Source organism: Bacillus bingmayongensis (assembly GCF_000299035.1).
Taxonomy (GTDB): Bacteria; Bacillota; Bacilli; order Bacillales; family Bacillaceae_G; genus Bacillus_A; species Bacillus_A bingmayongensis.
In genome coordinates, this window is record NZ_JH921517.1 from 337,345 (window position 1) to 798,717 (window position 461,373).

Genomic DNA, 461,373 nt, shown 5'->3' on the forward strand with positions numbered 1-461,373 from the left:
ACGCCTTCGAAAACTTCAACCCTAGCGTCCGTTATCTACGTTCATAAAAGTATACCTTTACGAACCATTAATAATAGGCCGATTATTAAGTAAAATCACGTTCGTTTAATATAATAAATTTATTTATGAACGTTCGTTTTATTCATTGACTTTTGCGAACGGTTATTTTACAATCGAATCAAACTTAACGGAAAGGGAGTAAGGGGAATGGCGGAGAGTAGAAAGATTGGATACGTAAGGGTAAGCGCTAAGGATCAGAACGAGGGTAGACAGTTAGCAGCGTTAAAGGAGTTAGGTATTTCGGAGCGTGATATATACGTAGATAAGCAAAGCGGTAAGGACTTCGCTAGACCTGAATACCAGACGCTTAAACGTGTGTTACGTAAAGGGGATGTATTGCACATTCATTCACTGGATAGGCTAGGGCGTAATAAGGATGCTATATTAAAAGAATGGAACGAGATAACGCAAGAGATACAGGCGGATATTGTCGTAATAGATATGCCGTTATTAGATACAACCAAGTATAAGGACAGCGTCGGTACGTTTGTCGCTGATCTAGTGCTACAAATACTATCGTGGATAGCCGAAGAAGAACGTAAGAAAATACGCACTCGACAAGCCGAAGGAATCGCCAATGCACGTAAGCAAGGGAAAGAGTTAGGTAGACCGAAAGCAACGATTACAGATAAATTTATCGAAGAATATAAGCGATGGAAAGCAGGAGAAATAACGGCCGTAGCAGCGATGAAAGAGGCGGAATTAGGGAAAACAACGTTTTACAAGTTAGTAAAAGAATACGAAGCAAAATTATAGTCGGTAAAAATACCGGCTTCTTTTTTTACCCCCGGGCTATCAAAAATAAAAAAGTTTTGCCAGGTGCCTGCAAAATCCGCGAATCAAAAAAAACTTCGGGTCTAAATCACTAGATAACAGTCTACGTTTTACGATATATAAGTCGTTTTGAATGTATTTGTATTACTTCGAATATACATACTTGATTTCGCTGATAATTGTCTAGGAAAAACAACTATAAAATGCAAGATAATGGGGGAACCTAGTAATTTTCAAAAGAAATATGTGTTAGATTTCAGCTAGTGATGTGTATGTTTACACGAAATAATAAAGAAAAGCCGACTCCTTGTCAGGAATCTGCTTTAATAAATATCCTACTCTAGTTAGAATCACGGTTTCGCAAGTAATTTTCATACTCTGCTAACCATACTAACATCAAGTTTTTTAATTCAATAGTTTCAATTTCACAAGTATTCTCTTCATCATCAACATAACGATTTGTAATTTTTGTATAATCTGCTCGTATTTCTAAGTTACAACTATTTCCGTTTATCTCAAGAAAATCTAATTCCCCATTTAATACTTTATCTAAATATTGTATACCATGATTGCTATGAATATCATCTTCTAATAAATCTGCAACTAAAGAGATTTTTTCTGGTAATTCAATCATTAGGGTATTTAAGGGACCCTCATAAATTCTATATGTATATTTCATAAGCAAATATTGTCTCCTTTATAGACTAATAGAGTGGAAATGCTGAAATGATTCTTCCGTTTGAATCAATAAATAATCTAATCTTCATACCATTTGGAGCGGTACCGATATACCTATTCCCTCTTCCGGAGTAAACTTTATTATTATATGCTACTTCAATGGCTTTGAGGACCTCTGTTCTACCCCAATGATCTGGGAAAAATGTTGAAGGTAACGTTTTAGGTACACCATTTACTGAAACTTCAGCTTCGTATACGCCATAACGGTTTGGTGGTCTTGTAACTCTTAGAATTTCTCCTTCGCCCATCATACTAACATGATGATAACCACCAGCGTCCCCTTCTCTATTTAAATTCCCATGGAAGATATGTTCAACGGTGCGATTGTTTTTATAAATAGAATTAGGGTGAGATTTATACGGATTAAAGAATAATAAAGTATCTTTAGCTTGTCTAAAATCAGGCGTATCAAGTCCAGATCGTATACCACCTGCACCAGCAATAGCAAACTCTTTGTGATTACGATTAAATAAAGATGCTGCGTATTCAAAGCCCTGTTTTGTAGATTGCGAAATCTCAACCAATTTAGTGCCAGGTTTCAACATTGCAATCTTATCTACGCCTTTTGTTCCTAAGAATAGTTGTCCAACAGCAAGCGTAGTATGAACACCTGCACTTCCGAACCATTCAGCTCGACTATTCCAGTCCCCGTTTACAACATTGGTATTCCAAGAATCAGAAATTGTTTTTGTTATCGCATTGAATGTCTCGACTGGGTGAGAAGCGGCTTCAATCGTGTTATTAATTGTGTCTATTGGATGGATAACTGCATCCGCAAGTCCTACTAATTCATCAGAAAGAGCCTCTTTGCCTCCTTTGATAAAATGAGAGGTGGCACCTAATCCGACCTTTTCATATGAAGACTCGACTTCATCATCAAGGGCACCTTTTATTTTATTGTAGCCTTCATAAGCTGCTTCTGCACCATGTTTAAGCTTATTATATAAAGACTCATCAGCGTTCTTTATTTTACTAACATCTTCATAAGTTTCCTCGAGACCGTGCTTTAATTTATCCGAGAAAGATTCATCTTTCTTACTATCTTTTTTCTCACTATTTAATGGACCACACATGGCTCCTTCTTCAATATTATCATCGGAAGTCTTTCCGTCAACTAGATTTCCATCATATGAACCATCTGCATTACGAAATTTCTCAGCGATTTGTTTTAAATCTTCTTCCACCTTTGCGATTGCATATGTAGCCGTAAATGCCATTGGCTTAGCTTCGTTGAAATCTTGATAGAATTTCTGCATAGACACGCCTGCCCATTGATAAGCTAAATGTTCAATTTGATTGTATAGATCTTTATGTATCGATTCTAGCACATATTTCGTATCATTTGCCCGTTTTGCGACTTCTTCTAGCATTTCAGGCGTTACTTTAATCTGAACCATATATTTCCTCCTTTCCCCGATTAAAATTATGAACCGAGAGGATAAATATGTAAATACCTAAATGAGGAAAAATCAATATATTCGCTATGTTTTCTACGTAATAGCTCTTTCCTATGTATTTACACCACTCCGCATACATACCGCTAAATTCCTAGACTATTCTCTCGTTATTTGACCGTAGAATTTACGTTAGCGCTTCGGAAAGGTATCCTTTAGACCATATGTTTCTTCATATGACCAAATCGATACCTATTCGAATATATGTTGTCAAAATGAGACCTATAAGATAACGAGAAAAAGCCGGCCCGTAAGGACCAGCTTAATCTGTTTACATACTTAAATATCGGATAATTTCAAGTAAGGAGCCACCTGCGATAACAGAGATGATCTTATTGAAATCACAATGAAAATCAAACTCTAAGTTATTCGTACTCTTTGAAAATCTAAATTTAAGCATGTTACCACCTGCCTTTCGACAGGCGGCATGGTGTGTAGATACAGGCATGTCGCCCTCTCTTCCCACTATTTCCTAATTAATATTTTAACAGTGAAGTAAATAAAGTGCAAATTCCATATTAGGAAAATATACTTAATTCATCACAAATATAAAGAACGCTATTATTTATGAGCGCTTTGATCATCCTCTACAATCAACAGTAATTCATTCATATCGGTAATATTTAATTTATCTGCGATCTTCTCTAGCGCTTCTTTCGGATATCTTTTCATTTTTCCGCTCGCTAGTTCACTTATTGTTCGTGTAGATAATCCATTATCGTCATCGATTAAATCTTTCTGATCCATACCACGAGATTTTAATATGTCACGCAGCTTAACTTCTATTCTTTTTGCCACTATGTATCACCCCTTGTCTATATTATATAGTCTAAAAAGAATTACGTAAAATGTAATTTTAGGGTTGACAGTTACGGTAAACGTAATTTATGATATAGACATCGGTTACGGTAAACGTAATCAAGAGAGGGGAAATGAGAAAATGAATCTAAAAAACATTGAGGAAGTAAATGTAAACATCGTAATAGAAAATGGTGACGGATCGCAAGTGAAATTCGCTGAGAAGGCTTTTAAAATCACGGATAAACATGTACTAACGGTATATGAAGACGGAATTTCAATCGAAGAATTCACTTACGGCAACAATGACGAAATTATTCTTGGCGATACGGTACTAGACTTAAACGGGAGTTTAGATGAAACGTTAGTGGATATTACTCAAATTGGAAATATAAGCGCGTTGGATTTCTTATTAACACTTGCATCGATTAAAAAGGATACCCACTGAGGAGGAGTGAAACTATGTTCGCAAAACTAAATGATTACTTTGGGTTAGAAACTTTATCTGATCGTATTTGGTATTGGGGATTTTTTGGCGTAGGTGGCACGTTGTTTTTAATTGATATGGCGATTGCGTACGTATTATAAACTTCGAAAGGTGCGCTATGAGGTTTGTGTGCGATAGGTAGGCATGCAAACAAATAGCCTAAGCGATGATACAAGGTAGTATGGAGGCGTTTGGCCACGGTTGTGTATTACCTTGGGACAGTTCATCGACCTATTAAATTAACAAAGGGGGAAACGAAGTATGGAATTAAAAGCGGGAGATGTATTCCGAATGGAACGGAGATATCCAATTGACGATACCTATCAATCTTACATGTTAGAAGGCTTAATGCTGAACGACGAGTTGTTTCTAACAGCAAATGATGAACATTTAGGGGTCTATGATTTGCAAACGTTCTTGGAAACGAAGGATTTAAGTAGGAATTTTCTACCGATGCATATTTATAGTAAGCGACCGTTATCTATTACGGATATCAGTCAGTTTAAAAACAAAAGTATAATCGATTTAATTTTATATTACGTAAAAGCAGAATAACTTAACGGTAAAAGCATCGTACGGCAAACGGTGCTTTTCGTTTTACTTTTAGTAAAAGTTAAAAAAAGAAAGAATTTGTACATATATCTTGTGGCTTGTTTTGAAACGTAATACAATATGTAGTAGAAATACCTATATATTGTGTATCTGTTTTGTATTCCTTCTATATGTTGGGTTTAGGGTCGTTTTGTGCGGTCCTTTTCTTTTTTTGTGAAGGTGTAAAAAGTTCTAAAAAAGATGCGCAGGGTTCCAAGGAGACGCGTCATACATTATGTAGCCCTATGCCCTTTTGGTAATAATTTGAGGTTAAAATTTGCAGCATCTACTTTTGAGTAAGTTGATTAAATCTGCACGGAGTATAACAAAAGTGTATAAATTTACTTTTAAATACTATAACGATTACACACTTTTCGAAACTAACGTAGATAACGCATAGAAAAAGATAACCCCTTGCGACTTCAGTTCCGGCTATCGCCTTCACTCGTCGCCACTATTCTTATTAATTATATTATCGATAATAGATACTTTATCGGTGAAGTAATAAAAGGATAGTAGCAGACGCCGTTAGGCGGATGCAGGGGTTTGTATTTATACTCCGTTCTAATTCGAAAATTAATGAGAAGGAGCGATTAAATAATGAATGAATTTAACGAAATGAAAACCGTATTTCAATTTCCGCAGGTAATCGAGGCGGATATCGACACCGAAAAATTAATACAGGCGTGGGAGCGTGAATTACAAGAGAACGGAGCGAAAACGCCTCAACCACAAGATTTTATGTTCGCATATAACGTTTTCGAAGCATGGAAACGGTCGGAAGTACTGGATCGTCCCGCAATCGTTGCAGCGCCTCCTGGCTTCGGTAAATCTACAATGTTATCGGTCTATTTGCGTCATATGGTTCGAAAACATCCCGACACATTCGGTGCGATTATTGTGAAGGAGCGAATCGAGGATATGGAACGATTGGCTAACTACATAAATAGCGAATCAATGGCTTATCCGCATTTGTTACGTCGAAAGAATTACGCTTATTTTATCAGAGGTTTTGACGAATCTATTATGACGCGCGAACACTACGAAGAACAATTCACCGCACAATCGAATTACAACATCGTTATTATGACTACGAAACAGTTTGAACTCCAAGTATTAAAAGATAATTTAAACACATTCGCTTCATTCCGAGATGAAACGGACAGTAAACGACCACGCCGTACACTAATTATCGATGAAAAGCCAAGTCTTACAGTACCATATCAAATCACTTCGACAGAACTAAACGGGTTAGTTGACGATATCCGGGCGTCTAGTTTCAGAACAAGCGGTAAGATCAAACGTTACTATGAAAGAGCGCGTAGGTTGATAAATAGACTGCGAGATCAAATAGAAGCGACTGATATTACTGAACGGGAAAGAATTGAGCCGGTTAAACGTGATTACTCATTACCGCGCGAACTATTAAGTCATTTTGCAGGCGTGCATGATATCGGAAAGCTAACTCGATTACGGGCGTTGGAATACGTAGCTAGACGAGGTGGACTAGTGTCGGTGCGAGGTGGAATTGTTCATATTCAAGCCACACGTAAAATGCACTATGAGTGGACTCAGTTTAATAGTTTTGTCTTAGATGGGACAGGACGTATTGATCCTGAATATGTGGGCGATGATTTCTATTTGATGGAACCGGCAACAAAACCGGACTATTCAAACGTAACATTCCATGTATGCCGAGATTTTAATCTATCGAAAGCAAGTATTGAAAGTGGACTTGATGCGTTAACTAATATCGCTGATGAATGTAAGAAAATTGCGGAAAAGCACGATGGGCAAATCTTGATTGTTACGTACAAACAACACAAAAGTGAGTTAGAGCAACAGTTAAAAGATGAAATCGAAAAAGGGAAAATACGTATAAAGCATTTCGATGGCGGACGTGGTTCTAATGAGTATACGGAAGCAAATACCGCTATTTATGTAGGGAATTTACATAAAGGCGAGTTGTATTATCCATCTACGGCGCAAGTAACTGTAGGCGACCGTCTTGGTGTAGAGTTATCGCCAGGGTTTACAGTCAATAAGAAAGGGCTGTTTTTCCAAGACCCGATCGTCGAAGCGTATAAAAAGCTAGATATGGCGGTAAATATGGTCCAAGAAACTAATAGACTTCGTGCCAATCAGAAAGACGTAGACGTCAATTTTTACGTGTTTAATAAGGACGATGACATGGTAAAACATATAACGGATTCATATGAAGGATGTAGCGTTGTTCAATACAGAACAACAAAGAAACTTACCGGAAAGAGAACGACCGCTGATTCTATTATCGAGTTTTTTGAGAATATGGAAACAGGCGATATAGTAAAGCAATCGTTTATTTATAAGACTTTGGAAATAGAAAGGGGAACCTTCAATAAAGCGGTCCAAAGTGATCGGGTTCAAAAAGTTATGAAAGAATGTAGAATTACAAAAACAAAACCAGGCGCTAAGTACGTAAAGGAGGCGATTTAATCTTTTAGTTTTTGTGGTTGAACTATAAAAATGTTTAAGGAAAGAGGAGGAGTTTCATGTTAGCGATGAAAAAAACTGAATCTACATTAGATAAAACTCACAGTAAGACAATAGAGAAATTTGAATTTGATGATTTACGTGATAGTATCCATACATTATTTCCCGACTTCAAAAAGGACGACTATAGGTTACATAGTTCGTTCGGTACAGAAGTGAGACTACAAGTCGCCAGTCCGTTCGCTAGTTTGGTCGCACTGTATGACGGTGTAGGTAGCAAACAACAATCGGTTTTGCTCGATAAGTTAGCGAACTTTATACTTGCCGAAGACTTTAATCAAGGAGTTATGTATACGGATCGGCCACGTGAAAAAGGGACGGAAAAACCTGAATATGTTCCTTTAGGTGAAGGAGCGCGTAAGTTTCGACGACTAGAGGACGGATTGAAACCTTTAACGGACGCACAACTGAGTCGTATAAAGAAATGTGAGGTATGCGAGGGGGAATTTATTGACGAGTCCAGGGCCGGTAATGCAAAGATATGCGGTGAATCTTGTCGCAGAATTAAAGACAGTATTCGTAAGCGGAAAGAGTATAACAGAGACGAGCATAATCTCGAGGATGAAGGACGTTATTTACGAGAGTGGCAACGTCAGCAATTAGATTATACGTTTTACTCTCCGTTTGAGCTGAATCATATCGGGAATTATAACGAATTAAAATCAGATGAGATAGAAAATATTGTTTCGGAAGTGAACTCTGAATTTGCAATGAATGGTCTGAGAAAACCGAGGTTTAATTCGATGTCAGAGTTAGAAGGGTCCGAGGATTATAAAGAGTCTAGTGATTACGTACCTCGTTTCGGGAAAAAGAAATATGACATACGTTGGGGGACGGTTACCACGTATTCTATTGATGAATTAGAAAACAGTGACAGTAGGACATTCTCGGATGCTAGTAAATGTGGTTGTAAGTTACAAGAGATTTGGTCACGTATTTAATAGAATTTTATTTGAATACCTTGGAGGTTTATACAGATTAATGTAGGGGTTATTTAGAAATTTTTTTTAAAACTTCTAGTAATAATTAGAGATAAAAGGAGGAATTTCGATGACGAATGAAATGTTTCGGGCAATCCGTTTATATAAAAAGATGAGTCAAAACGAGTTTGCTAGGTTTATTGGTGTCTCACTTGCAACGGTAGGTCGTATTGAAACAGGTAGTTTAGACTTAACGCCAAATGTGAAAGCAAAACTTGCAGATAGATTTGAATTTAATGATGAATTTTTTAGTTTCTTTGAAAATTACTCAAAGATTACCTAATTATATCATACGATAAAACTTCTATAATAGCAAGCACAATAAAGGGGAGCTGATTCAACAATGGAACATATTGGGCAAGGCAATTACTACAAAAAATTAAAACTCCCGTGGAAAACGACTAAGAGCGAATGAGAATAAAACCTTTCAAGAAAGTGGTGTTTGTATGATTGATAAAATTTCGGATACCTTCATTGTAGATTTAGCAGTTTTGCGAATTTCAAGCGGAGCATATATAGCAGGTGCAGCGATAGATTTTCTACATTTCGATGATGAAGAGAATCGCCTCTACACTCCGTACAAGGTAGCTAGTTTTTATATCGATGATACCGAGATTAATTCCATGACGAAGTGTATCAAGTGGTTATTAAAACGATTGCTAGAAGAGGTTCCGGAAGGTGTTACGCAGATTATATTTCGTTCTAATCTACCTCACCTTATCCGCAACCGATACTATCGAAAAGAAATCGAAAGTTTAACAAACGCTGAAGTGTTTATTAAACATATTCCTATGTTGGGCAACAAACGAAATCAAATCCAACTTTTAGCTAACGATGCGTTAAATCGCAAATCAAGCGTAATAGGAGAGATTGAATGAGCCAAACAAAAGAAGCAGTAGCGGTTATCTTTTTGCGAAGCCATCCTGTAGCCGGATTAGCGGTAAATTGGCACGTAATTAACAAAAGTACAGGCGAGATTATTCATAATGATGCGTTTTCTCGGTTTAATTTCGAAATCATCAGTACGATGCATGACGTAATGCAGGATATTATCAGCGTTTGCAATAAATATGATTTACGTTTGGTTGATATTAGGTTGGAACGAGGTTAGGCAATATGAAAACGGAGATTCATAGAGAAAAGTGCAATGTTTACGTAGGGAATCAACTCCAAGATGAACACGAAACCATTGTTTATTACAGCGATGGTTCTTTTTCTATTATAAATTCAAATGAACATACAGAAAATGAGGAGGAAATTATTAATGACTAGTTACAAAGATTGTTACATGTTAGAGGGATTACAAGTTGAAGGTGGATATAGGTACGCAGGAAAAATCTATGCTCTTAGTGAGGAAAAGGCAGACGAGCTAATTAAAGCAGGACAAGTCAAGTACCCTTATAGTTCTTCAGAGAATCAATGGAGAGAGAAGGCGGAGAAGTTAGGTGAGGATTTTGATAAAGAGTTAGCGTCAATACGATCAAACGAACGCATTACAGATGAGGCACGACAAGAAGACATCAAGTCGCTTACCGAGAAATACGATAAGGAGTTCAACCTAACGCAGTATCTATATACGAAATGTATCGATGATGGACTCGCAACGGCGAAGAGAATCGAAGGGGTAGCACCGTTAAAAGCAACGACTCAATTCGATATGGAGAAAGTTCGCCAGGAAGTCGGGGTAGTGATGTCCGAATTAATTATGGCGAACGACTTTACGGAGGCTGTTTCTTATCTTGAAAGAAAGGTAGAAGTAGCAGACCGAGAGATTGCACGTGAGTTGCTTTCGAGATTCGTTACGATTAAATCTCAACTAGATGAATTAAATCAAGGTGATTCAGTTGCAAGAGCGATATCAAATTCAAAAGTTAGAAGTTTGTACGAGGATTTAAAACGTACGGCAGCCGATGAAAAACAAGTGGAAGCAAGTTCTAAAATTGCTCTATATTCCGCGTTAAAAGACCACCGCAGTGATATCAAATGGAAATGGGAGCAAAAGAAACTTGCAATGGAGTCAGCTAGAAAGAAATCAATATAGGAATTAAATAAATCGAGTTTACTAGGACGCTTTCGAATAAGAGAGTGTTCTTTTTATTAAAAATAGGAGGAATTAAATTATGGGAATCGCACATTTAGAACAATTTCAACCGTCATCATTAAAAGTAACCGTAGAGGAGGTACTTTATAATACGCCGCCTACATTTGCAGACAAGGTACTTCCCGATGTTGATTCGTTTGATATGAATTTTGCCTTTGACGTAGTTAAACATACGAAACATATTGCAGGGCTAATCGGTTATGGATCGGAGCCGCCAGTAATGGATAAAGATCAAGTGGCTTCAAAAATCGGAGAAGTTGTAAAGATAGGGATTAAGAATATTTATTCTGAAGAGGAACTACTAGCGCTCAGTACACCACGGAATCCGTCTGAAAGGGAGAACGCTGTAGGAAAGATGTTAGCTAAAAACGTTGATATTATTGGCGCGTTGCAACTACGGATTGCTCTGATGAAGCTAGAAGCTGTGATGAAAGGTGAGATTAAATACGAAGGTAACGGAGTTAAACTAAATCTCGACTTCGGTATCCCGGAAGAAAATCGTATCACATTACCAAATGGTAGCGATTGGACTGACCCGTCACACGATATCATCGGGGACATTGAAGAATGGGCTTATAGATATCAGGACATAAACGGTGAATTTCCGGATTTAATCGTAATTCCACCGGAGGTTACAAAATTTATCCGTGCAAATAACGGCATTAGAGCAGAAGTCGCACGCATGAAAGGCGGAACTTCTGGAATCCCGTTATATGCAAGTAACGAATACATCGAGAAGGTTTTCGGTGAGTTTAATTTACCGAAGCCGGAGTTTTTAAAGCGTCGAAGTATTATAGCACGTAACGTTTATACAGGCGAAGACGAACAGCTTGAGTACGCATTACCGAATCGAATTGTTTTTGTGAAAGAACGTTCCGGGGAGACTATCTTTGGCCCAACAGTAGAAAATGGATTTGATCCAGGCTATCACTTGGAAATCTACGATAAACAAGAGCCTATCGAAAGTGTTCAAAGAGGAGTCGTAGCAGCCCTGCCGGTAATTACGAAACCGTCTTTAATCATGTATGCGGATGTAGCACCTACGCAATAAAAGCGTGGGTGTTTTATTTTACAAAAAAAACGAGGAGAGATTATATGATCACAACAGAACAAAGTTTAAAAGAAATGCAGAAATTGGTGGATAAATTAACCAAAACGGCAGAAGTACCTGAAACAAAATATTATATAGGCATGTTATTACAACTGTTCGGCCGCGAAGCAGAGAAATTCGGAAAATTAAACCTGGCACTAAGCGAAGAACTTGCTGAATTAGAAGCATTGCGCAGGTTTGTAAAATCACAAGGGCTACAATCTAATTTCCAATCGTATAAGAAACTAGGGAGTAGATAGGTATGGGTGTTAATCGCGTCGAGGTACAACTTTTAGCAGATATATCTAACCTACAGCGTGGCATGCAACAAGCGACGCAAGCAGTACGCAATTTTCATCAGGCGGTGAGTCAACCGATAAATATACCGACGCCTAACATGAGTGGTTGGAATTCCGCAGTCCAAAACGCTGGTCGACAGGTGCAACAATTGAATAGTCAAATACGAAATGTAACACCGCCACCCCCTCCTAATATGTCCGCTTGGCAATCTACGTTTCAGAACGTAGGAAATCGCGTGCAAGAGATGGGAAACCGTGTACAGCAAGCAGGCCATACCGCACAAACTGCTTTCGCACCAGCCGCAGTAGCCTCAGGATTCTTTCTAGGAAGAATGATTCAAGATGCGAGGGAGTTTGAAAGCCAAACACGTAGGGCGGCAGTACTCACAGGCGGATCTTATGACCAAGTGAAATCCGACATTCTAGAAATGGCGAAGACTTCCGTATATTCGACAAGCGAAGTAGCCGCAGCCTTTTCCGAACTTGGAGCAAAAGGTTTTAATGCAGCACAAGCTACGAACGCATTGCCAGGCATACTGAGTGCCGCAGCCGCTTCTGGCGAAGACCTTGGAATGGTAGCCGATACGATCACTTCCGCATTGAATGCTTTCGGCATGGAGGCGCAGCAGAGTGGACATGTAGCGGATGTACTTGCCCAAGCGGCGAATTCAACAGCAGCGGGCGTATATGATATGCAATATGCGTTCAAGTATGCAGCGGGTCCGGCAGCACAGTTAGGGATTTCAATGGAAGAACTCGCAGCTTCAGTTGGTATCATGTCTGATAGCGGTATTAAAGGCGAGACTGCGGGGACGGCCCTAAGAGCGTCCTTGCTTCGTTTAGTTAAACCACCGAAAGCTGCAGCTAATGAATTAAACCGTCTTGGAGTCACTATTACGGATCAGCAAGGGAATATGCGCCCTTTAAGTCAGATCATAGGCGATTTGCAAAAAGGTATGACCGGTATGACGAAAGCGCAAAAAGGTGCAGCATTAGCGACCATATTTGGTACGGAAGCAGTTTCTGGTATGATGGCGCTTGTGGCAGCGGGTCCTGAAAAAATTGATAAATTAACGGATTCACTTGTTAAATCTGACGGAGCATCGAAAAAGGCAGCGGACTCAATGCTAGAAGGTTGGGCTGGCGCGTTAAAAATGATGGACTCAGCAATCGATTCTAACTCTAAGACTTTTGTAGATGCACTTGGACCTGCTATAGAAGCGGTTGCCAATTCCGTCACTAGATTGGTTAACTGGTTCGCTAATTTATCAGGGACTATGCAAAGTGTAGTTGCTATTTCAGTGGCATCTGTAACCGCGTTTTTAGTCATCGGAACAGTAGTCGGTATAATGGCGAGTGCAATCGGCGCCGCGCTCATCCCTTTAGGCAAGCTTATCGGCTGGCTAGGAAGAAGTACCGCAGTAGCAAAATTAGCTAGCGCCTCGATGGTCGCTTTACGTGCCGCTTTCGCATTCTTAACCGGACCTATCGGCATTGTTATCATGGCATTGACCGCAATGGGTGTAGCGTTAACTCAACTTTACCAACGTAACGAAGCATTCCGTAACGGAGTCAACAGCGCATGGGACTCTATCAAATCGAAAGTGACCGAACTATCAGCCGCATTCATGAACTTCGCAGGTCCGGCTATTGACGCAGTGGTCGTAGGTTTCAATCGATTAAAATCGGCTATTATGGCAGCATTTTCCGGGGATTTCAGTCAACTAGGCGAGATTTTTAAAACAATTGGTCCAACTATTGCAGCAGCTATTATTGGAGGAATCCCCGGTGTAATCATCTCGGTATCTCGTTATCTACCGGCGATAGCCGAACACCTTAACGCTAATAAAGGAATTATCGTAGAGGCGATTACAAATATTTTTAATTCCATAGCGGAATTTATAACTACGACTTTACCGCAACTAATCGAAGTTGGTTCGCAGATTATTATGTCTCTCGTTAACGGATTAGTCCAAGCAGCACCTTCGATACTTGAAGCAATGGTCGGCGTGATTAATACGATCATGCAATCAATCGCTGAAAACCTACCGCTAATTATCGAATCAGGTATGCAAATTATCCAGGCGTTAATTACTGGAATTACGCAAGTGTTACCTACGATTATAGAGACGGGGTTACAGTTAATTATTTCGTTAATCCAAGGAGTCATGCAAATGATCCCGCAGCTAATTCCGATTGCTGTAACGATTATAGAAACGCTTGTTAACGGATTGATGTCGTTTTTGCCTCAATTAATCGAAATGGGGCTTAACTTACTGACTTCGTTAATTACCGGGATTACTCAGGCGCTACCTATGATTGTATTAGCAGCCGTTACAGTTATCACTAAGTTAGTAGATACGATTACAGCGAATTTGCCAGCGATTGTTCAGGCTGGGGTTAAGATTCTAAAAAATCTACCGAAAATTATAGACGCAGGTGTTAAGATTCTGATGTCGTTGATTGACGGGATTGTTAAGATACTACCTCAATTAATTAACGCAGCGTTAACGTTAATCGCTAAAATCGTAGAAACATTGATTGCAAATTTACCGAAAATTATCGATGCAGGCGTAAAGATACTAATGGCGTTAATAGCCGGGATTGTCAAGGTATTACCGCAATTAGTTGTAGCAGCAGTTAAGCTAGTCGTAACTTTAGTCGGCGAATTAATAAAGAATCTGCCGAAGTTATTAGAAGCTGGGATAAAGTTAATTGAAGCGCTTATTAAAGGTATCCTGTCGCTTTTAGGACAGTTAGGAAGCGCCGCGTTAGAACTAGGCGGAAAGATCTTAGATACGCTTGGAGAAGTGGATTTATTTGATATCGGTGCAGATATTATTAAAGGATTGATAAACGGTATAGGTTCGATGTTCAGTTCGGTATGGAGTAAGATGACGGAACTCGGAAACGGTATTAAGGATAAAATATCCGGAATTCTAGATATACATTCACCATCACGTTGGATGCGCGACATGATTGGTGTCAACATGATTAAAGGGTGGATGATTGGTATTGATTCGATGAAAGGCTCGGTTCAGAGAACGACAGCACAAATGACGGACTGGATGAAACCGGAAATGTTGGCGGTGGACACGGGTGCGTCAATACCGAGAGGAGTAAGCGGATTAGGTGTGTATCAATCGGCTAAATCTACGCCAAGTATGATAGCGAAGGATACAGCGGTTAATCAGCCGTCGAGAGATAAGCAACCAGCGTATATTAACGTACAACTTGGTAAGCAAGAGTTTGCGAGATTTGTGGACGATATTACTGGCGAACAAGAATTTACAAAAAGGCGTAGAGAGGCGTTTTAGGAGGGTGGTAGATTGCTGATATTCAACGGAATAAACCTGGAAGAATATAGTTAGTACCTAAGAAGGCGTGTCTTTCCATTGCGGGAGGGCGCGTCGCTATTTTTTTTATACTTTTTACGCTGAGAAACGTACTACAAGCCGATTAGAAATAGTTTTACGGGTAATAGATCAATTAATCGCGAAATATTTGTTAATAATTTTTGTACCTTAAATACGTTATATAAATAGGAAGAAACGTGTAATTTGTCGATAAGACATAGGTTGACTGAGTAATGGACAGACCGTATACTAAGCTTAACGGAGTAGAGAAAGGTTACCGATAAACTCCGTAATGGTAACCCGATAAACTACCGAAAGAACGGAAAAGATAAAACGATTGAAAACGTTAATATATCAGCGCCTTATACTGTATCGATGTCAAAAGCAAAACCTACGAACTCAGAATTCATCGCAATGGTTGCGGATAAGTTAAGGCTTGAACATAAGGCTTCGTAAAAGTTGTTATATCAAGTTGTTAGGCGTATTTTACAACAAATTTAATAGCCAATGAATTACGTATGTAGGCAATAAAGTACATACGTAATTAGCGGTTAATTTTAAAACCTTTTATTTATTGGATTGAAGAGTTTAGTCTAATAGATAGGAGGTTTTTTGTTGTGTTATGCTGGAAATAAGAGGGGAAAGAGAAGGAGCTGTTTAGAAAATAGAAAAAGGAGTATGAGGACTGATATGGAATTTGTGGTTATTAATGAAAATACAGAAGAGGGATTTCAAGATTTAACGTTTAATATCACACATTATTGGAGAGAGAACGGGTATCATGTTGTTAAAGTTTTTGGTCAATTTGAAGGAGAAATTGTTGGATTCATGATTGCTTTTAAAGATAATATGATAAGGGGGATGAGTACTGCAGGGGAAATAAATTATAATGCTTTTCATCAAAACGGTATTGTATTTTATTCTTTGGGGAGTGATTCTGATTATTTAGTAAACGTTATATCGTATTTATATTTATCGAAAAGTAGTAATTTTAAAATGAATAATATAGTACCTTTTACGTGTTTCGCATTAGCGGGAAATCCATCGAATTTTAAAAATGAAATTCTAAAATTCAAATTGTTTTTTGATGAAGATGAAGAATTAAATCGTTATTGTGAACTATATGTGAATATTGATTTGAGACGCAAGATTCTTGAATTGAAGGAAAAGGATGAGAAGTATAGAGAGAATATCTTAATGGCTTTAACGTTGCCAGTTTAAATAAGTTTACTATTGAGATTATAAAAAAATGGTCTTCTTCCGCATTAAAAGATGTTTATTAATGATGGGTAGTATATTATATCCATTTAAACAATGAGGTTATATGTAAAATGACTCAGTGATATAATTGTAAGATGAGATAAACGAGTGGAATGACTCGAGGATAATAAAAAGCCCTGCAAAAACAGGACTATATTATTCTTCATCTTTACTTTGTTTTTCTAATTCAACTAACTTTTGAACTAAAATGTGCTGCGGCATATGCATAATTTGCTCAAGTGGAACACCAAGAGCTTTTGATAAGCGGATTGCAGTGTCCGGAGAAATTTGTAATGGTCTCATAGAAAGAAGTACCTCCTTTTTCGTATAGTATAGCATAAGATTGGGGGAGTGAGGATGACTCTTATATTTGCGCACCGCGGTGCGGCGGGGACGTATCCAGAAAATACAATGATTTCCTTTGAAGCTGCGGAATCGTTTCAAGCAGATGGGATAGAATTAGATGTACAATTTACGAAGGATGGAAAAGTTGTTGTGATTCATGATGAAACTGTCAATCGTACAACGAATGGAAAGGGTGCGGTTCGTAATTATCTGTATGAAGATTTGAGAAAATTAGATGCGAGTCACAAGTTTTCGGAAAAGGTAGGCTTTTGCCGAATTCCTTTATTAGAGGAAGTATTAGAGTGGTTGCAGTCCAATCGATTGCTTCTGAATATTGAATTTAAAAATAATAAAATTCCATATCGTGGTTTAGAAGAAGAGGTTATAACACTTGTACGAAAGTTCGGTCTTGAAGGGAGGGTTATCTTTTCTTCTTTTAATCATTACAGTATGAAAAGATGTCATATGATGGCTCCAGATATTCAAACGGCGATTTTATACCGTGAAGGTTTACATAGCCCATGGGCCTATGCGCAAAAAATGGGGGCTACTGCGGTCCATCCAAACCATCGTTACTTTCCTGATGCAATCGCTGAATTAACAATGGAAAGCGGAGTCGAGGTTCGTCCTTATACGATAAATGAAGAGACGGTCATGCGTAAATATTTCGATATGAATATATCGGCAATTATTACCGATTATCCAGAAAGTGCTAGAGTGTTATTGCAAGTGAAAAAGTGAGACCTTTAATTAAGAAAGGTCTCACTTTTTATGTTTACTTACCTTCGAAAACGAGCTTGTACTTTATTTCGCTTACGATCGCGGTATAATACGAAGCTACCAAAGATATAAAAACCGATTGCAAAGCAGAATACCCCCATTAAAAATTGTAACCATAATACAGGAATTGGAGATAAAAGAATACCGAATACAGTATCTCTCATTAATTTTATACCTAGCACTGCTAATGAAATGGGAATAAGTGCTAATAGAAGAGCGAGGTAACGCTGCATAGATAACGCTCCTTTTCAGATAATTTCGTATATATTAAATGATGTTATATAGAAAGGACATTTGTCAAGTGATTGCTGAACGAGTAAGATAAAGGTGTGAAAAATTTTGCAGAGATACTTCGAGAGGAAGTGTAATGTGTGAAACAAAAAGTATTAATTATTGGAGCGGGCGAAGGTGGAAGTACGATTCTTGGTTTGCTGCAAAATTCGAATATATTTAAAGTCGTTGGCGTTATCGATATAAATCCGAATGCAAAAGGATTACAGGTTGCGCAAGAACAAGGTATTGCAATTGGAGAAGATTTAGATTCGTTTCTTACGTTGGGTGTGGATGTAATTTTTGATATGAGTGGTGATTACCATTTACATAAGGTTCTATTAGCAAAAAAGCAAGAAAATACACTTCTTATACCAGGGGATGTTGCGAAAATCGTTACGAAGTTGGCACATGAGAAAGAGGGTTTAATTGAAAAGTTAAAAGAACAAACGCAGCAAGGGAATTTGATTTTAAACTCCACTCATGATGGAATGATCGTCATTGATTCAGAAGGTTATGTAAAATTATTTAATAAAAGTGCAGAACGTATAACAGGTTATAAAACAGGAGAAGCGGTAGGTAAATATATTTTAGAAGTAATTCCGACTAGTAAATTACTTCGTATTATACGAACGAAACAAATAGAAGTGAATCATGAGTTGACGTTAGGGAATGAAAAAAAGATTATTACAACTCGTATTCCTATTTTAAAAGAAGATGGAGAGGTTCAAGGAGCTTTTGCCATTTTTAAAGATATTACAGAAGTTGTAGATTTAGCAGAAGAAGTTACGGATTTAAAAGAAATTCAAACCTTATTGGAAGCGATTATTCATTCATCTGAGGAAGCGATTTCTGTTGTAGATGAGAAGGGGAGAGGTCTTGTTATAAACCCCGCTTATACGAAGTTAACAGGTCTTACAGAGGATGACATAATTGGAAAACCTGCAACGACTGATATTGTAGAGGGTGAAAGTATGCATATGAAAGTACTTCGGACGCGTAGAGCGGTACGAGGGATTCATATGAAAATCGGTCAGAAAAAACGTGATGTAATTGTAAATGTAGCACCGATTATTGTTGATGGCATATTGAAAGGTAGCGTGGGTGTTATTCGTGATGTGTCAGAAATTCAAAAGTTAACACATGAATTAAATCGGGCAAGACAAATTATTCGGACGCTAGAGGCAAAATATTCTTTTGAGGATATTGTAGGAACGTCTGATGAAATGATGGCGGCGATTGAACAAGCGAAACTTGGAGCAAATACGCCGGCAACCGTATTACTTCGCGGGGAGTCAGGGACTGGTAAAGAGTTATTTGCACATGCTATTCATAACGGGAGTAACCGGAAGTACAATAAATTTGTGCGTGTGAATTGTGCTGCTATTTCAGAGACTCTATTAGAGAGTGAATTATTTGGTTATGAAGAAGGGGCTTTCTCTGGAGCAAGAAGAGGTGGTAAACGAGGTTTCTTTGAAGAAGCAAATAATGGAAGTGTTTTTTTAGATGAGATTGGTGAGTTGTCTGCCAATACGCAAGCGAAATTATTGCGTGTACTGCAGGAGAAAGAAATTGTAAAAGTAGGCGGAACGAAAGCGATTCCTATTAACGTTCGGGTTATTGCAGCGACGCATGTGAATTTAGAAAAAGCAATTTTGGAAGGTGAATTCCGGGAAGATTTATATTATCGCTTAAATAAAATTCCGATTCAAATCCCTTCTCTTCGTCAACGAAAGGAAGATATTCCAGTTATATCAGAACGATTGATTCAAAAAATTAATCAAGATTATGGTCGGAATGTAGAAGGGTTAACGGAATCGGCTATTGAATATTTGCAATCGTATGATTGGCCGGGGAATGTCAGAGAGCTTGAAAATATTTTGGGGCGGGCCATTATTTTTATGAACTATAATGAGATGTATATTGATGTGCATCATTTGCCTTCTTTGCATAAGGAAGATCAAGTGGAGTTAAAAGGAAGTAGTTTGCTACCGGAATTAGAAGAAAAGTCTCTTGAACATTTGGTCACGGAGTTTGAAGGGAACATCATACATGAATATTTAGAGAAGTTTGATGGGAATAAAACAAAGACAGCAAAAGCGTTAGGAATCTCAGTTCGAAATTTATATTACAAGTTAGAAAAGTATGACCATGCAAAAAATAGCATGCAATAAATTGCGTACCGTGCAATTTATTGCATGGTATACAAAAAACGACAATTCAAGACAGAATATTCCGCTATTTTCTAAAGTACTGATTTTACTGCATTTTGTATGCGTTTTCATAATTGGTATGACCACTTTAAAAAGTTGGCACGGTATTTGCTTATTAAATAGACGAGGGACGACGGAAAGGGTTGATTACAAAATATGAAGTTAAAACACTTAATTGATCAAGCAGCAGGACAGCTCCAAAAAACTGTGGCTGTAGCAGTAGCTGAAGATCATGAAGTAATTGAAGCAGTTGCTAAGGCCATTCAATTACAGTTAGCTCAATTTCGTCTATATGGAAATCAAGAAAAAATTATGGGTATGCTACAAGAGCATGACTTACAAGCTTCAGAACACGTTCAAGTGATCGGCGCATCATCAAATGCTGAGGCCGCGGAACTTTCTGTTAAAGCTGTAAGAAATGGTGAAGCAGATGTACTTATGAAGGGGAACATCCCGACCGCAAGTATTTTAAAAGCAGTATTAAATAAAGAGTGGGGACTTCGCAAAGGTAGTGTGTTATCACATGTTGCAGCGTTTGAAGTTCCAAATTACGACCGCTTTATTTTTGTCACAGATGCAGCAATGAATATTGCACCTGATGTAGGGCAAAAAGCTGCTATTATACAAAATGCTGTTGAAGTTGCCCGGGCAATAGGAATCGAATTGCCGAAAGTGGCTCCAATTGCAGCGGTGGAAGTTATTAATCCAGCGATGCAAGCAACAATCGATGCAGCGATGTTAACGCAAATGAATCGTCGTGGACAAATTAAAGATTGTATCGTCGATGGACCACTTGCTTTAGATAATGCTGTATCACAAATTGCAGCAGAGCATAAAGGCATAGTAAGTGATGTAGCAGGTAAGGCAGACATTTTACTCGTCCCAACGATTGAAGCTGGAAACGTGCTATATAAATCGCTTGTCTATTTTGCAAATGCAAATGTAGGAGCGATGATTGCTGGCGCGAAAGCACCGATTGTTTTAACATCTCGTGCTGATTCAGCAGAAACAAAAGTATATTCATTAGCTTTAGCAGTTGCGACTGCTTCTAAATAAACCAATAGGGTAAAACAATTAGGGGGAAATGACAATGGCATTAGAAATCTTCGAATACTTAGAAAAATATGATTATGAGCAAGTAGTATTTTGTCAAGATAAAGAATCTGGATTAAAAGCAATCATTGCAATTCATGATACAACACTTGGACCAGCCCTTGGTGGAACAAGAATGTGGACATATGATTCTGAAGAAGCGGCGATTGAAGATGCATTGCGTCTTGCCAAAGGGATGACGTATAAAAACGCAGCAGCTGGTTTAAACCTAGGTGGTGCAAAAACAGTTATCATCGGCGACCCGCGTAAAGATAAAAGTGAAGCAATGTTCCGTGCACTAGGACGTTACATTCAAGGGTTAAACGGACGTTATATTACTGCAGAAGATGTTGGTACAACTGTTGATGATATGGATATTATCCACGAAGAAACTGATTTTGTAACAGGTATTTCACCTTCATTCGGTTCTTCTGGAAACCCATCTCCAGTAACTGCTTATGGTGTTTACCGTGGTATGAAAGCAGCAGCAAAAGAAGCATTTGGTACAGATAGCCTAGAAGGCAAAGTAATTGCTGTTCAAGGTGTTGGTAACGTAGCATACCACTTATGCAAACATTTACACGCTGAATCGGCACAACTAATAGTTACAGATATTAATAAAGAAGCTGTTCAGCGCGCAGTAGAAGAGTTCGGTGCAACAGCGGTTGAACCAAATGAAATTTACAGTGTAGAATGTGACATTTATGCACCATGTGCATTAGGGGCAACAATCAATGATGAAACAATTCCACAATTTAAAGCAAAAGTAATCGCAGGTTCTGCAAATAACCAATTAAAAGAAGATCGTCATGGTGACACAATTCATGAAATGGGAATTGTATACGCACCAGACTATGTAATTAATGCAGGCGGCGTAATTAACGTAGCAGATGAATTATATGGATACAATAGAGAACGTGCATTAAAACGCGTAGAGTCTATTTATGACACAATTGCAAAAGTAATTGAGATTTCAAAACGTGATGGTGTGCCAACTTATGTTGCAGCAGATCGTCTAGCTGAAGAGCGTATTGCAAGCTTAAAAAATACTCGTAGCACGTACTTACGCAACGGTCATGACATCATTAGCCGTCGCTAATTCTTTCATATACAACTTCTACAAAAGCTGTGGTTACCTCTTATGAGGTTTCCACTGCCTTTTGAATTTATAAGGTGGAGGTAGCAACATTGTCCTTAAATCGAATCCTTGTTATTAATCCGGGTAGTACATCCACAAAAATAGGTGTTTTTGATAATGAGAGACCCGTTTTAGAAGAAACTATTCGTCATGATGTGGATAAAATCGGGGAATATAAACGAATTATTGATCAATATGAATTTCGAAAAGAAACAATTTTAGAGGTTCTACATTCTCATGGCATTAATATTTCGAAATTAAACGCTGTTTGCGGACGCGGAGGATTACTTCGTCCGATTGAAGGCGGTACGTATACAGTGAACGAAGCTATGTTAGAAGATTTGAAAAATGGATATAGTGGCCATCACGCTTCAAACCTTGGAGGTATTTTGGCGTATGAAATTGCTTCTGGATTAAACATTCCAGCTTTCATTGTTGATCCAGTTGTTGTTGATGAAATGGAGCCAATCGCTCGCATTAGCGGAATCTCAGGTATGGAGCGAAAAAGTATTTTTCATGCGTTAAACCAAAAAGCAGTGGCACGTAAAGTGGCAGAAGAACTTGGTCGTAAATATGAAGATTTAAACCTATTAATTGCACACATGGGCGGAGGAATTACAGTTGGTGCTCATAAGCAAGGGAAAGTTATTGATGTAAATAATGGTTTAAATGGTGAAGGTCCATTTAGTCCAGAACGTGCTGGAACAGTGCCGGTTGGACAGTTAATAGAAATGTGTTTCTCAGGTGAGTATTACCGCGATGAAATGATGAAAAAGATTGTTGGACAAGGCGGATTAGTAAGCCTCATTGGTACAAACGATGCAATTAAGGTTGAAAACATGGTTGAAAAAGGTGATCCTGAGGCAACACTTATTTATAAAGCAATGGCATATCAAGTTGCGAAAGAAATCGGCGGAGCTAGTAGCGTTCTTCATGGGAAAATCGATGCAATCGTTTTAACAGGAGGACTCGCATATAGCAAAATTCTTGTTGATGAAATCAAAGATCGCGTGCATTGGATTGCAGATGTGATTGTGCATCCTGGAGAAGATGAATTACAGGCATTAGCAGAAGGAGCACTTCGCGTATTACGTGAAGAAGAAGATCCGAAAGAGTATGTTGTACGAGAAAAAGAAACGGTAGCTAGGGGTTGAGATAATGGCAAAAGAATATGATTTAGTCATCGTTGGCGGCGGTACTGGCGGGTATGTTGCTGCTATTCGTGCATCACAATTAGGACTAAAAACAGCACTTGTTGAAAAAGATAATCTTGGTGGTACTTGCTTACACAAAGGCTGTATTCCTAGTAAGGCATTACTACGTAGTGCAGAAGTATATGCAACTGCGAAAAAGAGTGAAGAGTTTGGCGTTGTAGCGAGCAATGTAGAATTAAACTTTGCAAAAGTGCAAGAACGTAAAGAAAAGATTGTAACGCAGCTTCATAAAGGCGTTCAACATTTAATGAAGCAAGGTAAAATTGATGTGTTTGAAGGTATCGGTCGAATTCTTGGACCTTCTATCTTTTCTCCAATGCCAGGAACAATTTCAGTTGAATTTGCAAATGGTGAAGAGAATGAGATGTTGATTCCGAAAAATGTTCTAATTGCAACAGGATCTCGTCCAAATTCATTACCAGGATTAGAATTAGACGGAGAGTACGTAATGTCATCGGATCATGCCCTAAAAATGGAAACGCTTCCGAAATCGATTATTATTGTCGGTGGCGGCGTAATTGGAATTGAATGGGCATCTATGCTTGCTGACTTCGGTGTAGAAGTTACTGTATTAGAATACGCAAAACATGTCCTGCCGCTTGAAGATCAAGATGTTTCGAAAGAAATGCAGCGTCTATTAAAGAAAAAAGGTATTAAAGTGGTGACAGGTGCAAAAGTATTACCTGAAACATTGGTAAAAGATAATGGAGTAGCAATTCAAGCCGAGCACAATGGTGAAAATAAAGAATTCAAGGCAGAGAAAATGCTTGTATCTGTAGGAAGACAGGCAAATACGCAAAATATCGGTTTAGAGAATACAGATATCATCGTGGAAAAAGGATACATTCAAACAAATGAATTTTACCAAACGAAAGAATCACATATTTATGCAATTGGTGATGTAATTGGCGGTTTACAACTTGCACATGTTGCTTCTCATGAAGGTATTGTAGCGGTAGAGCATATTGCTGGTAAAGAAGTTATGCCAATTGACTACTCAATGGTATCGAAATGTGTATACAGTAGTCCAGAAGTTGCTTCTGTTGGTTTAACAGAACAAGAAGCAAAAGAAAAAGGCTATAAGTTAAAAGTAGGTAAGTTCTCATTCCGTGCAATCGGAAAAGCACTTGTATACGGAGAATCAGATGGCTTTGTGAAACTTGTAGTTGATGAAGAAACAAATGATATTCTTGGTGTTCATATGATTGGCCCACATGTAACGGATATGATTTCTGAAGCGGGTCTTGCAAGAGTACTTGATGCAACACCTTGGGAAGTTGCACATACAATTCATCCGCATCCATCCTTATCTGAAGCAATTGGTGAAGCTGCATTAGCAGTAGATGGAAAAGCGTTACACGCATAAAAATGTGGATTTAGGAGGTTATGAAAATGGCAGAAGTAAAAGAAAAACGCCATGAAGAACTTGGCTTAAGTGATGAGCAAGTATTAGAAATGTATCGTACTATGTTGCTTGCGCGTAAAATCGACGAGCGTATGTGGTTATTAAACCGTGCAGGGAAAATTCCATTCGTAATTTCTTGTCAAGGGCAAGAAGCTGCACAAGTAGGCGCAGCATTTGCACTTGATCGTGAAAAAGACTATGCACTGCCATACTACCGTGATATGGGGGTTGTACTAGCGTTTGGTATGACAGCAAAAGAGCTTATGTTGTCTGGTTTTGCAAAAGCAGGAGATCCAAACTCCGGTGGCCGTCAAATGCCTGGTCACTTCGGTCAGAAGAAAAATCGTATTGTGACAGGTTCATCACCAGTTACAACACAAGTGCCTCATGCAGTAGGTATTGCATTAGCAGGGAAGATGGAAAAGAAAGATTTAGTAACGTTTGTTACATTCGGTGAAGGTTCTTCTAACCAAGGTGACTTCCACGAAGGTGCTAACTTTGCTGGTGTACACAAATTGCCTGTTATTTTTATGTGTGAGAATAATAAATATGCGATTTCTATCCCTGTTGAAAAGCAATTAGCATGTAAAAATGTATCAGATCGTGCAATTGGTTATGGCATGCCAGGGTATACAGTAGACGGAAATGATCCGCTTGCAGTATATAAAGCTGTAAAAGAGGCGGCAGACCGTGGTCGCCGCGGAGAAGGTCCAACTTTAATCGAAACAGTATCATATCGTTTAACAGCACACTCTAGTGATGACGATGATCGTGTATATCGTGATAAAGAAGAAGTAGAAGAAGCGAAGAAGAAAGATTCAATCTTTACATTTGCCGCTTACTTAAAAGAAGTTGGCGTGTTAACGGAGGAATCTGAAAAACAAATGTTAGACGAAATTATGCATATCGTAAACGAAGCAACAGAATATGCAGAAAATGCTCCGTATGCAGCACCTGAAGATGCATTGAAGCACGTATACGCAGAATAGGGGGGAACGTTTCATGGCTGTAATGTCTTATATTGACGCGATTACATTAGCAATGCGCGAGGAAATGGAACGCGATGAGAAAGTATTTGTATTAGGAGAAGACGTTGGTAAAAAAGGTGGCGTATTTAAAGCGACAACTGGATTGTATGATCAATTTGGTGAAGAGCGCGCACTTGATACACCGCTTGCAGAATCTGCAATTGCAGGGGTAGCAATCGGGGCTGCGATGTACGGAATGCGTCCAATTGCTGAAATGCAATTTGCTGATTTTATTATGCCAGCAGTAAACCAAATTGTTTCTGAAGCAGCAAAAATTCGTTATCGTTCTAACAATGACTGGACTTGCCCAATCACTGTGCGTGCACCGTTTGGCGGTGGCGTTCACGGTGCATTGTATCATTCACAATCTGTAGAAGCGTTATTTGCAAATCAACCTGGTTTGAAAATTGTTATTCCTTCTACACCATATGATGCAAAAGGATTATTAAAAGCGGCAATTCGTGATGAAGATCCAGTATTATTCTTTGAACATAAACGTGCCTATCGTTTAATTAAAGGCGAAGTACCAGAAGATGATTATGTATTACCAATCGGAAAAGCAGATGTAAAACGTGAAGGTGATGATATTACTGTCATCACATACGGATTATGTGTTCACTTTGCTCTTCAAGCTGCTGAAAAATTAGCGAAAGATGGCATTTCTGCTCATATTCTTGATTTACGTACTGTATATCCATTAGATAAAGAAGCGATTATTGAAGCAGCTTCTAAAACAGGTAAAGTTCTTCTTGTAACGGAAGATAACAAAGAAGGAAGCATTATGAGTGAGGTAGCAGCAATTATTGCAGAAAACTGCTTATTTGACCTTGATGCACCAATTGCACGTCTTGCAGGTCCAGACGTTCCAGCAATGCCATATGCACCAACAATGGAAAAATTCTTTATGGTAAATCCAGATAAAGTTGAAAAAGCAATGCGTGAACTTGCGGAATTTTAATCGGGGGGACTATACATGGCTGTAGAAAATATCACAATGCCTCAGCTTGGGGAAAGTGTAACAGAAGGTACAATTAGTAAATGGCTCGTAAATGTTGGCGATCACGTAAATAAATATGATCCACTTGCAGAAGTAATGACAGATAAAGTAAACGCAGAAGTACCATCTTCTTTCACAGGAATTGTGAAGGAGTTAGTCGCTGCTGAAGGTGATACACTTGCTGTAGGAGAAGTCGTTTGTGTGATCCAGGTAGAAGGCGCAGATGAAGTAGCTGCGACAGCTGTAGAAGAGAAAGCGAAAGAGGAACCAAAAGCAGAAGTAGCTTCATCTGAAAAAGCACCAAAAGTGAAGCAACCAACTGATGGCAAACCACGTTTCTCACCAGCTGTATTAAAACTTGCAGGTGAACATAATATCGATTTAGATGTAGTGGAAGGTACGGGAGCAAACGGCCGTATTACACGTAAAGATATTCTGAAATTAGTGGAATCTGGGAATATTCCGGTAGTTGGTGCGAAGAAAAAAGAAGCGCCTGTATCTGTACAGGCGTCACAGGAAGCGCCAAAATCTGCTACGCCAGCACCAGTAGCCCAAAAAGCAGAAGCGGCAAAACCAGTTTCTGTACCGACAGTACCTGGAGATATCGAAATTCCGGTAACAGGTGTGCGTAAAGCAATCGCTGCGAACATGCTGCGTAGTAAACATGAAGCACCACACGCATGGATGATGATTGAAGTAGATGTAACAAACCTTGTATCATACCGTAATTCAATCAAAGGTGAATTCAAAAAACGTGAAGGCTTCAATTTAACATTCTTTGCATTCTTCGTTAAAGCAGTTGCACAAGCGTTGAAAGAATACCCACAAATTAACTCAATGTGGGCTGGCGATAAAATCGTTCAGAAGAAAGATATCAACCTTTCTATTGCTGTTGCAACAGAAAATGAACTATTTGTACCAGTTATTAAACAAGCAGATGAGAAAACAATTAAGGGTATCGCTCGTGAAATTACAGAACTTGCAGGAAAAGTACGTACAAAATCATTAAAAGCGGACGAAATGCAAGGTGGTACATTCACAATTAATAACACAGGGTCATTTGGTTCTGTTCAATCTATGGGTATTATCAACCATCCACAAGCAGCTATTTTACAAGTAGAATCGATTGTAAAACGTCCAGTTATTATGGATAATGGCATGTTTGGTGCACGCGACATGGTTAACCTATGTTTATCCCTTGATCACCGTGTACTTGATGGCTTAATCTGTGGTAAATTCTTAGGACGTGTAAAAGAGATTCTTGAAAATGTATCTGAGAATAATACGTCTGTATATTAATAAGAATAATAAAATGAAACTTTTAAAAAGCTAATCCGTTGTAGGATTAGCTTTTTTGTATATAGAAGAAAGAGCAGCACACACTAAAAATAATATAATAGGAAAGGCGGATAGAGATGTGGGACTTCTTTTTTGAGCGGGAACATCTTTCGATTTTAGAATGGAGTTTACGTAGCGTTATTGCATATTTCTTTTTACTAGTTGTAGCAAAATTTATGGGACAGCGTTCTATTTCTCAACTCCGTTTTGTTGATTTTATTACTGCTTTAATATTAGGGAACATTTTAGCGCATCCGTTATCAGATGAGAAATTAGGAATGATTGGTTCGATGATTACAACAGTTGTTCTTATTATATTATATAGTTTAACTGCCCTTTTAAGCTTGAAATGTGAAGGGTGGAGGCGTTTTTTAGAACCAGATCCACTTATTTTGATTCAAAATGGGAATATTGTATTGAAAAATTTAAAGAAAGCTCGTATTTCCATCGACTATTTGCTTTCAGAACTTCGTATGCAAAAGATTGAGGATATAACGAAAGTGGCAGTTGCGCTATGGGAGCCTGGAGGGAATATTTCTTCTTTTTTAAAACAAGAGAATGAACCTGTAACAAAAAAAGAGGCTATGATTGAGGCGCATCCTTTTTCCATGCCAGTTGTTGTGATGAAAGAGGGAAAAATAAATAAAGAAACACTTGCTTTGTTTGGAAGAACAGAGAAATGGTTGCAAGAAAAATTACATGAACAAGATAAATATACAAAAGCCGTACTTGTAACATTGGATCAAAATGAAAAACTGTGCTTTATTCTTGAGAAATAAGAAACGTATACTGCACGTTTCTTATTTTTTAGGAGTAATTTTGGCCGTTTTAGGAATTTCTCTTTTAAGTGAAGTGAGTAGGGGGCTCAAAAATATAAAAAATGAATCTTACAATGAATGACAATGTGTTATGAATTTACGAAAATACATTGCTGATATATTGTATATAGATATACAATAAGAAAAGAATACTTTTTTGGCAAATCTTACTGATGAAACTGTAGTATAATATATTGTATTGTTTGAAAAAGAAAGTTATTCTATATAAGTATTTTATAGATTAATGTGCAATCAGTCGTCAAAACATGAAGAATGTTGACTCCTGGTTTTTTATTTTGCCTTAACAATGTTTCAGGAGGATGTCATGAAGAGAAGTACCAAGTTTCTAAAAAGTTTAGATGTAAAATTAATTTTAATTTTGTGTGTATTATGTATTACGAGTATAGCAGCCATATATAGTAGTCAACAAACAGGACAATATGGAAATTCAAACTTTGCAATGAAACAAGGGGTTAACTATGTAATAGGTATTGTGTTATTACTACTTGTTGCAAGTATTGATTTAGATCAACTGCAAAAATTAGCATGGCCATTCTATATTGTTGGGTTTGCTTCCATTATCATACTTAAGATTTCACCATTTAAAGCTTTAACACCTGAAATATTAGGGGCAAAAAGATGGTTTAAAGTCCCAGTTCTTGGAGCAATCCAGCCATCGGAGTTTTTTAAAATTGCATTGCTTATTTTAGTTGCGAGTTTAGCAGTGAAGCATAATGAAAAATATATGGTGCGAACATTTCAAACGGATTTAAAATTAATAGGTAAAATTATTTTAGTATCGATTCCACCGGCGTTACTTGTATATAGTCAACCTGATACAGGGATGGTTTTCCTATATGCTGCAGGAATCGCATGTATTTTGTTTATGTCAGGTATTCAAAAGAAATTAATCGCAATATGTACGGTCATTCCCGTGACTGTATTATCTACGCTAATATTTATATATGTAAAATATCCAGACATATTTTTTAACAAGTTAGTTACTCTGTTAAAGCCACACCAACAATCACGTATTTTAGGGTGGTTAGATCCATTTGAACATGCAGATCAAGGGTACCAAACCCAACAATCTATCTTAGCAGTAGGTAGTGGGGGAATGGACGGAAAAGGGTTTGGATATGGAAACGTCTATATCCCGGAAAAACATACGGATTTCATTTTTGCTACAATTGCTGAAGAAGGTGGATTTTTAATTGCAGCTTTTGTTGTAGTTATGTTCCTTCTCCTTTTATATCGAACAATTATAATTGGTTATTCGGCAGATAATCTATTTGGGACATTATTATGTGTGGGAGTAATTGGTGTTTTAACACTACAAATCTTCCAAAATGTTGGGATGATTGTTGGATTAATGCCTGTAAAAGGAATCGCGCTTCCGTTTTTATCATATGGAGGAAGTTCTTTGTTCTCAAATATGATGATGATGGGGCTCGTGTTGTCGGTACGGAAAACGTATAAAAAGTACATGTTTTCAGTTAGTTAAATCTTATTTATTAATAAAAGCTGATTCGTTCTTATGCGAATCAGCTTTTTACATATCAAACTGAAAAAACGATATAAAATCTTTCTTTTTAGGTGAGAGAGCATCCGGCCACGCATAGAAACGATCAGATCCTTTTCCTGCTTCATACCGAATGAAACCAAAAATAGAAAACGAGAGCAGATCACCTTTTGTTTTTCATAGCAGCGACTTATATGTTGAAAAATCAAAACGGATTTATATAAAAATTCCAAAATGAATATATTTAAAAAAAGTAAATAATAAAAGCATTTTACCATTTCTTGCATATGATACAATAGTGTGGACAACGAAATAAAAAAAGAAGGGTTTGTTTCGATGGGATATGTAGAAGAGTTACGAAAAGTAGTTGGTCATCGCCCTTTAATTTTAGTTGGTGCTGTTGTTCTCGTATTGAATGAAGATGGACATGTTTTATTACAACAACGAACAGAACCGTACGGAAAATGGGGATTACTTGGCGGTTTAATGGAACTTGGAGAATCACCAGAAGAAACAGCTTGCCGTGAAGTATATGAAGAGGCAGGAATTTATGTGAAGAATTTGCGACTTATAAATGTATTTTCAGGTGCTAACTATTTTATGAAATTAGCAAATGGTGATGAATTTCAAGCGGTGACGACAGCATATTATACAAACGAGTATGAAGGTGCTTTGTCTATAAATAAGGAAGAAGCAGTCGAACTTAAGTTTTTTCCGGTAACAGAGCTTCCTGATTATATTGTGGGATCACATAAAAAAATGATTGAAGCCTATGTGAAGATAGAAAAAGAAAGTAGAAATACTATATAATAGCTATAGAAATACAAAAACACAGTTCTGGTTGGTAGTCCAGACGCATACTAGTATGTCAGTAACCTTCCCCTCCGGGATGTCCAGTATTTCTAATTTTTTTCTAAGGAGGGGCTGTCGATGGAATTGACAGTATATCATGATGGTCAGTTTTTTGTAGGAATGATTGAGAATACACATAAAGGGACTTTGTATGCAGCGAGGTATACTTTTGGCGCTGAGCCATCAGACGAAGAAGTACTTTTATTTGTAAATGATACAATGCTAACGTATTTTAATCATTTTGCCCGATGTGGTGTTAAAGCGAAAGAGAAAAATCGTCCGAAAAGTATAAAGCGTATCATAAGGGAAGCTGCAAAAGAAATGCATACAAAGCGCTTTACGAAGGCTCAAGAGGCAATTAGTTTATCTTATGAATTGCATAAGCAAGAAAAACGAGCGCAATCAAAAGAACAACGTGAAGCAGAAAAGCAGAAAAAACGCCTTCTCAAAGTGCAAAAAGCAAAACAAAAGCACCGCGGACATTAAGAAAAAACGTCTTGGGACACTTGTTCTAAGACGTTTTATACATACACATGAGAAGAATACAAGTAAGTTTACTTGTATTTCTGAAACAGTAACTGGTAAGATACAAATAGATAGATCTAGAGGAGGGAAACCCTTGATTAACTTTAACTTTTTTATGAATGATGTGGTCCGTCAAGCGCGTGAAGAAATTGTAGCTGCCGGTTATACCGAGTTAACAACACCAGAAGCGGTTGATGAGGTATTTAAGCAAAAAGGTACAACACTTGTAATGGTAAACTCAGTATGTGGTTGTGCAGGTGGTATTGCTCGCCCTGCTGCAGCGCATTCCATACATTATGATAAACGTCCAGATCACCTTGTAACAGTATTTGCAGGGCAGGACAAAGAGGCAACAGCACGTGCACGTGAATATTTTGAAGGATATCCACCATCTTCTCCGTCTTTCGCATTGTTAAAAGATGGAAAGATTGTAACGATGGTTGAACGCCATGAAATTGAAGGACACGATCCAATGCAAGTTATCGCAAAATTACAATCGTATTTCGAAGAGAATTGTGAAGAGGTTTAATAGAATGTAAAAAACGGTACAAACACTTAAGTGTTTGTACCGTTTTTTTGTATCCTGCTAATTTAGAGTGAAACGAGGAAGAGAGGTAGTAGATGAATCTCCCTTTTGTTAGAAGCTTCACATTATTGAAAGGATATGTAGAAAAATCTCACTTTAATGATTAATAGAATTTGAATTTCTTTATTCCTAGTTGCATATCATGAAAGAGAATATACATAAAAAACATGTATTATGCAGTATTTTATACATTTTAAATTTATTGAATATGGATTTATAAGAAAATCTAATTTATTTTTATTTTAATTATTGCATAAAAATAAAAACGCTGATACAATACAAACATCGAATAAAAATTCCATAAAACTTTTAAATATACATTATTAGGGGGAAGAAACATGAAGAAGTTATTATCGATTTCATTTGCACTAATTTTAATCGTAAGCATGTTTAGTGCTTGTAGTAAGGGAGAAACAAAAGAAGCAAATACTAATAAGAAAGTACTTGTTATGGGTACTTCAGCAGACTATAAACCTTATGAATATGTGGAAGCTTCAAAGAGTGATGAAATTATCGGTTTCGATGTAGATATTGCAAAGTATATTGGTAAAGAACTTGGTTATGAAGTGAAAATAAAAGATATGGATTTTGGAGGATTATTAGCATCACTTAGCTCAGGAAAAGTTGATTTTGTTATGGCAGGTATGACACCAACTCCAGACCGTAAGAAGAATGCGGATTTTACAGATATTTATTTTGTTGCTAAAAATATGATCGTTTCGAAAAAGGATTCTGGTATTAAATCATTACAAGATTTAAAAGATAAAAAAGTAGGGGTACAAACAGGTTCTATTCAAGAAGAAAAAGCAGAGGATTTCAAAAAACAAGTAGACTTCCAAGCGGAGGGTCGTGACCGTATACCAGAAATCGTTCAAGAAATTCAGGCTGGACGTTTTGATGCTGCTATATTAGAAGATACAGTTGCTAAAAATTATTTAGATAAAATGAAAGATTTACAAGAAGTTGAAATCAAGGAAGCTCCAGAAGAAGTAGGAGCAGCGATTGCTCTTCCGAAAAATAGTGATAAAACAGAGGAATTTAATAAAGTAATTAAAAAAATGCAAGAGAATGGCGAGATGGACAAATTAGTGAAGAAATGGTTTGGCAGCGAGAAATAAGCTGCCTTTCTATTTTCTGTGAGAGGAATGACAAAAGATGAACCTAGATTTTTCGGCAATTACTCCGTCGATACCATATATATTAAAGGGCCTAGAAGTTACACTGAAAATTGTAGCAGTATCTGCTTTAGTTGGTTTTATATTAGGAACGTTATTAGCGCTTTGCAAAATTGCTAGATTAAGAGTTTTAAATATCGCTGCTGATTTATATACATCGATATTTCGTGGTACACCGCTCGTCTTACAATTAATGATTATTTATTTCGGTGTTCCGCAAATGATTGGATATGATATACCAGCCTTTTTAGCAGCGGTACTTGCATTTAGTTTAAATTCGGGTGCATATATGTCAGAGGTAATTCGTGCAGGGATTCAAGCAGTTGATAAAGGACAGACAGAAGCTGCGATGGCATTAGGTGTTCCATATGGAAAAATGATGAGAAATATTATTTTACCACAAGCATTAAAAAATATATTACCAGCGCTTGTAAATGAATTTGCAACACTTACGAAAGAATCGGCAGTAGTGACAGTAATTGGTGCGACTGATTTAATGCGTCGCGCCTATATTGTAGGCGGTGAAACGTTTAAATATCTTGAACCACTACTATTTGTTGGACTTGTTTACTATATTTTAGTAATTATTCTTACATTTGTCGGGAAAGCAATTGAAGGGAGAATGAAGAAAAGTGATTAAAATTGAAAACCTTCATAAATCATTTGGACAAAATGAAGTATTAAAAGGAATTACGACAACAATCGAAAAGGGTGAGGTTGTTGCGATTGTTGGCCCGTCTGGGTCCGGAAAATCAACATTTTTACGTTGTATGAACGTGCTAGAAACACCTACAAGTGGTCATATTTGGATTGGGAATGATGAAGTGACCAATCCGAAAACAAATATTATGAACGTTCGTGAAAATGTTGGGATGGTGTTTCAACATTTTCACTTATTCCCTCATATGACAGTATTAGAAAATATTATGTATGCGCCAGTAAATGTAAAAGGGGTAGCAAAACAAGAAGCAGAGAAAAAAGCGAAAGAACTACTTGAAAAAGTAGGACTGCTAGATAAAAAGGATGCATATCCAAATCGTCTTTCAGGAGGACAAAAGCAGCGTGTAGCAATTGCTAGAGCTTTAGCAATGGAGCCGGAAGTTATGTTATTTGATGAGCCAACTTCTGCACTTGATCCAGAGATGGTAAAAGAAGTATTAGAAGTTATGAAATCTTTAGCGACTACTGGAATGACAATGGCGATTGTGACACATGAGATGGGATTTGCGAAAGAAGTAGCTGATCGTGTACTTTTCTTAGATGGTGGAAAATTAGTTGAAGACACGAACCCAGAGCAGTTTTTTACAGCTCCAACGAGCGAACGGGCACAAGAATTTTTACAAAAAATATTGTAACCTGTAAAAGTTACGTGAATAATAAGGTGAAAAGGATGACAGCATGTCATCCTTTTTTTATACTTACTGTAAATACGTTTATACATATAGGAGCAATGATATGTTTAGAATTGGATATCGTACAGTGAAAACAGCAGTTGGAACAGGGGCAGCGGTTTTTATTGCGCAGCTTTTTGGGTTAGAATTTTATAGTTCTGCAGGGATCTTAGTTATTTTATGTGTGCAAAATACGAAACGAAAATCACTTCAAGTTTCTTTGCACCGATTTTTAGCTTGTGTATTATCAATGGTATTCTCGTTTTGTATTTTTGAAACAATCGGTTATACACCCCTTGCGATTAGTTTGTTACTTCTTACTTTTATCCCGACAGCTGTTATGTTTAAAATTCAAGAAGGAATTGTAACAAGTTCCGTTATTGTTATGCATTTATATTCATTAAAACATGTTACGTGGTCAGCGATTGGGAATGAAATTGCGATTTTAACAATTGGAATTAGCGTAGCTTTATTGGTAAATATGTATATGCCAAGTGCGGAAAAGAAATTAAAAGGATATCAGGAAAAAGTAGAATGGAATTTTAAAACGATTTTATTTGAGATGGTTGTATATTTACGAAATCGGGATAGTACATGGTCTGGAAAAGAATTAATTGAAACAGAGGACATTTTGAAGCAAGCAAAAGAGTTATCTTTCAAAAAACTTGAAAATCAATTTATGCGAGAAGATGATTATTATTATCGATATTTTGATATGCGCATGCAACAATTTGAAATTTTAGAGCGGATTATGCCCCTCGCCGCTTCACTATCGTGGTCGTATGAGCAGGCAGGTATGATTGCGGAAGTGATTGAAAACGTGGGGAATTCGATTCGGCCTGAAAGTACCGGTCTCATTTCACTTAGACAATTACAAGAAATGCGAGAAATTTTTAGAGAAATGCCCCTTCCTGAAACACGTGAAGAATTTGAAATGCGTGCGAAGCTTGTTCAACTTGTTTATGAAATGGAGCAATATTTACTCATTAAAAGTCGTTTTAAAGGGAAGGATAATGTGAAAGAACTTATATAAATCCAAATTTTAAAAACAACATTAAACCATTCTTTTTAGGTGGGCGAGAGCATCCGGCCATGCATAGAATCGGTCAGTCCCTGTTTTAGTCCCATGCAGTGTGAAAACAAAAAGAGGAAATAAGTGGATAATTGTTTTTGTTTTCATAGCCGTAGCTAATATGTCGAAAAATCAAAATGGATTTATATATAGAGAGGAAAGGAATGGATTATGTCGTATTTTCTATCCTTGCTATTATGTTTTTCTCTTTCACCGATTTGGCCTCTTGGAGATAACCCGCGCGCTGGAGATCCATTTATTATTGTAAATAAGCAGACGAACAAGCTTGCTTACATTAATGATGGTAAAATCCAAAAAGTCTTTCCTGTAGCGACAGGAAAAACAAACGCATTAACGCCAGAGGGGACATTTGATGTTGTAATGAAAGCAAAAAATCCTTATTATATTGCGAAGAATATCCCTGGTGGATCACCAAAAAATCCCCTTGGATCTAGATGGATTGGGTTTAACGCGCGAGGTACGGATGGAAGCAAATATGGTATTCACGGCACAAATCAGCCAAGCTCAATTGGAAAATATATTTCACAAGGGTGTATTCGGATGAAAAAACAAGATGTGGAATATTTATTTGATCGCATTCCGATTGGAACAAAGGTGTCGATTGTGAAATCCAAAAAAACGTTCCAGCAACTTGCAAAAGAAAAAGGGGCTATTGCTTATGAAAAGGTCAACCTACAAGTTGGCTTTTTCTTTTCTTCTAAGTTGTCTTGACATGTGTACATAACCATGCGTTAATGAGAATATACAAAGATAATAGGAAAAGGAGTTGCTTGTATGTATTTGAATGCAAGGTTTTCTTATATGCAATTTTGTATTGGTTTTCTATTCGTTGTTACCTTCATATTGGCAACTTTTAATATATGTTCTTTTCTCATATCAATTGTATTTATGGCACTTCTGAATGTAACCTTTGTTATAGGAGCGTTTCAGCAGAAACATTATACTAGCTTTGTTATGGCCCTTGTGATGGCTTTTTCATTTAGTATCGTAGCGATTGTACTAATAATAAAATAAAATACATATCATTTATTAAAATGAATGTGATTGAGTAGGCTGTTTATTTTCTATTCAGGAGAATAAACAGCCTGTTTATATATACGTAGGAAATAAAAAAAGACGAGCACGTCGTCCTTTTTACCAAAACATACTTGCTCCAGCAAGCAATGTTGTTACAAGCATTGAAATTAGCATAACGTATATCATAACTTTTTGTGCTTTTTTATTCATACTGTGCCTCCTTGCAATCATTACAACTTTATTGTAACGAGAAACGAAAGTATGGACAAGGGGAAGGTAAGGACAAAATTCGAGAAGTGTATATAAAATATAACAGGAAAATTCAAAATACATAGAGAATATAAAAGGATGGACACAAGTTTTTTCGGTGCCTTTTTTTAAAGTTTTGCAAGCTGAAGAATGGAGATACGATGATGAAAATATATGAAACAGAGCGTTTGCAATTAAGAGAAATTGACGAGTCGTATGCAGAGCAAGTTCTTCAATATTACGACAAAAATCGTGAGTTTTTAAAGGCGTGGGAAGAATATCGACCAGATGATTTTTTTACACTGGACTATCAAAAGAAACGATTGCAAAAAGATAGAAAAGAGTTTAAGGAAGGAAAAATTATTCGATTATGGATTTTTAAGAAAGGCGATAATAAGAATATTATTGGGTGTATTTCTTTCAATTTAATCGTGAGGGGTATTTATCAATCTTGCGTTTTAGGTTACAAATTAGATAAAGATGAATTGAATAAAGGATATACGACAGAAGCGCTTAGAAAAGCAATTGATGTCGCTTTTCAAGAATTTCACTTACACCGCATTGAAGCTCCCATTATGCCTCGTAATTTAGCATCTATTCAAGTTGTAACGAAGATTGGATTTCAATATGAAGGGGTGTCCCGGAAAATGTTAATGGTGAATGGGATTTGGGAAGATCATATGCGCTGGGTCCTTTTAAATGAGTAGAAGAAAGCAGATGGTTATCTAGATGTGTGAACCATCTGTTTTTTATCTTGTCTTTCGAAACTTTTGCGAAATTCTGTTATAATTAACAATGTTACATACATAATGCAATGCAGGAGGCGCATTTTCATGATTAATCAAGAACGTTTAGTAAATGAATTTATGGAACTTGTTCAAGTAGATTCTGAAACAAAATATGAAGCAGAAATTTGTAAAGTGTTAACAGAGAAATTTACTGCTTTAGGTGTTGAAGTATTTGAAGATGACACAATGGGTGTAACTGGACATGGAGCAGGTAACTTAATTTGTACTTTACCAGCAACGAAAGAAGGAGTAGAGACAATTTATTTCACTTCTCATATGGATACAGTAGTTCCTGGTAAAGGAATTAAACCTTCTATTAAAGATGGTTATATCGTATCAGATGGTACTACAATTTTAGGATCAGACGATAAAGCTGGATTAGCATCTATGTTTGAAGCAATCCGCGTTTTAAAAGAAAAAAATATCCCTCATGGGAAAATTGAATTTATTATTACAGTTGGTGAAGAATCAGGTCTTGTTGGTGCGAAAGCATTAGACCGTGAACGTATTACAGCAAAATATGGTTATGCATTAGATAGCGATGGAAAAGTGGGCGAAATTGTAGTTGCAGCACCAACGCAAGCAAAAGTAAATGCGATTATTCGCGGAAAAACAGCTCACGCTGGTGTAGCACCTGAAAAAGGTATATCTGCAATTACAATCGCAGCAAAAGCAATTGCAAAAATGCCACTTGGTCGTATTGATTCTGAAACAACTGCAAATATCGGTCGTTTCGAAGGTGGTACACAAACAAATATCGTTTGTGACCATGTACAAATCTTTGCGGAGGCTCGTTCTTTAGTAAATGAAAAAATGCAAGAACAAGTTGCAAAAATGAAAGAAGCATTTGAAACAACTGCAAAAGAAATGGGCGGTCAAGCAGATGTTGAAGTAAAAGTTATGTACCCGGGATTTAAATTTGCTGATGGTGATCATGTTGTAGAAGTTGCAAAACGTGCTGCTGAGAAAATTGGTCGTACGCCTTCTCTTCACCAAAGTGGTGGCGGAAGTGACGCAAACGTAATTGCTGGACATGGTATTCCAACAGTAAACTTAGCAGTCGGTTATGAAGAAATTCATACAACAAATGAGAAGATTCCTGTTGAAGAATTAGCCAAAACAGCTGAACTAGTTGTGGCAATTATTGAAGAAGTAGCGAAATAATTGTAAGTTAAATAAAAAAGAACGTGTAAACTATAATGGGTTTACACGTTCTTTTTTATTTAGATTCAATTGCTTTCACGAGGCGAATGAGCCAATATAAAAAAATCCATGGGAGTATATATGTTGTTGCGACGCGCACTATGTGAGGGAGAAGTGCAAAGGTAATATTAATATTAAAAATTGGAAATAACAAATAATTAATAGCAATGATTAATATAATAACGAGGAATGTGTAATTGAGTTTACTATGGTTTTTCATAATCACCAATCCTTTTACAAAATTATCCATCGTTAATATAAGTATATCAAAAATATGATAGGAAAGAACATGGTTTTTGTAATTGAAAAGCTCCACTGTTTTTATTGAATTTGATATAATGAAACGAAGAACAAATGTTCTTTTGGAGGTGAGAAGTTTGAGAGAAATGTATCCAAAAAATGGGCGTGTTATCTTGCATGTTGATATGAATTGTTTTTTTGCATCAGTTGAAATTGCACATGATCCGTCCTTAAAAGGAAAGCCATTAGCAGTTGCAGGAAATGAAAAAGAGCGAAAAGGAATCATTGTAACATGCAGTTATGAAGCAAGGGAACACGGAGTACGAACAACAATGCCACTTTGGGAAGCAAAACGGTTATGCCCAGAATTAATTGTGAAGCATCCGAATTTTAAATTATATCGCGAGGCATCATTCGAGATGTTTCAAATTCTGTCACGCTTTACTGAAAAGATACAGCCGGTTTCTATAGATGAAGGTTATTTGGATATAACAGATTGTTATGAATTAGGTTCGCCTCTTGAGATTGCTAAGATGATTCAGCAAGCATTATTAACAGAATTACAGCTGCCATGCAGCATTGGAATAGCTCCTAATCTTTTTCTCGCGAAGACTGCGTCAGATATGAAAAAGCCACTCGGTATTACCGTGTTTCGGAAACGAGATATTCAGGAATTACTTTGGCCACGTCCTGTTGAAGCGATGCATGGAATTGGTCAGAAAACAGCAGAAAAATTAAAAGAAATTCATATACATACAATTGGGCAGTTAGCAAATGGAGAAGAGCATGTAATTCGTGCTAAAATAGGGAAGCATGGCGTAGATTTACAAAAACGGGCAAAAGGTATGGACGATAGAGAAGTCGATCCAAATCAAATGGGACAACACAAAAGTATTGGAAATTCGGCAACATTTTCAAAAGATATGGATGAAGAGAAGGAATTGCTCGATATGTTAGAGCGCTTATCGAAATCAGTTAGTAAAAGGCTACAAAAGCGGACCCTTGTCACCTATAATATTCAAGTTATGATTAAATATCATGATCGGCGTACAATAACGCGGAGTAAACAATTGAAAAATGCAATTTGGGAAGAACGTGATATCTTTCAAGCTGCTTCACGTTTATGGAAGCATCATTGGGATGGCGATCCGATTCGGTTGCTTGGTGTTACAGCTACGGAACTAGAATGGAAGACAGAATCAATTAAACAACTAGATTTATTTTCATTTGAAGAAGATGCGAAAGAAGAGCCACTATTAGCTGTCATTGACCAGATTAATGATAAATATGGTACTCCTATTTTACAAAAAGGAAGTCAGCTGTTTCGAAAGCAGGAGAAATCATTTCAGCAAAAGTTGCAGAATAAATTTATGTAAAAAGTGTCATGGTAATTCAGTATCCATGACACTTTTTATGTTTAGCTCGCTTCTAAGTCTAGTGAAGTTTTCCATCCAGCAGAGGTAACCCCATAAAAGCATTCGACTTACTACTTTTTCGATTAAGGTGGTTGAGTTGCTTGAATAGATACCTTTTCCTTGGAATTAACACTTTCGCTCAATACTTTTGTTAGTTTTTTTGATAATTTAAATAAGTGCTTCTTCACTTCAAACCCTTTTGGAATGAAGTCAGGATTTTTTATCGAGCGTTAGGAAAAACTCTCCGAACTGCCTCGTTAAATTCTTCAAATAATCCTTCTACTGGTTCGCCCTTATTCACTTTTTCTGTATAATCTCTCATTCGGTTTACAAAATCGGGGTTGGCGGATACAAAGACGTTTCGAATATCTGCATCTGTTGCTCTTACTTGATCTGCGATTTTATTTTCTAATTGATTTGTTAGGTTATCTCCGTTACGTAAAACAACGGCAACATAGGCGTTTCTATTTGTCACAATAACATTCGCACGTTCAACTTCTTCTAGTTCAATAATTCGGTCAGCTGCCTTATCGGCTACTTCTAATCGTGTTTGATTATTATTGAGACCATTCGTATCATTTCTAACTCTTCTTACATCAGCGTTGTTACCTTCGTATCTAACATTTCGTACATTGTTGTTATCTCGATTGTTCAGTGCTTTATCATTTTGATTCCCCGCACATCCAAATAGCGAAATAATTGCCATAGACAAGATTGAAAATACTTTTATTTTTTTCAATGATATACCTCCTTCATGATGTTACGTTCTTAAAATGACCATTTAGATGTTTATTATGCGTAGTGAAAATGAGATGATATAATTTTTATCAAATTAGCTTGGGAGGAAGCAGAGCATGAATCAAAATAATCTCGTTCATAGAATACAAAATCTTTGTAATAAGGCTATTGAATATGCGAAAGCTTTTGACAAAACTTTTAATTATTCCGAGGAAAACATTAAAGAGTTAGAAGAAATATTAGATTATTATACGAATGATTTGCGTGATAAGGAAGTAAGCGGAAATGAAGAAGAGATACCGACAGAAAATCAAATTTATACGATGGCTTTAATTTGGGGAAGTTATTTAGGTGAAGTTCTAAAAAGGCATATAGCACAAGAGGCAGAGTGGATTCAAGGAAAAGTTTTTAATGGTGAAGAAGTTTTACATTTGCAAGTAGGAGAGTGGAAAGTGTTCCCTATTGATAAAGTATATAAACGGTTTGTAAATGGGCGAGAGGATAATGTGATATCGTTCTATGATATAACGAAAGAATATATGTTAAAGTAACGAGATTTTTATAGATTATGAGATAGAAGGATATTCGTAAATCACAATATCTGAATTGTTTGTTGTTGAAATACGTTGTGCATAATATGTGATAGAGGAAGAGATATATTCCGGTAACGTTTGATTCGTATGCAAAGTTGTGTATTCATGGATTAACTCTTTTAAAGTCGTCCACTCTAGTTGCGCTGGGTGATCAGAAACGAAAGAACTTACCCAGCGATCAAATGAAGATAAAAAATCAGTTTGTAAACGAAATACTTCTTTCATAGTTAAACGCTCCCTTTATTTATAATACAATTATTTTACTACAAAACACGAACGATGGCTATTTTTTTATTGTTAATATTCGTGTAATATAGTCGTCTAGATGAGTAGTTCGTGGAAATTCATTTGCCATTTGAAATAACATTCCGTAAGATGAAAGATAGATTATATAAAGAGCTGGAGGAAAGAAAGTGGAATTTGTATTTTTAGGAACTGGTGCAGGCGTCCCTTCAAAAGGAAGGAATGTCTCGGCAATTGCTTTGCAGTTGTTAGAAGAACGAGGTGAAACGTGGCTATTTGACTGTGGTGAAGCAACGCAACATCAAATTTTACATACATCTGTGCGCCCGCGTCGCATTGAAAAAATTTTTATTACACATTTACATGGTGATCATATTTTTGGTTTACCTGGTTTATTAGGAAGTCGTTCCTTTCAAGGAGGAACAACTCCATTAACAGTATACGGCCCGCAAGGGATTAAGCAATTCATTGAAGTAGCATTATCAGTGAGTACAACGCATGTTAAATATCCACTTGAAATTGTTGAAATTACAGAGGAAGGCATTGTTTTTGAAGACACTCAATTTTCTGTAGAAACGAAGCGATTATCACATGGGATTGAATGTTTTGGATATCGAATTGTTGAGAAAGATATACAAGGACACCTTCTTGTTGAGAAGCTGTTAGAAGAAGGTGTAAAGCCAGGTCCAGTCTTTAAACGTTTAAAAGATGGTGAGACAGTTGAGTTAGATGATGGAAGAGTTTTACACGGGAACGACTTTATCGGCCCACCTCAAAAAGGAAGAATTATTACGATTTTAGGAGACACACGTTATTGCGAAGCCAGTCGCCAGCTAGCACAAGATGCAGATGTACTTGTGCACGAAGCGACATTTGCAGCAGAAGATGAAGGACAAGCACATGATTATTTTCATTCTACAACAGAACAGGCAGCTCGTATTGCATTGCAAGCCAATGTGAAACGATTAATTTTAACCCATATTAGTTCTCGCTATCAAGGAGACACTTATAAGGATTTATTAAAAGAAGCACAATCGCTGTTTACAAACACAGAAATCGCAATGGACTTAAAACATTTTCCAGTAGAACGGTAACATTTTACAAACAATGGCAACGTAATCTTGCCATTGTTTTATTTGTAATAAGAAATTTTCTCTATATAAATAGATGGAGCTGTTATTATTTGATAGCTATATGAGATGATACAGAAACTTTAAAGATTTTGAATATGTAGGAAAGAAATACAAAGTATTGGTTGTTTTAAAAAACTGTTATATAAGTAAATTTATATATTATTAGTACAAGAGAGATAAATGGTTTTAAATTCAGAAATTTTAAAATTCAATAAAAGTAAGCGTTTCATAAAAAACAGGCTATAATGAGGGCACATTACAATTCATCGTAAGTTACAACATGTGTTTTAGCCATTTTTCGTAACGAAACGAAATTGACTAAATGGGAGAGGGCATCATGTAGATTATTAAGGGAACGATACTGTTATTATTTGTACTAAGTCTTTTTTCACTCTTTAGTTTCAAAGCACCAAATGGGATGAAAGCAATGGGGGTATCACCGGTTTATGCTATGCTTGTAGGGGCTTCTGTGTTAAAATTTGGATTGCTACCAGGATTTATTGCTGGTTATCTTATATCGTTTTTAGTAAAGCAAATTGAAAAACGTGTACCAGAAGGATTAGATTTAATTGCGTGTATTGTAATCGCGGCACCATTAACAAGGTTGATTGCACAAGGAATGGATCCAGTTGTCACTGCAACATTGAAGCAAACTGGTGGAGTTATTACAGTTGTTGCGACAGCAGGTATTATTATTTCAATGTTCGATCTTATTAATAATGCAACAGGAACAGCAACGCCAATTGTCGGACTTATGGTGATGTATGGCTTTAATGAGCCGATGAAAGTAACGCTATGTTTCTTATGTATTTTGGTGTCTGGTATTATTTCAGGATATATTGGCTCACTTCTATTCAAAAACTATCCAATTCGTACAGCAGAGCAAATTCGTGGTACGGGAGGAAAGGCGACAGAATCGGCAGCTTAACAGAATAGTAGTAAGTAATTTTTCATAAAAGATTTAGGGGGAATCATGATGAAATATCGCTCAGTATTTGATATTATCGGTCCAGTTATGATTGGACCGTCTAGTTCACATACAGCAGGTGCAGCAAGAATGGGGCAAGTTGCTCGTCAACTTTTCCGTCATGAACCAGAAAGAGTTACGATCTCGTTATATGGCTCGTTTGCAAAAACATATCGTGGTCATGGTACGGATGTAGCATTGATTGGTGGAATACTAGGATTTGAAACAGATGATACACGTATCCCAAGTGCGCTAGAAATTGCAAAAGAGCGTGGGATTGAAGTAGACTTTATTGAAGAGGAAGCGAATGCGCCACATCCAAATACAGCGAGAATTCGTTTGTATAAAGGAGAAGAGGAGATTGAAGTGGTTGCTTGTTCAATTGGTGGCGGTAAGATTGAAGTGGTGGAATTAAATGGATTTGATTTACAACTATCAGGAACAAGTCCGGCACTCCTTATCGTGAATAATGATCGCTTTGGAGCAATCGCATCTGTAGCTTCTATACTTGCGAAACATGAAATTAACATTAGTACAATGAGCGTTTCACGTAAGGAAAAAGGAAGAAGAGCGCTTATGGTTATTGAAACGGACGAATTATTGGCAGATGAAGTGATTGAAGAAATACAAGGACAATCAAACATTTGTCAAGTAACTATTATGGACTAATTGCAGGGGGGACGCACCATGTTTCGGAACGCAGCGGAACTAGTGGCACAAGCTAAAGAACAGAATGTAAAAATTGCAGAAATTATGATTCAATGTGAAATGGAGACAAGAAGTATCTCTCGTGAAGAAGTACTCGCAGGTATGGAGAAAAACTTAGTCGTGATGGAACAAGCCGTAGAGCGTGGTATTAAAGGTGTGAAATCACCAACTGGTTTAACTGGTGGTGATGCGGTGAAAGTACAAGAGTATATGAAGAGCGGAAAAGGCTTATCTGGACATACAATTTTGGATGCAGTGAGCAAAGCGGTTGCAACAAATGAAGTAAATGCAGCCATGGGGATTATTTGTGCAACACCAACAGCTGGATCGGCTGGAACTGTACCAGGCGTACTGTTTGCGCTCAAAGAAAAATTACAGCCAACACGGGAAGAAATGATTGAATTTCTATTTACAGCGGGAGCATTTGGGATGGTTGTTGCTAATAATGCTTGTATTTCAGGTGCAGCTGGAGGTTGTCAAGCTGAGGTTGGTTCAGCAAGTGGAATGGCAGCTGCGGCAGCTGTTGAAATGGCTGGTGGAACACAAGAACAAGCAGCAACAGCGATGGCGATTGCTTTAAAAAATATGCTAGGATTAGTATGTGATCCGGTTGCTGGACTTGTAGAAGTCCCTTGTGTAAAACGTAATGCAGCGGGCGCTTCAAATGCAATGATTGCAGCAGATTTATCACTAGCTGGTGTAACGAGTACAATTCCATGCGATGAAGTTATTGAAGCGATGTTTAGAATCGGGCAAACAATGCCAGTTGCACTTCGTGAGACAGCAGAAGGTGGACTAGCAGCAACACCAACAGGCCGTCGTCTCCAAGAAGAGATTTTTGGAAAGAGTAGCAAATAAGATAATATAGTTGTGATAAAAGGAGCTCAGATTTATTTTCTGAGCTCCTTTTATTATTTTTCTTTTGTTAATTGTTCTAATGTTTTTCCGAGTTCATGAGATCGTTTTGTAGCTTGTGTAATACATGCGACGAGTGCTTGTTGAAAATTAAAACTTTGTAAAATTTCGATACCAGCTTCTGTCGTTCCACCAGGAGAGGTAATTTCTTTTCGTAAGATAGAAGGGTGCTTTGTATTAGCCTTAAGCATTTCAGCTGCACCGATCATTGTTTGTAAAATAAGTGATTTAGCTACAGACTCTTCTAAGCCGATTTGTTTTGCAGCTTCTTCCATTGCTTCAACTACGTAATACACGTAGGCAGGACCACTTCCTGATAATGCAGTAACAGCATGCATATGCTCTTCTTCCACCACTGAAACAAGGCCGATTGTTTCAAATAAAGATTTAGCAATATGAATATGCTGCTCTGTTGCATGCAAGGATGGAGATATAGCTGTAGCAGATTTTAAAATAGCTGCTGAAGTATTTGGCATTGCACGGATAATCGGAACATTTTTTTGAAGCAAGCTTGTAATAGAACTTGTAGAAACACCAGCTAATAATGAAATAACGAGTTGATTATTCGTTATATGTTTTTTTATAGGTTGAAGTGCTTCTACGACGTCTTTTGGCTTCATTGCAAGAAAAATAATATCCGCATGAGTAAGTAGCTTCTCTTTGTTATGTGTTCCCTTGACACCGTATTTTGTATGTAATTCCTGTAATCTTGTTTCATTGGAGCGGTTACTTACTGTAATTTGTTCACCCTTTACGACATTCGCATCTAATAAACCGGCGATGATTGCTTCAGCTATAGATCCAGCACCTAGAAAGGAAATGTTTTGAATAGACATGATGCGCCTCCTTTATTTTTTGTAAGAAAAACTTATAAATTTACATACATTCGTTTTATTATAGAAAACACCTTCTTTTTATCTGAAAATAATGACAAATTTTTATAGAAGTTGTAAACTGAAGAGGGATTCATTTTTGAACCGGAGAGAGACGGGGGGCATAAACATGGTAGCAATTCATCGAATGGAGATTCCTGTTCCATTTGCAGTTGAGACAGTTAATGTGTTTTTAGTAGAGGGAGAATCATTAACATTAATTGATACAGGGACAAATACAAAAGAGGCAAAGTCGGCATTAGAAAAACAATTAAGGACTTTAGGATACAAGATAGAAGACATTGAAACAGTAGTGATTACACATCATCATGCTGATCATTGTGGGCTTTTAAACACATTTTCTGAGAAGACAAATATTGTGGGCCATCCTTGGAATGAACCATGGATTACGCAGGATTCTCAATTTTTGAAACGTTATCAACAATTTTTTCAAGAAGCCGCATTACAGTTCGGAGTTCCGGAAGCATTTTTGAAAAATGAAGCATTACTTACGACGAAAACACTTAAATATTCCTGTAATAGATCGTTAACACATACTGTACGAGAGGGAGACAGTATTGAATTTTTACCTGAATTTACAGTTATTGAAACACCAGGGCATGCTTCGACTCATATTTCGTTATACAGGGAGAGAGATGGGTTGTTAATTGGTGGAGATGCTTTAATTAGTCATATTTCTTCGAATCCGATATTAGAACCGCCATATGAAGGGCAGACTGAGCGAGCACGCCCTTTACTACAATATAATCAAACATTAAAACGTTTAAGTAACATGAAGATTTCACGCATTTTATCAGGTCATGGAGAAGATATTGTGAATGTGAACGAGCTGATAGAAGGAAGGTTGCAAAAGCAAGAAACACGTGCGTTTAAAGTATTAGAATTATTAAAAGAAAAACCGATGACAGCCTTTGAAGTATGTGTGAAATTATTTCCTGTATTATATAAAGAGCAATTGCCACTTACGATTTCAGAAACAGTTGGACAATTAGACTTTTTAGCATATAATCAACAAGTGATGATTGATGAATCGTCGCCACAATTGATTTATTATGCAAAGTAGGTGACAGCGATGACAGGACGTTTACAAGAAAAAGTAATCGTCATTACAGGAGCTTCTAGTGGAATTGGAGAACAAGTTGCGATGCAAGTTGCAGCAGAGGGCGCGATTCCTGTATTGATAGCACGGACAGAAGACAAACTACGAGTATTAGCAGAAAAGATTAAAACGACTTACAATACGCCTTGTTATTATTATGTATTAGATGTAAGTGAAGAAGCAGAGGTTGATACTGTTTTTGCAAAAGTGTTAAAAGATGCAGGACAGATTGATATATTGGTAAATAATGCGGGTTTTGGTATTTTCAAAACGTTTGAAGAAGCGTCCATGGCTGAAGTGAAAGATATGTTTCAGGTCAATGTATTTGGATTAGTAGCTTGTACGAAAGCTGTATTACCTCATATGTTAGAGAGCAATAGTGGACAAATCGTTAATGTTGCTTCTTTAGCAGGGAAAATTGCCACGCCAAAATCTAGTGCATATGCAGCGAGTAAACATGCAGTATTAGGATTTACGAATAGCTTACGTATGGAGCTCTCAAATACAAATATTCACGTGACAGCAATTAATCCAGGGCCAATTGACACAAACTTTTTTGATATTGCTGATCAATCAGGTACATATGTGAAAAATATGGGACGTTACATGTTAAAGCCGACATACGTAGCAGAGCAAATTGTAAAAGCGATGCAAACGAAAAAGCGTGAAGTGAATTTACCAAAATGGATGAGTGTTGGACCAAAACTTTTTGCGTTATTTCCAAGTGTTTTTGAACGTATAGCAGGTAAATCATTAAGTAAAAAATAGGAGATTTCCATTTGGAAATCTCCTATTTTTTATTTTCCCGTAATATATTCATAAACAATATCCTCAATTGCTTCATATACATCGATATCAGGTTTCGAACCAATCATTGTTTGGATACTTTGAATTAAAACTTCCTGATCCTCTTTTGAAACAGGTTTACATTGATATTGCCGAAAACTTTTCATCAACATCTTCTCGATTAATTTTTCATTCATGTTTTTCCCCACTTGCATGTATAAATGTGTTGTTTTTATTGTACTTGAAGTATATAAAAAATACTAGTGTACATCATTTTCGTATAAAGATTCATACGTGTGTATTGTTTTTCTAGAAAAATTACGAATTTAAAACTTTTAAAATTAATAAATATTTAATTGACTCTATAAATATACAATATTATAATCATACTTAATTTAAAGAATTGAAATAAGGAGGAACATATGAAAGTCGCGATTATTGGAGCAACTGGATATGGAGGAATTGAGTTAATAAGGTTGTTACATCATCATCCATATTTTTCGATAGCATCTCTTCATTCTTTTTCACAAGTAGGAGAACAGATAACAAATGCATATCCGCACTTACGAAATTTTATTGTCAATACGTTACAAGAAATCGACGTAGATGTGATAGCGAAGGAGGCTAGTATTGTATTTTTAGCGACACCGGCAGGGGTTTCGGCTGAGCTGACGCCACGCTTGCTAGCGGCTGGTTTAAAAGTTATTGATTTATCAGGTGATTTTCGTATGTTGAATCCTTATGCATATGAAACATGGTATAAAAAGCCCGCTGCAAAGGAAGAAATTCTTCAAAAGGCCGTGTACGGATTAAGTGAATGGAAAAAGCTAGCGATTCAAGAAACAGAATTGGTTGCAAATCCAGGATGCTTTGCAACAGCAACTCTATTAGCAGCAGCCCCGTTAATGCAGGGCGGGATGATAGAGGAAGACTCACTTATTATCGATGCGAAATCAGGGGTGTCAGGAGCGGGAAAGACACCGACAACAATGACTCATTTTCCAGAGCTATATGATAATTTCCATATTTATAAGGTGAATGAGCATCAGCATGTTCCAGAGATTGAACAAATGCTTACCGAATGGAATAAACAGGCAAAACCAATTACATTTAGCACACATTTAATTCCAATATCGAGAGGGATTATGGTTACTCTCTATGCAAAAGCAAAACGAGATATCCATGCACAGATATTACAGAAGTTATATGAAGAAACGTATTGTCATGCTCCTTTTGTTCGGATCCGTTCTAAAGGAGAGTTTCCAAGTCCAAAAGAAGTAAGGGGTTCAAATTATTGTGATATTGGAGCGACGTATGATGAACGAACAGGACGTATTACAGTTGTTGCCGTTATCGACAATATGATGAAAGGAGCAGCTGGGCAAGCAATTCAAAATGCAAACTTATTAGCAAGGATAGAGGAAACAACGGGATTACAATATATACCACTTTATCCATAAGGAGGGGAGAATGGTGATTAAAACAGATTGTATTCTAAAAGTAGAGGGCGGTTCCATCGTATCACCAAAAGGTTTTTCAGCAAATGGTGTTGAAGCTGGCGTGAAAAAAGAGAAGAAGGATATGGGAGTAATTGTGTGCGATGTTCCTGCTAATTGCGGAGCTGTATATACAACAAATCAATTTCAAGCTGCGCCAGTACAAGTTACAAAAGAAAGTATAGCTATGGAAGGAAAACTACAAGCAATTATTGTAAATAGCGGAAATGCAAATGCTTGTACGGGTGTACAGGGATTACAAGATGCGTATGAAATGAGAAGGTTGGCTGCGAAACAATTCCATGTAAAAGAAAATCATGTGGCAGTTGCTTCAACAGGTGTCATTGGACTGCCTTTGCCGATGGAGGTGATTCGGGATGGAATTCCATCTCTTGTACCATCGAAAGAAAAAGAGAAAGCAGACTCCTTTTATGAAGCGATATTAACAACGGATCTTATGACAAAGCACTCGTGTTATCAGTTAATGATTGAAGGGAAAGAAGTGACGATTGCAGGGGCAGCAAAAGGTTCTGGTATGATTCATCCGAATATGGCGACGATGCTTAGCTTTATTACAACAGATGTAAATATAGAACAAGAAGCACTTCAGCTAGCATTATCACAAGTTACGAATCATACATTTAACCAAATTACAGTGGATGGAGATACATCTACAAATGATATGGTCGTTGTAATGGCAAGCGGGTTATCAGGAACAACTGCTATTCATACCAATCATGTGGAGTGGGAGAAATTTATGGGTGCTTTGCAAAAGGTATGTGAGGACTTAGCGAAGCAAATTGCTAAAGATGGTGAAGGTGCTACTAAGTTAGTTGAAGTGAATGTATATGGGGCACGAACAGTAGAAGAAGGGAATAAGGTTGCAAAACAAATTGTTGGCTCAAGTCTTGTGAAAACAGCAATGTATGGTGAAGATGCAAATTGGGGCCGCATTATTAGTGCGATTGGTCAAAGTAGAGTTGCTATTGAACCTACTGCTGTTGATATTGCTGTTCAGTCTATTTCTGTTTTACAAAGCAGCGAGCCACAAGCATTCTCTCAAAAGGAAATGAAACAAAAATTAAAGCAATCTGAAATTGTGATTGACGTTCATTTGCACCTTGGAGGGGAGAAAGGGAGAGCTTGGGGCTGCGACTTAAGTTATGAATATGTGAAAATAAATGCTTGTTATCGTACGTAAGGAGAGAAGAGATGAGCGAGTATATTGTAGTAAAATGCGGTGGTAGCATGTTAGATCTCTTAGATCATGTATTTTTAAAATGTATAGAGCAACTGAAGAAAAAATATCAAGTTATTGTTGTTCATGGTGGTGGACCAGAAATTGACGCAAAGCTAAAGCAATTTAATATTTCAGTTGAAAAGAAAAATGGGTTACGTGTGACGACAAAAGAAGTGATGAATGTTGTTCAAATGGTTTTATGCGGAAGTACGAATAAAAAAATGGTGATGAATTTTCAAAAGCATGGCTTGTATGCAATCGGAATCTCTGGTTGTGATGGGAATTTACTTCAAGTTCAGCCCCTTGATATGGATATTGGATATGTTGGAGAAGTTATCGGTGTAGAGACTTCACTACTTAAAGGGCTACTAGATTTGAATTATATTCCGGTTATTGCTCCGATTGGGATAAGGGGAGACCAGGTTTATAACATAAATGCAGATACTGCTGCAGCTGGGATTGCAGCGGCGCTGGGGGCGAAAGAACTACTCTTTATTACGGATGTAGATGGTGTATTGTGTGAAGGAGAATTGTTAAAGAAAACGGATGAAATAGAGCTTTTACAGCTTATAGAAGAAGGAGTTATTACAGGGGGGATGATTCCGAAAGTACAGGCGGCTCTTACCTCCATACAGATGGGAGTTCAGCATGTCAGCATTGTAAATGGTGCAAAACATTTTGTAGGAACATCAGGTGAGTGGATTGGAACGACAGTAACAAAAGGGGTGAATATTGTATGAGCAGTCATATATTTCCGACATACGGGAGACGCGGTATTGAAATTGTTCAAGGGACGGGAGCGAAGGTTATAGATGAAAGTGGGAAAAAGTATTTAGATTTTACTTCTGGAATTGCTGTATGCAATTTAGGACATTGTCATCCTGTACTTGTAGAAGCAATGACAAAGCAATTACAAGAAATTTGGCATATATCAAATCTTTTTCCGCACAAGATACAAGAAAAGGTAGCTGCATTGCTAACAGAAGGACGGGAGTTAGATTACGTGTTCTTTTGTAATAGCGGAGCAGAAGCGAATGAAGCAGCGCTTAAGCTAGCGCGTAAGCATACAGGGAAATCTCTTGTTTTAACATTCCAGCAATCTTTCCATGGTAGAACGTTTGGAACAATGAGTGCAACTGGACAAGAAAAAGTAAAAACGGGATTCGGGCCACTACTTCCGTCTTTTTTACATATTCCCTTTAATGATATAGAAGCGTTCAGGGAGGCAATGAATGAAGAAGTGGCGGCAGTTATGGTGGAAGTTGTTCAAGGAGAGGGTGGCGTCTTACCTGCTGACATTTCCTTTTTGCAAGAGATAGAGCAGTTATGTAGACAATATGGAGCCCTTTATATGATCGACGAGGTGCAAACAGGGATGGGAAGAACGGGAACATTATTTGCTTATGAACAGACCGGAACATCCCCGGATATTGTTACAGCGGCAAAGGCACTTGGAAATGGTATTCCAGTTGGGGCAATGCTTGGAAAGAAAAAGCTTACGTCTGCTTTTTCAGCGGGGACTCATGGTTCTACATTTGGTGGAAATTATATTGCAATGACAGCAGCAAAAGAAGTGCTGCAAATTATGAAGCAACCATTTTTTTTGCAGGAAGTTAAGGTAAAGGGAGAATATTTATTACAAAAGCTAAAAAAAGAATTACATGATATTGAATGGATTACTGATATTCGCGGGAAAGGACTTATGATTGGAGTCGTTTGTAAGTGTGACGTCACGCCAATTATAGCACAATTAGAAAAAGAGGGACTTCTTGTATTGCAAGCCGGAACGAATGTTTTACGACTTTTACCACCACTCATTGTAACGAATGAAGAAATAGATGAAGCGATAAATATGATGAAAAGAGTGATTTGTACACAAAAATCACCAATATTATAAGGGGGAAATGCTATGTCAACTGTACAAATACCGAAATTACAAACGAAGGACCTTTTAACATTAGAAGAACTGACGCAAGAGGAGATCATTGCGTTAATTGAATTTGCAATGTATTTAAAAAAAGAGAAACACGTCCCTTTATTAGAAGGAAAAATATTAGGGTTAATTTTTGATAAACATTCAACTCGTACGCGTGTTTCTTTCGAAGCAGGAATGGTACAACTTGGTGGACATGGAATGTTTCTAAGTGGAAAAGAAATGCAGCTTGGCAGAGGCGAAAGTGTTTCAGACACGGCAAAAGTATTATCTCATTATATTGATGGAATTATGATTCGTACATTCTCACACGCGGATGTAGAGGAGCTCGCGAAAGAAGCAAATATTCCTGTTATCAATGGATTAACAGATGATCATCATCCGTGTCAGGCATTAGCAGATTTGATGACAATTTATGAAGAAGTTCATACATTTAAAGGAATTAAACTTGCTTACGTAGGGGATGGAAATAATGTATGTCACTCTTTACTGCTAGCAAGTGCAAAAGTCGGTATGCATATGACAGTAGCGACGCCCCCAGGGTATGAACCGAATGAACAAATTGTAAAGCGTGCGCTAGAAATTGCAAATGAGACGGGAGCAAATATTGAAGTCTTGAATGATCCGGGATTGGCAGTGAAAGATGCTGACTTTATCTATACTGATGTTTGGATGAGTATGGGGCAAGAAGATACAGAAGAGAAATATAAATTATTTCAACCGTTTCAAGTGAACGAAAAACTTGTTCAGCATGCGAAAGCAACGTATCGTTTCTTACATTGTTTACCTGCTCATCGTGAAGAAGAAGTAACAGGAGAAATTATAGATGGACCTTCTTCCGTTGTTTTTGAGCAAGCAGGGAATCGATTGCACGCTCAAAAAGCATTATTGGTAAGTTTATTTCAAAATGTGAAAAAACTTTCTAAATAGAGAGGATTTCCATATATTATTTACTAAAAGACATATAAATCGCTTGTACAAATATAAAGAATGTCACATTCATTTTCTACCTTGAATATGTTTAAGGAAAAGGAGGAGAAGATAAATGTATTATTACTATGTACCTCAAGGATATCCATATGTGAATTATTATCCTGCTTATGCACGGCAGCAGTTTGAATCATATCAGCCGCCACAGCCTTCTCAGGAACGAAAGCCTTACTTAATGACATGGCCGTATTCAAATGTGTATTATGGAAACTATTATGAATCATAAAGCTGCTTCTTTTGGAAGCAGCTTTACACGTTTGTTTTCAAAATTAAATTTTGAATGATTTGAAGCGAGTGAATGAGTTGTTCACGATCGCTTTCAGATAATGTTTGAAAGTTTTCTTTTAATTTGTCTAAAATAAATTGTTGATACTGACTTACTAATGATTTCCCTTCATCCGTAAGAGAAATTAAAATGACCCGTCGATCTTTTTCGCTGTAATGACGCTCTATGAGTTCTTCCTGAATCAATTTATTTAATAGAGGTGTCATGTTTGGCCTTGAAATCGCCAATCGCTTTCCGATTTCTGACACTGCTAATGTGCCATGTTCATGCAATAGCAGTAACACCTGTGTATGTGACGGTGGCATGTGCCTTTGCGAAGAAAACTCTCCAGGAAGCATAAATTTGCGATAAAAAAGAGGCACTAACGAAAGAAGATGATCAACAATACGTTCCCACTCACGTGATTCCATATAAAGGCCCCCTTCCATTATCATTGTAACAAAAAAAGGTACCGTATAAAAATAGAATTGTTCGTTTTTACCTTACTATTTGTAGGATAATACTTGTTTAGTAAATGCGTCAGCGATAATTTCATAGCCTTTATCATTTGGATGTACTTGATCGTACAGTAATTCTTTTTTATCATTCGGTATTAGCTTTCGAACAGGCAAAACAATAGATGGAGGGTTTGCTTTAGAAATAGAATAAATTGAATCATTCCAGCCATCTAAAAACATATCGGCATAAGAAGCGATTGAATCATCGAGTTGTAAAGGGTTATAAAGTTCAGATAAAATAAGTAAAGCATTTGGATTGATTGTTCGAATAGTGGTTACGATGGTTCTTACATCAGTTTCAAAATGATTTTTTTCTTTGTTTAACATTTTTATACCATCCATAACCCCTACATTACGATTTAAGCGAAATAAATTATTTCCGCCAATACTAATAGTAATTAAATTTGCTTTTTTTATTTTTTGCTTAACTTCTTCTGATTGCACCTTCTGAACAAGACGATCCGTTGTTAACCCATTTATACCGAGGTTTTCCACTGTAATGGGTTTATGAATTTGTCCCTCTATTTGATTAGAGGCTAGCTCCGCATATCCTCCTTGTGTAGAGCCATATCCTTTTGCAAGAGAATCACCTAACACAAGATGATAAAAAGAATCATTCGTTTGCTTATCAATCCAATGAAGAGTAGATGCTGTAGTTTTTTCTTTTGGTTCTTTTGTCTCATCGTTCTTTTCGAAATACAAATAAGAAATGATTAGAAGGAGGAGACAAAGTATAGTTAAGATGATTTTTTTCATAAATTCATCCTCCTTGTAATTGGTTATTGTATCATATTCAGCAGTATAAGCAATGGAAGGTTATAGTATATCTTTATGGAAATTTTACAGCAACTTTACAGAAAATTTGTAGAAGTATGTCAAAAAATATTGACGATATGAAAGTAGGTTCGATATGATAATGTCAGATAACGTAAAACTTCCATCAGTGGGGATTTTCTCCATCTCTCACTGATGAAAAGCTTTCACTAATCGGGCTTTTACGGGCAGTTGATCCCCACCTAACTTTTTTGCTTCTACTGAATTTTGAGGTGAGATTCTTACTGTCCATGAATAGCGGGATAAGTAAAGGTACGTCACTCTAATATGAAGAAAAAAGAGAATCGAGGTAGAGAGACTACCTTATTAGAGTTTGATGAGAAACTCATTTTATTTGGTTTTGAAGGGACAATTTTATAAGGGGGATTTTTTGTGAAGAAGTCAAAGAAAGTGTTAGCCGGAGCGACGCTTGCACTAGGGGTTATGGCTCCGCAAGTGTTGCCAACAATTGCTCATGCAGAGGGACAAACAGAGGAGAGTACCGTTAAATTACGAATCTTGGAAACTTCTGATATTCATGTTAATTTAATGAACTACGACTATTATCAAACAAAAACGGATAATAAAGTCGGGCTAGTTCAAACAGCGACTCTTGTTAACAAAGCACGTGAAGAAGCAAAGAACTCTGTGCTATTTGATGATGGGGATGCGATACAAGGAACGCCGCTTGGGGATTATGTGGCACAAAAAGGTTTGGATGGAGAGTATGTTCACCCTTTATATCGTTTAATGAATTTAATGAAGTATGACGTCATTTCTCTTGGAAATCACGAGTTTAACTATGGTTTGGACTACTTAAATAATGCGATTAGCAAAACACAGTTCCCAGTTATTAATTCAAATGTATATAAAGACGATGGCGATAATAATGAAGAGAATGATGAAAACTACTTTAAACCATACCATATTTTTGAAAAAGAAGTAGAAGATGAAGCTGGGCAAAAACAAAAAGTAAAAATTGGAGTAATGGGCTTTGTACCACCACAAGTTATGGGCTGGGATAAAGCGAATTTAGAAGGAAAAGTAAAAGCGAAAGACATTGTGCAAACGGCGAAGAAAATGGCTCCAAAAATGAAAGCCGAGGGTGCGGATATCATTGTTGCATTAGCACACTCTGGCGTCGATAAAAGTGGTTATAATGCTGGTATGGAGAATGCATCATATTATTTAGCAACAGAAGTTCCTGGCGTTGATGCAGTGTTAATGGGACATTCGCATACGGTAGTAACGGACAAGTTTAATGATGTTCCAGTTGTGATGCCTGGTGTTTTCGGAAGTAATCTAGGGATTATTGATATGGAGCTGAAAAAAGTAAACGGCAAGTGGGAAGTACAAAAAGATAAGTCAGTTCCAAGTGTTCGTCCGATTTCTGATAGCAAAGGAAATGCATTAGTAGAATCTGATAAGAGATTAGTTGATGAAATAAAAGATGATCATGAAGCGACAATTAAATATGTAAATACACCTGTCGGTAAAACGACAGCACCAATTAATAGTTATTTTTCACTTGTACAAGATGATCCATCTGTACAGCTTGTAACGAATGCTCAGAAATGGTATGTAGAAAAGCTATTTGCTGAAAACGGACAGTACAGCAAATATAAGGGAATCCCAGTATTATCTGCAGGGGCACCTTTTAAAGCGGGTGGACGAAATGGTGCAACTTATTATACAGATATTCCAGCTGGAACTTTAGCAATTAAAAACGTTGCTGATTTATATGTATATCCAAATACGTTGTATGCTGTAAAAGTAAATGGTGCACAAGTAAAAGAATGGCTTGAAATGTCTGCAGGTCAGTTCAATCAAATTGATCCAGCTAAAGTAGAAGAACAGTCATTAGTAAATGTAAACTATCCTACATATAACTTTGATATTTTAGATGGCGTGAAATACGAAATTGATGTTACACAGCCAGCAAAATATGATAAAGATGGAAAAGTAGTAAATCCAAATACGAATCGTATTGTGAATATAACATATGATGGGAAACCAATAGCTGATAATCAAGAGTTTATTGTTGCTACAAATAACTATCGTGGCAGTAGTCAAACATTCCCTGGTGTAAGTAAAGGTGAAGTTGTGTATCAATCTCAAGATGAAACGCGTCAAATCATTGCGAAATATATGCAAGAAACGCCTGTTATTAACCCGGCAGCAGATCAAAACTGGGTGTTTAAAACAATTGCTGCTGAAAAATTAAATACTACATTTGACTCTTCACCGAATGCACAGAAGTATATTACGAAAGGTGGGAAAATCTCATATGTTGGTCCGTCTGAAAATGAGTTTGCGAAATATGCAATTGATTTAACGAAAAAGAACGATGAGGATAAGCCAACACCACCACCAACAACAGGTGAAGGAAATGGTGAGGATAAGCCAACACCACCACCAACAACAGGTGAAGGAAATGGTGAGGACAAACCAACACCACCGCCAACGACAGATGAAGGAAACGGTGGGGACAAATCAACAACTTCTGACAAAGATGTACAAGAACCTACAAAAGTAAGTGGAGACAAAGAAACAAACAAAATGGAACGTGACCTTCCGAAAACAGGAGGAAATGTCTTTTCTACAATTGGAGCGGGACTGGCATTTGTCGGAGCGGGTATGTTCATGCTATTTAGAAGAAAAAAAGCAAATCGATAAAATGAGAATTCTATTGATGGGGATTTTCTGTATTCTCTACTGATGGTTAGCACTCACAAATCGAGGTAAAGTAAAAGAGGATTACCGTTATCGGCAATCCTCTTTTATATATATAATTTAAGAAACAGTAACAGGCTTTTCTTTCTGCCAGGAAAGACCAAATCCTGTAAATCCAACGATAATTGTAACGATCGGACAAGCTAAGCAGAAGATGGAGTATGGAACGTAATCAATTGTTGGAACACTTAGTACATTTGCTAAGAAGACGCCACTTACGCCCCATGGTACAAGAGGGTTAATCACTGTACCCGCATCTTCTAGTACACGTGATAAATTACGGCGCTTTAAGCCGACTTCATCGTATTTGTCAGCGAATGCTTGTCCTGTTAATACGATGGATAAGTATTGTTCACCAAGCAAGAAATTAACGCCAATTGCTGTTGATGCAGTAGAAAAAATTAAGCGTGTACTTGTCTTAACAAAATTAGAAATGATATTCATAAGCTGTGTGATAATACCCATACCTTGTAGTAAGCCTCCCATACAAAGAGCAAGGAAAATAAGTGCAATTGACATCATCATACTTTGTAAACCGCCGCGTGATAATAAGCTATCGATATCTTTTATCCCTGTTTTAGACACGTACCCGTCCTGCATAATTTTCATTAAATCGGCAAGTGATGTACTTGGCTTGAAAATAAAGAGGATGATAATACCAGCTACAATGCCAGCAAGTAAAGTTGGAACGGCTGGAACCTTTTTAAAAGCGAATAAGAATAGTAATAGGATTGGAATAAGTGTAACAATTGAGATCGTTGCATTCTTTTCTAATGTGCTTGTAAAAGTAGAGAAATCAACATTCCCTGAAGAACCACTTCCTAAAATGAAGAAAGCGATAAAGGCAATAATGAAAGCAGGAATCGTAGTCCAAAGCATGTTGCGTATATGTTCAAACAGATCCACACCGGTTACAGCAGGAGCTAAGTTTGTTGTATCAGATAACGGAGACATTTTATCCCCGAAGAAAGCTCCGGAAATAATTGCTCCGGCAATTAGTGCTGGATCGTATCCGAGAGCAGTGCCCATTCCCATAAAGGCAAGACCTACTGTCGCTGCTGTTGTAAAGGCACTACCAATACTTGTTCCAACAATTGCACAAACAACAAAGACTGTCGGAATGAAAATTTTTGGTGATACAAGTTTGAAGCCGTATACCATTAATGATGGAATTGTCCCAGCTGCAATCCAAACGCTAATTAATACACCAACAAGTAAGAAAATGAAAATGGATGGAATACCAGCTGAAATACTACTTATCATCCCTTTTTCCATATTAGACCAAGAGATTTTTTTAATAAAGCCAAATGCTAATAATACAATAATGCCAAATAAAATTGGAATGTGTGGTGATGTTCCTAATTGAATAACACTGAAGCCAATGCAGAAAAAGATGAAAAATGTTAAAAGAATAGATTCGATTTTTGAAATCATTGTTTGCCCCTCCTAATAATCTAAAATAGTTCTTTTTTATATAAAATTCGCCAATATTGTATATTTCCTTCTAAAATTTAGAATTTTGTGACAAATTACCGGTAATTGTTTAGCATCATAAAAAAAACGTCCCTGCATATATATGCAGGGACGAAAAAATCGCGGTACCACCCTAGCTTGTGAAATGAACGTAGCACAAAATAAAGGGTCGTATAATAGGCACCAACAGAAAATAAAAAACGCCCCTGCAATACATGCAGGGACGAAAAAATCGCGGTACCACCCTAAATTGTGAAATCGTTCATTTCACCACTCTGTAGAAATAACGGTCCATAACCGTCTTTTACTAATCCAAATGTTTCGTAAAAGAAGCTCCAGGGGGTAATTCATAATTCGCTCTGTACTGGTTCGCACCGACCACCAGCTCTCTGAAATCAAAAAACGAAATACTACTAAATCCTATCATTGCCGATTCATATGATGTTAGTTAAATTTTTATCATATATCTATCTCATATGTCAACATATATGTTCATAATTTTTTCTAGGAAAATAATAACAGAATGTTTTTTTAATTCTTCATTTGTGCGTTATAATGAAAATAGAAAGGAGGGAAGCAATGAAGAAAAAAATATTTCTTTTTACAACGTTACTTACAGTCGTTGGTAGTGCTGGAATTTATACAGCGTTTGCATCATCTCCTGATCAACCAAAACAAAAGATCATACAAAAAGCAGAAGTAAAAGAATTGGAGAAGGTCAAAGAGGAAAAGAACAAGAAAGAAACAACCGCTAAGCTTGGCGTTTCTCTGGAAGGGAAAACAGAGAAAGAAATTCAAAAAGAGTTAAATACGGCAAGGTTTGAAAAGCGTCATCAGCTGCTTATAGAACATGCAAAACAACTTGGAATTGATACTGAAGGAAAAAAGGATGAAGAGATTATCTTAGAAATCGGAAAGATTCAACATGGAAAATAAAGCGACTTATCATATGATAAGTCGTTCTTTTTTAAGAACATTATTATGCGAAAAAAATTGACAGCATTTCGTTTTTAATGTTAACTATATTTATATAAAAGTTAACATTAGGGGTGACAATTGTGACTGTTAGTCGTAATACAAGTGAAAAAAGAGCTTATACATATGAAGAATTGGCTGAAAAAAACAAAGCATATGTATGGCATCCATTTACACAAATGAAAGATTATTTAGCTGAAGATCCCGTTATCATTGAACGAGGAGAAGGGCGTAAATTATATGACGTAAACGGAAATGGTTATTGGGATGGTGTTTCATCAATTTGGCTTAATGTTCATGGACATCATGTGCCAGAATTGGATGACGCGATTCGTGAACAGTTAAATAAAGTTGCACATTCTACTATGTTAGGACTTGCCAATGTACCATCGATTTTACTTGCAGAAAAGGTCATTGAAGTTGTTCCAGAAGGCTTGAAAAAAGTATTTTATTCAGACTCTGGTTCTACAGCTGTTGAAATTGCAATCAAGATGGCTTTTCAATATTGGCAGCATAAAGGAAAACCTAAAAAACAAAAGTTTATCACATTAAAAGAAGCGTATCATGGAGATACAATTGGGGCTGTTTCAGTGGGAGCGATTGACTTGTTTCACCAAGTGTACAGTTCGCTTTTATTTGATGCAATCAAAATGCCATATCCATATACATACCGTTCTCCTTATGGAAGCGACAAAGAACAAATTGTTCAAAAGCATTTAGAAGAAATGGAAGAGTTATTAAAAGAAAAACATGATGAAGTTGCAGCGATTATTGTAGAGCCGTTAATGCAAGGTGCAGGCGGTATGATTACAATGCCGAAAGGATATTTGAAAGGCCTTCGTGATTTATGTACCACTTATAATGTTTTATTTATTACAGATGAGGTGGCGACGGGGTTTGGTCGTACTGGAAAAATGTTTGCTTGTGAACATGAAAATGTTACACCTGATATTTTAACAGCTGGAAAAGGCTTAACTGGTGGGTATTTACCAGTGGCTATTACTGTGACAACAGATGAAATTTATGATGCTTTTTTAGGTGACTATGAAGAGCAGAAAACATTTTTCCATGGCCATAGTTATACTGGAAATCCATTAGGCTGCGCTGTTGCAATTGCCAATTTAGAACTTTATGAAAAAACAAATCTAGTAAAAGATGTTGCATATAAAGCAGAATATGTAGGGAAACAATTGGAAGCACTTTACGAATACAAGCATGTTGGTGATATTCGTCAATGTGGATTGATGGTAGGAATTGAACTTGTGAAAAGTAAAGAAACGAAAGAGCCGTTTGAGTGGACAGAGCAAGTTGGTGTGGAAGTGTGTAAGCGATCAAGAGAGTTAGGAATGATTTTACGTCCGCTTGGTAACACGATTGTATTTATGCCACCGCTAGCATCTAAGGTAGATGAGATTGATGAAATGCTGGGCATTTTATATCAAGCAATTGCAGATGTTACGGAGGGAGAATAATGAGCGGTTTTTTTATAACAGCAACCGATACGGAAGTTGGAAAAACAGTTGTTACAGGTGCGCTAGCAGGAGTGTTTAGAAATCGTGGATATAACATAGGTGTGTATAAACCATTGCAAAGTGGTCATATCGATTCGAACCCAGAAGGTGATGCAGCTAGATTGAAAGTTGCATCAGGAGTAACGACTGAGACGGATAGAATTTGCCCTTACTCTATTGAAGAACCTCTCGCACCAAGACTGGCAATGCAGCGAGCAGGAAGAACTGTGAAGCTAGCACAAATTACGGCTCATTATAATGAGTTAATGACAGAGTTTAAGAGCTTGCTTGTAGAAGGAGCAGGGGGGCTTGCCGTTCCATATACAGAAGATGCATTAGTGGTTGATTTTGCAAAGGAATTAAAATTACCACTTATTATTGTCGCGCGTCCGGCGCTAGGTACCGTTAATCATACCGTTTTAACAATTGCTTATGCGAAAGCAAATGGTTTAGCGGTTGCAGGTGTTATTTTATCTGGCTGTAAAGAATGTGAGAAAGAACGTGTGCAAGAAAATCAAGAAATGATTGAGGAGTTAAGCGGTGTACCAGTTGTGGGGTTACTACCGGAACTTCAAGAAAAATTTACGCGTGATGAACTATTAAGAGCAGCAGAAGAGAATATTGCGATTTCAAATTTAGAGGAGCTCATCAAACATGGATCAAACGTGGAACCTACACTTTCATTCTAGTTTAAATCGTCTGAAGGAGAAAGCACAATATCGACATGTAGTCGTGACGGAGCAAGCTGAAGGACCATGGCTTATTAGGAATGGAAAACGTATGTTGAATTTAGCTTCGAATAACTATCTAGGTTTGGCAGGAGATAAGCGATTAAAAGAAGCATCTACTGTAGCGACAAAACAATACGGAGTAGGGGCTACGGCGTCACGGCTTGTGGTAGGAAATTATTCACTATATGAAGAGGTAGAACAGAGCGTTTGTGATTGGAAAGAAACTGAAAAAGCAATAATTGTGAACAGTGGATATTCGGCAAATGTAGGTGCAATCTCTTCTTTAGTGGGTCGTCACGACATTGTTTTTAGCGATAAGTTAAATCATGCCAGCATTGTCGATGGAATTATGCTCAGTGGTGCGGAACATAAAAGATATCGACATAATGATTTGGAACATTTGGAAACATTACTGCGAATGGCGCCTTCTGCAAAGCGCAAGTTGATCGTTACAGATACGATTTTCAGCATGGATGGAGATGTTGCTCATTTAAAAGAATTGATTATGTTGAAAGAAAAATATGGAGCGTTATTGATGATTGATGAAGCGCATGCAGGAGGAATATATGGCAAGTATGGTGCGGGCTTAGCTCACATCGAACAAGGACTTTCTCAGAAAATTGATATTCATATGGGGACATTTAGTAAAGCGTTAGGTTGTTATGGAGCTTATTTAGCAGGTGATGCAATTTGTATTGATTATATGAAAAATACGATGAGAAGCTTCATATTCACAACAGCATTACCACCAGGGACGCTTGGTGCAATGAAACGTGCAATTGAAATTGTTAAGGAAGATGAGGAAAGACGGCGGCAGCTCTTAGAAAATGGAGCGTATTTCCGCAATAATTTGAAAGAAGCTGGCTTTCATATTGGTGATAGTTCAACGCATATTGTACCAGTTATTGTAGCATCGAATGAATATGCGATGCATTTTAGCGAAAAATTGCAGGAAGCAGGAATTGCTGCAATTGCTATCAGACCACCCACTGTTCCGCACAATAGTTCGCGAATTCGATTTGCAGTTACATCTGAACATACAAAAGCTGACTTACAATGGGCTATTGAGCAGATTATTCGAATTGGTAAAGAAGAGGGGGTACCGAGATGAAACAGCCCAAGCTTATTTTCATTCCCGGATGGGGGATGGAAAAACAAGTATGGGATTCATTACTTCCATATTTTCAGGAATATTCTGTCCGGCATGTTGAATGGCGTGGGGTAAAAGAGTTTGGCGAGTATGCAGAACGAGTAGTAGAGGTTACGAAAGGGCAGGATGTGATTTTGATTGGATGGTCACTTGGTGCATTAGCTGCTCTTCAAGTATGTGATAGAGTGCAGGCAAAAGGGATGATTTTAATAGGTGGTACGGCAAAGTTTACAGTAGATGAAAATTACGAGAGTGGATGGAAACCTTCTTTTGTAGAGCGGATGAAAAGAAGTTTGGTGAAGCAAAAGGATTTCACATTGAACCGCTTTTATAAAAGTATGTTTACAAAAAAAGAGATAAAAGATAGTGAACAATTTGAAGGCATTGTAGAGCGTTTTCAAGGTGATTCCATTGAATCTTTACAGCTGGGACTTAATTATTTAATAGAGGTGGATATAAGAAGTCAGTTAAAGCACGTAAAGATGCCGATATTACTTCTTCATGGAGAACAGGATGCGATATGCCCACTATCTGCTGCTCGCTATATACAAGAAAATACGAATGGGACGCTTAAAGTAATAAATGGAGCTGGGCATGCACTTTGCGTAACTGATTTTGAATATTGCGCAAATGAAATGATCCAGTTTGTAGAGGGGATACAAAATGATCAACAAAACGTTATTACAAAAACGATTTAATGGGGCAGCTGTATCCTATGATCAATATGCAAGTGTACAAAAAAAGATGGCGCAACAATTGCTTTCTATAATGAAAAAACACTACCACAAAATGTCGTCCATCCGCATTTTAGAACTCGGATGTGGAACAGGATATTTGACTGAGCAATTAGCCGTTGCTTTTCCAAATGCAAAAATTACAGCAATTGATTTTGCTGAAAGTATGATTGCTGTTGCTAAAACGAGAAATCACGTAGAATCTGTGACATTTAGGTGCGAAGATATTGAACATCTTACATTAAGTGAGTCATTTGATGTCATTATCTCAAGCGCAACATTTCAATGGCTAAACGATTTGCAAACAACGCTGAAAAGTTTATATCGTTATTTGTTTGAAGATGGTTTGTTGTTATTTTCAACGTTTGGGGAGCAAACGTTTCAAGAACTTCATACAGCATTTCAAAGTGCTAAAGAAGAAAAAAATATACAAAATAGTGTATCTGTGGGACAACGTTTTGTAACGAGAGAACAGCTGCAAGATGTATGTGAAAGTGTAACAGGGGATGTTCATGTTTCTGAAACATGTTACATAGAGAAGTTTGCTACAGTTCGTGGATTCCTACAATCGATTCGAAAAGTGGGAGCGACGAATAGCAATGCAGAATCTTACTGTCAAAGTCCTTCTATCTTTCGCACCATGCTTCGCATATACGAAAGAGATTTCACGGAAGAAGGAAAAATTGTAACAACGTACCATGCTTTATTTGCGTATATTGAAAAAGAGGGGAAGAGAAGAAATGAAACAAGTACAAACAAAAACAGATTGGAAGAAAATTGCATATGAAGTAGTAGAGGGCAGAGGTATAACGAAAGAAGAAGCAGTAGCAATTTTAGAAGCTGACGATACAGAAGTATTAGAAATTATGAACGCAGCTTATATCATTCGTCATCATTACTTTGGTAAAAAAGTAAAATTAAATATGATTATTAATACGAAATCTGGATTATGTCCAGAAGATTGTGGATATTGCTCACAGTCTATCGTTTCAGAAGCACCAATCGATAAATATGCATGGTTAACACAAGAAAAAATCGTAGAGGGAGCTCACGAAGCAATTCGCCGTAAAGCAGGTACATACTGCATTGTTGCATCTGGTCGTCGTCCAACGGATAAAGAAGTAAATCATGTCATTGGTGCCGTAAAAGAAATTCGTGAAACAACGGATTTAAAAATTTGCTGTTGCTTAGGGTTTTTAAATGAAGATCAAGCAGGACGCTTAGCAGAAGCCGGTGTTCACCGTTATAACCATAACTTAAATACACATGTAAATAATTATGATAGTATTTGTTCAACGCATACATACGATGATCGCGTTGATACAGTAGAAAAAGCGAAGCAAGCCGGTATTTCTCCATGTTCGGGTGCGATTTTCGGAATGGGAGAAACGAAAGAGCAGCGCGTTGAAATTGCTTTTGAATTACAACGTTTAGATGCTGATTCTATTCCATGTAATTTCCTTGTCGCCGTAAAAGGAACGCCGCTTGAAGGGCAGAAAGAATTAACACCAGTAGAATGTTTAAAAGTATTAGCAATGATGCGTTTTGTTAATCCATCAAAAGAAATCCGTATTTCTGGCGGTCGCGAAATTAATTTACGTTCTGTACAGCCAATTGGCTTATTTGCAGCAAATTCGATCTTCGTTGGTGACTATTTAACAACAGCAGGACAAGAGCCGACATCTGATTGGGGTATGATTGAAGATTTAGGATTTGAAATAGAAGAATGTGCACTGTAAAGATTGAAAAGAAAGCTCCTTTTGGTGCTTTCTTTTTTTGTAAACAAAATGTAATGAAATACCTTCAAGCCTTTAAAATAGTAGAGTTTCAGTAAAAAAATAAATTGTGTGGACGAATTTTCCACCCAGTAATTGTACATAGTAAAAGTGTAATTTATCTTGGGTGGAGGATCTTACATGCACAAATATATACTAGCTATTATGACTTTTTTAATTTTATTAAAGGCGATTAGTGCTGATCCAGTTAAGGCAGCTGAAAATCCGGAACAGAAAGAAATGCAGCAAAGAATTGAACAACATTTTCGAACAAAGGCTGAGCATTTTGGGATTGAGACAGAGGGAAAAGACTTAAAGGAAGTGCGGAAAGAACTTCATATTGTAGAGGAAGAAAAAAGGAGAGAAAATGTGTGGAGAACCGCTCAAAATCTTCGTATTAAAACAGAAGGAAAAACGATGGATGAATTGATAAAAGATGTACGGAAAAAAGTAGAAAAATAAAAAAAGAGGCCGAAGCCTCTTTTTTTATGCCCAGTGCTTTGATAATTGCGCCATTTCAATAGCGGCAACTGCGGATTCATAGCCTTTGTTGCCAGCTTTTGTACCAGCACGCTCGATTGCTTGCTCGATTGTCTCAGTCGTTAATACACCGAAAATAACTGGGATGTCTGTTTGTAATGATAAAGAAGCAACACCTTTTGCAACTTCATTACAAACATAATCATAATGAGTTGTAGCACCGCGAATGACTGTTCCTAGTGTAATGACAGCATCATATTTTCCGCTGTTTGCCATTTTTTTTGCGATTAATGGGATTTCAAATGCGCCTGGAACCCATGCGACGTCAATATCGCTTTCTTCTACACCATGGCGCTTTAATCCGTCTAACGCACCGCCTAATAGTTTACTCGTAATAAATTCATTAAAGCGTCCAACAACAACTCCAACTTTTAATCCTGTACCAACTAAATGACCTTCAAATACCATATTATATCTCTCCCTTTATATATTATAAGCTTAATAAGTGACCTAATTTTTCTAATTTTGTTTGTAAATATGCCTTGTTTTCTTCTTTTGTTGGCATTTGCAACGGTACGCGTTCGACAACTTCTAAATCATAACCTTGCAAGCCTGCGATTTTTCTCGGATTATTCGTTAATAAACGCAATTGCTGTAAACCTAAATCTTTTAAGATTTGAGCACCAATGCCATAATCACGAAGATCGGCAGGGAATCCTAGTTTTTCATTTGCCTCAACAGTATCTAATCCTTCTTCTTGTAACTTGTATGCACGGAGCTTATTTAACAGCCCGATTCCGCGGCCTTCTTGGCGCATATAAAGAAGAACACCTTTTCCTTCTCGTTCAATTTGAGCGAGAGCAGCATGGAGCTGCGGACCGCAGTCACAGCGGCATGAGCCGAAAACATCGCCAGTTAAACATTCAGAATGAACGCGCACGAGAACGGGTTCACCTGTCGAAATATCCCCTTTCACAAGAGCGATATGTTCTTTTTGATCTAAAGAATTTGAGTAGCCGATTGCATGAAATGTACCGAAATCTGTCGGTAATGTAATTTCAATTTCCCTTGTTACGAGCGTTTCATGATGGCGGCGATAAGCGATTAAATCTTCAATCGTAATCATTTTTATATCAAATTGCTTTGCAACTTGTACTAAGTCAGGAACACGTGCCATCGTGCCATCTTCTTTTATAATTTCACAAATAACTCCTGCTGGTTCCGCGCCGCATAATTTTGCTAAATCAACAGCTGCTTCTGTATGACCTGCACGGCGCAGTACTCCGCCTTCCTTGGCGATTAAAGGAAAGATATGACCTGGACGATTAAAATCTGTTCCTTTTGACGCTGGATTTAATAACTCACGCACAGTTGTCGCACGTTCGTAAGCACTAATACCTGTTGTTGTAGAAATGTGATCAACGCTTACTGTGAACGCGGTATGATGAGAATCTGTATTATGAGAAACCATAGGCTCTAACTGTAAGCGGTCTGCATATTGCTCTGTAATCGGTACACAGACAAGACCACGGCCATGTGTAATCATAAAATTAATTGTTTCTGGTGTAATGTTCTCTGCTAAAGCGATGAAGTCTCCTTCGTTTTCACGGCTTTCATCATCACATACAATAACGACTTTTCCTTGTTTTAAATCTTCTAGTGCTTCTTCAATACGATGAAACATTGTGCTTCCCCCTTATAGAAATCCGTTTTCTTGTAAAAAGCTTTTTGTAACTGAAGTGCTTTGCTTCGAAGGCTTTGAAATAAAACGCTCAATATATTTTCCAATCATGTCACATTCAATGTTCACGATGTCTCCAGCTACTTTTTCACCAATAATAGATTCGCTTACTGTGTGCGGAATGAGTGAAATGGTAATGGAAGATTCATCTATATCAAATATCGTTAAGCTTGTGCCATCAACAGCCACCGATCCTTTGTGTAAACAATAACGGAGTAAATCATCTGGAATTTCAATTTTGTAATATATCGCATTGTAGTGCTGTTTCTTACTTACAATGGTTCCAATTCCATCAATATGCCCTGTGACGAAATGTCCACCAAAGCGCCCATTTGCAGCCATTGCTCGTTCTAAATTTACTTTAGAACGGGTGCCGAGCATACGTAATGATGTTGCGCGCATTGTTTCAGGCATGGCATCAACAGTAAAAGAAGACGTTGTAAAAGAAGTGACGGTTAAACAGATCCCATTTACAGCAATACTGTCTCCTAGTTTTACGTCTGACAAGATTGTATTTGCTTCAATTGTCAGTTTCATTGCTTCTCCGCTTTGCCTGATATTCGAAACAGTTCCAAGCTCTTCTACAATTCCTGTAAACATGTAAGCACCTCATTTCGCACACTAGCAACGATTTTTATATCATCGCCAATTTGTTTCATCTCTTGAATTTGCAAGGAAAGTGCATCTTGCAGTTTCATAAAGCCGGTGCCACCAAACATAGTTGGGGCATCTTTTCCGCCAATTAATTTTGGACTTATATAGGTCACGATTTCATTGAAACACTTTGTTTCTAAAAAGCTCGCGTGAACGGATTGCCCACCTTCAACAAAGAGTGAAAGGATTTGTTTTTCACCGAGAAGGAGGAGGAGTTCACGGATTTCAATTTGACTCGTTTTCATTTGAAGTACAGATACCGCCTGTGATTCATATGCTGCTATTTTTTCTTTATTTACGTTTTTTCCGACAACAATCCATGTTGGTGCCATTCCGTCTGTAATGACATGAGAGGACCGCGGAGTTCGTAAATGTGTATCTAAAATAATTCGAATCGGATGCTTGCCGCCGTTTGGAAGACGTGTTGTTAAAGAGGGATTATCAGCTATAACAGTATTCACCCCGACAAGGATGGCATCGTGCGTATGCCGATATTGGTGAACATCTGTGCGAGCAGCCTCACCTGTAATCCATTTGCTATCCCCAGTAGTAGTAGCTATTTTTCCATCTAAACTCATCGCTGTTTTTATTGTTACAAACGGTAGTTTCGTTTTCATATAGTGGAAAAAGTATCGATTTAATGTGGTGGCTTCCTCTTCAAGAACACCAGTAGTTACGCTAATACCTGCTTCTTGCAAACGTTTTGCACCATTACCTGAAATGAGCGGATTGCAATCGAGTGTAGCAATTACGACACGCTTCACCTTTTTTACAATGAGTAGATCACAGCACGGTGGAGTTTTTCCAAAGTGACTGCACGGTTCTAACGTTACATAGACAGTGGAGCCGTTTGCCTTATCACCAGCCATACGAAGAGCGTGAACTTCAGCGTGTTCTTCCCCTGCGCGCAGGTGCGCTCCCATTCCAACGATGTTTCCATCTTTTACAACAACAGCACCGACCATTGGATTTGGACTTGTTTGCCCTGCAGTACTTTGTGCTAACTGTAAGGCAATCCTCATATATTCTTGGTCTGTCATTCTTTTCACCTCTCCTAAGAAAAATCAAAAAACCCCAAGGATAATAGTATCCTTAGGGTTTGGGAGACGTGATTTCTAGAAATATAGTTCGAATACGAAAGTATAAGAAAGAAACCTAACGATGATTGATATTTTTGCACGAGAAAAAACCTAGCAAATTATCAATTTTTTCATACGCTAGTCGTATCTTTTTATTTCAGCATAGAAAGATAGGTATATGAAAGAAAACATATACAGTCATTCAAAATGAATCAGTAAAAATGTGTATGCCAAAATAAAAATGTATTCGCTATATAAGCACTAGAAAACATATCCTTCTCCCATCCAGACTATACTGTCGGCCCTAGAATCTCACTAGATCCACCGTTTTCAAGCTTGAAAACGGGTCACGGACTTAGAAGTGTGCACTTCATCACCGCCGGTTGGGAATTTCACCCGACCCCGAAGGATGCTGTTTGCTCACATTATAGCACAAAAAAGAAAAAAGGATAGTAAAAAATATTCGAATGTGAAGAATTGTATGAAAATGAAGGGGGAATTAATTTTGTTATACTATATAAATACAAATTGAAAAACAGATAGAAAACCTTTTCCTTTTAGGTGGAGAGAGCGTCTGATCATGGATAGAGGCGGTCAGTGCCTTTTTTCGCCTCATGCCATGTTAAAGAACAGGAGAAAATGAGTGGAGGTCTACTTTTGTTTTCATAGCCACGGTTTAAATGTTGGAAGATCAAAAAGGATATATAGTATGAGAAAGATTTCAGTATATACATAAATGAGGTGGAAATATGAAATATATTGCAGTAGGAATCGGTGGTATTATTGGAGCTTTAGCAAGGTATGGATTAGGACAATGGATTGGTATTCCTTCAGTCGATTCTTTTCCGCTCGCAACATGGTTAGCGAATATGATTGGTAGTTTTTTATTGGCATTTTTAACGATGTATTTGTTTCGTATGAAACATGTTTCACAAGCAATAATGAGTAGTGTTGGAACAGGAATGATTGGTTCTTTTACTACTTTTTCAACATTTAGCGTAGAGACGTTGAAATTAATACAGCATGAAGCATTTTTTATGACATTTTATTATGTGAGTACAAGTATAGTTGGAGGATTGCTCTTATCTTTATTTGGATTTTATCTTGGCAATGCATTATATGAAAAAAGCATGAAGAAAGAAGGGGCACTATGAATATTTTACTTGTAGGAATCGGTGGCTTTTTCGGAGCAATTGCCAGATTCTCTATTAGTAATGCGATGAAAGAAAAGTACGGAAGTTTATTTCCATATGGCACATTATTTGTAAATATAGTAGGTTCATTCTTACTAGGTTTATTATATGGAGCTGATGTGAGTAGTACATGGCTATTATTATGCGGAACAGGATTTATGGGAGCATTTACTACTTTTTCAACATGTAAGCTTGAAATTGTTCAATTGATACATAAGCGAGAAGGGCAAAAGGCGATATTGTATTTAATAATGAGTTACATGCTAGGCATTTTCGCGGCGTTTTTTGGGTTTTATATAGGACGTATATAAAGTGAAACTTTAATCAGTGGGGGGCTTCATCCCCCACTGATTATTATCCCTCACCAATCGGGCTTTTACGGGCAGCACGTCCCCCACCTAACTTCTTTGCTTTCGTTGAATTTTGAGGTAGGGGTCTACTGCCCGCAAATAGCGGGATAAAAAAGCACACACAAGTCATTGCGCGTGCTCCTTATAGCATTATTCTCCCTTTGGTGCTCGAACAATAGATTCGAATTTTCCTTTATGCGAAGCATCGCAATAAGGCATATTTTTTGATAAACCACAGCGACATAAAGAAAATGCAGGTTTTGCAGGGAAAGCATTCCCTTGTGAGTCGATTAATTCCACATCCCCCGTAATGCGAAATGAACCATTATCATTCACTTTAATTTGAACTTTTGCCAACGTTATCCCTCCTTCCCAAACGCTTATATTCATCATATAATTGCAGGAAGCACTTGACAATAAGAAAACAGTTCTTTGTGTGTAAGGACAGAGAATGTTATAATAACGTTTATAATTGAAATACAGTAAGGTGACGAAACATGAATAAACAATTACGTACATTACAAAATATTGCAAATGAGCGCACTTGGGCATCGTTTTTAAATGATAATCATCCATATAGTTTACTTCATTGGTCGATTGCAGGTGTGGGACAAGAACCAAAAGATGTGTGGCTACTTCAAGACGAAGTGACATTTCAAACGACAGAATTTCAAACGCTTGATGAGGCGGTAACATGGATTTCTGAAAATATGGAACAAGTTACAGATGTGCTAGCGCAATAACATGAAAAAACAGGCTTATGCAAGCCTGTTTTTTGTTTCTTTCACATATGTTTTTAAGAATTGATCAATGGCAGCTTCATACTCTTGTTTGTTTTCGTTATAAGAGCAAGCGTGTGCCCCGTGTTCCGCAATAAAGAGCTGTTTATTATTTTCTTTAGCTTCATACAGGGCTTTTGTCATATCACATAAAATATAGTCATCGTCTTTACTATGAATAAAAAGGACTGGATTATTTATGTTTTTTACACAATCGAGCGGAGAAACTTCGCGTATTGTATAACCGTCCCGTACTTTTAATAAGGCGTTTGCTAATGGTAGTAGCGGCCATTTTGGTAAATGGAATTCGACTTTTAAGCGATGTTGTAGCTGGCCATAAAAGTCAGAGAATGGGCAATCCGCAATATAAAAATCAGCGCCGTCTTCTACCATTCCTGCATATTGAAGGAGTGTCGCAGCTCCCATCGATTCTCCATGAATGCCAAGTGTAATATTTGTTCCAAAACGGTCTTTTAGCCAATCAACTACCGTCTTTAAATCATATTTTTCGTAATAGCCATAACTTGTCGTTTTACCACCTGTTTTACCATGGCGGCGATGATCATAAATAAATACGTTATATCCTCTGTTTAAAAATAAATTTGCATATTTGACAGAGTTTATTTTATTTACTGTTACACCGTGGCAAAAAATCATAAACTTATTAGAATTACCTGCAGAAATGTAATAGCCGTGAATGTCATATTTAAATTGAGATGGAATACGAACCTCTTCTTTTGGAATGGCGTTAAAATCTTCTAAGCGAAAATGCTTTTTCGTTTCACGCTCTAGAATTTCTTCTTCTGTTTTTTTCTTTAAGTACATTACTTTATTAGTAAAGAAAATACCGATGCCAATTAATGCTCCTATTATGGTTAGCAATGTTGTAAAAAAACGTTTCATACCTTACCTCATCCTCCAAATATCTCTACATATGATACACTTATATTGTATCATAATGATGTGAAAAGGGAGATAGTCGGACATGATTCAAATACAAAAAATTACAGTGGAAATGAGAGAAACAATTGCACTGTTTATGCGTGAAAATTGGAGAAGCACACTGATGGTTTCACGTGGAAGGGTACACCATTTAGATCAATTACCAGGTTTTGTTGCAAGTGAAGATAACAGAATAGTAGGAATTATTACATATGAAATGAAAGAAAATAACTGTGAGATTGTTTCATTAGATAGCCTTAAGGAGAAAAAGGGAATTGGAACGAAACTTGTAGAGTGTGTAATTGATATTGCAAAAAAACAATGTTGTAAAAAAGTATGGCTAATTACAACAAATGATAATACGAATGCACTTCGCTTCTATCAGAAACGTGGTTTTATGATGACCAATTTATATACGGATGCGGTCAAAGAAGCGAGGAAGATAAAGCGAGAAATTCCGCTTATTGGATATGATAACATCGCGATTTTACATGAAATCCAACTAGAAAAACTGAATATATAAAACCAATCTTTACATATGTAGAAGATGAAAAGGTAATAAATATTTTCTGTAACAATTTTCAGAAATATAAAACAATAACCTTGACGAATGATTTACTTTGTTTTAGGTTTAAATTGTAAGCTATTACCATATTAAGGGGTGACGATGTGGCAACCATACGTGATGTTGCAAAATTGGCCGGTGTTTCAGTCGCAACCGTTTCACGAGTTATTAATGAAAAAGGGTATGTCCATGAGGATACAGTAAAACAAGTAAAACTGGCAATTGAAGAGTTACAGTATAAACCAAATGCCGTAGCAAAGGCGTTATTTAAAAAATCTTCGACAATGATTGCTATATTAGTATCAAATTTAGAAGATCCATCCTATATAACATTGCTTCGTTCAGTAGAAGAGGCTGCATATAAAGAGGGATATCAAATTGTTATTTGTAATATAGAAAATAAGAGTGGTTATATAGATATACTGATGCAAAATAATATTGCTGGTGTTATTATGACGAACGACATATTCAAGCGCATGGAGAATATTTCTATTCCATTTGTCGTATTTGATGAAGCCGACGCACTTTCTACATATTACGAAAGTGCTAGAAAGGCAGTTGTTTTACTAAAAGAAAAAGGTTGTTATTTTCTTGCTTATATGGGGGAAGAGACAGAAGATGAGGCAATGGAAGAACATGTATCTGGATTTTTAGATGCAGTTTGGGAAGAGGGTCTTGCTTATCGAGAAGAAAGAATAGAAGGAACTGAAGAAAAACAGGTCATTGAATTATTACGAAAGTATCCATATATTGACGGTATTGTGGCTTCTAGTGATACTGTTGCAATTGCAGTCGTTCGTGCAGCAAGTTGTCTTGGTATTCGTATACCTGAGCATTTGCAAGTAATTGGTTTTAAGGGAAGTTTACAAGGAGAATGGGTTACGCCATCTTTAACAACGATTGGAAGTCCTTTTGAAAAACAAGGAGTAGTAGCTGTACAAAGATTGGTAGGAAAAATAAAAAAGAAACAAGTAAAACTTGAGGAAGTGCAGCAAGAAGAGTTTCTATTAATTGAACGAGAATCGACAAAGTAAAAGGTGCGTCCAATAAACGCACCTTTTTTTATCCCACTATTTGTGGGCAGTAAGACCCCCGCCTCAAAATTCATCAAAAACAAAGAAGTTAGGCGGGGGACGGGCTACCCGTAAAAGCCCGATTGTTGAGAGCTAATAAGCATTGGAGGATGAAGAAAATCCACAATGATTAAAGTTTCACTTTATAATGTTATGGCAGCAATAAAGCCGAATATAAGTAACGGAATATTGTAGTGAAGAAAAGTTGGGACACATGTATCCCATATATGATGATGCCTGCCATCTGCATTTAAACCTGAGGTAGGTCCTAGCGTACTATCGGATGCTGGAGAACCAGCATCACCTAATGCACCAGCTGTACCGATAATGGCAATGGTTGCCATCGGGCTAAAGCCAAGCTGGATACATAACGGAACGAAGATTGTTGTTAAAATCGGAATGGTGGAAAAGGAAGAACCGATTCCCATTGTAACGAGCAGACCGATAATAAGCATAAGAAATGCAGCAAGTGGCTTACTGTTTCCAATTAAATCAGCACTTGTTTGAACAAGTGATTCAACATGTCCTGTTTTCCGAAGAACTGCTCCGAAACCAGCTGCAGAAATCATAACGAAACCGATAAATGACATCATGCGCATACCGCTTGTTAAAATTGCATCAGCTTCTTTTAGTGGAAGACTACCACTAATGGATAATACAATAATCCCTGCCAATGCACCAAAAATCATTGATTCTGTTGCTAATTGCACACTTAATGTTGCGATAATAGATAACAATCCGAACGTAATGCTTCTTTTAGTGTAAGGAGCTATTTCATCAGATGGAGCATGAATCGGTTCGGTGTGATATGTACGTGGTTTACGATACGTAATAAAAACAGCGATACATAGCCCAATAATCATTCCTATTGCTGGAATTGTCATTGCTTTTGGAATGAGCACTACATCAAATGTAAGCCCGCTTTGCTGTGCATTTGTTTGTAATACGTCATGATAAATTTTTCCGAATCCAGCTGGAACCCACATGTAAGGAGTAATTAATCCGAATGTAATAAGACATGTGACAAGCCTACGGTCTACTTTCAGCTCATTTAGTACTTTTAAAAGCGCTGGAATTAGGATAGGGATAAAAGCGATATGAACCGGGATAACATTTTGTGAAAAACAAGCCATTGCCAAAATGATACATAAAATGAGTATTTTTGAATAGGTTTGCTTTTGTGTGTCCTTTTCGTTATCAACTAAATTCAGTGCAGTATGAATCATAGCGTCGGGAAGACCTGTTTTGGAAAGAGAAATAGCAAATCCTCCGAGCATGGCATAACTTAAAGCGATTGGAGCACTGTTTCCAAGACCTGTGGTAAAAGTATTGATTGTTTCTGAAATTCCAAGTCCGCCAATTAGTCCACCTGTTAAGGCACCGACGATAATTGCGACAATGACTTGGACACGTAATAAACTAAGCAGTAACATCACTGCTACTGCGACGAGTACAGCATTCATAATAAATGTAATCTCCCTGATCTTTTTCTGTTTTTGCAACTTATCTTATATAGATATATATACGAACCGAGTAAAGTTGCGACATGTAATTATAAAATGTTTTCTATGAAATGTAAAAGGTATAACGACTGTTACCTATGCTGAAAAGATAACTCTTGTTTGATAGAGCATATAGATTTTGCAAACAGTTCAGGTTCTTCTAAATTTGGTGAATGAGCAGAGTTTGGGAACCAAATCATTTTCTTGATGGGTGCTTGAATCGTATCACAATATTGTTGAACGAGTGCATAGGGTGTTTGATAGTCGAAACGACCAGAGCAGAAATAAACAGGTACGGAAAGTTTTGAAATTGTAGAAAAGAAATCTATTGTGAGCATTTCCTCCCATAATGACCCAGATTTCATATTTCCTGCGAGAAATCTCACCCAATCTAGCCATGTATATTCTGAAGAAAATAATCCTTTTCGAATGAAAGAAAAAGAAGTTCCATTTTGAACTGCTCCTCCAAATGTACCAAGCCACTTTCTTTGAATAATAAGACGCCGCATATCTAGAAAAGGAGGTTTTCCAAGCTTTGTTAAAGAGGTCAATGCACGCTCGTGTCCATGTTTTTTTGCAGAGTGAATTAAATGTTGGTAGAGCAATTCTTCGTTTTGTTTCATATGTACAATCTGACCTATACCAATATAAGCTTCGATATAGTCTGGATATTTATTTGCAATTTGTAAACCGATAATACTTCCCCAAGAATGTCCAGCGAGAAATAGTTTCTGTTTTTTGAAGCGAAAAAGAAGGTATTTTATTACTTCAAGTGCATCTGAAACAAATTGTTCAATTGTGAATGGTACTTTTATATCCCGCCAAGAAAAGGATTTTCCTGCCCCTCTTTGATCCCAATTGACAACAATAAAGTGTTTTTCTAAGTCTTTTTGAAAATGGCGAATGAATCCGATTTGTGCCATACCAGGGCCGCCGTGACAGCATAATAAAATAGGTTGATTTACGTCTTGACCACGAATAAGGAGAGATTGTTTACGATTGTTAATCGTAACGCTTTCTATCGTAGCGACGCTATTTGAAATTGGATTCTTTAATTCGTTGTAAAATTTTGGAGTGTAGCTACGAAAAAGCATATAAAAAACCTCCTTTTCTCTAATGGTATGTATCGCACGGATGTACTATTTTGCATATACTGTTAAGAAATTATTGTATCATAACATGTAGGCTATATTTCAACTATGAGAGCTCAGAGAGAAGGGGAAGAAAGTGACAGTTGGAGAAATTATAGATCGCTTAAACAAACGTGAACCGCTTGCTATTATTGCCAAACGCCTCGACATGAGCCCATATGCATTGTCAAAAAAGTTAAGGGTGCTTGGATATGAATACGATGGCGAACAGAAGAGACGAATATTCATTGGAGAGGGAGAAGAACCGCGTCATTTATATCTTCAAGAAGCTACTGCACTTCAATATGTAAAAACAGATTATCAGGTTTTGATTTATGAACAGTTGCAAAATATTTATGAATTGTTACGAAAAAGAGAAGGGTGTATTCTGTCAACAGCAAAGAATAGTACAGAAAAAAAGAAACGTACTTTTTCAATATGTGCAGAAGTTTCGGAACGTTTAGATAACATATCTGTTACAAAAGGAATTCATAAATCTCGAATTGTAGAAGAAGCGTTAAAAGAATTTTTACAAAGATACGAAGTGAGCGATGACTCGTATCCAGATAAATAAAAGAAAGGATACAATGTTTGATATAAGGGCATGTATCCTTTTGCTTATAGCTAGTATGAACGATAATAAGGATTAACAAGGTGTTGGAATAAACCTCGATTGATTTTATCTTATCCTTTTACTTTAAAAAAATAATATAGAAACCAAACGGCGTGATTTTGCTCATCTGCTGCCGCTCTACGAAATACCTCTTTAGTATATTGATTTGTGGTATCATCTGCAATTTCTAAGTAAAAATCAACTGTTCGTTGCTCATCTTGTAGCGCGAATTCTAATCCATTTACATAAGAGTCCGGACATTGTTCATTGATTGTTGGCTGAGGTTGTCTACCGGTTAAACTAATATAAATCTGTACAAATTGCTGGAAATGTTTTATTTCGTCTTGTCGGATTTCGAGTATTTGATTGCGCTCATTACCTTGTGGAGCTAAATTAGCTAATTTAGCATAGCAATTTATTGCACTATACTCTCCATTAATTGCTTTTTCAATATCGCGAATTAGCTTTTCGTTTTGTCTGTATACCAAATTGTAATCATTTGAATAAGAATACATATGTTTACCTCCTAGTTTCTGCTCGTATATCCTACGAGAAATCCAGATACTGAGTGCATATCCTTTAAAATGTGATTTAGGATAAAGTGGATTTTTATTGCATGTCCTTACGCCATAGAAACTAATAAAAAACCCCGTATTTTAATGGAATACAGGGTTTTTATCATAAGATTAATTTTAAAAAAATCATAATTTAATAATATAATTTCTCTCTTTTTTTATAAGTTTATTTAAAAAGAAAGTTAATTAACTCTTTGAATTCGCCCATCAATAATAGGTTGAATCGGCCCTTTTACTTGTTTTACATAATCCATTAACGCTTCAAAATCATTTGGTCCTGTTTCCGCGTCTTTTCCATTTTTAAAGGAGACAAATCCATCACCGCCTGAAGCTAGAAAAGCATTTGCAACGACGCTGTAAGTTTTAGAGGCAACAAGTTCTTCTCCACTTGTTAAGTGGATATTTGTAACTTTTTCACCATCTGGTTGATTAGCATCCCAAGTGTACTGAATACCTGAAATTTGAAGCATTCTTGTTATGCCTTTTTGCCATTGTTGATTTAAAATGTCACGAATATCTTGACCTGTTAAATTAACTTTGATTAATTGATTTCCGAATGGTTGAATGCCGTATAACTCTCCCCATGTAATATCACCAGCATCTAAGTCATTGCGAATGCCACCAGGATTCATGAGAGCGATTTGCGTGTTCATGGTCGCACGCTGAGCGTCTGCAACTAAATTTCCAAGAGTGGATTCACCAGCGGCATTTTGTTTACGATCTATTGGAGCGGTAGATTTTCCAACAACCTGATTTACAAGAGGGGCAATTTTTTCTTGATACTGATCCATTTTCTTTTTCACTTTTTGGTCGGGCTTTATTCCTTCATGGTAGGTTGTAACAACTTCTGCTTTTTTGTAGGCAATATCTTTTGTTTTACGATCAATCTTTATATCAACATCAGCGAAAGCCATTCCATAGGAATTTGCTTGTACGACAAGTTTGTTATTAACGGTTCCATTTACATAAGTGTGACTATGACCACCGAAAATGACATCGACTTCTGGGTCAGCATCATTTGCTAAGCGCACGATGTCACCATTTGTTACGCCGTTATCATCTGTTGTACCTCCATTATGTGCAAGAACAACGATAGATTTAACACCTAATTTTTTTAGTTGTTTTACGGACGTGTTAATTGCTTCAACTTCATCTGTAATTTGTACATTTTTTAGCATAGTAGGCATAACAACGTTAGGAACATCTGTTGTTACAACCCCGATAAAGCCGACAGGAACCCCTTGTACCATTTTTACAGTAAATGGTGGTAGAAATAAGCGTCCAGTTGATTTATTGTAGAAATTTGCAGCAACGTAAGGGAATTTTGCTCCTTTGAAATTCCCTGTTTTTTCATGGTATCCACCATAAATGAGACGATGCATTTCGTCAATTCCTTCGTCAAATTCATGATTTCCAATGGTTCCAACATCAAATCCTAAATCATTTAAAATTTCAATTGTTGGTTCGTCTTGTAGTAGTGCTGAAACTGGAGGACTTGCTCCGATAATATCACCAGCATGAACCATTAGTGTATTCGGATTTTGCTTTTCACGATCACGTAAATAAGCAGCTAAGTACTCGGCTCCCCCTGCTTCTTTGTTGTTAATTTTCTTTACAGTGTCTAATTGCCCATGAAGATCGTTAATGCCAAGCATCTGTACGTCTATGTAGCGATTTTTTTCTGTGGGTGCTTGAGATGGAGGTGCAGCAAATACACTTGAAAAAGTAATTGTACTTAATGCTAGGGCAACCGGAATGATTTTTTTCCACATACGTTTTCTCTCCCTTTTTATAATCTGACATCATACGACATAATTTTAATAGATTGAGAGAGTTATTGCTATAAAAATTCTATTTATTATAAAAATTAATAACATTTTATCTTTCTCTTAACATCTTTACAAAATATACATAATATAAAAATCAAAAGTGAATGGTCCGTTTTTATTGTCGAGAGGGAGTTATTTCCCCTATAATGGAGAAAAAAAGTAAAAGGTGAGCAGTATGAAGAAAAAGAAACAAAGACAAACGCAAATGAATCAGACAGATAAGGAATCCATTACAATTGGTGATCAATTAAATGCGTCATTAATGGATCAATTGAAAAGTAAGAAGAAAGAATTACAAGTAAGAGCGGAGCAAAAAGAAATAGAAGAGCAAGAAAGAAAGCGTAAAGAGCAAAAGGAACGCGAAAAGAATAAATCATTTGAAGAACTGTTAAGTGAAAGTAATCTCACTTGGAAAGACTTTAAATAATGTAAAAAAATCATCAGTGGAATTGCCCTGATGATTTTTTTACGATTTGATGAGAGAAGGGGAAATGGGATGAGAAAAATAGTAGTGCCATATGAAAATCATTGGGGTGAGAAATTTCAAATAGAAGCAAAACGTTTAGAGGAAGCGATGCCAGAACCTGTGAAAGTACACCATATTGGTAGCACATCAGTACCGGGACTCGCAGCAAAGCCAATTGTTGATATGATTATGGAAGTAGAGGATATTGAGAGAGTAGACAATTGGAATGAGCGTTTTGAAAAACTTGGTTATATTGTAAAAGGTGAAAATGGCATTTCGGGTCGTCGATTTTTTATTCATGGAACGGAAGAAAAACGTTCTTATCATTTACATGTGTTTGAAACAGGAAATCCGGAAATTACACGTCATTTAGCGTTTCGTGATTATATGATGGAGCATTGTGAAGAGGCGGAAGCTTATGCGTCATTAAAGAAAGACTTGGCAGAAAAATTCACATATGATGGAGAACAATATACAGAAGGAAAGAATGATTTTGTGCGTGGTATTGATGAGAAAGCAAAAGAATGGTTAGAAAATAACGTGAGCGACTAAGCACACGTTATTTTTATAAAATTATTATGTAAACTGTATATATTTTTTGACTTTTTTCGTAAATCTTGTTCAAATAAAGTGGTGGTTATAAAAATATGATGGCACCTGCTAGAAAATTTGCAGGAGAGAAGAAGGAGGAGCAACGATCATGTATATTCCAACAACTACACTTCATAATGGCGTGAAAATGCCGATGCTTGGTTTAGGTGTATATAAAGCAAAAGAGGGAGAAGAAGTAAAGCAAGCAGTAAAAACAGCTTTAGAAGTTGGATATCGCTCTATTGATACAGCGACTGTATATGAAAATGAAAGCGGTGTCGGAGAAGCGATTCGTGAATCAGGGATCGCACGTGAAGAATTATTTATTACGACAAAAGTATGGAATGACGATCAAGGATATGAAACGACACTTCAAGCGTTTGAGAAAAGTCTAAAGAAATTACAAATGGATTATGTGGATTTATATTTAATACACTGGCCAATAAGAGGGAAATACATAGATACATATCGCGCTCTTGAGAAATTATATGAAGAAGGAAAAGTGCGTGCAATTGGCGTTTCGAATTTTCATCAGCACCATTTAGAACAGCTCCTGCCAAATTGTAATGTGAAGCCGATGGTGAACCAAGTAGAACTTCATCCGATGCTTGCACAATTTGAATTACGTGATTTTTGTCAAAATGAACAAATTCAAATGGAAGCATGGAGCCCACTAATGAGAGGCGGCGAAGTATTTCAACATCCAATTATTCAAGAAATTGCTAGAAAATATGAAAAAACGCCTGCTCAAATTATTTTACGCTGGGATATTCAAAGTGGTATTGTAACAATCCCTAAATCTGTTACACCATCTCGCATTCAAGAGAACTTTACGATTTTTGATTTTTCATTAACAGAAGAAGAAATCAAGCAAATTGATACGCTGGATCGTAATTTGCATGTAGGTACAAATCCTGATAAATACGATACGTTGTAAAAAAACGCTACCGAAAATGGTAGCGTTTTTTAACGGTGTAATGCGTATGTAGTATATTTAACAGCTGATTGAATTTGTTTATATTCTTCAGTTGTTAACGGAGATTGATTGTTAGCTTGTACATTTTCTCGTAGTTGCCGGGTGGAGCTAGCACCAGGAATAACAGCTGCAACAACTGGGTCATGCAAACAATATTGAAAAGCTGTTTCAGTTAACGAACGCGCCTTTGTAATTTCTTTTACAGTAGCTAATGTGTTTGTTAACTCGTCATGAGAATAAGAAAGATAGTCTTTTTCTTTCACTTTTTCTATCTTTCTTTCATTGTTGTCAGTTAATAATCCTTTTGCGAGTGGTCCGCGAGCAATCACGCTGACTTGATTGTCTCGTAAGAATGAAAACCATTCTTCTGGCCGGCGATTTAATAGACTGTATTCCATTAATACGCTGACAATGTTAGAACGTTTTGCATATTCACGAATAACATTTGGACGGATAGAAGAGATACCGTAATGACGAATCGCACCTTCTTGTTTTAATTCTTCAAATGCTTCGATTGTTTCATCGATAGGATCTTCTATTGTCCCGCCGTGTAGTTGATATAAATCAATATAATCTGTTTGCAGGCGGCGTAAACTTTCTTTTACCTCTGCTTTTATATAAGATTTAGAAGGGTCCCAAGACCAACCATTTTTTTCTTCTGTCCAGCGATTTCCTACTTTCGTTGTAAGAACAATTTGATCGCGTTTTCCTTTAAGAGCTTTTCCAACAAATTCTTCATTTAATCCATAATTGTATAAGTCTGCCGTATCAAAAAAATTAATTCCTAAATCCATTGCTTCATGGATGATGCGGATCGCCTCATGTTCATCGATGCCAAGAGACATACAACCGAGTCCCATTTCAGTAACATATAAATCCGAGTTTCCTAATTGTCGTTTTTTCATCGGTCAACCTCCTTACTTATATTGTACGAAAGCAGAAGAAGGTTGACAAACGTTTACTTTTTGCTTGCGGTAATCCAGTCTTGCACAGTTGCGTACTCTTTTCCATATTGTTTTAGTTTATTACGAATTTGCCAAGCCTTTCCGACCAATGTGATGCGATTCGGTAAAATATATACTTTCATTTTTATCACGCTCCTTTCAGTGTGGTAAAATGTATGAAGAACGATTAGGAAATAGAATAGGGAGATGAAATATTGTGAGTAATCTTGCAGAGAGAACGGTTGCAACTGAACCAATTTTTGATGGGAAAGTTATTAAAGTTCGTGTTGATGAAGTAGTATTGCCAAATGGAGAAGTGAGTAAACGTGAAATTGTAAATCATCCTGGTGCGGTTGCTATTATCGCCGTTACAGATGAAGAGAAAATCGTGCTTGTTGAGCAGTATCGTAAAGCATTAGAAAAAGAGATTGTCGAAATTCCTGCTGGAAAATTAGAGCCTGGGGAAAAGCCAGAGATAACAGCGATTCGTGAATTAGAAGAAGAAACAGGATATGTATGTGACAAAATGGAATTCATCACATCATTTTACACATCACCAGGTTTTGCCGATGAGATTTTATATGTATACAAAGCAACAGGATTAAAGAAAAAAGAAAATAAAGCAGCTTTAGATGAGGATGAATTTGTGGAATTGATGGAAGTTTCATTAGAAGAAGCAGTTGAACTGATGAAAAATCAACGTATCCATGATGCAAAGACGATGTTCGCTGTGCAATATTTGCAATTACAAAAATAAACACTCGCCTAAGGCGAGTGTTTTAATTAATTTTTGCATATACGCGTGTGTCACGTAAACTGCCATCTGGAGCAAGAAGATCGTTTTCTAGTGTACCTTCTAAAATAAATTCAAGACGTTCTGCTAAAGCACATGCATTTACATTTGTAGCATCACAGCGAATTTCAAGTCGTCTAGCACCAAGCTTATCAAAAGCAAATTGGACAGCGCCTTTCACTGCTTCTGTCATATAACCTTGTTTTGTATAAGCGCTATGTAACCAGAAACGAAGTGAAAACTTTGGAATATCCCAGTTTTCTGGATGAAGGGTAAGAGCTCCAATAAATGTACCAGATACTTTATCGTATAAGTGAAAAGCTAATGTTTCACGAAGTAAAAATTGTCCGTGAGCTTCTCGAACTGTTTCCTCAGCACTTTCTTCTGTTTCAGATGTAATGGATATCCAAGGCTGTAAATCTTCTAAAGAAGCTTGAACTGCTTCATATACTTCTGTTCCATCTCCTGGAAATGGTTTGCGTACTTGCAGGCGCTCAGTCTGAAATAATGTTGGAAAATCTAATAATAATGGTTTCAAGCAAAATCCCTCCTATTCTCTACTTTTAAGTTTAGCAAAGTAGAGCGGAATTTCAATGTTAATTCGTCATACTTTTTTCTTTCTTTCATACATTTTAGTAAGAGTGTGAACGGAGGGAAGAAAAATGTTACGAAAAACTTGGCAAAATCGTATAATTTCTCATATACAAGAGAATTCTTCGCTTTATATATTTAATTCTGTTTTGTTGTTGATGGGTGTGGTGTTTGGTGCCATTCTTGTAAATAGCCTAGAGGTGAATCAAAAACAAGATCTATCTTTTTATTTGAGTCGATTTTTTGGACAAGTTTCCAAAGGAGAATTTGCAATTGCGAGTGACATGTTTCGAGAAAGTTACTTTTCGCAATTAAAATATATTGGATTTATTTGGCTATTAGGTATTTCAATTATTGGATTGCCACTTATTTTTATTTTATTATTTTTAAAAGGAGTGGTTGTTGGATTTACAGTAGGTTTTTTAGTTAGTCAGCACGGATGGAATGGACTGTTGTTAGCATTTGTATCTGTGTTGCCACAAAATTTAATTATTATTCCAACGTTTCTTGTAATGACGACAATTGCTGCAAGTTTTTCTTTACGTATGATTAGGCATCAATTTATTCGGAAAATTACCGAGCCACTACTACCGTTATTAATCCGCTACACTTGCTTCTTTCTTGTTATTGGCGTTGTATTAGCAATTTCTTCTAGCATTGAAGCATATGCGTCACCAGTGTTAATGAAAGAAGTCGTGGGAATTATCAATAAAAAATAAATACTACATGAGAATAATTATCAACTTATTTTGATTGTTTTTTCTTTTGACAGAAGCCCTTCTTCTGATATAATGGTGTAAGAGTGGCGAGGAGGGAGTAGTACCGAATGGAAGAGAGAATTGAACGAATTAAGAAGCAATTGCATGCAGCGAGCTATAAGTTAACACCACAACGTGAAGCAACGGTTCGTGTGCTGCTAGAAAATGAAGAAGATCATTTAAGCGCAGAAGATGTTTACCTCCTTGTAAAAGAAAAGTCGCCAGAGATCGGACTAGCAACCGTCTATCGAACTTTAGAGTTATTATCTGAGTTAAAAGTTGTTGATAAAATTAACTTCGGAGACGGTGTTTCACGCTATGACTTACGTCAAGAAGGTGCACAGCGTTTCCATCATCATTTAATTTGTACACAATGCGGTGCTGTACAAGAAATTCAAGAGGATTTACTTGGTGAAGTGGAGAAAAAAGTAGAACGAGATTGGAGCTTTAAGGTAAAAGACCATCGTTTAACTTTCCATGGGATTTGTAAAAATTGTCAAGAAAATGAAACGAATGAAAAATAACCTTTTCCTATTTAGCTAGGAAGAGGTTTTTTATTTAAGTTTAGGTATAAATCGCAGAAAGCTTGGCATATGTTGTAATAACATATATTTTGGAGGAGTTTACAATGCGCCGAGCTTTAAGATTAACTTTTGATGGGATGAAAGTATTTTTATTATTTACAGGTTGTACGATTTTGTTTTATTTCGCTATACTATGGATAAATGAAGAATATGAAAGTTATCATCGTTATGAAAAACCAAAAGAAGAGACAGTAGAAAAAGTATCAGGGAATGAGGAACCAGCAAAAGATGCTTTTGTAAATAGAATAATTTTTTTCTATGAAAATGGGGAGTAGTGTAGATTGGAAGATCAATTAAAAGATTTTATTCATTATATGATTGTTGAAAAAGGCTTAGCGAAAAATACAGTTGTATCCTATGAGCGTGATTTAAAAAGTTATGTGAAGTATTTACAAAATGTCGAGCAAATAAAAACATTTCATGAAGTGACAAGGATGCACATTGTGAATTTTTTGCAGTATTTAAAAGAGAATGGAAAATCATCAAAAACTTTGGCACGCCACATTGCTTCTATTCGTTCGTTTCATCAGTTTTTACTTCGTGAACGAGTGGTAGAACATGATCCATCTGTACATATTGAAACACCTCAAGGCGAGCGGAAATTACCGAAAGTATTGTCAGTGAGTGAAGTAGAGGCATTGCTTCAAACGCCCAAAGCGACAAGTGCATTCGGTATTCGTGATAAGGCTATGCTAGAGTTATTGTATGCAACAGGGCTCCGTGTTTCCGAATTAATTGCACTAAATTTAGAGGATGTTCATTTGACAATGGGATTTGTTCGCTGCATCGGAAAAGGGAATAAAGAAAGAATTATCCCATTAGGGAGTTTAGCGACAGAAGCAATTCAACGTTATATTGAAAAGGGCAGAAGAGAACTGATGGGAAAAAAAACAGTCGATGCACTTTTTTTGAATCATCATGGTAATCGATTGTCTCGTCAAGGTTTTTGGAAGATTTTAAAACGACTAGCAAAAGAAGCGAATATAGAAAAAGAGCTTACGCCGCATACATTACGCCATTCGTTTGCGACTCATTTATTAGAAAATGGAGCGGATTTGCGTGCTGTACAAGAAATGCTTGGGCATGCAGATATTTCAACAACGCAAATTTATACGCACGTTTCAAAAACTAGATTAAAAGATGTATATAAACAGTTTCACCCGAGAGCATAGTGATTATGCTCTTTTTATTTTATCCTGCTATTTGTGGGCAGTAGGACTTCCACCTTGAGATTCAGAGAGAAGCAAGGAAGATAGGTGAGGGGAGAACTGCCTGTAAAAGCTTAATTGATGAGAGCTTTCCATCTGTTGCTTAGTCTATATAGATCCATTTTTATTTTCCAACAGATAAGTCGCTGCTATGAAAATAAAAGGAGGTCTCCACTTGTTTTCTCCTTTTGTTTTAACTTGGCATGGGGCAGGAAGAGGGTCTGACCGCTTCTATGCAGGGCTGGCTGCTCTCTCCCATGTAAAAGGAAAGGTTTTATGTAGGTTTTTCACTTTGTATTTATAAAGTTGGTTAACAAATTTAGTAATTATAGAATGTATATTGAAAATGAAAAGGGTGAGTGCTTCACAAAAACTTCACAAACATTTCGTACATTGTTTTCAGCAGAGGACTGGAATATGAACTGGTATATCCTCTATACTAAATAAAGTATAAAGGAGGAAATCATAATGAAAAAAATTGTAATCACTTTATTTATCGCGATGCTAGCATTAGCTGGTTGTAATACAAAGAAAGATGAGCCTGCGAAAAAAGAGAAACTTGAAGAAGTGAAAGTAGCGGTTCAAACAAATCCGAAAGAAATTAAGCCAAATGAAAAAACAGAAGTACAGGCGCTTGTTACACAAGGGAAGGAAAAAGTAACGGACGCTGACGATGTGAAGTTTGAAATTTGGAAAGATGGCGAAGAAAAACATGAAATGTTAGACGGTAAGCATAAAGGAAAAGGTGTTTATGCTGTAGAGAAAACATTCCCATCTGATGGTGTGTACCATGTTATTGCACATACAAATGCACGTGAAATGCATGTTATGCCAGAAGTAAAAGTAGCTGTGGGAAATGCAAAAGTTAAGGATGCAAAGAAAGAAAATGGCGGTCATGGCGATCACAAAAGCGATACAATGATTCACCTTATGGCTGATGATGTAAAAGTAAATGCTGAATCAACAATGAAAGTACATTTAAAACAAAAAGAAGAAGCATTAACTGGTGCTGAAGTACAGCTTGAGGTTTGGAAAGATGGCGTTGAAAAGCATGAATTTATTCCAGCAAAAGAAGGGAATAAAGGCGAGTATGTCAGCAAACATACGTTTAAAGAAACGGGTGCTTATAAAGTGAAGGTTCATGTGAGAAAAGGTGAGCTTCACGAACATAAAGAAGAAACAGTAGAAGTCAAATAAGCAGCAACTCTTTGGAGTTGCTTTTTTATTTTGATATTTTGAAATAAGTCATAATTTTATTAGCGCTTCGTAGCGGAATGGATTACAATAGAAAGTGTGAGGAAAATAAGAATTTCTACGAAAATGTATTAAAAAGAAAGCGTAAACATGTTATGATATTAATATGAGATGTCTGACATCTGACTTAGAAAAAACAGGAAACTTGTTACTTTATGTGAAAGTACCATGAAGTAGGTTGGAGAATGACGAAAAAGAAGTGCTTTTTGTTAGTGGGAAATAAAGAGAATTCTCACTGATAACAGTTTCACTTTACAGCGTTTTGAACATACTACAAGAAGTAGAACTGAACATATAGGAGGTTGCAGTTATGAATAAATATAAACGTATTTTCCTAGTCGTAATGGACTCTGTAGGAATCGGAGAAGCACCGGATGCTGAAAAATTTGGTGATGTAGGTTCTGATACAATCGGCCATATTGCTGAACATATGAATGGATTACAAATGCCAAACATGGTGAAATTAGGCCTTGGTAATATTCGTGAAATGAAAGGGATTTCTAAAGTAGAAAAACCACTAGGTTATTATACAAAAATGCAAGAAAAATCTACTGGTAAAGATACAATGACAGGACACTGGGAAATCATGGGTCTTTACATTGATACACCATTCCAAGTATTCCCAGAAGGTTTTCCGAAAGAATTGCTTGATGAGTTAGAAGAAAAGACAGGACGAAAAATTATCGGTAATAAACCAGCTTCAGGAACTGAAATTCTTGATGAACTTGGTAAAGAGCAAATGGAAACAGGATCTCTAATCGTGTACACATCAGCTGATAGCGTATTACAAATCGCAGCTCATGAAGAAGTTGTACCGCTTGAAGAACTCTACAAAATTTGTAAAATTGCGCGTGAGTTAACGTTAGATGAGAAATATATGGTAGGTCGCGTGATTGCTCGTCCATTCGTTGGAGAACCTGGAAACTTCACACGTACACCAAACCGTCATGACTATGCATTAAAACCATTTGGACGTACAGTAATGAACGAGTTAAAAGATAGCGATTATGATGTAATTGCAATCGGTAAAATCTCTGATATATATGATGGAGAAGGAGTAACAGAATCACTTCGTACAAAGTCTAATATGGACGGAATGGACAAGCTTATTGATACATTAAATATGGACTTTACAGGTTTAAGTTTCTTAAATCTTGTTGACTTTGATGCACTATTTGGTCATCGCCGCGATCCTCAAGGATATGGAGAAGCATTGCAAGAATATGATGCACGTCTTCCAGAAGTATTTGAAAAACTACAAGAAGATGACTTGCTTATCATTACAGCAGATCATGGTAATGATCCAATTCACCATGGTACTGACCATACACGTGAATATGTACCATTATTAGCATATAGCCCAAGCATGAAAGACGGCGGAGAAGAATTAGAACTTCGTCAAACATTTGCTGATATTGGTGCAACAGTAGCGGAAAACTTCGGTGTAACAATGCCAAAATACGGAACAAGTTTCTTAAACGACTTAAAGAAATAAGGAGGACAATATAATGAATCGTGAACTTATTACAAAATCAGCATCATACTTAAAAGAGAAATTCCAAGAAACACCACAAGTAGGACTTATCCTTGGGTCTGGACTAGGCGTCTTAGCAGATGAAATCGAAAATGCAGTAACAGTACCATATAGTGAAATTCCTGAATTTCCGGTATCAACTGTAGAAGGGCATGCTGGTCAACTTGTATTTGGTACACTCCAAGGTGTAACAGTAGTTGCGATGCAAGGACGTTTCCATTTCTACGAAGGATATGACATGCAAAAAGTAACATTCCCAGTTCGTGTTATGAAAGAACTAGGTGTAGAAACAGTTGTTGTAACAAACGCAGCTGGTGGTGTTAATACATCATTTGAACCAGGAGATCTTATGTTAATCTCAGACCACATTAACTTCATGGGTACGAACCCATTAATCGGGCCAAATGATTCTGAAATGGGCGTACGTTTCCCTGATATGTCTACATCATATACTAAAGAGCTTCGCGAAATGGCGAAACAAGTTGCAGCAGATTTAAACATTAAAGTACAAGAAGGTGTATACGTTGGAATGACAGGTCCTGTATACGAAACACCTGCTGAAATTCGTATGCTTCGTACACTTGGCGGAGATGCAGTTGGAATGTCAACTGTACCGGAAGTGATCGTAGCACGTCACGCTGGTATGAAAGTACTTGGTATTTCTTGTATTTCCAATATGGCAGCTGGTATTTTAGATCAACCACTTCATCATGATGAAGTAATTGAAACGACAGAGCGTGTTAAAACTAATTTCTTAGCATTAGTAAAAGCAATCGTAAAACAAATGAAGGGGTGAGTTCACAATGAGAATGGTGGACCTAATTGCAAAAAAACGTGATGGACATGCATTAACGACAGAAGAAGTGAACTTTATTGTAGAAGGCTATACAAATGGTGATATTCCAGATTATCAAATGAGCTCACTTGCAATGGCGATTTTCTTCCAAGATATGAATGAACAAGAGCGTGCTGATTTAACGATGGCAATGGTGAATAGCGGCGATACAATTGACTTATCAGCGATTGAAGGGGTAAAAGTAGATAAGCATTCAACAGGCGGTGTTGGTGATACAACTACGCTTGTGTTAGGTCCGTTAGTAGCGGCTTTAGATGTACCGGTTGCCAAAATGTCTGGCCGTGGCTTAGGGCATACAGGTGGTACAATTGATAAATTAGAAGCAGTACCAGGATTCCATGTGGAAATTGAAAATGACGAATTTATTCGTCTTGTAAATGAAAATAAAATTGCTGTTATTGGGCAAAGCGGAAACTTAACACCTGCTGATAAAAAGTTATATGCACTTCGCGATGTAACTGCGACAGTAAACTCTATCCCACTTATTGCAAGCTCTATTATGAGTAAAAAAATTGCTGCAGGTGCAGATGCAATTGTGCTTGATGTAAAAACAGGTGCAGGTGCATTTATGAAAACGGATGAAGATGCAAAACGTTTAGCAGAAGCAATGGTGCGTATCGGTAATAACGTTGATCGTAAAACGATGGCAGTTATTTCAGATATGAGCCAACCTCTTGGTGAAGCAATCGGTAACGCATTAGAGGTAAAAGAAGCAATCGATACATTGCAAGGTAAAGGACCAAAAGACTTAGAAGAGCTATGTTTAACACTTGGAAGTCAAATGGTATACCTTGCTGGAAAAGCTTCTTCTTTAGAAGATGCGCGTGAGAAGTTAATTGAAGTAATGAACAATGGAAAAGCGTTAGAAGCATTTAAAACGTTCTTAGCAGCGCAAGGTGGGGATGCTTCTGTTGTTGATGATCCTTCTAAGCTTCCGCAAGCACAATATAAAATTGAAGTAGAAGCGAAAGAAGATGGATATGTATCTGAAATTGTTGCAGATGAAATTGGAACAGCAGCAATGCTTTTAGGCGCGGGACGTGCAACGAAAGAATCTGAAATTGATTTAGCAGTTGGACTTATGCTTCGTAAAAAAGTAGGCGATAGTGTGAAAAAAGGTGACTCACTTGTTACAATTTACGCAAACCGCGAAAATGTAGAAGATGTAAAAGCAAAAATTTATGAGAACATGAAAATTATGAAAGACTATGTTGATGCACCGAAATTAGTACATGGCATTGTAATGAAATAAACAAAAAAAGCTAAGGAGCCTTCTCCTTGGCTTTTTTTGTTGTTTTTTGTTTATAATAATAATGGGTGAAATTATGATTAGAATTTGCGCAGTAACGAAAGAAGATGAAGTATTATATGATGTTTCATTAGAAGAAATAAAGAGAGAAGATATTGTATGGTATTGGCTTGATTTATATAAGCCAACAAAAGAAGAGTATACATACATTTTACAAGATCATTTTAAGTTCCATCCCCTTGCAATTGAAGATTGTGTAGAGTATGTACAGAGGCCAAAAGTTGATTTCTATGATGGATATAACTTTTTAGTTCTCCATGCATTTGGAGAAGATGGATTAGAGCCGCATGAGATCGATTTATTTGTTGGTGATCGTTATATTGTCTCTTTCCATTTCTCACATAATAATGCGATTGAAAGAGTGTGGAAAACGCTCGGTGAGAGGAAACGTATCAAGAAAAGTCCTCTGCATGTAGCACATACAATCATTGACCAAATTGTTGATGATTATTTTGCACCTGTTTACTATATTGAAGATCATTTAAATGCAATTGATGATAATTTAACAGGGGATACAGCTGGGACTGTACTAGAAGAAGTATTCGATATTCGTGCGGACCTATCTAAGCTTAGACGTACGATTATACCGATGCGTGACCTCTTGTATCGTATTTTAAATTCAACTCGGTTTTACGGTGTAAGCGATCATGAAATTTATTTTAAAGATATTCATGATCATTTGCTAAAGCTTTCAGAAATGATTGAAGCAAGTCGAGAATTAACAGCGGATATTCGGGATAGTTATTTTTCATTGAACTCTCATCATATGAACAATATTATGAAAACATTAACGGTTTTTTCGACCATTTTCATGCCATTAACATTTATTGCTGGTGTATATGGAATGAACTTCGATAATATGCCAGAATTAAAGTGGGAGTATGGTTATTTTATTTGTTTAGCAGTTATGGCCTTTATAGGTGGAGGCATGATGGTTTGGTTTTATAAAAAAGGATGGTTTAAATAAAAAAATGCTGGGGAGTTCCCCAGCATTTTTTTCTAGCCAAGAGCGTGTAACACGAACATGGCTAAGAATAGGCATGTAATAATATACATAGATGGTGCGACTTCTTTATGCTTTCCAAGAGCAATCTTTAAAATTGGGTAAGCGATAAATCCGAACGCAATACCATCAGCGATGCTATATGTGAGCGGAATCATAACGATGATTAAAAATGCTGGAAATCCTTCTGAAAAGTCGTTTAGAGGGATTTGTTGAATGTTTGTAATCATCAGACCGCCAATAATGATTAAGATTGGTGCAATGGCACTATCAGGAATTAATTTTACAAACGGCAGAGCAAACAGTGATGCAAAGAATAACATCCCTGTAATGATAGACGTCAGACCTGTCTTGCCACCTGCAGTAATACCTGCGGCACTTTCTACTGTTGAAACGGTAGGACTTGTGCCAAATAGACCACATGTCATTGCTGAAATTGCATTTGCTTGATAAGCACGTGGGAATTTACGATCATCTTCTAATAATCCGTGTAAAAGTCCCATGTTCTCAAAAATAAGCACCATGCTTAAGGAGAATGTTGCAATCCAAAACGGTAAGGAAGAAAGTTTCCCAAATGACATAGCTCCAAATACATCTCCATAGTTGGCTAATGAAAATGAGCTGTTTCCTACTTGGTTTGTATCAACAAGACCAAATAGCCATGCAATACCAGTTCCAATTGCAATCGTCCATAAAAAGTTTCCACGTACGTTCCGAATAAATAACACAAGTGCCACAATAAGAGTAAGCAATGTTGCGAGAACAACAGGATTACTTAGTTTACCTAATGCAACAGCAGTGTTTGGATGCGAAACGACTAGACCACCTTTTTGCAAGCCAATGAAAGCTAAGAATAAACCGATACCGACAGTAATTGCTTCTTTTAACGATTTTGGAATCGATAGTGAGAGCACGCGAGCAATCGGTGTAAACGCGGCAATTGCAAAAATAATACCAGCGATAAAGACGGCTGCTAGTGCTTCTTGCCAAGTTAATCCAAGCGTATGCACAGCAGTGTAGGTGAAGAATGCATTTACACCCATACCTGGTACAAGAATAGCAGGTGCATTTGCCCAAAATGCCATCACTAGACATCCGACAAATGAACTGAAAACAGTTGCCAAAATTCCTGCTTCAAGCGGAATGCCGGCATCTGATAAAATGGACGCATTCACAATCATAATATAGACGATTGTGAAAAATGATGTCACTCCAGCCAATATTTCTTGTTTTGGTGATGTGTGGTGTAGGTCTAATTTAAACGTTCTTTCAAGTATTCCTTTCATGTTAAACCTTCTTTTTCATATCCCTCTCCCACCCGTGATATCCCTTTTGTAAAGAGCTCACCATCCTTTATTATATCAGAACATAATCTTTTTACAATAAATAAAATGAGAACGGTTACTTAAAAGTTAACTGGTGCTACAAGTATGTGAAAATGGCACGAACATTAGAGATGATTTCTAGTTCCCCAGATTGAATTGGAGGAGCGGCTTGTGCGTGTAAAGTAGCTTGAGACATAAATTCACGCGGCAATTGTGCTGATTCTTCAACGAGTGAAAGTGGGACGGGATTAATATTTAAATTATACGAACTCGCAATGATGCGAGCTTTTTCTTGAACGTGTTGGACTGCTTGTAAGAGTGCTTGTTGATAATACGCGTTTGGATGGGAAATGCGGAAGCGTAATCCCCTTGCTACATTTGCACCATTTCTAACAGCTATATCATATACTTCCCCAGCTTTTTGTACATTTAAAACGGTAATTTCATACAAATGCTCTACTCGGTATCCTTGTAATAATGCCTTTTCGTTTACGTATTCATATTGAGGAGTAATTGTATAGGAAATGGTTTCTATATCTTTATCAGCGATACCAATTTGTTTAAGTGCAGCAAGTAATTGTTTAGATTGGATTGCATTTTCCTCCTGTGCTTGTTTCACATCTTTATTATCTGTTCTAATGCCTATTGTTAATACAACGACATTTGGTTTTGCTTTTATAATTCCTTCACCTTGAACAGTAATGGTTGCTTGTTTTCCGTTACGAATATCGGGTGAATAGGGGTTCATGCCAACTTGCATTTTTGCTCACCATCCTTTTTATTTCGCTATTTGCGGGCAGTAAGACCCCACCTCAAGGTTCAGAGGAAACCGAGGAAGTTAAGTGGGGGATGACTGCCCGTAAATGTTCGATTGGTTCAACTAATAATCAGTGGGGGATGAAGAGAACCCCCATTGATTAAAGTTTCACTTTATATGTATATGAGTGAAAGAAAGAGAAAATTGTATGTAATAAGTTACATAATTGAGAATTATGAGGAAAGAAAACATATACAACATAGGTATTTGTAGATTATAATATGTATAAATATGATGAAAAAGGGTCGAGGCTAGTGAACGAAAAAAGAGAAGCACTGATTTTAGATTTATCTACATCATTTCGAAAGATGATACGTTTATTACAAAATGATATTAATACACGTTTTTCAGAGCATATGCCATATAATGAATTTTCTGTATTACGCGCGTTATTTTTGAAAAGCCCACAAATGGCTTCACAAATAGCTAGTGAAGTAAACGTAACATCCAGCCATATTACAGCAGTAACAGATCGCCTTGTACGAAAAGGTTTTGTAACGAGGAAACGTTCTGATTCGGACCGCCGTATTGTGTATTTGGAAATTACAGAACATGGAAAAGAAGTTACACAAAAACTTGAAGCTGTACGTAAAGAATACTATAAAGAGAAGTTTAAAGAGTGGAGCGATCAAGAGGTTGAGATGGTATTAGAACTATTTGGTCGCGTACTATAATTATAATAAATGAGGATAGGAGGCGAAGTGCTCTCCTATCTTTTTTCTTTTGAATAAAAATATTTTGAAACTCCGATACTTTAAGTAAAAAGTATCGGAGGAAAAATAATGAAATATATCGTTTCACTTGTAATTATTATTGGAAGTTTTATATGCTCTAGCACATTAAGTTATGCAAAAACACCAATCCAAGTTGTGCAAAAAGAATTACATTATATTGCGAGTGATCAGCCTGTTTTATATTCAAAGCTATGGGTTCGCTCTATGCAGAATGCTATTCTTTTTCACCATAGTAATAATATTCGTGGGCAGGATACATTGCGCAATGTCACAAATTCTTCTCTCGTAAAAGTAAAACAACTTTCCCTTGAAAAAGCCTCGCATTATATCCCGAGATTATCTCAATACGTCTCTAAATTTGAAAATAAAAATGTTCAAGTTTATTACGTTGCTGTTCGTTATGAAGTGAAAAAAGAAAATCCATATCAATTGAATGGAATGAATTATTTTCTTCAAGTGTTTATACAAGAACAAGGTGATTGGAAAATTGCTGAAAGTATTGTAGCTCCCACAGATCAAATGATAGAGAACGGTGATGGATTTGGAATGAAAGAAGAGAAGGAATATGGGAAAAGAAGAGAGAATGTGAAATAACCTCCTCGGGTGAGGAGGTTATTTTGCGTATAAAGAAAGCTTATGCTTTAATAGGCGATGTAAGATAGCGTATGTTAACATGCCAGATCCTATAAAATAGATATAGTAAAGAGGCAAAGAATTACTGCCATCGGTAAAGACACTACCACCAAGAAGTCCGAAACAAATAGAAGTACAGATTAAGAAATATACATGAAGTCGTGGATATAGCAATATTTTCCCATTATGCTCATTTGGAGCACGCGTATATAAATAAGCGCCTAATGGGAGACAAATAAGTATATAGATAGCAGGACTTAATAGCGTCCAAGTAGACGGAATACGATGATAATCAGGTCCTGCTTGTATGTTTCCAAATTCATCTTCAAAATTTTCCCTCTGTGGATCGTAGTTGTAGTTTATGCGAAAATGATTAAGGGGGCCTACAACACTTGTGTTTTCTGTATAATTTGCATATTTAATATAATTATGATTGTATTCCTCTTGTGATAAATCTACATGTAATGCAAAGAAAGGGAACAGTAGCCTAAAGATATATATAGGAAAAATAATAATAATACAACTTAAAGTACCTTGTGAGATAATGTTCCCTGTAATTGTTCCAATAAAGAGAGTGAACGTATACACAGCAATTAGCGTAATAATTGTATAGGTAAAGTATACATGAAATGGTGAAAAGGATTGATACTGAGCATGTATCGTGTTCTTGTAGATGATATACATAAGAAGCCAACTAAGGCTAAGCGCACCTACGATATGAACGATGCCTAGTAACCATTTTGATAAAAATAAGTGTGACCGTTTAAATGGCATAGACCAAAGAAAATCGATTGTTTGATTATTGCGTTCCCATCCTATTAAGAGGATCGCTAATCCCATTAATAGAAGGGCTGGAAATAGTATAGCGTCAGCTCCCTGTATATGATACGTATAATAAGTATCTGTCGTTTTCCGTAAATATTCAGCCGTGTGCTGTGCATTCATATAATATTTATATGGTAAGGTGTATAAAGTACTTAGCCAAAAGAGCCAAATCACATATTTTCCTTGTTTATAGTTCCGTATCCATAAGGCTTTATGAAACATGTATCCACCACCTCAATTTGTATTTATTTCCCTCCAAAAGCAAACTTCAATTTTAATAGACGTGTAAAAATGAAATAACTCATGATAGCGAATAGGAAAAATCCAACATAATAAGACAGCAGGGCATCTCGTCCACCTAATATTCTACCGCCAAGTAATCCGAAGCATAGAACAGTACAAAGCATGAACCACTTTTGCAAGCTAGGAAACAATAGTATTTTTCCGTTTTGTTCGTTCGGTGTACGTGTGTATAGAAAAATTGATAATGGTAAAAAGATAATGATGTAAGCAAATGGTGTTAATAGTGTCCAAGGAGAAGGCACAGAAGTATGCTCCATTGGATTGTCCTGTGGTACACTAGAAAGTTTATTTCCATAGTCATCAAATGTTTCTATCGGATGGTAATCATAAGTAATAGAAAAAGATTCTAATGGTGAAATAATCCCTACATGTTGTAAGTACTCATGAGTCTGCACCTCTATTTCTCCCATCGCCTCTAAAGACCATTGTGTATGGGTATAAATGAATCCAGAGATTAATAATATGGAACCGTATGGTAAAAATAATAAAATTGCTGTTAAGCTACTTTGGGAGAAAATATTTCCAGTAATAGTTCCGATAAATAAAGTGAATGTATAAATAGCAATGAGTACAACCGTAGCATATACAAAGTAACTATGGAACGGAGTAAAGATTTGATACTCATTGTGAAACGATATGTTTTTGATTCCGTACATGCTAATCCAACAAATGATCTGTACTGCAATAATATTGAAAACGCCGAATAACCATTTTGTTAAAAAAATATCTTTTCGCTTAAAAGGCATTGAAAAGAGAAAATCAGTAGATTGATTGTTACGTTCCCATCCAATTAAAAGACAAGCCAGTGCAATAAGAATGGCTCCTTGCGTGACGAAGGGATTATCGAATGTATTAAAAGAGTAGGAATAATAATACACATAGTCATCCAGTTTCATTTTTGATTGGTTAAGCTCCATTTGTGCTGCTTGATAATATTTATAAGGTAGTTGATACAAACTAATGAGCCAAAACAATAGAATCATATATTTTCCTTGTTTCCATTGTCTCATCCATAAAGCTTTATGAAACATGCGAATCCTCCTCAAACGTTGTGACAAATATATCTTCGAGTGACATTGGTAATTCTTCTAATAAAAGAGGTCGTTCTCTATGAAACTTCTCTAACGTAGCTGTCACATTGCCTTCAATTAAAATTGTATACACTTTTCCTGTTTGATTTAATATTTTTACATGATTTAAGTTTTCTAGTTTTTGCGGTAGTGAACGTTCGTAAGCGACTTGTATTTTTGCATAGCGAGATTTTGTATCTTCTAATGCTGTAATCGAAGCAATCGTATGATTTTTTAAAATAATGACTGTGTCTGCAATTTTTTCTACTTCATCTAAGTGATGGGTCGAAATGAGAATTGTAATCTCTCGTTCTGCTACTTCTTCAATTAAAAATTGTAGAATTTGTCTTTTTACAATCGGGTCGAGTCCATTTGTTGGTTCATCTAAAATAATGTATTCTACACCTGTACAAAAAGCTAAAATAATAGCTAGAAGTGCTTTCATACCGCGTGAGTAACTACGAATGCGTTTTTCAGGTAGATTGAAGCGCTCTAGCAGCTGATAAAAATATTCTTCATTAAAGTTTTTATAAACAGCCTTATAAAACTTCGCAATTTCTTTTACTGTATATCCGCTTAATATATTAGTAGAATCCGGCACATAAGCTACCTTTTGCTTAATTCCTGGATGTTTATGAACATCTATATCGTCATATGTAATCGTTCCTTCATCGGGATCTAAAATACCAACAATTGTCCGCAGTAAAGTCGTTTTCCCCGCACCGTTTCTTCCGAGTAATCCAACAATACTTCCTTTTTGTAATGTGAAAGAAATATTGTCTAAAATGACTTGGTTATCAATTGTTTTCTTGATATTCGTCACTTTCAGCATCTGTATTCCCTCCCAGTTCTTTATAGTATGAGTCAATCCAATCATGAATTTTTTCTTTTGTAATTCCAAGATAAGAAGCCTCTAGTAATAGTTGATGAAATTGTTTTTCAACCATAGCGATTTTCCTTTCATCTAATGTCGGTGTAATCGATTGGGAGACAAACGTCCCTTTTCCTCGTAACGTTTCAATAATTCCTTGCCGTTCTAATTCTTGGTATGCTTTGCTCACTGTGTTTGGATTAATGACAAGAAGTGAAGCGAGTTCACGTACAGATGGAAGCTTGTCACTTGGAGCTAGCATGTTTTTTAATACGAGTTCTTTTATATTTTGAACAATTTGTTCCCATATCGGAGTGTTGCTTCTTGGGTCAAGTTGAATGTGCAAGAGCAATGTCTCCTTCCTGATGAAATTTAAGTGTACTATTAGATATAGTACACTTAATACAATATATGCGGTAGATTTGTTTGTCAATACGGATTTATAGAAAAATATGGTATAAAAACGCAGCGATTGGAAAAAATAGGTTTGATATAGAATGGAGGGTTAGTCATGAAGCGAGTTTTTGGAATACTTGTTTGTTTCATGTTGCTATTTTCTGGTGTTTCGGTTGGCTTTGCAGAATCTGAGAAAACAGAAGTCGAAACAGGGCCGAAGCTAGCGGAGCAAGCATCGTCAGCAATTGTTATTGAGCAAGATACGGGTAAAGTTTTATTTGAGAAAAGTCCAAATGAAAAACTGCCACCTGCTAGTATGACAAAGATTATGACAATGCTACTGATTATGGAACAAGTTGAAAAGGGAAAACTAAAACTAGAAGATAAAGTCAGAGCAAGTGAACATGCAGCTTCAATGGGTGGTTCACAAATCTTTCTTGAGCCGGGTGAAGAGATGACAGTAAATGAAATGTTGAAAGGAATTGCAATTGCATCGGGAAATGATGCATCTGTTGCAGTTGCTGAGCATATCGCTGGTTCAGAAGAAGGTTTTGTAAACATGATGAATAAAAAAGCAAAGGATTTAGGACTGAAAAATACACATTTCCAAAATCCAACGGGTCTTCCAGCCAAAGATCATTATTCAACAGCATATGATATGTCAATTATGGCGAAAGAATTGATGAAATATCCACTCATTCGAAAATATACAGGAAAATACGAAGATTATTTACGCGAAAATACGGAGAAAAAGTTTTGGCTTGTGAATACAAATAAATTAGTTCGTTTTTATCCAGGGGTAGATGGGGTGAAAACAGGTTTTACGACAGAGGCAAAATATTGTTTAACTGCATCAGCTGAGAAAAATGGAATGCGTGTCATTTCTGTTGTCATGGGAGCACCGACTTCAAAAGAACGTAACAACCAGGTAACAAAGCTTCTTGATTATGCATTTGGACAATATACAACAAAAAAATTGTATAAGCGCGGAGAAAAAATTCAAACCGTAAAAGTAGGAAAAGGTAAGAAGGAAAAAGTAGATTTAGTTGCATCAGATAATGTATCGCTTCTTATGAAAAAAGGTGAAAATATGGACAAGGTGAAACAGGAAGTTATCGCTGAAAAGAAAGTAAAAGCACCAATAAAAAAAGGCGATGCACTCGGCACACTTGTTATTAAAAAAGATAAGGATGTTTTATTAAAGCAAACGATTGTAGCGAAAGAAGATGTTGCTGCAGCAAGCTGGTGGGAACTATTTAAAAGAACTTTAGGGATGTTTTCAACATCGAAATAGCGGCAAGGATATTGCCCCTTTCCTATCCGCATACATGAAAAAGGTAGAATAATTGCTGAAAGCTTCACATTATGGCGAAATAGTACTTCTTTTGTCAGTAGGAAGGATTCTTATTTTATGTTCACGAAAATCTTATGTAAATGAGTCAAGTTTAAGCATAAGGAGGAAATCGTGTGAGTCTTTCCATGCATTTAGAAGTAAAGCGTGATGTCTTATGTGTTCGGCTAGCGGGTGAACTAGATCATCATACTGCTGAAGAGTTGCGAGCAAAAGTAACAGATATGATTGAGACGCATCGCGCTCATCATATTGTACTAAGTTTAGAGAAGTTAACATTTATGGACAGTTCTGGTCTTGGTGTTATATTAGGCCGATATAAGCATGTTAAAGGTTTAGGAGGGGAGATGGTCGTTTGTGCAATCTCACCTCCTGTAAAGCGTTTATTTGAAATGTCAGGTCTGTTTAAAATCATTCGCTTAGAAGAAAGTGAAGCGCATGCGCTCGCGACATTGGGGGTGGCATAAATGAGAAATGAAATGAACCTTCAATTTTCAGCATTAAGTCAAAATGAATCGTTCGCTCGCGTTACAGTTGCTGCTTTTATTGCACAATTGGATCCAACGATGGAGGAATTGACAGAAATTAAAACTGTTGTGTCTGAAGCAGTCACAAATGCAATTATTCATGGATATGAAGGGAATGCAGAAGGTATTGTTTACATTTCAGTAATTTTGGAAGAAGCAATGGTGAAACTCATGATTCGAGATGAAGGGGTTGGCATTTTTAACTTAGATGAGGCAAGGCAACCTCTTTTTACAACTAAACCTGAATTAGAGCGTTCCGGAATGGGATTTACTATCATGGAAAATTTTATGGATGAAGTAGAAGTTATTTCAAATGAATCTTTCGGGACAACAATCCATTTGACAAAATACTTATCAAATAGTAACGCTCTATGCAATTAAGGAGAATTGCCTATGGACATAGAGGTCAGAAATGAGAAAAAGAAACCTCAGTTAAAGGACCACGAGTTAAAAGCGTTAATTCAAAAAAGTCAAGATGGAGATCAAGGGGCGAGGGATACGATAGTCCAAAGTAATATGCGTCTTGTATGGTCAGTTGTACAACGGTTCCTCAATCGAGGATATGAACCAGATGATTTATTTCAAATTGGATGTATTGGACTCTTGAAGTCGGTAGACAAATTTGATTTGTCTTTCGAAGTGAAATTTTCAACCTATGCAGTTCCAATGATTATTGGAGAAATACAGCGATTCTTGCGTGATGATGGATCGGTGAAAGTAAGTCGTTCTTTAAAGGAGACTGGAAATAAAATTCGAAAAATGAAAGATGAGCTTTCTAAAGAATATGGAAGGGCTCCAACGATTAATGAGGTAGCAGAGGCGCTTGAGCTGACGCCAGAAGAAGTTGTTCTTGCGCAGGAAGCGAGCCGTGCTCCATCATCAATACATGAAACGGTTTATGAAAATGATGGGGATCCCATTACGATATTAGATCAAATTGCAGATCAAACAGAAACGAAATGGTTTGATAAAATCGCTTTAAAAGAAGCAATTAGAGAACTAGATGAGCGCGAACGTTTAATTGTATATTTGCGCTATTATAAAGATCAAACTCAATCAGAAGTAGCGGAGCGAATTGGAATTTCACAAGTTCAAGTATCAAGGCTTGAAAAGAAAATATTAAAACAGATGAAAGATCGAATAGATGAATAGCCATCTATTCGATTTTTTGTTTTGGACTAGAAGGGAGTGTTATTTCACATAAGATTGGGCAGAAGCAAAAAAACATGAAAAAGTTGTATCTTATGTTATTGTTGTTATCCTTTCCAAAATCAAAAAATTTCAATCATTTGGAAAAATTTACAGAATTTATTGATAATTTGGTAAATTTTAAATATAATCCAAGTATAAACTTGTCATAAAGGGGGAAAGAAGCATGGAAACGAGGGCTGGATTTATTTTTGCAGCAATCGGTTCTGCTGTTGGACTAGGGAATATATGGCGTTTTCCGTATACTGCGTATGAAAACGGAGGGGGCGCATTCTTTTTACCGTACTTATTTGCATTATTAACGACTGGTATTTCATTATTAGCTTTTGAATTTACTCTTGGACATCGTCACCGTGGCTCAGCACCACTTACATTCTTTCGCATTAATCCACGTGCTGAATTTATTGGGTGGTGGCAAATGGCTGTTACATTTATTGTTTCCACGTATTATGCTGTTATTATTGCATGGTCGATTTCTTATACGTATTTTGCTATAAGTGGGGCGTGGGGAAAAGATACAGAAGGCTTTTTATTTAAAGAGTACTTACATGTTGCGGATAAGCCAGGGCAATTTGGCGGTCTTGTCCCAGAAGTATTAATACCACTTGCGCTCGTTTGGATTATTGTACTTGGTGTGGCATTTAAAGGAGTAAAGAAAGGAATTGAAGTTGTAAACCGTATTTTTATTCCTTTGCTTGTTGTGATGTTTCTAATTATTGTTGTTCGTGCTGTTACGATGGAAGGGGCGATGCAAGGGCTTGATGCATTTTTTAAACCAGATTGGAGTCGTATTTTAGATGGAAAAGTATGGCTTGCTGCTTACGGACAAATTTTCTTTAGTTTATCATTAGCATTCGGAATTATGATTACGTATTCTAGTTATTTACCGAAGAATTCTGATACAACAAATAACGCTTTTATTACTGGTTTTGCGAACTCAGGATTTGAATTGTTAGCTGGAATTGGTGTGTTTGCAGCACTCGGTTTTATGGCAAATAACATGGGGGTACCAGTTGATAAAGTAGCGAGCGCTGGCGTTGGACTCGCGTTTGTTGTATTCCCGCAAATTATTAACGAGTTACCGATGTCACCATTATTTGGAGTATTATTCTTCCTTTCTTTCTTTAACGGTAGCTGGTATTACATCACTTATCTCGTTAGCGGAAGTATGTCTTGCAGCTGTATCTGAGAAATTCAGCTTAAGCCGCGAGAAGACAATTGGAATTATGGGTACCCTTCTCGTATTGGTTTCTCTTATGTTTGCAACACGTGGTGGACTTATGTTTTTAGATGTTGTCGATTATTTTGCTAATAACTTTGGATTAATTGTAATTGCACTAGTAGAAATTGTTACGGTAGGACTTATCCTTCGTCGCTTACCGATGTATCAAAATCATGCTAACTTTGTATCAGATATAAAGTTAGGAACATTTTGGAGGGTTAGTTTACTCGTTATTACACCGATTATGTTAGGCTATATGCTTATTGATGGTACGATTCAAAACATTCAAAAGAACTATGGTGATTATCCGACACAATTTGTTGTGACGTATGGGTGGGCTTTGGCAGCAGCGTTTCTTGTCATTGCATTAATTATTAGCTTAAAAAATGGAATGCACAAATACATTCAGATTCTGCCCAGCTTGAAAAAGAATGGAAAAATCGAGGTGTTTCGTGATGAGTGGATCAGCAATTATGATGATGGTGATTGGAATTGTAGTCATTTGGGGAGGATTAGCTTTAAGTATTTTAAATTTATTTAAAAAAAGAAGGCATAAAGAAAAAACATCTGCGCCACAATGGTGCGGATGTTTTTTTCTTTATTAATTAATAAACCTCACCTGAAAGCTCAAAATATGAAAATAACGATTTTAAAATGATACATTCGCTTTATTTACTGAGTGATTGTTGAGAAAAATCCACTGTGCACAGTTTCATTTTATAAAAAAGTTGTATTAGAAAATTTTCCAGAAACCATACTACAACTACAAGGAATAGTGAAGAGGTGAATGGAGTGGAGCGAACAATCTATCTCAAAATGCGAAATCGTCTGCAAGTATCCCCTTCATATGAGGTGAAGATTGAAGATATTGCACAAGTAGTTGGAGAGTCTGGTGTAGTAGAAAAAATAAAAAAGCAACTCGTCTATAAAATCACAAAACGTGATAAAACACATGTCGTAATTGATGCGATGAAAATTATTCAAGTGATTCAACAAACTACGCAGCATATACAAATTAATTTATTTGGTCCTGGACAAACACTTGTTGAAATCGTCTATGAAAAAAAGAAAGTACACCCTATTTTCTTTGGACTAGTTTGGATGTTACTTTTTGTCGGGGCGGCTCTTGCGATTATTTATTTTCATGAAGATGTCAGTATGCAACAAGTACATGGACGCCTATATTACATGATTACAGGAGAAATCAATTATAAACCGCTCCTATTTCAAGTTCCGTATTCTTTAGGATTGGGATTAGGGATGGTCCTATTTTTTAATCATGTGTTTCAAAAACGAATTAATGAAGAGCCAAGTCCGTTAGAAGTGGAAATGTTCCAATATCAACAGTCACTCGATCAATATGTCATGATCAATGAAAATAAAGAGAGTGCAAAACAAATTGCAGATGATTGAGTGTGGTTTGGTGATAGTAATTGGGCTTGCTGGTGGGATTGCAGTTGGAGGAGGATATGTTGCATTTTTAGCTGTGCTTGGTGTCATCCCACGATTAGCTCAGTTAACAAGGAGTGGCCATCGTATTCAATTTTTTGAATGGGCTGTAATTGGTGGTTCTTTGGCTGGAGCATGGTGCAGTTTAAGAAATATAACCTTTCAAGCCTCTCAGTATTGGCTCATTTTACTTGGCTTATTTTGTGGAACATTTATTGGTATGCTTGCTGCGGCTTTGACAGAAGTATTAAATGTTTTACCTATATTAGCAAAACGGGTAGGGGTAGATGGGAAGATTGTCATTTTACTCGTTGCACTTGTACTTGGAAAGGTAATGGGCTCTTTATTTCATTGGATTTATTTTGCAAGGTAGGAGGCATCAAGATGACACAAGATAAATTAAAAGATGATTACATAAATAAAGTAAAAGATTATCATCCAAAGCCAAACTATGTGATGAATTGTGTAAAAGCGTTCGTTGTAGGGGGACTGATTTGTACAGTAGGGGAATGCTTGATGAAATTTTATATGCATTATTTTCACTTCAGTGAGCAAAATGCGGGAAACCCTACGGTAGCGACGCTTGTGTTATTATCAGCCGCATTAACTGGATTTGGTGTGTATGATAAAATCGGTCAATTCGGAGGGGCGGGCTCAGCAGTTCCTGTTACTGGGTTTGCAAATGCAATGGCAAGTGCGGCAATGGAGCATCGCAGTGAGGGAATTGTACTCGGAGTTGCTACAAATATGTTTAAGCTTGCTGGAAGTGTAATTGTATTTGGAGTTGTTGGAGCATACATTGTTGGCCTAATCAGGTATACGTTTAAACTTTGGATGTCTTAAAGGAGACTAGATATGAGATTGACAGGGAAGCAAACATGGGTATTTCAAAATCATATATTTGTGAATGCAACAGGTACTGCTGTCGGTCCAAAAGAAGCGGAAGGTCCTCTTGGAAAGTGTTTTGATATTTCATATAATGACTTGCACTGTGAGGAAGAAAATTGGGAGCTGGCTGAAAGAAGATTGATGAATGATTCGATTCACCAGGTCATGCAAAAAGGGGATATAAGGCCTTCGCAAATTGATTTTTTTTTAGCAGGTGATTTATTAAACCAAACAGTGACAGCAAATTACGTCGCTCGCGAGCTGGGTATTCCTTTTTTAGGTATGTTTAGTGCGTGTGCAACATCGATGGAGACTTTGGCAGTTGGCTCAGCTTTTATTGATGGTGGTTTTGCTAACCGTGTAATCGCGACAGTAAGTAGTCATAATGCAACAGCTGAAAGACAATTTCGTTATCCGACAGAGTATGGTGGTCAAAGACCTGGGACAGCAACTTCGACTGTGACTGGAGCAGGCACAGCTTTAATTAGTAAAGAGCGAAGTGCTATTAAAATAACGGCTGCGACGATTGGAAAAGTACAGGATTTAGGAATTACGAATCCATTTGATATGGGAGCGGCAATGGCGCCAGCTGCAGCTCATACAATTCAACAGCATTTTGAAGATTTAGGGAGAAGTGCAGCGGACTATGATCTTATCGTTACAGGTGATTTATCAGGTGTTGGGGCACCGATTACGAAGCAACTGCTACTTGAGGAAGGGTATGATCTAGGGAATATATATAATGATTGCGGATTAATGATCTATCACGAGGATCAAGAAGAGGTTTTTGCAGGTGGAAGTGGTTGTGCTTGTTCAGCGGTTGTAACATACGGACATTTACTACAAGAAATGCAAAAAGGAAATTTACAGCGTATTTTTGTAGTTGCAACAGGAGCATTATTAAGCCCGGTTATGATACAACAAAAAGAAACAATTCCAACAATTGCACACGGTGTTGTATTTGAAAGGGTAAAAGGAGTGTGAAGTTGTGGATTTTATATATGCATTTATCGTTGGAGGAGCCATTTGTGTAGTAGGACAAATTTTGTTGGACTTTGCAAAATTAACACCTGCTCATTTAATGGCAACTTTTGTAGTAGCTGGAGCTATTTTAGATAGTTTTGGACTATATGATAAGCTCATAAAATTTGCTGGTGCTGGAGCAACCGTTCCCATTACAAGTTTTGGGCATTCCCTTTTACATGGGGCATTAGAGGCGGCAGAGAAACATGGTTATTTAGGAATCGGAATTGGCATGTTTAGTTTAACTTCCGCGGGGATTTCAGCGGCGATATTATTTTCGTTCTTTATAGCACTTATATGTAAACCGAAAGGATAAATCAAATGAGACGAAGGGTTATTTTGGTGACAGATGGAGATGAATATGCAAAGCGAGTAATTGAGCTGTTAGCAAAGGAATTTGGAGGCCGGTGTATTTCTGCATCGCAAAGCAATCCAACGAAATTGACAGGAAAAAAGATTATGGAGCTAATTATGCAAACGCCATATGACCCTGTATTTGTCATGTTTGATGATAGTGGATTTATAGGAGAAGGTTCCGGTGAAAAGGCGTTAAAATATGTGGCAATGCATAAACAAATTGATGTTCTTGGTATTTTAGCTGTTGCATCTAATACACACCGCCTGGAGTGGGCTCGTGTAGATATCAGTGTAGATCGAGAAGGCAGATTAACAGAATATGGTGTTGATAAATTCGGACTTCCTGATGGTGAAATTGGCAGAATTAATGGGGATACGATTTATTGTTTAGATGAATTAAATGTCCCAGTTATTGTTGGGATTGGTGATGTTGGGAAGATGTGTGGAAATGATGAATGGGAGCGAGGATCACCAATTACTAAAAAAGCAATTCAATTAATTTTAGAAAGGAGTGGGTTTTATGATAAAACAGAAGAAAGTTAATATTCCGATTTCTTCTTTTTTGAGTGATAATGAAAATTATTTAAAACAAACAGCTGGACTTGGCGTCACATTTGATGTCGGCATTCGTAAGTTTCAAATTCTTGATAAAGAAATCGGTGTATTATTTGTAAATGGATTGTGTGATACCAACTATATCATCCATATTTTAGAAGAAGCAGTCGATACAAATGAGATCAGAGATGTGGAAGAAGATACAGTTAAGCTTTTAGAAAATCGACTTATTCATCAACAAGTAAGTAAAGTAAAAACGATGGATGAGGTGATGGTACAAGTATTATCTGGCCTTATTATAATTTTTGTAGAAGGTGAAACAGAGGCCTTCGCAATCGATGTCCGCAGTTATCCAGGACGAACACCGACAGAGCCAGATACAGAAAAAGTGGTACGTGGGGCAAGGGATGGTTTCGTAGAAAATATTATTGTGAATACAGGACTAATAAGAAGGCGTATTCGTGATCCACGCCTTCGAAACGAAATTATTCGGGTTGGGGATCGGTCACAAACGGATATTTGTATTACGTATGTTCAGGATGTTGCTAATCCAGATTTGGTAAAGATCATTAAGCAAGAACTAGAGAATATTGAAGTAGATGGAATTACGATGGCTGACAAAACGATTGAAGAATTTTTAGTAAAGCAAGGATACAATCCTTTCCCGCTCATTCGTTATACAGAAAGACCAGATGTAGCAGCGACTCATTTGCTCGAGGGACATGTGTTAGTTATCGTTGATACATCTCCAAGTGTGATGATTACACCAACAACTTATTTTCATCATGTACAGCATGCAGAAGAGTTTAGACAAAATCCAGCGGTTGGTACATTTTTACGATGGATACGATTTGTTGGTATCTTATTTTCATTGTTTTTGATGCCTTTTTGGCTCGTATTTGTTTTAGATCCAACATTATTACCGGAAAACCTAGCTTTTATTGGACCGAATAAAATGACACATTTACCCATTTTATTGCAAATTCTTATGGCAGATATTGGACTCGAATTTTTAAGGATGGCATCGATTCATACGCCAACCCCTCTATCATCAGCTGCCGGCTTAATTTCAGCGATTTTAATTGGACAAATTGCAATTGATGTTGGGCTATTTGTTCCTGAAGTTATTTTATATACAGCTCTTTCGATGATTGGGATATATGCGACACCGAGTTATGAATTAGGACTTGGAAATAAACTAGGGAAATTATTTGTTGTTATTTTAACTGGTTTTTTCCATGAAATAGGATTCGTTATTGGGATGACGACGTTACTCTTGTTTTTAACATCGATTAAAAGTTTACAAACACCGTATCTATGGCCATTCCTACCATTTGATTGGGGGGCATTAACAAAAATTTTATTACGCCCGACCATTTCTAGTTTGAAAGTGCGTCCAAGCATTGTACATCCACAAAATATACGTAGACAAAAATAAGCAGGAGTATATTCCTGCTTATTTTTCATTATAAATTTATCGTTTTTTAACAAAAACACAACATTTTTTTCGTACACTTAGAGTAGATATTGTGTATGAAAGGGGAAGAGAGAATGATCAAATTATTTGTAAGCGATTTAGACGATACACTTGTTTATAATGTAAGCAATATTCATAAGGAAGATGAAAAAGCACTTTGTTGGTTAGCAGAAAAAGGGACAAATATTTGCTTTGCTTCTGGCCGTTTTACACATCGGATTCACGATGCGGTTAGGAAATTCGCCTTTCCATATTATACGACAGGATTAAATGGAGCTACGATGTTATTGCCAAACGGACAAATATTTCATGAATCAACATTTGATGATGAAGTTGCCCAGGAAATATATCGATATATACATGAAAAAAAACTAGCTGACATTGTGTGCGCAAAAGAGCAGCGATATACGAAAAAGAAAAATGAACATCATCATGTTTTTGAAGAATCTATGAGCGTGCATATTGCTGAAGTAGAAGCATTGGAAGAAGAATTTGGTAAGACAGTCCATCCTGCGAAGTTATTTGTGTATGGAGCAGAAGAAAAAATTGTAGCATTAGATCAAGAATTAAGAGAAACCTTTCAGGAACAAGCTGAAATTTTTATTTCTGGAAAATGTTATGTTGATATTATGCCAATAGGTGTGAGTAAAGGGAAGGCTTTGAAACGTTTAATGGAGCATTTGAAAATTGAAGCGAATGAAGTAGCATGTATTGGTGATTCTTTTAATGATATTTCTATGTTTGCAGTAACACCGCATTCATTTACTCTTCATCATGCACACCCGTATGTGAAGGGAAAAGCGAACCATGTTGTTCGTTCTGTAGAAGAAGCCATTATGAAATTACCGCTACTTGTATAATAAAAAGCTCGTCATTGACGAGCTTTTTATTACTTAAATAATGATTTAATAAAATCAATGATACTAGAGAAGAAATCTTTTACTTTATCTAAGAAACCTTGGCCTTCCTCAGATCCTAAGAAAGCTGAAACATGTTCTTTCGCTTTATCTAATTGACTACCAACTTGGTTCCAATCGATATTTAAATTTTTCATCTTATCAAAGAGTGAAACTAAACTATCTAACTGTTCATCTGTTAGGGTAATGCCAAGTTGATCCGCAATTTTTTGAATCAGTGCACGTAAATCCTCTGTTGTTTTGGGTTGTTCTTTGGCAATTTCTTCTTTTACTTTTGCAACGAGCTGAACAGCTTTTTCTTCACCAATTTTGTCACCAAGTTTCGCGGTTTGTACCATCTCTTCATTGGCTACTTTTTTTACTTCTTCAGGAATTTCTTTATTCGCTGTTGTTTCGTAAGCTTTCATTAAGCCTGTTAAAGCAGCTGTTCCTGATACCTTAAATGGTGCAGTGATTTGAATTTCTGCATCTTTAACACCTGCTGTAATAAGTGCGTTTGTGTACATTGCATCTGTTACCCAGTTAATGTTTTTTGCTCGTACAATAAGACCAGATCCTGGTTTTGTATACGTAATCATAGAAGAAGAAATCGCTCTCGTACCAATTTGCGCTTTTGGAACGATACCTTCTAGAAATTTATGTTCTTCCGCATTAGATACAGTAATAATTTGCGCATCTTTAGGTGCCTTCATTTCTTTTAAAAGATCTTGTTTTTGTTGTTCAGATAAATTTTCTCCTAATGTAACGATTGATTCTCCCTCAATTATGTCTGCAAATGAAGCTGTTGGCATAATGAATACCGTGACAGCTAATAGCAGAGCTAATAGTTTCGTTTTCACGAAAAATCGCTCCCTTTCTCTTTCTGGAATTTGCGGGCAACACAGTAATTATAGTATATTTTTAAAATTTGTCATCCGTCTTCTTGCTGATTTTAAAAAAGAAGCATACGGATTGTCGGATTCTTTTTGTTTCTGAGCACGAATATGGTAATATAGTGCTGAGATAGTTGAAAGGAGACATACACGTATGAAAACTTTAGGATACATATTAATGGAGAATGGTGAAAAAATCGAATTGGAATTTTTCCCAGAAGAAGCACCGAAAACAGTTGAAAACTTTAAAAAATTAGCAGATCAAGGATTTTATAACGAAGTTACATTCCACCGCGTGATTCCTGGTTTTGTAAGCCAGGGCGGAGACCCAACAGGAACAGGAGCAGGTGGCCCAGGTTACTCAATTCCATGTGAAACTGATGGAAATCCTCATAGACATGTAGTTGGATCACTTTCTATGGCACATGCTGGCCGTAATACAGGTGGTAGCCAATTCTTTATCGTTCATGAGCCGCAACCACATTTAGATGGTGTACATACTGTATTTGGTAAAGTGACAAGTGGTATTGAAACAGTATTAAATATGCGTCAAGGCGATACAATGAAAGAAGTTAAAGTTTGGGAAGAGTAAGTTGAAGAGAGCACTGTGCTCTCTTTTTCTTTTTTTCGTTGTTATATAATCATCATTCAAAAATTTCAGAAGATATTAAGGCGAGATAGGAAATATTTGGGGATAAAGTTTTGCTTTGTTCAATGTTTGTAGTGGCAAGTAGAGAAAAAACTTAAATAAGAAAAGTTTTACTCTATAAACAGGAATTTGTAAGCAACGTGCAGTAAATGATAAGAGAGAGTAAAGGATAAAGTTCTTATAGCTGACTAAACTGTTAGCAATAGAACTATTTTTGCAAAAATACATAGGATACAGAGAAGTTTTATTTCGCTATTCACGGTCAATAAACTTTGTAGTTCAATGAGTTCTACGAGAAGATAAAAAATTAGACGGAGTTTATTCATTCGTTTTAGAAAATTAAATTCTCAATGAGAAAAGTTTCCTTTATTAGTGAAAATAAAGGAATACTATACATTTGACTTTCCTAAACTCTCTTTGTATGATTATCAAGTTGTTTTGGTAGCCCTTCTCACTATAGTGAAAATATTGTAGAATGGATATGAGGTAGAAATAGTGGTAGAGGGGATATATGGTTTATAACTTTTGTAAGAAGGGATAAGGTTTATGTTAATTCGTTTTAAAAAAAGTTATGAAAAGATTGCAATGGGGCTTCTTTCTTTTATGCCGACTGAAAAAGATGTAAAAACTTTACAATTAACAATGAAAGAATATGATAAAAATGATAGTTGGCAACTGTATTTGTGGAAACAAAATGATGATTTTGTTGGGATAGTTGGAATTATCAATGAAAAAAATGTATTAGAGATTCAACATCTTAGTGTAAATCCATCACATCGTCACATGGGGATTGGTACGAAAATGGTACAAGAGTTAAAAAATAAGTTTCAAGGTGTTACAATTTGTGGTAATGAACAAACTGCTAGTTTTTGCGAAAAGTGTAAGGAAGTTGAACAGAATATACATTCATGAAAGCAGAGATAGAAAACATGTCATCTCTGCTTTCTCTTTTTTAGTTGCTTGTTTCGTTCGGCAATTACATCATTTCTGTCCCGCAATTTATGTTTATGGATAATGTACTCAGTAGCTAGCGAATGAGCATCTTTCCAAGGAATCCTTTTTTCTGTACACAATTGCAAGCATGTGTTTTCTAAAAAAGGATCTGAGAAAGGTAAAAATATAGGTGTAAAAGGTTCTTTCCTTTGAATAGACTGTAATTGTTTTTGCAAAATAGTTAAAAGTTTAGGGTGATCAAGACCTAATTTGTGTACTTGTTGACTTTCTTTTTTTAAAATAGCAATGGCGCTTTTCATCATTCGTATTGAACCATTCCAATTCGAGCGTCTGTGATGGTATAAAGAAACTGCTATTTGAATAAAACCAACCCAGTAGCTGTCACGCTCTCCTCGTGGTTTTAATTTCCAATATTCTTCTAGTACTTCGTGACATTCAAAGTAATCGTAATCTCCATGAAAATGAATTAAAAACTGTATGTATGCAGTAGGGTACATTCTTTTCGCTCCTGTCTAAACGGTCTTACGTACAGTGTATCATGAAGCGAAGCTGTAATGTGAGTAGGGGAAAGTTCTAACGCCTTTATTTTTTCAAAACTGCGAGATAAATAATAAACGACTAGAGAATCTCTAGCCGTTTATTATATTCTGCATTAGCAGAAGCAAGCCGCGCCTACAATGATTAATAAGATAAAGAGCACAACAAGCAAAGCGAAACCGCCGTGAAAACCACAATCAACATGGCCCATAGTTTTTTACCTCCTACATTGAACTTACTACACTTTTATCATATGAAGGGGTGGGCATTGTTGCATGGGCAGATGTCTATTTTTAACTAAATTTCTTAAAAAGGTTGGATAGAACATAAGTATGCTCTATACTTATGTTGTTATAGAAAAAATGTGGTGGGATGCTTTGTGCAATATAATTTTAAAGTAGAGGCTTTTGAAGGGCCTTTAGATTTATTGTTACACTTAATTCATCGTTATGAAATCGATATATATAATATTCCTGTAGCGGAAATTACAGAGCAGTATTTATCTTATATTCATACGATGAAAGAATTGCAACTGGATGTTGCAAGTGAGTATTTGGTGATGGCTGCAACGCTATTGCAAATTAAAAGTAAAATGCTGTTACCGAAACAAGAGGAAGATGTACCTGATAATGGTGAAGACTTTATAGATGATCCCCGTCAAGAGTTGATGGAGCGGTTAATTGAATATAAAAAATATAAGCAAGTTGCTGCTGAATTAAAAGAGAGAGAACAAGAAAGAGCACAACTTTATACACGTCCACCAATCGATTTTACATCGTTTCAGCAAGAAGAGGAGACAAGTTTACCTCTCGATGTCACACTGTATGATATGTTAGCAGCATTTCAAAAACTTATGCGTCGTAAAAAATCAAAACGTCCAGTAACAACGCGGATAACTCGTCAAGAAATACCGATTGAACAACGTATGAGTGATATTTTACAGCAATTAGAAACAGCTGAAGGACGCCAAAGTTTTTATGATTTATTTGTTGATGAAGAGCGCGAAGTAATGGTAGTAACGTTTTTAGCTGTACTCGAACTTATGAAAAACCAACAAATTATTATTGAGCAAGAACACAATTTTGATGAAATCTTTTTGACTCGCTCTAAAGCTTAGTAAAATACCGATTTCAAGATTGCGAGGAAAACTAGCAGTAAGTATTTGATTAGTGAGAGCTAATGATCAGTGGAAATACCCCACTGATCAAAGTTTCACATCATCTTGTTTGGGAACAATAGAAGGAGTGTTGGACCGGACGCAATATACTGTGATTCGGTTTTTGCCATGGATATTTTTGTATGGAAAGATATGGGAAAGGAGATTATACGTTGGATAGAAAAGAACAGATGGCAATTATTGAGGGGCTTTTATTTGTTGCGGGTGATGAAGGGATTTACCCGGAACAAATTGCAAAAGTACTTGAGATTGAAGTGGAAGATGTAATTAAGATTATTGAGGAAATGCAAAGGAAATGTGAAGGTGTACAGCGAGGTTTGCAAATTGTACAATTTGCAAAAGTGTATCGTCTTGCCACGAAAAAAGAACACGCGCCTTATTATCAAAAGCTAATGGATACACCAACAGCTGCGCCTCTTTCCCAGGCAGCTCTTGAAACATTGGCGATTGTTGCCTATCGTCAGCCGATTACAAGAACTGAAATGGAAGAGATTCGTGGTGTGAAAACAGATCGAGCATTGCAAACATTGGTTTCACACTTACTTATAAAAGAAACGGGTCGGGCAGAAGGACCAGGGCGCCCTATTTTATATGGTACTACGAAAGAGTTCTTAGATACGTTTGGACTTCAAACATTAGATGATTTACCGACCCTTTCAGAAGAAAATGAACAAATGAATGAAGCAGACTTATTCTTTGGCTCCTTGCAGGAACTGTCAAAATCGTAGCTTAGCACATTGCTAAGCTTTTTTTTGTATATGAAATATGCCTCGTGCCATACTAAATGAAAAAAGGAGACGAATTATGAAAGGTGTACGGATTATTCTATTGCTAGTTTCTGTTTTATTATGTTTTTCATTAAACAGCACATCTGCCAAAAGATATATGACGTCTGTTCATACTGCGTCCTCTTTTTCCATGCAACGTCCGCATTTAGGAAGAATGAAAGTGAGTTTTTTTAAGGTAGGACAAGGTGATGCTACACTTATTATTTTACCTAATGGTCAAACAATGTTAATCGATGGAGGACCTTATGAGGCTGGAGAGGTAATCATTCAAAAATTAATTGAAAAGGGAATCAATCATTTAGACGTTGTGGTAGGGACTCATCCAGATATGGATCATATAGGCGGGCTTATACCGATTATAGAACAAATGCCAGTGTCACTTATATTAGATAGCGGCAAAACCTATAGTTCTTTTACATATCATACGTATAGGAATAATATTAAGAAGAGGGGTATTCCGTTTGTTCGTGTAAAACAAGGACAGCATATCCCGTTAGATCCTAAAGTTTCAATCCAGGTATTAAATAATGGAAAGTCAAAAAATGAAAATAATGAATCATCAATTGTTTTAAAAGTTCGATATGGTAAAGCTGATTTTTTATTAATGGGAGATGCGGATATACAAACTGAAAAGAAAATAATAAAGCAGTATGATGTACATGCAGATGTTTTAAAAGTAGGACACCACGGTTCATATACGTCAACCAGTGAACAATTTTTAGATAAGGCAAATCCTCAATTCGCTATTATTTCTTATGATAAAAAAAATCCATATGGGCATCCACATCAAAGTGTAATAAAAAGGTTAAAGAGATATGGTGTGATGACCTATACAACGGATAAACGAACGGTAGAAATTGAAACGAATGGAGAGCATATTATAATGTGGCCTAATGTGCGACTTCCATTATTAAAGTAAATCACTATTCTTACTGTTATATATCTAAATAAAATAAGGAATCGTTACCAAATTTCATAAAAGGTTCACTGTCTCCTTTTGGAAAAAGTGAATAATATATATTATAATGAGAGAAGAAAAATAAATTTCCTTTTTTAATCATAAAAGAGGAAATTTATTTATAATGTATAGACAACTACTCGTGTATATATTAAGATGGAATTAGGCAAATAGGTAATAATAACAAGTAGGTATTTCATGGGAAAGGATCGATGAAAATGAAAACGCAAGTTGTCATCAACGCCAAAATTTATACAGGTCACGAGGTAATGGAAAGTGGATTTATTCGTTACGCAGAAAAAATTGAAGAAATTGGTTTGATGGCTCAATATGTATCACAAGAAAATGAAACTGTTTTTGATGCAGAAGGAAAAATTGTGATTCCAGGTATGATCGATGTTCATATTCATGGTGGATACGATATTGATGCGATGGATGCAAATAGCGATGGATTGGTAACTCTAGGTAAAGAAATGTTAAAAGAAGGGGTTACAACTTACTTCCCAACAACAATGACACAGGCTCCAGAAGCAATTGAAGCAGCTTTAAGTGCTGCAAAAGAAGCGAAAGAAAAAGGAGCGCATTTTGAATATATCCATTTAGAAGGACCATATGTTTCAAAAAAACGTGCAGGAGCACAGCCACTTGAGCATATCGTTCCTGCGAATATTGAACAATTTAAACAATGGCAAGAAGCAAGCGGTAATCTAATTAAATTAGTAACCTATGCACCAGAAGAAGAGGGTGCGGCAGAGTTTGAACAGTATCTTGCTGAAACTGGTGTTGTTGGTACAATAGGGCATACAGATGCAATTGATGCACAATTAAAAAATAGAAATATTACACACGCTACACACTTATACAATCAAATGCGTGGTTTACATCACCGTGAACCAGGTGTTGTTGGTCATGTGTTATTGAACCCAGATGTAATGGTTGAAGTTATTACAGATGGTATTCACATTCACCCAGACATGGTGAAATTAGCATATAAATTAAAAGGTCCTAAAAAAATAAGTGTCATTACTGATGCGATGCGTGCAAAAGGTTTAGAAGACGGATTATATGAACTTGGTGGACAGCCTGTACACGTAAAAGATGGCAGTGCTCGTTTAGAAGACGGAACGTTAGCTGGTAGTATCTTGAAAATGGACCAAGCATTCCGAAATGTAATTGAATTTACAGGCTGTTCTATTGATGATGCTGTTTTGATGACATCAGTTAACCAAGCAGAAGAATTTGGATTAACAAATAAAGGTACATTAGCAGCAGGGAAAGATGCAGACTTTGTTGTCATGACTGAAGATTTACATGTATATGATACAGTTCGATTAGGAATTCATATGAAGGAAGGGAAGTAAATAGATGAATATTCTTGTTGTGAAAACTCCAGAAGAATTGGCAGAAGCGGGTTATAAATTAATTGAAGAAGTTGTAAAATCAAAAGAAAATCCAACATTAGGAATGGCTACAGGAAGCTCACCACTTGGGATTTATGCAGAAATGCGAAAAAATAAACTTGATACAAGCCGTGTAACCACTGTAAACTTAGATGAGTACGTAAATTTACCACACGAAGATAAAAACAGCTATCATTACTTTATGCAAGAACAGTTGTTTGATCATCTTCCATTTAAAGAAACTTATGTACCAAATGGGATGGCAAGTGATTTAGAAGAAGAGTGCAAGCGCTATGAAAGCATTCTAGCAGCTAACCCAGTTGACCTACAGATTCTTGGAATCGGTGAAAACGGTCACATCGGATTTAACGAGCCAGGAACAGCTTTTGATTCTCCAACTAACATTGTAGAATTAACAGAGTCTACACGCCAAGCAAACCTTCGTTTCTTCGAAAAAGAAGAAGATGTGCCAACTCATGCAATTACAATGGGGATTGGAAGCATTATGAAAGCAAAGCAAATTCTACTTGTTGCTATGGGACCAAAAAAAGCAGAAGCGATCAAGGAATTATTGCAAGGTGAGTATAGCGAAGCGTGCCCTGCTACAGTGTTGCAACGTCATCCGAATGTAACCGTAATTGCTGATCCAGAAGCTCTATCTTTATGCAGTGAGGCGATTGCTGATGAACATCGACAAGTATTCACCATTTCCGATCTATTATCAGATTCAAGAGTGGGTGAAACAGCTAATTGAGGACGGTGAATGGACGCCGGGAGATAAAATTCCATCTGAGAATGAACTTTGTGATAAGTTCGAAGTAAGTCGCATGACAATCAGACAGGCAATTAATAACTTAGTGGAACAAGGGTATTTATATCGAAAACGTGGAATTGGAACGTTCGTTCAACTTCCAAAAGTGGAGCAGAAACTGCAAGGAATGACGGGATTTACAGAGGATATGCTCTCCCGTGGTATGAAACCAAGCAGTCAGTTATTAAGCTTCCGCCTAGTTCCAGCTACTGCTAAAATAGCAGACCGGCTTAGAATTCAAGAGGGGGAATCGGTATATGAAGTGAGGCGTATTCGCTTAGCTGATGACGAACCGATTGCCTTTGAGACGGCATATTTGTCGCCAACTCTTGTAAAAGATATTAACGAAGAAATTCTGCAACAATCTTTATACGAACATTTAGAGAAAAAGTTAGGCTTTAAACTTGTTCGTGCTACCCAAGCAATTGAAGCGTCAATTGCAACAGATGATGAAGCGGAACATCTGCATATACCTAAAAAAGCACCTGTGCTTGTAATGCGACAATGGTCATATGCAGAAGGCGAATTACCGTTAGAATACGTGAAATGTATTTATCGTGGAGATCGTTATAAGTTTATTACGAATATTTCACGAAACAAGTAACATACTTTATTTTGTAAAATACATGAAACTCTCGATTCATTGGGTATGTAGAGAAATAAAAATACGACTCATCCTTATATGGAGTGAGTCGTATTTTTGTTTTGTTTTGAATTGTAAGTTACCACGTGTTCGACAGCGTCTTTAACAAACTCTACGACATAATGTGCATGTTCTTTCACTGCATCGTCAGCTTGTGACATGGCAAAGCTATGAGGTGTTAGATTGAACATAGGAATATCATTGTAAGAATCACCGATACAAGCAATTTCTTCAGGTTTTATTTGAAATTCTTCTAATAAAACAGAGATAGCCGATCCTTTACTAATATTTGGTGGCATAACATCTAAGCATTGTTCAGCTGAAATAAAAGTACTGACTTTCCCATGGAATTCTTCATCGATTTTTTTCTGAAGGGCTTGTAAGTCTTCTTTTATGCCACCAACAGAAATTTTATTTGGGAAGATTGTGTCATCAATTTTTTGTAATAAATTTGGTTCTTCAACAGAAGTCATTGTAACTTGTTTTTCAAGTTCATGGATAAAAGGTGTTTTTTCTTCGATGTAATAATTATGTTCATCACTTACATAACGAAAATAAGGTTCCTCTTTTGTCATAGCTAACAAGTCAGGTAAAATATTTGAATCAAATGTCGCTGACAATAGCTGTTTATTTTCATGCGTATACACAAAGACACCGTTCACACTGATGCGGTGAAAATGAGTACCAACCTCTTTCATTAAACCAGCGATTTCATTATCAAGCCTGCCAGAGGCGAAACAAAGAATTACATCTTGCTCTGCGAGACTACGAAGTGCGGCAATATCTTCTTGATCAATGATGCCTCCATGTTGCATCATTGTACCATCAATATCGCTTACAAACATTTTAATCATGTTGCTTTGCTCCTTTCTATGTACATTCGCTCTTACATTATACGCATCTTGTGCAGTCATGTCTAAAAAATGACTTTTTCTAAAATGGTAGATGTTTTGCATTGACGAAAAAGAAGGATGTTCTGTAACATAAAAGCAGGCTATTTAAGTACGAGGGTGGTGTTATATGAATAATTATCTAGAAATTAAAAAAGTTTTAAATAATAATGTCATCATTGCGAGCCATCCGGAACATGAGGAAGTAGTAGTGATTGGCAAGGGAATTGGGTTTGGGAAAAAAACAAAAGATGTGTTAGAAGCGGAACAAATTGAAAAAATGTTTGTTTTAAAAAATGAACGTGACCGTGAACAATATAAGCTTTTAGTGCCACATGTGAGCGAAAAGTTAATTGAATTGATGAACGATATTATGCTGTATATTCAAGAGAAGGCGCAGTCACCATTAAACGAACATATTCATATTGCCTTAACAGATCATATTTCTTTTGCAATTAAACGACTGAAACAAGGTTTTACAATAGATAACCCTTTTTTAGTTGAAACAAAAATGCTGTACCCAGAAGAATATAAAATTGCTCAAGGAGTTGTGCAACTCCTGAATTCCCGTTTGCAAATTACACTTCCGGAAGGGGAAATTGGTTTTATAGCTCTGCATATTTATAGCTCTTTAACAAACTCTGATTTATCTTCTGTTAATCAAAACTCCCGTCTTATTGCACAGCTGGTTTCTTTAATTGAAACAAATTTACACCTTACCTTAGATCAAGAAAGCATACATTATCTACGTCTTATTCGTCACCTGCAATACGCAATTGAACGAGTGAAAAACGGAGAAAAGGTTGAAGAGTCGCAAGGGTTTGCCGAGTTGCTAAGAGTAGAGTATCCTATTTGCTATAATTTGGCATGGAAATTGGTAAAGGTAATGCAAAAGGAATTACAGTTACCTGTATATGAAGCGGAAAGTATTTATTTAACGATGCATTTGCAAAGATTAGTAAAAGCGGATCAGATGTAAAAATATTTTATTTTTGTCTAAAATGAAAACGTTAAAAAAAATGATTGAATCGCTTACAAATATTTAGTATAATAAGTCATGCAAAGTTATACAAATTTCGACAAACAATTTAAGGCAAATAACGAAAACGTTTGCTTTAAATAGTGAACTTATACGTAAAACTATTTTTGACACGTGTTACTGATTCGATCAGGCATGAGTGGAGAAAAGCCAGGAATGTAAGCTAGGGAAAGGGACATACTACCTTTTGTATAGCTACCGTTCTATCTTTTTTTCCTCATGCCTTTTTGGCGTTTGTCGAAAAATTATCAATATAGATAAGAGAGGAAGGGTTTCCATGTTTAAGAAGATCTTTGGTGTTCTTCAAAAGGTCGGAAAAGCGCTTATGCTTCCAGTAGCGATTTTACCGGCGGCAGGTATTTTACTTGGGTTTGGTAACGCATTTCAAAATGAAACGTTAACGGATTTCATGCCTGCTTTAAAAGCAGATTGGTTTGTCATGGTTGCCAAAATCATGGAACAATCTGGTGATATTATTTTCGCAAACCTTGCGTTGTTATTCGCAGTTGGGGTAGCGATTGGACTCGCTGGTGGAGACGGAGTAGCTGGATTAGCAGCATTCGTTGGCTACTTAATTATGAACAAAACTATGAGTGTGTTCTTAGAAGTAGATAAGCTAGTGAAAGTAACAAGCACTGGGTCTGATCCAGTTAAAATTGGTTTTACAGATCCTGCTTACGCCAATGTATTAGGGATTCCAACGTTACAAACAGGAGTATTTGGTGGTATTATCGTCGGAATATTAGCGGCATATTGCTATAATAAATACTTCAATATTGAATTGCCACCATACTTAGGATTCTTTGCAGGTAAACGTTTCGTACCGATTGCAACAGCAGCATTCTCTTTATTATTAGGGATTTTAATGTGCTTTATTTGGCCAACGATTCAAGGTGGCTTAAATACGTTCTCGCATCAAATGATTGATGCAAATAAAACGTTAGCGGCATTTATTTTTGGATTAATTGAACGTTCATTAATTCCATTTGGATTACATCACATTTTCTATTCACCATTCTGGTTTGAATTTGGTCAATATACAAATGCAGCGGGCGAATTAATTCGTGGTGACCAAAAGATCTTTATGGCACAATTAAAAGATGGTGTAGAATTAACAGCTGGTACATTTACAACAGGTAAATATCCGTTCATGATGTTCGGTCTTCCAGCAGCAGCTCTAGCAATGTATCATGAAGCACGTCCAGAAAATAAAAAATTAGCAGCTGGTATTTTAGGTTCTGCTGCGTTAACATCTTTCTTAACAGGTATTACAGAACCACTTGAATTCTCATTCTTATTCGTAGCACCAGTACTATTCGGAATACATGCTGTATTCGCTGGTCTATCATTTATGACAATGCATATTCTAGGTGTTAAAATTGGTATGACATTCTCTGGTGGTTTAATTGACTTCATGTTATTCGGTGTTCTTCAAAACCGTACACCATGGTGGTGGGTAATCGTTGTAGGTCTTGTACTTGCAGTTATTTACTACTTCGGATTCCGCTTTGCAATCCGTAAATGGGATTTAAAAACACCTGGCCGTGAAGTAACAAAAGATGCTGATGGCGCAGGGAAAACAGAAGCAGGTGAACTTCCTCGTGAAGTGTTAGTAGCACTTGGAGGTAAAGAGAATATTGCTTCTTTAGATGCTTGTATTACTCGTTTACGTGTTCAAGTTAATGAACAAAAAAATGTCAACAAAGATCGTTTAAAAGAACTTGGGGCAGCGGGAGTACTTGAAGTTGGAAATAATATTCAAGCTATTTTCGGACCTAAATCTGATACATTGAAATCACAAATTCATGATATTATGTCAGGTCGTACACCTCATATTGAAAAAGAAGATCCAGTAAAAGTAGAAGAACCTGTACAAAAAGCTGATACAAATGAAACAATTGTATCTCCAATTGAAGGGAAGCTTTTACCAATTACAGAAGTACCTGATCAAGTTTTTTCAGGGAAAATGATGGGTGATGGATTTGCAATTGAGCCAATGGAAGGAACAGTTGTTTCTCCAGTGGATGGAGAGATTGTTAATGTATTCCCAACAAAACATGCGATTGGTATTCAATCTGAAGGTGGAAAAGAAATCCTAATTCACTTCGGTATTGATACAGTAAAATTAAATGGTGAAGGTTTTGAAGCACTTGTAGCACAAGGCGATAAAGTGAAACAAGGACAACCTTTATTAAAAGTAGATCTAGCATTTGTAAAAGAAAATGCACCATCTATTATTACACCAATTATTTTTACAAATTTAGAGCAAGGGCAACAAGTTGAATTGAAAAAAGAAGGTAATGTTAAGAAGGGCGAAGCAGCTATTATTGACATTCAGTAAGAAATTGACGCAAAATGTTTATAATTATAATGGGCGATGTGGTTGACCGAACATCGCCTATTATATACAATATAGGTGGTGTAGTACTAACGTCTATACAACTTAAAAAATACTGTATTTAAAGGAGATAAATTATTATGGAAAAAATCTTTAAAGTAACTAGTGACTCAGGAATTCATGCTCGTCCAGCAACTCTACTTGTTAACACTGCAAGCAAATTTGGTGCTGACATTAACTTAGAGTATAACGGTAAAAACGTTAACTTAAAATCAATCATGGGTGTTATGTCTTTAGGTATTCAACAAGGCGCAGAAATTAAAATCACTGCAAATGGTGATGATGCAGCTCAAGCACTAGCAGCTATCGAAGAAACTATGAAAAACGAAGGATTAGGAGAATAATGACTCTTAATATTCAAGGGATCGCTGCATCAAGTGGGATTGCTATTGCAAAGGCTTTCAGACTTGAAAATCCTGAATTTAACATTGAAAAGAAAACGATTACGAACGAAGCTGCAGAAATTGCACGCTTAGACGCTGCGCTTGAGAAAGCAAAATCTGAATTAGAAGCAATTAAAGACCATGCTTTTGCTGAGCTTGGTGCTGATAAAGCTGCTATCTTCGAAGCACATTTACTAGTACTAAATGATCCAGAACTAGTTAACCCGGTAAAAGATAAAGTAAACAATGAAAAAGTAAATGCTGAATTTGCAATGGATGAAGTTGCAACAATGTTCATTACTATGTTTGAAAACATGGATAACGAATATATGAAAGAGCGTGCAGCGGATATTCGCGACGTAACAAAACGCGTTCTTGCACATTTACTAGGAATTAACTTCTCAAACCCAAGTACAATTTCTGAAGAAGTAATCATCATTGCTGAAGATTTAACACCATCTGATACAGCTCAATTAAACCGTAAATATGCAAAAGGTTTTACAACTGATATTGGTGGACGTACATCTCACTCTGCAATTATGGCTCGTTCTATGGAAATTCCAGCTGTTGTTGGTACAAAAGTTGTTATGGAGAAAATCCAAAACGGCGATATGGTAATTATCGACGGTTTAGATGGAGAAGTAATTGTGAGCCCATCTGAAGAAACTCTTCATGCTTTTGAAGAAAAGAAAGCGAAATTCGAAGAACAAAAAGCTGAATGGGCTAAGTTAAAAGATCAAGCAACTGTAACAAGCGATGGACATCATGTTGAGCTTGTTGCAAACATCGGAACACCAAATGATGTACAAGGTATCATTGACAATGGTGGAGAAGGCGTTGGTTTATACCGTACAGAATTCTTATACATGGGTCGTGATAATCTTCCAACAGAAGAAGAACAGTTCGAAGCGTATAAAGCAGTTCTTGAAGGTGTAAAAGAAGGTCAACCAGTTGTCGTTCGTACACTTGACATCGGTGGAGATAAAGAGCTTCCGTACTTACACTTACCAAAAGAAATGAACCCATTCTTAGGTTACCGTGCAATTCGCTTATGTCTTGAAGAACAAGATGTGTTCCGTACACAACTTCGTGCATTACTTCGTGCAAGCGTATATGGTAATTTAAAAATTATGTTCCCAATGATTGCAACTCTTGATGAATTCCGTCAAGCAAAAGCAATTTTATTGGAAGAGAAAGAAAGACTTGTTCAAGCTGGTACAACTGTTTCTGACGCTATTGAAGTAGGTATGATGGTAGAAATCCCTGCTTCTGCAGTATTAGCAGATCAGTTTGCTAAAGAAGTTGATTTCTTCTCTATCGGAACAAATGACTTAATCCAATACACAATGGCTGCTGACCGTATGAATGAGCGTGTATCTTACTTATACCAACCGTATAACCCGTCTATTTTACGTCTTGTAAAAATGGTTATCGATGCAGCTCATAAAGAAGGAAAATGGGCTGGTATGTGTGGTGAGATGGCAGGAGATTCACTTGCAATCCCATTATTACTTGGATTAGGATTAGATGAATTTAGTATGAGTGCAACATCTATCCTTCCTGCAAGAACACAACTGAGCAAGTTGTCAAAAGCACAAATGGAAGAGTTAGCACAAAAAGCATTGACAATGTCAACTGCTGAAGAAGTTGTTGAATTAGTTAAAAGCATTTAATACTAATAAAAAAACCTGAGCCGATTTGAAATCGGTCTCAGGTTTTTTTATATACTAAACCTAGATGAGCTTTTATAAATCTGGGGATACGAAATAGATTTAAACAGCGATTGCGATTATATCTTCCGGGCAGACACGTAATAAACCTCTAAATGTGTTTACTTCTTCTCCATCAAGCTCTTCTGCATCTGCTTCTTCAAATTGGGAGAAAAGCGCTACTCCACAAGAAAAACCTTCAAATACAACGTCACGGAATGTACCGCAATGTTTGACTTTTAAAAGAGAAATTCTTGTTCCGATTGAAATGTTAATAAGAACGTTACATAGTGATGATTTTTTTCGATCGTCTTTATGGAAATCATCTTTTCGAAAATCATCTTTTTTACAATCATTGTCAAAGTGACAACCTCTAAAGTCGTCACGACATCCAAAAGATCCAAACATAATTCTCATCACCCCCTTCACACTTATAATGTATGTAAGTTACATATGTGGTGATTGGACAGAGCGGGAATTTTTGCTGGGATATTTTCTTATTTTAAATGACTAGATAGGTATTTGTTACTTAATGGTATTTAGATAAGGACAAATGACAGGAGGATAGATCGAAACTTTTCTTAGTGTTTTTTCTTTATTCAAGAATTGGGGTTTTATCATCTTTGAATCAATAAGAGTTTGTAGGGGGGCTTATTATCCACGAATAATTGGTTACATAGAAAAGGATACCTTCGTTGATAACAAGGTATCCTTTACACTTTTTTACTTTTATATAAAACGATTGCATATACGGGAAGAGCCAACAGTAATGGTACGATAGATTGTGAAATATGTAGTCCGTCTTCTAGCTGTAGTGCTTTTTCTTTTGGAAATTGTAGCATTGTAATATTTGTGGCATCTCCAATAAAGTATAGAAGCAGTACAGTTACGGTATAGCTTAAAAATGCAATAAAGCTTCCATATGAATTCAATGAAAATCCCTCTCTTGTTATCTATTTGTTACTATTGTATCATAATTGTAACAAAAAAACATCCCTATATTTCAAATTAGAAACAGAATTCGACACGATGCGTCATTTTAAGCGTATATCAAGGGAGAGTGAAATTGGATTTATAATGTTATGTCGATTTTTATATAGAGTTATTACAGAAAGATGACATTAAAGTAAAAAACGAAGGACACTAGCCTTCGTTCTTAACTCATTATTCATAGTTAGTAACTTTCTACCATGAAATTTCAAGATAGTAAAGATTTAATTCATTTTACCCATTCAGTTACTTGTTCAACATTCATACGTGGTGCTGGATGTCCTTTTAATGTAGATTCACCAATTGTAATTAGCATGATTGGTACATAGCGAGAAGAAACATTAAATTCATCCATTAGTGCTTGCGGATTAAAACCACCGATTGCACAAGTATCCCAGCCAGTTGCCTTAGCTGCAAGCATAAGTTGCATTGCGGCTAAGGATGCATTAGAGAAGGCTGCATCGCGCGGATATTGTTCACGCTTATATGCAGATTCGATATTTTGTGCCAAACGTTCTTTTGCCTCTTCTTTCATAAATCCTTGCTCTACGATTGGTCCATATACAGAATCAATGTTTTTATTTGCTTCTAGATCACCTAAAATAGCGACTACTGCAGAGGCATCGAGAATTTGTTGTTGGTTATAAGCGATTGGATGTAAACGGTTTTGTACATCTTTGCCTTGGAAAACAAGGAATTTCCAATGTTGTAAGTTCCAAGCTGATGGTGCTTGACCAGCTGCTTTCAAAATTTCTTGTAATTCCTCTTTTGAAATCTCTTTTTCAGGATTGAATGCACGATTAGATGTTCGTTCATATAAAACAGTAAAGAAATCTTGCTGTGTCATAATATACCTCCTATGTTTTATGCGGATTTATAAAAATACCATATGTAAAAAAATTAACTTACATTTTGTAAGTTGTTACTGTAAAAGAATATAATATCTTTATTTTAATTGTCAAGTTGTTGAGAATAGAATAAAAAGGGGCATTCGTACAATCGCTGTCATTCATATAGTCATACAATAAAAGGATGATTCACAGATCAAGAAGAAATATGTAAAGTGAAGCTTCTGTCAGTGGGAGAGTTCCTCATTCCTGTTGATGATCAGCCCTCACCAATCGGGTTCTTTTGATAACGGTCCCTTGTAGAAAAGGATAGTGAAGAATTCAGTAGAACAGGATATATGAAGTGAGTGAAGACCAGTGGTGAACATACTACATTTTTTATTAGAGAATACGGTTTTTCAAAATGTATTACAGGATCTCCATATAAATGTACTTTATATAGAAGAAGGGCGTAATCACCAGTATACGATAGACAATATACATCCAAAATGTATGTTTATAGCAAGTAGTTTTGAAGAAGGAGAAATGTTATTTGAAAAAGTGCGACCACAAATTGTGATCATTTATGTGTCGAATGGTACGCAAGTAGAGTATATAAAACAAATATATAATTCAATGAATTCTTTTATTGTTATCTGGGATCAGCCGGTGACTTCAAAATTTGTAGATTTGCTTACAATAGGGGTACGAAATATTGTGATAGCTCCTGTTACACCACAGGCTGTGTTAGAAGAGGTAAACAAAAGCCTCTATCAATTAACACTATTGCAACAAGTGACTATTCAACAAGAGCTTCTTCAAATGATGTTTGATTTTCAAAATGATTTATTATTCATTGTAGAAGATGATGAGATCGTCGACTGTAATACGAACTTTTTGAGTTTTTTTGGATATGAAAATTTAGTTTCATATCATGAGAATCATATGATATTTGCGGAACATTTTATTCAAGAGCATGGATATTACGCAACAGATCACGATATAACTTGGCTCGATGATTCTTTAGCGCAAGCCAGAAAAATAAAAATGTATAATCATGAAGGCGAAGAGTTTGTTTTTTTATTACGTGCTGCATCTGTACCAGAAGATTTCTCTAGGTTTATTGTTAAGTGTACAGATATTACGGAATTAGATGAACTATATCAAGAGCAAGAACAGCTTGCTGCAATTGATTCTTTAACAGAAATATATAATCGTTTGAAGTTTCAACAACTATTAGAAGAAAAATGGAAAAAAGAGAAACGAATGAATCAAACAATGGCAATTATTCTTTTTGATATAGACGATTTTAAAAAAGTGAATGACACATATGGTCATGATTTTGGTGATTTAGCATTAATTCAGTTAGCCGAACTTATGAAATCTAAAATAGCATCCCAGCATATTTTCGCACGGTGGAGCGGAGAAAAATTTATTATATTAGTAATAAATACGACGGAAAAAGAGGCCTTCCAAGTTGCTGAATCACTACGTTTTTTTATTGAAACGAAACAATTCTCGAGCATTTCGAAGTTAACCGCAAGTTTTGGAGTTGCTTTATATGAGCAAGGGATTACAAAAGAAGAATTGATGCAGCGAGCGGATATTGCTTTATATGAAGCGAAAAAAAATGGGAAAAACCAAGTGCGTTTATATAGAAAAGAAAAAATGTAAATTTTTCGCAACAAAGTGTTGCGATTTTTTTCTGTTGTCTGATAATAGAAAGAGGGGACCATTTATAACGAAGTAACTGTGGAGGTTTTTGAATGATAAAAAGATTTATTATGATGGTCTTCGGCTGCTTTATAGTATGCGGAATTGTGTACTACTTTTTTTATACGTCGGAGAAGCAAGAAGTGTTAACATCAAAGGTAACGCCTTCTGTTAAATCTGAATTACAGGATAATTTGGAAGAAAAAAAGGAACCGTCAATTGATTATGCTAGTGTGGCACAAAAGTTAGATCAATATTTAAAAGATAAAGATTTTAATGGAACGGTTCTTGTAACAGATAAAGATCATGTTGTGCTGAAAAAAGGATATGGATATGCGGATGTTCAAAGTAAAATTGAAAATACGCCACAAACCAAATATCGAATTGGTTCAATTACTAAGACTGTTGTGGCAACATCAATTTTACAGTTGCAAGAGCAAGGAAAGTTAAATATTCAGGACAATGTAAATAAATATATTCCTGTATTTCCGGCAAATAAAAATATCACATTATATCACTTATTAACACATACTTCGGGTTTACCAGGGGAGGGAAAGGGAAAAGTAAATGCCGCGTCACGTTTAAATTTAGTTACGTGGATTGGAAAACAAAATGTAGAATTTCCACCGGGAACTGGCTGGAGGTATACGGATTATAATTATATGGTGTTGGCTTATATTATAGAAAATATAACTAAAAAGCCTTTAGGTGAATATATAAAGGAAAACATTTTTGAGCGAGCGAAAATGTATGAATCGGGCATGGGGAATATGGTGCCAGGAGATCAACATTTTACTAAAGGATATACAAAGAAAGATAATGTACTTGTACCTGCACCAAAATTGGCAATGGATTGGTTATATGGCTGTGGTGAGATGTATACTACAGTTGGAGATATGAAAAAGTTAGATGAAGCGATTATAAACGGAAAACTTCTTTCAGAGAAAAGTATACAAGCGATGTTTACACCTTCATCCGAAAAACAATATGCATTTAGTTTATATATTTACCATGATTATTTTCATAATCATGGTGTACTTGCTGGTTGGAATACATTTAATAATTTTAATAAAGATAAGGGAACATTTGTTGTTTTATTCTCAAATGTACAAAATAGCATAAATGATGATTTCAATAAGGAATTTCGAAAGATGGTAAGCGACTTATTAGAACAAAGGGGATGAGTGGATGAAACAAGTAATTTCATCAATTGGTTTTATAGGTACAGGTGTTATGGGGAAAAGTATGGTACAGCATTTATTACAAGGTGGCTATATAGTATATGTGTATAACCGTACGAAAGAAAAAGCAACTTCTTTATTAAAAGAAGGAGCGCATTGGTGTGATTCACCAAAAGAATTGGTGAAAAATGTAGATGTTGTTATGACGATGGTAGGGTATCCGCATGATGTAGAAGAAATCTATTTTGGAACAGAGGGAATTCTCGAACATGCAAATGAAGGTACAATTGCAATTGATTTTACAACATCTACACCAACACTAGCAAAGCGTATATATGAAGCTGGAAAAACAAAGAATGTACATACTCTAGATGCACCGGTATCGGGAGGAGATATTGGAGCGAAAGAAGGAAGACTTGCCATTATGATTGGTGGAGATCCAGAAGTATATGAAGTTTGTTTACCTTTATTTGAGAAACTCGGGGAAAACATTCAGCTACAAGGACCAGCAGGAAGTGGACAACATACAAAAATGTGTAATCAAATTGCGATCGCTTCTAATATGATAGGAGTTTGTGAAGCGGTAGCGTATGCAAAGAAAGCAGGTTTAGATCCAGATAAAGTACTAAAAAGTATTTCAACTGGAGCAGCTGGTAGTTGGTCATTAAGTAATTTAGCTCCGCGTATGCTAAAGGAAGACTTTGCGCCAGGGTTTTATGTAAAACATTTCATGAAGGACATGAAGATTGCATTAGATGAAGCTGAAAAGTTAGAATTACCTGTACCTGGATTAGCTCTAGCAAAAGAGCTATATAATGAATTAATAGAAGCGGGAGAAGAGGATAGTGGGACACAGGTTTTGTATAAGAAATATATGGGGGTAATATAATGGATTTAGAAAAATTTGATGGAATGATTGATGCTGTGCAGCGTGCAACCTGTATGCCAATTAATGATAAACAACAAGCAGCATTTAAACAAAAGTATGATTTTGAGCCAACATTTGAGTATGGACGTGATGAGAACGGTCATTATGTTATCCGAGCATCAAAGGAAATGCTAGAAGAAATGGAATTTTATTTAGCTTTAAAGTACGATCGTGAAGGAATCGATCTTTATATGCATGCTGAAATTGATGGAGTACGCTATGTATCTGTTAGTTATGGAGAAGATGCTCTTCATTTACAAGAACTATTTCAGTTTTTGGAAGATAATAAATAAAAAAGTCCTCATTTGAGGACTTTTTTATTATGTTTAAAATATTTTTTCGGAAAAGCTGGAAGTTAATTTTGACAAAGGCAGGCTATATTGAAGTAGATGTATGGTGAGGATATAGTAATGGATTATAAGCTAGAAGCACGACGAGAGCGTTCAATTGGAAATGGGATGATTTTAGCCATATGATTGTGACGGAATTGTTTTGTACGAGCGTGACGTAATATATATAATGCAAAGAGAATAGCAACAGGAATAGCGCCGAATAAACCAAAGAGTAAAGCGCTTACAGAAGATGCGACAAAACCTAGCATACCGATTTCTAATTCCTCCATAATTGCTCCAAGAATAGCAGGAATAGCTCCACAAGTAACCCCAAGTATAAGTGCTATAATTAAATTCATGTTCTTCCCCCTCTTTTTGCAGTTTTCTTTTCACTTCATTTTCTATTATTTGTATTATAACACAATTTAAACAGAATTTTCAGAAAAAGTTCAAAAAATGTTCAAATTTTATTGATAAATACACTTGATAAATTCTTAAATAAGGAGAAGGTTTGTGTAGTGTCGAAAAAAACAAAAAATCAGGCTTATTTCATATTTTTGAAATAAGCCTGTTCCATAGGAGGATGTATATATGTAGAGTGAATAAAAGGAAGGAAAAGGGGGTCCAATTCCTTTTATTCAACTAACTACCTTAATAAATAGGAACCCAGCCTTCCGTTGTAACAAAAATACGAATGGCTACAACTTGGCGATCATCTTGTAATGTGAAATAATGTCTTGCATTTTCAGGTACTGAGATAAGATCACCAGGTTTAAGTTCAACATCAAAGAAGTGCCCATCTTTACCTTCAATGGCAAAAATACCATGTCCGCTGACAATAAAACGAACTTCATCGTCAGTATGATGGTGCTCTCGTTTAAAGTTAATTAATAACTCATCAAGGTTAGGAGTTGCATTTGAAAGGGAAATAACATCATGTGCTTTATAACCTCGACGTTCTGAAACATCAGCAATTTCCTTAGAGAATACTGTTAAAATTTCTTTTTTGTTTTCATCAGTTAAGGAGTAGTTTTCTTTTAAATGAGCAGGAAGTTTTGAAATATCCCATTTCTCATATAAAACGCCTTCTCCTTGTAAAAATTGCTCTACTTCCACTTCATTTTCAATGCGAGTATTTATTTCATGAATATAAATTTGCGCCATGTGAAACGCCTCCTTGAATTGATAATAGTTTTATATGAAATTGGAATAAAAACTCATATGCTTCTAATCTTTTCTTTGCATCAAAGCTATCTTTTCCCCAAACGGTAATCCCATGGTTTCGGATTAATACAGCGCCTGAATCTTCACGGATATGCTTCTTGAATTTTTCCCCAAGTGAAGGAATGTGGGCATCATTTTCAATAATTGGGATGCGAATTGTTGCACCTTCTTCCCAAATATCAAGGGCTTTAATAATTTCTTGATTACGAAGAATAACTTCTTCGTTATATAAATTTGTGATGACGTTATTATCGGTTGTATGAACATGCAGGACACAACCAGCATTTGTATGGTTATAAATATGCGTATGCAATATGGTTTCGGCAGAAGGGCGTAAATCGGTCTCTAAGACTGGTTCTCCTTGATAATCTACCAATAGAAAATCATCAGGTGTTGTTTTTGTTTTATCCTTACCGCTTGCTGAAATAAGAAAGGTAAGTGGTTCGTGATTTACTTTTATAGAAATATTTCCACTTGTTGCTGGAAACCAGTTGCGACTCGTTAATTCCTTTTTTATTTCACTTAGGTTATGCCACTGACGAAAAAGTTGTTTCATAACTTTACCTCCAACAAGTGCCGTAATTCAGTTTGAATATCATAAAATGTTTCAAATGGTGTGTAAGGAATATGGTATTCTTCACATTTTGTAATAAGAAAATCTCGAGCAAATACCTTATCAGCTTGTTTGGCTGCTTGTAAATCTGTAATTGAGTCGCCTACTACAATATGAAAATCATTTTTAGAACTAAGGTTTCGAATTAATGTTGATTTACAAAGGCCACAATTATAATTACAATGTTCATCGCAAGGGTGTGGCCATTTTACTTCGATATATTTTTCAGAAAAATCAGTCGCGTTACAATAAATTCGGTTTTCTGGAACGAGTCCTTCCAAGAGGGGATGAACGAAGAAATCCATCCCTCCAGAAATAACATAAAAAGAAATGTTATTTTCATTTATAAACTGTAAAAATTCCTCAAAACCAGTGCGTATATTAGCTGTTTCTTTGAGGAATCTGATGATATTATCACGCAAAGTTGTTGGTAATAATTTAAAAAGTTGTGATACACCTTCTTGAATAGAAATGTCTTGTGATAAAATCTTTTGTTTTATTTCCTCAGCTTTTGGTGGTGCGAATTTTTCCATAATGGAAACGATATTATCGTTATTTGTAATGGTTCCATCAAAGTCACAGAAGATTTGAATACTCATATTTTCACCTCGCGAGATGGATTTCCCCATAATTGCAGTGCAGCATGTAAATCAGTGTTATCTACTTCATGCAATGGTGTTCGATGCAAAGCGGCATCAATTGCTGCTCGAAATGCTTTTCCGCCGCCTTGTGCACCGCTTGGATGACCGTGAATACCACCACCTGCGTTAATGACAACATCCTTGCCAAAATCGCGAAGGATAAATGGAACAAAACCAGGATGAATGCCAGCTGATGGAACAGGGAAGCTTCTTTTTAAAGCAGGGTCTTCTTTTGTTAGTGCCTCTGTAATAAGAAGCGCTTCCTCTTTTTCTAATGCAACACTGCCGTATGGTGATGGAAATAAAGAGAAATCTGCACCAGCATAACGAAGCAATTTTCCAAGTAACAATGGTGAAGAAAATCCGTATAATTTTGATGATGCATAAGCACCGCTAACAGCAGGATGCGCCATAATAGGAATTGAAATATTTTCATCTTCTGCAAGTGACTGGAGTACATCTAATCCGTACGCAAATACATTGAAGAGTAGGATATCTGCACCGTATTCGATTGCTCGTTTTGCATTTTCTTTTAAATCATACGTACGTCCTGTTAAATTTACTGCATATAAAGTTTTATGACCATATGTTTCGTATACAGACTGTAATATTTCTTTTCCTGCATGAATTCGTTTTGTGAGCGGTGTTAATGAATTTTCAAATAAGATTTCATCATCTTTTACAATATCTACACCGCCAATTGCTTGATCACGTAGTTGAGTTTTTAAATATCCGATATTGCGTCCGATCATTCCTTTGAAAATGCTCATTAGAAGTGGACGGTCGTGCATATGTAAGAGATTTCGAATTCCCTCAATGCCAAATTTAGAGCCAGGGAAATGTTCTTTTAAGTCATCTGAAAATGTTAAATCAATCAGTTTAACTTCGCCATCTAATGATAATTTTCCAAAAGTTGTTGTTAAAATAGCTGGTAAATCAGGGCTGAAATTTAGTGATGGATAATGAATTTTAATGAGTCCACGTGTTATTTTTTTTCCAAGATACGTATTTATATGTTCTTGTTCTTCCAACTCTTCGACATGAATGACGCTACCTTTATGTTGCTTTAATTGTTCTTGTAATAAGTGTGGTAAATGAGTCCATGAACCAATTGTCAAACCGAGAGCAATTTGCTCAGCCTTTTTCGCTAAATTATGGGAATCATCATGGATTAAATATGTTGCTGTTATTCCGCTCATTTTCATAACCTCCTAGTTAAATAAAAAAACCTCTCAGCTAAGGAGAGGTTTTTTTACAACCAGCTCCTTATCTGTCAGCGTAATGCTGCGAGAATTAGCACCGTGCCTACAATTGTAGATCGGTTGCCGGGTTTCGTCGGGCTCGTCCCTCCACCTGCTCTTGATAAGAAGTATTTAGAAATGTTAAAATTTTTTTGATATCTGAATTTTGACAGAGTTTTTTTAGGATGTCAATGGCTTTTTGAAAATTTTTAATTTCTGGATTCGTTGAATAGCTTCCTGTAATCGTTCTTCTGTATGTAATAACCCGATGCGAACGTAGCCTTCACCATGTTTGCCGAATCCGACTCCAGGTGCAACTGCTACATGTGCTTGTTCTAACAATAAGTCAGTAAATTGCTCCGATGTATAACCATCAGGAACGGGAAGCCATGCAAAAAATGATCCATTTGGTGCGACAACATCCCAGCCGATCGAACGGCAAGCTGTAATGAGTACATTTCTCCGTGCTTCATAGCGTTCAACCAATTCATTTACACAAGATTGTGAACTTAATAGTGCCTCGCGAGCCGCCTCTTGCACAGCACCAAAAATGCTGACATACATATGATCTTGTAGTAAATTGATCGTTTCAATTACACTTTCGTTACCGACAGCAAAGGCGATGCGCCAACCAGCCATATTAAATGTTTTTGATAGTGTATAAATTTCAATACCAACATCTTTGGCACCGTTTGCTTGTAAGAAGCTAGTTGGTTTGTTACCATCAAAGCCAATTGCTCCATAGGCAAAGTCGTGAACCACTAAAATATCGTTTTCATTTGCAAATGTAATTGTTTCTTCAAAGAACTCTTTTGATGCGACAGCACCAGTTGGATTGTTAGGATAATTTAAAAACATCAATTTTGCTTGTTTGGCAATAGAATCATTGATTTTATTGTAATCTGGTAAAAAATTATTTTCTGCTAACAATGGCATCGTCTCAAATTGTGCTTTTGCTAAAGCGACACCTGATAAATAGTCAGGATATCCTGGGTCAGGTACAAGAATTGTATCACCAGGGTTTGTAAAACAAAGCGGTAATTCAACCAGCCCTGCTTTACCACCAAATAAAATAGCAACTTCTGTTTTAGGGTTTACTTTGACTCCGTATTCACGTTCATAGAACGTCGCAACGGCTTTTTTTAAGCTTTCATGTCCGCGAAATGGCGGATATTTATGGTGAACTGCTTTTTCTGCTGCACGTTGTAAAGCTGTTACGATATGCGGCGGTGTTGGTTGATCTGGGTTGCCTTGTCCTAGATTGATAACATCGTGACCTGCTTCAACTACTTTGTTAACTTTTGCAACAAGTGAAGCGAAAAACTGTGTTGGTAATGATGTTACAATCTCGGAAGGTTGAAAATGTTTCATACTTTCCACCTCTTTTGAAAGTTGTTACAATTCTAGTGACAAATAATATAACCTTTCCAAGTTTTTGTAAAGAAAAAAATAATTGAAAATGGGGCGGATAAAATGAGAGTCGCATGTATTCAAATGGATATTGCTTTTGGTGATGTGAACACAAATATTGAAAATGCAAAGAAAAAAATAGGAGAAGCGATGCAAGGAAAGCCGGACGTTATCGTATTACCAGAACTTTGGACGACTGGTTATGACCTAGAAAGACTGCCGGAAATTGCAGACGGGGAGGGGATTCAAACAAAGCAGCTTCTTTCAGAATGGGCACAGCAATATGGTGTGAATATTGTTGGTGGTTCTATTGCGAAGCAAACAAAGCATGGTGTTACGAATACGATGTATACAGTGAATCGTGAGGGGAAACTGCAAAATGAGTATAGTAAAGTTCATTTATTCCAGTTGATGAATGAACATAACTATTTAATAGCAGGTGATGAAACAGGAGAATTTACATTGGATGGTGTGCAGTGCGGTGGTGTGATTTGTTACGATATTCGTTTTCCAGAATGGATGCGTGTTCATACTGTAAGAGGGGTAAATGTATTATTCGTTGTAGCAGAGTGGCCGCTTGTTCGCTTAGCTCATTGGCGTTTACTTCTTCAAGCGAGAGCGGTTGAAAATCAATGTTATGTGGTTGCATGTAATAGAGCAGGAGAGGATCCAAATAATGTGTTTGCTGGACACTCTCTTATTGTTGATCCATGGGGAGAAATTGTAGCAGAAGCAGGAGAAGAAGAATCGATTTTACATGGGAAGCTAAACTTAGAAAAAATTAAGGAAGTACGTAAGGGAATTCCTGTTTTTGCTGATCGACGTCCAGAATTGTATAAATAAAAATGTTGACAAATGATTTTTATTCTTGTTATAGTCTGTAGCAGAAAGTTAAAAATTCAAATAAATTTTATAACTCTTATCAAGAGCAGGTGGAGGGATTTGGCCCGATGAAACCCAGCAACCGACCGTAATACCATTGTGAGATGGGGCGCTTATGCGCCAAAAAGGCACGGTGCTAATTCCAGCAGAAAGGATAGCTTTCTGACAGATAAGAGGGGAGAAGCTAAACTTCAAACCTCTTTCTTCATGTAAAGAGGTTTTTCTTATGATGAAAAACCTCTGAATTAAAAAAGGGGGATAAGAAAATGGGATATCGTTCATTAACAGAAGAAACAGCAGTTCAGTATGTAAAAGAGCATGGATATTTTGAGGAAAATGCAAAGGTAACTTGTTATGAAATAGGAGATGGAAATTTAAATTATGTATTCCAGCTTCATGATGGGGAACGCGGTATCATTGTAAAACAAGCTCTTCCATATGCAAAAGTCGTTGGAGAAAGCTGGCCACTTTCGTTAAGAAGAGCCACCATTGAAAGTCAAGCATTGCAAGTTTTTGCAAAATATGTCCCAGAATATGTTCCGAAAGTATATGGTCATGATGAAGAATTAGCTGTGACAGTAATGGAAGATTTATCAGCTCTTACAATTACTCGTAAAGGATTGATTGAAGGGGAAGACTATCCGCTTTTATCTGGGCATATTGGCCGCTTTTTAGCATACGTTCTTTTTTATACTTCAGATTTTGGTCTATTAGCAGAAGAGAAAAGGGTGTTAGATGGAAAGTTTGTCAATCCTGATCTTTGCAAAATTACAGAAGATCTTGTGTTTACAGATCCGTTTGGAAATTATGATACAAACGATTATGAGAAAGAATTGCAGCCTGTATTAGACGAACTTTGGTGTGATAAGAAATTGAAGTTACAGGTAGCGCAGTATAAATATAAATTTTTAACGAGAAAAGAAGCATTAATTCATGGAGATTTACATACAGGTAGTATTTTTTCATCATCTTCGGAAACGAAGGTAATTGATCCGGAATTTGCAACATATGGTCCATTAGGATTTGATCTAGGTCAATTCATAGCAAATCTATTATTAAATGCGTTATCAAGAGAAGAAGAGAAACGAAATATCTTATTCTATCATATTGAAAAAACATGGAATAGTTTCGTCGAAGTATTTACAAAGTTATGGTTACTAGAAGGCGTAGAAGCATATACGAAAGAGAAACAATGGTTAGCACTTGTACTGCAAAATATTTTTAGTGATGCAGTTGGTTTTACTGGTTGCGAGATCATTCGTCGAACAATTGGATTGGCACATGTGGCAGATCTAGATGGAATTAAGGATGAGAATCGAAGAATTCAAGCTAAAAAACATGCATTATATTTAGGGCGAGAATTATTGTTACATAAAACGATAAGTGCGGATATCCGTTTATTCCAAACATTATTTCAATATATTGTATCAGGGGAGGTAAAAGCATGAGTACGATAGTTGCCGTTCCGCGCTCCATAAGCTGGAAGGGAGATTCTATTGCGTTATTAAATCAAACGAGATTACCGCATGTTGTAGAATATAAAACATTAACAACTATTGAAGATGTGTGGAAAAGTATTGTGATGTTAGAAGTGCGCGGAGCACCTGCAATTGGTATTACGGCGGCTTTTGGTTTAGCACTTGCAGCAAAAAAATATAGTGTTACGAATATCACTGACTTTGAAAAAAATTTTAAAAGAGATTGTAATTATTTAGCAACCTCACGTCCGACAGCTGTTAATTTATTTTGGGCAATTGATCGTATGAGTATCGCTATTAAGAAAGCAACAACAATTAAAGAAGCAAGAAAAATACTAGAGGAAGAGGCGCTCAAAATTCAGCAGGAAGATGAAAATGTATGCCGTAGTATTGGGGAGCATGCTTTAACTAAGTTTAAAGATGGTGACCGTGTTTTGACGATTTGTAATGCTGGAAGTATAGCTACTGCCCGTTACGGAACAGCACTAGCCCCATTTTATATTGGAAAAGAGCGTGGGCTGAATTTACACGCTTATGCATGTGAAACAAGACCTGTTTTGCAAGGAGCACGTCTTACTGCATGGGAATTGCAACAAGCTGGTATTGATGTAACGCTCATTACAGACAATATGGCAGCCCAAGCGATTCGAACAAAAAATATTGCTGCTATTATTGTGGGTGCTGATCGAATTGTAGCTAACGGTGATACTGCAAATAAAATAGGGACCTTGAATTTAGCTATATTAGCAAAGTATTTTCATATTCCTTTCTATGTTGCTGCTCCTCTTTCTACATTTGATATTACGAAAAAAACGGGGGCTGAAATTGTGATTGAAGAACGCGATGAATCTGAAGTTACAAAGGTTTTTGGAAAACAAATTGCTCCAGAGGGCGTGGGTGTTTATAATCCTGCATTTGATGTAACTCCTCATGATCTGATTACTGGAATTATTACTGAAAAGGGAATTCTACAAGGGGATTATGCAGTAGAGGTTGCTTCATTATTTAAGAAAACAAGCTAATATGTAGTAGCTTGTTTTTTTACTGCCCGATTTCCTTTCTTTTGCTTATTTATTTAAAAGAAAGGAGGGGAAATAGATGGAGGAATGGATATCTATGATCGGTAATGTTGGATTTCCAATCGTTGTGACGTTATATTTACTGCATCGTATTGAAAGTAAATTAGATGGTGTAATTGTTGCGATTGAAAAATTACCACAACAGATGACAAGATATGAAGCTCCGCATGAAACGAAGTGAAGAAAAAGGCTTATGTTTTCAAGAAGCATAAGCCTTTTTAAAAGATTATTGTGCTGTATAGCCACCATCAATGACAACAGCCTGACCAGTTATTCCTTTTGTTTTCTCGCTTGCTAAAAATAAAGCATAATTAGCAATTTCTTCTACAGCTAGTAATCGTTTTTGTGGTACGAGTGGATAAATAACGTCCTCTAATACACGCTCTAGTGGAACATTTCTTGTTGTTGCTAAATCTTGGAGTTGGTCTCGAACAAGCGGTGTATCAACATAGCCGGGGCAGAGCGCATTTACTGTAATCCCATGTGTAGCTCCCTCTAAAGCGGCAACCTTTGTTAAACCAATTACACCATGTTTCGCACTATTATAGGCAGCTTTTCCTGCGAAGCCGACAAGTCCATTAATAGAGGCAACATTAATAATGCGTCCATACTTTTGCTTTTTCATAATTGGAAAAGCATGTTTTATTGCGATAAAAGGTGCAATTTGCATAATTTTAATAAGAAGTTCAAACTTATCGGTTGGGAATTCTTCAATTGGTGAGACGTGTTGCATACCAGCGTTATTAATTAATACATCAAGTGAGCCAAATTTTGTAACAGTTTCAGAAATTGCTTCGGATATTTCTTGCTCAGATGTAACATCACATCTTAGGCCTATTGCCTCATAGCCTTCCCTGCGTAACTGCTTGGCAGCTTCCTTCGCACGATCTTCAAGGCGATCACTAATCACCACTTTCGCTCCTTTTTTTGCAAAAGCATTTCCCATTTCATAACCAATTCCACTTGCAGCACCTGTTAAAAAGACGACACGATTTGAAACCATGATGAGAGCACTCCCTTATATATAAGATTTGTCTTATTGCTCTATTTAGAGGGAATGCAATGAAAATCCTGCAAAGATTTGGAAAAATATACTGGGCTATCTTGTTTTACAAAATAGCTTTTGCTATACTATTTTGTATAGCAAGATACTTATGCTTATCTATCTTGTAAAACAAGATAGAGGGAGGATTTGAATTATGTCGACAAGTCAAATGCTGAAAGGGATTTTAGAAGGATGTCTCCTTGCCATCATTTCTGAAGGCGAAATATATGGCTATGAAATGAGTGAAAAGTTAGCTAAGTATGGTTTCACAATGGCAAGTGAAGGAAGTATTTATCCGTTATTAATACGGATGCAAAAGGAAGGACTAATAACAAGTACAATGAAGGAGTCTCCATCTGGTCCAAAGCGGAAATATTATACATTAACAGAAAAAGGCGAAGATGCGTTAGATGAGTTTATGGATCGTTGGGAAGTGATGCAAAGTAGTGTAGAACGTCTGTTGAAAGGGAAGGGGAGACGAAGATAATGCTATCTACTGAAGCAAGAAGTTTCTTATTGAATATGAGAGTGTTTTTAACAGCAAAAGGTATAAAAGAAAGTGATGTTGAGAGTTTTTTAGAGGACGCTGAACTACATTTAATGGAAGGCGAGAATGAAGGGAAAAGCGTGCAAGATATTTTTGGAAGCTCACCGAAAGAATATGCAAAACAGCTTGCAAGTGAAATGGAAGTAGATAAAAGGGGAATTATAGCTGGTTGATTTATTTAATTGTGAATGTGGTAGCATTTACGATGATAAAAAGCATTTCCAAAGAAGTATGATAAGAGGATATAGGGAGAATACTTTTCTATTTGTGATGCAATATTCCTTATAATCAGATTGGAATAAAACACTTTAAACAGTAACAATTTTAGTTACTGTTTTTTCTGTTTAATAATGGGCTTTGTAAAGCAAGGTGCTTCTGCTCTTTTGTTAATAACGACTCAATTTGGACTCTGTCAGGACGAGGAACAATTGGGTGCATGAGATTACTTGAAGAAGGATGGTGTTCAGATCCAGTTGGAGAATGTGGATCTGCATGGGTCAGTTTTCCGTTAATACGCCTTGTAAATAAAATATGTCCTATTTCATGAGCAAGTGTATATATGTTTTTCATAGGAGAAGCAGCATTAGTAAGAATGATATAACCTGTGAGGATTTGGTTAATAACCAATGAATAGGCACATGCAATTACGGACTGCTCTTTAAAATAATTACTTCCAATGTAACAAATATAAATATCACAATTTGGAACTTGTGATGAGCAGGTGTTAAAAAAAGAAGAAACTTTTGGTTGGTTTTGGATAGAATCAATATAACTAATTTCACCATCGTGAAATCTAAATGATTCCTTTAGTATAATGACATCTTTAATTTGAAATGAAATTGGCTTCCATATTGATTCAGCAACTGCTAAGTCTTTGGTGATACGGTCGTCTGTAATATCGGAGCCTGGGGCAATGCAAATACATATATTTACGTATGGATCCATTAGAAACACCTCAAATGGAAAACAGTTTATTGATATACTATGTGACGGGAAAGTGATATGTATGGATATAAATCCTATAAATGGGTTTATTTTAAAAAGTTGGAATTTACAAAAAACTTTATATATTTATATTATAATTTATTCGGATTGAGAGAAGGTACATAAATGAAGGGATTCAAACAAAAGCTCACCTGTTTCGTTTTTTAGCAGCATTATGTTTTAGTAGTGGGCTTGCTTGTAATAGCATAATAGAAAACGCAGTAATTACAGGAGTATTATTCGGCGTAACTTGTTTATTAATAGCTGTGTTTTTAACTGAGAAGAAGAATATAGATTAATGAACAATGTGAATATAAAAATGAACTAAAGAAGTCAGAAAATATTCATAGTTGGATAAAGTTGTATATAGTCTTTTCTGCTATAGTAAAAGAAAAGGGGGAGAATTTATGTACACATTAAAAATTGTGTCAGATCGAGAGGCTGTTTATCAGTTTGCAAGTTATGTAAGAGTGGTTCAAGGGGTAGAGAATGTGCATGTGGAGGTTGGAGAAGCTTTATATGAACATCCACTTATGAAATTTTATGTACATGTAACGATTGAAGAGACATATGAAAAGCAAAAAGTATTACAGGAAATTGCTCGATTAGTAGAATTAGGGCGTTTTACATATGTTCATTATCGAAATGAAGAGATTGAAAAGGCATTTGAAGCAGTTAAATATGAAAGTTTTCGAAAATAAAAGTAATGAAAAGGGAGCGAATGCTCCCTTTTTTTGCTAGTAGGAATATTTTTTTACATGGCACAAAAAAAGAAGAAATTTTGCTATGATAAGGAAGGAGAGATAAGGAGAGGAGAGTTTATACGATGGGGTATATCGAAGAGTTACGAAAATCAGTCGGTACAAGGCCGTTAATTCTTGTAGGATCAGCAGTAATTATTTTAAATGAAAAACAAGAAGTATTGCTTCAATACCGTTCGGATACATATGATTGGGGTGTACCAGGTGGTGCAATGGAGTTAGGTGAAACAACGGAAGAAACGGCTCGGCGAGAGCTTTTTGAAGAAACAGGATTAGAAGCAAAGACGTTGCAGTTTCTTGGTGTTCTTTCTGGGAAAGATGTATATTATTGCTACCCAAATGGGGATGAAATTTATAATGTGATTCATCTATACCAAGCGCATCACGTGAATGGAGAAATAGAGCTTGATGAAGAAGGACTGGATCTCAAGTATTTTCCTGCTGAAAAGTTACCGAGTTTAAATAAAACAACAGAGAGAATTTTACAAAAATTTTTATACGCATTAACAGAATAGAGGGTTAATTTCCTCTATTTTTATTATATTAAATATTTTGATTTTTTAGTATGTTTGTAGTATGATAAGTTTAGATATACATCTTATGCTATTCCATCCAAAAATTTACTAGGGTACATAAGAGAGGGGCAAGTGCAAGATGCATAATGTTGTCATTACAGCTGCAGTTCGTTCGCCAATTGGAACTTTTGGAGGAGCGCTAAAAAATGTAACGCCAGTAGAATTAGCTGTTCCTGTACTTCAAGAAGCTGTCAAAAGAGGCGGAGTAGATCCTCATGAAGTGGATGAAGTCATTTTAGGACACTGTATTCAAAGAACAGATGAAGCAAATACAGCGCGAACAGCTGCATTAGCAGCAGGATTTCCAGAAACAGTTACAGGTTATACAATTCAGCGTCAATGTTCTTCAGGTATGCAAGCGATTATGTCAGCAGCAATGCAAATTCAGTTAGGTGTAAGTGATGTTGTTGTTGCAGGTGGAGTAGAAGCGATGAGCTCAAGCCCTTATGCATTAAAACAGCACCGATGGGGGCAGCGTCTTCAGCATGGAGAAATTCGTGATACGGTGTGGGAAGTTTTAGAAGATCCGATCCATCATATTATGATGGGAGAAACAGCTGAAAATTTAGTTGAACAATATGAAATTACAAGAGAGGAACAAGATGAAGTTGCACTGCGTAGCCATCAATTAGCGATTCAGGCAATTGAATCAGGTTATTTTGATGAACAAATTGTTCCTATTACAATAAAAGAACGTAGAAAAGAAGTAGTATTTTCAAAAGATGAACATCCACGTACAGATATTACAGCCGAAAAATTGGCGGGGCTAAAACCAGCATTTCGTAAAGGTGGATCCGTAACGGCAGGGAATGCATCCGGTATTAATGATGGAAGTGCGGTTTTAGTATTAATGAGTGAAGAAAAAGCTAAGGAGAAAGGTTTACAACCATTAGCTAGAATTGTTGGCTATTCTGTAGCTGGAGTAGATCCAAAGATTATGGGAATTGGTCCAGCACCAGCAATTCGTAAAGGATTAGAGAAAGTAAATTGGTCATTAGAAGATGCTGATTTATTAGAAATTAACGAAGCTTTTGCGGCACAATATTTAGCAGTTGAGAAGGAACTTGGATTAAACCGTGAGAAAGTAAACGTCAACGGAAGTGGTGTTGGCCTTGGACATCCAATTGGCTGCACAGGAGCACGTATTACAGTAAGTTTAATTCACGAATTAAAAAGACGAGGTTTAGAAAAAGGGATTGCTTCTCTTTGTGTCGGTGGTGGCATTGGAGTAGCACTATTTGTAGAAGCACTATAAAAAAAGAAGAAGCAGCGAGCTGCTTCTTCTTTTTTGCTATCAACGAGCAATATTACGTTTCACTTTATGATTGGAACAAATGATGAAACAAGCGAGCACGATTCTCGAAAAAGAGTTTCATCGTTTGATAATGCTCAGTTTCTTCTAGCGTTGCTTCAGTGATTCCTTCTTGTGAGAAAGAATATATACTGGACTCTGGATAAGCCATCAAAATAGGAGAGTGAGTTGCGATAATGAATTGTGATCCTTGCTCTGCTAATTCATGCATCCGAATGAGCATAGAAAGCTGTCTCATTGGAGATAAGGCTGCTTCAGGCTCGTCTAAAATATATAAGCTTTGTCCTGAAAAACGATTCATAAATAAGGAAAAGAATGATTCTCCATGTGATTGATCATGTAAGGATATACCACCATATGAATCAATAACCTTGCCTCCCCCTAATGGTTCAGAATCAATTTCATCGATATAAGAAGCAACATTATAAAATGATTCTGCTCGTAGAAAGAACCCATCTTTTGGTGTCGCGACGTTTTTTGCTACGCGAATATACTTATGTAAAGATGAATGGGAATCATGTGTAGTGAAACGGAAATTTTTTGTCCCACCTTCCGCGTTAAATCCTAAAGCGACAGCAATTGCTTCTAACAATGTTGATTTACCAGTTCCGTTTTCTCCGATTATAAATGTTACATTTGGATGAAAATCTAGTGATTGTAATGTTCGGATAGCGGGTAAGCAATATGGATAGACGGAAAAATTAGGGATATGTTCTTTTTGTAAGGAGACGTTCTTTAGAAAGGTTGTATACTCATTCAAAATATATACCTCAATTCGTTGAAGATTTTGTTTCTAATATAGCAGTAAGCACAAAAATCAGACAACTTGCAAATAAAATGACAAATTGTAAAGCCGGGAAATCTAGTCCTTCCCAGACATAGGTGTTTCTTTTTATAATAAAAATCAGTATAGTAGCCATAAAACCTAGTAGATTTGGAATATGCTTTACTATTTTTATATGTTTCCATAGAAAAAGCCCATATACGTGGTTATAAAAAGTCCTAATAGAATAAGGAGAAATACGAGTATGAGTGGCAACATTACATCACCTCTTTTTCCTGAAAATTACATTTAAATTATATCATTTAAAGTGTAGATATTCCAATGTCAAAATAAGTATTGCATATAAAGCAATGCTATCGTTATGATAGATTGTATTCTATATAAATCTATTTTGACTTTTCAACATATAAGTCGCTGCTACGAAGAACAAAAGGGGGTCTGACTCGTTCCTCTCTTTGTTATGAGTCTACCTTTGTATTTATTCGATATCAATATATAAATTTATGCAGCATGGGAGTACATGTCTTGGCTTTGTAGTCATTATATTTGTTCTTTTGAAATATAGAGATTCTCAATCAAAAGTAGATATGATTTCAGTAAGAGAGAAAAGGAAATACTAGGGATGGTCAATGATTACAGCGCTTCGCGTGTTTACTGCACATGCATTGTTAGATCTGTATTTCTAAATTTTACAAATAGGGAGTATAATAGTATCTGGACTTACAAGTGTTTTTTGTGGTATATTCACTGTTTTAGCAGTATATAAAATAAGGGAATAATCTAGTTAATTATGAATGAGAGTGTTAGGAGTAATAAGAAGATGAAAATATGGAAAAGTATTTGTATTTTATGTAGTTTTCTCATTATACTAAGTGGTTGCTTCCATAAGGAAGAAAAAAAAGAAGTTAAGAAGAAAGAATCAATTCCAGAGACGACTGAATATGGTGGCAAGGAATTAAAGAAGGTTGGACAGGCTGTAAAAGAAAAAGGATGGGGAACATTTAAATTAGAGCAACTAAAACATGTGAATCAAACGTTTGAAGTAGCACCAATGAAAATTCATGTGCAAGATGTAAAGGTCATCGCATTATCACAAATGAGTCAAGATGCAAAAGATACATTAAAGGTATATACAGCATTAAGTCCAGAAGAAGTGCAACGCAGACTTGGTGATAAAGTTAATCGAGAAGATGCTGAGTTGTACGCTTCGTTAAGTGGAAAAGACATTGAAGATAAAGTACGTTATGTCGAAATTACATATAAGGTAGAAAATAGTGGGGATAAAGACATACAGTTTTTCTCTATGAATGATGTTACGATTAATGGAACACAGCAATTTAATGTCCCAAAACAAAACTTCTTATATGAAGAGGATACGCTTGTAGGTACAAAAAGTGTTACAAGTGAAGAGTATAAACCAGGCGAGACAAGGGAAGGAATAATTGGATTAATACTCGAGGATGAGAAAAAAGAGGTTACTCAAATCGCATTTACAACAGATGTTCTTGCAACGGGTGATACACATGAAACTGTTGTAGAACCACAAACATTTAACATCTCACTGTCTAAGTGAGATGTTTTTTGTATAGAAAATGAACAGGAAATTTGTCAAATCAAAGCGAATGTATTATAAAGTGCAAAGGGGGAAGAAAAATGGAAAAAAGATGTTACGAATGCGGTAGTAAAGAGATAGAAAAAGCAACGATAGCACCAAATCAAAAAAACTATCTTACTTTATTTGCACAAACAGTCGCAGAGGTAGAAATTTGTAAAAAATGCGGTACTGTTATCACAATAAAAGAGGAGCATCCAAGTTATCAAAATCAACAGATGGACTGAAAAAGTTTTGGTTCTTGAAACAAACAGCCATTTTTAGGTGTTTGCGGACTGCTTGTTTTGCTCGTTTAAATAAACTTCTACGGTTTGTAATTGTTTAGAAATTCGAAATGCTTCCTTTTGTTCCTGAAATTGTTTTTCGTTATAAGGACCAAAACGGCGATTGTTGTTCATATCAATAATCCAGTAATGTTCGCTCTGTTTGTTTGTAATGCTAGATTCTGGGTTATTAGGGTCAGATTTTTCTTCAATTTGTTTTGCAATAATATATATATCGTCCCAGGCAATTTCTACAATTTTAGCTGGTACATGTTGGGTAGCGTATACAGCGTCTTGTTTTGGAAAAAGTTCAAATGCATTTCCGGAAGTATTTATTAGTTCATATTCATCATTGATGGTGTAAGCTGAATGGCTAGAGTTTGCTGCGCAACCAGTCAGCAATATAATAGTAATTACGGTCATCAATCGCTTCAATATGAGGCCCTCCTTAAAAAATGCTTGTTGTAAACATATTGTACAAGAAAAGAAAAAGAAACGCCAATATATGAGTTATTTACAATGGTTTTTAGAAATGGTACGATGAAGCTGGTAAAGAAGGATGCAAAGGAGTCGACATAAAATGAAGTTAAAGATGCATCGTCCAGCGGTGGTAATGAATCGCATAGGTGCCTCCATTATTGATATGTTTTTCATCTCGGTTATGTATGGTGCGGTTGTGGCAATTGTAACGGGAAATTATGGGGCCATTTTCAATCGTTTTAATATAAGCTTAGGTGATTACCGATATGATCTTACGCTTGTTTTTATATTAATGGCAATCTATTTTATTTTTGTTCCATTTATATGGAACGGCTGTACAATTGGTAAAAAGATTACACGAACAAAACTTATATCATTAACAAATGAAAAGTTAACAATTCAAACGCTAACAGTACGGTTCTTTGTATTGTTATTACCAAACATATTGCTACTAGGAATTCCATCTATTTGTAATGTGTATATGATGTTGTTCCGTAAAGATAATTGTGGTTTCCATGATTTAATTATGAAAACGAAAGTGATGAGTCTTGTCTAAAGAATAGTATGATAGAACGATAAAGAGTTATATTTTGTACCCCTTTTTGAATAGCAATATATTATTCAAAAAGGGGGGGATTTAGGACTTATTAAAAAAATATATGTACCTTTATTTTTTTGCAAAATTCGATAAGTTAAATTGGTATAATGAAGTTCATATAGGGTGGACATCTCCTATAGAGTATATCCATATTGATGTAGGATGTGTTAGAAAGTAAGCAAAAGCAAACTTTTTAACACATCCTATTTTTTGTTTTGTTAGATTGAAAATTAAGAAAATGATACAATGAATGAAACAAGTTTGTTATATAACAAAGGGGAGATCGAAATGACAGAAAGTAGCTTAATTTTTTGGGGGATACTTATTTTTGTCGGTCTAGCTTTTGATCAATACAATAGTAAGAAAAAAGAGAAAACAAATAAGTAAACGTTTACAAATGATGATATTGGCTTTTCCTGCTTGCAGAGCTACAGGCGAAAGGAGTATACTGAATGACGGTAAGACTTACAGAAGGGGTAATGACGATGAAGCTTGCAGGAAAAGTTGCCGTTGTAACTGGCGGTGGCATCGGTATTGGACGTAGTACAGCTCTTTTGTTGGCAGAACAAGGTGCAAAAGTAATTGTGACAGATATTGATAAGGAAAATGGACAAGCAACAGCAGAAGAAATTGTAGATTTAGGTGGAGAGGCACTTTTTGTTACCCATGATATGGCGAAACAAGGCGATTGGCAACATGTCATTGAAGTAGCTATTGATGCTTATAATCGTATTGATGTGCTCTTTAATAATGCTGGCTTATATAAAATAGATTCTATTTTCTCACGTCAACAAGAGAACGATTCCAATGTACTTTGTATTAATGATGTTTGGATAGAAATAAAACAATTGACATCATCTTTTATGAAACAGCAAGAAGAAGTAACGTTAACTGACTTACCTATTTTTGGTATTATCAGTGCAAAAGAACAGTCATTTCATACAGTAGGAACCCTAATATAATAGTAGAGAACCGCCCAAAATACATATGTGGACGGTTTTTTTTGTATTTGCATAATACAAAGAAAAGTGCTATTTTAGCGAATACGGTTTTCGGTTTTACTATCAAAGAAATGTGCTTTATTCATATCAAATGCAAGTTTAATTTGATCACCGTGTGTAAAGGTATGTCTTGCATCAACACGGGCTGCAAAATCTTGATTTCCAAGTTTCATATATAAAATAGATTCCGCGCCTAATAGTTCGGCAACTTCAATTTGAGTTGTAAATGTTGTCCCTTGTGAAGCTTCTAAAAATAAAAGTTCATCATGAATATCTTCTGGACGAATCCCTAGTACAACTTCTTGATTCACATAACCTTGTTCACGTAATAATTTCATTTTACCTTCAGATACTTTAATCTTTACTTTATCATCTATAATAAAGTCTTGTTCGGTTAATTTACCACGGAAGAAGTTCATTGCAGGTGAGCCAATAAATCCACCAACGAAAATGTTTTCAGGTGTTTCATAAACTTCTTTTGGTGAGCCGATTTGTTGGATTTTTCCATCTTTCATAACGACAAGGCGTGAAGCCATTGTCATCGCTTCTGTTTGATCATGTGTTACATAAATTGTTGTTGTTCCAAGTCTTTGATGTAGTTTAGAAATTTCTGAGCGCATCGCTACACGTAATTTTGCATCTAGATTTGATAACGGCTCGTCCATTAAGAAAACTTTTGCGTCACGGACAATCGCACGACCTAACGCAACACGTTGGCGCTGTCCACCAGATAATGCTTTTGGTTTTCGGTTTAAATATTCCGAAAGCCCTAAAATTTGAGCTGCGTCTTTTACACGGCGATCAATTTCGTCTTTTGGGATTTTACGAAGTTTTAATCCAAATGCCATGTTATCGTAAACGCTCATATGCGGGTAGAGAGCATAGTTTTGAAAGACCATTGCGATATCGCGATCTTTGGGAGGAACATCATTCATTACTTTACCATCAATAGAAAATTCCCCTTTTGAAATATCTTCAAGTCCAGCTACCATTCGTAATGTCGTCGATTTTCCACATCCAGATGGACCAACGAATACGATAAATTCTTTATCTTGAATGTGTAAATTGAAGTCTGTTACTGCTGTTACGTTATTATCATACATTTTATAAATATTTTCTAACTTTAGTTCTGCCATGACTTTTCCTCCTAGAAAAATTATGCAAACGTTTTCTTTGAATTCATTATAAACGAATGTTTTTGAAAAATAAATAAAAAAATAAAACATTTTCATAGATTAGATGAAATGTTTAATAAATACAGCTCTTTTTCTTTGAAAGTTAGCTAAACTAAGTTAGATAAATGTAAGCGCTGTTTTCATTTCTTTTAAAATCTGTTATCATTCATTAGTGAAAACGTTTGCGCCTTGGGATTTTTTGATTAAAAATGAAATGGGGTAACATGATGGAAAAGCAATGGTGGAAAGAAAGTGTTGTATATCAAATTTATCCGCGTAGTTTTATGGATAGTAATGGTGATGGGATTGGTGACCTTCGCGGAATTATTGCAAAGCTTGATTATTTAAAGAAACTAGGTATAGATGTAATTTGGTTATCGCCAGTTTATGAATCTCCCAATGATGATAATGGCTATGATATTAGTGATTATCGAAAAATTATGGATGATTTTGGAACAATGAACGATTGGGACGAATTATTAAATGAAATGCATAAACGTAATATGAAATTAATGATGGATTTAGTTGTTAACCATACTTCTGATGAACATAATTGGTTTATCGAATCTCGCAAGTCAAAAGATAATCCGTATCGAGATTACTATATTTGGCGTCCTGGGAAAGAGGGAAAAGAGCCAAATAATTGGGAGGCGGCTTTTAGTGGATCCGCTTGGCAGTATGATGAAGCGACAGATGAATATTATTTACATTTATTCTCTAAAAAGCAACCAGATTTAAATTGGGATAATGAAGTAGTGCGAAAAGATGTTTATGAGATGATGGAGTTTTGGCTTGAAAAAGGCATCGATGGTTTTCGTATGGATGTGATTAACTTTATTTCTAAAACAGAGGGATTACCAACTGTGAAAACGGAGAAAGAAGGTTATGTATCAGGCCATCAATACTTTATGAATGGACCGAATATTCACACGTACTTACATGAAATGAATCAGAAGGTATTGTCAAAATACGATATTATGACAGTTGGTGAAATGCCGGGTGTAACAACAGAGGAAGCGAAACTTTATACAGCGGAAGAACGTCAAGAATTACAAATGGTATTTCAGTTTGAACATATGGATTTAGATTCTGGAGAGGGAGGAAAGTGGGATATAAAGCCATGTTCACTTCTTGCATTAAAGCAGAACTTAACAAAATGGCAGAAAGCGTTAGAACAAACAGGATGGAATAGTTTGTATTGGAATAATCATGACCAGCCTCGTGTTGTCTCTCGATTTGGTAATGATAAAGCATATCGCATAGAATCAGCGAAAATGTTAGCAACGGTACTTCATATGATGAAAGGGACTCCTTATATTTACCAAGGAGAAGAAATTGGGATGACAAATGTTCGCTTTGATTCGATTGATAAGTACCGAGATATTGAAACGCTGAATATGTACCACGAAAAAGTAATAGAGCGTGGTGAAGATAAAGAAAAAGTAATGCAATCGATTTATATAAAAGGGCGAGATAATGCTAGAACACCAATGCAATGGGATGCAACGGAATATGCTGGATTTACTACCGGGAAACCATGGATTGGATTAAACCCTAATTATAAAGAAATCAATGTAGAACAAGCATTACAAGATTCAAACTCTATTTTTTATTACTACAAGAAATTGATTGAGCTTCGTAAAAAACATGAAATCATTGTGTATGGTACATATGATTTAATTTTAGAGGATCATCCATCTATTTTTGCTTATATAAGAAAATGGGAAGATGAAGAATTACTGGTGATTGCGAACTTTACTGAGGATGAGTGTGTATTTAAAATACCGAAAGAGATAACCTATAATAGTTCAGAATTATTAATACACAATTATGATGTACAAGATGAAATAATTGAGAGTATTGATTTACAGCCATATGAAGCGAGAGTGTATAAATTAAGATAATGAAAAGCTTTGAGATGGAAATAAAGTAAAACCAATTAGTGGGACATGAACAAAACACCCCTTTAATTCGCATACTAAACATACGAATTAAAGGGGTGTTGTTCATTTGAAGAAAAGAGTTCATTATCCTGAAGAAGTGAAGTGGAAAGTAGTTGAAATGAAAAAAGAGGGTTATTTCAACCGAACGATTAGGGAGAGGTTAGGCATTAAAAATGTAAGTCAAAACATTCATGAAATGGTATTATATAAATCAGACTCATAATAAAAGAAGACGAAACATTTTGTGACAAACAACTTGTAGAATACTTCAGCATTTGTCTAACTACAGGATTTGTTATTGAGGTACAAATGAATAAAAACAACACCACTGTTCTTCATTGTTACTTTTTTACTTTATATTTTTACAATTTACAAACTAATTTCTCTTGGAATAACAAGTTTTTTAAGACGATTAAACAATGAGGAAATAGACAACATAAAAATTTCTCCAATTGTGTATTTTTCAGGACTGGGATATATTATTGGACAGATATGTATAGGTTCATTATCGCAAAACGCTTTAGCAATCCTCTTAATTTTAGTCTTTTCTTTACTGGCTGTTGTGTTTGGTGTATGTGGCGTACATCTTTATTTTTATTTTGGTCTAAAAAAGCAACAAAACAAGTTAGATTCCTTTAATTCTTAATGTAAAACAAATACTAAATTAATAAGGAAAGGAAAAATACAATAAATTCACATCTTCTCCCTATAGGTTCTATCGTAACCTTAAAAGAAGGTACAAAGAAACTCATGATTTTCGGACGTAAACAACAAGTGGAAACAGATGATGTAAGAAAATTTGACTATATTGGATGTCCTTATCCAGAAGTCTATATTAATCCAGATTTCACTTATTTATTTAACCATGACGATATTCAAGAAGTCGTATCAGTTGGATATACAGATCAAGAAGAAAGAGCTTTTCAACAAAATATATTGTCTAAAGTAAAATAAGAAATATTCCCTTTAGAAAGCTGCTTGTTTGGGCAGCTTTTTCTATGCATTTAAGTATACTAGTGATTTGTATCAATCTTCATTCAGATCAAGGTAGCATCTATACAGCGAAAGTAAAGAAGTTAGGTAGGGGATGGGTTGTCTGTCTGTAAAAGCCTGATTGGTGAAAACTAATAATCAGTGAGGGATGAAGAACCCCCACTGATTAAAGTTGCACTTTATATTTTACCATTTCAAGATTGAAAATCCATATGGTGGAAGTGTAACCTGTAATGAGTCTGTCTCTGCAGAAAATTCTTCGTGTGTATATAAATTTACAATTTTTTTGCTTGCGATATCAAAAGGTATAGGAGCTGAGATTTGATGATTTGTTGGATTTAAAACAATGAAAATTGTTTCTTCTCCATATGTCTTCGTATAAGAAATATAACCCTGTTCGTCATTTGCTTCAATAAATTGAAATGTTCCATGGCCACCAAATGCTTTGTATTGTTTCCGTAATGAAATTAATGTTTGTATATGCTTAAACAATGCTTTATCTTGCTTATCCTCATCCCAAATCATACATTTTCGGCACTCAGGATCCATTCCGCCATCCATACCGATTTCATCACCATAATAAATGCATGGTGAACCGATGAAAGAAAGGTGAAATACATAGAGTAATTTCACTTTATCTTTATTTCCATTACAGGTTGTTAAAATTCGGGGTGTATCATGACTATCTAATAGGTGAAAAGCAGCTTCGTTTACGTTCATGGAATAGGAGTGAAGAGAAGCTGTAATTTGTTCCATAAATTCACTTGCCCTAATTGTTTCGTTTGCAAAATAAGAATGCATGGCATTGGTAACAGGATAGCTCATGACGGCATCAAATTGATCACCTTGTAACCATGGCAGAGCATCATGCCAAATTTCTCCTAAAATATAGACATCGGGATTAATTGCTTTTATTTCACTACGAAATTCTCTCCAAAAGCTATGATCGACTTCGTTTGCTACATCAAGGCGCCAGCCATCAATATGAAACTCTCGTACCCAATAAAGTCCTACTTTTAGTAAGTATTCTTTTACATCTGGATGGGATGTATTTAATTTTGGCATATATGGTGTAAAGGCAAAGGTATCGTAGTTAGGAAGTGGCTCTGTTGCTACCGGAAATTCATGAATATGAAACCATTCCTTATATAGTGATTGCGCGCCATTTTTAAGAACATCTTGAAATTTATCAAAAAAGTATCCACTATGATTAAAAACGGCATCTAGCATGACTTTTATACCGCGCTCATGGCAGGCGTTAACAAGTTTTTTGAAAGTTTCCTTCGTCCCAAATTGCGGATCAATTTCCATGTAGTCAATTGTGTCATATTTATGATTAGAGTGTGCTGAAAAGATGGGAGTGAAGTAAACCCCAGAAATGCCGAGTTTTACAAGGTAATCAAGGTGCTGGATGACCCCAGCAAAATTTCCACCGAAAAAGTTAGTAGCTGTCGGATCAGTACTTCCCCATGGGAGTGTATTTACTGGATTGCATGCAGTATCTCCATTAGCAAAGCGTTCTGGAAAAATTTGATACCATACTGTATCTTTTACCCATGAAGGAGCTTTAAAAACATCCTGTTCATGAATAAATGGAAAACAAAAAAAGTTGCCAACATCATCATGAGGTGTTTTAGGGAAAAACCCGCGTTCTGTATAGATGATCATTTCTGTATTATTTTTTAGTTCAAATCCATATCGTAAGCGCTTAAATTTTGGCTCAATTGCAACGAACCAATAATCGAATAAATCTGTTGAGCCGCTTTTTTTCATCGGTATGTTTGTTGTGCTCCATTTCCCATCTTGCCATTCATAAGGATCGCCATGAATGAGTGAGACGATATCTACATCGTTTTTTTTAGTACGTAATCGAATATGAAGCGTTTTTTCATCATAAGCGTATGCGTAATTATCTTTCGGCCTATGGTATATTGCTTCTTTAAACATATAGAAAATCCCCCTTTGATATCTCTATAAATAAAAATATATTGCAAACGATTGCTTTTGATATAAATTTAATATTGCTTATAAGGGTAGTATTCATTTTATATAAAGTCAATGGATAGAAAGAATAATGTCATAATTTTTTTGAAAAGTACAGAAAGAAAATATTTGCAAAATATATAAAAGAATGTATAATGATAGACAAATAGCGCAAACGTTTTCATAGATTGAAAGGTTGTTTGCGCTTCTATTAAACTATTTAGTGCAAACGTTTTCATTTTAGATTAATCATTACATATATAACTTGGGGAGGTTTTGAGGGTGAAGAAAGCATTATCATTATTAACTGTTTCAGCTTTGGCAATTGGTATGTTATCGGCATGTGGTCCGAAAGATTCAGGGAAAAAGGAAGTAAGTAAGGAAAAGAGAGATTATGATCTTCTTGTTTGGGAAGATCTTAAAAAAGGTCCTGCATTAGAACCAGCAGTAAAGAGCTTTGAAAAGAAATATAACGTGAAAGTAAAAGTGGCTGAAATTCAAATGACGGATCAAACAAAAAAACTACGTCTCGATGGTCCAGCAGGTACAGGTCCTGATGTTGTAACATTACCGCATGATCATATTGGAAATGTGGTTACTGAAGGTTTAATTGATGAAGTAAAAGTTGATGATACTGTAAAGAACAAATTTACCGATTTATCTATAGAAGCCCAAACATATAAAGGAAAATTATATGGTTTGCCAAAGGCCATTGAAACACCTGTATTTATTTATAATAAAAAGCTTATGCCAAAGGCACCAGAAACAATGGATGAATTATATAATTTTTCGAAAGATTTCACGAAAGATGGGAAGTATGGCTTTTTAGCATTAGGAGATAATTTGTATTTTGCGAATGCATTTATGGCTGGTATGGGAGGATATGTATTTGGTGAGAAAGATGGAAAACCAAATACAGCGGATATCGGGTTAAATAGTGATGGTGCCGTAAAAGGTATGGAATACATTCAAAAATGGTACAAGGAAAAGTTATTCCCTAAAGGTATTATTGGTGAATCAGGGGGAGCGGCAGCTGATGGCTTATTTAATGAAGGAAAAGCGGCGTCTATCATGAATGGTCCATGGGCATTTCAAGCTATGGAAAAAAACGGAATCGATTACGGTGTAGCACCAATGCCAAAATTACCAAATGGCCAACCGATGAAAACTTTTGTTGGTGTAAAAGGATGGCATGTAACAAGCTTTTCAAAAAATAAAGATTTAGCAACGAAATTTGTTGATTGGGTAACAAATGAAGAAAATGCAAAAATTCGTTATGAAAAATCAAAAGAAATTCCTCCTGTAAAATCGTTAATGGAAGATCCAATGATTAAAGACAGTGAAGCTGCAAAAGCGATAACTACACAGGCTGAGACAGGTATTCCGATGCCGAATATTCCCGAAATGCAAGAAGTATGGGAGCCAGCAAGATTTGCATTAGAGTTACTTGCAGCCGGAAAACAAGAACCGAAAGCAGCACTCGATGAAGCTGTGAAACAAATTAAAGGAAATATTGAAGCGAACCATAGTAAGAAAAAATAAGATGGAATTCGTGTCTCTCGTAAAAGAGAGACACGAATTCTCCTCCTTCCAAGGGGAAGAAAAAAGGGGGAAGAAATATGCAAACATCCATTGAACCCACGCAAGAAGTGAATGGTTCAAAACACCGAAAAACAGCTGCGATGTTGTCAATTATTCCAGGTGTTGGTCAAATATATAATAAACAATATGTAAAAGCTCTTATCTTTCTCGTATTAACAGGCTCATTTGTTGTAGCATTTGCGGATTTGTTAAATATGGGCTTGTGGGGAATTGTTACGCTCGGTACAGAAGTGCCTCGGGATCATTCTATCTTTCTATTAGTAGAAGGGATTTTAGCATTAATTGTTATAGCATTTGGATTAGGAATATATGCTTTTAATTTATATGATGCCTATCAAAATGGGAAAAAGCGTGATGTAGGAATACCGTTAAATTCTGTGAAAGAACAATACCGTAATTTATTAGATCAAGGTTTTCCATATTTGATGGTCTCTCCAGGATTTCTGTTATTGATTTTTGTAGTTGTGTTTCCGATTATTTTCGTATTTTTAATTGGGTTTACAAACTATGATTTATATCATTCTCCACCAGCGAAATTAGTAGAGTGGGTTAGTTTCAAAAACTTTATTGATATTTTCACTTTACCAATGTGGAGAGATACATTTTTAAGCGTACTTTCTTGGACGGTTATTTGGACATTTGTTGCAACGACACTCCAAGTAGCACTTGGTATTTTCTTAGCAATATTAGTGAATCAGCCAGGTATTAAAGGAAAGGCAGTGATTCGTACAATCTTTATTTTACCGTGGGCTGTTCCGGCGTTTGTATCTATTCTTGTTTTTGCTGGGATGTTTAATGAATCGTTCGGAGCAATTAACAATCAAGTATTAGCTATATTCGGAATCGAAAAAATTGCTTGGATGACAGATCCATTTTGGGCAAAAATTGCTTTGATTTTCATTCAAATATGGCTTGGTTTCCCATTTATTTTTGCGATGACAACAGGTATATTGCAATCGATTCCAGGAGAATTGTATGAAGCAGCTACAGTAGATGGTGCAACGGCATGGCAACAATTTCGTAAAATTACACTGCCGCTCGTTCTATATGCAACAGCACCAATCTTAATTACACAATATACGTTTAACTTTAATAATTTCAGTATTATTTATCTATTTAATAGTGGAGGACCTGCTGTTTCAGGACAAAATGCAGGTGGAACAGATATTTTAATTTCCTGGATCTATAAATTAACAATGACATCAGCGCAATACGGAAAAGCAGCGGCACTTACGATGATTTTATCGTTAATCGTTATTTCAGTGGCGTTATGGCAATTTAAAAGAACAAAATCATTCCAAGAAGAGGATATGATGTAAATGAATATAAAACGACAGAAAATGCTACGTCTTTCATTAAGTTATTTCGTAATTTTCATAATGTGTATCATTATTTTCTATCCATTATTATGGATTGTTGGTTCTTCATTTAATCCAGGAGATAGTTTATCAGGATCGAGTATTATTCCGAAAAATGCAACGTTAGATCATTATCGTGAGTTACTCGATCTTGATAAAAGTAATTATTTACTCTGGTACAAAAATACGCTAAAAGTTAGTGTGTTAACGATGATTTTCTCAGTACTATCAATTAGCTTTACTGCTTATGCATTTTCAAGATATCGTTTCGTAGGAAGAAAAAATGGATTATTAACGTTTCTAATTCTACAAATGATACCGAATTTTTCAGCATTAATCGCACTTTATATATTAGCACAGCTAACTGGCTTAATTGATACACACCTAGCGTTAATTTTAATTTATGTCGGTGGAGCAATTCCAATGAATACGTGGCTTATGAAAGGGTATTTTGATACGATTCCAAAAGAACTAGACGAGTCAGCCCGGATGGATGGGGCAGGACACTTCCGTATTTTTTGGCAAATTATTATGCCACTTGCAAAACCAATTGTGGCGGTTGTAGCTTTATTTACCTTTATCGGCCCATTTACAGACTTTATTTTAGCGAGTATCATTTTACGCACACCCGAAAACTATACGCTAGCGGTTGGATTATATGAAATGGTAGCGAAGAAATTTGGTAATGAATTTACAACATTTGCAGCGGGTTCTGTATTAATTGCCATACCGATTTCAATTTTGTTCTTATCATTGCAAAAATACTTTATTTCTGGTTTAACAGCTGGAGGTACGAAAGGATGAAAATGGGACATTATGTCCCATTTCTCTTTTTTAGGGGAATTTCGATTCATATGACATCGTAAGGGGAAAGATGTGAAAAAAATAGTATATTATAGTATAGGAAAATAAGCTTGTATCCCTTACAATACATGAAGAGGGAGAATATTAGTTTACATTAATATAATTTTTTTTGAGAAATGAAATAAAGTAATGGTAGCTTTCGTTTTCTCCTAATATCTGTGGAATACAGAATAAAAATAGATATGAATGAAGAATAAGAAGAGAGGAGGAGATTTAATGACAGTTACAATTAAAGATGTAGCAAAAAAGGCAAATGTTGCACCATCTACAGTTTCTCGTGTAATTGCTGATAATCCAAGTATAAGTGAAAAAACAAAGCGTCGTGTTCGTAAAGTGATGAACGAGCTAGGATATCATCCGAATTTAAATGCGAGAAGCCTTGCGAATCAAACAACAAAAACAATCGGTCTTGTTATGCCGAGTTCCGCAAATAAAGCATTTCAAAACCCATTCTTCCCGGAAGTAATTCGAGGGATTAGCTCGTTTGCGCATGTCGAAGGTTATGCGCTGTATATGTCAACTGGTGAAACAGAAGAGGAGATTTTTAATGGTGTTGTGAAGATGGTACAAGGGCGTCAAATCGGCGGAATTATTCTTCTCTATTCACGTGAAAACGATCGTATTATTCAATATTTACATGAGCAAAATTTCCCGTTTGTTTTGATTGGAAAGCCGTACGAAAGAAAAGATGAAATTACATATGTAGATAATGATAACTATACAGCTGCCAGGGAAGTAGCGGAATATTTCATTTCATTAGGCCATAAACAAATTGCGTTTATTGGTGGAGGTTCTGATTTACTTGTGACAAAAGACCGTTTAGCAGGAATGAGCGATGCTTTAAAATTAGCTGATATTGTGTTACCAGATGAATATATTTTACATTTTGATTTTTCAAGAGAGAGTGGTCAGCAGGCTGTAGAAGAATTAATGGGGCTTGAAAAACCACCAACGGCAATTATGGCGACAGATGATTTAATTGGTCTTGGGGTATTAAGTGCGCTTGCGAAAAAAGGATTTGCCGTACCAAAAGATGTTTCTATCGTAAGCTTTAATAATGCTTTATTATCTGAAATTGCAAGTCCACCGCTCACAACGGTTGATGTGAATATTTATCAATTAGGATATGAAGCGGCAAAAGCGTTAGTTGACAAGGTGGAGCATTCCGAGTCCACTTCAAAATGCATTATTATTCCGCACAAATTACTAAAGCGTCAAACTTGTGATCATTATGCGTAAAAAGCTAAGAGTGTTATCTCTTAGCTTTTTGTTTTAAAAATTTTTCTAAACGATCGCAGCCTTCTTTCAGTGTTTCCATACTATAAGCGTATGAAAGGCGGATATACCCTTCGCCATACTCTGAAAATGCTGTTCCCGGAACAACAGCGAGTCTAACTTCTTTGACAAGATCAATGGCAAAATCAAATGATGAAGATGTAAAATTTCCAACGTATGGGAATAAATAAAAGGCGCCAGTTGGTTTCTCAACAGTTAAGCCCATTTCAATCAGTCTGTTGTATACGTAATCACGGCGTTTTTTATATTGATGACGCATCATTTTCGGCGCATCTTTTGCCGCTGTTAACGCTTCGATTGCAGCGTATTGTGCGATTGAAGTTGCACATGTAACGTTGTATTGATGAACTTTCAAAATATGCTCAGCTAAATAGCTTGGGGCAAATAAAAGACCGATGCGCCAGCCTGTCATTGAATGGGATTTTGACAACCCATTAATAACGATTGTTTTATCACGCATTTCTGGAAAATGAGCAATGGACATATGACTATCTTCATATACAAGTTCACTATAAATTTCATCAGAAAGAACGAAAATATTTTTATCTTTTAAAACAGCTACAATGTCTGTTAGTTCTTCTTTTGAAAGTGTTACACCAGTTGGATTAGAAGGATAAGGTAAAACGATGCACCTTGTTTGATCTGTAATTGCATTTTGAATGGCTTCTGCTGTTAGACGAAATCCAGTTTCACGCACGTCTACAAAAATAGGTGTTGCGCCACATAACCTAATAATAGGCTCATAACCAGGATAAATAGGAGCTGGTAAAATGACTTCTGTTCCTGGTTCTAAAATGGTACGAAACGTTACATCGATTGCTTCACTAGCGCCGATTGTAACGATGGTTTCGTTTTCAGGTGAATAGTGTAAACCGTAATTTTCCTTTAGAAAATGACAAGCTGCCTTGCGTAACTCTAATAGGCCAGCATTATGTGTATAGCTCGTATAGTTTTCTGTAATCGCCTGTTTTGCAGCTTCTTTTACTAAAGAAGGTGTTGGAAAATCAGGTTGTCCAATTGTTAAAGAAATGAGATTGTCATAATTTTGAATCATATTAGAGAACTGACGAATACCAGAAATTTGAATATCCTTCACTCTAGGATTAATGAATTGTTCCATTTTGTCTCCCTTTCTTCCGCTTGAAAATTAATTTCATTTTACCATATTTTTAATCATCTCGCTTTGCTGTGCATAAAAAAAGCCGCTTAAAGCGACTTTTTTAATAACCGTATTCCCAATCTATTTCATCTTCATTCCAAAGCACCGAAGATACTTTTCCGAGATACATAACAGATTCATTCACAGCGCATGTGCAATGTTCTTCACCAGTTTTGTCTTGCAATTCTTCGTATACTGATTTATCCACATTTTCGAGAACAACCAAATTTTCTTCTTTTAAAACAAGCGTAGTTCCTGCCATATTTATCTTCCTCCTACTAAAATAATAGTCACTTATTTGTAAACATAGATAGTATGGATTATATGCTGTATGTTGTTAAAGTTGTCCGTTTACTGGACCGTTTTATATTTTATTTGTAATCCGTATTCATTGTATCCTGCATTGTGATAATTTGGTACAGGGTTTACAATCATTTCGGAAAGTTGTAACATTTCTTAACGTTTATTCACAAATGATTTACAAATATGTTAAGAAAAATCTAAATTTTAAAACAAAAGTGACTGTAAAATGATATAATCATATCAAAATACATATAGGGGATGAGAGGCTATGGAGCTAATCCGTGACTTAATGATACAAGTTGCTATCATTATTTTGCCACTGTTTTTATATGAAGCGATTCGTCTAAACCGTTATCAAGATATGCTTCCAAAGCCCAATCGCTACTTTATTATGTTTTTATCTAGTATTACGCTTGTTCTCTCTATGATGTATCCAATTTGTTTTGGCGATGTTTGTGATTATAATTTTCATCAAATCCCAATTATTAGTGCTTTTTTGTATGGTGGGATTGCAGGTATCATTCCAGTATGTATTTTTATTATATACGAATGGTTTTTGAATGGTTTAACTTGGTTTCGGGTAATAGAAGTTTTATTTCTTGCAATCATTCCGTTATTGTTATCAAAAAAGTGGTCCGTTTTTCCAAGGGATAAGAAACTCATTTTGTCGTTCATGATTTCATCTATATACGTGTTTGTCTGCATAGTGTTTAATATGTTTGGTGTTTTGCTAGGAGTTGGTTTTACACCGCCTATGTCACATTTATATAGTGGATACATATTTGCTTCGCTTATTATGGTTATGACAATGGTATTTCAAGTGTATTTAACAGAGTATTTAAATGAAAATGCATTGTTACGTACAGAAATGCAAAAGTCTGAAAAGCTAAACATTGTAAGCGAGCTAGCGGCAAGTGTAGCGCATGAGGTGCGAAATCCCCTCACAGTTGTTCGGGGTTTTATTCAGCTATTAGAGAGTACAGAAGATATGAAGAATAAAGATTATATGCGTCTTGTACTAGCTGAGCTTGATCGGGCCGAACAAATTATTTCGGATTATTTAAATTTAGCTAGGCCGCAAATCGAAAAAAAAGAACATATATGTTTATCGGCACAGCTCATAGAAATGACTACTTTAATGTCTTCATTTGCAGCTATGCAAGGTGTTTATTTACAAGTGGAAATTTCTGAGAACCTTTATACGATTGGCGATAAGACAAAGTTAAAGCAAGCAATTATGAATATCGTTAAAAATGGAATTGAAGCGATTCAAGAAAACAAAGGGTATTTAAAAGTAACCGCCATTCAAAAAGATGATGTGATTATAGTACGAGTAAAAGATAGTGGTGTTGGAATGACGAAAGAACAGTTAGCAAGGCTTGGACAACCGTATTATTCATTAAAAGAAAAAGGAACAGGTCTAGGGCTAATGGTTACCTTTAGTATTTTACAAGCACATAATGGTACGCTGGAATATAAAAGTGAGAGTGGAAAAGGAACAGAAGCAATTATTACATTACCAGCAATTAGAAATAAGGAATAAAAGTTACCGATAGAAGGTAACTTTTTTATTTATCTATATAAATTCAAGTTAATAAAACGGCATAAACCCCTTCTTTTTAGTTGGGAGAGAGGATCCAGCCATGCATAGAAGCGGTCAGAGCCTTTTTCTGCCCCATGCCAAGTAAAAACGGAAAGAGAAAACAAGTAGCGGTTACCTTTTCTTCTTTGCGTGAGCGACTTATATGTCGAGAAACTAAAATAGATTTATATACGTGAAAATGAAAGGATTGTAAAGCTTCTACCTTGGCTGATGGAAAGTTAACGATGAAGGTTTTACTTTATTCATTTGTTTTTTCTGGTTTGACTCGAACAAATAAGTTTTTAAATGATTGAAATAAACTTTGGTCCCTTGAGGCAGCGATTAGTCGTTTTGTTTCTTGAATTTCACGAATGACTTGCATAAGCTGTGCATCTCGATTGTTGTCTTTATTGTAAACGTGATTGACAAGCTTGTTCATTTTTTCTTCTTGTTTTGATTCACGCTTATACATATGATTCATCAATAAGTCCATTTTTTCTTTTTGCAGGGCATCTGTTTGAGCAGCGTGATTAATAAGCTCTTGCAGCATTTCTTCCTGTGTTCCTTCTTTTACATAGACTTGTTGCATTAATTCATCTAGTTTTTCATCTTTTAAGCGGTTTTGTGTAATTAGGGTTGAGTTTTGATGAATAATTGCTTCATTTAATTGTGCGAGCATCTCAAGTTTTAACATAAATTCTTCAAAGTTTCGGCCCTCTTCTTTCGGGTGTGCTTCTTGATGTTGTTTTAAAATTGGTACAGGTGGATTCTCTCTTTCTCTTAAAATGATCGGGATTGTTTCTGTAATATCTTCTTGCAGTGTGGCTGCTCGTTCATGAATTGATTTTAAAAGTTTCAAATCATCCATTTTATATATACGAGCGTCAGCGGTTTTTGCAATCATATAACCATGTTCTTCTAAAAGTTGACTATATTTTCGAACTATGTGTTTCGGGATTCCTGTTTTATTTGTAACATCCTTCGTTTTATATGTCGCCTCCATAACATTTCCTCCCCAAAAAGTATCGTATATACAAATTCCATCTTTTATTTGGACTTCCTTTAAAAAAGAATGTCGGAAGCCTAGAAGTTTTCTACATGATTAGCGAAAAATTGCATGAAAATGAATGTTTTTGGCGTAAGGAAGAGGAAGGGATAAAATAATGTCTGAAAACATATATCAAGGAAGTTTGTTATAATAATAGCCTAGGAAAAGAAATTGGGTCAAAAGCGGAGGTACATATATGAAACAATTAAAAGGCATTATTATTTCGATTATTGCGATTCTTTCTATTTTGGTTGCTGTTTATGAAGCATTTACACCAGCAGAACCAAAGAGCAAGAAAGAAGTTACATATGATCAAGTTCTAGAATTTCCAAAAGAACGTTATCCTGAAACAGGGAAACATATTGCAGATGCGATGAAAGAAGGACATTCTAAAGTGTGTACGATTGATCGAAGTGGTGCAGCTGATAGAAGAAAGTTGTCTCTAGCTCCATATCCAGCAAAAAAAGGGTATGATCGTGATGAATGGCCAATGGCAATGTGTAAAGAGGGTGGAAAAGGGGCACATATTGAATATATTAGCCCAGCCGATAATAGAGGTGCAGGTTCATGGGTTGGGAATAAGTTAGATAAGTATCCAAATGGTACACGTGTGAAATTTGTGGTGAAGTAGTAGGTGAACATAAGGAAATCTGCTTAAAGTCAATAGTAGAAGGGGATGGTGCTTGTGGAATTAACAATTTCCTATTCACAATTAATCGTAATGAATTATGATGGGGAACAGCCTTATGTAGACTGGACGAATGAAGATTTTGAGAGAGGCTATGCCGAAGCAGAAGGTGTAATTATTTTTGAGGCGATTTCTGATTATACGTGTGAAATCAAAGCAACGGTTGGGAAGCACACTGAGAAAGAAGATACAATAGGAACGATATTAACACCGTTTACGGTAGGCAATGAGGGTGTTTTTATAAGCAGCATTCTTTCAAGTAAATTACATATTCCTATTCCGCAAGGTGAATATGTGTTAGTGATGCAAGCAACCCCGCTTGAAGAACCGACAGATGATGGGCTGTACAGAGTCCGGTATGAACTGTTTTTTGAAGAGAAAAAATGAAAAAGCCACCAATGTGGCTTTTTACAGAGTGTTGGGAAACCCTTTAGGGTTTCCGACACTCTGGAATTTTTTTAATATTTTAGTGAATGAAAACAATAAAAAGTGATAGAAGCTAGAAAAATAGCCCTTCACCTGACCCTTTTTGGTCAGGTGAAGGGCTATTTTTTTCATGTTTTGGCAAGCTGCGGTGAGATAAGCCTGCATTTGGACAGACTTCAGCCCCCGGAACCGAGCGTATCGATAGCCATGTAGCTCTTTGGCATCCGCGAAGCTTCGTTCAATAGTAGAACAGCGTACCTTATATAGTTTTTTACCTGTACTTGTTAATTTGTTTTTTCGTGCAATATCTTTATACTCTTCCCAAATGTGATGTGTAATGACCTTCTGTTTTTGTTTCTCTGAGAAACATTTGTTACGCAACGGACAAACTGCGCAATCTGTTGGATTAGACTTATATTGGCGATATCCTTCTCGATCGGTTGTCGCATATTCTAAAATACATCCCATTGGACAGGCAAATACATCTGTTTCTTTTTCGTATTTAAATTGGCTTTTTGGTACGTCTTTATTTCTTTTTCCAAACCGGCGATACCCCATCACCATAAATATATTCTGTTCCGATAATTTTTTGCAGATATAACCTGTAAAGTAGCCAGCATCAAGTGCCACTGCTTCTATTTGAAATCCAAACTTATCAACTTGTGCTTGAAGTCGCTCTAAATACGGCTCGGAATCCGCTACATTTCCAGCCGTAATAAATGTATCTGTAATCACATTATATTTCGCATCCGTTGTACGATGATCTAAGAAATGAAAACCGTTCGGTTTTCCATCTCGCATTAAAAAGCCACTATCTGGATCTGTTGTACTTACACGTGTTTTTTTGATTGGGGTATCACGTTCCTTTCTTGGTTTTAATTCTTTTTTCCGTGTTTTTCCCTATCTTTTATAACTGCCGCTTCTAATTCTTCCATATATAATTTAGGGCGCTCTTTTTTTACTTTGTGTACAAATTTATTTTTATTTGCGTTTGCTTTCACATGAGTTGAATCTGTCATCAATGCGCGCCCACCCACCATACGATGTTCCATCGCTTGACGTACAATTTCATTAAAGATTTCTTCAAAAATATTTGTATGAATAAAACGAGTACGACGGTTCCAACTGATTGTGGAGTGGTCTGGTACTGAATCCGATAAAGAAAACCCTAAAAACCAACGATACGCAATATTAGTTTTAATCTCTTTTTCTAATTGACGTTCAGATCGAATACCATAAAAATAGCCAATAAACATCATTTTGAATAAGACGATAGGATGAATAGAAGGGCGACCATTGTTTTCACAATAATAAGGACGTAACTTTTCCTCGATAAAATCAAAATTAATAGTCGCTTCAATTGCACGAAGAAAATGATCTTGTGGAACTAACTCTTCAACAGAAACTGATACACGCTCATCGCGATGATTTTTCAATGCATCCATCATAATAAATCGCTCCTTTTCCTCTTTTTATCATTGTTGACAGATAAAAAAGGGTTCAGACACAAAAATAGGCTGTGGAGCAAACTTTCTCCACAGCCTGGAAAAAGCCACCAATGTGGCTTTTTATTTTGGCTTTCATTTTATTTTTATCCCGTATTAACTGCTCGTAAATGCCGCTTGGGTCTTTTATCATTTCTATATGGCATCACCTGTGCAAAATGAGAAGAAAGCTAGTTGAAAGATATATAGATGGAAAATAGGATATCCTTTGGAAGGACACCCTATTTTAATTAAGCCTTTGTTTTTAGAAGAGAGCGAGCCTCTTTAGCAGCTTGGACCATGTGCTCTAAAGCAGGTATAACTTCTTCTGTTTTTCTTGTTTTTAAACCACAATCCGGGTTAATCCAGAAGTATTTTGGATCACATACTTTTAAGGATTGTTCTACAATTGTATACATTTCATCTTTGCTTGGAACACGAGGACTATGAATATCATAAACTCCTAAACCAATTCCTTTTTCATATGTTGTATGTTCTAGTGTATGAATGAATTCACCATGGCTTCTTGATGTTTCGATAGAAATAACATCAGCATCTAATGCACGAATCGCATCAACAATATCTTCAAAGTTGCTGTAGCACATATGTGTATGAATTTGTGTTTCATTCGCTACAGAAGAAGTTGCTAAAAGGAATGACTGAACAGCCCATGTAATATATGCGTCCCAATCTTTTTCTTTTAGTGGCATCCCTTCTCGAAGCGCCGGTTCATCGACTTGAATAACACGGATACCGGAAGATTCAAGTAATTCGATCTCATGGCGAAGTGCCAATGCAATTTGATAAGAAACTTCTTTTCGTGAAATATCATTTCGAACGAATGACCAGTTTAGAATTGTCACAGGACCTGTTAACATACCTTTTACAATTTTATCTGTAAGGCTCTGTGCATATGCAGTTTCTTTAATTGTCATCCCATTAATAAAGGCAACATCCCCATAGATTACAGGTGGTTTTACACAACGGGAACCGTACGATTGTACCCAACCATTCTTAGTGAAAGAGAAACCAGCAAGTCGTTCACCAAAGTATTCCACCATATCTGTTCTTTCAAATTCACCATGTACAAGTACATCAAGACCAATATTTTCTTGATGGCGAATCCATTTCTCAGTTTCTTTTTCGATAAATTGTTCATATTGTTCGTTTGTGATATCACCGCTTCGCCATTGTTTACGCGTTTGACGAACTTCAGTAGTTTGTGGGAAGCTACCGATTGTCGTTGTTGGAAGTAGCGGTAATTGTAATGCTTCTTGTTGCAGTGCATAACGTTGTTCGAATGGAAGAGGACGAGAAAAGTCTTCTTCTTTAAGAGTTGCCCGTGCTGCTTTCACATCTTCACGATTACGTGCAGCTGAAGAACGTATAGCTTCATGAGCAGTGCGATAAGTAGCTAATTCCGTACTAACACTTTCTACACCTTCAGAAAGTGCACGTTTAATTAGCGTAAGTTCTTCTAATTTTTGGTTTGCAAATGCAAGAGCATCAAATAGTTCTTTTGCTAAATGTGTTTCTTCAGTTTTGTCAATTGGAGTGTGTAGTAAACTACAAGAAGGTTGAACAATCCAATCTTTCGGTGTAACACGGTCTTGTAATGTTTTAAATAAAGAAAGAACCTCATCAAGATCAGCTCTCCAAATGTTACGGCCATCTATACAACCGACAGCTAAAATTTTGTCTGTTGGGAAACCGTGCTCTAAAATAGCTTTTACATTGCCTTCTTTACCGTGAACAAAGTCCAATCCAATGCCGGATACAGGAAATGTAATAAACTCTTCATAGTTTTCTTCTACACTATCAAAATAAGTTTGTAGAATTAGAGATACATGTGGTACTTCTTTATGAATTGTTTCATAAAGTTCTTTAGCTTCTGCAATTTCTGCTTTTGTTAAAGATGCAAAGATTGGTTCATCAATTTGTACGAAGCGTGCGCCAGCTTCATGTAATTCAGTTAATAGTTGTACATAAGGTGCAACTAGTTGTTGTAGGATTGTTGCAAATTGATCTTCTTTATATCCTTTTGCTAATTTTAAGAATGTATAAGGCCCTAATATAACAGGTTTTCCATCGACACCTAATTCTTGTTTTGCTTCTTCATATAAACGAAGTGGACGATTGTCTTTTAAAGAGATTGTTAATCCTTCTTCGTATTCAGGAACAATATAATGATAATTTGTATTAAACCACTTCGTCATTTCGGAAGCGACGTGATCTTTGGAGCCACGTGCCATCGCAAAATAGACATCAAGATAAGAAGAAAACTCAGAAAAACGTGATGGAATAAAGCCGAGCATGTAAGCAGTATCTAGTACATGATCATAATATGTAAAATCGCCAATAGGAATTAAGTCAATTCCTTTTTCTTGTTGTGCCTTCACATGCTGAAGACGAATTTCTTTCATGTTTGTTAAAAATTGCTCTTCATTAATTTTATTTGCCCAAAAAGCTTCCAGTGATTTTTTCCATTCTCGGTGTAATCCAATTCGTGGATACCCTAAATTACTTGTTTGAATTGCCATTTAAATTTCCTCCCTAATTGAAAGTAAGCATTTCCGTTTACTCGGAAATGCATGTAACGAAAAGTAAAAAGGTACAGAAAATAGCCCTCTCTCCTCGTTCATAACACCTAATCATCATCCGTGAGTCTATCAGTGTTGTTAAAATAGGCAGGTCTCCTGGCTAATGCTTCATGTGATTTCTTTCACCTTCCCGTTTTCACAGTGGTATAGGAAAGAAGTCTCTGCACATACAGTGGCGGGACCGCGTTGGATTTTCACCAAACTTCCCTTTTAAACACGAAATAGGAAATTTCGTATACCTATTTTCCTTTTGAAAGGAATTTAACAAGCAAATATGATATTGAAACAAATTTTAACACAATTTTTTAAATTTTGTCTACTGTTTTGAAATAAGAATATTTGCAAGTTTTTAATTCTTATTATTCAAAAAAATAAAATTATTAAGAATGGTATTTTTCATGATTAACTTACATGCAAGAACAAAGAGAAAATGTGAGTGTTAAAAGAAAACAAGAAGACAAATGGTTATTGATCGCAAGTATTTATCCCGCTATTCGCGGGCAGTAAGACCCCCACTTCAAAATTCACAAAGAGTAAAGAAGTTAGGTAGGGGACGGGCTGCCCGTAAAAGCCCGATTGGTGAGGGCTAATAATCGGTGGGGGATGAAGAAAACCCCCCACTGAATAAAGTTTCACTTTATTAGAAAGAGGATAAGAACAAAAATAGAGAAAAACTGCTCGTAAGAACTTGATTAATGAGAATTCTTACGGGCAGTGGGAAGGAAGCGTCCAAGCATAGAAGTTTCACTGTATATCCATTCCGATTTCGGAAAGACATCCAGCACTTGCATCCTTATGTAGTTCGTTTAACCAACGTAATTCAACGGTGATATGTTCAATAACGCTTTTTAAAATATACAGTTGTGCACGGGGGATGGTTGCTTTACTATGGTCGTATATCGATTGCATCGTATGTAAATATTGAATTGTGTCATCTCTTTTTTTTTCCAAAATAGGAATAATAGCTTTCTCATCACCAAAATGAGCAAAGGAAAGAGCCGAATAGATTGGTTTATATATTTGATTTTTAGCTTCAAATTGCTTCAATAAAAGAGTCTGGAAAAGATTTTTTCCAGTTTCAGTTATATGGAAAATAGTCTTATCTGGTCGATTTGTATCTCGTACTACACTTGTAACCGCAATTGCCTCTTGCTTTTCTAATTGTTCAAAAGCGTAGTAGAGGGAACCTTTTGCATATTTAATATAACAATCCATTTGTCGCTCTTTTATTGTATGTTGCACTTCATATGGATGTTTATCTCCTTCGAGTAGTAAGCCGAGAATGACTAGTTTCATACTCACGCTGTCTCAACTCCTGTAATATAAACTTTATACATATTATAAACGGTATATCTCTTTCGATAAAGAGATATACCGTTTCGTTTTGGCATGTATTAACTTACTTGTTTCTGTTTTTTCGTTGTTCCAGTTAAGAGACGTTCTTTACCCATCAGTATAATACAGATGATACTTAGGATAGCTGGGATAAGTGCCCAGAAAAATGTATCAGCAATAGATGCCGCAAGTGCTTGTTTAATTCCATCCAATATTTGAGGTGGAATTTTTTCAGTAGCATGTGGTGATAATAAAAAGCTCGTATCCCCGCTTTTTGGTGCCATTTTTGCCAACTCTGAAGGGAAAATAGCTTTTAATTTATCAGTGAAAATATGGTTTTGAATAGTCCCAAAAATTGTTACACCAAGAGTCATGCCAAGAGAACGGAAAAATGAGTTTGTGGATGTAGCAGAACCTCGGTCTCTCATTTCTAGATTGTGAATGGAAGACATGCTTAAAACAGAGAAAGAGAAGCCGACTCCAAGTCCAGCAAGAACCATAAAGAGCGTTACGAGTGCGCGTGGTGTTTCCATCGTTAAAGTGCTGAGTAAATAGATACCAAGTACAAAGAAAATACCAGACACAATCATAATGTTACGATAACTCGTTCGCGAAGCAAATTGTCCACCTGTTTGACTTCCAATTACAGAACCGACCATCATCGGTGTTAAAATTAATCCGGCATTTGATGCAGAACCACCGAGAACGCCTTGGACAAAGATTGGAATATAAACAGTGCAAATAATAAAAGCTGCTCCATAGAAAAAGGCAACACCTTGACTTGCTGCGAATAAACGCTTTTTAAATAGATGGAAAGAAATAATTGGATCTGTTGCTCGTCGTTCTACGAAGAAGAAGATAATAAGCATAATAGCAAAAATAGCAAATAAGCCAAGAATCATATTGGAATTCCATGCATATTCTTTACCGCCAAGTTCTAGTGCAAACATTAAGCAAACAATGCTTATTACAAGTGTAATGGCACCGGCCCAATCGATTTTTTGTTTTCTATATTGTAGAGACTCTTTGTAGTACTTGGAAATGAAGAAGAAGGAAATAAGACCTAATGGAATATTGATATAAAAGACCCAGTGCCAACTTATATAATCAGTAATATAAGCGCCTAATAAAGGACCGAATACGCTTGACGTTCCAAAAACTGCTCCAAATAGTCCCGTCATTTTCCCTCGTTTTTCTGGTGGGAATATATCATACATGATTGTGAAGGCAATTGGCATGAGAGCACCGCCACCAATCCCTTGAATTGCTCTGTAAATACTTAGCTGTTCAATGCTTGTCGCTGTACCGCAAAGAATAGAGCCGAATAAGAAGAGAAGTAACCCACCGATATAAAAACGTTTACGACCATACATATCAGAAAGCTTTCCGAAAATCGGCATTCCTGCCATCGTTGCTACCATATAAGCTGATGTGACCCAAACAAATTTATCAAATCCTCCTAGGTCTCCGACAATTGTCGCCATGGCAGTGGCAACGATTGTATTATCCATTGCTGCCATTAAAATACCGAGTAATAATCCAGCAACAACAAATTTTGTTTTATTTACATTGTTTTGAGATGTTTGTTCTTGCAAACATAGTCCTCCTTTTATATAAGATTAACTGCTCTTTAGGAAAATCCTATTAGTAGTTTGTGCTTCAGTATGTCTTTATGTACGACTATGATTTCACTGTTTCTTTTATAAGAGAAGATGGTGTTTTAGTGCCATAAAGAATAGAAAGTATAAATCATATTATAGTCAAATTTGACTAAAAGGCAAATTTTTTACTTTATCCCGCTATTCGCGGGTAGTATGATCTCCACTTATTAAAGTTACACTTTAGATTTTTTAATATTGAAGAAAAAAGAAGTTAGTAAATGACATGGTGTATGGCTATTTAAAATGGTTTTTTAATCGCGTTGTCGAATAAGATAAAGAAGAAAGATAAAAATGTTGAAGACGTATATTTTTTATTGGGATAAAATAGGAGGGCGTTTTAAAGGGAACGAATTGGAGAAGGGTGTTTTATTATTGAAGAGAGCAGAATAAATTTGTACAGATAATAACATCTGGAATGAGGTGAATTGTTATTGTGAAAATGTGGGAAATAAGTCTAGATAAAGAAGTGTTCCCTTTGTCTTTACAGCCTGTTATGTGGATGGAAGGTGGTTCTAAAGAAGTTACGAGCAAACAATCTAATCCAAATGTAGCAGTAACATTACAAATTCGCAGTCAAAAAGAGAAGTGTTTTTCACAAAAAGTTGTTTATGATGAACATGAAATTCTTATTATTCAATTAGAAGTTGAAAATATAGGAAGCGAAGAGGTTTCTCACGTAATCGTTAGTCATATGATTCGTGATCATTTTGCATATATCCCTAATACATTACAAACGAATAAAGGAACGGGAGAGTTTTTATTTCAACTTGTAAGGTGGCGTATTGATGAATTACTATCAGGTGAAAAGACTCAATTAACCTGCCAGGTGAAAGCATCACGTATACAAATCCCGCCTAGTATTTCATTACGTGCTACATATACATTCCGGCAGAAGGGCCGATTATATGGACCATTACAAACAAAAGAAGCAATGTTGATACAATAAAAAGGAACCCGGACATGGGTTCCTTTTTTAATGAAGGTTATGCTTCTTTAGTAATTCTTTTTGTTCCAGGCCTTTTTTTCCTACATAGTTATTTTTATATCCGAAGTATAAAATAAATAAGAAAGAAGCAACATTTATGATTGCATCAATTTGGTCATTTGTAATAAAAGAAAGCCCGAATGATTCAAATAATAGTTTTAATGATAAGAGAAATCCGGCTAAAAAACGAATGATGTCTGAAATGTTTTCTTTTGGTAACATCTTCTTCTCCTTTCGGTAATGAATATATACTATATATATGAAATAGAAAAGAAAATGAATACAAGCTATAAGTAGAAATGGCCGATGATAACGTCCATTTTTTATTTTGCAGAAAAATATTATTGTTATGGAATATAAATAATGCTTTTCGTAACAAATTTTTCTCTTTTGTTACAAAAAAATGGTGTTTTGTAACAAAAGTCTTTAAAAATAGATTTAAACATCATATAATTGTGATGGATGTGTCAATACATTTTGCACAATGGTTTTCATTTAAAAAGTGTAGAGGAAACAATCTCTACACTTTTCTTTTTAAGGAAAAAAAAAGAATATTTGTAAGTTGTTGCAAGTAAGCCTTTACACTGTGTAAAATGGACAAGAAAAGATTGATAGAAAGAGAGAAAGGGAATGGTAGAATGATAGACGTGAGGAGCCGACGATCGCCTTTGATCAGGCGGATAGTTATAATTGCTATTGCAATTAGTGCTATCGCGGCGGGGTTTTTCATATTTCAATCCTTTACATCACCTGCAAGAGCTGTAGCCACTCAGGAAAACCCAATCCAGCTTGTTAGTGAACAGGAAAAAGTTGGATTGGATAAAAAAGCACCGGTGAAATTTAATGGGGAAGTACGTAAAGTTGCATACTTAACTTTTGATGATGGACCGAGTGAATTTCAAAAAGAAATTTTAGATATCTTAAAGAAAAATGAAATAAAAGGAACATTTTTCATGATTGGCGGAAATATCCCATCTCATACAGAGAGTGTGAAACGTTTAGTAAAGGAAGGGCATTATCCAGGTGTTCATAGTATGACACATGACTATGCCAAACTTTATAAACAGGGACAGTTTGTAGAAGAGATGAAACAAGCACAGAAAATTGTGAAAGATGTTACAGGGGTTGAACCAAAGCTTGTTCGTTGCCCGTATGGAAGTATGCCGGGACTTAATCAAGCACTAAGGGACCAAATGGCAACAGTAAATATGAAAGAATGGGACTGGACTATTGATTCTTTAGATTGGAAATTGCCAGGGAATCCGAATGGTGTAGTACAAAATGTCATTTCAGGTGCTAAACAAGAACGTGAAGTCATTTTAATGCATGAAAAAAAACAAACTGTACAAGCATTGCAAACAATTATTGATGATCTTCGTAAAAAAGGGTATGAGTTTGAAGTATATGAAGAATCTGCTCATTTTCCATTAAATTTTTGGCATGATGATCGTATATAAGTAGGAGGAAAAGAAGTTGAAATATAATAAAATAGCAATTGTAGCAGCTTTATCTATGACATTATTAGCTGGTTGTTTTGGACCAAAACCAGAAGAGGAATTATATGTAGCATTTGAAAATGCTGCGAAGCAAGAAAAACCAATGTTTGAAGACGCGAAAAAATTAGAGGCATTAGAAAAAGAAGGTCAAACATTATACGGTCAAATTGTACAAGAAGGAAAAGATAATAATCAAGCCGTGAAAGAAAAATTAGATCAAGCAATGAAAAATACAGCAGAACGTGGAAAAGTAATTGATAAAGAAAAAGAAGCATTGAACAAAGCGCAAGAAGAAGTAAAATCAGTTGATAAATATGTGAAAAAAATCGAAAATGGTAAGCTAAAAGAACAAGCAGACAAAGTAAAGAATACTTACGAAAAACGACATGAGTCTTTTAAGAAGATGTATGATAACTATAGTAAATCATTAAAGTTAGAAAAAGAATTATTTACAATGCTTCAAGATACAGGGGCAAAATTAAAAGATATTAGTGATAAAGTAAAAACGGTGAACCAATCTTATAAAGATATTGATGCTGAAAAAGATAAGTTCAATGAATATACAAAATCATATAATACAGAAAAAGTAGCATTTTATAAACAAGCGAACATTAAAATAAAAGAAGAGAAGAAATAAAGCAGGTTGGCCGTTATGGCCAAGCCTGCTTTATTTCTTTGTGTACGTACGACGATACCAAGGAATCGGTTCGCTTAATTTCTTTTCTTGTTTTAGTGCTTCTGGTCCAATATAATCTTGAAGCGTTTTTTTTGCTACTGCCAAGGAAAGAGTTGTTTTGGGGTTTCTATAGGAAGATTCAAGGCTACCGAGATGCGGGAGAGTACTGAAATCATCTTTTGTAGGAGGGATATGGAAAAAATAGTCACCTAATCGAACGAGAACATCTGATTGTTGCTGACTAAAACGCGGATTCCTAGAGAAATGTAATCCTTCTTTTATTGCTTTTTTTTCACTAATTAAACGTTCTAAAGCAATTTTTTTCAACCAGTATAAATATTTAGGATTTGTAGCAGCTTTGGCATGTCGGTTCACAATGAAAATAGATTGAGCCAATCGATCAATAGAATGATGTTTGTGTGACTGAGACTGTGGTTGTGAAGGTTTCATAGTGGGACCCCTTTCTAGTTTTTCAATATTATAGCATAAACAAAAGTAGTTTTTATTATATACAAAAAATGATTGTATATATTTTCAATATTAAAGCAATATTGTTACCAAAAACAACTATTTTGTATAATAGTGATAGGAATGTTTTCTAGAAATTTGATAATGAAAGAGTGAGAAGTGTGAAAGATATATTGAAACAGCAATATGCCATTATTGATATTGGTTCAAACACGATGCGATTGGTGATTTATGAAAAACGAAATGGAGGTTTTTATAAGGAAGTCGAAAATACAAAGGTTGTTGCACGGTTAAGAAATTATCTAATAGATGGTGTGCTAATAGAAGAAGGAATGAATATACTCTTGCAAACATTACTTCAATTTCAAGAAAGTACAAGGTTTCACGGATTACATAATGTGCTTTGCGTTGCGACAGCAACAATTAGACAAGCAAAGAATCAAGAAGAAATAAAAAAGCTTGTAGAAGGAAAAACTGATTTTGTACTTAGGATTTTATCTGAATATGAAGAAGCACGCTACGGTTACTTAGCTGTGATGAATTCAACTTCTTTTACTGAAGGAATTACTGTCGACATTGGTGGGGGGAGTACAGAGGTTACATATTTTCGGGATCGAGAAATTGTAGAATATTATAGCTTTCCTTTTGGAGCACTTTCTTTAAAACAACAATTTATTCATCATGAGACACCGACTGCAGAAGAATTAGAAGAATTAAGAAGATATTTATGGTATCAATTTGAAACGTTACCTTGGTTAAAGGAAAAAAAGTTACCTCTTATTGCGATAGGTGGGAGTGCTCGGAATATGGTGAAAATTCATCAAAATATAATTTCTTATCCGATAGCAGGTTTACATTTATATAAAATGGAGGAAGCGGATATAGGGGATGTAAAAAAGGAATTAGAAAGTCTTTCTTTTGCAGAATTACAGAAGTTAGATGGGTTAGCAAAAGATCGGGCTGATACAATTATTCCAGCGGTAGAAGTATTTTATATGTTAACAAATATAATACAAGCTCCGTCCTTTGTATTAAGCAGGAAAGGATTACGAGAAGGTGTTTTCTATGAGGAACTTACAAAAAACTTAGGGGTTTCTTATTATCCAAATGTGATAGAGGAGAGTTTACACTTATTATCCTATGAATATGAAATGGATATGAAATTTGTTATTCAACTTATCAAACAAGGAACGTTAATTTGTACACAACTTGAAGAGTCTGAAATTATTTCTTTTTCAGAAAAAGATTGGGGTATATTTTATCAAGCTGCCAAAGTGTTTAATATTGGGAAATACATAGATGCAGAAGCAAGTCGTCTACATACATTCTATTTATTGGCGAATAAAACAATTGACGGTATGATGCATAAAGAGCGTATTAAGCTTGCGCTTATCGCATCCTATAAGTCGAAAATGTTATTTAAACAGCATTTGGAGCCATTTGAAGGATGGTTTGATAAAAGTGAACAAAAAAAGATTCGTTTGTTAGGAGCGATTTTACAATTTTCTGCGGCTTTAAATGTGAGGCAAAGGGAACTGATTGAAACGATTCAAGTGAAGAAAAATAAAGAGGAGCTTGTCTTTCATATCGAGTGTGGACAATCGGCTTTAGCAGAAAAAGTACAGGCTGAAAAGCAAAAAAAACAACTTGAAAAAGTATTGAAGATGAACATTAATCTAGTATTTGGCGGGAAATGTTAAGTTGTACGGATGTCTTTACGAAAAATTTACACTGAAATAAATTGGAATTTGCTACAATAAATGTAACTAAATTATATTGAAAAAGTTTCAAAGGGAAGTGTGAAGGGAAATGGAATTGATGAAGGAGAATCCTGTGAATTTAAATGATACTGCTTACTATAATAACCGCGAGTTAAGTTGGCTTGCTTTTAATGAACGTGTGTTACAAGAGGCGCAAGATCAAAGTAATCCACTTTTAGAAAGATTAAAGTTTATTAGTATTTTTAGTTCGAATTTGGATGAGTTTTTTATGGTGCGTGTTGCGGGATTAAAAGATCAAGTAAAAGCGGGCTTTAATCAACCAGAAAATAAAGCTGGCTTAACACCGAAACAGCAGCTAAATAAAATTGCTACGAAAGCTCATGAATTGATGACGGTTCAGTATAATACGTTTAAAAATACTGTGTTGCCAGCGCTTGAAATGGAAGGTATCGAGCCGTTAACATTTCAAGATTTAACGAAAGAACAACGTGAATTTATTGAAGAATATTTTGATGAGCAAATTTTCCCAGTTTTAACACCTGTAGCAATCGATGCATATCGTCCGTTTCCAATGCTTCTAAATAAAAGTTTAAACTTAGCTACGATTTTATATGATGAAAAACAGGTAGAGGAAGAAAACAGAACAAAACTTGGTATCGTTCAAGTGCCATCATTGCTCGAACGTTTTATTTTTTTACCAAGTGAAGACCAAAAACATAAATTTATTTTATTAGAAGATGTAATTAGTAGCTTTACTCATAAATTATTTACAGGATATAAAGTATCGTCAGTTACTCGCTTTCGTATAACGCGTAATGCGGATTTAACAATACACGAAGAGGGTGCACGTGATTTATTAAAAGTAATTGAAAAAGAGTTGAAAAAACGCAAATAGGGAACAGCTGTTCGTTTAGAAATTGGAAAAGAGCATGTTGATGAAAGAGTTTTAGCTTTATTATATGAAGTGTTAGAAGTGCAAGATGAAGATGTATATATGATGGATGGGCCATTAGACCTAACTTGTTTATTTTCCTTATATAAAAAATTAGCGCCTTTATATGAACACCTTGTTTATCCAGCTCTTATTCCACAGCCACCTCAAGATTTAGATGATGAAGAAGATGTATTTGAGAAAGCAGTCGAGCACGATATTTTATTACATCATCCATTTGAATCTTTTCAACCTGTTGTTGATTTTGTACGTGATGCAGCGGATGATCCGAATGTGCTAGCGATTAAACAAACATTATATCGTGTAAGTGGGGATTCTCCGATTATTCAGGCATTAAAGACTGCAGCTGAGAAGGGGAAACAAGTAACAGTACTTGTTGAATTAAAAGCACGTTTTGATGAGGAAAATAATGTCCATTGGGCAAAGGAACTTGAACAAGCTGGTTGCCATGTTATTTATGGTGTAAGTCATTTGAAAACACATAGTAAAATTACGCTGGTTGTAAGGAGAAAACACGGAAAAATCGAAAGATTTGTACATTTAGGAACAGGAAACTATAATGATGCGACAGCAAAATTATATACAGATTTTGGCTATATTACATCCCGGAAAGATTTTGGGGTAGATGCGACAAATTTCTTTAATTATTTGAGTGGTTATACAACAAAGCCGCATTTTCATCACTTGTCAGTAGCACCGTTTGATATACGTCATCAATTTATGGAATTAATCGATGAAGAAGTTCGCTATCATAAACAATATGGAAATGGACATATTATTGCAAAGATGAACTCGTTAACAGATAAACCGTTAATTCAAAAACTATATGAAGCATCGCAAGCTGGAGTGAAAGTAGAACTTGTTGTTAGAGGAACGTGCTGCTTGCGGCCTGGTATTAAAAACATAAGTGAAAATATTCGTGTGATTAGCCTTGTTGGACGTTATTTAGAACATAGCCGTATTTATTATTTTCATCATAATGGGGATGAAAAAGTGTACTTATCTTCAGCCGATTGGATGACAAGGAACATGGAAAAACGGGTGGAAATTTCATTTCCAATTTTAGGGTTTGAAATGAAAGCAAGAATAAAAGCAATCTTGCAGCTTATTTTAGCGGATAACGTCAAAACACGTGAACAAAATAAAGATGGTGAATACTATTATATAATAAATAATGGTTCACAAGAGATTGATAGCCAAGTGAAATTATTTAAGATGGCTTATCAAAATACAGATGCGGAATAATGTCTATATAAATACAAATTGAAAAACCAACCTAAAACCTTTTTTAGGTGTGAGAGAGCATCCAGCTATACATAGAAGTGGTCAGATCCTTTTCTTGCCCCATGCCAAGTTAAAATAATGAGAGAAAACGAGTACATGTCACCTTTTGTTCTTCGTAGCAGCGATTTATATGTCAGCAAATCAAAATGGGTATATATTATCAAATACTTAAGTTTAATAACTTGTAAGCCAAGATTATGAGAATACGACGAAAAAAGCCTTTTGCAAATAAGAGGCTTTTTTCATAGTTTTTGTTTATCCCGCTATTCGTGGGCAGTCATACTCTCACCTCAAAGTTCAGCGAAAGCAAAGAAGTTAGGTAGGAGATAAACGGCCCATAAAAGCTTGATTGGTAAGGGCTGATAATCAGTGGGGATGAAAAAAAGAACCGCTGATTAAAGTTTCACTTTATATTAATAATAATATGGCTGGCAGGGACCTCCGTAACAAGGAAACTGAGTTGGCGGATATGGTGGTGGGTATGGAGGATAGTATGGTGGCCTAGGGCCAAATGCTAATGCCCCGCCAAGTAGACCGCCAGCAAGTCCTGCTAAGAATGGAACACCGAAGAATGGTAAGAAGCGTGAGTCACTTACTGGGCCAATGGGTCCTGAACGAACTAGATAGGGCTGAGGATATGGGTACACGTAAAAACCTCCTTTATTGGACTCATTGTTATCATATGGTGAAAAAGCATGGATGAGCGAGTACAAGAAAGGATATATAAGAAAATAGGCAATTATAGGTTACAAGTGCTGAAGGGTAAATACTGTAATTTCAGGCCTGGACAAAAAACGAAATGGAACACGTGTCCTTCCAAGACCGCGATTTACATAAAGAAGTAATTCTTGAATATGATAAAATCCCTCAATGTAATGCTTTGCTAGTGCTGGGGTAACGATTGCTCCTAAAAAGGGAAGTTGTACTTGTCCACCATGACTATGTCCAGAAAGCTGGAGGTTCACTGGAAAGTTAGCAATTTTAGGTGCTATATCAGGCTCATGTACGAGTACAATTGTATATAGCTCTTTCTGCACATGTTGTAATGTTACGTCGATTTCTGGTTTGCCAAGAAGCATGTCATCGATTCCAAAAATAGAAATCTCGCTATTATCTAATAAGCGAATACGTTTTTCGGTATTTTGTAATACGTCAAAACCCGCATCACTCATAATTTGACTATAGTATTCGGTTCCATACCCACCATGATCATGATTTCCGTAGATTGCAAATTTACCAAAGGATGCACGGATGTTTCGTAAAATTGAAGAAACAAAAGGAATTTCGCTATATGTTTGGTAGTCATCGATTAAATCACCAGTAAACAGAACAATATCGGGTGCAGTCTTATTTATTTTTGAAACAATTGTAGAAAGGTGTTGGAGAGAAAAATAGTATCCTAAGTGTAAATCACTAAATTGAACAATTTTCATACCGTGAAAGCTTGGTGGAATGAGTGAAGAACGAAGTGTATGATGTGTCAAAGAAAGCCAGTACGGTTCAATATACTTTGCATAGTAATAACCGATACTAGCCGTAATACAGGTGTAGAAACAAGAGCGTATTCCGTTTTTTATAAAGTTTCTTCTTGTTATTTGTTTCATAGGAATATGAGTGGGCCTATATAATGAAAAAGGCAGCATAAGGATTATATGAATATGGTGTAGGCCGCAACAGCTCTCCTTTCTTTTTAGTTCTTCTTAAAGAATCATATTTGAGTTGGTTTACCTTGTTATACGGTAAAAGTGCAATCTAGTAGAATAGTCTAGAGTCAAGAGCATGATTATTGTGAAAAGAGTGATTGTATATAAAGATATCAGAAAACTTTAAAAATATAAAGATTTCTATTAAATAAAATGGTAAAATGAATGTGCATTCATTTTTTTGGGAGGGGATATATTTGAAAGAAAAAGTAGTTATTATAACAGGTGGTTCAAGTGGAATGGGAAAAGGGATGGCAGCTCGTTTTGCGAAGGAAGGAGCACGCGTTGTTATTACGGGGCGTACGCAAGAAAAACTTGAAGAAACAAAAAAAGAGATTGAACAATTTTCAGGGCAAGTATTGACAGTACAAATGGATGTTCGAAATATTGAGGATATAAGTCGTATGATTGAATATATTGATGAAAAATTTGGGCGTATTGATATTTTAATTAATAATGCAGCAGGGAATTTTATTTGTCCTGCAGAAGATTTATCTGTTAATGGTTGGAATGCAGTTATTAATATTGTATTAAATGGAACGTTTTATTGTAGTCAAGCAGTAGGTAAGTATTGGATTGAGAAAGGGATAAAAGGAAATATCATTAATATGGTAGCGACGTATGCATGGGATGCAGGACCTGGTGTCATTCATTCTGCAGCTGCGAAAGCTGGTGTTTTGGCAATGACGAAAACACTTGCTGTTGAGTGGGGACGTAAATATGGCATTCGCGTTAATGCAATTGCTCCTGGACCAATCGAACGAACAGGCGGTGCGGATAAATTATGGATTTCAGAAGAGATGGCCAAGCGTACATTACAAAGTGTCCCGCTCGGCAGGCTTGGTACACCAGAAGAAATTGCGGGCTTAGCTTTTTATTTATGTTCCGATGAAGCTGCATATATAAATGGAACATGTATGACCATGGATGGTGGACAGCATTTGCATCAGTATCCGTTTTAAAAGGGATTATATAAAGTGAAACGTGGGGGTTACTGCCCGTTAATGTGAGGTAAAATGTGACGGATTTGTGACATATGAAAGAAAAGTGTTTACAATGGGTTTTTTATAAGGTATATTTAAGACCTCTTTTTTCTTCATAGTAGAATTGCTAATTCCCCTTAGCATTTTACCCCTCTAATCCCTTCAGGAAAACTGAAGGGATTTTTTATTATTTTTCTATACATACCGTGTTATAATTTTTTGAAAAGTAAAGGGAGGGAAACATTTTGGTAGATGCATTAGATGTGATGAGTAATTTGGATAAAGTCCTTCCTTATTATCAAGCTATTTTTAGTGCTGATGAGCATACAGTAATTGGATATGAGGTAGTAGGACGTATCCAAACGGAAGAAGGGATACAAAGTCTTTCTTCTTTTTTTCATGATGATTCCATTCCAGGTGAATTTCAACTAGAGGCGGATAATGTCATAGTAGAAAAAGCATTAGAACGCTACTTGGAAACAAATCAAAATTTTTTATTGTTTATACATCGTAATGCAAACATATTAATGAATGATGAAGATGAAAGCTTACTTCATTTGCTGTTAATGTATGAAAAAAAAGGATTGAATTTAGGGTGTATCGTCTTAGAAATAACAGAGCACGAGTGTAAGGAAGATATAGAACAATTTAATCATTTACTTATGTATTACCGTACATATGGTATTCAAATTTCAATTAATAAAGTAGGAACGGGTACGAGTAATCTGGAACGGATTAGTGTACTGGCACCTGACATTTTAAAGGTGGATTTAACGAATTTAAGACAAACTGCACTTTTACAATCTTATCAAGATATTTTATATTCTTTGTCATTATTAGCGAGAAGAATTGGTGCGACATTATTATATGAAGAAATTGACGCTTTTTATCAGTTGCAATATGCTTGGAAAAATGGCGGAAGATATTATCAAGGGAATTATTTGAAAGAGTGTTTACCAGACTTTATTGAAGCCGATATTTTAAAAGAACGTCTTGGTAATGAATGTCATCAATTTATTCAGCATGAAAAGAAAAAACTACAAAAAATTTATCAATTGACGGAAACATTGCGTGATCAAGTTGGGAATGTTTTATCTAGGCAGAAAAAGAATGAAGACGTGAATGATTGGTTATTACATTTTAGTCAACATGTATCGCATTATAGTTTCCGAATCTTTATTTGTAATGAAGATGGCTTTCAGCAATCGGGAAACATTATGAAAAAAGATGGTGAATGGATTGTTATGCCAGAGTATTATATGAAAAATTGGAGCTGGCGCCCATATTTTTTAGAAAATATAATGAAAATGAGATTCGAAAATAAAGCAAGGCTCTCTGACTTATATGCAGATATAGAAACAGGAGAAATGGTACGAACATTTTCCTTTCCAATTGATGATGAACATTTTTTATTTATTGATTTGTCCTATGAATTTTTATACGAAGAAGATGTTTTATTTTAATGCACGAAGCAATTCGTGCATTTTTTTGTTTTTTTTATCATAAATTGGTAATAGTGAGAAAGACGGCAAAAATGCTGTCTATCATTGTAAAGATTTTACGAACGAAACCATCCCTTTCTTTGCATAATCATTGTTACAATGAATACTACAAAGACAAGCTCTGTTAAAGGAAGGTGAAAGAATGAGAAAATATGGAATTTGGTTTGTTCTATTTCTATGTGTTGCCTTTCTAGTTGGGTATAGTGTTACAACGGTTCTTGGTAAAGAAGAAATAAAGGTGGATCGAAAAGAAGTATTTACAACGATTCAAAAGGGATATGAGGCACAATTTTCAATTCGTGGGAAGCATTTATCGATGAGCAAAATGTATGATGCACTATCACCTTATTTTACAAATAACTTTCTTCAAGTTTTTACGGATGAAAATAGCAATGGTGATAAACAAAGTGGTGAATATTTACTCCCTACAAAAGAAGCTCCTTTTTCTTTTACTTCTCAAACGAAACTAGCATATGACGAAGAGCATAGAATTTTACATGTATATGAACGGATGAAAAATGAACAATATCAAATTATTACGTTGCAAAAAGAGGAAGGGAAATGGAAGTTAGCTGGTTATCATGAGAGTCAGCAACTTTTGACGGAAATAAAAAAATTACAAGAGTTGAAAGAACAGGAATAGGTGACGCATTGCCTATTCCTGTTCTAGGTTTAGTAACTGTTGTAATTTTTCAATTTGAAAACCAGAGACAACCTCTCCATCAATGACAACAGTTGGAGTTGAGTATGAATTATAGTCATATAAAAGACGGTTGCGAGCAGAAGCATCCTTTTTTACGTCAAATTCTTCGTATGTTACGTTATTGTGCTTTAAAAACTCTTTTACAATGGTACATGGTGGGCAATCTGGTTGTGTATAAACCTCAATTTTTTTCATCATAAATCCTCCTCTTTTTCTGCTTTTTATTATATTCTGCAGCTTTAAAAATCGCAATAAAGGAAGAGAAAGATTTTCTTTCTGCTTTTTACTTCTTTTTTCGACAAATTTTAGTTGAGTTTCTTGCCAAGAAGCTTTATCCTAGAGTGTGGAACATTTTTTCTGTTATGACGGATAGAATGAGTATAGCTGTAAAACCTATTGGTAGGAAGATTAGAGAAAGGGGAGATTTCATGTCTCTACTCCAAGGAATTTTAACTCGACTTGTTAGTCTACAAGAACAAGCTGAAAGCGGTGAAGTAGCACAACGCTATTTTGAAGTGAACGGTGAACGTAAATGTAGCGTGAAATTTTTTGATAAAAGTGAAATGTATGAGTTAGAAGTGTATCAACAAGGCGAAAAGCCACAAGTATATCAATTCGATAACATTGATATGGTTGCGATCGAGATTTACGATATTATTTCTTGATACATACGAAAAAGGTACCGTGAGAAGCGGTACCTTTTTTTTGATCTTAATAATAACTTTATTCTTCATTAACGGGTACGGGTAGTAAGAGTATAAGGAAGTGAAGAAGATATATGAGTGATAACTACCTATAAAAGCCCGATTGGTGAAGACTAATAATAAGTGAGGATGAAGAAAATCCCCACTCATTAAAGTTTCACTTTATATGTATAAGATTTTTTTATTCTTCCTACACTGGTATTAAAAGTTGGAAAGGAATGTGGAGTGTGGAACGATTACCAATTGTTGTTTGTCCAAAATGTCATATGTCATTTGAAATTGATCATGTACTAACGGCTCAGTCTAACCAGAATGTAATTTATACCTGCCCAGCATGTAAGTATTCCATTCGAAATATAGAAACAAGTAAAGGATAATAAAGTCATATTTTGCTCTTTTGTCCCATACAATGAGAATGCAAAAGTCTGTCTAATCGAAGGGACGTGACTATGTGGACGGTGAGTATCGATTTTATAATGTATCAGAGAGGCATATGGATTTTGAAACAGTTTTCTCACGCATCTGTAATTTTATTGAAAGGGATCCACGCAATTTATATCGACTATCTATTGGAACAGATTCACAAGCGCATCAAAAAGGTACCCGTTTTATCACGGCAGTGCACATTCATCGTGTTGGGAAAGGAGCATGGGGATGCTTGAAACATAAAGCCGTACATAAAAAACCACCTACTTTACGTGAAAAAATATATTTAGAAACACAGTTTAGCCAAGAAATCGCCTATTTGTTTACACCGGAGCATATAAGACGCATATGGGAGTTATTACACCCATATGCTCATGAAGGGGCTGGATTTGTAATGGAAATTCACTTAGACATAGGGAAGGATGGGTTAACAAAAGAGTTTATTTCGGATATGACAACGAAGGTGAAGGCAATGGGTTTAACTGCAAAAATTAAACCTGATGCTTATGCAGCTTTTAGTTATGCAAATCGCTATACAAAATAAAAAACTGAATTTTTCATCTATTAAACTAAACAAATATTTTATATAATAAATAGTAAGAAAAAAAGAATAAGGAGAGGAGTATATGCAGAAGGAAGTTACTTTAACAAAAGAAGAAAAAAGCTTGCTGTTAGATATTTTATTTCGTCAAAACTATGCTAGTGAAATCCTAGCTGTTGAGCTTACAGATATTGAAAGTGGTTTGAAAAAAACTGATATTTCCCAATATAGAAGAATTGCAAGGTTATTTAATCGATTGAAAAATGAAGGATACTAAGCGCTACCAGAAAGGTAGTCTTTTTTTTGTGTTCTATGGTAAAATGGACTGTGTATCATTATTTTTGTTGGAATATAATAAGGACAAAATAATAATATGAAAACGCTATCATAAGATGTGAATAGAACTGGGAAATAAAGTGATACTTTTAGGCGTGGATATGATTAACTTTGAACAGTAAGGTACGTATGGATTGTCTATTGGAGATCATGTTAGCAGGAAAAAAGGGAGAAAAAGTGGGGGATATAATATGATTAGTATTCCGAAAGATGAGTTTCAACAAGTTCTTGTTAAAGATTTAATGATTTCATCAGAAAAGGTTGCACATGTTCAAATCGGAAATAGCTTAGAACATGCTTTACTTGTTCTTGTAAAGTCTGGATATTCTGCGATTCCGGTTTTAGATCCTATGTATAAATTGCATGGATTAATCAGTACTGCGATGATTTTGGATGGTATTTTAGGATTAGAACGCATTGAATTTGAAAAGCTTGAGGATATGAAAGTTGAGCATGTAATGAAAAAGGACATTCCGAACCTTGGACTTGAAGATTCATTTGCTAAAGCGTTAGAAATGACAATTGATCATCCATTTATTTGTGCTGTAAACAATGATGGGTACTTTGAAGGGATTTTAACAAGGCGTGCTATTTTAAAATTGCTGAATAAAAAAGTAAGACAGTATAATCGATAAAGAAGGGTAAGCGACTTCGAATGAAAAGAGAAGTCGCTTTTTTATCATGCGTCTCTTTTTCATTTTATCCCGCTATTCGCGAGCGGTAAGACCCAAAACCTCAAGATTAAGAGAGAAACGAGGAAGATAGGTGGGGAAAGCTCGATTGGTGTGGGCTAATAATCAGTGAAGGATGAAGACCCCTCCGCTGATTACAGTTTCACTTTATATAGGGACCGACGTAAAAGGCATAAAAGCTTAATTGAAATGCCAATTCATCCAAGCTTCTTGAAAATAAAAATTAAATATTGCATGTTAGAGAATTGTGCAACGTATATATTGAGGTTAGATGGTTACATGTAAGATAAGGAAAGAGGGAGAAAGTTGCAAATTGATGATTTTCAAATGATGGTTGTTTTAGCACAGGAATCCAATATGAGAAAAGCTGCAGAGCGCTTATTCGTTTCACAGCCTGCGCTCAGTCAACGCTTACAATCAATGGAAAAACAATGGGGAATGAAATTTTTTATCCGTTCTCAAAAAGGGTTGACAATTACACCAGAAGGGGAAAAAGTGGCCAATTACGCGAAAGATATGTTGCAAAGAGAAGAGGCAATTAAAAGTGAATTAGCAATCTATCGTACGGAAACATACGGAACATTAAAGATAGCTGTGGCATCTGTGATTGGCCAATATTGGTTACCACCTGTTTTAAAAAGATTTGTACAAAAATATCCATTTGTTAAAATTTCCCTCTTTACAGGATGGAGTAGTGAAGTACAAAAGCATTTTTATGAAGGGGATGTCCACGTAGCAATATTAAGAGGGAAACAAGAATATAAAGGGCATAAAGAGCAATTATTTGAGGATGAGCTGTATTTAGTTGACACAGAAATTAAAGATATTTCTATGTTGAAAGATACAAACAGACCTTTTATACAATTTAAAAGCGATTCGACATACTATGGACAAATTCAGAATTGGTGGTATGGTTTATTTTCTAATCCGCCTAAACGAACGATTGTAGTTGATCAAATTGAAACATGTAAGCAACTCGTTTTAAATGGAATTGGTTATGCGCTGTTGCCTTCTACTGTTTTAAAAGAAGTAAGAGAAAAGACATATAAAACGCCTGTTCAGTTGACTCGAGAAACGTGGTTGTTGACAAGTGATTCTGCAAGGCAACTGAAACAAGTACAAGCGTTTTTAGATATTATAGAAGAAATTCAAATGGAAAAATAAGATTATTGTCTTGCTAGTCGCTCTTTCGTTTGGTAGAGTAACATTATAAATGGATTTAGGAGGCAACAAGCATGAAAATGATGGATGCAAACGAAATTATTTCGTTTATTCAAAAAAGTGAGAAGAAAACTCCTGTAAAGGTATACATAAAAGGGGATTTAAAAGAAGTAATATTCCCTGAAACAGTGCAAGCATTTGTAAATAAAAAAGCTGGTGTTTTATTTGGAGAATGGTCTGAAATTAAGACGATTCTTGAAGAAAATAAAAAGCATATTGCAGATTACGTTGTTGAAAACGACCGTCGCAATTCTGCTATTCCAATGCTTGACTTAAAAGGCATTAAAGCTCGTATTGAACCAGGTGCAATTATTCGTGACCATGTTGAAATCGGTGATAATGCAGTTATTATGATGAATGCAACAATTAATATCGGTGCAGTAATCGGTGAAGGTTCAATGATCGATATGAATGCAGTGCTTGGCGGACGTGCTACAGTAGGTAAAAACTGTCACGTTGGTGCTGGTGCTGTACTTGCAGGTGTAATTGAACCACCTTCTGCAAAACCAGTTATCGTTGAAGACGATGTTGTAATTGGTGCGAACGTAGTTGTTCTAGAAGGAGTTACAGTGGGTAAAGGTGCAGTTGTTGCAGCAGGAGCAATTGTGACAGAAGATGTGCCACCATATACAGTAGTTGCAGGAACACCAGCGCGTGTTATTAAAGAAATTGATGAGAAGACAAAAGCAAAAACAGAAATTAAACAAGAACTTCGTCAATTAAACCCAGAAAAATAAAGAACGAAAGCGTAAGGGCAGATAAGCTCTTACGCTTTTTATAAATGGTGGTGGAGACATGACAGTCAGTAAATTTGTACAAATTCGTAGAGAATTACATAAAATTCCAGAATTAGGCTTTCAAGAGTGGAAAACACAACAATATATTTTAAATTATATCGGTACCCTTCCTAGTGAATATCTTGAAGTGAAAACATGGAAAACAGGTGTTATCGTTAAAGTAAAGGGGAAAAAACCAGAAAAAACAATTGGCTATCGTGCAGATATTGATGGCCTACTAATTCCGGAGGAAACAGGATATGAATTTACTTCTGTTCACGAAGGAATGATGCATGCATGCGGTCATGATTTTCATACTACAATTGGTTTAGGGCTTCTAACAGCTGCTGTAAATGAAAGAATAGATGATGATCTTGTTTTTCTATTCCAACCAGCTGAAGAAGGTCCAGGTGGCGCTCTTCCTATGTTAGAAAGTGAAGAGTTGAAGGAATGGAAACCAGATATGATCCTTGGTCTTCATATCGCACCTGAGTATCCAGTAGGGACAATCGCAACAAAAGAAGGATTGCTATTTGCAAATACATCAGAACTATATATTGATTTAAAAGGAAAAGGTGGACATGCAGCATATCCACATACAGCAAATGACATGATTGTTGCCGCTAGTCATCTTGTTACACAGCTTCAATCAGTAATTAGCCGTAATGTGAATCCGCTTGATAGCGCCGTTATTACAATTGGTAAAATTACAGGTGGTACAGTCCAAAACATCATTGCAGAAAAGTCACGCCTAGAAGGGACAATCAGAACACTATCTGTTGAATCGATGAGCCGAGTGAAGAGCCGAATCGAAGCGATTGTCGCAGGTATCGAAGCGGCATTTCAATGTGAAGCTGTTATTGATTATGGAGCGATGTATCATCAAGTATATAATCATGAGAAGCTAACACAGGAGTTTATGCTGTTTGCATCTGAGCAAACGAATATGAATGTTGTTACATGTACAGAGGCGATGACAGGGGAAGATTTCGGATATATGCTTCGTGATATTCCAGGATTTATGTTTTGGCTTGGGGTAGACTCAGAATATGGCTTACATCATGCAAAGTTACAACCAAAAGAAGAGGCAATAGAACAAACCATTACGTTTTTAAATCAATATGTAAAATGGAAAGGGAACAGGGGTTAAAGCCTGTTCTTTTTTGTGGAAAATTATAATGCATTTTTTTTTGTAATTCTAACACAATACTTTATAATGGTAGATGGAGGAACAAGTTGTTAGTAAGTTATTTTATAATAATTATCAAATAAAATTGACTAAAAACTAATTCCTCTTATATAATACAAGAGTAGACAATATATGATAAAAATTTACGGAGGTTGATACATATGGCAGAACGTATGGTAGCAAAACAAGCGCCACGATTTGAAATGGACGCTGTTATGCCAAACAAAGAATTTGGTAAAGTAAGTCTTGAAGAGGTTATGAAACAGGACAAATGGACAGTACTTTTCTTCTATCCAATGGACTTCACTTTCGTATGTCCAACAGAAATCATCGCACTTTCTGATCGTTATGATGAGTTCGAAGATTTAGATGCAGAAGTAATTGGTGTATCTACTGATACAATCCACACTCACTTAGCTTGGATTAACACTGACCGTACGAAAAACGGTTTAGGTGAATTAAAATACCCTCTAGCTGCTGATACTAACCATGTAGTATCTCGTGACTACGGTGTATTACTTGAAGAAGAAGGTATCGCACTTCGTGGTCTATTCATCATTAGCCCAGAAGGCGAATTAATGTACCAAGTTGTACATCACAACAACATTGGCCGTGAAGTTGACGAAGTAATTCGTGTTCTTCAAGCTCTTCAAACTGGTGGACTTTGCCCAGCAAACTGGAAACCAGGTCAAGCAACTTTAAACGTTTAATTTTATTGTGAAATATAGGAGGGTCTAACAATATTTTGTTAGACCTTTCTCTACATTTGTAAGGGGGAAAAATCATGAAATTACGTCAACCAATGCCTTCTTTAGACGGTGCAACAACAGTATTGAATGGAGAAGTAGTACGTGAGTCACTAATTGGCGAAAAGCCAACACTTATTCATTTCTGGTCTGTTAGTTGTCACTTATGTAAGGAAGCAATGCCAGATATTAATGCATTCCGTGATGAATATAAAGAGCAATTAAATGTTGTTGCAGTTCATATGCCACGTTCAGAAGAAGATTTAAACCTTGAGCAAGTGGAAGTAGTTGCAAAAGAACACGGAATATCCCAAACAATTTTAGTGGATAATCAACATAAGATTGCAGATGCATTTGAAAACCAATATGTACCAGCGTATTATGTATTTGATAAAGATGGTGTCCTTCGTCATTTCCAAGCGGGCGGAAGTGGGATGAAAATGCTAACAAAACGAGTAAATCGTGTGTTAGATGAAGCGAAAAAAGAAGCTGAATAAGATGTGAATTCTTTTACTTACATGCTAGAGTAGTTTGGAAGTAGAAGTTTTTTGATATGTGCAAAAACCTCCTTTTTATTAGGAGGTTTTTGTTTTTATCCGCTATTCGTGGGCAGTAAGACCCCACCTCAAGATTCAGAGAGAAATGAGGGGAATAGGTAGGGGACAACTGCCTGTAAAAGCCCGATTCGTTCAACTATAATCAGTGGGGGATGAAGAAAACCCCCACTGATTATAGTTGAACTTTATAAATAGCAGGATAAATGAGAGATACGCCTCTTGTGTGCTGATTTAGAAATGAAAATTTTACTGAAGGAAATGGAACTGGATGTTTTAGTTTACTTTTTATGCGAAAAATGTGTAAAATCAATGTGATACATAGAAAAAAAGGGTGGGGAATCAGGTGCAGATTGGCAGTGTAATTTTATGTTTCTTTTTATATGCATATGTTATTATTGCAGCGGTTTATTTCGGGATAAGTTTTTATGCATATCGCTTAGCAAATAAACGCGAATATGAAGAAACATATAAATGGGTGAAAGGTTATTTGTCACCAGTATTAGAAATCATGAATGGATTTGTTCTTTTTTTATTTATTGGTTTAATTGCTTTTTCAACAAGCTTAGTTGGAAATAAGACAACGTTATTTGTAATTGGTGTGATTATTTTTATGCTTTTAGGTATTCGAATAGGAAATGCTGTGTTTTGGAATGAAAGGAAAATTGACGGATGGACAGGTATGTTGATTCCAAGTATGTTAGCAGCGATTGTTACGAATATAGAACATGAATATAATCAGTTGCATTTTTGGTTAATCATCGTATTAACAATTCTTTCTGTCCTGTATATAAGTACAGCATTTTTAACGTATTGCGCAAATGAAAAAGGCGATTCTAATGGACGTCAATTTTTTCGAAATCGAGCGTTAATTTGGAGTGTCCCCACAATGCTGGTCATTGGAATCATTGCACTTGTTGTAAATGGATATAACTTTGCAGGATGGCAAGTGTTTTTAGAAGCATGGTGGATTTTTATCATTTCATTTTGTGCATTTTTAGGAGCAACTCATTATTTATTTCATCAACAGCACTATAAATGGGCGCTCTTATTTGCTTTTACACAGCTTTTATTTGCCTTTTTTGGTCAAGAAACATTATTATTTGTATTTCAAACGTTTAGTTCGTTTGGAAACATTTTTGTTTTTGCTATGCTCATTTGTATTATCGCATTTTATTTGCAGCAGTATTTCTATATACAAAAGCAAAAATAAGTATAGGTTGATTGCTAGTCTTTGTGGCGAATATAACGTATACTACAATAAAAATAGATAGGACTTGATGTTATTGGAGGAATTCATGTGAGTGAGAAAGAGAAAGAATTTGCTGTCATTGGACTTGGACGTTTTGGAGGCAGTATTTGTCGTGAATTAGCTCAATTAGGTATGGAAGTAATGGCTATTGACTTAGATGAAGATAAAATTAATGAATTTGCAAATATTGCTTCGCATGCAGTGATTGCAGATTCAACAGATGAGATGGTGTTAAAAAGTCTCGGTATTCGTAATTTTGACCATGTTGTTGTTGCAATTGGAGATAATTTAAATGCAAGTATTTTAACGACTCTTATTTTAAAGGAATTAGGGGTAAAGAATATTACTGTTAAGGCTCAAAATGATTATCATGAAAAAGTGTTAACTAAAATAGGAGCAGATCATATTGTCCATCCTGAACGTGATATGGGAAAACGGATTGCAAATAATATTGCTTCAAGTAATGTATTAGATTACTTAGAGCTTTCGGATGAGCACAGTATTGTAGAAATTATTGCAAATAAGAAGATTGATGGTCACTCTTTAATTGAACTGGATATCCGTGCGAAGTTTGGATTAAACATTGTTGCAATTAAGCGAGGGAAGGAAGTTATTGTTTCTCCTCGAGCTACAGAAAATATCCAGGCGGGAGATATTTTAATTGTAATTGGTCATGATGATGAAGTAGATCGATTTAAGCATTTCTTACGATAAAAATTTTTCTCGATACAAAGAGTATGAGGACAATGTTTGTAAGCTAAGTAATTCTGATACTGTAGAGAAAAAACAAAATAAGAGTTGAATATCTTATGAACTCATAACAGGGTTAGCATATGAAGTAGCATTAAATTTAGTATAAAAAGGCTTGGTTTTAAATCAAGCCTTTTTTCAATGCTTTGATACGCCTTAATGGACGAAAGATAAAATTGTCTAGTTTATTCCGCTATTTGCGGACAGTAATACTCTCACCTCAAAATTCGGCGAAAGCAAAGAAGTTAGGTGGGAGATAAACTGCCTGTAAAAGTGAAACTTTAATCAGTGGGGGGAGAATCCCCCCACTGATTAAAGTTTCACTTTATATAACACCGTTCACACCTACCTAATAAGAAATGCTTTGTGCATAATAATATTGCTTTATTGACAGAAATAGTTCGTTCCATAGCAATCCTCTTCACTAATGATAGAAAACCAAATTTAAGTTTTTCGACAAAAATTATATTTTTCCTGTTTTAGGTAAACTCCACCGTTAGTTTAAGCGTGAATTTTCCTACTTAGCATATCTATTTTTATTGTAATTTCATACGCTACAAGTCAATAACCATGATTATATTATTGATTGAAAAAGACCAATTCACATAACGAATTGGTCTTTTTATAAATATGCTATTTATTTGCGATGCCTCTTTTTTATATTTCCATAATGATTGGTAAAATCATCGGACGGCGTTTTGTTTTTTCATACAAGAATGGTGCTAATGTATCTGTAATCTCATTTTTAATTTCAGACCATTGTGTTGTTTTTCTCTCCATTACTTTTTCAAGATGCGTTGTAATTAACGTTTGAGCATCATTGATTAAATCGCTACTCTCACGCATATAAACGAATCCACGAGAGATAATATCAGGTCCTGCTGCAACTTTAAATTCTTTCATATCAATGCTAACAACTACGATAACAAGTCCTTCTTCAGAAAGAATACGACGGTCGCGAAGTACAATGTTACCAATATCACCAATACCGTTTCCATCAATATAAACAGAACCGGATGGGATTTTTCCAGCAACGTTTGCTTCGTCTGAACGTAAGGCAAGAACATCACCATTATCCATAATGAAGCAATTTTCTTCTGGAATACCACAATCGTTTGCTAATTTCATATGCATACGTTGCATGCGGAATTCACCGTGAATTGGCATAAAGTATTTAGGTTTAATAAGACGTAGCATTAACTTTTGTTCTTCTTGTCCACCATGACCACTCGTGTGAATGTTTGAAAGTTTCCCATGAATAACATCAGCGCCAGCACGGTATAACATATTAATTGTGCGGCTTACGCTAACCGTATTCCCTGGAATCGGTGAAGAAGAGAAAACAACTGTATCGCCAGGAATAATTTGAATTTGACGGTGTGTTCCATTCGCGATGCGGGAAAGTGCTGCCATTGGTTCTCCTTGGCTACCTGTACATAAAATCACGACTTTGTTAGCTGGTAGTCGATTCAGTTGAGACGCTTCTATAAATGTATCCTTTGGACAGCGAATATAACCAAGATCATGACCGATTTCAATCGCAGCTTCCATGCTTCGACCAAATACAGCCACTTTACGATTGTTTTCAACAGCTGCTTCGACAACTTGCTGCAAACGATGAATGTTTGATGCAAAGGTTGCAAAAATAATACGTCCTTCTACTTTGCGGAAAATATCCTGAATACTATCGCCGACGCGGCGTTCAGACATCGTAAAGTTAGGTACTTCACTGTTCGTACTATCGGATAAAAGACAAAGTACGCCGTCTTTACCGATTTCGGCCATTTTTGTTAAGTCTGCTGGTTCACCTACTGGTGTGAAATCAAATTTAAAGTCTCCCGTATGAACAATTTGTCCTTGCGGTGTTTTCACTACAACACCGTATGAATCTGGAATACTGTGTGTCGTGCGGAAGAACGATACAGATGTCTTTTTGAATTTGATGACATCGTCTTCTTGAATTTCGTAAAGTTTTGCTTTTCGAAGTAATCCGTGCTCTTCTAATTTGTTTTTAATTAAAGCAATTGCTAATTTCCCACCGTAAATTGGGATGTTCACTTGACGTAATAGATAAGGGATACCACCAATATGATCTTCATGACCATGAGTAATAAATAAACCCTTAATTTTATCTTCGTTTCGTACAAAATACGTGTAATCAGGAATCACATAGTCGATTCCGAGAAGTTCGTCTTCTGGAAACTTAATTCCAGCATCAATTATAATAATTTCATCTTGAAATTGGACAGCATATGTATTTTTGCCGATTTCACCGAGTCCACCAAGAGCAAAAACGGCTGCCTGATCATTTTTTAGGAATTTCATAAATTATACGATCTCCGTTAATGTTAAATCAGCATTTTCTTTTTCGTATTCAAGATGAGCGCCAGTAACAGATTGGACAAACTCAATATTATAAGCGAACTTTTGTAATTTTGTACGAACGTCTCTTTGGGATTCAGCTTCTAAATATAAAACTTTTGTATTTTCACGTACTGGAACCTCAGTCATTTTTTCTTGATAGAATACTTTAAAAATCATTGGGAAAACCTCTCCTTGTCTATGTTTTGCATTATCTGTTACCTATTATAAAGCAAATAGTCATGATTTTCATGTTTTTTCGAATGAGAATGAAGAAAAAGCCCGAAATGGGCACGATTTAAGCCATGGTCTTTTTACGGACTAAATCGTTTAAATATCGTTTTAGCTTTTTCTTCAGCTTCTTCAGCATGATTACTCCTTCCTTTCCTTATTTCAAACATGCATGCTTATTCCTTGTTTATTACTAGTAACTTTTCATCTCCATATACTAGGAAATCATAGAAGATAAATGAGGGGAATTACCGTCCGGATGTTCAGTGGATCTTATTGGCTCATGCAGACGTAATCTCGTGTTACGTTTTTTGCTCTCACAGGCAGTATGACCCCAGTTATGAATATAGTATGAGATAGATTAGAAAAGAAAATTCATTCAAACAAATATCAATATTCTTTTGATAGTATATGCATATTTCGTGAATAAGGTTAGAAAGTGAACGCTTTCTTCACAGATGTTTAAAATGTTATACTTTTTTTTAGGATTTGAAAAGAAGTAGTCAAGGTAGGAACATAGAAGAGTTAGAAAGGATTTTGAAAATGAATGATAAAATCGTCTTTTTTGATATTGATGGAACATTATTAGATCATGATAAAAAAATTCCACAATCTACAAGAGAAGCAGTGCGTACGTTGCAAGAAAAAGGAGTACATGTGGCAATTGCGACAGGGCGTGCGCCTTTCATGTTTGAAGATATTCGCAATGAGCTTAATATTCATAATTATGTTAGCTTTAATGGTCAATATGTTGTATTTGAAGATGAGGTTATATTTAAAAATCCATTACAACCTAATACGTTACATACATTTACAACATTTGCGAAGCAAGAGGGATACCCACTTGTTTATTTAGATCATAAGGATATGAAAGCGACAGTAGAATACCATGATTATGTAAAAGAAAGTTTTGGAAGTCTGCAATTTGAGCATCCATTGTACGAACCAAGTTTTTATGAAAATCGTGACGTTTATCAAACGCTGCTTTTCTGCCAAGTGGGTGAGGAAGAAAAGTTTATTCATGATTATCCAGATTTTCATTTTATTCGTTGGCATGCGTATTCTATGGACATTATCCCAAATGGTGGTTCAAAAGCAAAGGGAATTGAAAAATTCATTGAGAAATTAGGATTTAAGCGTGAACAAGTTTATGCTTTTGGAGATGGGTTAAATGATCTAGAAATGATTGAAGCAGTAGGAACAGGTATTGTGATGGGGAATGGTCATGAAGATTTGAAAAAGCTTGCTAATTATGTGACGAAAGATGTTAGTGAAGATGGAATTCTTCACGGTTTACAGTGGGCTCGTTTATTGTAACAAAAGAGTATGAGAACCATTTCATAACAAAAAAGCAGGAGCTTTAGCTCCTGCTTTTTTGTTATTTTATCTTTCGAATGGTTTTGCATCATCAGGAGATGCAAAAGGGTTTTCTTGATTAATGTGGTCATAGAACATTACGCCATTTAAATGGTCAATTTCATGTTGAAATACAATCGCTGGTAAGCCTTTCAAACGTAATTTTACTTCTTCGCCATCGATAGTAGTTGCTTTAACTGTGATTCGTGTATAACGCGGAACATAGCCAGGTACTTCACGATCCACAGATAGGCACCCTTCGCCGCCTGATAAGTATGTACGTTCAACAGAGTGACTAATAATTTTTGGATTGAATAAAGCGTAGCTGTATAATTTCTCATTTGTATCAGTAACATGAACAGCAATCATTCTTTTGGAAATGCCAATTTGTGGTGCAGCAATCCCGATTCCTGGGCGTAAATTATATTTTTCAACCATTTCAGGGTTTTGACTGTTTATTACAAGTTCCATCATTTCTTTAAGAGTACGTATATCTTCTTCACTTGCGGGCAGAGCTACTTCTTCTGCTACTGCTCGTAGAATGGGATTTCCTTCACGAATTACATCATTCATTGTAAGCATTCACAATCTCTCCTTTCTCCTTTAGTCTACCAAAGGACCTAAAAAAAGTCATGATAAAGTGCATAGCACCTATATAATTTGAGCGGATTAAGAGTATGCCTAGTGCGGTATTCTTCATCGGCGTTTGTTTGGTAAAAAAGAAAAGACGGCAAAGCCGCCTGTTTCTTTCTATAGTTGTTTTGTTTTACATTAACGAATGCAAGCAGCACCAACGATAATTAAAAGGATAAACAATACAACGATTAAGGCAAAGCCGCGTCCGGATCCTCCGCAAGAACCTCCATAGCCATAGGAAGGATATGAACAAGTTGGATAACAATATGTGTATCCGTACATGAGATGACCTCCTTTATCATTTCCCGCTAATACTGCGGTTATTATAATGTATGGGAGAATTGTTAGGAGTGTATAGACATTCGCCTAGAAAAGGAAGAAGTGATTGCATATTTTTGTTATAAAGAGAGAAAAACTAAGAAGAATTAAATCGTTTACATATTATTCTACGACGAAAAACAGGTTGAAAAGGGAATAATATAACAGTAGGTTATTGCTTACTAATACAGATGTGAAAATGAAAACACCTATGTATAGTGGAAACCTCAATGTTATTCATAAAAAAATCGTAACCAAAGTAATTGACATCGTGATTAGAATAGTTGTAAACTAAAAAACGTGATCAAGATTGTATTAATATGTTTCTGAAAAAACATTAGTACAGATTGTTAGGTACACAAAATTATTCTCAACCGGCGAGGTTTCTTGTCGGTTTACATGGTTGCGTTTTCGGACTAGCCAAGCGCTAGTGAAAGCGTTTCAGAATATGGTTCAAGAGAGGAAGAGGTGAACGGAATGGGTACTAAAACAAAAAAGACCCTATTTAATGTTGATGAGCAAATGAAAGCTATCGCAGCTCAATTTGAAACATTACAAATTTTAAATGAAAAAGGCGAAGTTGTGAATGAAGCAGCAATGCCTGAATTAACTGATGATCAATTAAAAGAATTAATGCGCCGTATGGTGTATACTCGCGTACTAGATCAACGTTCTATTTCTTTAAACCGTCAAGGACGTTTAGGTTTCTACGCACCAACAGCTGGACAAGAAGCTTCTCAATTAGCAAGTCATTTCGCACTTGAAGCAGAAGACTTCATCTTACCAGGATACCGTGACGTTCCACAATTAGTATGGCATGGTTTACCATTATACCAAGCATTCTTATTCTCTCGTGGACACTTCATGGGTAACCAAATGCCTGAGAATGTAAATGCACTTGCTCCACAAATCATCATCGGTGCGCAAATCATCCAAACTGCTGGTGTTGCGTTAGGTATGAAATTACGTGGTAAAAAATCTGTTGCAATTACTTACACTGGTGACGGTGGTGCGTCTCAAGGTGACTTCTACGAAGGTATGAACTTTGCAGGTGCATTCAAAGCTCCAGCAATCTTCGTTGTTCAAAACAACCGTTATGCAATCTCTACTCCAGTAGAAAAACAATCTGCAGCAAAAACTGTAGCACAAAAAGCAGTTGCAGCAGGTATTTACGGAATTCAAGTAGATGGTATGGACCCATTAGCTGTATACGCAGCAACTGCTTTTGCTCGTGAGCGCGCAGTAAATGGTGAAGGCCCTACTTTAATCGAGACTTTAACATTCCGTTACGGTCCACATACAATGGCTGGTGATGACCCAACTCGTTACCGTACAAAAGATATCGAAAACGAATGGGAACAAAAAGATCCAATCGTACGCTTCCGTGCATTCTTAGAAAACAAAGGCCTATGGTCTCAAGAAGTAGAAGAAAAAGTTATCGAAGAAGCAAAAGAAGATATCAAACAAGCAATTGCTAAGGCTGACCAAGCTCCAAAACAAAAAGTAACTGATTTAATGGAAATCATGTACGAAGAAATGCCTTACAACTTAGCTGAACAATATGAAATTTACAAAGAAAAGGAGTCGAAGTAAGCCATGGCTCAAATGACAATGATTCAAGCAATCACTGATGCTTTACGCGTTGAAATGAAAAATGACCCTAACGTACTTGTGTTTGGTGAAGACGTTGGTGTAAACGGCGGTGTATTCCGTGCTACTGAAGGTCTACAAGCTGAATTCGGTGAAGACCGTGTAATGGATACTCCACTTGCAGAGTCTGGTATTGGTGGACTTGCAGTTGGACTTGCACTTGAAGGCTTCCGTCCAGTTCCAGAAATTCAATTCTTCGGTTTCGTTTACGAAGTAATGGATTCAATTTCTGGTCAAATGGCTCGTATGCGTTACCGTTCTGGTGGACGTTGGAATGCTCCAATTACAGTTCGTTCTCCATTCGGTGGTGGCGTTCATACTCCAGAATTACACGCTGATAGCTTAGAAGGATTAGTTGCACAACAACCTGGTCTAAAAGTTGTTATTCCATCTACTCCATACGATGCAAAAGGTCTTTTAATCTCTGCGATTCGTGACAACGATCCAGTTATCTACCTAGAGCATATGAAATTGTACCGTTCATTCCGTCAAGAAGTACCAGAAGGCGAATACACAGTTGACTTAGGAAAAGCTGATGTGAAACGCGAAGGTACAGATGTATCTGTTATCGCATATGGTGCGATGGTACACGCTGCATTAAAAGCTGCTGAAGAACTTGAAAAAGAAGGTATCTCTTTAGAGGTTGTTGACTTACGTACAGTTCAACCATTAGATATCGAAACAATCATTGCTTCTGTTGAAAAAACAGGCCGCGTAGTTGTTGTTCAAGAAGCTCAAAAACAAGCTGGTATTGCAGCAAACGTTGTAGCGGAAATTAACGACCGTGCAATCTTAAACTTAGAAGCTCCAGTTGTACGTGTTGCAGCTGCTGATACAGTATTCCCATTCTCTCAAGCTGAGAGCGTATGGTTACCAAACCATAAAGATATTGTTGAAGCTGTTAACAAAGTAATGAACTTCTAATTTTAGTTTTTCATGTGCAAAAGAAATCAGCACATGCTGATTTCTTTTGTACTTATTCCATAATAATGATATGAATCAGGGGGCTGAATTCCGTGGCATTTGAATTTAAACTACCAGATATCGGTGAAGGTATCCACGAAGGTGAAATCGTAAAATGGTTTATTAAACCAGGCGATGAAGTAAACGAAGACGATGTACTTCTTGAAGTACAAAATGATAAAGCAGTTGTAGAGATCCCTTCTCCAGTTAAAGGTAAAGTACTTGAAGTACTTGTAGAAGAAGGTACAGTTGCAGTAGTAGGAGATACTTTAATTAAGTTCGACGCTCCTGGATACGAAAACCTTAAATTTAAAGGTGACGACCATGACGACGCTCCAAAAGCTGAAGAAGTGAAAGAAGAAGCTCCAGCAGCAGCAGCTACTCCAGCAGCAACTGAAGAAGTAGTAAATGAGCGCGTAATCGCTATGCCATCTGTACGTAAATACGCTCGCGAAAAAGGTGTAGACATCCATAAAGTAGCTGGCACTGGTAAAAACGGTCGCGTTGTAAAGGCTGACATCGATGCATTTGCAAATGGTGGACAAGCAGCAGTAGCAGCAACTGAAGCTCCAGCAGCAGCAGCTCCAGCAGCAGCGAAAGAAGAAGCACCAAAAGCACAACCAATCCCAGCTGGTGAATACCCAGAAACTCGTGAGAAAATGAGCGGTATCCGTAAAGCAATTGCAAAAGCAATGGTTAACTCTAAACATACAGCTCCTCACGTAACATTAATGGACGAGGTAGATGTAACAGAACTTGTTGCTCACCGTAAAAAGTTCAAAGCAGTTGCAGCTGACAAAGGTATTAAATTAACTTACCTTCCATACGTTGTAAAAGCTTTAACATCTGCATTACGTGAATTCCCAATGTTGAATACTGCTTTAGACGATGCTTCTCAAGAAATCGTTCATAAACATTACTTCAACATCGGTATCGCAGCTGATACAGACAAAGGTCTATTAGTACCAGTTGTAAAAGATACAGATCGTAAATCTATCTTCACAATCTCTAACGAGATCAATGAACTTGCTGGTAAAGCACGCGAAGGTCGCTTAGCTCCAGCAGAAATGAAAGGTGCTTCTTGCACAATTACAAACATTGGTTCTGCAGGTGGACAATGGTTCACTCCAGTTATCAATCACCCAGAAGTAGCAATCCTTGGTATTGGCCGTATCGCTGAAAAACCAGTTGTGAAAAACGGTGAAATCGTTGCAGCTCCAGTATTAGCATTATCTCTAAGCTTTGACCATCGTTTAATTGACGGCGCAACTGCTCAAAAAGCATTAAACCAAATTAAACGTTTATTGAACGACCCACAATTATTAGTAATGGAGGCGTAATAACAATGGTAGTAGGAGATTTCCCAATTGAATTAGATACAGTCGTTGTTGGTGCAGGTCCTGGTGGATATGTTGCAGCAATTCGTGCAGCACAATTAGGTCAAAAGGTAGCAATTATTGAAAAAGCTAACCTTGGTGGCGTATGCTTAAACGTTGGATGTATTCCTTCTAAAGCATTAATCAATGCAGGTCATCGTTATGAGAATGCAAAACATTCTGATGACATGGGTATCACTGCTGAGAACGTAACAGTTGATTTCACAAAAGTTCAAGAATGGAAAAATGGCGTAGTTAAGAAATTAACTGGCGGTGTTGAAGGCCTTCTTAAAGGTAACAAAGTTGAAATCATTCGCGGTGAAGCTTACTTCGTAGATGCAAACACATTACGCGTAATGACTGAAGATGCAGCTCAAACTTATACGTTTAAAAATGCTGTTCTTGCAACTGGTTCTACACCAATTGAAATTCCTGGATTCAAATACTCTAAACGTGTTATCAACTCTACAGGTGCATTAAGCTTACCTGAAATTCCTAAAAAACTTGTTGTAATCGGCGGCGGTTACATCGGTATGGAATTAGGTACTGCATATGCTAACTTCGGTACAGAAGTTACTGTAGTAGAGGCTGGCGATGAAATCTTAGCTGGTTTTGAAAAAGCAATGAGCTCAGTTGTTAAACGTGCTCTTCAGAAAAAAGGCAACGTAAACATCCATACAAAAGCTATGGCTAAAGGCGTTGAAGAGACTGAAAACGGCGTAACAGTTAGCTTCGAAGTAAAAGGCGAAGTACAAACTGTTGAAGCTGATTACGTATTAGTAACTGTAGGTCGTCGTCCAAACACTCAAGAAATCGGTCTTGAGCAAGTTGGAATTAAAATGACTGACCGTGGTCTAATCGAAATCGACGAACAATGTCGTACAAACGTATCAAACATCTATGCAATCGGTGATATCGTTCCTGGACCACCATTAGCTCACAAAGCTTCTTACGAAGGTAAAGTAGCTGTTGAAGCAATTAGTGGCCATGCATCAGCAATCGATTACATCGGAATTCCAGCAGTATGCTTCACTGATCCAGAATTAGCGTCTGTTGGTTACACTAAAAAACAAGCTGAAGAAGCTGGAATGAGTGTAGCTGTATCTAAGTTCCCATTCGCTGCAAACGGCCGTGCATTATCATTAAACAGCACAGACGGTTTCCTACAACTTGTAACACGTAAAGAAGATGGTCTTCTTGTAGGTGCACAAGTTGCAGGTGCAGGTGCTTCTGATATTATCTCTGAGATTGGTTTAGCTATCGAAGCTGGAATGACAGCTGAAGATATTGCTCAAACAATCCATGCTCACCCAACATTAGGTGAAATCACAATGGAAGCAGCAGAAGTTGCTCTTGGAATGCCAATTCACATTGTAAAATAATATGGAATAAGCGAAAAAACCCGTCTCTTATCTGTTAAGAGACGGGTTTTTTATTTCATGGAATTAAGTTTTAGTAGGGGCTAACAAGGTCAGGATGTGTATTTGTCGAATGAATGTGTAATACTATATAGCCTAGCCAAAATTGGAATGTACGTAACTTTAATAGAAATATACTGGATTCAAATCCATTACATCTTTTCGTATTATGTAATGGATTTGAATCCAATACCATATCTTATTATAAAATAGAGCATGTCAAAGGAGATGGTTCGATGAAAATCATACATGTTATATTTTATCATTTCCTTTTATGGAGTGGATTTTCTGTTGTGTTATTCTTATCGAATGGTGATAAGTTTCACTATAAAGTGATGCTCTTTTTCGTGTTTCTTTATTTAGCATATGTAATTGCTTATGTTGTTCTTAGTGTAAGAAAGCAGGCGCTATTTCTTACTTGTACAAATAGTATATTCTTTTTGATGATATCTTTCTTTTTTTAAAGCTAGCGTTTATAAAAATACATTGTTCTTCCATTAAATAACCGTAATTCACCCTCTAATTTTTTTGCTAAAAAACGGCAGAATTCATTTGCTTTCCCTTTATCTCCAAATGTAGCAGTAGAAGGTAAGGAGATTTGAACAAAAGCTTGCTCATTTTCTATTCCAACCCCCACATAAATAGAATTATATCGATCATGACTAGATTTTAGCTCAAGTGTAGTATCTGATGTATCAAGTATCTCGTATGGAAATGCCACGTTAGTATATGCATAGCTAACTTGCACACCAGTTTGGGAAGTAATTGTTTTATAATAATGAAAAAGTTGTTTTACATCTTCTAATGAGACTGCTTGTTGTTTAGATTTAGGTACAAGTTTAATAAATGCATGTTGCATAAAGATTTTCCTCCTGACGTAATGTATATAGTTATTTTAACACTGTTGTAAATTTTTTGACAATTAAAAAGGGATCGTTCTTCGTTTTGTTTAATATATACAAGTAGAAAGTGTTGTGAAGAAAGGAGGAAGTAAATGTTTGAAAAATTGTATGATGAGCATGAAAGTGTGAAGGTACGATTTCTAGGATTTATGACACATGAAAATCGTTATGATTTTGGGGTTATTTATACAAATATGTTTTTTGGGAAACCCCTTGTTGTTTGCATGCAGACAGGAAGAGCGACTCTATTAGGGCAAGACGATGTAGATAATGTTCAACATTTACAACAGGTCTTTAAATTACAATCGGAGGAGGAAGCGGATGATTTAGCACAGTTTTTTAAATTTCTGGTACCGCCAACCTCCTTACATGCTGAATATGAAGAATAAACAAATAGAAACAGTCGTACTTATTAAGATATGACTGTTTTTTTATGTTATTGTCGCATACTAATGTAAAATAATTTTTTTAATGTGTTATACTAAAAACCTATTGACGGAAAAAGTATAACATATTAAAATAAAGACAGAAGTTAAGCGGTTACAAAAGTTTTTGGGATTATAAACTTAGGGGGAAATAAAAAATGGGAACAATCGTATGTCAAGATTGTGAGAGTACAATTGCACACTTCGAGGATGAGAAAGTAACAGTACTTTACGGGAAATGCGGATCTTGCGGATGTGATCACAAGGAGCATACAAAAGCCCAATAATATATAGGAATCTTGCAACTGAAAAAGTTTTTAGGACCATAAACTTAGGGGGAAATGAAAATGGGAACGATCGTATGTCAAGTTTGTGAAGGAACAATTGCACACTTTGAAGATGAAAAGACAACAGTACTTTACGGAAAATGTGGATCTCATTGCGAATGTGATCACAAGGAACATACAAAAGCTTAGTAATATATAGAACGTGTAAATGTAAAGGGTTTCAAATCACAATTCAAATTCAGGGGGAAATGAAGAAAATGGGAACAATCGTATGTCAAGTTTGTGAAGGAACAATTGCACACTTTGAAGATGAAAAAACAACAGTACTTTACGGAAAATGTGAATCTCATTGCGAATGTGGTCACAAAGAGCATACAAAAGCCCAATAATTAAAAGGCGCCTGCACATTTGCAGGCGCTTTTTTAATAGATTGTAGTTGTGTGACCAACTGTTACAACAATTGCATCATCTCGAATTGGAATGAATTTGAGTGTTGTTTGTAGACTATTAGTAGAAGTATATTGGCTCATGAGGCGGCTATCTATGCGAGTAATAAAATCTGTTAAATATGCTGAGACAAAGGCATTGGGAATTCTTCGTTCATTTAATAAATAAATGATTTGTTCTTTTGTTTGTACTCCTACACCATGCCCATAAAAAAAGAAATTACCTAAATAAATCGCATTCTCTCCTTGCCATTCAATTGAAGTTGGATTCACTTGTGGATTTTTAAAGTAAACAAGATCGCCAGGAACGATATCCCCACCGGTTTTTGTTATCAGTTTTAAATCTCGGTCATAATCCCATGTATATAGTAGAAGATTCGCGAATAAGAAGTTAAAAGTTTTATCATCATATAGTGCTAAAAGTGCTTTGTAAAAAATAATAATCATTGCTGTTGCACATTCTGTTCCGTACTTTTTTCCATTTTTAAAAATATCTCGTATCGCGACGGAGGGTGGTACATTTGGGAGTAGTTGAAATCCTCCTAGTGGTGTCCTTTGCCAAAATTCAGGGTTACAATAGGATTGTTGGAATGTACGGAACTGAAGTCCACTTTGAAAGAGTTCTAAGGCAGATGTAATAATATGAATTCGCAAATTCAGATCAAAACTGAGTTCATCAGCTGTTCGGAATGAATATACTTCTTGATTTCCAGTCATAATGGCTAATATTTGTTGTTTCTCAGTAGCGAACGGTTCATTTTCACTCGTGATATAAGGATGTACAATAGAACGCCCAATCACAATCATAACTGTATCACCGCCTATACGTTACATTCTTTAGTATGGTATGAGTAAATGAAAAAAGGGTGAAAAAAAAGCCTATCAAATGATAGGCTTATATTCTTTAATGACGCGTAATGTTTTTAACGTCATATCTTCTGGACCTTGTACTGGTAGACCCGCTTCTAAATTTTTATGAATGTAATCTAAGTTTTCTTGTGTAATAATTTCACCTGGAGTAAAGATTGGAATCCCTGGTGGATAAACCATTACAAAATCAGCTATAATGCGGCCAGCAGCATTTTTAAACGGGATGACCTCTGTCTCTGAATAAAAGGCATCTCGAGGAGAGAGGGCAAGTACAGGGATTTCTGGAATTTCAACTTGTACTTGAACACCTTTATCAGCTCTATGTTTAAATGTTGTTGCTAGTTCTTGTAAGGCTTTAATAAGAATGTTTGTCTCATCTTTTGTATCGCCTAATGTAACAAGACATAAAATGTTATATAAGTCTGAGAGTTCAACTTCAATGTTATAACGCTCTCTTAACCATAATTCTGCTTCGTGGCCTGTAATTCCTAAGTCCTTTACAGATATAATTAGCTTTGTTGGATCATAGCTAAACGTGGCATCTGTACCTAACATTTCTTTTCCAGGACAATAAAGATGTTCAGTATTGTTTATAGCGTTACGAACATGCTCAGCTAGCTGTATTGTCTTTGTTATTAATGTCTTTCCTTCAGTTGCAAGTCGTTTTCTTGCAACATCAAGGGAAGCAAGCAAAATGTACGAGGTCGATGTTGTTGTAAGCATGCTAATAATGGATTGGACATGTTTTACGTTCACAAGGCCCTCTTTTACATTTAGAATAGAGCTTTGTGTTAATGAACCGCCGAGCTTATGAACACTTGTTGCTGCCATATCTGCACCAGCTTGCATAGCTGACATTGGTAATTCGTCATGGAAATGAATATGGACACCATGAGCCTCATCAACTAATACAGGTATTTCGTAGGAATGAGCTAATTCTACAATTTGCTGCAGGTCTGCGGCGAATCCAAAGTATGTTGGATTAATAACGAGTAATCCTTTTGCATCTGAATGTTCCTCGAGTGCTTTTTTTACAGATTGAATCGTAATCCCGTGTGAAATACCGAGATTCGGATCAATTTCAGGATGAATGAAAATTGGTTTTGCACCTGAGAAAATAATGGCTGACATTACAGATTTATGAACGTTTCGTGGTACAAGAATCTTATCTCCTGGGCCACAAACGCTCATCACCATTGTCATAATTGCACCGCTTGTACCTTGAACGGAAAAGAAAGTATGATCTGCACCGAACGCAATCGCTGCTAAGTCCTGTGCTTCTTTAATCATACCCTTTGGATGATGTAAATCATCGAGCGGCGCGATATTAATTAAATCAATTGCTAATGCATTATGCCCAATAAATTCGCGAAACATAGGATCCATTCCTTGTCCTTTTTTATGACCTGGGATATGGAATTGAATTGGATTTCGCTTACTGTGCTCTACTAAAGCGGTAAACAATGGTGTTTTGTATTGGGACAATCTATACACCCCTTCTTCTTCGTAATATTTATTATGAGTTGTTTTATGTGTATCTTGTTCAATTAGAAAGTTATCTCCTCTTATATAGTTAAATAACCGTCTAGAAGAACTTGATTTGTTTACTTACCATTCAAAAGTTTTTTCATGGAAGCTTCACTTTATTTTCAATAAAACAAAAGCATTATATCACCAATGATTATATATGTATAGAAAAAATCATTATTTTTATTATATGCATAATTAGTAGTAAGTTTCTCCCATTATGCGTGAATAGTAAACGTTCATCTCGAGGTTTAAAGAAAGCGAGAAGATACGTAGCACCCTAACAATGGGAGTTACATTTTAAATTGGCTGAAATTACCTCATTGTCTTCGGTCTGGCAGGAGATAATTCCATAAAAAAAGAGAAATGGTGTATAATGCAAAGGGGTTATAGCGAAGAAGGATGGAAGTTGTATTTTTAAGGTAGCATAATGGTAAAAATAAAAATGAATGAGGTGTACATATGGAATATCAATACCCACTTGATTATGATTGGTCAAATGATGAGATGATTGCAATCGTGACATTCTATGAGGCGATTGAAAAGGCATATGAGAAAGGTATCGTGAGAGAAGACTTGATGAGACTATATCGTCGCTTTAAAGAAATCGTGCCTTCGAAAGCGGAAGAGAAGAAAATTGATAAAGAGTTTCAAGAGGTAAGTGGTTACTCTATATATCGGGCAATTCAAAGAGCGAAAGAAGCAGAAGAACAAAAGATTGTAAAAATGTAAAAAGATTTTGAAAAATTAAATTCAAAGTGCTATAATGGGAGAACAACTTAAAACGGACAATAGATCTATTGTCCGTTTTCTTACTATCGATTGCAAATTCTATATAAAGGAAGGAGTGAGTGCATAGTAGATGTAACCTTCGCAAGAAATTGCTCATCAGTAAGTGTTGAAAATTCTTCTGGTGAGATGTGAATACCAACTAGTAACTCTGCTTTTTTTATAGTGGCTAAGCGTTCAATCATCTTTTGTAAATCATTTGCTTCAAGCGTGTTATGTGGTTTTACAGCTGGTTTAGTATGGTCAATGGACCAAACGAAGTCATTTGGTATATTTGTTTTTAAATCATTTAAGTGTTCTAAGAAGGCATGAGCCGCTTCCACTTTCTGTGGACACTCATAGATTAAACCAAAGTATATGAAAGCGTGGGTACCCCATAAACCGATTTGAAAATGTGGTAGCATTTTATATCCGCGTTTATTTGTTGAAAAAGCAACCCAAGTATCGTTTGGTGGATTGACTTTACGACGTGCGTGTTTCGCAACATGATAGAAAAAAGTTTCCCCAGTTTGTTCTGATAAATAATGAGAAAATTGCTCGCCTAGAGCTTCTAATTTAGGATGAATATTCGTTTTAATAGCATTCATTCGTTCTTCGAGACCATCAACTGCAAAGACAGCAAAGTCAGTTGATTTAAATGTTTGTAATGTCATGACAGTTCCTCCAACTCCTAGTTTGTTTTTTATTTTAGCATAGCTTGTACTATTCATAAAAAAACAGCATAAAAAAATTACGTAAAAAAAAATAATTATGTTGCATAGATGTTTTATCCAACATAATATAGTATAAAACAAAAAATCAGAAAATTAAGTTAATTCTAGTCCAAGGGCAGACGAATATTGGGAGGAGGCAATAAAAATGAGACAGGTGATTAATGCGTTAAAGAGAACAGATGCTGAAAAAAGAATTCCGGTGCTAAGATTGGAGTTAGATTATGAATTAGCAACGCTATATGATGCGATGATGGAAAATGATAATCAGAAAAAAGAAGAGTGCGTGCAAAAATTAGAAGTGCTAAGACTTGAAATGATTCGTTTGGAAGCGTAATAATAGTATATGTATAAAATTTTAGTTGGTGCGAACCTTATAAAGGGTTCGTTTTTTCTGTGAACAGTATAGATCGGAGTGTTTAAACATGCAAGAGGTATGGAAAGAAATCGATACAAATGCAAAGCAGTGGGTTCGAGAAGCTGGTGAACGTTTAATGGCATCATTGCAAAAGACACTTATTATAGAGACGAAATCAAATGCAGCTGACCTAGTAACAAATATGGATCGGGAAACAGAACAGTTTTTGATTGGGAAAATTAAACAAACATTCCCAGACCATTATATTTTAGGAGAAGAAGGATATGGGGATGAAGTTGCATCTTCTGATGGAGTTGTTTGGTTAATTGATCCAATTGACGGTACGATGAATTTTGTTCACCAAAAAAGAAACTTTGCGATTTCAATTGGTATTTATGAGAACGGTATCGGAAAAATCGGTCTGGTCTATGATCCGGTTCATGATGAACTTTATCATGCTGTAAAAGGAGAAGGAGCTTTTTGCAACGATGTATCTATTCCTACTCTAGAGAAAAGTACGGTGGAACATGGAATAATTGCTTTAAATGCAACTTGGCTTACTGATAATCCATTACTTAATATGGAGAAAATGATGCAACTTGTAAAATTGGCAAGGGGGACACGTTCATATGGATGTGCAGCATTAGAAATGGTCTATGTTGCAACTGGAAGATTGGATGCTTACGTGACGCCTAGACTATCTCCTTGGGATTTTGGTGGTGGAATGATTATTGTAGAAGAAGTCGGGGGTAAAGTAACGACATTCGCCGGTGCTACGCTTTCTATTGTGGAGAAGAGCAGTGTATTAGTTGCAAAACCTGGAGTATATGAAGAGTTATTACAATATGTATCACAGTAACAAAAAAAGTAAGAGGCCCAAGACGTAGCTTCTTACTTTTTCATGTTACTGTGATTTACGCATTTTGCGTTTTGTTATAAATCCATATCCGACTGTAACAAATGTACCAATAATGCAAATAATAATACCGATGGGACTATTTTCAGCAATCATAATTCCGATGCCAATTAAGAAAATAACACCGATAATAGCTGTTAGTAAAAAGCGATATTGAATGTGTTCCATATCTTCACCCTCCAATTTCATTTTACTTTCACAAAAGTAAGAATACAACTATATTTTCATTCTTGATTTTATTTTGATTGCCATTGTATCCCCTTCGCTCTTATAATAGAGAAGGATTAAAAAGACACTAGGAGTTGGACATGTTGAAAAAACGACAAGATTTACGTAATATAGCAATTATCGCCCACGTTGACCATGGTAAAACAACACTTGTTGACCAATTATTACGTCAAGCGGGGACGTTCCGTGCAAACGAGCACGTAGAAGAACGTGCAATGGATTCAAATGACTTAGAAAGAGAACGCGGTATTACAATTTTAGCGAAAAATACAGCGATTCATTATGAAGATAAACGAATTAACATTTTAGATACACCTGGACACGCTGACTTTGGTGGTGAAGTTGAGCGTATCATGAAAATGGTTGATGGTGTTTTACTTGTTGTTGATGCATATGAAGGTTGTATGCCACAAACACGATTTGTTTTAAAGAAAGCATTAGAACAAAATTTAACTCCAATCGTTGTTGTAAACAAAATTGACCGTGACTTTGCTCGCCCAGACGAAGTGGTTGATGAAGTAATCGACTTATTCATTGAACTTGGTGCAAACGAAGATCAATTAGAGTTCCCAGTAGTATTTGCGTCAGCAATGAACGGAACAGCAAGTTTAGATTCAAATCCAGCAAATCAAGAAGAGAATATGAAATCATTATTTGATACAATCATTAATCATATTCCAGCACCAATCGATAATAGTGACGAGCCACTTCAATTCCAAGTAGCACTTCTTGACTATAATGACTATGTAGGTCGTATTGGAGTTGGCCGTGTATTCCGCGGTACAATGAAAGTTGGACAACAAGTTGCGTTAATGAAGGCTGATGGAAGTGTAAAACAATTCCGCGTAACGAAACTATTTGGTTATATGGGATTAAAACGTCAAGAAATCGAAGAAGCAAAGGCTGGAGATTTAGTAGCTGTTTCAGGTATGGAAGACATTAACGTTGGTGAAACTGTATGTCCAGTTGAACATCAAGAAGCATTACCATTATTACGTGTTGATGAGCCAACACTACAAATGACATTCCTTGTAAATAACAGCCCATTTGCAGGTCGTGAAGGAAAATATATTACATCTCGTAAAATTGAAGAGCGTCTTCGTTCTCAGTTACAAACAGATGTTAGTTTACGTGTAGATAATACAGAATCTCCTGATGCATGGATTGTATCTGGACGTGGAGAATTACATTTATCAATCTTAATTGAAAACATGCGCCGTGAAGGATACGAATTACAAGTATCTAAACCAGAAGTAATTATTAAAGAAGTAGACGGTGTAAGATGTGAGCCTGTAGAGCGTGTACAAATTGATGTACCAGAAGAATATACTGGTTCTATCATGGAGTCTATGGGTGCGCGTAAAGGTGAAATGTTAGATATGGTGAACAATGGAAATGGTCAAGTTCGTCTTACATTCATGGTACCAGCACGTGGATTAATCGGTTATACAACAGAATTCTTAACTTTAACACGTGGTTATGGTATCTTAAACCATACGTTCGATAGCTATCAGCCAGCACATGCTGGTCAAGTTGGTGGACGTCGTCAAGGTGTTCTAGTTTCATTAGAAACAGGAAAAGCATCACAATACGGTATTATCCAAGTAGAAGACCGTGGTGTAATCTTTGTTGAACCAGGTACAGAAGTTTATAATGGTATGATCGTTGGGGAACATACACGTGAGAATGATTTAACAGTTAACATTGTAAAAATGAAACAACAAACTAACATTCGTTCTGCAACAAAAGACCAAACGTCAACAATGAAAAAAGCTCGTATCATGACATTAGAAGAATCATTAGAATACTTAAATGATGATGAATACTGTGAAGTAACACCAGAATCAATTCGTCTTCGTAAAAAGATTCTGGATAAGAGCGAGCGTGAAAGAGCTGCTAAGAAAAAGAAATCTGTAGAAGCGTAAAAAATAGGGAGCTACCTTTAAAAGGTAGCTTTTTTTTATTCTGTTATTTTTCGAAAATTTACTCTTTTATCTAGACAGTATTTTTTCTGCAATGTACTCTTATAGTAGGCAACATAGAATTTAAAAATTAAGAAGTAATGCGCTGCTAGTCAGTTGAATGAATGGGGCTCATATGGAATATTTTCTATCTTTATTTTAGATAGGGGAATTTTTATTCATTTTTGCTAGATAAAGGGGAGAAGTATAATGCTAGAAAGAATGTCATTTTTTGCAAAGCTATACAATGTAGATGTGAATCCAGAAGTAGGTATGTGGCTACTTTATGGTACAATGATTATTTTGAGTGCACTTGTATATAATTTGGGTTTTGCTAGGAAATTATCGCTATTAAAAAATGTTGTGATTTATGTGGTATTAGCAATTGGGTGTACGGTTCTAACTTTTTTTGGAGTTTTGTTACCAGTTGGGGAAGGGCTCGTTGTAGCGGCGCTTGTGCTTGGTATTTATAGATTGCGCTTACGTCAAGTAAAGAAACAGAGAGTGAGCTAAGGGGGGATGTTTCATGCGTTCTGTACAAGATGCATTATACAATTGGCTAACGATTAAAACTGTCGCGGAAGCACGCCCGTATGATGAGGCTGCACAAGAAACATATTTACTGTTTCATAATATGTTACATGAAGATCATCAATTAAGAGATGTAACGGTGGAAAAGAAAGAAGATATGTATTTGGTTACATATGAACGAGACGGGGAAAAACATTCTACAAGATTTCCATTAGAGCTTATAGATTGTTTCTTAGATCAAATGAAACGAGAGCCGGAGAAATATAAATAAGCCCTCATCTGAAGGATTAAGGACTTATTTGGCAGTTTACCACTCATCTTCTATTGTTTTATCACGATATAAGTGGAATTTTCCGGTTGCATGGCGTTCCATTGTACGTTCTGCAATACGTTCTGTGCATTCCATGCACATATATGTATGAATAGGACGGTTACGAAGCCTTTTGGCCATAGGATTTTCGTCATCTAACTCTTCTTTTTTATCACAAAGCATGCATTTGACTCTCATTTCGTCACCTCAATACAAATTCTATCGATATAAGTATATCATGTAAATTTGATATTTTTGAACTATAGGGGGAAAAAATAATATTTTCGCAATTCGAAAAATAAGTTATTATTAAGATGAAGAAAAATTTGGAGGTGGAAATATGGCAAATGTAGTAGAAACTACATTGACAGATTCTTTAGTTCAATCTTTACGTGAAGGACATATTATTACAATTGCAACAATTGATTTTGAAAAGGCTGTTCCAAATGTAAGTGCTATTTCATGGGTATATGCAATGAATGAGACAAGTATACGATTTGCAGTTGATCAACGCTCTCGTATTGCGGAAAATTTACGCCATCAGTCAGGGCTTGTACTTACTGTAATGGCAAATGAATCTGTATTTTCCATTAGCGGTGAAGCAAAGATTTTAACAGATAGAATGGAAGGCATTCCCCTCAAATTAACTGTAGTAGAAGTATCTGTTCAAGAAGTGCGTGATGTTATGTTTTATGGAGCAAAGCTTGCTTCGGAACCAACATATGAAAAAACATATGATCTTCGTGCTGCTGAAAAACTTGATAATCAAGTTTTAACAGCAATGAAAGAATTGTAGGAATGGATGAGCGCTATGATTGTTCATCCTTTTCTACTATTTTAACCAAAGTAAATAGTTGATCTTTGTTGCATGTTAAAATATAAATTTTGATGAATAATACAATACCTAGTTATAAATGAGAAAAATGATTAAGAAAAGTTTTAATTTATATGAATTTCGATTCTACCTCGTTAATACATTACATATAATTATAACAATGGTTCGTCCATATCATGATCATGGATGAAACCCTTGTTCTACAAATTTAAAAGTGGAGTCAGGGGGTAACAGGTTGGATAAAATTTATGTGTTAGATACGAATGTACTTTTGCAGGATCCTTTATCTATTTTTTCTTTTGAAACAAATGAGGTAGTGATTCCAGCAGTTGTATTAGAAGAGGTTGATTCGAAAAAACGCTACATGGATGAAGTCGGACGAAATGCTCGTTATGTATCTAAATTGATAGATAAATTTCGCGAATTAGGAAAACTGCATGAGAGTATTCCTCTTGAAAATGGAGGGACATTTCGTATTGAATTAAACCATCGTTCATTTGTTCAACTGCAAGATATTTTTGTTGAAAAAACAAACGATAATCGCATTTTAGCTGTCGCGAAAAATTTATTTTTGGAAGAGCAAGAGAAAGAGAGTGGAAAGGCTGTCATTCTAGTCAGTAAGGATGTGCTTGTAAGAGTAAAGGCGGATGCACTTGGTTTACAAGCTGAAGATTATTTAAGCGATCGTGTAATTGAAGTGGACAATATATATTCAGGTTTTTTAGAAGGCTACATATCAAAAGAGAAATTAAATTATTTTTATGAAAAAGGGGAGCTTCCTTTATCAGAAATTGCAAATCACCCATTTTATCCAAATCAGTTTATTGTGATGAAAGATGCGTTGGGTGGTTCTAGCTCTGCACTTGGAATTGTGGATTTTTCAGGGAAAAAAGTGAAGAAACTTGTTTTTCATAATGAGCAAGTTTGGGGAATACGTCCGCGGAATGTGCAGCAAACTATGGGATTAGAATTGTTGCTCCGTGAAGATATTCCACTCGTAACATTAACGGGTAAAGCAGGAACTGGTAAAACTTTACTTGCGCTAGCAGCTGGCCTTATGCAAACGGAGGATTTAGGGTTGTACAAAAAACTCCTTGTTGCCCGGCCAATTGTTCCAGTTGGCAAAGATATCGGCTATTTACCAGGAGAAAAAGAAGAAAAATTAAGACCGTGGATGCAGCCGATTTTCGATAACCTAGAGTATTTATTTAATACAAAAAAACCAGGTGAATTAGATGCGATTTTAGCAGGGATGGGTTCAATTGAAGTAGAGGCGCTTACTTATATAAGAGGGCGAAGTATTCCAGATCAATTTATTATTATTGATGAGGCACAAAATTTAACGAAACATGAAGTGAAAACAATATTAACAAGGGTTGGAGAAAAGAGTAAAATTGTATTAATGGGAGATCCACAACAAATTGATCATCCTTACTTAGATGAATATAATAATGGTCTAACGTATGTTGTAGAGAAATTTAAAGAACAAAAAATTAGCGGACATGTAAAGTTTGTAAAAGGAGAACGTTCGAATTTAGCACAACTAGCAGCGGATTTATTATAAAAAGAAGCGGGACACAGTCCCGCTTCTTTTTTAAATAATTGTAAACTTACGGATGTTTCGAATGGGATTGTTTATATTAGAACCATCACCAAAGTAAAGGTGAACAGGCCCATCTTCTCGTAATGGTTTTCCGTCTTTTGAAAATCCAAGAATAACATTGTTTGTTTCTTCTAATGAAAGTCTGATTGTATCATGCAGTGTATGAATTTCAACATGTGTCGCTTCAGCTGCAATTTCAGCGTTTTTTAAAAAGGGATGAAGTGGTATGCCAAACGTTCCTGTAATGAGCTGTTCTTTTTTAAATTTTTTTACGCTTTTTTGAATAGGTGGGAAAGCGGCGCCATCACGGATTTCGCGATCCCAATGTTCGGAAGTATGCTTGAGATAGTCTTCTAATTCTGATTTTTCTTCTTTCGTTTCGGTGAAGTAAGTTGTTAAATCTACTTTTCGATCATCAAAAATCCAAACGCTTGGATCAAGTGTGATTGGAAAGCGGACTTTCCCGTTTATAAATAAAATTTCACTCATTGTTGTTCCCCCATTTGTATTATGCTCCCACTTTTCAGTATAATAGCATTAGACACGATTGTCACAAAAAATGTTTCTATTGCAATTTATTAAAACTATCGCTAATATTAATAGATAGGATAGGAGAGTAGGACGGAAACGGAGGGAATCAATTTGGCGTCTGAGACAGTAGCAAATCATCAGGAAAAGGCACTTGCCCTTCTACAAGCGGATGCGGAGAAGATTTTAAGACTTATTAAGGTGCAAATGGACCACCTTACGATGCCGCAATGTCCATTATATGAAGAAGTGTTGGACACACAAATGTTTGGACTATCCCGTGAAGTTGACTTTGCGGTTCGTCTTGGTCTTATTGCAGAAGAGCAAGGCAAAGACATGTTAGGAGAGCTCGAACGGGAATTATCAGCACTTCATGAAGCATTTACAAACAAACAACAATAAAGGGTTCAAATAAGGGGGCTCAAACTGGCTAAGTTTGAGCTTTTTATTTGTATAATAAAGAAGGAAGAATTCCAATACATATGGAATACAACAATTAAACTGAAAACAGAAAGAGGATATTGAATGAAAAAAGTATGGAAGTCAATGGATTATTCATTATTGCTTCCTCTTGTTATTTTATGTGTACTGGGAGTTATAATGGTATATAGTGCTAGCTCAATTTTAGCGGTTACAAAATATGGGAAACCGGCTAATTACTTTTTTTATAAGCAACTACTAGCATTAGGAATAGGGACAGTATTAGGATTAGGTATAATTGCTGCGATTCCATACCAGGTTTGGAGAAAACGGATTATTTTGCTACTAATGATGATAGGTAGTATAGGATTGCTAGTGTTATCATTATTGCTGGGAACAACAGCAAATGGTGCGCAAGCGTGGGTATTTGGGATACAACCAGCTGAATTCATTAAAATCGCTATTATTATCGTACTTGCACGTTTCTTTGCAAGAAGACAAGAAACAGATACTTCAGTGTGGCAAGGATCAGCGGGTACGATTCTATTTATAGGATTAATAGTACTTTTAATTCTTAAACAAAATGACTTAGGAACGGTTCTGATAATCATAGGTATTGTCGGAACTATGTTTCTTTGTTCAGGTGTTCCGATTAATAAGTGGATAAAGCGTTTGGTGTTAAGCTCTATTATATGGATTCCGCTTTTATACTTAATTGGTAACTACACATTGGAAGATTATCAGAAAGCCCGTTTTACAGCGTTTTTAAATCCATTTGAAGATACTCAACATGATGGATATCAGCTGGTGAATTCCTTTATTGCAATTGCATCAGGTGGCCTAAATGGTAGAGGACTTAGTAACAGTATACAAAAATTCGGATATTTACCTGAACCACATACAGACTTTATTATGGCGATTGTATCTGAGGAACTTGGTTTTATTGGTGTAGCGATTGTTTTAATTAGTTTGTTACTTATTATCATTCGTGCATTTAGAATTGCTCAAAAGTGTAAAGATCCATTTGGAAGTTTAATTGCAATTGGTATTGCTAGCCTGATTGGAATACAAACATTTGTTATTGTTGGTGGTATGACGGGGCTAATACCTCTTACTGGTGTACCTTTACCATTTGTCAGTTATGGTGGTAGTTCTTTAATGGCGAATTTTATTGCAATGGGGATATTGCTAAATATAGGTAGTTACGTGAAACGACAAGAGAAACAGCAAAAAGAAATATATGAGAAAAAAGAGCAAGGTGAGCCGCATCTTGTTGTTGTGAAATAAAAAGGCTTTGTGTTTTTTGACACAAAGCCTTTTTATTATGATATTTTAAATAGGTTATACTTTGTGGGGGTTGTAATGTTAATAGTGTAACATATTTATTTTAATGTGATATACAATAAAGCTGTCAGAAAAAGAAGAGTTGTGCTATACTATTTTTGTGAAACAAATTGATCAGAAAACTTATCATTTGTTGAAAAATAAGGTATGATGAATAAAAATAAAGTGAAGCTTTCCGAGTATAATTTAGAAAAGAAAGTGAAGAACTTCACGCTCAAAAGAGCGTGTACCTATTTAATCTCTAGAGTGGTAGGAAAGTAGAGGGGGAAAATCATGACAAAGCTGCAACGTATTCAAAAAGTATTAGTAGCTAACCGTGGAGAAATTGCAATTCGTGTATTCAGGGCCTGTTCAGAACTTGGATTAAACACAGTTGCAATTTATTCAAAAGAGGATAGCGGTTCTTACCATCGCTATAAAGCAGATGAATCTTATTTAGTGGGAGAAGGCAAAAAGCCAATCGATGCTTACCTTGATATTGAGGGTATTATTGAAATTGCGAAAAGCAATCACGTGGATGCAATTCACCCTGGATATGGTTTCTTGTCAGAAAACATCCAATTTGCTAGACGTTGTGAAGAAGAGGGAATTATCTTTATCGGACCAAAAAGTAAACATTTAGATATGTTTGGAGATAAAGTAAAAGCAAGAACACAAGCGCAATTAGCTGATATTCCAGTTATTCCTGGCAGTGATGGGCCTATTAATTCACTAGAAGAAGTTGAAGAGTTTGCTAAGAAGTATGATTACCCTATAATTATTAAAGCTTCCCTTGGTGGTGGCGGCCGTGGTATGCGTATTGTGCGTAGCGGTGAAGAATTAAAAGAGTCTTATGATCGTGCAAAGTCAGAAGCAAAAGCGGCTTTTGGTAACGACGAAGTCTACGTTGAAAAATTTGTTGAAAAACCTAAACATATAGAAGTCCAAATACTGGCAGATGAACAAGGAAATGTTGTGCATTTATATGAGCGTGATTGTTCTGTACAACGTCGTCATCAAAAAGTAGTTGAAATTGCACCAAGTGTATCACTTTCAGATGATCTTCGTCATCGTATTTGTGAAGCAGCGGTGAAATTAACGAAAAATGTAAATTATTTAAATGCTGGTACAGTTGAATTCCTTGTAAAAGGTAATGATTTTTATTTCATCGAAGTAAACCCACGTGTTCAAGTAGAACATACTATTACAGAGATGATTACAGGGATTGATATTGTTCAGTCACAAATTTTAATTGCAGATGGACATGCCTTACATAGTCCAATGGTAAGCATACCAAAACAAGAGGAGATTATTGTACATGGTTATGCGATCCAATCTCGTGTAACGACAGAAGATCCACTTAATAACTTTATGCCTGATACAGGAAAAATTATGGCGTATCGCTCTGGTGGCGGTTTTGGTGTTCGTCTTGACACAGGGAACAGCTTCCAAGGTGCAGTTATTACACCGTACTATGATTCTTTACTTGTAAAGGTAACAACTTGGGCACTTACATTTGAACAAGCCGCTGCGAAAATGGAGCGTAACTTAAAAGAATTCCGTATTCGAGGTATTAAAACAAATATTCCATTCTTAGAGAATGTGGTAAAACATAAAAACTTTTTATCAGGGGAATATGATACATCATTTATTGATGCATCACCTGAACTATTCGTATTCCCAAAACGTAAAGACCGTGGTACAAAAATGTTAAGTTATATCGGTACAGTAACGGTAAATGGTTTCCCGGGAGTAGGGAAGAAAGAAAAGCCAATTTTCCCAGATGCACGTATACCAAATGTGAAGCACTATGAGCCAATTCAAAGTGGAACGAAACAAATTTTAAACGAGCGCGGTGCAGATGGATTAGTAAAATGGGTACAAGATCAAAAGCGTGTACTTTTAACAGATACAACATTCCGTGATGCGCATCAATCATTACTTGCAACACGTATTCGTACAAAAGATTTAAATCAAATTGCTGAACCAACAGCTAGAATGTTACCAAACTTATTCTCAGCGGAAATGTGGGGCGGTGCAACGTTTGATGTTGCATATCGTTTCTTAAAAGAAGATCCATGGGAACGCTTATTAGAACTTCGTGAAAGAATGCCAAATGTTTTATTCCAAATGCTTCTTCGTTCATCGAATGCAGTTGGTTATAAAAACTATCCAGATAATTTAATTCAAAAATTTGTGGAATGTTCAGCACAAGCTGGTATTGATGTATTCCGTATTTTTGATAGCTTAAACTGGGTGGAAGGTATGAGAGTTGCAATTGATGCGGTAAGAGATAGTGGTAAGATTGCAGAAGCGACAATGTGTTATACAGGGGATATTCATGACCCAATGCGTAGTAAATATGATTTGAATTACTATAAAAACTTAGCGAAAGAATTAGAAGCATCAGGGGCACATATTTTAGGTATTAAAGATATGGCTGGCTTGTTAAAACCAAATGCAGCGTACGATTTAGTTTCTGCGTTAAAAGAAACGGTATCGATTCCGATTCACCTTCATACGCATGATACAAGTGGAAATGGTGTTTTAACGTATACGAAAGCAATTGAAGCGGGTGTTGATATTGTAGATGTAGCGGTAAGCTCAATGGCAGGATTAACATCACAACCAAGTGCGAATACACTATACTATGCGTTAGGTGGAAATGAAAGACAACCAGATGTTGATGTAAATTCATTAGAAAAACTTTCACATTACTGGGAAGATGTTCGTAAATATTATGCCTCATTTGAAAGCGGCATGAATGCTCCTCATACAGAGGTGTACATGCATGAAATGCCAGGTGGACAATATAGTAATCTTCAACAACAAGCGAAAGCAGTTGGATTGGGAGATCGATTTGATGAAGTAAAAGTGATGTATCGCCGTGTAAATGATATGTTTGGTGATATTGTAAAAGTAACTCCATCATCAAAAGTTGTTGGTGATATGGCATTGTTTATGGTTCAAAATCACTTGACAGAACAAGATATTTTTGAACGAGGACAGTCTTTGGACTTCCCAGGTTCGGTTGTTGAAATGTTCTCTGGTGATCTTGGACAACCATATGGTGGCTTCCCAAAAGAATTACAAAAAATCATTTTAAAAGGGAAAGAGCCGTTAACAGTAAGACCGGGAGAATTGTTAGAACCAATAGATTTCAATGCTTTAAAAGAAGAGCTATTCCATAAACTTGGACGTGAAGTAACAATCTTTGATGTAGTTGCATATGCATTGTATCCAAAAGTGTTTATGGATTATGAAAAAGTTGCTGGCCTTTATGGAAATGTGTCTGTGCTTGATACACCGACATTCTTCTATGGTATGAGACTTGGTGAAGAAATTGATGTGGAAATTGAACGTGGTAAAACATTGATGGTTAAATTAGTATCAATTGGAGAACCGCAGCCAGATGGAACACGTGTACTTTACTTTGAATTTAACGGACAACCTCGTGAAATTGTTGTGAAAGATGAAAGTATTAAAGCAACAGTTGCACAGCGTGTGAAAGGGAATCGTGAGAACCCAAATCATATTAGTGCTACAATGCCAGGAACTGTTATTAAAGTCGTTGTGAATGAAGGCGATGAAGTGAAAAAAGGTGATTCCATGGCCATTACAGAAGCAATGAAAATGGAGACAACAGTTCAAGCGCCATTCAACGGTAAAGTGAAGAAAGTATATGTAAAAGATGGCGATGCTATTCAAACAGGTGATTTATTAATCGAACTAGATCAATAATTGTAAAAAAAGAGCTGCTGAAAAGCAGCTCTTTTTTAGTGCCCGTAAAAACTTGATTGGTGAGGACAGACCCCTCACTAGTGAAAGTGTCACTTTATATAAAAATAATAACTTGCCATAGTGGCAAGTTATTAAAATGATTGTTTCTTTTACGCTGTAGTTGATTCGTGTGTGTCTTGTGCGTTTGCTTTGCTTCTTGTACCTAACATAACTAAATAACATAATACGGCAAAGAGGCAAGAGATAAAGAGTGAGTGTAACAGTGCCATTGATAAGCTTGCATCTGTATATATAACTAAAACACCAACAATTGCTTGAAGGGTAACGAGAATAAATGAAATAATCCATCCCCAATATATAACTCGTTGTTGTTTATAATGACGAATAGCAATAATCATGGCATATAGAATCCAAGCAAATATCAACATGGCTGCAACCCTGTGCCCCATTTGAACCCATTCGTGTAACTGGGTAGGCCATGGTCTATTTTTACTACAAAGTGGGAAGTCTGGACATGCTAAACTTGCACGTTCATGACGTACCAGCGCTCCTGTATAGACGACAATATAGCTGTAAATTGTTACACCATAAATATGAAATTTCATTTTTTTGTCCATAATGAGAGATCGTGCATCGAATTTTTTATCAATCTCAAAAATAAGACATGTTAGTAAAATGACAGAAGCAAATGAAATTAAGGAAATACCAAAATGAATAGCGAGTACAGCAGGGACTTGTCCCCATACAACTGCGGCTGCTCCCATTAGTGCTTGTGCAACTAAAAAGACGAAAGATAAAATAGCTAGTGTTTTTGTTTCACGTACATGTTTATAGTATTTCCAGGCTAAGATACACAGAAGTGTAACGAGAATTCCTGCGGATCCTGATGTTAAGCGGTGACTTAGTTCAATAATCGTTTCCATTGATAGATTAGAGGGAACGAGTTCACCATTACAAAGTGGCCATGATTTACCGCAACCTTGACCTGAACCTGTTTTTGTAACCAAAGCCCCTCCTAATAAAACCCCTAGTAAATCAAGGCTTGTAATGACTGCTAACCATTTAATAAAGCGTTGCAATCTGTTTCACCATCTTTCTGTTATGAAGTTATTGCGAAATATTTTCATTCCATCAATTTTATAGAACAAAATGCGCTACAGTCCTATGATATATAAAAAATAATAAAATAGCAAAGAAATGAAGAAGGGGGATAAAGTTCTTTAAATAAGAAAAAAATGGAATTTAAATTACATTTTTTAGGTAAAAATACTTCTATTATGAAAAGAAATAGGGAGAATATATGCTAAATATGACAAAATAGTTTATTATAGAAGGTAACCTCATGTTATGATAGGAAGTAATAGGAGAAACTTTTTTGTTATTCGACACAAAAAGTTCATGTTTTCTTCACAAAATGTTCGGGAAATATGATTTAATATATTCGAGTATGAGCGTAGATTAGTAGTAGAGTGAGAAAACAACATTTCTACTGTAATAATATTGCTATATAGAAGCGTATTACTTTTGTAAAGTAAAGACGCGAAAGAAGGATGAAAGTTTTAAGAGGGGGTTGAAATGATGAACCATGCAACAAGTGAGCTGCATGATGAGTCAGCTGTAACAGATGTACCGGAAACAACACGTGTACAAGATTTATTAGCGCTCGTTAAGATGGGGATTGTAAACTCAAATACACTTACTGTGTTTACAGGATTTTGGTTGGCTTTACACTTTAATGGATTAAATGCTGTGAACCACTTGGATAAAATGTTCTTTACAATTGTCGGTTCTGCATTAATTATGGCGGGGGCATGTAGCTTAAATAACTATATTGATCGAGATATCGATCATTTAATGGAACGGACAAAAAACCGTCCGACAGTAACTGGAAAATATAAACCTGGGTTTGTGCTAACGTTAGGCATTGCACTATTGCTTCTTGGATTTGTATTCTTGCTACTTACAACACCAATGGCAGCATTTATTGGTTTCGTGGGTGCTTTCACATATGTTGTTTTGTATTCATTATGGACAAAACGAGCATATACACTAAATACAGTAGTAGGTAGTGTATCTGGAGCAGTTCCACCTTTAATTGGCTGGGCAGCAATTGATTCTAGTTTAGATCATCCAATCGCTTGGATGCTATTTTTAATTATGTTTATTTGGCAAATCCCACATTTCCTCGCACTTGCGATGAAACGTGTTGATGAATATCGAAATGCAGGCATTCCAATGCTTCCTGTTGTACATGGATTTGATATTACAAAACGTCAAATCATGATTTGGACAGTATGTTTATTACCACTACCATTTTATATGAGTGGACTTGGAGTAACATTCATGGTAATTGCAACACTGCTTAACATCGGATGGATCGTATTAGGATTCTATGGCTTCCGTAAGAAAGATGACATCAAATGGTCCGTGCAAATGTTTGTCTACTCCTTGAATTACTTGACAATCTTATTTGTGTCAATGATTGTAGTTACATTCTTCTAAGACAACGACATGAGTGGATTTCTTTACGTTGAGATTTACTTTACTTACTATAAATAAAGTACAATCTAATTCACAAAGAAAGTGGGGGTTGTTTGTATGAAGAAACGGTGGCGACTGCTTTCATTCGTTTCACTGCTGGCTTTACTGTTAGGGGGATGCGGTAAAGCCTTCCAATCTACTTTAATTCCGCAAGGTGAAGTAGCAAAAATGCAATATGATTTACTCTTGTTAGCAAGTGCAATTATGGTAGGTGTAGTACTTGTAGTTACTATTATTTTCTTGTATGTAATTGTGCGTTTCCGGCAAAAGAAAGGGCAGGAAGATTATATCCCGAAGCAAGTTGAAGGAAATCACAAGCTAGAGATTATATGGACAGTCATTCCAATTATCCTTTTACTGATATTGGCTGTTCCAACTGTTACATATACATTCAAACTTGCTGATGTAAGTGCGATGGAGAAAAAGAATATTGATAAAGATACAATCGTTGTTGATGTAACAGCGAATCTTTATTGGTGGGAATTTTCTTATAAATCAGAAAAGGTAGTAACTTCGCAAGATTTAGTTATCCCCACAGGAAAGAAAGTATATTTGAATTTGAAAGGTGCCGACATTAAACATTCATTTTGGGTTCCATCTTTAGCTGGAAAAATGGATACGAATACAGATAATGTCAACAAAATGTGGCTAAAAGCAGATAAATCAGGCACTTATAATGGTTTTTGTACTGAATTTTGTGGCCCATCACATTCTTTAATGCAATTTAAAGTGAAAGCTGTTGATGAAAGCGAGTACAAAGCTTGGATTGCTGATATGAAGAAGATTGATGGTAAGAAGGAAGTAGCTTCTACAAAAGAACAAGAAGGCAAGGAAATATTTGACAAAAGTTGTATTGGTTGTCATGCAGTTGGATCAAATGATAGTAGACCACCTTCTGCACGTATCGCACCAAACCTAGCAAACTTTGCTGATCGCGATATGGTTGCCGGCATTGCTGAAAATAATGAAGAAAACCTAAAAAAATGGCTAAAGGATCCTGAAAATATGAAGCCAGGAAATAAAATGACTGGTAAGTATGGCAACTTAACGGATGAACAAGTAGATGCATTAAATGCATATTTGCAAACGTTAAAAGTTGAGAAGTAAAGAGGGATTATTTGCGAAGGGGAGGTTGAAAACGTGAGTTCTGTAGCAAAAAGACAGGGGATGGGTGCTGTTATATGGGATTATTTAACGACAGTAGACCATAAAAAAATTGCCATTCTCTATTTAATTGCAGGTGGGTTGTTTTTTATCATTGGCGGAATAGAAGCACTATTTATCCGTCTTCAATTAGCAATTCCAAATAATGCATTTCTTGTTGGAGATGCGTATAACCAAGTATTAACGATGCACGGCACAACAATGATTTTCCTCGCAGCTATGCCGCTTGTATTTGCATTTATGAATGCTGCTGTGCCACTTCAAATTGGGGCACGGGATGTGGCGTTTCCATTTTTAAATTCACTTGGATTTTGGTTGTTTTTCTTCGGTGGAGTATTTTTAAACTTAAGTTGGTTTTTAGGAGGAGCACCTGATGCAGGGTGGACATCTTATGCATCGTTATCCCTTGCTTCTAAAGGACATGGTATTGACTTTTATGTATTAGGATTACAAATATCAGGTATAGGCACACTGATCGGTGGTATTAACTTTCTTGTCACAATTATTAATATGCGTGCACCTGGAATGACATATATGCGTATGCCGATGTTTACATGGACAACATTTGTAACTTCTTCACTTATTTTATTTGCTTTCCCGCCATTAACGGTGGGATTGGCACTACTTATGTTAGATCGCTTATTTGGTACAAGTTTCTTTAATCCAGCTTTAGGAGGAAATACGATTATATGGGAGCATTTATTCTGGATCTTCGGTCACCCAGAAGTGTATATTCTTATACTCCCAGCTTTCGGAATATTCTCGGAAATCTTCGCTACATTTTCTAAAAAACGATTATTTGGTTACTCATCTATGGTATTTGCAACAGTGTTAATTGGATTTTTAGGATTTATGGTGTGGGCGCATCACATGTTCACAGTTGGTCTTGGTCCTGTTGCGAATGCTATTTTTTCAGTTGCAACAATGGCAATTGCAGTTCCGACCGGTATTAAAATCTTTAACTGGCTCTTTACAATGTGGGGCGGGAGTATCAGGTTTACAACGCCAATGATGTGGGCTGTTGCTTTTATTCCATCATTCGTAATGGGTGGTGTAACAGGAGTCATGCTTGCCTCGGCTCCGGCTGACTATCAATTCCACGATAACTATTTTGTTGTGGCGCATTTTCACTACGTAATCGTTGGTGGGGTTGTGTTCGGATTATTAGCAGGTGCACATTATTATTGGCCGCTTATGTTTAACAGAGTATTAAATGAGACGCTAGGGAAAATTACATTTTGGTTGTTCTTTATTGGATTCCATTTAACGTTCTTTATCCAGCATTTCCTTGGTTTAATAGGTATGCCGCGTCGTTACTATACGTATTTACCAGGTCAAGGATTAGAGATGGGAAACTTAATTAGTTCGATTGGTGCTATATTTATGGGACTTGGAACGATTGTTCTATTATTCAATGTTGTGAAAACATCGTTATCTAAAGAAAAAGCTGGCCGTGATCCATGGGATGCTCGTACATTAGAATGGACAATGCCAGCTCCAACACCAGAATATAATTTTAAGCAATTACCATTCGTTCGAGGATTAGATCCGTTCTGGATTGAGAAACGTGAAGGGAATAAAGAAATGACACCAGCAGAGCCTGTGAGTGACATTCATATGCCGAATCCTTCATTTTCACCATTTGTTATATCCCTTGGTTTGTTTATAGCAGCATTTGGCGCAATGTATATGCAAGGTGGAAAAGATAAATTCTGGTTATTAGTTGCAATTATTGGGCTTATCATTACGTTCGGTGCAATGTTCTTGAGATCGATAATTGATGATCATGGGTATCATATTCATAAAGAAGATTTAGATGATAAGGGGGGCAAGGCGTAATGCATGTGGAGGAAAAATTAACGAATGAAACATTTCCAGCAGAGCCTGAAAAAGCAACCCTAGAGGGGAAAAATAAGTTTGTGGGATTTTGGCTGTTTCTTGGAGGCGAAACTGTATTGTTCGCTTCCTTGTTCGGCACATATTTAGCATTAAAGAATTCTACAAACGGCGGCCCCACTTCTCAAGAAATGTTTCAAATGCCACTTGTCTTTATTATGACGATGCTTCTGCTAACGAGTAGTTTAACAAGTGTGTATGCGATGTATCATATGAAGAACTTTAACTTTAAGCAGATGCAGTTTTGGTTAATTGTTACGGTACTATTAGGATTAGGATTTTTAGGGTTTGAGATTTATGAATTTTATCATTATACACATGAATTCAAACATACGATGAGAAGTAGTGCATTTGGTTCAGCATTTTACGCGCTTGTTGGAACTCATGGATTACACGTATTGTTCGGATTGTTATGGATCTTAACATTAGTTTTTCGGAATGCAAAGCGGGGGCTGAATTTATATAATGCCCCAAAGTTTTACGTTGCATCTATTTACTGGCACTTTATTGATGTAGTTTGGGTGTTTATTTTCACTGTAGTATACTTGATGGGAATGGTGGGATAAACAATGGCGATAAAGCAAACAAACACAAGTAACTCAAAGGTAGATCTCGTTTATCGTAGAAAAAAAAGTGCAGAGGAAATGAGACATCAAGTAATTACATTTGGTTTAATGATTTTCTTAACGATTGTAGCTTTTGTGGCAGTCGCTTATCCGAAAACATTTAGCCCTCTTTTCTCTGTACCATTTATTTTATTGTTAGCTGTCGTGCAAGTTATATTTCAATTATATTATTTCATGCATATGAGTCATAAAGGACATGAAGCAGCAGCCTTTTTCTTATATTCAGGGTTATTAGTAGGGTTATTAACCATTTTAGCTTTTATGACGATTGTCTGGGTTTAAAAAGTAAAGGATAGGGAGCTTGAAGTTATCTTCGCTCCCTTTTTCCTATGAGGGTAAGGAGTTCGTTTTGAAAGGGTGGGTGTGAAAATGAGCAACTTATGGATATTTGGTTTTCAAGCTTTATGGAGCCCGATCTTTTTACTGTTTATGGTCTCTATCCTGATCTGCTACTTTCTTATTATTGGACCATATAGGAATCAATTTGAAAATGCAGAAAAGGTAAACAAAAAACAGATATTTTATTTTACAGCAGGGATAGTCCTTCTATATATTGTGAAGGGTGGACCTGTAGATTTACTTGGACATATTATATTCAGTGCACATATGTTTGAAATGGCTGTGATGTATATCGCAGTACCTCCGCTATTACTATTAGGAATACCGATTTGGCTGTATCAATATATTACATCCTTTAAGGTTGTTCAAATTATATTAATGTTATTTACAAAACCGCTTATTGCGCTGTTTGTATTCAATGGTTTATTTTCTTTTTATCATTTACCAGCAGTCTTTGATACTGTAAAACAAAGTCAAATTGCACATCCTATCTTCCTTGCTGTTCTATTTTTTACAGCGATCATGATGTGGTGGCCAATGCTAAATCCATTACCACAGTATCAAACATTAAGTGAAATAAAGAAAATAGGATATATGTTTGCGAATGGTGTATTATTAACGCCTGCTTGCGCATTGATCATATTTGCTAGTGAATCATTGTTTGCTACATATACGGATCCAAGTGCATGGATGAAAGCGATGGAGCTTTGTGTGCCTGCAGGGACACTAACCGACTTAAATATAACCGGACCGGAATTTTTACATTGGATGCCAATTGTACAAGATCAACAAACAGGTGGTATCATTATGAAAATTGTCCAGGAAATAGTGTACGGTATGATTATTGGGTATGTATTTTTTAAATGGGCACGTAGAGAGCGCAAAAAAGATGAGGAGCAACTACAGGCAGTGCCTCCTTATTTGCAAACGAAATAAAAAGGTGCATAAGCATATGCCTTTTTTGGTGTATAGAATGGATTGTAATTCAATTGATAATGGTAAAAGAAGGGATTTTTAATGTGGTTGTGGTATCTAATATAGGGGTTGATTTAAAAGTTATATTGTTAAAGGCGTACAATGGTTCGCTACTCGTTTTATTGAGGTGCATTTTTAAAGTTTAATTTTAGGTTTGAATAGAGAGGTATATAATATGCTTTCTTTATTAAACATAAATTATTTTTAAGGGGGACTTTAAATGGGCAGTAGTGGAAGTATGGTAAAGCCAATCAGTGGTTTTTTAACAGCCTTGATTCAATATCCGGTACCAGTAGTGGAGTCACGAGCAGATATCGATAAACAAATTAATCAGATTATTAAAACGATTCATTCAACCAAGGCTGGTTACCCAGGTTTAGAATTAATAGTGTTTCCGGAGTATAGTACACAGGGACTTAATACAAAGAAATGGACAACAGAAGAATTTTTATGTACTGTACCTGGACCAGAAACAGATTTATTTGCTGAAGCGTGTAAAGAAGCAGGGTTGTACGGTGTGTTTTCGATAATGGAAAAAAATCCAGATGGTGGGGAACCATACAATACAGCAATTATTATTGATCCACAAGGTGAGATGATTTTGAAATATCGAAAACTGAATCCTTGGGTGCCTGTTGAACCGTGGAAAGCAGGAGACTTAGGGCTACCTGTTTGTGAGGGACCTGGGGGAAGTAAGTTAGCAGTTTGTATTTGTCATGATGGCATGTTTCCTGAAGTTGCTCGTGAGGCTGCCTATAAAGGTGCCAATGTTTTAATCCGCATTTCTGGTTATAGTACACAGGTGAGTGAGCAATGGATGTTAACGAATCGTTCGAATGCATGGCAAAATTTGATGTATACACTATCGGTAAACTTAGCAGGATATGATGGCGTGTTTTATTATTTTGGCGAAGGACAAGTATGTAATTTTGATGGGACTACATTAGTACAAGGGCATCGAAATCCTTGGGAGATTGTTACTGCAGAAGTGTATCCAGAATTAGCAGATCAAGCTAGATTAGGATGGGGGCTTGAAAATAATATTTACAATTTAGGTTCTAGAGGTTATGTAGCTACTCCAGGCGGTGTCAAAGAAAATCCATATACATTTGTAAAAGACTTAGCTGAAGGCAAGTATAAAGTTCCGTGGGAAGATGATATTAAAGTAAAGGATGGTTCTATTTATGGCTATCCAGTTAAAAAGACAATTCATTCTTAATTTGTAAATAAAACAGGCGTGTCCATATGGATACGCCTGTTTTATTTACTCGATAACTTGAAATTCCTTCAATTCTTTTTCAATGTTTTGCAGAAGTTGTTCGCTTTTTTGGATTACGTTTGTAGGAAAAACTTCATTCTCACCATACTCAACACCATGTGGATAATAATGTTTTCCTAGCAATGGTGAAAGTAATTTAACTTGTGCATGTCGTCCTCCGATTTCCCCTTCCACCGCAAAGCCTTGTATTCGTAAATAATATACATCCTTCAATATTTCAAATTTATAGTCATATGTAACTCGCTCATAATCCCACTGTCCAGCAAGTACAAAATGCTGATTTTGCATAACTTCCGTGAGCAGTGTAAAATCAATAATCGCACCTATAAGTTTTGAATCTGTAAATTGCATGGAATCCCTCCCTATTTTTATTTGAAAACCTTTAATTTTATAATAGTATGAATAATAAGAAATCGCAATTCATATTGAGAGAAAAGGGAGAATCACGGCTTTTTTCATAAAAATATGATATAGTGAAAATAGTATGGTACACACAAAAGTGAAGATAGATATTTGTGTATATCTCAATTTTATGTTTGACCAGGAGGTATATTGTTTGAAGAAATTATTACGTATCGTAATGATTACGGTTTTTATTTTAGCAATTGATTTATACGGGAAATTACTCGTTTCGCAATATATATTACAGCCATCTCATTCTAAACAGGAACATAAGATTGTTAAGAAAAAGAAACAGATAAATGAAGGGTTTCCGGAGACGATCTCCCAATTAATAGGAGGAGATTCGGAAAATTTGTTAGCAAAATGGGGTGAACCAGCTCGAATCGAACCTTCTGCGTATGGTTACGAATGGTGGATTTATAATCAAGATTTATCGCAATATGTACAGTTTGGTGTTGCAGAACATAAAATTGTAACAGCTTATGCTGCTGGTGATCAAGTGAATGTGGCTCCATTTCGTATGAATGAAAGATATGAAGATGTCTATAAAAAAAATCCATTCTCACATGAAATTTCTTTGAAAAAAGGAAGGAACAGTTATCAATTTGAATTATCTGATAATGAAATTGCAGAACAACCGCTTGTTTCGATAGAAGAAGATGGTTGGGCACAGTTATATTTTGACCGATTCACACATGAACTTGTTGGAATTCGGTATATGGATGATGAGATATTGCTTCGACAAAGACCGTATCAGCTTGTTTATTCTGGAGAGTTAGCGGCAGTGCAGCCAACCACTCCAGAAAAAATGACACAAATAGAACATGGGAATATGCAACAAATTCTAGATCTGACTAATATTATTCGTAGTCGTCATCAATTGCCATTATTAACATGGGATCAACAAACAGCTGAAGTGGCTTTTGGGCATAGTAAAGATATGAAAGAAAATAATTATTTTTCACATGATTCACCGAAATTTGGGACTTTAGGAGATCGATTACAACGAGGTCAAGTTGCATTTCAACTTGCAGGTGAAAATATAGCAGCGCAGCATACTGATGGGATCGCTGCAGTACAAGGTTGGCTGAACAGTGAAGGACATCGGAAAAACTTGTTAAATGAACAATTTACTGGACTAGGTGTTGGAGTCTTTGATAAATTTTATACTCAAAATTTCATTAGAAAATAGGGGAAGGTGCATGAATCGTTTAAAAATAGGCGAACCATGCGCCTTTTTTTTCTTACAATGATAGTAGATATATCTGAAGAGGTGAGGATTATGACAAAAACAAAAGGACCGTTACATCCTTCTGTTCAACAATTTAAAGCGTTTGTAAACCATCACCCTAAAATGGTTCATGAAGTTCGAAATGGTCAAAAAACATGGCAACAATTTTATGAGGAATGGTATTTACTTGGGGAGCAAGATGAAATGTGGAAGGTCTATAAAGCAGACGGAGAAGTGATTTCTTCTCCAGCACAAGAAAATAATGATGAAAAAGCTGCCGATTTGATGGGGCAAATGCTTTCTTTTTTAAAAAAATTAGATGCAGAGCAAATGCAACAACATCTGGCTAATGTAACGAGTGCGATTGGGAGTGTGCAACAGGTCATTAAGCAATTTCAAGGGAATCGTACACGACCTGAGCAAAGAACTTCTGAAAATAATCCATTTTTCTTTCGAAAAGATTAGGAGGAAAAAGAGGATGAGGGCAGAGCTTATGGAATTTATAAAAGCTGATAAAGATTTAGAGCGTTATATTCGTGAACAACCCCATTGGTATCGGAAATTATCTCGTAGTCCGGAGGAGAAGGAGGCATTTGAATTAGCTGCCTTACAGTATTATAAAAAGACAATCCCAGATAAAGTTGCAAAATTTCAAAATCAATTGGCGGTTGCTTCTATTATGATTGACATGTTTCAATATATGAAGCAGCAAAATGCAACGTAATTGGAAGGAAAAACTATGTCCGTCATGCGAAACTTTTGTTACAATAGAAACGGATTATTGAAAAAAGGAGTTATAACATGACGGAAATTTGTTTAGTACGACATGGACAAACTGATTGGAATTTTCAAGAGATTATTCAAGGGCGTGAAGACATTCCGCTTAATGAAGTTGGGAAAAAGCAAGCAAGTCAAAGTGCAGCTGCGTTAAAATTGGAAACGTGGGATGTGATTATTAGCAGTCCCTTAATTAGAGCACAGGAAACAGCACGGGCAATTAGTGGGGCTGTTGGAATACATTCTATTCTTCTTGATGAGCGATTTGTTGAACGGAATTTTGGGGAGGCTTCAGGAAAACCAGTTCCTACAGTTAGAGAACTTATTGCAGAGGGAAATGTAGAAGGTATGGAGACAGATGAAGAGATTGTAAATCGCTGCTTTGCTGCATTGCAAGATGTTGCACAAGTACATGCAGGTAAGCGCATTATTATTGTTGCACATTCACATGCGATAAAAGCAATTTTACACGCGATCTTACCTGATGAAATTACATTTAAAACTCCATTGAAAAATGCGTGCATTAGTTATGTAAAAGAGGAGAATGGAAGCTGGGACGTACTACGATATAATATCGCGGAGCATATTTGTGTATAAGAAATTATAATGGCTAAGTGTTTTCAGTGATAGAACTTTTTACTTTATATGCAGATGTGATACTCAAATTAGTAGTTCTGTTCTAAATGTGTTATGATGGTTACTCGGAGGTGTCTCTCATGATTGTAGCGACGCTTGAAAGCGTAATGATATTAGACGAGGCAGAGCAGCTTGCAAAAGCGATTGTCTGTTCAGATATAGCAGAGAGTTATCGTGAATGTTATAAGGCGTTACAGGAAGATTTGGAGGCTCAAACATTAATTGGCCAATTTACAGTAATGAAAGAGCGATATGAAGAAGTGCAACGCTTTGGAAAATACCATCCTGATTATACTTTCGTTTCGAAAAATATGCGAGAATTAAAACGTTCTGTAGATTTGCATGAAAAGGTATCTGCTTTTAAAAAAGCAGAAAATGCTTTGCAAAAACTATTAGATGAAGTCAGTGTAGCGATTGGTTCTGAAGTATCATCTGCTATTAAAGTTCCTACTGGAAATCCGTTTTTTGATGCAGGTGGATGCGGAGGCGGTTGTGGCTCTGGTGGAAGTTGTGGTTGTAAAAAGACGGGGTGATATGCCCCGTTTTTTAGAATATGGAAGAAACCGTATACAGAACTTGTTCTATAACGTACTATAATTTCACAAATTTCTGATTGATGTTTATAAGATACAAGAATATGAGTATATAAAAGGAGAAGATGGAGAAGATTATGTTCGGGCAACGACAAAGTATGATTGTTTATTTACATTCATTGAAACATGCCAAGATTTTAAGGAAATATGGTAATATTCATTACATATCAAAGCGTTTGAAATATGCAGTCGTATATTGTGATATGGAACAAATAGAGCATATGATGCAAAAACTAAATAAACTTCCTTTTGTGAAAAAAATTGAGCAATCATATCGTCCATTTCTTAAAACGGAATTTGAAAATTCACGTCCGGATCGCGCGAAAGAATACGACTATAGTTAAAGAGAAAGACCCCCACTAATTTGGTGGGGGTTTTTTATGTTAATAAAAATACAATGAGTATAAAGTGAAACTTCCATCAGTGGGGGGACTGCCTATAAATAGCGAGATGAAAATTGCTACTGCATTGGAGGAATGAAATGATTCATTCGTAAAATGCCGATAAGGTGATTAAAATATAATTCTTTTTCCGGGAAAATTGTAGATGGTTTTACTGTAAAAGAAGTAACGTTTTTCCCGATTTGTTCAGCCGTTTCTTCGAATAAAATGATTCGTTTACTTTTTATATCTTCAAGTATAGGAATCCCTTCGCGGCATATGTATAGCGGTTGGAAGTCACCAACCTTTGTTGGTTTAAGAACAACAACAAGTGAGCATACTTTTTTATCATTTTTTAAGGTTTCAAATTGTAACATATGTGACACACGATCTTTATTTGTGTGTGCAATCTCAAGTAATTCATATAAATCGGAGTAGCCTTCTCCTAGTTCAATAAAACGTTGAATCATATTATTTCCTCCTCTTTCTTTTACTGTATCATTTCATTTTTAAAATGAAAAGCAGACCAAAGAAAAAAACCCTGCAAAGCAGGGCCCTTCTTATACTAGTATGTACTAGTAAGAAGGCAAAGGGAGAGGAGAAACCGGAGGAAGAACTTATGGGGAAACGTAAGTCTTCTCCGCGGTTGGCAACAACATCGAAGGTGATGTTGTTATATTTATTTATGTCCAATCTAAATGAGGATATACATAATGAATTTAAAATTTATCGTAGGCTTTTTATTTTTCTTTCTTTTATTTTATGATAGGATAAAAAAGATAAAGTGAACCTTGTGTTAGTAGAGGCGATCTTACTTGTAAGTAGCGAGATGAATATACATATGGGACACTGGAAAGTTATCATACAATGATGGCCTTTAAAAGAAATAAATTGTTTTTTCTTTTAATAAGTAGTGGATTCGGTTATCCTTTAATGGAAAAATACCCAGAAAACAATGGGATTTGATAGCGATTACGGGGGCGGATATGCGTTTGTAATAATCGCTCGATAGATTGAAATAAAGGTAGTGACAGCGAATGAGAGTAGTTTCTGGAAAATGTAAAGGGCATCCGCTTAAGGCTGTGCCAGGCAATACAACGCGACCGACAACGGATAAAGTAAAAGAAGCCATTTTTAATATGATTGGTCCTTATTTCGAAGGAGGGGTTGCCCTCGATTTGTTTGGAGGTAGCGGAGGACTTGGGATTGAAGCACTTAGCAGAGGAATTGACAAAGCTATTTTTGTTGATCGAGATAATAAAGCGGTGAAGGTTATTCATCAAAATTTAGAAAGTTGCAGAGTACATGATCAAGCTGAAGTGTATAGAAATGATGCAGAGCGTGCTGTAAAGGCGTTGATTAAACGTGAATTATCATTTGACCTCATACTACTAGATCCACCATACAAAGATCAAAAAATCATTTCATTAATTAGTGTTATGGACCAACATGGATTATTGAACGAAGATGGATTGATTATGGCAGAACATGGGGATGATGTAGTCTTACCTGAGACAATAGGGGGACTTGTAAAGGTAAGAGCAGAAAATTATGGTATTACGGCGATTTCGATTTATAAGTATGAAGGTGAGGGGACCGAATGACAAGCATAGCAATTTCTTCAGGGAGTTTTGATCCGATAACTCTTGGACATTTGGATATTATTAAAAGGGGCGCAAAGGTGTTTGACGAGGTGTATGTTGTCGTTTTGAATAATTCTTCTAAGAAACCGTTCTTTTCAGTAGAAGAGCGCCTAGAGCTAATTCGAGAAGCAACAAAAGATATTCCAAACGTTAAAGTGGATTCGCACAGTGGACTGTTAGTTGAATATGCAAAAATGCGTAATGCAAACGCAATTTTGCGTGGTTTACGTGCAGTTTCTGATTTTGAATATGAGATGCAAATTACATCGATGAATCGTAAGTTAGATGAAAACATAGAAACCTTTTTTATTATGACAAATAATCAATATTCATTTTTAAGTTCAAGCATTGTGAAGGAAGTGGCTCGTTATGGTGGAAATGTAGCAGGTCTTGTTCCTCCTATTGTAGAGCGTGCTTTAAAAGAAAAGTTTCAAACCCCGTTAAGATGAACGGGGTTTTTCTTTGTTTATTATGCGTAAGAATAATAAAATAACATATAGATATAAACAAAATAGTGTAAAGGCTGGACCGTAGTAAAGTAATAGTTCCCAAGCCTTCGCAAGAATAGAAGAGTGGTTTAATAAAAATACGGGAATATCTTGTTGGTTCGGTGAAAAAGAATGTAAATTTTCATAAAGTGGCACCCAAAATATAAAAGTGTAAATTGGGGCGAGAATACTTTGGATAATTCTTGCAAAGAAATATGGTTTAAAGCGAATATCAGTTTCGGCTAAAATACTTGCTACCTGAGCTTGGATAGAAAGGCCGCTAAATGCGAGAATAAAGCTCGTTACCATGGCTTGTTCAAGAATTGTAGTCTGATTGGTTTGGCTAATCATTTGGCTACCTAGTGTCATTTCAAAAATCCCTGATAAGATAGGGATGCTAAAGTGTGGTGATAGTTGGAAGAATGTTAAAATATGTTGCATAATAAAAGCGAGCGCTTCCGTGATTTGGAAAACAGTAATCATTTTATTTAAAACGGAGAATAAAATAATAAATCCACCAATCATGAGTAAAGTTTGAATAGAGGAGATAATCGCATCACCAAGTAGTTTTCCAATCGGTCTGTTCTCTTGTAAACGTGTTTCGTGAAGAATAGCAAAAGCGTGTTGTAAGGGACGTTTTTGAATGGAATGTTTTTCTTTTATGTAGGTATTGTTGTTGCCATAAAAACGCATAAGTAATCCGACGGTAAAGCTACTAACATAATGTGCAACAGCTAATATGAAACCTAATTTTGGATTGTTAAAAAAGCCAATAGAAACAGCTCCAAAAATAAATAATGGATTTGAAGAGTTTGTAAATGATACAAGTCGTTCTGCTTCAATTTGTGTTAGTTGATTACTTTGCCGAAGTCTCGCACTTAATTTGGCGCCTGCGGGAAAGCCAGAAGCCATTCCCATTGCCCAAACAAAGCCACCAATACCAGGCACACGAAAGAGCGGACGCATAAGCGGCTCTAATATAACACCGATAAACTTTACAACACCTATACTAATTAATAGCTCCGCAACGATAAAAAAAGGTAGTAGCGAAGGAAAGACAACTTCCCACCATATATTTAATCCGCGAATAGAAGATTGCAAAGCGGCTTGGGGGTGAAGTACGAGAGAAAATGTTAGAAATATCATCGTTATGGTGAGAAAAGCTGTTTTCCATTTTTCATACATTTTAACGTAGCCCCCTTTGTCCCAAAAACGTTCATTTCAGTATACGTGGATACATGGTGGGTTTAGACCATAAGTATGAAAAAGAGGATGAAAAAATTTTAAGGGTGAGAGAAATGAATGAACCGAAAATAGGTTTAGCTCTTGGATCTGGAGGTGCGAAAGGCTTCGCACATGTTGGTGTGATTAAAGTATTACGAGAAGCGAATATCCCTATTCATATGATTGCTGGAAGTAGTATGGGAGCATTAATTGGTACCTTTTATGCAACGAGTTGCAACGTGGAGAGGCTCTACCGAATGGCTGCATTATTTAAACGAAAATACTATTTGGATTTTACTGTACCAAAAATGGGATTTATTTCTGGAAAACGTGTAAAAGATATGATTAAAATGTTTACATATAATAAAAAATTAGAAGAGTTAGATATCCCAACGGCAGTTGTGGCCACTGACATTTTAAAGGGGGAAAAAGTTGTATTTACAAGCGGTTCTATTGCTGATGCGGTTAGAGCAAGTATTTCTGTTCCAGGTGTATTTGTACCAGAGAAAATAGACGGTCGCTTATTAGTGGACGGTGGGGTCATTGATCGTATTCCCGTATCTGTCGTAAAAGAGCTAGGTGCTGATATTGTGATTGCTGTAGATGTATCTCCTATTAAGGTGAACGGGGAAGTTACATCCATTTATGATGTTATCATGCAGAGTATTGAAATTATGCAGCATGAACTTGTTGTTAATCGGCAAATTGCCTCAGATTTAATGATGCGTCCGGCAGTAGAACAGTTTAGTTCTCGTGCTTTTACCAATATTGAAGACATTATTCGGGTTGGAGAAGAAGAGGCTGAAAAACATATTCAGAAAATTTACTTGTTAATTGAGCAGTGGAAGGAGAAAAATAATGTTTAAGCGTTTTCGGTTTATATATGCAATTTTAATTGGAGTTATATTGGCAATGTTACTTGTCTATGTACGCCTTCCGTATTATGTAACAAAACCAGGAATGGCAGCGAAATTAGAGCCATATGTACAAGTTGATGGTGGAAAGAAAGAATCAGGTGATTTTATGCTCGTGACAGTGTCAATGGGGCCTGCAAATGTTGTAAATCTAATAGCTGCCCAATTTAATAAATATAATCACATTTCTAAAGCAGAGGAGATTTTACAAAAAGGCGAGAGTGATGAGGAATATCAATTCCGCCAAGCGTATGCAATGAAAGATTCTCAAAATGCAGCGATTTATAATGCATATAAGCGTGCAAATCGTTCAGTTTCCTTTCAAGAGAAAGGAGTATTAGTTGCTGGGATTGCTAAAAATATGTCCGCTGAAGGGAAATTAAAACTTGGGGATGTAATTGTCGCTGTTGACGGTCAGCCGTTTGAAGCGATAGACCAATTTATTGCGCACATGGCAGGGAAAAAAGAAGGTGAAGTAGTAAACATTGAATATGTTCGAGGGGAAAAGCGTTTGGCGGAAAAGTTGACACTAAAACAAATTCCTGATGGTAAGGGACGTGTAGGAATTGGGGTTTCGATTGCTCCTTATAAGGAATTAGTAGTAGATCCAAAAGTGAAAATCGACTCACATGAAATTGGTGGCCCCTCGGCGGGATTAATGTTTACATTAGAAATTTATAATCAATTAATTGAAAAAGATATGACAAAAGGTCATGAAATTGCTGGGACAGGAACCATTAATGAAAAGGGAGAAATCGGTCCAATTGGTGGTATTCAACAGAAGGTTGTTGCAGCTAGTGATGCGGGGGCAGAAATATTCTTTGCTCCAAATGAAAAAGGGGCACCTGAATCGAATTATAAAGACGCACTTGAAGCAGCGAAAGATATTAAGACGAAGATGAAAATTGTACCAGTAGATACATTAGATGATGCGTTAGCATATTTAGAAAAAATGCCAGAAAAAAAGTAAACCTCTCGCCTTAGAGAGGTTTTTTTTACAAAAAGTTATTCGTTGTTTCATCATACCGAATAGGATGTTGCGTTATATCCTTCTGTATACATTTTGTACGTAAAGGTTCTTGTAGCACTGAAAAATAAATAGCGTTTGCTTTTCGCTCTATATCTAAAACAGGATGCCTGAATGTCTTCGTATGAGTGAGAAGTGGGAGTCCGAGATTTTTTTTATGTTTTGAAATATAAGTTTGTCCTTTTTGTGACATACCAAGTAAACGTATATATGGTGAATGTTGCTCTATATGTGCTTTTTCCATTTCTTCTTTTGTTGTATTCGTTAAAATATGTGTACATGCTCGTTGTAATCTAGTCCATGTATAACGTTTTGTTTTTAATGCTTCCATGAAAGTAAGAAATGAAGAGGCATTATGTATTTTTGATAAAATACGATGCTCCAATCCTTCCTCTATCTCATATATATGTTGTAACTCCTGGGAAGACATTGTCAGAAGTTTATATTTGAAAAATGGGAAATACTCCTCCCAACAATGCAAGGTATGATACGTTTGTTTATAGCTTTCTAAAAAGGATGCGGTACAATTTGGTACAAATGGATATATGTTTGAGAATGAATCATTTTCACTAAATAATTGTTTGCGAATGCTGGTCGCACTTGCGATATGGCTATCTTGAAAAGTTTCATCATGATAATGAGATGCGAACCTTTCAATGGTATGTGCATGAATTGAACTTTTCTGGGAAAGAATCGCCTCAATGTAATGTAAGCCTAATATATTATTTGGCTGGGACATATCAACAATATTGACGTCCGAAAAAATATGTGAGAAGGCTTGAGAAGTTGCTTTGGCATAGCTGTTTCCAGTATTCATAAATTGCTGCACAAGTTGATTGAAAGTATCTTTTTCTTTTTGGCGTAAAGAAATGGTGTTATAGAAATTTTGAACTTCTCCATCCTCACTACCAAAGCAAATTTCAGAAACGCCAAGGGCATCTAAAATAGAAATGGCTCCACTAGCAAATGTTTCGGCTTTTTGTGTTGCGAATGCATAAGGGAGTTCAACAACAAGATCTATGCCACCAGCTAGAGCCATCTTGGTTCGATACCACTTTGATACGAGAGCTGGTTCACCGCGTTGTAAAAACGGTCCGCTCATAACAGCGATTGTAATGTCAGACTGTGTTAACTTTTCTGTTTGTTGCACATGATAAGCATGACCGTTATGAAAGGGGTTATATTCAACAATAATACCGCTTGCCTTTATGATAATCTCTCCTTTCGATGTAGCATCTTTTCTAAAAACATGATAATCTATATATTATTTCCTATAATGACTTCATTATAGTGTAAAGAAAAAACATTGACAAATATAAAATGGCTAGCTATAATTTTGTTTGTTGCCTTGAGGTGATATGATATGAAATGGTCCATCCATCAATTAAATAAATTGAGACATAAAGGATTGACATTGGATGAGATGGTAGATGTAAGTGAGCTAAAAGAAGTCGAGAAAGAAATTCGCGAAATTAATCCTGTTCATGTAACAGGTAGAGTTGATTTTGGCTCCAGTAAGTTTACGTTTCATCTACATATAACTGGAAGCATGGTTTTACCATGTTCTCGCTCTTTAGTAGATGTAACATTACCATTTGACATTAAAACAACTGAGGTGTTCCAAACTTCAGCAGAAGAGTACGAAACGGAAGCGGAAATCCATTACTTAGAGGGAGAAGTACTTGACTTACTCCCAATAATCAAGGAAAATATACTTTTGGAGATTCCAATGCAAATTTTCAGTGATGATGTTTCCGGTGGAGCACCGACGCAAGGTCAAGACTGGCAAGTGATTTCGGAAGAAAGCAAAGAAAAGCCTGTTGATCCAAGGTTAGCAGGACTTGCGAAGTTTTTTGACAAATAATCGGAAGACTGGTTCAGGCCTTCATATGAAAATAACTATTTCTTTTAAGGAGGTGGGAAGAATGGCTGTACCTTTTAGAAGAACTTCTAAAACAGTAAAAAGAAAGCGTCGTACGCATTTCAAATTATCAGTACCTGGTATGGTAGAGTGCCCAAGCTGTGGTGAAGCGAAATTAGCTCACCGTGTATGTAAAGCATGCGGTACTTACAAAGGTAAAGAAGTAATCAGCAAGTAATTGCAGAAATAAACGCAGAAGATATATTCTGCGTTTATTTTTTTTGTTTTTTTTCTATTAGAAGAAAGAAGAGGTTTTTCATTATGCTCCTTGAACAATAACTGTGAAGTGAAAGGGGAGAAAAAATAATGAAACTTTTGGTAGAGCAGAAAGAAGATGTAATGTGGATTACGCTAAATCGCCCAAAGAATCACAATGCAATTGATAATGAAATGATGAATACATTAGAAAAGTTGATAAAAGAGATTAGGCGAGCGGATTGGATTAAATGTGTAGTTATTACAGGGAATGGAAAGTCGTTTTGCGCAGGGGGGGACTTAGAGGAGTTTCATGGATTGAAAACGGAAAGAGCTGCTTATGAGGTGCTTGAACGAATGGGGAGAGTTTTGTATGATATTATGACGCTTCCTGTACCTACAGTAGCGCTTATAAATGGTGCGGCTATTGGAGGCGGATGTGAACTTGCCGCAGCATGTGATTATCGTTTTGCCTCTAAAGATGCGGTTATTGGCTTCATACAAGGAAATTTAGGAATTATAACGGGGTGGGGAGGGGCTGCGATATTGCATGAGAAGGTTTGCTATTATCAAGCGATAATAATGCTTTGTTCGGCGCATCGTTTTTCTGCCGAGAAAGCAAGTGAATATGGATTTGTAAATGAGATATTTCTCGGCGATGTCATGAAATCATGTCATAAATGGCTAGATAATATGATTGTTCCAAACATCAAAGTTCAAAAAGCATATAAAGCTGTTGCGATTCGAAAGTGGGAAGAAAGTAATTTACGAGAGCGAATGAAAGAAGAAATAACGGAATGTGCACGTTTATGGGAGTCTGAAGAGCACAGTCAGGCTATTGCAGCATTTTTAAAAAAATAGAAAAATATATTCTTTACATGTTAGTATTCTATCTTTTCTAGTAACTGCATATGTTTAATAAAAAATGCATAAGGAGGACTAGAGGGATGGCGACAACAAGACAAGATGCATGGACTGATGATGAAGATTTACTTCTGGCAGAAGTGGTACTCCGGCATATTCGTGAAGGTGGAACGCAACTTTCCGCATTTAAAGAGGTAGGTAGACATTTATCTCGTACACCCGCAGCATGCGGATTTAGATGGAATTCTTACGTTAGAAAGCAATATAAAGAACGTATTGAAGAGGCGAAACAAATTCGTAAGGTAGAAAATTATGAAGTAAGGCAACCCAAAGTAGTGGAGTTTCCCCCTGTATCGATTACATTAGATGATGTTATTACCTTTTTACAAAAATATAAAGATGAAAAAGAAGTAAAAGAATTACACCAAAAAATTGAATTGTTACAAAAGGAAAAGGAACGGCTTCTTCAGCGTTTATCTGTATATGAAGAAGAGTATCGTACTTTGCTTGATTATATTGATCGAAAAAGAAGTGTGATGGTGTTAGAAACAAGAGAAAGAGATGCAATTCATGAGCATGAAACATTAGAAAAGTTGAAAAAATAAAAACAGCTGAATAACAGCTGTTTTTATTTTATGCGGATTCTTCGTTTGTAACCGCATTCAAATTAGTTTCTGGATGCCAAATATAAAATTCGCCATCAGCCGTTGATACTTGCCCGAAATTTTGTTTATCCCAAAATGCAGCAGATTGAATGCGGGCTGTTGTTTTGATTGGGAATTGTAGTTGTTTTGCGTAGTTAACAAGCATTTGACCAAAACCTTGTTTTTGAAAATTTGGTAACACTTCAAGTTTTGAAAGTTCTACGTAAGATCCAGTAATCTCAAGGCTGGATTCACCATGTCTCCTCATGTACAAGCTCATACGTGCGATAAGGGATCCACCGTAATAAATGCCGTAAAAGGGAGATTCGCTACCGTTTTCAATAATATTTGCTTGTAATTCTTCAAACATGGAAAGTTCTTGAGCACCACAGCCCTTAAATTTTTTAAATTCGTCTAACGTTTTATAATTGATGAGCAAGCGCTCAACTTTTGGGAATGTCATTACATCACATCCTTTTCTCGTTTTGTAAAATAAAGAAAAGTATAAATATTTTCAATAATATTATAACTCATTTTTTCATTTTTATGAAGAAAATAGAATATTTCTTTCAGTATTTTTTTAAAGTGTTTGCTACACTAGTCATAGGAAGGGGATTTATACATATTTATGAAATGTACTTTCGGTTGTTGAAATATAAATAAGATATAATCAATGTTAGAACAAGTATAGAGAGGAGGAGATCAGAAGGCTTCTAAAGGATGACAGGATATATTTCTTTTTGGTATTCGTTAGGAGATTCTGAAGGATAGAGATGAAAATTGGGATTATTGGTCCGGGAGCGATTGGTCTGCTTTTTGCATTTTATTTAAAAAAGAACAAACAGGATGTTACATTATTTACAAGAACGGTGGAACAAGCTGAAAAGTTAATGCAGGAGGGGATAAGGTGTATTCGTAAGGGAGAAATGGAAACGGTATTTATAAATGTTATGCCATTAGAGAATATTGTAGACGAACAAATGGATTATATGTTCATTGCTGTAAAACAATATCATTTAGTGAATATACTTCCGTTCATAAAAGAACAAAGACGGATTATCTTTTTGCAAAATGGGATGTCTCATCTGCATATCTTGCAAGAAATAAAATGTGAAAATGTAGCGGTGGGAATTGTAGAGCATGGGGCAAAAAAAGAAAATGAATATACAGTGAATCATACAGGAGTAGGGGTTACAAAATTTGGAGTGATAAATGGTGATTTGTCTCAATTTGAGTCACTATTAGAGTGTTTTTCCCCAAAATATTTTCCGGTGCAAGTAGAAGAAGATTGGAAACGGACGATGTGTTATAAACTTGTAATAAATTCCTGCATTAATCCGCTAACAGCTTTATTGGGCATACAAAATGGAGCATTGTTATCGAATCCTTATTTTTATAAAGTCATGGAGCAAATATTTCAAGAGGTTGTGTTTCTTGTAGGGGAGGGCGAAAAAGAAGAACTGTGGCAATTGGTTTGTCGTGTATGTGAAACCACAGCCGGTAATACATCCTCTATGTTAGCTGATGTAAGAGAGAATCGGGAAACGGAAATTGATGCTATTATTGGTTATGTGATAGAAGAAGCGAGGAAACAGCAAAAGCAAGTTCCCACACTGCAATTTTTATACAATTCAATAAAGGGATTAGAAGTATAAGATATATTCTTTGCTTTTACATCAAACATTGACTACAATTTGGATTGGTGAGAGAACAGGATAGGAAAGGAAGAATTATATGGAGATAAAAGAAATCTCTGTTCCGCTACAAGGTGTTGTGGCGGACTATATGAATGGTAGAAAAGAAGTGCAGGCATACTTCGATTATCCGTTGACAGAAGATGGATTCGGACAACGTCTGCATGATTTGCGTGATAAGAAGTTTTTCCGTCAAGATGTAGTGGCACATTTATTAGAATATAATACTAATTTACATGCTGGAGAGCATACTCTTCGGAATATAAAGGCGCTAGCGGATGAAAATACATATGTTGTTGTTGGGGGACAACAAGCAGGACTATTAACAGGACCTCTTTATACTGTGCATAAAATCATTTCGATTTTACAGCTTGCAAAAGAAAAAGAAGCCAGTTTAGGAGTCCGCGTCGTTCCTGTTTTTTGGATTGCTGGTGAAGACCACGATATTGATGAAATTAATCATGTGTTTGTAATGAAAAATAAAAAAATAAAAAAGACGATTTTTCATGATCGTCATCCGAAAAAGGCGAGTGCGTCTGAATCTGATCTTTCGATAGAAGACTGTAGAAAGTGGATTGAAGAAATTTTTAAAACATATCCAGAAACGAATTTCACCAAGGATGTATTACAGTTTGTTGAAGATGCTTTGCAGAATTCGCGTACATATGTAGATTTCTTTGCGCATCTTATTATGAAATTATTTGTTGATTCAGGCTTGATTCTCGTTGATTCGCATCATCCATCGTTAAGAAAATTGGAGGTCTCCTTTTTCAAACAAATACTAAGTCGATATAAAGAAGTGCAGGGGAGCCTTCAAAAACAACAGCAATTGATAAGGGAAAAAGGATATAAACCAATTATTGAAACGAAATCAAATGCAGTGCACATATTTATGCAAATTGAAGAAGAACGTGTGTTGTTAGAAGAAGAGAATGGGAAATTTGTTGGAAAAGATGGTGCTTATTCATTTTCGTATGAAGAATTGATAACGGAAATGGAAAAAAATCCGGAACGATTTAGCAATAATGTTGTAACAAGACCACTTATGCAAGAATATATATTTCCGACATTAGCGTTTATTGGAGGACCGGGTGAAATTGCTTACTGGAGTGAATTACAGCAAGTATTTCATGTGTTTGGTTTTCGCGTGCCTCCTGTTGTTCCAAGACTCACAATTAGTTATATGGAACGCGATATTTTAACAGACTTACATGATTTACAATTACAAGAGAGTGATCCATTTGTAAATGATATAGGTGTGCTACGTGAAAATTGGCTTTCTAACCAAATAGAAGAACCGATTGATAATCAGTTTATTGAAGCGACAGAGAAAATGATGGATATTCATACTTCTTTACAGCAGTTTGTAAAAAAAATAGATCCAGGATTACAGCAATTTGCTGAGAAAAATGAGCGGAAAATTAAAGAGCAAATTGAGCTGCTAGAAAGAATGTTAAAGCGAAGTGTTGAGAAAAAACATGAAGTAGAGCTGAATAAATTTCGCCGTTTACAATGCGGGCTCCGGCCGTTAGGTGCACCGCAAGAACGTGTATGGAATATATGCTATTATTTAAATCAGTTTGGATTAGATTTTGTTGAAAGAGTAATGAAACAATCCTACTCTTGGGACGGGAAACATCATATTATAAAACTATAAAATCTTGCTCTTAGGAGCAGGATTTTATTTTTGATTTGTGGAACTAACTGTAAAGTTCTTTTTTTCTGAATTATCTAACGGTATAACTCGGAGTATGATATGGATAACAAAACGAATGTATATGACAAAATAGAACAAAATGTAAACGTATTATTGTGCTTTTCGACATGTTTTTATTTAATTTCCCGCAAAAAATGATAAAATTTAGTATATAATAAAGTGAGACTGCGATTTGTGGATATTAGATTTCCACTGACGCTAAGTTGGATGTGACATGTTTTCGGAGTATTAATTTCCCAACACATTGTGTGGTTTATTAGAAGGAAAAAGAGAGACATTCAACGTAATTATTTTGCAAAAAGTAGGTGCAACAATGTTTAAACACGTAACAGTTCTTTTAAAAGAAACAGTAGATGGTTTGGATATAAAACCGGGTGGTACATATGTGGATTGTACGCTAGGTGGTGGAGGACATAGTTCTTATTTATTATCCCAACTAACGGAAGGAGGAAAATTAATTGCATTTGATCAAGATGAGATTGCGATTCAAAATGCAAAAGAAAAATTTTCTTCTTATGGTGATCAATTTGTAACAGTGAAGAGTAATTTCCGCTATTTATCAGAAAAACTACACGAACTAGGAATAAAAGAAGTAGATGGCATTTTATTTGATTTAGGTGTTTCATCCCCACAATTAGATACACCAGAACGTGGTTTTAGTTATCATCATGATGCACCCTTAGATATGAGGATGGATCAAGATGCCTCATTAACGGCATATGATGTTGTGAACAACTGGTCATATGAACAACTCGTAAGAATCTTTTTCCAATATGGTGAAGAGAAATTCTCAAAGCAAATTGCAAGGAAAATTGAAGCATATCGTGAAAATAAGGCGATTGAAACAACAGGAGAGTTAGTGGAGTTAATTAAAGAAGGAATTCCTGCTCCAGCTCGTAGAACGGGAGGACATCCTGCAAAACGAGTATTCCAAGCAATTCGGATTGCTGTAAATGATGAATTGAAAGTGTTTGAGGAAGCGCTAGAATCTGCGATTGAAATGGTCAAGCCTGGTGGAAGAATTAGCGTAATTACGTTCCATTCGTTAGAAGATCGTATTTGTAAAACAACATTTAAACGAAATAGTACAACACCACAGCTGCCTCCAGGATTACCAATTATTCCGGATGAGTTTAAGCCAAAACTAAAACTCATTACAAGAAAACCGCTTTTACCTTCTGATGAAGAGTTAGAAGAAAATAATCGAGCGCGTTCTGCAAAGTTACGGATCGCTGAAAAACGATAAAAGGGAGAGAGAGGTATGACAAATTTAGCTGTAAAGTATAAACAACAACAAGTACAAGAACATGTACAATCTCAAGCTCCGCAGCAAAAAGTACAACCAAAGGCGAAAACAAAGATCACAAGGATTGAAAAATTGTTGTATGTGGCTTTTATTGGCTTTTTATTATATGCTTGCGTTGCTTTTATTGGAAATAAGGCGGGACTGTACCAAGTTGATGCGGAAGCAGCAAAAATAGAAAATACAATTGTGAATCAACAAAAAACAAATCAAGAATTACAAGCTGAAGTGGAAAAGTTAAAGCGCTATGAGCGTGTCGCAGAAATCGCAAAAAAACACGGGCTAGAAATTAATGCGAATAATGTGAAAGGTTTACATTAATATAGTAGGTGTGAAGAAAATATGAAGATGAATATGAACAAAATTCATACCAATAAAGGAGCAGGTTACTTTATGATATTTTTCCTCCTGCTCTTTTTGCTGTTGTTAGCCCGATTCTTTTATATTCAAGCAACAGGAACGGTACATGGGCAAGATTTAAAGAAACTTGCACAAGACAAGCACAATAAAAATGGCGTACTTGAAGCGAATCGCGGAACGATTTATGATCAAAATGGGCATGTGTTAGCACAAGATGCGAATTCATACAAGCTTGTTGCGGAATTAAAAGGTGAGGATCCTGTAAAAGATAAAGAGGATACCGCAAAAAAAATTGCAGGTGTACTTGGGAAAGGCGAAGATGAAATTTTAGCTGCTTTAAACAAGGATAAGAGTCAGGTAGAGTTCGGAGCGTTAGGAAAGAACTTGACGAAAGAGACGAAAGAACAAATAGAAACTCTTAAGATACCAGGGATTTCATTTGTTACAGAGAAAGCTAGGGTTTATCCAAATGGCGATTTCGCATCTTATGTGTTAGGTTTTGCAAAACCTGATGATAAAGGAATTGCAGAGGGGAAATTTGGATTAGAAAAGAGTTTAGATAAGTATTTACGTGCTTCGAATGGAAGTGTGGCGTATACGGGAGATCGTAGAGGGGTTTCTCTTGATGGTGGAAAGCAAAGTGTAAAGCCGCCCAAAAATGGAAAAAATGTGTATTTAACAATTGATCAACGTATTCAAGGATTTTTAGAAGATGCGATGAAAGCGGCTGATCAGCACTATGAACCTTCTATGCTAATTGGATTGGTTGCAGATCCGAAAACAGGAAAAATACTTGGGATGTCTAGTCGACCTAGCTATGATCCGAATAAGCGTGATATTCAATACTTTTTAAATGATCCAATCGCAAATGCATATGAGCCGGGGTCTACGATGAAAATCTTTACATTAGCTGCGGCGATTAATGAAGGTGTATATAATGGTCAAGAATATTACCAATCAGGTACGTATCCAGTTGGAAATCGTAAAATAAAAGACCACAATGGTGGTGCAGGTTGGGGATCTATTACATTCGATGAAGGGGTTGAGCGTTCTTCTAACGTTGCATTTGCCATTTTAGGAGATCAAAAACTGGGTCCAGATCGTTTCCGTCAATATATTCACAAATTTGGATTGGATGAAAAAACTGGAATTGATTTACCTGGTGAAGGCGAGAATACAATTGTATTTGATAAGCAGATTCAGCAGGTAACAACGGCCTTCGGACAAGGGTCAACGGTAACGCCAATGCAGCTTGTACAAGCCGCAACTGCAATTGCGAATGATGGAAAAATGATGAAACCTTATACAATCGATAGGATTGTAGATCCAATAACGAATAAAGTAGAATTACAGCATAAACCAGAAGAGGTAGGAAAGCCGGTTTCAAAAGAAACTGCAGCACAAGTAAGACAATTATTAGAACAAGTTGTTACATCGCCGAAAGGAACAGGGAATGCGTATAAAATAGATGGATACTCTGTCGGTGGTAAAACGGGAACAGCGCAAATTCCGGATGGAAAAGGTGGATATATGACAGGAAGAGAAAATTATATTTTCTCATTCCTTGGTATGGCGCCAATGGATGATCCACAGTTAATTGTTTACTTTGCAATTAAGCAACCGAAATTAAAAGATAATGAATACGGAGCACAACCTCTTGCAGAAATGTTTAAATCTGTAACGAAAAATAGCTTAGAGTATTTGAAAATTAAACCGAATGAAGTAAAAGATTCGAAGAAATATGTGAAAGAGCAGCAGGCTGTTGTTCCAGATGTAACTGAAAAAACAATGGAAGAGGCGAAAGTAACATTAGAAAAAGCCAAATTCCATCCGATTATACTAGGTGAAGGAAAAGTAAAACAACAGGTACCAAAAGCGACTGAAAAAACATTGAAGGGCGATCGAGTCTTCTTAGTGGGAGATAAACCATTAATGCCAAATGTACAAGGGTGGGCACTTCGTGATGTAATGAATCTAGCGAAAACGTTAAATCTTAATTTGAAACCATCTGGTACAGGGTATGTCACAGAACAAAGTGTGGCGGAAGGAACGCCGTTACAAGCAGGTACGGAATTAGCTGTAACACTTGTACCGCCGCTTGAACCACAGCAAGAGGCAGAAACGCCATAATGTTCTAGGTGCATATAATGTAAGAAGTGCAAGAGGTTCTATCTGGACAGGTACAAGCATATATTGGAACAAGCTAGGCGTAAAGGAGGCTTGTTCCAATATGCGTGTATCGAATGTAACAGTTAGAAAACGACTCATCTTTATACTTATATCAGGTATACTCATTTTTACAATTATTGATATTCGTCTTGGATATGTACAGTTTTTTCTTGGGAATATGTTAACAGATCGTGCGAAGGATTCGTGGAGTCGTAATATTACTTTTGAACCTGAGCGAGGAAAAATTTTAGATCGAAATGGTGTGGAGCTTGCAACAAATAAAAGTGCACCAACTGTCTTTGTTGTACCAAGGCAAATTGAAAAACCAGCAGAGACTGCAGAGAAGTTAGCTGCAGTTTTAGGTGTGCAAAAAGAGGAAATCTATAAACGGATTACAAAAAAAGAGTCTATTGTAAGATTAGATAAAGGTGGAAGAAAAATTTCTCATGATAAAGCGAAGGAAGTACGTGCTTTAAGTTTAAAAGGTGTTTATATTGCTGAAGATTCCATTCGATATTATCCATTCGGCCAATATTTATCGCATGTACTAGGGTTTGCTGGTAGTGACAATCAGGGACTTATGGGACTTGAGGCATATTATGATAAAGAGTTAAATGGTGATAAAGGCCATGTGCGCTTTTTTGCAGATGCGAAAGGGCAAAGGATGCCAAATGTCGGTGATGATTTTAAAAAACCAGAGGCTGGTTTAGATTTAAAATTAACAATTAATTCGCGTATACAAACAATTATGGAACGAGAACTCAATATCGCAGAGTCAACTTACGACCCTGATGGTATGATTGCAATCGCCATGAATCCAAAAAATGGTGAGATTTTAGGGATGTCGAGTCGACCAAGTTTTGATCCAGCAGATTTTCAGAGTGTTTCACCAGAAGTGTTTAATCGAAACTTGCCTGTATGGAGTACATATGAGCCGGGGTCGACTTTTAAAATCATTACATTGGCGGCTGCTTTAAATGAAAAATTAGTAGACTTAGAGAAAGATACGTTTTATGATGATGGAGCAGCTGAAGTTGGTGGAGCGCGGCTCCGTTGTTGGAAAGCTGGTGGCCATGGTAGTCAAACGTTTTTAGAAGTTGTTCAAAATTCTTGTAACCCAGGTTTTATTGAGCTTGGGGACCGTCTTGGTAAAGAAAAGTTATTCCAATACATTCATGATTTTGGTTTTGGACAAAAGACAGGAATTGATTTGCAAGGAGAAGGGAAAGGGATTTTATTTAACTTGGATAAGGTTGGTCCTGTTGAACAAGCAACAACTTCTTTCGGGCAAGGGGTTTCTGTTACACCGATTCAACAAGTCGCTGCGGTAGCAGCAGCTGTAAATGGTGGGACGTTATATCAGCCGTATATTGCGAAAGAGTTTGTTGATCCCTCGAATAATCAAGTTGTAAGAAAGAAAACACCGGTCGAGAAAAGAAAAGTTATTTCCAAGGAAACATCGGAAAAAGTTCGCTATGCGTTAGAAAATGTTGTAGCGAAAGGTTCTGGTAAAGGTGCATATATTGATGGGTATCGCGTTGGTGGGAAAACGGGAACTGCCCAAAAGGTAAAAGATGGGAAATATTTAGAGAATAACTATATTGTATCTTTTATCGGATTTGCTCCAGCAGATGACCCGCAAATTGTTGTGTATGTTGCGGTTGATAATCCAAAAGGAGTTACTCAATTTGGTGGTGTTGTTGCTGCGCCAATTGTAGGGAATATTCTTCGTGATGCGCTTCCTGTTATGGGAGTAGAGCCACGCAAGGAGCAAGTTGAAAAGGAATATAAATGGGGAGATACACCTACAATAGAAGTTCCGGATTTAATCGGGATGAAGAAGAAAGATTTACAAACGCAGCTTGTAGACTTGAAGCTCGATGTAAGTGGTGAGGGTGATAAAGTAATTAAACAATCACCAGAAGCTGGTGCCAAAGTAAAGGAAGGTTCAAAAATTAGAATTTACTTCGGTAATTAAAGGTCAGAGATTGTGTTTTATGATACAATTGGTGGAAGTTGAGTTAATATATAATATCTGTTTTCATAGAAATTTAATTTCTATGAAAACAGATTATATTGCTCTTGAACATAAAAAATAAAGTAAACAATTTATCAGATGAGCTATTATATGCCGCACTGATAAACGAGTCTGATTTTTCAGGCTCTCAGCAAATGCTTCCTTTCTCGATTTTTAACGAATGAAGGACGGGGAGAACTGCTTATTAAGTAAGAGATAAATAAACAATGTAGAGAGGGTTTAGTGAAATGAAGTTGCACACACTTGTATCATGTTTGCATGATTTTCCAGTTGTTCCAAAAGAAAATCCAGAAATTACATCCATTGAAGCAGATTCACGTAAAGTGACAAATGGAAGCTTATTTGTATGTATGAAAGGATATACGGTTGATAGCCATGATTTTGCTAAGCAAGCAGCCGCGCAAGGTGCGGCTGCTATTGTTGCGGAAAGACCGATTGATGTTGACGTTCCAGTTGTACTTGTGAAAAATACTTATCGTTCTTTAGCGGTTTTAGCTGATTATTTTTATGGACAGCCAACGCATAAGTTACACTTGATTGGGATTACAGGTACAAATGGAAAGACAACAACGTCGCATATTATGGATGAAATTATGCGAGCACATGGTCATAAAACAGGGCTAATTGGAACAATTAATATGAAAATCGGTGATGAAACATTCGAGGTGAAAAATACAACGCCAGATGCACTGACACTTCAGCAAACGTTTCACCGTATGGTTGAGCAAAATGTAAATAGCGCAGTAATGGAAGTTTCTTCACATGCATTAGATCTTGGCCGTGTACATGGCTGTGATTATGATGTGGCCGTATTTACAAATTTAACGCAAGATCATTTAGATTATCATAACACGATGGAAGAATATAAACATGCAAAAGGTTTGTTGTTTGCTCAGCTTGGTAATAGCTACTATCATGACCATGAAAAGTACGCTGTGTTAAATAGTGATGATCCAGCAGCAGAAGAGTATATGAGAAGTACTGCAGCTACAGTTATTACGTATGGAATTGATACACATAGTGATATTATGGCAAAAAATATTGTAATGACGAGCGGTGGAACAACATTTACTCTTGTTACGCCAAGTGAGAGTATAGATATTACGATGAAGTTAATTGGAAAGTTTAACGTATACAATGTTTTAGCAGCGATAGCAGCTGGTCTTGTTTCGGGTGTATCTTTACAAACAATTATTGATGTTGTGGAAAAGTTAACTGGAGTTCCAGGGCGTTTTGAAGTTGTGGATGGCGGTCAGGATTATACAGTCATTGTCGATTATGCGCATACACCAGATAGCTTAGAAAATGTATTAACTACAGCAAAACAATTTGCGAAAGGGAATGTGTATTGTATTGTTGGTTGTGGCGGCGATCGTGATCGGACGAAAAGGCCAATTATGGCTGGAGTTGCTACAGAATACGCAACACATGCAATCTTGACTTCAGATAATCCAAGGAGTGAAGATCCAAAAGCAATTTTAGATGATATGTTAACAGGCGCAAAGGGAAATAATTATGAAGTAATTGTTGATCGAAAAGAAGCGATTTTCCATGCAGTTTCAGAAGCGAAAGCAGAAGATATTATTATTATTGCTGGAAAAGGGCATGAAACGTACCAAATCATTGGCAAAGAAGTACATCATTTTGACGATCGTGAAATTGCTAAAGAGGCAATCAATGAGCGTCTAAACAACAAAGAGTAACAACATGAGAGGGGGACTACATGTGCTTGAACAAGGTTTATTAGTAACGGCTGGGGTAGCGTTCTTAATTTCAGTTGCCCTTTCGCCATTGTTTATTCCATTTTTACGTAAGTTAAAGTTTGGGCAGAGTATTCGTGATGAAGGACCGAAATCACATCAAAAGAAATCAGGAACACCAACGATGGGTGGTATTGTCATTTATGTGTCTATGATGGTGACAACACTTATCATGGCAATTAAATTTAAACATTTAGGTGCGGAAGTATCATTATTGTTATTAGTTACATTTGGCTATGGATTGATTGGGTTTTTAGATGACTACATAAAAGTAGTTAAAAAAAGAAATCTTGGTTTAACATCAAAACAAAAATTAATCGGTCAGTTAGTTATTGCGATTGCATTCTTTGTAATCGCAAAAGGACAGGGATTTGATACACATTTAATGATTCCAGGAACCGATATTAAATTTGATTTACACTGGGCATATTTTATCCTTGTACTATTTATGCTTATTGGTGGATCAAATGCAGTCAATTTAACGGATGGTCTAGATGGATTATTATCAGGAACAGCAGCAATTGCATTTGGAGCATTTGGCATTATTGCAGTTGCGCAAAATCAATATGCGGTAGCTATTTTCTGTATGGCAGTTGTCGGAGCGGTACTTGGATTTTTAGTATTTAATGCAAATCCAGCTAAGGTGTTTATGGGAGATACAGGCTCCCTTGCTTTAGGTGGTGCAATAGCCGCTGTAGCCATTTTATTAAAACAAGAACTATTACTTGTTGTAATTGGCGGCGTATTTGTAATGGAAACATTATCTGTTATTATTCAAGTTATTTCATTTAAAACGACAGGAAAACGTGTCTTTAAAATGAGTCCACTGCATCATCATTATGAATTATGTGGCTGGTCAGAGTGGCGTGTTGTTGTAACATTCTGGTCTGTAGGATTTTTATTGGCAGTATTAGGAATTTATATCGGGGTGTGGATGTAATTGAAAACTGTAACTGACTATCAAAATAAAAATATTCTTGTATTAGGTATTGCAAAAAGTGGCTATGCAGCAGCAACTTTATTAAAAAGTTTAGGTGCAAATGTAATTGTAAATGACGGAAAACCATTAGCTGATAATGTATTAGCTGCAGAATTGCAAGCAAAAGGAATGGACGTTGTATGCGGGGGGCATCCACTAGAATTGTTAGAAAGAAATATTTCACTTGTTGTAAAAAATCCAGGGATTCCATATTCTAATTCATTACTTGTTGCAGCGAAAGAAAAACAAATTCCAATTGTAACAGAAGTGGAATTAGCGTATCGTATTTCAGCGGCCCCGTTTGTTGGAATTACAGGATCTAACGGAAAAACAACAACGACAATGCTAACATTTGAAATGTTAAAAGAAGGACAAAAGCATCCTGTTATTGCTGGAAACATAGGTACTGTAGCATGTGAAGTTGCGCAATTTGCGAAAGAAAATGAAGTAGTTGTTACAGAACTTTCATCATTCCAGTTAATGGGGGTGGAATCATTCCAACCGAAAATTGCAGCATTTTTAAATTTATTTGAAGCACATTTAGATTACCATGAAACAAAGAAAGAGTATGGTTTAGCAAAAGCGAATATTTTTAAAAACCAAACTGAAACTGACTATAGTGTAATTAATGCTGATAATGCAGATGTGATGGCTTTATCAGCAAATAGTAAAGGGCAAAAAGTATTATTTTCAGCTACGAAAGTAATTGAAGATGGTGCATGTATTAAAGATGGTGCTCTTTATTTTAAAGGTGAGAAAATCGTTGAGGTCCAAGACATCGTTTTACCAGGTAAACATAATTTAGAAAACATTTTAGCAGCAATGAGTATTGCTAAATTGTTAGGTGTAGCAAATGAGGCAATTACCCTAGTATTAAAACGATTTACAGGTGTAAAACATCGCCTAGAATATGTAACAACAATTAACAATCGTAAGTTTTATAACGATTCAAAAGCAACTAATATGTTAGCAACGGAAAAGGCGTTATCGGCATTTACACAGCCTATTATTCTGTTAGCGGGTGGTCTTGATCGTGGGAATGAGTTTGATGATTTAATTCCATATTTTGAACATGTAAAAGCGATTGTGACATATGGACAAACTGCACCAAAATTAGTAAAGGCAGCGGAAAAAGCAGGATTAGATATCATTGAAACTGTCGATAATTTAGAAGAGGCTGTAGAAAGAGCGTATTCTCATTCTACAGATGGAGATGTCATTCTTCTTTCTCCAGCTTGTGCAAGCTGGGATCAATTTAAAACATTTGAAGAAAGAGGAGACATTTTTATACAAGCTGTGCATAAACTTATATAAAGTAAACAAAACATCAGTAGGTTAACACCTACTGATGTTTTGTTACATAGAACCAAAAAGCTTCTTCAAAAGAGGTGGTGCTCATTGCCAATGAAAAAAACGCCTGATTTTATTTTAATTATCGTTACACTTTTGTTGTTAACAATTGGAATGATTATGGTCTACAGTGCAAGTGCTGTCTGGGCTTCCTATAAGATGGGTGATTCATTCTTTTTTGCAAAACGACAGCTGTTATTTGCGGGACTTGGTGTAGCTGCCATGTTTTTTATTATGAAAATTGATTACTGGACATGGCGTACTTATTCGAAAGTGATTTTGCTTATTTGTTTTATCCTTCTCATTCTTGTCTTAATCCCGGGAGTTGGACTTGTTCGGGGGGGAGCAAGAAGCTGGATTGGAATTGGAGCATTTTCGATTCAACCGTCAGAATTTATGAAATTTGCGATGATTATTTTTTTAGCGAAATTTTTAGCAGAAAGGCAAAAATTGATTACATCTTTTAAAAAGGGGCTACTTCCTGCGCTTAGTTTTGTTTTTGTTGCATTTGGAATGATTATGTTACAACCAGATCTTGGGACCGGAACAGTAATGGTTGGGACATGTATCATAATGATTTTTATCTCAGGAGCGCGTGTTTTTCATTTTTCGATGTTGGGGCTAATAGGAGTAGCAGGGTTTGTTGGATTAATTGCATCGGCACCATATCGAATGAAACGGATTACCTCTTATTTGGATCCATGGTCAGACCCACTCGGGAGTGGATTTCAGATTATTCAATCGTTACTTGCGATCGGGCCTGGTGGTTTGTTTGGACTTGGACTTGGACAAAGTAGACAAAAATTTTTTTATTTACCCGAGCCACAAACTGACTTTATTTTTGCGATTTTATCTGAAGAATTAGGTTTTATTGGTGGGTCGTTTGTGTTATTATTATTTAGTCTGTTATTATGGCGTGGGATTCGTATAGCATTAGGAGCGCCTGATTTATATGGTACGTTTTTGGCAGTAGGTATTGTGGCGATGATTGCGATTCAAGTAATGATTAATGTTGGTGTTGTAACAGGACTAATGCCTGTTACAGGAATTACTTTGCCATTTTTAAGTTATGGTGGGTCGAGTTTGACCTTAATGCTAATGGCAGTTGGCGTATTATTGAATATAAGTCGTCATTCTCGCTACTAAACCCTGTTTATAAGACAGGGTTTTCGTGTGTATATAAATACAGATTGAAAAAACGACATAAAACCTAATATTTAAGTGGGAGAGAGCGTCCGGCCGAACATAGAAGCGGTCAGTGCTTTTTTAGCCCCATGCTATGTGGAAACAAAGGGAGAAAATGAGTGGAGATTCTTTTTTATTTTCATAGCCGGGAATTATGTGTCGGAAAATCAAAATGGATATATAACGGAAAATATATTATGAATATATAAATTTGAATTTAGAATAGAGAAGCGGAGGAATTTGTAGTGCGAGTATTAGTTAGTGGTGGTGGCACAGGAGGTCATATATATCCAGCTCTTGCGTTAATTAGAGAAATAAAAAAACTACATCCTGAAGCAAGATTTTTATACATTGGTACGGAAAATGGACTAGAAAGTACAATTGTTCCAAAAGCAGGTATACCATTTCAATCCATTGTCATTAGTGGATTTAAACGAAAAATATCTCTTGATAATGTAAAAACAGTGATGCGTTTTCTAAAAGGTGTGCAAGATAGCAAACGATATATTCGACGTTTCAATCCAGATGTTGTAATTGGGACAGGAGGCTATGTATGTGGTCCAGTCGTTTATGCGGCAGCGAAATTAGGAATTCCAACAATTGTACACGAACAAAATAGTGTACCTGGTGTAACGAATAAATTTTTAAGTCGCTATGTGGATAAGGTAGCTGTTTGTTTTGAAGCGGCAGCTGAACATTTTCCAAAGTCGAAAGTTGTAATGACAGGAAATCCGCGTGCATCAGAAGTAATGAATCAAAATGGCATGAAAGGGAAGCGTTCTGTTGAATTATCTCTTTCTAAAAAGTCTGTGCTTATTTTTGGTGGGAGTCGCGGAGCAAGACCGATTAATGATGCATTTGTGGCAGCAATTGAACAATTTGGTAACAAAAATTATGAAGTATTGTATATCACAGGTGAAGTACATTATGATAAAGTCATGGAGGCTGTGAAACAAAAAGGGAATCCGAATAATGTAATCATTAAACCATTTATTCATAATATGCCAGAGGTACTTACTGGTGTGGACCTTGTCGTTTCACGTGCTGGTGCTACAACGTTAGCAGAGTTAACAGCGTTAGGAAAACCAAGTATTTTAATTCCGAGTCCTTATGTGACTAATAATCATCAAGAGAAAAACGCGAGATCAGTTGTCGATAAGGGGGCAGCAAAAATGCTTCTTGAAAAAGATTTAACTGCTGAAACCCTTCTTCATGATATTGATGAAATTCTATTAAATACACAAACATTACAAAATATGAAACTAGCTGCTACGCAGTTAGGAGTTCCGGATGCAGCAAATAAGTTATTTGAAGTGATGAAACAACTTGTACAAAATAACGTTAGGTGAATGCCCTGCATACTACTGTAATACGGAGATTTCATATGGGGGAGATCATCATGAAACAATTAGCAAAGGAACTTATCGAAGCAGAAGTTGGTAAAGTGTTAGAAAATGAGGTGTTAGCTCGTTATACAACTATGAAAATAGGTGGGCCAGCTGATATTCTAATCGTGCCAAGTAGTGTGAGTGGTGTGGAAAAAACTTTAGATTTAGTAAAGAAGTATCACACAAAATGGACAGCAATTGGACGTGGGTCTAATCTTCTCGTATCTGATAAAGGTATTGAAGGTGTTGTAATTCGTTTAGGAGAAGGATTAGATCACTTAGAAGTAGAAGGAACTACTGTACGGGTTGGAGGAGGATATCCTCTTATTAAGTTGTCAACATTACTTAGTCGCCAAGGTCTAGCTGGATTAGAGTTTGCTAGTGGTATCCCAGGAAGTGTCGGCGGGGCAGTATATATGAATGCAGGTGCACATAAATCAGATATGTCAGAAGTTTTAATGAGAGCACGCATTATGTTTGAAGATGGTACAATGAAATGGTTAACAAAAGAAGAGATGGAATTTTCTTATCGTACTTCTATTCTACAAACGAAGCGTCCTGGCATTGTAGTAGAAGCGGAATTGCAGTTAAAAGCAGGAAATCGTAAAGAAATAGTAGGTATAATGCAAAAGAATAAAGACTATCGTCGTGAAACTCAGCCATGGAACCATCCTTGTGCTGGCAGTATATTTAGAAATCCACTACCAAATTTCGCTGGAGATTTAGTGGAAAAGGCGGGCCTACGTGGATATCAAATTGGTGGTGCGAAAATTTCTGAAATGCATGGGAACTTTATTGTCAATGCAGGATCTGCGTCAGCACAAGACGTACTGGATTTAATTGCATTTGTCAAAAAAACAATTAAAGAAAAATTTGGCGTAGATATGCATACAGAAGTAGAAATCATTGGAAGATAGCTGTTATTTGTTCCGCTCATTATCATTTATGGTATAATAAGAAGATAAGAACGGCATGCGTAACATGCCGTTCTTTATGTTACATAGGGGGATCGTACATGAAAAATAGTAAAGTGATTAAACTACAAGATCGTGTACCAAAACTAAAGAATCAAAAGAAAAGGAATAAAAAACCCGTCAATCAGAGATTAATTTTATATGTATCGATTTTATTTTTACTAGTACTTTTTTTAATTTATTTTCGGTCTCCACTTAGTAATATAAAAAAGATAAGTGTTCTAGGGAATCATTATATGACAGATGCACAAGTCATGAAGGAATCTGGAGTTACATATGAAACGAGTTATTTTCGAGTGACGGCACATAAGGCAGAAAAGAATTTAACAAAACGAAAAGAAATTAAAAAGGTGAATGTCAAAAAGCGTTTTCCGAATAAAATTGACATTCACATTCAAGAGTATGTAACGATAGGCTATATAAACAAAGGTGGGAAATTACAACCGCTTTTAGAAAATGGTAAAACACTTGATGTACTACCAAACGGAAAGTTACCTGTCGCAGCCCCGATTTTTGAACCATTTAAAGAAGAAAAAATGAAAGAGTTAATTGAAGAACTAGAAAAGTTAACTCCGACGATTATCCGGTCTATTTCTGAAATTCATTATGCTCCAACGGATTCAAATGAAGATCATCTTACTCTATATATGAATGAAGGCTATGAAGTGAGTACAACGATACAAGATTTTGCAGAGCGTATGGGAAATTATCCACTTATTATAAAGAATATAGAGTCTGGTAGAAAGGCTCTAATTGATTTAGAAGTAGGGGCATTCTTCAAATATTTGGATAGTGAAGAGGAAAAGCAGTAGAGTAGTAGTTTTATTTCTTTTTAAATACAATAATGACAAGTGTGTTCTTCTATGTGTAAATTTCATTACAATTAGAATTAATTTGGTGAAATTATCTAGATTTTCTTCGATTCATATTAGGATTGGTATAAGTTTAGCTTTTCTACGAGTACATCTTAGTGTAGACTTATATTTGGCGGTAATCTTTGCATTTGAAATAGAGTTATTTCAAAATAAAGCAGTTATTCACAGGTTACTGTAATATCAATAAGTGAATGTTAAATAAAAATAAGAAAAATACAGGGTTAAAAAAGGGAAACGCATAAAGACGTTGAATATTTTTCTTATAAATAGTAAAGCTGCGATTGTTGTTCCATATATTGACTTGTATGGTATAAATAAAGAAGGAGGTGCCAAAGAATGAACAGCAATGAAATATATGTTAGTCTTGACATCGGTACATCCAATGTTAAAGTCATCATTGGTGAAATGGTTAATGACGGCTTAAACATTATTGGTGTTGGAAACGTAAAATCAAATGGTTTGAAAAAGGGCTCCATAGTTGACATAGACGAAACTGTTCGATCAATTAAAAAAGCAATTGAACAAGCTGAGCGTATGGTGGGAATTCACATTGAACAAGTTGTTGTAGGTGTGAATGCAAATCAGGTGCAGCTTCTTCCTTGTCACGGAGTTGTCGCTGTTTCAAATGAAGATCGTGAAATTGGAAATGAAGATGTCTTACGCGTTCTGGATGCAGCACAAGTTGTATCAATTGCTCCTGAACGTGAATTTATTGATGTGGTGCCTCGACAATTCATTGTAGACGGTCTTGATGAGATTAACGATCCACGCGGGATGATCGGTGTAAGATTAGAAATGGAAGGCACATTAATTACAGGCTCAAGAACGTTACTACATAATTTACTACGCTGTGTAGAAAAAGCGGGCCTTGAAATTGTTGATATTTGTCTGCAACCTTTAGCAGCTGCGACGGTTGCTTTATCTTCTGATGAAAAAAATAGAGGTGTAGCTCTTGTTGATATTGGCGGAGGATCTACAACTTTATCAATTTTTCAAGATGGAGAGTTACAAGCAACAAGTGTATTGCCTTTAGGTGGAGATCATATAACGAAGGATATTGCTATAGGACTTAAAACTTCAACTGAAAATGCGGATCAAATTAAGCTGAAATATGGACATGCTTTTTATGATACTGCATCTGAAGAAGAGATGTTTACGGTTCCTATTATGGGAAGCGATCAAACAGAACAATATTCACAACTAGAGTTATCTGATATTATTGAGGCACGTGTAGAGGAAATTTTGATGTTTGTTCAGGAAGAGGTCCGGAAGCTAGGAGTAAAACAAGTAGCGTCGGGTTATGTACTTACTGGAGGCATTGCTTCTATGCCGGGTGTTCTTGATCTTGCATATGATATTTTACATGAAAATGTTCGTATAGCAACTCCAGATTATATTGGCGTTCGTGAACCACAGTATACAATTGGGGTTGGATTAATTAAACATTCTTATCAAAAAGCGAAATTGCGCGGAAAAAATGTTCAGGAAAAGGAAGAACATTTTGAACCAGTACCAGCACCAATGCCGGTACAGCAACAACCTGCAAAGCAAACAACTCGTAAGCAAAGCAAAAATAATGAAGACAATGAGCGTATGATGTCAAAAGTAAAACGTGTATTCCGCTATTTATGGGATTAAAATTGCACACGAAAAATGAGGTTCTAGGGGGATTTCGACATGTTAGAGTTTGATACTACTCAAGATCAATTAGCGAGCATAAAAGTTATCGGTGTCGGTGGTGGCGGAAATAACGCTGTAAACCGTATGATTGAGCATGGTGTACAAGGTGTAGATTTCATTGCTGTGAACACTGATGCGCAAGCATTAAATTTATCAAAAGCTGAAACAAAAATGCAAATTGGCGGGAAATTAACGCGTGGACTTGGTGCTGGCGCAAACCCTGAAGTAGGGAAAAAAGCCGCTGAAGAAAGTAAAGAACAAATCCAGGAAGCACTTCGCGGTGCGGATATGGTCTTTGTAACAGCTGGTATGGGCGGTGGAACTGGTACGGGTGCAGCTCCAGTTATCGCACAAATCGCAAAGGAGCTAGGTGCGTTAACAGTTGGTGTTGTAACACGCCCATTTACATTTGAAGGTCGCAAACGTGCAACGCAAGCTATATCTGGGATTGCAGCATTTAAAGATAATGTAGATACAATCATTGTTATACCGAATGATCGTATTTTAGAAATTGTAGATAAAAATACACCAATGCTTGAAGCGTTCCGTGAAGCGGATAACGTATTACGACAAGGTGTACAAGGTATTTCAGATTTAATTGCTACACCTGGTCTCATTAACTTAGACTTTGCAGACGTAAAAACAATTATGTCTAACAAAGGTTCTGCGTTAATGGGTATTGGTGTTGGAACTGGTGAAAACCGTGCAGCAGAAGCGGCAAAACGCGCGATTTCTAGTCCATTATTAGAAACATCTATCGATGGTGCGCAAGGTGTTCTTATGAATATTACTGGGGGCACAAACTTAAGTTTATATGAAGTGCAAGAAGCGGCAGATATCGTTGCTTCGGCTTCAGACCCAGAAGTAAATATGATTTTCGGTTCTGTAATTAATGAGAGTTTAAAAGATGAAATTGTTGTTACTGTAATTGCAACTGGTTTTGATGATAGTGTTACAGTTCAGCCACCAAAACCATTTGTACGTCCAGTGGCAACTACAAATCACGCTCAACAGCAACAACCAACAGCTCAACCACCAAAACAACGTGAAGTAAAACGCGAAGTGAAACGTGAAGAGCCTGTTGTACATGAGCGTAATACAGATTCAGATGATATCGATATTCCAGCATTTTTACGTAACCGTCGTAGACGATAAAAAAGAAGGGAGCTTATGGCTCCTTTCTTTTTTTATATTTAACATCCTTAAATATTAATGTGAATATTTATCCCGCTATTTGAGGGCAGTAAGACCCCCACCTCAAAATTCAGCGAAAGCAAAGAAGTTAGGTGGGGGGCGGACTGCTCGTAAAAGCCCGATGGTGAGGGCTAATAATCAGTGAGGGATGAAGAAAACCCCCACTGATTAAAGTTTCACTTTATATCATCCTGCTATTTGTAAATAGTAAACTTCTAGAAAGCAATAAAAGAATCACTCTATATCCCACGACAGATTATGTCTAGAAACCACAAAATAACAAAAAAACCCCTCCGTAAATTGACACACTTTCCCATTGGATATGCTTTATACTAGTCTCAACTTAAAAAAAGAGGTGAATTGTTTGGTTGTTTACGCCGACGTTATTTGGTTGTTAAACGCCTGCATTGATTTTCTTTTACTTTTATTGACAGCAACTGTGTTGAAAAAGAAGATCAAAAGATGGAGGCTTGTGCTAGGAGCATTTATAGGTTCTACAATTGTTATTTTTGCCTTTACTCCTTTTGCTTCTATGATGACACACCCAATTATGAAACTATTGTACTCGCTACTTATTGTGTATACAGCATTTGGATTTTCTACTTTTAGAGATTATACACAGACTGTTTTCACTTTTTATTTTGTAACATTTATGGTAGGAGGAGGATTAATTGGAACTCATTTTTTCCTACAAACGAATGAAATGGTAGATGGATTAGTTCAGGCGAAAGCAATTTCTTATGGTGATCCAGTAAGCTGGATGTTTGTGATTTTAGGATTTCCGATTATTTATTACTTTTCCAAAAAACGTATTGAAACTGTGGAAGTGACTAAGATTCATTATGACCAAATTGTGCAAGTGAATATTAGACTCGTTGAAAATGAAATTAAACTAGATGGCTTAATTGATAGTGGAAATCAGCTTTATGACCCTTTAACGAAAACACCAGTTATGATTATGCATATTTCATCATTAGAGCATTGTTTACCAACATGGTTAACAGAACAGATTTATTCAAAAACAGAGATTCCGCAAATACCAGAAAATGATTCAGGTTGGGCAACGAGACTACGTTTAATTCCTTTCCGAGCGGTAGGAGTTGATCATCAGTTTTTGTGGGCAATTAAGCCAGATGTTGTTCAAATTCATCATGAAGGAAGCGATATGATCGTAAACAAAGTATTAATCGGTTTAAATACACAGCAATTGTCTACAAATGGAGAGTATCAATGTATTATACATCCAAAAATGTTGATATCACCAAAAGTGACAATCGCTTAATTATGAGAGGTGGGGGAATATGGCAAAAATAAAATTTTATTTCATATATCTTTGGTATAAAGTATTGTTGAAACTTGGAATTAAGACCGATGAAATTTACTATATCGGTGGAAGTGAGGCGTTGCCACCGCCTTTGACAAAAGAGGAAGAAGAAGTACTCCTCAATAAATTGCCCAAAGGTGATCAAGCCGCACGATCATTGCTCATTGAGCGTAACTTACGGCTTGTTGTGTATATAGCCCGTAAATTTGAAAATACAGGAATTAATATTGAGGATTTAATTAGTATTGGAACAATTGGTCTTATTAAGGCTGTGAATACATTTAATCCTGAAAAGAAAATAAAACTAGCAACTTATGCATCACGTTGTATAGAAAATGAAATTTTAATGCATTTACGTAGAAATAATAAAAATCGTTCAGAAGTGTCATTTGATGAACCATTAAACATTGATTGGGATGGGAATGAATTGTTACTATCAGATGTTCTTGGTACGGATGATGATATTATTACAAAAGACTTAGAGGCTACTGTAGACAGACATCTTCTTATGAAAGCACTACACCAATTAAATGATCGTGAAAAACAAATTATGGAACTCCGCTTTGGACTTGCGGGGGAAGAAGAAAAAACACAAAAAGATGTGGCGGATATGCTAGGGATTTCACAGTCTTATATTTCTCGACTTGAAAAGAGAATTATAAAAAGGCTTCGAAAAGAATTTAATAAAATGGTATAAAGTGGCGCTTGAAAAGCTTGTGTTATCAAGGAGAATATATAAAACCAATCGGTATTCCGATTGGTTTTATTGTATTTTTTATTTGAAAGTACTAGAAAAACGGTATGCATAAAATTCCCTCCAAAGGAGATACTTTACACTGTACAGCAACTCCCGATAGGAGGGAACACTTTGACGAGAAACAAAGTAGAAATTTGCGGTGTTGATACAGCTAAACTTCCAGTACTAAAAAATGAAGAGATGCGTAAATTATTCCGAGAAATGCAAAGTGGAGAGATAAGTGCAAGAGAGAAATTAGTAAATGGAAACTTACGTCTTGTACTGAGCGTCATTCAGCGATTTAACAACAGGGGAGAATTTGTTGATGATTTATTTCAAGTCGGCTGCATTGGACTTATGAAATCCATTGATAACTTTGACTTAAGCCAAAATGTTAAATTTTCAACATATGCTGTGCCAATGATTATTGGGGAAATCCGTAGATATTTGCGTGATAACAATCCAATTCGTGTCTCTCGTTCACTGCGAGATATCGCGTATAAAGCATTACAGGTAAGAGAAAAGCTTATTGCTGAAAATTCAAAAGAGCCGACAGCGATGGATATTGCAAAAGTACTTGAAGTGACACATGAAGAAATCGTTTTTGCACTTGATGCCATTCAAGATCCAGTATCACTATTTGAACCAATCTATAATGATGGGGGCGATCCTATTTTTGTAATGGATCAACTAAGTGATGAGAAACAAAGGGACGAGCAATGGGTGGAAGAATTGGCGTTGAAAGAAGGAATGAAACGATTAAATGATCGCGAAAAAATGATTATTCGAAAACGTTTTTTTCAAGGGAAAACACAAATGGAAGTTGCCGAAGAAATTGGGATTTCACAAGCGCAAGTATCGCGCCTTGAAAAATCAGCAATTAAACAAATGAATAAAACAATTCAAGGATAAGGTCTCATCATTTTAGATGAGACCTTTTTATGTGCATGATTGAGATTCTGTTCATAGGAAAGATTGCGTGTTCATATAATGACAATAAAGTGAAACTATTGGCAGAGGGAAACTTCTCGATTACAAATAGCAACATAAAAGGAGAGAATGACAATGATACGGATTTCAGAGTTTCAAATTAAGGATGTTGTAAATGTCTCTGACGGAAAAAAGCTTGGAAACATTAGCGATATAGATATTGATCTGAACACAGGGAAGATTCAAGCTGTCATTATTTCAAAGCAAACACGAATGCTAGGGATATTTGGGAAAGAGGCAGAGTTTGTCATTCCGTGGAAGCAAATTGTAAAAATTGGAGAGGATGTAATATTAGTAAGAGCTGATCATGTCAATTCTGTAACAGAATCAATACAAACACCGACAATTTCTTAAAGAATATTACAAATTCCTCTTTTTTTTATGTTGTCATTATGGAAAAATAAAAGTATGGTAAAATAGACAGGAAGTACCATGCTTTTTTATGTTATTTTATTAAAAGGAGCCGCTTTATGAGAGAACCATTTATATATGAGGACGGTATATTGTATTTACAAGCGTGGAAAGAACTTGGAAAAATTACTGCAGGATTTACGACAAAAGATGGTGGAGTAAGTACAGGCTCCTTTCAGGCGATGAATTTAGGGTTACATGTGAATGATATGGTGGAGAATGTTCATGAAAATAGACGTATTTTAGCGAACAAGTTACAAAAACCATTAGAAAATTGGATTTGTTCAGAGCAAGTTCATGATCATCACGTTGAAAAAGTAGGACAAGGGGAAAAAGGGCGAGGAATCTATTTATATGAAGATGGTATTCCAAATACAGACGGTATTTATACAACTGATACAGATGTATGTTTAACATCTTGTTATGCCGATTGTGTTCCACTCTATTTCTATGCACCATCACATGGTATGATAGGACTGGCACATGCTGGATGGAAAGGAACTGTAAAAGAAATTGCAAAAGAAATGATTCAAAAGTGGAGAGCAGAAGGGGTACCAGTTCATGAGATTTATGTTGCGATTGGACCAGCCATTGGGTCTTGCTGTTATGTAGTTGATGATCGCGTATTATCAGCAGCAAAACAAGCGGTAAACGGACCTGTTCCATATAAAGTGATTTCAGACGGACAATATGCAATTGATTTAAAAGAAATCAATCGTATATTATGCATACAAGCTGGCATAAAAGATGAGCATATTGTGATGTCGTCTCTTTGTACAAGCTGTGAAGAACAATTGTTTTTCTCACATCGCCGTGATCGCGGAAAAACAGGAAGAATGTTGAGTTTCATAGGCTTTAAGGAGGATTGAAAACAAGTGGCAGTGCAAGAAAATTTAATATTCGTAAATGAGGAAATCAAAAAAGCACGTGAGCGAGCAGAGCGCTCGGCACATGAGGTTAAGCTCGTTGCAGTAACAAAAACAGTAGGAATTGAAAAAACAAATGAAGTAATAGAAGCTGGACTTACTGATTTAGGTGAGAATCGTAATGAAGGTTTTTTACAGAAGTATGAGCATTTCGGTTCAAAAGTAAATTGGCATTTCATTGGTTCGTTACAAACAAGAAAAGTAAAAGAAATTATTAATGAGATTGATTATTTACATTCATTGGATCGCATTTCACTTGCAAAAGAGATTCAAAAGCGGGCTACAAAAACAGTGCGATGTTTTGTACAAGTGAAAACATCGTCTGAAGAATCAAAGCAGGGGATACCAGCAGAAGAAACAATTGCGTTTATTCGTGCCCTGCAAGAGTTTGATAAAATTGAAGTTGTTGGATTGATGACGATGGCACCATTCACTGAGGAAGAAGCAGAAATTCGTCATTGTTTTAAGGAATTGCGTGAGTTGCAAAAACAAGTGCAAGGACTAGGGTTATCGTATGCTCCGTGTAAAGAGTTATCGATGGGAATGTCAAATGATTATACGATTGCAATTGAAGAGGGTGCTACATATATTCGTTTGGGAACGATTTTAGTAGGGAAAGCGTAAAAGGAAGGAGAATATTATTATGAGTTGGTCAAAAGTAAAATACTTCTTTTTTGACACACCGGAAGAGCGAGAAGCTTACGAAAAGGAAAAGGAGCAAGCTGAAATGAAAAAACAACAAGATCCTCCAGAGCAGCAGGATATTCCACTTACGAAAGCACAGCCGAAACAAAATATTGTAAGTATTGAAACAGCGAAGCAGTCTTCTAAAGTTGTTTTGCTAGAACCGCGGACATATTCAGAAGCACAAGGTATTGCGGATCATTTAAAGGGAAGAAGAGCAGTGGTCATCAATTTGCAAAGGATGTCAACGGATCAAGCTGTGCGTATCGTTGACTTTTTAAGTGGTACTGTATACGCTATAGGCGGGGATATTCAAAAATTAGGACCGAAAACATTTATTTGTACACCTGAGACTGTGGATATTGTTGGGGCCATTTCTGAGTTGTTCGGTGAAGAGGAAGAGACAAATATAAAGAGGTGGTAATACGCCATGACGATTATTTTACAAGCATTGGTCTTGATCATTCAAATTTACTCCTGGGCGCTTATTATCTATATTCTTCTATCATGGTTTCCAGGGGCTAGAGAATCAACATTTGGCGATTTTCTATCGCGTATTTGTGAACCATATTTAGAGCCGTTTCGGAGATTTATTCCACCTTTTGGTATGATTGATATTTCTCCACTTGTTGCAATTATTGCGTTGAGATTGGCTAGTAGTGGTTTAATAAGTCTGTTTAGTTATTTCTTGTAACAAGAGGTTGGATGAATGAGCATCTATGAGCATTTTAGACCAGAAGAAGCGGTCTTTGTAGATAAAGCGTTAGAATGGAAACAGGTAGCTGAAGAATATCATCAAGTGAAATTAACGGATTTTCTTGATCCGCGTCAGCAACAAATTGTTGCTACGATAATTGGTAATCAAGGAGATGCGACTTTGCGACTTTATGGTGCTACGCCAAAAGCGGAAAGGAAAAGAGCTCTTATTTATCCGAGTTACCTTGATTTAAATGAAGAAGAGTTTCAAGTTGAAGTATTAGAAATTGACTATCCTTCCAAGTTTTATACGCTTGAACATAGGCAAATATTAGGTGCATTTATGTCTCTTGGTCTCACAAGAGAAAAGTGCGGTGATATTTTGCTTCAAGAAAATCGTGCCCAAATTATAGTTGCAAAAGAAATTGTTTCATACATTGAAATGAATTTACAATCGATAGGGAAAATGAAGGTCTCACTCTCCTCTGTACAAGCAGAGAAAGTATTGCGATTGCAAGAAGAATGGAGAGAACAGTCTGGAACTGTTTCATCACTTCGATTAGATGTCCTGCTAGCTGAAATGCTCCATATATCACGGCAAAAAATGCAGCCGCTTATAAAAAGCGGCCTTGTGAAAGTAAATTGGAAAACGGTTGAGCAAACTGCATACGAGTGTTTTCCGGGTGATGTTTTTTCAGTTAGGGGATATGGCCGGAGTAAATTATTTTCTGTAGAAGGAAAAACGAAACGCGACAAATGGAGAGTTTTGTATGGTATACTAAAATGATTAGTTTTTTAGAAGGAAAATCTCTAATTTTGTCGAAGAAAAGATATAATTAAAAGAGGAAAATTTAGATAACTACTTGGAGGTGGCGTTTGTGCCGTTAACACCATTAGATATTCATAACAAAGAATTTGGTCGCGGATTCCGTGGCTATGATGAGGATCAAGTAAATGAGTTTCTTGATCAGATTATCAAAGATTATGAATTGGTCATTCGTGAGAAGAAAGCATTAGAAGAAAAAGTTGCCCAACTAGAAGGGAAATTAGATCATTTCTCTAACATTGAAGACACGTTAAATAAATCTATCGTTGTTGCACAAGAAGCAGCGGAAGAAGTAAAGCGTAATGCACAAAAAGAAGCAAAATTAATTGTACGTGAAGCAGAAAAGAATGCAGATCGTATCATTAATGAAGCTTTAGTAAAATCAAGAAAAGTTGCATTTGATATTGAAGAGTTAAAGAAACAAGCGAAAGTATTCCGCACGCGTTTCCGTATGCTATTAGAAGCACAGCTTGAAATGCTAAACAACGATGATTGGGACAAATTAATTGAGCTAGAAGAAGAAGTGGACGAGCTGTTAAAGAAAGAAGAAACAGTGTAAGCTTGACGTTTTTCTCATTATTACATATAATTTTAAACAACATATTTATTAAGAAAAACGAAGATAGGGATAAGTACCTTTTTCATACCTTATATAGCGAACTGAGGACGGTGTAAGCTCAGGATAAGGAGATAAATGGGAATATCACCCTGGAGTTCCGCGCTGAACAAAAAAGTAAGCGTAGGCGTATATTCGCGTTAAGAATATAAAGAGGACTTTGTATATACATGCATGGTCTACTAGGGTGGTACCGCGGGAGACTTTCTCGTCCCTTTTTGGGGGATGAGAAAGTCTCTTTTTTATTCCATTTTTTAGGGTCTTTCTTTTATACATTCGAGGAGGAATTGAGCATGGAGTATAAAAACACATTACTAATGCCGAAAACAGAATTCCCAATGCGAGGGAATTTACCAAAACGTGAGCCTGCAATGCAAGAAAAATGGGCTGAGATGAACATTTATGAAAAGGTACAAGAACATACAAAAGGTCGTCCTTTATTTGTACTGCATGATGGTCCTCCATATGCGAATGGTGACATTCATATGGGACATGCGTTAAATAAAGTATTAAAAGATTTTATTGTACGTTACAAATCGATGACTGGATACTGTGCACCATATGTACCAGGATGGGATACACACGGTTTACCAATTGAACAAGCTTTAACAAATAAAGGTGTAAAACGTAAAGAAATGACGGTTGCGGAATTCCGTAAATTATGTGCAGAATATGCATATGAACAAGTAAATCGTCAACGTGAGCAGTTTAAACGTCTTGGTGTACGTGCAGATTGGGATCGTCCATATATTACTTTAGAGCCAGCATATGAAGCGCAGCAAATTAAAGTGTTTGGTGAAATGGCGAAAAAAGGTTACATCTATAAAGGACAAAAACCTGTTTATTGGTCTCCAACAAGTGAATCTGCGTTAGCTGAAGCTGAAATTGAATATAAAGATAAAAAATCAGCATCTATTTACGTAGCATTCCCAGTAAAAGACGGAAAAAACGTATTAGAAGGCGACGAGAAATTTATCATTTGGACAACAACACCTTGGACATTACCAGCAAACTTAGGTATTTCTGTTCATCCAGAACTGGAATACAGCATTGTAAATGTAAATGACGAAAAATATATTATCGCTTCTGAACTATTTGACACAGTTTCTAAAACGTTAGAGTGGGAAAATGCTCAAATTGTGAAAACGATTAAAGGTAGTGAACTTGAGTATACAGTTGCGAAGCATCCATTCTATGATCGTGATTCTCTAGTTATGCTTGGTGAGCACGTTACAACAGATGCTGGTACAGGTTGTGTACATACAGCGCCTGGACATGGGGAAGACGATTTCCTTGTTGGTAAACAATATGGCTTAGAAGTTCTTTGCCCAGTTGATGATAAGGGTGTATTAACAAGTGAAGCACCTGGATTTGAAGGGTTATTTTATGATAAAGCGAATAAGCCAATCACAGAAAAACTAGAAGAAGTTGGCGCATTATTAAAACTAACATTTATTACGCATTCTTATCCACATGACTGGAGAACGAAAAAACCAATTATCTTCCGTGCGACAGCGCAATGGTTTGCATCTATTGAAGCGTTCCGCAGCGAATTATTACAAGCGGTTGAAGAAACAAAATGGGTACCAGCATGGGGTGAAACACGTCTTCATAATATGGTTCGTGACCGTGGTGACTGGTGTATTTCTCGTCAGCGTGCGTGGGGTGTACCAATTCCTGTCTTCTATGCAGAGAATGGCGATCCAATTATTACAGATGAAACAATTAATCATGTAGCAGATTTATTCCGTGAGAACGGTTCTAACGTATGGTTCGAACGTGAAGCGAAAGATTTATTACCAGAAGGATTTACACATCCATCTAGTCCAAATGGCGAATTCCGTAAAGAAACAGACATTATGGATGTATGGTTTGATTCAGGTTCTTCTCACCAAGCTGTATTAGAAGAGCGTGACGATCTGCAGCGTCCGGCTGATTTATACTTAGAGGGATCTGACCAGTACCGTGGTTGGTTTAACTCTTCATTATCAACAGCAGTTGCAGTAACAGGTAAAGCACCGTATAAAGGTGTTCTAAGTCACGGATTCGTACTAGACGGTGAAGGTCGTAAAATGAGTAAATCTATTGGAAACATTGTTGTGCCGAAGAAAATTATGGATCAATTAGGCGGAGATATTTTACGTCTATGGGTATCTTCTGTTGATTATCAATCTGATGTACGTATTTCAGATGATATTTTAAAACAAGTTGCAGAAGTATATCGTAAAATCCGTAACACATTCCGTTTCTTATTAGGAAACTTAGCTGACTTTAACCCAAGTCAAGATGCAGTAGCAGCAGCTGAACTACGTGAAGTGGATCGTTATATGCTAGTGAAATTAAATGACTTAATTACAAAAGTAAAAGAAGCATATGAAACATATGATTTTGCGGCAGTATATCATGCAATTCATAACTTCTGTACAATTGATTTAAGTTCATTCTATTTAGACTTTGCAAAAGACATTTTATACATCGAAGCTGCAAATCATCATGACCGCCGTGCAATTCAAACAGTACTTTATGATGTTCTTGTTGCATTAACAAAGCTTGTAACACCAATCTTACCTCATACAGCTGATGAAGTATGGCCATATATTCCTGGTGTTACTGAAGAAAGCGTTCAGCTAACTGATATGCCAGAAGCTGTAGAAGTAGAGGGTGCTGAAGCGCTAAAAACAAAATGGGATGCATTTATGACACTTCGCGACGATGTATTAAAAGCGTTAGAAGTGGCACGTAATGAAAAAGTAATTGGTAAATCGCTTAATGCGAGCATTACTTTATTCCCAACTGCGGAAATGAAACAAATGTTAGAGTCTATTAGTGAAGATTTAAAACAATTGTTTATTGTTTCTGAGTACAAACTTGGTGGAACAATGGAAGAAGCACCAATCGATGCTCCGAAATATGAGCATACAGCTGTTGTTGTAGCGCAGGCAACTGGTGAAACATGTGAACGTTGCTGGGTTGTTTCTGAAACAATTGGTAAAGATGCTGAACATGAAACATTATGTGAGCGTTGTGCAACAGTAGTAAAAGAAAACTATGTAAAATAATGATGTGATAAAAAACTGACTGCTATTACGGCAGTCAGTTTTTTGCATTCAGTAAGGATTTTTCTTAACAGCTGGCAGATGTATGGAAAGTTCGATTGCTTATAGATTTTCTATCAGGCAGGATGAAGTGATTTTTAAGTACTTTCCTATGAAGGAAAAATGTGTGAGCGGTAAGTGAGAAAATTTCGGACACACTAACGGTACATTGCAGCCGGGAGGAATGTACACGTGAATGACATCTACATGGAAATCAAAGAAGAATTGCAATTGATGAAAAAAGAATTACAGGAGCGACTGGCAAAAGAAGCGATGCACACGTACCGTATGGAATTCGGACAAGAACTAGGGTATGAAATGAAGGAAGATGCGAAAAAGAAATTATTTTTACATGATATAAGAGAAGATTTAAAAGATGTTGAACGAGCATTATTTAAAATGGAAATCGACATGTATGGAATTTGTGAAGAAACTGGAAAATATATTCCTGTAAAGCAAATGCAAATGATGCCAACCGCTCGTACAATTTATGAATTTTTATATGAGAAAGTAAATGTCTGATAGGCACAACGATATTATATTACCTTTTTTCGTTTTATTTTATTCTTCCGTAAAGGTTCATTGTGAAAAGACGGTAGCTATGCTAAAATTTTGAGGTACACTGTCTTTGTGGGGGAAATGAAAATGATATATTATTTAATAGCCTTATTTGTCATTGCCATCGATCAAGTATCGAAATGGTTAATTGTAAAGAACGTGGAATTAGGTACAAGTATCCCGATTATCGATAATGTATTATACATAACATCACATCGGAATAGAGGAGCTGCCTGGGGCATTTTAGAAAATCAAATGTGGTTCTTCTATATTATTACAGTTGTTTTTGTAGGATTTATCGTATTTTATATGAAAAAGTATGCAAAAACAGATAAGCTCCTAGGGATTTCATTAGGTCTTATTTTAGGCGGAGCAATTGGCAATTTTATTGATCGTGTATTTAGACAAGAAGTGGTGGATTTCATTCACGTGTATATTTTTTCATACAACTATCCGGTATTTAACATAGCTGACTCAGCTTTATGTATTGGAGTTGTATTAATTATTATTCAAACATTATTAGAAGGAAAGAAAATGAAGGAGTAATTGAATGAGCGAAGTAGTACAAGTAACAGTTGCAGAAGAACAAAAAAATGAACGGATTGATAGATTTGTTGCTGGTGTAAACAATGAGTGGTCACGTACACAAGTGCAGCAATGGATTAAAGATGGTGTTGTAACCGTAAATGGAAATACCATCAAAGGAAATTATAAAGTAAAAGCAAATGATGAAATTGCAGTAGCAATTCCAGAACCAGAAGAGCTTGACATTTTACCAGAAGACATGAATTTAGAAGTTTATTATGAAGATGCAGATGTACTTGTTGTGAATAAGCCACGTGGTATGGTTGTACACCCAGCTCCTGGACATACAAGTGGTACACTTGTAAATGGATTAATGCATCATTGTAAGGACCTATCAGGGATTAACGGTGTAATGCGCCCTGGTATTGTTCACCGTATTGATAAAGACACGTCTGGTTTATTAATGGTTGCTAAAAATGATATGGCACATGAATCTCTTGTAAATCAGCTTGTGGCAAAAACAGTAACAAGACGATATAAGGCGATTGTTCACGGTGTAATTCCACATGATAAAGGAATAATTGATGCACCGATTGCTCGAGATAAGAAGGATCGTCAAAGCATGACGGTTGATGAAAATGGGAAACACGCTGTTACGCATTTTCAAGTATTAGAACGATTTAAAGATTTCACGCTTGTTGAATGTCGTTTAGAAACGGGACGTACACATCAAATTCGTGTTCATATGAAATATATTGGATACCCGCTTGCAGGAGATCCGAAATATGGTCCGAAAAAAACATTAGATATAAATGGACAGGCACTTCATGCAGGAATTTTAGGATTTGATCATCCTCGTACAGGCGAATATATCGAATTTGAGGCGCCAGTACCAGCAGTATTTGAAGAAGTCTTAAATGTTTTACGAAAATAGTATTGACAAAATGAGTAAAAACTGCGATACTAACAACAGTTAAATAATGATCCTTTAACACAGCCCCGTGAGGTTGAGAAGGTAACGGTTTGAAATACTTAGGGTATGCTTGTACCCTTTTTTCAAAAGTCCTCTCGAACACGTTGAGAGGACTTTTTTTATACCATCCCTCTCACGCAAGAAAAAAGCTTGGAGGTGTAGAGCATGAAAGAGAAAGCTGTCGTTTTAGATGACCAAATGATTCGCCGCGCTTTAACACGCATCAGTCATGAAATTGTGGAACGTAATAAAGGTGTTGATAATTGTGTTCTTGTCGGAATTAAAACACGTGGTATCTTTATTGCACAGCGTTTAGCAGAACGCATTGGTCAAATTGAAGGGAAAGAAATAGAAGTAGGTGAGTTAGACATCACATTGTATCGTGATGACTTAACACTACAATCTAAAAACAAAGAACCACTTGTAAAAGGTTCAGATATTCCTGTAGACATTACGAAGAAAAAAGTCATTCTTGTCGATGATGTATTATATACAGGAAGAACAGTTCGAGCAGCAATGGATGCTCTTATGGATTTAGGTAGACCATCACAAATCCAACTGGCTGTTCTTGTAGACAGAGGTCATCGTGAATTACCAATTCGCGCTGATTATGTAGGGAAGAACATTCCAACGTCAAGTGAAGAACGTATTGAAGTTGATTTGCAAGAGACAGATCAGCAAGATCGAGTAAGTATATACGATAAGTAAAGCCCTTTTAAATGTAGTCCCGTGAGGCTGCCAAAGGGTCTTGACTTTCGTATGTCAAATTTGACATACGAAAGTATAGGACTCTTTGTGCACAGGGCGCAAAGAGTTTTTTTATTGCAAAGTTTTAAACTGAAGGAGGATGTAACAATGGAGCAAAAGCCAGTGTTAGACATTCATGAAGTACCGAAACCGGGAAAATGGTTATTTTTGAGTATACAGCATTTGTTTGCGATGTTTGGATCAACAGTGCTTGTTCCGTTCCTAACAGGACTGAATCCATCAGTAGCTTTAATCTCAAGTGGGTTAGGAACACTCGCGTTTCTACTTATAACAAAAGGTCAAGTACCAGCATATCTAGGATCATCATTCGCGTTTATCGCACCGATTATAACGGCGAAGACTGCAGGGGGACCAGGAGCAGCAATGCTTGGTGGTTTACTAGCAGGACTTGTGTATATCTTGATTTCACTTGGAATTAAGAAATCGGGATCAGCGTGGATTATGAAGTTACTTCCACCGATTGTCGTTGGTCCAGTTGTAATGGTTATCGGATTAGCATTAGCGCATACAGCAGTTAATATGGCAATGAATGATGCGGATGGTAAGTATAGTTTTACACACTTCTCAGTGGCATTAGTAACACTTGCAATTACAATCATTTGCTCGATATTTGGAAGAGGATTTTTCAGTATCATACCAGTCTTACTCGGGATTATCGGAGGATATATCTTCGCTTACTTCCAAGGGCTAGTGGATTTAAAGCCAGTGGCTCAGGCAAAATGGTTTGATGTACCAGACTTTGTAGTACCATTTGTAACTTATACACCAGAGTTTTCATGGAAAATCGTACTCTTAATGGTACCAGTTGCTCTAGTGACGATTTCAGAACACATTGGGCACCAAATTGTGCTAGGAAATGTTATTAAAAGAGATTTAATTGAAAAACCAGGTTTACATCGTTCAATTTTTGGCGATGGTCTAGCCACATTAATCGCATCAGTAATTGGTGGACCACCAAATACAACATACGGTGAAAACATAGGTGTACTGGCAATTACGAGAGCTTACAGTGTATACCTATTCATCGGATCAGCGGTCTTCGCGATTATGTTCGGATTTATAGGTAAGATTTCAGCACTGATTCACTCGATTCCAACACCAGTTATGGGGGGCGTATCAATCTTACTCTTTGGAGTAATTGCATCAAGCGGTTTACGCATGATGGTAGATGATAAAACAGACTTAAGCGACAAACGAAACTTAATGATTGCATCAGTGATTCTTGTAATTGGTATTGGTGGTGCGGTACTTCATGTCGGAGAATCATTCCAAGTAGAAGGAATGGCACTTGCAGCAATTGTAGGTGTACTGTTAAATCTACTGTTACCAGAAATGAAACAAAAACAACAATCTAAGCAGATTGCTTCATAAAAACAACCTTTTAATTCAGTCATGTGAGACCGAAAAGGGTGGCTTCTTTCTTGCACCCTAGTCTCACATGACTAGGGTATTTTTATGCGAATATTGTTATATAAATACAAAAATGTTATCATAAAAATCAGAAAGATGAGGGATGACAATGAGCCATTTGTTAACGATGAGTGAATTATCGAAAGAAGAGATTTCAGAAATCCTAAAAGACGCAGAAGATTTCGCAAATGGAAGAGGTAAAAAAATAACAGAGCAAACATTTGTAGCGAACTTGTTCTTTGAAAATAGTACGAGAACAAAGTTTAGCTTTGAAGTTGCTGAGAAGAGATTAGGACTAGATGTGTTAAACTTCTCAGCAGATTCATCTAGCGTACAAAAAGGAGAAACATTATACGATACGATAAGAACACTAGAATCAATCGGAACAAAAGCAGTAGTCATCCGCCATCAGCAAGATCGCTACTTCGATGAGCTAAAAGATAAAGTAAATATTCCAATTCTAAATGCTGGCGATGGATGTGGAAATCACCCAACGCAATGTCTGTTAGATCTTTTAACAATTAAACAAGAGTTTGGAAGATTTGAAGGATTAAAGATTGCAATCGTAGGAGACATCCGCCACAGTCGAGTAGCACGCTCTAATGCTGAAGCATTAACGAAACTAGGAGCAACAATTTACTTTGCTAGCCCAGAAGAGTGGAGAGATGAAACAAACACATTCGGAACATACAAAAGCTTAGATGAACTTGTTCCAGAAGTTGATGTGATGATGTTACTTCGTGTGCAACATGAGCGTCATGATCATTATGAAACAGACATCATGAAAGAATATCATGAGCAGCACGGTTTAACAATTGAACGAGAAAAACGTATGAAACAAGGAAGCATTATTATGCATCCAGCTCCTGTAAACCGCAATGTAGAAATTGCGAGTGAACTCGTTGAGTGTGAGCGTTCTCGTATATTCAAACAGATGGAAAATGGAGTTTACGTAAGAATGGCTGTATTAAAACGCGCATTACCAAATGTATTAGGAGGAATGAAACATGAATTATTTGTTTAAAAACGGACGTTATCTAAATGAAGAAGGAAAAATCGTAGCAACAGATCTTCTTATACAAGATGGTAAAATTGCGAAAGTAGCAGAAAATATTACGGCAGATAATGCTGAAGTAATCGATGTAAACGGAAAATTAATCGCACCTGGATTAGTAGATGTACACGTTCATCTTCGCGAACCAGGTGGTGAACATAAAGAAACAATTGAAACTGGTACACTTGCAGCAGCAAAAGGTGGTTTTACAACAATTTGCGCAATGCCAAATACACGCCCAGTACCAGACAGCAAAGAACATATGGAAGACTTGCAAAAGAGAATTAAAGAAAAAGCACATGTAAATGTACTGCCATATGGCGCAATTACAATACGCCAAGCAGGTTCTGAAATGACAGACTTTGAAACATTAAAAGAACTTGGAGCATTCGCGTTTACTGATGATGGAGTAGGCGTACAAGATGCAAGCATGATGCTAGCAGCTATGAAACGTGCGGCAAAATTAAATATGGCAGTCGTTGCACACTGTGAAGAAAATACACTGATTAATAAAGGTTGTGTACATGAAGGGAAGTTTTCTAAGGAACACGGATTAAACGGTATCCCATCAGTATGTGAATCTGTACATATTGCCCGGGACATTTTACTTGCAGAAGCAGCAGATTGCCACTATCACGTATGTCACGTAAGTACAAAAGGATCTGTACGAGTGATTCGTGATGCAAAGCGTGCTGGAATTAAAGTAACAGCAGAAGTAACACCGCACCACTTAGTATTATGTGAAGATGATATTCCATCAGTTGATCCAAACTTTAAAATGAATCCGCCACTTCGAGGAAAAGAAGACCACGAAGCATTAATTGAAGGATTATTAGATGGAACAATCGATATAATCGCAACAGATCATGCACCACATGCAGCAGAAGAAAAAGCACAAGGTATTGAAAGAGCACCATTTGGAATTACTGGTTTTGAAACAGCATTCCCATTACTATATACAAACCTTGTGAAAAAAGGAATTATCACATTAGAACAATTGATTCAATTTTTAACAGAAAAGCCAGCAGATACATTTGGTTTAGAAGCAGGGCGCCTGAAAGAAGGAAGAGCCGCTGATATTACAATTATTGATTTAGAACAAGAAGAAGAGATTGATCCAACAACATTCTTATCAAAAGGAAAGAACACACCATTCGCAGGTTGGAAATGCCAAGGATGGCCGGTTATGACAGTAGTTGGCGGTAAGATCGCATGGCAAAAGGAGAGTGCATTAGTATGAAAAGACAGCTTATCTTAGAAGATGGAACAGTATTAATTGGAAAAGGTTTCGGCGGAGAAATTGAAAAATCAGGTGAGGTCGTATTTACAACAGGAATGACAGGATACCAAGAAACATTATCTGATCCATCATACTGCGGTCAAATTGTAACATTTACGTACCCATTAATCGGAAACTACGGAATTAACCGTGACGACTTTGAATCGATTCAGCCATCTGTACACGGCTTAATCGTAAATGAAATTTGTGATCACCCATCGAACTTCCGTAATGAAATTTCATTAGATGAGTATTTAAAAGGAAGAAACATTCCAGGACTTGCAGGAATTGATACTAGAAAATTAACACGAAAAATTCGTCAATATGGAACATTACGCGGACGTCTTTGTAACATGGATGCAGATGTAGACTATATCGTAAGTCAATTAAAAGCAACAGTCTTTACAGATCATGTAAAACGCGTATCAACAAAAGATCCATATCCAAGCCCAGGCCGTGGCTACCGCGTTGTACTTGTGGACTTTGGAATGAAGCACGGTATTTTGCGCGAACTAAATAAACGTGACTGTGATGTAATCGTTGTGCCCTACAATACATCAGCAGAAGAAATTTTACGCCTTAGCCCAGATGGAATTATGTTAAGTAATGGGCCTGGAGATCCAAAAGATGTACCAGAAGCAATCGAAATGTTAAAAGACATTATCGGTAAAGTTCCTTTATTCGGGATTTGCCTAGGACATCAATTGTTTGCTCTAGCATCTGGTGCGAATACAAGTAAGTTGAAATTCGGTCACCGTGGTTTAAATCATCCAGTAAAACATCTTGCAACTGGAAAAGTAGCAATTACATCTCAAAACCATGGTTATGCAGTAGAAGAAGAATCAGTTAAAAATACAGAGCTTGAAATTACACATGTTGCTTTAAATGATGGAACAGTAGAAGGGCTTCGTCATACGAAGTTCCCAGCATTTACAGTACAATACCATCCAGAAGCTTCAGCAGGACCAGAAGATGCAAATGATTTATTCGAAGATTTCTTAGCAATGATTGAAAACTTCAAGAAAGAAGGGGAAGAGTTATGCCAAAACGCCTAGACATTAACACAATTTTAGTAATCGGATCAGGACCAATTGTAATTGGGCAAGCAGCGGAGTTTGACTACTCTGGTACACAAGCTTGTCAATCTCTTAAAGAGGAAGGTTACAAAGTAATCCTTGTTAACTCTAACCCAGCAACAATTATGACGGATACTGCAACAGCAGATAAAGTATACATTGAGCCATTAACATTAGAATTCGTAAGCCGTATTATTCGTAAAGAACGTCCAGATGCAATCTTACCAACATTAGGTGGTCAAACAGGTTTAAACATGGCTGTTGAACTTGCAAAATCAGGCGTACTTGACGAGTGCGGAGTTGAAATTTTAGGAACAAAATTATCAGCAATCGAGCAAGCGGAAGATCGTGATTTATTCCGTACCTTAATGCAAGATTTAAATGAACCAACACCACCAAGTGAAATTATTCATAACCTTGATGAAGCATATGAATTCGTAAAAGAAATCGGTTATCCAGTAATTGTTCGTCCAGCATTCACATTAGGAGGAACTGGCGGCGGTATTTGCCATAACGAAGAAGAGTTAATTGAAATCGTAACAAGTGGTTTAAAACATAGCCCAGTAACACAATGTTTATTAGAGAAAAGTATTGCTGGCTGTAAGGAAATTGAATATGAAGTAATGCGTGATTCAAATGATAACGCAATCGTAGTATGTAACATGGAAAATATCGACCCAGTTGGGGTTCACACAGGTGATTCTATCGTTGTAGCACCGAGCCAAACGTTAAGTGACCGTGAATATCAAATGTTACGTAACACATCATTACGAATCATTCGTGCATTAGGAATTGAAGGTGGATGTAACGTTCAGCTTGCACTTGATCCACATAGCTTCCAATACTATGTAATCGAAGTAAACCCACGTGTAAGTCGTTCATCTGCACTAGCATCTAAAGCAACTGGATATCCAATTGCGAAATTAGCAGCGAAAATTGCAGTCGGCTTAACATTAGATGAAATTGTAAACCCAGTAACACAAAAAACATATGCTTGCTTCGAGCCAGCATTAGACTATGTTGTTTCAAAAATTCCACGTTGGCCATTTGATAAGTTTGAATCAGCGAACAGAACGCTTGGTACACAGATGAAGGCAACTGGTGAAGTTATGTCAATCGGACGTAACTTAGAGGAATCACTATTAAAAGCAGTTCGCTCTTTAGAGCTTGGTATTTACCACCTAGAGTTAGATCACTTAAAAGAGCTTGACAAAGAAACGATGAAAAAACGCATTATTAAAGCGGATGATGAGCGACTGTTCGTTGTAGCAGAAGCGATTCGCCAAGGTGTAACGAAAGAAGAAATCAACTCTTGGTGTGAAATGGACTTCTTCTTCTTACAAAAAGTTGAAAACATCGTAAACATGGAACGCGAAGTAAAAGCGAATGTAGGAAATAAGGAAGTATTACAATCTGCGAAAGAAATGGGCTTTAGTGATCACTACATTGCAGCTGCTTGGAATAAAACTGAGCGCGAAATTTACGATATGCGTAAAGAAAATAATATGACACCAGTATTCAAAATGGTAGATACTTGTGCGGCAGAGTTTGAATCTGCAACACCTTACTACTACAGCACATATGGTGATGAGAATGAATCAATTGTAACAGATCGTAAAAGTGTAGTTGTACTAGGATCTGGTCCAATCCGTATCGGTCAAGGTGTGGAGTTTGACTACGCAACAGTTCACTCAGTATGGGCAATTAAAGAGGCTGGATATGAAGCAATCATCATTAACAACAATCCAGAAACTGTTTCAACAGACTTCAGTATTTCTGACAAATTATACTTTGAACCATTAACAATCGAAGATGTAATGCACATCATTGATTTAGAACAGCCAGAAGGTGTTATCGTTCAGTTCGGTGGACAAACGGCAATTAACTTAGCGGCGAAGTTAGAAGAACACGGTGTGAAAATTTTAGGAACATCACTTGAGGATTTAGACCGTGCAGAAGATCGTGATAAATTCGAAGCTGCATTAACACAACTAGGTATCCCACAACCAGTTGGTAAAACAGCAACAACTGTAGAACAAGCGGTAGCAATCGCTGAAGAAATTGGTTACCCAGTATTAGTAAGACCGTCTTACGTACTAGGCGGACGTGCGATGGAAATCGTATATCGTCAAGAAGAACTACTGCACTACATGAAAAATGCAGTTAAAGTTCATGCGGATCACCCAGTATTAATCGACCGTTATATGGTTGGTAAAGAAATTGAAGTAGATGCAATTTCAGATGGTGAGAATGTATTTATTCCAGGTATTATGGAACATATTGAGCGCGCTGGAGTTCACTCTGGGGATTCAATTGGAGTATATCCACCACAAAGCTTATCTGAGAAACTAAAAGAACAAATTATTGAACATACAATTGCACTTGGAAAAGGTTTGAATATTGTTGGATTACTAAATATCCAGTTTGTAGTATTCAAAGATCAAGTGTATGTAATTGAAGTAAATCCACGTGCGAGCCGTACAGTACCATTCTTAAGTAAAATTACAGGCGTACCGATGGCGAATGTTGCAACGAAAGTTATTTTAGGTCAAAACCTTGTAGAACAAGGATATGGAACTGGATATCACCCAGAAGAGAAGGAAGTGTATGTGAAAGCTCCAGTATTCTCGTTTGCGAAACTACGCTCAGTTGATACAACATTAGGACCTGAAATGAAATCAACAGGGGAAGTAATGGGTAAAGACTTAACACTTGAAAAAGCATTATACAAAGGGCTAGTTGCTTCTGGAATTAACATTCCAACGCACGGATCAGTAATCATTACTGTAGCGGATAAAGATAAAGAAGAAGCGATGGAAATTGCAAAACGTTTCCACGAAATCGGCTATAACTTATTAGCAACAGCGGGAACAGCAAAATCCTTAACAGAGAAAAATATTCCAGTGCAAGTTGTAAACAAAATTGATTCTGAAGACTACAACTTACTTGATATTATCCGTCAAGGAAAAGCACAGTTTGTAATCAATACATTAACAAAAGGAAAACAACCAGCGCGTGATGGTTTCCGCATTCGCCGTGAATCAGTAGAAAATGGTGTGGCTTGCTTAACATCACTTGATACAACAAGAGCAATCTTACGAGTATTAGAATCTATGACATTCTCAGCTCATTCAATGAAAGAAATTACGCAAACAAAGCGTCACGAGGTGGTACATGCATGATGCAAAAGCAAAATATGATCGTCGTTAATCAAAAAGAAATCGCAAAAAACATTTACGAATTAGTGCTTCAAGGAACTTTAGTACAGCAAATGAACGAACCAGGGCAGTTTGTACACATTAAGGTAGCAGAGGGCATTGCGCCCCTTCTGCGCCGCCCAATTAGTATTTGTAATGTAGATCAAGAGAAGAACGAATTTACAATGCTATATCGTGCGGAGGGACAAGGGACAAAAACATTAGCGACTAGAAAACAGGGTGAAATGGTAGACGTATTAGGACCATTAGGCCATGGATTTCCTGTAGAAGAAGCAGAAGCTGGACAAACAGCTTTATTAGTAGGCGGGGGAATTGGTGTACCACCACTTTATGAATTATCACAGCGCCTCGTTGCAAAAGGTGTACGTGTGATTCACATCTTAGGTTTTCAAACGAAAGATGTTGTTTTCTATGAAGAAAAATTTGCAGAACTTGGTGATACGTACGTTGCAACAGTCGATGGTACACATGGTACAAAAGGATTTGTAACAGATGTAATCGATAATTATGGAATCGACTTTGACATTTTATATTCATGTGGACCTTTAGCGATGCTTCGTGCATTAGAAGGACGTTACAAAGAGAGAAAAGCCTATATTTCATTAGAGGAACGTATGGGTTGTGGTATTGGAGCTTGTTTCGCATGTGTATGCCATTTGAAAGAAGATCCAAGTGGACATTCTTACAAGAAGGTGTGTAGCGACGGACCAGTATTTCCAATCGGGGAGGTTGTACTATGAACAGATTGCAAGTTGAATTACCGGGATTATCATTAAAAAATCCAATTATACCGGCATCTGGATGCTTTGGGTTTGGTCGTGAATATGCACAGTTTTACGATTTAAGTGTACTCGGATCAATCATGATTAAAGCGACGACAGAACAACCACGCTATGGAAATCCAACGCCTCGTGTTGCTGAAACACCGGGCGGAATGTTAAATGCAATCGGACTTCAAAACCCAGGTTTAGAAAAAGTAATGAATTCTGAATTACCATGGTTAGAACAATTTGATCTCCCAATTATTGCGAACGTTGCAGGTTCACAAGCTGAGGATTATGTAGCGGTTGCAAAGGAAATTTCTAAAGCGCCTAATGTCCATGCACTAGAATTAAATATTTCTTGTCCAAACGTAAAAACAGGTGGTATCGCCTTTGGTACAAATCCTGAAGTTGCTGCTGATTTAACGAAGCGAGTAAAAGAGGTTTCTGAAGTGCCTGTATACGTGAAGTTGTCACCGAACGTGGCAAACATTGTGGAAATTGCAAAAGCGATTGAAAATGCAGGTGCAGACGGTTTAACGATGATTAATACATTGCTTGGTATGCGTCTAGATTTAAAAACAGCTAAACCAATTTTAGCAAACCGTACAGGTGGATTATCAGGTCCTGCGATTAAGCCAGTAGCAATTCGTATGGTACATGAAGTAAGCCAAGCGGTTAACATTCCAATTATCGGAATGGGCGGTATTGAAACAGCGGAAGATGTAATTGAATTCTTCTACGCTGGCGCAAGTGCAGTTGCAGTTGGTACAGCGAACTTTGTAGATCCGTTCGTATGTCCAACAATTATTGAAGAATTACCAGCATTATTAGATGAGTTAGGGTTTGAACACATTTCGGAATGCCAGGGAAGGAGCTGGAAATAATCATGTCACAGTCACTAATCGTTGCACTGGATTTTCCAGGTAAGGCAGAGGTAGAACAGTTTTTAGGCCATTTTGAAGGGGAACAGTTATTTGTCAAAGTTGGTATGGAGCTATTCTATAAAGAGGGACCTGCTATTATTACGTACCTAAAAGAAAAAGGGCATCAAATTTTTCTAGATTTAAAGCTTCATGATATTCCGAATACAGTAAAAAGCGCAATGCGCAGCCTAGCTAGTCTAGATGTTGATATGGTAAATGTTCATGCTGCTGGGGGAAGCAGCATGATGAAAGCTGCGCTTGAGGGATTAGAGGAAGGTAAGCCAGAAGGAAAAGAGAGACCGATTTGTATTGCAGTTACACAACTAACAAGCACTTCGGAAGCTATGATGAAAAAAGAGATTGGTATTGAGAAAACGTTAGAAGAAGCGGTTGCTCATTATGCAAAATTAACGAAAGAAAGTGGACTTGATGGCGTTGTATGTTCAACGTTAGAAGTACCAAAGTTACGTGAAGTATGTGGACCTGGATTTGTAACAGTAACACCGGGGATTCGTCTTGCAAGTGATGACGTAAATGATCAAGTGCGCGTGGCAACACCGAAACGTGCGAGGGAACTTGGTTCAAGCTACATCGTAGTAGGACGTAGTATTACAAAAGCAGAAAATCCGCTTGAAGCGTATAAAACAGTAAAACAACAGTGGGAAGGTGTAACAATATGAAAAAGGGAATCGCATCGCATTTATTAGAAATTGGAGCAGTATTTTTACAACCGAATGATCCATTTACTTGGTCTTCTGGTATGAAATCACCAATTTATTGTGATAATCGTTTAACTTTATCTTATCCAAAAGTACGCCAGGCAATTGCAGCTGGATTAGAAGAGTTAATTAAAGAACACTTCCCAACTGTAGAAGTTATTGCAGGAACAGCAACTGCTGGTATTGCACACGCAGCATGGGTAAGCGATCGTATGGATTTACCAATGTGCTACGTACGTAGTAAAGCAAAAGGTCACGGTAAAGGAAATCAAATCGAAGGAAAAGCTGAAAAGGGTCAAAAAGTAGTAGTAGTAGAAGACTTAATTTCAACTGGCGGTAGTGCAATTACATGTGTAGAAGCACTTCGTGAAGCAGGTTGTGAAGTATTAGGAATCGTATCAATCTTCACATACGAGCTTGAAGCAGGAAAAGAAAAACTAGCAGCAGCAAACGTAGTATCATATTCTTTAAGCGACTACAGCACATTAACTGAAGTTGCAGCAGAAAAAGGTATGATCGGACAAGCTGAAACGAAGAAATTACAAGAATGGCGTAAAAATCCAGCTGATGAGGCTTGGATTACAGCGTAATGATAAAAAAACGACCGCGGGGGGAAACGCGGTCGTTTTTTAATAGGGATAGATGAATATTGTCTTACCTTTTATTAAAGTTCTTTTATTTGTTTCGTAAGTTCTTTAAATCTTTTATCAAGTTCCGTGTATGCTTCATCTTTAGGAGTTAGGAAGCTAAGTTTTCCTAAAACTTCTTGTCGTTCTGTTTCAAGCTTTAAACGTAGTTCAACGAGATTATCTCTTTTTTGAGATGTTTCTTTCGACTGTTTTTGTATGCTATTGTTTGAAAACACCAATCTGCTGGTAGTCGTTTTTTCAAGGAAGTATCGATCATGTGAAACAACAAGCAGTGTACCATTATATTGTGCTAATGTATTCTCAAGCTGTTCACGTGAAGGTAAGTCAAGGTGATTTGTTGGCTCATCTAAAATAAGCACATCTTTTTCATCTAATATATATGTCATCAGCTTACACTTTACACGCTCTCCCATACTCATGTGCTTGATTGGTTCTGTCCATTGAGAAGATTTAAATCCTAAATGATTCATTAAACTTTGTACTTTTCCTCTTTCTTCAAAAGTCTCTTTATAAAATAATTGTTCTGGTGTTTTTTCAAGAGGTAAATCAAATACTTCTTGTGTTAAATAACCAACATTTGCAGATGGTGAAATCCATACTTCACCTTCAACAGTTTCATGTCCCATAATCACCTTCAATAATGTTGTTTTTCCACAACCATTAGGACCCATTATTGCAATCTTTTCACCATGTTGAATTGTAAAATTAACTTTTTCAAATAATGTCCGTTCCTCAAAACATTTTTTTAATTGTTTTACTTCTAAAAAACGTTTTCCTACCTTTTTATTTGTTTGAATTGAAAACTCTACAATAGGGTCCGGCTTGACACGGTCTGTTTTCATCTTTTCAAGTTCTTTTTCAAGACGTTTTTGTTTCGACTTTACTTGTGCATCTGTTCGCTTTGCTTTGACACGATAATATTCTTTAAAACCCTCTTTTTTTGTCGACTGTGCATGTGCTTTTTGCGACCATGATGATAATTCTTTCATTTGTGATTCTATACGTTCAATATTTTTTTGTTGTTTTTCATATTCGCGCTGCTGGGTGAGCCTCTTTTGCTCTCGAGCTTGCATATAACTCGTGTAATTTCCTTTATGCTCAATTAGTTTTTTATCTTCTATCGACCAAATTCTTGTTGCAACAGTATCTAAGAAATAACGATCATGCGATACAACGATAATTGTTCCACTAGTGCTTTTTATCTGTTCAATAAGAAATTCTGTACTTTTTTCATCTAAATGATTCGTCGGTTCATCTAGTATTAGAAGGTTTGTTCCTTTCGCAAATCCTTTGGCGAGTCGGATTTTAAGCTTTTCGCCACCACTTAACTTATGAAAATCGTTTGCTGGTACGCCCCATTTTGCATGAAGTTCCGCTTCTACTGCTGAGATTTCGTTAGATGTAAACCCCTCTGTTTCTTGTTCAACATATGCCATTGTGACATTCGTCTGTTGCCAGTCTAATTTCCCTTTTGTTGGTTCTATTTTTCCATTTATTAATTGTAGCAAAGTGGATTTTCCAGCACCATTTTTTCCTATGACGCCGATAATATCTCCTTGTTTCACCGTAATGTTCATTTGTTCTAATAGAGTATTTTCCATTATTTCCACACAAACATCTTTTATTTTTAAAAGTTCCCTCATATTATCTATTCCTTTCTTTAAAAGGAGAACAAAAAATCCTCCCAATTAAATTCGGCAGGATTAGTCGTTATATTATTTATACCCAAATAAGCTATTGTATGAAATAGCGTTCCTTTCTTATGGAAAATGGGCAGACTAATCCTATTTTTTATAAATTGAAATATCAAATTCCAACATTTAAAAATAAGATTAGTTAATCATCGTCCACCCATCATCCTTTCCGGCATTAGTAATGATATTGTAGCACGGTAATGTTGTATTAGTAAATGAGATTATTTGTAGTACAAAAAAGAAAGATAAGAAAAAGTACATTTATCCTAGCTTGATAGTAATGGGGAGCATCAAAGAAACACAAATTTCGTACGCTAAGGAATTTGTGTTTCAAAAAATTTAGCTTTATCGTACGCTAAAAAAGTTCCCCAAAATCATTTGTAGCAACTTTTAAGGTGTTTTTTTGCAAAATACGAAATGGATAGTTATGTTGATTAAAAGAAGGAATTGTGAAGAGTGGTACTTAAGCGAATGGAGCAGGATAGTTGAATAACTCTCAAGTTTGACTAAAACAAGTGACTCAATAGACTAAATTGAATCACTTGTTTTCTTTTAAATAACATTGTTCAAGTATTTACTCTATTTGACAAGAATTGAAAAAGCACTAAATACCAATAAAACTGCCATAATTATATTAAACTGTTGTCGGTATTGTAATAAGAGCTTTTGAAAAACCGAGCCAAATAGACTCCAACTAAACGTACTCATTAAACCAACCATTCCTAAAAATAATGAGAAAAGAAGATAGCTGGAATATGAATTGTAATAGGGGAGAATAAAGGTTGTTACTACTGTAAGCCCAAAAAGAATACCTTTCGGATTAATAAATTGTAACAAGATACCTATTAAGAAAAAGTTTCTATTACCTTCATCATTTTCGCCCGTATTCTCTTTACTGGTAAGTATTTTAAAAGCCAAGTATAACATATAACCTACACCCAAAATGGTTAAAGGAAATTCAATGATTGGTATAACACTTGTAAGTATAATATTAAAAAAGCTACACAATAATGTAAGAACAAAAAATCCAAAACTTACTCCTAAACAAAATGTAAATGTTTTCTTTAATCCATGTTTATTCGCAAATGTCATTGCCATGATATTATTGGGACCTGGAGTAAAACTGCTAATAAAAACAAATAACAAAAATGAAAATAAAGGCATTTTTGGACCTCTCTTTCACTGGTGTATGTTATAATGTCCAAAATGAACAATATAACGTTGTGCTTTTTATTATACATAACGGTCGTTATAATGTATATATTATAGGAGTGATTTTATGGAGGAAATTCAGCTTATTCTTGCAAAGAATTTAAAAGCTATCAGAGAGAAGGAAAAATTAAGTTTGGAAAAGGTCTCTCAATTAAGTGGAGTAAGCAAAACGATGATAGGACAAATTGAAAGAGGAGAGTCAAGTCCAACTCTTACAACGATTTGGAAGATAGCGAATGGATTAAAAATTTCCTTTACTTCCCTAATAAATAATCCACAGCCTGATACGACAGTTGTTTTAAGAAATGAAATTCAAGTACTGTCTGAAGACAATGGAAGGTATAGAGTCTATCCTTACTTTCCCTTCCAAGAGGATAGACGCTTTGAAGTTTACTCTGTTGAAATTGAAAAAGAAGGGATATTAAGTTCTGATTCCCATAGAGAAGGAACTGAGGAATTTATCACTGTTTTTGATGGAGAAGTAACGATTCATGTTAGTGAATGCAAATATAAATTAAAAAGCGGTGATTCAATCAGATTTAAGGCTGATAGACCTCACACATATTATAATTCTGGAGAAACATTAACTCGATTAAGTATGACGATATATTATCCAAGCTAACAAGTAACCTAAAAAATCGACTTTCTTAACATAAAGGAAGTCGATTTTTTATCATTTTAACCGAGAAGACCCCCTCCTCTAAACGAAGTGGAGGTGGGGGGAGTTCAATAGGAGAATGTTTAATTAATCATTTCTTTTTCGTAATGGTCACTTGTATATGAAGAAATAGGACTATCTAATAGAAGTCCTGAATTTTTACTAATTGTCAATACTATGCCTTAAAAGAACTTAAATAAAAATATTAGTATTTTCCCTCTACAGCTTCATATCCCTTTACAAATAATAAAGTTATATAAGAAACGATAAATGAGAAAATGCTATACATGCCAACCCAAAAGAAAAAGGATGGGGTAAACAATGTAACTCCTAATATTAGAAATATAGCAAACGTTACAATTGGCATTACGTAATACGTTCTTGTTCTACGTGTTCCAATTATTGAAACAATAAAGATAAGCAATGGACAAATAAATAAGACGAAAATTAATTCACTCATGGTCATGTCCCCTTTTCTTACGAAGTAATATGTTTTTCGTAAACGTTTTGGAATAATTGTTGTTCTAATATAATTTCGGTAGATGGTTTAGAATCCCTTTATGAAATCAGTATATTTTAACAATTCACAAGAGAAAACCGTAAGTAAAGAAAATCTTGCTTACGGTTATAAAAGAAACATCGCTAAAATTGTAGTAACAAATAATCCGATAACAACCGGTATAAAATTTCGCCGTGCAAGTTCAAATGGATCTACTTTACAAATTGCTGCTGCCGGAATAAGCGCCCAAGGAATTAAGGTGCCGCCTCCAGTCCAAATGGCAGCTACTTGTCCAAGTGCTGTTCCAAAAAGATTTGCAATAGAGCCGGCAAGAGAAATACCAGAGAATCCAGAGCCGTCTAAACCGGTGATAACACCAACACCGGTCAACGTAATGGCAGAGACATATTGATTAAGAGGAACAGTTTGTGAAATGGCAACACCTAAATCATTAATAATTCCATGCGATCCTTTTGGTAAATAGTCTCCAATAATTTTGACAAAACCGCTGTCGCCTAAGTAAAAAAGTGAAGCAATGGGAATGACGGGACCGAAAATTTTAAAGCCAAATTGGAGCCCTTGGATAAAATAATCAGTTGTTTTTTCAAATCCTTTTCCTCTATATGCAATGAGGGAAATGATGATAATCATTACAACCGTTGTTCCACCAATAAGTGCTGTTGCATCACTTCCTTGTAAATGAAATTGAATCATACACAGAATATCAATAGCATAAATGATAGGAATACAAATTGCGAGCCATCTTTTGACCCGAGGAGTAAGAGAAGTGAGGGTTTTAGATAATGCAGTTGACTCTACATGGCTTGTATGCAGCGAACATGTTTGAAATTCTTTTCGTAAGAAGAAAAAGGCGACAGAGGTTGTAACAACACCCATAACGATAACAAGAAGAACACTGGCAGAAACAACGCTGGAAACAGGAAGACCAGCAGCATCGGCTGTTAATTTTGGAGCGCCTTGAATAACGAAATCCCCAGATAAAGCAATCCCGTGTCCGAATAAGTTCATGGCAATCGCCACACCGATTGGTGGAAGACCGACGCGAACGGCAACTGGTAACAAAATTGCTCCCATTAACGCAACGGCAGGAGGTGGCCAAAAGAAGAAAGAAATCGTCATCATTAAGAGACCGATAATCCAGTAGGCAAGAGTAGGGGTACGAATCATTTTTGTAAATGGTGAAATCATCGTATCGTTTATTCCGGTATGCACGAGTAAATTGCTCATCGAAACAATAATAGAGATGATTAAAATTGTTGGTAGTAGTTCGGTAATGGCATAGATAAGACTTTGAAAAATCCCGCTAACAGCAAGAGGAATAGAATGTGTTGCGGTTAGAGCTAATAAAAAGATAAAAACAATACAAATGATTGTCGTATCTTTTCGGAGAATAAAAAAGGTGATAATTGTAAGTAAACAAAGAATATAGAGGGTGTGCAGAAGCGTTAATTCTACTCCCATTATGCTCACATCCTTTAGGCGTTCGTGTAGTTTAGTTTATGAAGAGATTGGGAGTGTGTGAGTGTAGGAAGAAAATATATAGTTTCATGCACTTTAATAATGAAAGAAAAAAGGCATCATCACGATTGTTGAATAGATAATGCCTTATTAAAGGGATGTATTCGTTATTTCATATAGTCAGGTTTCCAGAAACCTTTAAAAGAAGGATCTGTTTCAATAAGTTTTTTAAACTCTGGAGAGTGATAGGCTTCAATAATGTCTTTTACAAATTGTTTATTTTTATCTTCTTGACGGACTGCTACTAAATTTTGATATTCAAAAGGCGGGTCTTCAATTGCTAAGGCTTCGCTAATTTTAATACCGGATGCAATTGCGAAGTTCCCGTTGATTAAAGCATAATCAGCATCGTCTAATGATCTTGGTAACTGTGGTTGTTCAAGAGTTGTAAAAGAAAAATCTTTATTTCTTTTTGATATATTTTGCTCAGATACAGTAAGAGGATTGATGTTTTAGAGTTAACCAATTAACTTCTTCAAGAATTCGAAGGCCGCGTGCGAAATTTACCGGGTCGTTTGGTGCGGTGATTTTAATTTTACTATTCACCTCATCTAGTGATTTATGTTTTTTTGAATATAAGCCCATTGGTGCAGTAGGGACTTTTAACACTTCAGATAAGTTCAATTTGTTTTCTTTAGTAAAAGCTTTAAAATAGGCTGTGTGTTGGAATATATTTACATCTAATTCGCCTTTTGATAATGCGAAGTTTGGTTGAACAATATCATTAAATTCTACAATAGAAATTTTATATCCCTTTTTTTCTAAATAGGGTTTAATAACTTTTCGTACTTGGTCACTATATGGACCAGGAGTAAATCCAAATACTAACTCTTTTTTAGTAGATACATTTGTAGAAGCGGTTTTACTTGTTTCTAAATTGGAAGTACAACCAATGAGTAAAAGTAACATAACAATAGAAATCAATAGTCTTTTCATTTGTGGCATCATTTCCTTTCTTTGTTATTTTTTTATTGAGCTGGAGATTGTCTGTGGATTGGTGAAATATTTCAAGCACATAAACGTATAAAAAGAAAAGAGGTATGAATATATTTCATACCTCTGGTGATCCAGTCAGAATCAAATTTCAGTAAACATATGTATTTAATTGGTTTAAATGTATTATAAAAGGGAATCTATTCATATTGCAACTATTTATTTGGAAAATTATTCATTTGATTTTATTTTAATGACAAAACATTCTAATAATTCTTACTTGACACCTCTGTTTTATTGGTATTAGAATGGAACAAAGTTATTTATTAAGTATAAAATCTGCTGACTGGAGAGCCAGAGGCCTTTCGTATATATACACGAAAGGCCTCTTTATTTTGGTTGAAGGAGGAGTCTATGTAGTGACCAAATCAATTGGGAAAAGTTTCATAGAAAGCTTAGATGATAATCGATCTGTTTGGATAAGTGGTCGTAGAATTCAATCTGTTTCTAGTAATTTAGCTTTTAAAGGAACGTTACAAACGTTAAGCTCTTTAATGAATACGTTAGAAAATCCATCTACTCAAAAAATAGTAGGGCACGTCAGTCCTAAAACAGGAAGTTACGTTCACAATGCTTTTTTAGTACCGAAGAATCATGAAGATTTAAAAAGAAGAAAAGCAGCTTTTGAGTTATGGGCGAGCCAAACTTACGGTGTGATGAGTAGATTATCAGAATATGCAAGGTCTCTTGTAACGGGTTTGTATGCATCTAAATCGTATTTTCAGATGTTTGATTCTCAGTTTTCGGATAAAATAACGGAATATTTCGATAAATCTCGCGATGAAAATAGGATGATTACGACAGCTATATTAGATCCGCAAATAGATAGATCAACAGATATTTATAATCAAAAGGATGATGTGATTTTACGTGTTATCCGTGAAACAAAGGATGGGATTGTAATACGAGGGGCTAAAATGATTGCGACAGCAGCCCCTTATTCTCATGATGTGATTATTATGCCGCATCAGCGTTTAAAGGATGAAGATATTTCAACTACAAATTTACTGATTGTACCTCTTAATTTACCTGGGATTCATATCGTATGTCGTGAATCGTTTGCAGAGCAAGAAGCAAATCGATTGCCTTTAAGTGCTAGATTTGAAGAAATGGATGCAGTGTTGATTTTTGATGATGTACTTGTCCCTTGGGAGAGAGTGTTGATTCGTGGGAATGCAAAAGGAGTATGGCAAGCACAGCGACAGCAAAAAACAAATGAATTAGCGAACCATCAAACTGTTGTAAGATTGGTGAAAAAGTTAGAGTTTGTGACAGGAGTAGCCATTGCTGTTGCGGAGTCAATCGGAGCGGATCATTTCTTACATGTACAAGAAAAGCTCGGAGAACTGATTATGCAAGTAGAAAGCATTTCAGCTTTATTGACTGCGTCTGAAGTAAATGCGAAGTTAAATGAATTCGGTGTATTTGTCCCAGATGCAACCCCATTGTATACTGCTAGAAATTTAGGAACTCGTTTTTATCCACGTGCATTAGAAGTAATACAACAAATCGGAGCTGGCGGATTGATTCAAATACCTTCCGGAAACATCGGGGAATTTAGTGAAATAGATGAATTGATTCATAAATATTTTAAAGGGAAAAATATTGAGGCGGAGCAGCGGGTTCAATTATTTCGTCTTGCTTGGGACTTAGTAGGAAGTGAACTGGGATCTCGGCATGAATTATATGAAAGGTTTTATACAGGAGATCCAGTCCGGATGTTTGCTTTTCAATATGAAATGTATGACAAACAAGTCCTTCATAAAAGAATAGAGGATGCGCTTCGGGTGTTTCATAAACAAGTAAAGGAGGATGAAACAAGTGGGTTACGGTCAAAAATATCTATCCCGTTTAAATGATGGTCGTAATGTTTGGTTACAGGGAGAACTTGTAAAAAATATAGACACTCATCCAGCTTTTGAGGGGACAATTCAAACTTTTGCAAAGCTTCTAGATATGCAGAATCACGCAGAAACAAGAGATAAACTTACTTTTATTTTAGATGAAAATAAGGATAGAGCAAATCTTGCGTTTTTGGTACCTAAAACTACTGAGGATTTGGCAAGAAAAAGAGAGGCTTATAAAGTATGGTCTGATGCTACTTTTGGTGTGATGAGTAGACTTTCAGAATATTCACGTTCGCTCATTACAGGATGGTATGCAAGTAGACATCGTTTGGGGAAAAATGTGAATCATTTCGCTGAAAAGATAGAGCGGTACTATCAAAAAAGTTGTGTGCTTGATTTGTTATCTACAACAGCAGTACACGATCCACAAATTGATCGTTCGAAAAAAGCATCAGAAATGATAGATCCTTATACGATGGTCAGGATTGTAAAGGAAACAGAGGATGGAATAGTTGTTCGAGGTGCAAAAATGATTGCAACAGCAGCTCCATATGTAGATGAATTACTTGTTTTTCCATATCATAAAAGACCACAAGAAGACACTCGATATGCAACAATGTTCGCTGTCTCTGTAAATACACCTGGTGTCCATATTGTATGCCGTGAATCATTTGCCTCCGAATATGAAGAGGATCATCCTTTAAGTGCCCGTTTTGATGAGATGGATTCGGTAGTGATTTTTGAAGATGTATTAATTCCATGGGAAAGAGTGTTTATTAAAGATGATCCGGAAGCTATTTGGAAGACACGGACAGATCCTGTTGTCTCCGCTTTAAGCCAACATCAAACGGTTGTTAGGCTTATTAGTAAATTGGAGTTTATTACAGCTTTAGGAAATGAAATTGCGGTATCTATTGGTGTTACACAGTTCTTGCATGTGAAAGAAAAGTTAGCAGAATTGATTATGCAGCTTGAAACTATAAAGGCATTGCTTCTAACAGCAGAGCATCAAGCAAAAATTTATGAAGGAATATTTTTACCAGCAATTGTACCATTAACAACTGCTAGAAATTTAGGAACTCGCTTTTATCCACGGGCTATTGAAATCTTACAGCAAATTGGCGCAGGTGGGTTATTACAATTACCATCTGAATTGCAAGAGTTACAAGGGCCTATTGGTCATCTACTTCATCGATACTATAACGGTGCAGACCGTAATGCAGAGAAGAAAGTGCGACTGTTCAAATTAGCTTGGGATATCATTGGTAGTCCACTTGGTGCACGGCATGAGTTGTATGAAAGATATTATTCAGGTGACCCAGTTCGGACGTTTGCAGCTCAGTATCAAGGATATGATACGAAAAAGCTCACAAAACAACTAACACCATTTCTTTGAAGAGGGAGGAGTATAAAATATGACAATTCAATTTTATTGGTTTGCCCCTACTAGTGGTGATGGACAATATGTTGGTACGCAAAAGCCAGAACGACCACCTACACTTGATTACCTGGTGTCTATTGCCCAAAAAGCAGAAGAAGCACATTTTGATGGGATTTTAATTCCAACAGGAACACCTTATTTAGATGCGTGGATGGTTGGATCAGCTATTATTCATGCAACAAAATCTATTTCTCCATTAGTGGCATTTCGACCTGGTTTTATTTCTCCTACAGTAGCTGCAAAAATGGCTTCTACTTTGGATGAGTTTAGCCGAGGGCGATTAATGGTAAATCTTGTAGCAGGTGGGTCTTCTGTTGAGTTAGGACAAGATGGTGATTTTTTAGAACATGATCTTCGCTATGAACGGGCAGATGAATTTTTAGATATTATAACAAATTTGTGGAAGGGACAATTAGTTGATTATCAATCTAACTTTTATAAAGTAGAGAAAGCAAATTTAATTCCGAAAAACTATCAAAATCGAAACCTTCCTATTTATTTTGGAGGTTCGTCTCACGCAGCAAAAGAAGTAGCTGCTAAATATGCGAATGTATATTTACAATGGGGTGAACCTGCAAATGAAATTAGACAGCAGTTGCAAGATGTACAAGAAAGAGCGAAAGCATATAATCGTTCATTAGAGTTTGGGATTCGTATTCATATTATTGTACGTGATACTGAAGAAGAAGCCTGGAAGGCAGCTCATCATCTTCTCAGTGAAGTGAACACTAAAGTTAAGAATAAGATGAATACGTACTATAAGGAAGCTGATTCTGTTGCGCAAAAGCGTATGAATAATTTGTTAACCGGCGATTATCGTTTTGGAAAATATAAATGGGCTGGGATTGGAACAGTACGGAAAGGGGCAGGAACAGCGATAGTGGGAACACCGAAGCAAGTAAGAGAAGGGTTACAAGAATATATTGATCTTGGTGTTACTCATTTTATTTTGTCAGGATATCCTCATTTAGAAGAAGTAGAGCGTTTTGGAGAATTAGTAATGCCGCTGTTTAAATCTAATGAAGTATTAGCTTGAGTAGGAGGGAACGGGATATGGAGTTTGCTACATGGGGATATAATGTTTCAGGTGGTTTCTTGCGTGCAAGCGTGGAACAGATTACAGAATGGTCTTATGAATATAATAGGGATTTAACCTTGCTTGCAGATCGATTGGGAGTAGAGTTTATACTGTTTCCAGTTCGATATATCGGAAAAATTGGTGGAGGAGATGACACTAGTGGTCAATTAGATCCTTTGAGTATCACTGCGGCTTTAGCAGTAGAAACAGAGCATATTCATTTTATTAGTGCCGTTTTGCCTGGTTTTATTCCTCCTGCCACTTTAGCGAAAATCGGAGCAACAATTGATGTTATTAGCGGAGGAAGATGGCATATTAATTTAGTAAGTGGATGGTTTCAAGGTGAGCAAGAAGCCTTTGGAATTCCGTGGATTACTCATGAAGAAAGGTATAAACGCTCTGAAGAGTATTTAGAAGTTTTGAAAAGCTTATGGCAACAAAAAGATGTTACATTTACAGGAGATTACTATTCTCTCAAACATGCGCAAATGGAACCAAAACCCGTACAAAAGCCTTATCCTAAAATTTTTCAGGGAGGGAATTCTGAGGAAGCTAGAAAAATGGCAGGAAGGTTGTCGGATTGGTATTTTATAAACGGCGCTCCACAGGAAGAGTTAATAGCGCAGGTACAGGAGGTCAGTAAAATTGCTAAAAGTTATAACCGGAAAGTACGATTTGCTGTAAATGCATTTGTAATTGCTAGAGAAACAGAAGAAGAAGCAAAACAAGAATTACAAACGATTGTTACTCATGCAGATGAAAATGTAATTCAAAAATTTAAAGAAAAAGTGGGAAATGCAAAAGGCATGTGGGCAAACGCAACAGAAATTAGTGACTTTGTTGCAGCTAATGAAGGATTCCGTACGGGTTTAATTGGTTCTTATGAACAAGTCACCAAAAAAATTCAACAACTAGAAGAAATTGGGGTTGATCTAGTGTTATTGACATTTCGTGATCCATTAAAAGAGTTGCCTACTTTTTATGAGAAAGTTCAATCTAAGTTGTTGCAGATTCATAGTCTATGAAAATAGAGGAATGTATGAATAGGAATAAGAGAGATGACTTGAAATAAATTGGAGTCATCTTTTCCTAATTCTTTATATTCAAGGTTGTAAGATCATTGATTGATACAAGAGAGTTATAATTTCATGTACTGAACTGACAAGATGGATAAAGTGAAACTTTAATCAGTGGGGTTTTCTTCATCCCCCACTGATTATCAGCCCGCCCCCCACCTAACTTCTTTGCTTTCGCTGAACTTTGAGGTGGGGGTCTCACTGCCCAAAAATAGCGGGATAAATGGATGGTATAATACAAAAAAACTGAAAATGGCATAAAAGGAGGGGCTTATGCTCAAGAAAATAAGTTTTTGAGAATTTATTATTTTACTGAATGAGCTTTTTGCATCTTTTTAATTAATCGAATTTGTCCGCGATGATTGATTTCATCTTCAAAGACGTGAAACCATTTGAAATAGTTGTTTGCTGGTTTGTCATGCCAAAACGGTGTCGTTTGATATAGCCATTCATCAGGCAGTGATTGAAACGTTGCAATTGTTTTAGCGCGAACTTCTTCTAACGTATGTATGTAGTAGTCTAATGGATGATTTTTAATCGTTTGACGTCCGAGATCACCTAATTCAATCCCTGGTAACCAGTGTTTTAATTCAGCTTCTGTTGGTTCCCGATCCTCAAAAGTATGAATTTGATAGTAAAATTCGATTGCAGCCATATGATATAAAAGCATACCAATGGAATTCGCCTCATCATCGTACAAATAATCCAGTTCTTCAATTGTTAAGTCTTGTACAGCTTGCATAGTTGTATAACGAGCATAATTCATCATTGAAACAAGTTTTGAAAATTCTACGTTTAATCCGTCCATTTTATCAATTACAAAATTCAATAGAAATTCCTCCTAGTAAATAATCTCTTCAGAGAAAGATTTCTCTATGCAGAAAGAAATTCCTGTTAGATAGAGAAGGTGAAATTCCATATGTTAAAAGAAAAAATCGTTACATAGGGGATAGATTAACCAATAACAATAAGGTCTCTAATCGCTTTTGTAATGAATAATTAGTCTATTACGTATTAATGTAGTTGTTCGTGGATTTTTTATTCTTAAAGTCATTTTAATCCCTTCCTTTCATCTCCTTAATATAAAAACAATAATTGTGCCAACTTATAACAAGTGCTAATTCATGTATAACGTGTCAAAAAATAAGAGAGGAATTATGTATGTGTCTGGATTTTGACAATATAGAGATAAAGTGTCAATTTTTTTATCAGTATATTGTCCAGAGAGAGCGAGAGGAGTAAATAAAAAACGCAATGATTGATTAAGATCATTGCGTTTTTATATTTAAGCTTTTAACTTCATCACCATATCGGCATCAGGCGTTACATACAGTGTTTGTTGATTATCGTATGTAACAAATCCAAGTTTGGCACCACTCGGTTTTTTAACATGACGAATCTTTGTGAAATCTACAGGAACAGAGCTAGAGTCCTTTGCTTTGCTGTAATAAGCAGCAAGTTTGGCAGCTTCTAATAAAGTTTCTTCGGTAGGTTCTAATGAGCGAATGACAACATGAGAACCAGGAATATCTTTTGTATGTAACCAAATTTCATCACGGCGTGCAAATTTCGTTGTTAAATAGTCGTTTTGTTTATTGTTTTTACCAACTAAAATTTCAGTTCCATCGCTGGCGATATACTTATCTAGTACTGGCTTTGCCTGCTTTTTCTTTGTGTTTTTCGATTTGCGATTACGCATATAACCTTCTTCAGCCAATTCTTCACGGATTTCTTCAATATCTTTTGAAGAAGCGGCCTCCATTTGTTGAAGTAGGCTATCAAAGTAAATGATTTCTTCATTTGTTTTTTCAATTTGTTCTTTTACGATTGCGACAGAATTTTTTGCTTTTTGATACTTTTGGAAATAACGTTGTGCGTTTTCTGACGGTGTTTTTAGTGGATCTAATGTAATTTTTACTGTTCCACCATTTTCATCGTAGTAGTTGACAACTTCAATTTCTTTGTCGCCTTTTTTTAATGCATACATGTTAGCTGTAAGGAGTTCACCGAATAATTGATATTTATCAGCTTTCCCAGCATCTTGTAGTGTTTTTTGTAATTTAATTAATTTCTTTTCATTCTTTGTTTTTTCATTGTGCATAAATCGTTCTAAATCATGTGCCTGTTGTTTTACGCGGTCGCGCTCTGCTTTTCCGAAGAAGAAACGATCTAATAATTCACTAACAGATGAAAATGTTTTCTCATCACCTTTTAAGTGAGCGAGAGGAAATAGATAAAAGAATTCTTTTCCGTCTACTGTTATCATTGTTGGTTCATATTGGTGTACCTGCAATGGTTTTTGTAATGTGAAAAACGCTTCTGATAATGCACTTTCATTTACCATACCAGCTTTTTTTACAACTTCTTTAGCAAATAGCGGAGAAAGCCCCATAAAGGCCCCAACGAGTTGTTTATCCATATTTCCTGCTAAAAAGTCTAGTGGCCTAATAAACTCCTCTTGTGTTTCAATCTGCAAGGGATTGATTTTATGCTGTGATGGTGGTGCAACATATTCTGCGCCAGCATATACAGTACGATGCCGGTTGACCGCTAAAGAAACATGCTTTAAGCTATCCAAAATGTTATTCGTTTTCGTGTCTACTAAAATAATATTGCTGTGACGCCCCATTATTTCAATAACTAATGTTTTTAACGATTCGTCCCCAATTTCGTTACGGCTTCGAACGGTAATTTGAATGATTCGTTCTAAATCGATTTGTTCAATTTTCTCAATAAATCCACCTTCTAAATGTTTGCGAAGAAGCATACAAAACATTGGTGGTAATGCCGGTGAATCATAACTTTGATTTGTAAGATGCATACGTGCGTATGTAGGATGCGCGGAAAGAAGCAGTTTTTGATTTTTTCCGTTCGCTCGAATATGTAACAAAATCTCATATTTTGAAGGTTGATATATTTTCGAAATTCTTCCTGTTTGAAGAGAATTTGTAATTTCATGTGTAATCGCTCTTGTAAATAATCCATCGAATGCCATTATGAACACTCCTTTCTAACTAAATATTAATTATAGCATTTTTTTGGACGGGGCTGAATAAGCTTTCATTAGAGCATGTCTGCAATCAGGAGGTCGATAGCGAGATGAATTGGTATGAAATGCGTGCAAATGAAGTGGAAGAAAGAACGAATACGAATGTGAAGGTAGGATTGTCAGAGCAAGAAGCGGAAGGGCGATTAAAGAAGCTAGGCCCAAATGAATTACAAGAAGCAAAGCGGCCTTCTGCACTCGTTGTATTTTTATCACAATTTAAAGATTTTATGGTGCTTGTTTTATTCGGTGCAACGATTATTTCAGCATTTTTAGGAGAGTATATTGATGCAATTGCAATTGTGGCAATTGTGATTATTAATGGGATTCTTGGTTTTTTTCAGGAACGAAAAGCAGAAAAGTCACTTGAAGCTTTAAAGGAACTAGCCGCCCCGCAAGTGACAGTTTTACGAAATGGAAAATGGATAAAGGTACCATCAAAAGCTCTTGTTCTTGGTGATGTCATTAAATTTTCTAGCGGGGATCGTATTGGAGCAGATATTCGTCTTATTGAAGCATCCAGTTTATATATCGAAGAATCAGCGTTAACAGGTGAATCTGTACCTGTTCAAAAGAAAGTAGAAGCATTACAAGGTGAAAATGTTGCGATTGGTGATCAAAGAAATATGGCTTTTATGGGAACGATGATAACGAGAGGATCAGGGATAGGCGTAGTAGTAGGGACAGGAATGAATACTGCAATGGGACAAATTGCAAATATGTTACAAAATGCGGAGCAAATGGAAACACCATTACAAAGAAGGTTAGAACAACTTGGAAAGATTTTAATCATTGTTGCCCTTATTTTAACAGCACTTGTTGTACTAGCTGGGGTATATCAAGGGAATGAAGTGTACCATATGTTCTTAGCGGGTGTGTCACTTGCTGTTGCAGCAATTCCAGAAGGATTACCGGCAATTGTTACGGTCGCATTGTCACTTGGTGTACAGCGCATGATTAAAAAGAGGGCGATTGTTCGAAAATTACCAGCAGTAGAGACGTTAGGATGTGCTTCTGTTATTTGCTCGGACAAAACAGGAACGATGACACAAAATAAAATGATGGTAACACATATGTGGTCAGGTGGCGAAACATGGCATGTAACGGGGCAAGGATACGAGCCTACTGGATCGTTTATGAAAGGTGAGCAGAAGGTTAATCCGGCAGCTACAAGGTCGTTATATCAATTGTTAACATTTGGGTGTCTATGCAATAACGCGAACATTGTAAAAAAGAAAAAAACGTATGTCCTAGATGGAGATCCTACAGAAGGTGCACTCATTGCAGCGGCGATGAAAGCGGGAATATCGCGTGAAGCTTTAAAAGAGAAGTTTGAAATTATTCATGAGTTCCCTTTTGATTCCACACGTAAAATGATGAGTGTTATCGTTCGTGATCGTGATGGTAAAAAATTTGTAGTCACAAAAGGAGCACCTGATGTTCTTTTGCAAATGAGTCAAACCATTTTATGGGGGGATAAACAGCAGCCTTTAAGTGAGTTATATCGTAAAGAAGTGCAGGCAGCAATTCATAACCTTGGAAGCCAAGCGCTTCGAACGATTGCTGTTGCATTTAGGGCTTTAAAAGTAACAGATTCAATTGAACATGAAAGAGAAGTAGAAAAAGGCTTCATGCTTGTCGGGATACAAGGGATGATCGATCCGCCAAGACCGGAAGTGAAACAGGCTGTAAAAGAGTGTAAAGAAGCTGGTATTAAAACGGTAATGATTACGGGAGATCATAAAGTAACAGCAATGGCTATTGCAGAACAGTTAGGAATTTTACCACAAAACGGCCGCGTTGTAGAAGGTGTGGAATTAGCAAATATGTCTGTAGGTGAACTAGAAGATATTGTAGAAGATACTTATGTATTTGCACGTGTATCACCGGAACATAAGTTAAAAATCGTAAAGGCTCTTCAAAATAAAGATCATATTGTTGCAATGACAGGTGACGGAGTGAATGATGCCCCAGCAATAAAAACAGCTGATATCGGGATAGCGATGGGGATTACAGGAACGGATGTAGCAAAGGAGGCTTCATCTCTCATATTATTAGACGATAATTTTGCTACAATTAAATCGGCAATTAAAGAAGGTAGAAATATATATGAAAATATTAGAAAATTCATTCGTTATTTATTAGCATCAAATGTTGGGGAAATTTTGGTTATGTTATTTGCGATGATGCTTGCATTGCCACTCCCGATGGTTCCGATTCAAATTTTATGGGTGAATTTAGTAACAGATGGTTTACCGGCAATGGCACTAGGATTAGATGCAGCTGAAGGAGATGTAATGCGAAAAAATCCACGGCATCCGAAAGAAGGGGTGTTTGCAAGAGGGTTGGCTTGGAAAATTGTGAGCCGAGGATTTTTAATAGGGATTGTAACCTTACTTGCATTTATTATTGCGTTTAATCAGCATCCAAGTGAATTGAAATATGCGCAAACAGTAGCTTTTGCTACACTCGTTTTAGCACAGCTTATTCATGTATTTGACTGCCGGAGTGAACACTCTATATTCCATCGTAATCCTTTTGGGAATATGTATTTGGTTGGAGCAGTTATTATTTCAGTGTTACTAATGCTTGTGGTTATTTATTATCCACCATTGCAACCGATTTTTAGTACAATGCCAATTCAGGCGAGGGATTGGTTATTAATTGTAGGTTTATCATCTATTCCAACATTCTTATTAGTTGGATCTTTATTAACGGGGAAGAAAGAGAAAAAGAAAAAGCCTTTCTTATATAAGAAGAGTGTAAACTTGAAATAGTCAATGATATGAAAATGTGATATAATTTACAAAAGGTAGTAGAGTTGCATCTCTATTACCTTTTTCATTGAGTTATTTCATGGCGTGGATGTGATAAAAATGATTTCTAGCATGACAGGGTTTGGAAGGTCAAAAGTAGAAAACGAAGCTTTTCAAATCACAGTAGAAATGAAGTCAGTGAATCATCGCTTTTTAGAGATGAACATTCGACTTCCGAAACAAATGATGGTTTTTGAAGATAAAATTCGTAAGTTAATTGCAGAGCAAGTTCGCCGTGGGCGCATTGAAGTGTCCGTTATTATTACAGGAGAAGCTCTTGTTGAAAGAAAGTTAAGTGTGAATTGGTCGCTTCTTGAACAGTATAAATCCATTATGGAAGATGTGAAAACGAAATTTCAACTACAAGATTCCATTACACTTCAACAATTAATGGCGATGCCAGAAGTAACGGCGATTGAAGAAATGGAAAATGTAAATGAACAATTTGAACAAAGTTTATATGAAGCTGTTCGCCAAGCTGCTCGTATGTTAAAAACGATGAGAGATGGCGAAGGAGAACGATTACATAAAGATATAGCACATCGTTTACAAGAAATTCACGATTGTGTCAATGCGATTATTCCGCATGCACCAATTGTTACTCAAAAGTATCGTGAACGATTGGAAAATCGCTTAAAGGAATTACATAATCAGGAGTTAGATGAACAAAGGTTGCTGACAGAGGTGGCGATATTTGCGGAGCGCTGTGATATTCATGAAGAATTGGTTCGCTTGCAAAGCCATTTAGATCAATTTCATGAAGCGCTTGCAATTGAGGAACCTGTTGGTAGAAAAATGGACTTCATTGTACAAGAGATGCATCGGGAAATTAACACGATTGGTTCTAAGGCAAACGACTTAACAATTTCAAAATATGTTGTAGAAATGAAAAATAACCTTGAAAAAATTCGTGAACAGGTACAAAATATTGAGTAGCTGTCAAAAAATATATAAAGTTATACGTGGTGGAGAAATCGGATAGACTTACTAGGAGGCGCAAACTATGGCCATGCGGTTTTTAAATATTGGATACGGAAACATTGTATCTGCTCATCGAATTATTGCAATTGTAAGTCCGGAGTCAGCTCCTATTAAACGAACGGTACAGGAAGCGCGTGAACATAACGTGTTACTAGATGCTACGTATGGGAGAAAAACAAGGGCGGTTATTGTTATGGATGATGGGCATATTGTACTAAGTCCAATTCAGCCAGAGACGATTGCACATCGTTTAAATAATAAAGAAGATTTAAGTGAGGAAGGGTAGGTTTTACATATTTATGAGAAGTAGAAGAGGGTTGCTCATCGTTCTTTCAGGACCTTCTGGCGTTGGGAAAGGGACAGTTCGAAAAGAATTGTTTAGCCATGAAGATACAAAATTTCAATACTCTATTTCAGTAACGACACGTAAACCACGTGAAGGTGAAGTGGATGGTGTGGATTATTTCTTTAAAGAGAGAGAAGAGTTTGAAGAAATGATTCGGGACGAAAAGTTGCTTGAATGGGCAGAGTTTGTTGGGAATTACTATGGAACACCAATCGATTATGTTGAAAAGACATTGCAAGAAGGAAAAGATGTGTTCTTAGAAATTGAAGTACAAGGAGCAATTCAAGTAAAGAAAGCTTTCCCAGAAGGTGTATTTATTTTCTTAGCTCCTCCAAGTTTATCAGAACTAAAGAACCGAATCGTTGGTCGTGGTACAGAGACTGACGATGTTATTGAAAATCGTTTAACTGTAGCAAAAGAAGAAATCGAGATGATGGACGCTTATGACTATGTAGTAGAAAATGATAAAGTAGAACTTGCTTGTGAGCGCATTAAAGCTATTGTGGTTGGTGAACATTGCCGCCGAGAAAGAGTAGCGAAATATTATAAAGAAATGACGGAGGGTATATAATATGTTAAATCCATCAATTGATTCATTACTAAAAAAAATCGACTCTAAATATACATTAGTAACGGTAGCTGCAAAACGCGCTCGTGAAATGCAAATGGCTAACAACTGTGTTGTTGAAAATCCTGTTTCTCATAAATGTGTAGGTAAAGCATTGGAAGAAATTGATGCGGAAGCGTTAAATTATGTACCAAGCGAAGAGAAAGTGTCTGAGTAAGGCATTCTTTTCGACAAATGAAAACATAGACTTTATACTTTTCTATGTAACGGTAACAACCTATTTACAAGTAGGTTGTTATTTTTTTACGATAGAGCTAAAAAGAAATAGGTTTTTGTTTGATGAAATACTAGCACTGACGAGCTGGAATGAATACATTTCAGCAGAATAAGTTTGAAAAAGAAAGAGGACGAGTCATATGCTAAAAGGGAAAAAGATACTTCTATGTGTAACAGGAGGTATTGCTGTTTTTAAAGCGGCTGCGTTAACGAGTAAATTAACACAAGCAGGGGCACTTGTAAAAGTAATGATGAGTGAATCAGCGATGAAATTTGTTACACCTCTTACATTTCAAGCGCTTTCTCGCCATGATGTATACACGGATACGTTTGATGAAAAAGATTCTGCAGTTATCGCTCATATTGATTTAGCAGATTGGGCGGACGTTGTACTTGTTGCTCCAGCAACTGCGAACTGTATCGGAAAACTAGCAAATGGTATTGCTGATGATATGATTACAACAACATTGTTAGCTACTACAGCACCAGTTTGGATTGCACCTGCTATGAATGTGCATATGTATGAAAATAAAATTGTTCAAAAGAATATGATGACGTTAAAAACGTTAGGATATACATTTATTGAGCCTGGGGAAGGCTTTTTAGCATGTGGATATGTTGCGAAAGGTCGATTAGAAGAACCAGAAACGATTCTTGCTCGATTGCAAGAAGCTTTTTCGGAATATAAACCATTAAAAGGGAAGAAAATTTTAATAACGGCTGGGCCAACTCGTGAAAAAATTGATCCAGTACGTTTTATGACGAATTTTTCTTCAGGAAAAATGGGTTATGCTCTAGCGGAAGTTGCAGTTGACTTAGGAGCGGATGTAATTCTTGTTTCAGGTCCAACTGCAATAACACCGCCTATAAATGTAACAACTGTACAAGTAGAATCTGCACAAGAGATGTTAGAAGCTGTAATGCAACATTATGGACTTATGGATGTTGTCATTAAAACAGCTGCAGTAGCAGATTATCGCCCCAAAATAGTGCATGATCAGAAGATGAAAAAGAAAAGTGGCGATGCGGTCATTGAGTTAGAAAGAACAACCGATATTTTGAAAACACTCGGTGAGAAAAAAGAACATCAGCTACTTGTTGGTTTTGCCGCTGAAACGACAAATATAGAAGAATATGCAACGAAAAAATTACGCGAAAAAAATGCGAATATGATTGTTGCAAATGATGTGAAAGCGCAAGGAGCAGGATTCGGTACGGATACGAATATTGTAACAATGTATAGAAAAGATGGAGAAGTTATTCGATTGCCTCTTTTAACAAAGAAAGAAGTTGCGCGTGAAATCCTAATGCAAATCAAAGCGATGTTAGAAGAGGATCATGTATGAAGTTTGCAAGTGTAATCGTTGATGTACCGGCCCGTCAAACAGATCGCCCGTTTGATTATGTTATCCCAAAGAAATGGGAGGATATTGTACAAACAGGTATGCGTGTAGTCGTTCCATTTGGTCCACGGAAATTACAAGGTTTTATTATTGAAATAAAAGATTCAGTCGATGTGGAAAGTAAAAAGTTAAAAGCATTACATGAAATACTAGATGTTACGCCAGTTTTAAACGAAGAATTATTAAAACTTGGTTTTTGGCTGACGGATGAAACGTTATGTTATACGATTTCAGCTTTTCAAGTTATGCTTCCAACGGCGATAAAAGCAACTTATAAAAAGCGATTGCAGCTCCATAAACCAGAAGAAGTAGCGCCGGAAATTCGTGATTTGTTTCAAGGGAAAGAAGCGATAGATTGGGAAGAAATTGTCACGTACTCACATATGTATCGCATGGTTCAAAAAGAGATAACAAACGGTACCATTGAAGTCATCTATAGAGTAAAGGATAAAGTGCAAAAGAAGAAACAAAGAGTGGTTCAGCCAGAATTGCCACAGGAACAATTGGAAGCAGCTGCATTTGAACTGAAAAGTAAAAAGCAACAAGATGTACTTTATTATTTTGTAGAAAATTATCACAGTGTGGCATTAAAAACGTTAACAGAAGAACTACAAATAACAGATGCACCTGTAAAGTCGCTTGTGAAAAAAGGACTGCTTTTAGAAAAGTATGTTGAAGTATACCGTAATCCATATGACGACGAGGCTTTTGAACAGACAAAGCCATTTCCACTCACAGATGAACAAACCCAAGTGATTACACCTATTTTGTCATCTATTGCAAATGAAACATATAATCCATTTTTACTATATGGTGTTACAGGAAGCGGTAAAACGGAAGTGTATTTACAATCCATTGCTGCGGTATTAAAAAAAGGAAAAGAAGCCATTGTGCTCGTTCCGGAAATTGCGTTAACGCCGCAAATGGTAGATCGTTTTAAAGGACGATTTGGTTCACAAGTTGCGGTTCTTCATAGTGCGCTTTCTGTTGGGGAAAAATATGATGAATGGCGGAAAATTTTACGGAAAGAAGTAAAGGTGGTCGTCGGGGCACGTTCTGCTATCTTTGCGCCATTTGAAAACTTAGGAATTATTATTATTGATGAAGAGCATGAATCAAGTTATAAACAAGAAGATAATCCAAGGTATCACGCACGAGATGTTGCAGTCTGGAGAGGTCAATATCATAATTGTCCAATCGTGCTCGGTAGTGCAACGCCGACGCTTGAATCGTTCGCTAGAGCGAAGAAGGGCGTTTATAATTTATTAACAATGCAAAAACGTATGAATGAACAAGCGTTGCCGACAGTAGAAATTGTTGATATGCGTGAAGAACTTCGAGATGGAAATCGTTCCATGTTTTCTAAATTACTTCATGAAAAAATAGCGGATCGGTTAGCAAAAAAAGAACAAATGGTTCTTTTTTTAAATCGAAGAGGCCATTCAACGTTTGTCATGTGTCGTGATTGCGGTTATGTAGTACAATGCCCTCATTGTGATATATCACTCACTTATCATAAAATGAATCATCGTTTAAAATGTCACTATTGTAGCTATGAGGAAAGTATGCCAACTGCTTGTCCTGCTTGTAATAGTTCGTATATTCGTTTCTTTGGTACAGGCACGCAAAAGGTAGAAGAAGAAATTACAAAGTTATTTCCAGAGGCACGGGTTATTCGTATGGATGTTGACACGACGAGTCGTAAAGGAATGCACGAAAAACTATTAAAAGCGTTTGGTGAAGAGAAAGCGGATATCTTACTTGGTACACAAATGATTGCCAAAGGGCTTGATTTTCCAAAGGTGACACTTGTTGGTGTCTTAACAGCTGATACGATGCTGCATTTACCAGATTTCAGGGCGAGTGAAAAAACGTATCAGTTATTGACGCAGGTGAGTGGACGTGCAGGGCGACATGAATTACCGGGAGAAGTGGTAATTCAAACGTATACGCCAGAACATTATAGTGTAGAACTAGCAAAGAATCAGCAGTACGATGTATTTTTTGAACAAGAAATGCAAATGAGAAAAATGAGGCAATACCCACCGTACTACTACGTCGCGCTTATCACCGTTTCGCATCCAGAGTTATTAAAAGCAGTGAAAGTAACGGAAAAAATTGTCGGTTATTTACGAACGCATTGCATGCAACAAACAATGGTACTAGGGCCGGTTTCTTCAGCAATTCCAAGGATAAAAGATAGATATCGATACCAATGCATGATAAAATACAAGCGGGAACCAAACTTAAAGTACGTGCTCAAAATGGTAAATGAACATTATCAAGCAGAAATGCAAAAAGATTTGCAGATCTCAATCGACTTTAATCCAACAATGTTAATGTAGTGGAGGAAAATATGGCAGTTTTAGAAATTGTAAAGCATCCAGATGAAGTGTTAGAAACCCCATGTGAACGGGTAATTAACTTTGATAAAAAGTTAGTGAATTTGTTAAAAGATATGCATGAAACAATGTTAGTTGCAGATGGTGTTGGTTTAGCAGCGCCACAAGTAGGGGTAAGTTTGCAAGTAGCAGTTGTTGATATTGGTGATGATACTGGGAAAATCGAACTGATTAATCCGGTTATTTTAGAAAAACGTGGTGAACAAGTAGGTCCCGAAGGCTGCTTAAGCTTTCCGGGACTTTATGGTGAAGTGGAGCGTGCAGAATATATTAAAGTACGTGCGCAGAATCGCCGTGGTAAAATCTTTTTATTAGAAGCAGATGGTTTTCTAGCACGTGCAATCCAACATGAAATCGATCATTTACACGGTGTGCTATTTACATCAAAAGTGACGAGATATTATGAGGAAAATGAATTAGAAGAGATGTAAAAGGAGCGGTCTTTGAATGATAAAAGTAGTGTTTATGGGAACACCGGACTTTTCTGTACCGGTGCTTCGTCGTCTTATTGAAGATGGATATGATGTGATTGGTGTTGTAACGCAGCCTGATCGTCCAGTGGGCAGAAAAAAGGTTATGACACCAACACCTGTTAAGGTTGAAGCGGAAAAACATGGTATCCCGGTGTTACAACCGTTAAAAATTCGTGAACAAGACGAATATGAAAAAGTATTGGCATTAGAGCCTGATTTAATTGTGACAGCTGCGTTCGGACAAATTGTACCAAACGAAATTTTAGAAGCACCAAAGTATGGGTGTATTAATGTTCATGCTTCATTGCTTCCAGAACTTCGAGGTGGTGCACCAATTCATTATTCCATCATACAAGGAAAAGAAAAAACAGGTATCACGATTATGTATATGGTAGAAAAATTAGATGCTGGCGATATTTTAACGCAAGTAGAAGTGGAAATCGAAGAGCGTGAAACAACTGGTTCATTATTTGATAAATTAAGTGAGGCTGGAGCGCACTTATTATCAAAAACTGTTCCACTTTTAATACAAGGAAAATTAGAGCCGATTAAACAAAATGAGGATGAAGCAACATTCGCTTACAATATTAAACGTGAGCAAGAAAAGATTGATTGGACGAAAACAGGAGAAGAGGTTTACAATCATATTCGTGGTTTAAACCCGTGGCCAGTTGCTTATACAACTTTAGCAGGGCAAGTTGTAAAAGTATGGTGGGGCGAAAAAGTTCCTGTAACCATGCAGGCTGAAGCTGGTTCTATTGTAGCGATTGAAGAAGATGGTTTCGTTGTGGCAACAGGAAATGAAACTGGGGTTAAAATTACTGAGTTGCAACCATCTGGTAAAAAACGTATGAGTTGTTCACAATTTTTACGTGGAACCAAACCTGAAATTGGTACGAAGTTAGGAGAAGACGCATGAGACAAAATGTTCGTGAGTTAGCTCTCGATGGTTTAATACAAGTTGAAAAAAGCGGTGCTTATAGTAACTTACTTTTAAATAATTTGATTGAGAAGAGTCAAATTGATAGAAAAGATGTTGGGTTGTTAACAGAAATCGTTTATGGAACAATTCAACGTCGCGATACGCTGGATTATTATTTACAACCATTTTTAAGAAAAAAGGTGGAGGCGTGGGTAAAAGTCTTATTACGTCTTTCCTTATATCAAATGATATATTTAGACCGTGTTCCAGAAAGAGCGGCAATTCATGAAGCAGTTGAAATCGCAAAACGTCGTGGCCATAAAGGGATTGCGGGAATGGTAAACGGAGTGCTGCGCTCGATTCAACGTGAAGGTGTACCGGCTGTAGAAGAAATACAAGATCCTGTAAAACGACTTTCTGTTGCGACGAGCCATCCTGAGTGGCTTGTACAAGAGTGGACGGCAGCATATGATTTAGAAACAGCGGAAAAAATGTGTAAAGTGAACTTGCTTCCACCTGTTTCAGCAGCGCGTGTAAATGTCGATAAAGGAACAGTAGAAGAAGCGATTGTCTTGTTAGAAAATGAAGGTGTAGAGGCAAAACGTGGTGATTTATCCGAAGATGCTATCCAAATTGAAAAAGGAAACGTAGCGCATACAGAAGCGTTTCAAAAAGGTTTCCTTTCTATTCAAGATGAAAGCTCTATGCTTGTTGCGCGTGCTTTGGAACCAGAAGAAGGAGATATGGTTCTTGATAGCTGCGCGGCGCCTGGTGGGAAAACAACACATATCGCAGAGCGTTTAAAGGGAACTGGACAGGTAACATCACTGGATTTACATCCGCATAAAGTTCGGTTAATTCAGCAACAAGCGAAGCGCCTTGGCTTAGAAAATGTTGAAACAAAGGCCCTTGATGCAAGAAAAGTCCAAGAGCATTTTGCAAACGAAAGCTTTGATAAAATATTAGTAGATGCACCGTGCTCTGGGTTCGGTGTAATCAGACGTAAACCTGATATTAAATTAGGTAAAGAAAAAGGCGATAGCGAAAGATTGTCGACAATTCAACTATCGATACTAGAAAAGGTAGCTCCACTGTTAAAAGCAGGTGGTCGCCTTGTTTATAGTACATGTACAATTGAAAAAATAGAAAATGAACAAGTGATAGAGCGATTTTTACAAGAGCATCCTGAATTTGAATGGGATACTACTATGAAAGAGCGCATGCCAGAAAAACTACGTCCTTATATAAATGATGGACAAGTACAAATTTTACCGCATTATTTTGCAACAGATGGCTTTTATATTGCTTGTTTAAGAAAGAAGGTGTAGCATCATGGAAACGACTGTAAAAAAACAAAAGAAAAATTTAGAAACAAAAAAACCATCTATTTACTCTTTACAACTTCATGAAATGCAAGATTGGTTAAAGGAACAAGGTGAACCGAAATTCCGTGCAGGTCAAATTTTTGATTGGCTATATAAAAAACGTGTAAAAAATTATGAGGATATGACAAACCTTTCCAAAGGATTGCGTGATAAATTGTCGAATTCCTTTGATATTACTACTTTAAATACGTTAGTAAAGCAAACATCTTCTGATGGAACAATTAAATTTTTATTCCAATTGTACGATGGATATTCTATTGAAACGGTATTAATGCGACATGAATATGGAAATTCCATTTGTGTAACAACACAGGTAGGTTGCCGAATTGGTTGTACATTCTGTGCATCAACACTAGGTGGTTTAAAGCGAAATCTAGAGGCTGGAGAAATCGTAGCGCAAGTAGTAGAGGTTCAACGTGCGCTGGATGAGACGGATGAGCGCGTGAGTTCTCTTGTTGTAATGGGAATTGGAGAGCCGTTTGATAACTACGATAACTTAATGTCGTTTTTACGCATTATCAACCATGAAAAAGGAATCCATATTGGTGCGCGTCATATGACGGTTTCAACAAGTGGAATCATTCCGAAAATTTACAAGTTTGCTGAAGAAGATATGCAAATTAACTTTGCGATTTCATTGCACGCTCCAAATACAGAATTACGTTCAAAGTTAATGCCGATTAACCGTGCTTATAAGCTACCTGACTTAATGGAAGCTATTAAATACTATGTAAATAGAACTGGGCGTCGTATTACGTTTGAATATGGTTTATTTGGAGGAGAAAACGACCAAGTTGAGCATGCTGAAGAATTGGCTCAACTTTTAAAAGGTGTAAAATGTCATGTAAACTTAATTCCGGTAAACTATGTACCAGAACGCGATTACGTAAGAACACCACGTGAACAAATTTTCTTATTTGAAAAAACGTTGAAAGACCGTGGAGTGAATGTAACGATTCGTCGTGAGCAAGGTCATGATATTGATGCTGCCTGCGGTCAGTTGCGTGCAAAGGAGCGCAAAGAAGAGACGAGGTGACAAGATGAAAGCCGTGTTTCTATCGGATAAAGGAAAAGTTCGTCAACATAATGAAGATAGTGCAGGAGTTTTTCATAATTTAGATGGAGATATTTTAGCGGTGGTAGCTGATGGAATGGGAGGTCATCGAGCAGGCGATGTTGCTAGCTCGATGGCCATTCAACTATTCCATGATTATTGGAAGCAAACGTATAATATGGATATACCAAAAAAGGCAGAAGAATGGCTACATACAAATGTTAAAATGATTAACGAGAGGGTATACGAATACTCGAAAAAGCATACAGAGTGCAATGGTATGGGAACTACTGTTATTGTTGCAATTTGTACAGCGGGATTTGTAACAATTGGACACATAGGAGATAGCCGGTGTTACATGTTATCAGATGGGGAGATTTCACTTATAACTGAAGACCATTCACTTGTAAATGAACTTGTCAGGTATGGTGAGATTTCAAAAGAGGATGCAGAGTATCATCCAAAAAAGAATGTGCTTTTACGAGCGCTTGGAACAGAAGAAAAAGTTGGATTAGATGTTAAAACATTAGTGTTAGAAGAAAATGATCAACTGCTTCTTTGCTCTGACGGATTATCAAATAAAGTTGCAATGGATGATATGCGAAAGATTTTGCAATTAAACGAACAACTCGAGACAAAGGGAGAGTATCTTGTTCAACTTGCGAATGATCGTGGTGGAGAAGATAATATTACCCTTGTTATTGTTGATTATGCGGATTCGGCAAACGAAAGTAGGTGAATTACAACGTGCTGATTGGAAAACGCCTAAACGACCGTTATAAGCTGCTGAAAATGATTGGTGGCGGAGGAATGGCCAATGTATATTTGGCTCATGATGATATACTAGGCCGGGATGTAGCGGTAAAAATACTACGACTCGATTATGCAAATAATGAAGAGTTTATTAAACGTTTCCATCGAGAAGCGCAATCTGTTACAACGTTGTCGCATCCAAATATTGTGAATATGTATGATGTTGGGGAAGAAGATGGAATTTATTATCTTGTCATGGAATATGTACCTGGACAAACATTAAAGCAATACATAGATCAGCGTGGGATGTTACCTATTGGGGAAGCTCTTGATATTATGGAGCAGTTAACATCTGCAATGGCACATGCTCATCATTTTGAAATTGTCCACCGAGATATAAAACCACATAACATCCTCATTCGAAATGATTGCGTTGTGAAAGTGACGGACTTTGGAATTGCGACAGCTACAAGTGCAACGACGATAACCCATACGAACTCAGTGCTCGGTTCTGTTCATTATTTGTCACCAGAACAAGCGCGTGGAGGGATAGCGAATAAACAATCGGATATTTATTCACTTGGCATTGTTATGTTTGAATTGTTAACAGGGCGACAACCGTTTTCAGGGGAGTCCGCCGTTGCGATAGCTTTAAAACATTTACAAAATGAAACACCATCTCCAAAACGCTGGAATCCAGATATTCCGCAAAGTGTAGAAAATATTATTTTAAAAGCAACTGCAAAAGATCCGTTCCATCGATATCAGTCTGCTAATGCAATGAAAAGAGATATTGAAACAGCACTTTATCCAGAACGTATAAACGAACAACCATTTTATATACCTAAAGATATGGAAGCGACGAAGGCGATTCCAATTATTCAACAAGAACAATTATTTGGAAATGTAAGTGATGAAACAATTGTATTGAATGGAAGCAAAGCGGATGAACAGATAAAAAATGAAGAAATCAAACCGAATGTGGAAAAAAAGCGGAGTAACAAATGGTTGAAAGTATTAATTACAACATTTTTACTTTTAGCAATCGGTACAACGTTAGCGCTTACGGTAATTCCAGGATTCTTTATCCCAAAAGATGTGAAAATTCCTGATGTGTCTGGTATGAAGTATGAGACTGCTGTTAATGCTCTTGTTGAGAAAGGATTTGAAGTTGCTGAGCCAAACATTGTTTATACAGATGATGTTGAAGCTGGGCAAGTGATTAAAACAAGTCCGGCAGCAGGAAGGGTTGTAAAGGAAAGTTCTAAAATTACAATCTATCAATCCGGCGGGAAAAAAAAGAGTAAAATGAGCAATTTAATCGGAAAAGATTTTGATAGTTTGAAGGACGAATTGGAAGGGAAATATAAAATTATTGTTCCATCCTATATTGAAAGTGATAAACCAAAAGGTCAAATTCTAGACCAAAGTCCAGCGGCAGATCAAATGGTTGTGGAAGCGGAGCAAGAGGTGAAAGTTTGGATAAGCAAGGGTCCTTATCAAATTAGACTTGGTGATTTTTCAGGATGGACTGAAAATTATGTGAATAGCTATTTGAATGAAAATAAACTTGTCCCTAATATAAAAAGAGAGTATTCGGATACAGTTGAGAAAGGTTTGGTGGTCTCACAATCACCAAAACCAGGGACTCCGTTAAAAGAAGAAGATAAAGTAACGGTTACTATTTCGGATGGACCAAAGCCGAAAGTAACGAAGACTGTAAAAGTTGATAACATTTCGCTTCCGTATGAGGCTCCCGCAGAAGGTGAGAAAAAGCCACAAACAATTGAAATTTATAAAGAAGATATGCAGCAAAAAATGGATAAACCAATTGAAACCCGAACAATAACAGAATCTGCTACTATTTCTTTGGAATTTGTGATCCAAGAAGGAACAAAAGGTCATTACAAAATTGTTCGAGATGGAACGACAATTATTGATAAAGAAGTGCCATATCCAGCCCAGTAAAGGTGTGAATCCATTTGGTGGATTCCACCTTCTTTGTATGGAGGGTGGAATTTGTTGCTCTTGCCTGTTATGCTGGTAACGTAGCGGACGGCAAAAAGGGCAAGAAATTACGTTTTGAAATAGAAGAATAGCCATAAAAGTGAAGTCGAAATAAAGGATAATCTGAACTGATAGATAGTTAGTGTTATCCAGTATTCGCTGGCAGTACCCCGTCTCAAGGCTTTAAGGAAGGGATAAATGTAGGGAGAGGCTGATAACAATTTCACTTTATATAGAATAAAGGAGAATTATATGGCAGAAGGAAAAATTGTAAAAGCTTTAAGTGGTTTTTATTATGTGCAGCATGAAGGCGGCATTACACAATGCCGTGGTCGTGGTGTATTCAGAAAAAATAAAATTACACCGCTTGTAGGAGATCAAGTAGTTTTTCAAGCGGATAATCCGAATGAAGGCTATGTTTTAGAGGTTTTTGAGCGGAAGAATGAACTTGTTAGACCGCCAATTGCCAATGTTGATCAAGCAATCCTTGTTTTTTCAGCAGTTGAACCAGATTTTAACCCAGGATTATTAGATCGATTTCTAGTATTAATTGAATATCATAACATTAAACCAATTATTTGTATTAGTAAAATGGATTTAGTCGATGAAAAAGTGCGAGAAACTGTTGAATCTTATGCAAATGATTATCGTGAAATGGGATATGATGTATTATTTACTTCTATAAATACATCGGAAAGTATTGATATTTTAAAACCATTTTTAGAAGGCTGTGTCTCAGTGGTTGCAGGACAATCTGGTGTAGGGAAATCATCCATGTTAAATGTATTACGACCAGATTTAGCGCTGAAAACAAACGATATTTCTTCACATTTAGGGCGTGGTAAGCATACGACAAGACACGTAGAATTAATTGAGGTTGGAAGTGGGCTTGTTGCAGATACACCTGGTTTTAGTTCCCTTGATTTTATTGATATAGAAGTAGAAGATCTTACACATTGTTTTCCAGAGTTGAAAGAAGAGAGTCAATATTGTAAATTTAGAGGGTGTACACATCTTTCTGAACCAAAATGTGCGGTGAAAGTTGCGGTTGAGGAAGGGAAGATTACCCAATATCGTTACGAACATTACAAACAATTCGTAGAAGAAATTAGAGAGAGAAAGCCGAGGTATTAGTCATGATTAAAATTGCACCATCGATTTTATCAGCAGATTTTTCAAGATTAGGGGAAGAAATTAAAGATGTAGAAAAAGGCGGAGCGGACTATATCCATGTTGATGTAATGGATGGACACTTTGTTCCGAACATTACAATTGGTCCGTTAATTGTAGAGGCAATTCGTCCAATTACATCATTACCATTAGATGTACATTTAATGATTGAAAATCCTGATAACTATATCCCTACTTTTGCAAAAGCTGGAGCGGATATTATTACTGTTCATGTAGAGGCATGTCCACATTTACATCGTACAATTCAATTAATTAAATCACATGGTATCAAAGCTGGAGTTGTATTAAACCCACATACACCAGTTTCAATGATCGAACACGTATTGGAAGATGTTGATATGGTATTACTTATGACAGTAAATCCAGGATTTGGTGGACAGAAGTTTATTCATTCTGTATTATCGAAAATTAAACAAGTTGCGGAAATGGTCAAAGAGCGTAATTTACAAGTAGAAATCGAAGTTGACGGTGGTGTAAATGCTGAGACTGCGAGACTTTGTGTAGAAGCTGGAGCAAATGTCCTTGTAGCTGGATCAGCAGTATACAATCAAAAAGACCGCGGTGAGGCAATTCGCCTAATTCGTGGATAAGGAATAGATGTAAGAAAATTTTCATGACCTGTTAGAACGGGAAAAATGTGAAAAAGGCAATCTACCGACTGGCAGATTGCCTTTTTCTATAGAAGGGGAAGAAAAGATGATTATTCATATTTTAGCTGGAGGACCTGAGGAATACTGTGCTGATTTCTCTCTATATGAAAATGAGAAAGTGATATGGGCAGCGGTTGACCGTGGTGTATATCGTTTGTTGCGAAGAGGGATCGCGCCAACAGTTGCATTTGGTGATTATGATTCGGTTACAGATGAAGAATTAGCGTGGATGCAAAAACAGACAGAGGAGTTACATATTGTTCCGCGTGAAAAAGATCAAACGGATTTAGAAATCGCAATCCATTGGGCATTGGAGCAAAAACCGGATTTAATTCGTATTTTTGGTGCTACAGGTGGAAGGCTTGATCATGGATTGGCGAATATACAAATGCTTTTAAAAGGATTAGAAGCATATACTGAAATGTATATCGTTGACAATAAAAATGAAATCTCTGTAAAAAAAGCAGGTACATATATAATTGAAGAAAATGAACAATTTCCATACGTATCCTTTGTGCCTGTTACCGAAATTGTAAAAGGTATTACACTTCGTGGCTTTAAATATCCTCTTACTGATAAAACGATAGAATGGGGATCAACGCTTTGTATTAGTAATGAACTCATTGCGGAAAAAGGTACTTTTTCATTTACTTCTGGCATATTAATGGTGATAAGAAGCACTGATTGAAGAAACACTTTTGCTACTCGCATCATATAGTAAACAAGTGGAGTAATGGGGATTAGGAGGGAAACCATGAGATTTTATACAATTAAGTTACCTAAATTTCTTGGTGGAATTGTTCGCGCGGTGTTAAATACCTTTAAAAAGGACTAAAAAAGCACCATTAATGGTGCTTTTTTCATGAGGATAATAAAAAAAGAGCCTATTGGCTCTTTTTTTTATTATTAAACACGTTCGATTTTGCCAGATTTTAATGCTCTAGCAGAAACGTAAACACGTTGAACTTTACCGTCGATGCGTACGCGAACTTTTTGAAGGTTAGCGCCCCATTTACGTTTTGTAGCGTTCATTGCGTGAGAACGAGAGTTACCAGAACGAGCTTTTCTTCCAGTAATAGCACAAACACGAGCCATCTATATTTCCCTCCCTTAACTACCTTACCATACGTAATTTTTCAATGTTAGTCTTTTATGCGATGCTAAAAACACTACTATAATTTAACACAACTAAAAAGAGAATGCAACAGTGTATAAAAAAGAAATCAAGAAAAATTACTTGACACTAAAGGTCAGTAAAGAAAAGTAGAAATCAAGAAAAATTGCTTGACATATTATAGTGGTACATGTTGTATAATAACAATGGACTATTTTGCTCGTCATAGAAAAGTGTAATAATAAGCATAAAATATGAGGGCGAAAAGAAAGAACGATGGAATTTTCTTTAAAAAGATTATATGATAGTAATTAAAGTAGTCTAGCTCACTTTCACCATTTATGAAGGGGGAAAAGAGATGTCAATTGAAATTAAAACGAAGTACGGTCAAATTGATATTAGTACAGATGTAATTGCAACGATTGCTGGAGGTGCCGCGGTAGATTGCTACGGTATCGTTGGTATGGCTTCAAAAAATCAATTAAAAGATGGATTAACCGAAATTTTACGAAAAGAAAACTTCACTCGAGGCGTTATTGTTCGTAAAGACGAAGATGAAGTACATATTGATATGTATATTATTGTGAGTTACGGTACAAAAATTTCAGAGGTAGCACATAACGTCCAAACGAAAGTGAAATATACATTAGACCAAACGGTAGGACTAGCAGTAGATTCTGTAAACATCTACGTACAAGGAGTTAAAGTAATAAACTTGTAATGTGCATTAAGGAGGAAAATCTGTGTCAATTCAAAAAATTGATGGAAAACGTTTATCACAAATGATTATTCAAGGAGCGAATAATTTAACAAACAATGTTCAGCTTGTTGATGCATTAAACGTTTTTCCAGTTCCAGATGGCGATACCGGTACAAATATGAATTTATCAATGACTTCAGGTGCGCGTGAAGTAAAAGCAAACCCTTCACAGCATGCTGGTAAAGTCGGCGTAAGTTTAGCAAAAGGATTATTAATGGGAGCTCGTGGTAACTCAGGTGTTATTTTATCTCAGTTATTCCGTGGTTTCTCTAAATCCATCGAACAAAAAGAAGAATTAACAACAGTTGATTTTGCGGCAGCTTTAGAAGCTGGTGTAGAAACGGCGTATAAAGCGGTTATGAAGCCGATTGAAGGAACGATTTTAACAGTTGCAAGAGAAACGGGTAAATATGCAGTCACAGTTGCGAAAAAACAGCGCGACTTTGTTTTGTTTATGGAAGACGTTGTAAAAGAAGCGAATGCATCGTTAAATCGTACGCCAGATTTATTACCTGTATTAAAACAAGTTGGCGTTGTAGATAGCGGTGGTAAAGGTCTTGTTGTTGTATACGAAGGCTTTTTAGCTGATTTAAAGGGAGAAACAATTTCTTCTGAGTTACCTGTGCAACCATCTATGAATGAAATGGTACGTGCAGAACATCACCGTAGTGTACAAAGCCAATTGAGTACAGAAGACATTAAATACGGATATTGTACGGAATTCATGGTGAAATTAGAGTCTGAGAAAATGAAAGAACATAATTTCTCTGAACAAAAATTCCGTGAAGATATTAGTGTTTATGGAGATTCATTACTTGTTGTATCGGATGATGAAGTTGTAAAAGTTCATATTCATGCAGAACATCCTGGTGATGCGATGAACTACGGTCAACGTTATGGTAGTTTAATTAAAATTAAAGTAGAAAATATGCGTGAACAGCATACTGCTTTATTAGACGAGCCAGCACCGATGCACGAAGAAGTGAATGTGCCAAAAGAAAAGCAACCGTACGGTATTGTAACTGTAGCGATGGGATCGGGTATTAAGAACTTATTCGAGAGCATTGGGGCAACTGAGGTTATCGAAGGTGGTCAAACGATGAATCCAAGTACGGAGGATATCGTAAAGGCAATCGAAGAGGCGAATGCTGAAAAAATCATTATTTTACCGAATAACGGTAATATTGTGATGGCGGCAGAGCAAGCTGCATCTGTTGTTGATCAAGAAGTGATTGTTGTTCGTTCGAAAACTGTTCCTCAAGGAATGGCTGCGATGTTGGCATTTAATCCGGCTGGAACGTTAGAAGAAAACGAAGAGAACATGAAAGAAGCACTAGCACATGTGAAAACAGGTCAAATTACGTATGCGGTTCGTGATACGGAAATTGACGGTGTAGCGATTCAAAAAAATGATTTCATGTGTATTGCAGATGGGAAAATTGTATCTACAAATGCTAAAAAAGTAGGTGCAGCGAAACAATTGCTAGAAAGCATGATCGATGAAGATTCTGAAATCGTAACGATCTTGCAAGGTGAAGATGCAACAGATGAAGAAGTGGCAGAGTTAGTTGCATTTGTAGAAGAGAAATTTGAAGATGTAGAGGTAGAAGTTCACCAAGGAAATCAACCTGTATATTCTTTCATATTCTCTGTAGAATAAGTTGAATCTCTTTCTTCGCAGAGATGAACGGTTTTACTTGCTAATGAGCAAGAGCTAGCGGCAATATATTGTCAGCGGTTCTTTTTCAAAAGGCTAGCATAATGATGATAAAAAAGAGCCTTGCTGCTATAGTAAGGCTCTTTTCTTTCGTATATCTTTCTTCGGGTGAAGCATAATTTGCTCGTAATATTTTAAGTAAGCATTTAGGTTCATGGAAGGGAAGGGCCATTGTATAGGTGATAATGTATAAGGCTAGTTTCTTTTAGAATGCTTATGATAGAATAGAAAAGGCAAAAGAGAGCGATTAAGTTAGGACAGTAAATGTGTAAAGTATATGGAATTATATATTCATATAGGTATGCAGATTATATTTGAGTAAAAATAAGAAAATGATGTGACGGAGCGTGAAAATCTTGAATGAAGTTGTGCAAGTTCCTGTTACGGATGTAAAGGGAATCGGGGAAGAGACATCTGAATTATTACATGAGATGGGGATTTATACAGTTTCTCATCTATTAGAGCATTTTCCGTACCGTTATGAAGACTATGCGATGAAAGATTTGGCAGAAGTGAAGCATGAAGAACGTGTAACAGTGGAAGGAAAGGTACATAGTGTTCCATTATTACAATATTATGGGAAGAAGAAATCGCGTCTTACTGTTCGCGTACTTGTTGGTCGTTATTTAATTACGGCTGTATGTTTTAATAGACCGTATTATAAGCAAAAATTAAAGCTTGATGAAACGGTGGCGATTACTGGTAAATGGGATCAGCATCGTCAAACGATTTCTGTATCCGAACTTCACTTTGGTCCAGTCGTACGTCAGCAAGAAGTGGAACCTGTGTATTCAGTAAAAGGGAAATTAACAGTAAAACAAATGCGTCGTTTTATTGCGCAAGCATTAAAAGAATACGGTAACTCTATAACTGAAGTATTGCCAGATGGTTTGCTGAGCCGTTACAAGTTGTTGCCTCGATATGAAGCTCTTCGGGCACTGCATTTCCCAGTTGGTCAAGAAGATTTAAAACAGGCACGTCGCCGATTTGTATATGAAGAATTTTTCTTATTCCAGCTCAAAATGCAAGCGCTACGTAAAATGGAAAGAGAGAGTTCGAAGGGGACGAAAAAAGATATTTCAATGAAAGAATTAGAAGAGTTCACTGATGCGCTTCCATTCCCACTTACTGGTGCACAGCGTCGCGTTGTTTCTGAGATTATGAAAGATATGCAGTCTCCTTATCGAATGAATCGGTTATTACAAGGGGATGTTGGATCTGGGAAAACAGTCGTAGCTGCAATTGCTCTTTATGCAGCAAAACTTGCGCATTATCAAGGGGCGTTGATGGTACCTACAGAAATTTTAGCTGAGCAACATTATCAATCACTAGCAGAGACGTTCTCGCATTTTAATATGAATGTGGAATTGTTAACGAGTTCAGTTAAAGGCGCACGTCGTCGTGAAGTTTTAGCGAAACTTGAACAGGGAGAAATAGATATTCTTGTTGGGACACATGCTTTAATTCAGGATGAGGTCATTTTCCATAGACTTGGAATTGTTATTACTGACGAACAACACCGTTTTGGTGTAGCGCAGCGCCGCGTTTTACGGGAGAAAGGTGAAAGTCCAGATGTGTTGTTTATGACAGCAACACCAATTCCTCGTACATTGGCGATTACTGCTTTTGGAGAGATGGATGTTTCTATTATTGATGAAATGCCGGCTGGGCGTAAAGTGATTGAAACGTATTGGGCAAAACATGACATGTTAGAGCGTGTCCTTGGCTTCGTGGAAAAGGAAGTGAAGAAGGGGAGACAAGCTTATGTAATTTGTCCACTTATTGAAGAATCTGAGAAGCTTGATGTGCAAAATGCAATTGATTTGCATAGTATGCTGATGCATCACTATCAAGAGAAGTTTCAGGTTGGGTTAATGCACGGACGTTTATCTTCTCAAGAAAAAGAAGATGTAATGGAGCAATTTAGTGAAAATAAAGTGCAAATTCTTGTTTCAACAACTGTAGTTGAGGTTGGTGTTAACGTGCCAAATGCAACAGTTATGGTAATTTATGATGCGGAGCGCTTTGGTTTATCGCAATTGCATCAGCTTCGAGGTCGTGTTGGCCGTGGAAGTGAGCAGTCATATTGCTTGTTAATCGCAGATCCGAAATCGGAAACTGGGAAAGAACGCATGCGCATTATGACGGAAACAAATGATGGATTTGTATTGTCGGAAAAAGATTTAGAGTTACGTGGTCCTGGAGATTTCTTTGGAAGTAAACAAAGTGGTCTACCAGAGTTTAAGGTAGCTGATATGGTACATGATTATCGAGCATTGGAAACAGCGAGACAAGATGCGGCCATACTGGTTGATTCAGAAGCGTTTTGGCATAACGAGCAGTATGCTGCACTCCGCGTATATCTTGAAGGGACAGGTGTATTTCAAGGAGAAAAGCTCGATTAAAAATAGAATGTGTAAACTTTTTGTTGCATTCTACTTTTAATGATTATATACTACTGTTAGTACCTAGTCATAAAAATGGATGGTGCGGTATGAAAAAGAGAAAAAGTAAGAAAGAAAGACAAGCGTTATTACAACAAACGATAGAAACGAATCCGTTTATAACGGATGAAGAGTTAGCAGAGCAGTTTCAAGTAAGTATACAAACAGTTCGCCTTGATCGGATGGAATTATCCATTCCAGAGTTAAGAGAGCGAATTAAACATGTAGCGACACGGCAGCATGAAGAAGATGTGAAATCTTTACCGTTAGAAGAGGTAGTTGGAGAAATTATTGATATAGAATTAGATAGACATGCAATTTCTATTTTTGAAGTGAAGATGGAGCATGTATTTAAAAGAAATCAAATTGCACGTGGGCATCATTTATTTGCTCAAGCAAACTCACTAGCTGTTGCAGTTATTGATGAAGAACTAGCTTTAACTGCAAAGTCTACCATTCGATATATTCGTCCTGTAAAATTAGGAGAACGTGTTGTTGCTAAAGCGCGCGTTGAAGATGTGGAGAATGATAAAGGTCGGACGGTTGTAAAAGTGCGTAGCTTTGTTGGCGAAGAACTTGTTTTTTCAGGCACTTTTGAAATGTATCGATCTAGTAATTATAGTGAGGAAGGTAACAATTTATGAAAATCGCAATAGATGCAATGGGCGGCGATCACGCTCCAAAAGCAGTTGTATTAGGAGCAATGAAAGCTATTAAGGAATATTCGGATTTACATATTACCCTAGTAGGGAAACAAGAGGAAATTCGTCAGTATTTAACAAATGAAGAGCGTATTACTATACTTCATACAGACGAAATGATTGAAGCGACAGACGAGCCGGTAAGAGCTGTTCGCCGTAAAAAACAAGCTTCAATGGTACTTGCAGCACAACAAGTAAAGACAGGTGTAGCAGATGCTTGTATATCAGCGGGTAGTACAGGAGCTTTAATGGCCGCGGGATTGTTTGTGGTAGGACGAATGGAAGGGATTGAACGACCAGCTTTATCACCTACAATGCCAACTGTTGATGGAGAAGGCTTTGTTATGCTAGATGTTGGAGCAAATGTCGACGCAAAACCGATTCATTTATATCAATACGCGGTTATGGGTTCTGTTTACGCTGAAAAAGTAAGAGGGATTCAAAATCCACGCGTTGGGCTTTTAAATGTTGGTACAGAAGATGGAAAAGGAAACGACCTTTCAAAACAAGTATTTGCTATGTTAAAAGATGCGCCGATTAACTTTGTTGGAAACGTTGAATCAAGAGACTTACTGCAAGGCGTAGCGGATGTTGTTGTATGTGATGGTTTTACTGGGAATGTAGCATTAAAATCATTAGAAGGAACAGCACTTGCGTTGTTCTCTATGCTAAAAGAACAATTAATGAGTTCGTTTACAAGTAAATTAGCAGCAGCAGTATTAAAACCGAAACTTATGAGATTAAAAGATAAAATGGATTATTCGGAGTATGGCGGAGCAGCATTATTTGGATTGAAAGCTCCTGTCATTAAGGCTCATGGTTCTTCTAATGCTCAATCGATATTCAGTGCGATTCGTCAAACGAGAGAAATGGTAGCGAAAGAAGTAATTCCTACAATTTCAAGTGTAATGGAGAAAGAGCCGCTCCGATAAGAGGAGGATTTGAAATGGGAAAATTAGCATTTCTTTTTCCGGGCCAAGGTTCACAGGCAGTTGGAATGGGTAGACAGTTAGCGGAGAATCATAAAAAGGTTGCAAAAGTGTTTCAAAAAGCGGATGAAGTTTTACAAGAGTCTCTTTCAGATGTGATTTTTGAAGGGCCGCAGGAAAAACTGACATTAACGACAAATGCACAGCCTGCATTGTTGACGACCAGCTTTGCGATTTTAACAGCTTTGAAAGAATATGATATTACACCAGACTACGTGGCAGGGCATAGTTTGGGTGAATATAGCGCGCTTGTAGCAGCTGGAGCATTGACATTTGAAGATGCTGTGTATGCTGTGAGAAAACGTGGTGAATATATGGAAGAATCTGTGCCGGGTGGAGAAGGGGCAATGGCAGCTATTTTAGGAGCTGATCCGGATGTCCTAAAACAAGTTACAGAAGAAGTAACGAATGAAGGTTATGCTGTACAAATTGCTAATATGAATAGTACAAAGCAAATTGTCATTTCTGGAACGAAACAAGGAGTAGAATTGGCTTCTCAAAGAGTGAAAGAAAAAGGTGCAAAACGAGCGATTCCGCTCCGTGTGAGTGGTCCGTTCCATTCTTCATTAATGAAACCAGCAGCTGAAAAATTTCAAAGTGTTTTAAATGAAATTACAATCCAAAATGCAAATGTTCCAGTTGTTGCAAACGTTACGGCAGACTGTATTACGCGTAGCGCAGAGATTAAAGAAAAGCTAATTGAACAACTCTATTCACCTGTTTTATGGTACCCATCGATTGAACGTATGGTAGAGCAAGGGGTAGACACGTTTATTGAAATTGGACCTGGAAAAGTGTTAGCTGGTCTTATGAAATCAATCGCTCCATCTGTGAAAGTATATGCGATATATGATGAAGAGACATTGAAAGATACCATTTCAAATTTGAGAGGAGAAAGCGGATGTTAAAAGGGAAAGTAGCATTAGTAACAGGTGCATCACGCGGGATTGGCCGTGCAATTGCAATTGATTTAGCAAAGCAAGGTGCGACGGTTGTAGTAAACTACGCTGGTAATGAACAAAAAGCAAATGAAGTAGTCGATGAAATAAAAAAACTTGGCTCAGAAGCAATCGCGGTAAGAGCTGATGTTGCAAATGGTGAAGATGTTGCAAATATGGTAAAACAAACTGTTGACACATTTGGGAAAGTTGATATTCTTGTGAATAACGCAGGTGTAACGAGAGATAATTTATTAATGCGTATGAAAGAAGAAGAATGGGATACAGTTATTAATACAAACTTAAAAGGTGTATTCTTATGTACGAAAGCAGTATCTCGCTACATGATGCGTCAACGTCATGGCCGTATTATTAATATTGCTTCTGTTGTTGGTGTTACAGGAAATCCTGGTCAAGCGAATTACGTTGCTGCAAAAGCAGGTGTAATAGGATTGACAAAAACGTCTGCTAAAGAATTAGCTAGTAGAAATATAACTGTAAATGCCATCGCACCTGGATTTATTGCTACCGATATGACGGACGTATTGGCAGAAAATTTAAAAGAAGAAATGTTGAAATTGATCCCTGCTGCTAAGTTTGGAGAGGCGCAAGATATTGCGAATGCTGTAACATTTTTTGCTGCTGATCATAGCAAATATATTACAGGACAAACATTACATGTTGATGGCGGTATGGTAATGTAATAAAAGAAACGATTTCACCTAGTTTTTTTGTGAAATATTTAATATAATATTTGAGGGGAGGTGAATGAATTATGGCAGATGTTTTAGAGCGTGTAACGAAAATCATCGTGGATCGTTTAGGAGTAGAAGAAACAGAAGTAGTACCAGCTGCAAGCTTTAAAGAAGATTTAGGTGCAGACTCCCTAGATGTAGTTGAACTTGTAATGCAATTAGAAGATGAGTTTGAAATGGAAATTTCTGATGAAGAAGCAGAAAAAATTGCTACTGTTGGCGATGCTGTGACTTACATAGAGAGTCATCTATAATGTTTGAGTGAAGTCCCGTTTTATAGCGGGGCTTTCTCGGCTTATATCTGGAGGGACCTATGCCATACCGAAAATATAGAGAAAAAAAATATGAAACAAAATATCGTGAAGCTTTTAAAACGTTTCAACAAAAAATAGGTATTACGTTTACAGACGAAAAATTATTGATTCAAGCATTTACGCATTCATCGTATGTGAATGAGCATCGAAAAAAGCCACATGAAGACAATGAACGTCTTGAATTTCTTGGAGACGCTGTATTGGAACTAACTGTATCACAGTATTTGTTTCAAAAATATCCGACAATGAGCGAAGGAGAACTAACAAAGTTGCGTGCAGCTGTTGTGTGTGAACCATCTCTTGTTCGTTTCGCGAATGAATTGTCATTTGGAAATCTAGTTCTATTAGGAAAAGGTGAAGAAATGACAGGCGGGCGTGAACGACCAGCTTTATTAGCGGATGTCTTTGAAGCGTTTATTGGTGCCCTTTATCTTGATCAAGGATTGGATACAGTTTGGGAATTCTTAAAAGAAATTGTATATCCAAAAATTAATGAAGGTGCTTTTTCTCATGTGATGGATTATAAGAGTCAATTACAAGAATTAATTCAGCGTGATGGTAGCGGTAACATTGAGTATCAAATTTTGCAAGAAAAAGGACCTGCTCACAATCGAGAATTTGTGTCACGTGTTACATTAAATGGCGTGGCTCTTGGTCTTGGTAGCGGTAAGTCGAAAAAAGAAGCAGAACAACAAGCTGCTGCAGAGGCGTTGAAAAAGTTAAAAGAACAATCATAAGGAATCCCCCTTTCAATGAGGGGGATTCCTTATGCATAGAATGAAACTTTATTTTTATTTGGATATAAAAAGATAAATATGAATCCGTACAGTAGCTGGTTGTTACAGACATAGACTATAGCAGCGGAGAATAGGGGGAAGGCCTTTCGTGTTTTTAAAGAGATTAGAAATAGCAGGATTTAAATCCTTCGCGGAGCGTGTATCTGTTGATTTTGTTCCGGGTGTAACATCTGTAGTTGGTCCAAACGGAAGTGGAAAGAGTAATATTACTGATGCGATCCGCTGGGTACTTGGTGAACAATCTGCAAAATCATTACGCGGTGCGAAGATGGAGGATATTATTTTTGCAGGAAGTGATACGCGAAGAGCAGTTAATGTTGCGGAGGTAACATTAACCTTAAATAATGAAGATCAACGTTTACCAATTGAGTATAATGAAGTGAGTGTTACGCGCCGTGTTTCCCGCTCAGGAGATAGTGACTTTTTTATTAACAAACAATCTTGCCGATTAAAAGATATTATTGATTTATTCATGGACTCTGGTATGGGGCGAGAAGCTTTCTCAATCATTAGCCAAGGGAAAGTAGAAGAAATTTTAAGCAGTAAATCTGAAGAGCGTCGCGGTGTATTTGAAGAAGCAGCAGGCGTATTAAAATATAAACTTCGTAAAAAGAAAGCTGAAGGGAAATTAGCAGAAACACAAGAAAACTTAAATCGTGTACAAGATATTATTCACGAATTAAGCAGTCAAGTAGAGCCACTCGAAAAACAAGCTTCTATTGCGAAAGACTATCTTGAGAAAAAAGAAGAACTAGAAAAAGTAGAGGCGGCTCTCATTGTATATGAAATTGAAGAATTACATGAAAAATGGGAAGCGCTTAGAAATCAGTTTGGACACAATAAAGATGAAGAAGTAAAAATGTCAACGCATTTACAAAAAAGTGAAGCAGAGCTCGAAGAATTACGCGGGCAATTGCAAGCGATTGATGAATCTGTAGATTCCTTGCAAGAAGTGCTCCTTCTTTCTAGTAAAGAGCTAGAAAAATTAGAAGGGCAGCGTGAATTGTTAAAGGAACGAAAGCAAAATGCAACAACGCACTGCGCACAGCTCGAGCAGTTAATTATTGAGTTGGCAGAAAAAGCCAAGGCTTACGATGGGGAAATCGAAACAAGTACAGAAGAACTCATGAAATTTGCAGATCAGGTAAAAGAGTTGGAACAGAAACTACATGAAAATGAAAAACTTCTTTCTACATATGCAGAAAACCTGGAAGAGCAAATTGAGCATTTAAAAGGTGATTATATTGAACTTTTAAATCAACAAGCAAGTAGCCGCAATGAATTATCTATGCTCGAGGAACAATTCAAACAACAAAATTCTAAAAATCAACGCCTTGATGAAGAAAATGAAAAGTATGTACAAATGCGTATGCAAATTACAGCTAAAAAGGGAAAAGTTGTAGAGAGTTATGAACAAGTAAAAGAGAAAGTGACAAGCGTTATTACAAATATACAAAAAACAGAAGCGGCGCTTGGAAAATGCAAGGCGCAATATAGTGAAAATGAAACAAAATTGTATCAAGCGTATCAATTTGTTCAACAAGCTCGCTCTCGAAAAGAAATGCTGGAAGAGATGCAAGAAGATTATTCTGGATTTTATCAAGGTGTACGTGAGGTATTAAAAGCACGTGAAAGTAAACTTCATGGCATTGAAGGTGCGGTAGCTGAACTACTTACTGTACCGAAGGAATATGAAATTGCGATGGAGATTGCACTTGGTGCAGCAATGCAACACGTTGTTGTACAAACTGAAGAGCATGCTCGCAAGGCAATTGCCTTTTTGAAACAAAATCGCCATGGTCGTGCAACGTTTTTACCGCAGGCAGTTATTAAGGGAAGATCTTTATCTTTTGAACAGCTAAGAATGGCAAAACAACATCCATCATTTGTAGGCGTTGCAGCAGAATTAGTACATTATAATAATAAATATGAAAACATAGTTTCAAATTTATTAGGAACGGTCGTTGTTGCGAAAGATTTAAGAGGTGCGAATGAGCTCGCAAAGCAATTGCAATATCGCTACCGTATTGTAACGATTGAAGGCGATGTTGTAAATCCAGGTGGTTCTATGACTGGTGGAGCTGTGAAGCAAGCTAAATCATCTTTATTAGGACGTCAGCGAGAATTAGAAGAGTGGAGCAAGAAACTTGCTGAAATGGAAGAAAAAACTTCTAAGCTAGAAAATTTTGTTAAAGCGTTAAAACAAGAAATTCAAGAAAAAGAAGTTAAGATAAAAGAATTACGTCAAGATGCGGAACAAGAGCGTGTAGATGAACAAAAATTAAAAGAAGAAATTAATCAGTTAGAGTTAGAAGAGCATCGCATTAATGATCGTTTATCTATCTATGATTTAGAAATAGAAGGATTTTTACAAGATCAAGTCAAAATGCAAGGGCGCAAAGAAGAGTTAGAAGGAATTTTAGCGAGCCTTCAAAAAGAAATTACAGGGCTGGATGAAAAAATTTCTGCTTTAACAAAGCAGAAAAGTGAGCAACATTCTTCGAAAGAAAAAGTTCAAACGGAGATGACGGAGCTGAAAGTACAAGCAGCAGAAAAGCAGCAACGTTTGTCTAATCAAAAAGAGAAAGTAGATCGTTTGACGAAAGAACAAGAAGAAACGCAGCGAACACTTGTAAAAACAAAAGAAGATTTAGCGTTCTTAAAGCAAGAAATGACATCAAATTCAAGCGGTGAAGAGCAAATTACCAATATGATTGAAAAGAAAGCACACGATCGAAATCAAACATCGGAATTAATTAGTTCCCGTCGTGAGCAACGTCTGGCCCTACAAGAACGGGTAGAACATATAGAGCGTGAAGTTAAAGAGACGAAAGGGCGATATAAATATGTTCTCGAGATTTTAAAAGATCAAGAAGTGAAAATCAATCGTCTTGATGTTGAATTAGAAAATAGATTGCAACATTTACGCGAAACGTATACTATCTCATTTGAAGCAGCAAAACTGAAATATACAATGACGATGCCTGCAGAGGATGCGCGTAAAAAGGTGAAACTAATTAAATTATCCATTGAAGAGCTTGGAACAGTGAATTTAGGAGCAATTGATGAATATGAACGTGTAGCCGAAAGACATACATTCTTACTAGAGCAACGGGATGATTTGGAAGAGGCGAAGACGACACTGCACCAAGTTATAACGGAAATGGATGAAGAAATGAAAAAACGGTTTTCTACTACATTCCAAGCGATCCGAACAGAGTTCCAATCTGTATTTTGTGAATTATTTGGAGGCGGAAGAGCAGATTTAGTAATGACGAATCCGCAAGATTTATTAAATACAGGCATTGATATTGTAGCGCAGCCACCAGGTAAGAAATTGCAAAATTTAGGTTTATTGTCAGGGGGAGAACGTGCTTTAACTGCAATTGCATTGCTATTTGGTATTTTAAAAGTACGACCTGTTCCGTTCTGCGTACTAGATGAGGTAGAGGCTGCTCTTGATGAAGCGAATGTAGCTCGTTTCGCGCAGTATTTGAAGAAATTTAGTGATGAAACGCAGTTTATTGTTATTACACACCGAAAAGGTACAATGGAAGAGTCCGATGTACTATATGGGGTAACGATGCAAGAATCAGGTGTATCTAAGCTTGTTTCCGTTCGTTTAGGTGATGGGGAAGAAGAGCTTGTTACAAGTGAGTAGGAAGGATGAGAAGAATGAGTTTCTTTAAAAAATTAAAAGAAAAGATTTCACAGCAAACAGATACTGTAACTGAAAAGTTTAAGCAAGGGTTAGAAAAAACAAGAAAATCATTTGCGGATAAAGTAAATGATTTAGTGTATCGCTATCGTAAAGTCGATGAGGATTTCTTTGAGGAATTAGAAGAAATTTTAATTGGGGCAGATGTTGGTGTTGCAACAGTAATGGAGCTTATTGATCAGCTGAAGGAAGAAGTACAACGCCGCAATATTCAAGATCCGAAAGAAGTACAAGCTGTTATTTCGGAAAAATTAGTAGGGATTTACAAAGGTGAAGAAGACTTCAGTAATGAACTTAACATGCAACAAGACCAATTAACTGTTATTTTATTTGTTGGTGTTAACGGTGTTGGTAAAACAACAACAATTGGTAAAATAGCTCATAAGTTTAAAACAGAAGGTAAGTCTGTCTTATTAGCAGCAGGGGATACGTTCCGTGCAGGAGCAATTGAACAGTTAGAAGTATGGGGCGACCGTGTTGGTGTGGAAGTTATCAAGCAAGGATCGGGTTCTGACCCAGCAGCTGTTATGTATGACGCTGTACAAGCTGCAAAGGCTCGTAAAGTAGATGTACTATTATGTGATACAGCAGGACGTTTGCAAAATAAAGTAAACTTAATGAAAGAGCTAGAGAAGGTGAAACGTGTTATTGAACGCGAAGTTCCCGGTGCTCCTCATGAAGTGTTACTTGTTATTGATGCGACAACAGGACAAAATGGTTTAAGTCAAGCGAAAACATTCCGCGAAGCAACAAACGTGACAGGTATTGTTCTAACAAAATTAGACGGAACTGCTAAAGGTGGTATCGTATTAGCGATTCGTAATGAGATGGACGTACCTGTAAAATTCGTTGGTCTTGGAGAGCAAATGGACGACTTGCAGCAATTTGATCCAGAACAGTATGTATACGGTTTGTTTGCGAACTTAGTAGAAAAAGAAGAAGCATAAAGTGAAAGAAGCGGTGTTTTCGCTTCTTTTTTATAAAAAATATATCATGTTAAGAAAAAAACTTGACACTCTTTTATACTCCATGTAAACTAATACATGTAAAGGGAAATCACTTAACAAAGGATGATCCAACATGCTCGAAAAAACAACGAGAATGAATTATTTATTTGATTTTTATCAATCGTTGTTAACGCAAAAACAAAGAAGTTATATGTCGCTTTATTATTTAGATGATTTATCTCTTGGTGAAATTGCGGAAGAATTTGATGTAAGTCGCCAAGCCGTGTATGATAACATTAAACGGACTGAAGCGATGCTTGAAGAATATGAAGAAAAATTAGTATTACTTCAAAAGTTTCAAGAGCGACAGCGACTTGTTGCAAAGCTAAAACAGCTAATCAGCGAAGAAGAGCATGTGAATGAAGAAATGAAACAAGTTGTTGAAGCTATCGAAAAATTAGATTAGGAGGGCGGCAATATGGCATTTGAAGGATTAGCCGACCGACTTCAACAGACGATGCAAAAAATCCGCGGCAAAGGAAAAGTTTCTGAAGCCGATGTAAAAGAAATGATGAGAGAAGTTCGTCTTGCTCTTTTAGAAGCGGATGTTAACTTTAAAGTAGTAAAAGATTTTGTAAAGCGTGTGTCTGAGCGTGCTGTCGGACAAGATGTAATGAAAAGTTTGACACCTGGGCAACAAGTAATTAAAGTTGTACAGGAAGAACTTACAGAACTTATGGGCGGAGAGCAAAGTAAAATTGCTGTCGCTAATAAGCCACCAACTGTTATTATGATGGTTGGACTTCAAGGGGCAGGTAAAACAACAACAACAGGTAAGCTTGCGAATTTGCTTCGTAAAAAGCATAATCGTAAACCAATGCTTGTTGCGGCAGATATTTACCGTCCAGCAGCGATTAAACAGCTTGAAACATTAGGGAAGCAATTGGACATGCCTGTTTTCTCATTAGGAGATCAAGTAAGTCCTGTTGAAATTGCGAAACAAGCGATTGCAAAAGCAAAAGAAGATCATCATGATTATGTCTTAATCGATACAGCAGGTCGTCTGCATATTGATGAAGAACTAATGGATGAATTAGCGAAAGTGAAAGAAGTTGCGAAACCGGATGAAATTTTCCTAGTTGTCGATGCGATGACGGGACAAGATGCGGTCAATGTTGCACAAAGTTTCCATGAACAGTTAGGTTTAACAGGTGTTGTTTTAACGAAATTAGATGGTGATACGCGCGGTGGTGCAGCATTATCTATTAAAGCGGTAACAAATACACCAATTAAATTTGCTGGTATGGGTGAGAAGTTAGATGCACTTGAAGCATTCCATCCTGAACGTATGGCATCCCGTATTTTAGGTATGGGTGATGTTCTAACATTAATTGAAAAAGCGCAAGCTACAGTTGATGAAGAAAAAGCAAAAGAACTTGAGCAAAAAATGCGTACGCTTTCGTTTACGTTAGATGATTTCCTTGAGCAACTTGGACAAGTGCGTCAACTTGGACCGCTTGATGAATTGCTAGGGATGCTTCCTGGTGCAAATAAAATTAAAGGGCTGAAAAATGCACAAGTTGATGAAAAACAAATTGGGCATATTGAGGCAATTATTCGTTCTATGACAATCCTAGAGCGAGAACAACCGGAAATAATCAATGCTAGTCGTAAAAAACGTATTGCCAAAGGTAGCGGTACAACCGTACAAGAAATCAATCGTCTACTGAAACAGTTTGAAGATATGAAAAAAATGATGAAGACGATGACGGGCATGCAAAAAGGTAAGAAAAAAGGACTAGGTGGATTGAAGTTTCCATTTATGTAAGGAAAAAAAGATGGCTCTGTTAAGAAAAAATACTTTACAAAGCAATAGTCTTTTTGCTAATATAATTATCTGTGTGAAATAAATTCGGAGGTGCTTTATAAATGGCAGTTAAAATTCGTTTAAAACGTATGGGAGCTAAAAAGACTCCTTTCTATCGTGTAGTTGTTGCAGATTCTCGTTCTCCTCGTGACGGACGTTTCATCGAGGAAATCGGTACTTACAATCCAGTTGCTCAACCAGCTGAAGTGAAAATCGACGAAGAAGCAGCATTAAAATGGTTAGGAAACGGTGCGAAACCATCTGATACAGTTCGTAATCTTTTCTCTAACCAAGGTATCATGGAGAAATTCCACTTATCTAAACAAGGTAAGTAATTGAGGCAATGGCTATGAAAGGGTTAATCGAAACGATCGTCAAGCCTCTTGTAGATCATCCTGAAGATGTAAAGGTTACACAGGAACTTTGCAACGGAGAGATAAAATATCGATTAACTGTACATCCTGAGGATGTTGGGAAAGTCATTGGAAAGCAAGGGCGAGTTGCAAAAGCAATTCGAATGCTCTTGTATTCAGTGGGACATCATAATCATGAAAAAGTTACACTGGAAATTCAATAAATATTAAAAGGGCGAGGATCTGTTCCTCTCCCTTTTTTAACATTTTAAGAGAAAATGCATGTTCCATATATAGAATGGAGATGCTTAAAATATATAGAAAACAGGGGTGACATGCTGTTTATGGCAAAATGGTTTAACGTAGGGAAAATTGTAAATACTCATGGTGTTAGAGGAGAAATCCGTGTCATTTCTCGTACTGATTTTCCAGAAGAACGATATAAGGTAGGGAATACGTTATACATATGGAACGATAAAGGAACAGAATCGCTTCCGGTAAAAATCACTTCTCATCGTCAGCATAAAACATTTGATTTATTGACATTCGAAGGATATAACAATGTAGATGAAGTAGAGAAGTTTAAAGGTTCTCTATTAAAGGTGCCAGAAGATCAATTAGGTGAACTTGCTGAAGGTGAGTATTATTACCATGAAATTATTGGTTGTAAAGTTGTAACAGAGGATGGCGAAGCGTTAGGTACGATAAAAGAGATTCTATCTCCTGGTGCAAATGATGTATGGGTAATTAAACGTCCGAAAGGGCAAGATCTTTTAATTCCGTACATTGATGATGTTGTACTGCAAGTTAACATCGAAAATAAACTAGTAACCATTCATGTGATGGAAGGATTGCTATAATGAAAATTGATATTTTAACATTATTTCCAGATATGTTCACTGGTGTGTTTGGATCTTCGATTTTAAAAAAAGCGCAAGAAAAAGAAGCAGTTAAGCTTCGGGTTGTAAATTTCCGTGATTATACGACAAGTAAGCATAACAGTGTAGATGATTACCCATATGGTGGCGGGGCGGGGATGGTATTAACCCCGCAACCTATTTTTGATGCTGTAGAAGAACTTACAAAAGAGACAGAGCGTAAACCGAGGGTCGTACTAATGTGTCCGCAAGGGGAGCGTTTTACACAGAAAAAGGCGGAAGAGCTCGCTAGGGAAGAACATGTGATTTTTGTGTGTGGTCATTATGAAGGATATGATGAGCGAATTCGTGAGCACCTTGTAACGGATGAAATTTCTATTGGTGACTATGTGTTAACGGGCGGAGAATTAGCATCCATGGTTGTTACAGACAGTGTTGTACGTCTTTTGCCAGGAGTGCTAGGTAATCAAAATTCTCAGGTGGAGGATTCTTTTAGTACAGGTTTATTAGAACATCCGCATTACACGCGTCCTGCTGATTTTCGTGGTATGAAAGTACCAGATGTATTAATGTCAGGTAATCATAAGCATATTGAAGAATGGCGCCATAAGGAATCGTTGCGCCGCACATATACACGTAGACCAGATTTACTTGAAGAACGTGAGTTATCCAAGCAAGAAGAAAAGTGGCTTGAGCAGATTAAAGGAGAACAATAATAACTTCATATATTTTCTATTGCAACAGGCCTAGCAATATGCTATTATAACATTTGTGCTACTGAAATCAGTGGCCGTATTAACGATGTTCCGCTGTAATTTATTAAAGACTTTATAAGAGCATCTGTTTAAAGGAGAGAATTGAATATGCAACAATTAATCGCAGAAATTACAAAAGGCCAATTAAAAACTGACCTACCTTCATTCCGTCCTGGTGACACTTTACGTGTACACGTAAAAGTAGTTGAGGGTACTCGTGAGAGAATTCAGCTTTTTGAAGGTGTTGTAATTAAACGTCGTGGTGGCGGAATTAGTGAAACGTTCACAGTTCGTAAGATTTCTTACGGTGTAGGTGTTGAGCGTACATTCCCAATCCACACACCAAGAATCGCGAAAATCGAAGTACTTCGCCGTGGTAAAGTACGTCGTGCTAAGTTATACTACTTACGTAACCTTCGCGGTAAAGCAGCACGTATTAAAGAAATTCGATAAGACATGTATGGGAGCTTGTAAATGCACAAGCTCCCTTTTTCCAATCTATATGAAATTTTGATATAATACGGGCAGCTTACATAATTGTGGAGGGGAAATGCATGAAGAAAGAGAAGAGTTCGCTTTGGGAATGGATAAAAGCAATTTTGATTGCTGTTGTGTTGGCTGGTGTCATTAGACAGTTTTTCTTTGCACCAATTCTTGTAGATGGTGTATCAATGTCACCGACGCTGCATGACCGTAATCGAATGATTGTCAATAAGATTGGCTATCACATTGGAGAACCGAAGCATTTTGACATAATCGTATTCCGAGCAACAGAAGAGAAAGATTATATTAAACGTGTTATAGGCTTACCAGGCGATGAGATTGAGTATCGTAATGATAAACTCTATATTAACGGAAAACCTTATGAGGAACCGTATTTAGACAAGCAGAAAAAACAACTTGCTGATGGACCGCTTACATATGATTTCAAACTTGAAGAAATTACAGGTAAAAAAACAGTTCCAAAAGGTCAATTATTTGTGCTAGGTGACAATCGTCGTTTTAGTAAAGATAGTCGTACAATTGGTACGATTTCTATGGACCAAGTAATTGGAAAAGCGAATATGTTATATTGGCCATTAGAAGATGCACGTATTGTGAAATAAATGAAAAAAAGAAGGTGGCAACATGGCAATTCAATGGTTTCCAGGGCATATGGCAAAAGCGAGACGCCAAGTAACAGAAAAGTTAAAGTTAATCGATGTTGTAATTGAACTTGTAGACGCTCGTTTACCTTTATCTTCCCGAAATCCGATGATTGATGAAATTATTACACATAAACCGAGATTGGTCGTTTTAAATAAAGCTGATATGGCTGATGATCGCTTAACGAAGCAATGGATCGCTTATTTTGAAGAAAAAGGTCATAAAGCGATTTCGATTAATGCGCAAGCTGGACAAGGTATGAAAGAAATTACAGCTGCATGTAAAGTGCTTGTAAAAGAAAAGTTCGATAAAATGATCGCAAAAGGGATTAAGCCGAGAGCGATTCGTGCATTAATCGTTGGGATTCCGAACGTCGGGAAATCTACGTTAATTAATAAATTAGCAAAGAAAAACATCGCGAAAACAGGTGATCGCCCAGGTGTTACAACAGCTCAGCAGTGGATTAAAGTAGGTAAGGAAATGGAGTTGTTAGACACACCGGGTATTTTATGGCCGAAATTTGAAGATGAATTAGTAGGACTTCGTCTTGCAACGACTGGTGCGATTAAAGATTCTATTTTAAACTTACAAGATGTTGCTGTATATGCACTTCGCTTTATGGAAAAACAATATCCAGAGCGATTAAAAGAACGTTATAAACTAAGTGAAATACCAGAAGATATTGTTGAATTATTTGATGCGATTGGCAAGAATAGAGGCTGTCTAATGGGTGGCGGAATGATTGATTATGATAAGACGTCAGAACTTGTTCTTCGTGAACTTCGTGGTGGTAAACTTGGAAAAATGACATTTGAAACGCCGGATGAATTTGTAGAAGAGGTATAAGACGTACGTTTGTACGTCTTTTCTTTTTGGTTATTTTTAAAAAAGGAGTGTACACAAAATGCAAAAATTAACAATTCAAGAAGTAGAGTGTTTATTGCAAGAAATTTTGGCCGAAGAAGATGAACGCTTTCAAATGTTAATAAAAGATGAGCGAAAAGGCGTTGAAAAGTTAATTGTGAAATGGCATAAACAGAAAGAGCAGGCGCAAAAAGAAAGAGAGCAATTTTTAGAGATGTCTAGATATGAACAAGCATTACGTGGACAGGGACTATTATATATTGCTGGAATTGATGAAGTAGGAAGGGGGCCGTTAGCTGGGCCTGTTGTTACAGCTGCTGTTGTCCTTCCAAAAGATTTCTATATACCAGGGCTAAATGACTCTAAAAAGCTAAGTGAAGCGAAACGTGAGCGTTTCTATGATGAAATTAAAGAAAAAGCAGTAGCAATTGGTGTTGGAATTGTATCGCCGCAGGTTATTGATGAGATAAATATTTATCAAGCAACGAAACGAGCAATGTTAGATGCAATTGCAAATTTATCATGTACACCAGAGCATTTATTAATTGATGCAATGAAACTTCCTACCCAAATTCCGCAAACGTCCATTATTAAAGGAGATGCAAAAAGTATTTCTATCTCAGCTGCATCTATTATTGCGAAAGTCACGCGTGATCGTATGATGAAGGAACTAGGTAAGGAACATCCTGAATATGGTTTTGAACAGCACATGGGTTATGGAACAAAGCGACATTTACAAGCGATTGAGACGTATGGCGTATTAGAAGAACACCGAAAAACATTTGCACCAATTAAAGATATGATTCAAAAATAAGCTGTGAATCCACAGCTTATTTTTTTATTTTCGCATATTAACATTACTATTTTCAAAAAAGAATAAAGCGATTTCAGTTTTCTGACACTTTATTGTAGACAGCGTGGCAATCATTTTATACAATGGCAATGTAGTGTTTTTTAAACATTAAAAAACTTTTTGAGGAAAACAGGGGAGGATGGGACCATGAATATCCATGAGTATCAAGGTAAGGCAGTCCTTAGAAGCTATGGGGTTAGCGTTCCGAACGGGAAGGTTGCCTTTACAGTAGAAGAAGCTGTAGAAGCAGCGAAAGAATTAGGAACAGATGTATGTGTAGTAAAAGCGCAAATTCACGCTGGTGGACGCGGCAAAGCTGGTGGTGTAAAAGTTGCGAAAAATTTAGAAGAAGTTCGTACATATGCGGAAAGTATTTTAGGTACTACGCTTGTTACGCATCAAACAGGTCCTGAAGGTAAGGAAGTAAAACGCTTACTTATCGAAGAAGGTTGCGATATTAAAAAAGAATATTATGTAGGTCTAGTTTTAGACCGTGCGACTTCTCAAGTTGTTCTAATGGCTTCTGAAGAAGGTGGAACAGAAATTGAAGAAGTAGCAGAAAAAACACCAGAAAAAATCTTTAAAGAATATATTGATCCAGCAGTAGGTCTGCAAGGCTTCCAAGCACGCCGCATTGCATTTAACATCAATATTCCAAAAGAGCTTGTTGGACAAGCAGTGAAGTTTATGATGGGCTTATATCGTGCTTATATCGAAAAAGATTGTTCTATTGCAGAAATCAACCCACTTGTTACAACAGGTGACGGGAAAGTTATGGCATTAGATGCAAAATTAAACTTCGATTCTAATGCATTATATCGTCATAAAGATATTTTAGAACTTCGTGATCTTGAAGAAGAAGATCCAAAGGAAATCGAAGCATCTAAATATGACTTAAACTATATTCCTTTAGATGGAAATATTGGTTGTATGGTTAATGGCGCAGGATTAGCAATGGCAACAATGGATATCATTAAACATTACCATGGTGATCCGGCTAACTTCTTAGATGTTGGTGGCGGTGCTACAGCTGAAAAAGTTACAGAAGCGTTCAAAATTATCCTTTCTGACAAAAATGTAAAAGGTATTTTCGTTAACATTTTTGGTGGCATTATGAAATGTGATGTAATCGCAGAAGGTGTTATTGAAGCAACGAAACAAGTAGGCCTTGAATTACCACTTGTTGTTCGTCTTGAAGGTACAAATGTAGAATTAGGTAAGAAGATTTTAAATGAGTCTGGTTTAAATATCGTTGCAGCAGAATCTATGGCAGACGGTGCACAAAAAATTGTATCACTAGTGGGCTAATAGAAAGCGGGGGAGAAAAATGAGTGTATTAGTTAATAAAGATACAAAAGTTATTGTACAAGGTATTACTGGTTCACAAGGTTTATTCCATACAAAACAAATGATTGAATATGGTACGAAAATTGTCGGTGGTGTAACACCTGGTAAAGGCGGCACTGAAATTGAAGGCGTACCTGTCTTTAATACAGTAGAAGATGCTGTAAAAGCAACGGGCGCAAACGCTTCAGTTGTGTACGTTCCACCTGCTTTTGCGGCTGATGCAATTATGGAAGCTGTTGATGCAGAGATTGACTTAGTAGTATGTATTACAGAAGGAATCCCTGTATTAGATATGGTTAAAGTTAAGAAATATATGGCAGGTAAACAAACACGTTTACTTGGACCAAACTGTCCGGGTGTAATTACACCTGATGAATGTAAGATTGGTATTATGCCAGGATATATTCATAAAAAAGGTCATGTAGGTATTGTATCTCGATCTGGTACATTAACATATGAAGCTGTACATCAATTAACACAAGAAGGCATCGGTCAATCAACTGCTGTAGGTATCGGTGGTGACCCTGTTAATGGTACAGACTTTATTGATGCGTTAAAAGCGTTTAATGAAGATGAGGAAACACATGCCGTTATTATGATTGGCGAAATTGGCGGAACAGCAGAAGAAGAAGCTGCTGAGTGGGTAAAAGCAAATATGACAAAACCTGTTGTTGGGTTTATCGGTGGTCAAACAGCGCCTGCAGGGAAACGTATGGGCCATGCTGGTGCCATTATTTCTGGCGGAAAAGGTACAGCTGCTGAAAAAATTAAAACAATGGAAGCTTGTGGTATCAAAGTTGCTGAAACGCCAGCTGTTATGGGTGAAACTTTAATCTCTGTTTTAAAAGAAAAGGGATTATTTGAAACTTGTAAAAACTATTAATCTTTTTGAAAGACACCTTCATGCTAGAGGGTGTCTTTTTACATTTTTTCTGTTTACATAATAAAAATTATGGGTAAGGAGAATGGTTATGAAAAAGGAACGATTGCTCCATCTTCATTATGTGTTAGCGGATCATTGGAAAGCATTAGCTCGCTTACTGCATATGGATCCAGAGATCAAGAAACTGTGTAGTTTTAGCTCGGTGGAATTCGAAAAATATGCTGGGTTAACTCCAAAAAAATCTTCTGAATTAGTTAGCTTCTTACAAACATATACCCCATCACAATGTACACGTCATTTAGAAAAAAATCGTATTTTTCACGTCACAATATGGGATGATGATTATCCGGAATTATTACGTGAAATACCAGATCCGCCTTTCGTTTTATATGGAAAAGGAAAGAGAGAATTATTAGGAAAAATAAATAAAATTGCAGTAGTTGGAACAAGAAAACCTTCTTTATATGGGAAAGGAAGCATACAATCTATTTTACAACCGCTAATAGATAAAGAATGGTTAATTGTAAGCGGCTTTGCAAGTGGAATTGATACGATTGCTCACCAAATCGCAGTGCAGCAACATAGTTCCACTATTGCTGTCTTAGGGCATGGCCTACAGTATATGTATCCGAAAGAAAATGGTCATTTTTATAAAATGTGGGATAATAATGTACTGTTATTAACAGAATATCCACCTCATTACCCTCCTAAAAAATGGTATTTCCCGAAGCGAAATCGAATTATAAGTGGTCTTTGTAAAGGGGTTTTAGTAGTGGAAGCAAAATCAAAAAGCGGCTCGCTTATTACAGCAGATCTCGCTTTAGAACAAAATAGAGAGGTATTTGCTCTTCCAGGTCCTATTTTTACGGAAAGTGCAGCAGGAACAAATCAACTCATAAAGCAAGGGGCAAAACTTGTTCAGAAAGCAGAGGATATTCTCGAAGAATTTTTAAATTAACCTTATATTTTTATGTTTTTATTAAACAATTATTGACAAATGGTAGATTGGCACTGTATGTTATACTCATTCTTGATTGACAAAAACAAGAGAAATCAATAAGATTAATGAAGACTTGAATCCACCTCTTAAGGAGGCACTAGCATGTCAGATTACCTCGTAATCGTGGAGTCGCCTTCTAAGGCGAAAACCATTGAGAAATATTTAGGGAAAAAATACAAAGTCGTCGCGTCTATGGGACATGTTCGCGATTTACCTAAAAGCCAAATGGGGATAGAAGTAAAGAACAACTTCACCCCGAAGTATATTACCATTCGTGGTAAAGGTCCTGTTTTAAAAGATTTAAAATCAGCAGCAAAAAAAGCAAAAAAAGTTTATCTCGCAGCCGATCCAGACCGCGAAGGAGAAGCGATTGCTTGGCATTTAGCGAATACGTTAAATGTAGATGTTGAATCAGATTGCCGGGTTGTATTTAATGAAATTACAAAAGATGCAATTAAAGAGTCATTTAAACATCCTCGTGCAATTAATATGGATTTAGTAGACGCGCAACAAGCAAGACGAATACTTGATCGCCTTGTTGGTTATAATATTAGTCCTTTATTATGGAAGAAAGTCAAAAAAGGATTAAGTGCAGGACGTGTACAATCTGTAGCGGTTCGTTTAATTATTGATCGTGAAAAAGAAATTCAAAGCTTTATTCCGGAAGAGTTCTGGACAATTAAAACAGAATTTGTAAAAGGAAAAGACACATTTGAAGCATCTTTTTACGGTGTAAACGGAGAAAAGGTTCAATTAACAAATGAAGCGCAAGTAAAAGACATAATTGAAACAATGAAAGACAATGCGTTTTCAGTTGAAAATGTAACGAAAAAAGAGCGAAAACGTAATCCTGCATTACCATTTACAACGTCTTCTTTACAGCAAGAAGCTGCACGTAAATTAAATATGCGAGCGAAGAAAACAATGATGCTTGCACAGCAGCTATACGAAGGAATAGATATTGGTAAACAGGGAACTGTAGGTCTTATTACGTATATGAGAACAGACTCAACGCGTATTTCAGAAACAGCTCAAGAAGAAGCACGTTCTTACATTACTGAAGCGTTTGGTTCGGAATACATAGGAACAGAGAAGAAGAAGGAAACGAAAAAAGCAAATGCACAAGACGCGCATGAGGCAATTCGTCCAACTTCTGTGATGAGAAAGCCAGAGGAGCTGAAAAGTTTCTTAAGTCGTGATCAACATCGTTTATACAAATTGATTTGGGAGCGATTTGTTGCAAGTCAAATGGCATCTGCTATAATGGATACTGTTACAGCTAGACTCATTAATAATAACGTTCAATTCCGTGCAAGTGGCTCAGTAGTGAAATTTCCAGGGTTTATGAAAGTTTATGTAGAATCGAAAGATGATGGTGCGGAAGAAAAAGATAAAATGCTGCCTCCTTTAGAAATAGGAGAGACCGTATTTTCAAAAGATGTGGAGCCAAAGCAGCACTTTACGCAGCCACCACCACGTTATACAGAGGCCCGTTTAGTTAGGACACTTGAAGAGCTTGGAATTGGGAGACCGTCTACTTACGTACCGACACTTGAAACGATTCAAAAGCGAGGGTATGTTGCATTAGACAATAAACGCTTTGTTCCTACTGAACTTGGAGAAATTGTAATTGAACTTATTTTAGAGTTTTTCCCAGAAATTATTAACATTGAATTTACGGCCAATATGGAGCAAAACCTTGATGAAGTAGAAGAGGGGAAAGCAAATTGGGTAAAAATTGTTGATGATTTCTACGTAGGCTTTGAACCCCGCTTAGAAAAAGCGGAAAAGGAGATGCGTGAAGTCGAGATTAAAGATGAGCCAGCTGGGGAAGATTGTGAATTATGTGGTCACCCAATGGTCTTTAAAATGGGCAAATACGGGAAGTTTATGGCTTGTTCTAATTTCCCTGATTGTCGTAATACAAAACCGATTGTGAAAGAAATCGGTGTAACTTGTCCGAAATGTGATAAAGGACAAATTATTGAACGCCGAAGCAATAAAAAGAAACGTCTTTTCTATGGATGTGGCACGTATCCAGAATGCGACTTTGTATCTTGGGATAAACCGATTGGTCGGAAGTGTCCGAAATGTGAAGGCATGCTCGTAGAGAAGAAGTTGAAAAAAGGCGTTCAGGTACAATGTATTTCTTGTGATTATGAAGAAGAACAACAAATGTGAGCGTAACTGCTCACATTTTTTTCGGGATAGAAAAGGAAAGGTGATAAATACATGACAACACAAGTAGTAAACGTCATTGGTGCAGGTCTTGCAGGAAGTGAAGCAGCTTACCAAATTGCAAAACGTGGTGTCCAAGTAAAATTATATGAAATGAGACCAGTAAGACAAACGCCGGCTCATCATACAGATAAATTTGCTGAGTTAGTATGTAGTAACTCACTTCGTGCAAATACATTAACAAACGCTGTTGGGGTTATTAAAGAAGAAATGCGCCGAATGGACTCTGTTATTATTCGTGCAGCTGATGAGTGTTCTGTACCAGCAGGAGGAGCTTTAGCTGTAGACCGTCATGAGTTCGCAGCAAAGGTAACTGAATATGTGAAGAATCATCCGAACGTAACTGTAATGAATGAAGAGATTACAGAAATCCCAGAAGGACCAACTGTTATTGCAACAGGTCCACTTACATCTCCAAATCTTTCTGCACAGCTAAAAGAGTTAACGGGTGAAGATTATTTTTATTTCTATGATGCAGCTGCACCAATTGTGGAAAAAGACAGCATCGATATGAACAAAGTATATTTAAAATCTCGTTATGATAAGGGCGAAGCGGCATATTTAAACTGCCCAATGACAGAAGAAGAGTTCGACCGTTTTTATGATGCTTTAATTGCTGCAGAGACAGTGCCATTAAAAGAATTTGAGAAAGAAGTATTCTTTGAAGGATGTATGCCTGTAGAAGTAATGGCAAGCCGTGGTAGACAGACATTGTTATTTGGACCGATGAAACCAGTGGGGCTAGAGGATCCGAAAACAGGAAAAACACCATACGCTGTTGTTCAATTACGCCAAGACGATGCAGCAGGAACGTTATACAATATTGTTGGGTTCCAAACACATTTAAAGTGGGGACCTCAAAAAGAAGTATTACAATTAATTCCTGGACTGGAAAATGCAGAAATTGTACGCTATGGTGTCATGCATCGCAATACGTTTATTAATTCACCGAAATTACTTCGTCCAACATACCAATATAAACATCGTGATGATTTATTCTTTGCGGGGCAAATGACAGGTGTTGAAGGATATGTAGAATCGGCTGCTTCAGGACTATTAGCGGGGATTAATGCAGCGCGCCTTGTAAAAGAAGAAGAGCCTGTTGTATTGCCACCAGTAACTGCAATGGGAAGTATGGCGAATTATATTACTGCAACAAACGCGAAAAACTTCCAACCGATGAATGCAAACTTTGGTTTATTTGCACCGTTAGAAAAGAAAATTAAAAAGAAACAAGAGCGAAATGAAGCATACGCAACACGCGCTTTAGAAACAATTCAAAATTTTGTAAATATTTAGTTAAATTTCTTGCAAAGGCTACTGAGTTGTGATACGATTTAGTAGCCTTTATTGAGGTGAGTTGTGTGAATGTGAAGAAATTGTTACAATTATTTGTTGGATATTTACAAATTGAAAGAAATTATTCAAAATATACAATTGCGAGTTATCAAAATGATTTAGAACATTTTGTGCAATTTATGGAGCGAGAAGGTATATCCTCTTTTTTAGATGTTACATACGTAGATGTTCGTTTGTATTTAACGACGTTACACGATGAAAAGCTAGCCCGTAAATCTGTCGCGAGAAAAGTATCAAGTTTACGAAGTTTATATCGTTTTCTGATGCGTGAAGGATATCGAGAAGATAATCCGTTTGCACTTGCGTCACTCCCCAAAAAAGAATGGTCAATCCCAAAGTTTTTGTACGTTGAAGAATTAGAGAAATTGTTTGAAGTTTCTGATACAGGAACACCACTTGGTCAAAGGAATCAAGCTTTATTAGAGCTTATGTATGCAACAGGGATCCGTGTGAGTGAATGTGTAAGTTTACAACTTGCTGATATTGATTTTTCAGTAGGGACGATTCTAGTGACGGGAAAAGGCAAAAAACAAAGGTACGTTCCATTCGGAAGTTATGCGCAAGATGCTTTAACTACTTATATAGAAAACGGGAGAAAACAGTTAGCTAAAAAAACGGAGGAACACTCTCAAATGGTGTTTTTAAATGCAAAGGGTACGCCGTTAACAGATCGAGGTGTGCGTTATATTTTAAATGAGCTCATTAAGAAAGCTTCTCTTACAATGCGAATAAGTCCGCATATGTTAAGGCATACATTTGCTACACATATGTTAGATGAAGGTGCAGATTTACGAACTGTACAGGAGTTACTGGGTCATGAAAATTTATCAACGACACAAATTTATACGCATGTTTCAAAAGAAAGATTGCGTTCTGTTTACATGAAGCATCACCCGCGGGCATAAATTGCTTTTAAAGCTATAAAAACATAAAAAGGAGTTTTTTCTATGGGAAATTTCCACGCTACAACGATATTTGCCATTCACCATAATGGAGAGTGTGCTATGGCTGGCGACGGACAAGTGACATTTGGTAATGCTGTTGTGATGAAGCATACAGCACGCAAAGTTCGAAAGCTATTTCAAGGGAAGGTGTTAGCTGGATTTGCAGGTTCCGTTGCGGATGCGTTTACTCTTTTTGAAATGTTTGAAGGGAAATTAGAAGAGTATAATGGAAACCTACAACGTGCTGCAGTTGAAATGGCGAAACAATGGCGTGGTGATAAAATGCTACGTCAATTGGAAGCGATGTTAATCGTTATGGATCAAACAACGTTACTGCTTGTTTCAGGAACAGGAGAAGTAATAGAACCGGATGATGGCATTTTAGCAATCGGTTCAGGTGGACATTATGCGCTTGCAGCTGGTCGAGCTTTAAAGCAACATGCAAGTGAACATTTAACAGCAAAAGCAATTGCGAAAGCAAGTTTAGAAATTGCTGGTGACATTTGTGTGTATACAAATCACAACATTATTGTGGAAGAATTGTAGAATCGTAAGGGAGGCATTTTATATGCATTTACATTTTACTCCGCGTCAAATTGTAGAAAAATTGGATCAATATATTATTGGTCAAAAAGATGCGAAAAAAGCGGTTGCAGTAGCACTTAGAAATCGATATCGTCGCAGTAAACTAGCAGAAGATTTACGCGATGAAATTGCTCCAAAGAACATTTTAATGATTGGACCGACAGGGGTCGGAAAGACAGAGGTAGCACGACGAATGGCGAGGCTCGTTGGGGCACCTTTTATTAAGGTTGAGGCGACGAAATTCACAGAAGTTGGATATGTCGGCCGGGATGTAGAATCTATGGTGCGTGACCTTGTAGAAACTTCAGTTCGTATTGTAAAAGAAGAAATGGTTGTAAAGGTTAAAGATAAAGCTGAGGAGCAAGCGAATCAACGGCTTGTTGAAATTTTGGTACCGAGTCCACAAAAACAATCTGGATTCAAAAATCCGTTAGAGATGTTATTTGGTGGAAATCAAAATGCGAATCAGACATCTGAAACACAAGATGACACAGAAATTGAAAAGAATCGCCGAGAAGTTGAAAAGAAACTTGCTGCCGGTTTACTTGAAGAAGAGATTGTATCGATTGAAGTGACGGAACAACAGTCTTCTATGTTCGATATGTTGCAAGGAACTGGTATGGAACAAATGGGGATGAATTTCCAAGATGCATTAGGAAGTTTTATGCCGAAAAAAACGAAAAAACGCAAACTTTCTGTAAAAGAAGCAAGAAAAGTCTTGACAAATGAGGAAGCACAGCGCTTAATTGATATGGATGAAGTTACACAAGAGGCTGTTTATCGTGCTGAACAGCTCGGGATTATTTTTATTGATGAAATTGACAAAATTGCTGGTAAGCAGTCGAATAGCGTGGACGTATCGCGTGAAGGTGTACAGCGTGACATTTTGCCAATTGTAGAAGGATCGAACGTTGCAACGAAATATGGATCGGTGAAAACAGATTATATTTTATTTATTGCGGCTGGTGCCTTCCATATGTCCAAACCGTCTGATTTGATCCCAGAACTGCAAGGGAGATTCCCAATCCGAGTGGAATTAACAAAATTATCGGTTGATGATTTTGTTAAAATTCTTGTAGAACCTGATAATGCTTTAGTGAAACAATATATAGCATTGTTAGCAACTGAGGGTATAGAAATTGAATTTTCTGACGATGCTATTCGTAAGATTGCTGAGATTGCTTATCAAGTTAATCAAGATACGGATAATATTGGAGCGAGAAGACTTCATACCATTATGGAGAAACTTCTTGAAGATTTATCGTTTGAAGCATCTGAAATTACGTTAGAGAAAATAACGATAACACCTCAATATGTAGAGGGAAAATTAGCAACGATTGCTAAAAATAAAGATGTGAGCCAGTTTATTTTGTAATAGTGTCATCAGGTGACTCGCCCTAGTTTCCAAGTGATGAAAAAATATGTGAGTAACATGTAGGAGGAACTTTAGAAATGGAATTATTAGCAAAAACGAGAAAATTAAATGCGTTATTACAGAGCGCAGCAGGAAAGCCTGTTAACTTTAGAGAAATGTCAGATACAATGTGTGAAGTAATTGAAGCAAACGTATTCGTTGTAAGTCGTCGTGGTAAATTATTAGGATATGCAATTCACCAACAAATCGAGAACGAGCGTATGAAACAAATGCTTGCAGAGCGCCAATTCCCAGAAGAGTATACACAAAGCTTATTTAATATTACAGAAACATCTTCAAACTTAGATGTAAATAGTGCATATACAGCATTCCCTGTAGAAAACAAAGAATTATTCGGTCAAGGTTTAACTACAATCGTACCAATCGTTGGTGGCGGTGAGCGTCTAGGTACACTAGTGTTAGCTCGTCTTGGTCAAGAATTCTTAGATGATGATTTAATTCTTGCTGAATACAGCTCAACTGTAGTAGGTATGGAAATCTTACGTGAAAAAGCGGAAGAAATCGAAGAAGAAGCGCGTAGTAAAGCGGTTGTTCAAATGGCAATTAGCTCGTTATCATACAGTGAGCTAGAAGCAATTGAGCACATCTTCGAAGAATTAAACGGAACAGAAGGTTTACTTGTTGCAAGTAAAATCGCTGATCGCGTTGGAATTACTCGTTCTGTAATCGTAAACGCACTTCGTAAATTAGAAAGTGCAGGAGTTATTGAGTCTCGTTCTTTAGGGATGAAAGGAACATATATTAAAGTATTAAACGACAAGTTTTTACATGAACTTGCTAAATTAAAAACAAACTAATTTTTAAGGAAAGCTCTTCTCGTATGAGGAGAGCTTTTTTTATTTTTTGAGAGATTTATTGTGATTTAACGTGCGGGAAATTTTAGTTTTCTTCATTGGACAAGGTTGCTTAAAGTAGAAAAAGAGTGGTAATACTGGAACTGAAGCAGGAGAGAAAGAAGAGTAAAATCATAATCAAAAAGAAAGTTTTACATTGTTCGCATTTTCGACTTGATTGTAATATTTCATTATGATATAGTAAGCAGTGGTGTCAGTACAAAGTACACACGTTTACTGATTTAAGTGTTGGTGCTACGCTTGTAGTTTCGCTTAGAGATGAAGTAAACGGAGGATATCAAAAACCATTTAGGAGGAACTAAATTATGTCAGTAATTTCTATGAAGCAATTGCTTGAAGCTGGTGTTCATTTCGGACATCAAACTCGTCGTTGGAACCCAAAAATGAAACGTTACATTTTCACAGAGCGTAACGGTATCTACATCATCGACTTACAAAAAACTGTGAAAAAAGTTGAAGAAGCTTTCAACGTAATGCGTAACATCGCTGCTGAAGGTGGCGACATTTTATTCGTAGGTACAAAAAAACAAGCACAAGAAGCTATTAAAGAAGAAGCAACTCGTGCTGGTATGTACTTCGTTAACCAACGTTGGTTAGGTGGAACGTTAACAAACTTCCAAACAATCCAAAAGCGTATCAAGCGTCTTAAAGACATCGAAAGAATGCAAGAAGATGGTACATTCGATGTACTTCCTAAGAAAGAAGTTGTTCAACTTAAAAAAGAGTTAGAGCGTCTTGAAAAATTCTTAGGCGGTATTAAAGATATGAAAGGTCTTCCAAGTGCATTATTCGTAGTAGACCCTCGTAAAGAGCGTATCGCAGTTGCTGAAGCACGCAAATTAAACATTCCAATCATCGGTATCGTTGATACAAACTGTGATCCAGACGAGATCGATCACGTAATCCCAGCAAACGATGATGCAATTCGTGCTGTAAAACTTCTTACATCTAAAATGGCAGACGCGATCCTTGAAGCAAAACAAGGTGAAGAAACTGTTACTGCGTAACAAATTTGGAAAGGTGATAAGGGGTTCGGCCTTTTATCACCTTTTTTAAGGTATAAATACATATTTTAGGAGGATGAAAAGTATGGCAATTACTGCACAAATGGTAAAAGAACTTCGCGAAAAAACTGGCGCAGGTATGATGGACTGCAAAAAAGCTTTAACAGAAATGAATGGCGACATGGAGAAAGCAATTGATTTCTTACGTGAAAAAGGTATTGCGAAAGCTGCGAAAAAAGCAGACCGCATTGCTGCTGAAGGTTTAACATACATCGAAACACAAGGTAACGATGCTTTAATCTTAGAATTAAACTCTGAAACTGATTTCGTTGCGAAAAACGAAGGTTTCCAAGCTTTAACAAAAGAATTAGCTGCTCACTTATTAGCTAACAAGCCTGCAACTGTTGAAGAAGCTATGACTCAAACAATTGCAAACGGTAAAACAGTAGAAGAACACATTAACGAAGCAATCGCTAAAATCGGTGAGAAACTTACACTTCGTCGTTTCGAAATCGTAACAAAAACTGATGCAGATGCATTCGGCGCTTACCTACATATGGGTGGACGTATTGGTGTAGTAACAGTTCTTGAAGGTTCTACTGATGAAGCAGCTGCTAAAGACGTAGCAATGCACGTTGCAGCAGTTAACCCTAAATACATCGACCGCGATGCTGTAACAGCTGAAGAAGTTGAGCATGAGCGTCAAGTATTAACACAACAAGCTTTAAACGAAGGCAAGCCTGAAAAAATCGTTGCTAAAATGGTTGAAGGTCGCCTAGGTAAATTCTTCGAAGAAATTTGTTTACTTGACCAAGCATTCGTTAAAAACCCTGATATGAAAGTTCGTCAGTTCGTTGAGTCTAAAGGCGGAACGGTAAAAGGATTCGTTCGCTACGCTGTTGGTGAAGGTATCGAGAAGCGTGAAGACAACTTTGCTGAAGAAGTAATGAACCAAGTAAAAGGTAACAACTAATACAGATTAGGGAACACATTGTGTTCCCTTTTTTAAAATAAAGATGCAAGCAATTGGAGGTTCATTATGAGTAAACCGAAATATAATCGTGTTGTTTTAAAGCTAAGCGGTGAAGCTTTAGCTGGTGAAAAAGGATTTGGAATTAACCCAGCTGTTATTAAATCAGTTGCAGAACAAGTGAAAGAAATTGCAGAACTTGATGTAGAGGTTGCTGTTGTTGTTGGTGGCGGTAACATTTGGCGTGGGAAAATCGGAAGCGAAATGGGCATGGATCGTGCAGGAGCGGACTACATGGGCATGTTAGCGACCGTTATGAATTCATTAGCACTTCAAGATAGTTTGGAGAACATTGGGATTCAAACACGTGTTCAAACTTCTATTGAAATGCGTCAAGTGGCAGAACCTTACATTCGTCGTAAAGCAGTTCGTCACTTAGAGAAGAAACGTGTTGTTATTTTCGCGGCAGGTACAGGTAACCCATACTTCTCTACGGATACAACTGCAGCATTACGTGCAGCGGAAATTGAAGCTGATGTTATTTTAATGGCGAAAAACAATGTAGATGGCGTATATAATGCAGATCCATCTATTGACCCAACAGCTACGAAATATGAAACACTTACTTACTTAGATGTATTAAAAGAAGGTTTAGGTGTAATGGATTCTACTGCTTCTTCTTTATGTATGGATAATGATATTCCATTAATTGTATTCTCAGTTATGGAAAAAGGTAATATTAAACGTGCCGTTTTAGGCGAAAATATTGGAACAATTGTAAGGGGGAAATAAACATGGGACAACAAGTATTAAAAACTGCAAATGAAAAAATGGAAAAAGCAGTTGCTGCTTATTCTCGTGAGTTAGCTTCAGTTCGTGCTGGTCGTGCAAGTGCGTCTGCATTAGATAAAGTACAAGTTGATTATTATGGTGCACCAACACCTGTTGTGCAATTAGCGAATATTACAGTGCCTGAAGCACGTTTACTTGTAATTCAACCGTATGATAAAACATCTATCGGTGATATTGAAAAAGCAATTTTAAAAGCTGATTTAGGATTGAATCCTTCTAACGACGGATCAGTAATTCGTATCGCATTCCCTGCATTAACAGAAGAACGTCGTAAAGACCTAGTAAAAACTGTTAAGAAATATGCTGAAGAAGCAAAAGTAGCGGTTCGTAACGTACGTCGTGATGCTAATGATGATCTTAAAAAACTTGAAAAAGCTGGCGAGATTACAGAAGACGACTTAAGAGGATATACAGAAGATATCCAAAAAGAAACAGATAAATATATTGCAAAAGTTGACGAAATCGCAAAAAACAAAGAAAAAGAAATCATGGAAGTGTAATAGCGATACCTTCGCAAATATGACCCTCTTCTTAAGGGGGTCTTTTTACACTTTTAGGCATACGTCTGCTTGTTGGAGGGTATGAATGATGTTTAAAAAGTTTCCTTTTTTTAAAGGTAAAAAGGTCACATCGTTTGATCATCTCATTGAAGAAGTGAAAAAGGGGCATATCCCAGAGCACATTGCGATCATTATGGATGGTAATGGAAGATGGGCGAAAAGAAGAGCAATGCCTCGTATTGCTGGACATCATGAAGGAATGCAAGTAGTAAAAAAGATTACGAAATTTGCTAGTAAACTTGATGTAAAAGTGCTAACTCTTTATGCTTTTTCAACTGAGAACTGGAAAAGACCGAAAAAGGAAGTCGATTATTTAATGAAGCTTCCAGAAGAATTTTTAGGTACATTTTTACCAGAATTGATTGAAGAAAATGTACAAGTCCGAGTAATTGGACAAAAAGATCGTCTTCCTACGCATACGCGCAGAGCGATGGAGAAGGCCATGGAAGATACAAAAGAGAACACGGGATTAATTCTTAATTTTGCGTTAAACTATGGAAGTCGCGATGAAATCGTTTCTGCTGTGCAACATATGATGAAAGATAACGAAGAAGGGAAAGTTCGTTCAGAAGATATAAATGAAGAAATGCTTTCTTCATACTTAATGACAAGTTCTTTACCTGACCCAGACTTGCTTATTCGTACAAGTGGGGAATTGCGTATTAGTAATTTCATGCTATGGCAAATTGCGTATTCGGAGCTTTGGTTTACAGATGTGTATTGGCCAGATTTTACCGAGGAACATTTGCTAAATGCGATTACAGACTTTCAACATAGAGGGCGCAGATTCGGAGGCGTGTAGAAAGAGAGGATTTGGTAGTGAAACAGAGAATTATTACTGGAGTGATTGCTGCCGCGCTATTCATTCCCATCGTATTTTACGGTGGCGTGCCTTTTACAGTTTTAGTGTATGTACTTGCTTCAATTGGATTATATGAATTAGTTCGTATGAACAAGCTTACACTTATTTCGGTACCAACGTTTTTAGCTGCATTATTATTATGGATTATTTTAGTTCCAAGTAATGCACTAGGATTTTTTGATTGGATTGGATTAGATAAATTAGAAATCACATTTTTGATTGTTTTATTACTTTTATCATATACAGTCCTTTCGAAGAATACATTTACTTTTGACAATGCTTCATTTTTACTTATGGCAACAACGTATGTTGCAATGGGGTTCTTATATTTAAACGAAACGAGAATAGCAGGAATCCATTATGTGTTTTATGCATTATTTGTCATTTGGGCAACTGATTCAGGCGCATATTTCATAGGAAAAGCAATTGGAAAAAGAAAATTGTGGCCAGAGATTAGTCCGAATAAAACGATAGAAGGTTCAGTAGGTGGTATTGTTTGCGGGATTGTCGTTGCTTTTGTATACAATATGTTTTTCACAGTTCAAGGAAATGTTGGAATGTTAATTGTTGTTACAATCGCAATCTCTATTTTTGGACAAATTGGTGATTTAGTACAATCTGCATTTAAACGTCATTACGGTGTGAAAGATTCAGGTACAATCTTACCTGGACACGGTGGAATATTAGATCGAACAGATAGTTGGTTGTTCGTATTACCAATTTTACATTTCTTACATTTCATTTCATAATAAAACGAGGGGTTGGAGTTATGAAAAACATTAGTTTATTAGGTGCAAGCGGGTCAATTGGAACGCAAACTTTAGATGTACTACGCTTGCATCCAGACCAATTCCGTCTCGTTGCTTTTTCTGTAGGGAAAAATATTGATTACGCACTAAAAGTCATTCAAGAATTTTCTCCTCAGCTTGTTTCTGTACAAAGAGAAGAAGATGTTGTAAGGTTACAATCCGTTTCTGGAAATACAAAAGTAGTATACGGTGACGAAGGACTATTAGAGGTAGCTCTTCACCCAGATGCAGAAGTTGTAATCAATGCTGTTGTAGGTAGCGTAGGATTGTTACCTACACTTCGTGCAATTGAGGCGAAAAAGACAATTGGAATTGCGAATAAAGAAACATTAGTAACTGCGGGACATATTGTAATGGAAGCTGCACGCAAACATAATGTGCCGTTACTTCCAGTAGATAGTGAGCATTCGGCTATTTTTCAATGTTTGAATGGAGAAAATGAAAAGCGAATTTCCCGCTTAATTATCACTGCTTCAGGTGGAAGTTTCCGTGATAAAAAGAGAGATGAATTATATCATGTGACTGTGGAAGATGCGCTTCGTCATCCTAACTGGTCAATGGGTTCGAAAATTACAATTGATTCTGCTACAATGATGAATAAGGGGCTGGAAGTGATTGAAGCACATTGGCTTTTCGGCATACCTTATGAGCAAATCGATGTTGTTTTACATAAAGAAAGCATTATTCATTCTATGGTTGAATTTGAAGATCGTAGTGTAATGGCACAGCTCGGCTCACCAGATATGCGTGTACCAATTCAATATGCACTTACATATCCTGACAGGTTGCCTCTCTCTGATACAAAACAGTTAAATCTATGGGAAATTGGAACACTGCATTTTGAACAAATGAATCAAGAGCGTTTCCGTTGCCTGCGTTTTGCGTATGAAGCTGGAAAGATGGGCGGGAGCATGCCAGCTGTAATGAATGCGGCAAATGAAGTAGCTGTAGCAGCCTTTTTACAAAAGAAAATTGGTTTCTTAACAGTAGAAGACCTCATTGAAAAAGCAATGCACCATCACAATGTCATTGCACGTCCGAGCTTAGAGGAAATTCAGGAAATTGATGCAGCCACAAGACGATTTGTGATGGAACAAATTTAGCAAAGGTGGTTATGGGATTGAATACAGCGATTGCCTTTATATTAATTTTCGGTGCACTCGTATTTTTCCATGAGCTAGGGCATCTATATTTCGCAAAAAGAGCAGGTATTTTATGCCGCGAGTTTGCAATTGGTTTTGGACCAAAAATATTTTCATTTGAAAAGAATGAAACGGTTTATACAGTTCGGCTACTACCTCTTGGAGGCTATGTTAGAATGGCTGGCGAGGATGCAGAAACGGTTGAATTAAAACCGGGAAAAAAAGTTGGACTTGTGTTAAATGAAAACGAAGAGGTTATGAAATTAGTTTTAGACGGGCGCGAAAAGTATCCAAATGTTCGCGTGATTGAAGTAGAACAAGCTGATTTAGAACATCATCTCACGATTTCTGGTTACGAAGAGTATGAAGAGGAATTGCAAACATTCCGCGTAAACGAAAAAGCTCGTATTGTGTCAGCGGGAGAAGAAATACAAATTGCACCGTTTAACAGACAATTTGGTTCTAAAACGTTAGGACAGCGAGCATTAACAATCTTTGCAGGTCCTGCTATGAACTTCATTCTTGCATTTGTTATTTTTGTTATCATCGGATTGGTACAAGGCATTCCAGTTGATAAGCCGATGATTGGTAAAGTAATGAAGGGTAGTGTTGCAGAACAAGCAGGATTGAAACAAGCTGATACGATTCAAGCAATCGATGGGAAAGATACGAGTTCATGGAAAGATGTTGTAACGATTGTACGAGAAAACCCAAATAAGGAAATTACGCTTCATGTACAACGTGATAGCGAGAAATTTAATGTGAAAGTAACGCCAACTGCTGATACAGAAGGTAAAGAAAAGGTTGGTAGAATTGGTGTATACTCTCCTGTAGAAAAATCTATCTTTGGCTCTATTAAATCAGGATTTGAGCAGACGTATACTTGGACAAAATTAATTTTTGATTCCTTAGTAAAATTAGTGACGGGTCAGTTTTCTATTAATGATTTATCAGGTCCGGTAGGGATTTATAATTTAACAGACCAAGTAGTAGATTATGGTGTCATTCGTGTTCTTAGTTTGGCAGCTGTTTTAAGTATAAATCTTGGTTTATTTAACTTATTACCGGTTCCCGCTCTTGATGGAGGACGCTTGTTCTTCTTCTTAATTGAAGCTTTACGAGGGAAACCAATAGATCGTCAAAAAGAAGGAATGGTTCACTTTATTGGTTTTGCGTTATTAATGTTACTTATGTTAGTTGTAACGTGGAATGACATTCGGAAGTTTTTCTTGTAAAATAAAGTGAAACTTGTAGTAAGTGTGAATTTCACAATATTTTTTGTGGATAGTGAATGAAATGAATAGAGCTCTGAGAGTTGTAATCCCTCACCTAATTTGAGGTGGGGGGTTTTACTGCGTATTAGAGTAAAATAAAGAGGTGCGAATAGATGAAACAAAGTATGGTATTTAGTCCTACATTACGTGAAGTGCCAGCAGATGCTGAGATTAAAAGTCATCAATTGCTACTTCGTGCAGGATTTATGCGTCAAAATGCTTCTGGTATTTATAGCTTTTTACCACTTGGGCTAAAGGTGTTGCATAAAGTGGAGCGTATTGTTCGAGAAGAAATGGAGCGTGCAGGGGCTGTAGAATTATTAATGCCAGCATTACAAGCGGCTGAATTATGGCAAGAATCAGGTCGCTGGTATTCTTACGGTTCTGAATTAATGCGTATGAAAGATCGTAACGATCGTGAGTTTGCATTAGGAGCAACGCATGAAGAAGTTATTACTGATCTTGTCCGTGATGAGATTAAGTCTTACAAAAAATTGCCTTTAACACTATATCAAATTCAAACAAAATTCCGTGATGAGCAACGACCACGTTTTGGTTTATTACGTGGAAGAGAGTTTTTAATGAAAGATGCCTATTCTTTCCATGCAACACAAGAAAGTTTAGATGAAGTTTATAGCCGTTTATATCAAGCCTATTCTAATATCTTTGCTCGTTGTGGTTTGAATTTCCGTGCGGTTATTGCTGATTCTGGAGCAATGGGTGGTAAAGATACACATGAATTTATGGCGTTATCTGATGTAGGGGAAGATACAATTGCGTACTCTGATACATCTGATTATGCAGCGAATATTGAAATGGCTCCTGTTGTTGCTTCTTATACAAAGAGCGATGAAGCAGAAAAAGCACTTGAAAAAGTAGCAACGCCAGACCAAAAGGCAATTGAAGAAGTATCTGCATTTTTAAACATTGAAGCAGCTAATTGTATTAAATCTATGGTATTTAAAGTAGATGAGAAATTTGTTGTTGTACTTGTTCGTGGAGACCACGAAGTAAATGATGTAAAAGTGAAGAACGTATATGGTGCTTCAGTTGTTGAGCTTGCTTCACATGAAGAGGTAAGAAGTCTATTAAATTGTGAAGTAGGTTCTTTAGGTCCAATTGGTGTAACAGGTGATGTTGAAGTAATCGCTGACCATGCTGTAGCAGCAATTGTAAATGGTTGCTGTGGTGCAAATGAAGAAGGATTCCATTATGTAAATGTAAATCCAGAGCGTGACTTCAAAGTAAGTCAATATACAGATTTACGTTTCATTCAAGAAGGAGATCAATCTCCAGATGGAAATGGGACAATTCGTTTTGCTCGTGGTATCGAAGTTGGACATGTATTTAAATTAGGTACACGTTATAGCGAAGCAATGAATGCAACGTTCTTAGACGAGAATGGAAAAACGAAGCCACTTATCATGGGATGCTACGGCATTGGGGTATCTCGTACAGTTGCAGCAATTGCAGAGCAATTTAACGATGAGAATGGTCTAGTTTGGCCAAAAGCTGTTGCGCCATTCCATGTACATGTAATTCCAGTAAATATGAAATCTGACGCACAGCGCGAAGTGGGCGAAACGATCTACAATTCATTACAAGAACAAGGTTATGAAGTATTGTTAGATGATCGTGCAGAACGTGCAGGTGTTAAATTTGCTGATGCAGACTTATTCGGTCTTCCAGTTCGAGTAACAGTGGGGAAAAAAGCTGATGAAGGCATCGTTGAAGTAAAAGTCCGTGCTACAAATGAATCTACAGAAGTAAAAGTAGAAGAACTTCATGCATACATTGCTAATATTTTAAAATAAGAAGAGGTACCTCCAGGTGAGGTACCTTCTCTTTCTTTGTAGAGTAAGCTTTTTAGTAAAGAAGTAAGAAACCTTCTTTGCCGAACGGAACATTTCAATTTATAATAGCAAATGGAAGGAGGTTGCTTATGTCGTTAACAAATGAACAACAAGAGCGATTTCAAATTTTGCTCCAGCAGTTGCAAATGCCTGAAGACCTTATAAATCAATATTTACAAGGTGGTGGCATACAAAGACTAGTTGTCGATAAAGCAAATAAAAGTTGGCATTTTGATTTACAAGTACCACGTATTTTACCAATAGAATTATATGAATTGCTTGAAACACAGCTTAAGCAGTCATTTTCGCATATTGCAAAAACGTCATTTGCACTAGAAACAGAGAATAAACAATTTACGGAAGAAGAGGTCAAGGCATATTGGCCACTTTGTACAGAGCGAATTACTTTTTCGCCTATGTTTGCGTATTTAAAAAAGCAACTTCCTCATGTAAACGGAGTGAAGTTGTTACTTGATGTGAATAATGAATTAGAATCTACAGCATTAAAGAAAAATCTTGCGAAGCCAGTCGGTGATCAATATGAAGTTTTCGGATTTCCACGTTTCCAGCTGGAAACAAATATAAAGCAAAACGAAGAGGAAGTTCAAAAATTTCGGGAACAAACACAGCAAGAGGATCGTCAGCGTGTTATACAAGCTATGGAAGAGATGGCTAAGAAGCAAGCCGAAGAAAGCGACATTGTACACGAAGGGCCGATTGTGCTCGGGTATCTTATTAAGCCTGATGAAGAAATCACACCGATGCGAGAAATTCAAGATGAAGAAAGGCGAAAAACCGTCCAGGGTTATGTCTTCCATGTGGAAACAAAAGAACTCCGTAGTGGACGTACGTTATTAACTTTAAAAATAACGGACTATACGGATTCCATTATGATTAAGATGTTCTCGCGTGATAAAGAGGACCTTCCGCTTCTGCAATCATTGAAAAAAGGAATGTGGGTAAAAGCGCGAGGTTCAGTTCAAAATGATACGTTTGTCCGTGATTTAGTCATGATTGCGAACGATATTAATGAAATAACAGGACCTTCTCGTAAAGATAAAGCACCTGAAGGAGAAAAACGAGTAGAGCTACATTTGCATACACCAATGAGTCAAATGGATGCTGTTACATCAGTATCTAATCTCGTTGCACAAGCTGGAAAATGGGGACATGAAGCGATTGCGGTTACAGACCATGCAGTTGCACAGTCTTTCCCAGAAGCGTATTCTGCTGGTAAAAAAGCAGGTGTAAAAGTCATTTACGGTGTAGAAGCCAACTTAGTAAATGACGGTGTTCCTATTGCTTACAATGAAGAACATCGACTACTTGCAGATGAAACATATGTTGTTTTTGACGTCGAAACGACAGGGTTATCGGCTGTATATGATACGGTTATCGAATTAGCAGCAGTAAAAGTCAAAGGTGGCGAAATTATTGATCGCTTTGAATCGTTTGCGAACCCGCATCAACCGTTATCAGCGACGATTATTGAGTTGACAGGTATTACAGATGATATGTTGACGGATGCACCAGAGGTAGACGAAGTATTTAAAAGGTTTGAGAAATGGATTGGCGACCATACATTGGTTGCCCATAATGCAAGCTTTGATATGGGATTCTTAAATGTTGGATTTAAGAAATGTGGATTAGACAAGCCGAAAAATCCAGTTATTGATACATTGGAGTTAGCTAGATTCTTATTCCCAGAGATGAAGAACCACCGCTTAAATACGATGTGTAAAAAGCTCGACATTGAATTAACACAACATCACCGTGCAATTTATGATACAGAAGCAACGGGATATTTACTTGTGAAAATGTTAAAAGATGTGATTGAAAAAGGTTTTGAATATCACGATCAATTAAATGACAGCATGGGACAAGGAGATGCGTATAAACGTGGACGTCCAAGTCATACGACACTACTTGCAACATCAGATGTTGGTTTGAAAAATTTATATAAGCTTGTTTCATATTCTCATTTGAATTATTTTTACCGTGTACCACGGGTACCACGTTCTTTATTAAAAAAGTATCGCGAAGGTATATTAGTTGGTACAGCTTGTGATAAAGGTGAAGTATTTGAAGCGATGATGCAAAAGGCCCCTGAAGAGGTAGAAGAGATTGCGCAGTTCTATGATTACATTGAGGTTATGCCTCCAGAAGTGTTGCGTCATTTAGTGGAGCTTGAACTTGTGCGAGATGAAGGACAACTAAAAACGATCATTTCTAATTTAGTAAAATTAGGTGAAACGTTAGACAAACCTGTTGTTGCTACAGGGAATGTACATTATCTGAATCCAGAAGATGCAATGTATCGCAAAATTTTAGTAAGTTCACAAGGCGGGGCGAATCCATTAAATCGTCATTCATTACCGCCCGTATATTTCCGGACAACAGATGAAATGCTAGATTGCTTCTCGTTCTTAGGAGAAGAGAAGGCGAAAGAAATTGTTGTGACAAATACACAAAAGATCGCATCATTGATTGGTGACGTTCATCCAGTAAAAGATGACCTATACACACCGAAAATTGAAGGTGCAGACGATGAAACGCGTGACATGAGTTACAAAATGGCACGTAGCATTTATGGAGAAGAACTACCAGAAATCGTAGAAGCCCGTTTGGAAAAAGAATTAAAAAGTATTATTGGACATGGATTTGCCGTTATTTATTTGATTTCGCATAAGCTCGTGAAAAAATCATTAGTAGATGGCTATCTTGTAGGTTCGCGTGGATCGGTAGGGTCATCATTTGTTGCGACAATGATGGAGATTACGGAAGTAAACCCATTACCACCACATTATGTATGTCCAAAGTGTAAGCAGTCAGAGTTCTTTAATGATGGTTCTGTAGGTTCTGGTTTTGATTTACCGGATAAAGATTGTCCAACATGTAACACTCCATATGTAAAAGATGGACATGATATTCCGTTTGAAACGTTCCTTGGTTTTAAAGGAGATAAGGTACCGGATATCGATTTGAATTTCTCTGGAGAATACCAACCACGTGCTCATAACTATACGAAAGTGCTGTTCGGTGAGGACTATGTATATCGCGCTGGAACAATCGGTACAGTTGCAGAGAAAACAGCTTACGGTTATGTAAAAGGTTATGCGTCTGACCATAATTTAACCATTCGAAATGCTGAGGTTGATCGTCTTGTTGCTGGTTGTACAGGTGTAAAACGTACAACGGGGCAGCATCCAGGTGGTATTATCGTTGTGCCAGACTACATGGATATTTTTGATTTTTCACCAATTCAATTCCCTGCCGATTCAGTAGGCGCGGAGTGGAGAACGACACACTTTGATTTTCATTCTATTCATGATAATTTGTTGAAACTAGATATACTAGGGCACGATGATCCAACCGTTATTCGTATGCTACAAGATTTAAGCGGCGTAGATCCGAAAACAATACCGACAGATGATCCAGAAGTAATGAAAATCTTCTCTGGTCCAGAATCATTAGGTGTAACAGAAGAACAAATTAATTGTAAAACAGGTACACTCGGTATTCCAGAGTTTGGAACGAAATTCGTAAGACAGATGTTAGAAGAAACAAAGCCAACGACATTCTCAGAGCTTGTCCAAATTTCTGGACTATCCCATGGTACAGACGTATGGCTTGGTAATGCTAACGAACTGATTTATAACGGTACATGTACACTAAGCGAAGTTATCGGTTGTCGTGATGATATTATGGTCTACCTGATTTATCAAGGATTGGATCCATCCTTAGCGTTTAAAATCATGGAATCGGTGCGTAAAGGTAAAGGTGTACCGGAAGAGTGGGAAGAGGAAATGCGTAATAACAATGTACCTGGTTGGTATATTGATTCTTGTAAAAAGATTAAGTACATGTTCCCTAAGGCCCATGCGGCTGCTTATGTACTTATGGCTGTGCGTATCGCTTATTTCAAAGTGCATTTTGCACTCTTATTCTACGCAGCATACTTTACAGTACGTGCAGATGATTTTGATGTAGATGCGATGGTGAAAGGCTCAGCATCAATTCGTGCAAGAGTTGATGAAATTGCGCAAAAAGGATTGGATGCTTCTCCGAAAGAGAAAAGTTTACTCACAGTGTTAGAAATGACACTTGAAATGTGTGAGCGTGGTTACTCATTCCAAAAGGTTGATTTATATCGTTCACATGCAACTGACTTTATTATTGATGGAGATACGTTAATCCCTCCATTTAATGCAATACCTGGTCTTGGTACAAATGCCGCATTAAGTATTGTGGCGGCACGCGAAAACGGCGAGTTTTTATCGAAGGAAGACTTGCAGCAGCGCAGTAAGATTTCTAAAACAATTATTGAGTATTTAGATAGTCAAGGTTGTTTAGGCGACTTGCCAGATCAAAACCAATTGTCGCTGTTCTAGAGGTAGGAAAAGTCTTTGCAAATCGCTATTTGCTATGTTATACTATTAACCGAGATAACCATGTCATGTATATTTTGCAAAAAAAAGAGTGGGGAAACCCACTCTTTCGTGTTACTATCTATGTTTTATCTACGTATGTAGGTGAGACATTTCTGTCCTATATACATATTTTGTTACAAGTTTTACTTCTTAAATTTGGTAATACTAAGACAGATATTCCCTGCTTAACGGCAGGGGCTTTTGTTAGCTAACAAGAAAGAATAAGATAGGTCGTTATAAATGAGGCGGATCTTTTCTTTCAAATGGTACATGGCGGCAGGAAGGAGGCTGTTTATGGATAAGAAAGTCACAGAAGTTGTTGAAGCACTTGCGCAGCCGATTGTTGAAGAGTTAAATCTTGAACTTGTAGATGTAGAATATGTGAAAGAAGGAAAAGACTGGTTCCTACGCGTATTCATCGATTCTGAAACAGGAGTAGACATTGAAGAATGCGGTGCGGTAAGTGAACGTTTAAGCGAAGCTTTAGATAAAGAGGATCCAATTCCTCATCTTTACTTTTTGGATGTATCATCTCCTGGAGCAGAACGCCCATTAAAGAAAGAAAAAGACTTCCAGCAAGCGGTAGGAAAGCAAGTGGCAATTAAAACATATGAGCCGATTGATGGTGAAAAGATGTTTGAAGGAAAGCTACTTTCCTATGATGGTACAACAATTACACTACTATTAACAATTAAAACACGTAAAAAAGAAATCCAAATTCCAATGGACAAAGTTGCGAATGCGCGACTTGCTGTTACGTTTTAGTAAGAAGGGGGATCTTCATGAGCACTGAGTTGTTAGATGCTTTGCTCGTATTAGAATCAGAAAAAGGTATTAGCAAAGATATTATTATTGATGCGATTGAAGCAGCTTTAATCTCTGCTTATAAACGCAATTTTAACCAAGCACAAAACGTTCGTGTTAGCTTTAACCCAGAGGTGGGAACAATTCAAGTTTTAGCACGTAAAGACGTTGTTGATAATGTGTTTGATCCACGTCTTGAAATTTCTGTAGAAGAAGCAAGACATATCAATCCAAACTATCAAGATGGTGATGTACTTGAAATTGAAGTAACACCAAAAGATTTTGGACGTATTGCAGCACAAACTGCAAAACAAGTTGTGACACAACGTGTACGTGAAGCAGAACGAGGTGTCATTTATTCAGAATTTAGTGACCGTGAAGAAGATATTATGGTTGGTATTGTACAACGTCAAGATGCGCGTTTTATTTATGTAAGCTTAGGAAAAGTAGAAGCACTACTACCAGTAAGTGAGCAAATGCCAAACGAACAATACAAACCACATGATCGCATTCGCGTGTTCATCACAAAAGTAGAAAAAACGACAAAAGGACCACAAATTTACGTATCACGTACACATCCAGGTCTTTTAAAACGTTTATTTGAAATTGAAGTGCCAGAGATTTATGATGGAACGGTAGAGATTCGTTCTGTTGCACGCGAAGCAGGAGACCGCTCCAAAATTTCTGTATATGCAGAGAATATTGATGTTGATCCAGTAGGTTCTTGCGTAGGTCCAAAAGGACAACGTGTACAACGCATCGTAGATGAACTAAAAGGTGAAAAAATTGATATTGTTCGCTGGTCAAATGATCCAGTTGAATATGTAGCAAATGCTTTAAGTCCATCACAAGTTGTAAAAGTACTTGTGAATGAAGAGGAAAAAGCAACAACTGTTGTTGTTCCAGACCACCAACTTTCATTAGCAATTGGTAAACGCGGGCAAAATGCACGTCTTGCAGCGAAATTAACGGGCTGGAAAATTGATATTAAAAGCGAGTCTGATGCGAAGCAACTTGGCATTGTAACAGAAGAAGACAACATGATCGCATTCGATTCAGTTGAAGACGAAATCGAATAGAGGTGATGATTGTGAGCAATCGAAAAGTTCCGTTACGAAAATGTATTGCAACACAAGAAATGAAATCCAAACGCGAGCTCGTTCGCATTGTTCGTTCCAAAGAGGGCGAAGTGTCCATTGATTTAACTGGAAAGAAATCAGGACGTGGTGCATATTTGTCGAAAGACAAGGAATGCATCATCCAAGCGCAGAAGAAAAACATTTTGGAACATCATCTAAAAGCGAAAGTCGACAGTTCCCTTTATGAAGAGCTTCTCGAGCTTGTTGAGAAGGAGTCGAAATAAGTGTCCGATTGGAAATCGTTTTTAGGACTAGCAAACCGTGCTCGAAAAATAATTTCGGGTGAAGAACTCGTTTTAAAGGAAGTACGAAGTGGCAAAGCAAAGCTTGTATTGCTTTCTGAAGATGCGTCAGCGAACACTACAAAGCGCATTACAGATAAAACCACGTACTACAACATACCAATGAGAAAAGTCGAAAATCGACAACAATTAGGGCATGCGATTGGGAGAGACGAGCGAGTCGTTGTAGCTGTGTTAGATGAGGGCTTTGCGAAAAAGCTGCGTAGCATGCTCGATACAACTTACCGGGGGTGAAGGTATGAGTAAAATTCGAGTGTATGAATATGCAAAGAAACACAATATCTCAAGTAAAGATATTATTACAAAACTAAAAGAAATGAATATCGAGGTTTCGAATCATATGACAATGTTAGACGATGAAGTAGTAAACAAATTAGATAATCAATATAATACTGGAGCAGAAAAACCTTCTGTTGCAGATGAGTTTGAAGTAGAAGAAAAAGTTGTTCGCAGTAAAAAGAACAGCAATAAGAAGAAGAAAAAAGGCAAAGGAAATGAAGACAGACGTCAAGAAAACTTTGCTGGAAGACAACAAACACAAGTTGTAGAAACACCAGATAAAATTACTTTCTCTGGCACTCTTACAGTAAGTGAACTTGCAAAAAAACTAGGGAAAGAGCCATCTGAACTTATTAAAAAGCTCTTCATGCTAGGTATTATGGCGACAATTAACCAAGATTTAGACAAAGACACAATTGAGTTACTTGCGAGTGATTACGGTATTGAGGTAGAAGAAGAAGTAATTGTAAGTGAAACTGAGTTTGAAACATTCATCGATGAGCAAGACGATGAAGAAAACTTAAAAGAGCGTCCAGCTGTTGTTACAATTATGGGACACGTTGACCATGGTAAAACAACATTACTTGATTCTATCCGTAATTCAAAAGTAACTGCTGGCGAAGCTGGTGGAATTACTCAGCATATTGGTGCATACCAAGTTGAAGTAAATGATAAGAAAATTACATTCTTAGATACACCTGGTCACGCAGCATTTACAACAATGCGTGCTCGTGGTGCACAAGTAACAGATATTACAATTCTTGTTGTTGCAGCAGATGATGGTGTTATGCCACAAACTGTTGAAGCGATTAACCACGCAAAAGCAGCAGGAGTACCAATTATCGTTGCTGTGAATAAAATGGATAAACCATCTGCAAATCCAGATCGTGTAATGCAAGAATTAACAGAATACGAATTAGTTCCAGAAGCTTGGGGCGGTGACACAATCTTCGTACCAATCGCAGCAATTAAAGGTGAAGGAATTGACAACTTATTAGAAATGATTCTTCTTGTAAGTGAAGTGGAAGAATATAAAGCAAATCCAAACCGTTATGCAACTGGTACTGTAATTGAAGCACAGCTTGATAAAGGTAAAGGAACAATTGCAACATTACTTGTACAAAATGGTACACTTCGAGTGGGAGATCCAATTGTTGTTGGAACATCATTCGGACGTGTTCGTGCAATGGTAAGTGATATTGGTCGTCGTGTGAAAGTTGCTGGTCCATCTACTCCTGTTGAGATTACAGGTTTAAATGAAGTACCACAAGCGGGCGATCGTTTTATGGCATTTGCTGATGAGAAGAAAGCGCGTCAAATTGGTGAATCACGTGCACAACAAGCATTGCTTGCACAGCGCGGTGAAAAATCTAAATTAAGCCTAGAAGATTTATTCCAACAAATCCAAGAAGGCGATGTGAAAGAAATTAACCTAATTGTGAAAGCAGACGTACAAGGTTCTGTAGAAGCAATGGCAGCATCACTTCGTAAAATTGATGTTGAAGGTGTAAAAGTAAAAATCATCCATACAGGCGTAGGGGCAATTACAGAATCTGATATTATTTTAGCTTCTGCATCTAATGCAATTGTAATCGGATTTAACGTACGCCCTGATGTAAATGCGAAGCGTACAGCTGAGCTAGAAAATGTTGATATTCGCTTACACCGTATTATTTACAAAGTAATCGAAGAGATTGAAGCAGCAATGCAAGGTATGCTTGATCCTGAGTTTGAAGAAAAAGTAATTGGTCAAGCGGAAGTTCGTCAAACGTTCAAAGTAACAAAAGTTGGAACAATCGCAGGTTGTTACGTAACAGATGGTAAAATCACACGTGATAGCGGCGTGCGTATCATCCGTGATGGTGTAGTAATTTACGAAGGACAACTTGATACGTTAAAGCGTTTCAAAGACGACGTAAAAGAAGTTGCACAAAACTATGAGTGTGGTATTACAATTGAAAGATACAATGATCTTAAAGAAGGAGACATCATTGAGGCGTACATTATGGAAGAAGTGAAGCGATGATTATCGCTTCACTCTCATTCGAGTGTATGATTTATGATGTACATTCTTTAAAAGAGAAACGAGCAATTTTACAGCGTGTGCTAACTCGTGTGAAACAACGTTATAATGTAGCTGTTTCCGAAGTAGGACATCAAGATGTATGGCAACGTACAGAAATTGCAATTGTTTCCGTATCCTCAAATCGTGTTGTCTGCGAAAAAGAAATGAATCGTGTACTTGAGTACATCGATTCATTTCCTGAAATTGAACGTACGATAACACAATTGGAATGGTATTGAATGAGGTGAATAGTTATGAAATTACGTGCAAACCGTGTGGGCGAGCAAATGAAAAAAGAATTAGGCGACATCATTAGTCGTAAAATTAAAGACCCACGTGTTGGATTTGTTACAGTAACAGATGTACAAGTGAGTGGAGATTTACAAATTGCCAAAGTATATATTTCTGTTTTAGGAGACGAAGAACAGAAAGAGAATACATTAAAGGGCTTAGCGAAGGCAAAAGGCTTTATTCGTTCAGAAATTGGCCAACGTATTCGTCTTCGTAAAACACCGGAGATTTCTTTTGAATTTGATGAATCTATCGGATATGGTCATCGAATTGATACACTTTTACATGAAATTAATAAAGACGGTAAACGTGAAGAATAATGGATAGACATTTGTCTATCCATTTTTTAAATGGAAAGTAAGTTTTGCATACAAGTGAGTGTTTAAAAGGAAGGATAAAGAGAGCTGAGCATTTCTAGGCAAAGAAGACGGAGTGTAGCTGGAACTTACACGAGGACTGATGACAAAATGAAAAATAGCGATTGCTATTTATACCTGATTTTTTGAACATCTCCTACAAAAGTATAACGATGAGGTGAACATATGGAAGGCGTATTATTATTACATAAACCAAAAGGAATGACATCACACGATTGTGTATTTAAGTTAAGAAAGATATTGCGTGAAAAAAGAATTGGCCATACAGGAACATTAGACCCGGATGTAACCGGAGTATTACCAATCTGTGTAGGGCGTGCAACAAAGATTGCGCAATTTTTAACAAGTGAAACAAAAACATATGAAGGTGAAGTTACACTAGGGTTTTCGACAACGACTGAAGATGCTTCTGGTGAAGTAGTGGAAAAGCAGGATGTAAATCGCGTAATTACACGTGCGGAAGTGGAATCTGTATTAGCAGAATTAACGGGTACAATTGAGCAAGTACCTCCCATGTATTCAGCTGTAAAAGTAAACGGAAAGAAACTATATGAATATGCAAGAGCAGGAAAGGAAGTTGAACGCCCAGTTCGTACAATAACAATCCACGAATTTGTGTTACTTGATAATCGTGAGGTATTTGAAGGAGAGAATGTTTCATTCCGTTTCCGAGTTACATGTAGCAAAGGAACGTATGTGAGAACACTAGCTGTTATGATCGGTGAAAAACTAGGATTCCCAGCACATATGTCACACCTTGTGCGAACAGCTTCAGGAGAATTTCTGCTGGAAGATTGCATATCATTTGAAGAAATTGAAGAAAACATGCAAAATGGAACAGTAGAGTCTATTTTTATCTCAATTGATGAAGCGTTAAGTAAATTTCCGAAAATGATTGTAGATGAAAAACAAGCAGAAAAGATAAAAAATGGAATGTTTTTAAAGAACGAACTGCAAGTGACAGCGCCGTTTATTACAGTATTTGATAAGAACGAACATTGCTTAGCCATTTATGAACATCATCCAAAACACCCTGGTATGTTAAAACCAATGAAAGTACTTGTGAATAATCAGGAACTAAAGCTATAATGAATTATTGGAAGGATTATTACAGAAAAAGGTGAATTCAAGCGTGAAACTCATTCATTTAACTCATCCACATGAACAAAATAAAATAGAATTACCACCTACTGTAATGGCATTAGGATTTTTTGATGGCATTCATTTAGGACATCAACGTGTGATTCGGACAGCAAAAAAAATAGCGGATGAAAGAGGATGTAAAAGTGCTGTCATAACGTTCCATCCACATCCATCTGTTGTGTTAGGGAAAAAGGAAGCGCATGTAGAGTATATTACACCACCGTGTATTAAAGAAAAAGTAATTGCAAGTTTAGGAATTGATATATTATATGTGGTGAAATTCGATGAATCATTTGCTGGATTACTGCCACAACAGTTTGTAGATGAATATATTATTGGGCTAAATGTAAAGCATGTAGTAGCAGGCTTTGATTATTCATATGGACGTTTAGGAAAAGGGACGATGGAGACTTTACCATTTCATGCAAGAGGGGAGTTTACACAGACCGTGATTGAAAAAGTTGAATTTCAAGAAGAAAAAGTAAGTTCCACAGCATTACGAAAATTAATTCGAAATGGAGAGATGGAACAAATTCCATCTATTTTAGGTAGGGCTTATACAGTAGAAGGAACGGTTGTTCACGGGGATAAACGTGGACGTCAAATTGGTTTTCCGACAGCTAATGTAGCTTTAAGTGAGGAATATCTTTTGCCGCCTGTTGGTGTGTATGCAGTAAGATTAAAAGTTCATGATGAGTGGCATGATGGCGTATGTAATATCGGTTATAAACCAACTTTTAAAGAAGATGAGCGCAAACTGTCTATTGAAGTGCATCTATTCCATTTCAATAAGGATATATATGATCAGGTTGTTACTGTTGAGTGGCATATGCGTATTCGAGAAGAGAAAAAGTTTAATGGCATTGATGAATTAGTTGCTCAAATTGCAAAAGACAAAAAAACAGCACAAGAATATTTTAGCGCGGCAAAGAATATACTTGCTTTTTCAAATGAAAAGTAGTATTCTATGTTATGTACTTTATGACAACCATTGCTTGGCATTGCGACTCACCGACGCTTGCTAGGTAATTGGGGGTTTAATTATTAGGAGGTGAAATAGGATGGCTTTAACACAAGAGCGTAAAAATGAAATCATTGCACAATTTAGAACTCATGAGACTGATACTGGTTCTCCAGAGGTTCAAATTGCTGTCCTAACAGAGCAAATTAACACTCTAAATGAGCACTTACGTACTCACAAGAAAGATCATCATTCACGTCGTGGTCTATTAAAGATGGTTGGTAAACGTCGTAACTTACTTACTTACCTTCGTAATAGCGATATCACACGCTACCGTGAATTAATCACAAAGCTTGGCTTACGTCGATAGTCAAAGAAGCGGGAATATTCCCGCTTTTTTGTTAGGTAAAAATATATCTTCTACTCTTATAGCTTACTTAAATTTCGGTAATACTAGAGGAAGAATATTGTGATATATTATCCATTTACATAGAAGAATTGAATATTTTAAATTGAGAGGGGTACTTAAATGAGTCAAGAAAAGCAAGTCTTCTCGATAGATTTAGCTGGTCGTCAGCTAACAATTGAAACAGGCCAGCTTGCAAAACAAGCAAACGGGGCAGTGTTAGTAAGATATGGCGACACAGCAGTTCTATCTACAGCAACTGCATCAAAAGAGCCAAAAAATGTAGATTTCTTCCCACTTACAGTAAACTATGAAGAACGTTTATATGCAGTCGGAAAAATCCCAGGCGGCTTTATTAAACGTGAAGGTCGTCCAAGTGAAAAAGCAATTTTAGCAAGTCGCTTAATTGACCGACCAATTCGTCCACTTTTCGCAGACGGATTCCGTAATGAAGTGCAAGTTGTCAGCATCGTTATGAGTGTTGACCAAGATTGTTCTTCTGAGATGGCAGCTATGCTTGGTTCTTCATTAGCGTTATCGATTTCAGATATTCCATTTGAAGGCCCAATTGCTGGTGCAACAGTTGGTCGTATCGACGGCGAATTCGTTATTAACCCAACAGTAGAACAACAGGAGCAAAGTGATATTCACCTTGTTGTAGCTGGGACAAAAGATGCAATCAACATGGTAGAAGCAGGTGCAGATCAAGTACCTGAAGAAACAATGTTAGAAGCAATTATGTTCGGTCATGAAGAAATTAAACGTCTAATTGCTTTCCAAGAAGAGATTGTACAAGCTGTTGGAAAAGAAAAGACAGAAGTGCAGCTATATGAAGTTGATGCTGATCTTGATCAAGCTATTCGTGAAATGGCAGAGAAAGATATGCATGCTGCAATTCAAGTACATGAAAAACACGCGCGTGAAGATGCGATTAATGAAGTGAAAAAACGTGTAATTGAGCATTACGAAGCGCAAGAAGTTGATGCTGAAACATTAGGACAAGTAAATGAGATTTTATATAAAATTGTAAAAGAAGAAGTACGTCGTCTTATTACAGTTGAAAAAATTCGCCCAGATGGACGTAAAGGTGATGAAATTCGTCCTTTATCATCAGAGGTAGGTATTTTATCTCGTACGCACGGTTCTGGTTTATTCACACGAGGACAAACACAAGCACTAAGTATTTGTACATTAGGTGCATTAGGTGATGTGCAAATTTTAGATGGCCTTGGTGTAGAAGAATCAAAACGCTTTATGCACCATTACAATTTCCCATCATTTAGTGTTGGTGAAACAAGACCAATGCGTGGACCAGGTCGTCGTGAAATCGGCCATGGTGCATTAGGTGAGCGTGCACTTGAACCAGTTATTCCATCTGAACAAGACTTCCCGTACACAGTTCGTCTTGTATCAGAAGTATTAGAGTCGAACGGTTCTACTTCACAAGCAAGTATTTGCGGTAGTACATTAGCGATGATGGATGCAGGTGTTCCACTGAAAGCGCCAGTTGCTGGTATCGCAATGGGTCTAGTGAAGTCTGGTGAGCACTACACAATTTTAACTGATATCCAAGGTATGGAAGATCACTTAGGTGATATGGACTTTAAAGTAGCAGGTACAGCACAAGGAGTAACTGCATTACAAATGGACATTAAAATTGCTGGTTTATCTCGTGAAATTTTAGAAGAAGCATTGCAACAAGCGAAAGTTGGTCGCATGCACATTCTAGATCATATGTTATCTGCTATTGCTGAGCCTCGTAAAGAGCTATCTGAATATGCTCCGAAGATCATTACAATGACAATTAATCCGGACAAAATCCGTGATGTTATTGGGCCAAGTGGCAAACAAATTAACAAGATTATTGAAGAAACTGGCGTGAAAATTGATATCGAGCAAGATGGTACAGTCTTTATTTCATCTATTGATCAAGAGATGAATGAAAAGGCGAAGAAAATCATCGAAGATATCGTTCGTGAAGTACAGGTAGGCGAGGTTTACTTAGGAAAAGTAAAACGCGTTGAAAAATTCGGTGCTTTCGTTGGATTATTCAGTGGTAAAGATGGTCTTGTTCATATTTCTGAGCTTGCACTTGAACGTGTAGGTAAAGTAGAAGACGTTGTGAAAGTCGGTGACGAGATTTCAGTAAAAGTTATCGAGATTGACAAACAAGGTCGTGTAAACTTGTCTAGAAAAGTATTGCTAAAAGAAGAGCAAGAAAAAGAAGCAGCAAAAGAAGAAGCTACAAAACAAGAAAATACACAAGAACAAAATTAAGTAAAAAAGCCAGGATTTCTGGCTTTTTTTTGTTAAATAAAATATATTTGATGCATAGATTTTTATTGATGAAAAGGTATAGTTTTTATGATAACGCTCAAATTAACAAGGATAATAAGAAAATGGATTTTTCTTATTCGTATAGTTAATGGGAGGGTTTGTATGAGAACTCGTATAGTTATATTCATATCTGTATTCTTTCTTTGTATAGGTTTATGCTCATATTCAGCGCTAGCAAATGATGATCTTTATGAAGAAATTCAGAAACAAGCGAAACAATATTCAATTGCCGCGCAAAATGCGATAATTGATAAGATTTGGAAAGCTACGCCAGGGTATAATGGTAAAGAGGTTGATATTGAAGCGTCATATAATAACATGAAGAAAATAGGAAAATTTGATGAGAAGCATTTTGTATATCGGGAAGTTTCACCAAGCGTGCATTTAGAAGATTTATCACCTTCTCCTATTTATCGTGGTCATCCACATAAAAAAATGGTAGGATTAACGATAAATGTGGCGTGGGGAAATGAGTATCTTCCACGTATATTAGAAACATTGAAAAAGCACGATGTAAAGGCAACGTTTTTTTTAGAAGGACGCTGGGTAAAAGAAAATTTAAGATTTGCAAAAATGATCGTAGATGCAAAGCAAGAAGTAGGAAATCATTCTTATACGCATCCAGATATGAAAACGCTGTCTAAAATTCAGATACTAGAACAATTACAAAAGACAAATCAAATTATTGAGGCAGCTACAAATCAAAAAGTACGATGGTTTGCACCACCAAGTGGAAGTTTCCGTGATGAAGTTGTAGAGGTGGCGGATGGATTAAAGATGGGGACTATTATGTGGACAGTTGATACAATCGATTGGAAACGCCCAGAGCCTGAAGTGATTCTCCAGCGTGTGATGGGGAAAGTGCACCCGGGTGCAATTGTATTGATGCATCCGACATCTCCAACAGCTGAGGCGCTAGATACGATGATTTCGCAGTTGAAAAAACAAGGGTATAAAGTAGGCAATGTTACAGAATTATTAGATGAAAAACGCATTGATTAAATACATTTGCATGACATTCATGTTCAAACTTGTTATCATTAAATAATAGCAATAATTTAGAGAAACTGGCATTAGGAGGAAAGTTTTTGATTAAAAAATATACTTGTAAAAATGGTGTAAGAATCGTTATGGAGAATATACCAACTGTTCGTTCTGTTGCAATTGGTATATGGATTCATGCAGGTTCAAGAAATGAAAATGAAAAGAACAATGGAGTTTCGCACTTTTTAGAGCACATGTTTTTTAAGGGGACAGAGACGCGTAGTGCGAGAGAAATTGCAGAGTCATTTGATAGCATTGGTGGTCAAGTGAATGCATTTACTTCAAAAGAATACACGTGCTACTATGCAAAGGTACTTGATGAGCATGCAAAGTATGCGCTTGATGTATTAGCTGATATGTTCTTTAACTCCACATTTGATGAAGAAGAATTGAAAAAAGAGAAGAATGTTGTATTTGAAGAAATTAAAATGTACGAGGACACACCAGATGATATCGTACATGACATGTTAACGAAAGCGACATATGAAACGCATCCGCTTGGATACCCAATTTTAGGTACAGAAGAAACGCTTGAAACATTTACAGGTGATACACTGCGTCAATATATAAAAGATCATTATACACCTGAAAATGTTGTAGTTTCGATTGCTGGAAATATTGATGAAACATTTGTCCAAACAGTGGAACAATATTTTGGTAACTACGAAGGAACAACAAATCGTGAACAAGTACATAGCCCGATTTTTCATTTTAATAAAGTGGCCCGCAAAAAGGAAACAGAACAAGCTCATTTATGTTTAGGATTCAAAGGCTTGCAAATGGGTCATGATGATATTTATAACTTAATTGTATTAAATAATGTATTAGGTGGTAGCATGAGTAGCCGTCTGTTCCAAGAAGTACGTGAACAACGTGGTTTAGCATATTCAGTGTTCTCTTATCATTCTTCTTATGAAGATACTGGAATGCTAACACTTTATGGTGGTACAGGAAGTCAACAGTTAGATACGCTGTATGATACGATGCAAGAAACGTTAGAAACATTAAAGAATACTGGTATTACAGATAAAGAACTTGTGAATAGTAAAGAGCAGCTTAAAGGAAATCTGATGTTAAGTTTAGAAAGTACGAATAGTCGTATGAGCCGTAATGGTAAAAATGAATTACTTCTTAGAAAGCATCGTTCTCTTGATGAAATTATTGAGAGTGTAAATAGTGTTACGAAATCAGATGTAGATTTACTGATTCGCAATATGTTTACAAATGAATTTTCTGCAGCGCTTATTAGCCCGAATGGAGAGCTTCCAAAAGGAATGAAATAAGGAAAAAAACCGTATCTCTTACGAAGAGATGCGTTTTTTTTATGTATTAAGCTTTTATAATGAGTTTTTGAGTGGTAGAGAGAGGAGTTCATTTTTTTGGTATTTTTTAGAGACATGTAGAATACGTACTTATTATAGGATAGATTTGAGGATATTGCATGGAAGATGCTTGTAAAGGAGAGGGGCATATGCGTTTAAGTGAATTAAGTGGAAAAGAAATTGTGGACTTAGAGCGGGCAGAAAAAATGGGGGTTTTAGGTCACGCTGATTTAGAAATTAATGAAAAGGACGGTAAGATCCAAGCTCTCATCATACCAGTTGGAAAATGGGGTGGATTTAAAAGGGAACAGCAGGAGGTACGTGTAGAATGGAACCGTATTAAAAAGGTCGGCCATGATATGATTATTTTTGACCTTGCAAACCACTCAGGCTCACAGTGAAAGATAACCATTTCGGTTGTCTTTTTTTATTTTATTCTCCTATTTGCGGACAGTAATACTTCACCTCAAAACTCAGTAAAAACATAGGAATTAGGTGGGAGATAAACGGTCTGTAAAAGCCTGATTAGTGAGGGCAAAAGTCTCCTTCAAACTGATTAAAGTTTCACTATATGCTTAGAAATATTGGATGCTTTTGTTTTTCAATCACCTCTAACTCGTACGGCACATATGATGTGGAGGAAAAAGAAAAAGTAGGCACTTTTCTTATAAATGAAAGAAAAAGAAGGTGAAGTAGGGAATGTTGACTGAGATGCACATTGCTGTCATAGGAGGAGATGCAAGGCAGCTAGAAGTGATTCGTAAGTTGGTTGAACTTGATGCGAAACTTTCATTAGTAGGATTTGATCAACTGGATCATGGTTTTACAGGGGCAGCAAAAGAGAGTATGCAAAATCTAGATTTCACTTCTTTAGATGCAATTATTTTGCCGGTAGCAGGAACAAATGCAAAAGGAGAAGTAGATACTATTTTTTCAAATGAAAAAGTTGCACTTACGAAAGAACAGATTGAAAAAACACCAGCAAACTTTACTATATATTCAGGAATTGGTACACCGTATTTAGAAAGTATTGTGTCTACCACAAATCGAAAACTTGTGAAACTATTCGATCGTGACGATGTGGCGATCTACAATTCTATTCCAACGGTAGAAGGAACATTAATGATGGTTATTCAACATACAGATTATACAATTCACGGTTCGAATGTAATAGTTTTAGGATTTGGTAGAACAGGAATGAGTGTAGCGAGAGCTTTTCAATCATTAGGAGCTCATGTCAAAGTAGGAGCACGACGTTCAGAACATATCGCTCGTATTTCGGAAATGATGTTCTCTCCTTTTTATATGCAGGATATTGAGAAAGAAGTAAGTGATGTTGATATTGTCATTAATACGATTCCACACCTCGTTGTAACGGCTAGTGTTATTTCGCGGATGCCAGCTCATACATTGATCATTGATTTGGCTTCTAAGCCTGGTGGTACGGATTTTCGTTATGCAGAGAAGCGGGGGATAAAAGCCTTGTTGGCACCCGGTCTTCCAGGGATTGTTGCCCCAAAAACAGCAGGACAAATTTTAGCGAATGTTCTTTCTCAGTTATTAACAGCAGATATGATTGCAAAGGAGGAGAATGGAAAATGAGTTTAAAAGGGAAACGAATTGGATTTGGATTTACAGGATCACATTGTACGTATGCGGAAGTCGTGCCGCAGTTAGAGAAACTAATTGCAGAAGGAGCGGAAGTGCTGCCGGTTGTTTCATATACTGTACAAACAACAAATACTAGATTTGGTGAAGGAGCAGAGTGGATTGAAAGAATTGAGGAGATAACAGGAAATAAGGTTATTAATTCTATTGTAGGGGCAGAACCACTAGGCCCCAAAATCCCATTAGATTGTATGGTGATTGCTCCATTAACAGGAAATTCAATGAGTAAATTTGCCAATGCAATGACAGATTCTCCTGTATTAATGGCAGCAAAGGCGACGCTTCGGAATGGGAAACCAGTTGTATTAGCTGTTTCGACAAATGATGCACTTGGTCTAAATGGTGTAAACCTTATGCGTTTAATGGCGACAAAACATATATATTTTGTGCCATTTGGGCAAGATGCACCAGAAAAAAAACCAAATTCAATGGTAGCACGTATGGAACTTCTTGAAGATACAATTATAGAAGCAATAGAAGGAAAGCAATTACAACCTGTAGTTGTAGAAAAATTCAGATATATGAATTAAAAAACGAAAAAAAACAGACAATTTTTTACGAAACCATCATTCTTATCGCAGAATATGATAAAATTAATGTTATTAAGATTAGAAGGAGTATTCTATACTCCTTCTAATTCTAAGTATAGAAGGATTGGTATCTAGAAAGGGGCATAGTGATGGAAAAGGAAAAATCTTTTCATGTCGCTGTAGTTGGAGCAACCGGCGCAGTTGGTGAACAAATGTTAAATACTTTAGAGAAACGAGAATTTCCGATTGGGAAGTTAACGTTACTTTCATCTAAACGTTCTGCAGGCAAGAAGCTTGTATTTAAAGGAGAAGAATTCACAGTACAAGAAGCAACTCCTGAAAGCTTTGAAGGAGTCGATATTGCACTCTTTAGTGCAGGTGGATCAGTATCGAAACAATTAGCACCAGAAGCAGCAAAACGCGGTGCAATTGTTGTTGATAATACAAGTGCATTCCGTATGACAGAAAATGTACCACTTGTTGTACCTGAAGTGAATGAAAATGACTTAAAAGAACATAGTGGTATTATTGCAAATCCGAACTGTTCTACAATTCAAATGGTAGTTGCTCTTGAACCAATTCGTCAGCATTTTGGTTTAAAACGAGTAATCGTTTCCACATATCAAGCTGTGTCAGGTGCAGGTGCTGCTGCAATTGAAGAGCTTCATGAACAATCACAAGCGATCTTAAATGGAGAAGAAGTAAAAGCAAATGTTTTACCTGTATCAGGTGATAAAAAACATTTCCAAATTGCTTTTAATGCCATTCCGCAAATTGATAAGTTTCAAGATAATGGATTTACATTTGAAGAAATGAAAATGATTAATGAAACGAAAAAAATTATGCATATGCCTGAGTTAGAAGTAGCAGCGACATGTGTACGTTTACCTGTTGTATCAGGTCATTCTGAGTCTGTTTACATCGAAGTGGAAAAAGAAGGTGTAACAGTAGAAGAAATGAAAAACTTGCTTGCGGATGCAGAAGGAATTGTACTGCAAGATGATCCAGCAGAACAATTATATCCAATGCCATCTACTGCAGTAGGCAAAAATGAAGTGTTCGTTGGACGTATTCGTAAAGATTTAAATAATGAAAAAGGATTCCATCTTTGGGTCGTATCTGATAACTTATTAAAAGGTGCTGCATGGAACTCTGTTCAAATTGCAGAACGATTAGTAAAATTACAATTAGTGTAAACGGCTAAGAGAAGGTGCAAAACATGAAAATTATTGTTCAAAAATTTGGTGGTACATCGGTACGTGATGAAAACGGACGTAAGCATGCACTTCACCATATTAAAAAATCATTAGATGCTGGTTATAAAGTGGTTACAGTTGTATCAGCTATGGGACGTAAAGGTGAACCATACGCAACGGATACATTATTAAGTCTTGTAAATCAAAAGGAATCTAGTATTTCAAAACGTGAACAAGATTTATTATTATCATGCGGAGAGTTAATCTCGGCAATCGTCTTCTCAAATATGTTAAATGAAAATGGAGTAAAAGCAGCAGCGCTAAATGGTGCACAAGCTGGTTTTGTGACAAATGATGATTTTACGAACGCAAAGATTGTTGAAATGAATTGTGATCGTATACATGAAGAGTTACAAAATGTAGATGTTGTTGTTGTTACTGGTTTCCAAGGACAAACAAAAGAAGGCGATACGACAACACTTGGACGCGGAGGTAGTGATACTTCAGCTTCAGCACTAGGTGTTGCACTTCATGCTGAATACATCGATATTTTTACTGATGTAGAAGGTGTAATGACCGCTGATCCAAGGATTGTAAAAGATGCGCGTCATCTTCAAAACGTAACATATAATGAGATCTGTAACATGGCTTATCAAGGTGCAAAAGTTGTTCATCCGCGTGCAGTTGAAATTGCAATGCATGCAAAGGTGCCACTTCGTGTGCGTTCTACGTATTCTGATAATGAAGGCACACTTATTGCGGCATATGATGGTGCTACAAAAGGCCGTGATGTAGAAGAACGACCTGTTACAGGAATCGCTCATGTATCAAATGTGACACAAATTAAAGTGCTTGCAAAAGACGGATCGTACGATTTACAACAACATGTTTTTAAAGAAATGGCAAATGAAGGAATTAGTGTTGACTTAATTAACATTTCGCCTACAGGTGTGGCTTATACAGTAAGTGATCATGTATCAAGTCATGCTGTTGAAGTACTTGGAAAACTTGGATACGATCCAATTGTGACGGAGCATTGCGCAAAAGTATCTATCGTTGGAGCTGGAATGGCAGGTATTCCAGGCGTTACTGCGAAAATTGTCACAGCTTTAGCAGAAAAAGGTGTTCAAATTTTACAATCAGCTGATAGTCATACGACAATTTGGGTGCTTGTAAAAGAAGTAGATTTAGTGGAAGCTGTAAATGCATTGCATAGTGCATTTGAACTTTCAAAAGAAAAGCAACTGGAACAATAAGGAGTGAGACCATGGTAGATTTTGGGACAATTGCGACAGCGATGGTAACACCGTTTGATAAAAATGGAAACGTCGATTTTGCAAAGACAACTAAATTGGTAAATTATTTAATTGATAACGGTACAACAGCAATCGTGGTAGGAGGAACAACTGGAGAGTCTCCTACATTGTCATCAGAAGAAAAAGTAGCGTTATATCGCCATGTCGTATCTGTTGTCGATAAAAGGGTGCCCGTAATCGCTGGAACAGGTAGCAATAATACACATGCTTCTATCGAGTTAACGAAAAAAGCAACAGAAGTTGGTGTCGATGCAATTATGTTAGTGGCACCGTATTATAATAAACCAAGTCAAGAAGGAATGTATCAGCATTTTAAAACAATTGCTGAAAGTACGGAACTTCCGGTTATGCTATACAATGTTCCAGGACGATCTATTGTACAAATCTCCGTTGATACAGTTGTTCGTTTATCAGAAATACCAAACATTGTTGCAATTAAAGATGCTGGCGGCGATGTATTAACAATGACAGAAATTATTGAAAAAACAGCGGACGACTTTGCTGTATACAGCGGTGATGATGGTTTAACGTTACCAGCTATGGCAGTTGGAGCTAAAGGTATTATTTCTGTTGCCTCTCATGTAATTGGAAATGAAATGCAAGAAATGATTGCGGCATTCCAAGCAGGAGACTTCAAAAAAGCACAGAAATTGCACCAATTACTTGTTAAAGTAACGAATGCATTATTTATGGCACCGAGCCCAACACCAGTAAAAACAGCGTTACAAATGGTTGGATTAGACGTAGGATCTGTACGTTTACCACTTATTCCATTAACAGAAGAAGAACGACTAACATTACAAGATGTAATGCAATCGATTCCTCGTTAATAAAAATGACCTAGTGTAAAAACTAGGTCATTTTTATTGTGAAAGAAACTTTTGGAAGGGGATAATTGGAGATTTAGTTAATTTTCTAAATGTATTCAAATAAATTTTTTTGAAGGATAATTTTAGGTTCTCCTTTCTCATCCGTATACGTGCCGATAATATCGAAACCACTTTTTATATTCAAAATTAACATATTACGCCATTTGTTTTTCGTTTTTGTTTGAATAATCCGATAGCCTTTTTCTCTTAAAAATTGATGTTGCTGCTCCATTAAGTTAAAACCAATCCGCTGATTTCTATAATTTTCATCGACTCTACCTAATCAACTATAAAATTTACCCCGCTATTTGCGGGCAGTAAGACCCCCACCTCAAGGTTCAGAGAGAAACAAGGAAGGTAGGTGGGGATCCACTGCCCGTAAAAGCCCGATTCGTTCAACTAATAATCAGTGGGGGATGAACCTCACGCTGATTAAAGTTTCACTTTATCCGTATCAAGTTCGTATTCAATCTTATAACCGACCACTTTCATATCATGTGCAGCTAGATTTATAAGTAATTTTGGTTTGCTTTCCATTTGTTTTACTAAGTTGTTAGAACTGTGAAAAATACTTTCGTGTAATTGGATTATGCTATCTAATATTTTTGTGTCTGGAATTGATTCAAAAAGAAAATAGTCCATGAAAAAAATTCTCCTTCCAATAAACATTCTGTTATTATTCAGCGAAGAGGTTGTACGTTATAAACTATACGCTAAATTACCTGTCTATCCCTTTTAGTTTCTCATTGATAGGAGTGTAATCAAAAAGAAATCTCGGAGAATACGGTGTTAATTGAAGGAGTATTTCACTTGAATTTTATATGCTTCTCTTCTCTTTCTCACAAATTAACTTGTGTTCTATTTCTTGTATCAGGTATAATATGGCTAAGTAGCTTAGTACGGGTATGCTTAGCAAAATTGGAAAAAATTATGGTTTAACGGAATTTCTATATCATATCGCATAAGATATTTGATTTATATAATGAAAGAGAGGTGAAACCTGGTTTAAAAAACGAACGAGAACATGATATCGCATAACGGTAAGGACATTCGTCTTGGACGGTGAATATATGGTGGTTGTAGAGTTTCCCTGGTGTCTCTGCAATTTTAGTGAAATCAGTGTTTGCAAGATTTTTAAACCAGGCAACAACATGAAGAGAAAAGAGATTGATTCTGTAAAAGTATTTGCTCTTGGTGGAGTAGGTGAAATCGGAAAAAATATGTATTGTGTCGAAATTGATTCCGAAATTTTTATTGTAGATGCAGGCTTAATGTTCCCGGGAGATGAAATGTTTGGAATTGATATCGTCATCCCTGATATTACATATTTAGTAGAAAATCAAGAGCGAGTAAAGGGTTTATTTATTACACATGGTCATGAAGATCACATTGGTGGAATTGTTTATGTACTACGTAAACTTTCAATTCCAGTATATGCAACAAAGTTAACAGTAGGTTTGATCCAAGAAAAACTTGGTGAAGCAGGAATGCTTGGTCGTGTAGATTTAAAAACAATTGATTCTAATTCAGAAGTGGAATTTAATACGACAACGGTTTCATTCTTTGGTACAACCCATAGTATTCCAGATTCTGTTGGTGTATGTTTCCATACATCAAAAGGTGCTATCGTATATACAGGAGACTTTAAATTCGATCAAACACCAATTGGCAACAGTGGAGCAGATCTTGGAAAGATGGCGCAAATTGGAAATGAAGGCGTTCTTTGTCTGTTATCAGATAGTACGAATGCTGAGCGTCCTGGTTACACGGGTTCTGAAAAAGAAGTTGGGATAGAAATTTCAAAAGTATTTTATGGTGCAGAGGGACGTATCATTGTTGCTTCTTTTGCATCTAATGTACATCGTATTCAACAAGTATTTGATGCAGCTGTTGAAACAGGACGTAAAGTGGCTGTTGTAGGTCGTAGTATGGTGAAAGTGGTAGATATCGCAAGACGTCTTGGATATTTAGACGTTCCAGATGGTATGATTATTTCATTGCAAGAAGTAGATAACTTCCCGGAGAAGAAGGTAGCAATTTTAACAACTGGTAGCCAAGGGGAACCAATGGCGGCTCTTTCAAGAATGGCGAAGCAAGCTCATAAACAAATTTCGATTCGTAAAGGAGATACAGTTATTATCGCGGCATCTCCAATTCCTGGTAATGAAATATCAGTATCGAAAATTATTGATTTACTATTTAGAGCTGGTGCAGAAGTTGTTTATTATGGAGAAAGAAAAGTTCATGTTTCTGGTCATGGTAGTCAAGAAGAGTTGAAATTGATGCTGAATTTAATGAAACCGAAATACTTTATACCCGTACATGGTGAATTTCGCATGCAAAAGGCACATGCGTATTTGGCGGAAGATGTTGGCGTCTTGAAAGACAATATTTTTATTGTAGAAAAGGGCGATGTGATTGCTTTTGAAGGAGAAGAGGTAAAACCAGCTGGTAAAGTACAAGCGGGGAATGTTCTAATTGATGGATTAGGTGTAGGTGATGTCGGAAATATTGTCTTGCGTGATCGTAAGATGTTATCACAAGACGGAATTTTAGTCGTTGTCGTAACACTTGGAAAAGATGAGAAGAAAATCATCTCTGGTCCAGAAATTATTTCACGTGGTTTTGTGTATGTTCGTGAATCTGAGGCGTTAATCGAAAGGTCTACAGATATTGTGCGTACAATTGTTGAACAATCCATCAAAGAGTATTCTATTGAATGGTCCATGTTAAAACAAAATATTCGTGAATTGTTAGGGCAATTCCTGTATGAGGAAACGAAGAGAAAACCGATGATTTTACCAATTATCATGGAAGTATAAGAAAACCACCTTTACGGGTGGTTTTTTTCTTTTTCATCCCTATCGCATGAAATTTGCAACTTAAGAAATAATAGTTGTATAAGAGTGAAAGGGGATGCGATATGACAGAACGTGATGATTTAACAAATGAGGAAAAAGAAGCAGAACCGAAAGAGGATGTAAAAGAGGCGTCCGTAATAGAAAAAATTCAGCAACTTGGTCAAACGAACGTTCCGCAAATGAATGAATCGCGTATTCATTGTTTAACGATTGTTGGACAAGTAGAAGGACATATGCAGCTTCCACCACAAAATAAAACGACGAAATATGAGCATGTGATTCCGCAAATTGTAGCAATTGAGCAAAATCCGAAAATTGAAGGATTACTATTATTGCTAAATACTGTAGGTGGTGATGTTGAGGCTGGATTGGCAATCTCTGAAATGGTAGCTTCATTATCAAAACCAACTGTATCTTTGGTTTTAGGTGGAGGGCACTCGATAGGTGTACCAATTGCAGTGTCAACAGATTATTCATTTATTGCTGAAACTGCAACGATGACGATTCACCCAGTTCGCCTGACAGGTCTTGTTATTGGTGTGCCACAAACATTTGAGTATTTGGATAAAATGCAAGAACGTGTAATTCGATTTGTAACAAAACACTCAAAAGTGACAGAAGATCGTTTTAAAGAACTTATGTTTGCTAAGGGGAACTTAACTCGAGATATTGGAACAAATGTAATCGGAATAGATGCAGTTAAGTATGGCCTTATCGATGATGTTGGTGGTATTGGGGATGCGATTCGAAAGTTAAATGAATTAATAGATATGAAAGCGGATGGAAATCAGGACGGGAAGTTGCTGCAATGATTTTATATACGATTATGCCAGAGCAACTTGTTTATCAGACCGATTATTCGCAGTACGAACGACAAAAAATAGTAAATGTAAATGGAGTGGAAATGGTTGTATCTGAAGAGAACAGTCAATACTATTCCGTTGTTCGTGTGCTAAGTACAAATCCATCCCACTACTTACAGTATGAACCAGGCCAGAAAATAACCTTTTAGCAAAAAGCAGGATTTTGTTTAGAAGCTATGGTATAATATAAAAAACAAGACGGTTGAGCAGCCATGATTAGGCTGCTTTCTTCTGTTTACGTGACATTTTACAAGATGTGTAAAATGTCACGTAAACATATCTAAAAAATGTGACGAATGATATGTAGAAAATGCTTTCAATGAATGAAAGTTTCACTTAATTTTTGAACTTGGGGTGAAGAAATGGTAAAACAAAAGCAAAGAGGGACGAAATCAAAAGCAAGACGTACGATAAAGCCAACTTTGTATTACGAAATCGTCGGGTTGACTCTTTTTGCACTTTCAATCATTACAATCTTACAGCTAGGTATTGTAGGGAAATCGTTTGTGTTATTTTTTCGCTTTTTCTTTGGCGAATGGTACATAATTGGTGTATTAGGTGTAATAGCTTTATCCATTGCGTTTGTTATAAGACGTGGTTGGCCAAATCTTTTAAATAAAAGATTAATTGGCGTTTATTTAATTGTGTTAGCAATATTGATGTTTAGTCATATTACATTATTTAACCTTCTTACAAAGGATGGAGCGGTAGAAAATACATCGGTAATTGTGAGTACAAAAGATATGTTCTTTCTTGAGATGAAGAAAGGTGCAGAGACGGTTCATTTAGGTGGAGGTATGTTTGGGGCGCTTATGTTTGCAACGTTTTATTTTTTATTTGATGAAGTAGGTGCTTACATTATTGGAATTATTCTAGTTATTCTTGGCATACTTTGCATTACAAATAAACATATTGGGGAAGTACTTGCCCCAGTTGGACGAATACTTAGAAGTCAATTTCAAGTGATGCAAGGGGATTACAAGGACTGGAGATCGAAACGTACTGCTGAACAAACGGAAAAGAAAAAAACGACAAGGCGTACGCGTAGTGAACGTATTGATAGCCAAGAAGAAATTGCTGAGCCGCTAGAAGAGATAGAAATTGGACCGCCAATTATTTCGAATTTTACAGAGAATTACCCGGTCAGTGAAGAGAAAGATAAGGAAAGTAAAGATGAGATTGCAAATGATTTGATCGCACCGCCTCCTATGCCAGAGGAAGAGATTCCATCTACATCAAAAGAGCGGTCGCAAAAGAAACGAGGAGAAAAAATTGTTGAATCTCTAGAAAGAGAAACAAAAGCTCCTCCAATGCAATTTTCAAATGTGGAAAACAAAGATTATGAGCTTCCTTCTATCGATATATTGAAGTTCCCAAAAAACAAACAGGTTACAAATGAAAATGAGAAAATTTATGAAAATGCTCGTAAGCTGGAGCGTACTTTCCAAAGTTTTGGTGTGAAAGCAAAAGTAACGAAAGTACATAAAGGACCTGCAGTTACGAAATATGAAGTGTATCCTGATATGGGAGTGAAAGTAAGTAAAATTGTGAGTTTGAGTGATGATTTAGCACTCGCATTAGCTGCGAAAGATATTCGTATTGAAGCGCCTATTCCTGGGAAATCCGCAGTAGGAATTGAAGTTCCAAATTCAGAAGTTTCTATGGTAACTCTTAGAGAAGTACTTGATTCAAAAGCGAACAACCATCCAGAAGAAAAATTATTAATTGGTCTTGGGCGTGATATTACTGGTGAAGCAGTATTAGCACGTTTAAATAAGATGCCCCACCTATTAGTAGCTGGAGCGACTGGTAGTGGAAAGAGTGTATGTATTAACGGTATTATTGTTAGTATTTTAATGCGTGCTAAACCACATGAAGTAAAATTAATGATGATTGATCCGAAAATGGTAGAATTGAATGTATACAATGGTGTTCCGCACTTATTAACACCTGTTGTAACAGATCCGAAAAAAGCATCACAAGCTTTGAAAAAAGTTGTGAGTGAGATGGAGCGTCGTTATGAATTGTTTGCTCATAGTGGAACGCGTAATATTGAAGGATATAATGAATACATTAGACACCATAATGACCAATCAGAAGCAAAGCAGCCTGAGCTTCCATACATTGTTGTCATTGTGGACGAGTTGGCTGATTTAATGATGGTTGCTTCTTCAGATGTGGAAGATGCAATTATGCGCTTAGCACAGATGGCACGTGCTGCTGGTATTCACTTAATTATTGCAACGCAGCGTCCATCTGTTGATGTTATTACAGGTGTTATTAAAGCGAATATTCCATCTCGAATTGCGTTTGCTGTGTCTTCACAAACTGATTCCCGGACAATTCTTGATAGCGGAGGCGCTGAGAAATTATTAGGACGAGGAGATATGTTATTCATACCAATTGGTGCATCAAAACCAGTTCGTGTACAAGGAGCATTTCTATCAGATGACGAAGTGGAAAGAGTTGTAGAATATGTTATTGGACAACAAAAAGCGCAATATCAAGAAGATATGATACCGCAAGATGTACCGGAAACAAAGCAAGAAGTAGAAGATGAATTATACGATGAGGCGGTTCAGCTCGTTGTAGAAATGCAAACAGCTTCTGTTTCTATGCTGCAACGTAGATTCCGAGTAGGATATACGCGTGCAGCGCGTCTTATTGATGCGATGGAAATGAATGGTGTAGTTGGACCTTATGAAGGTAGTAAACCGAGAGAAGTATTAATTAAAGATATACAAGAAAAAAGTTCTTGATAAAAAAGCCTAATTGTTTACAATTAGGCTTTTTTATATGGCATTTTTGTTATATACTATACTCAACTTCAAAGAAAGGGCTTACATTTTATTCAGTTCTTTAGAATACGAATGCTTTTGATATTATTTTTGAAAAATGTTCGAGATTCACTATAGAAAAGAGTTGAATTATGTTGACACATATGGGGGCAAGTGGTAAGATTACTTCGAAAAGAATCACTGCCTCATATAATCTTGGAGATAAGGTCCATAAGTTTCTACCTGGCAACCATGAATTGCTAGACTATGAGGGGAAAAGTGTGTAACAAAGGATGTAAGGAATCTTTGTATCTAACTTTTTCTCTATATGAGGAATGTTATGGTGCAAAGTTTTTTTTATGAAATAAAAATAGAAAATTTCATTTTAAAAAATTATTAACATTTATTCGACAAATTTTATTTTATTGCAGCGTTATTATGTTGTTGGTTGAAAAAAGAGAACAGAAGTCTTACATCAGAGGTCGAATAATTGGAATGCGGGGGAGTCTTATGTCAGTTAAATCGGATAGTCGACACTTATATTTACGAGTGATCGATCACATTAAAGAAAAAATCAAAAGCGGGGCATATAAAGAAAAACAAAAGTTGCCTTCAGAGTTTGATTTAGCGAAAGAACTTGGCGTAAGTAGAGCGACTTTACGGGAAGCATTGCGTATTTTAGAAGAAGAAAATGTTGTCATTCGCAGACATGGCGTTGGTACTTTTGTGAATGCAAAACCGCTGTTTTCTTCTGGAATTGAACAGCTTTCTAGTATTACAGATATGATTTCTGGTGCGGGAAAAACACCAGGAACAATCTTTTTATCATCATCTACTACGAGCCTAACAGAAGAGGAAAAAGAAAAGTTTAATAGTGATGAAGGCTTTGAGGCTGTAATGATTGAGCGTGTTCGTACAGCAGACGGGGAACCTGTTGTCTATTGCATTGACAAGTTAGCGAAAGAAGTACTGCCAGATTTATCTGATTATAATGAGGAATCATTGCTTACTGTTATTCATAATAACACGCATAAACGTATTACATATGCGGTTGCTCATATTGAACCAATTGGTTATCATCCGAAAATATCACCAATTTTACAATGCGAGCCAGAGACAGCGCTACTGATTTTAAAGCAAATGCACTATGATCAAAATGATGAGCCGATTTTATATTCTATTAATTATTTTAGAGCAGATAAATTTAGCTTCCACGTATTACGAAAACGTATGTAATCAGTTCCTTTTTAGGGAGGTGACAGCAAGAAGAAGGGGACACTAGCATATTAATAGATACACATATCATTTAGGAGGGGTTTCTAGTATGAAGAAAAAAGCAGGTCTTTTATTATCATTAACGTTAGCAGCAAGCACAGTGTTAGGTGCATGTGGTAACTCGGATAAGGCAAGTAGTGACAAAAAAAGTGATAAAGATTTCAAAGTTGGTATGGTTACGGACGTTGGGGGCGTTGATGATAAATCATTTAACCAATCAGCTTGGGAAGGCTTAACGAAGTTTGGTAAAGATAACGACTTGAAAAAAAATGAAGGATATCGTTTCCTACAATCCAATAAGGATTCAGATTATATTCCAAACTTAACAAAATTTGCGAAGGCCAATTATAATGCAACATTTGGTATTGGATATTTAATGCAAGATTCAATTGAAAAAGTGGCAGATCAATATCCAAAACAACAATTCGCAATTGTAGATACTGTTGTGGAAAAACCAAACGTAACAAGCATTACATTTAAAGACCATGAAGGTTCTTTCCTTGTTGGAGCTGTAGCAGCGATGACTACGAAATCAAATAAAGTTGGCTTTATTGGTGGTGTGAAGAGTCCACTGATTACAAAGTTTGAATCAGGTTTTAAAGCTGGAGCAAAAGCAGTAAATCCAAACATTGAAATTGTAGCGCAATATGCGGATGCGTTTGATAAACCGGAAAAAGGATCAGTATTAGCATCTGCAATGTATGGTCAAGGTATTGACGTAATTTATCATGCTTCTGGTGCAACAGGTAACGGTGTATTTACAGAAGCGAAAAACCGTAAGAAAAAAGGTGAAAACGTTTGGGTAATTGGTGTTGACCGTGATCAAAACCAAGAAGGTATGCCTGAAAATGTAACGTTAACTTCTATGGTGAAACGTGTTGATGTTGCGGTTGCGAAAGTAGCACAAGAAGCAAAAGATGGTAAGTTAAAAGGTGGAAAAGTAGAAGAGTTTGGTTTGAAAGATGACGGTATTGGAATTGCAAAAACAACTGATAACGTGAAAAAAGTAAATCCAGAAATTTTAACAAAAGTAGAAGAGTTTGAAAAGAAAATTACTGCTGGTGAAATTAAAGTACCTGCCACTGATGATGAGTACAAAGAATACGAGGCTTCTCTTAAGAAATAATAATAGAGAAATAGCAAAGGTTAGTTCTAAGAACTAACCTTTGTATATATAAAATTACTTTTAATAGAGTGTAATAGGGGACGGTTCCCTGCTAAAAGGAGGAACAAAATGGAATACGTAATTGAGATGAATAATATTACAAAAGTATTCCCAGGCATTGTAGCAAACGATAATATTACGCTACAAGTAAAACAGGGAGAAATACATGCTTTACTCGGAGAAAATGGTGCAGGGAAGTCAACGTTAATGAACGTTCTTTTTGGATTATATCAACCAGAACAAGGAGAAATTAAAATTAAAGGGAACCCTGTGAAAATTACAAATCCTAATATTGCAAATGACTTCGGGATTGGTATGGTTCATCAACATTTTATGCTCGTTCATAATTTTACAGTTACAGAGAATATTATTCTTGGAAATGAACCGAAGAGAAAAGGGAAAATTGCTGTTGATGAAGCAGCTAAAGAGATTAAACAGTTATCGGAACAATATGGTTTAGCGGTAGATCCATATGCGAAAATTGAGGATATCTCGGTTGGTATGCAGCAGCGCGTTGAGATTTTAAAAACGCTCTATCGCGGGGCAGAAATTTTAATATTTGATGAACCGACGGCAGTGTTAACTCCCCAAGAGATTCATGAGCTCATTCAAATTATGAAAAAGCTTGTACAAGAAGGTAAATCTATTATTCTTATTACACATAAGTTAAAAGAAATTATGGAAGTTTGTAATCGCTGTACGATTATTCGAAAAGGAAAAGGGATTGGAACTGTTGACGTTGCAAATACAAATGAACATAAACTTGCAGAATTAATGGTCGGACGTCAAGTGAATTTTAAAACAGAAAAATCGGACGCCATACCTGAGGAAGGTGTACTCTCCATTGCAAACCTTGTGGTTCATGATGCGCGTCAATTACCTGCTGTAAAAGGCCTTGACTTAACTGTTCGTGCAGGAGAAATTGTCGGTATTGCAGGGATTGATGGGAATGGACAAAGTGAACTTATAGAAGCGATTACTGGTTTACGAAAAGTTGAGTCAGGTTCTATTGCAATTAAAGGGAAAGAAATAACAAATTGGCCAGTTAGACGTATTACAGAAGAAGGAATTGGTCATATTCCAGAGGACCGTCATAAACATGGTCTCGTTCTTGATTTTTCAGTAAGAGATAATATGGTCTTGCAAACGTATTATAAAAATCAATTTTCGAAAAAAGGGATTTTAAATTTCGCTAAAATTACGGAGAAAGCAAAAGCTCTAATCGAACAGTTTGATGTGCGCACACCAAGTGAACAAACATTAGCGCGTGCCCTATCTGGTGGGAACCAGCAAAAGGCAATTATTGCACGTGAAATAGATCGTGATCCAGATTTATTAATTGCAGCGCAGCCGACACGTGGTTTAGATGTTGGAGCGATTGAGTTTATTCATAAGAAATTAATCGAGCAGAGAGATAAAGGGAAAGCAGTACTTCTCCTATCTTTAGAACTCGATGAGATTTTAAATGTGAGTGATCGCGTTGCTGTTATTTATGAAGGGAAAATCGTTGCGGTTGTGAATGCAAAAGAAACGAATGAAAAGCAACTAGGTCTGTTAATGGCTGGTGGAACAGGGGAAGAGAAGGTGAATACAAATGGCTAAAAAATTTTTAACGGAGCGAACAATTAATATTTTAGTACCTGTGTTGTCCGTTATTTTTGGTTTAATTGTTGGAGCCATTGTAATGGTAGCTAGTGGATATGATCCAATTGTTGGTTATGCAGCATTATGGGAGGGGATGGTCGGAAATCCGCAAGCTATAGGAGAAACGCTTCGGACGATGATTCCACTTGTTTTAGCTGGCTTGTCTGTTGCATTTGCGTTCCGTACGGGATTATTTAATATCGGAGTAGAAGGTCAGTTGTTAGTTGGTTGGCTTGCGGCAGTTTGGTTTGGCTATGCGGTGTCTTTACCAGCATTTTTGCATATTCCATTATCTATATTAGTTGCAGCTATCGTTGGTGGGTTATGGGGATTTGTCCCAGGATATTTAAAAGGTAAATTTAAAGTAAATGAAGTTATTGTTACAATTATGATGAACTACATTGCGCTTTATGTTACATATGACCTGATTAAGCGATTTTTACATGAAGCAAATGAGAAATCATATGATATTCAACCGAGTGCTTCGTTAGCATCAGAGTGGTTAGCATCTATGACAGATGGATCCCGTCTTCACTGGGGAATTGTCGTTGCAATTTTAGTTGCAATTTTGATGTGGTTCTTACTAGATCGGACAACTTTAGGGTATGAATTGAAATCAGTTGGGTTTAACCAGCATGCTTCGCAGTATGCTGGAATGCAAGTATCTCGTAATGTTGTATTATCCATGACAATCGCCGGTGCATTTGCCGGTATTGGTGGTGCAATGGAAGGGCTTGGGACATTTCAAAATATGACGGCGATGTCTTCGTTTACTGGAATTGGATTTGATGGAATTGCGGTAGCGCTTCTTGGTGGGAATAATCCATTTGGTATTTTACTTGCAGCTTTACTATTTGGTGGTTTAAAAAGTGCAGCGCCGCAAATGAACTTTGAAGCAGATGTTCCATCAGAGCTAATTAACGTAATTATTGCATGTATTATCTTCTTTGTTGCATGTAGTTATGTTTTAAGATGGGCGCTTACTCGCATGAGCAAGGAGGGGAAATAAATGAGCTTCCTAGATATTTTAGCCATTCTTGTGACAGGTACATTATATACGGCGGCACCGCTTATTTTTACAGCGCTAGGTGGAGTGTTTAGTGAACGTTCTGGTGTTGTAAATATTGCATTAGAAGGATTAATGTTATTTGGTGCATTTGTTGGTATAGTTACAACATTGTTAATGGGAGATACATGGGGAACGATGACTCCTTGGATTGCACTTGTTTTTGCAGCAATTGGTGGTGGGTTATTTGCGCTCCTTCATGCAGTTGCATCGATTACGTTCCGCGCTGATCAAGTTGTTAGTGGGGTTGCCATCAACTTTTTAGCCCTTGGTTTAACAGTGTTTGCGATTAAGAAGATCTTTGGCAAAGGACAAACTGATTTTATTCAATACAGAATTGAAAAAATTGATGTTCCAGGGCTTTCAGATATTCCGGTTATCGGAAAAATCTTTTTCTCAAATGTACCATTAACATCGTATATTGCCATTATTTTAGCATTTGTTGTTTGGTATATTATTTATAAAACTCCGTTTGGTCTTCGCTTACGTGCGGTAGGTGAACATCCTATGGCAGCAGATACAATGGGAATTAATGTATATAAAATGCGCTATCTCGCTGTTTGTATTTCAGGAATGTTTGCGGGAGTAGGTGGTGCGATTTTTGCAATGTCAATCTCGAATAACTTCTCAGGCGCAACGATTACAGGACAAGGTTTCTTAGCATTAGCTGCGATGATCTTTGGTAAATGGAATCCGCTAGGGGCGCTTGGAGCTGCTTTATTCTTTGGATTTGCTCAATCTCTTGGAGTAACTGGTGGTACAATTCCTGTATTAAAAGAGATTCCAAGTGTGTTCTTAACGATATTACCATATGTGTTCACAATTTTAGCGCTTGTTGGTTTTGTCGGACGTTCAGAAGCTCCAAAGGCACTTGGAACACCGTATGAAAAAGGAAAAAGATAAGCGTTTTAAAAGTATGGAAAAAGCTCGCACATTAGTGCGGGCTTTTTTACATAGAATATGCTTAATACAGAAATTTTCTTTCTCTCTTTAATTGGTAAACTGTTTGAGGAGAAAGTATGTAAGGGAGAAAAGTTGATTTTTCGTTTCTAAAAACTGTATATTGAAGAGGAATATTCCTATATACGTAAAGGAGGGCTATTAATGAGACTGATGGAACAGCAAATGCATGAATTAGGTGGTTTGCGTGTACATATGATTCCGACAGATAAATATAAAACAAATACATTTGTATTTCGCTTTAAAGCACCATTGAATGAAGAAACGGTGACAGAGCGTGCTTTATTACCATATGTATTGCAGAGTGCAACAGAAAAATTACCATCCGTAATTCGTCTTCGCCAATATTTAGAGGAATTGTACGGTTCTTCCCTAGCGGTAGATGTAAGTAAAAAAGGGGAAGATCATATCATCTCCATTTATGTGGATATTGCCAATGAAACCTATTTACAGGATGCACCACCACTCTTCGAAAAGGCACTGTCTATGCTGTCGGATATCGTATTACATCCAGCAACGGAAGGAAGCGGTTTTTTACAGTCAATTGTAGAAAGTGAAAAAAGAGCGCTCGTGCAACGGATTGAAGCTACATATGATGATAAAATGCGCTATGCTAATGAACGATTAATTGAAGAAATGTGTAAAGTAGAACCGTATCGTTTAAGTGCAAATGGTCAAAAAGAGCGCGTTGCTTCCATTACGAATGAAACGTTATACCGCTATTATCAAAAGGTGTTAGCGGAAGATGAAATGGATCTATATATCATTGGTGATATAGCTGAAGAGGCGATTGGTCTAGTAGGTAAATACTTTTCAATTGCACCTCGTACAGCAAAAGAGAAAAATGTCATTCTTCATAAGCGAAATAATGAAGAAAAAGAAATTGTCGAAAAACAAGAATTAAAGCAGAGTAAGTTAAATATCGGATATCGCACATATATTACGTACCGTGATGAAGATTATTTTGCGCTGCAGCTGTTTAATGGATTATTTGGCGGATTCTCACACTCAAAATTATTTGTGAATGTACGCGAAAAAAATAGTTTAGCGTATTATGCAGCATCGCGTTTTGAAAGCCATAAAGGTCTTCTCTTTGTTATGTCTGGAATTGAAGCGAAAAATTATGAAAAAGCGGTCGAGATTATTAAAGAACAAATGAAAGCGATGCAAAGCGGTGACTTTTCAGAAGAAGAGATTCATCAAACAAAAAGTGTTATTCAAAATCAAATTTTAGAGGCGATTGATACACCGCGTGGTTTCGTGGAAATGCTTTATCATGGCATCATAGCAGAACGTACGCGTCCAGTAGAGGAATGGTTAACTGGGATTGAACGTGTTACAAAAGAGGAAATTGTAAAGGTTGCCAATAGCATTGAGCTAGATACGATTTACTTTTTACACGGGACGGAGGGCGAATAGATGGAGAAAATTCCTTATGAACAATTAAAAGAAACGCTTTATTATGAAAAGCTTCCGAATGGATTAGATGTATATATATTGCCGAAGCAAGGATTTAACAAAACTTTTGCAACGTTTACAACAAAATATGGTTCCATTGATAATACGTTTGTCCCGCTTGGAAAAGAAGAAATGGTTCGAGTGCCAGATGGGATTGCTCATTTTCTTGAGCATAAATTGTTTGAAAAAGAAGATCATGACGCGTTTCAATTGTTTAGTAAACAAGGTGCTTCTGCGAATGCCTTTACGTCATTTACGAGAACAGCGTATTTGTTTTCGTGTACATCAAATGTAGAACAAAATTTAAATACATTATTAAATTTTGTTCAGGAACCTTATTTCTCTGAAAAAACAGTTGAGAAAGAAAAGGGGATTATTGGTCAAGAAATTCAAATGTATCAAGATAATCCAGATTGGCGTTTGTATTTTGGTTTAATCGATAGTTTATTTGTTAAACATCCAGTTAAAATTGATATTGCAGGAACGATTGAGTCTATTAGTAAAATTACAAAAGACTTATTGTATGAGTGCTATGAGACATTTTATCATCCTAGCAATATGTTGTTATTTGTTGTAGGAGCAATTGATCCAGAAAAAACAATGAATGTAGTACGTGAAAACCAAGCGAAAAAAGATTATAAAAATCAACCAGAAATCGCACGTTCATTTGAAGATGAACCAGAATCAGTAAATGAAAAGAAAAAAATTATTTCTATGCCTGTTCAAACACCCAAATGTTTAGTCGGTATTAAAGCGACTGGACTTAAAGAAAAAGGGCAAGAGCTTTTGAAACAAGAGATTGCGCTTACATTACTTTTAGATTATTTATTTGGAAAAGGATCAGCTCATTATGAGTCATTATATAATGAAGGACTCATTGATGATTCATTCTCTTATGATTATACAGAAGAGAGCAACTTTGGTTTTGCAATGGTTGGTGGTGATACGAAACAGCCTGATGAGCTGGCAGATCGATTGAAAAGTATTCTACTACAGACAAATTATGGTGAGTTAGATAAGGAGACGCTAGAGCGTGTAAAGAAAAAGAAAATTGGTGGATTCTTACGCTCGCTTAACTCACCTGAATATATTGCAAACCAATTCACAAGGTATGCGTTTAATGAATCTAGTTTGTTTGATGCTCTTTCTGTTTTAGAGGGCTTAACTGTTCAAGATTTACAAGAAGCAGCAAAAGTATTTTTATCTGAGGAAAGAATGAGTATTTGCCAAGTCTTGCCAAAGAAATAACGTGAAACATGAATAAGTTGGGCTTAAGCTTTACAATTTAGAATTTTACGGACAGTTTATCCATCTCCCTCACCTAACTTTTTGGTTATTGCCGAATTGTAAGGTGAGGGTATTATTTGTTTGTGAATACATGATAAAATTAATGATTTGAAAGAGTTTCTCTGTAGAGGAAAGAGGATACATATGACAAAGTTTGCGTTAGTGACTGGAGGAAGCGGTGGAATCGGCTCCGCAATTTCAAAACAATTAGTTGAAGATGGGTATACGGTGTATGTTCATTACAACAAGAGTGAAGAGAAAATAAAAGAATTAAAGCTAGAGCTTGGTGCAATTATTCCAGTTCAAGCTAATTTGGCAATAGCAGATGGCGTGCAAAAGCTATGGGAACAAATACATCATCCTATTGATGTGATTGTGTATGCAGCTGGAAAGAGTATATTTGGTTTGGCGACAGATGTGACAAATGGGCAATTGAATGAAATGGTGGAATTGCAAGTGAAGAGTGTCTATAATCTTCTTTCACTCGCGCTTCCATCGATGATTCGCCTCAGAAGTGGGAATATCGTTGTTATTTCATCTATATGGGGACAAGTAGGAGCGTCTTGTGAGGTGCTATATTCTATGGTAAAAGGTGCACAAAATTCTTATGTGAAAGCACTCGCAAAAGAGGTTGCACTAAGTGGTATACGTGTAAATGCAGTGGCACCAGGAGCAATAGAGACAGAAATGTTAAGCGTGTTTTCAGAAGAGGACAAGAAAGGAATTGCAGAAGAAATTCCAGTTGGAAGGATTGGATTTCCAGAAGAAGTCGCAAAAACTGTTTCTTTCCTAGTATCATCAGGGGCTTCGTATATAACAGGGCAAATTATTGGGGTGAATGGTGGCTGGCATTGTTAAAATAAAAATTTGTACATAAAAAATAAGAAATTGTACAAATTAAGCATGATTCTATTACTTAATAGTGAGGTGCTTAATCATGTCAGTACTAGATAATTTTGACCAGTGGAAAAGCTTTTTAGGAGAGCGCTTAGAACAGGCGCAAGGAAAAGGACTTGATGGTGGTGCAGTTTCAGATATGGCATTCCGTGTAGGTGATTATTTGGCAAATGAAGTAGAGGCGCGAAATGATCAAGAAAAATTATTAGCGGAGCTTTGGAAAGTCGCTGATGAACAAGAACAACATACAATCGCTAATTTAATGGTAAAGTTTGTGCAACATAAGTAAAAAAAGAGAGGAGAAAATCCTCTCTTTTTTTTAGGTATTGAAAATACCATGCTTCAATTATACATTTATCTTCCCTATTAACGTAAAATCATATAATATAGTACGTAGGTGTAAAGTAAGCAAGGGGAGTGACGTCTGATGATTGAATGGTATTTTGAATATGAAATACATAAAAACCGACCTGGCTTGCTTGGTGACGTTTCTTCGTTAATCGGTATGCTTGGCATTAATATTGTCACAATTAATGGTGTAGATAATGCTCGGCGTGGACTGTTGCTTATGTGTGATAATCAAGAGCAAATCTCTAGACTTGAATCAATTTTGAATACGATGGATAATATAACGGTAACGAAATATCGTCCGCCAAAGCTCAGAGATAGGTTGGCAGTTAGGCACGGTAGGTACATACAGCGAGATGCAGATGATAAGAAGACATTTCGTTTTGTGCGTGATGAATTGGGTTTACTCGTTGATTTTATGGCAGAAATAATGAAAAAAGAAGGACATAAACTCATCGGGATAAGAGGGATGCCTCGCGTTGGAAAAACAGAATCTATCGTTGCTGCAAGCGTTTGTGCAAATAAGCGTTGGCTTTTTGTTTCGTCTACTCTTATTAAGCAAACTGTACGCAGTCAACTGATTGAAGATGAGTATAGTGACGACAATATTTTTATATTAGATGGCATTGTTTCAACAAAGCGTGCAAATGAAAGACATTGGCAACTTGTTCGTGAAATTATGAGATTACCTGCAACTAAAGTCGTCGAACATCCAGATGTATTTGTGAGTCAATCAGAATATACACTTGATGATTTTGATTATATTATTGAATTGCGTAACGATTATGATGAAGAAATTCAATATAATTTAGTAGATGAAATTGAGCAAGGAACGCAAAATAATTTCTCTATGTTTGACTTTTAAGGAAATATTGAGGTGTTAGCAGTGACGGAATTAGGACAAAAGCTGAAGGAAGCAAGAGAAGCGAAAGGCTTGTCTATTGATCAGCTACATGAGGTTACGAAAATTCAAAAACGTTATTTAGTAACAATTGAAGAGGGCGATTATAGTATATTGCCCGGTGCATTTTATGCACGTGCATTTATTAAACAATATGCGGATGCGGTTGGTCTGAACGGAGAAGAGTTACTTGTAGAGTATCAGAGTATAATACCACAATCTGAGTCTCATGATGTACCACAAGTATCAACAAGTCAAAAGACACAAGAAACCATGCAAAAAGCAGCATCGCTTCCAATAGCAGATCATATGCCTAAAATATTGATTGCATTATTGGTAATTGCAGTAGGGGTAGCTGTGTGGTTTATTTTCCAATGGTTAGCTGGAAAAGATGAAGGGCAAGTAAAACAAACGAAAAGTGAACAAATAGAAGTACAGAAGGCGAAAAATTCTCCGCTGGATCAAAAGGAAGAAGATGTAAAAGCAGAAGAATCTAAAAAAGAAGAACCAAAGAAAGAAGAAACACCAGCGCAACAACCGCCTGATGGACAAGAAGAAGTGAAGGTTGTTGGAACAAGTGGTAAGGTATCTACTTTGGAAATTCATAATAATAAAGCACTGGAGTTAGAAATTACAGCGAAGGGTGCAAGTTATGTAGATGTTAAAAATGAAGGTGGAAATGTCATTTTTAATGGTACACTTCAAGAAGGTCAAACAGAGAAACATGATTTAACAACAGCAAAAGAAGTACTTCTCAACATTGGAAGTGCACCGAATGTTGAAATTAAACTGAATGGCCAAGTTGTTGCTTTCCCACTAGATCCAGAAAAGGAATATCACCAAAGATTAGTGATTAAAAATCTAGGGGTAGGGCAACCTGCACAATAACAGTCATCGCTTCGATGACTTTTTTCCAATGAACAAATGTTTTTGACATGATGGAGGAATAGCTGTGAATTTACCAAATAAAATTACAATATCTCGAATCTGCTTAATTCCAATTTTTTTAGTAATTATGTTAGCTCCTTTTAACTGGGGAACATATACAGTTGGAAATGTAGATTTACCAATTCAACATTTAGTAGGAGCGATCATTTTTATTATTGCTTCAGCTACAGATTGGATTGATGGACATTATGCAAGAAAACACAACCAAGTGACGAATTTAGGGAAGTTTTTAGATCCATTAGCAGACAAATTATTAGTATCTGCAGCGTTAATTACACTTGTAGATTTACATTATGTAGCAACATGGATAGCGATTGTTATTATTAGTCGTGAATTTGCAGTTACAGGGCTTCGCCTTGTGTTGGCTGGTACAGGAGAAGTAGCTGCTGCGAAAATGCCTGGTAAAATAAAAATGTGGATGCAAGTAGTTGCGATTTCTGCATATTTACTTCACGATGTACCATTAAATTTAATTCATATTCCAGTTGCAGAGATTACAATATGGATTGCACTTATTTTTACGATTATTTCAGGATGGGATTATTTCTGGAAAAATAGAGCTGTGTTTAAGAATTCAAAATAACAGCTTATGGGGGAATCGGAATGAATGCCGAAATTATTGCGGTTGGAACAGAATTGTTACTCGGACAAATTACAAATACAAATGCAAAGTTTTTATCGGAAAAGTTAGCTTCCATTGGAATTAATGTGTATTATCATACTGTTGTGGGTGATAATAATCATCGTTTACAAGAAGCGATTCAAATTGCTGAGAAGCGTGCAGATATACTCATTTTTACTGGTGGATTAGGACCGACAAAAGATGATTTAACGAAAGAAACAATTGCGTCAACTTTACAAGAAGAACTTGTTTATGATGAAGTGGCATTAACGTCAATTGGTGAGTATTTTAAACGTACAGGACGCGAGTTCACAGAAAATAATAAGAAACAAGCACTTGTTTTAAAAGGGTCGACTGTATTTGCAAATGATCATGGTATGGCTCCGGGTATGGGGTTAGCTAAGAACGAGAAGGTTTATATTCTATTACCAGGACCGCCAAAAGAAATGAAACCGATGTATACAAATTACGTAGAGCCATTTTTACGTAACTTTACAACTGAAGAGCATATATATTCCCGTGTTCTTCGCTTTTTCGGCATTGGAGAATCCCAACTGGAAGTGAAAGTTCAAGACTTAATTGACGGGCAAACGAATCCAACAATTGCTCCGTTAGCTTCAGATGGAGAAGTAACGCTTCGTTTGACCGCTAAACATCAGGATGTAAAAAAAGCGGAAATGCTCATTCAACATGTAGAAGATTTGATCTTAGAACGAGTAGGGGAATTTTTCTACGGATATAATCAAGATTTTCTTCATAATAAAGCAATTGATTTATTGAAGAAAAAAGATTTAACTTTAGCGTGTGCGGAAAGTTTAACGGGCGGTCTGTTTGGAAATCAAGTAACAGAAAATGCCGGCGTATCTTCTGTGTTTAAAGGCGGCGTGATTTGCTATCATAACCATGTGAAACAACATGTTTTACAAGTACCTGAAGAAACACTACAAACGGTCGGTGCTGTTAGCGAACAATGTGCTCGTTATCTTGCTGAAAATGTTAAAATACTTTTAAAAGCAGATATCGGAATTAGTTTCACTGGAGTAGCAGGGCCGGATGCTTCGGAAAATAAAGAACCAGGGACTGTATTTGTTGGGTTAGCGATAAAGGGTGAACCGACAGTAGTATTTCCTCTTAAATTGAGTGGAAGTCGTCAGCAAATAAGAGAACGCTCTACAAAATATGGATTTTATCATTTATATAAAAAACTAGAAGAGATGTGAGTTTCTTCTAGTTTTTTTGTGGGGAAAAATGAAAGATTTTCCATGGAAAACAAAAAAACGAATAAATGTTCGATTTTTGTTGGCAAATTGATATAGAAATAGGTATAATAAGATTAGCAATTCAGTTAAGGAGGAATTTTGAATGAGTGATCGTCAAGCGGCATTAGATATGGCGTTAAAACAAATAGAGAAGCAATTTGGTAAAGGTTCAATTATGAAATTAGGAGAACAGGCAGAACGTAGAGTTTCTACGGTGCCAAGCGGTTCGTTAGCACTTGATGTAGCTTTAGGTGTTGGTGGTTACCCAAGAGGGCGTATTATTGAAATCTACGGACCTGAAAGTTCAGGTAAAACAACGGTTTCCTTACATGCGATTGCAGAAGTGCAACGTCAAGGTGGACAAGCAGCATTTATTGATGCGGAACATGCAATGGATCCGGTATATGCACAAAAGTTAGGTGTTAATATTGATGAGCTACTATTATCACAGCCTGATACAGGAGAACAAGGTCTAGAAATTGCAGAAGCATTAGTACGAAGCGGTGCAATTGATATTATCGTAATTGACTCTGTAGCGGCTCTTGTACCAAAAGCGGAAATCGAAGGGGAAATGGGTGACTCTCACGTTGGTTTACAAGCACGTTTAATGTCACAAGCACTTCGTAAGCTTTCTGGTGCGATTAACAAATCAAAAACAATTGCAATCTTTATTAACCAAATTCGTGAAAAAGTTGGGGTTATGTTCGGGAACCCAGAAACAACTCCAGGTGGTCGTGCGTTGAAATTCTATTCAACAGTTCGTCTTGAAGTGCGTCGCGCTGAGCAATTAAAGCAAGGTAACGACATTGTTGGTAACAAAACAAAAGTAAAAGTAGTAAAAAATAAAGTAGCACCTCCTTTCCGTGTTGCTGAAGTTGATATTATGTACGGAGAAGGAATTTCAAGAGAAGGCGAAATTTTAGATATGGCTTCTGAACTTGATATCGTTCAAAAAAGTGGCGCTTGGTATTCTTATAATGAGGAACGTTTAGGACAAGGGCGCGAGAATGCAAAACAATTCTTAAAAGAAAACCCAGAATTAAGAGATGAAATTGCATTCTTTATTCGTGAGCATCATGGTATTGGTGAAGCTGCTGCTTCTGAAAACTTAGAAGAAAGTACTCTTCTGGATTAATAAAAGACACGATTCCGTGTCTTTTATTTTTATCCCACAATAATATGTAGCAAAATCTTTCGTTAAGATCCTCTCGTTTGTTAGAACTGATTTGGTAAGGGTTGTCATCATTGGTGAATATAAACTTTCTTCGTTAAAAGAAGATTTACATGACAAAGGTAAAGAAAGTAAAAGTAGACAACGCTTGACAATGAAAAATGCGATAGATACAATGAGAATGTATATTTTTTCTTATATACGATACACTCTTCTCTAGAAGAGAAGTAACATTCGGAGTAGGTTCTATACCTTTTCGAAATAATAATATGACATTTTAATTGTGAAATGAAGAAAATCCCTTAAAAAAGCGGGGCGACGGTCTTTGCTGTACGTTGCAAATCAATGTACATGCCGACAGTCTTTTTTCATTCATAGCAAGGGGAGGTGAAATCATGAGTAGTACAGTTTGGGTACTCATCTCCATTTTGCTTGCAACAGTCGGTGCAGTTGTTGGCTTTTTTGTTCGAAAGTCTATTGCAGAAGCGAAGATTAATGGTGCAGCAAACGAAGCGAGACGTATTTTAGAAGATGCAAATCGCGAAGCAGAGGCACTTAAGAAAGAAGCGCTTTTAGAAGCAAAGGATGAAATTCATACACTTCGTACAGAAGCTGAATTAGAAATTCGTGACCGTAGAAGCGAATTACAAAAACAAGAAAATCGTTTAATGCAAAAAGAAGAGAACCTTGATCGTAAAGACGAAACGCTCGATAAGCGCGAGCAAATGTTAGAAAAGAAAGAGGAATCTCTTGTAGCGAGACAACAACAGATTGAAGAGTTGGAAAGCAAAGTGGGAGAGTTAGTTCAAAAGCAACAAACGGAATTAGAGCGCATTTCCAATCTGACACGCGAACAAGCGAAAGCAATCATTTTAGGGAAAGTGGAAAGTGAAATTTCTCATGAAATTGCCGTTATGGTAAAAGAAAGTGAAGTTCGTGCGAAAGAAGAGGCGGATAAGAAAGCAAAAGAGATTTTATCTCTTGCAATGCAAAGATGTGCAGCTGATCATGTTGCTGAAACAACCGTTTCGGTTGTAAATCTTCCAAATGACGAAATGAAAGGACGTATCATCGGACGAGAAGGACGTAATATTCGTACGCTAGAAACGTTAACGGGTATTGATCTTATTATTGATGATACGCCAGAAGCGGTAATCCTATCAGGATTTGATCCAATTCGTCGTGAAACTGCTCGTATCGCTCTTGATAAGCTCGTACAGGATGGGCGTATTCACCCAGCACGGATTGAGGAAATGGTTGAAAAGTCAAGACGTGAAGTGGATGAGTATATTCGTGAAGTGGGAGAACAAACGACATTTGAAGTAGGTGTACATGGATTACATCCAGATTTAATCAAAATTTTAGGTCGTTTGAAATTCCGTACAAGTTATGGTCAAAACGTGTTAAAACATTCTATGGAAGTAGCGTATTTAGCAGGGCTTATGGCAGCTGAGCTTGGCGAGGACGAAAAGTTAGCGAGACGTGCAGGTCTATTGCATGATATCGGAAAAGCAATTGATCATGAAGTAGAGGGAAGTCACGTTGAAATTGGTGTTGAACTCGCAACGAAATATAAAGAGCATCCAGTTGTTATTAATAGTATCGCATCTCACCATGGTGATACAGAGCCAACTTCTATCATTGCCGTTTTAGTTGCAGCAGCGGATGCGTTATCAGCTGCAAGACCAGGAGCTCGTAGTGAGACACTGGAAAACTATATTCGCCGTCTTGAAAAGTTAGAAGAGATTTCAGAATCCTATGAAGGAGTAGAGAAATCCTTTGCAATTCAAGCAGGACGCGAAGTTCGCATCTTGGTAAAACCGGATACAATTGATGATTTAGAAGCTCATCGTTTAGCACGTGATATTCGAAAACGTATTGAAAATGAACTGGATTATCCAGGACATATTAAAGTAACAGTTATTCGTGAAACACGTGCAGTGGAATACGCAAAATAAAGTGGTGAAACACCACTTTATTTTTTTGTGTTGGGATTGGGCAATATAAAATAAAACGCTTGCAAATCAGCTTTATCCAATTTCAATTCTAATTGGCTAGAATAGAAGAAAAGTTTAAATGAGCAGTTTGTTTTTCTTATAAGTGAATAGCTTGTAAGGTAGTAATAAAATAAGTAGTACATAGAAAGGGTAAGACATATGAGAATTTTATTTGTTGGAGATGTAGTAGGATCCCCTGGAAGAGGTATGATTCAACAATACGTACCGGCGTTAAAAAAGAAATATACGCCTACAGTAACAATTATTAATGGAGAAAATGCTGCAGGTGGTCGTGGTATTACAGAGAAAATTTACCGAAACTTTTTAGAGTGTGGTGCACAAGCAGTTACGCTTGGGAATCATGCTTGGGATAACCGTGAAGTGTTTGAATTTATTGATGATGCAAAATATCTTGCAAGACCAGCCAATTTCCCAGAGGGAACACCAGGAAAAGGACTTATTTTTGTAAATTGTAACGGTACAGAAGTAGCGGTAATTAACTTACAAGGACGTACGTTCCTTCCGCCAATTGATTGTCCGTTCCGAAAAGTGGATGAATTAATTAACATTGCGAAAAAGCGCACAAATATTATCTTTATTGATTTTCATGCTGAGACAACAAGTGAAAAACAAGCACTTGGTTGGTACGTAGACGGACGTGCTACAGCGGTAGTAGGCACACATACGCATGTTCCAACAGCAGATAATCGTATTTTACCAAGCGGGACAGCTTACATTACAGATGTTGGAATGACTGGTCCATATGATGGGATTTTAGGTATGGATCGTGAAGCTGTACTGAAGAAGTTTTTAACGAATTTACCTGTACGTTTTGAAGTAACAAATGGGAGAACGCAGTTAAGTGCAGTATTAATTGATGTGGATCCGAATACAGGAAAAGCGAAAAAAATTGAACGTATTTTAATCAATGATGATCAGCCATTTTTTGAATAATATTATTTAAAAGTTAGAAAAAACATTATATTTTAATTTTTTAGAAAAATTACAGAAATTTAGCAGGAATACATGTCTTTCCTCGTGAATATAAGTTAAAGTGAAATAATCGCTAATACTTTTTAAAGAAACGAGGAGGAAACGAGGAATGGAAATATTAAAAGTTAAAGCAACTTCGGTCCCTAACTCTGTAGCCGGTGCACTTGCTGGAGTTATTCGCGAACGCGGAACAGCAGAAATCCAAGCTATTGGCGCAGGTGCATTAAATCAAGCCGTGAAGGCAGTAGCAATTGCAAGAGGGTTTGTAGCGCCTAGTGGTTTGGATTTGATTTGTATCCCAGCTTTTACAGACATTATGATTGATGGTGAAGAACGTACAGCAATAAAATTAATTGTAGAACCTCGTTAAGTTTAAACAACCTGTTTGCTTTTATGCAAACAGGTTGTTTTTATGGAGAAGGAGGAATAAAAGTGAAAGTGTTTGATGCACATTGTGATGTATTATGGCAACTATGGAATGCAAAAGGAAAGAAGGATTTTCAAAATGATCCGTCTTTACATATTACATTTGAACAATTGGAGCAAAGAAAGGGAAGTGTACAATGCTTTGCGATATATGTACCTGAAACAGTACCATATGAACAACGTTTTGAAGCCGCGCTAGCTATGGTAGATATATTTTATAAGCAGGTTTTATCGTTACCAAACATGAAATTGATTCAGACAAAAAAAGATATAGAGCAGTTAGGACCAAATGAAGTCGGCGCCATTTTAACATTAGAAGGTGGCGAAGCAGTTGGAAAAGACATGATGAAATTACGCACTCTCTATCGTTTAGGAGTCCGTTCTATGGGACTCACGTGGAATCATGCGAATTTATTAGCTGATGGAGCACTGGAAACAAGAGGAGCTGGACTTACTACTTTTGGTAAGAAGATTGTAGAAGAGCTGAATTCATTTCGTTTATGGACAGATATGTCTCACTTAAATGAAAAAGGATTTTGGGATGTGATGGAAATTGCTCGATATCCAATTGCATCACATTCAAATTGTTATGAGCTTTGTCAGCACCCGCGTAATCTGAAGGATGAACAAGTACAAGCACTTATTCAAAAAGATGGTGTAATTGGTGTAACGTTCGTTCCAGAGTTTTTAACCAATCATAGACCTGCTTATATGGATGACATATTACGGCATGTGGAACGCATTTGTTCACTTGGAGGAGAGCGTAATATAGGATTTGGTTCGGATTTTGATGGTATCACAGAAACGGTTGTCGGTGTGGAAGCATATCGGCGTTATGAATATGTAATCAATGAACTGAGTAAGCGATACAGTGAAACGAATGTCCAAAGTTTTCTGTATAATAATTTTATTAATCATATTTCTTTTTAGAGACTTATTTTATGCTGTGTTTTCGATTTAAAATAAGAAGTTAGAAAAATTAAAAAATTTGAATAAAATCAAGCCGAAATATTGCATTTTTTTCATTGTAAGGCTAGAATTGTAGACGAATTAAGATTACGCAAAACATTCAGGTAAGTCTGAAGAGGTATAATTTGCGTCCATTGTAGTTTCTTTGCATAAAAAGTGCTACACTATTACTGTAAAAAAATACACTACAATGAATGCAGCCAAAAGGGGTGTAGGAGATGATTAGTCAACTTTCATGGAAAGTTGGAGGACAACAAGGTGAAGGAATTGAAAGTACAGGAGAAATCTTCTGTATTGCATTAAACCGCTTAGGGTATTACCTATACGGTTACCGCCACTTTTCATCACGAATTAAGGGTGGTCATACAAATAATAAGATTCGCGTAAGTACAACTGAAGTACGCGCAATATCAGATGATTTAGATATTTTAATTGCTTTTGATCAAGAAACAATTGATTTTAACTTCCACGAACTACGACCAGGTGGAATTGTCGTTGCAGACGCAAAATTTAATCCAACTATACCAGAAAATTCAGATGTAAATCTATATGCAATACCGTTTACAGATATTGCTTCTGAGCTAGGTACATCATTAATGAAAAACATGGTTGCTGTCGGGGCATCTAGTGCAGTATTAGGATTAGATGAAACTGTATATCTAGAAGTTGTTGATGAAATTTTCGGCCGCAAAGGAGAGCAAGTTGTTGCGAAGAATATGGAAGCAATTAAACGCGGCTCTCAATACATGAAAGAATTGCTTGGTGAAAAAGTAAACATGATGCAGCTTGAAAAAGCTGATGGTCAAAAACGTATGTTTATGATTGGTAACGATGCAATTGCATTCGGAGCAGTAGCTGGCGGTGCTCGCTTTATGTCAGCATATCCAATTACACCTGCATCTGAAATTATGGAATATTTAATTAAAAAACTTCCAAAAGTAGGCGGAACAGTCATCCAAACTGAGGATGAAATTGCTGCTTGTACAATGGCAATTGGTGCAAACTATGCTGGTGTACGTACACTAACAGCATCAGCAGGACCTGGTCTATCTTTAATGATGGAAGCAATCGGTTTAGCTGGTATTACAGAAACACCGCTTGTTATCGTTGATACACAGCGTGGTGGTCCAAGTACTGGTTTACCAACAAAACAAGAACAATCGGATTTAATGGCAATGATTTACGGTACGCATGGTGAAATTCCAAAAATCGTAATGGCGCCAAGTACTGTTGAAGAAGCGTTTTATGATATTGTCGAAGCATTTAACTTAGCGGAAGAATATCAAGTACCTGTTATTTTCTTAACAGACTTACAGCTTTCTTTAGGAAAACAAACAGTAGAACCACTGAAGTTAGACAGAGTAGAAATTCGCCGCGGTAAGCTTGATTTACAAGCAGAGTTACCAGAGCGTGAAAATAAAGCTTACTTTAAACGTTACGAAGTAACAGAAGATGGTGTTTCACCACGCGTTTTACCTGGTATGAAAAATGGTGTTCATCATGTTACAGGTGTAGAACATGATGAAACTGGTAAACCATCTGAATCAGCACTGAATCGTAAAGCACAAATGGACAAACGTTTCCGTAAAATGGAGAATCTAAAATTTAATACCCCTGTATACAAAAATGCCAAGTATGATGACGCTGATGTATTATTAGTAGGTTTTAACTCTACTCGTGGTGCAATTGAAGAAGCGATGGAGCGTTTAGAGCAAGAAGGATTAAAAGTAAATCATGCTCATGTTCGTTTAATTCATCCGTTTCCAACACATGAAATCCTTCCACTTGTGAAGAGTGCAAAGCGCGTTGTTGTTGTGGAAAATAATGCAACAGGCCAGCTTGCTAACATTATGAAGATGAATCTTGGCAGTGGAGAGAAAATTTCTAGTCTGTTAAAATACGACGGAAATCCATTCTTACCAAAAGAAATTTACAACGAATGCAAAAAAGGGGTTGTATTAAATGGCAACATTTAAGGACTTTCGTAACAGCGTAAAACCAAACTGGTGTCCAGGTTGCGGTGACTTCTCAGTGCAAGCGGCAATTCAACGTGCAGCTGCGAACGTTGGTTTAAATCCAGATGATTTAGCTGTTATTTCAGGTATCGGCTGTTCTGGTCGTATTTCAGGTTATATCAATTCATATGGCGTTCATAGTATTCATGGACGTGCACTTCCAATTGCACAAGGTGTGAAAATGGCAAACCGTGATTTAACGGTCATCGCATCTGGTGGTGACGGAGATGGCTTTGCAATCGGTATGGGACATACCATTCATTCAATTCGTCGTAACATCGACATTACGTACATCGTTATGGATAACCAAATTTACGGTTTAACAAAAGGTCAAACTTCACCACGTAGTGAAGCAGGATTTAAAACGAAAAGTACACCACAAGGTTCAATTGAGCCAGCATTATCTGTAATGGAAATGGCATTAACAGCTGGTGCGACATTTGTTGCACAAAGTTTCTCTAGTGATTTAAAAGAATTAACACAGCTAATTGAAGCTGGTATTAAGCATAAAGGATTCTCTTTAATTAACGTATTTAGCCCATGCGTAACTTATAATAAAGTAAATACGTATGATTGGTTTAAAGAGAATTTAACAAAACTAAGCACAGTAGAAGGATACGATCCATCTAATCGTATGATTGCTATGCAAACATTGATGGAAAACAAAGGTTTAGTAACGGGATTGATTTATCAAAATACAGAACAGCCTTCTTACCAAGAACTTGTAAAGGGATATAGTGAAAAACCTTTAGTGCAAGCTGATTTACAGATGGATCAAAAAATGTTCGATGAACTCGTTGCTGAATTTATGTAATTATAATAAAAGAGCTGCTTAACGGCAGCTTTTTTTATTTACTCAGAAAATTCAGAATGATAAAATGGTAGTGTATCGTCTTGTCAGAAAAAATTAGTTTGTGCGCTGTAGTACGTGGGTATGATACTGTCTCTTTGTTGTTAAATTTGGATAAACATCTTATACTATGATAGTGTGTATAGAAATAAAGTAATATGTTTTTAAAGGACAAGGTTAAAACAACAAAAAAGGGAATGTCTATTGGTGTCGGGAAGACCCCATTCTTATGGATGGTTAGATCGATTACTTGGGTTTCAAGGGGCAAGCCATCTCTCAAACTATTCTAATCTTTAAGATGGGTCTGATTGTCATTAAAATGGACTACAGAGTGTGTATAGTTAAGGTTGAAAGGAGATTACCCATGAACGAGCAACAACGATTAGCAAGTCAACAAGCGAATTCTTCTATGAAAAAAGAAGAAAAAGATTATAGCAAATACTTTGAAAGTGTATATCAGCCACCTTCCTTGAAGGATGCGAAAAAACGCGGGAAAGAAGAAGTGAAAATCGAGCGTGATTTTGGTTTACCAGAAGAGTTTCGTAACTTTGGTGCTGGAAGAAAGTTTTATATCCGTACTTATGGATGTCAAATGAATGAGCATGATACAGAAGTAATGGCTGGTATTTTTACAGCGCTTGGATATGAACCAACATTTTCGACAGAAGATGCAGATGTGATTCTATTAAATACTTGTGCCATTCGTGAAAATGCTGAGAATAAAGTATTTGGTGAACTTGGTCATTTAAAACCATTAAAACAAAGAAACCCTGATCTTTTAATCGGTGTTTGTGGTTGTATGTCTCAAGAAGAATCTGTTGTAAACAAAATTATGCAAAAAAACCAACATGTAGATATGGTATTTGGTACACATAATATTCATCGTTTGCCGTACATTTTAAAAGATGCGATGTTCTCAAAAGCGACAGTTGTTGAAGTATGGTCAAAAGAAGGGGATGTAATTGAAAACCTTCCGAAGGTGCGTCGTGGTGATATTAAGGCATGGGTAAATATTATGTATGGATGCGACAAATTCTGTACATATTGCATCGTACCATATACACGTGGTAAAGAACGTAGTCGCCGCCCAGAAGATATTATTAATGAAGTCCGTCATTTAGCGGCAAATGGGTATAAAGAAATTACGTTGCTTGGTCAGAACGTAAACGCATATGGTAAAGACTTTGAAGATTTAGAATATGGTCTTGGCGATTTAATGGATGAACTTCGTAAGATTGATATAGCACGTGTTCGTTTTACAACAAGTCACCCGCGTGATTTCGATGATCACTTAATTGAGGTGCTTGGAAAAGGCGGTAATTTAGTTGAACATATCCACTTACCAGTGCAATCTGGAAGTACAGATATGCTAAAAATTATGGCACGTAAATATTCACGAGAACATTATCTAGAACTTGTACGTAAGATTAAAGAAGCGATCCCGAATGCAGTATTAACAACTGATATTATCGTAGGTTTCCCAAATGAAACTGATGAGCAGTTTGAAGAAACGATGTCGTTATATCGTGAAGTAGGTTTTGATAGTGCATTTACATTTATTTATTCTCCACGTGAAGGTACACCTGCTGCAAAAATGAAGGATAATGTACCGATGGAAGTAAAAAAAGAGCGTTTACAACGTTTAAATGCATTAGTTAATGAGTATTCTATGGAAAAGAATAAACGATATAAAGGCCAAATCGTTGAAGTACTAGTTGATGGAGAGAGTAAGAATAATCCTGATGTGCTTGCAGGCTATACGCGTGCAAATAAGCTTGTAAACTTCGTAGCTCCAAAATCTGCAATCGGTCAGCTTGTAAAAGTAAAAGTAACAGAAGCAAAAACTTGGTCTCTAAACGGGGAATTGGTTGAGGAGCCGATCGAGGTGAAATAATAGATGAAAGTTTATACAAAAGATGAAATTGTTGAGCAAGCGAAAGAATTAGCGAAAATGATTTCTGAAACAGAAGAAGTGGATTTCTTTAAACGTGCGGAAGCACAAATTCATAAAAATGAAAATGTAAAATATGCAATTGATGAAATTAAAGCATTGCAAAAACAAGCAGTAAACTTACAGCATTATGGAAAATGGGAAGCGTTGAAAAAAGTAGAAGCGGAAATAGATGCTCTGCAAGATAAACTTGATAGCATTCCGGTTGTACAGGAATTTAAATCTTCACAAACATATGTAAATGATTTACTGCAACTTGTAGCAAGTACCATTTCTAATAACGTCACGGATGAAATTTTAATTTCAACTGGTGGCAATGTGTTAAAAGGCGAAACAGGTGCTGAAGTAGAGAGTAAAAAAGGCAACTGTGGTTGTTAAGGGAGATGTCCTATGGACATCTCTTTTTTTGTTTTTATTCTGCTCTATAGTCTTTTGTCAAAAAAAGAATGACACATTCCGCTATTGTCACGCATATGATTAAGTGAATATTGATTGAGGAGGGTTCCGAATGTCCGAATTTAGAGAGATTATTACAAAAGCGGTAGTGGGAAAAGGACGTAAGTATACAAAGTCAACGCATACATGTGAATCAAATCATGAGCCGACAAGTATTCTCGGATGTTGGGTAATTAATCACACATATGAAGCGAGAAAGAATGGGAAGTCTGTAGAAATTGAAGGATACTACGATGTGAATACGTGGTACTCATTTGATGAAAACACAAAAACAGAAGTTGTAACAGAACGTGTTAGTTACACGGATGAAGTGAATGTTGGATATCGTGACAAAAACTTTTCAGGTGAAGATTTAGAAATTATTGCCCGCGTTATTCAACATCCAAATTGTTTAGAAGCAATCGTTTCACCAAATGGTAATAAAATTGTTGTAACTGTAGAGCGTGAATTTGTAACAGAAGTTGTCGGTGAAACAAAAATTTGTGTAAATGTAAATCCAGATGGATGTCCAGAGGATGAGGATAACTTTGAAGTAGATGATGATGAATTTGAAGAGTTAGATCCAAACTTTATTGTAGATGCAGAAGAAGAGTAAGAAGAGGCTAGGAAGAAATTCTTCCTAGCTTTTTTACATAGTATAAGTGATATTGAATAGAACTGTTTTGTATCGGAAATGTGCTATAATGAAGAGAGACTCCTATAAGTGGAGAGAAAATTGTCCGTGAAGTACGGCATATAATATATAGCACATTTTTATGAAGTATGGAGGAAACAAATGGCTCAGTATACCCCTATGATACAACAATATTTAAAGGTCAAGGCAGACTATCAAGATGCCTTTTTATTTTTTCGTTTAGGTGATTTTTATGAAATGTTCTTTGAAGATGCGGTTAAGGCAGCTCATGAACTTGAAATTACGCTAACAAGCCGAGATGGTGGAAGTAGTGATCGAATACCGATGTGTGGTGTTCCGTACCATGCTGCGAAAAATTATATTGAACAGCTTGTTGAAAAAGGATATAAAGTTGCAATTTGTGAACAAGTAGAAGATCCGAAAACAGCAAAAGGTGTTGTACGTCGTGAAGTCGTTCAATTAATTACGCCAGGAACCATGATGGAGGGGCGGACGATTGATGAAAAAGAAAATAACTTCTTAGCTGCGTTAACTCATTTTGAAGATGGCTCTTATGCATTAGCTTGTAATGATTTAACAACAGGGCAAAATACAGTCACATTGTTAACAGGTTCTGTAGAAGATGTATTATTAGAAGTCTACGCAACAGGTTCAAAAGAAATTGTTGTAGATTCTACATTTTCAAAAGATGAGCTAAACAAGTTGACGGAAACATTAAAGATGACAATCTCTTATGAAGATGAAACGAAAGTTCCTGAAGGATTACAGCATCTTGTGAGAAATGTAACTCAAACGAAATTAGTTACAGCAGTAGGGCGCTTATTGAATTATGTACTAAGAACGCAAAAACGTTCATTAGATCATTTACAGCCAGTAGATATTTATTATACAAATCAATTTATGAAAATTGATGTGCATTCAAAGCGTAATTTAGAGTTAACAGAAACCCTTCGAACAAAAGAGAAAACAGGATCCCTCCTATGGCTATTAGATAAAACAAAAACAGCGATGGGTGGACGGATGTTAAAACAGTGGATGGAACGCCCGCTTATACAAAAAGACAAGATTGAAGAGCGTTTAGAAATGGTTGAAACATTTGTGAATGACTATTTCTTACGTGAAGATTTAAAAGAAAAACTAAAAGAAGTGTATGACTTAGAGCGCTTAGCGGGAAAAGTCGCATATGGTAGCGTTAATGCGCGCGATTTACTGCAATTAAAACGTTCTCTACTGCAGGTTCCGACCATTTTAGAGGCGGTTAGTTTGATAGATAATTCTTATGCGGCAAGATTAATTCAAGGCGTTGATCCATGTGAAAGTTTAACAGAGTTACTAGATAGAAGTATTCAAGAAAACCCGCCGCTGTCTATAAAAGATGGGGATATTATAAAAGATGGTTATAATGACAAGCTAGATGAATATCGTTATGTTAGTAAGAACGGAAAAACATGGATTGCAGAGCTTGAAAAACGTGAACGTGACATTACGGGAATTAAATCGTTAAAGATTGGTTACAACCGTATTTTTGGCTACTATATTGAAGTGACAAAGGCAAACCTTGCTTCGCTTCCAGAAGGGCGTTATGAGCGCAAACAGACGCTTGCAAATGCGGAGCGCTTCATTACAGATGAATTAAAAGAAAAAGAAACATTGATTTTAGAGGCAGAAGAAAAAATTGTACAGTTAGAATATGATTTATTTACTGCACTTCGTGAAGAAGTAAAAGTGTTTATTCCGAAATTACAGCATCTAGCCAAAGTGATTAGTGAACTAGATGTACTGCAAAGTTTTGCTACAGTGAGTGAAGAAGAACAATTTGTAAAGCCAGTTTTAACAGATAAGCGTGAAATCTTTATTAAAGATGGGCGCCATCCTGTTGTAGAAAAAGTATTGAACGGCAAATTGTATGTTCCGAACGATTGTGTGATGCCTGAAAACATGGATGTCTTTTTAATTACAGGTCCAAACATGTCTGGTAAAAGTACGTATATGCGTCAATTAGCACTTGTTACTGTTATGTCGCAAATCGGTTGCTTTGTACCTGCAACAGAAGCTATATTACCAGTCTTCGATCAAATCTTTACGAGAATTGGTGCAGCAGATGATTTAATTTCAGGTCAAAGTACGTTTATGGTCGAAATGTTAGAAGCAAAAAATGCGATTGCAAATGCATCAGAAAGAAGTTTAATTTTATTTGATGAAATCGGACGCGGTACATCTACGTATGACGGTATGGCACTCGCACAAGCAATCATCGAGCATATTCATGACCAAATTGGAGCGAAGACACTATTCTCAACACATTACCATGAGTTAACTGTATTAGAAGAAAGCTTAGAGCAACTGAAAAACGTACACGTTTCAGCTATTGAAGAAAACGGAAATGTTGTTTTCTTGCATAAGATTCAAGACGGTGCAGCGGATAAAAGTTATGGTATTCATGTTGCCCAGCTTGCAGAGCTTCCAGATAGCTTAATTGCGCGTGCAAAAGAAGTATTGGCCCAGCTAGAAGGACAAGAGGAAATCATTATTCCGAAACGAACGGAAGTGAAAGTACAAGAAGAAATTGTCCAAGAACCAGTAGTTGTAAAAGAAGAATCAGAACCACTGCCAGAGGAAAAAGAAGACTCTGCAGAATCACAACTATCTTTCTTTGCTACAGAACAGCCTGTGAAAAAAGAAGACAAGCCTACGTTTGATCAAAAAGAAACAGCTGTATTAACGCAAATTAAAAAAATCGATTTACTTGATATGACGCCTTTAGAAGCGTTAAATGAATTGTATCGTTTACAGAAAAAGCTAAAGAAAGGATGAGTAAGTAGATGGGGAAAATTCGCAAACTCGATGACCAACTCTCCAACTTAATTGCGGCAGGGGAAGTAGTTGAACGCCCTGCTTCAGTTGTAAAAGAACTTGTCGAAAATTCCATCGATGCGAATAGTACATCTATTGAAATCCACTTAGAAGAAGCTGGATTATCGAAAATTCGCATCATTGATAATGGAGATGGCATTGCTGAAGAAGATTGTATTGTTGCATTTGAACGTCATGCAACAAGCAAAATTAAGGATGAAAATGATCTATTTCGCATACGGACGTTAGGTTTCCGTGGTGAGGCATTGCCAAGTATCGCATCTGTTAGTGAACTAGAGCTCATTACAAGTACAGGGGATGCACCGGGTACGCATCTGATTATTAAAGGCGGAGACATTATAAAGCAGGAAAAAACAGCGAGCCGTAAAGGAACGGACATTACGGTTCAAAACCTGTTTTTTAACACGCCAGCACGTCTTAAATATATGAAAACAATTCATACAGAGCTTGGGAATATTACAGACATTGTGTATCGCATTGCAATGTCTCATCCAGAAGTATCTTTGAAACTGTTTCATAATGAGAAAAAATTGCTTCATACATCAGGAAATGGTGACGTGAGACAAGTTCTTGCCGCAATTTATAGTATTCAAGTTGCGAAAAAATTGATTCCAATTGAAGTAGAATCATTAGACTTTACAATTCGTGGTTATGTAACGTTACCTGAAGTAACGAGAGCATCTCGTAACTACATGTCAACGATTGTAAATGGTCGTTACGTTCGTAACTATGTCTTAATGAAAGCTATTCAGCAAGGATATCACACATTACTTCCAGTTGGTCGCTATCCAATCGGTTTCTTATCAATTGAAATGGATCCAATGCTAGTTGATGTCAACGTTCATCCAGCGAAATTAGAGGTGCGCTTCAGTAAAGAGCAGGAATTACTGCAATTAATTGAAAAGACATTACAGGATGCCTTTAAAAAGATTCAGTTAATTCCAGATGCTGGTGTTACAACGAAGAAAAAAGAAAAAGATGAAAGTGTACAAGAGCAATTTCATTTTGAACATACAAAACCGAAAGAACCACCAATGCCCAATATTGTCTTACCGACTGGGATGGATGAAAAGCAAGAAGAAGTTCAAGCAAAACCACAAAACCAAAATCTACTTTGGCAACCACCAAAGCAAGAATGGCAATCTCCTGAGTCTTTAGTAAGAGAAGAAAATAATTGGCAACCGTCTAAACCAATCATTGAAGAGCCTCTTCAAGAAGAAAAAGACTGGGACAGTAGCGATGAAGACTTTGAATTAGAGGAATTAGAAGAAATCCAAGAAGTCAAAATGAACGGAAATGATTTACCACCGCTTTATCCAATTGGGCAAATGCATGGAACTTATATTTTCGCCCAAAATGATAAAGGATTATATATGATTGATCAACATGCGGCGCAAGAACGAATCAATTATGAATATTTCCGTGACAAAGTAGGGCAGGTTACGCAAGAAGTACAAGAATTACTTGTACCATATCGTATTGACTTATCTCTCAATGAATTTTTACGTGTTGAAGAACAATTAGAGGAATTAAAAAAAGTAGGATTATTCCTAGAACAATTCGGCCATCAATCTTTTATTGTTCGCTCGCATCCAACATGGTTTCCAAAAGGAAAGGAAACAGAGATCATCGATGAAATGATGCAGCAAGTCGTCAAACTAAAAAAAGTCGATATAAAAAAACTGCGTGAAGAAGCAGCGATTATGATGAGCTGTAAAGCATCGATCAAAGCAAACCAATATTTAACGAACGATCAAATTTTTGCTTTGCTAGAAGAACTTCGCACAACAACAAATCCTTATACGTGTCCGCACGGTAGACCTATACTTGTACATCATTCGACGTATGAACTGGAGAAGATGTTTAAGCGGGTGATGTAGGGGTGCTGTGTTGAGGTGAAAATTATCTTTACTGAGATAAAAATGGACATTGTATAATAAAATATTAGATTAAACTATTAAAACTTAATGTTAATTTATAAAAAACAAGGCGTAGTTATGCCTTGTTTTTTATTTTTTTGTTTTTGTTTGGATACATCTTAATTAATAGCGTTCAATAATTGTGAATTTAAAAGAAAGTTGTACATTGAATAATGCAATTGTTTGATAAATTATTGTGATAGATTAACTTATTTATAAAAAAGTTTGGTCGTTTTTGAAGGCCTTGTTGTATTAAAGCACTGTTTCATTAAAAAATGTATTAGATTAAACCTAGTTGATTTAAACATGTTTCTCGTCACTCATCCTTATAATTTAATGATTATTAAAATGTAGACTGATGATGAGATTTCATATCATAAAAAAGTTTTTATTAAAATAAAATATTAGACTCAAATCCAACCCGTCACTCTATTTGGTTAGATAAGTTATTTATCACAAAAATTATCAATCGCTTGAATAGCTAGTTTCAACGCTTTTATTCTTCTTTCTAAAAGCGTTCTTTGGGGACTACCAGCCTTTGACTTATCATAAATGTTCTCAATTGATGGAAGCAAACCAGTAAGAAAATTGCGAGCTTCTGCTAAATCTTCCTGGATATAATGTTGGGTTCCTTGATTCCAAACGTTTTCTAGCATTGCTAAGCCGATGCAAACAGCTAAAAAAGTGATTGCTGAAATAGAAGTTATGCATATGAACAAAAAAGGACAAACTCTCCAGGGGGAGAAGTCTGTCCAAAAACAGATATATCTTATCCATGATCTCTTTGGTTTAACAACATAAAATTCAATTCCACTAGGAATCTTTCGTTCTTTTTTCATATCCCACTATTTTTACACTAGAACCAACAATAGTGAATTAGAATAATGACTTAATACTTGCTAGGACAGTAAGTACACCTATAACAATGACAAATACATTGCTCATTTTCCCTCTGTATTTAGCTAGTACTGGTACTTTACGGATGGCATACATTGGTAATAGACATAAGATAGCAGCAACTAACGGACCGCTAAGGGCATCAATGAGTCCAAGAATACTTGGATTTGTATAAGCAACATACCAGCATGTTAATACGACAAAAGCAAGGATCATTGTCTTAACTGTTTTTTCTTCTATATCTTTTCCGCGTGTTTTACTGAACTTGATAATCATGTCACGCATTACCTCATATGCTCCTATATAATGGCCAAGGAAGGACTTTGTTATAGCCATAAAAGCAATGATAGGAGCTGCAATAGTGATTAGAGGCGAATTAAGCTCATTAGCAAGATATGATAGGATTGACAAGTTCTGTTCTTTTGCCATTATAAGATCATTTGGAGTCAAACTCAATGCACTGCTCCAAACAAAGAACATAACAACAGCGAATGTCATGATATAACAAACTTTTTGTATTTGAGCACATTTGGCATCAGTAGCTTCTATTCCATAGGTAGCTCTCTGTTTCACAACAAATGACGAAATAAGAGGAGAATGGTTAAACGAGAATACTATGATTGGTAGTATCATCCATATCGTTCCAAAATATCCTGTTCCTGTTGAAGCAGTAGAAACACTTGAAAAACTAAGCATTGACGTATTCCACTGTGGAATCAAAGATATTGCGATAAAAAGTAGAGAAGCTATGAAAGGATATACTAGCATGCTCATTATCTTTACAGTGATATCTTGACCAAAATTTAGTATAGCTATAAGACCGAGTACTAATACAAGCGATAAAATGGCCCTTGGAGGCTCCTTCATGTGCAATTGATTCACGATAAAACTACTTGCAGTATTTGTAAGTGCAACCGAATACATCAGCACAATAGTATAAATTGAGCCGAAATATACTATGTTAAAAATTATACTTGCCTTATTTCCAAAATACTCTCTTATTGTACCTGTAATCCCCTCATCAGCAGAATTGGAAGCGTATATCATTTTAGCAAGCGCCCTATGTGAGTAATACATAACAGGATATGCAAGTATGGTAATTAACAGTAATGATAATAAACCACCTGAACCTGCATTAATAGGTAAAAAGAGTACTCCTGCTCCAATTGCTGTTCCAAAAAGGCTCAATGCCCAGGTAGTATCCTGTTTATGCCACTTTTTAGGATCTGGATATTTCTCATTTTTTACTGCAGTATTTTCAGCTTGAAATTCTATTTTTTTTGCAGTATTCCCATTCATTTAATAATTCCTCCTTGTATCCTATTCTTACGTCTCTTTTTAAGGCTTAGGAATATAGACCATTCTTGAAAAATGAATTGCTTACAGGGTGCGCCACATCGTGTGTCCTTCTTCTAAGTTAATCAAAATCGAAAAATTCGCGAGTCATCAACCTGATGGATTTGTTAGCGTTCACAAAACATTTTAATTGCATAGTAGTATACTTTAGTGATACTGGCTCTCAATATAAAAACACCCTTAAGGGAACAATAGAGAATAGAATTACTAACTACTTCACAATATTTCTAATAACTGTTTATTGCTTTCATTGTTTCTCTCTTTTTTACTTTTAATGGTAATACCTGTATGTGTGTCCGCAATTCCACCTAAACCTGCCTCTCTTAATTTGCGAGGCATTTGTCCTCCAACTCTATACATCGCTTCAATAACTTCGTCAGCATTGATGATATTGTTTACGCCAGCTAATGCGATATCCGCTGCTACTAAAGCATTTTGAATAAATTCCCCTTCTGATCACACACCTTTCTTAAAGTAATCGTATCAGTTTGATATTTTCTCCGAGGTAATAGATTTTCTCTCGACATCCTCATTATAACGTGTATATTTATAAAATTAATATTTTTTTATTTTTAGAAAGATTGAATAAACAGAATTTTGAATAGATAATAAATTACAGTTATTATGTAGCAATTGTGTCCATTGTTTGAAGCTGTATTAGTTAGTAGAAAAGCAAAAATAACACAGAGTTCCTTTGATTAACACATTGATTATATTGGGAACTCATTATAAAGATACTTATATTTTCCTTTGTTGAAACATCTTATTTTAGACGTGAAAGCTGTTGTAATATATGATTAATCTAGATGGAAAGGAATAAATTAAGGAAATATAAAATCAGTTTTCCGGATATATATTATTAATATTGAATTTATATACATTTTTCAGAAAAAAGGAACTTCTTTTCGGGGTGCCGCTCCGATGTCCAAAAAGAATGCTGAGAGGGTAAGGGACATCTTAAATCATAGCAATTTCGAAAAGAAAGAAGAACTTTTAGCAATCGCTGAGAGATGGGTAAATAGGGATTTTAGTAGAATTGTAGACGACCATAATTATTTTTGAGAATTACAAGATGGCCGCGACAGTAAAGCTACTGGTGTAATGAATTTCGTAGATGAACAAGCGTTCATTTTAAACAAATTCGGAGAAAAAATTGCAGGAGATTAATTTATGACAGGTGATTTGCAAGAGCAACCTCAAAGATAAATTATGAAAAGCTTCCCTTTAGGGAGGCTTATTTTTTGGTCTAGTAAATTTAAAAGGATTAGTTGCTCAAGATGCATATAAACTAAGATACCTGTAGCATTTGAATTAAGTTTGATAAAAAACAAGTTACATAATCTAAACTAGCACACAATATAAAAACTCCATTTTGAATAAAGATTGATCAAAATGGAGTTAATTTTAAACAGTGACAGTTTTCTCGAAATTAATTCTTCTCTTATTCCCGCAGGAAAGGTATTACCAGTGGAAGGGACTGTATTTGATTTTAGAAAGGGCCGTCAAATATTACAAGGAGTGAATTCTGAACATCTGCAAACTAAAATCGTTGGTGGAGGATATGATCATCCATTTCTAATTAAAGCTAATAGTCAAAAAGCACTTTCGCTATTAGACAGAGAAAGTGGAAGGAAGATTGAAATAGAGACCGATGAGCCGTGTGTTGTTTTATACTGTGGAAATATGTTAGAAAATGATTATTGGATAAGAGGAACACAATCAAAGAAATATTTAGGACTGTGTCTTGAAACACAAAAACCGCCGAATATGATTGATCATCCTAATTTCCCTTCATATATATTAGAAGCAAATCAAGTTTATACAACTAAGACGAAATATTCTTTTACATTAATCTAACTTTTATACATTGATTATAGATACAAGATTTAAAGGGGAAGCAGCTACTCTATCTGAAATAAAAGAAATTGTTGGAGAAAAATAAGTTGTTAAAAATAGTGTTTGATTTTTCCAATTTATGTACAATAGAAGTATCATTTAAAGGTTGTTGAATCCATTTTAAACATTAATAGTTAATAAATATCTTAAGTTATTTTTGTGAAATTTTTAACAAAAAAGTGTGCAACTAATTCAAAGAACCCTAATCTTATGTGATTTGTTAGTAGCGAACTTTTTTTCTATTTATGTGTGAATATTTTTCGGAATTTATAAATAATGGTAATTTGAATAAGAGAAATTTATCCAAGGTAAAAATACTAAAAAATAAAAAAGAGCCATAGCAGGCTCTTTTTTATTTTTTAGTGGCTGATTTTACGTAGAGCACACGGTATTTGTTACGCAGACCCTGGTACATTAAATTACTTTTGAACAATTTTGTTTGCTAACTTTTGTGATTATCTTCATAATAAATTATTTCTTTAGGAGTCGAGTTAAAATGTTAGTGTTTTTTCTTGTTTCTTCAGTTGAATCAGGTAAATCTGAGAAATGATAAATAAGGAGATCCGTTTATTCATAATAGCTATGTAGAAAAAGTTTGTAGATTGAGTTATAATTATACTTATTGAATTTGTACCCATAAATTTAATAAGTGTATACAAATTTAATTTATTGCTATGAAATGGAGGTATGTGTTTTGAAGTTTCCACATGATTTTTTATTTGGGGCTGCTTCAGCTTCTTATCAAGTAGAAGGTGCATGGAATGAAGATGGAAAAGGTGTTACGAATTGGGATATGTTTTCAAAAATTCCTGGTAAAACATACAATGGGACAAATGGTGATGTAGCTGTTGATCATTATCATCGATATAAAGAAGACATTCGATTAATGGCTGAAATGGGACTAGAGTCTTATCGTTTTTCTATTTCTTGGGCCCGTATTTTACCGACTGGTGATGGAGAGGTAAACGAAAAAGGGATAGAATTTTATAACCGAGTGATTGATGAATGTTTACAATATGGGATTGTTCCGTTTGTTACCCTGTACCATTGGGATTTACCGTTAACACTAGAACAAGATGGTGGATGGACGAATAAGCGAACAGCAGAGGCTTTTGTAAAGTATGCAGAAATTTGCTTTAAAGCATTCGGTGATAGGGTCAAGCATTGGATTACATTTAATGAAACAGTTATGTTTTGTGGATTAGGATATTTAAAAGGAGCACATCCACCAGGCATCCAAAATGATGAGCCGAAATATTTTCAAGCTACTCACTATGTGTTCTATGCGCATGCTAAAACTGTTGAATTGTACAAGCAATTAAAGCAATATGGAGAGATTGGGATTACACATGTTTTCTTACCTGCGTATAGTGTGGATAATCAGCCAGAAAATATACTAGCAGCAAATCACGCAAATGAATATGAAACATTTTGGTATTATGATCCAGTATTGAAAGGTGAGTATCCATCTTATGTTGTACAACAATTAAAAGAAAAGGGCTGGACACCTAATTGGACGATTGAAGAATTAGAAATCATAAAACGAAATGCTGAGAAAAATGACTTTATTGGTTTGAATTATTATCAACCTATAAGAGTTGAACGATATAGTAAAGATATTAAGAATGAGGAACATTCTAGAGAGAGCTCTACTCTTGCACCAGGTAACCCTTCTTTTGATGGATTTTACCGAACAGTTAAGATGGAAGATAAAACATATACACAATGGGGATGGGAAATATCATCAGAAGGATTTTTAGATGGCTTGCATATGTTGAAAGACCGATATGGTGATATTAAAATGTACGTGACAGAAAACGGACTTGGTGATGAAGATCCAATCATTGATGGAGAAATTGTAGATGTTCCAAGAATTAAATATATTGAAGAGCATTTAAAAGTTGTAAAGCGTGCGATTCAAGAAGGGATTCATTTAAAAGGGTATTATGCATGGTCAGTGATTGATCTGTTAAGTTGGTTAAATGGTTATAAAAAGCAATATGGCTTTATTTTTGTTGACCATAATGATAACTTAAAACGTAAGAAGAAACTTTCGTTTCATTGGTATAAGCATATTATCGAAACGAGAGGAGAAGAGTTATAAAAAGGAAAAGAGAATTTTAGGAGACGGAATATGACTGTAAAGTACAAAAAAATTGCCGATATTTTAGAGAAAGATATTCGCGATGGAATGTTCGATGAGACGAAAAAATTACCAACAGAAGAAGCATTAATGAATAGATTTCAAGTGAGCCGAAATACGATACGTAAAGTTGTTAGTCAGCTTGTCAATAGAGGGTATATTTTTCAAGTACAAGGAAGTGGGATGTTTTTACGAGAAACGTCTGTAACAGATTACATTAATTTAGGAAGTCTACGTGGTTTAACAAAAAATCTTGCTTCGCAAAATATTGAAACGAAAGTATTAGAATTAAAGGTAATAGAGGCCAATGAGACAATAGCAAAACGGATGCAATGTCAGTTAGGAACGAAGCTATATTTTTTAAAACGATTACGAATTGTAGACGGTAAATCGTTTTCTATTGAAATAAGCTTCTTTAAAAAAGATATTGTTCCATATTTAAATGAAGAAATTGCATTGAAATCCATATACAGCTATTTAATTGAAGATTTACAGCTCAATATCGGATTTGCTGATAAAGTAATTAGTTGCGAAAAAGCAGATAAAGAAAGTGCACAATTATTAGAAATACATGAACATGATCCAGTACTTCTAATCGAAAATACAGTACACCTTGTAAATGGAACGGTCTTTGAGCTATCTCAATCTATGTTCCACTATCAAAAGACTAAGCTTTTAAATCGAATTAATTTTAAATAAAGTGAAGTTTCTCTCGAGATAGAGAAGTACAAATTCATCAAGTTAAAAATATTTGTACACAAAACCTGGTCTTTCCATATAGTTTTTAGGAGGGTAATTATGAATATAGAGAAGGTAGAAGTAGGTGGGAAAAATATTGCCGTCGTGAGAAGCGATGAGATATTAATACGGGATGTTCAGTCAGCTTTGGATTTTATGGCAACCATACAATATGAAGCAGCTTGCAATCGTATCGTTATAAGCAAATCTCTACTAAGCGAAAGTTTTTTTGATTTGAAAACACGACTTGCAGGCCAAATCCTTCAGAAGTTCATCAATTATCGAGTGAAGGTTGCAATTATTGGGGATTTTTCTGCGTATTCAAGTCAAAGCTTAAAAGACTTCATCTATGAATGTAACAGCGGATACGATATCTTTTTCTTACCAACTGAACAACAAGCGATTGAAAAGTTAAGCACGTTGAAGTAGAAGATGGAAAGATCACTTTAGGTCCCGAAGGTATAAGTGAAAGAATTAGAACAATATCGTGTAAAATAATTGGCTCCTTTCATAGGGGCTTTTTTTAGTTAAACATAAATAATTTCACGTACTGTATTTACTAATAAAAATAATACTTATTCACTAAGGGGTTCTTATCCTTACCAGCTTTTTCTAAAGGAGAAAATGATGAAAGCCCAACGCTTGCTGCACTAGCAAAAAAATATAGTCAGTTGCCTGTAATTGTAAATGGCAGTTTCCATGATTCAGAAAAAGCGAGAGAAATCGTTGGAAAAGGCGAAGCGGATGTGATTACTTTAGGTAGAGGAGCACTGGCTAACCATGATTGGGTCAACAAAGTGAAAAATGGAGAGCCAGTAGCAGAGTTTAATCCAGAAAAAGTATTGAGTCCGAATGCAAAAATTAAGGAATTTGAAATATAAGTCTTATATAAAGTGAGATTGTATAATTAAAAAGAATGCCGATGAATAGCCTATATAAGAGGCTTTCTAGGTGTTCTTTTTTGATATTATCCAATGTTATTAATAGAAGCTTGAAGCCGATGCTTAACATTAGCTTCAATTACAAATGAGCATTCGTCGCGATTTTCTGCGGATGTGAATTTTTTGAGGGAATCTTCACATAAATTCAATTATATTGAAATTATGGTTTGTATTTCTAATATAGATGTTATTTTTTATTTAATTTACATATATTAATTTCCAGGAAAAGTAATTGTATTTTTCAGATAAATAAATTATTATGAAATAAGTAATTTTTTAATTTTATGACGAAGGAGAGATGGGTGAATTTTCGCACTATTATGAATGATTAGAAGGAAGCGGGGAATGATTTTAGGGCATCTTTTAAGAGAGAGACAAAAGTGACGCTTGCTTTATGATTTTTTACCTAATAGGAATTGTAGTATCGTATTTCGCTTATGAATCGTGGATGAGGAGGAAATGGAGTGGCAAATAAAGAACTAAAAAGGGGATTGGAAGCGCGTCATATTCAGATGATTGCTTTAGGCGGTACAATTGGTGTTGGTTTATTTATGGGTTCAGCCAGCACGATTCAATGGACAGGCCCGTCAGTAATGCTTGCTTATGCAATCGCAGGTATTTTTATATTTTTCATTATGCGTGCGATGGGAGAAATGTTGTATGTAGAGCCAGGAACAGGTTCATTTGCGACATTTGGCCATAAGTATATACATCCATTAGCAGGGTATATGACGGCATGGAGTAACTGGTTCCAGTGGGTAATCGTCGGAATGTCAGAAATTATAGCGGTTGGGGCATATATGCAGTATTGGTTCCCGGATCTGCCTGCTTGGGTGCCAGGTATTATCACAATGGTGATTCTTGGTGCGGCGAACTTAATTTCTGTTAAATCATTTGGTGAATTTGAATTTTGGTTTGCAATGATTAAGATCGTTACCATTGTGTTAATGATTATTGCGGGATTTGGGCTTATTTTCTTCGGATTTGGTAACGGAGGGAATGCAATCGGTTTATCTAACCTTTGGGAAAATGGCGGCTTCTTTACGGGCGGCTGGTCAGGATTCTTCTTTGCTCTATCACTAGTTGTTGGAGCTTACCAAGGTGTTGAATTAATTGGGATTACAGCTGGTGAAGCAAAAGATCCGAAGAAAACGTTAACGAAAGCAATTCAAAGTACGATTTGGCGTATTTTAATCTTCTATATTGGTGCAATTTTTGTTATTGTAACTGTTTACCCTTGGGATCAACTAAATTCGATTGGAAGCCCGTTTGTAGCAACTTTTGCGAAAGTTGGGATTACAGCAGCAGCTGGCCTGATTAACTTTGTCGTAATTACAGCTGCAATGTCTGGCTGTAACAGTGGTATTTACAGTGCGGGACGTATGCTTTATACATTAGGAATAAATGGACAAGCACCAAAATACTTCGCAAAAATTTCGCGTAACGGTGTGCCTTTATTTGGTACGATTGGTGTGTTAGTTGGTTTAGCGATTGGCGTTATTTTAAGTTATATTGCACCGAAAAACTTATTCGTGTATGTATACAGTGCAAGTGTACTTCCTGGTATGGTTCCGTGGTTTGTCATTCTGATTAGTCAAATTCGATTCAGAAAAGCAAAAGGAGCTGAAATGGAAAATCATCCGTTCAAAATGCCTTTTGCGCCTGTTACAAATTATTTAACGATTGTCTTTTTAATTATGGTATTAATTGGTATGTGGTTCAATGAAGATACACAAATCTCACTTATTGTAGGAATTATTTTCCTAGCGATCGTTGTCATTAGTTTTTATGTTTTTGGAATAGGGAAGCGTGTTCCAGTAGATGTTAAAAAAGAGAATGAAGTGGCTAACCGTTAATTCGCTTTGATTGGTTAACATTTTTCTAATTAATAATTTTAAAAATTTTTGATGTAGGTATAAAGAAGCCCAAATGTATCAGAGAGCTAATATAAAGCAAACAACCGATGAGAAAGACTCAGTAGGTTGTTTGCTTTTTTGTTGGTATTGTTCTTTTTAATAACTTCAAAAGGAAGTTTACATTTCTTTTTTACTTTTTAGTGGTAGTAATTCCTTAGAATCCCTATTTTATACTCGTAAAGTGGATGGTCCTTTTTAAATAAATATCCCTTATTATAAAAGAGAAAGATAGTATTCTTTAAGTATCTCGGTTATGTTCTCATCCGGAAAAATATAAACTTTTAAGTTGAACGATTAGATTTTCTGTTCGAATAGACGGTTTTTAGAGAGGGGGAAGCCAATGAAATTTGCAATTTCGTTAGTCGTTATTATTGTAATTGTATCACTCTTGGGAACGGTACTAGTGGCAAGAAACGTGGAGGAAAAATACGGTCAGTCTACGAAGCAAAATGTGACGAACTTGTCTGCTATTTATATCGTCCTTCTTTTAAGCCTTCTCGTAGGAGTTACGTGGTATGCGGTTGTCGTTTTGTAGTTTTTCTATTTTCGATAAGTAGATAGTCTAAATTATAATAGTTGGAATGGTTATTTCTTAGCACTATTCTTTGTTATAAGGATGGAAAGATTATATTATCTTTTAACGAAAAGAAGTTCCATTCCTCAAGTATGTGGGTGTGGTAGAAGAAGGGGTTTATATGTCTGTTTAGTTACTACTATTCACATTGTAGAATGAGTGAATATCTTCATAACTAGGAATGAATAGGGAAAACTATATGAACCCCAAACAGGAAATACTTTCAAACTAACTTACTTACAGAAGTATTTAGTATATAACAAGCAGAGGTTAACGCTTGAACTTTATTTCAATTAGTAAAAAACCTGCTGATAAGGGGAAGAGGGAATGAGATGGAATGGAGACCCAATCGTGCAGACAAGACGCCGATCTACAAACAAATTGCTGACTATATAGAACGGGGGATTTCTTCAGGAGAGTTTTCTTCAGATAGTATGTTACCTTCGGAACGTACTTTGGCGAAAGAGTTGCAAGTGAACCGCAGTACGATAGTAGCAGCATATGAGGAACTAAAATCACTTGGGGTAGTAGAGCGAAAAAAAGGAAGTGGAACGCGTGTAAACACAGATATATGGGGGATATCGTGTAAACGTATTCCAAATTGGGGTAGGTATGTAGAAGATGGTTCATTTCTCCCGAATTTGCCATTGGTTCAACAAATTCGAGCGGAAACGCAAAAGGATGATTTGATTAATTTGGCTAGTGGTGAATTGTCACCAGACTTGTTTCCAACTGATCAGTTTCGTACAATTCTCTCAGAACAAACATTTATAGGAAATTTAGGCTATGATCATCCACAAGGAAATGAAATGTTAAGGAAAACAATTTCTTCACATGTTGATAAATATAAAAACATAGATGTTAATCCGCATTCTATTTTAATTACATCAGGAGCTCAACAAGCGCTTAACCTTATCGTTCAATGCTTGCTTAAGCCGGGAGATGCGATTGCGATTGAAGATCCATCTTATTGTTTTTCGCTTCCAATGTTTAAATCTGCTGGGCTAAAAATATTTCATTTACCAGTGGATCAACATGGCATGAATCCAGATGATTTGATAGATTTACACAGAAAGCACCGAATTCGAATGGTATTTCTAAATCCAGATTATCAAAATCCAACTGGAACGATCCTTTCATTGTCTCGTCGTAAAAAGATTTTGGGATTGTCATCTGAATTTGGTATACCAATTGTGGAAGATGATCCTTATAGCTTAACTTCTTTCAATGGAGAAGTAAATCAAACTTTAAAATCCATGGATACGAATGGAAATGTTCTATATATTAGTTCATTATCGAAAATCGTAGCATCTGGATTGCGAATTGGGTGGATTATTGGTCCCCCTCGGGTCATTGAACGTTTAGCAGATGCAAAGCAGCAAGTAGATTTTGGACATAGTGTCTTTCCTCAATGGGTAGCAAATCAATTTTTAGAATCAGAAAATTTTCATGCACATATCTCTATGCTTCGTAAACAACTCAAACAGAGAAGGAATCAATTAATTACAAGTCTTGGTGAACTCTTAGGTGATCGAGTTGATTTTCTTGTTCCAGAGGGTGGAATTCATTTATGGTGTAAAGTGCAGGAGTCAGTTCATGAATATGATTTATTAGGAAGAGCTATACAAAATGGTGTAGCTTTTCTTCCAGGAAGTGTTTTGGGATCAAAAAAAAATTATGTACGCTTTACTTTTGGAAGAGAGAATACAAACCATATTGAAGTAGGGATTACAAGATTTGCGGAGACTCTAAACAGCATCCGATGAAAATATGAGTCATGTAATAACAGGAATTTAGCATGTAACGGAGGTGATAAAATATGACGACCTGGTTTATAGTTATGTTATTTCTTTTCGGTGGCCTAAAAATATTAGTGTCGAGCCTTCCAACCTCTGTTGTGGAATCTTTTATCAGTAGATTTGAATTGCATCCACAACTTAATGGTGAGGCTGTCACCGTAACAATTGACGGCAACCGATTAGAAGGTGAAGATAAACTTCAAATTATTGATTACTTTAACGAAGCAATATTTTTAGAGAAATATTATTTTCCACCAGAGGGCAGTGGCACTCCAGTGATCATTGATACGAAGAGGGGGAAAAACGATATTAGATTTTTGGTTTATAGTTATAACGATCATGTTGATGTAGTTAAACAATATAAGAAGAAAGTAGTTGCGTATAGTTTGCGTTCCAAAAGTCTTCAAAACCGTTCTATGTTAGTAGTGGGAGATGTAGTTTAACGGATTGTCAAAGGGACAGTCTAAAATCCATTACAAAGACGAATCATAAAGAGAAGGAGCAATTGGAATGAGTTGCTCCTTTTTGAAATGCAACTTAGTATAACGATATTATTCGTATTTTAAACCATTAGAAAGTCGTTCAATAGTTTCCCAGTCATTAACGATAATTTGTTTGTGTTCTTTGCGAATTGTATCCGTTTCACTTAATTTTTCAATGACACGATTTAAGTGCCGAGTGGTAGTGCCGATGAGCGAGGCGATTTCATGATGATCTGTAGTGCGAATTTCTCTTCCGAATAGGTTGGAAGTATTCTTTATTGTACATAAATAGCTAGCAAAACGTGTTTCTACTGAAGCTAGTAAATTGATACGTGAAGCAGTGGTACATGTTTGGAGTTTGTAGGTCACATGGTGTAAAAGCTCTTGTAAAAAAGCAACGTCATGTAAAAGTGTATTTTGAACATAATGTTTATGAATAACAATAAAATCTGTTTCTTCCTCGGTACTTACATGGGATTGGATATCTACATTTTGAATGAGTTCAATATCACCCATGATGGAAACGGCAGAACAAAATCGAAGTAGCAATGCTTTTCCTGTAATAACGCTCGTAGTTATTTTCGTACGCCCAGACATTTGAATATATAAGCCGTCAATCGATTCTCCCTCGCGTAGTACGACTTCTCTTGCATTGTACCTTTGAATTTGAAATGGATGATGGAGATTAGTAAAAAGTTTTTGTACATGCTCGTTCTTTAAATAAGTTGCTAGTAATAACTCGTCTTCAATTTTTTTCATAATTATTCCCCTTTTTCGGACATCTGTCCTGTTCATTATATAAGAATTCTTTTACATTAAAAAGAAAGGAGAAAGGGGCGATGTATATGAATTTTATTTTTGATATTGATGGTACAATTTGTTTCAAAGGAAAACCACTAACAGAAAGTATAGTGCAAGCATTAGATGTTTGTCATGCTAGAGGGCATGAAGTTGTATTTGCATCTGCTAGGCCAATTAGAGATTTACTACCAGTGCTACCAAGTCATATGCATCATTATTCCATGATTGGAGGGAATGGAGCATTTGTTGCAAAAGAAGGAAAATTTATTGAAGTTATGTCATTTGATGCTCAGACAATGAATGAGCTCCGTTCTTTAATTGATACATATCAGCTTAATTATTTAATTGATAGTCATTGGGATTATGCCTATACAGGTAGCGAAACCCATCCGATTTATTGTAATATAGATCCTCATCAATTAGCTATGAATGTATCAATTGACTGTATCAAAGAGATGGTGAAGATTGTGCTATTTCCTGACGGTAATAAAGAAAGAGTAGTACAAACACTTAATGACCTTCCCGTTCAAATGTACGAACATCAAGAAGAGGGGATTATTGATATAAGTCCATTAGGTGTTCATAAATGGAAGGGATTGCAAAGACTAGGAATAGAAGAAGGGACATTCATTGCGTTTGGGAACGATGCAAATGATGTACCAATGTTTTTACATGCAAAAGAGGGAATTTGTATTGGTGAGCATAGGATGTTACGATCTATTGCAACGATGAACTTACATAGCGACGAACAATGTATTATGAACAAAATTATTGAGTTATCGGAGATATATGCATAATTTTGAACTGTAAATATACAAGAAGGTGTGTACATGCTGAGGGATACAAAAGGTTAGGAGTGAAGGGATTAAATATTAGATTTTTTAAGTAATTAGCACCTCGAGAAAGGGAAAAGAGGTGCTAATTACTATTTTTTATTTCGCATTAACGGGCGGCAAGCCCCACACCTCAAGATTCAGAGAGAAACAAGGAAGGTAGGTGGGGGAACAACTGCCCGTAAAAGCCCGATTGGTGAGGGTTGATAATCAATGGGGGATGAAGAAAACCCACTGATTAAAGTTTCACTTTATGAAGAAGGATTAGGCTTAAAACGGATAGGTGAGTTTCATAATCACGAAGGATAGGATGGAGTTATGTTTGGATTACCTGATGCAGAATATCATTTAGAGTTTACAAGGGCATATAAACGGCAGTCCATGTTCAGCTCCAACACAACTGTACGAATTCGAATTCAAGAAAAGTTAAACTACCTGTCCCTTAAAGAATATAGGGAACAAGTAGTTTAGGTGTTTTGATGTGTGTCCTATTTTCAAGGTTTACTTCAAAATACTATGCTTTTTGTTGTATAGGTTTGTAATTCGTTGATTGAAAAGAAAGGTTACAATAAAATGAATGGACTTAAAGAAAAATAGGAAGTAATCTTTTGAGCAGAAAATCCAGATGAAATACGCAGATTACTAATCTGATTATGTTTTGAAACGAAGTGAACTTGTTAGGATTTCCTATCGAACTGTTTTCTGAAACGTGCGCTTTTTAAAAGAATAAATCATCTATATCGGGATGAGTATATCTAATTTTTGATAATCAATATGCATGTTATTTAGGTAGTTTATTGTGTATTATTGATGAGTGTTTTTAACGGGGACAGACGGAAATAAAACATACGTCATCTAAATCAACTTCTACGATTTTATTAGCAACTTTTATTTGTATTTTAGCTGGGGGTCTTAAATCATCATCAATATCTTCTTCCTGAACATCAATTAATATCCCTTGTATAGGTTCTTCCTCATGTTGCAGTCGAATTGTAATTTTCTTTCCAATAAAGCCTTGTAAGTAAAGTGATAAAGAAATACCAAAGAAAGTATTAATTAAAAGGGGATTTGCTGCTACTGTTTTTCCAAAATGTAATATTAAATTTTGCCGAATTGGTGGAGTAAAGTTAAATGGTAAAGGTTGAGGTATAGGATTTTGATTACAATCTCGTTTCAATAAACAAAGTTGTAGATATGGAATCAGTACTTTTCCTTTTTTTTCGTTTGTTAACTCAATGAAATCTTTCCCTGCATTTGTTAAAGTTCCTATTAGTTTTTCCTGTGTAGTGTCACATGCAATAGTTGCTTGTACTTTTAAACCACGAAGTGTTAAAAGAAAAAGCTGTAAAGCTCTTGTGTTTTCTGGATCTCTTGGATTTGAAATAACATGGAGTAAGTTATTTGCTTCTTCAATGCACTCTTGTAATTGATTTAATTCTTCTTGTGGAAGTGAACTGTTAGGAGAAGGGAAGGCTGGTGGGGCATCCGGAAAGCAAGTAGATAATGGAGGACAGGGAGTGGTATTAAAATAAGTTGGAATCCAAATTGGGTTTGGGTTGTCCTTTTTCATTATTTGAAGGCTCCTTTCGTTTCATAAAATATGACTAGTATAATAAATGCGGTTTTCATACTTTCTGTGCCATCATTCATCCCGTTGTATACGAAAAAAAGGCTATCACCTACTCTTTACAAGTGGGATAGCCTGCTAAGTTAAACTCCTGGGATTTGCTGAATGTTTGGAATTTCAAATTTTCCATCTTCAATAAAGAACACTTCAATCTCGTCAATGTGTATACGAGCCGTCATATTATCAAATTCATTAATATGAGTTGCTTCAATTTTAATAAAGGCGTAATCTCCGTTTACTTCAACAATGGTACCGATAATCATAAAAGGAAATTGTGCAATAAGAATGAAAACCCGAGAACCGATGCGGTTATCAAATTCTTGTGTAACATTAGCACGGCGTAATTCATTAATTAAAGGATTGTTAACTGAACTTCTACACATCGGAGGAAGCGGCTTTTTCTCTTTAAGTTGATCTTGATTTTCCATTTTTTACACCACCTTTATTATCATGGAATTGGAAAGCGAGTATTAGGGTCAAAAGGTAAGAAGAAGGCGATCATTTCAATTGCAAAATTGAGAGGTGTAGGAAATTGGAAAAATGGTGCATTATTCATTTTAATGATGACAGGATAAAGTGTAATGAAACCATCTGTTACTCTTACAATTTTTCCAGTGAAAATAGGACGGAATGTTTGCCCTAAAATATTTAACTGATCAGAACGTGTAGTTAATAAGATGTTTTTTCCTAATAAATCGACAAATACTTGGTTTTCAGGTAGAGTGGCTGTATTTTCTAAAGGGATTTTTTTGCTTGGTGAACAACCTTCTGTTTCAGGTGGTCGTTTTTTATGTTGTTGCTTGGAAGTGTTTTTTGACATACGTATAGCGTGAAATCTCATGGTATGTACCAAGAGAAAATACGCATATACCCCCTTTCATTATGGATTTTTACTACCAATCTATTATTATGCAGGAGTTTATACTTTTATTTTGGGGAAAGAAAAAATTTCCTTTTTTTATTTTTGATATGTGTCTTTTTCATTCTCTTTTTCATAAGCTAAGAAGAGAATGAGTCAAAGGAGAGGTTGTCTTTTGTGGTCGGATAAACAAAATAGTAGGGGATCACGCCCTTTATTAAATATTCCTGGATCAGTAAAAAAGAAAGAAAGTTTAGAAGATAAAACCCGGAAAATGAAACAACGTAAAATAGAAGCAGAACAAAGAATAGAAAAGAAAGAAGAAGTGGAGCAAAAAATAGAAGTAGAACAAAGAGTAGAAGAGAAACAAGAAGTAGAGAAAAAAATAGAAATAGAACAAAGAATAGAAGAGAAACAAGAAGTGAAGCAAAAAATCGAAGCAGAACAAAAAACAGAAGTTCCTATAGTTCAAGACGAACAAGTGAGCAAGTTGATAGGTAATAGAGATCCTTTATGTAAAGAGTTGGTCCCATTGAATGTTAATGGTTTAAAGGATAGATTAAATTTCCGTCTTTTAAAAAATATTGGCAATAGAATAGAAGTAACAATACGTTGTGATGAGAATGATGAAAAGGTTATTGTTGGAAAGATTCAAGAAGTGGGAACAGATTTTATCGGCGTATTACAAGAACCAAAAGTGATAGTGACAATACTATGGGAAAATATAAGAGAAATTCGTTTTAAAGATGGAGATGTAATTGTGATTGATCAACCTGAGGCAGAAGAAGTGATTTAGAGTGTATTTGATACAGAGAATATGAAGGCTATCCCTAAAAAAGCAGGGATAGCCTATTTTTTATGGATTTCGTAAAGGAGGGAGTTTGTTATTATTCTTTTTTAGTACCCGAAGTATACCCCACATACCAAGTTCAATATCCCAGCGAATGTTACCCGAGCGGTACATATAATCCCCAGGTCTCCCGTTTAGGCCACCAGCTCCATGTGCAATGACGAAATTTGATCTGGAACCGACGCTATTTTCTCCTTGGACAGCGGTAAAGGTTGAGTATAAATTATTCTCATTTCGGAGCCATGAATGACCGTGTATTGTAAAAACATGTGCTCGTGGTTTGTCAGCAGGAAAAGTATAACGAAAGATAATTGGATCATTTACATGTGCTAAAAAGATCGGTGTAGCAGGATCTCCGTGAATTTTTGTACTAAATACTTTTGAAACATCTCGATTTTTCTTTAAGCGATGAATGATGCGTTCTGAGCGGTAGTTAAAGCCGCGAGATCCTTGATCTTCTGGATCTTCTAATTCTTCTTCTGGTTCTATAAAAATTGGTTCAGGATCAATAATAAGGTTACCATTTTTATCTACGAGGCGAACACCATCATGCATCAATAAAACGAACTCACGAAATTCTGGGAAAAGTGGATGTGAAATAACTGCTTGATTACCAGTTCGAATTGGCGTGCGTTTTATAGGATCGAGATGAAGAGCTCCTGCTTGTTCTGTAATTAGCATGCCAAAAGCTCCATGGTGCCGGTGATTACGTAAATCAGCCATACCCCAAAGATTACAAGTACCGATGTTACGATCAATAAACCAACGATACGTAATACTTTCCCCAGGTGCTACGGTTTGATCAGGATTAAATCCAACTGTTGCCCCATCTGAACCTAGAACGTCATATGCGACCATTTGTGCATGAAGAGACATTCGTCTTGATGGTGTGAAGATAACATCTTCATCAGGCACTTCTGGATAACCATGAAGTTCTCCTTCATTATGAAATAGCTCTGTTAATTGGTTGTGAAGTGTAACTTCTACACATTCACCGGTATTTGCACGTAATATAAGTGGTTCGGGGTTTATTTTTCCGCTTTGTATGTTTTCAACATCTTCTTTTAAAGCGAAAATAATACCAAATGGATCATTATCACCAGCTTTGTTATATTTAATTTTTGTTTGAAATGCAACAACTTCAAATTTTCGAACCGGTGCATTCGGTGAACAAGGCTTACCAGGATCTGTTGCTGGTGGTGGATTCTCTCCAGTAGGTTTTGGCAAAGGCTTAGTTCTTTTTGGTGGCTGTGGTCGATCAGGAAGAGGGAATAAATGAGAAACCCGTTCTTTAAATGTGCGTAATATTCCCCAAGCGCCGAGCCAAATATCATCAATTCCACCGAAATGATATAGCATATCAAAATCGCCATCGCCTTCAATAGCAAATTCAGCTGTAAAAGCTTCTGAAATGCCAATGATTTGCTGCTGAGTAAATTCTGATTCTAAATCAGGACGATTTCTGTGCCAACGTTGTCTGTGTAAGTTAAAGCTATGAGATTCTTCATGAGCACCTTGGATTATACGAAGACGTACTGGATCCCCGTTATAAGTTTGTAATAATGGAGTGACAGGGTCTCCGTGAAGAAAAGAGCTAAAAATAAAAGCTGGATCAGTATCAGGATTTACTAACCGAGCTGAGAACGGCTCATTCCGGTAATTAATTGCCATGACACCAGGATCGGCATCAGAACCTGAAAAACCTGGTGGATTAAGCGGTTTACCTCGACGATCAAATAGAAGCGAAAAATCATGAACAAATAAGGAAAATTCACGGAAATCAGGAATGAGTGGATTTGTAATGATTGCTTGTGTACCTGATGGTATTATTTCTCCTGTACGAGGATCGAGAAATTGAGACCCTTTTGGTTCAATACAGACTCCACCAAATAACCCGTGTTGCTGATGCGAATTTGCAAATAGATGGTCATGAAAGAAAACAGCTTTTAATTCTGCATCTGCAAACCATTGGAATTGGATTGTTTCGCCTCGTAAAGCGCTGCTATCATAATTCCAACCAACGTTAGCAGCATCAGAAACGAGGGGGTCAAATTTTACGAAATGTACGTGAGTACCTGCTTCGTATGTTCGTTCTACAAGTTGAAACGCATTTCCACCTAATGTTTCTGGAAATTTATTTGTAAAGTTAATACGAATACACTCACCGGCATTCGCACGAATGACAAGGGGTTCTGGTTTTTTACGGCCGGATAACACAGCTTCTTCATCTTCTTCTAATACATATATACGGCCTTCGGGATCATTCCATCCTTCTTTGTTATAGATAATGGGAACTTGAATGCCGACAATATTAAAAACTCGTTCTACTTTCGTACCTTCTGGACAAGGATTCACAAATACTGCACCAGGACGAGCGTTTGGATCAAATTGATTAATTTCAAGCTTAGTTGACTCGCGGCCTCCTACAATTCCAAGTGGTGGTCGAGGCGCTTTACAACCAAACACACCAGGAATAAAGTTTGGGAACCCTGGTTTTTCTTTTGTCGGTGCAGGTGGTATTGGCCGATCAGGAAGCGGCTGTAATGCTGCGATTGGTACACCGTTTGGATAAAATTGGCTACCGTCTTGTAATGTATTAAAAATACGGTTTAGTCCCCACATTCCCTCGCCAAAATGAGGATAAAGATGACAATGAATAATAACATCACCAAATGCCCCTTGTAAACTTCCCGCGCCGTATAAAGGTGAAACAGTAAATGTACTCTGCGGACCGAATGACAATGAGTCAATTAACATAGAATTGACATTATTACGTTCAAATAGCCATTGATGAACATGGTAATGAAAGACATGGGTTTCTTTTACTCCGCCATGAATAACTCGAATTTTAAGAGGGTCTCCTACGTAAGCTCGTAAAATAGGGGTGGCTGGATCGCCGAATACCCAGGAATCATGATGAACTTCTTCGCCCTCACAGTCAGGACATACAATACCCTCTTGAATAAGGCGAACGCGATTTCGCATCGGTTCAGACCGGTAATTAATAGAGTGTGTTTCGCCATTTTGTAATGTATGAGGATCAATTGATTTGGCTCCAGTTAAATCTTTTACTTCCATTTCATCGTGGAAAAAACATGCGAATTCCCGAAAGGAAGGCAAAAGTGGATTATGAATATCTGCATAAACTCCGCTGTTAATAGGTAAGCCTGTTATCGGATCTGTCCATGTAGATCCTTTTGGTTGTGCAATTAATGCTCCAAATAAACCATGTACGTTACTTCCTTCTTCGCTGGAAAGAGGATTACCTAAATCAGAAAAAAGATGGATTTCTTCTCGAATGATTTCCCAAGTATAAATTCGTTTTTGTCCAGGCGGAACAGTAGTATCTTTGTTATTTCCTACAAATGCGCCATCAGAAGTCTGTACATCATACTCCGCTAACTGAATATGCATGGAAGTACTAAAAGGTAATTGGTTTTCAAAGGTTATTTTCACGGTGTCTCCAACATTTGCACGAATAACGAGTGGTTGCACCAGATCTACCGTTGAAAAGGGATTTTCGTCTACGAGCTTTTTTATTTTACTGACATTTTCTTTTAAAACATATATCTTGCCTTCAGGATCGTGATCGCCAAAGTTATTAATAACAATACGAATCGGAATGGCCACTACATGATACTCCCTCAGCATTATATCAAGCCCCCTCCAATTTAAAAAGGATCGCACTCTATCTCAAATATAAAAAATAATATGAAAAAATATTCATACTTCACCGGAAAATTTTATAAAAAAAGGTAATTATAAAATCCTATCCATTCATGAATTATAATATTACATAATAAAATACTTAATTGAAAACAGAGCGAAAGAGAGCTGTTTTTTTTCTGCTTGATAAACATGTGTAGATGTATTAAACAAAGGAGAATGGTTAGTAATTGAATCGTGAAAAATGCTGCTCCAGATGTATTTAAATTCATATAAATAAACAAATTATAGGTGAATAAAATCGCTGCTAAAATACAAGCATATAGATGAAATTTAAAAAGAAGAGACTGAATAAATAGTTGCTTTTGAAAAACAGTTATAAATAAGTAACCACCTCCCAAAATAGTAACAATATATAAATAGATATTTTCAAAAACTATTGTAAAAAGAGATGGAAATATAGTTAGGGTATAGGCTGTCATACTTTTAACAAACAGAATAAAAATTACCCATATAATACAAACTACATTTGAGCGGGAAAGAAAGAAAAAGCCCATGAAAGCTAGTGAAAGTAAGAGAATCCAGGCAACTCCATATAATATATCTATAGGTATTGCTACTATTTTTTCATTCATATTGAAATCAATTGTACTAATGGATTGGATGATGAGTAAAAGTAATGTCGCGAGCAAAAAAAATAATTGGAACATAAAAAGATTAGTTTGATAACGTTTGAAATTTATAGAATTAGTCGATTTAAGCAAACTTCCCCATATAATCCATCCAATTAACGCAATGATACTAACATACTGAAATACACTCATGAAATAAAGAAGCATAATCCAAGTGTTGTTTGAGACGGTTGCGAAAATATTTCCGCAAAATTGAGAATCATACTTAAGTTGAAAGAGGGAAAGAAACGAAAAGATGGATCGTTTCGCTGTGTCTTTTGACAGCGTATCGATTGTAAATATGTAAGAGTCACGAATCACTTCCCCAGTATGCAATGGTATATAATAAATAACGGTATATATCCCGCTTGTTAATGGGGGTAATTGTATAGATAAAGTTGTTTCGTTATTCGAAAATTCAATCGGACCTTTAACCATGTTCGTTCCTTTTTCATCAAAAATTTGAATAGTAGCTTTTTCTTTATTGATTTGAGCTGAAAAAGTCATTGAAAGATTTGATGGAGCATTTGTCAGTTTCTGATTAGGCCCAGGGTCCGTTTGTATAGTGTTTGTTTCTGCAAAAACGGGTTTTGTTTGCAAAAAAAGACAGATAAAACTAAATAAGATGAGTATACGTTTCCATCTAAGAAGTTTGCGCATAACTGAATCGCTCCTCCACTAAAAATTCGTTAATTTCGAACGGAAAAGCGTAGCAAAATGAAAGATAAAAATACAACTACGGTTGTGCAAATAATTAAGAAAGCGGGCTGTGTTGAGTGTAAACCAAGCATCGGTCCCATGAGTCCAGACATAATACCACTTGCGACGCCTGTTAGCAGTGTTTGATAATCAACTAATGCTCCAAACACAATGCCAACAGCAACAGCAATTATCGTTGTGACAATTGTAATTACTCCTTCATCTAAAGGGAATTGTGATCCGAGAACGGTACCGACAGCTAAACCAATAGCAGTACTAGATAACATTGCAATATTCATACCTAAATGATAGCCTATGAGATGCCGAGATTTGTATAAATGGAAGTATGAAATAGTTGCGATAAAAAAGTAGCTAAATAAAATAATTGCACTTAAAAAATTCATTTGTGTTTTCACCTCCATACTAAACTATGAGTTACCATCATAAAATATTTATGATGAATGAAGAAAAAGGAGGTTTGTATGGAGGAGAAGGGCATAACAAAGGTTCATACTGAGGATCGTCTTGTTTTGGACTATAAGGAACAAAAAGGAGAAGGATATATATCTCCAGCTAGTGCTTTGCCGACTCATGAATTAAAGATGCTCCAAGAATACATGCATGGTGTTAATTTAAAAGTGCTAGGTGAATGCTTACCAGAGCGAAAACAAGTGATGATGCTAATGAAGTTTTTTAAGCATAAACGTTATCAACGCGTGGAAGTTTTTTCGAATCGGGGTGGGAGTAGCTTACATACAGTAGCGAAAGTAAATGAAATTGGCCGAGATTTTGTTGTGCTTACAACATTAATGGAGCGTATTTTTATCCCGTATACAGCGATTCAAAACGCGAATATTCCTTATGCAATACCGAATGTTTCTACATCTCATCAGCACTTAATATATGATGAAACTCTCCGGAAAAAATTGATGCTACAGTTCGGGAAAACCGTAGCAGAACAAGTAAATTTAAAACAACAATTTTTTGAAGAGGCTTTTATGAATCATTTGCAATTATGGGAAGGGATGTATATAAAACTATACGATCAAAAAGAGGTTTATACAGGACGAATTACAAAAGTTACGAATGAATATGTATATTTAAAGAAACGTAGCAATACACAAGTGATACGAATAAAAGATATTACTTATATGAATATCGTGCGCATTTTTACAATGTTTTCAAGCCTTGTAAGAAGAACAAAGAGAATGCTTCATCAATTAAGTAAAAAAATAAAAAATCTCATCGTAACACGATAGGAGATTTCTTCATCTTTGTTTTCGTAAGATGACGACTTTATGCTTTATAAACACTTTGTGATAAACAAGGTGTTTTTTTGTTTTAAAAAATGGTGAATTTATAATATGTAAAACCATTGAGGCATTTTTGAAAAGTATGGTGTAGAAGTGGACAGTGTTTTATTCGAAAATTAAGCAACTATGTTTTACACTATTCTAAATTCGAATGATGAAAAGGATGTTCGGCTTATTTCCTTATTGTAACTGTAAGAAAGAGAGAAATCTCTTTTTTTATGCAGATATACTCTTTTTTATCAGTTAAGAAATGCTTTGTAAATTGATAATATATAGTTCCTAAAACATTTTAGGAAATTTGTTTTTAGGTTCGTCGAACACCGTTGCTTATCATTGAAACCATCTATAAATCTTCCATATAAGGAACATGAAGAGCATATATCCGAAGAAAGAATAAGAATGATACCATTCCCCGCTATGATTGAATAACCCTAAGCTTTCAGCAATTTGTTCAGATATGCTTGCGCAAACTCCAATCAAAATGATAAACAGAATTCTTAAAAATGCAGATAACGTTTTTGTAATCTGTAAAAAGAGAGCAGTAAAGGCTGGAAGTATTAAGAATGTAAAAGCGATATTGATTGTAAATATATTGGGGAATGGTCTTACTGGAAAGTTGTACATTTGTTTGCTCACAAATAGGAAGTCTAAATATGTTCCGATGAAACAAGAAAGGATCATCGTGATTACAAACGGTAGATGATTACTCTTCTGTTTCTTCTTCTCTGAGAAGAATATTTTTTTTCGCAAGAATTGCAAGTTCAATTTTTTCAAGTGTTTTGCAATAGTCATCCTGAATCTGTCCATTTATATTGTCTCCCTTATTAATTAAATAGTCTATGATACGCCAGTCTTCAAACCAGTCGCCTTTTTCAGCTGCCTCATGTTTTAAATCCTTCCATGCATATATTAACTGAGGGCTATATAAGCGATTCGCGCCTTTTCTAAGCTGACAGTTTTTTGTTCTGCGTTTATAAAATTCTCGGGAAAATGCCTCATTTACATCAGAAAATAAATGAGGCCAGTAGTCTTTTCGTGAAGCAGTATGTGGATGATCATGAATCCAACTTATTGTTTTTGATAAGATGCTTTCATCTCGAAATAACAATGAGTACAAACGTTTACCGAGTAAAATTCGTTCATGCAATGAGGTGAAATGTGTCATAGTATTGCCCAATAGTAACGTTTTTTGTTTAGTCTCATCTTCATAGAATGGAAAAAGGATATGATTGAATCGGAAAAAGTCAAACAGTTTAAATCCCACACTATTTAGCACAGTCTTTTTAAAGTATGTATTTTGAATCACCCTTTTTTCCAAATAATTTTGTTCATTAATAATCGTTGCGATTGCTAGCGTGTATTGATTGCCCGTTCTCCAAAAATGATTCCACATTGTTTCCATAAACGTTGATACATTGAGGTGTGGTAGAAGGTGAAAGAGATTTTTATATCTTTTGACGCTTTGCTCATATAATAAAAATTGCGGATACACATCTTGGAAGATTAACCAGTTTCCTCGTTCTAAGAAAGAGAAGAAAGTAAGTTGATCTTTTTCTGACAATAGCCTTGTATATAAATCTCCTTTTAAATCTGTCATATTCCAGCCACCGTTACGTGATACTATATGGCCAAGGAGTGCCCACTGTATTTCAGGGTACCAAAAGTAAAACTGATAATAAGCACGTGTTCTCGTTACATTATTTTTGTTAAGTTGTTTTGTTCGCTCTTTAATTTCATGAATTAGCATTTTTTCTTCTTTCGTTAACTTACATGTTTTAATAGGAATTTGTTTGAGTTTGCTTTTTTTCTTTAACTCATTTTTTACATCTAAAAGAGAAAGCGGGATTAATTTGGAAGATCCGTTCCATTTTCTTTTTCGATCGTTTTCATACATTGTGTTTCCTCCCGTTAACATGAATTTCAAAAAATAGTTTAATAGAACGGTTATCATCATTTTATTACGCACATTTTGAATAAATGTGAACTGTTTTTTTAGGTCATAAACAGTGTAATGTTTTTTACGATAAGCCCGATTAAACTTTTGTACTACTGCATCTTCATACGAATGAGGGATTTAATAAATGTTGGACTTCTTTATATTAGTAGTTAAGGATGTAATGTGGCTTTATAGGGAGGGAAATGTATGAAGAATTGGGTTCAACTTAGAATTGCACGCCCGACAGATAAATTTGAAGAAGTTATCGTATTTTATGAAGAAGGATTAGGTTTAAAACGGATAGGTGAGTTTCATAATCATGAAGGGTATGATGGAGTTATGTTTGGATTACCTGATGCAGAATACCATCTAGAGTTTACAAGACATGTGGATGGCAGTCCATGCCCAGCTCCAACAAAAGATAATCTACTTGTATTTTATATGACTCAGAGAGCCGAAATTGAAAAAGTAGCTAACAGGTTACATACAATGGGGCACCATGAAGTTGAGCCAGAAAATCCATACTGGAAAGAAAAAGGGATTACAATAGAAGATCCTGATGGATGGAGAATTGTACTTATGCATAAAGAGAAATAAAAGTAGTATATTCATAAAAAAAGAGTCTGTTTTGATGATAATCTCTTCAAAATAGACTCCGATATTTTTTGTAAACGAAGATTTATATGTTTATAAATTTGCGCTAACCGGGTCTTTCTTTTTCCTCTCTAAATTATTTAAAAACATTTGAAATGCTTTAAATGATTGCTGAAATATTGGACTTTGGATAAAAGTATATAAGAATGTCACGATAAAAACAGGACCTCCTAGAATATATCCAATTACTAACACAATACTTTCCACAATGATTCTAGCACGACTTACAGATAATCCAGTTTTATCCGAGATGGCAAGCATAAATCCATCTCGTGGTCCTGCACCAATTCCCGCAGCAACATACATACCGCCTCCAATCCCTGTAATTATAATTCCAGCCAGTAAAATAAGAAGATTTATCCACAAATAATGAGTGGCTTGAGGAAGAACGTTCAGTCGTAAGAAAAAGTCCATAATAGGACCGATTAGTAGTGCATTTAAGAATGTCCCTACGTTTATGTACCTTGGATCTACTACTAAAGAAACAAGAACGAGAAATAAACCGCATATTACACTCCATGTACCAATTGTCCATCCGAATCGTTGAAATAATGCCATATTTAGAACTTCCCATGGATGCAAACCAAGGAATTTAACCTTCACCGCAATAGCGTTACCGAGTCCAAAGAAAGTTAGTCCTAAGAAAAAAAGAAAATACCGAAAGAGTGTGAGCCCCATTTTGAATCCCCCTAGTATTGTATATAATTATGTATGTTACATATTAAAATTCAATTATACAAATATTTTGTCTTTTTTATAAAAATAAATAACTTCAGTTTTTATGTGTGTTTAATAATCAAAAAAAGGAACTATTTTTATCCCGCATTAACAGGCAGTAATACTCCCATCTCAAAATTCGGCGAAAGCAAAGAAGTTAGGTGAGAGATAAACTGCCCGTAAAAGCCCGATTGGTGAGGGCTAATAATCAGTGGGGGATGGAGAACCCCCCACTGATTAAAGTTTCACTTTATTCTTATGGGCTGTTACTATTTTAAGAAGAATACATATATTTTTATGCTTTAACTAAGGAAGAGCATGCATTTTTATGTGGACAAAATACGAAATGTAACAGAAAAAACGATATGGTTACAGTTAAAAACTTTAAAAAATTTCACCATGAGGATTATAATAAAGAGAGATTCATGAAAAAGGAGTGAAATGATTTGAAACAAGAGCTTATAGAAAGATTTACAAGATATGTGAAGATAGATACACAATCAAATGAAGAAAGTCATACAGTGCCATCAACACCGGGACAAATTGAATTTGGAAAATTATTAGTTGAAGAATTAAAACAAATTGGTTTGACAGAAGTAACGATGGATGAAAATGGATATGTCATGGCAACACTTCCTGCAAATACGGATAAAGATGTTCCTGTAATTGGATTTTTAGCTCACTTAGATACAGCAACTGATTTTACAGGGAAGAATGTGAAACCACAAATTCATGAGAATTTTGATGGTAAGGCAATTACGTTGAATAAAGAATTAAATGTAATTTTAACGCCAGAGTTATTTCCAGAATTACAATCATATAAAGGTCATACTTTAATTACAACTGATGGAACAACACTTCTTGGTGCAGATGATAAAGCAGGTCTTACAGAAATTATGACTGCTATGAATTATTTATTACATAACCCACAAATTAAACACGGGAAGATTAGAGTAGCATTTACGCCTGATGAAGAAATCGGTCGTGGACCATCTCATTTTGATGTGAAAGCTTTTGGAGCGTCTTTTGCTTACACAATGGACGGAGGTCCACTTGGGGGACTAGAGTATGAGAGTTTCAATGCTGCAAGTGCAAAGCTTACTTTTAAAGGAAATAATACGCATCCTGGAACAGCAAAAAATAAAATGCTCAATGCAAGTAAATTAGCGATGGAATTTCATGGGGAATTACCAGGAGAAGAAGCGCCAGAATATACAGAGGGATATGAAGGATTCTATCATCTTATTTCTATAAATGGTGATGTTGAGCAAAGTAAAGCACATTACATTATTCGAGATTTTGATCGTGAAAATTTTGGAGCCCGTAAAGATAAGATCAAAAGTATTACAAAGCAAATGCAAGAAAAGTATGGTGAAGAAAATATAATTCTTGAGATGAATGATCAGTATTACAATATGCTTGAGAAAATTGAACCGGTCAGGGAAATTGTTGATATTGCATATGAGGCGATGAAAAACCTAGATATTGAACCAAACATTCAACCAATCCGTGGGGGAACGGATGGATCTCAATTATCATATATGGGCTTGCCAACGCCAAACATTTTTACTGGTGGAGAAAACTATCACGGTAAATTTGAATACGTTTCTGTAGATAACATGGAAAAGGCTGTTCAGGTTATTATAGAAATAGCACGATTATTTGAAGAGCAATCATAAAAAAGAAATCCAGGTAGTGAAAAAATGCTGCCTGGATTTCTTTTCGTTGAATTTTAAAATTTTACTTTGTCAGTGATATACTTATTTATAAGTATATCAGGTATTTTCGCTTTCGCACCATATAATTCTTGCATCGATTTTTCATACATAATTTATATGTGAAAGGGGCATAAATGTTATGAATAAGGATGAATTTCTCGGATATATAGGCACGTATACAAAAGGAAATAGTAAAGGGATTTATAGATTTGTGCTTGATATAAAAGCAGGGACGATTAAGGATATAAAAGTAGTAGCGAATATAGGAAGCCCTACTTATTTATCTATTAGTCACGATAATCAGTACCTTTATTCCGTTGTAAGAAAAGATCAATCAGGGGGAGTTGCCGCTTTTTCAATTAACAGTGAAACAAAAAATCTTGACATAATAAATATGCAAATTTCAGATGGGCCATCACCTTGTCACCTGAGTATAAAGCAAGAAGAGATTGCAGTAGTTATGGCTAATTATCATAAAGGAACAATTGAATCCTATATAATAAATAAAGAACAGGGAAGTATAAATCCTGTAACATCAATTGTTCAACATAGCGGTTCTGGTCCGAATAAAGAGCGACAAGAAAAGTCGCATGCTCATTATGCAGGTTTTACGCCGGATCAGAAATATGTGGTAGCGATTGATTTAGGAATAGATAAATTGATTACATATAAAGAAAGTGACGGGAAACTAACAGAGGTTCATAGCTTATCTGTCAATCCAGGAAGTGGACCAAGGCATCTTGCGTTTCATCCAAGTGGAAAATATGCTTACGTAATGACTGAGCTTAGTTCTGAAGTTATTGTTTTAACATACGATGAACAAAATGGTAGCTTTGAAGTCATACAGTATATCTCTACATTGCCTAAAAAATATAGTGAAAGTAATTCTGGAAGTGCGATTCATATTACTTCTGATGGACGCTTTGTGTACGCAGCAAACAGAGGACATAATAGTATTTCTATCTTTCGTGTGAATCAGGACTCGGGGAAGCTTACTTTTGTTGAAACTGTATCGACAGAAGGGGATTGGCCACGAGATTTTGCTTTAGACCCAACTGAAAAATTCGTTGTTGTTTCAAATGAAAAATCTAGTAACCTTGTTTTATTTTTAAGAAATAAATCTACAGGAAAATTAACACTTTTACAATCGGATGTAATTGTGCCAGACCCAGTATGTATAAAGTTTTTACATGATTGATTAGAGCTAGTTTATAATATGAATAATAGATAGGTTTTACCTATTGAAATGAAACCTATCTATTATTGTGCTTAAGAATTTAATATAGGACTCGCCATAAATAAAAAGTCGCATAGGATTCCCAATCCTTCCATGCTGAAGCGTACTCTCTTATTTCTTTTTTTGATGGTTTATTCTCTGATCCTGTTAAAAGTTTAATCACATTATGCAGGCCAACATCATCAATTGGAAAAGCAGAAGGGCATCTTAAACAACGCATTAAAACATAATTTGCTGTCCATGGTCCGATACCACGTATGTCAGTTAAGGTTTTTTCAGCATTTTTTAGGTCGATTTGTATGAATGCCTCTTTATTTAGGCTACCTGTTGTAATGAGTTTTGCGACGTCAATAAGGTATTCGCATTTCCTCGTAGTCATTTTTAATTTTGTTAGATCCTCTACTGTTAGGTTTGCAATGACCTCTGGTGATGGGAATATCCAATATTTTCGTCCATCCCACTCTATATATTCACCGAATGATTCAACAAATCGCCTTTTTAACGTATAGGCAAATGTGAGATTAATTTGTTGACCGAGAATACCCCAGCATAGCGCCTCAAATAAATCAGGAATTCCCATATTGCGTAGTCCGTAATATTCTTTGATTGGTTTAGAAAGAAGTACATCGTTTTTTGCTATAGCGTAAAATGGAGTTAAATCCGTATCTAAATCGAACCATTCTCTTACATATCTCGCTACTGTAGCACGAACCCATTTTTTTAAAGGAGCTCTATCTCCTAAAAAGCGGATATGGATGTTTCCTTCAGCATCTATGCTTGTCTCGATTAAAGGATTTACTCCTTCAATCGGAACTACTCTATAAATTTTGTTATTTTCAATGTGGAACATACATTCATTTTTGGAACGTGAAAGATAGTGCAAATTCTGTTTAAAGCTAAATTCTTTCGGAACAATTAATTTTATGTTTTCACCATAATCTTTCCAGGCTCCATATGGAAGACCAGAACAACAATTTTTACAAGGCTGGTAACCAGTTCGTTCAGCTTCTTTTCTAGATTTTAATTCTATATTGTTTTTTGTAGAGCGTTTTTGTTTACAATAAGGAAAACAGTAGATTTTCGTTGTTTTTTCACCTATAAAATATGGAGCATCCCATTCAAAAGGACTTCTAGTATTCTTCATTTGCAACCTCCTCCAGTATTTCTAGTGCTTTTTTTCTAGTGTCAATAATTCTCTTTTCATTTCTAAACCACCTCTAAACCCAGTTAACTTTCCATTCTTTCCAATTACACGGTGACAAGGGATTGTAATTAATAGAGGATTTGCACCAATCGCGGTACTAACAGCACGTACTGATTTTGGTTTTTGAATAAGCTTTGCAATATCTGAGTAGGAATAGGTTTTCCCATACGGAATTTCACGTAATGCATTCCAAACAGTTAATTGGAAAGGAGTTCCGTGAACATCAACAGGACATGTAAATACTTCACGTTGATTTTTTAGGTATTCTACTAGTTCTTGAACATATGGCTGTAGCTTTAGGGGATCTTGGACTAAAGTATGTTTCGGAAAATGTTTTTTCGTCCAAGTTGTTAATTCTTCAAAAGTTTGATTTTGAGATCCTATAAAGCATAATCCTGTTGATGTTGCGGCAATATACATATGCCAATTTTCATGAACAAATAGCGTCCAATATATAATTTGATTTGTTTTAGATTTCATACTATTGTACCTCGTTTATATGATTCATTTTTCGATATTCAGTAGGGGTATACCCCGTTTTTCTTTTAAACAATGTTGCAAAATGTGCAGTGTTGGGTATACCGACAGCAAACCCGATTTCCATAATTGTTTGATTTGTATCTGTAAGATATTGCATTGCTTTAGTGATCCTTATTTGTTGTATATATTCTAGTGGAGTGATACCTTTCATTCTCTTAAAAGTACGCTGTAAATGATAGGGACTGCCGTGACACATATCGGCAAGTATTTCGAGAGTTAATGGTTGGCGATAATTGTTATCAATGTACTTTATAATTTGTGTTACCCAATCTTCATCAGGTAACTTTAGTCCATTTGGTTTACAACGTTTGCATGGACGAAATTTTTCGGATAATGCTTGCTGTGCATTGAGAAAAATGCGGACATTGTTTTTGTTAGGTGTTCTAGATTTACATGATGGGCGGCAAAAAATACCTGTTGTTTTTACAGCGTAAAAAAACTTGTCATCATAAGAAGAATCGTTGTGTATAATTGCTTGCCAGCGTTCATCCGTCAAATTATTTACACTTGTTTCTAATCGTAATCTCTCATTTTGCATGGAATCACCTCCGAAATTAGTATACCCTGAAACAAGTACGTATGTACGTATTTATGAATGTAAGAGCAAGATTACAAAGATGAAAAATGATAGTCTTTTTATCATTTTAACCGAGAAGACCCCTTCTTCTAAATGGAGTGAAGGTGGGGGAGTTCAATATGTGTTAGCATGTAAGTAGAAAATAAAAATATGGGACAAGTATTGTATAATGCTATGACATCAAGAGGAGGAACAAAAAGTGAAATTTATTTCGTGGAATGTAAATGGCTTACGAGCGGTTATTGCAAAAGGCGGTTTCATAGAATACTTAGAAGAAACGGATGCGGATATTTTTTGTTTACAGGAAATTAAATTGCAGAGTGGGCAAATCAATCTAAATCCTAAGGGGTACCATGTGTATTGGAATTATGCTGTGAAAAAAGGTTATTCAGGAACTGCTATTTTTACAAAAAAAGAACCACTTTCTGTTACATATGGTTTAGGAATTGAAGAGCATGATCAAGAAGGAAGATTAATCACATTAGAATTTGAAAAATTTTATATGCTAACGCTCTATACACCGAATGCTAAACGGGGGTTAGAACGTTTAGATTATCGAATGAAATGGGAGGATGCCTTCTTATCTTATATTAAGCAATTAGATAAACAAAAGCCTGTTATTTTTTGTGGTGATCTGAATGTGGCACATAAAGAAATCGATTTAAAAAATCCAAAAACAAATCGAAAAAACCCAGGATTTTCTGATCAGGAAAGAGAAAAATTTACTCGGATTTTAGATGAAGGATTTATCGATACATATCGTTATTTATACCCCGATCAAGAAGGGGCTTATTCATGGTGGTCATATCGTATGAATGCAAGAGCGAAAAACATTGGTTGGCGTTTGGATTATTTCGTCGTCTCTGAAAGATTAAAAAATCAAATTGTTGATGCGAAAATTAATAGTGAGGTAATGGGATCAGATCATTGCCCTGTGGAATTGAATATGGAATTTTAGAAAAATAAAGAAGTCGTATTTATCTTGGATGAAGGATAGATACGACTTTTTTATTTATTTTGTTAAAATTTTTCAAATCATTCTTGAAATAATTGACTTATAAATATATAATTAGTAACGATAATCATTATCATTTGATGAGGGTAGCAGATAATTTGGTATTAGGGGAAGTGAAGTGAATGGGCTTTAATTTCAAATAAATGTATTGTAAGGGGATACATAAAAAGTTTAGTTCAATAAACTACTATATTTAAAGATTGCAAATTTGGAGAGGAGCATTTATAGACATGAATAAGAAGTTATTTACACTAGGGATGGTTACAGTATTAAGCGTAGGTCTTGCAGCATGTAACAGTGCAGATAAAAGTTCAGGAGAACAAAAACAAGAATCAAAAGCAACTGAAACAAAGAAGGATGAAAAACAAAAAATCACATATTTAGGAAAAGAATATACAGTTCCTGCAAAAGTATCAAAAATTGTAACTGCTAGCTTAGAATCTATGGAAGATGCAGCTGTGCTTGGTATTAAGCCAGTAGGAGCAATTACAGTAGGTGGAAAATTACCTGGGTATTTAGCAAAAGATTTAGAAGGTGCAAAATCTATTGGTGAGAAAATGCAACCGAATTTTGAAACATTACTTCAATTAAAACCAGATGTAATTACATCTAGTTCGAAATTCCCGCCAGAGGCAGCTGAGAAATTCACGAAGGTAGCTCCAACATTCCCAGTTTCACATATTTCTACAAATTGGGAAGATAACTTAAAGTTAATGGGCGAACTATCTGGTAAAAAAGATAAAGCTGAAAAAATTATTAAGGATTATAAGAATGATGCTGCAAAAGCAAAAGAAGAAATTGGAGATAAATTAAAAGATAAAAAGGTTCTTGTAGTAAGACTAAGAGCTAGTAACTTGTACCTATATCCAGAAGGAGTATACTTCAATCCTGTTATTTATAAAGATTTAGGATTAACTGTTCCAGAGCAAATTAAAACTGTAAAAGCACAAGAAGCAATCTCTTTAGAAAAATTAGCT

466 protein-coding genes, 12 pseudogenes, 5 riboswitches and 2 other annotated features (1 of these 485 only partly in view) are annotated in these 461,373 nt (G+C 36.4%); of the genes and pseudogenes, 369 read left to right on the top strand and 109 right to left on the bottom strand.

The window, feature by feature from the left end:
- The first annotated feature begins 207 nt into the window (after nt 1-207).
- A complete protein-coding gene (locus Y7E_RS0108785; protein ID WP_017150901.1) occupies nt 208-816 on the top strand; it encodes a recombinase family protein in 609 nt (202 codons plus the stop codon).
- Between the two features lie 358 nt (nt 817-1,174).
- Here the strand turns inward: Y7E_RS0108785 and Y7E_RS0108790 are convergent, their stop codons facing one another.
- The 4 genes from Y7E_RS0108790 to Y7E_RS0108805 all read right to left on the bottom strand — a co-directional run bounded on the left by Y7E_RS0108790 (nt 1,175) and on the right by Y7E_RS0108805 (nt 3,824).
- On the bottom strand, nt 1,175-1,513 hold the full coding sequence (locus Y7E_RS0108790) for a hypothetical protein (protein WP_017150902.1): 339 nt from the start codon (nt 1,511-1,513) through the stop codon (nt 1,175-1,177).
- A 25-nt stretch (nt 1,514-1,538) separates the two neighbouring features.
- Nucleotides 1,539-2,969: a WXG100 family type VII secretion target gene (locus Y7E_RS0108795; RefSeq protein WP_017150903.1), complete on the bottom strand. Its 1,431-nt coding sequence runs from the start codon at nt 2,967-2,969 to the stop codon at nt 1,539-1,541.
- Nucleotides 2,970-3,297: 328 nt separating this feature from the next.
- Nucleotides 3,298-3,426: a hypothetical protein gene (locus tag Y7E_RS34730; protein ID WP_272942944.1), complete on the bottom strand. Its 129-nt coding sequence runs from the start codon at nt 3,424-3,426 to the stop codon at nt 3,298-3,300.
- 161 nt (nt 3,427-3,587) lie between these two features.
- Nucleotides 3,588-3,824, bottom strand: a complete 237-nt coding sequence (locus Y7E_RS0108805) for a helix-turn-helix domain-containing protein (protein ID WP_017150905.1) — start codon at nt 3,822-3,824, stop codon at nt 3,588-3,590.
- A gap of 142 nt (nt 3,825-3,966) precedes the next feature.
- Between Y7E_RS0108805 and Y7E_RS0108810 the strand changes: the two genes are divergently transcribed.
- The 15 genes from Y7E_RS0108810 (at nt 3,967) to Y7E_RS31545 (ending at nt 16,481) form a co-directional block, all read left to right on the top strand.
- Nucleotides 3,967-4,272, top strand: coding sequence for a hypothetical protein (locus tag Y7E_RS0108810; RefSeq protein WP_017150906.1), 306 nt, complete (start codon nt 3,967-3,969; stop codon nt 4,270-4,272).
- 14 nt (nt 4,273-4,286) lie between these two features.
- Nucleotides 4,287-4,412 (top strand): DUF3961 domain-containing protein, encoded by a 126-nt coding sequence (locus Y7E_RS33185; protein ID WP_017150907.1) that lies wholly within the window; start codon nt 4,287-4,289, stop codon nt 4,410-4,412.
- A gap of 160 nt (nt 4,413-4,572) precedes the next feature.
- A complete protein-coding gene (locus Y7E_RS0108820; protein ID WP_017150908.1) occupies nt 4,573-4,866 on the top strand; it encodes a hypothetical protein in 294 nt (97 codons plus the stop codon).
- Between the two features lie 636 nt (nt 4,867-5,502).
- The gene (locus Y7E_RS0108825) at nt 5,503-7,377 is read left to right on the top strand and encodes a hypothetical protein (RefSeq protein ID WP_017150909.1); all 1,875 of its coding nucleotides are present in this window, start codon (nt 5,503-5,505) and stop codon (nt 7,375-7,377) included.
- Nucleotides 7,378-7,433: 56 nt separating this feature from the next.
- Nucleotides 7,434-8,375 (top strand): hypothetical protein, encoded by a 942-nt coding sequence (locus Y7E_RS30770; RefSeq protein WP_017150910.1) that lies wholly within the window; start codon nt 7,434-7,436, stop codon nt 8,373-8,375.
- Nucleotides 8,376-8,484: 109 nt separating this feature from the next.
- The gene (locus tag Y7E_RS0108835; protein WP_017150911.1) at nt 8,485-8,697 is read left to right on the top strand and encodes a helix-turn-helix domain-containing protein; all 213 of its coding nucleotides are present in this window, start codon (nt 8,485-8,487) and stop codon (nt 8,695-8,697) included.
- Between the two features lie 163 nt (nt 8,698-8,860).
- The gene (locus Y7E_RS0108840) at nt 8,861-9,292 is read left to right on the top strand and encodes a hypothetical protein (RefSeq protein WP_017150912.1); all 432 of its coding nucleotides are present in this window, start codon (nt 8,861-8,863) and stop codon (nt 9,290-9,292) included.
- The gene (locus tag Y7E_RS0108845; RefSeq protein WP_017150913.1) at nt 9,289-9,525 is read left to right on the top strand and encodes a hypothetical protein; all 237 of its coding nucleotides are present in this window, start codon (nt 9,289-9,291) and stop codon (nt 9,523-9,525) included. Before Y7E_RS0108840 ends, Y7E_RS0108845 begins: the two co-directional genes overlap by 4 nt.
- A 5-nt stretch (nt 9,526-9,530) precedes the next feature.
- Nucleotides 9,531-9,686 (top strand): hypothetical protein, encoded by a 156-nt coding sequence (locus tag Y7E_RS33190; protein WP_017150914.1) that lies wholly within the window; start codon nt 9,531-9,533, stop codon nt 9,684-9,686.
- A complete protein-coding gene (locus tag Y7E_RS0108855; protein WP_017150915.1) occupies nt 9,679-10,455 on the top strand; it encodes a hypothetical protein in 777 nt (258 codons plus the stop codon). The genes Y7E_RS33190 and Y7E_RS0108855 overlap by 8 nt, the downstream gene beginning before the upstream one ends.
- A gap of 79 nt (nt 10,456-10,534) precedes the next feature.
- Complete coding sequence (locus Y7E_RS0108860) at nt 10,535-11,566, top strand: major capsid protein (protein ID WP_017150916.1); 1,032 nt, start codon at nt 10,535-10,537, stop codon at nt 11,564-11,566.
- A 44-nt stretch (nt 11,567-11,610) separates the two neighbouring features.
- Nucleotides 11,611-11,865 carry a hypothetical protein gene (locus Y7E_RS0108865; RefSeq protein WP_017150917.1) on the top strand — a complete coding sequence of 85 codons (255 nt, stop codon included), beginning with the start codon at nt 11,611-11,613 and terminating at the stop codon, nt 11,863-11,865.
- A 2-nt stretch (nt 11,866-11,867) separates the two neighbouring features.
- On the top strand, nt 11,868-15,221 hold the full coding sequence (locus Y7E_RS0108870) for a phage tail tape measure protein (RefSeq protein ID WP_017150918.1): 3,354 nt from the start codon (nt 11,868-11,870) through the stop codon (nt 15,219-15,221).
- Between the two features lie 342 nt (nt 15,222-15,563).
- On the top strand, nt 15,564-15,716 hold the full coding sequence (locus tag Y7E_RS35135) for a sporulation initiation factor Spo0A C-terminal domain-containing protein (protein WP_479688696.1): 153 nt from the start codon (nt 15,564-15,566) through the stop codon (nt 15,714-15,716).
- Between the two features lie 159 nt (nt 15,717-15,875).
- The gene (locus Y7E_RS31545; protein ID WP_017150919.1) at nt 15,876-16,481 is read left to right on the top strand and encodes a hypothetical protein; all 606 of its coding nucleotides are present in this window, start codon (nt 15,876-15,878) and stop codon (nt 16,479-16,481) included.
- A 195-nt stretch (nt 16,482-16,676) separates the two neighbouring features.
- On the opposite strand, the gene Y7E_RS30915 is transcribed toward Y7E_RS31545, so the two are convergent.
- Nucleotides 16,677-16,823, bottom strand: a complete 147-nt coding sequence (locus tag Y7E_RS30915; RefSeq protein ID WP_017150920.1) for a YycC family protein — start codon at nt 16,821-16,823, stop codon at nt 16,677-16,679.
- A 54-nt stretch (nt 16,824-16,877) separates the two neighbouring features.
- Here Y7E_RS30915 and Y7E_RS0108885 point away from each other — a divergent pair, with 54 nt between their 5' ends.
- Nucleotides 16,878-17,606, top strand: a complete 729-nt coding sequence (locus Y7E_RS0108885; protein WP_017150921.1) for a glycerophosphodiester phosphodiesterase — start codon at nt 16,878-16,880, stop codon at nt 17,604-17,606.
- Nucleotides 17,607-17,644: 38 nt separating this feature from the next.
- Here the strand turns inward: Y7E_RS0108885 and Y7E_RS0108890 are convergent, their stop codons facing one another.
- Nucleotides 17,645-17,878 (bottom strand): DUF2627 domain-containing protein, encoded by a 234-nt coding sequence (locus tag Y7E_RS0108890; protein WP_017150922.1) that lies wholly within the window; start codon nt 17,876-17,878, stop codon nt 17,645-17,647.
- Nucleotides 17,879-18,016: 138 nt separating this feature from the next.
- Here Y7E_RS0108890 and Y7E_RS0108895 point away from each other — a divergent pair, with 138 nt between their 5' ends.
- The 19 genes from Y7E_RS0108895 (at nt 18,017) to Y7E_RS0108985 (ending at nt 37,316) form a co-directional block, all read left to right on the top strand.
- A complete protein-coding gene (locus Y7E_RS0108895; protein WP_017150923.1) occupies nt 18,017-20,089 on the top strand; it encodes a sigma-54 interaction domain-containing protein in 2,073 nt (690 codons plus the stop codon).
- Nucleotides 20,090-20,284: 195 nt separating this feature from the next.
- On the top strand, nt 20,285-21,184 hold the full coding sequence (gene yqiS / locus Y7E_RS0108900) for a phosphate butyryltransferase (protein ID WP_017150924.1): 900 nt from the start codon (nt 20,285-20,287) through the stop codon (nt 21,182-21,184).
- 34 nt (nt 21,185-21,218) lie between these two features.
- Nucleotides 21,219-22,319 carry a leucine dehydrogenase gene (locus Y7E_RS0108905; RefSeq protein WP_017150925.1) on the top strand — a complete coding sequence of 367 codons (1,101 nt, stop codon included), beginning with the start codon at nt 21,219-21,221 and terminating at the stop codon, nt 22,317-22,319.
- Nucleotides 22,320-22,408: 89 nt separating this feature from the next.
- Nucleotides 22,409-23,512 carry a butyrate kinase gene (buk, locus tag Y7E_RS0108910; protein ID WP_017150926.1) on the top strand — a complete coding sequence of 368 codons (1,104 nt, stop codon included), beginning with the start codon at nt 22,409-22,411 and terminating at the stop codon, nt 23,510-23,512.
- A 4-nt stretch (nt 23,513-23,516) separates the two neighbouring features.
- Nucleotides 23,517-24,938, top strand: a complete 1,422-nt coding sequence (gene lpdA / locus Y7E_RS0108915; protein ID WP_017150927.1) for a dihydrolipoyl dehydrogenase — start codon at nt 23,517-23,519, stop codon at nt 24,936-24,938.
- 26 nt (nt 24,939-24,964) lie between these two features.
- Entirely contained in the window at nt 24,965-25,966 is a 1,002-nt protein-coding gene (gene bfmBAA, locus Y7E_RS0108920) for a 3-methyl-2-oxobutanoate dehydrogenase subunit alpha (RefSeq protein ID WP_017150928.1), read from the top strand.
- A 13-nt stretch (nt 25,967-25,979) separates the two neighbouring features.
- Nucleotides 25,980-26,963 carry a 3-methyl-2-oxobutanoate dehydrogenase subunit beta gene (bfmBAB, locus tag Y7E_RS0108925; RefSeq protein WP_017150929.1) on the top strand — a complete coding sequence of 328 codons (984 nt, stop codon included), beginning with the start codon at nt 25,980-25,982 and terminating at the stop codon, nt 26,961-26,963.
- A 15-nt stretch (nt 26,964-26,978) separates the two neighbouring features.
- Nucleotides 26,979-28,301 carry a dihydrolipoamide acetyltransferase family protein gene (locus Y7E_RS0108930; RefSeq protein WP_017150930.1) on the top strand — a complete coding sequence of 441 codons (1,323 nt, stop codon included), beginning with the start codon at nt 26,979-26,981 and terminating at the stop codon, nt 28,299-28,301.
- A gap of 116 nt (nt 28,302-28,417) precedes the next feature.
- Nucleotides 28,418-29,119: a DUF421 domain-containing protein gene (locus Y7E_RS0108935; protein ID WP_017150931.1), complete on the top strand. Its 702-nt coding sequence runs from the start codon at nt 28,418-28,420 to the stop codon at nt 29,117-29,119.
- Nucleotides 29,120-29,483: 364 nt separating this feature from the next.
- Nucleotides 29,484-30,662 (top strand): FtsW/RodA/SpoVE family cell cycle protein, encoded by a 1,179-nt coding sequence (locus tag Y7E_RS0108940; protein WP_017150932.1) that lies wholly within the window; start codon nt 29,484-29,486, stop codon nt 30,660-30,662.
- 354 nt (nt 30,663-31,016) lie between these two features.
- Nucleotides 31,017-31,490, top strand: coding sequence for an NUDIX hydrolase (locus tag Y7E_RS0108945; RefSeq protein ID WP_017150933.1), 474 nt, complete (start codon nt 31,017-31,019; stop codon nt 31,488-31,490).
- Nucleotides 31,491-31,610: 120 nt separating this feature from the next.
- Complete coding sequence (locus tag Y7E_RS0108950; RefSeq protein WP_017150934.1) at nt 31,611-32,018, top strand: YjdF family protein; 408 nt, start codon at nt 31,611-31,613, stop codon at nt 32,016-32,018.
- 154 nt (nt 32,019-32,172) lie between these two features.
- A complete protein-coding gene (locus Y7E_RS0108955; RefSeq protein WP_154652033.1) occupies nt 32,173-32,586 on the top strand; it encodes a BrxA/BrxB family bacilliredoxin in 414 nt (137 codons plus the stop codon).
- A gap of 395 nt (nt 32,587-32,981) precedes the next feature.
- On the top strand, nt 32,982-33,761 hold the full coding sequence (locus Y7E_RS0108960; protein ID WP_017150936.1) for a transporter substrate-binding domain-containing protein: 780 nt from the start codon (nt 32,982-32,984) through the stop codon (nt 33,759-33,761).
- A gap of 37 nt (nt 33,762-33,798) precedes the next feature.
- Nucleotides 33,799-34,458 (top strand): amino acid ABC transporter permease, encoded by a 660-nt coding sequence (locus tag Y7E_RS0108965; RefSeq protein WP_017150937.1) that lies wholly within the window; start codon nt 33,799-33,801, stop codon nt 34,456-34,458.
- Nucleotides 34,451-35,173: an amino acid ABC transporter ATP-binding protein gene (locus Y7E_RS0108970; RefSeq protein WP_017150938.1), complete on the top strand. Its 723-nt coding sequence runs from the start codon at nt 34,451-34,453 to the stop codon at nt 35,171-35,173. Before Y7E_RS0108965 ends, Y7E_RS0108970 begins: the two co-directional genes overlap by 8 nt.
- A 100-nt stretch (nt 35,174-35,273) precedes the next feature.
- On the top strand, nt 35,274-36,242 hold the full coding sequence (locus tag Y7E_RS0108975) for an aromatic acid exporter family protein (protein WP_017150939.1): 969 nt from the start codon (nt 35,274-35,276) through the stop codon (nt 36,240-36,242).
- A gap of 210 nt (nt 36,243-36,452) precedes the next feature.
- A complete protein-coding gene (locus Y7E_RS0108980; protein ID WP_017150940.1) occupies nt 36,453-37,013 on the top strand; it encodes a L,D-transpeptidase in 561 nt (186 codons plus the stop codon).
- Between the two features lie 63 nt (nt 37,014-37,076).
- Nucleotides 37,077-37,316: a DUF3894 domain-containing protein gene (locus Y7E_RS0108985; protein WP_017150941.1), complete on the top strand. Its 240-nt coding sequence runs from the start codon at nt 37,077-37,079 to the stop codon at nt 37,314-37,316.
- A gap of 120 nt (nt 37,317-37,436) precedes the next feature.
- Here Y7E_RS0108985 and prli42 read toward each other — a convergent pair whose 3' ends face one another.
- A complete protein-coding gene (gene prli42, locus Y7E_RS32645; RefSeq protein WP_016116231.1) occupies nt 37,437-37,529 on the bottom strand; it encodes a stressosome-associated protein Prli42 in 93 nt (30 codons plus the stop codon).
- A 200-nt stretch (nt 37,530-37,729) separates the two neighbouring features.
- Here prli42 and Y7E_RS0108995 point away from each other — a divergent pair, with 200 nt between their 5' ends.
- Nucleotides 37,730-38,275: a GNAT family N-acetyltransferase gene (locus Y7E_RS0108995; RefSeq protein ID WP_026049154.1), complete on the top strand. Its 546-nt coding sequence runs from the start codon at nt 37,730-37,732 to the stop codon at nt 38,273-38,275.
- Between the two features lie 126 nt (nt 38,276-38,401).
- Nucleotides 38,402-39,520 carry a tripeptidase T gene (locus tag Y7E_RS0109000; RefSeq protein ID WP_017150943.1) on the top strand — a complete coding sequence of 373 codons (1,119 nt, stop codon included), beginning with the start codon at nt 38,402-38,404 and terminating at the stop codon, nt 39,518-39,520.
- A 55-nt stretch (nt 39,521-39,575) separates the two neighbouring features.
- On the opposite strand, the gene Y7E_RS31560 is transcribed toward Y7E_RS0109000, so the two are convergent.
- Nucleotides 39,576-39,779, bottom strand: coding sequence for a hypothetical protein (locus Y7E_RS31560; protein WP_081584585.1), 204 nt, complete (start codon nt 39,777-39,779; stop codon nt 39,576-39,578).
- A gap of 157 nt (nt 39,780-39,936) precedes the next feature.
- On the opposite strand from Y7E_RS31560, the gene Y7E_RS0109005 reads away from it, so the two are divergent.
- On the top strand, nt 39,937-41,175 hold the full coding sequence (locus Y7E_RS0109005) for a DNA polymerase IV (protein ID WP_017150944.1): 1,239 nt from the start codon (nt 39,937-39,939) through the stop codon (nt 41,173-41,175).
- A gap of 259 nt (nt 41,176-41,434) precedes the next feature.
- On the opposite strand, the gene Y7E_RS0109010 is transcribed toward Y7E_RS0109005, so the two are convergent.
- Nucleotides 41,435-41,953: a YhcN/YlaJ family sporulation lipoprotein gene (locus Y7E_RS0109010; protein WP_017150945.1), complete on the bottom strand. Its 519-nt coding sequence runs from the start codon at nt 41,951-41,953 to the stop codon at nt 41,435-41,437.
- Between the two features lie 115 nt (nt 41,954-42,068).
- Here Y7E_RS0109010 and Y7E_RS30780 point away from each other — a divergent pair, with 115 nt between their 5' ends.
- Nucleotides 42,069-42,503 carry a hypothetical protein gene (locus Y7E_RS30780; RefSeq protein WP_017150946.1) on the top strand — a complete coding sequence of 145 codons (435 nt, stop codon included), beginning with the start codon at nt 42,069-42,071 and terminating at the stop codon, nt 42,501-42,503.
- Nucleotides 42,504-42,518: 15 nt separating this feature from the next.
- Here Y7E_RS30780 and Y7E_RS0109020 read toward each other — a convergent pair whose 3' ends face one another.
- Nucleotides 42,519-42,770 (bottom strand): DUF3932 family protein, encoded by a 252-nt coding sequence (locus Y7E_RS0109020; RefSeq protein ID WP_017150947.1) that lies wholly within the window; start codon nt 42,768-42,770, stop codon nt 42,519-42,521.
- Nucleotides 42,771-42,958: 188 nt separating this feature from the next.
- On the opposite strand from Y7E_RS0109020, the gene rnz reads away from it, so the two are divergent.
- The 4 genes from rnz to sdaAA all read left to right on the top strand — a co-directional run bounded on the left by rnz (nt 42,959) and on the right by sdaAA (nt 46,454).
- Nucleotides 42,959-43,882 (top strand): ribonuclease Z, encoded by a 924-nt coding sequence (gene rnz / locus Y7E_RS0109025; protein ID WP_017150948.1) that lies wholly within the window; start codon nt 42,959-42,961, stop codon nt 43,880-43,882.
- 466 nt (nt 43,883-44,348) lie between these two features.
- A complete protein-coding gene (locus Y7E_RS0109030) occupies nt 44,349-44,849 on the top strand; it encodes a PTS sugar transporter subunit IIC (protein WP_017150949.1) in 501 nt (166 codons plus the stop codon).
- Nucleotides 44,850-44,897: 48 nt separating this feature from the next.
- Complete coding sequence (gene sdaAB / locus Y7E_RS0109035) at nt 44,898-45,557, top strand: L-serine ammonia-lyase, iron-sulfur-dependent subunit beta (protein WP_017150950.1); 660 nt, start codon at nt 44,898-44,900, stop codon at nt 45,555-45,557.
- Nucleotides 45,558-45,575: 18 nt separating this feature from the next.
- Nucleotides 45,576-46,454, top strand: coding sequence for an L-serine ammonia-lyase, iron-sulfur-dependent, subunit alpha (gene sdaAA, locus Y7E_RS0109040; protein WP_017150951.1), 879 nt, complete (start codon nt 45,576-45,578; stop codon nt 46,452-46,454).
- 53 nt (nt 46,455-46,507) lie between these two features.
- Here sdaAA and proI read toward each other — a convergent pair whose 3' ends face one another.
- Complete coding sequence (gene proI, locus Y7E_RS0109045) at nt 46,508-47,347, bottom strand: pyrroline-5-carboxylate reductase ProI (protein WP_017150952.1); 840 nt, start codon at nt 47,345-47,347, stop codon at nt 46,508-46,510.
- Nucleotides 47,348-47,513: 166 nt separating this feature from the next.
- On the opposite strand from proI, the gene Y7E_RS0109050 reads away from it, so the two are divergent.
- The gene (locus Y7E_RS0109050; RefSeq protein ID WP_017150953.1) at nt 47,514-48,467 is read left to right on the top strand and encodes an MBL fold metallo-hydrolase; all 954 of its coding nucleotides are present in this window, start codon (nt 47,514-47,516) and stop codon (nt 48,465-48,467) included.
- 9 nt (nt 48,468-48,476) lie between these two features.
- The gene (locus tag Y7E_RS0109055) at nt 48,477-49,271 is read left to right on the top strand and encodes an SDR family oxidoreductase (protein WP_017150954.1); all 795 of its coding nucleotides are present in this window, start codon (nt 48,477-48,479) and stop codon (nt 49,269-49,271) included.
- Between the two features lie 29 nt (nt 49,272-49,300).
- Here the strand turns inward: Y7E_RS0109055 and Y7E_RS0109060 are convergent, their stop codons facing one another.
- A complete protein-coding gene (locus Y7E_RS0109060) occupies nt 49,301-49,486 on the bottom strand; it encodes a YqzH family protein (protein WP_017150955.1) in 186 nt (61 codons plus the stop codon).
- Between the two features lie 225 nt (nt 49,487-49,711).
- On the opposite strand from Y7E_RS0109060, the gene argC reads away from it, so the two are divergent.
- The 6 genes from argC (at nt 49,712) to Y7E_RS33605 (ending at nt 55,174) form a co-directional block, all read left to right on the top strand.
- On the top strand, nt 49,712-50,749 hold the full coding sequence (argC, locus tag Y7E_RS0109065; RefSeq protein WP_017150956.1) for an N-acetyl-gamma-glutamyl-phosphate reductase: 1,038 nt from the start codon (nt 49,712-49,714) through the stop codon (nt 50,747-50,749).
- Nucleotides 50,750-50,759: 10 nt separating this feature from the next.
- On the top strand, nt 50,760-51,986 hold the full coding sequence (gene argJ, locus Y7E_RS0109070) for a bifunctional glutamate N-acetyltransferase/amino-acid acetyltransferase ArgJ (RefSeq protein ID WP_017150957.1): 1,227 nt from the start codon (nt 50,760-50,762) through the stop codon (nt 51,984-51,986).
- A gap of 11 nt (nt 51,987-51,997) precedes the next feature.
- Nucleotides 51,998-52,765, top strand: a complete 768-nt coding sequence (argB, locus tag Y7E_RS0109075; RefSeq protein ID WP_017150958.1) for an acetylglutamate kinase — start codon at nt 51,998-52,000, stop codon at nt 52,763-52,765.
- The gene (locus Y7E_RS0109080; RefSeq protein WP_017150959.1) at nt 52,762-53,922 is read left to right on the top strand and encodes an acetylornithine transaminase; all 1,161 of its coding nucleotides are present in this window, start codon (nt 52,762-52,764) and stop codon (nt 53,920-53,922) included. Before argB ends, Y7E_RS0109080 begins: the two co-directional genes overlap by 4 nt.
- 12 nt (nt 53,923-53,934) lie before the next feature.
- A complete protein-coding gene (gene argF / locus Y7E_RS0109085; protein WP_017150960.1) occupies nt 53,935-54,888 on the top strand; it encodes an ornithine carbamoyltransferase in 954 nt (317 codons plus the stop codon).
- A gap of 115 nt (nt 54,889-55,003) precedes the next feature.
- Nucleotides 55,004-55,174 (top strand): hypothetical protein, encoded by a 171-nt coding sequence (locus Y7E_RS33605; protein ID WP_017150961.1) that lies wholly within the window; start codon nt 55,004-55,006, stop codon nt 55,172-55,174.
- A 23-nt stretch (nt 55,175-55,197) separates the two neighbouring features.
- On the opposite strand, the gene Y7E_RS0109095 is transcribed toward Y7E_RS33605, so the two are convergent.
- Both Y7E_RS0109095 and Y7E_RS0109100 read right to left on the bottom strand, forming a co-directional pair.
- Entirely contained in the window at nt 55,198-55,644 is a 447-nt protein-coding gene (locus tag Y7E_RS0109095; protein ID WP_017150962.1) for a MarR family winged helix-turn-helix transcriptional regulator, read from the bottom strand.
- Between the two features lie 75 nt (nt 55,645-55,719).
- Entirely contained in the window at nt 55,720-56,487 is a 768-nt protein-coding gene (locus Y7E_RS0109100; RefSeq protein WP_017150963.1) for a GDSL-type esterase/lipase family protein, read from the bottom strand.
- A 450-nt stretch (nt 56,488-56,937) separates the two neighbouring features.
- Between Y7E_RS0109100 and cpdB the strand changes: the two genes are divergently transcribed.
- A complete protein-coding gene (cpdB, locus tag Y7E_RS0109105; protein ID WP_017150964.1) occupies nt 56,938-59,220 on the top strand; it encodes a bifunctional 2',3'-cyclic-nucleotide 2'-phosphodiesterase/3'-nucleotidase in 2,283 nt (760 codons plus the stop codon).
- A 117-nt stretch (nt 59,221-59,337) separates the two neighbouring features.
- Here cpdB and nhaC read toward each other — a convergent pair whose 3' ends face one another.
- Nucleotides 59,338-60,711: a Na+/H+ antiporter NhaC gene (nhaC, locus tag Y7E_RS0109110; RefSeq protein WP_017150965.1), complete on the bottom strand. Its 1,374-nt coding sequence runs from the start codon at nt 60,709-60,711 to the stop codon at nt 59,338-59,340.
- A gap of 255 nt (nt 60,712-60,966) precedes the next feature.
- Nucleotides 60,967-61,186: a binding site (T-box leader), on the bottom strand.
- Between the two features lie 143 nt (nt 61,187-61,329).
- Between nhaC and Y7E_RS0109115 the strand changes: the two genes are divergently transcribed.
- The 8 genes from Y7E_RS0109115 to Y7E_RS0109150 all read left to right on the top strand — a co-directional run bounded on the left by Y7E_RS0109115 (nt 61,330) and on the right by Y7E_RS0109150 (nt 68,088).
- On the top strand, nt 61,330-61,686 hold the full coding sequence (locus tag Y7E_RS0109115) for a hypothetical protein (protein ID WP_017150966.1): 357 nt from the start codon (nt 61,330-61,332) through the stop codon (nt 61,684-61,686).
- A 122-nt stretch (nt 61,687-61,808) separates the two neighbouring features.
- Nucleotides 61,809-63,197 carry an adenosylmethionine--8-amino-7-oxononanoate transaminase gene (gene bioA / locus Y7E_RS0109120; RefSeq protein ID WP_017150967.1) on the top strand — a complete coding sequence of 463 codons (1,389 nt, stop codon included), beginning with the start codon at nt 61,809-61,811 and terminating at the stop codon, nt 63,195-63,197.
- The gene (gene bioD, locus Y7E_RS0109125) at nt 63,197-63,925 is read left to right on the top strand and encodes a dethiobiotin synthase (protein ID WP_017150968.1); all 729 of its coding nucleotides are present in this window, start codon (nt 63,197-63,199) and stop codon (nt 63,923-63,925) included. Before bioA ends, bioD begins: the two co-directional genes overlap by 1 nt.
- Nucleotides 63,891-65,078 (top strand): 8-amino-7-oxononanoate synthase, encoded by a 1,188-nt coding sequence (bioF, locus tag Y7E_RS0109130; protein ID WP_017150969.1) that lies wholly within the window; start codon nt 63,891-63,893, stop codon nt 65,076-65,078. Before bioD ends, bioF begins: the two co-directional genes overlap by 35 nt.
- Nucleotides 65,075-65,815: an alpha/beta fold hydrolase gene (locus Y7E_RS0109135; protein ID WP_017150970.1), complete on the top strand. Its 741-nt coding sequence runs from the start codon at nt 65,075-65,077 to the stop codon at nt 65,813-65,815. The genes bioF and Y7E_RS0109135 overlap by 4 nt, the downstream gene beginning before the upstream one ends.
- The gene (bioC, locus tag Y7E_RS0109140) at nt 65,781-66,638 is read left to right on the top strand and encodes a malonyl-ACP O-methyltransferase BioC (protein ID WP_017150971.1); all 858 of its coding nucleotides are present in this window, start codon (nt 65,781-65,783) and stop codon (nt 66,636-66,638) included. The genes Y7E_RS0109135 and bioC overlap by 35 nt, the downstream gene beginning before the upstream one ends.
- Entirely contained in the window at nt 66,592-67,590 is a 999-nt protein-coding gene (gene bioB / locus Y7E_RS0109145) for a biotin synthase (RefSeq protein WP_017150972.1), read from the top strand. The genes bioC and bioB overlap by 47 nt, the downstream gene beginning before the upstream one ends.
- Nucleotides 67,591-67,767: 177 nt before the next feature.
- Nucleotides 67,768-68,088 carry a hypothetical protein gene (locus Y7E_RS0109150; protein WP_017150973.1) on the top strand — a complete coding sequence of 107 codons (321 nt, stop codon included), beginning with the start codon at nt 67,768-67,770 and terminating at the stop codon, nt 68,086-68,088.
- A 24-nt stretch (nt 68,089-68,112) separates the two neighbouring features.
- Here Y7E_RS0109150 and ribH read toward each other — a convergent pair whose 3' ends face one another.
- The 4 genes from ribH to ribD are packed head-to-tail and all read right to left on the bottom strand — an operon-like array spanning nt 68,113 to nt 71,541.
- Complete coding sequence (gene ribH, locus Y7E_RS0109155) at nt 68,113-68,574, bottom strand: 6,7-dimethyl-8-ribityllumazine synthase (RefSeq protein ID WP_017150974.1); 462 nt, start codon at nt 68,572-68,574, stop codon at nt 68,113-68,115.
- 22 nt (nt 68,575-68,596) lie between these two features.
- Nucleotides 68,597-69,790 carry a bifunctional 3,4-dihydroxy-2-butanone-4-phosphate synthase/GTP cyclohydrolase II gene (locus Y7E_RS0109160; RefSeq protein WP_017150975.1) on the bottom strand — a complete coding sequence of 398 codons (1,194 nt, stop codon included), beginning with the start codon at nt 69,788-69,790 and terminating at the stop codon, nt 68,597-68,599.
- A 12-nt stretch (nt 69,791-69,802) separates the two neighbouring features.
- Nucleotides 69,803-70,447, bottom strand: coding sequence for a riboflavin synthase (ribE, locus tag Y7E_RS0109165; RefSeq protein WP_017150976.1), 645 nt, complete (start codon nt 70,445-70,447; stop codon nt 69,803-69,805).
- Nucleotides 70,429-71,541, bottom strand: a complete 1,113-nt coding sequence (ribD, locus tag Y7E_RS0109170) for a bifunctional diaminohydroxyphosphoribosylaminopyrimidine deaminase/5-amino-6-(5-phosphoribosylamino)uracil reductase RibD (protein ID WP_017150977.1) — start codon at nt 71,539-71,541, stop codon at nt 70,429-70,431. The genes ribE and ribD overlap by 19 nt, the downstream gene beginning before the upstream one ends.
- 308 nt (nt 71,542-71,849) lie before the next feature.
- Nucleotides 71,850-71,994, bottom strand: a riboswitch (FMN riboswitch).
- 335 nt (nt 71,995-72,329) lie between these two features.
- Between ribD and crcB (Y7E_RS0109175) the strand changes: the two genes are divergently transcribed.
- Both crcB (Y7E_RS0109175) and crcB (Y7E_RS0109180) read left to right on the top strand, forming a co-directional pair.
- Complete coding sequence (crcB, locus tag Y7E_RS0109175) at nt 72,330-72,734, top strand: fluoride efflux transporter CrcB (protein ID WP_017150978.1); 405 nt, start codon at nt 72,330-72,332, stop codon at nt 72,732-72,734.
- On the top strand, nt 72,731-73,084 hold the full coding sequence (crcB, locus tag Y7E_RS0109180) for a fluoride efflux transporter CrcB (RefSeq protein ID WP_017150979.1): 354 nt from the start codon (nt 72,731-72,733) through the stop codon (nt 73,082-73,084). Before crcB (Y7E_RS0109175) ends, crcB (Y7E_RS0109180) begins: the two co-directional genes overlap by 4 nt.
- Nucleotides 73,085-73,127: 43 nt before the next feature.
- On the opposite strand, the gene Y7E_RS34735 is transcribed toward crcB (Y7E_RS0109180), so the two are convergent.
- The gene (locus Y7E_RS34735) at nt 73,128-73,253 is read right to left on the bottom strand and encodes a hypothetical protein (RefSeq protein WP_260632214.1); all 126 of its coding nucleotides are present in this window, start codon (nt 73,251-73,253) and stop codon (nt 73,128-73,130) included.
- 20 nt (nt 73,254-73,273) lie between these two features.
- Nucleotides 73,274-73,516 carry a CDGSH iron-sulfur domain-containing protein gene (locus tag Y7E_RS0109190; RefSeq protein ID WP_081584587.1) on the bottom strand — a complete coding sequence of 81 codons (243 nt, stop codon included), beginning with the start codon at nt 73,514-73,516 and terminating at the stop codon, nt 73,274-73,276.
- Nucleotides 73,517-73,620: 104 nt separating this feature from the next.
- Between Y7E_RS0109190 and Y7E_RS0109195 the strand changes: the two genes are divergently transcribed.
- A complete protein-coding gene (locus Y7E_RS0109195) occupies nt 73,621-73,866 on the top strand; it encodes a DUF2552 family protein (RefSeq protein WP_017150981.1) in 246 nt (81 codons plus the stop codon).
- Nucleotides 73,867-73,881: 15 nt separating this feature from the next.
- On the opposite strand, the gene Y7E_RS0109200 is transcribed toward Y7E_RS0109195, so the two are convergent.
- Entirely contained in the window at nt 73,882-74,805 is a 924-nt protein-coding gene (locus Y7E_RS0109200) for an alpha/beta hydrolase (protein ID WP_017150982.1), read from the bottom strand.
- Between the two features lie 82 nt (nt 74,806-74,887).
- On the opposite strand from Y7E_RS0109200, the gene Y7E_RS0109205 reads away from it, so the two are divergent.
- Both Y7E_RS0109205 and Y7E_RS0109210 read left to right on the top strand, forming a co-directional pair.
- Nucleotides 74,888-75,367 carry a GNAT family N-acetyltransferase gene (locus Y7E_RS0109205; protein WP_017150983.1) on the top strand — a complete coding sequence of 160 codons (480 nt, stop codon included), beginning with the start codon at nt 74,888-74,890 and terminating at the stop codon, nt 75,365-75,367.
- A 146-nt stretch (nt 75,368-75,513) separates the two neighbouring features.
- Nucleotides 75,514-76,443, top strand: a complete 930-nt coding sequence (locus Y7E_RS0109210) for a LacI family DNA-binding transcriptional regulator (RefSeq protein WP_017150984.1) — start codon at nt 75,514-75,516, stop codon at nt 76,441-76,443.
- A gap of 182 nt (nt 76,444-76,625) precedes the next feature.
- On the opposite strand, the gene Y7E_RS0109215 is transcribed toward Y7E_RS0109210, so the two are convergent.
- Nucleotides 76,626-77,945, bottom strand: coding sequence for a Na+/H+ antiporter family protein (locus Y7E_RS0109215; protein WP_017150985.1), 1,320 nt, complete (start codon nt 77,943-77,945; stop codon nt 76,626-76,628).
- A gap of 131 nt (nt 77,946-78,076) precedes the next feature.
- Nucleotides 78,077-79,078 (bottom strand): alpha/beta fold hydrolase, encoded by a 1,002-nt coding sequence (locus Y7E_RS0109220; protein ID WP_017150986.1) that lies wholly within the window; start codon nt 79,076-79,078, stop codon nt 78,077-78,079.
- A 133-nt stretch (nt 79,079-79,211) separates the two neighbouring features.
- Here Y7E_RS0109220 and Y7E_RS0109225 point away from each other — a divergent pair, with 133 nt between their 5' ends.
- Nucleotides 79,212-79,688: a ribbon-helix-helix domain-containing protein gene (locus Y7E_RS0109225; RefSeq protein WP_017150987.1), complete on the top strand. Its 477-nt coding sequence runs from the start codon at nt 79,212-79,214 to the stop codon at nt 79,686-79,688.
- Between the two features lie 110 nt (nt 79,689-79,798).
- Here Y7E_RS0109225 and Y7E_RS0109230 read toward each other — a convergent pair whose 3' ends face one another.
- Both Y7E_RS0109230 and Y7E_RS0109235 read right to left on the bottom strand, forming a co-directional pair.
- Nucleotides 79,799-80,242, bottom strand: coding sequence for a ferritin-like domain-containing protein (locus tag Y7E_RS0109230; RefSeq protein WP_017150988.1), 444 nt, complete (start codon nt 80,240-80,242; stop codon nt 79,799-79,801).
- Between the two features lie 242 nt (nt 80,243-80,484).
- On the bottom strand, nt 80,485-82,074 hold the full coding sequence (locus tag Y7E_RS0109235) for a bifunctional metallophosphatase/5'-nucleotidase (RefSeq protein ID WP_017150989.1): 1,590 nt from the start codon (nt 82,072-82,074) through the stop codon (nt 80,485-80,487).
- Nucleotides 82,075-82,306: 232 nt separating this feature from the next.
- On the opposite strand from Y7E_RS0109235, the gene Y7E_RS0109240 reads away from it, so the two are divergent.
- The 3 genes from Y7E_RS0109240 to Y7E_RS0109250 all read left to right on the top strand — a co-directional run bounded on the left by Y7E_RS0109240 (nt 82,307) and on the right by Y7E_RS0109250 (nt 84,125).
- Nucleotides 82,307-82,558, top strand: coding sequence for a YqkE family protein (locus Y7E_RS0109240; RefSeq protein WP_017150990.1), 252 nt, complete (start codon nt 82,307-82,309; stop codon nt 82,556-82,558).
- A gap of 69 nt (nt 82,559-82,627) precedes the next feature.
- Nucleotides 82,628-83,149, top strand: coding sequence for a GrpB family protein (locus Y7E_RS0109245; protein ID WP_017150991.1), 522 nt, complete (start codon nt 82,628-82,630; stop codon nt 83,147-83,149).
- 148 nt (nt 83,150-83,297) lie between these two features.
- On the top strand, nt 83,298-84,125 hold the full coding sequence (locus Y7E_RS0109250; RefSeq protein ID WP_017150992.1) for an aldo/keto reductase: 828 nt from the start codon (nt 83,298-83,300) through the stop codon (nt 84,123-84,125).
- 29 nt (nt 84,126-84,154) lie between these two features.
- Here Y7E_RS0109250 and Y7E_RS0109255 read toward each other — a convergent pair whose 3' ends face one another.
- Nucleotides 84,155-85,069: an aldo/keto reductase gene (locus Y7E_RS0109255; RefSeq protein ID WP_017150993.1), complete on the bottom strand. Its 915-nt coding sequence runs from the start codon at nt 85,067-85,069 to the stop codon at nt 84,155-84,157.
- A 53-nt stretch (nt 85,070-85,122) separates the two neighbouring features.
- Complete coding sequence (gene mciZ, locus Y7E_RS0109260; RefSeq protein WP_017150994.1) at nt 85,123-85,251, bottom strand: Z-ring formation inhibitor MciZ; 129 nt, start codon at nt 85,249-85,251, stop codon at nt 85,123-85,125.
- 74 nt (nt 85,252-85,325) lie between these two features.
- Between mciZ and Y7E_RS0109265 the strand changes: the two genes are divergently transcribed.
- Nucleotides 85,326-85,865 carry an NUDIX hydrolase gene (locus tag Y7E_RS0109265; RefSeq protein WP_017150995.1) on the top strand — a complete coding sequence of 180 codons (540 nt, stop codon included), beginning with the start codon at nt 85,326-85,328 and terminating at the stop codon, nt 85,863-85,865.
- A gap of 22 nt (nt 85,866-85,887) precedes the next feature.
- Here the strand turns inward: Y7E_RS0109265 and Y7E_RS0109270 are convergent, their stop codons facing one another.
- Nucleotides 85,888-86,439: a GNAT family N-acetyltransferase gene (locus tag Y7E_RS0109270; RefSeq protein ID WP_017150996.1), complete on the bottom strand. Its 552-nt coding sequence runs from the start codon at nt 86,437-86,439 to the stop codon at nt 85,888-85,890.
- 124 nt (nt 86,440-86,563) lie between these two features.
- Here Y7E_RS0109270 and spoIIM point away from each other — a divergent pair, with 124 nt between their 5' ends.
- The 9 genes from spoIIM to corA all read left to right on the top strand — a co-directional run bounded on the left by spoIIM (nt 86,564) and on the right by corA (nt 94,962).
- The gene (spoIIM, locus tag Y7E_RS0109275) at nt 86,564-87,211 is read left to right on the top strand and encodes a stage II sporulation protein M (RefSeq protein WP_017150997.1); all 648 of its coding nucleotides are present in this window, start codon (nt 86,564-86,566) and stop codon (nt 87,209-87,211) included.
- 107 nt (nt 87,212-87,318) lie between these two features.
- Nucleotides 87,319-87,774, top strand: coding sequence for a ferric iron uptake transcriptional regulator (fur, locus tag Y7E_RS0109280; protein ID WP_017150998.1), 456 nt, complete (start codon nt 87,319-87,321; stop codon nt 87,772-87,774).
- 104 nt (nt 87,775-87,878) lie between these two features.
- Complete coding sequence (locus Y7E_RS0109285; protein ID WP_017150999.1) at nt 87,879-88,109, top strand: YqzK family protein; 231 nt, start codon at nt 87,879-87,881, stop codon at nt 88,107-88,109.
- Nucleotides 88,110-88,115: 6 nt separating this feature from the next.
- On the top strand, nt 88,116-89,006 hold the full coding sequence (gene xerD, locus Y7E_RS0109290; RefSeq protein ID WP_017151000.1) for a site-specific tyrosine recombinase XerD: 891 nt from the start codon (nt 88,116-88,118) through the stop codon (nt 89,004-89,006).
- A gap of 504 nt (nt 89,007-89,510) precedes the next feature.
- Nucleotides 89,511-90,239 (top strand): FixH family protein, encoded by a 729-nt coding sequence (locus Y7E_RS0109300; protein ID WP_017151002.1) that lies wholly within the window; start codon nt 89,511-89,513, stop codon nt 90,237-90,239.
- 367 nt (nt 90,240-90,606) lie between these two features.
- Nucleotides 90,607-91,791 (top strand): phosphopentomutase, encoded by a 1,185-nt coding sequence (gene deoB, locus Y7E_RS0109305; protein ID WP_017151003.1) that lies wholly within the window; start codon nt 90,607-90,609, stop codon nt 91,789-91,791.
- A gap of 13 nt (nt 91,792-91,804) precedes the next feature.
- Nucleotides 91,805-92,626 carry a purine-nucleoside phosphorylase gene (locus Y7E_RS0109310; RefSeq protein ID WP_017151004.1) on the top strand — a complete coding sequence of 274 codons (822 nt, stop codon included), beginning with the start codon at nt 91,805-91,807 and terminating at the stop codon, nt 92,624-92,626.
- 7 nt (nt 92,627-92,633) lie between these two features.
- Nucleotides 92,634-93,938 (top strand): pyrimidine-nucleoside phosphorylase, encoded by a 1,305-nt coding sequence (locus Y7E_RS0109315; RefSeq protein WP_017151005.1) that lies wholly within the window; start codon nt 92,634-92,636, stop codon nt 93,936-93,938.
- 61 nt (nt 93,939-93,999) lie between these two features.
- On the top strand, nt 94,000-94,962 hold the full coding sequence (gene corA / locus Y7E_RS0109320) for a magnesium/cobalt transporter CorA (RefSeq protein WP_026049156.1): 963 nt from the start codon (nt 94,000-94,002) through the stop codon (nt 94,960-94,962).
- Between the two features lie 32 nt (nt 94,963-94,994).
- On the opposite strand, the gene Y7E_RS0109325 is transcribed toward corA, so the two are convergent.
- Together Y7E_RS0109325 and Y7E_RS0109330 are read right to left on the bottom strand one after the other, a co-directional pair.
- Nucleotides 94,995-96,284, bottom strand: a complete 1,290-nt coding sequence (locus Y7E_RS0109325) for an NCS2 family permease (protein ID WP_017151007.1) — start codon at nt 96,282-96,284, stop codon at nt 94,995-94,997.
- A gap of 136 nt (nt 96,285-96,420) precedes the next feature.
- Nucleotides 96,421-97,083 (bottom strand): SIMPL domain-containing protein, encoded by a 663-nt coding sequence (locus Y7E_RS0109330; RefSeq protein ID WP_017151008.1) that lies wholly within the window; start codon nt 97,081-97,083, stop codon nt 96,421-96,423.
- A 311-nt stretch (nt 97,084-97,394) separates the two neighbouring features.
- Here Y7E_RS0109330 and Y7E_RS0109335 point away from each other — a divergent pair, with 311 nt between their 5' ends.
- Complete coding sequence (locus Y7E_RS0109335) at nt 97,395-97,814, top strand: MarR family winged helix-turn-helix transcriptional regulator (RefSeq protein WP_001003304.1); 420 nt, start codon at nt 97,395-97,397, stop codon at nt 97,812-97,814.
- Between the two features lie 108 nt (nt 97,815-97,922).
- Nucleotides 97,923-98,468 carry a hypothetical protein gene (locus Y7E_RS0109340; protein WP_017151009.1) on the top strand — a complete coding sequence of 182 codons (546 nt, stop codon included), beginning with the start codon at nt 97,923-97,925 and terminating at the stop codon, nt 98,466-98,468.
- 18 nt (nt 98,469-98,486) lie between these two features.
- Here the strand turns inward: Y7E_RS0109340 and Y7E_RS0109345 are convergent, their stop codons facing one another.
- The 4 genes from Y7E_RS0109345 to Y7E_RS0109360 are packed head-to-tail and all read right to left on the bottom strand — an operon-like array spanning nt 98,487 to nt 101,922.
- The gene (locus Y7E_RS0109345) at nt 98,487-99,554 is read right to left on the bottom strand and encodes an ABC transporter permease subunit (RefSeq protein ID WP_017151010.1); all 1,068 of its coding nucleotides are present in this window, start codon (nt 99,552-99,554) and stop codon (nt 98,487-98,489) included.
- Between the two features lie 23 nt (nt 99,555-99,577).
- Nucleotides 99,578-100,666, bottom strand: coding sequence for an ABC-2 transporter permease (locus Y7E_RS0109350; RefSeq protein WP_017151011.1), 1,089 nt, complete (start codon nt 100,664-100,666; stop codon nt 99,578-99,580).
- On the bottom strand, nt 100,656-101,537 hold the full coding sequence (locus tag Y7E_RS0109355) for an ABC transporter ATP-binding protein (RefSeq protein WP_017151012.1): 882 nt from the start codon (nt 101,535-101,537) through the stop codon (nt 100,656-100,658). Before Y7E_RS0109355 ends, Y7E_RS0109350 begins: the two co-directional genes overlap by 11 nt.
- Nucleotides 101,503-101,922, bottom strand: coding sequence for a GntR family transcriptional regulator (locus Y7E_RS0109360; RefSeq protein WP_017151013.1), 420 nt, complete (start codon nt 101,920-101,922; stop codon nt 101,503-101,505). Before Y7E_RS0109360 ends, Y7E_RS0109355 begins: the two co-directional genes overlap by 35 nt.
- A gap of 165 nt (nt 101,923-102,087) precedes the next feature.
- Between Y7E_RS0109360 and Y7E_RS0109365 the strand changes: the two genes are divergently transcribed.
- The 14 genes and pseudogenes from Y7E_RS0109365 to Y7E_RS0109425 all read left to right on the top strand — a co-directional run bounded on the left by Y7E_RS0109365 (nt 102,088) and on the right by Y7E_RS0109425 (nt 112,890).
- Nucleotides 102,088-103,266: a D-alanyl-D-alanine carboxypeptidase family protein gene (locus Y7E_RS0109365; protein ID WP_017151014.1), complete on the top strand. Its 1,179-nt coding sequence runs from the start codon at nt 102,088-102,090 to the stop codon at nt 103,264-103,266.
- 173 nt (nt 103,267-103,439) lie between these two features.
- Complete coding sequence (gene spoIIAA / locus Y7E_RS0109370; protein WP_017151015.1) at nt 103,440-103,790, top strand: anti-sigma F factor antagonist; 351 nt, start codon at nt 103,440-103,442, stop codon at nt 103,788-103,790.
- Entirely contained in the window at nt 103,791-104,231 is a 441-nt protein-coding gene (spoIIAB, locus tag Y7E_RS0109375; protein ID WP_017151016.1) for an anti-sigma F factor, read from the top strand. It begins immediately after the preceding gene.
- A gap of 12 nt (nt 104,232-104,243) precedes the next feature.
- Nucleotides 104,244-105,002: an RNA polymerase sporulation sigma factor SigF gene (sigF, locus tag Y7E_RS0109380; RefSeq protein WP_017151017.1), complete on the top strand. Its 759-nt coding sequence runs from the start codon at nt 104,244-104,246 to the stop codon at nt 105,000-105,002.
- 223 nt (nt 105,003-105,225) lie between these two features.
- Nucleotides 105,226-106,737, top strand: a pseudogene (locus Y7E_RS29445) (sodium-dependent transporter).
- Nucleotides 106,738-106,760: 23 nt separating this feature from the next.
- Nucleotides 106,761-106,886, top strand: a complete 126-nt coding sequence (locus Y7E_RS31570; protein ID WP_237741381.1) for a MetS family NSS transporter small subunit — start codon at nt 106,761-106,763, stop codon at nt 106,884-106,886.
- Nucleotides 106,887-107,073: 187 nt separating this feature from the next.
- Complete coding sequence (locus Y7E_RS0109390) at nt 107,074-107,694, top strand: stage V sporulation protein AA (protein WP_017151018.1); 621 nt, start codon at nt 107,074-107,076, stop codon at nt 107,692-107,694.
- Nucleotides 107,687-108,103: a stage V sporulation protein AB gene (locus tag Y7E_RS0109395; protein ID WP_017151019.1), complete on the top strand. Its 417-nt coding sequence runs from the start codon at nt 107,687-107,689 to the stop codon at nt 108,101-108,103. Before Y7E_RS0109390 ends, Y7E_RS0109395 begins: the two co-directional genes overlap by 8 nt.
- Before the next feature lie 11 nt (nt 108,104-108,114).
- Nucleotides 108,115-108,573: a stage V sporulation protein AC gene (spoVAC, locus tag Y7E_RS0109400; protein WP_017151020.1), complete on the top strand. Its 459-nt coding sequence runs from the start codon at nt 108,115-108,117 to the stop codon at nt 108,571-108,573.
- Between the two features lie 12 nt (nt 108,574-108,585).
- On the top strand, nt 108,586-109,602 hold the full coding sequence (gene spoVAD, locus Y7E_RS0109405; protein ID WP_017151021.1) for a stage V sporulation protein AD: 1,017 nt from the start codon (nt 108,586-108,588) through the stop codon (nt 109,600-109,602).
- A gap of 4 nt (nt 109,603-109,606) precedes the next feature.
- Nucleotides 109,607-109,957, top strand: coding sequence for a stage V sporulation protein AE (spoVAE, locus tag Y7E_RS0109410; protein WP_017151022.1), 351 nt, complete (start codon nt 109,607-109,609; stop codon nt 109,955-109,957).
- A 5-nt stretch (nt 109,958-109,962) separates the two neighbouring features.
- Nucleotides 109,963-110,541: a stage V sporulation protein SpoVABEA gene (gene spoVAEA / locus Y7E_RS0109415; RefSeq protein WP_026049157.1), complete on the top strand. Its 579-nt coding sequence runs from the start codon at nt 109,963-109,965 to the stop codon at nt 110,539-110,541.
- A complete protein-coding gene (locus Y7E_RS0109420; RefSeq protein ID WP_017151024.1) occupies nt 110,519-111,991 on the top strand; it encodes a spore germination protein in 1,473 nt (490 codons plus the stop codon). The genes spoVAEA and Y7E_RS0109420 overlap by 23 nt, the downstream gene beginning before the upstream one ends.
- Nucleotides 111,992-112,086: 95 nt before the next feature.
- A complete protein-coding gene (locus Y7E_RS0109425) occupies nt 112,087-112,890 on the top strand; it encodes a Cof-type HAD-IIB family hydrolase (RefSeq protein WP_026049158.1) in 804 nt (267 codons plus the stop codon).
- Nucleotides 112,891-112,919: 29 nt separating this feature from the next.
- Here Y7E_RS0109425 and Y7E_RS0109430 read toward each other — a convergent pair whose 3' ends face one another.
- Nucleotides 112,920-113,786 carry a DUF1002 domain-containing protein gene (locus Y7E_RS0109430; protein ID WP_017151026.1) on the bottom strand — a complete coding sequence of 289 codons (867 nt, stop codon included), beginning with the start codon at nt 113,784-113,786 and terminating at the stop codon, nt 112,920-112,922.
- Between the two features lie 187 nt (nt 113,787-113,973).
- Between Y7E_RS0109430 and Y7E_RS0109435 the strand changes: the two genes are divergently transcribed.
- Both Y7E_RS0109435 and Y7E_RS0109440 read left to right on the top strand, forming a co-directional pair.
- Nucleotides 113,974-114,411, top strand: coding sequence for a peptidylprolyl isomerase (locus Y7E_RS0109435; RefSeq protein WP_017151027.1), 438 nt, complete (start codon nt 113,974-113,976; stop codon nt 114,409-114,411).
- Between the two features lie 603 nt (nt 114,412-115,014).
- A complete protein-coding gene (locus Y7E_RS0109440) occupies nt 115,015-115,380 on the top strand; it encodes a GNAT family N-acetyltransferase (protein WP_017151028.1) in 366 nt (121 codons plus the stop codon).
- A 20-nt stretch (nt 115,381-115,400) separates the two neighbouring features.
- Here the strand turns inward: Y7E_RS0109440 and Y7E_RS0109445 are convergent, their stop codons facing one another.
- Both Y7E_RS0109445 and Y7E_RS30925 read right to left on the bottom strand, forming a co-directional pair.
- A complete protein-coding gene (locus tag Y7E_RS0109445; RefSeq protein WP_017151029.1) occupies nt 115,401-115,919 on the bottom strand; it encodes a DUF309 domain-containing protein in 519 nt (172 codons plus the stop codon).
- Nucleotides 115,920-116,074: 155 nt separating this feature from the next.
- Nucleotides 116,075-116,170 carry a YjcZ family sporulation protein gene (locus Y7E_RS30925; protein ID WP_017151030.1) on the bottom strand — a complete coding sequence of 32 codons (96 nt, stop codon included), beginning with the start codon at nt 116,168-116,170 and terminating at the stop codon, nt 116,075-116,077.
- 168 nt (nt 116,171-116,338) lie between these two features.
- On the opposite strand from Y7E_RS30925, the gene Y7E_RS0109455 reads away from it, so the two are divergent.
- From Y7E_RS0109455 to phnF, 6 genes are all read left to right on the top strand, one after another.
- Nucleotides 116,339-117,076 (top strand): segregation/condensation protein A, encoded by a 738-nt coding sequence (locus Y7E_RS0109455; protein WP_017151031.1) that lies wholly within the window; start codon nt 116,339-116,341, stop codon nt 117,074-117,076.
- Between the two features lie 212 nt (nt 117,077-117,288).
- Complete coding sequence (scpB, locus tag Y7E_RS0109460) at nt 117,289-117,864, top strand: SMC-Scp complex subunit ScpB (RefSeq protein ID WP_017151032.1); 576 nt, start codon at nt 117,289-117,291, stop codon at nt 117,862-117,864.
- A gap of 76 nt (nt 117,865-117,940) precedes the next feature.
- A complete protein-coding gene (locus tag Y7E_RS0109465) occupies nt 117,941-118,843 on the top strand; it encodes a ComEC/Rec2 family competence protein (RefSeq protein ID WP_017151033.1) in 903 nt (300 codons plus the stop codon).
- Between the two features lie 257 nt (nt 118,844-119,100).
- Complete coding sequence (nagA, locus tag Y7E_RS0109470) at nt 119,101-120,243, top strand: N-acetylglucosamine-6-phosphate deacetylase (protein ID WP_026049159.1); 1,143 nt, start codon at nt 119,101-119,103, stop codon at nt 120,241-120,243.
- A gap of 4 nt (nt 120,244-120,247) precedes the next feature.
- The gene (gene nagB / locus Y7E_RS0109475) at nt 120,248-121,036 is read left to right on the top strand and encodes a glucosamine-6-phosphate deaminase (RefSeq protein ID WP_017151035.1); all 789 of its coding nucleotides are present in this window, start codon (nt 120,248-120,250) and stop codon (nt 121,034-121,036) included.
- A complete protein-coding gene (phnF, locus tag Y7E_RS0109480; RefSeq protein ID WP_081584591.1) occupies nt 120,966-121,697 on the top strand; it encodes a phosphonate metabolism transcriptional regulator PhnF in 732 nt (243 codons plus the stop codon). The genes nagB and phnF overlap by 71 nt, the downstream gene beginning before the upstream one ends.
- A gap of 74 nt (nt 121,698-121,771) precedes the next feature.
- Here the strand turns inward: phnF and Y7E_RS0109485 are convergent, their stop codons facing one another.
- On the bottom strand, nt 121,772-122,590 hold the full coding sequence (locus Y7E_RS0109485) for a Cof-type HAD-IIB family hydrolase (RefSeq protein ID WP_017151037.1): 819 nt from the start codon (nt 122,588-122,590) through the stop codon (nt 121,772-121,774).
- A 166-nt stretch (nt 122,591-122,756) separates the two neighbouring features.
- On the opposite strand from Y7E_RS0109485, the gene glcT reads away from it, so the two are divergent.
- From glcT to ptsP, 4 genes are all read left to right on the top strand, one after another.
- A complete protein-coding gene (gene glcT, locus Y7E_RS0109490; protein ID WP_017151038.1) occupies nt 122,757-123,605 on the top strand; it encodes a glucose PTS transporter transcription antiterminator GlcT in 849 nt (282 codons plus the stop codon).
- 337 nt (nt 123,606-123,942) lie between these two features.
- Nucleotides 123,943-126,006: a PTS glucose transporter subunit IIABC gene (gene ptsG, locus Y7E_RS0109495; RefSeq protein ID WP_017151039.1), complete on the top strand. Its 2,064-nt coding sequence runs from the start codon at nt 123,943-123,945 to the stop codon at nt 126,004-126,006.
- A gap of 137 nt (nt 126,007-126,143) precedes the next feature.
- Nucleotides 126,144-126,407 (top strand): phosphocarrier protein HPr, encoded by a 264-nt coding sequence (gene ptsH / locus Y7E_RS0109500; RefSeq protein WP_000411078.1) that lies wholly within the window; start codon nt 126,144-126,146, stop codon nt 126,405-126,407.
- Nucleotides 126,407-128,119 carry a phosphoenolpyruvate--protein phosphotransferase gene (gene ptsP, locus Y7E_RS0109505; RefSeq protein WP_017151040.1) on the top strand — a complete coding sequence of 571 codons (1,713 nt, stop codon included), beginning with the start codon at nt 126,407-126,409 and terminating at the stop codon, nt 128,117-128,119. Before ptsH ends, ptsP begins: the two co-directional genes overlap by 1 nt.
- 99 nt (nt 128,120-128,218) lie before the next feature.
- Here ptsP and Y7E_RS0109510 read toward each other — a convergent pair whose 3' ends face one another.
- The 3 genes from Y7E_RS0109510 to Y7E_RS0109520 form a co-directional block, all read right to left on the bottom strand.
- Nucleotides 128,219-128,563 carry a DUF3915 family protein gene (locus tag Y7E_RS0109510; protein WP_017151041.1) on the bottom strand — a complete coding sequence of 115 codons (345 nt, stop codon included), beginning with the start codon at nt 128,561-128,563 and terminating at the stop codon, nt 128,219-128,221.
- 305 nt (nt 128,564-128,868) lie between these two features.
- Nucleotides 128,869-129,087 carry a hypothetical protein gene (locus tag Y7E_RS0109515; protein WP_017151042.1) on the bottom strand — a complete coding sequence of 73 codons (219 nt, stop codon included), beginning with the start codon at nt 129,085-129,087 and terminating at the stop codon, nt 128,869-128,871.
- Nucleotides 129,088-129,374: 287 nt separating this feature from the next.
- Entirely contained in the window at nt 129,375-129,992 is a 618-nt protein-coding gene (locus tag Y7E_RS0109520) for a nitroreductase family protein (protein WP_017151043.1), read from the bottom strand.
- Nucleotides 129,993-130,353: 361 nt separating this feature from the next.
- Between Y7E_RS0109520 and Y7E_RS0109525 the strand changes: the two genes are divergently transcribed.
- From Y7E_RS0109525 to Y7E_RS0109540, 4 genes are all read left to right on the top strand, one after another.
- The gene (locus Y7E_RS0109525) at nt 130,354-131,646 is read left to right on the top strand and encodes a sensor domain-containing diguanylate cyclase (protein WP_026049160.1); all 1,293 of its coding nucleotides are present in this window, start codon (nt 130,354-130,356) and stop codon (nt 131,644-131,646) included.
- Between the two features lie 92 nt (nt 131,647-131,738).
- Nucleotides 131,739-132,869, top strand: a complete 1,131-nt coding sequence (locus tag Y7E_RS0109530) for a serine hydrolase domain-containing protein (protein ID WP_017151045.1) — start codon at nt 131,739-131,741, stop codon at nt 132,867-132,869.
- Nucleotides 132,870-132,873: 4 nt separating this feature from the next.
- Complete coding sequence (locus Y7E_RS0109535; protein WP_017151046.1) at nt 132,874-133,755, top strand: NAD(P)-dependent oxidoreductase; 882 nt, start codon at nt 132,874-132,876, stop codon at nt 133,753-133,755.
- Nucleotides 133,755-134,087 (top strand): DUF3909 family protein, encoded by a 333-nt coding sequence (locus Y7E_RS0109540; protein WP_017151047.1) that lies wholly within the window; start codon nt 133,755-133,757, stop codon nt 134,085-134,087. Before Y7E_RS0109535 ends, Y7E_RS0109540 begins: the two co-directional genes overlap by 1 nt.
- A gap of 122 nt (nt 134,088-134,209) precedes the next feature.
- Here Y7E_RS0109540 and Y7E_RS0109545 read toward each other — a convergent pair whose 3' ends face one another.
- The 6 genes from Y7E_RS0109545 to Y7E_RS0109570 all read right to left on the bottom strand — a co-directional run bounded on the left by Y7E_RS0109545 (nt 134,210) and on the right by Y7E_RS0109570 (nt 139,216).
- Nucleotides 134,210-134,485, bottom strand: coding sequence for a hypothetical protein (locus Y7E_RS0109545; RefSeq protein ID WP_017151048.1), 276 nt, complete (start codon nt 134,483-134,485; stop codon nt 134,210-134,212).
- Between the two features lie 292 nt (nt 134,486-134,777).
- Complete coding sequence (locus Y7E_RS0109550) at nt 134,778-135,290, bottom strand: cupin domain-containing protein (protein ID WP_017151049.1); 513 nt, start codon at nt 135,288-135,290, stop codon at nt 134,778-134,780.
- Nucleotides 135,268-135,906 carry a methylthioribulose 1-phosphate dehydratase gene (locus Y7E_RS0109555; protein WP_017151050.1) on the bottom strand — a complete coding sequence of 213 codons (639 nt, stop codon included), beginning with the start codon at nt 135,904-135,906 and terminating at the stop codon, nt 135,268-135,270. The genes Y7E_RS0109550 and Y7E_RS0109555 overlap by 23 nt, the downstream gene beginning before the upstream one ends.
- The gene (locus Y7E_RS0109560; RefSeq protein WP_017151051.1) at nt 135,903-136,562 is read right to left on the bottom strand and encodes a 2-hydroxy-3-keto-5-methylthiopentenyl-1-phosphate phosphatase; all 660 of its coding nucleotides are present in this window, start codon (nt 136,560-136,562) and stop codon (nt 135,903-135,905) included. The genes Y7E_RS0109555 and Y7E_RS0109560 overlap by 4 nt, the downstream gene beginning before the upstream one ends.
- A complete protein-coding gene (mtnW, locus tag Y7E_RS0109565) occupies nt 136,559-137,803 on the bottom strand; it encodes a 2,3-diketo-5-methylthiopentyl-1-phosphate enolase (protein WP_017151052.1) in 1,245 nt (414 codons plus the stop codon). Before mtnW ends, Y7E_RS0109560 begins: the two co-directional genes overlap by 4 nt.
- A 64-nt stretch (nt 137,804-137,867) precedes the next feature.
- A riboswitch (SAM riboswitch) is annotated at nt 137,868-137,973 on the bottom strand.
- Nucleotides 137,974-138,025: 52 nt separating this feature from the next.
- Nucleotides 138,026-139,216: a pyridoxal phosphate-dependent aminotransferase gene (locus Y7E_RS0109570; RefSeq protein ID WP_017151053.1), complete on the bottom strand. Its 1,191-nt coding sequence runs from the start codon at nt 139,214-139,216 to the stop codon at nt 138,026-138,028.
- Between the two features lie 14 nt (nt 139,217-139,230).
- On the opposite strand from Y7E_RS0109570, the pseudogene Y7E_RS0109575 reads away from it, so the two are divergent.
- The 4 genes and pseudogenes from Y7E_RS0109575 (at nt 139,231) to Y7E_RS0109590 (ending at nt 142,875) form a co-directional block, all read left to right on the top strand.
- Nucleotides 139,231-140,098, top strand: a pseudogene (locus Y7E_RS0109575) (carbon-nitrogen family hydrolase).
- A 73-nt stretch (nt 140,099-140,171) separates the two neighbouring features.
- A riboswitch (SAM riboswitch) is annotated at nt 140,172-140,313 on the top strand.
- Nucleotides 140,314-140,403: 90 nt separating this feature from the next.
- Nucleotides 140,404-141,585 (top strand): S-methyl-5-thioribose kinase, encoded by a 1,182-nt coding sequence (gene mtnK, locus Y7E_RS0109580; protein WP_017151055.1) that lies wholly within the window; start codon nt 140,404-140,406, stop codon nt 141,583-141,585.
- Nucleotides 141,582-142,637, top strand: coding sequence for an S-methyl-5-thioribose-1-phosphate isomerase (mtnA, locus tag Y7E_RS0109585; RefSeq protein WP_017151056.1), 1,056 nt, complete (start codon nt 141,582-141,584; stop codon nt 142,635-142,637). The genes mtnK and mtnA overlap by 4 nt, the downstream gene beginning before the upstream one ends.
- A 76-nt stretch (nt 142,638-142,713) precedes the next feature.
- Nucleotides 142,714-142,875: a YvrJ family protein gene (locus tag Y7E_RS0109590; RefSeq protein ID WP_017151057.1), complete on the top strand. Its 162-nt coding sequence runs from the start codon at nt 142,714-142,716 to the stop codon at nt 142,873-142,875.
- Between the two features lie 45 nt (nt 142,876-142,920).
- Here the strand turns inward: Y7E_RS0109590 and Y7E_RS0109595 are convergent, their stop codons facing one another.
- Nucleotides 142,921-143,697, bottom strand: a complete 777-nt coding sequence (locus tag Y7E_RS0109595) for a 3-hydroxybutyrate dehydrogenase (protein WP_017151058.1) — start codon at nt 143,695-143,697, stop codon at nt 142,921-142,923.
- A 196-nt stretch (nt 143,698-143,893) separates the two neighbouring features.
- Here Y7E_RS0109595 and Y7E_RS0109600 point away from each other — a divergent pair, with 196 nt between their 5' ends.
- Nucleotides 143,894-144,226: a PadR family transcriptional regulator gene (locus Y7E_RS0109600; RefSeq protein WP_017151059.1), complete on the top strand. Its 333-nt coding sequence runs from the start codon at nt 143,894-143,896 to the stop codon at nt 144,224-144,226.
- Nucleotides 144,226-144,506, top strand: a pseudogene (locus Y7E_RS34255) (DUF1129 domain-containing protein); the annotation flags it as partial. The gene Y7E_RS0109600 and the pseudogene Y7E_RS34255, both read left to right, overlap by 1 nt.
- A gap of 104 nt (nt 144,507-144,610) precedes the next feature.
- Here the strand turns inward: Y7E_RS34255 and Y7E_RS0109610 are convergent.
- On the bottom strand, nt 144,611-145,231 hold the full coding sequence (locus Y7E_RS0109610) for an ImmA/IrrE family metallo-endopeptidase (protein WP_017151061.1): 621 nt from the start codon (nt 145,229-145,231) through the stop codon (nt 144,611-144,613).
- 446 nt (nt 145,232-145,677) lie between these two features.
- Here Y7E_RS0109610 and Y7E_RS0109615 point away from each other — a divergent pair, with 446 nt between their 5' ends.
- The 3 genes from Y7E_RS0109615 (at nt 145,678) to Y7E_RS0109625 (ending at nt 147,861) form a co-directional block, all read left to right on the top strand.
- A complete protein-coding gene (locus Y7E_RS0109615; RefSeq protein ID WP_017151062.1) occupies nt 145,678-145,971 on the top strand; it encodes a DUF3928 family protein in 294 nt (97 codons plus the stop codon).
- Nucleotides 145,972-146,096: 125 nt separating this feature from the next.
- On the top strand, nt 146,097-146,546 hold the full coding sequence (locus Y7E_RS0109620; RefSeq protein ID WP_017151063.1) for an NUDIX hydrolase: 450 nt from the start codon (nt 146,097-146,099) through the stop codon (nt 146,544-146,546).
- A gap of 139 nt (nt 146,547-146,685) precedes the next feature.
- Complete coding sequence (locus Y7E_RS0109625) at nt 146,686-147,861, top strand: acetyl-CoA C-acetyltransferase (protein ID WP_017151064.1); 1,176 nt, start codon at nt 146,686-146,688, stop codon at nt 147,859-147,861.
- A 64-nt stretch (nt 147,862-147,925) separates the two neighbouring features.
- Here Y7E_RS0109625 and Y7E_RS0109630 read toward each other — a convergent pair whose 3' ends face one another.
- Nucleotides 147,926-148,678 (bottom strand): AAA family ATPase, encoded by a 753-nt coding sequence (locus Y7E_RS0109630; protein WP_017151065.1) that lies wholly within the window; start codon nt 148,676-148,678, stop codon nt 147,926-147,928.
- 509 nt (nt 148,679-149,187) lie between these two features.
- Between Y7E_RS0109630 and Y7E_RS35010 the strand changes: the two genes are divergently transcribed.
- The 3 genes from Y7E_RS35010 (at nt 149,188) to Y7E_RS0109640 (ending at nt 150,541) form a co-directional block, all read left to right on the top strand.
- Nucleotides 149,188-149,322, top strand: coding sequence for a DUF4184 family protein (locus tag Y7E_RS35010; RefSeq protein WP_390881314.1), 135 nt, complete (start codon nt 149,188-149,190; stop codon nt 149,320-149,322).
- Nucleotides 149,323-149,522: 200 nt separating this feature from the next.
- Entirely contained in the window at nt 149,523-150,275 is a 753-nt protein-coding gene (locus Y7E_RS0109635) for a DUF4352 domain-containing protein (protein WP_017151066.1), read from the top strand.
- A gap of 80 nt (nt 150,276-150,355) precedes the next feature.
- The gene (locus tag Y7E_RS0109640) at nt 150,356-150,541 is read left to right on the top strand and encodes a hypothetical protein (RefSeq protein ID WP_017151067.1); all 186 of its coding nucleotides are present in this window, start codon (nt 150,356-150,358) and stop codon (nt 150,539-150,541) included.
- A gap of 33 nt (nt 150,542-150,574) precedes the next feature.
- Here Y7E_RS0109640 and Y7E_RS0109645 read toward each other — a convergent pair whose 3' ends face one another.
- Nucleotides 150,575-151,012 (bottom strand): DUF3997 domain-containing protein, encoded by a 438-nt coding sequence (locus Y7E_RS0109645; RefSeq protein WP_017151068.1) that lies wholly within the window; start codon nt 151,010-151,012, stop codon nt 150,575-150,577.
- Nucleotides 151,013-151,157: 145 nt separating this feature from the next.
- On the opposite strand from Y7E_RS0109645, the gene Y7E_RS0109650 reads away from it, so the two are divergent.
- From Y7E_RS0109650 to Y7E_RS0109665, 3 genes are all read left to right on the top strand, one after another.
- Nucleotides 151,158-151,613, top strand: a complete 456-nt coding sequence (locus tag Y7E_RS0109650; protein ID WP_017151069.1) for an RDD family protein — start codon at nt 151,158-151,160, stop codon at nt 151,611-151,613.
- A 288-nt stretch (nt 151,614-151,901) separates the two neighbouring features.
- On the top strand, nt 151,902-152,042 hold the full coding sequence (locus tag Y7E_RS0109660; RefSeq protein WP_237741362.1) for a hypothetical protein: 141 nt from the start codon (nt 151,902-151,904) through the stop codon (nt 152,040-152,042).
- A gap of 65 nt (nt 152,043-152,107) precedes the next feature.
- On the top strand, nt 152,108-152,617 hold the full coding sequence (locus Y7E_RS0109665) for an SDR family NAD(P)-dependent oxidoreductase (protein WP_017151072.1): 510 nt from the start codon (nt 152,108-152,110) through the stop codon (nt 152,615-152,617).
- A gap of 74 nt (nt 152,618-152,691) precedes the next feature.
- Here the strand turns inward: Y7E_RS0109665 and Y7E_RS0109670 are convergent, their stop codons facing one another.
- Nucleotides 152,692-153,792, bottom strand: a complete 1,101-nt coding sequence (locus Y7E_RS0109670; protein WP_017151073.1) for an ABC transporter ATP-binding protein — start codon at nt 153,790-153,792, stop codon at nt 152,692-152,694.
- A 266-nt stretch (nt 153,793-154,058) separates the two neighbouring features.
- Here Y7E_RS0109670 and Y7E_RS0109675 point away from each other — a divergent pair, with 266 nt between their 5' ends.
- The 4 genes and pseudogenes from Y7E_RS0109675 to Y7E_RS0109685 all read left to right on the top strand — a co-directional run bounded on the left by Y7E_RS0109675 (nt 154,059) and on the right by Y7E_RS0109685 (nt 156,728).
- Nucleotides 154,059-155,735 (top strand): glycoside hydrolase family 13 protein, encoded by a 1,677-nt coding sequence (locus Y7E_RS0109675; RefSeq protein WP_017151074.1) that lies wholly within the window; start codon nt 154,059-154,061, stop codon nt 155,733-155,735.
- A 106-nt stretch (nt 155,736-155,841) separates the two neighbouring features.
- Nucleotides 155,842-155,995, top strand: a pseudogene (locus Y7E_RS29455) (IS3-like element ISBt2 family transposase); the annotation flags it as partial.
- A 101-nt stretch (nt 155,996-156,096) separates the two neighbouring features.
- Nucleotides 156,097-156,420, top strand: a pseudogene (locus tag Y7E_RS34865) (hypothetical protein); the annotation flags it as partial.
- A 41-nt stretch (nt 156,421-156,461) separates the two neighbouring features.
- Nucleotides 156,462-156,728 (top strand): DUF4176 domain-containing protein, encoded by a 267-nt coding sequence (locus tag Y7E_RS0109685; protein ID WP_026049161.1) that lies wholly within the window; start codon nt 156,462-156,464, stop codon nt 156,726-156,728.
- A 225-nt stretch (nt 156,729-156,953) separates the two neighbouring features.
- Here Y7E_RS0109685 and Y7E_RS0109690 read toward each other — a convergent pair whose 3' ends face one another.
- The gene (locus tag Y7E_RS0109690) at nt 156,954-158,714 is read right to left on the bottom strand and encodes an alpha-glycosidase (RefSeq protein WP_017151076.1); all 1,761 of its coding nucleotides are present in this window, start codon (nt 158,712-158,714) and stop codon (nt 156,954-156,956) included.
- 318 nt (nt 158,715-159,032) lie between these two features.
- Here Y7E_RS0109690 and Y7E_RS0109695 point away from each other — a divergent pair, with 318 nt between their 5' ends.
- The 4 genes from Y7E_RS0109695 to malR all read left to right on the top strand — a co-directional run bounded on the left by Y7E_RS0109695 (nt 159,033) and on the right by malR (nt 163,813).
- On the top strand, nt 159,033-160,292 hold the full coding sequence (locus Y7E_RS0109695; RefSeq protein ID WP_017151077.1) for a sugar ABC transporter substrate-binding protein: 1,260 nt from the start codon (nt 159,033-159,035) through the stop codon (nt 160,290-160,292).
- A gap of 77 nt (nt 160,293-160,369) precedes the next feature.
- Complete coding sequence (locus tag Y7E_RS0109700; protein ID WP_017151078.1) at nt 160,370-161,671, top strand: carbohydrate ABC transporter permease; 1,302 nt, start codon at nt 160,370-160,372, stop codon at nt 161,669-161,671.
- A complete protein-coding gene (gene malD, locus Y7E_RS0109705) occupies nt 161,672-162,514 on the top strand; it encodes a maltosaccharide ABC transporter permease MalD (RefSeq protein ID WP_017151079.1) in 843 nt (280 codons plus the stop codon). It begins immediately after the preceding gene.
- A gap of 276 nt (nt 162,515-162,790) precedes the next feature.
- Nucleotides 162,791-163,813 carry a maltose operon transcriptional repressor MalR gene (gene malR / locus Y7E_RS0109710; RefSeq protein ID WP_017151080.1) on the top strand — a complete coding sequence of 341 codons (1,023 nt, stop codon included), beginning with the start codon at nt 162,791-162,793 and terminating at the stop codon, nt 163,811-163,813.
- Between the two features lie 13 nt (nt 163,814-163,826).
- Here the strand turns inward: malR and Y7E_RS0109715 are convergent, their stop codons facing one another.
- On the bottom strand, nt 163,827-164,990 hold the full coding sequence (locus tag Y7E_RS0109715) for an aminotransferase A (protein ID WP_017151081.1): 1,164 nt from the start codon (nt 164,988-164,990) through the stop codon (nt 163,827-163,829).
- Between the two features lie 100 nt (nt 164,991-165,090).
- On the bottom strand, nt 165,091-165,291 hold the full coding sequence (locus tag Y7E_RS0109720) for a hypothetical protein (RefSeq protein WP_017151082.1): 201 nt from the start codon (nt 165,289-165,291) through the stop codon (nt 165,091-165,093).
- A 309-nt stretch (nt 165,292-165,600) separates the two neighbouring features.
- Between Y7E_RS0109720 and Y7E_RS0109725 the strand changes: the two genes are divergently transcribed.
- Entirely contained in the window at nt 165,601-166,875 is a 1,275-nt protein-coding gene (locus Y7E_RS0109725; RefSeq protein ID WP_017151083.1) for a sensor histidine kinase, read from the top strand.
- Nucleotides 166,876-167,173: 298 nt separating this feature from the next.
- Here the strand turns inward: Y7E_RS0109725 and Y7E_RS0109730 are convergent, their stop codons facing one another.
- Nucleotides 167,174-167,917: a DUF3967 domain-containing protein gene (locus tag Y7E_RS0109730; protein ID WP_017151084.1), complete on the bottom strand. Its 744-nt coding sequence runs from the start codon at nt 167,915-167,917 to the stop codon at nt 167,174-167,176.
- Nucleotides 167,918-168,158: 241 nt separating this feature from the next.
- On the opposite strand from Y7E_RS0109730, the gene nucA reads away from it, so the two are divergent.
- Both nucA and comJ read left to right on the top strand, forming a co-directional pair.
- Nucleotides 168,159-168,593 (top strand): DNA-entry nuclease, encoded by a 435-nt coding sequence (gene nucA / locus Y7E_RS0109735; protein ID WP_017151085.1) that lies wholly within the window; start codon nt 168,159-168,161, stop codon nt 168,591-168,593.
- A gap of 54 nt (nt 168,594-168,647) precedes the next feature.
- Nucleotides 168,648-169,037 (top strand): competence protein ComJ, encoded by a 390-nt coding sequence (gene comJ / locus Y7E_RS0109740; protein WP_017151086.1) that lies wholly within the window; start codon nt 168,648-168,650, stop codon nt 169,035-169,037.
- A gap of 21 nt (nt 169,038-169,058) precedes the next feature.
- Here the strand turns inward: comJ and Y7E_RS31580 are convergent.
- The 4 genes from Y7E_RS31580 to Y7E_RS0109765 all read right to left on the bottom strand — a co-directional run bounded on the left by Y7E_RS31580 (nt 169,059) and on the right by Y7E_RS0109765 (nt 176,090).
- Nucleotides 169,059-170,524, bottom strand: a protein-coding gene (locus Y7E_RS31580) for an IS1182 family transposase (protein WP_237741363.1) whose coding sequence is annotated in 2 segments (ribosomal slippage) — nt 169,059-169,963 and nt 169,963-170,524 — 1,467 coding nt in all. Because the reading frame shifts where the segments join, the coding sequence is not laid out codon by codon here.
- 287 nt (nt 170,525-170,811) lie between these two features.
- Complete coding sequence (gene metE, locus Y7E_RS0109755) at nt 170,812-173,100, bottom strand: 5-methyltetrahydropteroyltriglutamate--homocysteine S-methyltransferase (RefSeq protein ID WP_017151089.1); 2,289 nt, start codon at nt 173,098-173,100, stop codon at nt 170,812-170,814.
- Nucleotides 173,101-173,229: 129 nt separating this feature from the next.
- Nucleotides 173,230-173,418, bottom strand: a riboswitch (cobalamin riboswitch).
- A gap of 486 nt (nt 173,419-173,904) precedes the next feature.
- The gene (locus Y7E_RS0109760) at nt 173,905-174,462 is read right to left on the bottom strand and encodes a PadR family transcriptional regulator (protein WP_017151090.1); all 558 of its coding nucleotides are present in this window, start codon (nt 174,460-174,462) and stop codon (nt 173,905-173,907) included.
- Nucleotides 174,463-174,554: 92 nt separating this feature from the next.
- Nucleotides 174,555-176,090: an MDR family MFS transporter gene (locus Y7E_RS0109765; protein WP_017151091.1), complete on the bottom strand. Its 1,536-nt coding sequence runs from the start codon at nt 176,088-176,090 to the stop codon at nt 174,555-174,557.
- Between the two features lie 499 nt (nt 176,091-176,589).
- On the opposite strand from Y7E_RS0109765, the gene Y7E_RS0109775 reads away from it, so the two are divergent.
- Nucleotides 176,590-177,102 (top strand): hypothetical protein, encoded by a 513-nt coding sequence (locus Y7E_RS0109775; RefSeq protein WP_017151093.1) that lies wholly within the window; start codon nt 176,590-176,592, stop codon nt 177,100-177,102.
- 27 nt (nt 177,103-177,129) lie between these two features.
- Here the strand turns inward: Y7E_RS0109775 and Y7E_RS0109780 are convergent, their stop codons facing one another.
- Nucleotides 177,130-177,363: a phage holin gene (locus Y7E_RS0109780; protein WP_017151094.1), complete on the bottom strand. Its 234-nt coding sequence runs from the start codon at nt 177,361-177,363 to the stop codon at nt 177,130-177,132.
- Between the two features lie 416 nt (nt 177,364-177,779).
- Here Y7E_RS0109780 and Y7E_RS0109785 point away from each other — a divergent pair, with 416 nt between their 5' ends.
- On the top strand, nt 177,780-178,598 hold the full coding sequence (locus Y7E_RS0109785; RefSeq protein WP_026049162.1) for a peptidoglycan-N-acetylglucosamine deacetylase: 819 nt from the start codon (nt 177,780-177,782) through the stop codon (nt 178,596-178,598).
- Between the two features lie 55 nt (nt 178,599-178,653).
- Nucleotides 178,654-179,274, top strand: a complete 621-nt coding sequence (locus Y7E_RS0109790; protein WP_051128658.1) for a YkyA family protein — start codon at nt 178,654-178,656, stop codon at nt 179,272-179,274.
- A 30-nt stretch (nt 179,275-179,304) separates the two neighbouring features.
- On the opposite strand, the gene Y7E_RS0109795 is transcribed toward Y7E_RS0109790, so the two are convergent.
- Nucleotides 179,305-179,763 carry a YkyB family protein gene (locus Y7E_RS0109795; protein WP_017151097.1) on the bottom strand — a complete coding sequence of 153 codons (459 nt, stop codon included), beginning with the start codon at nt 179,761-179,763 and terminating at the stop codon, nt 179,305-179,307.
- Between the two features lie 179 nt (nt 179,764-179,942).
- Here Y7E_RS0109795 and Y7E_RS0109800 point away from each other — a divergent pair, with 179 nt between their 5' ends.
- Both Y7E_RS0109800 and Y7E_RS29465 read left to right on the top strand, forming a co-directional pair.
- Nucleotides 179,943-181,481, top strand: coding sequence for a Ppx/GppA family phosphatase (locus Y7E_RS0109800; RefSeq protein ID WP_017151098.1), 1,539 nt, complete (start codon nt 179,943-179,945; stop codon nt 181,479-181,481).
- Between the two features lie 109 nt (nt 181,482-181,590).
- Nucleotides 181,591-183,699 (top strand): annotated as a pseudogene (locus tag Y7E_RS29465) (RNA degradosome polyphosphate kinase).
- Between the two features lie 452 nt (nt 183,700-184,151).
- Here Y7E_RS29465 and Y7E_RS0109810 read toward each other — a convergent pair.
- Together Y7E_RS0109810 and Y7E_RS0109815 are read right to left on the bottom strand one after the other, a co-directional pair.
- A complete protein-coding gene (locus tag Y7E_RS0109810) occupies nt 184,152-184,385 on the bottom strand; it encodes a hypothetical protein (protein ID WP_017151101.1) in 234 nt (77 codons plus the stop codon).
- A gap of 99 nt (nt 184,386-184,484) precedes the next feature.
- Complete coding sequence (locus tag Y7E_RS0109815) at nt 184,485-185,342, bottom strand: metallophosphoesterase (protein ID WP_026049163.1); 858 nt, start codon at nt 185,340-185,342, stop codon at nt 184,485-184,487.
- A 296-nt stretch (nt 185,343-185,638) separates the two neighbouring features.
- Between Y7E_RS0109815 and fadH the strand changes: the two genes are divergently transcribed.
- The 3 genes from fadH (at nt 185,639) to Y7E_RS0109830 (ending at nt 188,569) form a co-directional block, all read left to right on the top strand.
- Nucleotides 185,639-186,403, top strand: a complete 765-nt coding sequence (fadH, locus tag Y7E_RS0109820) for a 2,4-dienoyl-CoA reductase (protein ID WP_017151103.1) — start codon at nt 185,639-185,641, stop codon at nt 186,401-186,403.
- A gap of 266 nt (nt 186,404-186,669) precedes the next feature.
- Complete coding sequence (locus Y7E_RS0109825; protein ID WP_017151104.1) at nt 186,670-187,887, top strand: EAL domain-containing protein; 1,218 nt, start codon at nt 186,670-186,672, stop codon at nt 187,885-187,887.
- A gap of 181 nt (nt 187,888-188,068) precedes the next feature.
- Nucleotides 188,069-188,569: a DUF3993 domain-containing protein gene (locus tag Y7E_RS0109830; protein ID WP_017151105.1), complete on the top strand. Its 501-nt coding sequence runs from the start codon at nt 188,069-188,071 to the stop codon at nt 188,567-188,569.
- A 12-nt stretch (nt 188,570-188,581) separates the two neighbouring features.
- Here the strand turns inward: Y7E_RS0109830 and Y7E_RS0109835 are convergent, their stop codons facing one another.
- Nucleotides 188,582-188,824: a glutaredoxin family protein gene (locus Y7E_RS0109835; protein ID WP_017151106.1), complete on the bottom strand. Its 243-nt coding sequence runs from the start codon at nt 188,822-188,824 to the stop codon at nt 188,582-188,584.
- A 233-nt stretch (nt 188,825-189,057) separates the two neighbouring features.
- Between Y7E_RS0109835 and Y7E_RS0109840 the strand changes: the two genes are divergently transcribed.
- The 12 genes from Y7E_RS0109840 (at nt 189,058) to Y7E_RS0109890 (ending at nt 197,780) form a co-directional block, all read left to right on the top strand.
- Nucleotides 189,058-189,294 carry a YkuJ family protein gene (locus Y7E_RS0109840; protein ID WP_000055151.1) on the top strand — a complete coding sequence of 79 codons (237 nt, stop codon included), beginning with the start codon at nt 189,058-189,060 and terminating at the stop codon, nt 189,292-189,294.
- Nucleotides 189,295-189,560: 266 nt separating this feature from the next.
- Entirely contained in the window at nt 189,561-189,710 is a 150-nt protein-coding gene (locus Y7E_RS33610) for a hypothetical protein (RefSeq protein WP_042511459.1), read from the top strand.
- 74 nt (nt 189,711-189,784) lie between these two features.
- On the top strand, nt 189,785-190,303 hold the full coding sequence (locus Y7E_RS0109845) for a ribonuclease H-like YkuK family protein (protein ID WP_017151107.1): 519 nt from the start codon (nt 189,785-189,787) through the stop codon (nt 190,301-190,303).
- Nucleotides 190,304-190,385: 82 nt separating this feature from the next.
- Entirely contained in the window at nt 190,386-190,577 is a 192-nt protein-coding gene (gene abbA, locus Y7E_RS0109850) for an antirepressor AbbA (RefSeq protein WP_017151108.1), read from the top strand.
- 250 nt (nt 190,578-190,827) lie between these two features.
- Complete coding sequence (gene cbpB / locus Y7E_RS0109855; RefSeq protein WP_017151109.1) at nt 190,828-191,271, top strand: cyclic-di-AMP-binding protein CbpB; 444 nt, start codon at nt 190,828-190,830, stop codon at nt 191,269-191,271.
- Between the two features lie 363 nt (nt 191,272-191,634).
- Nucleotides 191,635-192,492, top strand: a complete 858-nt coding sequence (locus tag Y7E_RS0109860) for a LysR family transcriptional regulator (RefSeq protein ID WP_017151110.1) — start codon at nt 191,635-191,637, stop codon at nt 192,490-192,492.
- Between the two features lie 71 nt (nt 192,493-192,563).
- The gene (gene dapD, locus Y7E_RS0109865; RefSeq protein ID WP_017151111.1) at nt 192,564-193,286 is read left to right on the top strand and encodes a 2,3,4,5-tetrahydropyridine-2,6-dicarboxylate N-acetyltransferase; all 723 of its coding nucleotides are present in this window, start codon (nt 192,564-192,566) and stop codon (nt 193,284-193,286) included.
- 58 nt (nt 193,287-193,344) lie between these two features.
- Complete coding sequence (locus Y7E_RS0109870) at nt 193,345-194,475, top strand: N-acetyldiaminopimelate deacetylase (protein WP_017151112.1); 1,131 nt, start codon at nt 193,345-193,347, stop codon at nt 194,473-194,475.
- A 200-nt stretch (nt 194,476-194,675) separates the two neighbouring features.
- The gene (locus Y7E_RS0109875; RefSeq protein ID WP_003199933.1) at nt 194,676-195,224 is read left to right on the top strand and encodes a peroxiredoxin; all 549 of its coding nucleotides are present in this window, start codon (nt 194,676-194,678) and stop codon (nt 195,222-195,224) included.
- Nucleotides 195,225-195,298: 74 nt separating this feature from the next.
- Nucleotides 195,299-195,757 (top strand): TlpA disulfide reductase family protein, encoded by a 459-nt coding sequence (locus tag Y7E_RS0109880; RefSeq protein WP_017151113.1) that lies wholly within the window; start codon nt 195,299-195,301, stop codon nt 195,755-195,757.
- A gap of 403 nt (nt 195,758-196,160) precedes the next feature.
- Nucleotides 196,161-197,027 (top strand): cytochrome c oxidase assembly protein, encoded by an 867-nt coding sequence (locus Y7E_RS0109885; protein WP_017151114.1) that lies wholly within the window; start codon nt 196,161-196,163, stop codon nt 197,025-197,027.
- Nucleotides 197,028-197,114: 87 nt separating this feature from the next.
- Nucleotides 197,115-197,780: a potassium channel family protein gene (locus tag Y7E_RS0109890; RefSeq protein ID WP_017151115.1), complete on the top strand. Its 666-nt coding sequence runs from the start codon at nt 197,115-197,117 to the stop codon at nt 197,778-197,780.
- Nucleotides 197,781-198,473: 693 nt separating this feature from the next.
- Here the strand turns inward: Y7E_RS0109890 and rnjA are convergent.
- Together rnjA and Y7E_RS0109900 are read right to left on the bottom strand one after the other, a co-directional pair.
- On the bottom strand, nt 198,474-200,141 hold the full coding sequence (gene rnjA / locus Y7E_RS0109895; protein WP_017151116.1) for a ribonuclease J1: 1,668 nt from the start codon (nt 200,139-200,141) through the stop codon (nt 198,474-198,476).
- A 3-nt stretch (nt 200,142-200,144) separates the two neighbouring features.
- Entirely contained in the window at nt 200,145-200,357 is a 213-nt protein-coding gene (locus Y7E_RS0109900) for a DNA-dependent RNA polymerase subunit epsilon (RefSeq protein ID WP_017151117.1), read from the bottom strand.
- 594 nt (nt 200,358-200,951) lie between these two features.
- Between Y7E_RS0109900 and Y7E_RS0109910 the strand changes: the two genes are divergently transcribed.
- Entirely contained in the window at nt 200,952-201,725 is a 774-nt protein-coding gene (locus tag Y7E_RS0109910) for a Cof-type HAD-IIB family hydrolase (RefSeq protein WP_017151118.1), read from the top strand.
- Between the two features lie 66 nt (nt 201,726-201,791).
- On the opposite strand, the gene def (Y7E_RS0109915) is transcribed toward Y7E_RS0109910, so the two are convergent.
- Complete coding sequence (def, locus tag Y7E_RS0109915; protein WP_017151119.1) at nt 201,792-202,346, bottom strand: peptide deformylase; 555 nt, start codon at nt 202,344-202,346, stop codon at nt 201,792-201,794.
- Between the two features lie 189 nt (nt 202,347-202,535).
- Nucleotides 202,536-202,682: a YjcZ family sporulation protein gene (locus Y7E_RS0109920; protein ID WP_000274566.1), complete on the bottom strand. Its 147-nt coding sequence runs from the start codon at nt 202,680-202,682 to the stop codon at nt 202,536-202,538.
- Nucleotides 202,683-203,195: 513 nt separating this feature from the next.
- On the opposite strand from Y7E_RS0109920, the gene pdhA reads away from it, so the two are divergent.
- The 5 genes from pdhA to Y7E_RS0109945 all read left to right on the top strand — a co-directional run bounded on the left by pdhA (nt 203,196) and on the right by Y7E_RS0109945 (nt 208,589).
- Entirely contained in the window at nt 203,196-204,311 is a 1,116-nt protein-coding gene (gene pdhA / locus Y7E_RS0109925; RefSeq protein WP_017151120.1) for a pyruvate dehydrogenase E1 component subunit alpha, read from the top strand.
- Between the two features lie 3 nt (nt 204,312-204,314).
- A complete protein-coding gene (gene pdhB, locus Y7E_RS0109930) occupies nt 204,315-205,292 on the top strand; it encodes a pyruvate dehydrogenase complex E1 component subunit beta (protein ID WP_017151121.1) in 978 nt (325 codons plus the stop codon).
- A gap of 92 nt (nt 205,293-205,384) precedes the next feature.
- On the top strand, nt 205,385-206,671 hold the full coding sequence (gene pdhC, locus Y7E_RS0109935; protein ID WP_017151122.1) for a pyruvate dehydrogenase complex dihydrolipoyllysine-residue acetyltransferase: 1,287 nt from the start codon (nt 205,385-205,387) through the stop codon (nt 206,669-206,671).
- Between the two features lie 5 nt (nt 206,672-206,676).
- Complete coding sequence (gene lpdA, locus Y7E_RS0109940; protein WP_017151123.1) at nt 206,677-208,089, top strand: dihydrolipoyl dehydrogenase; 1,413 nt, start codon at nt 206,677-206,679, stop codon at nt 208,087-208,089.
- Nucleotides 208,090-208,361: 272 nt separating this feature from the next.
- Complete coding sequence (locus tag Y7E_RS0109945) at nt 208,362-208,589, top strand: hypothetical protein (RefSeq protein WP_017151124.1); 228 nt, start codon at nt 208,362-208,364, stop codon at nt 208,587-208,589.
- Between the two features lie 2 nt (nt 208,590-208,591).
- On the opposite strand, the gene Y7E_RS0109950 is transcribed toward Y7E_RS0109945, so the two are convergent.
- The gene (locus Y7E_RS0109950; RefSeq protein WP_017151125.1) at nt 208,592-208,984 is read right to left on the bottom strand and encodes a DUF1885 family protein; all 393 of its coding nucleotides are present in this window, start codon (nt 208,982-208,984) and stop codon (nt 208,592-208,594) included.
- Nucleotides 208,985-209,119: 135 nt separating this feature from the next.
- On the opposite strand from Y7E_RS0109950, the gene Y7E_RS0109955 reads away from it, so the two are divergent.
- From Y7E_RS0109955 to Y7E_RS0109970, 4 genes are all read left to right on the top strand, one after another.
- Complete coding sequence (locus tag Y7E_RS0109955) at nt 209,120-209,416, top strand: DUF3055 domain-containing protein (protein ID WP_003199960.1); 297 nt, start codon at nt 209,120-209,122, stop codon at nt 209,414-209,416.
- A 194-nt stretch (nt 209,417-209,610) separates the two neighbouring features.
- Nucleotides 209,611-209,739, top strand: a complete 129-nt coding sequence (locus Y7E_RS0109960) for a GapA-binding peptide SR1P (protein WP_000536782.1) — start codon at nt 209,611-209,613, stop codon at nt 209,737-209,739.
- 60 nt (nt 209,740-209,799) lie between these two features.
- Nucleotides 209,800-209,928, top strand: a complete 129-nt coding sequence (locus Y7E_RS0109965) for a GapA-binding peptide SR1P (RefSeq protein ID WP_017151126.1) — start codon at nt 209,800-209,802, stop codon at nt 209,926-209,928.
- A gap of 68 nt (nt 209,929-209,996) precedes the next feature.
- Nucleotides 209,997-210,128 (top strand): GapA-binding peptide SR1P, encoded by a 132-nt coding sequence (locus tag Y7E_RS0109970; RefSeq protein ID WP_017151127.1) that lies wholly within the window; start codon nt 209,997-209,999, stop codon nt 210,126-210,128.
- 33 nt (nt 210,129-210,161) lie between these two features.
- On the opposite strand, the gene Y7E_RS0109975 is transcribed toward Y7E_RS0109970, so the two are convergent.
- Together Y7E_RS0109975 and Y7E_RS0109980 are read right to left on the bottom strand one after the other, a co-directional pair.
- Nucleotides 210,162-210,992 carry a protein-glutamine gamma-glutamyltransferase gene (locus tag Y7E_RS0109975; RefSeq protein ID WP_017151128.1) on the bottom strand — a complete coding sequence of 277 codons (831 nt, stop codon included), beginning with the start codon at nt 210,990-210,992 and terminating at the stop codon, nt 210,162-210,164.
- 75 nt (nt 210,993-211,067) lie between these two features.
- The gene (locus Y7E_RS0109980; RefSeq protein ID WP_017151129.1) at nt 211,068-212,540 is read right to left on the bottom strand and encodes an aminotransferase class I/II-fold pyridoxal phosphate-dependent enzyme; all 1,473 of its coding nucleotides are present in this window, start codon (nt 212,538-212,540) and stop codon (nt 211,068-211,070) included.
- A gap of 504 nt (nt 212,541-213,044) precedes the next feature.
- On the opposite strand from Y7E_RS0109980, the gene Y7E_RS0109985 reads away from it, so the two are divergent.
- Nucleotides 213,045-213,314, top strand: coding sequence for a UPF0223 family protein (locus Y7E_RS0109985; protein ID WP_017151130.1), 270 nt, complete (start codon nt 213,045-213,047; stop codon nt 213,312-213,314).
- Nucleotides 213,315-213,397: 83 nt separating this feature from the next.
- Here Y7E_RS0109985 and Y7E_RS0109990 read toward each other — a convergent pair whose 3' ends face one another.
- Entirely contained in the window at nt 213,398-214,024 is a 627-nt protein-coding gene (locus Y7E_RS0109990) for a YktB family protein (protein ID WP_017151131.1), read from the bottom strand.
- Between the two features lie 205 nt (nt 214,025-214,229).
- Between Y7E_RS0109990 and Y7E_RS0109995 the strand changes: the two genes are divergently transcribed.
- Both Y7E_RS0109995 and Y7E_RS0110000 read left to right on the top strand, forming a co-directional pair.
- The gene (locus Y7E_RS0109995) at nt 214,230-214,418 is read left to right on the top strand and encodes a hypothetical protein (protein ID WP_001250169.1); all 189 of its coding nucleotides are present in this window, start codon (nt 214,230-214,232) and stop codon (nt 214,416-214,418) included.
- A gap of 88 nt (nt 214,419-214,506) precedes the next feature.
- A complete protein-coding gene (locus Y7E_RS0110000) occupies nt 214,507-215,298 on the top strand; it encodes an inositol monophosphatase family protein (RefSeq protein WP_017151132.1) in 792 nt (263 codons plus the stop codon).
- A 45-nt stretch (nt 215,299-215,343) separates the two neighbouring features.
- On the opposite strand, the gene Y7E_RS0110005 is transcribed toward Y7E_RS0110000, so the two are convergent.
- Nucleotides 215,344-215,523, bottom strand: a complete 180-nt coding sequence (locus tag Y7E_RS0110005; protein WP_000400124.1) for a DUF5325 family protein — start codon at nt 215,521-215,523, stop codon at nt 215,344-215,346.
- 140 nt (nt 215,524-215,663) lie between these two features.
- On the opposite strand from Y7E_RS0110005, the gene typA reads away from it, so the two are divergent.
- The 3 genes from typA to Y7E_RS0110020 all read left to right on the top strand — a co-directional run bounded on the left by typA (nt 215,664) and on the right by Y7E_RS0110020 (nt 218,346).
- The gene (gene typA / locus Y7E_RS0110010; RefSeq protein WP_017151133.1) at nt 215,664-217,508 is read left to right on the top strand and encodes a translational GTPase TypA; all 1,845 of its coding nucleotides are present in this window, start codon (nt 215,664-215,666) and stop codon (nt 217,506-217,508) included.
- A 246-nt stretch (nt 217,509-217,754) separates the two neighbouring features.
- Nucleotides 217,755-218,057, top strand: a complete 303-nt coding sequence (locus Y7E_RS0110015; protein ID WP_017151134.1) for a YlaH-like family protein — start codon at nt 217,755-217,757, stop codon at nt 218,055-218,057.
- A 13-nt stretch (nt 218,058-218,070) separates the two neighbouring features.
- Complete coding sequence (locus Y7E_RS0110020; protein ID WP_017151135.1) at nt 218,071-218,346, top strand: hypothetical protein; 276 nt, start codon at nt 218,071-218,073, stop codon at nt 218,344-218,346.
- Between the two features lie 36 nt (nt 218,347-218,382).
- Here the strand turns inward: Y7E_RS0110020 and Y7E_RS0110025 are convergent, their stop codons facing one another.
- Nucleotides 218,383-218,583, bottom strand: a complete 201-nt coding sequence (locus tag Y7E_RS0110025; protein ID WP_026049164.1) for a YlaI family protein — start codon at nt 218,581-218,583, stop codon at nt 218,383-218,385.
- 142 nt (nt 218,584-218,725) lie between these two features.
- Here Y7E_RS0110025 and Y7E_RS0110030 point away from each other — a divergent pair, with 142 nt between their 5' ends.
- A complete protein-coding gene (locus tag Y7E_RS0110030; RefSeq protein WP_017151136.1) occupies nt 218,726-219,181 on the top strand; it encodes a pyridoxamine 5'-phosphate oxidase family protein in 456 nt (151 codons plus the stop codon).
- A 274-nt stretch (nt 219,182-219,455) separates the two neighbouring features.
- Nucleotides 219,456-220,784, top strand: coding sequence for a PhoH family protein (locus Y7E_RS0110035; protein WP_017151137.1), 1,329 nt, complete (start codon nt 219,456-219,458; stop codon nt 220,782-220,784).
- A 30-nt stretch (nt 220,785-220,814) separates the two neighbouring features.
- Here Y7E_RS0110035 and Y7E_RS0110040 read toward each other — a convergent pair whose 3' ends face one another.
- Nucleotides 220,815-221,312, bottom strand: a complete 498-nt coding sequence (locus Y7E_RS0110040) for a molybdopterin-binding protein (RefSeq protein WP_017151138.1) — start codon at nt 221,310-221,312, stop codon at nt 220,815-220,817.
- A 153-nt stretch (nt 221,313-221,465) separates the two neighbouring features.
- Here Y7E_RS0110040 and Y7E_RS0110045 point away from each other — a divergent pair, with 153 nt between their 5' ends.
- The 3 genes from Y7E_RS0110045 to pyc all read left to right on the top strand — a co-directional run bounded on the left by Y7E_RS0110045 (nt 221,466) and on the right by pyc (nt 226,835).
- On the top strand, nt 221,466-221,753 hold the full coding sequence (locus Y7E_RS0110045) for an Fpa/YlaN family protein (protein ID WP_017151139.1): 288 nt from the start codon (nt 221,466-221,468) through the stop codon (nt 221,751-221,753).
- A gap of 123 nt (nt 221,754-221,876) precedes the next feature.
- The gene (locus Y7E_RS0110050) at nt 221,877-223,058 is read left to right on the top strand and encodes an FtsW/RodA/SpoVE family cell cycle protein (protein ID WP_017151140.1); all 1,182 of its coding nucleotides are present in this window, start codon (nt 221,877-221,879) and stop codon (nt 223,056-223,058) included.
- 330 nt (nt 223,059-223,388) lie between these two features.
- Entirely contained in the window at nt 223,389-226,835 is a 3,447-nt protein-coding gene (gene pyc / locus Y7E_RS0110055) for a pyruvate carboxylase (protein ID WP_017151141.1), read from the top strand.
- Nucleotides 226,836-226,984: 149 nt separating this feature from the next.
- Here the strand turns inward: pyc and Y7E_RS0110060 are convergent, their stop codons facing one another.
- On the bottom strand, nt 226,985-227,914 hold the full coding sequence (locus Y7E_RS0110060; RefSeq protein WP_017151142.1) for a COX15/CtaA family protein: 930 nt from the start codon (nt 227,912-227,914) through the stop codon (nt 226,985-226,987).
- Nucleotides 227,915-228,413: 499 nt separating this feature from the next.
- Between Y7E_RS0110060 and cyoE the strand changes: the two genes are divergently transcribed.
- From cyoE to Y7E_RS0110095, 7 genes are all read left to right on the top strand, one after another.
- The gene (gene cyoE, locus Y7E_RS0110065) at nt 228,414-229,337 is read left to right on the top strand and encodes a heme o synthase (protein WP_017151143.1); all 924 of its coding nucleotides are present in this window, start codon (nt 228,414-228,416) and stop codon (nt 229,335-229,337) included.
- A gap of 96 nt (nt 229,338-229,433) precedes the next feature.
- Nucleotides 229,434-230,483, top strand: coding sequence for a cytochrome c oxidase subunit II (gene coxB, locus Y7E_RS0110070; protein WP_017151144.1), 1,050 nt, complete (start codon nt 229,434-229,436; stop codon nt 230,481-230,483).
- Between the two features lie 60 nt (nt 230,484-230,543).
- Complete coding sequence (ctaD, locus tag Y7E_RS0110075; protein WP_193352113.1) at nt 230,544-232,379, top strand: cytochrome c oxidase subunit I; 1,836 nt, start codon at nt 230,544-230,546, stop codon at nt 232,377-232,379.
- Nucleotides 232,379-233,002, top strand: coding sequence for a cytochrome c oxidase subunit III (gene ctaE, locus Y7E_RS0110080; RefSeq protein WP_017151146.1), 624 nt, complete (start codon nt 232,379-232,381; stop codon nt 233,000-233,002). Before ctaD ends, ctaE begins: the two co-directional genes overlap by 1 nt.
- 3 nt (nt 233,003-233,005) lie before the next feature.
- Complete coding sequence (gene ctaF / locus Y7E_RS0110085) at nt 233,006-233,344, top strand: cytochrome c oxidase subunit IVB (protein ID WP_017151147.1); 339 nt, start codon at nt 233,006-233,008, stop codon at nt 233,342-233,344.
- Between the two features lie 87 nt (nt 233,345-233,431).
- Nucleotides 233,432-234,337: a cytochrome c oxidase assembly factor CtaG gene (ctaG, locus tag Y7E_RS0110090; RefSeq protein WP_017151148.1), complete on the top strand. Its 906-nt coding sequence runs from the start codon at nt 233,432-233,434 to the stop codon at nt 234,335-234,337.
- Nucleotides 234,338-234,596: 259 nt separating this feature from the next.
- Nucleotides 234,597-235,595: a formamidase gene (locus Y7E_RS0110095; protein ID WP_017151149.1), complete on the top strand. Its 999-nt coding sequence runs from the start codon at nt 234,597-234,599 to the stop codon at nt 235,593-235,595.
- A gap of 45 nt (nt 235,596-235,640) precedes the next feature.
- On the opposite strand, the gene Y7E_RS0110100 is transcribed toward Y7E_RS0110095, so the two are convergent.
- Nucleotides 235,641-236,006: a YugN family protein gene (locus tag Y7E_RS0110100; RefSeq protein WP_017151150.1), complete on the bottom strand. Its 366-nt coding sequence runs from the start codon at nt 236,004-236,006 to the stop codon at nt 235,641-235,643.
- A gap of 205 nt (nt 236,007-236,211) precedes the next feature.
- Here Y7E_RS0110100 and Y7E_RS0110105 point away from each other — a divergent pair, with 205 nt between their 5' ends.
- The 6 genes from Y7E_RS0110105 (at nt 236,212) to Y7E_RS0110130 (ending at nt 239,638) form a co-directional block, all read left to right on the top strand.
- Nucleotides 236,212-237,249, top strand: a complete 1,038-nt coding sequence (locus Y7E_RS0110105; protein ID WP_017151151.1) for a CAP domain-containing protein — start codon at nt 236,212-236,214, stop codon at nt 237,247-237,249.
- Nucleotides 237,250-237,339: 90 nt separating this feature from the next.
- Nucleotides 237,340-237,753 (top strand): YlbD family protein, encoded by a 414-nt coding sequence (locus Y7E_RS0110110; protein WP_017151152.1) that lies wholly within the window; start codon nt 237,340-237,342, stop codon nt 237,751-237,753.
- 13 nt (nt 237,754-237,766) lie between these two features.
- Nucleotides 237,767-238,012 carry a YlbE-like family protein gene (locus tag Y7E_RS0110115; protein ID WP_017151153.1) on the top strand — a complete coding sequence of 82 codons (246 nt, stop codon included), beginning with the start codon at nt 237,767-237,769 and terminating at the stop codon, nt 238,010-238,012.
- Nucleotides 238,013-238,089: 77 nt separating this feature from the next.
- Nucleotides 238,090-238,662 (top strand): histidine phosphatase family protein, encoded by a 573-nt coding sequence (locus Y7E_RS0110120; RefSeq protein ID WP_017151154.1) that lies wholly within the window; start codon nt 238,090-238,092, stop codon nt 238,660-238,662.
- A 119-nt stretch (nt 238,663-238,781) separates the two neighbouring features.
- The gene (locus Y7E_RS0110125) at nt 238,782-239,234 is read left to right on the top strand and encodes a YlbF/YmcA family competence regulator (RefSeq protein ID WP_017151155.1); all 453 of its coding nucleotides are present in this window, start codon (nt 238,782-238,784) and stop codon (nt 239,232-239,234) included.
- A 137-nt stretch (nt 239,235-239,371) separates the two neighbouring features.
- On the top strand, nt 239,372-239,638 hold the full coding sequence (locus Y7E_RS0110130; RefSeq protein ID WP_026049165.1) for a YlbG family protein: 267 nt from the start codon (nt 239,372-239,374) through the stop codon (nt 239,636-239,638).
- A gap of 116 nt (nt 239,639-239,754) precedes the next feature.
- Here Y7E_RS0110130 and Y7E_RS0110135 read toward each other — a convergent pair whose 3' ends face one another.
- Nucleotides 239,755-240,144 carry a DUF7147 family protein gene (locus tag Y7E_RS0110135; RefSeq protein WP_017151156.1) on the bottom strand — a complete coding sequence of 130 codons (390 nt, stop codon included), beginning with the start codon at nt 240,142-240,144 and terminating at the stop codon, nt 239,755-239,757.
- Between the two features lie 567 nt (nt 240,145-240,711).
- On the opposite strand from Y7E_RS0110135, the gene rsmD reads away from it, so the two are divergent.
- Nucleotides 240,712-241,278 carry a 16S rRNA (guanine(966)-N(2))-methyltransferase RsmD gene (gene rsmD / locus Y7E_RS0110140; RefSeq protein WP_017151157.1) on the top strand — a complete coding sequence of 189 codons (567 nt, stop codon included), beginning with the start codon at nt 240,712-240,714 and terminating at the stop codon, nt 241,276-241,278.
- Nucleotides 241,275-241,766: a pantetheine-phosphate adenylyltransferase gene (gene coaD, locus Y7E_RS0110145; RefSeq protein ID WP_017151158.1), complete on the top strand. Its 492-nt coding sequence runs from the start codon at nt 241,275-241,277 to the stop codon at nt 241,764-241,766. Before rsmD ends, coaD begins: the two co-directional genes overlap by 4 nt.
- Here the strand turns inward: coaD and ylbJ are convergent.
- Nucleotides 241,758-242,990 carry a sporulation integral membrane protein YlbJ gene (gene ylbJ, locus Y7E_RS0110150; RefSeq protein ID WP_017151159.1) on the bottom strand — a complete coding sequence of 411 codons (1,233 nt, stop codon included), beginning with the start codon at nt 242,988-242,990 and terminating at the stop codon, nt 241,758-241,760. The genes coaD and ylbJ overlap by 9 nt on opposite strands.
- 113 nt (nt 242,991-243,103) lie before the next feature.
- Between ylbJ and Y7E_RS0110155 the strand changes: the two genes are divergently transcribed.
- Together Y7E_RS0110155 and Y7E_RS0110160 are read left to right on the top strand one after the other, a co-directional pair.
- Nucleotides 243,104-243,895, top strand: coding sequence for a patatin-like phospholipase family protein (locus Y7E_RS0110155; RefSeq protein ID WP_026049166.1), 792 nt, complete (start codon nt 243,104-243,106; stop codon nt 243,893-243,895).
- On the top strand, nt 243,888-244,913 hold the full coding sequence (locus Y7E_RS0110160) for a SepM family pheromone-processing serine protease (protein ID WP_017151161.1): 1,026 nt from the start codon (nt 243,888-243,890) through the stop codon (nt 244,911-244,913). The genes Y7E_RS0110155 and Y7E_RS0110160 overlap by 8 nt, the downstream gene beginning before the upstream one ends.
- Nucleotides 244,914-244,938: 25 nt before the next feature.
- On the opposite strand, the gene Y7E_RS0110165 is transcribed toward Y7E_RS0110160, so the two are convergent.
- Nucleotides 244,939-246,180, bottom strand: a complete 1,242-nt coding sequence (locus tag Y7E_RS0110165; protein ID WP_081584593.1) for a nucleotidyltransferase — start codon at nt 246,178-246,180, stop codon at nt 244,939-244,941.
- A 153-nt stretch (nt 246,181-246,333) separates the two neighbouring features.
- Here Y7E_RS0110165 and Y7E_RS0110170 point away from each other — a divergent pair, with 153 nt between their 5' ends.
- From Y7E_RS0110170 to Y7E_RS0110185, 4 genes are all read left to right on the top strand, one after another.
- A complete protein-coding gene (locus tag Y7E_RS0110170; RefSeq protein WP_017151163.1) occupies nt 246,334-246,834 on the top strand; it encodes a YceD family protein in 501 nt (166 codons plus the stop codon).
- 61 nt (nt 246,835-246,895) lie between these two features.
- Entirely contained in the window at nt 246,896-247,069 is a 174-nt protein-coding gene (gene rpmF, locus Y7E_RS0110175; RefSeq protein ID WP_001984764.1) for a 50S ribosomal protein L32, read from the top strand.
- A gap of 128 nt (nt 247,070-247,197) precedes the next feature.
- The gene (locus Y7E_RS0110180) at nt 247,198-247,947 is read left to right on the top strand and encodes an enoyl-CoA hydratase/isomerase family protein (RefSeq protein WP_017151164.1); all 750 of its coding nucleotides are present in this window, start codon (nt 247,198-247,200) and stop codon (nt 247,945-247,947) included.
- 86 nt (nt 247,948-248,033) lie between these two features.
- A complete protein-coding gene (locus Y7E_RS0110185) occupies nt 248,034-248,555 on the top strand; it encodes an RsfA family transcriptional regulator (RefSeq protein ID WP_017151165.1) in 522 nt (173 codons plus the stop codon).
- Nucleotides 248,556-248,583: 28 nt separating this feature from the next.
- Here Y7E_RS0110185 and Y7E_RS0110190 read toward each other — a convergent pair whose 3' ends face one another.
- On the bottom strand, nt 248,584-249,057 hold the full coding sequence (locus Y7E_RS0110190) for an N-acetyltransferase (RefSeq protein ID WP_017151166.1): 474 nt from the start codon (nt 249,055-249,057) through the stop codon (nt 248,584-248,586).
- Between the two features lie 304 nt (nt 249,058-249,361).
- On the opposite strand from Y7E_RS0110190, the gene Y7E_RS0110195 reads away from it, so the two are divergent.
- The 40 genes and pseudogenes from Y7E_RS0110195 (at nt 249,362) to pyrE (ending at nt 293,421) form a co-directional block, all read left to right on the top strand.
- A complete protein-coding gene (locus tag Y7E_RS0110195; RefSeq protein ID WP_026049169.1) occupies nt 249,362-250,249 on the top strand; it encodes a 2-dehydropantoate 2-reductase in 888 nt (295 codons plus the stop codon).
- 79 nt (nt 250,250-250,328) lie between these two features.
- A complete protein-coding gene (gene bshC, locus Y7E_RS0110200; RefSeq protein WP_017151168.1) occupies nt 250,329-251,945 on the top strand; it encodes a bacillithiol biosynthesis cysteine-adding enzyme BshC in 1,617 nt (538 codons plus the stop codon).
- A 373-nt stretch (nt 251,946-252,318) separates the two neighbouring features.
- Entirely contained in the window at nt 252,319-253,251 is a 933-nt protein-coding gene (rsmH, locus tag Y7E_RS0110205) for a 16S rRNA (cytosine(1402)-N(4))-methyltransferase RsmH (protein WP_026049170.1), read from the top strand.
- Between the two features lie 15 nt (nt 253,252-253,266).
- The gene (gene ftsL, locus Y7E_RS0110210) at nt 253,267-253,629 is read left to right on the top strand and encodes a cell division protein FtsL (protein ID WP_017151170.1); all 363 of its coding nucleotides are present in this window, start codon (nt 253,267-253,269) and stop codon (nt 253,627-253,629) included.
- Between the two features lie 21 nt (nt 253,630-253,650).
- A complete protein-coding gene (locus Y7E_RS0110215) occupies nt 253,651-255,798 on the top strand; it encodes a penicillin-binding protein (protein ID WP_017151171.1) in 2,148 nt (715 codons plus the stop codon).
- 100 nt (nt 255,799-255,898) lie between these two features.
- Entirely contained in the window at nt 255,899-257,815 is a 1,917-nt protein-coding gene (locus Y7E_RS0110220) for a stage V sporulation protein D (RefSeq protein WP_017151172.1), read from the top strand.
- A gap of 287 nt (nt 257,816-258,102) precedes the next feature.
- Nucleotides 258,103-259,578 carry a UDP-N-acetylmuramoyl-L-alanyl-D-glutamate--2,6-diaminopimelate ligase gene (locus Y7E_RS0110225; RefSeq protein ID WP_017151173.1) on the top strand — a complete coding sequence of 492 codons (1,476 nt, stop codon included), beginning with the start codon at nt 258,103-258,105 and terminating at the stop codon, nt 259,576-259,578.
- A 22-nt stretch (nt 259,579-259,600) separates the two neighbouring features.
- Nucleotides 259,601-260,575: a phospho-N-acetylmuramoyl-pentapeptide-transferase gene (gene mraY / locus Y7E_RS0110230; protein WP_017151174.1), complete on the top strand. Its 975-nt coding sequence runs from the start codon at nt 259,601-259,603 to the stop codon at nt 260,573-260,575.
- Nucleotides 260,576-261,928, top strand: a complete 1,353-nt coding sequence (murD, locus tag Y7E_RS0110235; RefSeq protein WP_017151175.1) for a UDP-N-acetylmuramoyl-L-alanine--D-glutamate ligase — start codon at nt 260,576-260,578, stop codon at nt 261,926-261,928. It begins immediately after the preceding gene.
- 90 nt (nt 261,929-262,018) lie between these two features.
- A complete protein-coding gene (gene spoVE / locus Y7E_RS0110240; protein ID WP_026049171.1) occupies nt 262,019-263,110 on the top strand; it encodes a stage V sporulation protein E in 1,092 nt (363 codons plus the stop codon).
- 284 nt (nt 263,111-263,394) lie between these two features.
- Entirely contained in the window at nt 263,395-264,498 is a 1,104-nt protein-coding gene (gene murG / locus Y7E_RS0110245; protein WP_017151177.1) for an undecaprenyldiphospho-muramoylpentapeptide beta-N-acetylglucosaminyltransferase, read from the top strand.
- 50 nt (nt 264,499-264,548) lie between these two features.
- The gene (gene murB, locus Y7E_RS0110250) at nt 264,549-265,454 is read left to right on the top strand and encodes a UDP-N-acetylmuramate dehydrogenase (RefSeq protein WP_017151178.1); all 906 of its coding nucleotides are present in this window, start codon (nt 264,549-264,551) and stop codon (nt 265,452-265,454) included.
- 98 nt (nt 265,455-265,552) lie between these two features.
- Complete coding sequence (locus Y7E_RS0110255) at nt 265,553-266,323, top strand: cell division protein FtsQ/DivIB (RefSeq protein WP_017151179.1); 771 nt, start codon at nt 265,553-265,555, stop codon at nt 266,321-266,323.
- 124 nt (nt 266,324-266,447) lie between these two features.
- Nucleotides 266,448-266,564 (top strand): annotated as a pseudogene (locus Y7E_RS34260) (DUF1290 domain-containing protein); the annotation flags it as partial.
- Nucleotides 266,565-266,722: 158 nt separating this feature from the next.
- Entirely contained in the window at nt 266,723-268,024 is a 1,302-nt protein-coding gene (gene ftsA / locus Y7E_RS0110265) for a cell division protein FtsA (protein ID WP_017151181.1), read from the top strand.
- 39 nt (nt 268,025-268,063) lie between these two features.
- Complete coding sequence (gene ftsZ / locus Y7E_RS0110270) at nt 268,064-269,221, top strand: cell division protein FtsZ (protein WP_017151182.1); 1,158 nt, start codon at nt 268,064-268,066, stop codon at nt 269,219-269,221.
- A gap of 403 nt (nt 269,222-269,624) precedes the next feature.
- Nucleotides 269,625-270,542 carry a sigma-E processing peptidase SpoIIGA gene (gene spoIIGA, locus Y7E_RS0110275; RefSeq protein WP_017151183.1) on the top strand — a complete coding sequence of 306 codons (918 nt, stop codon included), beginning with the start codon at nt 269,625-269,627 and terminating at the stop codon, nt 270,540-270,542.
- 19 nt (nt 270,543-270,561) lie between these two features.
- Nucleotides 270,562-271,281, top strand: a complete 720-nt coding sequence (gene sigE / locus Y7E_RS0110280; protein ID WP_017151184.1) for an RNA polymerase sporulation sigma factor SigE — start codon at nt 270,562-270,564, stop codon at nt 271,279-271,281.
- Nucleotides 271,282-271,452: 171 nt separating this feature from the next.
- The gene (gene sigG, locus Y7E_RS0110285) at nt 271,453-272,232 is read left to right on the top strand and encodes an RNA polymerase sporulation sigma factor SigG (protein ID WP_017151185.1); all 780 of its coding nucleotides are present in this window, start codon (nt 271,453-271,455) and stop codon (nt 272,230-272,232) included.
- Between the two features lie 153 nt (nt 272,233-272,385).
- Nucleotides 272,386-272,664 (top strand): YlmC/YmxH family sporulation protein, encoded by a 279-nt coding sequence (locus Y7E_RS0110290; protein ID WP_017151186.1) that lies wholly within the window; start codon nt 272,386-272,388, stop codon nt 272,662-272,664.
- A 116-nt stretch (nt 272,665-272,780) separates the two neighbouring features.
- Nucleotides 272,781-273,590 (top strand): peptidoglycan editing factor PgeF, encoded by an 810-nt coding sequence (gene pgeF / locus Y7E_RS0110295; protein ID WP_017151187.1) that lies wholly within the window; start codon nt 272,781-272,783, stop codon nt 273,588-273,590.
- A gap of 6 nt (nt 273,591-273,596) precedes the next feature.
- Nucleotides 273,597-274,271, top strand: coding sequence for a YggS family pyridoxal phosphate-dependent enzyme (locus Y7E_RS0110300; protein ID WP_017151188.1), 675 nt, complete (start codon nt 273,597-273,599; stop codon nt 274,269-274,271).
- A gap of 19 nt (nt 274,272-274,290) precedes the next feature.
- Nucleotides 274,291-274,755 carry a cell division protein SepF gene (locus Y7E_RS0110305; protein WP_003199801.1) on the top strand — a complete coding sequence of 155 codons (465 nt, stop codon included), beginning with the start codon at nt 274,291-274,293 and terminating at the stop codon, nt 274,753-274,755.
- A 6-nt stretch (nt 274,756-274,761) separates the two neighbouring features.
- Entirely contained in the window at nt 274,762-275,025 is a 264-nt protein-coding gene (locus Y7E_RS0110310) for a YggT family protein (RefSeq protein WP_017151189.1), read from the top strand.
- A 15-nt stretch (nt 275,026-275,040) separates the two neighbouring features.
- Nucleotides 275,041-275,814, top strand: a complete 774-nt coding sequence (locus Y7E_RS0110315) for a YlmH family RNA-binding protein (protein ID WP_017151190.1) — start codon at nt 275,041-275,043, stop codon at nt 275,812-275,814.
- A 91-nt stretch (nt 275,815-275,905) separates the two neighbouring features.
- Nucleotides 275,906-276,412, top strand: coding sequence for a septum site-determining protein DivIVA (gene divIVA / locus Y7E_RS0110320; RefSeq protein WP_016116021.1), 507 nt, complete (start codon nt 275,906-275,908; stop codon nt 276,410-276,412).
- A gap of 51 nt (nt 276,413-276,463) precedes the next feature.
- Nucleotides 276,464-276,688 (top strand) — a binding site (T-box leader).
- Between the two features lie 74 nt (nt 276,689-276,762).
- Nucleotides 276,763-279,528 (top strand): isoleucine--tRNA ligase, encoded by a 2,766-nt coding sequence (ileS2, locus tag Y7E_RS0110325; protein WP_017151191.1) that lies wholly within the window; start codon nt 276,763-276,765, stop codon nt 279,526-279,528.
- A gap of 228 nt (nt 279,529-279,756) precedes the next feature.
- Nucleotides 279,757-280,086 carry a TraR/DksA C4-type zinc finger protein gene (locus Y7E_RS0110330; RefSeq protein WP_017151192.1) on the top strand — a complete coding sequence of 110 codons (330 nt, stop codon included), beginning with the start codon at nt 279,757-279,759 and terminating at the stop codon, nt 280,084-280,086.
- A 123-nt stretch (nt 280,087-280,209) separates the two neighbouring features.
- A complete protein-coding gene (gene lspA / locus Y7E_RS0110335) occupies nt 280,210-280,668 on the top strand; it encodes a lipoprotein signal peptidase LspA (protein ID WP_017151193.1) in 459 nt (152 codons plus the stop codon).
- A gap of 4 nt (nt 280,669-280,672) precedes the next feature.
- The gene (locus Y7E_RS0110340) at nt 280,673-281,581 is read left to right on the top strand and encodes an RluA family pseudouridine synthase (protein WP_017151194.1); all 909 of its coding nucleotides are present in this window, start codon (nt 280,673-280,675) and stop codon (nt 281,579-281,581) included.
- A 204-nt stretch (nt 281,582-281,785) separates the two neighbouring features.
- Nucleotides 281,786-282,328, top strand: coding sequence for a bifunctional pyrimidine operon transcriptional regulator/uracil phosphoribosyltransferase (gene pyrR / locus Y7E_RS0110345; RefSeq protein WP_017151195.1), 543 nt, complete (start codon nt 281,786-281,788; stop codon nt 282,326-282,328).
- 147 nt (nt 282,329-282,475) lie between these two features.
- Entirely contained in the window at nt 282,476-283,759 is a 1,284-nt protein-coding gene (gene uraA, locus Y7E_RS0110350; protein WP_017151196.1) for a uracil permease, read from the top strand.
- A gap of 148 nt (nt 283,760-283,907) precedes the next feature.
- Nucleotides 283,908-284,822, top strand: a complete 915-nt coding sequence (gene pyrB, locus Y7E_RS0110355) for an aspartate carbamoyltransferase (RefSeq protein WP_017151197.1) — start codon at nt 283,908-283,910, stop codon at nt 284,820-284,822.
- Nucleotides 284,806-286,092: a dihydroorotase gene (gene pyrC, locus Y7E_RS0110360; RefSeq protein ID WP_017151198.1), complete on the top strand. Its 1,287-nt coding sequence runs from the start codon at nt 284,806-284,808 to the stop codon at nt 286,090-286,092. The genes pyrB and pyrC overlap by 17 nt, the downstream gene beginning before the upstream one ends.
- On the top strand, nt 286,089-287,186 hold the full coding sequence (locus tag Y7E_RS0110365) for a carbamoyl phosphate synthase small subunit (protein ID WP_017151199.1): 1,098 nt from the start codon (nt 286,089-286,091) through the stop codon (nt 287,184-287,186). The genes pyrC and Y7E_RS0110365 overlap by 4 nt, the downstream gene beginning before the upstream one ends.
- Entirely contained in the window at nt 287,171-290,389 is a 3,219-nt protein-coding gene (carB, locus tag Y7E_RS0110370; RefSeq protein WP_017151200.1) for a carbamoyl-phosphate synthase large subunit, read from the top strand. Before Y7E_RS0110365 ends, carB begins: the two co-directional genes overlap by 16 nt.
- Entirely contained in the window at nt 290,386-291,165 is a 780-nt protein-coding gene (gene pyrK / locus Y7E_RS0110375; protein WP_017151201.1) for a dihydroorotate oxidase B electron transfer subunit, read from the top strand. Before carB ends, pyrK begins: the two co-directional genes overlap by 4 nt.
- On the top strand, nt 291,162-292,073 hold the full coding sequence (gene pyrD, locus Y7E_RS0110380; protein ID WP_017151202.1) for a dihydroorotate oxidase B catalytic subunit: 912 nt from the start codon (nt 291,162-291,164) through the stop codon (nt 292,071-292,073). The genes pyrK and pyrD overlap by 4 nt, the downstream gene beginning before the upstream one ends.
- A 2-nt stretch (nt 292,074-292,075) precedes the next feature.
- Entirely contained in the window at nt 292,076-292,792 is a 717-nt protein-coding gene (gene pyrF / locus Y7E_RS0110385; RefSeq protein WP_017151203.1) for an orotidine-5'-phosphate decarboxylase, read from the top strand.
- Nucleotides 292,789-293,421: an orotate phosphoribosyltransferase gene (pyrE, locus tag Y7E_RS0110390; RefSeq protein ID WP_017151204.1), complete on the top strand. Its 633-nt coding sequence runs from the start codon at nt 292,789-292,791 to the stop codon at nt 293,419-293,421. The genes pyrF and pyrE overlap by 4 nt, the downstream gene beginning before the upstream one ends.
- Before the next feature lie 74 nt (nt 293,422-293,495).
- Here pyrE and abc-f read toward each other — a convergent pair whose 3' ends face one another.
- Together abc-f and Y7E_RS0110400 are read right to left on the bottom strand one after the other, a co-directional pair.
- Nucleotides 293,496-295,124, bottom strand: a complete 1,629-nt coding sequence (abc-f, locus tag Y7E_RS0110395) for a ribosomal protection-like ABC-F family protein (RefSeq protein WP_017151205.1) — start codon at nt 295,122-295,124, stop codon at nt 293,496-293,498.
- Between the two features lie 630 nt (nt 295,125-295,754).
- Entirely contained in the window at nt 295,755-296,339 is a 585-nt protein-coding gene (locus tag Y7E_RS0110400) for a LysE family transporter (RefSeq protein WP_017151206.1), read from the bottom strand.
- A gap of 115 nt (nt 296,340-296,454) precedes the next feature.
- On the opposite strand from Y7E_RS0110400, the gene Y7E_RS0110405 reads away from it, so the two are divergent.
- Nucleotides 296,455-297,009, top strand: a complete 555-nt coding sequence (locus Y7E_RS0110405) for a helix-turn-helix domain-containing protein (RefSeq protein ID WP_017151207.1) — start codon at nt 296,455-296,457, stop codon at nt 297,007-297,009.
- Between the two features lie 241 nt (nt 297,010-297,250).
- On the opposite strand, the gene Y7E_RS0110410 is transcribed toward Y7E_RS0110405, so the two are convergent.
- The 3 genes and pseudogenes from Y7E_RS0110410 to Y7E_RS29475 form a co-directional block, all read right to left on the bottom strand.
- On the bottom strand, nt 297,251-297,505 hold the full coding sequence (locus Y7E_RS0110410; RefSeq protein WP_017151208.1) for a YbeF family protein: 255 nt from the start codon (nt 297,503-297,505) through the stop codon (nt 297,251-297,253).
- A gap of 165 nt (nt 297,506-297,670) precedes the next feature.
- Nucleotides 297,671-299,026 carry a membrane protein gene (locus tag Y7E_RS0110415; protein ID WP_017151209.1) on the bottom strand — a complete coding sequence of 452 codons (1,356 nt, stop codon included), beginning with the start codon at nt 299,024-299,026 and terminating at the stop codon, nt 297,671-297,673.
- 164 nt (nt 299,027-299,190) lie between these two features.
- Nucleotides 299,191-300,019: pseudogene (locus Y7E_RS29475) on the bottom strand (MetQ/NlpA family ABC transporter substrate-binding protein).
- Between the two features lie 416 nt (nt 300,020-300,435).
- Between Y7E_RS29475 and Y7E_RS29480 the strand changes: the two are divergent.
- From Y7E_RS29480 to sfnG, 4 genes are read left to right on the top strand one after another with little or no spacing between them, the layout of a single operon-like run.
- Nucleotides 300,436-301,935, top strand: a complete 1,500-nt coding sequence (locus Y7E_RS29480; protein WP_017151210.1) for a 4-hydroxyphenylacetate 3-hydroxylase family protein — start codon at nt 300,436-300,438, stop codon at nt 301,933-301,935.
- Complete coding sequence (locus Y7E_RS0110430; protein WP_034278176.1) at nt 301,889-303,319, top strand: 4-hydroxyphenylacetate 3-hydroxylase family protein; 1,431 nt, start codon at nt 301,889-301,891, stop codon at nt 303,317-303,319. Before Y7E_RS29480 ends, Y7E_RS0110430 begins: the two co-directional genes overlap by 47 nt.
- Before the next feature lie 19 nt (nt 303,320-303,338).
- A complete protein-coding gene (locus tag Y7E_RS0110435) occupies nt 303,339-304,400 on the top strand; it encodes an LLM class flavin-dependent oxidoreductase (protein WP_017151212.1) in 1,062 nt (353 codons plus the stop codon).
- A 17-nt stretch (nt 304,401-304,417) separates the two neighbouring features.
- The gene (gene sfnG, locus Y7E_RS0110440; protein WP_017151213.1) at nt 304,418-305,467 is read left to right on the top strand and encodes a dimethylsulfone monooxygenase SfnG; all 1,050 of its coding nucleotides are present in this window, start codon (nt 304,418-304,420) and stop codon (nt 305,465-305,467) included.
- A 355-nt stretch (nt 305,468-305,822) separates the two neighbouring features.
- Here the strand turns inward: sfnG and Y7E_RS0110445 are convergent, their stop codons facing one another.
- Together Y7E_RS0110445 and Y7E_RS0110450 are read right to left on the bottom strand one after the other, a co-directional pair.
- Nucleotides 305,823-306,347 (bottom strand): DinB family protein, encoded by a 525-nt coding sequence (locus Y7E_RS0110445; protein ID WP_017151214.1) that lies wholly within the window; start codon nt 306,345-306,347, stop codon nt 305,823-305,825.
- Nucleotides 306,348-306,803: 456 nt separating this feature from the next.
- Nucleotides 306,804-308,513: an Rqc2 family fibronectin-binding protein gene (locus Y7E_RS0110450; protein ID WP_017151215.1), complete on the bottom strand. Its 1,710-nt coding sequence runs from the start codon at nt 308,511-308,513 to the stop codon at nt 306,804-306,806.
- Between the two features lie 104 nt (nt 308,514-308,617).
- On the opposite strand from Y7E_RS0110450, the gene Y7E_RS0110455 reads away from it, so the two are divergent.
- From Y7E_RS0110455 to spoVM, 17 genes are all read left to right on the top strand, one after another.
- Nucleotides 308,618-311,341, top strand: coding sequence for a calcium-translocating P-type ATPase, SERCA-type (locus Y7E_RS0110455; RefSeq protein ID WP_017151216.1), 2,724 nt, complete (start codon nt 308,618-308,620; stop codon nt 311,339-311,341).
- Between the two features lie 99 nt (nt 311,342-311,440).
- Complete coding sequence (locus tag Y7E_RS0110460; RefSeq protein ID WP_017151217.1) at nt 311,441-312,316, top strand: YicC/YloC family endoribonuclease; 876 nt, start codon at nt 311,441-311,443, stop codon at nt 312,314-312,316.
- A gap of 67 nt (nt 312,317-312,383) precedes the next feature.
- Nucleotides 312,384-312,647 carry an extracellular matrix/biofilm regulator RemA gene (gene remA / locus Y7E_RS0110465; RefSeq protein WP_001251459.1) on the top strand — a complete coding sequence of 88 codons (264 nt, stop codon included), beginning with the start codon at nt 312,384-312,386 and terminating at the stop codon, nt 312,645-312,647.
- Between the two features lie 13 nt (nt 312,648-312,660).
- Nucleotides 312,661-313,278, top strand: a complete 618-nt coding sequence (gene gmk, locus Y7E_RS0110470; protein WP_026049172.1) for a guanylate kinase — start codon at nt 312,661-312,663, stop codon at nt 313,276-313,278.
- Between the two features lies 1 nt (nt 313,279).
- Entirely contained in the window at nt 313,280-313,492 is a 213-nt protein-coding gene (gene rpoZ / locus Y7E_RS0110475; protein WP_003199650.1) for a DNA-directed RNA polymerase subunit omega, read from the top strand.
- A 199-nt stretch (nt 313,493-313,691) separates the two neighbouring features.
- On the top strand, nt 313,692-314,897 hold the full coding sequence (gene coaBC, locus Y7E_RS0110480) for a bifunctional phosphopantothenoylcysteine decarboxylase/phosphopantothenate--cysteine ligase CoaBC (protein WP_017151219.1): 1,206 nt from the start codon (nt 313,692-313,694) through the stop codon (nt 314,895-314,897).
- Nucleotides 314,894-317,299, top strand: a complete 2,406-nt coding sequence (gene priA, locus Y7E_RS0110485) for a primosomal protein N' (protein ID WP_017151220.1) — start codon at nt 314,894-314,896, stop codon at nt 317,297-317,299. The genes coaBC and priA overlap by 4 nt, the downstream gene beginning before the upstream one ends.
- A gap of 11 nt (nt 317,300-317,310) precedes the next feature.
- A complete protein-coding gene (def, locus tag Y7E_RS0110490) occupies nt 317,311-317,787 on the top strand; it encodes a peptide deformylase (RefSeq protein WP_017151221.1) in 477 nt (158 codons plus the stop codon).
- 16 nt (nt 317,788-317,803) lie between these two features.
- Nucleotides 317,804-318,748 (top strand): methionyl-tRNA formyltransferase, encoded by a 945-nt coding sequence (gene fmt / locus Y7E_RS0110495; RefSeq protein ID WP_017151222.1) that lies wholly within the window; start codon nt 317,804-317,806, stop codon nt 318,746-318,748.
- Nucleotides 318,745-320,079, top strand: coding sequence for a 16S rRNA (cytosine(967)-C(5))-methyltransferase RsmB (gene rsmB, locus Y7E_RS0110500; RefSeq protein WP_017151223.1), 1,335 nt, complete (start codon nt 318,745-318,747; stop codon nt 320,077-320,079). The genes fmt and rsmB overlap by 4 nt, the downstream gene beginning before the upstream one ends.
- A gap of 4 nt (nt 320,080-320,083) precedes the next feature.
- The gene (gene rlmN / locus Y7E_RS0110505) at nt 320,084-321,172 is read left to right on the top strand and encodes a dual-specificity RNA methyltransferase RlmN (protein ID WP_017151224.1); all 1,089 of its coding nucleotides are present in this window, start codon (nt 320,084-320,086) and stop codon (nt 321,170-321,172) included.
- Nucleotides 321,173-321,176: 4 nt separating this feature from the next.
- The gene (locus tag Y7E_RS0110510; protein WP_017151225.1) at nt 321,177-321,929 is read left to right on the top strand and encodes a Stp1/IreP family PP2C-type Ser/Thr phosphatase; all 753 of its coding nucleotides are present in this window, start codon (nt 321,177-321,179) and stop codon (nt 321,927-321,929) included.
- A gap of 8 nt (nt 321,930-321,937) precedes the next feature.
- Nucleotides 321,938-323,911 carry a Stk1 family PASTA domain-containing Ser/Thr kinase gene (pknB, locus tag Y7E_RS0110515; RefSeq protein WP_017151226.1) on the top strand — a complete coding sequence of 658 codons (1,974 nt, stop codon included), beginning with the start codon at nt 321,938-321,940 and terminating at the stop codon, nt 323,909-323,911.
- Nucleotides 323,912-324,202: 291 nt separating this feature from the next.
- Entirely contained in the window at nt 324,203-325,084 is an 882-nt protein-coding gene (gene rsgA / locus Y7E_RS0110525; RefSeq protein ID WP_017151228.1) for a ribosome small subunit-dependent GTPase A, read from the top strand.
- Nucleotides 325,085-325,086: 2 nt separating this feature from the next.
- Nucleotides 325,087-325,731, top strand: coding sequence for a ribulose-phosphate 3-epimerase (rpe, locus tag Y7E_RS0110530; RefSeq protein ID WP_017151229.1), 645 nt, complete (start codon nt 325,087-325,089; stop codon nt 325,729-325,731).
- Nucleotides 325,732-325,837: 106 nt separating this feature from the next.
- A complete protein-coding gene (locus Y7E_RS0110535) occupies nt 325,838-326,479 on the top strand; it encodes a thiamine diphosphokinase (protein ID WP_017151230.1) in 642 nt (213 codons plus the stop codon).
- Between the two features lie 66 nt (nt 326,480-326,545).
- Nucleotides 326,546-326,626, top strand: a complete 81-nt coding sequence (gene spoVM, locus Y7E_RS29485) for a stage V sporulation protein SpoVM (RefSeq protein ID WP_001213600.1) — start codon at nt 326,546-326,548, stop codon at nt 326,624-326,626.
- Between the two features lie 71 nt (nt 326,627-326,697).
- On the opposite strand, the gene rpmB is transcribed toward spoVM, so the two are convergent.
- Entirely contained in the window at nt 326,698-326,886 is a 189-nt protein-coding gene (rpmB, locus tag Y7E_RS0110545; protein WP_000124776.1) for a 50S ribosomal protein L28, read from the bottom strand.
- Nucleotides 326,887-327,263: 377 nt separating this feature from the next.
- On the opposite strand from rpmB, the gene Y7E_RS0110550 reads away from it, so the two are divergent.
- The 59 genes from Y7E_RS0110550 (at nt 327,264) to dapA (ending at nt 390,112) form a co-directional block, all read left to right on the top strand.
- Nucleotides 327,264-327,626 carry an Asp23/Gls24 family envelope stress response protein gene (locus tag Y7E_RS0110550; RefSeq protein ID WP_000021111.1) on the top strand — a complete coding sequence of 121 codons (363 nt, stop codon included), beginning with the start codon at nt 327,264-327,266 and terminating at the stop codon, nt 327,624-327,626.
- Nucleotides 327,627-327,648: 22 nt separating this feature from the next.
- Nucleotides 327,649-329,325 (top strand): DAK2 domain-containing protein, encoded by a 1,677-nt coding sequence (locus Y7E_RS0110555; RefSeq protein WP_017151231.1) that lies wholly within the window; start codon nt 327,649-327,651, stop codon nt 329,323-329,325.
- A gap of 413 nt (nt 329,326-329,738) precedes the next feature.
- Entirely contained in the window at nt 329,739-331,787 is a 2,049-nt protein-coding gene (gene recG / locus Y7E_RS0110560; protein WP_017151232.1) for an ATP-dependent DNA helicase RecG, read from the top strand.
- Nucleotides 331,788-331,876: 89 nt separating this feature from the next.
- The gene (gene fapR, locus Y7E_RS0110565) at nt 331,877-332,470 is read left to right on the top strand and encodes a transcription factor FapR (RefSeq protein ID WP_017151233.1); all 594 of its coding nucleotides are present in this window, start codon (nt 331,877-331,879) and stop codon (nt 332,468-332,470) included.
- Complete coding sequence (gene plsX, locus Y7E_RS0110570) at nt 332,467-333,459, top strand: phosphate acyltransferase PlsX (protein ID WP_017151234.1); 993 nt, start codon at nt 332,467-332,469, stop codon at nt 333,457-333,459. The genes fapR and plsX overlap by 4 nt, the downstream gene beginning before the upstream one ends.
- Before the next feature lie 14 nt (nt 333,460-333,473).
- Nucleotides 333,474-334,424, top strand: coding sequence for an ACP S-malonyltransferase (fabD, locus tag Y7E_RS0110575; protein ID WP_017151235.1), 951 nt, complete (start codon nt 333,474-333,476; stop codon nt 334,422-334,424).
- Nucleotides 334,418-335,158: a 3-oxoacyl-[acyl-carrier-protein] reductase gene (gene fabG / locus Y7E_RS0110580; protein ID WP_017151236.1), complete on the top strand. Its 741-nt coding sequence runs from the start codon at nt 334,418-334,420 to the stop codon at nt 335,156-335,158. The genes fabD and fabG overlap by 7 nt, the downstream gene beginning before the upstream one ends.
- 71 nt (nt 335,159-335,229) lie before the next feature.
- Nucleotides 335,230-335,463: an acyl carrier protein gene (acpP, locus tag Y7E_RS0110585; protein WP_000786063.1), complete on the top strand. Its 234-nt coding sequence runs from the start codon at nt 335,230-335,232 to the stop codon at nt 335,461-335,463.
- Between the two features lie 59 nt (nt 335,464-335,522).
- Nucleotides 335,523-336,260, top strand: coding sequence for a ribonuclease III (rncS, locus tag Y7E_RS0110590; RefSeq protein WP_017151237.1), 738 nt, complete (start codon nt 335,523-335,525; stop codon nt 336,258-336,260).
- A gap of 148 nt (nt 336,261-336,408) precedes the next feature.
- Nucleotides 336,409-339,981 carry a chromosome segregation protein SMC gene (gene smc / locus Y7E_RS0110595; RefSeq protein WP_017151238.1) on the top strand — a complete coding sequence of 1,191 codons (3,573 nt, stop codon included), beginning with the start codon at nt 336,409-336,411 and terminating at the stop codon, nt 339,979-339,981.
- A 14-nt stretch (nt 339,982-339,995) separates the two neighbouring features.
- Nucleotides 339,996-340,985, top strand: coding sequence for a signal recognition particle-docking protein FtsY (ftsY, locus tag Y7E_RS0110600; protein WP_017151239.1), 990 nt, complete (start codon nt 339,996-339,998; stop codon nt 340,983-340,985).
- 133 nt (nt 340,986-341,118) lie between these two features.
- Nucleotides 341,119-341,451, top strand: coding sequence for a putative DNA-binding protein (locus tag Y7E_RS0110605; RefSeq protein ID WP_000891062.1), 333 nt, complete (start codon nt 341,119-341,121; stop codon nt 341,449-341,451).
- Nucleotides 341,452-341,463: 12 nt separating this feature from the next.
- Nucleotides 341,464-342,813, top strand: a complete 1,350-nt coding sequence (gene ffh / locus Y7E_RS0110610; protein ID WP_017151240.1) for a signal recognition particle protein — start codon at nt 341,464-341,466, stop codon at nt 342,811-342,813.
- Between the two features lie 101 nt (nt 342,814-342,914).
- A complete protein-coding gene (gene rpsP / locus Y7E_RS0110615; RefSeq protein ID WP_000268748.1) occupies nt 342,915-343,187 on the top strand; it encodes a 30S ribosomal protein S16 in 273 nt (90 codons plus the stop codon).
- Nucleotides 343,188-343,201: 14 nt separating this feature from the next.
- On the top strand, nt 343,202-343,429 hold the full coding sequence (locus tag Y7E_RS0110620) for a KH domain-containing protein (RefSeq protein ID WP_017151241.1): 228 nt from the start codon (nt 343,202-343,204) through the stop codon (nt 343,427-343,429).
- A 120-nt stretch (nt 343,430-343,549) separates the two neighbouring features.
- Nucleotides 343,550-344,065, top strand: coding sequence for a ribosome maturation factor RimM (rimM, locus tag Y7E_RS0110625; RefSeq protein ID WP_017151242.1), 516 nt, complete (start codon nt 343,550-343,552; stop codon nt 344,063-344,065).
- Nucleotides 344,065-344,799: a tRNA (guanosine(37)-N1)-methyltransferase TrmD gene (trmD, locus tag Y7E_RS0110630; protein ID WP_017151243.1), complete on the top strand. Its 735-nt coding sequence runs from the start codon at nt 344,065-344,067 to the stop codon at nt 344,797-344,799. Before rimM ends, trmD begins: the two co-directional genes overlap by 1 nt.
- Nucleotides 344,800-344,946: 147 nt before the next feature.
- Nucleotides 344,947-345,291, top strand: a complete 345-nt coding sequence (rplS, locus tag Y7E_RS0110635; RefSeq protein ID WP_017151244.1) for a 50S ribosomal protein L19 — start codon at nt 344,947-344,949, stop codon at nt 345,289-345,291.
- Nucleotides 345,292-345,392: 101 nt separating this feature from the next.
- On the top strand, nt 345,393-345,944 hold the full coding sequence (gene lepB, locus Y7E_RS0110640; protein WP_017151245.1) for a signal peptidase I: 552 nt from the start codon (nt 345,393-345,395) through the stop codon (nt 345,942-345,944).
- A gap of 22 nt (nt 345,945-345,966) precedes the next feature.
- Nucleotides 345,967-346,830 carry a ribosome biogenesis GTPase YlqF gene (gene ylqF / locus Y7E_RS0110645; protein ID WP_017151246.1) on the top strand — a complete coding sequence of 288 codons (864 nt, stop codon included), beginning with the start codon at nt 345,967-345,969 and terminating at the stop codon, nt 346,828-346,830.
- A 58-nt stretch (nt 346,831-346,888) separates the two neighbouring features.
- Nucleotides 346,889-347,662 carry a ribonuclease HII gene (locus Y7E_RS0110650; protein WP_017151247.1) on the top strand — a complete coding sequence of 258 codons (774 nt, stop codon included), beginning with the start codon at nt 346,889-346,891 and terminating at the stop codon, nt 347,660-347,662.
- A gap of 186 nt (nt 347,663-347,848) precedes the next feature.
- Entirely contained in the window at nt 347,849-349,009 is a 1,161-nt protein-coding gene (gene sucC / locus Y7E_RS0110655; protein ID WP_016115965.1) for an ADP-forming succinate--CoA ligase subunit beta, read from the top strand.
- A gap of 19 nt (nt 349,010-349,028) precedes the next feature.
- Nucleotides 349,029-349,931, top strand: a complete 903-nt coding sequence (gene sucD, locus Y7E_RS0110660) for a succinate--CoA ligase subunit alpha (RefSeq protein ID WP_017151248.1) — start codon at nt 349,029-349,031, stop codon at nt 349,929-349,931.
- 88 nt (nt 349,932-350,019) lie between these two features.
- Entirely contained in the window at nt 350,020-350,889 is an 870-nt protein-coding gene (dprA, locus tag Y7E_RS0110665) for a DNA-processing protein DprA (RefSeq protein ID WP_017151249.1), read from the top strand.
- A gap of 144 nt (nt 350,890-351,033) precedes the next feature.
- Nucleotides 351,034-353,112: a type I DNA topoisomerase gene (gene topA / locus Y7E_RS0110670; RefSeq protein ID WP_017151250.1), complete on the top strand. Its 2,079-nt coding sequence runs from the start codon at nt 351,034-351,036 to the stop codon at nt 353,110-353,112.
- Between the two features lie 51 nt (nt 353,113-353,163).
- Nucleotides 353,164-354,468 (top strand): FADH(2)-oxidizing methylenetetrahydrofolate--tRNA-(uracil(54)-C(5))-methyltransferase TrmFO, encoded by a 1,305-nt coding sequence (gene trmFO, locus Y7E_RS0110675; protein WP_017151251.1) that lies wholly within the window; start codon nt 353,164-353,166, stop codon nt 354,466-354,468.
- Nucleotides 354,469-354,533: 65 nt separating this feature from the next.
- Nucleotides 354,534-355,433: a tyrosine recombinase XerC gene (gene xerC, locus Y7E_RS0110680; RefSeq protein ID WP_017151252.1), complete on the top strand. Its 900-nt coding sequence runs from the start codon at nt 354,534-354,536 to the stop codon at nt 355,431-355,433.
- 42 nt (nt 355,434-355,475) lie between these two features.
- Nucleotides 355,476-356,018: an ATP-dependent protease proteolytic subunit HslV gene (gene hslV, locus Y7E_RS0110685; RefSeq protein ID WP_003199482.1), complete on the top strand. Its 543-nt coding sequence runs from the start codon at nt 355,476-355,478 to the stop codon at nt 356,016-356,018.
- A 22-nt stretch (nt 356,019-356,040) separates the two neighbouring features.
- Complete coding sequence (gene hslU / locus Y7E_RS0110690; protein ID WP_017151253.1) at nt 356,041-357,432, top strand: ATP-dependent protease ATPase subunit HslU; 1,392 nt, start codon at nt 356,041-356,043, stop codon at nt 357,430-357,432.
- A 77-nt stretch (nt 357,433-357,509) separates the two neighbouring features.
- Nucleotides 357,510-358,289 (top strand): GTP-sensing pleiotropic transcriptional regulator CodY, encoded by a 780-nt coding sequence (codY, locus tag Y7E_RS0110695; RefSeq protein WP_000421288.1) that lies wholly within the window; start codon nt 357,510-357,512, stop codon nt 358,287-358,289.
- Between the two features lie 362 nt (nt 358,290-358,651).
- Nucleotides 358,652-359,353, top strand: a complete 702-nt coding sequence (gene rpsB / locus Y7E_RS0110700) for a 30S ribosomal protein S2 (RefSeq protein ID WP_012094919.1) — start codon at nt 358,652-358,654, stop codon at nt 359,351-359,353.
- Between the two features lie 82 nt (nt 359,354-359,435).
- Complete coding sequence (gene tsf, locus Y7E_RS0110705; RefSeq protein WP_017151254.1) at nt 359,436-360,323, top strand: translation elongation factor Ts; 888 nt, start codon at nt 359,436-359,438, stop codon at nt 360,321-360,323.
- Between the two features lie 66 nt (nt 360,324-360,389).
- Complete coding sequence (gene pyrH, locus Y7E_RS0110710) at nt 360,390-361,112, top strand: UMP kinase (protein ID WP_017151255.1); 723 nt, start codon at nt 360,390-360,392, stop codon at nt 361,110-361,112.
- A gap of 2 nt (nt 361,113-361,114) precedes the next feature.
- Nucleotides 361,115-361,672, top strand: a complete 558-nt coding sequence (frr, locus tag Y7E_RS0110715; protein ID WP_017151256.1) for a ribosome recycling factor — start codon at nt 361,115-361,117, stop codon at nt 361,670-361,672.
- An 85-nt stretch (nt 361,673-361,757) separates the two neighbouring features.
- Entirely contained in the window at nt 361,758-362,534 is a 777-nt protein-coding gene (uppS, locus tag Y7E_RS0110720) for an isoprenyl transferase (RefSeq protein ID WP_017151257.1), read from the top strand.
- Between the two features lie 17 nt (nt 362,535-362,551).
- Nucleotides 362,552-363,343, top strand: coding sequence for a phosphatidate cytidylyltransferase (locus Y7E_RS0110725; RefSeq protein WP_017151258.1), 792 nt, complete (start codon nt 362,552-362,554; stop codon nt 363,341-363,343).
- A gap of 20 nt (nt 363,344-363,363) precedes the next feature.
- Nucleotides 363,364-364,506, top strand: coding sequence for a 1-deoxy-D-xylulose-5-phosphate reductoisomerase (gene dxr / locus Y7E_RS0110730; protein ID WP_017151259.1), 1,143 nt, complete (start codon nt 363,364-363,366; stop codon nt 364,504-364,506).
- 17 nt (nt 364,507-364,523) lie between these two features.
- Nucleotides 364,524-365,780: an RIP metalloprotease RseP gene (rseP, locus tag Y7E_RS0110735; RefSeq protein ID WP_017151260.1), complete on the top strand. Its 1,257-nt coding sequence runs from the start codon at nt 364,524-364,526 to the stop codon at nt 365,778-365,780.
- Between the two features lie 152 nt (nt 365,781-365,932).
- The gene (locus tag Y7E_RS0110740; protein WP_017151261.1) at nt 365,933-367,633 is read left to right on the top strand and encodes a proline--tRNA ligase; all 1,701 of its coding nucleotides are present in this window, start codon (nt 365,933-365,935) and stop codon (nt 367,631-367,633) included.
- Nucleotides 367,634-367,761: 128 nt separating this feature from the next.
- Nucleotides 367,762-372,063 (top strand): PolC-type DNA polymerase III, encoded by a 4,302-nt coding sequence (locus tag Y7E_RS0110745; protein WP_017151262.1) that lies wholly within the window; start codon nt 367,762-367,764, stop codon nt 372,061-372,063.
- Nucleotides 372,064-372,396: 333 nt separating this feature from the next.
- Nucleotides 372,397-372,867, top strand: coding sequence for a ribosome maturation factor RimP (rimP, locus tag Y7E_RS0110750; RefSeq protein WP_017151263.1), 471 nt, complete (start codon nt 372,397-372,399; stop codon nt 372,865-372,867).
- 17 nt (nt 372,868-372,884) lie between these two features.
- Nucleotides 372,885-373,985: a transcription termination factor NusA gene (nusA, locus tag Y7E_RS0110755; RefSeq protein ID WP_017151264.1), complete on the top strand. Its 1,101-nt coding sequence runs from the start codon at nt 372,885-372,887 to the stop codon at nt 373,983-373,985.
- Between the two features lie 11 nt (nt 373,986-373,996).
- Nucleotides 373,997-374,269 carry an RNase P modulator RnpM gene (gene rnpM, locus Y7E_RS0110760; protein ID WP_017151265.1) on the top strand — a complete coding sequence of 91 codons (273 nt, stop codon included), beginning with the start codon at nt 373,997-373,999 and terminating at the stop codon, nt 374,267-374,269.
- A complete protein-coding gene (locus Y7E_RS0110765) occupies nt 374,270-374,581 on the top strand; it encodes a YlxQ family RNA-binding protein (protein WP_017151266.1) in 312 nt (103 codons plus the stop codon). It abuts the gene before it with no gap.
- Nucleotides 374,582-374,585: 4 nt separating this feature from the next.
- Entirely contained in the window at nt 374,586-376,652 is a 2,067-nt protein-coding gene (gene infB / locus Y7E_RS0110770) for a translation initiation factor IF-2 (RefSeq protein ID WP_017151267.1), read from the top strand.
- On the top strand, nt 376,649-376,930 hold the full coding sequence (locus Y7E_RS0110775; protein ID WP_017151268.1) for a DUF503 domain-containing protein: 282 nt from the start codon (nt 376,649-376,651) through the stop codon (nt 376,928-376,930). The genes infB and Y7E_RS0110775 overlap by 4 nt, the downstream gene beginning before the upstream one ends.
- Before the next feature lie 15 nt (nt 376,931-376,945).
- Entirely contained in the window at nt 376,946-377,302 is a 357-nt protein-coding gene (gene rbfA, locus Y7E_RS0110780; protein WP_017151269.1) for a 30S ribosome-binding factor RbfA, read from the top strand.
- 222 nt (nt 377,303-377,524) lie between these two features.
- Complete coding sequence (truB, locus tag Y7E_RS0110785; RefSeq protein WP_017151270.1) at nt 377,525-378,448, top strand: tRNA pseudouridine(55) synthase TruB; 924 nt, start codon at nt 377,525-377,527, stop codon at nt 378,446-378,448.
- A 43-nt stretch (nt 378,449-378,491) separates the two neighbouring features.
- Nucleotides 378,492-379,463: a bifunctional riboflavin kinase/FAD synthetase gene (gene ribF, locus Y7E_RS0110790; RefSeq protein ID WP_017151271.1), complete on the top strand. Its 972-nt coding sequence runs from the start codon at nt 378,492-378,494 to the stop codon at nt 379,461-379,463.
- Between the two features lie 100 nt (nt 379,464-379,563).
- Entirely contained in the window at nt 379,564-379,833 is a 270-nt protein-coding gene (gene rpsO, locus Y7E_RS0110795) for a 30S ribosomal protein S15 (protein WP_001229392.1), read from the top strand.
- A 159-nt stretch (nt 379,834-379,992) separates the two neighbouring features.
- The gene (gene pnp / locus Y7E_RS0110800) at nt 379,993-382,146 is read left to right on the top strand and encodes a polyribonucleotide nucleotidyltransferase (RefSeq protein WP_017151272.1); all 2,154 of its coding nucleotides are present in this window, start codon (nt 379,993-379,995) and stop codon (nt 382,144-382,146) included.
- 162 nt (nt 382,147-382,308) lie between these two features.
- Nucleotides 382,309-383,208: a polysaccharide deacetylase family protein gene (locus Y7E_RS0110805; RefSeq protein ID WP_017151273.1), complete on the top strand. Its 900-nt coding sequence runs from the start codon at nt 382,309-382,311 to the stop codon at nt 383,206-383,208.
- Nucleotides 383,209-383,294: 86 nt separating this feature from the next.
- Nucleotides 383,295-384,533, top strand: a complete 1,239-nt coding sequence (locus Y7E_RS0110810) for a M16 family metallopeptidase (protein ID WP_017151274.1) — start codon at nt 383,295-383,297, stop codon at nt 384,531-384,533.
- Between the two features lie 188 nt (nt 384,534-384,721).
- Nucleotides 384,722-384,973 carry a YlmC/YmxH family sporulation protein gene (locus Y7E_RS0110815; protein ID WP_026049173.1) on the top strand — a complete coding sequence of 84 codons (252 nt, stop codon included), beginning with the start codon at nt 384,722-384,724 and terminating at the stop codon, nt 384,971-384,973.
- A 298-nt stretch (nt 384,974-385,271) separates the two neighbouring features.
- Nucleotides 385,272-386,174 (top strand): dipicolinic acid synthetase subunit A, encoded by a 903-nt coding sequence (gene dpaA / locus Y7E_RS0110820; RefSeq protein ID WP_017151276.1) that lies wholly within the window; start codon nt 385,272-385,274, stop codon nt 386,172-386,174.
- Nucleotides 386,171-386,770: a dipicolinate synthase subunit B gene (locus Y7E_RS0110825; RefSeq protein WP_017151277.1), complete on the top strand. Its 600-nt coding sequence runs from the start codon at nt 386,171-386,173 to the stop codon at nt 386,768-386,770. Before dpaA ends, Y7E_RS0110825 begins: the two co-directional genes overlap by 4 nt.
- A gap of 149 nt (nt 386,771-386,919) precedes the next feature.
- The gene (asd, locus tag Y7E_RS0110830) at nt 386,920-387,966 is read left to right on the top strand and encodes an aspartate-semialdehyde dehydrogenase (protein WP_017151278.1); all 1,047 of its coding nucleotides are present in this window, start codon (nt 386,920-386,922) and stop codon (nt 387,964-387,966) included.
- 23 nt (nt 387,967-387,989) lie between these two features.
- Nucleotides 387,990-389,222 carry an aspartate kinase gene (dapG, locus tag Y7E_RS0110835; RefSeq protein ID WP_017151279.1) on the top strand — a complete coding sequence of 411 codons (1,233 nt, stop codon included), beginning with the start codon at nt 387,990-387,992 and terminating at the stop codon, nt 389,220-389,222.
- A gap of 11 nt (nt 389,223-389,233) precedes the next feature.
- The gene (gene dapA, locus Y7E_RS0110840) at nt 389,234-390,112 is read left to right on the top strand and encodes a 4-hydroxy-tetrahydrodipicolinate synthase (protein ID WP_017151280.1); all 879 of its coding nucleotides are present in this window, start codon (nt 389,234-389,236) and stop codon (nt 390,110-390,112) included.
- An 85-nt stretch (nt 390,113-390,197) separates the two neighbouring features.
- On the opposite strand, the gene Y7E_RS29490 is transcribed toward dapA, so the two are convergent.
- Nucleotides 390,198-390,383: a hypothetical protein gene (locus tag Y7E_RS29490; protein WP_051128650.1), complete on the bottom strand. Its 186-nt coding sequence runs from the start codon at nt 390,381-390,383 to the stop codon at nt 390,198-390,200.
- A gap of 200 nt (nt 390,384-390,583) precedes the next feature.
- A complete protein-coding gene (locus Y7E_RS33210) occupies nt 390,584-390,793 on the bottom strand; it encodes a hypothetical protein (RefSeq protein ID WP_051128651.1) in 210 nt (69 codons plus the stop codon).
- Nucleotides 390,794-391,302: 509 nt separating this feature from the next.
- Here Y7E_RS33210 and Y7E_RS0110850 point away from each other — a divergent pair.
- From Y7E_RS0110850 to mutL, 29 genes are all read left to right on the top strand, one after another.
- Nucleotides 391,303-392,973, top strand: a complete 1,671-nt coding sequence (locus Y7E_RS0110850; RefSeq protein WP_017151281.1) for a ribonuclease J — start codon at nt 391,303-391,305, stop codon at nt 392,971-392,973.
- 101 nt (nt 392,974-393,074) lie between these two features.
- Nucleotides 393,075-393,824, top strand: a complete 750-nt coding sequence (locus Y7E_RS0110855) for a ClpP family protease (RefSeq protein WP_017151282.1) — start codon at nt 393,075-393,077, stop codon at nt 393,822-393,824.
- Complete coding sequence (locus Y7E_RS0110860; RefSeq protein ID WP_017151283.1) at nt 393,821-394,024, top strand: YlzJ-like family protein; 204 nt, start codon at nt 393,821-393,823, stop codon at nt 394,022-394,024. Before Y7E_RS0110855 ends, Y7E_RS0110860 begins: the two co-directional genes overlap by 4 nt.
- A 213-nt stretch (nt 394,025-394,237) precedes the next feature.
- Nucleotides 394,238-396,634, top strand: coding sequence for a DNA translocase FtsK (locus Y7E_RS0110865; RefSeq protein ID WP_017151284.1), 2,397 nt, complete (start codon nt 394,238-394,240; stop codon nt 396,632-396,634).
- A gap of 204 nt (nt 396,635-396,838) precedes the next feature.
- A riboswitch (purine riboswitch) is annotated at nt 396,839-396,940 on the top strand.
- Between the two features lie 222 nt (nt 396,941-397,162).
- Nucleotides 397,163-397,888: a GntR family transcriptional regulator gene (locus Y7E_RS0110875; RefSeq protein ID WP_017151286.1), complete on the top strand. Its 726-nt coding sequence runs from the start codon at nt 397,163-397,165 to the stop codon at nt 397,886-397,888.
- A gap of 88 nt (nt 397,889-397,976) precedes the next feature.
- On the top strand, nt 397,977-399,053 hold the full coding sequence (locus Y7E_RS0110880) for a BMP family lipoprotein (protein WP_017151287.1): 1,077 nt from the start codon (nt 397,977-397,979) through the stop codon (nt 399,051-399,053).
- Nucleotides 399,054-399,161: 108 nt separating this feature from the next.
- On the top strand, nt 399,162-400,694 hold the full coding sequence (locus Y7E_RS0110885; RefSeq protein ID WP_017151288.1) for an ABC transporter ATP-binding protein: 1,533 nt from the start codon (nt 399,162-399,164) through the stop codon (nt 400,692-400,694).
- Nucleotides 400,687-401,745, top strand: coding sequence for an ABC transporter permease (locus Y7E_RS0110890; RefSeq protein ID WP_017151289.1), 1,059 nt, complete (start codon nt 400,687-400,689; stop codon nt 401,743-401,745). Before Y7E_RS0110885 ends, Y7E_RS0110890 begins: the two co-directional genes overlap by 8 nt.
- Nucleotides 401,746-402,705 (top strand): ABC transporter permease, encoded by a 960-nt coding sequence (locus tag Y7E_RS0110895; protein ID WP_017151290.1) that lies wholly within the window; start codon nt 401,746-401,748, stop codon nt 402,703-402,705.
- Between the two features lie 201 nt (nt 402,706-402,906).
- Nucleotides 402,907-404,181 carry an EF-P 5-aminopentanol modification-associated protein YfmF gene (yfmF, locus tag Y7E_RS0110900; protein WP_017151291.1) on the top strand — a complete coding sequence of 425 codons (1,275 nt, stop codon included), beginning with the start codon at nt 402,907-402,909 and terminating at the stop codon, nt 404,179-404,181.
- Complete coding sequence (yfmH, locus tag Y7E_RS0110905) at nt 404,182-405,468, top strand: EF-P 5-aminopentanol modification-associated protein YfmH (RefSeq protein ID WP_017151292.1); 1,287 nt, start codon at nt 404,182-404,184, stop codon at nt 405,466-405,468.
- Between the two features lie 183 nt (nt 405,469-405,651).
- A complete protein-coding gene (gene ymfI / locus Y7E_RS0110910; RefSeq protein ID WP_017151293.1) occupies nt 405,652-406,365 on the top strand; it encodes an elongation factor P 5-aminopentanone reductase in 714 nt (237 codons plus the stop codon).
- A 79-nt stretch (nt 406,366-406,444) separates the two neighbouring features.
- Nucleotides 406,445-406,693 (top strand): DUF3243 domain-containing protein, encoded by a 249-nt coding sequence (locus tag Y7E_RS0110915; protein WP_000114454.1) that lies wholly within the window; start codon nt 406,445-406,447, stop codon nt 406,691-406,693.
- 138 nt (nt 406,694-406,831) lie between these two features.
- Nucleotides 406,832-407,617 (top strand): DUF3388 domain-containing protein, encoded by a 786-nt coding sequence (locus Y7E_RS0110920; RefSeq protein ID WP_017151294.1) that lies wholly within the window; start codon nt 406,832-406,834, stop codon nt 407,615-407,617.
- 21 nt (nt 407,618-407,638) lie between these two features.
- Nucleotides 407,639-408,541 (top strand): helix-turn-helix domain-containing protein, encoded by a 903-nt coding sequence (locus tag Y7E_RS0110925; RefSeq protein WP_026049174.1) that lies wholly within the window; start codon nt 407,639-407,641, stop codon nt 408,539-408,541.
- A 64-nt stretch (nt 408,542-408,605) separates the two neighbouring features.
- On the top strand, nt 408,606-409,184 hold the full coding sequence (pgsA, locus tag Y7E_RS0110930; protein ID WP_017151296.1) for a CDP-diacylglycerol--glycerol-3-phosphate 3-phosphatidyltransferase: 579 nt from the start codon (nt 408,606-408,608) through the stop codon (nt 409,182-409,184).
- Between the two features lie 20 nt (nt 409,185-409,204).
- Entirely contained in the window at nt 409,205-410,443 is a 1,239-nt protein-coding gene (locus tag Y7E_RS0110935; RefSeq protein ID WP_017151297.1) for a competence/damage-inducible protein A, read from the top strand.
- Nucleotides 410,444-410,585: 142 nt separating this feature from the next.
- On the top strand, nt 410,586-411,617 hold the full coding sequence (gene recA, locus Y7E_RS0110940) for a recombinase RecA (protein WP_017151298.1): 1,032 nt from the start codon (nt 410,586-410,588) through the stop codon (nt 411,615-411,617).
- A 431-nt stretch (nt 411,618-412,048) separates the two neighbouring features.
- Nucleotides 412,049-413,611: a ribonuclease Y gene (gene rny, locus Y7E_RS0110945; RefSeq protein ID WP_000099780.1), complete on the top strand. Its 1,563-nt coding sequence runs from the start codon at nt 412,049-412,051 to the stop codon at nt 413,609-413,611.
- A gap of 198 nt (nt 413,612-413,809) precedes the next feature.
- The gene (locus tag Y7E_RS0110950; protein ID WP_003199419.1) at nt 413,810-414,604 is read left to right on the top strand and encodes a TIGR00282 family metallophosphoesterase; all 795 of its coding nucleotides are present in this window, start codon (nt 413,810-413,812) and stop codon (nt 414,602-414,604) included.
- 148 nt (nt 414,605-414,752) lie between these two features.
- Nucleotides 414,753-415,013, top strand: a complete 261-nt coding sequence (spoVS, locus tag Y7E_RS0110955; protein WP_000404341.1) for a stage V sporulation protein SpoVS — start codon at nt 414,753-414,755, stop codon at nt 415,011-415,013.
- 23 nt (nt 415,014-415,036) lie between these two features.
- Nucleotides 415,037-415,999 carry a dipeptidase gene (locus Y7E_RS0110960; RefSeq protein ID WP_167321106.1) on the top strand — a complete coding sequence of 321 codons (963 nt, stop codon included), beginning with the start codon at nt 415,037-415,039 and terminating at the stop codon, nt 415,997-415,999.
- Nucleotides 416,000-416,256: 257 nt separating this feature from the next.
- Entirely contained in the window at nt 416,257-418,014 is a 1,758-nt protein-coding gene (locus Y7E_RS0110965) for a 2-oxoacid:acceptor oxidoreductase subunit alpha (RefSeq protein ID WP_017151300.1), read from the top strand.
- On the top strand, nt 418,001-418,867 hold the full coding sequence (locus Y7E_RS0110970) for a 2-oxoacid:ferredoxin oxidoreductase subunit beta (RefSeq protein WP_017151301.1): 867 nt from the start codon (nt 418,001-418,003) through the stop codon (nt 418,865-418,867). Before Y7E_RS0110965 ends, Y7E_RS0110970 begins: the two co-directional genes overlap by 14 nt.
- A gap of 400 nt (nt 418,868-419,267) precedes the next feature.
- Nucleotides 419,268-420,797, top strand: coding sequence for a tRNA (N6-isopentenyl adenosine(37)-C2)-methylthiotransferase MiaB (gene miaB / locus Y7E_RS0110975; RefSeq protein ID WP_017151302.1), 1,530 nt, complete (start codon nt 419,268-419,270; stop codon nt 420,795-420,797).
- Between the two features lie 3 nt (nt 420,798-420,800).
- Nucleotides 420,801-421,232: a YlbF/YmcA family competence regulator gene (locus Y7E_RS0110980; RefSeq protein ID WP_017151303.1), complete on the top strand. Its 432-nt coding sequence runs from the start codon at nt 420,801-420,803 to the stop codon at nt 421,230-421,232.
- Between the two features lie 130 nt (nt 421,233-421,362).
- The gene (cotE, locus tag Y7E_RS0110985; protein WP_017151304.1) at nt 421,363-421,905 is read left to right on the top strand and encodes an outer spore coat protein CotE; all 543 of its coding nucleotides are present in this window, start codon (nt 421,363-421,365) and stop codon (nt 421,903-421,905) included.
- 180 nt (nt 421,906-422,085) lie between these two features.
- Nucleotides 422,086-424,758: a DNA mismatch repair protein MutS gene (gene mutS, locus Y7E_RS0110990; RefSeq protein ID WP_017151305.1), complete on the top strand. Its 2,673-nt coding sequence runs from the start codon at nt 422,086-422,088 to the stop codon at nt 424,756-424,758.
- 8 nt (nt 424,759-424,766) lie between these two features.
- Entirely contained in the window at nt 424,767-426,698 is a 1,932-nt protein-coding gene (gene mutL / locus Y7E_RS0110995) for a DNA mismatch repair endonuclease MutL (protein ID WP_017151306.1), read from the top strand.
- Between the two features lie 485 nt (nt 426,699-427,183).
- Here mutL and Y7E_RS34870 read toward each other — a convergent pair whose 3' ends face one another.
- From Y7E_RS34870 to Y7E_RS31595, 3 genes and pseudogenes are all read right to left on the bottom strand, one after another.
- A complete protein-coding gene (locus Y7E_RS34870; protein WP_313771960.1) occupies nt 427,184-427,576 on the bottom strand; it encodes a hypothetical protein in 393 nt (130 codons plus the stop codon).
- A gap of 37 nt (nt 427,577-427,613) precedes the next feature.
- Nucleotides 427,614-428,933, bottom strand: a complete 1,320-nt coding sequence (locus Y7E_RS0111005; protein ID WP_017151307.1) for an aromatic amino acid transport family protein — start codon at nt 428,931-428,933, stop codon at nt 427,614-427,616.
- Between the two features lie 273 nt (nt 428,934-429,206).
- Nucleotides 429,207-429,425, bottom strand: a pseudogene (locus tag Y7E_RS31595) (L-serine ammonia-lyase, iron-sulfur-dependent, subunit alpha); the annotation flags it as partial.
- Nucleotides 429,426-429,899: 474 nt separating this feature from the next.
- Between Y7E_RS31595 and Y7E_RS34270 the strand changes: the two are divergent.
- The 10 genes and pseudogenes from Y7E_RS34270 to Y7E_RS0111060 form a co-directional block, all read left to right on the top strand.
- A pseudogene (locus tag Y7E_RS34270) lies at nt 429,900-430,157 on the top strand (DUF6241 domain-containing protein); the annotation flags it as partial.
- Nucleotides 430,158-430,382: 225 nt separating this feature from the next.
- Nucleotides 430,383-430,847, top strand: a complete 465-nt coding sequence (locus Y7E_RS29510) for an aldose epimerase family protein (RefSeq protein WP_017151310.1) — start codon at nt 430,383-430,385, stop codon at nt 430,845-430,847.
- 733 nt (nt 430,848-431,580) lie between these two features.
- Nucleotides 431,581-432,990, top strand: coding sequence for a glycoside hydrolase family 1 protein (locus Y7E_RS0111025; protein WP_017151311.1), 1,410 nt, complete (start codon nt 431,581-431,583; stop codon nt 432,988-432,990).
- Between the two features lie 30 nt (nt 432,991-433,020).
- On the top strand, nt 433,021-433,728 hold the full coding sequence (locus tag Y7E_RS0111030) for a GntR family transcriptional regulator (RefSeq protein WP_017151312.1): 708 nt from the start codon (nt 433,021-433,023) through the stop codon (nt 433,726-433,728).
- Nucleotides 433,729-433,827: 99 nt separating this feature from the next.
- Nucleotides 433,828-434,196 carry a DUF4180 domain-containing protein gene (locus Y7E_RS0111035; protein ID WP_017151313.1) on the top strand — a complete coding sequence of 123 codons (369 nt, stop codon included), beginning with the start codon at nt 433,828-433,830 and terminating at the stop codon, nt 434,194-434,196.
- A 230-nt stretch (nt 434,197-434,426) separates the two neighbouring features.
- Nucleotides 434,427-434,648: pseudogene (locus Y7E_RS0111040) on the top strand (oxidoreductase); the annotation flags it as partial.
- Nucleotides 434,649-435,172: 524 nt separating this feature from the next.
- A complete protein-coding gene (locus tag Y7E_RS0111045; protein ID WP_017151315.1) occupies nt 435,173-436,564 on the top strand; it encodes an amino acid permease in 1,392 nt (463 codons plus the stop codon).
- A gap of 400 nt (nt 436,565-436,964) precedes the next feature.
- Complete coding sequence (locus tag Y7E_RS0111050) at nt 436,965-437,159, top strand: hypothetical protein (RefSeq protein ID WP_017151316.1); 195 nt, start codon at nt 436,965-436,967, stop codon at nt 437,157-437,159.
- 371 nt (nt 437,160-437,530) lie between these two features.
- On the top strand, nt 437,531-438,964 hold the full coding sequence (gene pdxR, locus Y7E_RS0111055) for a MocR-like pyridoxine biosynthesis transcription factor PdxR (protein WP_017151317.1): 1,434 nt from the start codon (nt 437,531-437,533) through the stop codon (nt 438,962-438,964).
- A 53-nt stretch (nt 438,965-439,017) separates the two neighbouring features.
- The gene (locus Y7E_RS0111060; RefSeq protein ID WP_017151318.1) at nt 439,018-439,440 is read left to right on the top strand and encodes a YfmQ family protein; all 423 of its coding nucleotides are present in this window, start codon (nt 439,018-439,020) and stop codon (nt 439,438-439,440) included.
- A 108-nt stretch (nt 439,441-439,548) separates the two neighbouring features.
- Here the strand turns inward: Y7E_RS0111060 and Y7E_RS0111065 are convergent, their stop codons facing one another.
- Nucleotides 439,549-440,238, bottom strand: coding sequence for a Crp/Fnr family transcriptional regulator (locus tag Y7E_RS0111065; protein ID WP_017151319.1), 690 nt, complete (start codon nt 440,236-440,238; stop codon nt 439,549-439,551).
- Nucleotides 440,239-440,318: 80 nt separating this feature from the next.
- Between Y7E_RS0111065 and Y7E_RS0111070 the strand changes: the two genes are divergently transcribed.
- Nucleotides 440,319-441,077, top strand: a complete 759-nt coding sequence (locus tag Y7E_RS0111070) for an HAD-IIB family hydrolase (RefSeq protein ID WP_017151320.1) — start codon at nt 440,319-440,321, stop codon at nt 441,075-441,077.
- A gap of 249 nt (nt 441,078-441,326) precedes the next feature.
- Nucleotides 441,327-441,513: pseudogene (locus Y7E_RS29515) on the top strand (hypothetical protein); the annotation flags it as partial.
- Between the two features lie 420 nt (nt 441,514-441,933).
- Here the strand turns inward: Y7E_RS29515 and Y7E_RS0111080 are convergent.
- The 3 genes from Y7E_RS0111080 to Y7E_RS29520 all read right to left on the bottom strand — a co-directional run bounded on the left by Y7E_RS0111080 (nt 441,934) and on the right by Y7E_RS29520 (nt 443,560).
- Nucleotides 441,934-442,683, bottom strand: coding sequence for a hypothetical protein (locus Y7E_RS0111080; protein ID WP_017151322.1), 750 nt, complete (start codon nt 442,681-442,683; stop codon nt 441,934-441,936).
- A gap of 140 nt (nt 442,684-442,823) precedes the next feature.
- The gene (locus Y7E_RS0111085; RefSeq protein WP_017151323.1) at nt 442,824-443,168 is read right to left on the bottom strand and encodes a hypothetical protein; all 345 of its coding nucleotides are present in this window, start codon (nt 443,166-443,168) and stop codon (nt 442,824-442,826) included.
- Between the two features lie 20 nt (nt 443,169-443,188).
- Nucleotides 443,189-443,560, bottom strand: a complete 372-nt coding sequence (locus Y7E_RS29520) for a hypothetical protein (RefSeq protein WP_237741364.1) — start codon at nt 443,558-443,560, stop codon at nt 443,189-443,191.
- Between the two features lie 313 nt (nt 443,561-443,873).
- Between Y7E_RS29520 and Y7E_RS30785 the strand changes: the two genes are divergently transcribed.
- Nucleotides 443,874-444,395: a hypothetical protein gene (locus Y7E_RS30785; protein WP_154652024.1), complete on the top strand. Its 522-nt coding sequence runs from the start codon at nt 443,874-443,876 to the stop codon at nt 444,393-444,395.
- Nucleotides 444,396-444,455: 60 nt separating this feature from the next.
- Here Y7E_RS30785 and Y7E_RS0111100 read toward each other — a convergent pair whose 3' ends face one another.
- From Y7E_RS0111100 to Y7E_RS0111110, 3 genes are all read right to left on the bottom strand, one after another.
- Entirely contained in the window at nt 444,456-448,100 is a 3,645-nt protein-coding gene (locus Y7E_RS0111100; RefSeq protein WP_017151326.1) for a multicopper oxidase domain-containing protein, read from the bottom strand.
- Nucleotides 448,101-448,192: 92 nt separating this feature from the next.
- Nucleotides 448,193-449,446 (bottom strand): copper resistance CopC family protein, encoded by a 1,254-nt coding sequence (locus Y7E_RS0111105; protein ID WP_017151327.1) that lies wholly within the window; start codon nt 449,444-449,446, stop codon nt 448,193-448,195.
- A 29-nt stretch (nt 449,447-449,475) separates the two neighbouring features.
- On the bottom strand, nt 449,476-449,889 hold the full coding sequence (locus tag Y7E_RS0111110; RefSeq protein ID WP_017151328.1) for a hypothetical protein: 414 nt from the start codon (nt 449,887-449,889) through the stop codon (nt 449,476-449,478).
- Nucleotides 449,890-449,967: 78 nt separating this feature from the next.
- On the opposite strand from Y7E_RS0111110, the gene Y7E_RS29530 reads away from it, so the two are divergent.
- Nucleotides 449,968-450,744, top strand: a complete 777-nt coding sequence (locus Y7E_RS29530) for a hypothetical protein (protein ID WP_017151329.1) — start codon at nt 449,968-449,970, stop codon at nt 450,742-450,744.
- A 384-nt stretch (nt 450,745-451,128) separates the two neighbouring features.
- Here Y7E_RS29530 and Y7E_RS34275 read toward each other — a convergent pair whose 3' ends face one another.
- Both Y7E_RS34275 and Y7E_RS0111125 read right to left on the bottom strand, forming a co-directional pair.
- Entirely contained in the window at nt 451,129-451,479 is a 351-nt protein-coding gene (locus Y7E_RS34275; RefSeq protein ID WP_237741382.1) for a CBO0543 family protein, read from the bottom strand.
- 22 nt (nt 451,480-451,501) lie between these two features.
- Complete coding sequence (locus tag Y7E_RS0111125; protein ID WP_017151331.1) at nt 451,502-452,692, bottom strand: DUF2515 domain-containing protein; 1,191 nt, start codon at nt 452,690-452,692, stop codon at nt 451,502-451,504.
- 249 nt (nt 452,693-452,941) lie between these two features.
- On the opposite strand from Y7E_RS0111125, the gene Y7E_RS0111130 reads away from it, so the two are divergent.
- On the top strand, nt 452,942-453,331 hold the full coding sequence (locus tag Y7E_RS0111130) for a VOC family protein (protein WP_017151332.1): 390 nt from the start codon (nt 452,942-452,944) through the stop codon (nt 453,329-453,331).
- A 90-nt stretch (nt 453,332-453,421) separates the two neighbouring features.
- Here the strand turns inward: Y7E_RS0111130 and Y7E_RS0111135 are convergent, their stop codons facing one another.
- Entirely contained in the window at nt 453,422-454,066 is a 645-nt protein-coding gene (locus Y7E_RS0111135) for a YczE/YyaS/YitT family protein (protein WP_017151333.1), read from the bottom strand.
- A 485-nt stretch (nt 454,067-454,551) separates the two neighbouring features.
- On the opposite strand from Y7E_RS0111135, the gene pepT reads away from it, so the two are divergent.
- Nucleotides 454,552-455,784, top strand: a complete 1,233-nt coding sequence (gene pepT, locus Y7E_RS0111140) for a peptidase T (protein ID WP_017151334.1) — start codon at nt 454,552-454,554, stop codon at nt 455,782-455,784.
- A 178-nt stretch (nt 455,785-455,962) separates the two neighbouring features.
- Nucleotides 455,963-457,021, top strand: a complete 1,059-nt coding sequence (locus tag Y7E_RS0111145) for a lactonase family protein (RefSeq protein ID WP_017151335.1) — start codon at nt 455,963-455,965, stop codon at nt 457,019-457,021.
- A gap of 79 nt (nt 457,022-457,100) precedes the next feature.
- On the opposite strand, the gene Y7E_RS0111150 is transcribed toward Y7E_RS0111145, so the two are convergent.
- The 3 genes from Y7E_RS0111150 to Y7E_RS0111160 are packed head-to-tail and all read right to left on the bottom strand — an operon-like array spanning nt 457,101 to nt 459,342.
- The gene (locus Y7E_RS0111150; protein ID WP_313771959.1) at nt 457,101-458,210 is read right to left on the bottom strand and encodes an Ada metal-binding domain-containing protein; all 1,110 of its coding nucleotides are present in this window, start codon (nt 458,208-458,210) and stop codon (nt 457,101-457,103) included.
- 15 nt (nt 458,211-458,225) lie between these two features.
- On the bottom strand, nt 458,226-458,744 hold the full coding sequence (locus tag Y7E_RS0111155; protein WP_017151337.1) for a methylated-DNA--[protein]-cysteine S-methyltransferase: 519 nt from the start codon (nt 458,742-458,744) through the stop codon (nt 458,226-458,228).
- Between the two features lies 1 nt (nt 458,745).
- Nucleotides 458,746-459,342: a bifunctional transcriptional activator/DNA repair enzyme AdaA gene (locus Y7E_RS0111160; protein WP_017151338.1), complete on the bottom strand. Its 597-nt coding sequence runs from the start codon at nt 459,340-459,342 to the stop codon at nt 458,746-458,748.
- Nucleotides 459,343-459,580: 238 nt separating this feature from the next.
- On the opposite strand from Y7E_RS0111160, the gene Y7E_RS0111165 reads away from it, so the two are divergent.
- Nucleotides 459,581-460,339 carry an exodeoxyribonuclease III gene (locus tag Y7E_RS0111165; protein WP_017151339.1) on the top strand — a complete coding sequence of 253 codons (759 nt, stop codon included), beginning with the start codon at nt 459,581-459,583 and terminating at the stop codon, nt 460,337-460,339.
- Between the two features lie 287 nt (nt 460,340-460,626).
- Nucleotides 460,627-461,373: the 5' portion of an iron-hydroxamate ABC transporter substrate-binding protein gene (locus Y7E_RS0111170; protein WP_017151340.1), read on the top strand. Its footprint extends 222 nt past the window's final position; 747 of the gene's 969 nt are visible here — the first part of the coding sequence; it begins with the start codon at nt 460,627-460,629; its stop codon lies beyond the right edge, outside the window.

Coding starts and splice junctions, on each gene's coding strand:
- Y7E_RS0109350 (WP_017151011.1), bottom strand. CDS start 100,666: ATGTTTCATAAAGCTTTATGGATGAGACAATGGAAACAAGGAAAATAT.
- rsmB (WP_017151223.1), top strand. CDS start 318,745: ATGAGACAAAATGTTCGTGAGTTAGCTCTCGATGGTTTAATACAAGTT.
- Y7E_RS0109815 (WP_026049163.1), bottom strand. CDS start 185,342: ATGAAACAAATAACAAGAAGAAACTTTATAAAAAACGGAATACGCTCT.
- bioF (WP_017150969.1), top strand. CDS start 63,891: ATGGATCAAACGTGGAACCTACACTTTCATTCTAGTTTAAATCGTCTG.
- Y7E_RS0109665 (WP_017151072.1), top strand. CDS start 152,108: ATGACGGTAAGACTTACAGAAGGGGTAATGACGATGAAGCTTGCAGGA.
- Y7E_RS0109785 (WP_026049162.1), top strand. CDS start 177,780: ATGATAGACGTGAGGAGCCGACGATCGCCTTTGATCAGGCGGATAGTT.
- Y7E_RS0110535 (WP_017151230.1), top strand. CDS start 325,838: ATGATTATTCATATTTTAGCTGGAGGACCTGAGGAATACTGTGCTGAT.
- Y7E_RS29530 (WP_017151329.1), top strand. CDS start 449,968: ATGGAGGAGAAGGGCATAACAAAGGTTCATACTGAGGATCGTCTTGTT.
- Y7E_RS0109345 (WP_017151010.1), bottom strand. CDS start 99,554: ATGTTTCATAAAGCCTTATGGATACGGAACTATAAACAAGGAAAATAT.
- mciZ (WP_017150994.1), bottom strand. CDS start 85,251: ATGAAAGTATATATTTTACCGAATCGCATCACATTGGTCGGAAAGGCT.
- Y7E_RS0110410 (WP_017151208.1), bottom strand. CDS start 297,505: ATGAGTGAATTAATTTTCGTCTTATTTATTTGTCCATTGCTTATCTTT.
- Y7E_RS0110860 (WP_017151283.1), top strand. CDS start 393,821: ATGATTTTATATACGATTATGCCAGAGCAACTTGTTTATCAGACCGAT.
- Y7E_RS0110805 (WP_017151273.1), top strand. CDS start 382,309: ATGAGAACTCGTATAGTTATATTCATATCTGTATTCTTTCTTTGTATA.
- Y7E_RS0110620 (WP_017151241.1), top strand. CDS start 343,202: ATGAAAGGGTTAATCGAAACGATCGTCAAGCCTCTTGTAGATCATCCT.
- Y7E_RS0110405 (WP_017151207.1), top strand. CDS start 296,455: ATGGAGGAAATTCAGCTTATTCTTGCAAAGAATTTAAAAGCTATCAGA.
- hslV (WP_003199482.1), top strand. CDS start 355,476: ATGGGAAATTTCCACGCTACAACGATATTTGCCATTCACCATAATGGA.
- Y7E_RS34735 (WP_260632214.1), bottom strand. CDS start 73,253: ATGACTTGTGTGTGCTTTTTTATCCCGCTATTTGCGGGCAGTAGACCC.
- fabD (WP_017151235.1), top strand. CDS start 333,474: ATGGGAAAATTAGCATTTCTTTTTCCGGGCCAAGGTTCACAGGCAGTT.
- Y7E_RS0108860 (WP_017150916.1), top strand. CDS start 10,535: ATGGGAATCGCACATTTAGAACAATTTCAACCGTCATCATTAAAAGTA.
- murB (WP_017151178.1), top strand. CDS start 264,549: ATGAAACAATTAGCAAAGGAACTTATCGAAGCAGAAGTTGGTAAAGTG.
- Y7E_RS0108885 (WP_017150921.1), top strand. CDS start 16,878: ATGACTCTTATATTTGCGCACCGCGGTGCGGCGGGGACGTATCCAGAA.
- Y7E_RS0110880 (WP_017151287.1), top strand. CDS start 397,977: ATGAAGAAAAAAGCAGGTCTTTTATTATCATTAACGTTAGCAGCAAGC.
- pdhA (WP_017151120.1), top strand. CDS start 203,196: ATGGGTACTAAAACAAAAAAGACCCTATTTAATGTTGATGAGCAAATG.
- pyc (WP_017151141.1), top strand. CDS start 223,389: ATGACAAAGCTGCAACGTATTCAAAAAGTATTAGTAGCTAACCGTGGA.
- metE (WP_017151089.1), bottom strand. CDS start 173,100: ATGGCAATTCAAACAAGTAATTTAGGGTATCCACGAATTGGATTACAC.
- Y7E_RS0109340 (WP_017151009.1), top strand. CDS start 97,923: ATGAAATATATCGTTTCACTTGTAATTATTATTGGAAGTTTTATATGC.
- def (WP_017151119.1), bottom strand. CDS start 202,346: ATGCTTACAATGAATGATGTAATTCGTGAAGGAAATCCCATTCTACGA.
- malD (WP_017151079.1), top strand. CDS start 161,672: ATGAATATAAAACGACAGAAAATGCTACGTCTTTCATTAAGTTATTTC.
- Y7E_RS0110745 (WP_017151262.1), top strand. CDS start 367,762: ATGTCGTTAACAAATGAACAACAAGAGCGATTTCAAATTTTGCTCCAG.
- Y7E_RS0111035 (WP_017151313.1), top strand. CDS start 433,828: ATGAATATAGAGAAGGTAGAAGTAGGTGGGAAAAATATTGCCGTCGTG.
- Y7E_RS0110305 (WP_003199801.1), top strand. CDS start 274,291: ATGAGTTGGTCAAAAGTAAAATACTTCTTTTTTGACACACCGGAAGAG.
- sdaAA (WP_017150951.1), top strand. CDS start 45,576: ATGTTTCGGAACGCAGCGGAACTAGTGGCACAAGCTAAAGAACAGAAT.
- Y7E_RS0110120 (WP_017151154.1), top strand. CDS start 238,090: ATGACGGAAATTTGTTTAGTACGACATGGACAAACTGATTGGAATTTT.
- rimP (WP_017151263.1), top strand. CDS start 372,397: ATGGATAAGAAAGTCACAGAAGTTGTTGAAGCACTTGCGCAGCCGATT.
- cotE (WP_017151304.1), top strand. CDS start 421,363: ATGTCCGAATTTAGAGAGATTATTACAAAAGCGGTAGTGGGAAAAGGA.
- remA (WP_001251459.1), top strand. CDS start 312,384: ATGGCCATGCGGTTTTTAAATATTGGATACGGAAACATTGTATCTGCT.
- pnp (WP_017151272.1), top strand. CDS start 379,993: ATGAGTCAAGAAAAGCAAGTCTTCTCGATAGATTTAGCTGGTCGTCAG.
- Y7E_RS0110225 (WP_017151173.1), top strand. CDS start 258,103: ATGAAGTTGCACACACTTGTATCATGTTTGCATGATTTTCCAGTTGTT.
- Y7E_RS0109095 (WP_017150962.1), bottom strand. CDS start 55,644: ATGGAATCACGTGAGTGGGAACGTATTGTTGATCATCTTCTTTCGTTA.
- pyrB (WP_017151197.1), top strand. CDS start 283,908: ATGAGCCATTTGTTAACGATGAGTGAATTATCGAAAGAAGAGATTTCA.
- Y7E_RS0108865 (WP_017150917.1), top strand. CDS start 11,611: ATGATCACAACAGAACAAAGTTTAAAAGAAATGCAGAAATTGGTGGAT.
- rpsP (WP_000268748.1), top strand. CDS start 342,915: ATGGCAGTTAAAATTCGTTTAAAACGTATGGGAGCTAAAAAGACTCCT.
- Y7E_RS0110310 (WP_017151189.1), top strand. CDS start 274,762: ATGACGATTATTTTACAAGCATTGGTCTTGATCATTCAAATTTACTCC.
- Y7E_RS0109020 (WP_017150947.1), bottom strand. CDS start 42,770: ATGAAAGAAGTATTTCGTTTACAAACTGATTTTTTATCTTCATTTGAT.
- cyoE (WP_017151143.1), top strand. CDS start 228,414: ATGAACCATGCAACAAGTGAGCTGCATGATGAGTCAGCTGTAACAGAT.
- Y7E_RS0109425 (WP_026049158.1), top strand. CDS start 112,087: ATGAAAGGGGAAGAGAGAATGATCAAATTATTTGTAAGCGATTTAGAC.
- bfmBAB (WP_017150929.1), top strand. CDS start 25,980: ATGGCTGTAATGTCTTATATTGACGCGATTACATTAGCAATGCGCGAG.
- Y7E_RS0109900 (WP_017151117.1), bottom strand. CDS start 200,357: ATGATTTTTAAAGTATTCTATCAAGAAAAAATGACTGAGGTTCCAGTA.
- Y7E_RS30785 (WP_154652024.1), top strand. CDS start 443,874: ATGAAACAACGTAAAATAGAAGCAGAACAAAGAATAGAAAAGAAAGAA.
- sigE (WP_017151184.1), top strand. CDS start 270,562: ATGGCAAAAATAAAATTTTATTTCATATATCTTTGGTATAAAGTATTG.
- pyrK (WP_017151201.1), top strand. CDS start 290,386: ATGATGCAAAAGCAAAATATGATCGTCGTTAATCAAAAAGAAATCGCA.
- dapD (WP_017151111.1), top strand. CDS start 192,564: ATGAAAATGATGGATGCAAACGAAATTATTTCGTTTATTCAAAAAAGT.
- ctaE (WP_017151146.1), top strand. CDS start 232,379: ATGCATGTGGAGGAAAAATTAACGAATGAAACATTTCCAGCAGAGCCT.
- Y7E_RS0109535 (WP_017151046.1), top strand. CDS start 132,874: ATGAAACAAGTAATTTCATCAATTGGTTTTATAGGTACAGGTGTTATG.
- malR (WP_017151080.1), top strand. CDS start 162,791: ATGACAGTTACAATTAAAGATGTAGCAAAAAAGGCAAATGTTGCACCA.
- nusA (WP_017151264.1), top strand. CDS start 372,885: ATGAGCACTGAGTTGTTAGATGCTTTGCTCGTATTAGAATCAGAAAAA.
- Y7E_RS0110110 (WP_017151152.1), top strand. CDS start 237,340: ATGACAAAAACAAAAGGACCGTTACATCCTTCTGTTCAACAATTTAAA.
- Y7E_RS0108945 (WP_017150933.1), top strand. CDS start 31,017: ATGGGATATGTAGAAGAGTTACGAAAAGTAGTTGGTCATCGCCCTTTA.
- fapR (WP_017151233.1), top strand. CDS start 331,877: ATGAAAAAGAGAAAAAGTAAGAAAGAAAGACAAGCGTTATTACAACAA.
- Y7E_RS0109540 (WP_017151047.1), top strand. CDS start 133,755: ATGGATTTAGAAAAATTTGATGGAATGATTGATGCTGTGCAGCGTGCA.
- Y7E_RS0110215 (WP_017151171.1), top strand. CDS start 253,651: ATGAAGATGAATATGAACAAAATTCATACCAATAAAGGAGCAGGTTAC.
- Y7E_RS0109560 (WP_017151051.1), bottom strand. CDS start 136,562: ATGAGTATTCAAATCTTCTGTGACTTTGATGGAACCATTACAAATAAC.
- Y7E_RS0109250 (WP_017150992.1), top strand. CDS start 83,298: ATGTATATTCCAACAACTACACTTCATAATGGCGTGAAAATGCCGATG.
- proI (WP_017150952.1), bottom strand. CDS start 47,347: ATGTCTATTCAAAACATTTCCTTTCTAGGTGCTGGATCTATAGCTGAA.
- Y7E_RS0109870 (WP_017151112.1), top strand. CDS start 193,345: ATGACAGTCAGTAAATTTGTACAAATTCGTAGAGAATTACATAAAATT.
- Y7E_RS30915 (WP_017150920.1), bottom strand. CDS start 16,823: ATGAGACCATTACAAATTTCTCCGGACACTGCAATCCGCTTATCAAAA.
- Y7E_RS0110920 (WP_017151294.1), top strand. CDS start 406,832: ATGATTGAATGGTATTTTGAATATGAAATACATAAAAACCGACCTGGC.
- Y7E_RS0109670 (WP_017151073.1), bottom strand. CDS start 153,792: ATGGCAGAACTAAAGTTAGAAAATATTTATAAAATGTATGATAATAAC.
- Y7E_RS0108995 (WP_026049154.1), top strand. CDS start 37,730: ATGATGAAAATATATGAAACAGAGCGTTTGCAATTAAGAGAAATTGAC.
- Y7E_RS0110455 (WP_017151216.1), top strand. CDS start 308,618: ATGAATTGGTATGAAATGCGTGCAAATGAAGTGGAAGAAAGAACGAAT.
- Y7E_RS0108935 (WP_017150931.1), top strand. CDS start 28,418: ATGTGGGACTTCTTTTTTGAGCGGGAACATCTTTCGATTTTAGAATGG.
- ileS2 (WP_017151191.1), top strand. CDS start 276,763: ATGGAGTATAAAAACACATTACTAATGCCGAAAACAGAATTCCCAATG.
- rpe (WP_017151229.1), top strand. CDS start 325,087: ATGATTAAAATTGCACCATCGATTTTATCAGCAGATTTTTCAAGATTA.
- ylqF (WP_017151246.1), top strand. CDS start 345,967: ATGGCAATTCAATGGTTTCCAGGGCATATGGCAAAAGCGAGACGCCAA.
- Y7E_RS0109835 (WP_017151106.1), bottom strand. CDS start 188,824: ATGAAAAAAATTGAGGTTTATACACAACCAGATTGCCCACCATGTACC.
- Y7E_RS0111145 (WP_017151335.1), top strand. CDS start 455,963: ATGAATAAGGATGAATTTCTCGGATATATAGGCACGTATACAAAAGGA.
- ftsZ (WP_017151182.1), top strand. CDS start 268,064: ATGTTAGAGTTTGATACTACTCAAGATCAATTAGCGAGCATAAAAGTT.
- Y7E_RS0108820 (WP_017150908.1), top strand. CDS start 4,573: ATGGAATTAAAAGCGGGAGATGTATTCCGAATGGAACGGAGATATCCA.
- spoIIAB (WP_017151016.1), top strand. CDS start 103,791: ATGAGAAATGAAATGAACCTTCAATTTTCAGCATTAAGTCAAAATGAA.
- Y7E_RS31560 (WP_081584585.1), bottom strand. CDS start 39,779: ATGAAAAACCATAGTAAACTCAATTACACATTCCTCGTTATTATATTA.
- Y7E_RS0109030 (WP_017150949.1), top strand. CDS start 44,349: ATGGGGGTATCACCGGTTTATGCTATGCTTGTAGGGGCTTCTGTGTTA.
- Y7E_RS0111085 (WP_017151323.1), bottom strand. CDS start 443,168: ATGGAAAATCAAGATCAACTTAAAGAGAAAAAGCCGCTTCCTCCGATG.
- Y7E_RS34730 (WP_272942944.1), bottom strand. CDS start 3,426: ATGCTTAAATTTAGATTTTCAAAGAGTACGAATAACTTAGAGTTTGAT.
- Y7E_RS0108855 (WP_017150915.1), top strand. CDS start 9,679: ATGACTAGTTACAAAGATTGTTACATGTTAGAGGGATTACAAGTTGAA.
- Y7E_RS0111050 (WP_017151316.1), top strand. CDS start 436,965: ATGAAATTTGCAATTTCGTTAGTCGTTATTATTGTAATTGTATCACTC.
- Y7E_RS0109530 (WP_017151045.1), top strand. CDS start 131,739: ATGATAAAAAGATTTATTATGATGGTCTTCGGCTGCTTTATAGTATGC.
- codY (WP_000421288.1), top strand. CDS start 357,510: ATGGAATTATTAGCAAAAACGAGAAAATTAAATGCGTTATTACAGAGC.
- uppS (WP_017151257.1), top strand. CDS start 361,758: ATGATGTTTAAAAAGTTTCCTTTTTTTAAAGGTAAAAAGGTCACATCG.
- pyrH (WP_017151255.1), top strand. CDS start 360,390: ATGAGTAAACCGAAATATAATCGTGTTGTTTTAAAGCTAAGCGGTGAA.
- ftsA (WP_017151181.1), top strand. CDS start 266,723: ATGAACAGCAATGAAATATATGTTAGTCTTGACATCGGTACATCCAAT.
- Y7E_RS0109395 (WP_017151019.1), top strand. CDS start 107,687: ATGATTGAGTGTGGTTTGGTGATAGTAATTGGGCTTGCTGGTGGGATT.
- Y7E_RS0110100 (WP_017151150.1), bottom strand. CDS start 236,006: ATGCAATTTACAGATTCAAAACTTATAGGTGCGATTATTGATTTTACA.
- mtnW (WP_017151052.1), bottom strand. CDS start 137,803: ATGAGCGGAATAACAGCAACATATTTAATCCATGATGATTCCCATAAT.
- Y7E_RS0110190 (WP_017151166.1), bottom strand. CDS start 249,057: ATGACATTCCCAAAAGTTGAGCGCTTGCTCATCAATTATAAAACGTTA.
- Y7E_RS0108785 (WP_017150901.1), top strand. CDS start 208: ATGGCGGAGAGTAGAAAGATTGGATACGTAAGGGTAAGCGCTAAGGAT.
- Y7E_RS0111060 (WP_017151318.1), top strand. CDS start 439,018: ATGACGACCTGGTTTATAGTTATGTTATTTCTTTTCGGTGGCCTAAAA.
- mutS (WP_017151305.1), top strand. CDS start 422,086: ATGGCTCAGTATACCCCTATGATACAACAATATTTAAAGGTCAAGGCA.
- coxB (WP_017151144.1), top strand. CDS start 229,434: ATGAAGAAACGGTGGCGACTGCTTTCATTCGTTTCACTGCTGGCTTTA.
- pyrR (WP_017151195.1), top strand. CDS start 281,786: ATGAAAGAGAAAGCTGTCGTTTTAGATGACCAAATGATTCGCCGCGCT.
- Y7E_RS0109230 (WP_017150988.1), bottom strand. CDS start 80,242: ATGTATTCTTATTCAAATGATTACAATTTGGTATACAGACAAAACGAA.
- fabG (WP_017151236.1), top strand. CDS start 334,418: ATGTTAAAAGGGAAAGTAGCATTAGTAACAGGTGCATCACGCGGGATT.
- nucA (WP_017151085.1), top strand. CDS start 168,159: ATGAAACAATTAAAAGGCATTATTATTTCGATTATTGCGATTCTTTCT.
- Y7E_RS0109315 (WP_017151005.1), top strand. CDS start 92,634: ATGAGAATGGTGGACCTAATTGCAAAAAAACGTGATGGACATGCATTA.
- lpdA (WP_017150927.1), top strand. CDS start 23,517: ATGGCAAAAGAATATGATTTAGTCATCGTTGGCGGCGGTACTGGCGGG.
- Y7E_RS0109465 (WP_017151033.1), top strand. CDS start 117,941: ATGAAAGGTGTACGGATTATTCTATTGCTAGTTTCTGTTTTATTATGT.
- Y7E_RS0110220 (WP_017151172.1), top strand. CDS start 255,899: ATGCGTGTATCGAATGTAACAGTTAGAAAACGACTCATCTTTATACTT.
- Y7E_RS0110125 (WP_017151155.1), top strand. CDS start 238,782: ATGATTGTAGCGACGCTTGAAAGCGTAATGATATTAGACGAGGCAGAG.
- miaB (WP_017151302.1), top strand. CDS start 419,268: ATGAACGAGCAACAACGATTAGCAAGTCAACAAGCGAATTCTTCTATG.
- Y7E_RS0109060 (WP_017150955.1), bottom strand. CDS start 49,486: ATGAATGAAAAATTAATCGAGAAGATGTTGATGAAAAGTTTTCGGCAA.
- spoVM (WP_001213600.1), top strand. CDS start 326,546: ATGAGATTTTATACAATTAAGTTACCTAAATTTCTTGGTGGAATTGTT.
- Y7E_RS0109310 (WP_017151004.1), top strand. CDS start 91,805: ATGAATCGTGAACTTATTACAAAATCAGCATCATACTTAAAAGAGAAA.
- priA (WP_017151220.1), top strand. CDS start 314,894: ATGAAGTTTGCAAGTGTAATCGTTGATGTACCGGCCCGTCAAACAGAT.
- lspA (WP_017151193.1), top strand. CDS start 280,210: ATGATATATTATTTAATAGCCTTATTTGTCATTGCCATCGATCAAGTA.
- Y7E_RS0110030 (WP_017151136.1), top strand. CDS start 218,726: ATGGCAAATGTAGTAGAAACTACATTGACAGATTCTTTAGTTCAATCT.
- typA (WP_017151133.1), top strand. CDS start 215,664: ATGTTGAAAAAACGACAAGATTTACGTAATATAGCAATTATCGCCCAC.
- Y7E_RS0110115 (WP_017151153.1), top strand. CDS start 237,767: ATGAGGGCAGAGCTTATGGAATTTATAAAAGCTGATAAAGATTTAGAG.
- Y7E_RS0109675 (WP_017151074.1), top strand. CDS start 154,059: ATGGAAAAGCAATGGTGGAAAGAAAGTGTTGTATATCAAATTTATCCG.
- Y7E_RS0108870 (WP_017150918.1), top strand. CDS start 11,868: ATGGGTGTTAATCGCGTCGAGGTACAACTTTTAGCAGATATATCTAAC.
- mtnA (WP_017151056.1), top strand. CDS start 141,582: ATGAGTACGATAGTTGCCGTTCCGCGCTCCATAAGCTGGAAGGGAGAT.
- Y7E_RS0109150 (WP_017150973.1), top strand. CDS start 67,768: ATGCACAAATATATACTAGCTATTATGACTTTTTTAATTTTATTAAAG.
- Y7E_RS0109690 (WP_017151076.1), bottom strand. CDS start 158,714: ATGTTTAAAGAAGCAATATACCATAGGCCGAAAGATAATTACGCATAC.
- Y7E_RS0109245 (WP_017150991.1), top strand. CDS start 82,628: ATGAGAAAAATAGTAGTGCCATATGAAAATCATTGGGGTGAGAAATTT.
- crcB (WP_017150979.1), top strand. CDS start 72,731: ATGAATATTTTACTTGTAGGAATCGGTGGCTTTTTCGGAGCAATTGCC.
- Y7E_RS0109640 (WP_017151067.1), top strand. CDS start 150,356: ATGGAAAAAAGATGTTACGAATGCGGTAGTAAAGAGATAGAAAAAGCA.
- Y7E_RS0110155 (WP_026049166.1), top strand. CDS start 243,104: ATGAATGAACCGAAAATAGGTTTAGCTCTTGGATCTGGAGGTGCGAAA.
- Y7E_RS0108985 (WP_017150941.1), top strand. CDS start 37,077: ATGTATTTGAATGCAAGGTTTTCTTATATGCAATTTTGTATTGGTTTT.
- asd (WP_017151278.1), top strand. CDS start 386,920: ATGGAAAAGGAAAAATCTTTTCATGTCGCTGTAGTTGGAGCAACCGGC.
- Y7E_RS0108930 (WP_017150930.1), top strand. CDS start 26,979: ATGGCTGTAGAAAATATCACAATGCCTCAGCTTGGGGAAAGTGTAACA.
- pyrE (WP_017151204.1), top strand. CDS start 292,789: ATGAAAAAGGGAATCGCATCGCATTTATTAGAAATTGGAGCAGTATTT.
- hslU (WP_017151253.1), top strand. CDS start 356,041: ATGCATTTACATTTTACTCCGCGTCAAATTGTAGAAAAATTGGATCAA.
- Y7E_RS0110650 (WP_017151247.1), top strand. CDS start 346,889: ATGCAAAAATTAACAATTCAAGAAGTAGAGTGTTTATTGCAAGAAATT.
- rsgA (WP_017151228.1), top strand. CDS start 324,203: ATGGCAGAAGGAAAAATTGTAAAAGCTTTAAGTGGTTTTTATTATGTG.
- Y7E_RS0109485 (WP_017151037.1), bottom strand. CDS start 122,590: ATGATTAAAATGTTTGTAAGCGATATTGATGGTACAATGATGCAACAT.
- Y7E_RS0110020 (WP_017151135.1), top strand. CDS start 218,071: ATGCGTTCTGTACAAGATGCATTATACAATTGGCTAACGATTAAAACT.
- ctaG (WP_017151148.1), top strand. CDS start 233,432: ATGAGCAACTTATGGATATTTGGTTTTCAAGCTTTATGGAGCCCGATC.
- Y7E_RS0111080 (WP_017151322.1), bottom strand. CDS start 442,683: ATGAAAAAGGACAACCCAAACCCAATTTGGATTCCAACTTATTTTAAT.
- Y7E_RS0110960 (WP_167321106.1), top strand. CDS start 415,037: ATGCAAACAGGTTGTTTTTATGGAGAAGGAGGAATAAAAGTGAAAGTG.
- coaD (WP_017151158.1), top strand. CDS start 241,275: ATGACAAGCATAGCAATTTCTTCAGGGAGTTTTGATCCGATAACTCTT.
- ctaF (WP_017151147.1), top strand. CDS start 233,006: ATGGCGATAAAGCAAACAAACACAAGTAACTCAAAGGTAGATCTCGTT.
- Y7E_RS0109115 (WP_017150966.1), top strand. CDS start 61,330: ATGAAGAAAAAAATATTTCTTTTTACAACGTTACTTACAGTCGTTGGT.
- Y7E_RS0108905 (WP_017150925.1), top strand. CDS start 21,219: ATGGCATTAGAAATCTTCGAATACTTAGAAAAATATGATTATGAGCAA.
- Y7E_RS0109600 (WP_017151059.1), top strand. CDS start 143,894: ATGTCGACAAGTCAAATGCTGAAAGGGATTTTAGAAGGATGTCTCCTT.
- Y7E_RS0109610 (WP_017151061.1), bottom strand. CDS start 145,231: ATGGATCCATACGTAAATATATGTATTTGCATTGCCCCAGGCTCCGAT.
- tsf (WP_017151254.1), top strand. CDS start 359,436: ATGGCAATTACTGCACAAATGGTAAAAGAACTTCGCGAAAAAACTGGC.
- prli42 (WP_016116231.1), bottom strand. CDS start 37,529: ATGAATAAAAAAGCACAAAAAGTTATGATATACGTTATGCTAATTTCA.
- pyrC (WP_017151198.1), top strand. CDS start 284,806: ATGAATTATTTGTTTAAAAACGGACGTTATCTAAATGAAGAAGGAAAA.
- Y7E_RS30770 (WP_017150910.1), top strand. CDS start 7,434: ATGTTAGCGATGAAAAAAACTGAATCTACATTAGATAAAACTCACAGT.
- Y7E_RS33190 (WP_017150914.1), top strand. CDS start 9,531: ATGAAAACGGAGATTCATAGAGAAAAGTGCAATGTTTACGTAGGGAAT.
- Y7E_RS0109445 (WP_017151029.1), bottom strand. CDS start 115,919: ATGTACCCTACTGCATACATACAGTTTTTAATTCATTTTCATGGAGAT.
- rbfA (WP_017151269.1), top strand. CDS start 376,946: ATGAAATTACGTGCAAACCGTGTGGGCGAGCAAATGAAAAAAGAATTA.
- Y7E_RS0110290 (WP_017151186.1), top strand. CDS start 272,386: ATGATACGGATTTCAGAGTTTCAAATTAAGGATGTTGTAAATGTCTCT.
- Y7E_RS30780 (WP_017150946.1), top strand. CDS start 42,069: ATGAATCAAAATAATCTCGTTCATAGAATACAAAATCTTTGTAATAAG.
- Y7E_RS0109365 (WP_017151014.1), top strand. CDS start 102,088: ATGAAGCGAGTTTTTGGAATACTTGTTTGTTTCATGTTGCTATTTTCT.
- acpP (WP_000786063.1), top strand. CDS start 335,230: ATGGCAGATGTTTTAGAGCGTGTAACGAAAATCATCGTGGATCGTTTA.
- ptsH (WP_000411078.1), top strand. CDS start 126,144: ATGGAAAAAATCTTTAAAGTAACTAGTGACTCAGGAATTCATGCTCGT.
- Y7E_RS0111160 (WP_017151338.1), bottom strand. CDS start 459,342: ATGCAAAATGAGAGATTACGATTAGAAACAAGTGTAAATAATTTGACG.
- Y7E_RS0110815 (WP_026049173.1), top strand. CDS start 384,722: ATGCGTTTAAGTGAATTAAGTGGAAAAGAAATTGTGGACTTAGAGCGG.
- bioD (WP_017150968.1), top strand. CDS start 63,197: ATGAGCGGTTTTTTTATAACAGCAACCGATACGGAAGTTGGAAAAACA.
- Y7E_RS0110740 (WP_017151261.1), top strand. CDS start 365,933: ATGAAACAAAGTATGGTATTTAGTCCTACATTACGTGAAGTGCCAGCA.
- Y7E_RS0109700 (WP_017151078.1), top strand. CDS start 160,370: ATGCAAACATCCATTGAACCCACGCAAGAAGTGAATGGTTCAAAACAC.
- Y7E_RS0110025 (WP_026049164.1), bottom strand. CDS start 218,583: ATGAGAGTCAAATGCATGCTTTGTGATAAAAAAGAAGAGTTAGATGAC.
- Y7E_RS0108810 (WP_017150906.1), top strand. CDS start 3,967: ATGAATCTAAAAAACATTGAGGAAGTAAATGTAAACATCGTAATAGAA.
- rpsO (WP_001229392.1), top strand. CDS start 379,564: ATGGCTTTAACACAAGAGCGTAAAAATGAAATCATTGCACAATTTAGA.
- dxr (WP_017151259.1), top strand. CDS start 363,364: ATGAAAAACATTAGTTTATTAGGTGCAAGCGGGTCAATTGGAACGCAA.
- glcT (WP_017151038.1), top strand. CDS start 122,757: ATGAATAATTATCTAGAAATTAAAAAAGTTTTAAATAATAATGTCATC.
- ymfI (WP_017151293.1), top strand. CDS start 405,652: ATGACAAAGTTTGCGTTAGTGACTGGAGGAAGCGGTGGAATCGGCTCC.
- argF (WP_017150960.1), top strand. CDS start 53,935: ATGTCAACTGTACAAATACCGAAATTACAAACGAAGGACCTTTTAACA.
- Y7E_RS0110965 (WP_017151300.1), top strand. CDS start 416,257: ATGATTAGTCAACTTTCATGGAAAGTTGGAGGACAACAAGGTGAAGGA.
- rlmN (WP_017151224.1), top strand. CDS start 320,084: ATGGAAACGACTGTAAAAAAACAAAAGAAAAATTTAGAAACAAAAAAA.
- Y7E_RS0110875 (WP_017151286.1), top strand. CDS start 397,163: ATGTCAGTTAAATCGGATAGTCGACACTTATATTTACGAGTGATCGAT.
- Y7E_RS0108960 (WP_017150936.1), top strand. CDS start 32,982: ATGAAGAAGTTATTATCGATTTCATTTGCACTAATTTTAATCGTAAGC.
- Y7E_RS0109730 (WP_017151084.1), bottom strand. CDS start 167,917: ATGGAGGCGACATATAAAACGAAGGATGTTACAAATAAAACAGGAATC.
- Y7E_RS0109325 (WP_017151007.1), bottom strand. CDS start 96,284: ATGAAAGGAATACTTGAAAGAACGTTTAAATTAGACCTACACCACACA.
- ylbJ (WP_017151159.1), bottom strand. CDS start 242,990: ATGTATGAAAAATGGAAAACAGCTTTTCTCACCATAACGATGATATTT.
- sigF (WP_017151017.1), top strand. CDS start 104,244: ATGGACATAGAGGTCAGAAATGAGAAAAAGAAACCTCAGTTAAAGGAC.
- Y7E_RS0108835 (WP_017150911.1), top strand. CDS start 8,485: ATGACGAATGAAATGTTTCGGGCAATCCGTTTATATAAAAAGATGAGT.
- Y7E_RS0109510 (WP_017151041.1), bottom strand. CDS start 128,563: ATGTTTGGATCTTTTGGATGTCGTGACGACTTTAGAGGTTGTCACTTT.
- Y7E_RS0110935 (WP_017151297.1), top strand. CDS start 409,205: ATGAATGCCGAAATTATTGCGGTTGGAACAGAATTGTTACTCGGACAA.
- trmD (WP_017151243.1), top strand. CDS start 344,065: ATGAAAATTGATATTTTAACATTATTTCCAGATATGTTCACTGGTGTG.
- Y7E_RS0110005 (WP_000400124.1), bottom strand. CDS start 215,523: ATGGAACACATTCAATATCGCTTTTTACTAACAGCTATTATCGGTGTT.
- Y7E_RS0111070 (WP_017151320.1), top strand. CDS start 440,319: ATGTATATGAATTTTATTTTTGATATTGATGGTACAATTTGTTTCAAA.
- Y7E_RS0109830 (WP_017151105.1), top strand. CDS start 188,069: ATGAGAAAATATGGAATTTGGTTTGTTCTATTTCTATGTGTTGCCTTT.
- abbA (WP_017151108.1), top strand. CDS start 190,386: ATGCAGAAGGAAGTTACTTTAACAAAAGAAGAAAAAAGCTTGCTGTTA.
- Y7E_RS0110255 (WP_017151179.1), top strand. CDS start 265,553: ATGAAAAATAGTAAAGTGATTAAACTACAAGATCGTGTACCAAAACTA.
- rimM (WP_017151242.1), top strand. CDS start 343,550: ATGGCAAAATGGTTTAACGTAGGGAAAATTGTAAATACTCATGGTGTT.
- Y7E_RS0110180 (WP_017151164.1), top strand. CDS start 247,198: ATGAAACTTTTGGTAGAGCAGAAAGAAGATGTAATGTGGATTACGCTA.
- Y7E_RS0111130 (WP_017151332.1), top strand. CDS start 452,942: ATGAAGAATTGGGTTCAACTTAGAATTGCACGCCCGACAGATAAATTT.
- Y7E_RS0109975 (WP_017151128.1), bottom strand. CDS start 210,992: ATGATTGTGATTGGGCGTTCTATTGTACATCCTTATATCACGAGTGAA.
- Y7E_RS0109355 (WP_017151012.1), bottom strand. CDS start 101,537: ATGCTGAAAGTGACGAATATCAAGAAAACAATTGATAACCAAGTCATT.
- Y7E_RS0109220 (WP_017150986.1), bottom strand. CDS start 79,078: ATGCTTTTTCGTAGCTACACTCCAAAATTTTACAACGAATTAAAGAAT.
- Y7E_RS0110510 (WP_017151225.1), top strand. CDS start 321,177: ATGAAAGCCGTGTTTCTATCGGATAAAGGAAAAGTTCGTCAACATAAT.
- Y7E_RS34870 (WP_313771960.1), bottom strand. CDS start 427,576: ATGAAAAAAGAACGAAAGATTCCTAGTGGAATTGAATTTTATGTTGTT.
- Y7E_RS0110890 (WP_017151289.1), top strand. CDS start 400,687: ATGGCTAAAAAATTTTTAACGGAGCGAACAATTAATATTTTAGTACCT.
- Y7E_RS0110135 (WP_017151156.1), bottom strand. CDS start 240,144: ATGATTCAACGTTTTATTGAACTAGGAGAAGGCTACTCCGATTTATAT.
- Y7E_RS0111135 (WP_017151333.1), bottom strand. CDS start 454,066: ATGGGGCTCACACTCTTTCGGTATTTTCTTTTTTTCTTAGGACTAACT.
- truB (WP_017151270.1), top strand. CDS start 377,525: ATGGAAGGCGTATTATTATTACATAAACCAAAAGGAATGACATCACAC.
- rpsB (WP_012094919.1), top strand. CDS start 358,652: ATGTCAGTAATTTCTATGAAGCAATTGCTTGAAGCTGGTGTTCATTTC.
- ftsL (WP_017151170.1), top strand. CDS start 253,267: ATGACAAATTTAGCTGTAAAGTATAAACAACAACAAGTACAAGAACAT.
- Y7E_RS29510 (WP_017151310.1), top strand. CDS start 430,383: ATGGAGTTAATTTTAAACAGTGACAGTTTTCTCGAAATTAATTCTTCT.
- Y7E_RS0109620 (WP_017151063.1), top strand. CDS start 146,097: ATGGGGTATATCGAAGAGTTACGAAAATCAGTCGGTACAAGGCCGTTA.
- sucD (WP_017151248.1), top strand. CDS start 349,029: ATGAGTGTATTAGTTAATAAAGATACAAAAGTTATTGTACAAGGTATT.
- Y7E_RS0109590 (WP_017151057.1), top strand. CDS start 142,714: ATGGAGGAATGGATATCTATGATCGGTAATGTTGGATTTCCAATCGTT.
- Y7E_RS0109550 (WP_017151049.1), bottom strand. CDS start 135,290: ATGGCGCAAATTTATATTCATGAAATAAATACTCGCATTGAAAATGAA.
- pdhB (WP_017151121.1), top strand. CDS start 204,315: ATGGCTCAAATGACAATGATTCAAGCAATCACTGATGCTTTACGCGTT.
- Y7E_RS0108795 (WP_017150903.1), bottom strand. CDS start 2,969: ATGGTTCAGATTAAAGTAACGCCTGAAATGCTAGAAGAAGTCGCAAAA.
- Y7E_RS0111125 (WP_017151331.1), bottom strand. CDS start 452,692: ATGTATGAAAACGATCGAAAAAGAAAATGGAACGGATCTTCCAAATTA.
- ptsP (WP_017151040.1), top strand. CDS start 126,407: ATGACTCTTAATATTCAAGGGATCGCTGCATCAAGTGGGATTGCTATT.
- rplS (WP_017151244.1), top strand. CDS start 344,947: ATGCAACAATTAATCGCAGAAATTACAAAAGGCCAATTAAAAACTGAC.
- Y7E_RS0110050 (WP_017151140.1), top strand. CDS start 221,877: ATGAAAAAAGTATGGAAGTCAATGGATTATTCATTATTGCTTCCTCTT.
- Y7E_RS0109420 (WP_017151024.1), top strand. CDS start 110,519: ATGATAAAACAGAAGAAAGTTAATATTCCGATTTCTTCTTTTTTGAGT.
- carB (WP_017151200.1), top strand. CDS start 287,171: ATGCCAAAACGCCTAGACATTAACACAATTTTAGTAATCGGATCAGGA.
- Y7E_RS0109435 (WP_017151027.1), top strand. CDS start 113,974: ATGAAAACTTTAGGATACATATTAATGGAGAATGGTGAAAAAATCGAA.
- Y7E_RS0108950 (WP_017150934.1), top strand. CDS start 31,611: ATGGAATTGACAGTATATCATGATGGTCAGTTTTTTGTAGGAATGATT.
- Y7E_RS0110855 (WP_017151282.1), top strand. CDS start 393,075: ATGACAGAACGTGATGATTTAACAAATGAGGAAAAAGAAGCAGAACCG.
- Y7E_RS33605 (WP_017150961.1), top strand. CDS start 55,004: ATGTATTATTACTATGTACCTCAAGGATATCCATATGTGAATTATTAT.
- argC (WP_017150956.1), top strand. CDS start 49,712: ATGAAAGTCGCGATTATTGGAGCAACTGGATATGGAGGAATTGAGTTA.
- Y7E_RS34275 (WP_237741382.1), bottom strand. CDS start 451,479: ATGATCCTTTCTTGTTTCATCGGAACATATTTAGACTTCCTATTTGTG.
- Y7E_RS0110365 (WP_017151199.1), top strand. CDS start 286,089: ATGAAAAGACAGCTTATCTTAGAAGATGGAACAGTATTAATTGGAAAA.
- Y7E_RS0110015 (WP_017151134.1), top strand. CDS start 217,755: ATGCTAGAAAGAATGTCATTTTTTGCAAAGCTATACAATGTAGATGTG.
- Y7E_RS0108790 (WP_017150902.1), bottom strand. CDS start 1,513: ATGAAATATACATATAGAATTTATGAGGGTCCCTTAAATACCCTAATG.
- Y7E_RS0108955 (WP_154652033.1), top strand. CDS start 32,173: ATGAATGATGTGGTCCGTCAAGCGCGTGAAGAAATTGTAGCTGCCGGT.
- pdxR (WP_017151317.1), top strand. CDS start 437,531: ATGGAATGGAGACCCAATCGTGCAGACAAGACGCCGATCTACAAACAA.
- Y7E_RS0111065 (WP_017151319.1), bottom strand. CDS start 440,238: ATGAAAAAAATTGAAGACGAGTTATTACTAGCAACTTATTTAAAGAAC.
- nagB (WP_017151035.1), top strand. CDS start 120,248: ATGAATATTCTTGTTGTGAAAACTCCAGAAGAATTGGCAGAAGCGGGT.
- Y7E_RS0110170 (WP_017151163.1), top strand. CDS start 246,334: ATGAAATGGTCCATCCATCAATTAAATAAATTGAGACATAAAGGATTG.
- rny (WP_000099780.1), top strand. CDS start 412,049: ATGAGTAGTACAGTTTGGGTACTCATCTCCATTTTGCTTGCAACAGTC.
- mutL (WP_017151306.1), top strand. CDS start 424,767: ATGGGGAAAATTCGCAAACTCGATGACCAACTCTCCAACTTAATTGCG.
- cbpB (WP_017151109.1), top strand. CDS start 190,828: ATGATTAGTATTCCGAAAGATGAGTTTCAACAAGTTCTTGTTAAAGAT.
- Y7E_RS0109000 (WP_017150943.1), top strand. CDS start 38,402: ATGATTAATCAAGAACGTTTAGTAAATGAATTTATGGAACTTGTTCAA.
- Y7E_RS0110550 (WP_000021111.1), top strand. CDS start 327,264: ATGTCAATTGAAATTAAAACGAAGTACGGTCAAATTGATATTAGTACA.
- Y7E_RS0109285 (WP_017150999.1), top strand. CDS start 87,879: ATGCGCCGAGCTTTAAGATTAACTTTTGATGGGATGAAAGTATTTTTA.
- plsX (WP_017151234.1), top strand. CDS start 332,467: ATGAAAATCGCAATAGATGCAATGGGCGGCGATCACGCTCCAAAAGCA.
- Y7E_RS0110850 (WP_017151281.1), top strand. CDS start 391,303: ATGAAGAGAAAAGAGATTGATTCTGTAAAAGTATTTGCTCTTGGTGGA.
- bshC (WP_017151168.1), top strand. CDS start 250,329: ATGGAGATAAAAGAAATCTCTGTTCCGCTACAAGGTGTTGTGGCGGAC.
- dapA (WP_017151280.1), top strand. CDS start 389,234: ATGGTAGATTTTGGGACAATTGCGACAGCGATGGTAACACCGTTTGAT.
- Y7E_RS0110970 (WP_017151301.1), top strand. CDS start 418,001: ATGGCAACATTTAAGGACTTTCGTAACAGCGTAAAACCAAACTGGTGT.
- Y7E_RS0111155 (WP_017151337.1), bottom strand. CDS start 458,744: ATGAAATCTAAAACAAATCAAATTATATATTGGACGCTATTTGTTCAT.
- nagA (WP_026049159.1), top strand. CDS start 119,101: ATGAAAACGCAAGTTGTCATCAACGCCAAAATTTATACAGGTCACGAG.
- Y7E_RS0110775 (WP_017151268.1), top strand. CDS start 376,649: ATGATTATCGCTTCACTCTCATTCGAGTGTATGATTTATGATGTACAT.
- spoIIM (WP_017150997.1), top strand. CDS start 86,564: ATGTTACGAAAAACTTGGCAAAATCGTATAATTTCTCATATACAAGAG.
- Y7E_RS0109990 (WP_017151131.1), bottom strand. CDS start 214,024: ATGACATTACAAACATTTAAATCAACTGACTTTGCTGTCTTTGCAGTT.
- ctaD (WP_193352113.1), top strand. CDS start 230,544: ATGGGTGCTGTTATATGGGATTATTTAACGACAGTAGACCATAAAAAA.
- Y7E_RS0110400 (WP_017151206.1), bottom strand. CDS start 296,339: ATGCCTTTATTTTCATTTTTGTTATTTGTTTTTATTAGCAGTTTTACT.
- Y7E_RS0109650 (WP_017151069.1), top strand. CDS start 151,158: ATGAAGTTAAAGATGCATCGTCCAGCGGTGGTAATGAATCGCATAGGT.
- def (WP_017151221.1), top strand. CDS start 317,311: ATGGCAGTTTTAGAAATTGTAAAGCATCCAGATGAAGTGTTAGAAACC.
- yfmF (WP_017151291.1), top strand. CDS start 402,907: ATGAGACTGATGGAACAGCAAATGCATGAATTAGGTGGTTTGCGTGTA.
- Y7E_RS0109715 (WP_017151081.1), bottom strand. CDS start 164,990: ATGGAACAATTCATTAATCCTAGAGTGAAGGATATTCAAATTTCTGGT.
- Y7E_RS0110095 (WP_017151149.1), top strand. CDS start 234,597: ATGGGCAGTAGTGGAAGTATGGTAAAGCCAATCAGTGGTTTTTTAACA.
- Y7E_RS0109330 (WP_017151008.1), bottom strand. CDS start 97,083: ATGCAAGTTGGCATGAACCCCTATTCACCCGATATTCGTAACGGAAAA.
- Y7E_RS0108980 (WP_017150940.1), top strand. CDS start 36,453: ATGTCGTATTTTCTATCCTTGCTATTATGTTTTTCTCTTTCACCGATT.
- sfnG (WP_017151213.1), top strand. CDS start 304,418: ATGGAGTTTGCTACATGGGGATATAATGTTTCAGGTGGTTTCTTGCGT.
- Y7E_RS29520 (WP_237741364.1), bottom strand. CDS start 443,560: ATGTCAAAAAACACTTCCAAGCAACAACATAAAAAACGACCACCTGAA.
- Y7E_RS0108965 (WP_017150937.1), top strand. CDS start 33,799: ATGAACCTAGATTTTTCGGCAATTACTCCGTCGATACCATATATATTA.
- rpmB (WP_000124776.1), bottom strand. CDS start 326,886: ATGGCTCGTGTTTGTGCTATTACTGGAAGAAAAGCTCGTTCTGGTAAC.
- Y7E_RS0110185 (WP_017151165.1), top strand. CDS start 248,034: ATGGCGACAACAAGACAAGATGCATGGACTGATGATGAAGATTTACTT.
- spoVE (WP_026049171.1), top strand. CDS start 262,019: ATGAAAAAAACGCCTGATTTTATTTTAATTATCGTTACACTTTTGTTG.
- Y7E_RS0110895 (WP_017151290.1), top strand. CDS start 401,746: ATGAGCTTCCTAGATATTTTAGCCATTCTTGTGACAGGTACATTATAT.
- dprA (WP_017151249.1), top strand. CDS start 350,020: ATGAAAAAGGAACGATTGCTCCATCTTCATTATGTGTTAGCGGATCAT.
- abc-f (WP_017151205.1), bottom strand. CDS start 295,124: ATGAGGGAACTTTTAAAAATAAAAGATGTTTGTGTGGAAATAATGGAA.
- Y7E_RS0109050 (WP_017150953.1), top strand. CDS start 47,514: ATGGTAGCAATTCATCGAATGGAGATTCCTGTTCCATTTGCAGTTGAG.
- Y7E_RS0110865 (WP_017151284.1), top strand. CDS start 394,238: ATGGTAAAACAAAAGCAAAGAGGGACGAAATCAAAAGCAAGACGTACG.
- Y7E_RS0110160 (WP_017151161.1), top strand. CDS start 243,888: ATGTTTAAGCGTTTTCGGTTTATATATGCAATTTTAATTGGAGTTATA.
- trmFO (WP_017151251.1), top strand. CDS start 353,164: ATGACAACACAAGTAGTAAACGTCATTGGTGCAGGTCTTGCAGGAAGT.
- bfmBAA (WP_017150928.1), top strand. CDS start 24,965: ATGGCAGAAGTAAAAGAAAAACGCCATGAAGAACTTGGCTTAAGTGAT.
- Y7E_RS0110415 (WP_017151209.1), bottom strand. CDS start 299,026: ATGGGAGTAGAATTAACGCTTCTGCACACCCTCTATATTCTTTGTTTA.
- Y7E_RS0109215 (WP_017150985.1), bottom strand. CDS start 77,945: ATGAATGCTGTACTCGTCGCAGTAGCAGTGATGTTACTGCTTAGTTTA.
- Y7E_RS33185 (WP_017150907.1), top strand. CDS start 4,287: ATGTTCGCAAAACTAAATGATTACTTTGGGTTAGAAACTTTATCTGAT.
- Y7E_RS0110340 (WP_017151194.1), top strand. CDS start 280,673: ATGAGCGAAGTAGTACAAGTAACAGTTGCAGAAGAACAAAAAAATGAA.
- Y7E_RS0109945 (WP_017151124.1), top strand. CDS start 208,362: ATGAAAATCATACATGTTATATTTTATCATTTCCTTTTATGGAGTGGA.
- fmt (WP_017151222.1), top strand. CDS start 317,804: ATGATAAAAGTAGTGTTTATGGGAACACCGGACTTTTCTGTACCGGTG.
- Y7E_RS0108890 (WP_017150922.1), bottom strand. CDS start 17,878: ATGCAGCGTTACCTCGCTCTTCTATTAGCACTTATTCCCATTTCATTA.
- argB (WP_017150958.1), top strand. CDS start 51,998: ATGAGCGAGTATATTGTAGTAAAATGCGGTGGTAGCATGTTAGATCTC.
- sdaAB (WP_017150950.1), top strand. CDS start 44,898: ATGAAATATCGCTCAGTATTTGATATTATCGGTCCAGTTATGATTGGA.
- ftsY (WP_017151239.1), top strand. CDS start 339,996: ATGAGTTTCTTTAAAAAATTAAAAGAAAAGATTTCACAGCAAACAGAT.
- topA (WP_017151250.1), top strand. CDS start 351,034: ATGTCAGATTACCTCGTAATCGTGGAGTCGCCTTCTAAGGCGAAAACC.
- Y7E_RS29490 (WP_051128650.1), bottom strand. CDS start 390,383: ATGGAGCAGCAACATCAATTTTTAAGAGAAAAAGGCTATCGGATTATT.
- Y7E_RS33210 (WP_051128651.1), bottom strand. CDS start 390,793: ATGGACTATTTTCTTTTTGAATCAATTCCAGACACAAAAATATTAGAT.
- Y7E_RS0109965 (WP_017151126.1), top strand. CDS start 209,800: ATGGGAACGATCGTATGTCAAGTTTGTGAAGGAACAATTGCACACTTT.
- Y7E_RS0109790 (WP_051128658.1), top strand. CDS start 178,654: ATGACATTATTAGCTGGTTGTTTTGGACCAAAACCAGAAGAGGAATTA.
- Y7E_RS0109625 (WP_017151064.1), top strand. CDS start 146,686: ATGCATAATGTTGTCATTACAGCTGCAGTTCGTTCGCCAATTGGAACT.
- Y7E_RS0109970 (WP_017151127.1), top strand. CDS start 209,997: ATGGGAACAATCGTATGTCAAGTTTGTGAAGGAACAATTGCACACTTT.
- Y7E_RS0110450 (WP_017151215.1), bottom strand. CDS start 308,513: ATGGCATTCGATGGATTATTTACAAGAGCGATTACACATGAAATTACA.
- gmk (WP_026049172.1), top strand. CDS start 312,661: ATGAGAAGTAGAAGAGGGTTGCTCATCGTTCTTTCAGGACCTTCTGGC.
- Y7E_RS0109195 (WP_017150981.1), top strand. CDS start 73,621: ATGAATAAACAATTACGTACATTACAAAATATTGCAAATGAGCGCACT.
- uraA (WP_017151196.1), top strand. CDS start 282,476: ATGGAGCAAAAGCCAGTGTTAGACATTCATGAAGTACCGAAACCGGGA.
- Y7E_RS0109995 (WP_001250169.1), top strand. CDS start 214,230: ATGAGACAGGTGATTAATGCGTTAAAGAGAACAGATGCTGAAAAAAGA.
- infB (WP_017151267.1), top strand. CDS start 374,586: ATGAGTAAAATTCGAGTGTATGAATATGCAAAGAAACACAATATCTCA.
- Y7E_RS0111005 (WP_017151307.1), bottom strand. CDS start 428,933: ATGAATGGGAATACTGCAAAAAAAATAGAATTTCAAGCTGAAAATACT.
- spoVAC (WP_017151020.1), top strand. CDS start 108,115: ATGACACAAGATAAATTAAAAGATGATTACATAAATAAAGTAAAAGAT.
- Y7E_RS0110885 (WP_017151288.1), top strand. CDS start 399,162: ATGGAATACGTAATTGAGATGAATAATATTACAAAAGTATTCCCAGGC.
- Y7E_RS0110605 (WP_000891062.1), top strand. CDS start 341,119: ATGCTCGAAAAAACAACGAGAATGAATTATTTATTTGATTTTTATCAA.
- ffh (WP_017151240.1), top strand. CDS start 341,464: ATGGCATTTGAAGGATTAGCCGACCGACTTCAACAGACGATGCAAAAA.
- argJ (WP_017150957.1), top strand. CDS start 50,760: ATGGTGATTAAAACAGATTGTATTCTAAAAGTAGAGGGCGGTTCCATC.
- Y7E_RS0109440 (WP_017151028.1), top strand. CDS start 115,015: ATGTTAATTCGTTTTAAAAAAAGTTATGAAAAGATTGCAATGGGGCTT.
- Y7E_RS0109875 (WP_003199933.1), top strand. CDS start 194,676: ATGGCAGAACGTATGGTAGCAAAACAAGCGCCACGATTTGAAATGGAC.
- Y7E_RS0109520 (WP_017151043.1), bottom strand. CDS start 129,992: ATGACACAGCAAGATTTCTTTACTGTTTTATATGAACGAACATCTAAT.
- spoVAD (WP_017151021.1), top strand. CDS start 108,586: ATGAGATTGACAGGGAAGCAAACATGGGTATTTCAAAATCATATATTT.
- spoVS (WP_000404341.1), top strand. CDS start 414,753: ATGGAAATATTAAAAGTTAAAGCAACTTCGGTCCCTAACTCTGTAGCC.
- Y7E_RS0109955 (WP_003199960.1), top strand. CDS start 209,120: ATGTTTGAAAAATTGTATGATGAGCATGAAAGTGTGAAGGTACGATTT.
- rpoZ (WP_003199650.1), top strand. CDS start 313,280: ATGTTAAATCCATCAATTGATTCATTACTAAAAAAAATCGACTCTAAA.
- dpaA (WP_017151276.1), top strand. CDS start 385,272: ATGTTGACTGAGATGCACATTGCTGTCATAGGAGGAGATGCAAGGCAG.
- rnjA (WP_017151116.1), bottom strand. CDS start 200,141: ATGAAATTCCTAAAAAATGATCAGGCAGCCGTTTTTGCTCTTGGTGGA.
- pyrD (WP_017151202.1), top strand. CDS start 291,162: ATGAACAGATTGCAAGTTGAATTACCGGGATTATCATTAAAAAATCCA.
- Y7E_RS0109910 (WP_017151118.1), top strand. CDS start 200,952: ATGAATGATAAAATCGTCTTTTTTGATATTGATGGAACATTATTAGAT.
- Y7E_RS0109055 (WP_017150954.1), top strand. CDS start 48,477: ATGACAGGACGTTTACAAGAAAAAGTAATCGTCATTACAGGAGCTTCT.
- Y7E_RS0108940 (WP_017150932.1), top strand. CDS start 29,484: ATGAAGAGAAGTACCAAGTTTCTAAAAAGTTTAGATGTAAAATTAATT.
- Y7E_RS0111030 (WP_017151312.1), top strand. CDS start 433,021: ATGACTGTAAAGTACAAAAAAATTGCCGATATTTTAGAGAAAGATATT.
- lepB (WP_017151245.1), top strand. CDS start 345,393: ATGAAGAAAGAGAAGAGTTCGCTTTGGGAATGGATAAAAGCAATTTTG.
- lpdA (WP_017151123.1), top strand. CDS start 206,677: ATGGTAGTAGGAGATTTCCCAATTGAATTAGATACAGTCGTTGTTGGT.
- spoVAEA (WP_026049157.1), top strand. CDS start 109,963: ATGAGACGAAGGGTTATTTTGGTGACAGATGGAGATGAATATGCAAAG.
- Y7E_RS31570 (WP_237741381.1), top strand. CDS start 106,761: ATGGTGATTGGAATTGTAGTCATTTGGGGAGGATTAGCTTTAAGTATT.
- Y7E_RS0109920 (WP_000274566.1), bottom strand. CDS start 202,682: ATGTACGGATACACATATTGTTATCCAACTTGTTCATATCCTTCCTAT.
- Y7E_RS0109595 (WP_017151058.1), bottom strand. CDS start 143,697: ATGGTTTCAAATCGTGTCGTCTTTTTAACAGGTGCTGCAAGTGGAATT.
- Y7E_RS0109255 (WP_017150993.1), bottom strand. CDS start 85,069: ATGAAAAAACGACAATTAGGAAACTCGGATTTATATGTTACTGAAATG.
- crcB (WP_017150978.1), top strand. CDS start 72,330: ATGAAATATATTGCAGTAGGAATCGGTGGTATTATTGGAGCTTTAGCA.
- fur (WP_017150998.1), top strand. CDS start 87,319: ATGGAAGAGAGAATTGAACGAATTAAGAAGCAATTGCATGCAGCGAGC.
- yfmH (WP_017151292.1), top strand. CDS start 404,182: ATGGAGAAAATTCCTTATGAACAATTAAAAGAAACGCTTTATTATGAA.
- Y7E_RS0110980 (WP_017151303.1), top strand. CDS start 420,801: ATGAAAGTTTATACAAAAGATGAAATTGTTGAGCAAGCGAAAGAATTA.
- Y7E_RS0109200 (WP_017150982.1), bottom strand. CDS start 74,805: ATGAAACGTTTTTTTACAACATTGCTAACCATAATAGGAGCATTAATT.
- Y7E_RS0108825 (WP_017150909.1), top strand. CDS start 5,503: ATGAATGAATTTAACGAAATGAAAACCGTATTTCAATTTCCGCAGGTA.
- Y7E_RS0111110 (WP_017151328.1), bottom strand. CDS start 449,889: ATGAATTTTTTAAGTGCAATTATTTTATTTAGCTACTTTTTTATCGCA.
- rsmH (WP_026049170.1), top strand. CDS start 252,319: ATGTTTAAACACGTAACAGTTCTTTTAAAAGAAACAGTAGATGGTTTG.
- Y7E_RS0109235 (WP_017150989.1), bottom strand. CDS start 82,074: ATGTGGAAAAAAATCATTCCGGTTGCCCTAGCATTAAGTACAATTACT.
- rsmD (WP_017151157.1), top strand. CDS start 240,712: ATGAGAGTAGTTTCTGGAAAATGTAAAGGGCATCCGCTTAAGGCTGTG.
- Y7E_RS0109205 (WP_017150983.1), top strand. CDS start 74,888: ATGATTCAAATACAAAAAATTACAGTGGAAATGAGAGAAACAATTGCA.
- Y7E_RS0109725 (WP_017151083.1), top strand. CDS start 165,601: ATGGAGCTAATCCGTGACTTAATGATACAAGTTGCTATCATTATTTTG.
- Y7E_RS0109240 (WP_017150990.1), top strand. CDS start 82,307: ATGAAGAAAAAGAAACAAAGACAAACGCAAATGAATCAGACAGATAAG.
- recA (WP_017151298.1), top strand. CDS start 410,586: ATGAGTGATCGTCAAGCGGCATTAGATATGGCGTTAAAACAAATAGAG.
- Y7E_RS0109635 (WP_017151066.1), top strand. CDS start 149,523: ATGAAAATATGGAAAAGTATTTGTATTTTATGTAGTTTTCTCATTATA.
- Y7E_RS0109100 (WP_017150963.1), bottom strand. CDS start 56,487: ATGAAAAAAATCATCTTAACTATACTTTGTCTCCTCCTTCTAATCATT.
- Y7E_RS0109950 (WP_017151125.1), bottom strand. CDS start 208,984: ATGCAACATGCATTTATTAAACTTGTACCTAAATCTAAACAACAAGCA.
- Y7E_RS0109985 (WP_017151130.1), top strand. CDS start 213,045: ATGGAATATCAATACCCACTTGATTATGATTGGTCAAATGATGAGATG.
- Y7E_RS0109545 (WP_017151048.1), bottom strand. CDS start 134,485: ATGAATTTAATTATAGCACTTATACTTGGGGTTACTTGTGGAGCTATT.
- pyrF (WP_017151203.1), top strand. CDS start 292,076: ATGTCACAGTCACTAATCGTTGCACTGGATTTTCCAGGTAAGGCAGAG.
- pgeF (WP_017151187.1), top strand. CDS start 272,781: ATGAGAGAACCATTTATATATGAGGACGGTATATTGTATTTACAAGCG.
- ribD (WP_017150977.1), bottom strand. CDS start 71,541: ATGACAGACCAAGAATATATGAGGATTGCCTTACAGTTAGCACAAAGT.
- Y7E_RS0109160 (WP_017150975.1), bottom strand. CDS start 69,790: ATGTTTCATCGTATTGAAGAAGCACTAGAAGATTTAAAACAAGGAAAA.
- ribH (WP_017150974.1), bottom strand. CDS start 68,574: ATGGTATTTGAAGGTCATTTAGTTGGTACAGGATTAAAAGTTGGAGTT.
- corA (WP_026049156.1), top strand. CDS start 94,000: ATGGGTGAAATTATGATTAGAATTTGCGCAGTAACGAAAGAAGATGAA.
- Y7E_RS0110950 (WP_003199419.1), top strand. CDS start 413,810: ATGAGAATTTTATTTGTTGGAGATGTAGTAGGATCCCCTGGAAGAGGT.
- bioB (WP_017150972.1), top strand. CDS start 66,592: ATGAAACAAGTACAAACAAAAACAGATTGGAAGAAAATTGCATATGAA.
- rncS (WP_017151237.1), top strand. CDS start 335,523: ATGCCATACCGAAAATATAGAGAAAAAAAATATGAAACAAAATATCGT.
- deoB (WP_017151003.1), top strand. CDS start 90,607: ATGAATAAATATAAACGTATTTTCCTAGTCGTAATGGACTCTGTAGGA.
- coaBC (WP_017151219.1), top strand. CDS start 313,692: ATGCTAAAAGGGAAAAAGATACTTCTATGTGTAACAGGAGGTATTGCT.
- bioC (WP_017150971.1), top strand. CDS start 65,781: ATGATCAACAAAACGTTATTACAAAAACGATTTAATGGGGCAGCTGTA.
- rpmF (WP_001984764.1), top strand. CDS start 246,896: ATGGCTGTACCTTTTAGAAGAACTTCTAAAACAGTAAAAAGAAAGCGT.
- Y7E_RS0109555 (WP_017151050.1), bottom strand. CDS start 135,906: ATGAAACAACTTTTTCGTCAGTGGCATAACCTAAGTGAAATAAAAAAG.
- Y7E_RS0109780 (WP_017151094.1), bottom strand. CDS start 177,363: ATGTTACCAAAAGAAAACATTTCAGACATCATTCGTTTTTTAGCCGGA.
- Y7E_RS0109795 (WP_017151097.1), bottom strand. CDS start 179,763: ATGAAACCTTCACAACCACAGTCTCAGTCACACAAACATCATTCTATT.
- Y7E_RS0109880 (WP_017151113.1), top strand. CDS start 195,299: ATGAAATTACGTCAACCAATGCCTTCTTTAGACGGTGCAACAACAGTA.
- Y7E_RS0109080 (WP_017150959.1), top strand. CDS start 52,762: ATGAGCAGTCATATATTTCCGACATACGGGAGACGCGGTATTGAAATT.
- Y7E_RS0110825 (WP_017151277.1), top strand. CDS start 386,171: ATGAGTTTAAAAGGGAAACGAATTGGATTTGGATTTACAGGATCACAT.
- ribE (WP_017150976.1), bottom strand. CDS start 70,447: ATGTTTACAGGAATTGTAGAAGAGCTTGGAACTGTTTCGAATATCAGG.
- Y7E_RS0109190 (WP_081584587.1), bottom strand. CDS start 73,516: ATGATGAATATAAGCGTTTGGGAAGGAGGGATAACGTTGGCAAAAGTT.
- yqiS (WP_017150924.1), top strand. CDS start 20,285: ATGAAGTTAAAACACTTAATTGATCAAGCAGCAGGACAGCTCCAAAAA.
- Y7E_RS0110430 (WP_034278176.1), top strand. CDS start 301,889: ATGAAACAAGTGGGTTACGGTCAAAAATATCTATCCCGTTTAAATGAT.
- Y7E_RS0108840 (WP_017150912.1), top strand. CDS start 8,861: ATGATTGATAAAATTTCGGATACCTTCATTGTAGATTTAGCAGTTTTG.
- Y7E_RS0110000 (WP_017151132.1), top strand. CDS start 214,507: ATGCAAGAGGTATGGAAAGAAATCGATACAAATGCAAAGCAGTGGGTT.
- Y7E_RS30925 (WP_017151030.1), bottom strand. CDS start 116,170: ATGGGCCATGTTGATTGTGGTTTTCACGGCGGTTTCGCTTTGCTTGTT.
- sucC (WP_016115965.1), top strand. CDS start 347,849: ATGAATATCCATGAGTATCAAGGTAAGGCAGTCCTTAGAAGCTATGGG.
- Y7E_RS0110130 (WP_026049165.1), top strand. CDS start 239,372: ATGTTCGGGCAACGACAAAGTATGATTGTTTATTTACATTCATTGAAA.
- dapG (WP_017151279.1), top strand. CDS start 387,990: ATGAAAATTATTGTTCAAAAATTTGGTGGTACATCGGTACGTGATGAA.
- Y7E_RS0110460 (WP_017151217.1), top strand. CDS start 311,441: ATGATTTCTAGCATGACAGGGTTTGGAAGGTCAAAAGTAGAAAACGAA.
- Y7E_RS0110435 (WP_017151212.1), top strand. CDS start 303,339: ATGACAATTCAATTTTATTGGTTTGCCCCTACTAGTGGTGATGGACAA.
- Y7E_RS0109135 (WP_017150970.1), top strand. CDS start 65,075: ATGAAACAGCCCAAGCTTATTTTCATTCCCGGATGGGGGATGGAAAAA.
- Y7E_RS0109960 (WP_000536782.1), top strand. CDS start 209,611: ATGGGAACAATCGTATGTCAAGATTGTGAGAGTACAATTGCACACTTC.
- Y7E_RS0109660 (WP_237741362.1), top strand. CDS start 151,902: ATGAATGAAACAAGTTTGTTATATAACAAAGGGGAGATCGAAATGACA.
- nhaC (WP_017150965.1), bottom strand. CDS start 60,711: ATGATTTCAAAAATCGAATCTATTCTTTTAACATTTTTCATCTTTTTC.
- Y7E_RS0109720 (WP_017151082.1), bottom strand. CDS start 165,291: ATGGCAGGAACTACGCTTGTTTTAAAAGAAGAAAATTTGGTTGTTCTC.
- phnF (WP_081584591.1), top strand. CDS start 120,966: ATGAACATCGACAAGTATTCACCATTTCCGATCTATTATCAGATTCAA.
- Y7E_RS0109840 (WP_000055151.1), top strand. CDS start 189,058: ATGTCTCTACTCCAAGGAATTTTAACTCGACTTGTTAGTCTACAAGAA.
- Y7E_RS0109615 (WP_017151062.1), top strand. CDS start 145,678: ATGTACACATTAAAAATTGTGTCAGATCGAGAGGCTGTTTATCAGTTT.
- mtnK (WP_017151055.1), top strand. CDS start 140,404: ATGGGATATCGTTCATTAACAGAAGAAACAGCAGTTCAGTATGTAAAA.
- ptsG (WP_017151039.1), top strand. CDS start 123,943: ATGTTTAAGAAGATCTTTGGTGTTCTTCAAAAGGTCGGAAAAGCGCTT.
- Y7E_RS0109570 (WP_017151053.1), bottom strand. CDS start 139,216: ATGAAACATTTTCAACCTTCCGAGATTGTAACATCATTACCAACACAG.
- Y7E_RS0109300 (WP_017151002.1), top strand. CDS start 89,511: ATGAAAAAAATTGTAATCACTTTATTTATCGCGATGCTAGCATTAGCT.
- Y7E_RS0111100 (WP_017151326.1), bottom strand. CDS start 448,100: ATGCTGAGGGAGTATCATGTAGTGGCCATTCCGATTCGTATTGTTATT.
- Y7E_RS0111105 (WP_017151327.1), bottom strand. CDS start 449,446: ATGCGCAAACTTCTTAGATGGAAACGTATACTCATCTTATTTAGTTTT.
- Y7E_RS0110040 (WP_017151138.1), bottom strand. CDS start 221,312: ATGAGTGAAATTTTATTTATAAACGGGAAAGTCCGCTTTCCAATCACA.
- Y7E_RS0110315 (WP_017151190.1), top strand. CDS start 275,041: ATGAGCATCTATGAGCATTTTAGACCAGAAGAAGCGGTCTTTGTAGAT.
- frr (WP_017151256.1), top strand. CDS start 361,115: ATGGGACAACAAGTATTAAAAACTGCAAATGAAAAAATGGAAAAAGCA.
- Y7E_RS0110915 (WP_000114454.1), top strand. CDS start 406,445: ATGTCAGTACTAGATAATTTTGACCAGTGGAAAAGCTTTTTAGGAGAG.
- Y7E_RS0108845 (WP_017150913.1), top strand. CDS start 9,289: ATGAGCCAAACAAAAGAAGCAGTAGCGGTTATCTTTTTGCGAAGCCAT.
- Y7E_RS0108975 (WP_017150939.1), top strand. CDS start 35,274: ATGTTTAGAATTGGATATCGTACAGTGAAAACAGCAGTTGGAACAGGG.